350 protein-coding genes, 15 pseudogenes and 2 riboswitches (2 of these 367 cut by a window edge) are annotated in these 461,373 nt (G+C 72.6%); of the genes and pseudogenes, 173 read left to right on the forward strand and 192 right to left on the reverse strand.

Going from position 1 to position 461,373, the window contains the following annotated elements; all coding sequences use genetic code 11:
* Positions 1-855, forward strand: the 3' portion of a protein-coding gene (locus tag OG900_01220) for an ISAzo13 family transposase (GenBank protein WUH88882.1). 342 nt of this gene lie to the left of the window's left edge; the window shows 855 of its 1,197 coding nt (coding positions 343-1,197); its start codon lies off the left edge, out of view; the stop codon is at positions 853-855.
* 634 nt (positions 856-1,489) lie between these two features.
* Positions 1,490-2,596 carry a ParB/RepB/Spo0J family partition protein gene (locus tag OG900_01225; protein ID WUH88883.1) on the forward strand — a complete coding sequence of 369 codons (1,107 nt, stop codon included), beginning with the start codon at positions 1,490-1,492 and terminating at the stop codon, positions 2,594-2,596.
* A gap of 133 nt (positions 2,597-2,729) precedes the next feature.
* Here OG900_01225 and OG900_01230 read toward each other — a convergent pair whose 3' ends face one another.
* The 5 genes from OG900_01230 to OG900_01250 all read right to left on the reverse strand — a co-directional run bounded on the left by OG900_01230 (position 2,730) and on the right by OG900_01250 (position 13,952).
* A complete protein-coding gene (locus OG900_01230) occupies positions 2,730-3,845 on the reverse strand; it encodes a cytochrome P450 (protein WUH88884.1) in 1,116 nt (371 codons plus the stop codon).
* Positions 3,833-5,131 (reverse strand): ACP S-malonyltransferase, encoded by a 1,299-nt coding sequence (locus OG900_01235; GenBank protein ID WUH88885.1) that lies wholly within the window; start codon positions 5,129-5,131, stop codon positions 3,833-3,835. The genes OG900_01230 and OG900_01235 overlap by 13 nt, the downstream gene beginning before the upstream one ends.
* Complete coding sequence (locus tag OG900_01240) at positions 5,128-9,033, reverse strand: KR domain-containing protein (GenBank protein WUH88886.1); 3,906 nt, start codon at positions 9,031-9,033, stop codon at positions 5,128-5,130. Before OG900_01240 ends, OG900_01235 begins: the two co-directional genes overlap by 4 nt.
* Positions 9,030-10,292, reverse strand: coding sequence for an MFS transporter (locus OG900_01245; GenBank protein WUH88887.1), 1,263 nt, complete (start codon positions 10,290-10,292; stop codon positions 9,030-9,032). Before OG900_01245 ends, OG900_01240 begins: the two co-directional genes overlap by 4 nt.
* Positions 10,293-10,487: 195 nt before the next feature.
* Entirely contained in the window at positions 10,488-13,952 is a 3,465-nt protein-coding gene (locus OG900_01250) for an AMP-binding protein (GenBank protein ID WUH95577.1), read from the reverse strand.
* 382 nt (positions 13,953-14,334) lie between these two features.
* On the opposite strand from OG900_01250, the gene OG900_01255 reads away from it, so the two are divergent.
* From OG900_01255 to OG900_01275, 5 genes are read left to right on the forward strand one after another with little or no spacing between them, the layout of a single operon-like run.
* Entirely contained in the window at positions 14,335-15,108 is a 774-nt protein-coding gene (locus OG900_01255) for a thioesterase domain-containing protein (GenBank protein ID WUH88888.1), read from the forward strand.
* Between the two features lie 15 nt (positions 15,109-15,123).
* The gene (locus tag OG900_01260; GenBank protein WUH88889.1) at positions 15,124-18,237 is read left to right on the forward strand and encodes an amino acid adenylation domain-containing protein; all 3,114 of its coding nucleotides are present in this window, start codon (positions 15,124-15,126) and stop codon (positions 18,235-18,237) included.
* A 12-nt stretch (positions 18,238-18,249) separates the two neighbouring features.
* Positions 18,250-20,097 carry a non-ribosomal peptide synthetase gene (locus OG900_01265; protein WUH88890.1) on the forward strand — a complete coding sequence of 616 codons (1,848 nt, stop codon included), beginning with the start codon at positions 18,250-18,252 and terminating at the stop codon, positions 20,095-20,097.
* A gap of 6 nt (positions 20,098-20,103) precedes the next feature.
* Positions 20,104-21,516 (forward strand): lysine 2,3-aminomutase, encoded by a 1,413-nt coding sequence (locus OG900_01270; protein ID WUH88891.1) that lies wholly within the window; start codon positions 20,104-20,106, stop codon positions 21,514-21,516.
* 5 nt (positions 21,517-21,521) lie between these two features.
* Positions 21,522-22,721 carry an argininosuccinate synthase-related protein gene (locus OG900_01275; GenBank protein WUH88892.1) on the forward strand — a complete coding sequence of 400 codons (1,200 nt, stop codon included), beginning with the start codon at positions 21,522-21,524 and terminating at the stop codon, positions 22,719-22,721.
* A 138-nt stretch (positions 22,722-22,859) separates the two neighbouring features.
* On the opposite strand, the gene OG900_01280 is transcribed toward OG900_01275, so the two are convergent.
* The 7 genes from OG900_01280 to OG900_01310 form a co-directional block, all read right to left on the reverse strand.
* Positions 22,860-24,245: a phosphatase PAP2 family protein gene (locus OG900_01280; GenBank protein WUH88893.1), complete on the reverse strand. Its 1,386-nt coding sequence runs from the start codon at positions 24,243-24,245 to the stop codon at positions 22,860-22,862.
* A 377-nt stretch (positions 24,246-24,622) separates the two neighbouring features.
* On the reverse strand, positions 24,623-24,886 hold the full coding sequence (locus OG900_01285; GenBank protein WUH88894.1) for a GlsB/YeaQ/YmgE family stress response membrane protein: 264 nt from the start codon (positions 24,884-24,886) through the stop codon (positions 24,623-24,625).
* A 142-nt stretch (positions 24,887-25,028) separates the two neighbouring features.
* Positions 25,029-25,478: a PQQ-like beta-propeller repeat protein gene (locus OG900_01290; GenBank protein WUH95578.1), complete on the reverse strand. Its 450-nt coding sequence runs from the start codon at positions 25,476-25,478 to the stop codon at positions 25,029-25,031.
* Between the two features lie 3 nt (positions 25,479-25,481).
* A protein-coding gene (locus OG900_01295) for an IS3 family transposase (protein ID WUH88895.1) occupies positions 25,482-26,719 on the reverse strand; the annotation gives its coding sequence in 2 pieces (ribosomal slippage) (positions 25,482-26,393 and positions 26,396-26,719; 1,236 coding nt in all).
* A 25-nt stretch (positions 26,720-26,744) separates the two neighbouring features.
* Positions 26,745-28,268 (reverse strand): PQQ-binding-like beta-propeller repeat protein, encoded by a 1,524-nt coding sequence (locus OG900_01300; protein WUH88896.1) that lies wholly within the window; start codon positions 28,266-28,268, stop codon positions 26,745-26,747.
* 844 nt (positions 28,269-29,112) lie between these two features.
* The gene (locus tag OG900_01305; GenBank protein WUH88897.1) at positions 29,113-29,466 is read right to left on the reverse strand and encodes a hypothetical protein; all 354 of its coding nucleotides are present in this window, start codon (positions 29,464-29,466) and stop codon (positions 29,113-29,115) included.
* A gap of 687 nt (positions 29,467-30,153) precedes the next feature.
* Positions 30,154-30,465 carry a transposase family protein gene (locus OG900_01310; protein WUH88898.1) on the reverse strand — a complete coding sequence of 104 codons (312 nt, stop codon included), beginning with the start codon at positions 30,463-30,465 and terminating at the stop codon, positions 30,154-30,156.
* A 412-nt stretch (positions 30,466-30,877) separates the two neighbouring features.
* On the opposite strand from OG900_01310, the gene OG900_01315 reads away from it, so the two are divergent.
* The gene (locus tag OG900_01315; GenBank protein WUH88899.1) at positions 30,878-31,411 is read left to right on the forward strand and encodes a GNAT family N-acetyltransferase; all 534 of its coding nucleotides are present in this window, start codon (positions 30,878-30,880) and stop codon (positions 31,409-31,411) included.
* 711 nt (positions 31,412-32,122) lie between these two features.
* Here the strand turns inward: OG900_01315 and OG900_01320 are convergent.
* Positions 32,123-32,539 carry a nuclear transport factor 2 family protein gene (locus OG900_01320; protein ID WUH88900.1) on the reverse strand — a complete coding sequence of 139 codons (417 nt, stop codon included), beginning with the start codon at positions 32,537-32,539 and terminating at the stop codon, positions 32,123-32,125.
* A gap of 176 nt (positions 32,540-32,715) precedes the next feature.
* Here OG900_01320 and OG900_01325 point away from each other — a divergent pair, with 176 nt between their 5' ends.
* Positions 32,716-33,408: a helix-turn-helix transcriptional regulator gene (locus OG900_01325; protein ID WUH88901.1), complete on the forward strand. Its 693-nt coding sequence runs from the start codon at positions 32,716-32,718 to the stop codon at positions 33,406-33,408.
* 117 nt (positions 33,409-33,525) lie between these two features.
* Here OG900_01325 and OG900_01330 read toward each other — a convergent pair whose 3' ends face one another.
* Positions 33,526-34,341 carry a helix-turn-helix transcriptional regulator gene (locus OG900_01330; protein ID WUH88902.1) on the reverse strand — a complete coding sequence of 272 codons (816 nt, stop codon included), beginning with the start codon at positions 34,339-34,341 and terminating at the stop codon, positions 33,526-33,528.
* Positions 34,342-34,413: 72 nt separating this feature from the next.
* Between OG900_01330 and OG900_01335 the strand changes: the two genes are divergently transcribed.
* Complete coding sequence (locus OG900_01335; GenBank protein WUH88903.1) at positions 34,414-35,130, forward strand: SDR family oxidoreductase; 717 nt, start codon at positions 34,414-34,416, stop codon at positions 35,128-35,130.
* Positions 35,131-35,134: 4 nt separating this feature from the next.
* On the opposite strand, the pseudogene OG900_01340 reads toward OG900_01335, so the two are convergent.
* Positions 35,135-35,335: pseudogene (locus OG900_01340) on the reverse strand (IS5/IS1182 family transposase).
* A gap of 120 nt (positions 35,336-35,455) precedes the next feature.
* On the opposite strand from OG900_01340, the gene OG900_01345 reads away from it, so the two are divergent.
* A complete protein-coding gene (locus OG900_01345) occupies positions 35,456-36,907 on the forward strand; it encodes a transposase (protein ID WUH88904.1) in 1,452 nt (483 codons plus the stop codon).
* A gap of 1,131 nt (positions 36,908-38,038) precedes the next feature.
* Here OG900_01345 and OG900_01350 read toward each other — a convergent pair.
* From OG900_01350 to OG900_01360, 3 genes and pseudogenes are all read right to left on the reverse strand, one after another.
* Positions 38,039-39,490, reverse strand: coding sequence for a transposase (locus tag OG900_01350; GenBank protein ID WUH88905.1), 1,452 nt, complete (start codon positions 39,488-39,490; stop codon positions 38,039-38,041).
* Between the two features lie 124 nt (positions 39,491-39,614).
* Positions 39,615-39,728 (reverse strand): annotated as a pseudogene (locus OG900_01355) (IS5/IS1182 family transposase).
* 275 nt (positions 39,729-40,003) lie between these two features.
* A complete protein-coding gene (locus OG900_01360) occupies positions 40,004-40,615 on the reverse strand; it encodes a TetR/AcrR family transcriptional regulator (protein WUH88906.1) in 612 nt (203 codons plus the stop codon).
* A gap of 144 nt (positions 40,616-40,759) precedes the next feature.
* Between OG900_01360 and OG900_01365 the strand changes: the two genes are divergently transcribed.
* Together OG900_01365 and OG900_01370 are read left to right on the forward strand one after the other, a co-directional pair.
* Entirely contained in the window at positions 40,760-41,494 is a 735-nt protein-coding gene (locus OG900_01365; GenBank protein ID WUH88907.1) for an SDR family oxidoreductase, read from the forward strand.
* A 33-nt stretch (positions 41,495-41,527) separates the two neighbouring features.
* Positions 41,528-42,151 (forward strand): NAD(P)-binding domain-containing protein, encoded by a 624-nt coding sequence (locus OG900_01370; GenBank protein ID WUH88908.1) that lies wholly within the window; start codon positions 41,528-41,530, stop codon positions 42,149-42,151.
* Between the two features lie 274 nt (positions 42,152-42,425).
* On the opposite strand, the gene OG900_01375 is transcribed toward OG900_01370, so the two are convergent.
* Both OG900_01375 and OG900_01380 read right to left on the reverse strand, forming a co-directional pair.
* On the reverse strand, positions 42,426-42,806 hold the full coding sequence (locus OG900_01375) for a DUF2267 domain-containing protein (protein WUH95579.1): 381 nt from the start codon (positions 42,804-42,806) through the stop codon (positions 42,426-42,428).
* Between the two features lie 295 nt (positions 42,807-43,101).
* Positions 43,102-43,533, reverse strand: a complete 432-nt coding sequence (locus OG900_01380) for an Hsp20/alpha crystallin family protein (protein WUH88909.1) — start codon at positions 43,531-43,533, stop codon at positions 43,102-43,104.
* Between the two features lie 129 nt (positions 43,534-43,662).
* On the opposite strand from OG900_01380, the gene OG900_01385 reads away from it, so the two are divergent.
* The 4 genes from OG900_01385 (at position 43,663) to OG900_01400 (ending at position 47,726) form a co-directional block, all read left to right on the forward strand.
* Positions 43,663-44,295 (forward strand): type III effector protein, encoded by a 633-nt coding sequence (locus OG900_01385; protein ID WUH95580.1) that lies wholly within the window; start codon positions 43,663-43,665, stop codon positions 44,293-44,295.
* A 206-nt stretch (positions 44,296-44,501) separates the two neighbouring features.
* Entirely contained in the window at positions 44,502-44,936 is a 435-nt protein-coding gene (locus tag OG900_01390; protein WUH88910.1) for an ATP-binding protein, read from the forward strand.
* A 144-nt stretch (positions 44,937-45,080) separates the two neighbouring features.
* Entirely contained in the window at positions 45,081-45,422 is a 342-nt protein-coding gene (locus tag OG900_01395) for an STAS domain-containing protein (GenBank protein WUH88911.1), read from the forward strand.
* Between the two features lie 285 nt (positions 45,423-45,707).
* On the forward strand, positions 45,708-47,726 hold the full coding sequence (locus OG900_01400; protein ID WUH88912.1) for a family 43 glycosylhydrolase: 2,019 nt from the start codon (positions 45,708-45,710) through the stop codon (positions 47,724-47,726).
* Positions 47,727-48,187: 461 nt separating this feature from the next.
* On the opposite strand, the gene OG900_01405 is transcribed toward OG900_01400, so the two are convergent.
* Entirely contained in the window at positions 48,188-52,267 is a 4,080-nt protein-coding gene (locus tag OG900_01405; GenBank protein ID WUH88913.1) for a carboxypeptidase regulatory-like domain-containing protein, read from the reverse strand.
* Positions 52,268-52,790: 523 nt separating this feature from the next.
* Between OG900_01405 and OG900_01410 the strand changes: the two genes are divergently transcribed.
* On the forward strand, positions 52,791-57,047 hold the full coding sequence (locus tag OG900_01410; protein WUH88914.1) for a carboxypeptidase regulatory-like domain-containing protein: 4,257 nt from the start codon (positions 52,791-52,793) through the stop codon (positions 57,045-57,047).
* A 111-nt stretch (positions 57,048-57,158) separates the two neighbouring features.
* On the opposite strand, the gene OG900_01415 is transcribed toward OG900_01410, so the two are convergent.
* On the reverse strand, positions 57,159-58,187 hold the full coding sequence (locus tag OG900_01415; protein ID WUH88915.1) for a LuxR C-terminal-related transcriptional regulator: 1,029 nt from the start codon (positions 58,185-58,187) through the stop codon (positions 57,159-57,161).
* Positions 58,188-59,437: 1,250 nt separating this feature from the next.
* Between OG900_01415 and OG900_01420 the strand changes: the two genes are divergently transcribed.
* The 6 genes from OG900_01420 to OG900_01445 all read left to right on the forward strand — a co-directional run bounded on the left by OG900_01420 (position 59,438) and on the right by OG900_01445 (position 64,819).
* The gene (locus tag OG900_01420; protein WUH88916.1) at positions 59,438-60,460 is read left to right on the forward strand and encodes an LLM class flavin-dependent oxidoreductase; all 1,023 of its coding nucleotides are present in this window, start codon (positions 59,438-59,440) and stop codon (positions 60,458-60,460) included.
* 468 nt (positions 60,461-60,928) lie between these two features.
* Positions 60,929-61,057, forward strand: a complete 129-nt coding sequence (locus tag OG900_01425) for an LPFR motif small protein (protein WUH88917.1) — start codon at positions 60,929-60,931, stop codon at positions 61,055-61,057.
* 70 nt (positions 61,058-61,127) lie between these two features.
* Complete coding sequence (locus tag OG900_01430; GenBank protein ID WUH88918.1) at positions 61,128-61,694, forward strand: type 1 glutamine amidotransferase; 567 nt, start codon at positions 61,128-61,130, stop codon at positions 61,692-61,694.
* Between the two features lie 373 nt (positions 61,695-62,067).
* Positions 62,068-62,898 (forward strand): rRNA methyltransferase, encoded by an 831-nt coding sequence (locus tag OG900_01435; protein WUH88919.1) that lies wholly within the window; start codon positions 62,068-62,070, stop codon positions 62,896-62,898.
* Between the two features lie 104 nt (positions 62,899-63,002).
* The gene (locus OG900_01440; GenBank protein ID WUH88920.1) at positions 63,003-63,191 is read left to right on the forward strand and encodes a hypothetical protein; all 189 of its coding nucleotides are present in this window, start codon (positions 63,003-63,005) and stop codon (positions 63,189-63,191) included.
* An 83-nt stretch (positions 63,192-63,274) separates the two neighbouring features.
* Positions 63,275-64,819, forward strand: a complete 1,545-nt coding sequence (locus OG900_01445) for a Na+/H+ antiporter (protein WUH88921.1) — start codon at positions 63,275-63,277, stop codon at positions 64,817-64,819.
* A gap of 62 nt (positions 64,820-64,881) precedes the next feature.
* On the opposite strand, the gene OG900_01450 is transcribed toward OG900_01445, so the two are convergent.
* Complete coding sequence (locus tag OG900_01450) at positions 64,882-66,435, reverse strand: fatty acid--CoA ligase family protein (GenBank protein WUH88922.1); 1,554 nt, start codon at positions 66,433-66,435, stop codon at positions 64,882-64,884.
* A gap of 284 nt (positions 66,436-66,719) precedes the next feature.
* On the opposite strand from OG900_01450, the gene OG900_01455 reads away from it, so the two are divergent.
* The 5 genes from OG900_01455 (at position 66,720) to OG900_01475 (ending at position 73,881) form a co-directional block, all read left to right on the forward strand.
* Positions 66,720-68,369 (forward strand): NAD(P)-binding domain-containing protein, encoded by a 1,650-nt coding sequence (locus OG900_01455; GenBank protein WUH88923.1) that lies wholly within the window; start codon positions 66,720-66,722, stop codon positions 68,367-68,369.
* Positions 68,366-69,475 (forward strand): alpha-hydroxy-acid oxidizing protein, encoded by a 1,110-nt coding sequence (locus OG900_01460; GenBank protein WUH88924.1) that lies wholly within the window; start codon positions 68,366-68,368, stop codon positions 69,473-69,475. Before OG900_01455 ends, OG900_01460 begins: the two co-directional genes overlap by 4 nt.
* Positions 69,469-70,887, forward strand: coding sequence for a cytochrome P450 (locus tag OG900_01465; protein WUH88925.1), 1,419 nt, complete (start codon positions 69,469-69,471; stop codon positions 70,885-70,887). Before OG900_01460 ends, OG900_01465 begins: the two co-directional genes overlap by 7 nt.
* Positions 70,888-70,948: 61 nt before the next feature.
* Positions 70,949-72,265: a cation:proton antiporter gene (locus OG900_01470; protein ID WUH88926.1), complete on the forward strand. Its 1,317-nt coding sequence runs from the start codon at positions 70,949-70,951 to the stop codon at positions 72,263-72,265.
* Positions 72,266-72,480: 215 nt separating this feature from the next.
* On the forward strand, positions 72,481-73,881 hold the full coding sequence (locus OG900_01475) for a sulfatase (protein WUH88927.1): 1,401 nt from the start codon (positions 72,481-72,483) through the stop codon (positions 73,879-73,881).
* A gap of 53 nt (positions 73,882-73,934) precedes the next feature.
* Here OG900_01475 and OG900_01480 read toward each other — a convergent pair whose 3' ends face one another.
* The 3 genes from OG900_01480 to OG900_01490 form a co-directional block, all read right to left on the reverse strand.
* Positions 73,935-74,921: a transporter substrate-binding domain-containing protein gene (locus OG900_01480; GenBank protein WUH88928.1), complete on the reverse strand. Its 987-nt coding sequence runs from the start codon at positions 74,919-74,921 to the stop codon at positions 73,935-73,937.
* A gap of 94 nt (positions 74,922-75,015) precedes the next feature.
* Positions 75,016-75,768: an amino acid ABC transporter ATP-binding protein gene (locus OG900_01485; GenBank protein WUH95581.1), complete on the reverse strand. Its 753-nt coding sequence runs from the start codon at positions 75,766-75,768 to the stop codon at positions 75,016-75,018.
* A 20-nt stretch (positions 75,769-75,788) separates the two neighbouring features.
* Positions 75,789-76,853, reverse strand: coding sequence for an amino acid ABC transporter permease (locus OG900_01490; protein ID WUH88929.1), 1,065 nt, complete (start codon positions 76,851-76,853; stop codon positions 75,789-75,791).
* Between the two features lie 601 nt (positions 76,854-77,454).
* Positions 77,455-77,570: riboswitch (SAM riboswitch) on the forward strand.
* 39 nt (positions 77,571-77,609) lie between these two features.
* Between OG900_01490 and OG900_01495 the strand changes: the two genes are divergently transcribed.
* The 7 genes from OG900_01495 (at position 77,610) to OG900_01525 (ending at position 84,291) form a co-directional block, all read left to right on the forward strand.
* Positions 77,610-77,732, forward strand: a complete 123-nt coding sequence (locus tag OG900_01495) for a hypothetical protein (protein ID WUH88930.1) — start codon at positions 77,610-77,612, stop codon at positions 77,730-77,732.
* Between the two features lie 219 nt (positions 77,733-77,951).
* Positions 77,952-79,157: an LLM class flavin-dependent oxidoreductase gene (locus OG900_01500; protein WUH88931.1), complete on the forward strand. Its 1,206-nt coding sequence runs from the start codon at positions 77,952-77,954 to the stop codon at positions 79,155-79,157.
* Between the two features lie 32 nt (positions 79,158-79,189).
* Positions 79,190-80,569 carry an NtaA/DmoA family FMN-dependent monooxygenase gene (locus tag OG900_01505; protein ID WUH88932.1) on the forward strand — a complete coding sequence of 460 codons (1,380 nt, stop codon included), beginning with the start codon at positions 79,190-79,192 and terminating at the stop codon, positions 80,567-80,569.
* A complete protein-coding gene (locus tag OG900_01510; GenBank protein ID WUH88933.1) occupies positions 80,566-81,672 on the forward strand; it encodes an LLM class flavin-dependent oxidoreductase in 1,107 nt (368 codons plus the stop codon). The genes OG900_01505 and OG900_01510 overlap by 4 nt, the downstream gene beginning before the upstream one ends.
* 14 nt (positions 81,673-81,686) lie before the next feature.
* Positions 81,687-82,832: an LLM class flavin-dependent oxidoreductase gene (locus OG900_01515; GenBank protein ID WUH88934.1), complete on the forward strand. Its 1,146-nt coding sequence runs from the start codon at positions 81,687-81,689 to the stop codon at positions 82,830-82,832.
* Positions 82,829-83,446 (forward strand): flavin reductase family protein, encoded by a 618-nt coding sequence (locus OG900_01520; protein WUH88935.1) that lies wholly within the window; start codon positions 82,829-82,831, stop codon positions 83,444-83,446. Before OG900_01515 ends, OG900_01520 begins: the two co-directional genes overlap by 4 nt.
* Positions 83,443-84,291 carry a DUF1684 domain-containing protein gene (locus OG900_01525; GenBank protein WUH88936.1) on the forward strand — a complete coding sequence of 283 codons (849 nt, stop codon included), beginning with the start codon at positions 83,443-83,445 and terminating at the stop codon, positions 84,289-84,291. Before OG900_01520 ends, OG900_01525 begins: the two co-directional genes overlap by 4 nt.
* 16 nt (positions 84,292-84,307) lie before the next feature.
* On the opposite strand, the pseudogene OG900_01530 reads toward OG900_01525, so the two are convergent.
* From OG900_01530 to OG900_01540, 3 genes and pseudogenes are all read right to left on the reverse strand, one after another.
* A pseudogene (locus OG900_01530) lies at positions 84,308-84,466 on the reverse strand (aldo/keto reductase).
* Positions 84,467-84,560: 94 nt separating this feature from the next.
* On the reverse strand, positions 84,561-87,935 hold the full coding sequence (locus OG900_01535; protein ID WUH88937.1) for a pyruvate carboxylase: 3,375 nt from the start codon (positions 87,933-87,935) through the stop codon (positions 84,561-84,563).
* A 231-nt stretch (positions 87,936-88,166) separates the two neighbouring features.
* Positions 88,167-89,258, reverse strand: a complete 1,092-nt coding sequence (locus OG900_01540; protein WUH88938.1) for an acetylserotonin O-methyltransferase — start codon at positions 89,256-89,258, stop codon at positions 88,167-88,169.
* A 225-nt stretch (positions 89,259-89,483) separates the two neighbouring features.
* Between OG900_01540 and OG900_01545 the strand changes: the two genes are divergently transcribed.
* On the forward strand, positions 89,484-91,856 hold the full coding sequence (locus tag OG900_01545; protein ID WUH88939.1) for an NB-ARC domain-containing protein: 2,373 nt from the start codon (positions 89,484-89,486) through the stop codon (positions 91,854-91,856).
* Between the two features lie 489 nt (positions 91,857-92,345).
* On the opposite strand, the gene OG900_01550 is transcribed toward OG900_01545, so the two are convergent.
* On the reverse strand, positions 92,346-92,723 hold the full coding sequence (locus OG900_01550; protein WUH88940.1) for a transposase: 378 nt from the start codon (positions 92,721-92,723) through the stop codon (positions 92,346-92,348).
* Between the two features lie 619 nt (positions 92,724-93,342).
* Between OG900_01550 and OG900_01555 the strand changes: the two genes are divergently transcribed.
* From OG900_01555 to OG900_01565, 3 genes are all read left to right on the forward strand, one after another.
* Complete coding sequence (locus OG900_01555; protein ID WUH88941.1) at positions 93,343-94,575, forward strand: hypothetical protein; 1,233 nt, start codon at positions 93,343-93,345, stop codon at positions 94,573-94,575.
* A 107-nt stretch (positions 94,576-94,682) separates the two neighbouring features.
* Positions 94,683-96,776: a tetratricopeptide repeat protein gene (locus OG900_01560; protein ID WUH88942.1), complete on the forward strand. Its 2,094-nt coding sequence runs from the start codon at positions 94,683-94,685 to the stop codon at positions 96,774-96,776.
* Positions 96,773-97,315 carry a flavin reductase family protein gene (locus OG900_01565; GenBank protein WUH88943.1) on the forward strand — a complete coding sequence of 181 codons (543 nt, stop codon included), beginning with the start codon at positions 96,773-96,775 and terminating at the stop codon, positions 97,313-97,315. Before OG900_01560 ends, OG900_01565 begins: the two co-directional genes overlap by 4 nt.
* A 19-nt stretch (positions 97,316-97,334) precedes the next feature.
* Here OG900_01565 and OG900_01570 read toward each other — a convergent pair whose 3' ends face one another.
* From OG900_01570 to OG900_01580, 3 genes are all read right to left on the reverse strand, one after another.
* The gene (locus tag OG900_01570; GenBank protein WUH88944.1) at positions 97,335-97,811 is read right to left on the reverse strand and encodes a hypothetical protein; all 477 of its coding nucleotides are present in this window, start codon (positions 97,809-97,811) and stop codon (positions 97,335-97,337) included.
* Positions 97,812-98,051: 240 nt separating this feature from the next.
* The gene (locus OG900_01575) at positions 98,052-98,852 is read right to left on the reverse strand and encodes an aquaporin (protein ID WUH88945.1); all 801 of its coding nucleotides are present in this window, start codon (positions 98,850-98,852) and stop codon (positions 98,052-98,054) included.
* 134 nt (positions 98,853-98,986) lie between these two features.
* Entirely contained in the window at positions 98,987-99,934 is a 948-nt protein-coding gene (locus tag OG900_01580; protein WUH88946.1) for a pyridoxamine 5'-phosphate oxidase family protein, read from the reverse strand.
* A gap of 502 nt (positions 99,935-100,436) precedes the next feature.
* On the opposite strand from OG900_01580, the gene OG900_01585 reads away from it, so the two are divergent.
* Together OG900_01585 and OG900_01590 are read left to right on the forward strand one after the other, a co-directional pair.
* Positions 100,437-102,209, forward strand: a complete 1,773-nt coding sequence (locus OG900_01585; protein ID WUH88947.1) for an MOSC and FAD-binding oxidoreductase domain-containing protein — start codon at positions 100,437-100,439, stop codon at positions 102,207-102,209.
* 92 nt (positions 102,210-102,301) lie between these two features.
* Positions 102,302-103,708: an FAD-dependent oxidoreductase gene (locus OG900_01590; GenBank protein WUH88948.1), complete on the forward strand. Its 1,407-nt coding sequence runs from the start codon at positions 102,302-102,304 to the stop codon at positions 103,706-103,708.
* Between the two features lie 200 nt (positions 103,709-103,908).
* Here OG900_01590 and OG900_01595 read toward each other — a convergent pair whose 3' ends face one another.
* From OG900_01595 to OG900_01610, 4 genes are all read right to left on the reverse strand, one after another.
* Complete coding sequence (locus OG900_01595; protein WUH88949.1) at positions 103,909-105,276, reverse strand: ricin-type beta-trefoil lectin domain protein; 1,368 nt, start codon at positions 105,274-105,276, stop codon at positions 103,909-103,911.
* A 73-nt stretch (positions 105,277-105,349) separates the two neighbouring features.
* Entirely contained in the window at positions 105,350-106,810 is a 1,461-nt protein-coding gene (locus OG900_01600; protein ID WUH88950.1) for a ricin-type beta-trefoil lectin domain protein, read from the reverse strand.
* 256 nt (positions 106,811-107,066) lie between these two features.
* Positions 107,067-108,863: an RICIN domain-containing protein gene (locus OG900_01605; protein WUH88951.1), complete on the reverse strand. Its 1,797-nt coding sequence runs from the start codon at positions 108,861-108,863 to the stop codon at positions 107,067-107,069.
* Between the two features lie 480 nt (positions 108,864-109,343).
* Complete coding sequence (locus OG900_01610; protein ID WUH88952.1) at positions 109,344-110,411, reverse strand: LacI family transcriptional regulator; 1,068 nt, start codon at positions 110,409-110,411, stop codon at positions 109,344-109,346.
* Positions 110,412-110,693: 282 nt separating this feature from the next.
* Here OG900_01610 and OG900_01615 point away from each other — a divergent pair, with 282 nt between their 5' ends.
* From OG900_01615 to OG900_01655, 9 genes are all read left to right on the forward strand, one after another.
* Positions 110,694-111,944 carry an extracellular solute-binding protein gene (locus tag OG900_01615; protein ID WUH88953.1) on the forward strand — a complete coding sequence of 417 codons (1,251 nt, stop codon included), beginning with the start codon at positions 110,694-110,696 and terminating at the stop codon, positions 111,942-111,944.
* A 101-nt stretch (positions 111,945-112,045) separates the two neighbouring features.
* A complete protein-coding gene (locus OG900_01620) occupies positions 112,046-113,038 on the forward strand; it encodes a sugar ABC transporter permease (protein ID WUH88954.1) in 993 nt (330 codons plus the stop codon).
* Positions 113,039-113,163: 125 nt separating this feature from the next.
* Positions 113,164-113,925 (forward strand): carbohydrate ABC transporter permease, encoded by a 762-nt coding sequence (locus tag OG900_01625; GenBank protein WUH95582.1) that lies wholly within the window; start codon positions 113,164-113,166, stop codon positions 113,923-113,925.
* Positions 113,926-113,992: 67 nt separating this feature from the next.
* Entirely contained in the window at positions 113,993-115,735 is a 1,743-nt protein-coding gene (locus tag OG900_01630) for a trehalase family glycosidase (GenBank protein WUH88955.1), read from the forward strand.
* 1,163 nt (positions 115,736-116,898) lie between these two features.
* Positions 116,899-118,704 carry a cellulose binding domain-containing protein gene (locus tag OG900_01635; protein WUH88956.1) on the forward strand — a complete coding sequence of 602 codons (1,806 nt, stop codon included), beginning with the start codon at positions 116,899-116,901 and terminating at the stop codon, positions 118,702-118,704.
* A 145-nt stretch (positions 118,705-118,849) separates the two neighbouring features.
* Entirely contained in the window at positions 118,850-120,310 is a 1,461-nt protein-coding gene (locus tag OG900_01640) for a cellulose binding domain-containing protein (protein ID WUH88957.1), read from the forward strand.
* A 213-nt stretch (positions 120,311-120,523) separates the two neighbouring features.
* On the forward strand, positions 120,524-121,639 hold the full coding sequence (locus tag OG900_01645; GenBank protein ID WUH88958.1) for a GDSL-type esterase/lipase family protein: 1,116 nt from the start codon (positions 120,524-120,526) through the stop codon (positions 121,637-121,639).
* A 12-nt stretch (positions 121,640-121,651) separates the two neighbouring features.
* Positions 121,652-123,586, forward strand: a complete 1,935-nt coding sequence (locus OG900_01650) for a cellulose binding domain-containing protein (protein ID WUH88959.1) — start codon at positions 121,652-121,654, stop codon at positions 123,584-123,586.
* 248 nt (positions 123,587-123,834) lie between these two features.
* Positions 123,835-126,204 (forward strand): SpoIIE family protein phosphatase, encoded by a 2,370-nt coding sequence (locus OG900_01655; protein ID WUH88960.1) that lies wholly within the window; start codon positions 123,835-123,837, stop codon positions 126,202-126,204.
* A gap of 91 nt (positions 126,205-126,295) precedes the next feature.
* On the opposite strand, the gene OG900_01660 is transcribed toward OG900_01655, so the two are convergent.
* The 7 genes from OG900_01660 to OG900_01690 form a co-directional block, all read right to left on the reverse strand.
* Entirely contained in the window at positions 126,296-127,195 is a 900-nt protein-coding gene (locus OG900_01660; GenBank protein WUH88961.1) for an alpha/beta hydrolase, read from the reverse strand.
* Positions 127,196-127,285: 90 nt separating this feature from the next.
* Entirely contained in the window at positions 127,286-128,260 is a 975-nt protein-coding gene (locus tag OG900_01665) for a sigma-70 family RNA polymerase sigma factor (protein WUH88962.1), read from the reverse strand.
* A gap of 82 nt (positions 128,261-128,342) precedes the next feature.
* Entirely contained in the window at positions 128,343-128,948 is a 606-nt protein-coding gene (locus OG900_01670; protein WUH88963.1) for a TetR family transcriptional regulator, read from the reverse strand.
* Between the two features lie 99 nt (positions 128,949-129,047).
* Positions 129,048-129,413: a DUF1330 domain-containing protein gene (locus OG900_01675; GenBank protein WUH88964.1), complete on the reverse strand. Its 366-nt coding sequence runs from the start codon at positions 129,411-129,413 to the stop codon at positions 129,048-129,050.
* Between the two features lie 245 nt (positions 129,414-129,658).
* Positions 129,659-133,351, reverse strand: a complete 3,693-nt coding sequence (locus tag OG900_01680) for a S8 family serine peptidase (GenBank protein ID WUH88965.1) — start codon at positions 133,349-133,351, stop codon at positions 129,659-129,661.
* Between the two features lie 868 nt (positions 133,352-134,219).
* A complete protein-coding gene (locus tag OG900_01685) occupies positions 134,220-134,597 on the reverse strand; it encodes a hypothetical protein (protein ID WUH88966.1) in 378 nt (125 codons plus the stop codon).
* A 132-nt stretch (positions 134,598-134,729) separates the two neighbouring features.
* On the reverse strand, positions 134,730-136,214 hold the full coding sequence (locus OG900_01690; protein ID WUH88967.1) for a lanthionine synthetase: 1,485 nt from the start codon (positions 136,212-136,214) through the stop codon (positions 134,730-134,732).
* A gap of 163 nt (positions 136,215-136,377) precedes the next feature.
* Between OG900_01690 and ctaD the strand changes: the two genes are divergently transcribed.
* Together ctaD and OG900_01700 are read left to right on the forward strand one after the other, a co-directional pair.
* On the forward strand, positions 136,378-138,105 hold the full coding sequence (gene ctaD / locus OG900_01695; GenBank protein WUH88968.1) for a cytochrome c oxidase subunit I: 1,728 nt from the start codon (positions 136,378-136,380) through the stop codon (positions 138,103-138,105).
* Positions 138,106-138,131: 26 nt separating this feature from the next.
* A complete protein-coding gene (locus tag OG900_01700; protein ID WUH88969.1) occupies positions 138,132-138,473 on the forward strand; it encodes a hypothetical protein in 342 nt (113 codons plus the stop codon).
* Positions 138,474-138,551: 78 nt separating this feature from the next.
* Here the strand turns inward: OG900_01700 and OG900_01705 are convergent, their stop codons facing one another.
* On the reverse strand, positions 138,552-138,872 hold the full coding sequence (locus tag OG900_01705; protein ID WUH88970.1) for a hypothetical protein: 321 nt from the start codon (positions 138,870-138,872) through the stop codon (positions 138,552-138,554).
* Between the two features lie 446 nt (positions 138,873-139,318).
* Entirely contained in the window at positions 139,319-140,062 is a 744-nt protein-coding gene (locus OG900_01710) for a phosphotransferase (protein ID WUH88971.1), read from the reverse strand.
* A 312-nt stretch (positions 140,063-140,374) separates the two neighbouring features.
* Here OG900_01710 and OG900_01715 point away from each other — a divergent pair, with 312 nt between their 5' ends.
* Positions 140,375-140,896 (forward strand): DinB family protein, encoded by a 522-nt coding sequence (locus tag OG900_01715; protein ID WUH88972.1) that lies wholly within the window; start codon positions 140,375-140,377, stop codon positions 140,894-140,896.
* A gap of 27 nt (positions 140,897-140,923) precedes the next feature.
* On the opposite strand, the gene OG900_01720 is transcribed toward OG900_01715, so the two are convergent.
* Positions 140,924-142,204 carry an MFS transporter gene (locus OG900_01720; GenBank protein ID WUH88973.1) on the reverse strand — a complete coding sequence of 427 codons (1,281 nt, stop codon included), beginning with the start codon at positions 142,202-142,204 and terminating at the stop codon, positions 140,924-140,926.
* Here OG900_01720 and OG900_01725 point away from each other — a divergent pair.
* Positions 142,203-142,865 (forward strand): zinc-binding dehydrogenase, encoded by a 663-nt coding sequence (locus tag OG900_01725; GenBank protein ID WUH88974.1) that lies wholly within the window; start codon positions 142,203-142,205, stop codon positions 142,863-142,865. The genes OG900_01720 and OG900_01725 overlap by 2 nt on opposite strands.
* 21 nt (positions 142,866-142,886) lie before the next feature.
* On the opposite strand, the gene OG900_01730 is transcribed toward OG900_01725, so the two are convergent.
* Positions 142,887-143,417 carry a GNAT family N-acetyltransferase gene (locus OG900_01730; GenBank protein WUH88975.1) on the reverse strand — a complete coding sequence of 177 codons (531 nt, stop codon included), beginning with the start codon at positions 143,415-143,417 and terminating at the stop codon, positions 142,887-142,889.
* A 9-nt stretch (positions 143,418-143,426) separates the two neighbouring features.
* On the reverse strand, positions 143,427-144,179 hold the full coding sequence (locus OG900_01735; protein WUH88976.1) for a class I SAM-dependent methyltransferase: 753 nt from the start codon (positions 144,177-144,179) through the stop codon (positions 143,427-143,429).
* A gap of 121 nt (positions 144,180-144,300) precedes the next feature.
* On the opposite strand from OG900_01735, the gene OG900_01740 reads away from it, so the two are divergent.
* Positions 144,301-144,789, forward strand: coding sequence for a GNAT family N-acetyltransferase (locus OG900_01740; GenBank protein ID WUH88977.1), 489 nt, complete (start codon positions 144,301-144,303; stop codon positions 144,787-144,789).
* Between the two features lie 21 nt (positions 144,790-144,810).
* Here the strand turns inward: OG900_01740 and OG900_01745 are convergent, their stop codons facing one another.
* Positions 144,811-145,392: a TetR/AcrR family transcriptional regulator gene (locus OG900_01745; protein ID WUH88978.1), complete on the reverse strand. Its 582-nt coding sequence runs from the start codon at positions 145,390-145,392 to the stop codon at positions 144,811-144,813.
* A 95-nt stretch (positions 145,393-145,487) separates the two neighbouring features.
* Here OG900_01745 and OG900_01750 point away from each other — a divergent pair, with 95 nt between their 5' ends.
* Together OG900_01750 and OG900_01755 are read left to right on the forward strand one after the other, a co-directional pair.
* A complete protein-coding gene (locus tag OG900_01750; protein ID WUH88979.1) occupies positions 145,488-145,859 on the forward strand; it encodes a DUF4267 domain-containing protein in 372 nt (123 codons plus the stop codon).
* 106 nt (positions 145,860-145,965) lie between these two features.
* Entirely contained in the window at positions 145,966-146,457 is a 492-nt protein-coding gene (locus OG900_01755) for a cupin domain-containing protein (protein WUH88980.1), read from the forward strand.
* 47 nt (positions 146,458-146,504) lie between these two features.
* On the opposite strand, the gene OG900_01760 is transcribed toward OG900_01755, so the two are convergent.
* Positions 146,505-146,993: a hypothetical protein gene (locus OG900_01760; GenBank protein ID WUH88981.1), complete on the reverse strand. Its 489-nt coding sequence runs from the start codon at positions 146,991-146,993 to the stop codon at positions 146,505-146,507.
* Positions 146,994-147,090: 97 nt separating this feature from the next.
* On the opposite strand from OG900_01760, the gene OG900_01765 reads away from it, so the two are divergent.
* Both OG900_01765 and OG900_01770 read left to right on the forward strand, forming a co-directional pair.
* A complete protein-coding gene (locus OG900_01765; GenBank protein WUH88982.1) occupies positions 147,091-147,612 on the forward strand; it encodes a GNAT family N-acetyltransferase in 522 nt (173 codons plus the stop codon).
* A gap of 10 nt (positions 147,613-147,622) precedes the next feature.
* Entirely contained in the window at positions 147,623-148,255 is a 633-nt protein-coding gene (locus tag OG900_01770; GenBank protein ID WUH88983.1) for an ATP-binding protein, read from the forward strand.
* 321 nt (positions 148,256-148,576) lie between these two features.
* Here the strand turns inward: OG900_01770 and OG900_01775 are convergent, their stop codons facing one another.
* The 5 genes from OG900_01775 to OG900_01795 all read right to left on the reverse strand — a co-directional run bounded on the left by OG900_01775 (position 148,577) and on the right by OG900_01795 (position 152,083).
* Positions 148,577-148,828, reverse strand: coding sequence for a type B 50S ribosomal protein L31 (locus OG900_01775; GenBank protein ID WUH88984.1), 252 nt, complete (start codon positions 148,826-148,828; stop codon positions 148,577-148,579).
* A 69-nt stretch (positions 148,829-148,897) separates the two neighbouring features.
* Complete coding sequence (gene rpmG / locus OG900_01780) at positions 148,898-149,062, reverse strand: 50S ribosomal protein L33 (protein ID WUH88985.1); 165 nt, start codon at positions 149,060-149,062, stop codon at positions 148,898-148,900.
* A 113-nt stretch (positions 149,063-149,175) separates the two neighbouring features.
* Positions 149,176-150,036, reverse strand: a complete 861-nt coding sequence (locus tag OG900_01785) for a VOC family protein (GenBank protein WUH88986.1) — start codon at positions 150,034-150,036, stop codon at positions 149,176-149,178.
* Positions 150,037-150,154: 118 nt separating this feature from the next.
* On the reverse strand, positions 150,155-150,901 hold the full coding sequence (locus OG900_01790) for a beta-glucanase (protein ID WUH88987.1): 747 nt from the start codon (positions 150,899-150,901) through the stop codon (positions 150,155-150,157).
* A 147-nt stretch (positions 150,902-151,048) separates the two neighbouring features.
* Positions 151,049-152,083, reverse strand: a complete 1,035-nt coding sequence (locus OG900_01795) for an aldo/keto reductase (GenBank protein ID WUH88988.1) — start codon at positions 152,081-152,083, stop codon at positions 151,049-151,051.
* A 123-nt stretch (positions 152,084-152,206) separates the two neighbouring features.
* Between OG900_01795 and OG900_01800 the strand changes: the two genes are divergently transcribed.
* Entirely contained in the window at positions 152,207-153,082 is an 876-nt protein-coding gene (locus OG900_01800) for a LysR family transcriptional regulator (GenBank protein WUH88989.1), read from the forward strand.
* A gap of 34 nt (positions 153,083-153,116) precedes the next feature.
* Here OG900_01800 and OG900_01805 read toward each other — a convergent pair whose 3' ends face one another.
* The 3 genes from OG900_01805 to OG900_01815 form a co-directional block, all read right to left on the reverse strand.
* Positions 153,117-154,289 (reverse strand): hypothetical protein, encoded by a 1,173-nt coding sequence (locus tag OG900_01805; protein WUH88990.1) that lies wholly within the window; start codon positions 154,287-154,289, stop codon positions 153,117-153,119.
* Positions 154,290-154,503: 214 nt separating this feature from the next.
* Complete coding sequence (locus tag OG900_01810; GenBank protein WUH88991.1) at positions 154,504-156,585, reverse strand: SpoIIE family protein phosphatase; 2,082 nt, start codon at positions 156,583-156,585, stop codon at positions 154,504-154,506.
* A gap of 185 nt (positions 156,586-156,770) precedes the next feature.
* Positions 156,771-157,325, reverse strand: a complete 555-nt coding sequence (locus OG900_01815; protein WUH88992.1) for a GNAT family N-acetyltransferase — start codon at positions 157,323-157,325, stop codon at positions 156,771-156,773.
* A gap of 581 nt (positions 157,326-157,906) precedes the next feature.
* On the opposite strand from OG900_01815, the gene OG900_01820 reads away from it, so the two are divergent.
* The 4 genes and pseudogenes from OG900_01820 to OG900_01835 all read left to right on the forward strand — a co-directional run bounded on the left by OG900_01820 (position 157,907) and on the right by OG900_01835 (position 160,834).
* Positions 157,907-158,980: an NAD(+)/NADH kinase gene (locus tag OG900_01820; GenBank protein ID WUH88993.1), complete on the forward strand. Its 1,074-nt coding sequence runs from the start codon at positions 157,907-157,909 to the stop codon at positions 158,978-158,980.
* 71 nt (positions 158,981-159,051) lie between these two features.
* Complete coding sequence (locus OG900_01825) at positions 159,052-159,723, forward strand: XRE family transcriptional regulator (GenBank protein ID WUH88994.1); 672 nt, start codon at positions 159,052-159,054, stop codon at positions 159,721-159,723.
* Positions 159,720-159,905, forward strand: a complete 186-nt coding sequence (locus tag OG900_01830; GenBank protein ID WUH88995.1) for a DUF6126 family protein — start codon at positions 159,720-159,722, stop codon at positions 159,903-159,905. The genes OG900_01825 and OG900_01830 overlap by 4 nt, the downstream gene beginning before the upstream one ends.
* Before the next feature lie 147 nt (positions 159,906-160,052).
* Positions 160,053-160,834: pseudogene (locus tag OG900_01835) on the forward strand (M20/M25/M40 family metallo-hydrolase).
* 8 nt (positions 160,835-160,842) lie between these two features.
* Here the strand turns inward: OG900_01835 and OG900_01840 are convergent.
* Entirely contained in the window at positions 160,843-161,805 is a 963-nt protein-coding gene (locus OG900_01840; GenBank protein WUH88996.1) for an NAD(P)-dependent oxidoreductase, read from the reverse strand.
* Between the two features lie 129 nt (positions 161,806-161,934).
* Here OG900_01840 and OG900_01845 point away from each other — a divergent pair, with 129 nt between their 5' ends.
* A complete protein-coding gene (locus OG900_01845) occupies positions 161,935-162,378 on the forward strand; it encodes a MarR family transcriptional regulator (GenBank protein WUH88997.1) in 444 nt (147 codons plus the stop codon).
* 117 nt (positions 162,379-162,495) lie between these two features.
* On the opposite strand, the gene thrS is transcribed toward OG900_01845, so the two are convergent.
* The 3 genes from thrS to OG900_01860 form a co-directional block, all read right to left on the reverse strand.
* Complete coding sequence (gene thrS, locus OG900_01850; GenBank protein ID WUH88998.1) at positions 162,496-163,728, reverse strand: threonine--tRNA ligase; 1,233 nt, start codon at positions 163,726-163,728, stop codon at positions 162,496-162,498.
* A gap of 134 nt (positions 163,729-163,862) precedes the next feature.
* The gene (locus OG900_01855) at positions 163,863-164,093 is read right to left on the reverse strand and encodes a hypothetical protein (GenBank protein WUH88999.1); all 231 of its coding nucleotides are present in this window, start codon (positions 164,091-164,093) and stop codon (positions 163,863-163,865) included.
* Positions 164,094-164,682: 589 nt separating this feature from the next.
* On the reverse strand, positions 164,683-166,068 hold the full coding sequence (locus OG900_01860; protein WUH89000.1) for a protein kinase: 1,386 nt from the start codon (positions 166,066-166,068) through the stop codon (positions 164,683-164,685).
* 239 nt (positions 166,069-166,307) lie between these two features.
* On the opposite strand from OG900_01860, the gene OG900_01865 reads away from it, so the two are divergent.
* Together OG900_01865 and pntB are read left to right on the forward strand one after the other, a co-directional pair.
* Positions 166,308-167,858, forward strand: coding sequence for a Re/Si-specific NAD(P)(+) transhydrogenase subunit alpha (locus OG900_01865; protein ID WUH89001.1), 1,551 nt, complete (start codon positions 166,308-166,310; stop codon positions 167,856-167,858).
* Between the two features lie 5 nt (positions 167,859-167,863).
* Complete coding sequence (gene pntB, locus OG900_01870; GenBank protein ID WUH89002.1) at positions 167,864-169,270, forward strand: Re/Si-specific NAD(P)(+) transhydrogenase subunit beta; 1,407 nt, start codon at positions 167,864-167,866, stop codon at positions 169,268-169,270.
* Positions 169,271-169,312: 42 nt separating this feature from the next.
* Here pntB and OG900_01875 read toward each other — a convergent pair whose 3' ends face one another.
* The 4 genes from OG900_01875 to OG900_01890 form a co-directional block, all read right to left on the reverse strand.
* The gene (locus tag OG900_01875) at positions 169,313-170,689 is read right to left on the reverse strand and encodes an SMI1/KNR4 family protein (GenBank protein ID WUH89003.1); all 1,377 of its coding nucleotides are present in this window, start codon (positions 170,687-170,689) and stop codon (positions 169,313-169,315) included.
* Positions 170,690-170,846: 157 nt separating this feature from the next.
* Positions 170,847-171,572 (reverse strand): class I SAM-dependent methyltransferase, encoded by a 726-nt coding sequence (locus tag OG900_01880; protein ID WUH89004.1) that lies wholly within the window; start codon positions 171,570-171,572, stop codon positions 170,847-170,849.
* A 24-nt stretch (positions 171,573-171,596) separates the two neighbouring features.
* A complete protein-coding gene (locus OG900_01885; GenBank protein WUH89005.1) occupies positions 171,597-172,430 on the reverse strand; it encodes a slipin family protein in 834 nt (277 codons plus the stop codon).
* 166 nt (positions 172,431-172,596) lie between these two features.
* A complete protein-coding gene (locus tag OG900_01890) occupies positions 172,597-173,739 on the reverse strand; it encodes a serine/threonine-protein phosphatase (protein WUH89006.1) in 1,143 nt (380 codons plus the stop codon).
* Positions 173,740-173,947: 208 nt separating this feature from the next.
* Between OG900_01890 and OG900_01895 the strand changes: the two genes are divergently transcribed.
* From OG900_01895 to OG900_01925, 7 genes and pseudogenes are all read left to right on the forward strand, one after another.
* Positions 173,948-174,835, forward strand: a complete 888-nt coding sequence (locus tag OG900_01895; protein ID WUH89007.1) for an aldo/keto reductase — start codon at positions 173,948-173,950, stop codon at positions 174,833-174,835.
* 463 nt (positions 174,836-175,298) lie between these two features.
* A pseudogene (locus OG900_01900) lies at positions 175,299-176,472 on the forward strand (glycoside hydrolase family 71/99-like protein).
* A gap of 381 nt (positions 176,473-176,853) precedes the next feature.
* A complete protein-coding gene (locus tag OG900_01905) occupies positions 176,854-178,392 on the forward strand; it encodes an MFS transporter (protein WUH95583.1) in 1,539 nt (512 codons plus the stop codon).
* Positions 178,393-178,500: 108 nt separating this feature from the next.
* Complete coding sequence (locus OG900_01910) at positions 178,501-179,664, forward strand: ABC transporter ATP-binding protein (protein WUH89008.1); 1,164 nt, start codon at positions 178,501-178,503, stop codon at positions 179,662-179,664.
* On the forward strand, positions 179,661-180,386 hold the full coding sequence (locus OG900_01915; GenBank protein ID WUH89009.1) for an ABC transporter permease: 726 nt from the start codon (positions 179,661-179,663) through the stop codon (positions 180,384-180,386). Before OG900_01910 ends, OG900_01915 begins: the two co-directional genes overlap by 4 nt.
* Entirely contained in the window at positions 180,383-181,051 is a 669-nt protein-coding gene (locus OG900_01920; protein ID WUH89010.1) for an ABC transporter permease, read from the forward strand. The genes OG900_01915 and OG900_01920 overlap by 4 nt, the downstream gene beginning before the upstream one ends.
* A 221-nt stretch (positions 181,052-181,272) precedes the next feature.
* Positions 181,273-182,211, forward strand: a complete 939-nt coding sequence (locus tag OG900_01925) for an ABC transporter substrate-binding protein (GenBank protein WUH95584.1) — start codon at positions 181,273-181,275, stop codon at positions 182,209-182,211.
* Positions 182,212-182,287: 76 nt separating this feature from the next.
* On the opposite strand, the gene OG900_01930 is transcribed toward OG900_01925, so the two are convergent.
* On the reverse strand, positions 182,288-183,178 hold the full coding sequence (locus OG900_01930; protein WUH89011.1) for a helix-turn-helix transcriptional regulator: 891 nt from the start codon (positions 183,176-183,178) through the stop codon (positions 182,288-182,290).
* Positions 183,179-183,340: 162 nt separating this feature from the next.
* On the opposite strand from OG900_01930, the gene OG900_01935 reads away from it, so the two are divergent.
* Entirely contained in the window at positions 183,341-183,883 is a 543-nt protein-coding gene (locus tag OG900_01935; GenBank protein ID WUH89012.1) for a DUF1707 domain-containing protein, read from the forward strand.
* A gap of 76 nt (positions 183,884-183,959) precedes the next feature.
* Here the strand turns inward: OG900_01935 and OG900_01940 are convergent.
* From OG900_01940 to OG900_01975, 8 genes and pseudogenes are all read right to left on the reverse strand, one after another.
* Positions 183,960-185,090: pseudogene (locus OG900_01940) on the reverse strand (universal stress protein).
* Positions 185,091-185,120: 30 nt separating this feature from the next.
* Positions 185,121-187,673: a DUF4118 domain-containing protein gene (locus tag OG900_01945; GenBank protein WUH89013.1), complete on the reverse strand. Its 2,553-nt coding sequence runs from the start codon at positions 187,671-187,673 to the stop codon at positions 185,121-185,123.
* Positions 187,674-187,710: 37 nt separating this feature from the next.
* Positions 187,711-188,340 carry a potassium-transporting ATPase subunit KdpC gene (gene kdpC, locus OG900_01950; protein WUH89014.1) on the reverse strand — a complete coding sequence of 210 codons (630 nt, stop codon included), beginning with the start codon at positions 188,338-188,340 and terminating at the stop codon, positions 187,711-187,713.
* Between the two features lie 22 nt (positions 188,341-188,362).
* On the reverse strand, positions 188,363-190,498 hold the full coding sequence (gene kdpB, locus OG900_01955) for a potassium-transporting ATPase subunit KdpB (protein WUH89015.1): 2,136 nt from the start codon (positions 190,496-190,498) through the stop codon (positions 188,363-188,365).
* Positions 190,498-192,162, reverse strand: coding sequence for a potassium-transporting ATPase subunit KdpA (kdpA, locus tag OG900_01960; protein WUH89016.1), 1,665 nt, complete (start codon positions 192,160-192,162; stop codon positions 190,498-190,500). Before kdpA ends, kdpB begins: the two co-directional genes overlap by 1 nt.
* Positions 192,163-192,252 (reverse strand): K(+)-transporting ATPase subunit F, encoded by a 90-nt coding sequence (kdpF, locus tag OG900_01965; protein WUH89017.1) that lies wholly within the window; start codon positions 192,250-192,252, stop codon positions 192,163-192,165.
* Complete coding sequence (locus OG900_01970) at positions 192,249-192,380, reverse strand: hypothetical protein (protein ID WUH89018.1); 132 nt, start codon at positions 192,378-192,380, stop codon at positions 192,249-192,251. The genes kdpF and OG900_01970 overlap by 4 nt, the downstream gene beginning before the upstream one ends.
* Positions 192,381-192,644: 264 nt before the next feature.
* The gene (locus OG900_01975) at positions 192,645-193,664 is read right to left on the reverse strand and encodes an aldo/keto reductase (GenBank protein ID WUH89019.1); all 1,020 of its coding nucleotides are present in this window, start codon (positions 193,662-193,664) and stop codon (positions 192,645-192,647) included.
* Between the two features lie 128 nt (positions 193,665-193,792).
* Between OG900_01975 and OG900_01980 the strand changes: the two genes are divergently transcribed.
* Positions 193,793-194,395 (forward strand): TetR/AcrR family transcriptional regulator, encoded by a 603-nt coding sequence (locus OG900_01980; GenBank protein WUH89020.1) that lies wholly within the window; start codon positions 193,793-193,795, stop codon positions 194,393-194,395.
* A gap of 78 nt (positions 194,396-194,473) precedes the next feature.
* Here the strand turns inward: OG900_01980 and OG900_01985 are convergent.
* Positions 194,474-194,731, reverse strand: a pseudogene (locus OG900_01985) (L-lysine 6-monooxygenase).
* A 16-nt stretch (positions 194,732-194,747) separates the two neighbouring features.
* Positions 194,748-195,020: pseudogene (locus tag OG900_01990) on the reverse strand (ABC transporter ATP-binding protein).
* Between the two features lie 253 nt (positions 195,021-195,273).
* On the opposite strand from OG900_01990, the gene OG900_01995 reads away from it, so the two are divergent.
* Positions 195,274-196,869 (forward strand): metallophosphoesterase family protein, encoded by a 1,596-nt coding sequence (locus OG900_01995; GenBank protein ID WUH89021.1) that lies wholly within the window; start codon positions 195,274-195,276, stop codon positions 196,867-196,869.
* Between the two features lie 62 nt (positions 196,870-196,931).
* Here the strand turns inward: OG900_01995 and OG900_02000 are convergent, their stop codons facing one another.
* Positions 196,932-198,986 carry an alpha-L-fucosidase gene (locus OG900_02000; GenBank protein ID WUH89022.1) on the reverse strand — a complete coding sequence of 685 codons (2,055 nt, stop codon included), beginning with the start codon at positions 198,984-198,986 and terminating at the stop codon, positions 196,932-196,934.
* A gap of 427 nt (positions 198,987-199,413) precedes the next feature.
* Between OG900_02000 and OG900_02005 the strand changes: the two genes are divergently transcribed.
* Positions 199,414-199,785, forward strand: a complete 372-nt coding sequence (locus OG900_02005) for a DUF2255 family protein (protein ID WUH89023.1) — start codon at positions 199,414-199,416, stop codon at positions 199,783-199,785.
* 121 nt (positions 199,786-199,906) lie between these two features.
* Here the strand turns inward: OG900_02005 and OG900_02010 are convergent, their stop codons facing one another.
* Positions 199,907-200,836: a hypothetical protein gene (locus tag OG900_02010; GenBank protein WUH89024.1), complete on the reverse strand. Its 930-nt coding sequence runs from the start codon at positions 200,834-200,836 to the stop codon at positions 199,907-199,909.
* Positions 200,837-201,064: 228 nt separating this feature from the next.
* Positions 201,065-201,505 (reverse strand): annotated as a pseudogene (locus OG900_02015) (VOC family protein).
* 200 nt (positions 201,506-201,705) lie between these two features.
* On the opposite strand from OG900_02015, the gene OG900_02020 reads away from it, so the two are divergent.
* A complete protein-coding gene (locus OG900_02020; GenBank protein WUH89025.1) occupies positions 201,706-202,188 on the forward strand; it encodes a hypothetical protein in 483 nt (160 codons plus the stop codon).
* 97 nt (positions 202,189-202,285) lie between these two features.
* Positions 202,286-202,582, forward strand: coding sequence for a hypothetical protein (locus tag OG900_02025; protein ID WUH89026.1), 297 nt, complete (start codon positions 202,286-202,288; stop codon positions 202,580-202,582).
* A 58-nt stretch (positions 202,583-202,640) separates the two neighbouring features.
* On the opposite strand, the gene OG900_02030 is transcribed toward OG900_02025, so the two are convergent.
* Together OG900_02030 and OG900_02035 are read right to left on the reverse strand one after the other, a co-directional pair.
* On the reverse strand, positions 202,641-202,961 hold the full coding sequence (locus OG900_02030; GenBank protein ID WUH89027.1) for a hypothetical protein: 321 nt from the start codon (positions 202,959-202,961) through the stop codon (positions 202,641-202,643).
* A 92-nt stretch (positions 202,962-203,053) separates the two neighbouring features.
* Positions 203,054-204,013 (reverse strand): ATP-dependent DNA ligase, encoded by a 960-nt coding sequence (locus OG900_02035; protein ID WUH89028.1) that lies wholly within the window; start codon positions 204,011-204,013, stop codon positions 203,054-203,056.
* A 132-nt stretch (positions 204,014-204,145) separates the two neighbouring features.
* Here OG900_02035 and OG900_02040 point away from each other — a divergent pair, with 132 nt between their 5' ends.
* Entirely contained in the window at positions 204,146-204,586 is a 441-nt protein-coding gene (locus OG900_02040) for a MarR family winged helix-turn-helix transcriptional regulator (protein ID WUH89029.1), read from the forward strand.
* A gap of 306 nt (positions 204,587-204,892) precedes the next feature.
* Positions 204,893-205,465 (forward strand): YbhB/YbcL family Raf kinase inhibitor-like protein, encoded by a 573-nt coding sequence (locus tag OG900_02045; GenBank protein ID WUH89030.1) that lies wholly within the window; start codon positions 204,893-204,895, stop codon positions 205,463-205,465.
* 31 nt (positions 205,466-205,496) lie between these two features.
* Here the strand turns inward: OG900_02045 and OG900_02050 are convergent, their stop codons facing one another.
* The gene (locus tag OG900_02050) at positions 205,497-206,111 is read right to left on the reverse strand and encodes a dihydrofolate reductase family protein (protein ID WUH89031.1); all 615 of its coding nucleotides are present in this window, start codon (positions 206,109-206,111) and stop codon (positions 205,497-205,499) included.
* A gap of 165 nt (positions 206,112-206,276) precedes the next feature.
* On the opposite strand from OG900_02050, the gene OG900_02055 reads away from it, so the two are divergent.
* The gene (locus OG900_02055; GenBank protein ID WUH89032.1) at positions 206,277-207,455 is read left to right on the forward strand and encodes a damage-control phosphatase ARMT1 family protein; all 1,179 of its coding nucleotides are present in this window, start codon (positions 206,277-206,279) and stop codon (positions 207,453-207,455) included.
* Between the two features lie 182 nt (positions 207,456-207,637).
* On the forward strand, positions 207,638-207,901 hold the full coding sequence (locus tag OG900_02060; protein WUH89033.1) for a hypothetical protein: 264 nt from the start codon (positions 207,638-207,640) through the stop codon (positions 207,899-207,901).
* A gap of 7 nt (positions 207,902-207,908) precedes the next feature.
* Here the strand turns inward: OG900_02060 and OG900_02065 are convergent, their stop codons facing one another.
* The gene (locus tag OG900_02065) at positions 207,909-209,135 is read right to left on the reverse strand and encodes an MFS transporter (GenBank protein ID WUH89034.1); all 1,227 of its coding nucleotides are present in this window, start codon (positions 209,133-209,135) and stop codon (positions 207,909-207,911) included.
* 111 nt (positions 209,136-209,246) lie between these two features.
* Between OG900_02065 and OG900_02070 the strand changes: the two genes are divergently transcribed.
* Both OG900_02070 and OG900_02075 read left to right on the forward strand, forming a co-directional pair.
* A complete protein-coding gene (locus tag OG900_02070; protein WUH89035.1) occupies positions 209,247-209,813 on the forward strand; it encodes a TetR/AcrR family transcriptional regulator C-terminal ligand-binding domain-containing protein in 567 nt (188 codons plus the stop codon).
* Between the two features lie 123 nt (positions 209,814-209,936).
* Positions 209,937-211,484, forward strand: coding sequence for a caspase family protein (locus OG900_02075; protein ID WUH89036.1), 1,548 nt, complete (start codon positions 209,937-209,939; stop codon positions 211,482-211,484).
* A 31-nt stretch (positions 211,485-211,515) separates the two neighbouring features.
* On the opposite strand, the gene OG900_02080 is transcribed toward OG900_02075, so the two are convergent.
* A complete protein-coding gene (locus OG900_02080) occupies positions 211,516-212,157 on the reverse strand; it encodes a TetR/AcrR family transcriptional regulator (protein ID WUH89037.1) in 642 nt (213 codons plus the stop codon).
* A gap of 181 nt (positions 212,158-212,338) precedes the next feature.
* Between OG900_02080 and OG900_02085 the strand changes: the two genes are divergently transcribed.
* Both OG900_02085 and OG900_02090 read left to right on the forward strand, forming a co-directional pair.
* Positions 212,339-213,268 carry an A-factor biosynthesis protein gene (locus OG900_02085; GenBank protein ID WUH89038.1) on the forward strand — a complete coding sequence of 310 codons (930 nt, stop codon included), beginning with the start codon at positions 212,339-212,341 and terminating at the stop codon, positions 213,266-213,268.
* Positions 213,269-213,579: 311 nt separating this feature from the next.
* Positions 213,580-214,254, forward strand: coding sequence for an HAD family phosphatase (locus tag OG900_02090; protein WUH95585.1), 675 nt, complete (start codon positions 213,580-213,582; stop codon positions 214,252-214,254).
* Between the two features lie 77 nt (positions 214,255-214,331).
* On the opposite strand, the gene OG900_02095 is transcribed toward OG900_02090, so the two are convergent.
* The 7 genes and pseudogenes from OG900_02095 to OG900_02125 all read right to left on the reverse strand — a co-directional run bounded on the left by OG900_02095 (position 214,332) and on the right by OG900_02125 (position 219,378).
* Complete coding sequence (locus OG900_02095) at positions 214,332-214,724, reverse strand: MerR family transcriptional regulator (protein WUH89039.1); 393 nt, start codon at positions 214,722-214,724, stop codon at positions 214,332-214,334.
* Between the two features lie 260 nt (positions 214,725-214,984).
* On the reverse strand, positions 214,985-215,827 hold the full coding sequence (locus OG900_02100) for a ribonuclease BN (GenBank protein ID WUH89040.1): 843 nt from the start codon (positions 215,825-215,827) through the stop codon (positions 214,985-214,987).
* 654 nt (positions 215,828-216,481) lie between these two features.
* The gene (locus OG900_02105; GenBank protein WUH89041.1) at positions 216,482-216,970 is read right to left on the reverse strand and encodes a hypothetical protein; all 489 of its coding nucleotides are present in this window, start codon (positions 216,968-216,970) and stop codon (positions 216,482-216,484) included.
* A complete protein-coding gene (locus OG900_02110; protein WUH89042.1) occupies positions 216,960-217,649 on the reverse strand; it encodes a hypothetical protein in 690 nt (229 codons plus the stop codon). Before OG900_02110 ends, OG900_02105 begins: the two co-directional genes overlap by 11 nt.
* Before the next feature lie 234 nt (positions 217,650-217,883).
* On the reverse strand, positions 217,884-218,312 hold the full coding sequence (locus OG900_02115) for a VOC family protein (GenBank protein WUH89043.1): 429 nt from the start codon (positions 218,310-218,312) through the stop codon (positions 217,884-217,886).
* Between the two features lie 184 nt (positions 218,313-218,496).
* On the reverse strand, positions 218,497-218,874 hold the full coding sequence (locus OG900_02120) for a hypothetical protein (GenBank protein ID WUH89044.1): 378 nt from the start codon (positions 218,872-218,874) through the stop codon (positions 218,497-218,499).
* Positions 218,875-219,229: 355 nt separating this feature from the next.
* Positions 219,230-219,378: pseudogene (locus OG900_02125) on the reverse strand (GntR family transcriptional regulator).
* A 79-nt stretch (positions 219,379-219,457) separates the two neighbouring features.
* On the opposite strand from OG900_02125, the gene OG900_02130 reads away from it, so the two are divergent.
* Positions 219,458-220,114 (forward strand): PhzF family phenazine biosynthesis protein, encoded by a 657-nt coding sequence (locus OG900_02130; protein WUH89045.1) that lies wholly within the window; start codon positions 219,458-219,460, stop codon positions 220,112-220,114.
* Positions 220,115-220,158: 44 nt separating this feature from the next.
* Here OG900_02130 and OG900_02135 read toward each other — a convergent pair whose 3' ends face one another.
* Both OG900_02135 and OG900_02140 read right to left on the reverse strand, forming a co-directional pair.
* Entirely contained in the window at positions 220,159-220,443 is a 285-nt protein-coding gene (locus OG900_02135; protein WUH89046.1) for a DUF1876 domain-containing protein, read from the reverse strand.
* Positions 220,444-220,666: 223 nt separating this feature from the next.
* Positions 220,667-221,158, reverse strand: coding sequence for a peptidylprolyl isomerase (locus OG900_02140; protein ID WUH89047.1), 492 nt, complete (start codon positions 221,156-221,158; stop codon positions 220,667-220,669).
* Positions 221,159-221,788: 630 nt separating this feature from the next.
* Between OG900_02140 and OG900_02145 the strand changes: the two genes are divergently transcribed.
* The 5 genes from OG900_02145 to OG900_02165 all read left to right on the forward strand — a co-directional run bounded on the left by OG900_02145 (position 221,789) and on the right by OG900_02165 (position 229,583).
* Positions 221,789-221,995 (forward strand): type A2 lantipeptide, encoded by a 207-nt coding sequence (locus OG900_02145; protein WUH89048.1) that lies wholly within the window; start codon positions 221,789-221,791, stop codon positions 221,993-221,995.
* Positions 221,996-222,068: 73 nt separating this feature from the next.
* Positions 222,069-222,866 (forward strand): hypothetical protein, encoded by a 798-nt coding sequence (locus OG900_02150; protein WUH89049.1) that lies wholly within the window; start codon positions 222,069-222,071, stop codon positions 222,864-222,866.
* An 89-nt stretch (positions 222,867-222,955) separates the two neighbouring features.
* On the forward strand, positions 222,956-225,106 hold the full coding sequence (locus OG900_02155; GenBank protein WUH95586.1) for an NHLP family bacteriocin export ABC transporter peptidase/permease/ATPase subunit: 2,151 nt from the start codon (positions 222,956-222,958) through the stop codon (positions 225,104-225,106).
* Positions 225,106-228,522 carry an NHLP bacteriocin export ABC transporter permease/ATPase subunit gene (locus OG900_02160; GenBank protein ID WUH89050.1) on the forward strand — a complete coding sequence of 1,139 codons (3,417 nt, stop codon included), beginning with the start codon at positions 225,106-225,108 and terminating at the stop codon, positions 228,520-228,522. Before OG900_02155 ends, OG900_02160 begins: the two co-directional genes overlap by 1 nt.
* Before the next feature lie 119 nt (positions 228,523-228,641).
* On the forward strand, positions 228,642-229,583 hold the full coding sequence (locus tag OG900_02165) for a carbohydrate kinase (protein ID WUH89051.1): 942 nt from the start codon (positions 228,642-228,644) through the stop codon (positions 229,581-229,583).
* A 7-nt stretch (positions 229,584-229,590) separates the two neighbouring features.
* On the opposite strand, the gene OG900_02170 is transcribed toward OG900_02165, so the two are convergent.
* From OG900_02170 to OG900_02180, 3 genes are all read right to left on the reverse strand, one after another.
* Complete coding sequence (locus OG900_02170; protein WUH89052.1) at positions 229,591-230,502, reverse strand: Dyp-type peroxidase; 912 nt, start codon at positions 230,500-230,502, stop codon at positions 229,591-229,593.
* 92 nt (positions 230,503-230,594) lie between these two features.
* Positions 230,595-231,776, reverse strand: coding sequence for a hypothetical protein (locus tag OG900_02175; protein WUH89053.1), 1,182 nt, complete (start codon positions 231,774-231,776; stop codon positions 230,595-230,597).
* A 128-nt stretch (positions 231,777-231,904) separates the two neighbouring features.
* Complete coding sequence (locus tag OG900_02180; GenBank protein ID WUH89054.1) at positions 231,905-232,084, reverse strand: hypothetical protein; 180 nt, start codon at positions 232,082-232,084, stop codon at positions 231,905-231,907.
* 231 nt (positions 232,085-232,315) lie between these two features.
* Here OG900_02180 and OG900_02185 point away from each other — a divergent pair, with 231 nt between their 5' ends.
* The 4 genes from OG900_02185 to OG900_02200 all read left to right on the forward strand — a co-directional run bounded on the left by OG900_02185 (position 232,316) and on the right by OG900_02200 (position 233,579).
* Positions 232,316-232,789 carry a GreA/GreB family elongation factor gene (locus OG900_02185; GenBank protein WUH89055.1) on the forward strand — a complete coding sequence of 158 codons (474 nt, stop codon included), beginning with the start codon at positions 232,316-232,318 and terminating at the stop codon, positions 232,787-232,789.
* 217 nt (positions 232,790-233,006) lie between these two features.
* The gene (locus OG900_02190; GenBank protein ID WUH96079.1) at positions 233,007-233,189 is read left to right on the forward strand and encodes a hypothetical protein; all 183 of its coding nucleotides are present in this window, start codon (positions 233,007-233,009) and stop codon (positions 233,187-233,189) included.
* 2 nt (positions 233,190-233,191) lie between these two features.
* Positions 233,192-233,380 (forward strand): hypothetical protein, encoded by a 189-nt coding sequence (locus OG900_02195; GenBank protein ID WUH89056.1) that lies wholly within the window; start codon positions 233,192-233,194, stop codon positions 233,378-233,380.
* Positions 233,381-233,408: 28 nt separating this feature from the next.
* Complete coding sequence (locus OG900_02200; protein ID WUH89057.1) at positions 233,409-233,579, forward strand: hypothetical protein; 171 nt, start codon at positions 233,409-233,411, stop codon at positions 233,577-233,579.
* A gap of 51 nt (positions 233,580-233,630) precedes the next feature.
* On the opposite strand, the gene OG900_02205 is transcribed toward OG900_02200, so the two are convergent.
* Positions 233,631-234,476: a hypothetical protein gene (locus OG900_02205; GenBank protein ID WUH89058.1), complete on the reverse strand. Its 846-nt coding sequence runs from the start codon at positions 234,474-234,476 to the stop codon at positions 233,631-233,633.
* Positions 234,476-235,738, reverse strand: coding sequence for a VWA domain-containing protein (locus OG900_02210; protein ID WUH89059.1), 1,263 nt, complete (start codon positions 235,736-235,738; stop codon positions 234,476-234,478). Before OG900_02210 ends, OG900_02205 begins: the two co-directional genes overlap by 1 nt.
* A gap of 219 nt (positions 235,739-235,957) precedes the next feature.
* Here OG900_02210 and OG900_02215 point away from each other — a divergent pair, with 219 nt between their 5' ends.
* From OG900_02215 to OG900_02230, 4 genes are all read left to right on the forward strand, one after another.
* Positions 235,958-236,677, forward strand: a complete 720-nt coding sequence (locus OG900_02215) for a DUF4232 domain-containing protein (GenBank protein ID WUH89060.1) — start codon at positions 235,958-235,960, stop codon at positions 236,675-236,677.
* 174 nt (positions 236,678-236,851) lie between these two features.
* Entirely contained in the window at positions 236,852-237,460 is a 609-nt protein-coding gene (locus tag OG900_02220) for a class F sortase (protein WUH95587.1), read from the forward strand.
* The gene (locus OG900_02225) at positions 237,457-238,002 is read left to right on the forward strand and encodes an RNA polymerase sigma factor (protein WUH89061.1); all 546 of its coding nucleotides are present in this window, start codon (positions 237,457-237,459) and stop codon (positions 238,000-238,002) included. The genes OG900_02220 and OG900_02225 overlap by 4 nt, the downstream gene beginning before the upstream one ends.
* Positions 237,986-238,846 carry a DUF4232 domain-containing protein gene (locus tag OG900_02230; GenBank protein ID WUH89062.1) on the forward strand — a complete coding sequence of 287 codons (861 nt, stop codon included), beginning with the start codon at positions 237,986-237,988 and terminating at the stop codon, positions 238,844-238,846. The genes OG900_02225 and OG900_02230 overlap by 17 nt, the downstream gene beginning before the upstream one ends.
* Here the strand turns inward: OG900_02230 and OG900_02235 are convergent.
* Entirely contained in the window at positions 238,841-239,434 is a 594-nt protein-coding gene (locus OG900_02235) for a hypothetical protein (GenBank protein WUH89063.1), read from the reverse strand. The two genes, OG900_02230 and OG900_02235, sit on opposite strands and share 6 nt — an antisense overlap.
* A gap of 98 nt (positions 239,435-239,532) precedes the next feature.
* Here OG900_02235 and OG900_02240 point away from each other — a divergent pair, with 98 nt between their 5' ends.
* A complete protein-coding gene (locus tag OG900_02240; protein WUH89064.1) occupies positions 239,533-239,955 on the forward strand; it encodes an RICIN domain-containing protein in 423 nt (140 codons plus the stop codon).
* Between the two features lie 56 nt (positions 239,956-240,011).
* On the opposite strand, the gene OG900_02245 is transcribed toward OG900_02240, so the two are convergent.
* Complete coding sequence (locus tag OG900_02245; GenBank protein WUH89065.1) at positions 240,012-240,704, reverse strand: ribonuclease HI; 693 nt, start codon at positions 240,702-240,704, stop codon at positions 240,012-240,014.
* A gap of 127 nt (positions 240,705-240,831) precedes the next feature.
* Between OG900_02245 and OG900_02250 the strand changes: the two genes are divergently transcribed.
* Positions 240,832-242,763 carry a SpoIIE family protein phosphatase gene (locus tag OG900_02250; GenBank protein WUH89066.1) on the forward strand — a complete coding sequence of 644 codons (1,932 nt, stop codon included), beginning with the start codon at positions 240,832-240,834 and terminating at the stop codon, positions 242,761-242,763.
* A gap of 56 nt (positions 242,764-242,819) precedes the next feature.
* Here the strand turns inward: OG900_02250 and OG900_02255 are convergent, their stop codons facing one another.
* Positions 242,820-244,184 (reverse strand): NAD(P)/FAD-dependent oxidoreductase, encoded by a 1,365-nt coding sequence (locus OG900_02255; GenBank protein WUH89067.1) that lies wholly within the window; start codon positions 244,182-244,184, stop codon positions 242,820-242,822.
* Between the two features lie 226 nt (positions 244,185-244,410).
* Here OG900_02255 and OG900_02260 point away from each other — a divergent pair, with 226 nt between their 5' ends.
* On the forward strand, positions 244,411-244,932 hold the full coding sequence (locus OG900_02260) for a hypothetical protein (protein ID WUH89068.1): 522 nt from the start codon (positions 244,411-244,413) through the stop codon (positions 244,930-244,932).
* Here the strand turns inward: OG900_02260 and OG900_02265 are convergent.
* Positions 244,916-246,172, reverse strand: a complete 1,257-nt coding sequence (locus tag OG900_02265; GenBank protein WUH89069.1) for an MFS transporter — start codon at positions 246,170-246,172, stop codon at positions 244,916-244,918. The genes OG900_02260 and OG900_02265 overlap by 17 nt on opposite strands.
* 153 nt (positions 246,173-246,325) lie before the next feature.
* On the opposite strand from OG900_02265, the gene OG900_02270 reads away from it, so the two are divergent.
* Positions 246,326-246,790, forward strand: a complete 465-nt coding sequence (locus OG900_02270) for a MarR family transcriptional regulator (GenBank protein WUH89070.1) — start codon at positions 246,326-246,328, stop codon at positions 246,788-246,790.
* Positions 246,791-246,865: 75 nt separating this feature from the next.
* Here OG900_02270 and OG900_02275 read toward each other — a convergent pair whose 3' ends face one another.
* Positions 246,866-247,744 (reverse strand): NAD-dependent epimerase/dehydratase family protein, encoded by an 879-nt coding sequence (locus OG900_02275; GenBank protein WUH89071.1) that lies wholly within the window; start codon positions 247,742-247,744, stop codon positions 246,866-246,868.
* A 292-nt stretch (positions 247,745-248,036) separates the two neighbouring features.
* Between OG900_02275 and OG900_02280 the strand changes: the two genes are divergently transcribed.
* From OG900_02280 to OG900_02305, 6 genes are all read left to right on the forward strand, one after another.
* Complete coding sequence (locus tag OG900_02280; protein WUH89072.1) at positions 248,037-248,672, forward strand: NAD(P)H-binding protein; 636 nt, start codon at positions 248,037-248,039, stop codon at positions 248,670-248,672.
* An 86-nt stretch (positions 248,673-248,758) separates the two neighbouring features.
* Positions 248,759-249,436: an epimerase gene (locus tag OG900_02285; GenBank protein ID WUH89073.1), complete on the forward strand. Its 678-nt coding sequence runs from the start codon at positions 248,759-248,761 to the stop codon at positions 249,434-249,436.
* A 73-nt stretch (positions 249,437-249,509) separates the two neighbouring features.
* A complete protein-coding gene (locus tag OG900_02290; protein WUH89074.1) occupies positions 249,510-250,253 on the forward strand; it encodes a beta-phosphoglucomutase family hydrolase in 744 nt (247 codons plus the stop codon).
* Entirely contained in the window at positions 250,250-252,610 is a 2,361-nt protein-coding gene (locus tag OG900_02295; protein WUH89075.1) for a family 65 glycosyl hydrolase, read from the forward strand. The genes OG900_02290 and OG900_02295 overlap by 4 nt, the downstream gene beginning before the upstream one ends.
* 62 nt (positions 252,611-252,672) lie before the next feature.
* Entirely contained in the window at positions 252,673-254,076 is a 1,404-nt protein-coding gene (gene sthA, locus OG900_02300; protein WUH89076.1) for a Si-specific NAD(P)(+) transhydrogenase, read from the forward strand.
* A 137-nt stretch (positions 254,077-254,213) separates the two neighbouring features.
* A complete protein-coding gene (locus OG900_02305) occupies positions 254,214-256,304 on the forward strand; it encodes a cellulose binding domain-containing protein (protein WUH89077.1) in 2,091 nt (696 codons plus the stop codon).
* 66 nt (positions 256,305-256,370) lie between these two features.
* Here the strand turns inward: OG900_02305 and OG900_02310 are convergent, their stop codons facing one another.
* The 9 genes from OG900_02310 to OG900_02350 form a co-directional block, all read right to left on the reverse strand.
* A complete protein-coding gene (locus OG900_02310; GenBank protein WUH89078.1) occupies positions 256,371-257,408 on the reverse strand; it encodes a PHP domain-containing protein in 1,038 nt (345 codons plus the stop codon).
* Positions 257,409-257,476: 68 nt separating this feature from the next.
* Positions 257,477-258,307, reverse strand: a complete 831-nt coding sequence (locus tag OG900_02315; GenBank protein WUH89079.1) for a GH25 family lysozyme — start codon at positions 258,305-258,307, stop codon at positions 257,477-257,479.
* A 10-nt stretch (positions 258,308-258,317) separates the two neighbouring features.
* Positions 258,318-259,034, reverse strand: coding sequence for a DUF4232 domain-containing protein (locus OG900_02320; protein ID WUH89080.1), 717 nt, complete (start codon positions 259,032-259,034; stop codon positions 258,318-258,320).
* Positions 259,035-259,168: 134 nt separating this feature from the next.
* On the reverse strand, positions 259,169-259,876 hold the full coding sequence (locus tag OG900_02325; protein ID WUH89081.1) for a DedA family protein: 708 nt from the start codon (positions 259,874-259,876) through the stop codon (positions 259,169-259,171).
* A gap of 75 nt (positions 259,877-259,951) precedes the next feature.
* Positions 259,952-261,055, reverse strand: a complete 1,104-nt coding sequence (locus tag OG900_02330) for a P1 family peptidase (GenBank protein WUH89082.1) — start codon at positions 261,053-261,055, stop codon at positions 259,952-259,954.
* Positions 261,048-261,950 (reverse strand): polyphosphate kinase 2, encoded by a 903-nt coding sequence (gene ppk2 / locus OG900_02335; GenBank protein WUH95588.1) that lies wholly within the window; start codon positions 261,948-261,950, stop codon positions 261,048-261,050. Before ppk2 ends, OG900_02330 begins: the two co-directional genes overlap by 8 nt.
* Positions 261,951-262,013: 63 nt before the next feature.
* Complete coding sequence (locus tag OG900_02340; GenBank protein WUH89083.1) at positions 262,014-262,244, reverse strand: hypothetical protein; 231 nt, start codon at positions 262,242-262,244, stop codon at positions 262,014-262,016.
* A 56-nt stretch (positions 262,245-262,300) separates the two neighbouring features.
* Complete coding sequence (locus OG900_02345; protein WUH89084.1) at positions 262,301-263,449, reverse strand: inorganic phosphate transporter; 1,149 nt, start codon at positions 263,447-263,449, stop codon at positions 262,301-262,303.
* A 130-nt stretch (positions 263,450-263,579) separates the two neighbouring features.
* Positions 263,580-263,900 carry a multidrug efflux SMR transporter gene (locus OG900_02350; GenBank protein ID WUH89085.1) on the reverse strand — a complete coding sequence of 107 codons (321 nt, stop codon included), beginning with the start codon at positions 263,898-263,900 and terminating at the stop codon, positions 263,580-263,582.
* 33 nt (positions 263,901-263,933) lie between these two features.
* Positions 263,934-263,994, reverse strand: a riboswitch (guanidine-III (ykkC-III) riboswitch).
* 476 nt (positions 263,995-264,470) lie between these two features.
* Here OG900_02350 and OG900_02355 point away from each other — a divergent pair.
* From OG900_02355 to OG900_02375, 5 genes are all read left to right on the forward strand, one after another.
* Positions 264,471-265,904 (forward strand): MFS transporter, encoded by a 1,434-nt coding sequence (locus OG900_02355; GenBank protein ID WUH89086.1) that lies wholly within the window; start codon positions 264,471-264,473, stop codon positions 265,902-265,904.
* 140 nt (positions 265,905-266,044) lie between these two features.
* Positions 266,045-268,096, forward strand: coding sequence for a DNRLRE domain-containing protein (locus OG900_02360; protein ID WUH89087.1), 2,052 nt, complete (start codon positions 266,045-266,047; stop codon positions 268,094-268,096).
* 125 nt (positions 268,097-268,221) lie between these two features.
* On the forward strand, positions 268,222-269,541 hold the full coding sequence (locus OG900_02365) for a benzoate/H(+) symporter BenE family transporter (GenBank protein WUH89088.1): 1,320 nt from the start codon (positions 268,222-268,224) through the stop codon (positions 269,539-269,541).
* Between the two features lie 190 nt (positions 269,542-269,731).
* Positions 269,732-270,760, forward strand: a complete 1,029-nt coding sequence (locus OG900_02370; GenBank protein ID WUH89089.1) for a LacI family transcriptional regulator — start codon at positions 269,732-269,734, stop codon at positions 270,758-270,760.
* Positions 270,761-270,954: 194 nt separating this feature from the next.
* Positions 270,955-272,403 (forward strand): MFS transporter, encoded by a 1,449-nt coding sequence (locus OG900_02375; GenBank protein WUH89090.1) that lies wholly within the window; start codon positions 270,955-270,957, stop codon positions 272,401-272,403.
* A 99-nt stretch (positions 272,404-272,502) separates the two neighbouring features.
* Here OG900_02375 and OG900_02380 read toward each other — a convergent pair whose 3' ends face one another.
* The 8 genes from OG900_02380 to OG900_02415 all read right to left on the reverse strand — a co-directional run bounded on the left by OG900_02380 (position 272,503) and on the right by OG900_02415 (position 281,067).
* Positions 272,503-273,075, reverse strand: coding sequence for a TIGR03086 family metal-binding protein (locus OG900_02380; GenBank protein ID WUH89091.1), 573 nt, complete (start codon positions 273,073-273,075; stop codon positions 272,503-272,505).
* Positions 273,063-274,088, reverse strand: a complete 1,026-nt coding sequence (locus OG900_02385) for an RNA polymerase subunit sigma-70 (protein WUH89092.1) — start codon at positions 274,086-274,088, stop codon at positions 273,063-273,065. The genes OG900_02380 and OG900_02385 overlap by 13 nt, the downstream gene beginning before the upstream one ends.
* 88 nt (positions 274,089-274,176) lie before the next feature.
* Complete coding sequence (locus tag OG900_02390; protein ID WUH89093.1) at positions 274,177-274,926, reverse strand: SDR family oxidoreductase; 750 nt, start codon at positions 274,924-274,926, stop codon at positions 274,177-274,179.
* Positions 274,927-275,011: 85 nt separating this feature from the next.
* Complete coding sequence (locus OG900_02395; protein ID WUH89094.1) at positions 275,012-275,380, reverse strand: DUF427 domain-containing protein; 369 nt, start codon at positions 275,378-275,380, stop codon at positions 275,012-275,014.
* A gap of 77 nt (positions 275,381-275,457) precedes the next feature.
* Positions 275,458-277,500 carry a TetM/TetW/TetO/TetS family tetracycline resistance ribosomal protection protein gene (locus OG900_02400; protein WUH89095.1) on the reverse strand — a complete coding sequence of 681 codons (2,043 nt, stop codon included), beginning with the start codon at positions 277,498-277,500 and terminating at the stop codon, positions 275,458-275,460.
* 154 nt (positions 277,501-277,654) lie between these two features.
* A complete protein-coding gene (locus tag OG900_02405; GenBank protein WUH89096.1) occupies positions 277,655-278,404 on the reverse strand; it encodes a succinate dehydrogenase/fumarate reductase iron-sulfur subunit in 750 nt (249 codons plus the stop codon).
* Positions 278,401-280,350 (reverse strand): fumarate reductase/succinate dehydrogenase flavoprotein subunit, encoded by a 1,950-nt coding sequence (locus OG900_02410; GenBank protein WUH89097.1) that lies wholly within the window; start codon positions 280,348-280,350, stop codon positions 278,401-278,403. The genes OG900_02405 and OG900_02410 overlap by 4 nt, the downstream gene beginning before the upstream one ends.
* Before the next feature lie 12 nt (positions 280,351-280,362).
* On the reverse strand, positions 280,363-281,067 hold the full coding sequence (locus OG900_02415) for a succinate dehydrogenase cytochrome b subunit (GenBank protein WUH89098.1): 705 nt from the start codon (positions 281,065-281,067) through the stop codon (positions 280,363-280,365).
* A 94-nt stretch (positions 281,068-281,161) separates the two neighbouring features.
* Here OG900_02415 and OG900_02420 point away from each other — a divergent pair, with 94 nt between their 5' ends.
* Positions 281,162-282,055, forward strand: coding sequence for a LysR substrate-binding domain-containing protein (locus OG900_02420; GenBank protein WUH89099.1), 894 nt, complete (start codon positions 281,162-281,164; stop codon positions 282,053-282,055).
* Positions 282,056-282,100: 45 nt separating this feature from the next.
* Here the strand turns inward: OG900_02420 and OG900_02425 are convergent, their stop codons facing one another.
* Entirely contained in the window at positions 282,101-283,552 is a 1,452-nt protein-coding gene (locus tag OG900_02425) for an MFS transporter (protein ID WUH89100.1), read from the reverse strand.
* 73 nt (positions 283,553-283,625) lie between these two features.
* Here OG900_02425 and OG900_02430 point away from each other — a divergent pair, with 73 nt between their 5' ends.
* A complete protein-coding gene (locus OG900_02430; protein ID WUH89101.1) occupies positions 283,626-284,039 on the forward strand; it encodes a helix-turn-helix transcriptional regulator in 414 nt (137 codons plus the stop codon).
* A gap of 14 nt (positions 284,040-284,053) precedes the next feature.
* On the opposite strand, the gene paaK is transcribed toward OG900_02430, so the two are convergent.
* From paaK to OG900_02460, 6 genes are all read right to left on the reverse strand, one after another.
* Entirely contained in the window at positions 284,054-285,160 is a 1,107-nt protein-coding gene (paaK, locus tag OG900_02435) for a phenylacetate-CoA oxygenase/reductase subunit PaaK (GenBank protein ID WUH89102.1), read from the reverse strand.
* Positions 285,160-285,672 (reverse strand): phenylacetate-CoA oxygenase subunit PaaJ, encoded by a 513-nt coding sequence (gene paaJ, locus OG900_02440; protein ID WUH89103.1) that lies wholly within the window; start codon positions 285,670-285,672, stop codon positions 285,160-285,162. Before paaJ ends, paaK begins: the two co-directional genes overlap by 1 nt.
* Positions 285,666-286,532, reverse strand: a complete 867-nt coding sequence (gene paaC / locus OG900_02445; protein ID WUH89104.1) for a phenylacetate-CoA oxygenase subunit PaaC — start codon at positions 286,530-286,532, stop codon at positions 285,666-285,668. Before paaC ends, paaJ begins: the two co-directional genes overlap by 7 nt.
* A gap of 42 nt (positions 286,533-286,574) precedes the next feature.
* A complete protein-coding gene (gene paaB / locus OG900_02450) occupies positions 286,575-286,883 on the reverse strand; it encodes a 1,2-phenylacetyl-CoA epoxidase subunit B (protein WUH89105.1) in 309 nt (102 codons plus the stop codon).
* Positions 286,880-287,875, reverse strand: a complete 996-nt coding sequence (paaA, locus tag OG900_02455; protein ID WUH89106.1) for a 1,2-phenylacetyl-CoA epoxidase subunit A — start codon at positions 287,873-287,875, stop codon at positions 286,880-286,882. Before paaA ends, paaB begins: the two co-directional genes overlap by 4 nt.
* 130 nt (positions 287,876-288,005) lie before the next feature.
* Positions 288,006-288,629 carry an RraA family protein gene (locus tag OG900_02460; protein WUH95589.1) on the reverse strand — a complete coding sequence of 208 codons (624 nt, stop codon included), beginning with the start codon at positions 288,627-288,629 and terminating at the stop codon, positions 288,006-288,008.
* 281 nt (positions 288,630-288,910) lie between these two features.
* Here OG900_02460 and OG900_02465 point away from each other — a divergent pair, with 281 nt between their 5' ends.
* Positions 288,911-289,720, forward strand: coding sequence for an AraC family transcriptional regulator (locus OG900_02465; protein ID WUH89107.1), 810 nt, complete (start codon positions 288,911-288,913; stop codon positions 289,718-289,720).
* Positions 289,721-289,799: 79 nt separating this feature from the next.
* Here OG900_02465 and OG900_02470 read toward each other — a convergent pair whose 3' ends face one another.
* Complete coding sequence (locus OG900_02470) at positions 289,800-291,860, reverse strand: phospholipase C, phosphocholine-specific (protein WUH89108.1); 2,061 nt, start codon at positions 291,858-291,860, stop codon at positions 289,800-289,802.
* A gap of 575 nt (positions 291,861-292,435) precedes the next feature.
* Between OG900_02470 and OG900_02475 the strand changes: the two genes are divergently transcribed.
* The 3 genes and pseudogenes from OG900_02475 to OG900_02485 all read left to right on the forward strand — a co-directional run bounded on the left by OG900_02475 (position 292,436) and on the right by OG900_02485 (position 294,024).
* Positions 292,436-293,305 (forward strand): alpha/beta hydrolase, encoded by an 870-nt coding sequence (locus OG900_02475; GenBank protein WUH89109.1) that lies wholly within the window; start codon positions 292,436-292,438, stop codon positions 293,303-293,305.
* Between the two features lie 282 nt (positions 293,306-293,587).
* A pseudogene (locus OG900_02480) lies at positions 293,588-293,838 on the forward strand (ABC transporter substrate-binding protein).
* A pseudogene (locus OG900_02485) lies at positions 293,833-294,024 on the forward strand (branched-chain amino acid ABC transporter permease). The pseudogenes OG900_02480 and OG900_02485 overlap by 6 nt, the downstream one beginning before the upstream one ends.
* A 7-nt stretch (positions 294,025-294,031) precedes the next feature.
* Here the strand turns inward: OG900_02485 and OG900_02490 are convergent.
* The 3 genes from OG900_02490 to OG900_02500 all read right to left on the reverse strand — a co-directional run bounded on the left by OG900_02490 (position 294,032) and on the right by OG900_02500 (position 298,917).
* On the reverse strand, positions 294,032-296,575 hold the full coding sequence (locus OG900_02490) for a polysaccharide lyase beta-sandwich domain-containing protein (GenBank protein ID WUH89110.1): 2,544 nt from the start codon (positions 296,573-296,575) through the stop codon (positions 294,032-294,034).
* 173 nt (positions 296,576-296,748) lie between these two features.
* A complete protein-coding gene (locus tag OG900_02495; GenBank protein ID WUH89111.1) occupies positions 296,749-297,210 on the reverse strand; it encodes a universal stress protein in 462 nt (153 codons plus the stop codon).
* A gap of 21 nt (positions 297,211-297,231) precedes the next feature.
* Positions 297,232-298,917, reverse strand: coding sequence for an MFS transporter (locus tag OG900_02500; protein ID WUH89112.1), 1,686 nt, complete (start codon positions 298,915-298,917; stop codon positions 297,232-297,234).
* A 133-nt stretch (positions 298,918-299,050) separates the two neighbouring features.
* Between OG900_02500 and OG900_02505 the strand changes: the two genes are divergently transcribed.
* From OG900_02505 to OG900_02545, 9 genes are all read left to right on the forward strand, one after another.
* A complete protein-coding gene (locus OG900_02505) occupies positions 299,051-299,680 on the forward strand; it encodes a MarC family protein (GenBank protein ID WUH89113.1) in 630 nt (209 codons plus the stop codon).
* 209 nt (positions 299,681-299,889) lie between these two features.
* The gene (locus OG900_02510; GenBank protein ID WUH89114.1) at positions 299,890-300,276 is read left to right on the forward strand and encodes a hypothetical protein; all 387 of its coding nucleotides are present in this window, start codon (positions 299,890-299,892) and stop codon (positions 300,274-300,276) included.
* A gap of 26 nt (positions 300,277-300,302) precedes the next feature.
* On the forward strand, positions 300,303-301,055 hold the full coding sequence (locus tag OG900_02515; protein ID WUH95590.1) for a transcriptional regulator: 753 nt from the start codon (positions 300,303-300,305) through the stop codon (positions 301,053-301,055).
* 47 nt (positions 301,056-301,102) lie between these two features.
* A complete protein-coding gene (locus OG900_02520; GenBank protein WUH89115.1) occupies positions 301,103-301,504 on the forward strand; it encodes a roadblock/LC7 domain-containing protein in 402 nt (133 codons plus the stop codon).
* A gap of 110 nt (positions 301,505-301,614) precedes the next feature.
* Complete coding sequence (locus tag OG900_02525; GenBank protein ID WUH89116.1) at positions 301,615-301,989, forward strand: hypothetical protein; 375 nt, start codon at positions 301,615-301,617, stop codon at positions 301,987-301,989.
* 179 nt (positions 301,990-302,168) lie between these two features.
* Complete coding sequence (locus OG900_02530) at positions 302,169-303,692, forward strand: SDR family oxidoreductase (protein WUH89117.1); 1,524 nt, start codon at positions 302,169-302,171, stop codon at positions 303,690-303,692.
* 136 nt (positions 303,693-303,828) lie between these two features.
* Positions 303,829-305,172, forward strand: coding sequence for a DNA photolyase family protein (locus OG900_02535; protein WUH89118.1), 1,344 nt, complete (start codon positions 303,829-303,831; stop codon positions 305,170-305,172).
* Between the two features lie 161 nt (positions 305,173-305,333).
* Positions 305,334-306,449, forward strand: a complete 1,116-nt coding sequence (locus OG900_02540) for an endo-1,4-beta-xylanase (GenBank protein WUH89119.1) — start codon at positions 305,334-305,336, stop codon at positions 306,447-306,449.
* A gap of 145 nt (positions 306,450-306,594) precedes the next feature.
* A complete protein-coding gene (locus OG900_02545) occupies positions 306,595-307,383 on the forward strand; it encodes a ferritin-like domain-containing protein (protein WUH95591.1) in 789 nt (262 codons plus the stop codon).
* 3 nt (positions 307,384-307,386) lie between these two features.
* Here the strand turns inward: OG900_02545 and OG900_02550 are convergent, their stop codons facing one another.
* Complete coding sequence (locus OG900_02550) at positions 307,387-307,755, reverse strand: hypothetical protein (GenBank protein WUH89120.1); 369 nt, start codon at positions 307,753-307,755, stop codon at positions 307,387-307,389.
* 416 nt (positions 307,756-308,171) lie between these two features.
* Here OG900_02550 and OG900_02555 point away from each other — a divergent pair, with 416 nt between their 5' ends.
* From OG900_02555 to OG900_02565, 3 genes are read left to right on the forward strand one after another with little or no spacing between them, the layout of a single operon-like run.
* On the forward strand, positions 308,172-309,659 hold the full coding sequence (locus OG900_02555) for a sugar ABC transporter ATP-binding protein (protein ID WUH89121.1): 1,488 nt from the start codon (positions 308,172-308,174) through the stop codon (positions 309,657-309,659).
* Positions 309,656-310,756, forward strand: coding sequence for an ABC transporter permease (locus OG900_02560; protein ID WUH89122.1), 1,101 nt, complete (start codon positions 309,656-309,658; stop codon positions 310,754-310,756). Before OG900_02555 ends, OG900_02560 begins: the two co-directional genes overlap by 4 nt.
* 58 nt (positions 310,757-310,814) lie before the next feature.
* Positions 310,815-311,876 carry a substrate-binding domain-containing protein gene (locus OG900_02565; GenBank protein ID WUH89123.1) on the forward strand — a complete coding sequence of 354 codons (1,062 nt, stop codon included), beginning with the start codon at positions 310,815-310,817 and terminating at the stop codon, positions 311,874-311,876.
* A 76-nt stretch (positions 311,877-311,952) separates the two neighbouring features.
* Here OG900_02565 and OG900_02570 read toward each other — a convergent pair whose 3' ends face one another.
* The 3 genes from OG900_02570 to OG900_02580 form a co-directional block, all read right to left on the reverse strand.
* On the reverse strand, positions 311,953-314,808 hold the full coding sequence (locus OG900_02570; protein ID WUH89124.1) for a PQQ-dependent sugar dehydrogenase: 2,856 nt from the start codon (positions 314,806-314,808) through the stop codon (positions 311,953-311,955).
* Positions 314,809-314,985: 177 nt separating this feature from the next.
* A complete protein-coding gene (locus tag OG900_02575) occupies positions 314,986-316,209 on the reverse strand; it encodes a ThuA domain-containing protein (protein WUH89125.1) in 1,224 nt (407 codons plus the stop codon).
* Between the two features lie 358 nt (positions 316,210-316,567).
* Positions 316,568-317,875, reverse strand: a complete 1,308-nt coding sequence (locus tag OG900_02580; protein ID WUH89126.1) for an ROK family protein — start codon at positions 317,873-317,875, stop codon at positions 316,568-316,570.
* Positions 317,876-318,404: 529 nt separating this feature from the next.
* Here OG900_02580 and OG900_02585 point away from each other — a divergent pair.
* The 7 genes and pseudogenes from OG900_02585 (at position 318,405) to OG900_02615 (ending at position 326,050) form a co-directional block, all read left to right on the forward strand.
* On the forward strand, positions 318,405-319,568 hold the full coding sequence (locus OG900_02585) for an inositol-3-phosphate synthase (GenBank protein WUH89127.1): 1,164 nt from the start codon (positions 318,405-318,407) through the stop codon (positions 319,566-319,568).
* Between the two features lie 605 nt (positions 319,569-320,173).
* Entirely contained in the window at positions 320,174-321,046 is an 873-nt protein-coding gene (locus OG900_02590) for a UbiA family prenyltransferase (GenBank protein WUH89128.1), read from the forward strand.
* Positions 321,043-321,888, forward strand: a pseudogene (locus OG900_02595) (sugar phosphate isomerase/epimerase). Before OG900_02590 ends, OG900_02595 begins: the two are co-directional and overlap by 4 nt.
* 186 nt (positions 321,889-322,074) lie before the next feature.
* Positions 322,075-322,578 carry an EboA domain-containing protein gene (locus OG900_02600; protein WUH95592.1) on the forward strand — a complete coding sequence of 168 codons (504 nt, stop codon included), beginning with the start codon at positions 322,075-322,077 and terminating at the stop codon, positions 322,576-322,578.
* Between the two features lie 29 nt (positions 322,579-322,607).
* Complete coding sequence (locus tag OG900_02605) at positions 322,608-323,462, forward strand: TatD family hydrolase (GenBank protein ID WUH89129.1); 855 nt, start codon at positions 322,608-322,610, stop codon at positions 323,460-323,462.
* A gap of 15 nt (positions 323,463-323,477) precedes the next feature.
* Positions 323,478-324,656: a metabolite traffic protein EboE gene (eboE, locus tag OG900_02610; GenBank protein WUH89130.1), complete on the forward strand. Its 1,179-nt coding sequence runs from the start codon at positions 323,478-323,480 to the stop codon at positions 324,654-324,656.
* Positions 324,653-326,050 (forward strand): alkaline phosphatase family protein, encoded by a 1,398-nt coding sequence (locus OG900_02615; protein WUH89131.1) that lies wholly within the window; start codon positions 324,653-324,655, stop codon positions 326,048-326,050. The genes eboE and OG900_02615 overlap by 4 nt, the downstream gene beginning before the upstream one ends.
* A gap of 33 nt (positions 326,051-326,083) precedes the next feature.
* Here the strand turns inward: OG900_02615 and OG900_02620 are convergent, their stop codons facing one another.
* Entirely contained in the window at positions 326,084-326,515 is a 432-nt protein-coding gene (locus tag OG900_02620) for a MarR family winged helix-turn-helix transcriptional regulator (GenBank protein ID WUH89132.1), read from the reverse strand.
* 123 nt (positions 326,516-326,638) lie between these two features.
* Here OG900_02620 and OG900_02625 point away from each other — a divergent pair, with 123 nt between their 5' ends.
* The gene (locus tag OG900_02625) at positions 326,639-327,505 is read left to right on the forward strand and encodes an NAD(P)H-binding protein (protein WUH89133.1); all 867 of its coding nucleotides are present in this window, start codon (positions 326,639-326,641) and stop codon (positions 327,503-327,505) included.
* Here the strand turns inward: OG900_02625 and OG900_02630 are convergent.
* From OG900_02630 to OG900_02650, 5 genes and pseudogenes are all read right to left on the reverse strand, one after another.
* The gene (locus OG900_02630; GenBank protein ID WUH89134.1) at positions 327,491-328,267 is read right to left on the reverse strand and encodes a L,D-transpeptidase family protein; all 777 of its coding nucleotides are present in this window, start codon (positions 328,265-328,267) and stop codon (positions 327,491-327,493) included. The genes OG900_02625 and OG900_02630 overlap by 15 nt on opposite strands.
* A gap of 598 nt (positions 328,268-328,865) precedes the next feature.
* On the reverse strand, positions 328,866-329,201 hold the full coding sequence (locus OG900_02635) for a hypothetical protein (GenBank protein ID WUH89135.1): 336 nt from the start codon (positions 329,199-329,201) through the stop codon (positions 328,866-328,868).
* 408 nt (positions 329,202-329,609) lie between these two features.
* Positions 329,610-330,419: a DUF4184 family protein gene (locus tag OG900_02640; protein ID WUH89136.1), complete on the reverse strand. Its 810-nt coding sequence runs from the start codon at positions 330,417-330,419 to the stop codon at positions 329,610-329,612.
* 115 nt (positions 330,420-330,534) lie between these two features.
* Entirely contained in the window at positions 330,535-332,793 is a 2,259-nt protein-coding gene (locus tag OG900_02645) for a cellulose binding domain-containing protein (GenBank protein ID WUH89137.1), read from the reverse strand.
* 309 nt (positions 332,794-333,102) lie between these two features.
* A pseudogene (locus tag OG900_02650) lies at positions 333,103-333,221 on the reverse strand (transcriptional regulator).
* Here OG900_02650 and OG900_02655 point away from each other — a divergent pair.
* Together OG900_02655 and OG900_02660 are read left to right on the forward strand one after the other, a co-directional pair.
* A pseudogene (locus tag OG900_02655) lies at positions 333,211-333,363 on the forward strand (SAM-dependent methyltransferase). The pseudogenes OG900_02650 and OG900_02655 sit on opposite strands and share 11 nt — an antisense overlap.
* 122 nt (positions 333,364-333,485) lie before the next feature.
* Positions 333,486-334,580, forward strand: a complete 1,095-nt coding sequence (locus OG900_02660; GenBank protein WUH89138.1) for an esterase-like activity of phytase family protein — start codon at positions 333,486-333,488, stop codon at positions 334,578-334,580.
* Positions 334,581-334,644: 64 nt separating this feature from the next.
* Here OG900_02660 and OG900_02665 read toward each other — a convergent pair whose 3' ends face one another.
* Entirely contained in the window at positions 334,645-335,409 is a 765-nt protein-coding gene (locus tag OG900_02665; GenBank protein ID WUH89139.1) for a G1 family endopeptidase, read from the reverse strand.
* A 202-nt stretch (positions 335,410-335,611) separates the two neighbouring features.
* Positions 335,612-336,427: a LuxR C-terminal-related transcriptional regulator gene (locus OG900_02670; protein WUH89140.1), complete on the reverse strand. Its 816-nt coding sequence runs from the start codon at positions 336,425-336,427 to the stop codon at positions 335,612-335,614.
* A gap of 203 nt (positions 336,428-336,630) precedes the next feature.
* On the opposite strand from OG900_02670, the gene OG900_02675 reads away from it, so the two are divergent.
* Entirely contained in the window at positions 336,631-337,422 is a 792-nt protein-coding gene (locus OG900_02675; protein ID WUH89141.1) for a hypothetical protein, read from the forward strand.
* A gap of 140 nt (positions 337,423-337,562) precedes the next feature.
* Here the strand turns inward: OG900_02675 and OG900_02680 are convergent, their stop codons facing one another.
* Entirely contained in the window at positions 337,563-338,249 is a 687-nt protein-coding gene (locus tag OG900_02680; GenBank protein WUH89142.1) for an alpha/beta hydrolase, read from the reverse strand.
* Positions 338,250-338,461: 212 nt separating this feature from the next.
* Here OG900_02680 and OG900_02685 point away from each other — a divergent pair, with 212 nt between their 5' ends.
* Both OG900_02685 and OG900_02690 read left to right on the forward strand, forming a co-directional pair.
* Complete coding sequence (locus OG900_02685) at positions 338,462-338,980, forward strand: hypothetical protein (GenBank protein ID WUH89143.1); 519 nt, start codon at positions 338,462-338,464, stop codon at positions 338,978-338,980.
* A 384-nt stretch (positions 338,981-339,364) separates the two neighbouring features.
* A complete protein-coding gene (locus tag OG900_02690) occupies positions 339,365-340,165 on the forward strand; it encodes an AfsR/SARP family transcriptional regulator (protein ID WUH89144.1) in 801 nt (266 codons plus the stop codon).
* Positions 340,166-340,177: 12 nt separating this feature from the next.
* Here the strand turns inward: OG900_02690 and OG900_02695 are convergent, their stop codons facing one another.
* Positions 340,178-340,414, reverse strand: coding sequence for a hypothetical protein (locus OG900_02695; GenBank protein ID WUH89145.1), 237 nt, complete (start codon positions 340,412-340,414; stop codon positions 340,178-340,180).
* Positions 340,415-340,802: 388 nt separating this feature from the next.
* On the opposite strand from OG900_02695, the gene OG900_02700 reads away from it, so the two are divergent.
* Entirely contained in the window at positions 340,803-341,675 is an 873-nt protein-coding gene (locus OG900_02700) for an AfsR/SARP family transcriptional regulator (protein ID WUH89146.1), read from the forward strand.
* 19 nt (positions 341,676-341,694) lie between these two features.
* On the opposite strand, the gene OG900_02705 is transcribed toward OG900_02700, so the two are convergent.
* From OG900_02705 to OG900_02730, 6 genes are all read right to left on the reverse strand, one after another.
* Positions 341,695-342,477, reverse strand: coding sequence for an alpha/beta fold hydrolase (locus OG900_02705; GenBank protein WUH89147.1), 783 nt, complete (start codon positions 342,475-342,477; stop codon positions 341,695-341,697).
* A gap of 233 nt (positions 342,478-342,710) precedes the next feature.
* On the reverse strand, positions 342,711-343,700 hold the full coding sequence (locus OG900_02710; GenBank protein WUH95593.1) for a 2-oxoacid:ferredoxin oxidoreductase subunit beta: 990 nt from the start codon (positions 343,698-343,700) through the stop codon (positions 342,711-342,713).
* Between the two features lie 40 nt (positions 343,701-343,740).
* Entirely contained in the window at positions 343,741-345,657 is a 1,917-nt protein-coding gene (locus OG900_02715; protein ID WUH95594.1) for a 2-oxoacid:acceptor oxidoreductase subunit alpha, read from the reverse strand.
* A 180-nt stretch (positions 345,658-345,837) separates the two neighbouring features.
* Positions 345,838-347,511, reverse strand: a complete 1,674-nt coding sequence (locus tag OG900_02720) for a tryptophan 7-halogenase (protein ID WUH89148.1) — start codon at positions 347,509-347,511, stop codon at positions 345,838-345,840.
* Positions 347,512-347,524: 13 nt separating this feature from the next.
* Entirely contained in the window at positions 347,525-350,371 is a 2,847-nt protein-coding gene (locus OG900_02725; protein WUH89149.1) for a DUF2791 family P-loop domain-containing protein, read from the reverse strand.
* Between the two features lie 26 nt (positions 350,372-350,397).
* Positions 350,398-351,609 carry a cation:proton antiporter gene (locus OG900_02730; protein ID WUH89150.1) on the reverse strand — a complete coding sequence of 404 codons (1,212 nt, stop codon included), beginning with the start codon at positions 351,607-351,609 and terminating at the stop codon, positions 350,398-350,400.
* A 483-nt stretch (positions 351,610-352,092) separates the two neighbouring features.
* On the opposite strand from OG900_02730, the gene OG900_02735 reads away from it, so the two are divergent.
* On the forward strand, positions 352,093-352,890 hold the full coding sequence (locus OG900_02735) for an AraC family transcriptional regulator (GenBank protein WUH89151.1): 798 nt from the start codon (positions 352,093-352,095) through the stop codon (positions 352,888-352,890).
* On the opposite strand, the gene OG900_02740 is transcribed toward OG900_02735, so the two are convergent.
* A complete protein-coding gene (locus tag OG900_02740; GenBank protein ID WUH89152.1) occupies positions 352,860-353,822 on the reverse strand; it encodes a winged helix-turn-helix domain-containing protein in 963 nt (320 codons plus the stop codon). The two genes, OG900_02735 and OG900_02740, sit on opposite strands and share 31 nt — an antisense overlap.
* 195 nt (positions 353,823-354,017) lie before the next feature.
* Between OG900_02740 and OG900_02745 the strand changes: the two genes are divergently transcribed.
* Together OG900_02745 and OG900_02750 are read left to right on the forward strand one after the other, a co-directional pair.
* The gene (locus tag OG900_02745; protein WUH89153.1) at positions 354,018-354,752 is read left to right on the forward strand and encodes an AraC family transcriptional regulator; all 735 of its coding nucleotides are present in this window, start codon (positions 354,018-354,020) and stop codon (positions 354,750-354,752) included.
* A gap of 205 nt (positions 354,753-354,957) precedes the next feature.
* The gene (locus OG900_02750) at positions 354,958-356,271 is read left to right on the forward strand and encodes a monooxygenase (protein ID WUH89154.1); all 1,314 of its coding nucleotides are present in this window, start codon (positions 354,958-354,960) and stop codon (positions 356,269-356,271) included.
* A 550-nt stretch (positions 356,272-356,821) separates the two neighbouring features.
* On the opposite strand, the gene OG900_02755 is transcribed toward OG900_02750, so the two are convergent.
* The 9 genes from OG900_02755 to OG900_02795 form a co-directional block, all read right to left on the reverse strand.
* Positions 356,822-358,090 carry a long-chain fatty acid--CoA ligase gene (locus OG900_02755; GenBank protein WUH89155.1) on the reverse strand — a complete coding sequence of 423 codons (1,269 nt, stop codon included), beginning with the start codon at positions 358,088-358,090 and terminating at the stop codon, positions 356,822-356,824.
* On the reverse strand, positions 358,074-358,601 hold the full coding sequence (locus tag OG900_02760) for a flavin reductase family protein (GenBank protein WUH89156.1): 528 nt from the start codon (positions 358,599-358,601) through the stop codon (positions 358,074-358,076). The genes OG900_02755 and OG900_02760 overlap by 17 nt, the downstream gene beginning before the upstream one ends.
* 23 nt (positions 358,602-358,624) lie before the next feature.
* The gene (locus OG900_02765; protein WUH89157.1) at positions 358,625-359,458 is read right to left on the reverse strand and encodes an alpha/beta fold hydrolase; all 834 of its coding nucleotides are present in this window, start codon (positions 359,456-359,458) and stop codon (positions 358,625-358,627) included.
* Positions 359,455-361,905, reverse strand: coding sequence for a polyketide synthase (locus OG900_02770; GenBank protein WUH89158.1), 2,451 nt, complete (start codon positions 361,903-361,905; stop codon positions 359,455-359,457). Before OG900_02770 ends, OG900_02765 begins: the two co-directional genes overlap by 4 nt.
* An 11-nt stretch (positions 361,906-361,916) precedes the next feature.
* Positions 361,917-371,075, reverse strand: coding sequence for an SDR family NAD(P)-dependent oxidoreductase (locus OG900_02775; protein WUH89159.1), 9,159 nt, complete (start codon positions 371,073-371,075; stop codon positions 361,917-361,919).
* 21 nt (positions 371,076-371,096) lie between these two features.
* A complete protein-coding gene (locus OG900_02780; protein ID WUH89160.1) occupies positions 371,097-377,609 on the reverse strand; it encodes an SDR family NAD(P)-dependent oxidoreductase in 6,513 nt (2,170 codons plus the stop codon).
* Positions 377,610-377,928: 319 nt separating this feature from the next.
* On the reverse strand, positions 377,929-379,212 hold the full coding sequence (locus tag OG900_02785; GenBank protein WUH89161.1) for a tryptophan 7-halogenase: 1,284 nt from the start codon (positions 379,210-379,212) through the stop codon (positions 377,929-377,931).
* 246 nt (positions 379,213-379,458) lie between these two features.
* On the reverse strand, positions 379,459-381,252 hold the full coding sequence (locus OG900_02790) for an FAD-dependent monooxygenase (protein WUH89162.1): 1,794 nt from the start codon (positions 381,250-381,252) through the stop codon (positions 379,459-379,461).
* Between the two features lie 133 nt (positions 381,253-381,385).
* The gene (locus OG900_02795; GenBank protein WUH89163.1) at positions 381,386-381,802 is read right to left on the reverse strand and encodes a nuclear transport factor 2 family protein; all 417 of its coding nucleotides are present in this window, start codon (positions 381,800-381,802) and stop codon (positions 381,386-381,388) included.
* A gap of 229 nt (positions 381,803-382,031) precedes the next feature.
* Here OG900_02795 and OG900_02800 point away from each other — a divergent pair, with 229 nt between their 5' ends.
* Positions 382,032-383,558, forward strand: a complete 1,527-nt coding sequence (locus tag OG900_02800) for an MFS transporter (GenBank protein WUH89164.1) — start codon at positions 382,032-382,034, stop codon at positions 383,556-383,558.
* A 70-nt stretch (positions 383,559-383,628) separates the two neighbouring features.
* Entirely contained in the window at positions 383,629-384,828 is a 1,200-nt protein-coding gene (locus OG900_02805) for an MFS transporter (GenBank protein WUH89165.1), read from the forward strand.
* Positions 384,829-384,915: 87 nt separating this feature from the next.
* Here the strand turns inward: OG900_02805 and OG900_02810 are convergent, their stop codons facing one another.
* From OG900_02810 to OG900_02820, 3 genes are all read right to left on the reverse strand, one after another.
* Complete coding sequence (locus OG900_02810; protein ID WUH89166.1) at positions 384,916-386,826, reverse strand: multicopper oxidase family protein; 1,911 nt, start codon at positions 386,824-386,826, stop codon at positions 384,916-384,918.
* Between the two features lie 188 nt (positions 386,827-387,014).
* Complete coding sequence (locus OG900_02815; GenBank protein WUH89167.1) at positions 387,015-387,626, reverse strand: hypothetical protein; 612 nt, start codon at positions 387,624-387,626, stop codon at positions 387,015-387,017.
* A gap of 56 nt (positions 387,627-387,682) precedes the next feature.
* Positions 387,683-389,203, reverse strand: coding sequence for a hypothetical protein (locus tag OG900_02820; protein ID WUH89168.1), 1,521 nt, complete (start codon positions 389,201-389,203; stop codon positions 387,683-387,685).
* A 251-nt stretch (positions 389,204-389,454) separates the two neighbouring features.
* On the opposite strand from OG900_02820, the gene OG900_02825 reads away from it, so the two are divergent.
* The 5 genes from OG900_02825 to OG900_02845 all read left to right on the forward strand — a co-directional run bounded on the left by OG900_02825 (position 389,455) and on the right by OG900_02845 (position 395,002).
* The gene (locus OG900_02825) at positions 389,455-390,897 is read left to right on the forward strand and encodes an MFS transporter (protein WUH89169.1); all 1,443 of its coding nucleotides are present in this window, start codon (positions 389,455-389,457) and stop codon (positions 390,895-390,897) included.
* Between the two features lie 31 nt (positions 390,898-390,928).
* The gene (locus OG900_02830; protein ID WUH89170.1) at positions 390,929-391,579 is read left to right on the forward strand and encodes a TetR/AcrR family transcriptional regulator; all 651 of its coding nucleotides are present in this window, start codon (positions 390,929-390,931) and stop codon (positions 391,577-391,579) included.
* 128 nt (positions 391,580-391,707) lie between these two features.
* Positions 391,708-392,169, forward strand: a complete 462-nt coding sequence (locus OG900_02835; protein ID WUH89171.1) for a DUF6220 domain-containing protein — start codon at positions 391,708-391,710, stop codon at positions 392,167-392,169.
* Between the two features lie 278 nt (positions 392,170-392,447).
* The gene (locus OG900_02840; GenBank protein ID WUH89172.1) at positions 392,448-394,169 is read left to right on the forward strand and encodes a SagB family peptide dehydrogenase; all 1,722 of its coding nucleotides are present in this window, start codon (positions 392,448-392,450) and stop codon (positions 394,167-394,169) included.
* 389 nt (positions 394,170-394,558) lie between these two features.
* A complete protein-coding gene (locus OG900_02845) occupies positions 394,559-395,002 on the forward strand; it encodes a MarR family transcriptional regulator (protein WUH89173.1) in 444 nt (147 codons plus the stop codon).
* Positions 395,003-395,137: 135 nt separating this feature from the next.
* Here the strand turns inward: OG900_02845 and OG900_02850 are convergent, their stop codons facing one another.
* Genes OG900_02850 through OG900_02875 form a run of 6 tightly spaced genes read right to left on the reverse strand, consistent with a single transcriptional unit; the run spans position 395,138 to position 423,482 of the window.
* Positions 395,138-399,157, reverse strand: a complete 4,020-nt coding sequence (locus OG900_02850; protein ID WUH89174.1) for an amino acid adenylation domain-containing protein — start codon at positions 399,155-399,157, stop codon at positions 395,138-395,140.
* Between the two features lie 30 nt (positions 399,158-399,187).
* Positions 399,188-400,723 carry a GMC family oxidoreductase N-terminal domain-containing protein gene (locus OG900_02855; protein ID WUH89175.1) on the reverse strand — a complete coding sequence of 512 codons (1,536 nt, stop codon included), beginning with the start codon at positions 400,721-400,723 and terminating at the stop codon, positions 399,188-399,190.
* Complete coding sequence (locus OG900_02860; GenBank protein ID WUH89176.1) at positions 400,723-404,094, reverse strand: amino acid adenylation domain-containing protein; 3,372 nt, start codon at positions 404,092-404,094, stop codon at positions 400,723-400,725. Before OG900_02860 ends, OG900_02855 begins: the two co-directional genes overlap by 1 nt.
* Positions 404,095-404,099: 5 nt before the next feature.
* Positions 404,100-408,266 carry an amino acid adenylation domain-containing protein gene (locus OG900_02865; protein ID WUH89177.1) on the reverse strand — a complete coding sequence of 1,389 codons (4,167 nt, stop codon included), beginning with the start codon at positions 408,264-408,266 and terminating at the stop codon, positions 404,100-404,102.
* Positions 408,263-413,947: a type I polyketide synthase gene (locus OG900_02870; protein WUH89178.1), complete on the reverse strand. Its 5,685-nt coding sequence runs from the start codon at positions 413,945-413,947 to the stop codon at positions 408,263-408,265. Before OG900_02870 ends, OG900_02865 begins: the two co-directional genes overlap by 4 nt.
* Positions 413,937-423,482: an SDR family NAD(P)-dependent oxidoreductase gene (locus tag OG900_02875; GenBank protein WUH89179.1), complete on the reverse strand. Its 9,546-nt coding sequence runs from the start codon at positions 423,480-423,482 to the stop codon at positions 413,937-413,939. The genes OG900_02870 and OG900_02875 overlap by 11 nt, the downstream gene beginning before the upstream one ends.
* A 278-nt stretch (positions 423,483-423,760) precedes the next feature.
* On the opposite strand from OG900_02875, the gene OG900_02880 reads away from it, so the two are divergent.
* Complete coding sequence (locus OG900_02880) at positions 423,761-424,603, forward strand: methyltransferase domain-containing protein (protein ID WUH89180.1); 843 nt, start codon at positions 423,761-423,763, stop codon at positions 424,601-424,603.
* Positions 424,604-424,712: 109 nt separating this feature from the next.
* A complete protein-coding gene (locus tag OG900_02885; protein WUH89181.1) occupies positions 424,713-426,515 on the forward strand; it encodes a VCBS repeat-containing protein in 1,803 nt (600 codons plus the stop codon).
* Between the two features lie 14 nt (positions 426,516-426,529).
* Here the strand turns inward: OG900_02885 and OG900_02890 are convergent, their stop codons facing one another.
* On the reverse strand, positions 426,530-427,060 hold the full coding sequence (locus OG900_02890; protein WUH89182.1) for a signal peptidase II: 531 nt from the start codon (positions 427,058-427,060) through the stop codon (positions 426,530-426,532).
* A 170-nt stretch (positions 427,061-427,230) separates the two neighbouring features.
* On the opposite strand from OG900_02890, the gene OG900_02895 reads away from it, so the two are divergent.
* A complete protein-coding gene (locus OG900_02895; GenBank protein ID WUH89183.1) occupies positions 427,231-429,618 on the forward strand; it encodes a phosphoketolase family protein in 2,388 nt (795 codons plus the stop codon).
* A gap of 159 nt (positions 429,619-429,777) precedes the next feature.
* On the opposite strand, the gene OG900_02900 is transcribed toward OG900_02895, so the two are convergent.
* From OG900_02900 to OG900_02935, 8 genes are all read right to left on the reverse strand, one after another.
* Entirely contained in the window at positions 429,778-430,812 is a 1,035-nt protein-coding gene (locus OG900_02900) for an LLM class flavin-dependent oxidoreductase (protein ID WUH89184.1), read from the reverse strand.
* On the reverse strand, positions 430,809-431,600 hold the full coding sequence (locus tag OG900_02905; GenBank protein ID WUH89185.1) for an alpha/beta fold hydrolase: 792 nt from the start codon (positions 431,598-431,600) through the stop codon (positions 430,809-430,811). Before OG900_02905 ends, OG900_02900 begins: the two co-directional genes overlap by 4 nt.
* A gap of 140 nt (positions 431,601-431,740) precedes the next feature.
* A complete protein-coding gene (locus tag OG900_02910; protein ID WUH89186.1) occupies positions 431,741-433,531 on the reverse strand; it encodes a hydantoinase B/oxoprolinase family protein in 1,791 nt (596 codons plus the stop codon).
* On the reverse strand, positions 433,528-435,591 hold the full coding sequence (locus tag OG900_02915) for a hydantoinase/oxoprolinase family protein (GenBank protein WUH89187.1): 2,064 nt from the start codon (positions 435,589-435,591) through the stop codon (positions 433,528-433,530). The genes OG900_02910 and OG900_02915 overlap by 4 nt, the downstream gene beginning before the upstream one ends.
* 60 nt (positions 435,592-435,651) lie before the next feature.
* Complete coding sequence (locus OG900_02920) at positions 435,652-435,978, reverse strand: hypothetical protein (GenBank protein WUH89188.1); 327 nt, start codon at positions 435,976-435,978, stop codon at positions 435,652-435,654.
* Positions 435,975-436,865: an ABC transporter permease gene (locus tag OG900_02925; protein ID WUH89189.1), complete on the reverse strand. Its 891-nt coding sequence runs from the start codon at positions 436,863-436,865 to the stop codon at positions 435,975-435,977. The genes OG900_02920 and OG900_02925 overlap by 4 nt, the downstream gene beginning before the upstream one ends.
* Positions 436,862-437,692: an ABC transporter ATP-binding protein gene (locus OG900_02930; protein ID WUH89190.1), complete on the reverse strand. Its 831-nt coding sequence runs from the start codon at positions 437,690-437,692 to the stop codon at positions 436,862-436,864. Before OG900_02930 ends, OG900_02925 begins: the two co-directional genes overlap by 4 nt.
* Before the next feature lie 50 nt (positions 437,693-437,742).
* The gene (locus tag OG900_02935) at positions 437,743-438,774 is read right to left on the reverse strand and encodes an ABC transporter substrate-binding protein (protein WUH89191.1); all 1,032 of its coding nucleotides are present in this window, start codon (positions 438,772-438,774) and stop codon (positions 437,743-437,745) included.
* Between the two features lie 271 nt (positions 438,775-439,045).
* Here OG900_02935 and OG900_02940 point away from each other — a divergent pair, with 271 nt between their 5' ends.
* Together OG900_02940 and OG900_02945 are read left to right on the forward strand one after the other, a co-directional pair.
* Positions 439,046-439,918: a fumarylacetoacetate hydrolase family protein gene (locus OG900_02940; GenBank protein WUH89192.1), complete on the forward strand. Its 873-nt coding sequence runs from the start codon at positions 439,046-439,048 to the stop codon at positions 439,916-439,918.
* A gap of 31 nt (positions 439,919-439,949) precedes the next feature.
* Entirely contained in the window at positions 439,950-441,503 is a 1,554-nt protein-coding gene (locus OG900_02945; protein ID WUH89193.1) for an AMP-binding protein, read from the forward strand.
* Positions 441,504-441,572: 69 nt separating this feature from the next.
* Here the strand turns inward: OG900_02945 and OG900_02950 are convergent, their stop codons facing one another.
* Both OG900_02950 and OG900_02955 read right to left on the reverse strand, forming a co-directional pair.
* Positions 441,573-442,322: a GntR family transcriptional regulator gene (locus OG900_02950; protein ID WUH89194.1), complete on the reverse strand. Its 750-nt coding sequence runs from the start codon at positions 442,320-442,322 to the stop codon at positions 441,573-441,575.
* Positions 442,323-442,597: 275 nt separating this feature from the next.
* Positions 442,598-443,056, reverse strand: a complete 459-nt coding sequence (locus OG900_02955) for a MarR family transcriptional regulator (protein WUH89195.1) — start codon at positions 443,054-443,056, stop codon at positions 442,598-442,600.
* 115 nt (positions 443,057-443,171) lie between these two features.
* Between OG900_02955 and OG900_02960 the strand changes: the two genes are divergently transcribed.
* Both OG900_02960 and OG900_02965 read left to right on the forward strand, forming a co-directional pair.
* Complete coding sequence (locus tag OG900_02960) at positions 443,172-444,281, forward strand: substrate-binding domain-containing protein (protein ID WUH89196.1); 1,110 nt, start codon at positions 443,172-443,174, stop codon at positions 444,279-444,281.
* A 342-nt stretch (positions 444,282-444,623) separates the two neighbouring features.
* Entirely contained in the window at positions 444,624-446,333 is a 1,710-nt protein-coding gene (locus OG900_02965) for a hypothetical protein (protein ID WUH89197.1), read from the forward strand.
* 182 nt (positions 446,334-446,515) lie between these two features.
* On the opposite strand, the gene OG900_02970 is transcribed toward OG900_02965, so the two are convergent.
* The 5 genes from OG900_02970 to OG900_02990 all read right to left on the reverse strand — a co-directional run bounded on the left by OG900_02970 (position 446,516) and on the right by OG900_02990 (position 450,034).
* Complete coding sequence (locus tag OG900_02970; GenBank protein WUH89198.1) at positions 446,516-446,875, reverse strand: hypothetical protein; 360 nt, start codon at positions 446,873-446,875, stop codon at positions 446,516-446,518.
* A gap of 91 nt (positions 446,876-446,966) precedes the next feature.
* Positions 446,967-447,938: an aldo/keto reductase gene (locus OG900_02975; protein WUH89199.1), complete on the reverse strand. Its 972-nt coding sequence runs from the start codon at positions 447,936-447,938 to the stop codon at positions 446,967-446,969.
* A gap of 11 nt (positions 447,939-447,949) precedes the next feature.
* Entirely contained in the window at positions 447,950-448,588 is a 639-nt protein-coding gene (locus OG900_02980; GenBank protein ID WUH89200.1) for an alpha/beta hydrolase, read from the reverse strand.
* A 121-nt stretch (positions 448,589-448,709) separates the two neighbouring features.
* Positions 448,710-449,573 (reverse strand): fructosamine kinase family protein, encoded by an 864-nt coding sequence (locus tag OG900_02985; GenBank protein WUH89201.1) that lies wholly within the window; start codon positions 449,571-449,573, stop codon positions 448,710-448,712.
* Positions 449,570-450,034 (reverse strand): low molecular weight phosphotyrosine protein phosphatase, encoded by a 465-nt coding sequence (locus OG900_02990; GenBank protein WUH89202.1) that lies wholly within the window; start codon positions 450,032-450,034, stop codon positions 449,570-449,572. Before OG900_02990 ends, OG900_02985 begins: the two co-directional genes overlap by 4 nt.
* Before the next feature lie 91 nt (positions 450,035-450,125).
* Between OG900_02990 and OG900_02995 the strand changes: the two genes are divergently transcribed.
* Complete coding sequence (locus OG900_02995; protein ID WUH89203.1) at positions 450,126-451,112, forward strand: aldo/keto reductase; 987 nt, start codon at positions 450,126-450,128, stop codon at positions 451,110-451,112.
* 212 nt (positions 451,113-451,324) lie between these two features.
* Positions 451,325-452,170 (forward strand): PhzF family phenazine biosynthesis protein, encoded by an 846-nt coding sequence (locus OG900_03000; protein ID WUH95595.1) that lies wholly within the window; start codon positions 451,325-451,327, stop codon positions 452,168-452,170.
* Positions 452,171-452,247: 77 nt separating this feature from the next.
* Here OG900_03000 and OG900_03005 read toward each other — a convergent pair whose 3' ends face one another.
* The 4 genes from OG900_03005 to OG900_03020 all read right to left on the reverse strand — a co-directional run bounded on the left by OG900_03005 (position 452,248) and on the right by OG900_03020 (position 458,877).
* Positions 452,248-453,063, reverse strand: coding sequence for a class I SAM-dependent methyltransferase (locus tag OG900_03005; GenBank protein WUH89204.1), 816 nt, complete (start codon positions 453,061-453,063; stop codon positions 452,248-452,250).
* Positions 453,064-453,103: 40 nt separating this feature from the next.
* On the reverse strand, positions 453,104-454,114 hold the full coding sequence (locus tag OG900_03010; GenBank protein ID WUH89205.1) for a thaumatin family protein: 1,011 nt from the start codon (positions 454,112-454,114) through the stop codon (positions 453,104-453,106).
* Between the two features lie 58 nt (positions 454,115-454,172).
* Positions 454,173-458,270, reverse strand: coding sequence for a discoidin domain-containing protein (locus OG900_03015; GenBank protein WUH89206.1), 4,098 nt, complete (start codon positions 458,268-458,270; stop codon positions 454,173-454,175).
* 214 nt (positions 458,271-458,484) lie between these two features.
* Positions 458,485-458,877, reverse strand: a complete 393-nt coding sequence (locus OG900_03020) for a hypothetical protein (protein ID WUH89207.1) — start codon at positions 458,875-458,877, stop codon at positions 458,485-458,487.
* 88 nt (positions 458,878-458,965) lie between these two features.
* Here OG900_03020 and OG900_03025 point away from each other — a divergent pair, with 88 nt between their 5' ends.
* The 4 genes from OG900_03025 to OG900_03040 form a co-directional block, all read left to right on the forward strand.
* Entirely contained in the window at positions 458,966-459,292 is a 327-nt protein-coding gene (locus tag OG900_03025; protein WUH89208.1) for a ferredoxin family protein, read from the forward strand.
* A 1-nt stretch (position 459,293) separates the two neighbouring features.
* Positions 459,294-459,974 carry a helix-turn-helix domain-containing protein gene (locus OG900_03030; GenBank protein ID WUH89209.1) on the forward strand — a complete coding sequence of 227 codons (681 nt, stop codon included), beginning with the start codon at positions 459,294-459,296 and terminating at the stop codon, positions 459,972-459,974.
* A 105-nt stretch (positions 459,975-460,079) separates the two neighbouring features.
* Entirely contained in the window at positions 460,080-460,961 is an 882-nt protein-coding gene (locus tag OG900_03035; GenBank protein WUH89210.1) for a sigma-70 family RNA polymerase sigma factor, read from the forward strand.
* Positions 460,962-461,034: 73 nt separating this feature from the next.
* Positions 461,035-461,373 carry the 5' portion of a carboxymuconolactone decarboxylase family protein gene (locus OG900_03040; GenBank protein WUH89211.1) on the forward strand. Its footprint extends 132 nt past the window's final position, so the window shows 339 of its 471 coding nt (coding positions 1-339); it begins with the start codon at positions 461,035-461,037; the stop codon falls past the right edge of the window.

Raw genomic sequence — 461,373 nt, forward strand, 5'->3', positions numbered from 1 at the left:
GAACTCACCGGCCAGGGGCACCGGGTGGGAGCCGACACGGTGGCCGCGCTGCTGAAGGCGGAGGGCTTCTCCCTGCGGGCGGCATCACGAACCGCGGAGGGCGCCGGCCACTCCGACAGGGAAGCGCAGTTCCGCCACATCAACACGTACGTCTCCCGCTATCTGGACGCCGGGGACCCGGTGATCAGCGTGGAGGCAGGCAAGAGGGAAGTATCCGGCGACAGGTTCGCCGAGCCCGTCCCCGCCGCCCGCGGGTGCCCTGGCCGGCAGCAGTGGGACGAGGGCCGTCCTCATCCCGGCCTCCCCCCGGGCGCGGCCGGGGGGAGCAGGCCGGCAGCCGCCTCCGGCGGACCGCACGGCATCGGCGCGGACCCCCGCCGGGTGGCGGTCGCCTGCGACCCGGACACCGCCGCCTTCGCGGTGTCCGCCCTGCACCGCTGGTGGGCGGTCGAGGGACGGCCGCACTACCCGGACGCCCGGCGCCTGCTGATCGCCACCGACGCCGGCGGCTCCTCGAACCCGTGGGCGGCGCCCTGGAAAGAGGGTCTCGCCGAGTTCTCCCGCAGCTCCGGCCTGGAGGTCACGGTCTGCCAGCTGCCCCCCGGCACCTTCAAGTGGGACTCGATCGACCACCGGTTCCGCTCCCGGACCGACGTCACGTGGCGCGGACACCCCCCGGCCTGCCATGAGGTCGTGATCGGCCGCGTCGGCGTGACCGGCACCGCGGACGCGGACCCCGCCCCTCCCTCCGCCGCCACCGCCTCCGGCCACCTCGCCGCGGGCCCCCCGTCGGCCCCGCCCGACTGGCACGGCGTCTGGAACTACACCCTCACCCCCGAACACCCCGGGCCCTGAGCCGGGTTCGGGCCGCACGTCCCCACCCCGGATGCTCCGCGAAAGCGGAATCCCGCTGCCACCGCCGGACCGCTCGGCGGCCGCGCCGGCGCCCGGGGCCGCCGCCCTTCGGCGGCGCGGGGCAGCGGCGTCGGACCACCCCCTGTGATCTGCGGGTCGACTTATTTATCGGCAACTTCCTCGATCGTTTTTCACTCCTACCTGAGCGGGGTCCGATGGTGCTAGCGTCCCGGCGCAGGCATTCCTGTCTGACCTTGGCGACCGCGCGAGAAGTCGGATTCATCGCACGGTCGCAACCCGGTCGACGCTGTTCGGGCGAAAGGGAGGGGCGGCTGATTGTGGGGGGCGTTGGAACAGTTGCCGCAAGGCTTCACCGATGTCGTCGGAATTCTGATTGCACGAAGCATCTATTTCGTCATAGCGCGGGGCGGTTCCGCTCGGCGCGAGATGGGCGTCCGGCGTGTGGCCGGTTTCCGCCCCGCGGGCCGGACGCCCCGAAGGGCGGCCGAACGGCACCCGGGCCGCACCGGCCACGGGGACGGCGCCCCGCGGCTGACGCCGCCGGCCCTCCCCCTCTCCTTCCCGCCCGAATCGACGCACCCGTCCGCAGCGAGGCTTTGGGGTTGAAGACACGGTGAGCCAGCACGAGGACTCCGCTGTGGGCGGGGACCAGAGTTCGGACTACCTGTTGCGGATCCGCGACCGGGGATTCCAGGAGCAGCCCGTGGAGCAGGTCGCCGTCGACCTGTTGACGGTGCCTCACACGCCGCGCCTGGCCGGCGAGGATCCGGAGTACGTACAGCAGCTCGCCGATTGCGCGGCGCAGTTGCCGCCGATCATCGTGCACCGGGCGACCATGGCGGTGGTCGACGGCGCCCACCGGCTGCGCGCCGCCAGGATCAGGGACCGCCGGCACATCGCGGTCCGGTTCTTCGACGGGGACGAGCAGGACGCCGCGCTGCTCTCGGTGGCGATCAACGTGGCCCAGGGGCGGCCGTTATCCCCCGCGGACCGGGTCGCCGCCGCCGAGCGGGTCTTCCGGTCGCGCCCGCAGTGGTCGGACCGCGCGGTCGCCGCTGTGGTGGGGCTGTCGGCGACGAAGGTGGCGCAGATCCGGGGCGAAGTGGTGGAGGGCGACGACGAGGCCCGCTTCCGCGTCGGCCGCGACGGACGCGCCCGCCCGATGAACGCGGCCCAGGGCCGGGAGCTGGCCAGCCGGCTGATCAGGACGAACCCGCACGCGTCGCTGCGGCAGATCGCCAGGAAGGCCGGAATCGCCCCGGCCACCGTCGCCGACGTGCGCAACCGGATGAGGCGCGGGGAGGATCCGCTTCCGCCCCGGCAGCGTGTCCTGGTCGCGGAGAAGGAGCCGGCGCCCGTGGCGCGGCAGCCCGACGAGCCGGCGCACGAGCGACCGGTGGCCGCCCCGGTGCCGGGGAGCCGTACGGCGGAGCACCCTGTCCTCCTGGACGAGCCGCCGGTCGACGCGTCCTCCGCCGCGCTGAAGAAGATCGTCAACACGTTGTGCCGCGATCCTTCGCTGCGGCTCAGCAAGTCGGGCCGCAGGTTACTGCGGCTGTTCGAAGTGGGCGGTCTCGTCGCGGACAACCGCGGTTGGCTCATCGCCCACGCGCCTTCGCACTGCATGGAGATGATCGCGCTCCTCGCGGACGGGTATGCCGAGTCGTGGCGGCTGCTGGCCGAAGACCTGCGCCGGGAGAAGACCACGCTCGGGCTGTGAGGGGGCACCTCGGCCGCGGTGCCTCCCGCCGGCGGCCCTCCCGGGTGCCGCACCACCCGGCACCGGGCCGCCGGTACGCCGCCGGCGGGCGCTCACGTCCGCCGGCGGCGCGCGCGTTCGGGGACGGGGCCTCTCAGCCCACCGCGGGTGCGCCGAGGTCGAGGCGGAGTTCCTCAAAGCGCAGATACGTCGAGTTGCCGCCCCAGGCAGGTTCGGGCCCGACCGCCCTGGCGTGCGGGTATCGCGTGCAGAACCGGGTCAGCAGCACCGTGGCCTCGGCGCGGGCCAGCGCGGCCCCCAGGCAGTAGTGGATCCCGTAGCCGAAAGCGTGCGCCTGCTGGTCGGCGGCCGCCGACGCGTGGGGCGCGCCGATGACGTCGTGCCCGTTGAGGGACAGCAGCACGAGGTCGCCGGCCGCTATGCGCCTCCCGCCGATGTCGAGATCCGAGCGGGCCACGCGGGCGACGTGGCTGAGCGGGGGCCGGGTCCTGAGCACCTCCTCGGTGACCGCCTGCGCCGCCGGGGCGCCCTCCGCGCGGATCCGGGCCGCCGTCGCGGGCTCGGCGAGCACATGGTGCAGCACGCTGCCGAGCAGCGAGGCGGTCGTCTCCAGGCCGCCGAAGAGCATCATCGACGCGGTCGCCAGCCGGTGGGTCCCCTCCGCCAGGTGGTCCCAGATGCCGCCCGCCTGACCTCCTTCCGCGCTGACCGCGGCGAGTTGCTCGAACATCTCGCCGAGGGCCCGCTGCGCCCGGTCGGCGGCACCCTCGCGGTACACGCCGTCGAGGAAGGTGGAGACGGCCCGCGTCCACTGGTAGAGCAGTGCCACGTCGACGTCCGGGAGCGTCAGCAGCCGCCCCATCACCTTGGCCGGGATGACGTCGGAGACCGCGGCCACGGCGTCGGGGTGCGCGGCCGCGGCCAGCCGGTCCAGCGCCTCGTCGACGATCCGCTCGATCTCCGGCTCGAAGGCCCGGACCCGGGCCGGGGAGAGCGCCGGGCTGAGCCTCTTGCGCAGCTCGGCGTGGTCGGGGCCGTCGATCTGGACGAGCCACTGCGTCAGGATCTCCTCGAGCCTGCCGTACCTGTCCCTCGCCGGGCCGCTCATGTAGAGGTCCAGGCAGCGGGCGAGGCTGGCCGAGGACAGCCGCCGCTCGCCGAGAGCCGCGCGCGTCGTCGCCGGGTCGGTCACCACCCAGCAGCCGAGCTCCCGGTATTCGACGACGCCGCCCTCCGCTAGACCAGGCATGCCACGACCTCCTCCTTGACGCCGGCGGCGACGGCGAGGCCGTCCACCAGTTCGCGGCACCGCTCGCCGCCGATGCCTTTGGCGTCCAGCAGCGCCATGACGCGCCGTGTCCCCTCCACCAGGACGTCGGCCCGCACGTGCGCCCCGTCGCTCTGCGACCGGGACCTGATCGCGTCGAGCATGCCTGTCAGCTCCTGGTAGGGGCGGCGGACCGTACTGTCGAACTCCGCCGGCGAGGACGTGCGCGGGGACGGGGTCCCCACGGCCAGCCGCAGGCACCCGGTGAGGAAGTCGTCGGCGGCCCGCCGGTCCACCCGGCCGCCCGGCTGCCGCCTGGCGGCGGAGGCCAGGACGAGGCGCGCGGTGGCCACCGAGTCCGGGTCGCCGCAGGACAGCACGGTGAGCCCGGGATGCGCCGACCTGATCAGGTCGCGCAGGACCGTCTTCGGCCCGAGTTCGACGATCGTCCGCACACCCAGGCCGAGCAGTCCCTCGACGGCGCTCGGCCAGGACACGCACCGGGTCAGCTGCTGGACCAGCCGCTCGGCGGCCTCCGCGCCCGTGCGGTAGGCGATCCCGTCGGTCGAGGAGACCACCGGGAGGGCGCACCCGCCGGGTTCCGCCGCTTCGACGGCCCGCGCGTACGGGGCCGCGGCGGCTTCCATGAGCGGGCTGTGCGGCGCGACGCCGACCCGCAGCGGGCGCACCACGCCGCCCTGGGCGGCCAGCGACTCCGAGGCGGCGGCCACGGCGGCCCGGTGGCCGCTGATGACGGTCTGCTCGGCCGAGTTGACGTTCGCCAGGACGACGACCCGCCCCGGGCGGGAGACCTGCCCGCAGACGCGCTCGACTTCCCGCGGCCGCAGGCCGATGACCACACTCATGCCGCCGCCGGGCGTGGCGGCCATCAGGCCGGCCCGGCGCTGCACGAGGGTGACCGCCCGCCCGAGGTCCAGCGACCCGGCGCACACCAGGGCGGAGATCTCGCCGAGGCTGTGCCCCGCCAGCGCGACGATGTCGCCGGGGCCGTCCCGTCCGTCCGCGAGCGCGCGCCAGGTGGCGACGCTGTGCACGAGGACGGCGGGCTGGGCGACCGTGGTGTCGGCGAGTTCGCCGTGCTCGTCCCGGCAGGCGGCGAGCAGGTCGTAGCCGAGGATGCCGGATGCCAGCTCGTACGCCTCCCGCGCCGCCGGGCAGGAGGCGGCGAGGGCTTGGCCCATGCCGGGGGTCTGCGAGCCCTGGCCGGGGAAGACCAGGGCGCTCCCCGGGGTGCGGTCCGTGCTCACGGTCGGTCCGTCCTTCCGGCCAGTATCCGGGCGGCCGCGTCCGGGGCGAGGGTGCCGTCCTCGACCGCGGCCAGGATCGCGTCCATCGAGTCGGGCTCGGCCGCGCCGCTGCCGGCAGGGCCGTCGGCGGGCCCGCCCGACTTCCCGGCCAGGAAGGCGGCCTGTGCCCGCACGGTGGGGTGCGCGTAGAGGTCCGCGACGTCGAAGCCGAGGCCGGGGAGCTCTTTGCCGATCAGGTTGACGAACCGCAGGGCGCTCAACGAGGTGCCGCCCTGCGCGAAGAAGCCGGCCGACTCGTGCGGAGCGGCCGCGCCGAGGGTCTTGCGCCATACGGTGTCGAGCGCCTGGCGGATCCGCGCGGCGTCCGCTTCCACGGGCCGGTCCGGGTCCGAGCCGTCCGCCGGGGACCGGAGCCGCTCCCGCCGGCTGCGGCGCAGTGCCTCCCGCGCCTCGCCGCGGACAGCCGGGCTGAACGGGATGCGCAGGACCGGCTGGAGGTAACCGACCTCGGCCAGGTCGAGGCGGGCGACCATGTCGAGTGCGTGGCCGTTCCGGAAGAAGCGGCGCAGCGTCGCCCGGAATTCGGCGAAGTCGATGGGAGGAATGGGGCTCCGGCTGTCGAACGACCCCTTCTCGTCCAGCACGAGCGCGAGGTTGAGCGTGTGGGTGGGCACGCCGTCGGCGGTGAACAGCGGCCCGACGGCGTCCAGGTACTGGTTGACCGCGCAGCATTCGCTGGCGCCCTTCGTCCCGGACAGGGACGAGATGGAGGACAGCAGGACGAGGAAGTCCGGCCTGTCGGCGCGCAGTTCCCGCTGCAGCAGCCACGCGCCCCGGACCCGGTTGTTGATCCCGGCCTGGAAGCTGTCGAGGTCCAGTTCCTCGATCCAGAGGTGGAAGAGCTGCTTGGTGAGCATGAACGCCCCGTGTGTCGGGCCGTGTTCCCGGCGGATCTCGGCGAAGGCCGCCCGCACCGACTCGGGTTCGGTGAGGTCGCAGCGCAGCGATACGACGCGGGCGCCGTTCTTCTCCATCCGCCGGACCCCCTCCCGCTGGTAGGCGTGCAACTCGGCGTGCTCGCCCCCGGGTTCCTCGGGGCCGTCCGGGGGCAGGCCGTTCCTGGAGAGCAGCACGACGGTGCCGGCGCCGCGTTCGCTGAGCTCGTGGCCGATCTGCATGCCCAGGTAGCCGGTACCTCCGGCCAGCACGTAGGTGCCGCCCGCCCGGATCGGGATCTCCTGACCCCGCTCGGTGTGCTGGCGGTCCACCACCTTGGTGTAGCGGCGGCCGGCCCGGTAGGCGACCAGCGGCAGCCTGCTCCCGGTGGTGGCGGTCAGCTCGGCGACGAGGTCCTGGGCGATGTCGTCCGGCGTGCCCGCCAGGTCGTGGTCGATCGCCAGGTCGCTCACGGCGGGGAATTCCTGCGAGAAGACCCGGCTGAAGCCGAAGGCGGTCACCCGGGCGGGCACCGCCTGCTCCCCCGGTACGACGCACTCGGTGCGGCTGCTGACGACGGCGAGCCTGAGCGGTCCTTGTGCCTGCCGGCCGATGAGGCTGCGCGCGAGGTGGAAGAGCGAGTAGACGCCCTCGCGCTGGGCGGATTCGAGGCCGTCCAGGCTCTTCATCGAGTCGTCGGCCGGCACGCAGGTCACGGCGTGCACGATTCCGCCGAGCCGCTCGAAGCGCTCGGGGCCGAGCCGGTCCCACAGCTGCCGCAGCGTCCCGGGGGTGATCTCCGGCAGGACGTGGTCGGCCGGAGTGCCGGCGTCCGGGTCGCCGACGCACACCAGTTCGGCGCGGATTCCCAGGGCCCGCAGCTTCCGTGCCAGCACGGTGACGGCCGGCTGTCCGGGGCGGGTGAACAGCACCCACGTCGAACCGGCGTCGAGCGCCTGCTCGTCGGCCACAGCCCGCGGCTGCTCGACCCACTCGACGTCGAAGAAGAGATCGCTGACGTCCCGCTGCGTGCTCACCGCGTCGCCCGGCCAGACGCGCTGGTAGGTGTACGGGGCCGGCGGCATGGTCAGCGTCCGCGCCCCGGGCGCCCGCCAGGCCGCGTCCCCCGCGTCCTGCCCGGCGATGAAGTCGCCGAGCACGTCGCGGACTTCGTCGCCTGCCGCGGGCGCCCACCGACGGACGGCGGCGATGCCGGACGCCCGGGTCTCGTCGCCGTCCGCGATGAAGACGCACTGCTCGGCGAGGCTGTCGGGGACCTTCTCGAAGGCGCGTACCTGGAGCAGCAGGCCGAGCTTGTCGGCGAGTTCCCGGGTCGAGGCGGCGGCGACGCCGATCCGCGCCGGGCCCCGGGTGCGGCGCGCGCCGAGGGTGTGGGCGATGTCGGCGATCTCCGCGTCCGGGTGGGCGTCGATCCAGCCTGCGACGGCGGCCGCGAACTCCCACAGGGCCCGCCGGGAGCCCGCCGACAGCAGCACGGGCAGCGCGCTCCCGCCGTCCTGCCGTGGGCCGGAAGGTGCGGGGGCGGGTGCCTGTTCGAGGACCAGGTGCACATTGGTGCCGCTGATGCCGAAGGAGCTGACCCCGGCCCTGCGGGGCGCACCGCCGGCGGGCGGCGGCCAGGGGGCGCCCCGCGGGCTCACCACGAACGGCGTCCGGTCGAATCCGATCACGGGGTTGGGCTCCTTGAGCCAGCCGAGCCCGGGGAATTCGGCGTGCTCCAGGCACAGGACGGCCTGCATCAGTCCCGCGACGCCGGCGGCGTCGCCGAGGTGGCCCAGGTTGGTCTTGATCGAGCCGAGGCGGCAGAAGGCCGTCTCCGGGGTGTCCTCCCGGAAGGCGCGGGTCAGGGCGTCGACCTCGACCATGTCGCCCAGCCTGGTCCCGGTGCCGTGCGCTTCGACGTAGCCGATCTGGTCGGCCGTCGCGCCGGCTTCGCGCAGCGCGTCGCGGATGACGCCGGCCTGGGCCACCGGGTTGGGGGCCTGCATGCCGTTGGAGGCACCGTCGCTGCTCATCGCCGCACCGGCGATGACCGCGCGAACGGGATCGCGGTCGGCCACCGCGTCGTCGAGCCGCTTCAGCACCACCGCGACGACCCCCTCGCCGTAGACGATTCCGTCGGCGGCGGCATCGAAGGCGGCACAGCGGTTGTGCGGGCTCTGGACGACGTAGTCGGGCGCGCTGGTCCAGTAGGGGAAGAGCTTCAGGCTCACGCCGGCGACCACGGCGAGGTCGCACTCGCCGCGCTCCAGTGCCCGCTTGGCCAGGTGGACGGCGGTCAACGAGGACGAGCAGGTGGTGTTGACGGTCAGTACCGGCCCGCGCAGGTCGTCCAGGTAGGCGAGCTGGTAGGCGAGGTTGGCGGGGATGTTGTTGATGAAGCAGCGTTCGTCGGGCTCCTCGTACAGGCGGAGGTACTCCATCGGCGGCTCGGGCGTGTAGCCGACGAACACGCCGGTCCGCGAGCCGCGCAGGGTGCGGGGGGGCAGTCCGGCCTCCTCCAGGGCCTCGTGCGCCGTCTGCAGGAACAGCCGCTCGGCGGGTCCGAGCATCTCGGCCTCGAAGGCGCCGAGTCCGAAGGCGGCCGGGTCGAAGCGGTCGATGTCCTCCAGCCATGAGCCCCAGGAGCGGGGGTCGTTGCCAGGGTCGGCGCGCAGTGCCGCGTACTCGGGGGCGAGTCGCGCGCCGGCGCCCGCCACCAGGTCGAAGCGCTCGGCGGGGAAGGGGCGCACCGCGTCGTAGCGCGCCAGCAGCCGCTGCCAGAGCTCGTCGGGGGTCCGGGCGCCCGGCAGGCGGCAGGCCATCGCGGTGATCGCCACCGGAGCGGACGAGGAGCTCTCGGTGACCGCCTGGAGCAGCGGGGCCGCCTCGTCGGCGGCCAGCCGGCCCGCTGCCACGAGGGACATGATCTTCTCTGCGACGTGCTGGTTGTGGCGAACGGTCACTGGTCCACCTCCGAGAGCGGTTTGTCGTCGTGCGGGAACGGGTCCGGCCGGACGGCGTGCGCCACGCCGAAGCGGGACAGGGCGTACCGCAGCAGGACGAGGGCGGGGGCGAGGACCCCCGCGGCTGTGGCCAGCGACGCGCGCAGCGACACGGCGGAGCCGACCCAGCCGATGGCGGGGCCGCCGGCGAACTGGCCCACGGAGTCGAACATGTCCTTGGCGGACAGCATCGTCGCCCGCCCCTGTTCGCTGGTCCGCTCGACCAGCCACGCCGTCAGCAGCGGCGCGTAGGCGGGCCGTAGCGCGCCGGCCGCCCAGTAGGCGGCCAGCGCCAGGTAGAACTCGCCGGCGAAGGCGAAGGCCAGGGTCGTGGCCATGAGCAGCAGGACGAGGAAGCCGAGCATGCGCAGGGTGCCGTGCGACGACGTGGTGTCGATGCGCCTGCTCACCAACTGGGTGGCGCCCAGGCCGAGGAGGGTCGCGCCGAAGGCCATGACGCTGAACCACGCGACGGAGTCGAGGCCGAAGAGGCCGGGGAAGGAGAAGTCCTCCAGGAAGTGCGCGCCCGACAGCCGGTCCAGGCTCTCGCTCCACGCCCCGATCAGCAGCACCACCGTCAGGACCAGCAGCACGCCGGGCCCGGTGCGGATGAGGGTACGCGTCGCGCCCACGCTCGCCGCGGCGTTCCGCAGCAGCCTGCGCGGCGTGGGCAGGGGGGCTTCCGTGACGGCGGCCAGGGGCCGGGGCTTCTCCGGCATCGTCAGGTAGAGCAGCACCGCGGTGGCCACCAGCGCCGACCCGGCGTAGATCAGCGGCAGGTTGTGGGCGACGGCGGCCACCGCGGCGCTCAGCACGGTGCCCAGCAGTGTGCCGGCCAGCCCCGCCTGCGACCCGCGCAGGTAGACGCGCGTCAGCCCGTCCTCGCCCACCTGGTCGGCGACCCACGCCTCCTGGGCGCCGGTGACGAACGCGAAGCCGAGCGCGCTCACCACCTGGGCCGCGGCGATCCCCGCGAAGAACGGCAGCGAGCCCTCCATGACGAACGCGCCGCCCAGCACCGCGACGCCGACGACGACGCTGGCCCGGCGGCTCACCGCGTCCGCGAGAATGCCCGTGGGCAGTTGGAAGACGAAGTACGCGGTCTCCATCACGGTGCCGACGAGCACCAGTTCGAGCGGAGTGAGATGGGCGTCCTCGACCCGGTAGACGACGACGGTCGTGGTGGCCAGGCCCAGGCAGACGCCTATCGCGAATTCCATGCAGAGATAGAGGCGGTAAGCGCCGAACCGTGAGCGAAGCTGGGCAAGCAACAAGCCCTCCCCTGCGGACACCGCGGCGGTGTCCTGTGTCGTGAGCGGTCGGTCAACGGGATGCAGATCCTAGTCACGGCGGTCGCGGGTCCTGCCTGGTCGGGCACCTCAACCGTTGTGCCCGCGCGGGCATTTGACGATTTGTCAATTCCGCTCGCCGTCCTCGTCGAGCAGCTTCCGCATCGCCCCCTCCACGTCCAGTTCGCCTCGCTCCAGGGCCTTCAGCAAGGCGAGTCCGTCGGGCCGGCCCTGGCCGCTTTCCGGCTGCCGCCGGGGCGGCCGCGGCTGTGGCGAAGCCCGCAACGCCCGGCAGAGGTCGGTGATCGTGGGGTGGGCGAAGAGATGGGCGATCGGGAAGGGGTACTCGGGCAGCGCCTCGCTCATACGGGCGTGCAGCGTCATGGCGCGGATCGAGTTGCCGCCCTGGTCGAAGAAACTGCGGTCGGGGCTGACCGGACGCTCCAGCACCTTGCTCCACAGCTCGACCATCCGGGCGGCCAGTTCGTCCTGATCCCCCGGAGCGGGCGCATCGGCCGAGGCCGATGAACCGGCCCGTACGGGTGCGCTTCTGATCTCGCCGGCCCGGCCGCGCATCCGCACCCGGTCCAGCTTCCCGCTGTCGCCGCGCGGCAACGACTCCTCGACGAGGATCCGGCCCGGCACGGCGTACTCGGGCAGCAGCCGCGCGAGCCCTTCCCGTACCGCTTCCTCGCTCGCGCCGGCGCCGCCCACGAACGCGACCAGTTCGGGGTGCAGCCCCTGGTCGTCCAGAAAGACGAAGGACTCCTCGACCCCGGGCAGCCGCAGCAGGCAGTCCTCGATCTCACCGAGTTCGACCCGGTGCCCGCGGACCTTCGTCCGGCCGTCGCGGCGGCCGTGGAATTCCAGCTCCCCCGTGGCCGCGTAGCGCACGAGGTCCCCGGTGCGCAGGGTCCGCACCCCCTTCGCCGCCGTGAACCGGTCGCCGACGCCGAGGCCGTCCTCGGTCAGGTAGCCGAGCCCGACCTGGGCCCCGCTGACGACCAGTTCGCCCACCGCCCCGTACGGCACCGGCCGTCCCGATCCGTCCACGACGGCGACCGCCGTGCCGGGCAGCGGCCTCCCGATCGGGCACAGGCCGGAACGGGACCCGAGACCGGGGCGGCACTCCTGGACGAGGGACTCGATGGTGGCCTCGGACAGCCCGTAGCCGTTGTACAGGGTGACGCCGTCCCAGAGCCGGGCGACGGTCTCCTCGGCCTCGCGCAGGCGGAAGGTGTCGGCGCCCACGATGAGAGTGACGAGGTCCGGGGGCGGACTCTGCGAGCGGGACAGCCGCGCCACCACGCCGGACACCACGACGGGGGTGGACTCCAGCAGGGTGATCCGCCACCGCCGGACCAGCCGCTCCACCTGGTCGAGGTCCACCCGCGCCCGGTCGGGGCAGATCACCAGCGTCCCGCCGGTGGCCATCGCCTTGAGCACGTCCCCGAGGAAGACGTCCGAGGTCCAGCTGCCGAACTGCAGGACGCGCTGCTCGGTGCCGGCCAATCCGTAGCGGGTCAGCCACGCGTCGACGACCGGACGCAGCCCTCCCGCGGCGGCCACCACGATCTTCGGCGCCCCGGTGCTGCCGGACGTGGCCACGAAGTAGGCGGCCGACTCCGGCGGCATGGTGCGCGCCACCGGGTCCGGCTCCGCTTCGGCCTCCGGGAGCGGCTGACCGGCGGTCAGCTCCCCCACCGCCGCGAGGGTCAGTTCGGCCTTGGGGCGCAGGCAGCCCAGCGCCCGCTCCCGCCGCTCGGCGGGCCAGGACGGGCTGACCGGGCACCAGGCGGCCCCCAGCAGCCAGACCGCGCACAGCGCGACGACCCCTTCCGGTCCGCGGTCCCCGACCAGGGCCACTCTGTCCCCCGGGCCCACGCCGTGCTCGGCGGACAGCCAGCGCGCCACGACCGCGGCGCGCCGGCGCAGCTCGCCCCAGCTGACGACGTCGGACCCGTGCACGACGGCCGGCCGGTCCGCCGCGCCTGCCGCCAGCAGGTCGGCCACCCGCCACGGCCGGGGCGCCGCCGGGGTGCCGGACAGCGCGTGCGAGGCGTCGAGCGGGGTGACCAGTCCGGCTGCCGGATCGACCTCTTCGAGGCGCGCCGACCAGTACGCGAGGTCGCGTACCAGCGCCTCGACCGCCTCCCGGTCGTAGACCTCCGCGTCCCAGGAGACGCAGACGGCGGGGCGCTCCCCTTCCAGGTCGACGGTGAGGCTCAGCTCGTCGGCGCTGGAGCCGAGGGCGAACAGCCGCCTGACCGGCACGCTTCCGGCGCCGGCCTGGCGGCGGTAGTTCTCGAAGACGAGCGTGGAGGTGAACAGCCGGGTCATGCCGGGAAGCCCGGCCGCCTCGACGACCTCGGAGTAGGGCACGTGGGCGTGCTCGGCCATTTCCACCGACTTCTCCAGCACCCGGCGGCAGTCGGCCGCGAAGTCGTCCGTGAGCGCCATGCGCAGCGGCAGGGTGTTGAGCAGGAAGCCGCTGGCCTCGCCGGCCCCGGGCAGCGCGGCCGGGCGGTTGTTGACGGTGAGCCCGACGCTGACGTCCGCGGAGTCCTGGTAGCCGCGCAGGATGTGCAGCCACAGCGCGGTGAGAACGCTGGCCCTGGTCAGCGCGTGCCGCCGGGCGAACCGCGACAGGCCCTGCGCCGCGTCGCCGGGGAGGCGGGTGTCCCACGTGCGGGGGTCCGGCCGGTCGTGGGAGCCGGACGCGTCCGGCCGGTGGGCGAAGGGCAGTTCGGGGGCCGGCTCGGCGCCGACCGCGTGCGCGTTCCAGTATTCCGCGGCGGCGGCCGCGGTGCCGGTCTCCTCCAGCCAGGACAGGTATTCCGCGCCCGAGGCGCGTTCGGCCAGCGGCTCGTCCGGCGCGGCCAACCGCCGGTGGAAGTCGCCGACGCAACTCTCCATCGACCAGCCGTCCATGAGGGCGTGGTGGCTGATCACCACCAGCGCGGGCGCGCACGGCTGCCCGGCCACCTCTCCCGGCAGGTAGTAGGCGCGCAGCGGCTCGGTCAGGAAGGCGCCGCGCAGCTCGGCCGAGCGGGCACGGCACCACGCGGCCAGCCCGGTTCCGCTCGTGGGCTCCTGCGGCGCCGCCGGCAGCAGGGGCGGCCCCTGCCTCCCGATCACCTGGAAGGGCCCGGAGGCGTCGACCGAGATGCGCGTGCGCAGCACCGGATTGGCCCGCACCGTCTCCTCCCAGGCGGCCGCAGCCTCGCGCGCTCCGACCCAGGCGGGCAGGGCGTAGGCGAGGACCAGCCAGTACGCCTCGCTGTCCGGCCGCCGGAGGGCTTCCACCGCCATGACGGACTGCAAGGGCGTCAGGGGCAGCCGCACCGGCCCCGCGTCCCGCTCCGGGACCCGCGGCGCGCCGGCCGCGGGGCGGTCCGCCGCCGTCTCCTCGGCGATCCGCCGCGCCTGGCCCTCGACGGTCGCCGCGAGGTAGAAGTCGCGCAGCGAGATGGTCAGGCCGTCGGCCGCGAGCCCGTGCACCACGCGCAACGCGGACACCGAGTCACCGCCCACCTCGAAGAAGTTGTCCGCAGGAGAAATGCTGTCGGATTCAAGCACTTGCCTCCACACGTGGAGTATTCGGTTCTCGGTAGTCACGGCAGCTTTCCCACCTTCGTGGCTCACTTCGGCTCGGCAACAGAGCTCACACGCACGCCGTCCATGATGCCAATGAATGCCCGTCGTGACTTGAACAGTGTTTGACAGGGCCGAATACCTCCTTGCGTCCGTTATTGCCCGGAAACCGTAGCCGTTCAGGGACTCGCACCGCAGGTACGGGCGGACGTCCACCTGCCAGGTCCCGCGTTCAACTGCTCGCCGCGGTCGGTTGAACACGCGTACTCAACTCCGCGGGACTGCTCGTAGTCTGGCCGAGCGGCGATGCCGAAAGGAACTCCCGCCGCGGTGGGCGGACCTGGCGACCGGAATTCCCGGGAAGGATTTCATGGCGGATATGAGTGTGCCCAGAAGTGCCTGGTTCACCAGTGGTAAACCGGCCGGTCCCCGGATTTACGTCATTCCCCAGGCCGGGGCCGGGGCCGCGTCGGTGACTCAGTTGCGACGTGTCCTCGACGGCCGCCTGCCGGTGGTGGCGGTGCGCCTTCCCTTCCGCGAATCCCGGCTGGCCGAGTCGCTGCCCGACTCGCTGCACCACCTGGCGGACGCACTGGCGGCCGAGATTTCCGACCACTCGGGCACCGACGATTTCCTGCTCCTGGGGCACTGCTCCGGAGCGCTGCTCGCGTACGAGACGGCGGTGCGGCTGGCCGGCCGCCAGGGGCTGGCCGGGCTCGTGGTCTCCGCCCAGGTCGCCCCCGAGCGCTTCCGTCCCACCCCCACCCGCGGCCTGTCCCCCGACGAATTCCGTGCCTACGTCACCGGCAACTCCCTGGTCCCGCCCGAAGTCCTGGCCGCCCCCGCGCTGTGGACGCTGGTGGAGCCCACCCTCCGGGCCGACCTGCGCCTCTGCGAGACCTACCGGCCCTCCGGCCACGTGCTCGGCACACCGATCCTCGCGGTGCACGGACGGCACGACACGCGGTTCCGCCCCTCGGACGCGGCGGCCTGGAAGTCCCGTACCCGGGGCGGCTTCCGCCGCGTCGTGCTGGACCGGGACCACGACTACCTCAGCGCGGACCCCGGGGAACTCGCCGACGCCCTGATCGACGCGACGCCGCACTTCGGGTCCTCCTTCTGTCCGGCTCCCGAACCGCAAAGCCGCCGCTGAACCGAGGAGTGCCCAGTGCCTTCACCGCCAACAGGCCCCGCCGCCACGGCCCGTGCACCGCATCGCACCCCCGGCACCGGCGACGGCTCCACCGTGCACGGGAGGATCAAGGACCAGGCCGCCCTGCGACCCGACGCCCCCGCCCTGCGCACCATGGCCGGCGAGCGGCTGAGCTATGCCGAGCTGTGCCGGCGGGCCGCGGAGCTGGCCGGGCTCCTGCGGGAGGACGGGGTCGGTCCGGGCCACTACGTCGTCGTCCGCATGCGGCGGACACCCGGCTTCGTGGTCGCCCTGCTCGGCATCCTGGAGACGGGAGCCGCGTACATCGCGGTGGACTGGAACTGGCCGGCCGCGCGGGTGCAGCAGATCATCGACACCTCGCGCGCCCACCTGCTGGCCGAGGACGGGGAGGGCCCCGGCTCTCCCCTGGTGCCCGCCACGGACCGCCGGCGCCTGTCACCCCACCGGCCGCCCCCCGCGGCACCGAAAGCGCCGCCGCCCGGCCGCGCCGCGGAAGCGACGCCCCAGGTCGACCGCGACGCGCCCTGCACCGTCTTCTTCACGTCGGGGAGCACCGGCGAGCCCAAGGGCTCGGTGACCGCGCACCGGGCGATCGTGCACCGCTTCGTGGACGTCTCCTACGCCGACTTCGGTCCCGGCCGGCTGGTCCTGCAGGCGGCCCCGGTGTGCTGGGACGCCATGACGATCGAGCTGTGGTCGGTGCTGATGAACGGCGGCACCTCGCTCCTCCTCGACCAGGAGCGCGTGGTGTCGCCCGACCTGCTGCGCGACCTCGTCCAGGGCGCGGGCCTGGACACCCTGTGGCTCACCGCCTCGCTGTTCAACGCGGTCGTCGACGACGACCCGCTGTGCCTCTCCGGCGTCCGCCAGGTCCTGACCGGCGGCGAGAAGCTGTCGCCCGAGCACATCGCCCGCTTCCGGGCGGCGCATCCCGCGGTCCGGCTGGTCAACGGCTACGGACCCGTCGAGACCGCGGTCTTCGCCACCACGTGGACCGTGGGCGACGACGACGCCGAGCGCTACGGCCAGATACCGCTCGGCACCCCGCTGCCCCACACCTCGGTCCACGTGCTGACCTCGCGGGGCACGCCCGCCGCACCGGGCGAGCGCGGCGAGATCTGCGTCGGGGGCCGCGGGCTCGCGCTCGGCTACCTGGCGCGTCCCGAGCTGACCGAGCAGTGCTTCGTCACCCTCGCCTCGGGCGAACGGGTCTACCGGACGGGCGACACGGGCTGGTGGCATCCGGACGGCGTCCTGCTGTACGGGGGCCGGCGGGACCGGCAGGTCAAGATCCGCGGGCAGCGGGTGGAGCCGGAGGAGGTGGAGCGCTACCTCGAAGGCCTGGCCCCGGTGCGCCGGGCCCGGGTCGGCGTCGTGCGGGCACCCGACGGAAGGGCGCGGGACCTCGTGGCCCACTGCGTCGCCCCGGACCTCCCGGACGCCGCGGAACTGATCGCGGCCTGCGCCCGCGACCTGCCGCCCTACCTGCGGCCCGGCCAGGTTCTGCTGCACGACGCCTTCCCGCTGACCGCCTCGGGGAAGGTCGACGCGCGGGCGCTGGAGCAGCTGGCCCTGGCCGCGCGTCCGCGGCCCGGGACCGCGGCGCGGCCCAGGCCGGTCCCGGTCGACGGCCCGCTGGCCGCCGCGCTGGCCGAGCTCAGGGAACTGCTGTCCGTCGAGGTCGGGCCGGACGACGACCTCGTCGCGCTCGGGATCGACTCCATCACCACGATGCGCCTGGTCAGCAGGCTGACGGTCAGGCACCTGGCCCGCGTCCCCTTCGGGGCCGTGCAGGAGCTGCGCACTCCTCGCGCGATCATCGCGCGGGCCGAGCCGGCCACCGCGCCCGGCGCCGGGCGGCCGCCCACCACCCAGGTCACCGACAGCCGTGTCGACCTGTGGCTGCGCGAGCAGTTCTCGCCCGGGGACCCGGCCCAGCTCATCGTCCGCTCCTTCGGCATCCGCCCCGCGGTGGACCGGCAGGCGCTCCGCACCGCACTCGACACGCTGACCGGCCGGCATCCCGCGCTGCGGACCGGCTACCGGATGCGCGGCGCCGCCGTCCACGCCGAGCCGCTGCCGGACCCGGCCGTCCCCGTCCGCGACGTCGCGTGCCCGCCACGAGGCGCGGACGTCCCCTGGGAAGCGCCGCGGGAGTGGCTGGCGCCGTTCGACCTGGCGCACGACGCTCCGGCGCGCTGTCTGGTGGCGCCGGTGCCCGGCGGCTCGCTGCTGACGCTCGTCATCCACCACATCGCCTACGACGGCTGGTCGGAACACGTCCTCCTCACCGAACTCGGCGCGGCGTACGACGCCGCCCGGACCGGCCGCGGCGGCTCGACCGGACCGCGCCCGGCGCGGGATCCGGTCCGCCCGGCTCCGCCCACCGCGCAGGAGAGGGAACGGTCACGGGCCCGGTGGCGCCGCTCGCTGGACGGGAGCCGGCCCCTGGACCTGCCCCCCGGCCGCGGCGACGCCGGCCGGCGGCTCGAGGAGATACGCCTGCCGGTGCCGGCCCCGGACGTGCGGCGGCTCCGCGAGAGCGCCGCCGCGGACCCGCACATCACCGCCCTCACCTGGTACGGCGTCGCCCTGCACCGGCTCACCGGCGAGGAGCGCTTCAGCGTGGGGTCGTACTTTGCCGGGCGGGACGGAGCCGACGAGAAGGCGATCGGCTACTTCGTCCGCCCGATGCCGGTGGCCCTCGACTTCCGGGGCGGCCCGCCGCGCGCCGCGGTGGCCGCCGCGGCCCGGCGCCGCTGGGCGGAGGCCGTCGCGGCACCGGTCCTGTCCCTGGACGACCTCGCGGACCTGGCCCCCCGCCCCTCCCGCTTCGGACTGCCGCCCGTCTTCCAGGCCGCGCTGGCCTTCCAGAACGCACCGGCCGGCGAACTCCGGCTGAGCGGGCACCGGGTGGAGCGGCTCGACGTCCCGCAGCCGGCGGCACCGCTGCCGCTGGCTCTGCAGATCTGGCCGCAACCGGACGGAGGCTGGGACGCCCGTGTGCAGGCGGATCCCACTCTGGTCGACCGCGCGATCCTGCCGCGGCTCGCGGCCCACCTCGTGGACGAACTCCACCAACCGCCCGCGCACGACGCTCCCCGTTAGGAAGGAAAACCCGTGGCCGGAAGTCCGTCTGACCCAACGCACCGCCTCGACCTCCTGCTGGCCGATCGGCTCCTGCGCGATCCTGGCCGCCCCGCCCTGGTGGAGGGCTCCCGCACCTGGACCGCGGGCGAGGTCCACCAGCGGGCCGGCAGCGTGGCCCGTGCGCTGCGGGCGCACGGAGTGCTGCCCGGCGACCGGGTGGCCGTCCGCATGGAGCGGTCGGCCGAATCCGTCATCGGCCTGCTGGCGGTGGTCCTGGCCGGAGCGGCCCACGTGGCCGTCGACGTCAACGACCCGGTGGAGCGGGTCGTCTTCATGCTGGAGGACTGCCGGCCCCGGGTCCTGCTGACGCGGGCCGACCAGCTCGGTCCGCTGGGCGGTGTGCCGGGCGTCGAGGCGCTCACCTTCGAGGAGGCGGAGCGGGAGGGCGCCTCCCTGCCGGACGCCCCGCGGCCGGCAGGCGCGGATGCGGCGGACGAGCCGGCGATCGCCATCTACACCTCGGGGTCCACCGGACGCCCGAAGGCCTCCCTGGTCAGCCATCGCGCCATCACCGCCCGCCTGGCCTCGCTGCAGGGCAGCCATCCCCTCGGCGAGGACGACCGGATGGTCCACCACACCGCGTACAGCTTCGACATGTTCCTCATCGAGGTGTACTGGCCGCTGCTGAACGGCTGCGCCGTGGTGATCGCCGAACCCGGCCGGCACCGCGACGGCGACTATCTGGGCGAGCTGATCCGGCACCACCGCGTCACCACCTTCTACTGCGTGGTCTCGCTCCTGGAGCTCTTCCTGCTGGCGCAGCCACCGGACCGGCTCTTCCCCGCCCTGCGCCAGGTGCTGACCGGCGGCGAGCCGCTGAGCCCCGCGCTGGTGCGCGCCTTCCACCGGCAGGTCACCGCGACGCTCACCAACCTCTACGGTCCGAGCGAGTGCACCGTCTACTGCACGGCTTGGCGCTGCCCGCCGGACCCCGGCCTGGAGACCGTGCTCATCGGTCGGGCGATCGAGGAGACGCCGCTGTGGATTCTCGACGAGGCCGGAGACCCGGTGCCCCAAGGCGAGCCCGGCGAGCTGTACATCGGCGGCGCCGGTGTGGCCCTCGGGTACCTGAACCGGCCCGAGCTGACACAGGAGCGCTTCCTTCCCGACCGCCTGGGCGGCTCCGGCGGCCGGCTCTACCGTTCGGGGGACCTGGTACGCGAACTCCCCGAGGGCGAACTGGAGTTCCTCGGCCGGCTGGACGACCAGGTGAAGGTCCGGGGGGTCCGGATAGAGCTCGGCGAGATCGAGGCCACCGCGCAGCGGTCCGCGGCGGTCCGGCAGGCCGCGGTGGTCGCCCAGGGGACGGGGAACGCGGCGCAGCTCGTCGCCTTCGTGGTCCCCGCCGACGGCGCCTCCGCGGACCCGGTGGAATTCGCCGCGCGGCTGCGCGCCGAGCTGGGCGCCACGCTGCCCGCGTCCATGGTCCCGGCGGTCTCGCTGGTCGGGGAGCTGCCGCTGACGAAGAACGGCAAGCTGGACCGCCGGGCGCTGTCCGAGCGGGCCGGGTCGGTGCTCCCGGCCACCAGCGCGGGCAGGGAACCGCCGGCCGGCGCACTGGAGACGACAGTCGCGGACATCTGGTCCCGCGTCCTGGAGGTGCCCGCGGTCGGGCGGCCCGACGACTTCTTCGACGTCGGCGGGACCTCGCTCAAGGTGATCCAGGTGGTACGCGGCCTCCAGGAGCGGCTGGGGATCGAGGTGCCCGTGCGGCTGCTCTTCCACCAGCCCACGCTTGCCGGGTTCTCCTCGCTGCTGCGGGAGCACATCCGTTCCGTCTCCGTCGGCCCCGCGGGCCCCGCACCCACCGAGGACTGACCATCCGTGACCGCATCAGCATCCGCATCCGCGTCCGTGGCCCAGCCGTACACGTATCGCAGCACCGCGCTCGAGGAGCCGGACTGGCGCCGCTTCCCCGGGTGGCGCAAGGTGACCGGGGCCGAGTGGGAATCGCCGGCCTGGCAGCGCAGGAACAGCGTCCGGAGCCTGCGGCAACTCCGCTCGGTGCTGGGTGACACGGTGGGGGACGCCTTCTTCACGGACCTGCGGCGCGACCAGTCAGAACGGGCCACGATGTCCCTGCTGGTCACGCCGCAGATGCTCAACACCATGGCCAGGCATGCGCCCGTCCGGGGCCCCGGCAGCCTCACCGAGGCCTTCTACGAGGACGCGGTCCGGCGCTACATGCTCCCCCTGTTCTCGGACCGCCGCGCGGACTGGCCGTCGCATCCGATGGCCCAGCGGGACTCGCTGCACGAGCAGGAGATGTGGGCCGTCGAGGGGCTGACGCACCGCTACCCGACCAAGGTGCTGGCCGAGCTCAACTCCACCTGCCCGCAGTACTGCGGGCACTGCACCCGGATGGACCTGGTGGGGGCATCCACCCGCCAGGTCGACAAGCGCAGGTTCGGGGAGAAGCCCCGCGACCGCATGGAAAGCATCTTCGGCTACCTCCGGCGGCACCCCGAGATCAGGGACGTCGTGGTGTCCGGCGGCGACGTGGCCAACCTGCCCTGGCCGCGGGTGGAGTGGTTCGTCGAGCACCTGCTGGGCATCCCCAGCATCCGCGACATCAGGCTCGCCTCCAAGTCCCTGGTCGGCCTGCCCCAGCACTGGCTCGACAGCGAGGTGCTGACCGGACTGGAGCGGATCGCGAAGATCGCGACCGACCGCGGTGTGCAGATCGCCCTGCACACGCACGCCAACACCGCGGCCTCGATCACCCCCCTGGTGGCCCGCGCCGCACGCGCGGTGCTGGCCACCGGACTCCGCGACGTACGCAACCAGGGCGTCCTGCTGCGCGGCGTCAACGGGACGATGGCGGAGATCCTGGACCTCTGCTTCGCGCTGCTCGACGGGGCCGGCGTCATGCCCTACTACTTCTACCAGTGCGACATGATCCCCTTCAGCGAGCACTGGCGGCTCGCCGTGTGGGAGGCCCAGGACCTGCAGGACCAGATCATGGGCTACCTGCCGGGATTCGCCACGCCGCGGATCGTGTGCGACGTGCCCTACGCCGGTAAGCGCTGGGTGCACCAGGCCGTCGGCTACGACCGCCGCACCGGGGTCTCCCGGTGGGCCAAGAACTACCGCACCCCCATCGAGGAGGCGGAGTCCCCGTCGCCGGAGCCGCACTACCCCTTCTACGACCCCATCCACACCCTGCCGCCGGAAGGGCAGCAGTGGTGGTGCAACCGATCCGCGACTCCCCCCGCATTCCCGAAAGGAGGCGAGTGACCCTCGTGCGAAAAGAACCCCGGATACGTTCCTTCCGTGATCTGAGCGAAGAACCGGAACACATCGGCCTTCCGGTGGTCACGCTCTTCAGCGGCGGGCTGGACAGCTCCTACCTGCTGTACCGCCTGCGCCAGATCGGCTTCTGCGACATCCACGCGGTCAGCGTGGACCTCGGGGACGAGGAGACCTCCGAGGAGAAGCAGCGGACAGCCGCCCACCTCGGGGTGCGGCTGCACATCCTGGACGGCAGGAAGCAGTTCGCGGAGGAGTACGTCAGACCGGCGATCGCCGCCCAGGCGATGTACATCAACACCCACCCGATCAGCTCCTCGCTCAGCAGGCCGCTGATAGCGAGCATGGCCATGGAGGTCGCCGCCGCCATCGGCGCCCGCACTCTCCTGCACACCGCCAACCGGTCGCAGAACACCCTGCGCAGGCTCAACGGGGCACTGCAACTCCTCGGTTTCCCGGGGAACTTCGGCAGCCCCTACGATCTCGAACCGGTGGACCGCGAGGTGAAGATCGAGGAGCTCAGAGCGATCGGCCTGCACCGCTTCTCGCAGCGGACCGTGAGCGTCGACTCCAACTTGTGGTGCCGGGAGTTCGAGTCCGGCGACCTGGACGATCCGGAGAACCACCCGGTCCCCGAGCACCTGTACCGCTGGACGTCGGTCGGCAGCGCCGCGCCGCCCGAGACCGTCCGCATCGCTTTCGAAGCCGGGGCTCCGACCGGTGTCAACGGACGCGACCTGCCGATCGCCGATCTGGTCACCGAACTCAATCTCCTCGCGGGAGCGCACGGCATCGGCCGCTTCAGCGGCCTCGAGCACCTCGCCCAGGGCGTGAAGGTGCTGGAGATACGCGAGATGCCGGCTGCCGCCCTGCTCCTGCGGACAGCGCGCCACCTGGAGACCGCCGTCCTGGAGGCCGAGACCATCCGCGAGAAGATCCACCTCGAACAGATCTGGACCCGCGAGGCGCTGGAGGGGCGGTGGTTCGGTGAACTGCGCCGGGCCAGCCAGAGCTTCGTCGAGAGCTGCACCGCTCGGGTGACCGGTTCGGTCACCTGGAAACTGGCCGCCGGTACGGCGGAGACCACCGCGATCCGCGCCGACGAGCCACGCTACATCAGGAGCCGGGAGGAGTGGGAGCGCCGCTCGATAGCGCAGGAGTCACCCGCTCCCCGGTCGTACATCGCCTACTGAACGGCCTCCAGCTCCGAGGTGGACGGCCACCTGCGTGGATGCCGCCGTCCGCACGGCCGCCACGGGCGCGAGGGTGGTCAGGGGGGCGGTAGTCGCGGGCTGCCCGGCGGAGGGCGGCGGCCGTGTACCGGGCCGTGGTCACGTTGACGACGGCGTCCTGGCAGTCGGTGAGGGCACGGGTGAGGGCGGCCTGTTCGGTGCTGTCGACGTCCAAGCGCCGGCGCCGAAGTCATCCGGCCGGGTGGTGTGCGACAGCTCCGCCACGGGCTCCAGGTCCCAGCGCCCTGTGGTCCGCACGTAGTGGAGGATCACCGAGGCCAGCGCCAGGACGAGAAGCGGTCCGAAAACCCACGGATGCCTGGCCATCTCCACCGGCAGGTAGCGGTAGGACACCAGCAGCGCGACGAAGACCGTCGCACCGCCGGCGATCAGCCGCGACGCCGACCAGTCCCAACCGCGGTCGAGCGCGCGCATCGCCGCCTCGACGGTGAGTGCGAACACCACGCCGGCGACGAGGTCCACGCCGTAGTGGTAACCGAATCCCAGCGTGGCCCCGAGCGTGGCAACCAGCCAGAACGCGCCGGCGGCCCGCAGGATCCGCGGACCCTTGCGCGAGTGGATGAAGATCGTGGTCGCCCATGCCGTGTGCAGGCTGGGCATGCAGTTGCGCGGGGTGATCCCGTCGAACGCTATCCGGTGCGGGGGCCTGATCGGTGTCGGCGTGTCCGGCCACAGGTTGGCCACCGCCCAGTGGCCGCCGTCGGCGCCGAAGGCGAAAACCGGGCCGACCACCGGGAAGATCATGTACACGGCTGGCCCGAGCAGGCCGATGACCAGGAACGTACGCACCAGATGGTGACCCGGGAAGCGGCGCTCCACCCCCACATTGCGCAACTGGTACAGCGCGACGATGGCCGCTGCCAGGGGGAGCTGGCCGTAGACGCCGTGCAGGAGGTGGGCACCCACCGGACCGGTGGCCTCGACGACCCGGCCCACCAGCCACGACGGATTGCCCAGCGCGTGATCGGCGGTCGCCACGTACTGGTCGAACACCATCGGACGGGTCTTCGACGTGATGAGCAGCCAGGTGTCGCCGGTCTTGTGGCCGGTCACCAGCAGCAGGCCGAGACCGACACCCTTCAGCAACAGGGCGCGTTCCTGGCCGGTGCGGCGTGTGACGGCGATGACCGCACAGCCCAGGATCACCCACAGGGCGCCGTTGCCGAAGTGCATCCCGCCGCCTAGCGCCCACCGCACCAGGCAGAAGACGATGTCGATGCCGATCGCCGCGCCAACCGCGATGAACCGCTGCGGCCAGGTGAGCACCACCGTCATCAGCGCCAGTCCGGCGTACAGCAGGGGCCCCGAGGTGGGGGCGAACACCACCTCGCGTGCCTGGTTGGTGACCGGTCCGGGCAGACCGTAGTGGCGCGCGGCGACCTCCAGCGAGACGAGGAATCCGAGGATCGCCACGCCTGCCGTGCCCCATAGCACCGCTCGTGGCCGGTGCCACGCGGTGGACATTGTTCTGCTGTCTGTTCGCGAAAACGCCCGCGATGTCTTAGGTATCAATTTTGGTTTATTTGTCGGATATCGGCCGCACGGAGCGCTCTTCGTGCCGGATGGCACACTTTCCCCGGCGAAGGCTGGCCGAAGAGGGCGATCCCCGTGAGTTCGAACATGTTACCGGGAGCCGAACGAGAGCCGAACAGGGGTCGGACACCCGGCCGGCGGGCGCCCTGGCGGGGCTCAAAAACAGGAAGTGCGCTACGAGCCAGCCGACTAGGCCGTGCGGATACCGGGCCGAGTCGACCCGGGACCGGCAGCGGCGCGCCCTCGCGGCGGGACAGCGGAAGGCCACCGCCCCGGAGGGGCGGTGGCCGTCAGCGTTGTGGTGGGGGTCAGGCGCGTCGGCCGGTGACGACGCGGTAGACCGCCAGCAGGATCATGGAGCCGACGATTGCGGCGATCCACGTCGACAGGTGGAAGAAGCCGTTGATCGAGTGCACGTGGAAGATGACCTTGCCGAGCCATCCGCCGAGCACGCCGCCAGCGATGCCGATCAGCATGGTGATGAAGATGCCGCCCGGGTCCCTGCCGGGCATGAGCGCCTTGGCGATGGCTCCGGCAAGCAGCCCGATGATGATCCAAGCGACGAAACCCATGGCTCGACTCCTCCTGTACCTGTCATTCCTAACGGTCACACAGCGTCTTGGCCGATTCGATTGGTTCAAACCTCCGCGGCGTTCGTGGCATCGCCTGCCGCGTGCCGGCGAGCGCTCCGCCCTGTGCCGAAGTCGTCCCCCGTCAACGCGCCGGACCGGCACCGGTGGTCGAGTCCACCGCGTAGAGGTTTCCATCCTGGCTGCCCACGATGACCAGGCCCGAGGTCACTACCGGAGACGAGGCGTAGATGTCTCCACCGGTTGTGAACGCCCACTTTCGGCGGCCAGTTGCCGAGTCCAGTGCGTAAAGGCGGTGATCATTGCTGCCGACATACACGACGCCGTTCACGACCACAGGCGAGGAGTAGACGCCGCCCTTGCCCGTCTGGAATGTCCATCTCGGTTTCCCGGTTGCCGCGTCCAGAGCGTACAGCTTGCTGTCGCCCGCGCCGATGTACAGGGTGCCGTCATATTCCGCCGCGTTGGCATCGATCGGCCCAGGCGTGTCGTATGACCACTTCAACCTGCCCGTAGCCAGGTCAAACGCGAAGACAGAACGGGCCTTCCCCCATGAAGGTGGGCACGCGGTTATTGATCACGCGGCGAGTGTGAGTTTAGCGGTGTGGTGTCGGTGTTCGTATTCGTTGGGGCTGAGGTAGCCGTTGGCGGAGTGCCGGCGGCGGGTGTTGTAGCGGGTCAGCCAGGCGAAGACAGTCCGACGGCAGGTGCCGGCGTCGCCGAAGTCGTGGGCGCCCTGGAGGGTCTCGCGTTTCAGAGAAGCGTGGAAACTTTCGCAGGCCGCGTTGTCGGCGCTGGTGCCGATCGCGCCCATCGACCGGGTGACCCCGAGCTGGTCGCAGAGGTCGGTGTAGGCCCGGGAGCCGTATTGGGCCCCGTGGTCGGAGTGGAACACCGCGCCGTCCAGACTCCCGCGAGTCGCGGCGGCCATCCGCAACGCGTCGGAGACCAGACTGGTGCGCATGTGGTCGGCGATGGACCAGCCCATGACCTTGCGGCTGAAGCAGTCCAGCACCGTCGCGAGATAGAGGAACTCCCCGCCCGCGAGCGGGAGATACGTGATGTCGCCCATGAGTTTGAGCCCCGGCTCGGTGGCGGTGAAGTCCCGCTGGAACAGGTCCGGGACCGGTGAGGCGGCCGGGTCCGGGACGGTGGTGCGCACGCGTCTGCGCAGGCGGATGCCGGTGATGGAGAACGTCCGCATGATCCGGGCGACCCGCTTCTCGTTGACCCGCTGCCCTTTCTCGCGGAGCTCGGCCGCCACTCGCGGGGAGCCGTAAGCGCCGCCGGACTCGCCGTGGATCTGACGGATCTCCTCGGCCAGGACCCGGTCCTGCCGCTGCCGGCCAGCCCGGACCTCGGCGCCGGCGAGCCACTTGTAGTAGCTGGACCGGTTCACGTCCAGGACCTGGCAGAGCCGCTTCACCTCGTAGGTGTCCCGGTGGTCGTCAACGAACTGGAAGCGGCTCCTCACCAGTTCGTCTCTCCGGCGAAATACTTGGCCGCCTTGCGGAGGATGTCCCGCTCGGTGGCGAGCTTGCGCTCACTTGCCTCGAGTTCGGCCACCCTCGCCTCCAGCTGCCGCACACGCTCGACCGGATCAGCGGACGCAACGGCCTCCCGAGGCCGGGCGCCCGGCGTCGCAGCCGCGGCTGTGACGCCACGGCGTTCGCGGTCCCGCAGCACCCACTCACGCAGGGTCGCCCGGTTGACGCCCAGGTCAGCAGCGATGCTCTTGTAGATCGCCCCGGGTGTGGACTCGTACAGGGCCACGGCATCGGCCTTGAACTCGTCCGAGTAGTCCTTCATCGCCATCGGCGGTCTTCTCGCTTCCTCCGGATCAAGCAGATCCAGTATCAGCGTGTCCACCACTCAGGGGGAGGCCCCAACCATGGTACGAAGCACAGTAGACCGCGCCCTTGGCCACGAGTGGCCGCGTGATGATCTGGTTTTCACTGCTGGGAGCGGCATCCCTTGCAGTGGCCAGCACCGATTGCTGCTTTCCCGTGGCAGCGGACACGATGTAGATCTTCCCCGCGCTGTCCGGAATATAGACTTCGCCGTCAGCCACCGTGACAGGAGCAGATACGTCGACGCCCGTGAAGGTCCATTTACTCCGACCCGTGGCCTCGTCGAAGGAGTAGAGCTGCCCTGCGCCGCTACCGACGTACACGGACCCCGCTGCCGCGACGGCTCCCGTCAGCGGGGTGAGACCCGTGGAGCCCACAGGCTTTGTCCAGCGCTGAGTACCGGTAGCCGCGTCGAGCGCGATCAGCTTGTCACGGCCCCGCAAATACAGCACCCCGTCGTCGAACGCCGGCGGCAAGGCAGAATAAGGGTCCAGGTCGGTGACATCCTTCATCCACTTCTCGGCGCCGCTATGAGCATCAAGCGCATACACGCGAGCGTCGACGTAGTCGGCCGCATAGATCATCGAACCTGAAAGCGTGGCATAGGCGATTGGCAGATCGACCAGATCCGAGGGAGTGGACGCGTTCAGTATCAACTTCCACGGCCTGCCCTGAGCGCTGTCCCCCGTAGCCGCCGTCTGAACGGCCTTGTTTCCCTGACGCGCGACTGTGGGCGCGTTCGCATCGGAGGTTCCGCCGCTGCTGCGGGTCGTGGTGGCGGCGATGGTGGTGGCGATCCCGATGGTGACGGCTGCGGCCGCGGCTATGCCGGCCTTACTGGTCAGGAACGCGGTGATCGTGGCGAGGATCCCGCCGGTGTGAATCTTCGTCTCGCGGATGTCGCGGCCGGCCACACGGGATCTCTCCATCCCGCCTTGAACGGACACGGCGTTGCCGCTGCCGGTGTGCTGGGTCACCGCGGGCACGGCCGGAGGTGGGACAGCCGCCGGGTCAGTCGGTTCCTCGCTCCGTGATCCCAGCGTGGGCAGATCTGGCAGTAGTCCCGATACCGCGGTGGCGAACCGCTGGAGGCCCTCCTCCAGGTGGGTCTCGGGAACACGGAGGAACTGCAGCTGTGCGAGTTCCGCGATGTCGTCCGGGAGCGCCACAGGCGCGGGCAGCATCGCGGCATCGCCCAGAAGGACCGGGATGACGCGGTTGCCCGCGGCGAGTGCGGTGGCGATCTCGACGCGCACCCAGTCGTCGTGGCGGTCCAGGAGCCGGCGGCCGCCGGCGTCGCGAGCGTCGGTCCAGGCCGTCCCGATAAGCACCAGCATGAGCTTGCACTCCGCAGCCTGCCGGCGCAGTATCGCGGCGAAGTCCCCGCCGGCTGGGATGGATTCGCCAGACTTGAATATCTCATTGGCGCCGAAGGCCTCCGCAAGCGCCTGATAGACGCGGTCGCGCATCCAGCGGTTGTCGATCTTGCGGAAGCTGACGAAAATGCTTGGCATGTGCCCCCCTGGCGCTTCGCCCCCGGGACCTTCCGATCCCGATCACACGGTAGTGGCGTGACGCCCACTCGGTGACAGATCCCCGCTATTCACTGCGCACTGAATAGCGGCCGAGTATCTCCGATCGCCACCTTGAGGTCCGCCCCGCTCCCTAGGCCGGCATGTATGGAACTCTCGTTCGCGTCAGCCCGGGAAACGACACAAACCCCTCTTCAGGCAGCGGAGTTCGGTGTCGAACTGGCCCGACTTCGTATGCGCGGGGTCTTGCCGGTGCGCGGACTCGCCGAGCGCACCGCCATCTCCGAGGGACACCTCCGCAATTGTGCAAAGCGGTCGGCGCAACCCCACCGCGGCAATGGCGGCGGCGTGCGACGCGGCGCTAGGCGTCAGCGGTGGGCGCGAATCCCTCGCCGACAAGGCCCGGGAGCACGCTGGTACCGACATCGACGCCGTCGCCCTGATCGCGGGCTGCACGCGGATCTTCGGCCAGTTCCGGGATCCCGGCCGGACCACGGGCCCGCGCACGGTCGTCGCGCCCTGTGTTCCATGGCCGGTGTATTGTCCGAAACGGCCCCGCGCGCCGATCACGGTCGGCGGCGGGAGGTATGGCTGCTCGCCGCAGGACACGCGGAACACCTGGGCTGGATGGCCGAGGAGATGGAAACGCCCGCCAGAGCACTGCGCTGGACCGACCTTGCCGTCCGCGGGCCGACCCTCGGCGGCGACGACACGATGGCTGCCTACGCACTGGTCCGCCGGGCCTCCATCGCCCAGCACCGCGGGGGCTGCTCGGCTGTCCTCGCCTACGGACCCGCCGCGGCGAACACGAGCGGCCCGGCGGGCGTCAGTTCTTCGCCAGGTGGCCGTGGGCGTCGAGGGTGTGGGACTGCCAGTAGGTGTCCCATTTGTCGTCGACGTGAGCCGGGACCTGGCCCTTGGGGTATCGGACGTAACCGGCCGGCGGCTGCTGGCCGCTGGTCACGCAGGAGCCACCGAGCGAGGAGCCGACGGCCGCGACCGGGTATTCGTTCGACATGCACATGTGGTCGCGGGTGTCGGTGCTGCACGCCGTGCTCAGCGCTATCAGGGAGGCGGCCGTCAGGGACAGGCCGACGAGGGACCACCGGCCGTCGCGGACTCCCCTTCCGGTCGCGGGGGGTGTGCCGGGGAGGGCCTGACGTCGACCGCTGATCTTCATGGCTGCTGCCTCTCTGTGTTGGTTCCTGCTGGTGAGATCAGTCTGGCCAGAAGCCGAACAGCCCTCATCGGGGCTTGTACTTATCCGGGCGTGAGTACCGGGGGCCTGCGGCTGGTCCCGCTGAGTACGAGCGGGCCCCGCCCGATCCCTGATGCGCTCGATGCGGCGCGCGGTGGCGGGTCTGGTGCAGGGCTGATTGATCACGGCTCGAATGCGCACCCTAGGACTCGCTCGCTCCCGAGCCGGACCAGACGGCGAGGCCGCCTCCAGGCAGTGATACGAAGCGCCCTCCTGCTGAACCCGTGACCTGCCGCGCTTCGAAGGACGGATCGGACGAGCAGGTCGGGTGGTGGCCGGTGTCGAAAACGAGACGCAGGGTGCCTGACTTGAACGCGACCGCCGACAGGACCTTCGCTCCTCACGGTGTAGTGCGCGATTGAGTTCGGGGCCTGGTGACCTGGGAGGTCGGCTGGTGGGTGATTACCGCAGGGCTGCGCGGTCGGAGACCAGTCCGGCGATCGCCTGGTGGGTCTCGTCGTAGTACTCGCGGCGCCCGATGTAGCGTTGGAGGGGTCGCCACTGCTTGTGCTCGGCGTTGGCGTGCTCGACACAGATTCGCTCGGATGACTGCTTCTTCCGCGCCTTCTCCCATGCGGCAACCTCTTCAGGCGGGGCGTCCTTCTTCGGCTAGAGCGGTGGGGCTTCGACTTGATCGGGGAACTGCTTGGCCAGTCCCCGGTAGCCCGCGTCGATCTCGGCCTTCACCTGCGGGTACTGCTCGAACAGGCTGCAGACACCCTCGGCCTTGAGCGCAGTTTGATCATGAATACGGCCAGGCCGGAAGGCGCCGGTCCACAGGGTGCAGCCCATGTCATCGCTGATCACGGTGGCCTTCTTGGTGTTCTGCTTCATCTTGCCGGAGACGAATGCTCGGCGGCCGGGCTTGTTCGCCGGGGGCCGACGCACCCTCACCTCGGTTCCGTCGATGCGCAGTTCCACGCCCTGGGAGGCTGCGTAGGCGAAGACATCGGACAGGGGGTGCGCAGGCGCAGGTCTGGCCGGCCAGGGACGGCGAAGCCGCGGGCGGCGAGCAGGGGGCGGACCTCGTGAACGGCGCGGGTGATCGTGGAGCTGTCCACGGCTCGGCCAGCTCGGCGATCAGCTTGCCCAGGCGGCTGCGCGGGATCCCGGTGCAGATACGATGGCTCAAGGCCGTACGGGTCCATCCTGACGTCACAATCATGATCGTCCCGCACGGCCGTTTGCATGTTCAGGCTGGGGTACCAGCGATCACGTATCACGTCGTGATCGCTCAGCCGGGTGACTGCGGCGGCGGCTGCGTGAGTGAGCGAGTGGGGAGAGCGTGCCTCAGTTCACAGACGTCAGGCGAGTTGGCCGCGAGAATGCGGGCATGGAGATCACAACCGCCGCGGCGACCGATGCTGATGCCGTCGCCGAGCTGCACACGGCCAGCTGGCGAGGGGCCTACGCGACCCTGTTCCCTGCGCAGTACCTGGACGGCCCGCTGCTCGCCGAACGCCAACAGGTGTGGCGGGCGCGGCTGGCCGATCCTGTCCCGGGCGCGGCGCTGTTCCTGGCCGTGGAAACCAGTGTGCTGCTCGGCTTCGTCTACCTCGAACCGCAGCCGGACGGCCGGATCCTGCTCGACAACCTGCATGCCCGTCCTGGCGACACCGGGCGCGGGCTGGGCAGTCGGCTTCTCGATCATGCCCTGGCCTGGTCCACCACCGCGCACCCCGGCCAAGACGTCTACCTGGAGGTCCTGCAGGGCAACACCCGCGCGGTCGCGTTCTACGAACGCCACGGAGGCCGCCGTACCGCGTCCCGCACCTGCCGCTTCGACCAGGGATTCGAGCTTCCCGAGTTCGAATACACCTGGCCCGCCACCGTCCCAGCGTCGGCGCGGTCGCCAGCACATCGCTGAGCGTGACCCCGCCGCACGCCGCCGCCGGTGAACCTCCCAAACCCACCGCCGGGGTACACGCTCTCTGGCGTCCGAGCTAAAAGTACTGGCCAGCGTCAATCGCGCACCACGTCGTAAGAGTGCGAGGGCTGCTGCGCCCTCCTGCGATTCCGGGTTCAGGAGCAGGGACGGGCTGTCGTCGGCTGCCCGGTGCGAGAGGTTGACGGGACTCGGTGTTCGCGCTGTGGGCCCCGCCGCGCGGGCGGCGTTCATCGACCGGGCGCTGTACGTCCCGCAGGTCTGGATCGACGATCCGGAACGGTGCGCCGCCGACGTCCTGGCAGGACCGCTCGGCCGGTGACGGCGAGAAGGGGCCCAGGACCTATCAGCCCAGGATCTGTCAGTGGGCGTATCTGCACTTGGACGAGCGGACGCCGCACGGCGGGGCGCGCTACCTGTTCGTCCGGCGCAACGCCGACACCGGCGAGCTGGCCTTCTACCGGTGCTGGGCTCGGGCCCCGACATCCCTCGCCGTACTGATCGAGGTCGCCGGGCAGGAGGTGGAGCATCGGGGACTCGTTCCATCGGGACAGGGTCCGACAGGGCTCGATGGACACCGGGTCCGCCGCTACCCGTCGTGGGCGCGGTGGACCGTGCTGGTCATGCGCGCCCACGCCGTGCACGCCATTACCGCGGTCGAGCAGACCGACCTGTCCGACGTAGGTCCGAGCGTTATCGCCCCACCACGAACACCGGCTCGACGTTCAGCTCGCTGATCCGCCAACCGTCGGGCGTCCGGACGGCCTTGTTGCGGGCCAGCCCGTAGCGCCGGGAGGCCGGCACGAGACTGCCGGCGTGGCCGGACAGGGCGGTGATGTACGCGCGGATCGTCGCGGTGTCGCCATCGACCTCGATCAGCACGCTGCTGAACCGGTGGAGCAGGCGGGCGTAGTCCTTGTTGCCGGCCTCGATCTGTGCGATCAGGACGTCGCGGCCGGACCCGGTGCCGTTGCGGGTCGTGCCAGTGGCGTCCTGCGCCAGAACGTTTTTCAGGTCGTCGAAGCGGTGCTCGTCCAAGGCCCGGCCCAAATGCAGCAGCAGGTCGTGCAGCTCGGCGCGGTCGGCCAGGGTGCGCAGGTCGTAGTTCATGCGGTGTCCTTTCGGGACCGGTGGATGAAAGGAACCATGCGGGCGCAGCGGGGGGCGCGCATCACTCCCGCCTCGTTCTTGCGCGAAGTCGCAACGGTGTCCGCCCCGCGTTGGCGGCGCTCGGTTTCTGGGGCAGGATGCGGATTCACGGGTGGGACGTCAGGGGGTGGCCGGCGGTGTCTGAGGTGGCGTGGCTGAAGTCGCTGCGGGCCGGGCGCGGTGTGTGCCCGCTGTTCGGGGCCGATGCCGTGGTGGCCCGGTTCGCCGAGATCGTCTCCGTCAAACGCAGCGAGCGGCTGGTCATGGTTCCCGAGTCGTCCCAGCGCCCGGTGCTGGGGACACTCCCGACGCCGCCGGATGTACGTACGCGCTGGCTGGGATCGACCCCGCCGGGCCATGACGTGCGCCTGATCGCTGCCGGCTCCGAGCATCGGATCCTGTCGGCCCTGCCGGCCAAGATGGTCATCATCGACCGGGCGATCGTCATGACGCCCATCGACCCGGAGGATCCGCTGAAGGGGGTCTGGCAGATCACCGCCAAGCCGCTGGTGCGCGCCCTGGTCGAGATGTACCAGCGACTGTGGGGGCGGGCGGCTGAGCCGGTGCGATGGCCGGCGGGGCTGTCGGCCAGGGAGCGCGCTGTGGTGACACTGCTCGCCGAGGGCTGCACCGACCAGACGGTGGCCGAGCGGCTGGGCCTGAGCCGGCGCACCATCACCTACACGGTCGCGGACCTGATGGAGAAGTACGGGGCGCGCAGCCGGTTTCATCTGGCGCTGCGGCTGGCCGGTGGCGACGCCTCCGACCCTCCGCGGATGAGGCCGGTGAGCGGGGCAACTCCGAGTGACCCTGTGGACGACTTCGGCTAAGAGCCCGCGCGGATAGGCGGCGTGGAAAGCCTCGGTATCAGGGTGGGCACAGGCCCGAGTGAATATTGAGTTGCGACGCTCTGTGACCGTGGGAGAGACCTGTGCGCATCCTTCGTTTCAGGTCGCCTGCGTGGCCAGCCTGCGCAGGGCCCGCACGGCAGGTGATCCGGGGTCGGCCGTCATCAGGACAACCTCCTGGTCATCCTCGGGCACGAGCAGGACGTCGCAGTTCAACCGCAGCGCACCGGCCTCCGGATGGTCCAGGGTCTTGGTGCGATGCCCGGGAGTGTGGACCGGACGCGCCTCCCATATCTGCCGGAACTCCTCACTGCCGGCGTGCAGTTCGGCCAGCAGCGCGGCCAGCCGCGGGTCATGCGGGTAGCGGTCCGCGGCCCGGCGCAGCCGCGCCACCACGATGTGCCCGGATTCCTCGGCGCTGGAGCTCTCGTACGTCCGCCCCTGGCCAAGGAAGCGGCGTCGGGCCAGGTTCGTCGTCCCGCCTCCGAGGTCGGCGCCGAGCAGTGCCCGGGCCAGGGGGTTCCAGGCGACAACGTCGTACGCCGCGTCAGTGACGATGGCACCGGTCTCCGGCAGCCGCTCCAGCATCCGGGCCACGTGCGGGCGCACCCGCCGCACGGCGCTGATGCCAGGCGGCGCGCTTGAACCCGCCAGGCGGAACAGATGGCTGCGCTCGGCCGGCGTGAGCCGCAGCGCGCGGGCCAGCGCGTCCAGGATCCGGGCCGATGGCCGCGGCCCCCGGGCCTGCTCCAGCCGCGTGTAGTAGTCGACCGACATGTGGGCGAGATCCGCCACCTCTTCGCGGCGCAGACCCGGTGTGCGGCGGTCGGTGCCCGTCGCCGCCAGGCCGATCTCGTGCGGATGCAGGGCCGCCCGGCGGTCCCGTAGGTAGTGGGCCAGCTCCTGCCGCGCCATGTCGCCTTCTCCTCACTGCCTGGTACAGGCTGTCCCTGGCAGGGCACCCACGACCATGGAAGTGTGGTTGCCATGGACGAACGCACAGCTCTGGTCACCGGTGCCAACAAGGGCATCGGCAAGCATATCGCCCGGCTGCTCGCCGCCGAGGGCCTCACCGTGTACGTGGGCTCCCGTGACCCCGGGCGCGGGCAGCGGGCCGTCGAGGAGATCGGAGCCGGGGCCCGTCTGCTGGTCCTCGACGTGACAGATCCCGACGGCATCGCACAGGCCGCGGTTCAGATGGACCGCTTGGACGTGCTGGTCAACAACGCCGGCATCTCGCCGTCACTCGCCCCGCCGACCGACACCGGCGTCGAGGAGTACCGGCGCACATACGAGACCAATGTGTTCGGGGTAGTGGCGGTGACCAACGCCTTCCTGCCCGCCCTGCGCCGGTCCCCGCGCCCGCGCATAGTCAACATTTCCAGTGGCACGGCGTCGCTGGCCTGGAGCACCACCCCCAACCCCCAGTTCACTCCGGGAAGCGGCGGCGGCGGCGCCTACCGGTCGTCCAAGGCCGCCCTCAATGCCCTCACCGTCCTCTACGCCCAGACGCTGGCCGAGGACGGCTTCAAGGTCAACGCGCTCGCCCCCGGCCTGCGGGCCACCGATCTCAACCCCCGGGCCGCCGCTGCCGGCGGCGACCCGGCCGAGGCCGCGCAGGGTGCCCTCCGCCTGGCCCTGCTGCCGGACGACGGCCCCACCGGTGGCTTCTTCTCCTGGGACGGAACGCCCGTGCCCTGGTGATCAGTCATGGGCGGCGTCGATCACGGGTGTCCCAGCGGTGTGTGGTCCATGCCTGCCGGATCAGACTGCGCACGGTGATGATCGTGTCGGCGAGGTCGAAGAAGGCGTCGATGACGGTGGTGCGCCGCTCGTAGCAGCAGGCGAGCCGGTAGAAGGCGTTCTGCCAGGCATGGGTGCGTTCGATATGCCAACGCTGACTGGCCCTTGGCGTTTAACCTCGCCGAGTCACCTGACCTGCTGATCTTGGTCTCTTCGTGAGACAGCGGGACGGCCGTTCTTCACGCTTCGAGGTGTCAAGCAACGTCGCGTGAAGGAACGGCCGCTGGTGAAGAGTCTGACCTCTGCAGGTCCCGCTGATGCTGCGCTGGACGTGCTGTCCCACTTTCGTGTCCAGTTCTACGACTGCCTCTACACCCGGGCGGATGCGCTATTCGAGCTCACCGACGCGGTCCTCTGCGCGGACGGCCCGGTGAAGTCCCTGGCCGAGTTGACCCTCACGGCCGAGCACCGGCGCGGGCACGGAGCGATGTACGACGCGGTCAACCACGGCTGGCTGGAACCACGTCGCCTGCGCAGACTGCTGGCATCCACGCCGCTGCCGCGTGCAGCCGACGGGCGGATCGTGCTGGCGGTCGACGTGAGCAACTGGCTGCGGCCCGACGCCCCGACCAGCTCGGACCTGCTCTTCTGCCATGTCTACGGGCGGGGCCGCAGTGCCGACCAGTTCATCCCCGGCTGGCCCTACTCCTTTGTCGCCGCCCTGGAAACCGGGCGCACATCGTGGACCGCCATGCTGGACGCGATCCGGCTGGGCCCGGCCGACGACGCCACCGCGGTGACCGCCGCCCAGCTCCGCGACGTCTTCACCCGCCTCCTGCGAGCCGGCCAGTGGAAGGTCGGTGACCCGGACATCCGGGTCGTCATGGACGCCGGCTACGACGTCACCCGCCTCGCCTACGTCCTGGCCGATCTGCCCGTCGAGCTGGTCGGACGCCTGCGCTCGGACCGGGTGATGCTCCGCGACGCCGGCCCCCGCCGCTCCACCCCGGGTGGCGGGCAGCCCCGCAAGCACGGCGGTGTCCTCACCTTCTCCAAGCCCGACTCCTGGCACACCCCCGACCAGACCACCGCCCGGGACACCACCCGCTACGGGACAGCCGAAGCCCTCGCCTGGGACCGGATGCACCCCCGCATTCAGGCACGCGGCCCCTGGCTCGACCACTGCGGCGAACTCCCACTGATCCACGGCACGTTGATCCGCCTGAAGGTCGAGCACCTGCCCGGCGACCGCGACCCGAAACCGGTCTGGTTGTGGTCCTCGCGCACCTCGATGACCGGCACGGACGTCGACCTGCGCCGGCAGGCATTCCTGCGGCGCTTCGACCTGGAGCACACCTTCCGGCTGTTCAAGCAGACCCTCGGCTGGACCGTCCCCAAGATCCGCGACCCGGCGACCGCGGACTTGTGGACCTGGCTGATCATTGCCGCCCACACCCAACTCCGCCTCGCCCGGCCCCTCGCCGAAGACCTCCGCCGCCCCTGGGAACGACCGGCCCAGCCCCGCCGACTCACCCCCGCACGCGTCCGCCGAGGGTTCCGCCACCTCCGCGCGAAGACCACCCGCCCCGCAGCCGTGCCCCAACCCACCCGACCAGGCCCCGGACGCCCACCCGGTTCACAAAACCGCAGGCCAGCACCACACTACGAGCCCGGGAAAACCATCAAACGCGTCGCAACCCTCACCGAACACGTCCGCCTGAAACAGCAACAGGGATAAACGCCAAGCTCAGACGACGCAAGTATGTTGTGATCAGCAGCGTTGCTCGACGTTCCGGCCTCGTGATCATCTCTCATGGTGTCTCACATGGCGATGCGTCCGCAGATCCGTGGTTACAACGAGATGCTGTCCCAGTCGCGGGGGGGACCCAGTTCCGCCGCGGGCGGCCTGAACAGAGAGTGGGTTCGTTTCCCGGAGGTAAGCCTGATGCCGTCTTCGCTCCACGCTCTGACGAACAGCAACCCGGCGCAATACGTGAGGCCAAACGCCACGAGCAAAGCGAGGACGCCGAAACCTTCCAGAAAAGACGACTCCTGGCCGGGTTCGGTGCGGTCCGAGAGCAGCACACACCCGAAGAAGACGCTCCCGGCACAGGCAAGGACGGCGACGGCGTACAAATATGACCAGGCACGCAGCTTACGCGCCTGCCTGACGCTGTATATGGTGCAGCCGACGAGTTCCTTGCACGAGTCGCACCGGACTGACGTACTGGAACGGCCCGTCATGGGGCGTGGGGCAGTGATGTGACAGGTCCCACGTTCCCGACGACACGACAGCTCGCGGCGCGGGGAGCGCAAGTCGTACGGGCCGGCTTCCGTTGCTGACACCGCATCGCCTCCGCGGACCGTAGCGGATAAGCATCCAATGTCCTGGAATGGTACCGCGCTCCCTGCGCGGGTACCAGCACGGCGCCTGCAGTCCGGCCACGATGTGCCCAGCACACGTGCGTCATTCACCAGCATGCGGGATGACCTCACACACGGGGGCCAACCGCGCAGTCCGGGAAAGCTTCCGTGGTCGTCACCGAGGTCCTGGCCGAGGGCGAATCGCCCACTCCCGACGAATGCCGTCCCCCGTGCGATCAGGTCACAGATCATCCCACGCGTCAGTCAACGTGAACGTGCTGGTCGCAGGCACCACACCGCCGGAGCCGAACGCAACGAAACGTCACCCAGCCAGGCGGCGCGGTCTCTGCTCGGACAAGTGAGCTGAGCCCTGGCTCAAAACTCTCTTCCGCTGCGACTCCCCATTGACCACCTTCGTATAAGGGCAGACGGGACAAAGGGGGTACGACATGGCGAACAGGCGCGAGCGCCCTTCGGCTGCACCAAGGTCGTCTGAGCTTGGCGTTTATCCCTGTTGCTGTTTCAGGCGGACGTGTTCGGTGAGGGTTGCGACGCGTTTGATGGTTTTCCCGGGCTCGTAGTGTGGTGCTGGCCTGCGGTTTTGTGAACCGGGTGGGCGTCCGGGGCCTGGTCGGGTGGGTTGGGGCACGGCTGCGGGGCGGGTGGTCTTCGCGCGGAGGTGGCGGAACCCTCGGCGGACGCGTGCGGGGGTGAGTCGGCGGGGCTGGGCCGGTCGTTCCCAGGGGCGGCGGAGGTCTTCGGCGAGGGGCCGGGCGAGGCGGAGTTGGGTGTGGGCGGCAATGATCAGCCAGGTCCACAAGTCCGCGGTCGCCGGGTCGCGGATCTTGGGGACGGTCCAGCCGAGGGTCTGCTTGAACAGCCGGAAGGTGTGCTCCAGGTCGAAGCGCCGCAGGAATGCCTGCCGGCGCAGGTCGACGTCCGTGCCGGTCATCGAGGTGCGCGAGGACCACAACCAGACCGGTTTCGGGTCGCGGTCGCCGGGCAGGTGCTCGACCTTCAGGCGGATCAACGTGCCGTGGATCAGTGGGAGTTCGCCGCAGTGGTCGAGCCAGGGGCCGCGTGCCTGAATGCGGGGGTGCATCCGGTCCCAGGCGAGGGCTTCGGCTGTCCCGTAGCGGGTGGTGTCCCGGGCGGTGGTCTGGTCGGGGGTGTGCCAGGAGTCGGGCTTGGAGAAGGTGAGGACACCGCCGTGCTTGCGGGGCTGCCCGCCACCCGGGGTGGAGCGGCGGGGGCCGGCGTCGCGGAGCATCACCCGGTCCGAGCGCAGGCGTCCGACCAGCTCGACGGGCAGATCGGCCAGGACGTAGGCGAGGCGGGTGACGTCGTAGCCGGCGTCCATGACGACCCGGATGTCCGGGTCACCGACCTTCCACTGGCCGGCTCGCAGGAGGCGGGTGAAGACGTCGCGGAGCTGGGCGGCGGTCACCGCGGTGGCGTCGTCGGCCGGGCCCAGCCGGATCGCGTCCAGCATGGCGGTCCACGATGTGCGCCCGGTTTCCAGGGCGGCGACAAAGGAGTAGGGCCAGCCGGGGATGAACTGGTCGGCACTGCGGCCCCGCCCGTAGACATGGCAGAAGAGCAGGTCCGAGCTGGTCGGGGCGTCGGGCCGCAGCCAGTTGCTCACGTCGACCGCCAGCACGATCCGCCCGTCGGCTGCACGCGGCAGCGGCGTGGATGCCAGCAGTCTGCGCAGGCGACGTGGTTCCAGCCAGCCGTGGTTGACCGCGTCGTACATCGCTCCGTGCCCGCGCCGGTGCTCGGCCGTGAGGGTCAACTCGGCCAGGGACTTCACCGGGCCGTCCGCGCAGAGGACCGCGTCGGTGAGCTCGAATAGCGCATCCGCCCGGGTGTAGAGGCAGTCGTAGAACTGGACACGAAAGTGGGACAGCACGTCCAGCGCAGCATCAGCGGGACCTGCAGAGGTCAGACTCTTCACCAGCGGCCGTTCCTTCACGCGACGTTGCTTGACACCTCGAAGCGTGAAGAACGGCCGTCCCGCTGTCTCACGAAGAGACCAAGATCAGCAGGTCAGGTGACTCGGCGAGGTTAAACGCCAAGCTGGCCTGGATGGGCGCCTTCTCCCCCTTGTGCGCGATGCGCCCGTGCGGGCCACGTTCGCTGAGCAGCGCGCGGGTCTTGTCCGAGTCGTAGCCGGCGTCCAGGTGCACGGTGATGTCGGCGGAATGTGCGGGGCAGCCCGACGGCGGACGATCCGATGCCTCCGGCGATTCCGCCCACGGCGGAGGCCGGCGCGGTGGAGCTGAGGAAGATCGCGGATGCGGTGGCGACGTGTGTGGGAACGCCTGGATGTGGGGTCACGTCCGGCGTCCGCTCCCGTCGCTGAGCCCCTGGTTCGCACCCCGCGGGGTCTGTTCCAGCGGGTGCGGGCGGTCGACCGCATGCATACGCCCGATCGGCGACGCGCCCAGCCCCGCCGCGGGGTGCCAAGTCAACTCGGCACTTCCTCCGGTCGCCGGTCGTCGTCGGCTGTGGCGGGGATGGCGCTGTCGATGAGGACGGCGGCGATGGCGGCGGCGGTGGGGAAGGCGTCGGCGTCGAGGACCCGGGTGCGTGCCGCGGCACCGTCGATGAGCAGCGCGAGCTGCTCGCCGAGCTGTTCAGGGTCGGCGGCGCCGGCTTCGCGGGCGGTGTCGGCGAGCCGCGCGGCGACGGCCTTCTTGTACTCGCGCGCGTACTGGGATGCGGGGTGCTGGGGGTCGTGGAGTTCGACGGCGGCGGCGATGTAGGGGCACAGGGGCGTGGTGGGGGGGATGTCGAAGGCGGCGAGGAGCCGTTCGCGGGGTGTGAGGTCGGTGCGGTCGAACACGCCGGACAGAACGGAGGGGTCGAACCGGCGCAGGTACTCGGCGACGAGTTCGTCCTTGCCGGTGAAGTGCTGGTAGGCCGTGCGCTTGGACACCTCGGCCGCCGCGCAAAGCTGGTCCATGCCGGTGCGGTTGATGCCCTGCTCTCGGAACAGCTGCTGGGACGCGCCCAGGATGCGCTCGCGGGCGCCCCGGCCGCGGCGGCGGCCCGTGGGGCCCTTCTCCAACTCCGTCATGGGCCCATGGTACCCCAGTCGGGTAACGACCGGTGTACATAGTTTGCGCCCCGGCCCGCCGCCCCGTACCGTAAGCACACAGGGCGGTGTACATAACCCCATCGTCCCAGCTACGCACGGCACCACCGACTCAAGGGAGCGATCATGGGGAAGCTTGACGGCAAGGTCGCGGTCATCACCGGCGGCAGCACCGGAATGGCGCTGGCCGGCGCGAAGCTCTTCGTCGACGAGGGAGCGCACGTCTTCATCACCGGCCGCCGCCAGGATGCCCTGGACGAGGCAGTGAAGCGGATCGGCCGCAATGTCACCGGCGTCCAGGGCGACGCCGCCGACCTGGACGACCTGGACCGCCTGTACGACACGGTCGAGCGGGAGAAGGGCAGCCTCGACGTGCTGTGGGCCAGCGCCGGCGGGGGCGAGCCCGCCCCGCTCGGCGAGATCACCGAGGCCCAGTTCGACACCTGGTTCGGGCTCAACGCCCGCGGCACCCTGTTCACCGTCCAGAAGGCCCTTCCGCTCCTCAACGACGGCGGCTCCATCCTCATGACCGGCTCCAACGCCTCCCTCGGCGCCTTCCCCGGCTGGAGCGTCTACGCCGGCAGCAAGGCCGTCCAGCAGGCATGGGCCCGCATCTGGCTCAACGAACTCAAGGACCGCCGCATCCGCGTCAACGTCCTGACCCCCGGCCAGGTCGCCACCGCCAAGCAGGAGGAACTCTTCGACGAGGCCACCAAGCGCCACTTCGAGTCCCTCATCCCCCGCGGCCAGATGGGCCGCCCCGACGAGATCGCCACCGCCGCCCTCTTCCTCGCCTCCGACGACTCCAGCTACGTCAACGGCATGGAACTCGTCGCCGACGGCGGCACCACCGCCATCTGAGCCGAACAACACACAACCAGGGCAGGACACCTCATGAGCACCATCAGCATCATCGGCACCGGGAACATGGCCCGCACCATCGGCGCGCGGGCGATAGCGGGCGGCAACACCGTCGAGGTCATGGGCCGCGATCAGTCCAAGGCCGCCGGCCTGGCCAAGGCTCTCGGCGGCGGCACCACGACAGGAGAATGGGGCGCCGCCCCGGCCGGGAACATCGTCATCATGGCCCTGCTGCACGACGGCGTCGTGCCGGCCGTCGCCCGGTACGGAGACGCTCTCGCGGGCAAAGTCATCGTCGACATCAGCAATCCCTTCAATCCCACGCTCGACGGGCTGGCCCATCGCGAGGAGACCTCGATCGCGCAGGAAGTCGCCAAGGCAGCCCCGGCCGGCGCCGGCGTGGTGAAGGCGTTCAACACCGTCTTCCGCCATGTCCTGGAGAAGGGCCGACCCGACGTCTTCATCGCCGGCGACAGCGCGCAGGCCAAGGCAAGCGTGGAGGCGTTCGTCGAGACCCTCGGACTGCGCCCGCTGGACGTCGGCAGCCTGAAAATGGCGCACTGGCTGGAAGGAGCGGGCGTGGTCACGGTAGGCCTCGCCAACCACGGGGTGGGGAACGCGGACTTCGCCCTCAGCATCACCGAACTTCCCGCCTGAGCACACGGTTGACGGATCACCGAAGGCGCTCGGCAAGGTCACCGGGATCGCGTGGCCGGCGTCCGGACGACGCCGGTGCGGTCGTCGAGCCGCCGGCGCAGCAGACGGTTCTCCGCGTCCGGGAGAGCGCGCCGAGGATTGCCTGCATGGCCGGGACGGTGACCGGCCAAGGGGGAAGTCCCCGATCGCGCGAATCGGGGACTTCGTCAAGCCCGGTCAGAAGGGATCCGGGCGGGATCCTCTTGCGTGCGGCCCCGGGCGCCGGGCGCCGCTTTTACGCGGCCGGGGTGAGTTCGGCGCGGCCGAACAGCAGCGCGTAGCCCGTGGGGAGCTGGTGGAGGATGCGGGTGACAAGGTCGGGGCCGGCGTGGGCGGCGACGGCCGCGAAGACGGAGCCGGTGTCCCAGCGGGTGGTGGCCAGGGAGGCGTCGGAGCGGGCGGCGAGGTCCTTGACGAAGGCCCATCCGGTCAGCGGCCTGGTGTCAGGGATCTGTGCGGTCAGGATACGTGCGGCCTCCCGGGGCAGACGGGCGGCCAGGTCGACGCGTTCGTTTCCGATCAGCTGGCGTCCCAGTCCCGCCAGGACCAGGCGGACGGCGTCGTCGGCTCGCTCGCGGGTGGGGTAGGCGCCTTCGTAGCGGACCTTCTCCAGCATCTGCTCGTACGCCGTTCCCGTACGGCTGCTGGTATTCAAGCGGTTCGCACACGTCGGTGATCACTGCGGTGGATGCCTTTCGTGGAGCCAGGGCGAAGTGGTGCCGGTGCGCGGCACCGATGGTCAAGTGGGCCGGGGGCGGCCGAAGAGGAGGTCGCAGCCGGCGGGAACCGGAGCAGGATCAGGGCGATGCCCTCCGGCAGGCGTGCCGCGAGCTGGGGACGGATTTCGGGGGTGCGGAGGGCGGGTCGGGGGAGGGATCAGTTGCCCGTCCTCCGCACCTGTCGGGCCCGTGTCAGCCGGAGATCTCCTTGTGGCCGGATCCGACGCCGATGGAGATCTTGCGGGGCTTGGCGCGCTCGGCAATCGGGATGCGCAGGGTGAGCACACCTGCGTCGTAGTCGGCCTTGATGTGTTCGGTGTCGAGGGTGTCGGCGAGCGCGATCTGGCGGGAGAAGGCGCCCAGCGGCCGCTCGGACAGTTCCATCTGCACGTCGTCGGCCTTCGCCACCGGCCGGCGCTCGGCCTTGACGGTGAGCATGTTCCGCTCGACGTCGATGTCGATTGCGTCGGCGGTGACGCCGGGGAGGTCGAAGGCCACCACATACTCGTCGCCCTCGCGGTAGGCGTCCATCGGCATCGCCGACGGCCTCGACCAGGTGCCCGGGCCCATCAGCTGTTGGGCCAGCCGGTCCAGCTCACGGAAGGGGTCAGTGCGCATCAACATCGTGAAAACACCTCCAGCAGGTTCAGGCAGTTGCTGCCGATACGCCTCACTGACACTGTTGTAACATGTCATCCAATGGATGACAAACATGATGTCGTCTCTCTGATGACACCCCCGAGGGAGCTGTCCGTGACCCCGGCCGACCAGCCGTCCTCGCCCGGCACCGACGCCGAGAGCCTCGCGTCGTTCCTTGCCGCGGCGGCGGCCCTCAACGCCATAGACGACGCCCTGCGCGCCGCCCGGAACAACCTCCCGAACGCCCCCGACGCTCCCGGTCCCGGCCCGGACGAGGCCCTGGCCTCCCTGATGCTTCTGCGGCAGGTCCGCGAGCAGCTGGCCGGATGGGAGACCGGCCTGATCGAAACAGCCCGCGCCGCCGGCGCCAGCTGGGCCGATCTCGCCCATCCGCTCGGAGTCGCCAGCCGCCAGGCCGCCGAGCGCCGCTACCTGCGCGGCCGCCCCGGCCCGGCCGGGACCACCGGCGAGCAGCGCGTCCAGGCCACCCGCCAGGCCCGCGCAGCCGACCGCACCACCGCGACCTGGGCCCGCCGTAACGCCGCGGACCTGCGCCGCCTCGCCGGCCAGATCACCGCACTCACCGGACTGCCGCCCGCTGCCCGCCGCCCCGTCAGCGACCTCCACGCGGCCCTCGCCCGCGACGACCCCGCGGAACTCATCGCCCCCTTGACCGCCGCCCGCCCCCACCTTGTCGCCGCCCACCCCGACCTCGCCGCCCGGCTCGACACCCTCACAACCCCGTAGTGCGAGTCAACAATCCAGCCGCCCGCCGGTGGTGCCGGGCCTGTGGGCAGTCGGACAGACAGGGGGGCGGAGGCGGCTGAGATCCCTCCCAGCGGGCAGACGCCTTGGACAACACGTCATGCCGACACGGCGATGGAGCACATGACGGGCAGCGCGTGGCGGTGGCTTCATGGTCGTCAGCCATTGCTCGAAGCGGAGGGGCTGCGATGCGGGAGAGTGAGCAGGCGGGGAGCACGATGTCCCGGCAGGCCCGGCTGCGGGCGGCGGTCTGGTACGGCGGCCGGTCGCCGGTGATCGGGGAGGCCCGTGATTTCACCGGGGCGTTTCTGGACCGTGCCGTGGTGCGGGGTGTCGCGGTGGCCGATGTGAAGCGGGGGGACGCGCTGCTGGTGGTGAGTGAACTGGTCACCAATGCCGTACGGCACGCGCCCGGCCCCTGCACCCTCGCCCTGGACATGCACGACGGCCTGCTGCAGATCGCCGTGTCCGACACCTCCGCACAGGCCCCGCAACCGCAGACCTTCGGGCCTCAGCGTCTGGGCCAGCACGGCCTGGAGATCGTGCTGGCCTTGTGTACCAGGGTCGACACCTCGACCACCGAGCGCGGCAAGACCGTCCGTGCGCACCTGTCGGTCCTCTGAATCCTCTCCCCCAAGTCCGATCCTGCGGGCCCGACCCATCCGGGGGAAGTCGACACCGGCCGGAGACCGGCACTGGGCTGATCCCGGGGCCGCACTCGTGGTCGGCGGCACCGCAACCGCCCGGAAAGCCGGAAAGGTGGCACATTGTTCAGCGAACGCCTGCGGATCAACACCGCTGTCACCCCCCGGGGCATCACGGTGGTCACTCCGGCCGGAGAGCTCGACTACAACAGCGCCCCCGCCCTTCAGGAGGTCCTGACCGCGACCGGCCGGCTGCCCTGCGCGGTCGTCGACTTCTCCTACATCTCGTTCATCGACTCCACCGGGATCGCCGCCCTGCTCCACGGCAACCGGACCCTGCACGCCGCGGGCGGCTGGCTACGCCTGAGCAGCATTCCCGGGGCGCCACTGCGCGCCATGGAGATCGTCGGCGTGGACCACGTCATCGACGTCTACCCGACACTTCACGCCGCCCTGCAGACATAACCCCCTCGGCAGTCCGCTCAAGCTTGGGACGAGTGCCCTGGGACAGCCCCGTGCCGATCGCGTTCACCTTCCGCACTACCGGGACCGTGCCACACGGTGCGCCACGTCACGGACCGGCGCCGCCGGTCGACCTCTTGCGGGGCTTCCGTGACGCGTGCCACGCTGAATCCCCTGTGCCGCACAGGAATGCCACCTGGGCGGCCCCGTAAATCCCTGCATCCCCCCATCTTCGTGTGTGAGCGCTAACAACAGCCCCTCACGATGAGTACTCTCAGGGAGAATCTCGTGGATCGCAAACGCAGAAGACTGCACTTCAGAACGTGGCTGATCGGCCTGGTCTCCACGGCGCTGGCCGCCGTGGGAGTCTCGTTCGTGGCGACGTCGGCACAGGCGGCGAGCGGCTGCCAGGTCGACTACAGCATCACGAATACGTGGCCAGGTGGCTTCGGCGCGAATGTGAGCGTTACCAACCTCGGTCAACCGATCACCAGCTGGCAGCTGACGTGGTCCTTCGCCACCGGGCAGAGCATCACCCAGCTGTGGAGCGGCTCCTACACTCAGAGCGGCACCCAGGTCACCGTGACCAACGCTTCCTACAACGGCAGCCTGGCCACCGGCGGATCCACCACCTTCGGCTTCAACGGCGCCTATACCGCCACCAACCCGGTCCCCACCGCGTTCACCCTCAACGGGACCACCTGCACCGGCGGCGTCACCACCACGCCGCCGACCACACCGCCCACCACACCGCCGACCACGCCCCCCACGACTCCCCCCACCACGCCGCCGACGAGTCCCCCGTCGACGTTCAGCAACCCCGTGCTCTGGGAGGACCTCGCCGATGCGGACGTCCTGCGGGTGGGTGACACCTACTACTACTCGGCCTCGACGATGCACTACTCGCCCGGGGCGCCGATCCTGCGCTCCTACGACCTGGTCCACTGGGAGTTCGCCGGCCACTCGGTGCCCTCGCTCGACTTCGGCGAGAAGTACAACCTGAACGGCAACGGGCGCGCCTACGTCGACGGCGTGTGGGCCTCGTTCCTGAACTACCGCAAGAGCAACGGGAAGTTCTACTGGGGAGGCTGCATCGACTTCAACAAGACGTACATGTACACCGCGTCCTCGGTCGAGGGCCCCTGGACACGGGGTTCGGTGATCAACAACTGCTACTACGACGCCGGGATGCTCGTCGACGACAACGACACCATGTACGTCGCCTACGGCAGCGGCACCCACTATGTCGCCCAGCTGTCGGCCGACGGGCTGAGCCAGGTCCGCAGCCAGGCGGTGTTCACCGATCCGTCCAGCACCGGAACGACCGAGGGCAACCGGATGTACAAGGTGGGCGGCGCCTACTACATCCTCGTCGACCACCCGGCCAACGCCGAATACGTCCTGAAGTCCACCAACGGCCCCTTCGGCCCCTACACCGAACAACCGCTGCTCAACAACGTCGGCACCCCCATCGTCGGCGGTGGCGTTCCGCACCAGGGCGGGATCGTGCAGACGCAGAACGGCGACTGGTACTACATGGCCTTCGTCGACTCCTACCCCGGCGGACGCGTCCCGGTGCTGGCCCCCATCAAGTGGAACTCCAGCGGATGGCCGGTGCTCCAGACCGTCAACGGCGGCTGGGGTACCACCTATCCGTACCCGAACGTGCCCGCCCCGCCGCGTGAGGTGAAATCCCCCACGGGCACCGACACCTTCACCGGGCCCGCTCTCGGACCCGAGTGGGAGTGGAACCACAACCCCGACAACACCAAGTGGTCCGCGAACAACGGCCTGACCCTGCAGACCGCTACGGTGACCAACGATCTGTACTCGGCACGCAACACCTTGACCCACCGGATCCTGGGACCCACGTCCACCGCGACGGTCCCACTGGACTACTCGGGCATGCACGACGGGGACCGGGCAGGACTCGCGCTGCTGCGCAACTCCTCGGCCTGGATCGGCGTCAAACGCGACAACGGCACCGCCCGTCTGGTGATGACCAACAACATCACCATGGACGGCAGTTGGAACACCACCAGCACCGGCACGGAGGTCGCGAGCACAGCACTGTCCGGAGGCAAGGTCTGGCTGCGCGTCAACGCCGACATCCATCCGGGCACCGGCAGGCAGGGGCACTTCTCCTACAGCACCGACGGCGTCAACTTCACCGCCTTCGGGCCGGGCTTCACGATGGACAACAGCTGGCAGTTCTTCATGGGGTACCGGTTCGCGCTCTTCAACTACGCGACGCAGGCGCTCGGAGGCTCCGTCAAGGTCGGCCAGTTCACCCTGTCCACGCCCTGACCCCCCCGGTGCGCCGTTGAACGAGCCGGCACCCGCGCGGAGGCGCGCGGGTGCCGGCTCCCGCGCCATGCCGCGCAGATGCCGCGCCGAACGGGCCTCCCCCGGCAGCCGGCGCGCTCCCTCCGCACTCAGCGTGAGGGCCGTGACCGTTAGCGCTCACATGCGAGAGGCAAGGCACCGGGTCGGACATCCGAGGGAATCCCGGCCGTTCCGCCGGGTTGCGCGCCGGGGTCTGTCCTGCTGATCTGCCGCGTCCTGGGCTACGACACCCTGAGAGGAGTACGCGTTCTGGGCCCCTCGGATCTGCTGCATGGCCTGCCTGCGCATGGCCTTGGACTGGCTGGGCCACGTCCCCGCCCCCGAACGGAAAGCCGTCCGAGATGCGGCGCGAACCGACTGCGCCAGTCGGGGGTGAGGACTGTGAGCGGTGGCGGGCACCGGTCGGTCACGACATGCCCGCGCTACTTCCTCTTGAGCGTGAAGTCCGTGATGACCGCGACTCCCTTCTTGATCTTCACCGTCGCCACGGTCGGCTGGTAGCCGTCCTTGGCGACGATGACCGTCAGCGGGTTGTTGCGGGTGTCCAGCCACAGGGCGTAGGTGCCGTCGGCCGCCGTCGTCAACGTGTACGTCGACGCCCAGCTGTCGACCTGGACGGTGGCTCCGGCCAGCGGGGCGGTGCCGCCGGTCGCGGTGACGCCGTAGACGGTGCCGTTCGTCTTGCCCCAGGTCTTGGGCGGGTCGACGTGCAGGCTGACCGGAATCGCGGCCACCGGGTACGGCGTGTCGCTGCCCGCGGTGACCTGGGCGGTGAAGTCACCGGGCTGGGTGATCTCGGAAACCGAGGCGTCCAGCGTGACGGTGACCGCCGAGCTCGCGCCGGGCTGCAGCGTGAGCTCCTGCGTGCCCTCGCTCAGCCAGCTGACGTCGGCGGAGCCTTCCTGTGCGTAGCCGGGGAGCAACTCCACCGCGGCGACCGGCGAGCCGGGTGCGTCGCCGCCGCCGACCTTGTAGAAGCCGGCCGCGCCGCCGCCCCTGTACGTCGGGACGTTGGCGTTCGGCAGGGCGCTCCACGTGCCGGAGGTCGGGTCGAAGGCGTAGCCGCGGTTGGTCAGGGCGTTCTGGCTGATGCCGCCGGAGAGCAGCAGCAGGCCGTTGGCGGAGGCGGAGGCGGAGGCCCACTGCGGAGCGGGCAGGTCTGCCACCGGCGACCAGCTGTCGCCCGCCGGGTCGTACACGTAGGCGTGCGCGACCTCGGAGTCGCCGGAGAAGCCGCCCGCACAGTACAGCCGGCCGTCGATGGCCGCGCAGGACTGCCAGGAGATCGGCTCCGGGTAGGGGGCGATGGCCGTCCAGCTGTCGGTGGCCGGGTCGTAGGCGGCGGCGTCGGTGGTGCCGCAGGCGCTCGCGCCGCAGCCGCCGATCATGTAGAGCTTGCCGTCGAGGACCGCGCTACCCGATCCGGCGTAGGGCTTGGGCGCCGGGGCGCCGATGGTCCAGCTGTCGCCGGCGGGGTCGTAGACCTCCAGTTTCGGGTCGGGACTGCCGGATGCGCCCCATCCGCCGACGGCGTAGAACTTGCCGTCGATGAAGCCGTGCGCCGCGGCCTCCCGGGTGTCGGCCGCCGGGGCCAGCTTCGTCCAGCCGCCGGCGGACGGGTCGAGGACGTAGATGTCCTTGCTGTCGGCGGAGCCGGTGTAGCCGAAGGCGGAGTAGACCTTGCCGTCATAGGTGCCGACGGCGTTGTCCATCACGGCTTCGGGGAAGTCCGGGGCGGTCTGCCAGGCGTCGTCCGACGGTCCCGCGGTCGACGGCGGGGTGCCGCCGGACGGGTGCGCCTTGCTGGACAGCGGGGAGAAGGTGCCCTTGACCGTCCTGAGCGGGGCGCCCTGCTCCTGGACCTGGAAGCCGCCGGAGCGCTCGCCGAACTTGATCGTGGCGGGAGCGCCGCCGGTGTTCTTCACCGTGAGCTGCCGGGTGGTCTTCGCGCCCCAGCCGACGGTGGCGTCGACCGTGCCCGGGGTGACCTTGAGCCGGCCGGCCTTGAGCGGGAAGTTCGCCTCGACGGCGCTGTCCGCGCTCACCTTCACCGTCTTGGCCTTGGTGGTGTAGTGGCTCTTGGCGGCGTTGAAGGCGTGGCTGCCGAAGGTGCTGGAGAACAGGGAGTAGAAGCCGTCGCCGAGGTCGGGGTCGTCGGGGGTGGCGACGGTGGTGGCGCTCTGGGCGGTGTCGTCCTGGCTGGTGACCGTTGCGCCGACCACGCCGTCGGAGGTGTTGGCGTCGGACACGGTGCCCACGACGAGGGCGCCGGGGACCGTGGTCAGTTCGCGGTTGCCGACGAAGACGTCGTCGACCGACCACCACCAGCCGAAGTGCGAGGTGAAGTGGAACCGCACCTGCACGGCGGCCTTGCCGGCGAAGTCGGTGAGCGGCACCTCGAACCTGGCCGGTCCGGTGATCCCCGAGGCGGTGGCCCAGACCTTGGTCCAGGTCGCGCCGCCGTCCGAGGTGGCGTCGACCTCGGCGGTCTGGCCGCCGATCGAGGTGTACTCGGTGTCGAAGGCGAGTTCGGGCGAGTTCTTGCCGGTGAAGTCGTAGACCGGGCTCACCAGTTGGGTGTCCTGGCTGGCGGACCCGCCGAAGTGGTCGCTGTCGGCCACCGCGAACGCGCCGTCGCCGCCCGTCTTGTTGCCGCGCGAACCCGGGTCGTCGAACTCCCAGCCGCCGGTGGTGCCTTCGGCGTTGACGACGCTCCAGCCCTGCGGGGCGGCGTCGGTGGAGTCGAACGTCTCGGTCGGGCCGGCCAGACGCTGGGTGTAGCCGCGGGCGGTGCCCGCCCAGGTGTCAACGGGCACGGAGAGGTTCAGGCTCGCCGCACTGTCACCGATCGTGACGGTCTTGGTGACGGTCTGGTAGCCGGGATCGTTCGCCGCCACGTGCAGCGTGTAGTCGTGCCCCTGGGGCAGCGACAGGGAGTACGAGCCCGTGGCGGGGTCGGTCCACACCGAGCCGGGGACACCGTCCGCGGTGATCTTGGCGTAGAGCGGCCAGCCGTGTCCTGAGCCGTCGGTGACCTTGCCGGACACGGTCCGGCTCTGCACCGAGGTCAGGGTGTAGTCCTTGGTGAGGGTGGAGCCGTCGGCGACCGCCACGGCCTTGTCGGTCGTGGTGGCGTAGCCGAAGGCGTCCACGGTCACGTCGTAGGTGCCGACGGGGACGGAGAGGTCGTAGGTCCCCGCCGCGTCGCTGTGCGCGACATTGGTGCCGGCGCTGATCGTGGCACCGGAGATCGGCTTGCCCGTGGCGGAATCCGCGACGGTGCCGGTCAGTTCACCGTGCGGACCGCTGCGGAAGGCGGCCAGGCCGCTGGGCGTGCCCAGGCCGGTCGGTCCGTCGTAGCCGGCGCCCCCGGTGCACAGATACGCCGGCGAGCACGAGCCGTTGGAGCCCGTGGTGATGTCGTTGACCCCTGAGGACGCCGCGTACGGGTACGAGTTGGGGTACGAGCCCGCCACGGGGGTTCCCGCGTCGGCGTAGACGCTCGCGATGATCGGCGACGAGACACTCGTGCCGCCGTAGACCGACCAGCCGCCGGCGCCGTAGGTCTGGTAGACCGCGACGCCCTCGGCCACCGCGGAGACGTCGGCGAGCGCGCGGTTGGCGCAGCCGGTGTCCTTCTGGAAGGCGGGCTTGGGTTCGTAGAGGGAGCAGCCGGAACCGGCGTCGCTCCAGGCCGACTCCGTCCAGCCGCGGGCGGTACCCGGGTCGCGGGTCAGCGTGGTGCCGCCGACGGCGGTGACGTACTGCGAGGCGGCGGGGTAGCCGACGCCGTACGCGTAGTCGCCGGTCGAGACGGTCACCGCGACGCCCGGGTGGTTGAAGTAGGCGTCGAAGGCGGTCGCCTCGGAGGGGTCCTCGCCGTTGCCGCCGCGGTAGTCGCTGCCATAGGAGTTGGAGACGAACTTCGCGCCGAGCGCGACGGCCTCGTCCACCGACGCGCCGAGGTTCTCGAAGCCGTTGTCGTCGGCCTCGACCAGCAGGATGTGCGCGTAGGGCGCGACCGCGGAGACCATGTCCAGGTCGAGCGAGATCTCACCGGCCCAGCCGGGGTCGGGGGACGGGTAGCTGCTCCCGCCTCGCTGGTCCACCTTGCTGAAGCAGCCGTTGGCTGTCGTACAGGCCGGCAGCCCGTACTGCTGGCGGTAGATCGCGAGGTCGGCCTCGGCGTTAGGGTCGTCGAAGGCGTCGACGATGGCGACGGTCTGACCTGCGCCGCCGTCCGTCGGGAGGCTGTAGGCGCTCTGCAGGTCGGGCGCCCCCCAGCCGCTGGGGGTGACGGCGGCCGGGGTGATGCCCTTGACCGGCTTGATGTCGGCGCGGCGCAGGGCGTAGCAGGTGAATTCGCCCTTGCCGGGAGTGGTGCAGGACGGCTCCAGGAGCGGGTGTCCGTCGGTGGCTGCGGCCGGGGACGCGGCGGCGGGCGCGGCGGCCCCGGCCGGAGCCTGGACTCCCAGGACGGCCAGTGCGGTGGCACTGGCCACAGCCAGGCCGGCGAAGATCGTCCGCCGGAGAGGTGGTCTGGTTCTCGTGGAAATGCGCAACGTGTGACTCCATGCGTTCTTGCAGGGGTCGACCCGTGTACGGGCTCTGGGACGACGGTGAATGCGCGTGCAATCACCGGGAGTTATTAGGCGAGTCATGTTCAAGCCATGTCAACAGCTACCAGGAGTGATGCTACGTGACCGAGCGTCAGGGGCGTGAGCCGAACCGCTCATGAACGGACCGAAGTTGATGGGGGTTTCTGTGGGAATACGGTGCGAACTCCGCGACGAAACGGACTCGTTGACGCGACAACGAGTCCCCTGATTCCCACCGGCCCCTCTCGGGGCGTGAACACGTCACGGCGGCAAGCCGCCAGGGGTCAGCATTGACCCGCGGATCACGCCGGTTGGAAGTTTGTGCTGGTCAGTCTGCTTCCGTGTGCCCCCCGCCGTTCTGCGTCCATCCCCCCAGGATCCACCGACCAGCCATGAGCCTCCGCTGTCGTCACTGTCTGGAGTCCCCTTGCCAGCCCCACGCTCTTCCGCGGGCCGAGCGCGTACGCTGCGGCGCATAGCAGCCGCTGCCGCCGCCGTCCTCGCCGTCCTGGCGGTCCTGCTGCCCCAGCAGGCACTCGCCGCACCGCCCCCGGCCACCGCCTCCACCGGGAAGGCGACCGCGGAACCGGCCTGCGGCACGCCCAAACCCGGACACTTCACCTGCTTCACGCTCCGCCGCACCGACCACACCGCCGCGCTCGGCGTGCGGCGCGACGCCACAGGGGCCGGCCTGGCACCGGACGGCTACGCGCCCGCCGACCTGCGGTCGGCCTACGACCTGCCGGCCGACGGCGGGGCCGGTGCGACCATCGCGATCGTCGACGCCTACGACAACCCGAACGCCGAGTCCGACCTCGCGGTCTACCGCGCGCAGTACGGCCTGCCCGCCTGCACCGGCGACAACGGCTGCTTCCGCAAGGTCGACGAGCACGGCGGCGCCGCCTACCCCGCGGCCGACGAGGGCTGGGCCTCTGAGATATCGCTGGACCTGGACATGGTCTCGGCCGTCGCGCCGCAGGCCCACATCCTGCTGGTCGAGGCCGACGCGACCACGTCCGACGACCTGGGCACCGCGGTGAACACGGCCGTGTCCCTGGGCGCGAAGTACGTCTCCAACTCCTGGGGCGCGTACGACGACAGCACGGACAACCTGGCCTACGACGAGGCGTACTTCAACCACCCGGGCGTCGCGGTGGTCTTCAGCTCCGGCGACGACGGCTACGGCGTCAGCTACCCGGCGTCGTCGCCCTACGTCACGTCGGTGGGCGGTACGTCGCTGGTCCGCGACGGCAGCGCCCGCGGCTGGGACGAGTCCGTCTGGAACCGCGTGTCCTACAACGCCGACGGACCGCACTGGGGCGCCACCGGCTCGGGCTGCTCGGACGTGGAACCCAAGCCGTCCTTCCAGTCCGGGGTCGACTGCGCCGGGCGCTCCGTCGCCGACGTCAGCGCGGTCGCCGACCCGGCCACCGGTGTGGCGGTCTACAACTCCTTCTCCGACAGCGGCTGGAACGTCTACGGCGGCACCTCCGCGTCGGCGCCGATCATCGCCGGCGTCTACGCGCTGGCCGGCACGCCGGTCGAGGGCACCTACCCCGCCGCGTACCCCTACCAGCAGCCGGGTGCCCTCAACGACGTGACGCGCGGCGACGACGCCAGCTGCCCCGACGGCTCGTGCGGCTACGGCCCGGTGCCGGACTGCACGCCCGCGTACACCTGCGCCGCGCAGCCCGGCTACGACGGCCCGACCGGCCTCGGCACGCCCATCGGCACGGCCGCCTTCAAGCCCGGCCCGCACGGCACCGTCAGCGGCGCCGTGACCGACGCCGGCACCGGGGCGGCGCTGTCCGGCGCGACGGTCAGCCTCGGCGACTACCGGGCGACCACCGACGCCCAGGGCCGCTACCGGCTCGACATCCCGGCGGGCTCCTACCCGTTGAGCGTCTCGGCGTTCGGGTACGCCGACAAGGACCTCGGCCAGGTGCGCGTCGACGACGGTGCGGCGCTCACCGAGAACGTCGGCCTGGCGGCCGTGCCCTCGCAGACGATCTCCGGCACGGTCAAGGACGGCGGACAGCACGGCTGGGGGCTGTACGCCGAGCTCACCGTGGACGGCGTGCCCGGGTCGGTGTTCACCGACCCGGCCACCGGCCGCTACTCGGTGCGGGTCCCGATGAACCGGACCTACACCCTGCACGCGACCTCGCTCTACCCCGGCTACCGGCCGGCCGACGCCACCGTCGCCGTGGGCACCGGCCCGGACACCGCCGACCTCGCCCTGCCGGTCAACACCACCGGCGCACTCCCGCCCGGCTACGAGATGGACTACCGCGGCGGCGGTCTGGAGCCCTTCGCCGCCTCCGCGGCGCCCGGCGGCTGGACGGTCAAGAACAACACCGCGGCCGGCGGCTGGCAGTTCGACGACCCGCTGAACCGGGGCAACCAGACCGGCGCGACCGGCCGCTTCGCCGAGGTCGACGACTACGCCCTCGGCTGGGCACCCGCCGACACCGAACTCATCAGTCCCGCCTACGACTTCAGCGACCAGACCAAGCCCGAGCTGCAGTTCGACACCGCCCTGCCCTCGCTCTACCGGCTGGACGCCCTGACCGCCGATGTCGACGCCAGCACCGACGGCGGTGCCACGTGGACCACGGTGTGGCACCACACCGACGTCATAGGCGGTCCCTCCCACCAGGATGTGCCCCTGGACGCCTACGCCGGGAAGTCCTCGGTGCGGTTGCGCTTCCACTTCACCGGCTCGCTCACCGGCATCTGGCAGATCGACGACGTCGCCGTGGGCACCCCGACCCTGGTCGCCCGGCCCGGCGGGCTGCTCGTGGGCCGGGTGACCGACGCCAACACCGGTGCCGGCGTGCTCGGCGCCACGGTGAGGGGTGTCGCCACCCCGTCCGACTCCGGCCGCAGCGTGGCCTCGCCGGGCGACCCGGCCGTGGCCGACGGCCTGTACTGGATGTTCTCCAGCCGGACCGGCAAGCAGCAGTTCACCGCCGGCCTGCCGGGCTTCGGCTATCCGGCGGTCACCGCCAAGGCGGACGTGCGACCCGGAGCGGTCACCTCGGCCGACTTCGCACTGCACCCCGCGCAACTGCAGTACAGCGTCTCCGCGGTGAGCGCGAACGTCGCCTGGGCGGACAGCAGGACCGTCGACGTCAAGGTGCGCAACACCGGCGGCTCGCCCGCCACCTTCTCGCTCGGCGAGCAGGGCCTGGGCGGGCCCAAGGCGGGCGTGTCCGGCCCCGCGGCGCGCAGGACACCCTCCGCGCTGACGCCCGACACCCTGTTCAAGGCCGCGCCGGCGGCTTCGTCGCCGCCCGCCGCGGCCGCGACGGCCGGCGACACGCCGGCCGACCAGGCGTGGCAGCCGCTCGCCGACCTGCCCGCAGCCTCCTTCGGCGGCGTCGCCGCCGTGGACCACGGCACGCTCTACGCCGGACTCGGCGAGTCGCCGGGCGGGGTGTGGAACGGCTCCTTCGGTTCCTACGACGCGGCGACGGGTGGGTGGAAGACGCTCGCCGCCCCCACGACCAAGCGCTTCGCCCCGGCTTACGGCTTCATCCGCGGCAAGCTGTACGTCACGAGCGGGCGCGACGCGGCGGGCAACCCGATCCCGGGCAGCGAGGTCTACGACCCGGCGACCGACGCCTGGTCCCAGACCGCCGACGTGCCGACCGCCTACGGCGCCTCGGGCTCGGCGGTGGCCGGCGACAAGCTGTATGTCATCGGCGGCTGCGTCCAGGCCAACTGCGGCTTCAACGACGTCCAGGTCTACGACCCCGCGACCGACACCTGGTCGGCCGGTGCGCCCTACCCCGAGCCGGTCTCCTTCCCGGCGTGCGGCACCGTCGACGGGGTCGTCTACTGCTCGGGAGGGGTCTACCAGCCCGACGGCCAGGCCCCGCAGGACACCGTCCACACCTACGCGCTCGACCCGGCCGGCACGTCCTGGCACCGGGTCGCCGACGCACCCACCGACCTGTGGGGTGCCACCGGCACCGCGGCCGACGGCAGGCTGCTGGTGGGCGGCGGCGCGCAGGTGAGCACCGGCGCGCTCACCAACGAGGCCCACGCCTACGATCCGGCCACGGACTCCTGGTCGGCGCTGCCGAACCTGGCCGAGCCGGTGCTCGACGCCCAGTCCGCGCCGGGCTGGTACGTGATCGGCGGGGCGAACGCCTACAGCGTCCCGCAGGCGTCGGTTCAGAAGCTGACCGGCTACGACCAGCCGCACGCCGACGTGCCGTGGCTCACCCCCTCGGCGCCGAAGCTGACGGTCAAGGGCGGCGGTTCGGTCACGGTGCGGCTGACCCTGGACGCCACGGCGATGACCTCGGCGGACGCGGGCACCCACCGGGCCGCGCTGATCGTCGACAGCGACACCCCGTACGGCTCGGTCTCCCTGCCGGTCGCCATGACGGTGGTCCCGCCCGCCGGATGGGGCCTGCTGACCGGCACGGTGACCGGCACGCTCAGCGACGGTACGCGCGCGCCGCTGGCGGGCGCGGTGGTCGAGGTCGACTCCAAGAACGGCGACCTCTCCCTCACCACCGGCCGCGACGGCAGCTACGCGCTGTGGCTGCCGGCCAGGAACAACCCGCTCACGGTCATCGTCGCGGCGACCGGCTACCGCCCGGCGACCCGCACCGTGCGCGTCGTCAAGGACGGCGCGGTGACAGCGGACTTCGCCCTGCTGCGTCAGTGACAGTGCCCGGCGGCCGCACCGCGGTGCGGCCGCCGGCGCACGTCCGCCGGACCGTCCGGCAGGTGGTCCGGCGTCCCCGCGAGCCACGGCTGGCGGGGTCCGGGGGCGGATTCAGCGGTCCGGTCCCCGCCCGTCAGCGGGTGGGGCGCCCCTCGGCGGTTCCGGAAGCCACCAGCCTCTACTGGCGGCGAGCACACCCGCCTGGAACCGGCTGGCGGCGCCGAGCCGGGTGAGCAGCGCCTGGACCCTGCGCTGCACCGTGCGGTGGCCGATGCCGAGTTGGCGTGCGATGGTCTCGTCCGGCATCCCCATCGCGAGCATCGAGATGATCCGCCGCTCCTCGTCGTTGACGAACTCGTCCTCGCCGACCGGCGCGATGCGCCCCGGCATGTACGGCTGCGCCTGTGCCCACAGCGACTCGAACAGCGAGGACAACGCGTCGAGCAGCGCCGAGGGGTGGACCAGGATGCACGCGTCGAGCACCTGCGGGGTGGCCATCAGCGGGATCAGCGCCGCCTGGTCGTCGGCGATGATCAGCTTCATCGGCGCCTCCGGCACGAAGCGCACCTCCTCGCCCGCCGCGATGTCCTCCTCCGCCCGCTCCATCGCACCGGGGGTGTTGAGGCTGTCGCGGGCGTGGATGAACCGGCTGCGCACACCCCGACTGGCGATCATGGCCGCGGAGTTGACCCGTCCGCCGTCGCGGGCCTCGGCGTAGGGCGGCGCGTCGATGCCGCGGATCTCCTTCTCCGCGCGGTTGAACAGCTGCTGCCCGCAACGGGCGACGCCGTCACGGCCGTTGATGACCTGGATCAGCGAGGCCGAGTCGCGGTCACGGCGCGCGTCGCGGTGCCGCTCGGTCAGGAGCTCGGTCAGGGCGCGCACCCGGTGGATGTCCCGCTCCCTGGCCAGCAGGAGCACCTCGACGGCGTGCCCGGGTGGCAGCGCCGTGTAGCAGGCCGGGCTGCCGGGCAGCCGGGAGACGAGCCCGCCGTCCTCCAGATGGACCATGGCAGCGGCCACCGCCTCGGGCTCGATGCCGGTGCGGCGGGCCAACTCCTCGATGGGCAGGGGCAGGTTGTCGACGAGGACGAAATACAGCGTTTCGGCTGGCTGATCCAGACCGAGAACTTCCAGCATGGCCACCTCCGACCAAACGGTAGCTCAAGCAGACCGTTTGGTTGAAGGTGAGACCTTTGGACATGGTGCCTGGTGGGCGGCGACGGACCGTCCCCGCGGCCGGGGTTCCGGCGTCCTGCGGGGCCGACGGAGGGACGTGGCGTCCGTGGACCCCTGAAGCCGCGGCGCGACAGGCTTCCGCGGTGACGGTGCGGTACCTGTACATCAGCGACGCCCAGGCCGACACGCTGCTCGCGCCGGTCGGCCCCCTCAAGACGATCCTCGGTCTCGGCGGAGCCGGCAGCCCACGTCCCCGGTTCGAGCGCGCCGCAGTCCCAGGAGTTCGCGCCGTCCGCGGTGCCGACGCTCCCGGCCCGTCCGGCCTCGGCCGCGTCGGCCGGGCACGGGGAACGGCGGTCCGCCCTCCCGCCGGCGCGGGCGGTCCGGCCGGTGCCGCCTGCGCCGGGCGGTGTTGTACGTCGATGTGCCGGAACTGGTAGACAGCCCCGACCTGCCTCAGCACGCCACGGAGTTCATGGGCGTCGGCCAGGAAGGCCGCGAGATCCGTCGGTACGCGCTTGCGCGAGGCCAGGTAGTGGCGGGAGAGGGTCTCGTACCACCAGGCTGTCAGGCCGACGGCGGCTCCCAGCCCCACCGTCACGCCGTAGGCCACGACCCGCATCTGGAGCTGGACCGATCCCAGCGTCAGCCCGTGCCCGTCGGACACGTCACGGCCGATGCCGTAGCGCATCCCGCCGCCCAGCGGGTACTGGGCTCCGTAGCAGAGCAGAAGCGCCATACCGACCGCGGTGCCGACCGCGGTGGAGGCGCAACGCGGCGAGGTGGGTGAGACCGATGGCCGACCCGCCCGCGAGGCCGATCGCGAACCCCCGCCGGTCCCAGACCCACCGCATCCGGATCGCCGGTACGGGCCCCGCGTGGTGCTCCGGTCCGTGCGCCGCCGACGGGGGCCCGCTGCCACCGGCCAGCGCACCGCCCACCGCGTAGGCCGCCGCGTTGACCAGCGCCCCGGCCGCCCCGCCGACCGCGAGTACCAGATAGACCAGACCGTCCCGCCGGGCCCGCGCGTTGATCCCCATGACCGAGAGTATTCAGCCCTTGCCGTCGGCCAGATCCGTAATAGCCCGTGGTGTCCCACTTCGGAGTGACATCGGGGCGGGCCGAGCCTCCTGCCCCGGGCGCCCGCCTGGTGTACTCGTCGTGATGCGTGGGGGGGAATCAACGAGGGCCTTCACACGCTATGACCTGGTGTGAAGAAGATCGGATTTCTCTCGTTCGGGCACTGGTCGCCCAGTGTGCACTCGCAGACGCGCTCCGCCGCCGACTTCCTGCACCAGTCGATCGACCTCGCGGTCGCGGCGGAGGAGCTGGGGGTGGACGGCGCGTACTTCCGGGTGCACCACTTCGCGGAGCAGGCGGGGAGCCCGTTCCCCTTGCTGTCGGCCATCGGCGCGCGCACGTCGAGGATCGAGATCGGTACCGGCGTGATCGACATGCGGTACGAGAACCCGCTGTACATGGCGGAGGACGCCGGCGCGGCCGACCTCATCTCGGGTGGCAGACTGCAGCTGGGCATCAGCCGTGGGTCACCGGAGCAGGTGATCGAGGGCTGGCGGTACTTCGGGTACGCGCCTGCCGAGGGGGAGACCGACGCGGACATGGCCCGGCGGCACGCGGAGGCGTTCCTCAAGGTGATCGAGGGCGAGGGCTTCGCCCGTCCGAACCCGCGGCCGATGTTCCCCAACCCGCCGGGGCTGCTGCGTGTCGAGCCGCACTCCGCCGGGCTGCGCGACCGGATCTGGTGGGGCTCCGGTTCGAACGCGACCTCGGTCTGGGCGGCGAAGCTGGGGATGAACCTGCAGAGCTCCACGCTGAAGGACGACGAGACGGGCGAGCCGTTGCACGTACAGCAGCGCAAGCAGATCGAGGCGTACCGCGCGGCGTACAAGGAGGCCGGCCATGAGCGCGAGCCGCGCGTCTCGGTCAGCCGCAGCATCTTCGCGCTGACCAGTGACACCGACCGCGCCTACTTCGGCCGCGACCGCAACTCGCAGGACCAGGTCGGGATGATCGACGAGAAGACCAGGGCGGTCTTCGGCCGCTCGTACGCCGGCGAGCCGGACGAACTGGTGAAGCTGCTCCAGGAGGACGAGGCGATCCAGGCCGCGGACACCGTGCTGCTGACCATTCCGAACCAGCTCGGGGTCGACTACAACGCCCACGTCCTGGAGAGCATCCTCACCCACGTCGCCCCCGACCTCGGCTGGCGGTAGTCGCGGGCCGCGGGGCTCGTGACCGCAAGCGGTCGGATGCCGGCGCGCCGATCAGCCAGAGGTTCCCACGCCATGTCAGCGGGGCCGCCGATCCCCCGCGGCGTGAAGTCCACCTTCCCAGCCTCGCCCTTCCTGGGAGCGGGGCGGACGCGAGGCCCCGGATGCCGAGGTGACGCGCCCGTTCTGCCCTCGGGCCGGGATGCGTGGACAGGTTGTCCGGGAAGGGCACGTACTCGTCGTGGTGGCCTGCCGCCTCCAAGCGAGCCAGGAGCTCACGCAGCCGCTTGTGCAGGCCGTTGTCGCGCTCCGCATCCGGCTCTGCGCTCCGCATCCGGCTGTGCGCACCGGTCACGCCAGTCCGGAATCGCGAGCGCGCCCCATGCGTGGCCGCTTTCTGGGTAGCCGAGTCGCGAAGGGCACGATAGGGGTGCCGGAGAAGCCCGGTCACGGGCGGAGGAAGGACAAGCCGTGCTCAAGGCCATCGCAGATGTACTCGGCAAGATCGGCAGTGCTGTCGCCACGGTGGTGACGCTGCCTTTCCGTGCTCTCGCCCGCCTCTTCGGCGGAGCGTCCGACACAGCGCACGGACACCACTGAGCTCCGACCGGCTGCGTATCCCCCCGCGGAGAGGGCGGCAGCAGCCACCAGGACAGGAGAGGAGCAGGTCATGGCCAAGGACGATCTTCAAGGACGCACCGTACTCGCGGTGGTGACGAACTACGGGGTCGAGCAGGACGAGCTGGTCGTCCCGGTCGACCACCTGCGCAAGAACGGGGCCGAGGTCGACGTGGCAGCGGTTTCCGACGAGCCGGTGCAGACGCTGGTGGGCGACAAGGAACCCGGCGCGGTGGTCACCCCCACACTCACCCTGGAGGCGGCCGACCCGGCCCGCTACGACCTGCTGCTGCTACCGGGCGGCGCCCTGAACGCCGACAGCCTCAGGACCGAGGACAAGGCCGTCGAGACGATCCGCGCCTTCGTCGCCTCGGGCCGCCCCGTAGCCGCGATCTGCCATGCCCCGTGGACGCTGATAGATGCCGACGTGGTCGGCGGCAAGACCCTGACGTCCTATCCCTCCCTGCGCACGGACATCCGCAACGCGGGCGGCGCCTGGGTCGACACTTCCGTGGTCAGCGACGACACCGACGGCTGGACACTGGTCACCTCCCGTACTCCCGATGACCTGGACGACTTCCTCCGCGAGCTCGAGAAGGCGCTCGTCACGTCTCCCTGACACGGCCCGCCTCCCGGTCGGAGGCTTCCGAGCGTCCAGGGTCTCCGTCGACACCGAGCGACATCCGGGCTGGGCCGGCGACCGTCCCATGGCTGGGCCGGGCCGAACCGAGTCGGAGGTCGTCCTCGCGGGGCTACGGGCCGTTCCGGCTGTACCGCCCACGAGAAGCCCTCCGACTCCGGGGGGAGACAGATGGGGTGGGCGAATCTCGTCCCTGACGGGCGTCTCGGGCGGACCGTGTTCCGGGCAAGTCGGCCTGCACCGGCGGGAGTCGGGGCCGCCGGGCTCATCGCCGTGTAGCGTGGTCGCGCGCCGGCGCGCTCTCGCGGGGCTCGGCGCTTCGCGCAGGAGTCGTCTGGGGGAGGGAGGACGGATGCCGGCCGCCCAGCGGGTCACGTCCCGCAATGCCCGGTTCCAACAGTGGGAGTCGCTGCTCACCAACCGCGGCAGGAGGCAGCGGGCACGGGAATTCCTCGTGCAGGGCGTACGACCGATCACGCTCGCGGTGGAACACGCCTGGCCCGTTCACACGCTCATTTTCGACGGCAGGCGGAAGCTCTCGCGCTGGGCCGAGGACCTGCTGCGCACGGTGCGGGCCGAGCGGGTCGCCATGGCCTCCGACATGCTGGCCGACCTCGGCGGGAAGAACGAGGACCCGCCCGAGATCGTCGCGGTGGTGGAGATGCCCGCCGACGACCTCGGACGGATAGCGGTCGGGGACGGCTTCCTCGGCGTGGTCTTCGACCGGCCCGCGGGGCCGGGGAACATAGGGAGCATCATCCGTTCCGCCGACGCCTTCGGCGCGGACGGCCTGATAGTGACCGGCCACGCCGCCGACGTCTACGACCCGAAGTCGGTCCGGGCCAGCACCGGTTCGGTCTTCGCCCTGCCCGCGGTCCGCGTGCCGTCCCCGCGGGAGGTGACGGACTGGCTGGACGTCCAGCGGGCCCGTGGCAGGAACGTCGTGCTGGTCGGCACCGACGAGCACGGTGACTGCGACGTCTTCGACTTCGACTTCACCCAGCCGGTCCTGCTGCTGATCGGCAACGAGACCAACGGGCTCAGCAGTACGTGGCGCGACCTGTGCGACCACATGGTCGGCATCCCGATGGCGGGGGCGGCGAGTTCGCTGAACGCCGCGAACGCCGCCACAGCGGTCCTCTACGAGGCCTCGCGGCAGCGGCTCGCCGCCGCGAAGCGCTGAGCTTCACCCCGCGGGCCGCGACGCCTCGGGGAAGGTCGCACGCCGAGCACCCCGACAACGCTGGTTCCGGTCTGCCCCTCCCGATCAGGGACAGCTTCGTGGGGGTGCTGGGCACCGTGGGGCGGCACGCCGAGGCGGAGGCCGAAGCCGTGTCGCTGGCCCGCCCCGTGCAGGTCGCCGCGCCCGGCCCCTTCCGCACTCCCGGACACCGTCGCCGACGGGCCGCGGTCGCCGGGCGGGCGGTCCTCGGCCCGTTCGTCCGCGTGGAATACCCGATAGGCTGCCCGTGGTGAGCCGGGAAGTCTGGTCGGCACAGGGAGTCAGCTGTCGCAAGAGGTGACAGCGGCCCCGCCTGTGGCGATCAGGAGAACGGTTCATGCGCGCGGTCGGGTCGGTCCTCTTTCTGGTCGTGCTGGCCACCGCCGTCGCCACCTTCGCCCGCCGCCGGCGGATCCCCGCGCCGCCGCTGCTGGTCATCGCGGGCCTGGCGGTGGCCCTGATACCGGGCACGCCCGCACTGCACGTCCCGCCGGACGTCATCGCCCTGGTCGTCCTGCCGCCCCTGCTCTACGCGTCGGCCGAGGAACTGTCCCTGCGGGACCTGCGGTTGGTGTGGCGGCCGGTGACCGTGCTGGCCTTCGGGCTGGTGCTGGCCTCTGCCGCCGCCGTCGGCGCCCTCGCGGTGGCCCTCACCCCGCTGTCGCCGTCCATGGCCTTCGTGCTCGGCGCGGTCCTGGCGAGCACGGACCCGGTGGCGGTCACCGCGCTGGGTCGGCGGCTGTCGCTGCCCGGCCGGGTCCAGGTGCTGGTGCAGGCCGAGAGTCTTTTCAACGACGCGACCTCGCTGGTGCTGTTCAAGGTGGCCGTCGGCGTCGCCGTCGCCTCCACGACGGTGCACTGGCCCATGGCCGCGGGCGAGTTCGGGCTGCTGGCCGGGGGCGGCACGGTGGCGGGCGCCCTCGTGGCCCGGCTGGTCGCCCTGATCAGGCGGCGGACCACCGACCCCGTACTCGACACCGTGATCGCCCTGGTCACGCCCTACGCCGCCTATGTGCTCGCCGAGTCGGCGCACACCTCGGGGGTGACCGCCGTGGTCGTCGCCGGTGTGCTGCTCGGCCGCTCCGGGCACCTCCTCAGCGACGCGCGCATCCGGCTCCAGGTGCAGGCGGTCTACGCCGTGGTGGTCTTCCTGCTGGAGAGCGTCGTCTTCAGCATCATCGGGCTGGAACTGCCGGCCCTCGTCGCCGACCTCCCCGACGGCTCCCGCTGGTGGCCCCTGCAGGCCCTCGCGATCGCGCTCGTCCTGATCGGCGTACGCGTCCTGTGGATGCTCCCGCTGTCCGCGGCGGTACGGCCCGCGAGCAGCCGGCCCTCCTGGCGGGTCGCGACGGTGGTGACCTGGGCGGGCACCCGCGGCGTGATGCCGCTGGCCGCCGCGCTGTCCATCCCGCTGACCGCCGCCGGCGACCGGTCGCTGCCGGGGCGGGAACTGGTCCTGGTCCTCACCACCGCCGTGGTGGTGCTCACCCTGGTGGTCCAGGGGCTGACGCTCGCCCCGCTGGTGAACCGCTCGGGGCTCGCGCTGGAGCCGGAACACACCTCCCAGGAGGAGACGACGGCACGCGACGCGCTCACCCGCGCCGCCCTGGCCCACCTCGACGGCCTCGCCGCCCTGGAGACCCTGCCGGAGACCGCACTCCACCGCATGCGCCACAACCTGGCCGCGCGTCTGGACCACGACACCGACGACCCGGACAACCCCTCGGCCGACGCCGCCTACCGCGACCTGCGCCGCGAGATCATCGCCCTGCAGAACACCGAGCTGCGCCGCCTCTACGACGAGCACCGCGTCAGCGACACCACCCGCCGCCGCCTGCAGACCGACCTCGACCGGGAGGAGTCCGGCCTGGGCGAAAGGTGACCGCCGGTACCGACCGTCCCTGTACCAGGGCCGTCCACCCCGCTCCGGCCGCCGGGCGCGCGCTATCCGCCGGCCGGGACCCGGGCCAGCAGCGCCTTCTTGTCCGGCTTGCCGCTGGGGGCGACCGGCACCGAGTCGAGCAGGGTGACCGTGGCGGGCTCGGCGCCTTCGCCCAGCATGGCGCGTACGGCTGCCCGCAGGTCGTCGGGCGCGGGCGTGCGGCCCGCCGTCGGGACGACGAAGGCGTGCGCGGCCTCGCCGGTGTGCTCGTCGGGCGCGCCCACCACGTAGGCCTGGTCGACGTCCGGGTGGGCCGCGAGCGCCGCCTCGATCGCGCCCGCGTAGTGCAGGATCGCGTTGACGAAGATCACGTCACGGGCGCGTCCGAGCAGCCGCAGGTAGCCGTCCGCGCCGAGGGTGCCGAGGTCCCGGGTCCTGATCCAGCCCTCCCTGACCACTTCGCGGGTCTCGTCCTCGTCGTGCCAGTAGCCGGACATCGCGCCGGCCGCGCGCACCCATATCTCGCCGGTCGTGCCGGCCGGGACGGGCTGCCCGTGCGGGTCGCGCACGCTGATCTCGACTTCGGGCATCGGACGTCCGACGGTGTCCAGCACCTTGTCGCCGTGTTCGGCGAGGTCCTCGGGGCCGAGCAGGGACAGCATGCCGGTCTCGGTCTGGCCGTAGCCCTGGTAGACCACCGGGCCGAGCCGCTCGACGGCCTCGGCCAGGCGGTGCGGCGGCAGCGGTGAGCCCGCGACGAGCAGCGCCCGCAGGCTGGAGGTGTCGGCCTGCTCGGTGCGCAGGGTGTCGAGCACCTGGTAGAGCCTCGCCACCGTGCACAGGCAGGCGGTGACGCGGTGGCGCTCCCAGGAGGAGGGGAAGGACACCGGCTCGCCGGGGATCACCGCGGTGCCGCCGCTGAGCAGGCACAGTGCGAGGTGCTCCAGCATCACCGCGCTGGTCAGCGTCCCGAAGACCAGGAACCGGCCGTAGCCCGCGGCGAGTCGGCGTGCCCGGTCGCTCCAGCCTGTGGGCTGCCAGGACCAGTGGCGGCTCAGGGCGCGGTAGGTCTGGGCGGAGCCCTTGGGATTGCCGGTGCTGCCGCTGGTCAGGCAGATCAGGCCGATGTCGTCGGGGCGGCCGTGTGCGACCAGGGCGTCGTCACCGTCGTGGCCGGCCTCGGGCGCCGCGTGCCCGCCGGCTGCCAGGAGGACGAGATCGAGGTCGACCACCGGTATCGAGGCCGCCTCGGCGGCCGCGGCGAGGTCCGCGGTCGCGGTCGTGCCGTCGGCGACCACCGCCTCGACGTCCTGCGCGAGCACGTGCCGCAGTTGGGGGGGCGTCAGGCCGGGGCGCAGGCCGGTGACGCGGCATCCGAGCAGGTGGGCGGCGATCTGCGCGGCGAAGCCCGCCGGGGTCACCGCCGTGGTGACGGCGACGCCGCGCCCCGCGCCGAGGCCCGCGGCCCGCAGGCCCGCGACGCAGCTCCGTATCAGGTCGAGCACCTCGGCACGGGTGACGGGTTGTGACCGGAATTCGAAGGCGGGGGTGTCGGGGTCCCGCAGGAAGGCCTCCACGAGGGGCCGCGGAAACACCGGGTCGGCAGGTCCGTCCATGTTTTCCTCCCGATCCGGACATACGGACACCAAGGTCGATTCCAGGCCATTGGCAAACCTGGGCGCCGCGTACGCACAGTATTTGCACAGCACGCGGCCGGCGCGCTCCCGCGTATTGCCGCGCCACTGCCCATGGGCCGCCCAGCCCGTTCCGGAAGTTATCCATCCACCCCGATACCCAACCTCGCAATGGCGTGTGACATGGATCACATTTTGACCCTCTGGATACCTTCTTTAACCCTCAACTAGGGTGACCGCATCCTCATCAGATCCCGGGAGGGCATGTGTCCGGAGAAGAGCGGGTCGACTACCTGGTAGTGGGCGGAGGGCCGGCCGGAATTCAGGCGGCATATTTCCTGGAACGGGCCGGCCGGGACTATCTGGTGTTAGAGGCGGGCGAGGTCGGCACCTTCTTCACCAGATTCCCCCGGCACCGGACGCTGATTTCCATCAACAAGGTGCACACCGGCTGGGACGACCCCGAGCTGAAGCTGCGTACGGACTGGAATTCGCTGCTGTCCGAGGAGAACCACCCCCTCTTCACCGCCGTCACACCCCGCTACTTCCCGTCGGCCGACGACATGGTCGGCTACCTCGGCGACTTCGCCAGGGTCCACGGACTGCGCATCCGCGGCAACACACGTGTCACCCGCATCTCCCGGCCCCCCGCGGCGGACGGTTCGGCCCGCGGCGACTTCGAGGTGACGACCGGGGACGGCACCGTGCTGCACGCCGGGCGGCTGATCGTGGCAACCGGTGTCTCCCGGCCCTACGTCCCGGCCATCGACGGCGCCGAGCTGGCCGAGCGGTACGACGAGGTGTCCGTCGACCCGGCCGACTTCACCGGGCAGCGGGTACTGATCGTCGGCCGGGGAAATTCCGCATTCGAAACCGCGGACAACCTCATCGAAACCGCCGCGGTGATCCATGTGGCCGGTCCCGGATCGCTGAAACTGGCCTGGCAGACCCACTTCGTGGGCCATCTCAGAGCGGTGAACAACAACTTCCTCGACACATACCAGCTCAAATCCCAGAACGCACTTCTCGACGGCGAGATCGTCCGTATCAGGAGGGACGGGGACGACGGCCGCTTCCATGTCGCCGTCAAGTTCTTGCGGGTGGACGAAGTGGTGAAGGAGATATCCTACGACCGGGTCATCCTTGCCACCGGATTCCGCTTCGACGCCTCGGTATTCGCGGAGGAGTGCCGTCCCGAGCTGACGATCAACGACCGCTTCCCCGCGCAGACCGACGCCTGGGAGTCCGTCAACGTCCCCGATCTGTACTTCGCCGGCACCATCACCCAGGTACGCGACTTCAAGAAGTCGACCAGCGGATTCATCCACGGCTTCCGCTACGGGGTACGCGCGCTGCACCACATCCTGGAGCAGCGCTACCACGACACGTCCTGGCCGCGGACCGAGCCGGCCGCCACCCCGCAGGCCGTCGCCGACGCCGTGCTGAAGCGGATCAACCGCACCTCCGCGCTGTGGCAGTTGTTCGGGTTCCTCTGCGACGCCGTGGTGGTGAGCGGCACCGGCGCGGTCGGCTACTACGAGGAGGTACCGGTCGACCACCTCCACCGGGTGGCCGCGGAGGGCGCGTTCGGCGCCGCCGACCGCTATCTCACGGTCACCCTCGAATACGGCGAGGACCACGACAAGGTCAATCCGTTCGACGTCTCGGTCAGCCGGCTCTCCCAGCAGACGGCCACCGGGCTCGACGGGCGCTACCTGCACCCGGTGGTCCGGCTCTTCCAGGACGGCAAGCCGGTCGCCGAGCACCACCTCACGGAGAACCTGGAGAACGAGTGGGACAGCGCGGAGGTCCACCGCGCCCCGCTGGTCCGCTTCCTGGCCGCACACCTCGCCCCCGGGCAACCCGCGCGGCCGCACCCGGACCTGCCGGAAGACGCAGCCGCGGACCCGTCGTGACCGGCGGCGGGCCCCCCGTACCCGGCGTGCTCGCGGAGCTGCGGGAGAAGGCCGCGGCCCGGCTCGACCCCGTGCACTGGGACTTCTACGAGGGCGGCGCCGGCGAGGAGATCGCGGCGGCCGAGAACGTCCGGGCCTTCCGGCGGCTGGCCCTGCTGCCGCGCGTGCTGCGCGGGGCGGGGCAGGCCGACACCTCCGTCAGCCTGCCCGGCGCCCGCGCGCGAACGCCCGTCGTGGTGGCCCCCACCGCCTTCCACGGCCTGGCCCACCCGGACGGCGAGCGCGCCACCGCCCGCGCGGCCGCCGCGGCGGGCGCGGTGCTGATCACCTCGATGGCCTCGACCACCGCGGTCGCCGAGGTGACGGCGTCGGCCCGGTCCGTACGCGAGGACGCCGCCGTGTGGTTCCAGCTCTACCTCCAGCCGGATGCCGACGTGACGGACGCCCTCGCCCGGCGGGCCGCACGGGCCGGCTGCACGGCCCTGGTGGTCACGGTCGACTCCCCCGTCTTCGGCCGCCGCAGGCGCGACGACCGCAACGGCTTCCACGACCTGCCGCCGGGCCACGCGCCGGAGAACATGCGCGGCCTGCCCGGGGCGCCTCCCGGCGGCACCCTGGACATCGCCATGTCGCCCGCGCTGTCCTGGGACGACCTGCGCCGGCTTCGCGACGGCCACGACCTGCCCATCCTGCTCAAGGGGGTCCTGCACCCGGACGACGCGCGGCTGGCTGTCGCGGAGGGGATGCGGGGCGTGATCGTGTCCAACCACGGGGGCCGGCAGCTCGATGCCGCGCCCGCCGCCGTGGAGGCGCTGCCGCGGGTGGCGGACGCGGTGGCGGGCCGGATCCCCGTACTGCTCGACGGCGGGGTGCGCACCGGCTCCGACGTGGTGACCGCGCTGGCGCTCGGTGCCACCGCGGTCGGGGTCGGCCGGCCCGTCCTGTGGGGGCTGGCCGCCGACGGGGAGGACGGCGTGGCGCGCGTGCTGGCGGAGCTGCGGGCCGACACCGCCCATGTGCTGACGCTGTGCGGTGCCCGGGACTGCTCGGGGCCGACCAGGGACCAGGTGGTGGCCCGCGGGCCGCGGGCGGTGGCCGGATGCTGAGGAAGGCCGCCGCCGCGGCACTCGTGCTGTCCACTCCCTACTGGCTGCCGAGGACCCTGATCTCGCTGCGCACACGGGTGTTCGCCCGGGTCAACGGCCCCGAAGGCGTCGTGGTGCCCAACGCCGAGGTCGGCCCCGAGCGCTTCGCCGAGCTGTACGCGCACCCCGCCGCGAACGGCCGCAGCAAGGGTGCGGGCCTGTCCGACCTGTTCTGGTACTGGCTCTCCCCCGGTCCCGAGGTCCACCAGGAGCACCTGGAGCCCGGTCCCCGCTACGACGCGGTCGCCCGCACCACCGCCGCGATCCTGGCGGGCACCAGCGCGGACCTGTCGGCCGCCGCAGCCCGGTGCGCGGCGGGCGTGCTCGACGAATCAGTATCCGGCGAGGTCTCGCTGGTCCGGCTGCGGGACCTGATGATGCCGGTGTGGGCGGAGTTCTTCTACGGCCTGGTCTTCCGCGAGCCCTGCCCACCGAGCGTCCGGCGGCTGATCGTCGACAATGCCGAGGACGTGGTCAACTCCCTGAAGAACACCCGGCTGCGGCACATGCGCCGCCGTGACCGCCTGACCCGCTACCTGCTGCGGCGCCTCGCCGCGGACGAGGTGCCGCACGCGCTGCCCGCCGAACTCGGGACGCCCTTGCAGCGCGCGCACTACCTGCAGGGCACCTTCTTCAACACCGCGGTCGTGCAGATGTCGGAGGCGATGGCGCACCTGCTGCTCGTGCTGGCCCAACACCAGGACGTCCAGCGGCGGCTGGCCGCGCACCCGGGCGACGACCACGACCTGGGCAACGTCATGAACGAGGCGCTGCGCCTGTTCCCGCTGTTCGGCATCGCGCACCGGATCACCAGCGCCGACATCGACCTCGGCGACGGGGTGGCCTACCCGGCGGGCACCGTGCTGTGCTTCGACTACCCCGCCTACCACGCCACCGGCCATATCCGTCCGGAGGTCTTCGACCCCGGCAGATGGGACCGGATCTCGCTCAAGGACGCCCACCACATCCCCTTCGGGGTGGCCGCGAACCGGCCCTGCCCGGCATGGCGGCTGTCCCCGCTGGTCATGAGGGCGGTGACCCGGGAGGTGCTGGCCCGCTTCACGCTGCACTCCTCCGTCTCCCACACCCGCTCCATTCCGCATCGGGCGCCGTGCCTGCTCGTGGTGAGCGGGCGCACGCTGCCGCGGCATCGGATGGCGGCCGCGCTGGCCTTCCTGCGGCTGCGGGACCGGTGGGAGGACGTGGGCCGCAGCCTGCTGCAACTCGCCCTCGGCAGCTGGATGGTGGCGGACGCGCGGCGCCTGCGGATGGCGGCGGCGTGGTTCGCAGGCCACGACGCGCAGGGCCTTCCCCTCGGGCCCGACGCGGCCGCGGCCGTACCGCCGCCGAGCTGTCCCCGCCACAGCGGCTGACCCGCCACCCCCCGGCACACGCCCGCTCCCCCCACCGCTTCATGCCGAAGGGCCTCCTCTCATGTCCGCGACCGAACTGGGCACCTCGTTCCTCCTCGCCGTCGTCGTCATCCTGGCCGTCTGCCGGGGCGCCACACTGCTGCTGCGCCCGGTCGGGCAACCGCCGGTGGTCGCCGAGATGATCGCGGGGGTGCTGCTCGGCCCCTCGGTGCTCGGCCTGCTGCTCCCCTCGGTCGAGCACCACCTCTTCCCCGACCAGCTGCGGCCGGTGCTCTACGTCGCCGGGCAGCTCGGGCTGGTGCTGTTCATGTTCCAGTCGGGGTACGAATTCCGGCTGGAACGGCTGAAGTCGGTGGCCGGCCCCGCGTCGATGATCTCCCTCGCGGGCATCATGGCGCCGCTGCTGTTCGGTGCCGCGCTCACCTGGGCCGTGCGGGACTCCGTGGACACCTCGCCGCCCGGCGTCCCGCTGCACGTGACGGTGCTGTTCGTCGGCGTCACGCTGGCGATCACCGCCTTCCCGATGCTGGCCAGGATCATCATCGAACGCCGGCTCGGCGGCACCGTCTTCGGCACCATCGCGCTGGCGGCCGGCGCGGTGGACGACGTGGCGGCGTGGATCCTGCTGGCCGGCGTGGTGAGCCTGGCGCGCGGGACCGCGGGGACGCTGGTGCTGGCCGCCTCGGGCGCCGCCGGCCTGGTGGTGGCGCTGTACTTCCTGGTCAGGTACCGCGGTCCGCTGCTGCGCGCGACCGAGCGGCTCACCGCGGAGCAACTGCTCCTGGTGACCCTGCTCGCCCTGTGCCTGGCCGCCTGGTACACCGACCGGATCGGCCTCTACGCGGTCTTCGGCGCCTTCAGCCTGGGCGCCGCCTATCCGCGCTCACCCCGTATCGACCGCACGATCGAGACCACGGCCCCGCTGAGCGGGATGCTGCTGCTGCCGCTGTTCTTCACCTACTCCGGGCTGAACACCGACACGGGGCTGCTGACCGATCCCTCGCTGCTGCTGTTCGCCGCGGGCTGCACGCTGGTGGCCGTCGCCGGCAAGCTCGGGGCGTGCTGGCTGGCCGCGCGGCTGGCCGGGCAGCCGCAAGGAGTGGCGCTGCGGATCGGCACCCTGATGAACGCCCGCGGGCTGATGCAGCTCATCGCCATCAACGTCGGCCTGGCCGACGGCATCGTGTCGCCCTCGATGTTCACGGTGCTGGTCGTGGTGGCGGTGGTCACCACGGTGATGGCGACCCCGCTGCTGGCCCTGTGGGACCGGTTGGACGGGGGCGTCCCCACCGCCGACGACGCTGCGGCCCGCGCCCGGGAGGAGGACCCGCCCGCGGTCGCGACCCCCGGCGGACCGCCGTCCGCCGCGGGCGCTTAGCCGGCGGTCCGGTGTCGGCGGGCCTTGTGTCAACGCGGTGTTGCGGAAATATGCCATCGCGGCGGTCGTATGAAATGAACGTGACAAGTACACCTCTGTCGTAGCCGCCTGCTCACGGCCGGTCGTAGCCTCACCGACGCACATGCGACTCCGCCGAGCGGGCGGGCCCCCGGCCCGCGCGCCCCCGCTCTCCCCTTGTCAGGAGGCGTACCACCGTGAGCCGTCAAGACCAGCAGGACCTCGGCCGGCGAGGCTTCATCGCCGGCGCAGCAGCCGTGGCCTCGGCCGCGATCGCCGGCACCGCCGCCGGGGCCGTCCCGGCGCAGGCCGCGGCCGCGAGCCGCCCCAACATCCTGGTCGTCCTCACCGACGACCAGCCCAACGCCACCGAGTGGGCCACCCCCAAGACGGTGGCCTGGCTGGTCGACAACGGGGTGAAGTTCAGCCGCGGCCATGTGAGCACCCCCCTGTGCGCGCCGTCCCGGTCGTCGATCTTCAGCGGGCGCTACGCGCACAACCACGGCGTGCGCGACAACAGCAGCCCCTACAACCTGGACCAGCACACGACCGTGCAGCGCTACCTGCACGACGGCGGCTACCGGACCGGGCTGTTCGGCAAGTACCTCAACGCCTGGCACAACACCGACAACCCGCCGCACTTCGACGAGTGGCTGCTGCTCGACCCGGTGGCCTACAACAACGCCACCTACAACGACAACGGCACCGTGCGGACCATCGCCGGCTACAGCACCACCGTCGTCAAGAACCGCGTCCTGGACTTCCTCGACGGGTCGAGGACCGACCAGCGCCCCTGGTTCGCCTTCGTCGCGCCCAAGGCGCCGCACGCGCCCAACACCCCCGAGTCCAAGTACGCCGACACCGCCGTACCCGAGTGGAACGGCCGCCCCTCGGTGCCGGAGGCCGACCGCAGCGACAAGCCCGACTACATCAAGAACGCCACCCACACCCTGGCCGACGGCCGCGACATCCGCCGCAACCAGCTGCGGACGCTGCTGTCCGTCGACGACGCGGTCCAGGAGATCCACGACAAGCTCGCGGCGCTCGGCCAGTTGCAGAACACCCTGGTCATCTACCTCGGCGACAACGGCTACTGCTGGGGCGACCACGGCTGGACCGCCAAGTCCGTGCCCTACCGGCCGTCCGTCGAGGTGCCTTTCTACGTGTCCTGGCCCGCGGCAGGCCTGTCCGGCGGCACCGTCGACGACCGGATCGCCGCCAACATCGACATCGCCCCCACCCTCCTCGACGCGGCGGGCATCACCCCGGACACCCCGCAGAACGGCCACTCGCTCCTCGGCTCCTACCGGCGCGACCACCTGCTGACCGAGTGGTGGCACCGCGGCCAGGGCGACGACCCGCACACCTGGGCCTCGACCGTCAGCGCGACCCGGCAGTACACGGAGTACTACAAGCTGCACACGGACACCGCCGGCCAGCAGGTCGGCACCGGCGAGCTGGTCCTCCGCGAGTACTACGACCTCGTCAACGACCCGTACCAGCTGACCAACCTGCTTTACCAGGCGACACCGGCGCAGGAGGCCGCCCTCGGCATCCCGGCGCTGGCCGCGCAACTGGCGGCCGACCGGGCGGCCTGACCAGCGCCGACGGGTGCCGGTGGCGCGGGGGTCCCGGCGCCACCGGCGCCCGGTCAGAAGGTGGCGGCGGGGTTGAGCTCCGAGTGGGTGATGCCGCTGCCGGGCAGGGACCACTTCGCGAAGATCCGCGCGTAGTCGCCGTCGGCGATGAGCTTGTTCACCGCGTCGCTCAGGGCCTTCGCCAGGGGTGAGTTCTTCGCGGTGACGAATCCGACCGGGGTGGTGCTGATCTCGCCGAGGAATCTGAGGTTCGGGATGTGGGCCGCCTCGTACTTCACGGAGAGCGTCGGGCCGAAGGAGACGTCGATCTTGCCGTTCTGGAGGCCGAGGAGGATCGGGCCGTTGTCGGAGAAGTACTGGACCTTGTAGGGCTTCTTCCCCGCGGTGGCGCATCCGCCGGCGCCGTCGGTGAGCAGCTGCTGGAAGGTCGAGCCCGGGGTGGTGGCGATCGTCAGGCCGCACAGGTCGGTGAGCTGCTTGGCGGTGTCGACGGGCGTGTCCTTCGCGCCGAGGAAGGCCTGGCCGTCGTTGAGGTAGGTCGCGAAGTCAACGACCTGCTCGCGGGCCTTGGTGACGCCGAAGTTGTCCTGGCCGACGTCGTAACGGCCGTTCTGCACGCCGGGGATCACGGTGGGGAAGGTGCCGTACTGCACGTCCCACTCGATGCCGAGGACCTTCGCGACCGCGTCGCGCAGGTCGACGTCGAGGCCGACGGGGGTGCCGTCCCGCTCACCGCCGTGCGGCAGGCTGGACGTACCGGGGGCGCGGGTGGTGCCCAGCGCCAGCTTGCCCGCCGCGCGCGCCCCGGCGGGAAGTTCGGCCGCGATCGCCGGGTCGGTGGCGATCGAGGAGACGACGTCCTGTGCCGGGATCGCGGTGGCGTCCGCCGGCTTGGCGCCGGTCGCGGCGGACCCGTTGCCGCCGCTCGCGCCGCCGGAGCCGGCGTCGTCGGAGGAGCTGCCGCAGGCCGCGAGCAGGAGCAGTGCCGCGGTCGCGGCGGAAAGGGCGTACGGGGTGAGGCGGCGTCTGGGGGTGCTCATGGGCGTGCCTTTCACGCGAGGGGGACCTGCGGGAGGGGTGCGGGCCGGCGACGGTGAGGGCTCCGCGGGGGAAGGGGGCGGGACGCGGCGGCCGTCAGAGCACGGCGGCGAGGAAGGAACGGGCTCGCTCGTGCCGGGGGTCGGTGAGGACCTCCGCGGGCGGGCCGGACTCGATGATCCGGCCGCCGTCGAGGAAGACGACGTTGTCGGCGACCTTCCGGGCGAAGCCGATCTCGTGCGTCACGACGATCATGGTCATGCCGCCGACTGCCAGGTCCTGGATCACGGCGAGGACCTCGCCGACCAGTTCCGGGTCCAGCGCGCTGGTCGGCTCGTCGAACAGCAGCAGCCGCGGGTCCATGGCCAGCGCGCGGGCGATGGCGACCCGCTGCTGCTGGCCGCCGGACAGCCGGCGGGGGTAGGAGCCCTCCCGGTCGCCGAGGCCCACCCGCTCCAGCAGTTCGCGGGCTCGGGCGGTGGCCTGCTTGCGCGGCAGGCGGCGTACCGCGACCGGTGCCTCGGTGATGTTCTCCAGCAGCGTCATGTGCGGGAAGAGGTTGAACTGCTGGAAGACCATGCCCACCTGGGCCCGCTGCTGGGTGACGGCGCGGGAGCGCAGTGCGTGCAGCCGGGCGCCGTCCTGGCGGTAGCCGACGATGTCGCCGCCGATCTCCACGAAGCCGGCGTCCGGCGTCTCCAGATGGTTCACGCAGCGCAGCAGCGTGGACTTGCCGGACCCGGACGGGCCGAGCAGCACGGTGACCTCGCCCTCGCGCACGTCCAGGTCGACTCCGTCCAGGACGACATTGGCACCGAAGCTCTTGCGCAGGCCGCGGACGCGGACCAGGGGGCGCTCGCCGCCGGTCGTCACAGGATCACCGGGCCGGTGCCCGCGGCGCGGCCGAACAGCGGGATGTTGGAGCGCGCCACCTGCCACAGCCCGCGGGCCGGCGGCCTGCCCTGCCGGTCCCTGCCGCGCGCGTAGTGGCGCTCGACGTAGAACTGCCCGATCGACAGCAGGGTGGTCAGCACGATGTACCAGAGGGTGGCGACCATCAGCAGCGGCATGATCAGGAAGTTCTGGTTGTAGATCAGCTGGGTGGAGTAGAGCAGGTCCTGCACGGCGATCACGCTCACGATCGAGGTGGCCTTGAGCATGCCGATCAGCAGGTTGCCCGAGGCGGGGACGATCGCCGGCATCGCCTGCGGCAGCACGATCCGGCGGAAGATCCGGCCCTCGCCGAGGCCGAGCGCCTTGGCGGCCTCGCGCTGGCCGGGGTCGACGGCGAGGATGCCGCCGCGCACGATCTCGCCGGCGAAGGCCGCGACGTCCAGGCTGAGTCCGACGTAGGCGGCGAGGATGCCGCTGAACAGATGGGCGGTCCTGAAGCCGGCGAATTCCGGCCCGAAGGGTATCCCCACCGACAACCGCGGGTAGAGCGAGGCGAGTTCGTACCAGAAGAGCAGCTGGACCAGGGGCGGCACCGAGCGGACCAGCCAGACGTAGCCGAAGCTCAGGGACCGCAGCACCGGGTTGCCGGACAGCCGCATCGCGGCGATCCCGATGCCCAGCAGGTAGCCGGTGGCCATCACGGCGGCGGTGAGCCACAAGGTGAGTTCCAGGCCGTGCATGATCGAGCCGCGCAGGAAGTAGTCGCCCACGACGGGCCACTGGAAGCGGTGGTTGGCCACCAGGGTGTGGACGAACATGGCCGCCAGCACGAGCACGACGGCCGCGGACAGCCATTGGCCGGGGTGGCGCTGGGGGACCAGCCGGGCGGCCAGCAGGTCCTTGTCGGAGGGTTCGGTGTGCAGGCGGTGCCGCGGTGCCGGGTCGGCGGCCGCCGGTTCGGGATCGGGGCCCGGGTCGGTGTCGGGGGGTGCGGCGCCGGGCGCGGCAACGGCGTGCCCGGACGTGTCGTAGTGGGTCATCGGGGTGTGTCCCGTCTTCGTCGGGATCGCGGCAGGGCGGCGCGGGACTGCGGGGCGCGACGACCAGGGGGCGGGGCGCGGCCCGGTCGCCCGGTCTGCCGGGAAGGGGATGGGGCAGAGCGGTGCCGCGTGCGGCCCGGCCGTGCGTGCCGGTTGCGGGCGCACGTCGGCGGCCGGAGCGGGGGCGGGACGGGTGGACCGGGCGGAGCCGCGGTCGGCGGACCTGGCTCGGCCAGGGGCAGGCGCCCGGCGCGAGAGCCGGGGCAGGTGCTTTCAGGGCGCGGTCAGCGGACCGCGGTCTCCCGCGGACACAGTGCGCTGCTGACCCGGAGGAGGTCGACGTGCCGCCGGGTCACCCGTGTCTGGAACGAGCCGCGGGGACACAGGTCCAGGTCGCGTCGTGTGGCGTCCATGTCCGTCCCTCGCTCTCTTCGCCTCGCACTCGGTCCTGCCCCTTGCCGGGGCCTATGCCTACAGCACGTTAACCGCAGGGCAGCGGTCAGGCAATCCCCCCGGGTCCGCGCGGCGTCGGGAGCGACGCGTGTCACTCCCGGCCGGAGGGGATTGTGTTGGGCGGCGCGGCGGAGTTACCGTTTGAGCAGGTCATGAGCGTCAGCCATCCAAGGCCCTGGCCGGCTGACCGGCAACCCTCCGTCGCGGCGGGGTGCTCCAGGTGACGACCCGGCCGGACCGATGACGGTCCGGCAAGTGCGAACTCGGCCAGGCGCAAGCCAGTGCGGGAACGGGAGGTGGCTCATGCGGCAGACCGTCAGGCGGCCGCTGCCCGTCCTCGCCAGCTTCTCCCGGCGGCACATCGACCTGCAGCGCGTCGCGGCCGCCCTGTGTCCGGGCACACCGACGGTCCCCTCCCGGGCCTGACCACCGGACCTTCGCGCTGACGCGCGCGGCCTGCCAGCGCCGCACAGGTCACCGGCTCCACCCCCGCCCAGGCTCCGAGGAGCCGGCTCCCCCGGCCAAGCCCGCAGGCTCCCCGCGCCGAACGCCCCGCGACCGCCTACACGGCGTGGACCCCCGTTCGGCCCGCCGCAGGCCACGGCTTTTCGCTTGTGACCCCTCCGAGCAGGAAGCGGTACGCCCATGTCCCGATCCGCCGCCCCCCTCCACCTCGCCGTCGCCCTGGACGGCGCCGGCTGGCATCCGGCCGCCTGGCGGGAACCCGGTGTCCGGCCCGCGGACCTCCTCGGCGCCCCCTACTGGGCCGCGCTGGCCGCGGAAGCCGAGCGCGGCCTGCTGGACCTCGCCACCATCGAGGACTCCCTGGGCCTGCAGTCCTCCCTCCACACCGGGCCCGACGGCCGCACCGACCAGGTGCGCGGGCGGCTCGACGCGGTGCTGACCGCGGCCCGGATCGCCCCGCTCACCAGGAATCTGGGCCTGATCCCCAGCGCCGTGGTCACCCACACCGAGCCCTTCCACCTCTCCAAGGCCATCGCCACCCTCGACCACGTCAGCGGCGGGAGGGCCGGCGTGCAGGTCAGGGTGTCGGGCCGGCAGGAGGAGGCCGCCCACTTCGGGCGCCGCCGGCTGCCGCCGGTGTCGCTCGCGGAGCTGGACTCGCCCGCCGGGCAGGAGCTGCTGCTCGAACTGTTCGGCGAGGCCGCGGACTACGTGGAGGTGATCCGGCGGCTCTGGGACAGCTGGGAGGACGACGCGGAGATCCGCGACGTGGCCACCGGCCGCTTCATCGACCGCGACAAGCTGCACTACATCGACTTCACCGGGCGGCACTTCAGCGTCAAGGGCCCCTCCATCACTCCCCGGCCGCCGCAGGGCCAGCCGGTCGTCGCCGCGCTCGCCCACGCCTCGGAGCCCTTCCGGCTGGTCGCCACGTCCGCCGACATCGGCTTCGTCACCCCGCACGACACCGCGCAGGCCGCCGGGATCGTCGCCGAGATCCGCGACCACCAGGAGCAGGCGGGCCGCGGCGGCGAGACCGTACACGTCTTCGCCGACCTGGTGGTCTTCCTCGACGGGGAAGCCGGCCGGGCCGCCGAGCGCAGGGCGCGGCTGGACGCGTCGCTCGACGCCCCGTACACCGGCGACGCCGCGGTCTTCGCCGGTACGCCCGCCGAACTCGCCGACGTCCTCGACGACTTCGCGCGGACGGGGCTGACCGGCTTCCGGCTGCGCCCCGCGACCCTCCCCCACGACCTGACGCAGATCACCGGCGGCCTGGTCCCCGAACTCCAGCGCCGCGCCGCCTTCAGGACCGCGTACGAGGCGGGCACCCTGCGCGGCCTGCTCGGACTGCCGCGCCCCGCCAACCGCTACGCCGCCGCCTGAGCGACCCGCGAATTCCCAGGAAGGCCACCCTGATGAGCAAGCCACTCAAGCAGATCCATCTCGCCGCGCACTTTCCCGGCGTCAACAACACCACCGTGTGGAGCGACCCGGCGGCCGGCAGCCAGATCGACTTCAGCTCCTTCGTCCACCTCGCGCGCACCGCCGAGCGCGCGAAGTTCGACTTCCTCTTCCTGGCCGAGGGCCTGCGGCTGCGCGAGCAGGGCGGCCGGATCCACGACCTGGACGTGGTGGGCCGCCCCGACACCTTCACGGTGCTCGCGGCGCTGGCCGCGGTCACCGACCGCCTCGGCCTGGCCGGCACCATCAACTCCACCTTCAACGAACCGTACGAGGTGGCGCGGCAGTTCGCCTCGCTCGACCACCTGTCGGCGGGCCGGGCCGCCTGGAACGTCGTGACCTCCTGGGACGAGTTCACCGGCGAGAACTTCCGCCGCGGCGGCTACCTGGCCCGCGAGGACCGCTACGAGCGGGCCTCGCAGTTCCTGACCGCGGTCAAGGTGCTGCTCGACTCGTGGCGCGGCGACGAGATCGTCGCGGACCAGGAGTCCGGCACCTTCCTGCGTGATCCCGACGCCGGGCGGTTCGCCCACCGCGTCGGCCAGTTCGACATCGGCGGCCACTTCAACGTGCCGCGCAGCCCGCAGGGCCGCCCGGTGATCTTCCAGGCGGGCGACTCCGAGCAGGGCAGGGAGTTCGCCGCCTCGGCCGCCGACGCGATCTTCACCCGGCACGGCACCCTGGACGCGGGCAAGGCCTTCTACGCCGACGTCAAGGGCCGGCTGGCACGTTACGGCAGGTCGCCCGAGGAGCTGCTGATCCTGCCCGGGGTCACCTTCGTCCTCGGCGACACCCCGGCCGACGCCGAGGAGAAGGCCCACCTGATACGGCGCCAGCAGGTCAGCGGGCCGACGGCGACCGCCTTCCTCGAGCGGGTGTGGAACCGCGACCTGAGCGCCTACGACCCCGAGGGGCCGCTGCCCGACGTGGAGCCGCTCCTCGACGCGGATCCGATCGTCCAGGGCCGGGCCGACTCCAGGGGGCAGGACCGGCTGGAGACCGTCGCGCGCTGGCGGGCGGTCGCCGAGCAGGACAAGCTCTCGATCCGCGAGCTGGTCATCGCCGAGACCGGGCGGCAGTCCTTCGTCGGCACACCGCAACAGGTCGCGCGGTCGCTGGACGAGTTCGTCCAGGCCGACGCGAGCGACGGCTTCATCCTCGCCCCGCACCTGACCCCGGGCGGGATCGACGAGTTCGCCGACACCGTCGTACCGCTGCTCCAGGAGCGCGGTGTCTTCCGCACCGAGTACGAGGGCACCACCCTGCGCGACCACCTCGGGCTGGCCCCGCTCCCCGTTCCCGACCGCGCCGGCCTGTCGGGGGCGGCGTCATGAGGTTCCTGGCCATCACCCTGATCACGCACACACCGCACCCGGTCACCGGAGTGCTCACGTCCACCCAGGACCGCTTCCGCGAGGTGATCGGCAATGCCGTGCTCGCCGAGGAGCTGGGCTTCGACGGCTTCGGCGTCGGGGAACGCCACGAGCGCCCCTTCATCTCCTCCGCTCCCCCGGTGGTGCTGAGCCATATCGCCGCCCTCACGTCCACCATCCGCCTCTTCACCGCGGTCACCACCCTCAGCCTGCTCGACCCGGTGCGTGCCTACGAGGACTACGCCACGCTCGACCACCTCTCGCGCGGCCGCCTCGAACTGATCGTCGGCAAGGGCAACGGCTCCGCCCAGCGCGAGCTGTTCGACGTGACCACCGACAACCAGTGGGACCGCAACGCGGAGAGCTACGAGCTCTTCCGGCGGATCTGGCGGCAGCAGAAGGTCACCGCCGAGCCCCGCTTCCGGCCCGCGCTGAAGGACGCCGAGGTCTGGCCGCGTCCTTTCCAGCAGCCGGTGCGGGTGTGGCACGGCAGCGCCACCAGCAGGGAGTCGGTCGACCTGGCGGCACGCTACGGCGACCCGCTGTTCTCCGCCAACGTCACCAACCCCATCGAGCCCTACGCCGAACTCATCCGCTACTACCGCGAGCGCTGGGCGCACTACGGCCACGACCCGGCACTCGCCACGGTCGGCGCGGGCACGGCCGGCTACTACGCGGCGCGCACCTCGCAGCAGGCCCTGGCCGACTACCGGCCGGTCTTCGAGGGAAGGCTGGCCTTCCAGAGGCGATTCGGCCTCGAACCGGTCTTCCCCACCCTGGAGGACTTCGCCGAGCGCAGCTCGGCGCTGATCGGCAGCCCGCAGCAGGTGATCGAGAAGGTGCACCGCTACCACGAGCAGTTCGGCCACAGCGTGCTCCATCTGCACGCCGACGCCGACGGCCTGACGCAGGCCCAGCACCGCGGCGCCCTCGAACTCTTCCAGTCCGACATCGCACCCGTGCTGCGCAAGGACATCCCCGACCCGCCCTGGGCCTGGGGCCCTGCGGGCGCCGCAGCCACCGCAACCGACGCGGGCGCCGCAGCCGCCGCAGTCACCGCCTGACAAGGAGCGCCGCCGTGCCACCCACCCCGCTCGCCGTTCTCGACCTCGTACCGGTCTCCTCCGGCTCCACCGCCACCCAGGCGCTGCTCGACAGCGTCGACCTCGCCCGGCACGCGGAACGGCTCGGCTACTCCCGCTACTGGTTCGCCGAGCACCACCTCAACCCCGGGGTGGCCGGCACCTCCCCCGCGGTCGTCCTCGCCCTGACCGCGGCCGCCACCAGCACGATCCGGCTCGGAGCCGGCGCCGTACAGCTCGGGCACCGCACCGCGCTGTCCACGGTCGAGGAGTTCGGGCTGCTCGACGCCCTGCACCCGGGCCGTTTCGACCTGGGCCTCGGGCGGTCGGGCAGGCCCGCGCCCGCGTCGTCGGTGCCCGTGCCGGTCGGGGCGGGGGCGCCGCAGGCGACCACACCGGTCGTGGACGGCCGCACCCCGAACGGCCTGCGGATCCCCGCCCGGTTCTCGTTCGAGAAGGTGCTCGCCTCGCCGCGCTTCGCGCTGCAGAAGAAACTGCTCACCCTGCCCGGCGCCGAGTCGCAGCCGTACGACGAGCAGGTCGACGACATCCTGGCGCTGCTCGCGGGCACCTACGCGACCGCGGACGGGGTCGAGGCGCACGTCATACCCGGCGAGGGCGCCGACCTCCAGGTGTGGATCCTGGGCAGCAGCGCGGGAGTCAGTGCCCAGACCGCGGGCCGGCGCGGCCTGCGGTTCGCGGCGAATTACCACGTCAGCCCGGCCACCGTCCTGGAGGCGGCCGAGGGCTACCGGGCCGCGTTCCGACCGTCGGCGGAACTGGAGCAGCCCTATGTCGGCGTCTCCGCGGACGTCGTCGTGGCCGAGGACGAGGCGACCGCACGGGAGCTGGCCACCGGCTACGGCCTGTGGGTGCACAGCATCCGCAGCGCGGCGGGCGCCATCCCCTTCCCCACGCCCGACGAGGCCCGCGCCCACCAGTGGAGCCGGGAGCAGCGCGAGCTGGTCGCCGACCGCGTCGAGACGCAGTTCGTGGGTTCACCGCGGCAGGTCGCCGACCAGCTGGAGACGCTGCGCGACGCCACCGGCGCCGACGAGCTGGTGGTCACCACCATCACCCACGACCACGCCGACCGGGTGCGCTCCTACGAGCTGCTGGCCGAGGAGTGGAAGCAGCGATGACGACGACCGTGCCGGCGAAGGATCCCGTGCAGGACGAGCGGTCCGCCGCGGGGGACGGCGGCGCCGGGCAGGCGCTGTCCCCGGACCGGCTGCGGCGGGTCTTCAGCGCCTTCCCCACCGGGGTGACCGCGATCGCCGCCCTGGTGGACGGTGTCCCGGTGGGCCTTGCCGCCAACTCCTTCACCGCGGTCTCGCTCGACCCGCCGCTGGTGACGGTCTGCGTGGCCCACACCTCGACGACCTGGCCGCTGCTCGCCGACCGTGGCAGGCTCGGTATCAGTGTGCTGGGCGCGGACCAGGAGGGCGCCTGCGCACAGCTCGCCTCTCGCGCCGCCGACCGGTTCGCCGGCCTCGGCTGGCACGCCACCGACGGCGGCGCGGTGCTGCTCGACGGTGCGGGGGCCTGGTTCGAGACCAGCATCGAGCAGCAGATCAGGGCCGGCGACCACGACATCGTCCTGCTGCGCATCCGCGCCATGGACGCCGACCACGACATCGCCCCGCTGGTCTTCCACGGCAGCCGCTTCCGGCGGCTGGCCGCACACCGCCCCGACACCGCGGAGCGCCCCGTACCGGCCGCCCCGCGCACCACAGGAACCGAGGAGTCCTCATGACCGTCGAGACCGACCGCACCGACCGCGTCGCCTTCGCCGCGGAATGGGAGGAGTGGCACGCCCGGAAGGACGAGGCGCTGGCAGGGCCGCACGGCTTCCTCGCCATCACCAGCCTGAACTGGCTGGACGCCACCCCCACCCGCTTCGCCGACGCGCCCGGCGCCTGGTCGAGCACCGCCGAAGGCGTGGTCGTCGAGCTGTCCGACGGCGAGGAGCTGGCGTATGAGGGCCGTGTGCTGCGCGGGCGGCACGACTTCGGGGTGATCGAGGAGCGCGCGAGCCTGCTGCCGGTCGCGGGCGACGCGGTGATCGAGGTCGGCAAGCGCGGCGGACACGACATCGTGCGCCCCCGGCACCCGGAGAACGCGCTGCGGCTGGCCTTCCCCGGCACGCCCGCCTACGCGCCCGATCCGGACTGGGCGCTCACCGGCCGCTACGTGCCCTTCGACACGCCCCGGCCGACGACGGTGGGCGCGGTCGTCGAGGGGCTGGAGCACGTCTACGACGCCATCGGGACGGTCGAGTTCGAGGCCGGCGGCGCCCCTTACCGGCTGACCGCCTTCGACGGCTACACCCCGGGCGGCCTGATGGTGCTGTTCACCGACGCCACCTCCGGGGTGACCACCTACGCCGCCAACCGCTCGCTGTCCATCGCCCCGCCGGAGGCCGACGGCACCGTCCTCATCGACTTCAACCGGGCCACGAACCTGCCCTGCGCGTACACCGACCTGGCGACCTGCCCGCTGCCGCCGGCCGAGAACCGGCTGCCGCTGGCGGTCGAGGCGGGCGAGCGGACGCCGACGACCCCCGCGGGCACGACACCCCGGTCGGTGCCCGCCGCGTAGCCCTGTCCGTGCCGGTCTGCATGGTGGCGAACCGGGTCCAGCCGTCGCGCTCCTGGAGGTGGAGGGCCTTGGCGAACTGCCAGGCGGGCATCGAGGGGGCGCCGAGGTAGCGGGCCTTGCCGGACGTCACGACGTCGTGCAGGGCCCGGAGGGCCTCCTCCAGCGGAGTGTCGTTGCCGCCCGCGACCACGAGGCGGCGGCAGCCGCGCTGACCGGGGACGTGTGGAGCGTCGTCCCAAGGCCCCGGTACACCGGGCGGACCACGCGCCCTACGTCAGCTCGACGAGCAGGTCGCCGCCTTCGACCTGCTGGATCCGGCCGATGGCGAGGCGGGAGACCGTGCCCGCCCTCGGGGAGGTGATGGTCGCCTCCATCTTCATCGCCTCGATGGTGGCGACGGTGGCGCCGGCCGCGACCGCGTCCCCCTCCTGGACGGCCAGCGTGACGACGCCCGCGAAAGGCGCTGCCACATGGCCCGGGTTGGCCTTCTCGGCCTTCTCGGTCGCGGGGATGTCGGAGGCGACCGTGGTGTCGCGCACCTGGATCGGGCGCAGCTGGCCGTTCAGGGTGGACATGACCATCCGCATGCCGCGTTCGTCGGCCTCGCCGATGGCTTCGAGCTCGATGAGGAGCCGGACACCGGGTTCGAGGTCGACGGCGTATTCCACGCCGGGACGCAGCCCGTAGAAGAAGTCCCTGCTGTCCAGCACGCTGGTGTCGCCGAAGGTGTGGCGGTGGGTGGCGAAGTCCTTTGCCGGCCCGGGGAAGAGCAGCCGGTTCAGCGTCGCCCTGCGGTCCTTGTCCAGGTCTTCGCGATCCTGCTCGGACAGTCCGGCGGGCGGCTCGGCGGCGGGGCGGCCCTGGAGGGCCCTGCTGCGGAAGGGCTCGGGCCAGCCGCCGGGCGGGGTGCCCAACTCGCCGCGCAGGAAGCCGATGACCGAGTCCGGGATGTCGAACCGCTGCGGCTCGGCCTCGAAGTCGGCCGGTGAGACGCCGGCGCCGACCAGGTGGAGTGCGAGGTCGCCGACCACCTTCGAGGAAGGGGTGACCTTCACCAGGTGGCCGAGGATGCGGTCGGCGGCGGCGTACATCGCCTCGATCTCCTCGAAGCGGTCGCCGAGGCCGAGGGCGACGGCCTGGGTGCGGAGGTTGGACAGCTGCCCGCCGGGGATCTCGTGGTGGTAGACGCGCCCGGTGGGCGAGGCCAGCCCCGCCTCGAAGGGTGCGTAGACCTTGCGCACCAGCTCCCAGTAGGGCTCCAGGTCGCCGACGGCCTTCAGGTCGAGGCCGGTGGGCCGGTCGGAGTGGTCGGTGGCGGCCACGATCGCCGACAGCGACGGCTGGCTGGTGGTGCCCGCCATGGAGGCCACGGCCCCGTCCACCGCGTCGGCGCCCGCGCCGACCGCCGCCAGGTAGGTGGCGAGCTGGCCGCCGGCGGTGTCGTGGGTGTGGATGTGCACGGGAAGGTCGAACTCCCGGCGCAGCGCCGTCACGAGCTTCGCCGCCGCCGGGGCGCGCAGCAGTCCCGCCATGTCCTTGACCGCCAGGACGTGGGCCCCCGCGGCCACGATCTTCTCGGCGAGCTTCAGGTAGTAGTCGAGGGTGTACAGCTTCTCCGACGGGTCGGACAGGTCGGAGGTGTAGCACAGCGCGACCTCGGCGATCGCGGTGCCGGTGCGGCGTACGGCGTCGATGGCGGGCCGCATCTGGTCGACGTCGTTGAGGGCGTCGAAGATCCGGAAGACGTCGATACCGGTGTCCGTGGCCTCCTGGACGAAGGCGTCGGTCACCTCGGTCGGATACGGCGTGTAGCCCACGGTGTTGCGGCCGCGCAGCAGCATCTGCAGGCAGATGTTCGGTACGGCCTCCCGCAGCCGGGCCAGCCGCTCCCAGGGGTCCTCGGCCAGGAACCGCAGCGCGACGTCGTAGGTGGCACCGCCCCAGCACTCCAGGGACAGCAGTTGCGGCAGCGTCCGCGCCACCGCAGGGGCCACCGCGAGCAGGTCCTTGGTCCGTACGCGGGTGGCCAGCAGCGACTGGTGCGCGTCGCGGAAGGTGGTGTCGGTCACCCCGATCGTCGGCGAGTCGCGCAGCCACCGCGCGAAGCCCTCCGGGCCGAGGTCGGCGAGCCGCTGCCGGGAGCCGGCGGGCGGCTCGGCGGAGGGGAGCGCCGGAAGCTTCGTCATGGGCTCGATCAGCGGGGGGCGTTCGCCGTGCGGCTTGTTCACCGTGACGTCGGCGAGGTAGGTGAGCAGTTTCGTGCCGCGGTCGGCGGAGTGCCGTGCGGTCAGCAGGTGCGGCCGCTGCTCGATGAACGCGGTGGTGACCCGGCCGTCGCGGAAGTCCGGATCGTCGAGCACGGCCTGCAGGAACGGGATGTTCGTGGCCACGCCGCGAATGCGGAACTCCGCCACCGCGCGCCGGGCGCGGCCGATCGCCGTGGTGAAGTCGCGCCCCCGGCAGGTCAGCTTGACCAGCATGGAGTCGAAGTGCGCGCTGATCTCCGTGCCCGCGTGGGTCGTACCGCCGTCGAGGCGGATGCCCGAGCCCCCCGGCGAGCGGTAGGCGCTGATGCGGCCGGTGTCGGGGCGGAAGCCGTTGGCCGGGTCCTCGGTGGTGATCCGGCACTGCAGTGCGGCGCCGCGCAGATACACGGTCTCCTGTGACAGGCCGAGATCGGCCAGCGTCTGTCCGGCGGCGATCCTCAACTGTGCCTGGACGAGGTCGACGTCGGTGACCTCCTCGGTCACCGTGTGCTCGACCTGGATACGCGGGTTCATCTCGATGAACACGTGCTTCCCTGCCGGGTCGAGCAGGAATTCCACCGTGCCCGCGTTGCGGTATCCGATCTCCCGGGCGAATTTCACCGCGTCGCGGCAGATCCGCTCGCGCAGCTCCGGGTCCAGGTTGGGCGCGGGCGCCATCTCGATGACCTTCTGGTGCCTGCGCTGCACCGAGCAGTCGCGCTCGAACAGATGGATGACGTTGCCCTCGCCGTCCGCGAGGATCTGCACCTCGATGTGCCGCGGGTCGACCACGGCCTTCTCCAGGAAGACGGTCGGGTCGCCGAAGGCGGAGGCGGCCTCGCGGGATGCCGCCTCGATGGACTCGCGCAGCGCCGCGGCCTCCTCGACCCGCCGCATGCCGCGCCCTCCACCGCCGGCCACGGCCTTGACGAACACCGGGAAGCCGAGCTCCGCCGCCGCGCTGACCAGCTCGTCCACGTCGGTCGAGGGCTGCGAGGAGGCGAGCGCGGGGACCCCGGCCGCCCGGGCCGCGGCCACCGCGCGCGCCTTGTTCCCCGTCAGTTCCAGGATCTCGGCGCTCGGGCCGACGAAGGTGATGCCCGCCTCCTCGCACGCACGGGCCAGTTCGGGATTCTCGGACAGGAAGCCGTACCCGGGGTAGACCGCGTCCGCGCCCGCCTTCCGCGCCGCGCGGACGATCTCCTCGACGGAGAGGTAGGCCCGCACCGGATGACCGGGTTCGCCGATCTCGTACGCCTCGTCGGCCTTCAGCCGGTGGAGCGAATTGCGGTCCTCGTGCGGGAAGACCGCGACGGTCTTCGCACCCAGCTCGTAGCCGGCGCGGAAGGCCCGAATCGCGATCTCACCGCGGTTGGCAACGAGGATCTTCCGGAGCATCACTGTCCCCCGCTTCTTCGGTCGGGCCGTCGGCGGGCGCTCAGCGGCACCTGGCGGCCACCCGAAACACTAGTGGCACCGCGTGCCAAGCGAAAGGGCACGGCGTGCCCCCATACGGGTGACAGGACCGTTGGGGAGCGCCACGGCGCAGGCCCCCGATGTGATTCGACCGACGCCGTGGCACGTTGTTGGGGCCCTGACGGGCCTGCAGGCCGCTGCCTGCCGGCGGCACTAGACCGGCGTCGCCTCCAGGATGGACAGCGGTGACGCGGTCTGGATCACGCGGTCCAGGTGGAAGCCGGCCTTGTCGAGGAGGGTTCTGGTGTCCGCCTCGGTGCGCTCCCGCCCGCCGACGAGCAGCATCATGTCGAGGTCCGCGAGCTTGCCGGGGTGGGAGCCGTTGCCCTCCGGGATGATCAGCTCGATGACCAGCACGCGCCCTCCGGGGCCGATCGCCTCGCGCACGTTGCGCAGGATCACGACCACTTCCTCGTCGGGCCAGTTGTGGATGACGTTCTTCAGCAGATAGCAGTCCCCGCCCCCGGGCACCGTCTCCAGGAACGACCCGGATCTGACCGTGCAGCGGCCTGCGATCCCGGTCGCCCGCAGCATGTCCTCGGCGCCCGACACCGCCGTCGACAGGTCGAACACGACGCCCGAGGCGTGCGGCGTCCTGGCCAGGATCGCGGCGAGCATGGCGCCCCGGCCGCCGCCGACGTCGACGATGTTGGCGAACCGGTTGAAGTCGTAGGCGGCCGTGATCGGCGCCAGGGTGAAGTTCGAGAAGTCGGTCATCGCGTCGTTGAAGACCTCCGCCAGGTCCTCGTTGTTCTCGAAGAACGTCCATACGTCGACGCCCCGGACCTTCTCCATGATCGGCTCGCCGGTGCGCACGGATTCGAGCAGATAGGACCAGTGCTCGCGCTGCTCCGGCGCGTTGGTGAACATCGCGATGGAGCGCATCGGCATCTCGGCGTCCGAGCGCAGCGTGCCGGCGAGCGGGGTCAGCGCGTAGCGTCCGGACCGGTCGGCGCGGAAGACGCCGTAGCCGGCCAGGGCCCGCAGCAGCCTGTTGACCCCGTCCGGGTCCGCGCCGACCTGCTGGGCGATCTCCTCCGCGGTGCGGGGGCCCCCGGCCAGCACGTCGGCGATGCCCAGGCTGGCGGCGGCCTGGATCGCCTGGCTGACCATCCCGGCCGTGATCATCTCCAGCATGGTCACCGAGGCGGGCATCATCCGCTGGTGCAGACGGTAGACGCGCTCCCGCAGTCTTTCGACGGTCCGCACCAGCCGGGGCGGCGGCATTTTCTGGCTCTTCGACATCACAACCCCCTACGGTAAGTAGCCCCACCGCGACTCTGCGGCGCCACGCGCCGACGCGGGCCGACGGTGTCCGTGACACCTCATGTGGCGGGATCCCGTCCCAGCATGTCCGCGCGCCGATTTGTCAGGCAGAATTGTCGCGGGAGACGAGACAAAGCCGGACTAGTGGTCTGGGGGAGGCCAGTGGGACGCCCGGAGAGATCTGTTGACCCCGCCGCAGGGCCGGTGGCCGAATTCGCGGCGCAGTTACGTGACCTGCGGCAGTCGGCCGGCGGGCCGTCGTACCGGACGATGGCGCGTGCGGCACACTACTCCGCCGCCACCCTGGCCCGCGCCGCCGGCGGCAGCGCCCTGCCGACCCTGGATGTCGCCCTGGCCTACGTGGAGGCCTGCGGCGGGGACTCCGCGGCATGGCGCGACCAGTGGCGCAAGGTGTCCACTACACGACACGGGGCCGCCAGGCGGACGCCGGCTCCGTTCCTGACACCGAGGCCGAGGGGTCCGCTCGGCCTTCCCACGCCACGTCAGCTTCCCGCCGGCACGCGGCACTTCACCGGCCGCGAGGAGGAGCTGGAGCGGATCTCCTCGCAGCTGTCGACGAATCGCGACGAGGACTCAGCCGTGATCACCACCGTGTGCGGCGGCGGCGGGATGGGCAAGACGAGCCTGGTCCTTGAGTGGGCGCGGCGCCACGCCGCCTCCTTCCCCGACGGCCAGCTCTACGTCAACCTCCGGGGGTTCGATCCCGGCGGACCTCCCGTGGGCCCGGCCACCGCGCTGCAGGGGTTCTTGCAGGCCCTGGGGATGTCGCAGGAGACGATCCCGCCCGATCCCGACGCCCAGGCGGCCCTCTACCGCAGCCTGGTGGCCGGCCGCCGGATGCTGGTGGTGCTCGACGACGCGGCCGACACCCGGCAGGTCGCTCCGCTGCTCCCCGGCAGCGGCCTGATCCCCGTCCTCGTCACGAGCAGGCGGCGGCTCGACGGACTGGCCACGACGCACGGCGCGCGCCGCATCCGGCTCGACGCGCTGCCCTCCGCGGATGCGAGGAAGCTGCTCAGCCATCGCCTCGGATCCCAGCGGGTGGCCGCGGAGCCCGAGGCCGCCGAGGAGATCCTCGACCGCTGCGGAGGGCTGCCGCTGGCGCTGACGATAGCGGCGGCGCGGTGGGGCGCCCGTGACGGTTTCCCGTTGGCGGACCTGGCAGCCGAGCTGCGGGACGAGAGTGCGCGGCTGGACGCGCTGGAGGTCGAGGGGTCACTGGTGGGCCTGCGGGCGGCGCTGGAGTGCTCCTACCGGGCACTCTCCGGGCCGACCGCGACGCTGTTCGCGCTGCTGGGGTCGGTGCCGTATCCGGAGGTCAGCGCGGAGGCGGCCGCCGCCCTGGCCGGGCAGCCGCTCCAGACGGCCGGCGCTCTGCTCCGGGAGCTCGACGACGCGCATCTGGTGACCCAGCCGGCTCCCGGGCGCTATCGCATGCACGACCTGGTGCGCCTGTACGCCGCCGAGCAGGGCCGGGTGTCCCAGGGTCCGTACGTGGTGGCCGCTCGCACCCGCCTGGCCGAGTTCTACCTGCACTCCCTCTTTCGTGCCGAGCGGCAGCTGTACCCGCAGCGTGCCGCGATCGCGCTGCCCGACCCCGTCGCCGAGGTCGACCCGCTCCTCTTCGCGGGCATCGCGCAGGCGCTTGCCTGGCTCGACACCGAGTACGCGAACCTCATGACGGTACGCCAGGAAGCCGTCGCGCGAGGCTGCCACGAGGTGGTCTGGAAGATGGCGTGGGCGCTGATGACGTACCGCATACGCCGCGGCCGGATGCGGGACGACCTGGCCTCCTGGCGCGACGCGCTGGCCGCCCTGCCCCACCTGACCGGCCGGCCCGAGGCCGAGTACATGGTGCACTGCGGTTTCGGCGGCGCCTGCGTCCGCGTCGGCCGCCACGCCGAGGGGCTTCCACACCTCCTGCGCGCCAAGATGCTGGCCGAGGCGGCCGGCGACGTCTTCGGCCGGGCCGAAGCGCACTTCCACCTCGCCGTCGCCTGGCACTACGCCGACGACGGCCACCAGTCCCTGGCCCACGCCCTCCAGGCGCTGGCCCTCTTCAGAACGATGGGCGACCCGGTCTGGATCGCCCTGTCACTCAACGCCGCGGCCCGCTCCGCCACCGGAGTGGGCGCCCACGGGGAAGCCCGTGCCCACGCGGAGGCCGCCTTCGCCCTGGCGCGCGCCCACGACCAGACCGACGCCGAGGCGGAGGCCTCGGTCAACCTCGGCTACATCGCCCAGCGGACCGGGGACCCGGCATCCGCCCTGGAGCACTTCGAGCACGCGGTGCGGATCCACCGCAAGCGCCGCAACGTCTACTTCGAAGCCGACGTCCTCGAACAACTGGGTTACGCACACGCCCACCTCGGCCGGGCGACCGCGGCCCGCGACGCCTGGCGCCTGGCGGCCGAATCCTACCGGGCCCAGTGGCGCCTGCCCGAGGCCGAGCGGCTGGACGACCTGCTGTCCGACGAAGGGCGCCTGCAGTCGGGCGCCGTGCCCGCGAGCCCGACACTGTCGGGGATACTGTGCTTCTCGGTCGTGAGGACGTGAGGAACGCGGCTGTACGCCGGGGACAGTAGCCCGGCCGGGCGGCAGGCTGTCCGACCTGGGATGCCGGCGTGTGCGACCCGGTCCGCTTCCCTGACCAGGTAGGGATCGCGCAGGCAACGAGCACCTCCCTCGCACGAGCGCACCGCGCATTCGGGATGAACGCCCAGGGCGGGTGAGCAGGAGCCGGGCGAGGTGGCGGGCGCGGTCGGCGTCTCGCGGACGATCGTCGCGGGGATCCCACCCGCGGCGATCTTGGAGAACAGGCGGTCCGGCCCGGGGATCTCCCGCCGTCGCGGGACCCCCTTATCGGGACTTACGGGCTTCGGGGCTCCGCGTGCTACCGGCCCGCGGCCCGTACAAGATCCGCCGTTCCACGCGGTCATCCGGTCACTGTCGGTGATCGGCGGCTGCGGTGCGGGCGGCCGCCACGGGCACGCGCGAGGGCCGGCGCGACACGGAGGCGGCCTTGCCCCAATCCGGGTATTCGGCTTATACCGGTGCGTCTCGCGTGGTGACTCCCGACACGGCCCGCGCGCGTGCCGCGACCACTATCGCGGCGACCCAGCGCTGCTCGCGGAAGGACGACGGCTGGTCCTCGGCGCGATCCTGCATCGACCGCCACAGATCCGCCCTGGTCCAGGCGATGAAGCGGCGGTGTGCGGTGGCGGGCGAGACATCGAAGCGTGGCGGCAGCTGCCGCCACGGACACTCCGACATCAGAACGTAGACGACGGCGGTGAACACCTTGCGCCCGTCCACCGGGGCGGTACCTCCGCCCTGGCGGCGGAACCCGAAAGCCGGGAGGAGCGGCTCGACCAGTTGCCATAAGTCGTCCGTCACCAATCTCTGAGCCAGATCAAATCCCATGCGACACCGTTAAAACATTGTTCCCATTGAACACAGCCACGTGAGACACCTTCCCCGTCGAAGACTCCCGTCCATTCCGGGACCCAACGCCGACTATGGCACCGGGATCGCGCCGCCGTCCATCGGTCCTCCCTCATCACGGAACGCACAATGCGGCTTTCCCCAATGTTTTTTGATCATGAGGGGATGTGCTCCGACGCCTCCCCTGGGACCCGTTGACACGCTTCTGTGTTCTATGCAAATCTGACGGAGCCGGGGACAGGTTCAAGACACTGTTTCCGGATAGGACGGGTGAGCGAACCACCGAGTGGCCGATGCATTCCCTTTTCTTTCCGAGTCACCCGAGAAATCGGGGCGCCTCCGAATTATCGGACGGCGAAGTTGCACCGCCATGAGAGAAGGAGTCCGCCATGAAGAAGATCACCGTCCGCAAGGCCGGCACGGTTCGTCTGACCTCGGCTGCCGCCTCGGCCTACTGCTGCGGCGCCAGCTGAGCCGCCGGCCCGGGCCGCCCGCCTCACGGCCGGCGGCCCGGGCCGTCAACCGTCCGACCCGTCCCGATCCGCACAGCGCGACCGCAGACCCATAGCAGCCCGCGACCCGTAGCAGTGAGGCAGACATGGCAACGGTTTCCCCGGACCTCGACCAGCCGGTGCGACTGCACCCTCTGACCTATCTGGAGGAGGGGGACGAGGTCACCGTCGGGCGCGCGGACATCGACTCCTACGGGCTCTTCCCGGTCGACGGCGCCGCGCTGCTGCGCCGCCTGGAGGCCGGCGACTCGCCGAACGCCGCCGCCCGCTGGTACACCAGGCAATACGGCGAGCAGGTCGATGTCGCCGAATTCCTCGAAGTCCTCGAAGAACTGGAATTACTCGTCAAGGACGGCGAGCAGACGGCGCAGGCGGCAGGACCGGTGCGCTGGCAGCGCCTGGGACGCGCGCTGTTCTCCCCCGCGGCCTGGGTCGTCTACGGCCTGCTGGTCGCGGCGACCGCGGCCGCCGTGATCCGCACCCCCGAGCTGCTGCCGCGCTACCACCACCTGTTCTTCACCCATACCTCGCTGGTGGTGCTCACCTTGGGCATCGTGCTCGGCCAGGTGCCCTGGATCCTCGCGCACGAGGCCTTCCACGCCCTCGCGGGCCGCCGGCTCGGTCTGCGCTCGACCCTGTCGATCGGCCGGCGCTTCTACTACATCGTCTTCGTGACCGCGCTGGACGGCCTGGTGGCCGTGCCCCGCCGCAAGCGCTACCTGCCGATGCTGGCCGGCATGCTGCTGGACGTCCTGGTCATCTGCGGCCTGACCCTCGGCGCGGCCGCACTGCACGGCGGCACGGGCGCCACCGGGGTCGTCTACCGCCTGCTGCTGTCGATGGCGTTCGCCGTCGTCCTGCGGCTGGCCTGGCAGTTCTACTTCTTCTTGCGCACCGACCTGTACTACCTGGCCATCACCGTGCTGGGCTGCAACGACCTGCAGACGGTGGCCCGCCAGCAGTTGCGCAACCGCGTCGTGCGGCTGCTGCGCATGCCCGAGCGGGCGGTCGACGAGTCCGGCTGGACCGACCGCGACCGCGACGTCGCCCGCTGGTACTCCTGGCTACTGGTCGCCGGCTACGTCTTCCTGACCACGACGCTGCTGACCGCCGTCATCCCGACCGGCGTCAAGGTGACCCGGATGGCCGTGCACAAGCTCGACTCGAACCTGTCCCTGGCGAATGTCGCCGATGTGATCGTCTTCCTGATCCTCAACTTCGGCGAGCTGTTCCTCGCCGGCTACCTGGCCGCCCGCAGCTGGCGGCGCAGGACCAGGACGGCGGCCCCCGCCTCGCCGCCGGCGCAGACCGCGGCCTGACCGGCCCGGTCCGCGGGGGCGCCGCGCGCGCTCCGGCACCACGCAACCCACGACCGACGGCACCGGCCCGCTCGCACGCGCGCCGGCCCGTGGAAGGAGACCGCCGTATGGACCAGGCAGAGTTCCGCCACCACTGGGTGCACGGAGGCTCACGACGGGGCCGGGCCGACGCCGTACGCTCGCTCGCCGCTCCGCCCGCGCTGCTGCCGTCCGGCCTGCCCGTCGACGCGCACCGCCGGCTGCGCGGCCCGTACACCGCGGCCAACACGGTGGCGCGGGCGCTGGTGCCTGAGGTGCTGCGGCGCGACGCGGCCCCGGTACGCCGCTACGACATCGAAGTGCTGTCCGTGGCGCCGGAGCTGAGCGATCAGGTGCCCAACTCGCGCGAGACGCTGACGTCGATGGCGCTGCCCGCCGAGCGCACCCGCTACTACGCGCGGCTGCGGACCAAGCGGATCGCCAACGGGCTCGCCGAGTTCGTCCGTGACGCGCTGCCCTCCGGTGGCCCGCGCACCTTGGTGGTGGAGAACGCCGAGCACGCCGAGGCCACGGACGTCGAGTTCATCGCCGCCCTGGTGCGGCGGGTGGACCCGGCCCGCCTCACCGTCGTGGTCTGCTCCGGCGGCGACGCGGGGGCGCTGGACGAGCGGCTGCGGTCGGTGCTCGACGCCCGCGCTCTGGAAACCACCGTGACGGCCGGGCCGCCCGCGCAACCGGGCGGGGACGCCTGGTCCTATGTGAGCGGCGAGTGCCTGGCCGAGGAGCCCGCCACGCATGCCGCTTACGAGGCACTGGACGCCGCGGAAAGGGCCGCGCTGCACGACCGCAGGGCCGCGGAGATCCTGGCGGTGGGCGACTTCTCCCACGGCCTCGGCGCCGTCCCCTACCACCTGGAGCGCGGCACCGATCCGGTCGGCGCCGCCCTGCCTGTGCTTCTCGCCGCCGCCGACCATTGCCTGGTGAACGGCTTCTACGACGCGGTCGTCGACTACGGCACCCGGGCTTTCGCACTGCTCGACGGCACCGGGAACGACACCCTGTGGTGGAAGTTCGCCGTCAAACAGGGTCTGGCCCTCTCGATATTGTCCAGGACCCGCGAAGCCGAGGAAATCTACGACCGCGCAAGACTTCTGTCCACAGACCCCGCCGTGCATATGGCGTGCTCTTATTCCACGGCAATGCTCTACACCCGGCATAATGACCCCGCCGACCGTGACGAGAAGAAGGCGAAAGCCCTGCTGAACGGCGCGGTCGCCACCGCCTCGCTGCTGCCCGACAGGGTCGAACGCGCCTTCCAGAGCGCGTTTTACAAAAACGGCCGCGCGCTGGTCGAGGTCAATCTCGGCGACCCTGCGGAAGCGCTCAGGCTCGTCACCGAGTGCATCGACGACCTCGACAGGCAACTGGCACCCGACGAGCACCGCCTGCACCGCTCTGTGCTCAAGAACAACCGCGCCCGCGTCTATGTCGGCCTCGGCCGTCTGAACGAGGCGTTGGACGACTACGCCGTCGTCATCGAGCAGGACCCCAACCACGCCGAGCACTACCTCGAACGCGGCAACATCCTGCGGCGGCTGGGCCGCACCGAGGAGGCCCTCGCCGACTACGCGCGCGCGATGCGGCTCTCCCCGCCCTTCCCCGAGATCTGCTACAACCGCGGCGACCTGCGGCTGTCGGAGGGCGACACCGCCGGCGCGCTCGCCGACTTCGACTACGTCATCGACCTGGAGCCGGACTTCGTCGACGCCTACGTCAACCGTGCCGGGCTCTACCTGGACGAGGAGCGGCTCGACGCCGCCCGGCAGGACGCCGAGACCGGGCTCCTGCTCGACGCCGACAACGCCTACCTACACGTGGTGGTGGGCCAGGTGCACGCGGAGAACGAGGACTTCGCCGCCGCCGAGGAGGCGTACGACCGGGCCGTCGCGGCCGACCCGACCCTGGTCACCGCGCTGTCCGGGCGGGCCGCGGTCCGCTTCGAGAACGGCAGGGCCGACGCCGCCGTCGAGGACATGGACCGCGCGGTGGACCTGGCCCCCCAGGACCCGGCGCTGCGCTACAACCGGGCCTTCCTCCACCAGGCCCGCGAGGATTGGCACAGCGCACTGGCCGACCTCGTCGTCGCGGACGCCCTGGCCCCCGACGACGAGGACATCGCCGCCGCCCTCAAGACCTGTCGCGTGAAGACGGGCCAGGCGTGACCACCGCCGAGCCGGCCGTGCACGGGGCGGCCGGCCCGGCTGGACGGCCGCTGCACGCGCCGGCCGGGCAGCGGGCGCTGCGCGACGTACTGGGCCGCTACGCCACCGGTGTCGCGGTGGTCACCACCCGGCACCACGGGCGGCCCGCCGGCGTCACCGTCAACTCCTTCACCTCGGTGTCCCTCGACCCGCCGCTCGTCCTGTGGTGCCTGAGTTCCTCCTCCGGCAGCCGGTCCGCCTTCACCCGCACCGAGCACTTCGCGGTGAACGTGCTCGGCGCGGACCAGCGCGACCTGTGCACCCGTTTCAGCCGCCCCGGCGACCGCTTCGCCGGGCTGCCGGTGCACACCGGACCGCACGGCCTGCCGCTGCTGCCCGGCGCGATCGCCGTCCTGCTGTGCCGCCGCGTCGATCTGCTGCGGGCCGGCGACCACCTGCTGCTGCTCGGCACCGTGACGGACCACAGCATGTCCCCCGGTCCTGCGCTGCTGTTCGCCGACGGCGGCTACCACGCCGGACCGGGCCGCACCGGACCCTAGGGATCGGGCGCAAGACGGGCTACCGGTGGCGGCTGAGCGCGACTTTGACCAGGAAGCTCCGCACCGGCCGGCCACCGGGGAAGAAGCGCCGTCGCCCTGACCGCGCAGGCCGAGATGCGTAGCGCCCGCCGCGCCCATCGACGGCAGACCGTCTGTCATCGAGCTGCGCCAGCGACGCGGCGACCGGGAGGGCGACCTCGTCATGGGCGTCCGCGGCCAGTCCGGCCGCCCGATCAGGCGGGGCGCCGGGCCATGCCGGTACGCCCTGCGCGAGGCGGGCGACGTGGTCCCGTGCCCGGAACTCCGTGATCCTGCGGTCGTACTCCTCCCGCAGAGGGTCGATGCCGCCCGTGCCGAAGGGCACGCGCAGTGGCGGGTTGGGGGCGTCGGCGATCGCGAGCAGCGCGTCCGCCGTCGTTGCTGCGTCGCCGGTGACGAACGGCGCGTCCTTCATCCCGGCCATGAGCGCTTCGCGGACGGGCTCGTACTCCGGCATCGGGTCGACTGCCGGAGCGGCGGCGCCGAGGCCGGTCGCGAAGGTGAGAGGTTCGATGAGGGTGACCAGGATTCCCTGGTGGGCGACCTCGGCGGCCAGGGAGAGTCGTCGGCGCAGAGCTGAGTTCCCCCGGCCCGGTCGCCGGGCCGTAGGTTCCGCACACCCGAGGCGGCCCCCTCCCCCACGCCCACGGCCTCGTGGCCGAGCACCCGTCGACCGGACGCGACCGCGAGGACGATCTCACGGCCGGCGAGTGCCGCGGACGTCATCCGAGCTGGATTCTGGTTGATAGTTCTGGCTGTACAGGCAATTCTTGAAATGGCACACGTAGGCGGGGTCGTGGATAAGTTTTCCGCACGGGATGACGTGGTGGCGAAACAGGGTCGCAGCAGCCAATGCGCCCACTGACGGTGCGAGCAGATAAATCCAGAAATCCGCCCACGTGTCCCCCACGAGAGCCGGACCGATGCTGCGCGCAGGGTTGGAGCTGCCTCCCGAGATGGGGACTGTGAGGTAAGTGAGAGCGACACCCAGCACGCCCGCGGCAGCGGCGGTGAAAGGCAGCAGGCGGGGCCGTCGAACGAAGGTCAGGATCAAGGCGACCACCAGGAAAGTGGCACAGAATTCCACTGCGAGTGCGGGCCAGACGCCTCCGCGGCCCGGCATCGTGGCCCCCACTCGCGCCCTGGAAGCCCTGTGACCCCAAATGGCCGCCACGGCCGCCGTGCCGAATGCGGCGCCCCCGAACTGGGCGAGCATGTAGGAGGCGGCGCCCTTGGGGGTGATCTTCCCCAGCCGCAGGAACGCGAGGGTGACGACAGGGTTGATATGACCGCCGCTCGTGCGACCGATCGGAGAGTAGATGATCAGAGTCGCCGAAGCCGAAAAGAGCAGCGCCGTCATGAACCTGCGCAGGTCCGCGCTGGGCACCATGGAGATCACGGGCGAACCGTGGGAGAAATTGAACACGATGACGCTCAGGCCGACAAGGAGCAGGAGAGCCGTGCCCAGAAACTCCGCAACGAACTCGCGCCAATACATCCGGTACTGATCTCCTCGTCGGGACTGAGGTCGTCGTGAGGCGCAGGCTCCTGTTCACGCGGGCTGCGAGACGGGGCGCACGGTACGCGATGCGCCGAGACGCCCGCCGCGCGGAACAGTGGAGCAGATTTCCTTCAGGGGGAGGCCGGTCCTGTCGGTGCCACCGGCGGATTGAAGCGTGAATATTGCGGGTCCGACCCGATGAGAGCACCTTGCGGATAATTGATCTGCACGACCTCGGACACCTCGAATTCAATTGTTCGTTCTGCCCCGGGAATCCCGGCCGCGCCCTCCGCGCTCCAGTCGATGACCGCTGTGCCTGTCACCTGCAGCGTCGTGCCGGCCTGCCAGTCGATGAACAGCAGACCCGCGTGCGGGTTGACTGTCAGATTTCCCAGGGTCATCAGCATCGTGTTGCCCTGGTAGTCGGGCCACCGGATCCGTCGGGGGGAAAGGGTCCGAACGAATCCGGGATTGCCACCGCGGTGGGAGGCGTCGGCGTCACCCGTCGCGGATGAGGTGGCGACGAAGAACGTGTCTGCGGCGTCGATCAGCCGGCGCTGGTCCGGGAGCAGCTCGCTGCTCGCTTCCGCCTGGGATTGCGGAGCGGAGGACGGCCCCTTCCTGACGTGCCTGCTCTGGATGTACTTGGGGCAGTTTCCGTACGCCTGGTCGACAGCGAGTGTGAGCCCGTCCGGTCCGGCAACGGTTCGACCGTTGATCCTCAGGCGGCGGCGGTTGAGGAGGTCGACAGCGACGGTCCCCACATGCGCGGGGGCGGCCAGGACCGCCGCCAGCGGGTCCGTGTCCGGAAGGCGCGCTCCGACGGACAGCTTCCGGGGGCCGAGCACCTGCAGGAATCCGGGGTCTCCGAAGATCATGGACGCCCACATCCGGCCGTCCGACGCGGCGGCGCCTACGATGAGGAATCGGAGTTCCGCAAGGAAACCATCCGCCCCCCGGGGAAGGGTGCCGCTGATGATCGGACGCAGGCGTTCGGCCTCCTCACTCAGTCCCGCACGCTCCTGAGCCGCCAGCTCGCCTTCGTGGTACGAGGTCTGGGGCGATGAACTGCTCGGCATTGTCGATCCTGACTTTCGTCGGCACCTCGCGCGGGGAAGCCGAGAATGGGATGAAACAGCCCGGATGGAATTCAGCCTAGACCCGAGGGACCAGCGGTGCGGCTGCCAGGCCGAGTGTCCTGCCAAGCCTCCGGTGAAGTTGCCGGAGCCGATCCTCAGGTCTAGCGTAGCCAGGGTATGGGGTGGTCTCCGCAGCGCGAGGTTAGACACACGAAGCGGGTTGCGAGCCTCCGTCGGCGGCCCCCCGGCAGGGCTCTCAAAAGGGAACCCGTCAGCGGCTGCATTCACGGATTCATGGGCCGCCTTCTTCAAGTTGCTCGGTAAAGGCGACGTCGATGTCGTGGCGAATCTCTTCAGCGAAGAGATCGACTGGTTCGCGCCGGGGAACGGGAAGTCGATTCCCCGGGCCGGCCGGCGGACACGACGTGAGCAAGCCGATGACCCACGCGAGGCTCCCCCGGGACCGGATCCGCAGCGGAGTCGCCGCAAGAAAGGTGGCGGGATGACCACATTGACAGCGGTGAACGTGGGGATGCCGAAAGACACGCCGTGGCATGGCAAGACCGTGTACACCGGCGTGTACAAGGAGACCGTGTCCGGGCCGCGGATGGTGCGCCGGCTGAACATCGACGGCGACGGCCAGGGCGACCTGGGCGGACACGGTGGTGAGCAGCGGGCGGTACTTGTCTACCAGCTGGACTCCTACCGCCACTGGGCCAAGGAACTGGGCCGCGACGATCTCACACCGGGCAATTTCGGGGAGAACTTCACCGTTGAGGGACTGCCGGACGACGAGGTCTGCATCGGCGACCGCTACCGCATCGGCGGCGCGCTCTTCGAGGTCACGCAGCCGCGGGTCACCTGCTACCGGGTGGGCCTGCGGATGGGAGAGCCGCAGATGGCGGCGCTGCTGGTGGCGCACCACCGCCCCGGCTTCTACCTGCGGGTGATCGAGGAGGGCGAGGTCGAGGCCGGGCAGGAGATCGTCAAGGTGTCCACCGGCCCCGAGGCGATGACCGTCGAGGAGATCGACCGCGTGCTCTACCTGCCCGGACACACCCGCGAGCAGATCGAGCGCGCCCTGCGGATCCCCGCGCTCAGCCCCGGCTGGCAGACCTCCATGCGGACCCTGCACGACCAGGCCGACAAGGCGCCGGCCGGCGCCTCCGGCAGCGCCGGGCTGAACACCGCGGCGACCGCCCCGCCGCCCGCCTGGCCGGGCTTCCGCCCGCTGACGGTCACCCGCGTCGAGACCGAGAGCCGCACCGTGTTCTCCCTCTACCTGGCGGCCGCCGACGGCGCTGAACTGCCGGAAGCGCTCCCGGGGCAGTTCCTCACCGTCAAGGTCCAACCCGAAGGGGACGCGCCGCCGCTGATCCGCAGCTACTCGCTGTCCGGCGAACCGGGCACCGGCACGTACCGCATCAGCGTGAAGGTAGAGCCCCACGGCGCCGCCAGCAACGAACTGCGCGACCACATCCGGGTCGGCGACCACCTGGAGGCCGCGGCACCCCGCGGCACCTTCTGCCTGGCAGACGGCGACAACCCGGTGGTCCTCCTGTCGGCCGGAGTCGGGGTCACCCCCGTCCTGGCCATGCTGCACGCCCTCGCCCGCGACCGGTCCGCCCGCCAGGTGTGGTGGCTGCACGGCGCCCACGACAGCACCGAGCACCCCTTCGCCCAGGAGAGCCTGGACCTTGTCGGCGCGCTCCCCGACGCCCGGTCGACCGTCTACTACAGCAAACCTGCCGCGGGGGACCGTCTGGGCGTCAACTACGCGGACACCGGCCGCATCTCGGCCGACCACATCTCGGGCCTGGGCCTGCCGACCGACGCCGACGCCTACCTGTGCGGACCTGACGCCTTCATGACCAGCGTCACCAACGCTCTCGTCGACGCGGGGCTGGACGCCTCCCGCGTCCACAGCGAGAACTTCGGGGCGGGTCCCTCCCTCACCCCCGGCGTCAAAGGCTCCGCGGCCGCGACCGCCCCGCACCAGCCCGCAGGTACGCCCGGCACCGGCCCCGAGGTCTCCTTCGCCCGCAGCGGCCTCAACGTCCCGTGGAACGACGCGCAGGAATCGCTGCTCGAACTCGCCGAAGCCTGCGACGTCCCCGTCCAGTGGTCGTGCCGTACCGGCGTTTGCCACACCTGTGAGCTCGCGCTGATGTCCGGATCGGTGGCCTACTCCCCCGACCCGGTCGAACCCCCGGCCGACGGCAACATCCTCATCTGCTGTTCCATGCCCGCCGAGGATGTCGTCCTGGATCTGTAGAACGGCCAGGCCGTGAGCCCGGGGGCTGTGTGTCCCCGGTTCGGGGACTTGCGGACAGGGGCTCGTCCCGGTGGACAGGAAGGCGTGACGTGATGGACGGATTCGACGAGGTGACGGGGACGGACGCGGCAGTCGAGGACGTCGACCTTCTCGTCTTCGGCGGAGGCAAGGGCGGCAAGACGCTGGCGATGGACACCGCCCGCGCGGGCCGCAACGTCGCCATGGTGGAGCGCGGCATGATCGGAGGCAGCTGCATCAACGTCGCATGCATCCCGACGAAGGCCCTGGTCAGCAGCGCCCGCCTGCTGGGCCGGCTGGCCGACGCCGGCGCCTTGGGCATCCGCGGGACTGATGCCGATGTCGATCTGTCCCTGCTCCGTGCCCACAAGGAGGGCGTCGTCGACGGCATGGTCGAGCTCAACCACCGCCAGTTCCTGGACAGCGGCATGGACCTGGTGCTGGGGACCGCGCACTTCGTCGCCGAGCGGACGGTCGAGGTCGCGCTCAACAGCGGCGGCCAACGGCTCCTGCGCGGCGCCGACGTCGTGATCAACACCGGCACGGTCCCCCGGATCCCCGACATCCCCGGACTGGCGGAAGCCGGCCCGCTCACCAGCGAGAGCCTGCTGCGGCTCGAACGCCTCCCGGACCGTCTGGTGGTGCTCGGCGCCGGGCACGTCGGCCTGGAGTTCGCCCACATGTTCGCCGTTTTCGGCAGCCGTGTGACCGTCCTGCAGCACGGCCCGCGCCTGCTGCCCCGGGAGGACCAGGAAATCGTCGACCTCCTCGCCGGGTATCTGCGCGAAGACGGCGTCGAGATCCTCACGGAGGCGGCAGTCGCACGGGTGGAGGCCGGGGAAGGATCGGTGACCGTCCATCTTGGGGACGGCCGGCAGGTGCCCGGTTCCGACATCCTCGTAGCCGTCGGCCGGGACCCGGTCACCCGGGAACTGGACCTGGAGGCCGCAGGCGTGCGGACCGACGCCCGCGGCTTCGTCCGGGTGGACGATCGCCTCGCGACCGACGCGCCGCACACCTGGGCTGTCGGCGACGTGGCCGGCAGCCCGCAGTTCACCCACGTCTCACTCGACGACTACCGCATCGTCAAGGCGAACATAGCCGGGGGCGACCGTCGCACCACAGGGCGTCTCGTCCCGTCCAACCTCTTCACCACGCCGGAATTCGCCCGAGTCGGCCTCACCGAGGCGGAAGCCCGTGCGTCCGGGCACCGGGTCAGGGTGGCCAGACTGCCGGTTGCGGCCATTCCCCGCGCTCGTACGATGCGCGAGACCCGCGGGCTGTGGAAGGCCGTGGTGGACCAGGACAGCGAGCAGATCCTGGGAGCGTCGCTGCTCGGCGCCGAGTCCTCCGAAGTCCTCGCCGTGCTCCACACCGCCATGCAGGCAGGCCTGCCCTACCCGGCACTTCGCGACTCGATCATCACCCACCCGACAATGGCAGAAGGCCTGAACCTGTTGTTCGCCTCCTGGGCCGACTGAGCACTCGACCTGGAAGAAGCGCCGCGCGGAGGAGCACGGTCCGGCCGGCGCACCGGCTGTCAGAAGGGCACGCCCGCCGGAGCCGTTTCATCGGGGTCCAGGATCCGCTCCGCCCAGGTAACGGCCCGAATCCCCGGCAGCCTCCAGGGACACGGCCTTCGGGGCCGGGCCGGGATTCCGGCCCAGCCCCTCGGACGCGGTCAGCTGCGCAGACTCCACAGCTGGTTCGTACCTCCGGTGCAGCTCCAGAGTTGGACCTTCGTGCCGTTCGCCGTGCCCGCCCCGCTTGCGTCGAGGCAGAGACCGGACTGCACGCCTGTGATCGTGCCGTTCGAATTCACGTTCCACTGCTGGTTCGCCTGGCCGTTGCAGTCCCAGATCACGGCCGCGGTGCCGTTACCGGTTCCCTGGCCTGAGGCGTCCAGGCATTTGTTGCCGTAGACCATGAGTTGCTTGTTCGAGGTGTAGGTCCACTTCTGGTTCGCGCCGCCGTTGCAGTCCCACAGCTGAGCCTGCGTACCGTTCGTCGTCGACGAGCTGTTGACGTCGACGCAGCGGCCGGACTGCTGGCCCACGATCCCCTGGCTGCCGGACGTCGGCGGCGTGGTGGGCGGGGTGGTGGGAGGGGTGGTGGGGGGGTTCGAGGAGCCGAACTGGGTGAAGAAGTTCCACACCACTCCCGAGGTCCAGGTGTGCCAGCCGTCCCCGGTCGACCCGTCGATGGGACCCGGGTCGTGGCCGGCTCCGTCGAAGGCCGCCCATACCACCGGGTATCCGGACTTGCAGCCGGAGTAGGCGGTGATGATGTGGGTCAGGCTGCCGTACGCCGGCTCGGGCGGGTTCTGTGAGGTGCAGCCGTTGTTCCTGACGAACGTGTCGCGCAACGCCCGGCCTGACGCGATCGGCAGGACGTTGTCCCGGATGCCGTGGAGCCCGATGTAGGCGACGGGCTGGGTGCCGCCGCTGCATCCGCTCAGGTTGGCGCCGGAGTAGACCGCGACCGCGCGGAAGACCGTCGGGCGGGCACAGGCCAGCGCGTACGTCATCGAGGCGCCGTAGCTGAAGCCTGAGGAGAAGACCTGTCCCGTGTCGACGCACAGGCCGCCCTCCAGCTGGCTGAGCATGTTGTCGACGAACGTGACGTCCTGCCCGTTGGAGTTGGCCCAGCCGTTGCTGATGCCCTGGGGCGCGACGAAGATGGTCCCGTTGCCGGCGCTGTCCGCCAGTCGCCTCAGGCCGTAGTAGGACCAGTTGTATCCGTCGGTGCCGCCGGAGTCGACGTCGTTGGCGGTGCCGCCGACCCAGTGGAAGCCGAAGACCAGCCGGTAGGGGTGGTTCTGGTCGTAGTTGGCGGGGACCCGGAGGATGTAGCTGCGGTTCTGGCCGCTGCTCGTGATCGTGTGCGTGCCGCTCGTCAGCGTCGGCGCCTTGCCGCAACCGCCGGTAGCCGCTGCGGGGGTCGGGGCGGACCAGGCGGTCGCGCTGAATCCGCTGACGGACATGCCGACAGCAGCCAGAACGATGGCCAACGCGGCGAGAAGCGGCGCGAACAGGGATCGGCGTCTCATGGCGTGCCTTTCTGTGTGGGGGGACAGGAGGGTGTGTCCGGCGGGATCCCGCCGGACACACCCCGGTGGCCTGCTACTGCCGGTTCCACTTCTGGTTGCCGGCGCCGGTGCAGGTCCACAGCTCGATCAGGGCGCCGTTGGCGGTGGAGGCGCCGGTGACGTCCAGGCAGAGACCGGACTGGACGTTGGTGACTGTGCCGTCACTGTTGACGTTCCACTTCTGGTTGGCGCCGCCGGTGCAGTCCCAGATGTCGACCTTGGTACCCGCGGTGGTTCCCGCGCCGTAGGCGTCCAGGCACTTGCTGCCGTAGACGCGCAGCTCCTTGGCGGAGGTGAGGTTCCACTGCTGGTTGCCACCGCCGTTGCAGTCCCAGATCGCGGTCTGGACGCCGTTGGCGGAGGACGCGTTGGGCACGTCCAGGCAGCGGTTGGAGGCGACGCCGCGCAGGGGGCGGGTGTTGCCGGGGTCGCTGCCGCCACCGGGGTTGGTGCCGGTGCCCCAGCCCCACTGGAGACGGTCCAGGCCGGACTGGTTGGTGACGCTGACCGAGAGGTTGGTGCCGGTGCCGTTCAGGGAGGTGATGGCACAGGAGGCGTTCTCGCAGGGGCCGGGGCCCTGCGTCTGGTTCGTCTGCTTGACCCCGGTCCACAGGACGGAGCCCATGCCCAGGCTGCGTACGGTGTCGGTGATGGCGTACAGGTAGGACAGGTCGTTGACGCCGTCCTTGGGGCCGTTGTAGTTGACGCCGGTGTTCATGGGGACGCCGAACTCGGTGAGCACGGCGCGGCCGGCGTAACCGCAGATATTGCCGGTGAAGTCGTTGACCCAGGCGGCCTCGGTGGTGTGGGAGTCGCCGAACATGCCGTAGATGTGGATCGACAGCAGGGTGCCGGACAGCCGGGAGTCGGCGCCGACGGCGCACAGGTTGCCGTCCGACCACAGGCCGGGCACGATCACGTGGCCGCGGGACAGGCTGGGGTAGCGTGCCAGCCAGTTCGCCTCGAAGTTGGTCAGGTCGGTGGCGTTGTAGCCGTACGGCTCGTTCATGATGTCGAAGTAGAAGTTGCTCTTCGCGCCGTACTTGTTGATCATCGTGTCCCACATCTGGTTGAAGGACGCGGTGTCACTGACCTTCCCGCCCTGCAGCCAGGGGGCGACGATGACGTTCATGCCCAGCGCGGTCGCGGCGTCCAGGGCCCCGGTGTAGCTGTTCCACCATGACCCCGAGGTGGTCGCCGCGTTGAACCCCAGCCTGACGGTGTTGGCCCCGAGGTTCTGGAAGCCCTTGAGGATGGCGGTGGACTTCGTGTACACGGTCGCGTAACTGTCCGACGTCGAGAGGCCTACGGGGACGTTCGGGCCGGTGATGAAGTTGTCGTTGGGGTCCGCCCAGTTCACGCCGTGGAACTGGGCGGTGGACGCGGCGGTCGCCGCCGGCGCGGCATGCGCTGTGACGCTCCCGGCCTGCAGTCCGAGCAGTATCAGGGCTGTGGTGGCGATTCCGGCGACCAGACGCGGAACTCTGGTGTTCACTACGATCTCCTGGCGGTGGGGGGATGACCGAAGGTGTTGCTGTACCGAAAAGGTGGAATTGTGAGCGTTAACATCTCCGCCGACATCTGCAGTGCTTCGGAGAGATGGGATGTCTCGTAGGCAACGGCGGCAGCGTGCACCAGCCACACACACCCTGTCAACCCTTGTCACAGGAAGCGCACCGGTCACGGTCGTGCCGCTGCCGCTTGCGCGGGTAGCCGGGATCCGTCCCGGCCACCCGCGCACCCGTTCGCACCTATCCGAGGCTCCACTGCTGGTTGCTGCCGCCGTTGCAGGTCCACAGCTCGACCGGCGTGCCGTTGGCGGTACCTGCCCCGGTCACGTCCAGGCACAGTCCCGACTGAGCACTGGTGACAGTGCCGTTGGAATTGACGTTCCACTGCTGGTTCGCCTGGCCGTTGCAGGACCAGATGATGACCTTGGTGCCGTTGCTGGCGCCCTGGCCGTTCGCGTCGAGGCACATCTGGCTGCTGCCGGAGTAGACGCTCAGCTGGTTGCCGGACGTGCGGGTGAAGACCTGGTTGGACCCACCGGAGCAGTCCCGTATCTGCGTCTGGGTGCCCGCCGTGGTGGACGAGTTGGGCACCTCCAGGCACTTGCCCGCGCCGACGGCGTGCAGTTCGCCGCTGGTGCCTCCGCTCGACGATCCGGCCGGCGTGACGTAGACGGCGAAGGCGTCGTGCGTGGCCTGGAACGTGACGGGCACGGTGATCGAGCCGGTCGATGTGCTCACGTTCTGGTTGTAGACGACCTGCGGCGCGCTGAGCGGGTACTGGTCGGGGATCCGCTCGACGGTCACGTTGACGTTGCCGTTGTTCGCCAACCAGGGAACGGACGCCAGCCCGTTGAAGGTCAGCGAGGCGGCGCCGGTGTAGCCGTTGCTGTCACCGATCACCGCCACGGCCCGCTTGGCGGTGCTGTCCTCCGACGCGGAGATCGCTGTCGAACCGACCATCCCTGACGTGTTGACCAGGGTCCCGGTCATGTCGGCGTAGGTGCGCATGGCCCACCAGTTGCCGTTGGGCTGCCAGGTCCCGCTGCTCTGGGTGAGGACTCCGGTCAGATTGGGGGTCATGCAGCAGGCCCAGTTGCCGCGCATCGCGTTGGTGTACCCGGACTGCGCGAACCGCGCCAGATACCACGCGGTCACCCCGGCGGTCTGCCGGTCCGCGGGCTGGTACTCGTTCGCCGACAGCGGCCGGGCCGAGACGCCGTTGGCCGACAGCGCGTTGTTGAGGGACTGGGACACCGTGACCGGGTCGTCGACGTCGCCCTCGTCATGGTTGGTGATCATGTCGGGTACCGTCCCGGCGGCCTTGACGTGGGCCAGCCAGGTGTTCCACTCACCCGGGTTGCTCTGCGGCGTGAACGCCAGCGACGGACCCACGATCTTCGCGTTCGGCGCGACGCGGCGGATCTCCTTGTAGGCGCTGTCCCACATCTGGAAGTACTGGGTGCTGTTCATGCCCCGGGTCCAGAACACCGAGATGTCCGGCTCGTTGTAGATGTCGTAGGCGAACGGCAGACCCGTCGCCTGCAGGGCGGCCACGGTGGTGTCGATGAAGCTGATCCAGTTCGAGCAGTTGCCGTTGTCGCAGGGGTACACCTCGTTCGAGGGCTGGCCGCCGTTGTTGCCCCACAGGTCGCTCATGAGCACCTGGTACTGGGCATGGTACGGAGCCTGGGTCAGCCGCTTGGCCTGCGCGGTGATCGAGGCGATGTCCGCCTTCGTGGCCGCCCCGTAGGAGTAGTTGTCCTTGATCCAGCCGCCGGAGAACCAGCCGCCGCCGCGGAAGGCGTTGATGCCCAGCGGCTGCAGGTACTGGTCCACCGGTTGCGTGCCGTCCTGGGTGATCCCGTAGAGGAAGCCCTCCCCTACGCCGGTCGACGGCCCGCGCGTGGAGCTGAGATCCACGCTCAGCGACTTTGCAGCGGCGGCATGACCGGCTGTCGGCATCACCAGCAGGGCGGCGAGCCCCAACACGGCGGCTGCGGCCACGGCCAGACGGCCCGGTTTTGCTCTCGTCCTCATCGACTTCCTCCTATGGATGGCCGTCACTGCACTGTGACGGGACGTACGGGACGGTGAGATCCGGGGCTGTGCACCCCACGCGGTACCCGTGGTCCGCTGCGGACCGGCCGGACCGAGGTACGCCGGCGAACGGCTCGGTCGGCGGACAACCGTTGGTGCCGGATGGCTGTGGAGTACGTGACAGCGCGTGCCCGGTCTCCAGAAGCCGTCCACGAATACCGAGCACGGTCGGTGCCCAGGCTCTCGCATCATGCGACTGTGAAGTGGACCTGTCGAACCGATTGGCGGGAATCGGTTCGACGGATATTACGACTGGAGGTCGTCACGGTCAATGAGGTGTTGCGTGCCAACAGCCCATACCTGTGGGGGCCTTCGGCTCCTGGGGAGTGACCCGCCGGCGAATCGATTGCCGACCACCGGCAGTTGGGCCACCGGGACCGGTCGCGGTGCGGACACCGCTCCGCGTGGGGACGCGGGCGGTCAGGCGCGGGCGGCGGCGCCGAGGCCGCCCGGGGAGGGAACAGCGGCACCGGTGCGGTGAGCGGGGGCAGCGCCGGTGCTGGAGCGGAGGGAGATGGGTGGGGCGAGCAGGATGTGGTGGGGCGGCGTCTGCGGGGCTGCGATGCGCTCGATGAGCAGGGAGACGGCTTTCTCGCCCATGTCGAGGGCCGGCACATCGGCCGCGGTGAGGGGCGGCCGGAAGTCGTCGGACCACAGCTTGCCCGCGACGCCGGTGACCGAGAAGTCGTGCGGCACGCTCAAACCCGCGTCGGCCAGCGCCCGCTGGATACCGGGCAGGGCCGCCTCGTTGACGGTGGTGACGGCGGTGAGGTCCGGGTGCTCCCGCAGCAGGCCCTCGATACTCTCCTGGCCGGAGCGGGCGTCGTCCCCGCACGCGACTTCGACCCCCTCCATGCCTCGCTCGCCGACCGCCGCGGTGAACCCCTCCCGGGCCCTGATCGCGGGGCCGTAGCCCGCGGCGACGAGTTCGGGCGAGCGGCTGATCAGTGCCACCTTCCGGTGGCCGAGGTCGGCCAGGTGGCGGACGGTATGGCGGATCAGGCCGGCGTAATCGATGTCGATCCAGCACATCGCCTGGTCGTCCACCGTGTGCCCGATCCCGACGAAGGGCAGTCCTGCTTTCAACAGCCGGCTCACCCGGGCGTCCTCCAGGCGGATTTCCATGAGGATGACACCGTCGACGCGGCTTTCCGAGATGAGCCGTTCGAAGGACCGGTCGTGGTCGCCGCCGGACGGGGAGAGCAGCACGTCCAGGTCGGCACCGGCTGCGGAGTCGACGACACTGGCGACGAAGTCCAGTTGCATGTGGGTGAGCCGGTTGCCGGCCGGCGGGATCACCAGCCCGATCGTGCGGGTCCTGCCCTCTTTCAGCGCCCGCGCCGTCGCGTTGGGCCGGTAGCCCAGCTCGTCGATGACGTGCTGGATACGTTTACGGGTGCCGGCGGCGACGGGGCGTTTGCCGCTGAGCGCGTACGAGACCGTGCTGCGCGACACGCCCGCTCGCTGCGCGATCTCGCCGATGTTCATGCCGCTCCTCACACCCATACGCCATAAGGGATCATACTAGCCACGAATCGATTCGGGACACAGGGGCCACTGTCGTCCTCCACGGTCGGGGCCGCAGTAACGGTGAAATGTCCTCGTGTAGCGGGAAGGTTGCCGCAGCAGTCTTGACGGCCATGCGCGGGGGTTCTACGTTCGCGGTCGAACCGATTCGCTGAATCGGCGATATATCCCGTCCCGCAGCCGCCAGCGGCACCGCCGTTCCAACGGTGGGGGGCGGGCAACCAAGCGAAAGGGAAGAGCGCCATGAACACTTCCGCCCGGCGGCGGTTTGCTGTCGCGTCGCTGGCCGCCGTGGTGGCGGCGTCCACGGCCACCGCGTGCGGGTCGTCGTCCTCGGACGGGTCGTCCGGCTCGACCGCGGCAGGCGGCACTTACACCGTCTGGGACCCCTACCCGCAGTTCGACGGCACCTCCGACTGGGTGAAGCTGTTGGAGAGCTGCGGCAGCCAGGCCGGGGTGAAGGTGAAGCGGACGAGCTTCGACACCACGGATCTGACCAACAAGACGCTGCTCGCGGCGCAGCAGGGCGACTCTCCCGACGTCCTGATCGTCGACAATCCCGTCGTCTCCACGCTCGCCGACGCGGGTGTCCTGACGACCGCGGACGAGAACAAGATCGACACCTCCCAGGCGGAGCCGAACCTGCTGGCCGCGGGCCAGAGCGGCGGCAAGACCTACGGCACGCCCATCGGGGCGAACACCCTGGCGCTCTACTACAACAAGGACGTCCTGAAGGCCGCGGGCGTGGATCCGGCCTCGGTCAAGGACTGGACAACACTCAACGCGGCGCTGGCCAAGGTGAAGGCCGCGGGCAAGAAGGGCATCACCTTCTCCGCGATCGGCACCGAGGAAGGCAGTTTCCAGTTCCTGCCCTGGTTCTGGGGGGCGGGCGCGAAGCTGACGGACCTCGCCTCGGACCAGGCCGTCTCCGCCGTCACGCTGTGGAAGGACTGGCTGAAGGAGGGCTACGCGCCCAACTCGGTCATCAACAACACCCAGACCACCAGTTGGCAGGAGTTCGCCTCCGGTCAGTACGCCTTCGCCGAGAACGGCACCTGGCAGATGGCGAACGCCAAGAAGGCGGGCTTCGGCTACGGAACGATCGCCATCCCCGCGGCTGACGGCAGCAACGCGCCCGCACCGACCGGCGGTGAGTTCGTCACCGTGCCCGTGCAGAAGGACACCGGGCGCTACGCCGCCTCGGACAAGATCGTGACCTGCCTGACCGACGCGAAGAACCTGCTGGCCACCGACACGACGCTGTCCTACGTCGGGCCGACGAAGCAGGTCCAGGACCAGCAGGCCGCCGCCACACCCGAGCTGAAGATATGGGTGCAGGCGGTGCAGTCGGCCAAGGGGCGTACGAGCGACGACCTCGGCACGAAGTACCCCAAGATATCGGAACAGCTGTGGGGTGCCGTGCAGGCGGCACTGACCGGGAGCAAGTCGCCGAAGGACGCCCTTTCCGCCGCGCAGTCCTCCGCCTCCAAGTAGTACCCGACCCAGCGCGTCGGACCGCGGCGCGGGCGGGGGCGTGGACGAACGGCCCCGCCCGCGCCGCCGACCGGCCTGCCCACAGAAGGACCGCGCCATCGATGAACAGCACCGCACCGATACCGGACGCCCCCGCGGGGTCCGGCGGAACGGGACCCGGCACCGTGCCGTCGCCCCCGCCCGGAGCGACGGGCCCACGCGGGCACGGCCCGCGCTCGCAGCAGTGGGCCGCCTGGGGCTTTCTGACTCCCGTCGTGATCTACCTCGGGGCCTTCTACGCCTACCCGCTCTACCGGAACCTCGACCTGTCGCTGCGCGACTACACGGTCCGCTCCTTCGTGCAGGGCGACGCACCCTTCACCGGCCTGGCGAACTACCGCAAGGTCCTCGACGACCCGACCTTCCTGCCGGCCCTGGAGCACACCGTCTTCTTCACCGGCGTCTCCCTCCTCTTCCAGTACGCGCTCGGGCTGGCCCTGGCGGTCTTCTTCGCACAGCACTTCCGGCTGTCGGCCACGCTGCGCGCGCTGTTCCTGGTGCCCTGGCTGCTGCCGCTGATCGTGTCGGCGTCCACCTGGTCGTGGATGCTCAACAGCGAGTCCGGGATCGCCAACACCGCGCTGGGATGGCTGGGGATCGGGCCGGTGAACTGGCTGACCTCGCCCTCGTGGTCCCTCGCGTCGGTGACCATCGCCAACATCTGGATCGGGATCCCGTTCAACCTCGTCGTCCTCTACAGCGGCCTCCAGGCGATTCCCGCGTCGCTGAACGAGGCTGCGGCCATTGACGGGGCGAACGCCTGGCAGCGCTTCTGGCGGGTGACCTTCCCGCTGCTGCGACCGGTCTCCGCGATCACCCTCCTGCTGGGCCTGGTCTACACGCTCAAGGTCTTCGACATCATCTGGATCATGACCAAGGGAGGTCCCAGCGACTCCTCGACCACCTTCGCCACCTGGTCCTACCGGCTCGGCTTCGGCAATCTGCTGCCGGAGTTCGGCCCCGGGGCCGCGGTGGGCAACCTTCTCGTCGTGATCGCCCTCGTCTTCGGCCTGGTGTACATCCGCGCCCAGCGAAAGCAGGAGGTCAGCGCATGAGCGCCCACGCCGACACGGCCGCACGTCCCGAGCGTCCCGTCCGTCCCGGACGTGAGCCACGCCGCCGGCGCGTCACGGCAGGAGGCGGATGGAGGACGGCGCTGGGCCTGCTGTTCACCGGCGTGATGCTCTTCCCCGTGTACTGGATGGTCAACGTTTCCCTGACCCGCGACCAGGACATGCGCAAGACCCCGCCGGACCTCTTCCCCCGGCACATCACGCTCAAGGGCTACCGCGAGGTGCTCGACCAGCAACTGCCTTACCTCGGCACCAGTCTGGCCATCGGACTGGGCACCATCGCGGTCACCGTCCTCCTCGCCGCACCGGCCGGTTTCGCGCTGGCCAAACTGCGGCCGCGCGGCGGAGGGCTCGTCAGCTTCCTGATGCTCGTGGCCCAGATGATCCCCGGGATCATCATGGCGATGGGCTTCTACGCCATCTACCTCAGCCTGGGGTTCCTGCACTCGGTTCCCGGCCTGATCGTCGCCGATTCCACCCTGGCCGTGCCGTTCGCCGTGCTCATCTTCACGGCCTTCATGTCCGGCATCCCCGCCGAACTGCTGCAGGCCGCGAGGGTGGACGGCGCCGGATCGCTGCGCGTCTTCTGGTCCATCGTGCTTCCGATGAGCCGCAACGCGATCATCACCGTGTCGCTGTTCGCCTTCCTGTGGTCCTGGTCGGACTTCGTCTTCGCCAGCACCCTGGACAGCGGCGGCGCCCACCAGCCCATCACCCTGGGCATCTACCACTACATCGGCAACAACAACCAGGAGTGGAACGCCATCATGGCCACCGCGGTCGTGGCGTCACTGCCGGCCGCCGTGATCCTGGTCCTCGCCCAGCGGTACGTCGCCGCCGGCGTCACGGCCGGAGCCGTCAAAGACTGACGGCAGGCTTCTCCACGCCGTGTCTTGGCTGAAACGCCCACATCCGAGAAGGATCGAGTTCACACCGATGACCCTCACCCCGGACCGCAACGCCTTCGCGATTCAGGAGATACCTTTCAGCCGCCAGGGATCATGGTTCAACATCTCGCCGGTCCTCTCCCAGCACACCCGGGCCGAGGACCTGCATCTGGTCTCCCACCAGAACGGCATGCACGCGGTCCTGCGCTTCCTACCGCTCCATCCGGACACCGGTGAGCGCGCGGAGACCGTCTGGAAGGCGACTCCCACCACACTGGACTGGGAGTCCGACGGCGGCCGGATCTCGCTCGTCTACGAGAGCCCCGACACGGTCCGGTTGCGCGGTGAACACCTGGGCCTCGCGATCACGCCCGCGGACCGGGAGCTGACGCCCTTCACCGGCACCTACCTCTACCGCGACCCCGTCGACGGTTCCCACCAGTTCACCTCCTACGAGACGGGCCGCCGCTACCGCATCACCCTCCTGACGGGCGTGATCGCCGCCGCGGAAGGACTGGAGGGGCTTGCCGGCGTCGAACGCCGACTGGTCCTGTCCGGCCTGGCGGGCTGGGAAGCCGTCATCGAGGAGATCGACAGTGCACGGCAGCCCTACACCGCCCCGGCGGACTTCGACGCCGCGGCGGTCTCACACGCCGGGTCCTTCCGCGAGTTCGCCGACGCGGTGGCTCCGCTGCCTGCCGCCACGGCACCGGCTGCCGAACTGGCGGCCTACGTCCTGTGGTCGGCGACCGTGCGTCCCGCCGGATTCCTGCGGCGCCCTGCCGTCCTGATGTCCAAGCACTGGATGGACAAGGTGTGGAGCTGGGACCACTGCTTCAACGCCCTCGCGCTGGCCCCGGGCCTGCCGGATCTCGCGTGGGACCAGTTCCAGATCCCGTTCGACCACCAGGACGAGACCGGAGCCCTGCCGGACTCCATCACGCACTCCGAGGTGCTGTACAACTTCGTCAAGCCGCCCATCCACGGCTGGGCACTGCGACGGCTGCGCGAACGCCTCCCCCGCCCGCTGGGGCCCGGCGAGCTGGGCGAGACCTACCGGCGCCTCGGGCGGTGGACCGACTTCTGGCTCCAGGCCCGCACCGCACCCGGGGAAAGCCTGCCGCACTACCAGCACGGCAACGACAGCGGCTGGGACAATGCCACCGCCTTCGACGACCGGCGGGTGCTGATCACCGCAGACCTGGCGGCCTTCCTCGTCCTCCAGCTGGCCGAACTGGCCGTGCTGGCCGACGACCTCGGGGACACCGAGGCCGCCGCCCGGCACCGGGGCAGGGCGGACGGCCTCCAGGACGCGCTGCTCGCGGACCTGTGGTCGGGCGACCGGTTCCACAGCCGCTCTCCCCTCTCCCCTGACCCGTCCACCAGCCGCAGCCTGCTGGACCTCATGCCGATCGTGCTCGGCGAGCGGCTCCCGCGCGACATCGGCGACCGCCTCGCCGAGCGAATCGCCTCGCACCTGACGCCGCACGGCCTGGCCACCGAGCACATCGACTCGCCGCACTACGAATCGAACGGCTACTGGCGCGGCCCCATCTGGGCGCCGGCCACCGTCCTCATCGAGGACGGCCTGCGCAGGAGCGGCCACACCGACCTCGCCGACGACATCAGCCGACGATTCCGTGCCCTGTGCGAGAAATCCGGCTTCGCCGAGAACTTCGACGCCCTCACCGGCGAAGGGCTGCGCGACCGCGCCTACACCTGGACCGCCGGCAGCTACCTGCTCCTTGCCGACGACCACCACCGGCGTACGCGGGCAACGCCGCCGCTTTAGCACACCAGGGCCGACATCGCGGGAGCGTTCAGCAGCGCCGCTATCGGACGCCTACGGCTGACACCCGCACCTGCCGCGGGATCCTCCTCCGGATTCGGGCCACAGGTAAGACCTGCGGCAGATACGTGCCAACCCGTCTCCGGCGAGGATCGCCTGCGACGGCGGACTATGGGAGCGCTCCCATAGACGGTAGTGAGTTGGAGGCGATTCGACAAGACTCCTGCCACCGGCGGCCTCCTGCGGTGCGCCTGACCAGGGCCGCACCGCAGGAGGCCGCCGCGTCCCGAACCGCTCGGGAGCGGACCCGTGGGGGCCCTGCGACCTGAGGGGCCTGTCGCGGCAAGGGTTGACACCGCACACCCCGGGGTGCAAAGTGCCGTCGTCGGAGCTGACCCGTTTACCGCAGACAGGCATGTGCGGCATCGTGTTAGCGCTAACACCCGCCCTCGCGCCGCCCTTGCCCACCCCCCACTGCAAGGAGAACCCCGCGTGAACACCCGAGATCCGCGACCGCCCAGAGATCGCACCGCGCGATATCGAGTCGGCCCGTGTCCGCCGGTGGAACCCTCGCCGACGGTGTCACCGTGCGAGCCGGCCTCGCACGTCCCCGGCTGAGAGCACACACGCACGGAAGCCACCCTCCTTCCATGCGTCACCGGTGACTGCGGTGTCCGGCAGAACGGCCGCTGTGTCGACCGACACGGCTCGCCGTGACCGCCTCTCGCCGTCACTGCTTCTTGCCGTCACCGTGTCCGGGCTCTACCGGGCCGATCACCGGCACGGCATGTGCAGGACCTCGACCGCCGCCACGTCGCCGCGGAGCCGGACCATGCGCACGGCTCCGGCTGCGGCTGCGGCTGCGACGTCGCGGCCGACGGCAGCTGCGCCACCGCGTCTGCCGCTCCGCGCTGCGCAGAGGTCGGCCTGCCCTGACGAGCGAACGCCTGCGAAGCGCCAGTGATCCGACATCGCCTTTCCTCCGAAGGCACCCGATGCGGGCTCTCGGAACCGGACACAGCAGTCCGAGCCCGACCGACCGTCTTTCGAAGCTCCACCGACTCGACATTCCGGAGGGACCCGTGCGCAGATCCGCGCGTATTTTCCGTCACCCCGTCCTGCTGGCCGCTGCCGGGACCTTCGCACTCCTGGGGACAAGCGTGGGGATGATCCCCAGCGCCTCGGCCGCCGTCACCGCGTCGGTCTCGGTCAACGCCGGAACGAAGCTCGCGACGATCCCGACCACCGGCGTCGGGACGAACGTCGCGGTCTACGACGGGAACATGAACGGCTCCGCCATCCCCGGACTGCTCAGCGCCGCAGGCATCAAGACCGTGCGCTACCCGGGTGGCTCCTACGCCGACATCTACCACTGGCAGACCAACACCACCGAGGGCGGCTACGTCGCCCCCAACACCGACTTCGACACCTACATGGGCACGGTGAAGGCCGCCGGCGCCCAGCCCATCATCATCGCCGACTACGGGTCGGGCACCCCCCAGGAAGCCGCGGACTGGGTGCGGTACGCCAACGTCACCAAGGGCTACGGGGCGAAGTACTGGGAGATCGGGAACGAGGTCTACGGCAACGGCGAATACGGCTCCAACTGGGAGACCGACAAACACTCCAGCCACAGTGCCACGACCTACGCGACCAACCTGCTGCAATACGCCTCCGCCATGAAAGCCGTGGACCCGACCGTCAAGATCGGTGCGGTACTGACCACACCGGGGAGCTGGCCGGACGGCATCACCGGCCCCGGTGACACCCAGGACTGGAACCACACCGTGCTGTCCATCGCCGGCTCGAAGATCGACTTCGTCATCGTGCACCACTATCCGACCGCGACCAGCCAGGCAGACCTGCTGGGCAGGCCGAAGGCCGAGATCCCGGGCATGGCGAGCACACTGCACTCGCTGATCAATCAGTACGCGGGCGCCAACGCGGCCAACGTGGGCATCGCGGTGACCGAGGCCAACGCCACCTCCTACAAGGACACCGCGCCGAACGGCCTGTTCGCCCCGGACGAATACCTCACCTGGATGGAGAACGGCGCCTTCACCCTCGACTGGTGGGACATGCACAACGGCACCGACTGCAGCAAGGTGACCACCGTCGAGGGCGCCACGGACTACGACGACTACGGGATGCTCTCCAGCGGGGCGTCCTGCGAACCGCCGCTCAACACCCCGTTCGCGCCCTACTACGGCACCCAGATGATCACCAAGCTGGGGGCTCCCGGTGACACGCTGGTCCAGACGGGCAGTTCGGCTTCGCTGCTGACGGCGCACGCGGTGAAGCGGTCGAACGGCGACGTCGACGTCATGCTCATCAACAAGGACCCCAACAACGCCGCCACCGTGTCCCTGTCCTTCAGCGGCTTCGCCCCGTCCTCGTCCACGCCCACGGTGTACACCTACGCCAAGAACGCCGCCTCGATCACCTCCGCGGCCACGGGAACCGCCGCATCCCAGACCGTACCGGCCTACTCGATCGTCGTCGTGCAGCTGCACCCCGCCACCGGGACGACCACCGGCGGCACCACCACCGGGACGACGACCGGGGGCACCACCACCGGGTCCACCACCGGCGGCACCACGACCGGGACGACCACCGGCACCACCACGGGTACGACGACCGGCGGCACCACCACCGGGACGACGACCGGGGGCACCACGTCCGGGTGCACGGCCACCTACACCACCACGAACTCCTGGTCCGGCGGCTTCCAGGGCGAAGTCAAGGTCACCGCCGGCAGCACCGCCGTCAACGGCTGGACCGTGCGTTGGACCCTCGGCAGCGGACAGACCATCACCCAGGTCTGGAACGGCACCCTGACCACCAGCGGATCAACCGCAACCGTCAAGAACGCCACCTACAACGGCTCGCTCGCACCCGCCGCCTCCACCACCTTCGGCTTCCTCGCCAACGGCACACCGAACACCCCCACCCCCACCTGCACCAGCCCCTGAGGTGTACCGATATGTGAGCGCTCACAGCATGTCCCGGCGGCTCTCGGCGCCTGTCGCGGAGCCACCTGTCACCTCGACCGGCCATGTCCGGCAAGCGCCGCTCCGTGCGGCAACTCCCCCACACGACCCTCCAAGGAGGACGCTGATGTCGTCATCAGCAACTGCCTGGCTCTCACACCACGCCAGACGATGGGCACTCGCCGCTTGCGCGGCCGTGGCTCTCGTGGCCGGACTGCTCGTCGGTGGCACGACCACTTCGCAGGCGGCCGATACCCAGCCCTGCGACATCTACGCGTCAGGTGGCACGCCCTGCGTGGCGGCGCACAGCACGACGCGGGCGTTGTACTCGTCGTACAACGGGCCTCTGTACCAGGTCAGGCGTTCCTCGGACAACAGCACCCGCGACATCGGGGTGCTGAGTGCCGGTGGTTACGCCGACGCGGCCTCGCAGGACTCCTTCTGCTCCGGGACCTCGTGCGTGATCACCGTGATCTACGACCAGTCCGGGCGGAGCAACAACCTGACCCAGGCGCCCGCCGGCAGTGCCGCCGGCGGCCCGGACAACCTCGCGAACGCGACCGCGGCGCCGACGATGCTGGGCGGGCACAAGGCGTACGGCGTGTTCGTCGCCCCCGGCACCGGCTACCGCAACAACCACACCAACGGCATCGCCACGGGTGACAACCCCGAGGGCATGTACGCGATCTTCGACGGCACCCACTACAACGGCGGCTGCTGCTTCGACTACGGCAACGCCGAGACCGACAGCCGCGACGACGGCAACGGCACGATGGAAGCCATCTACTTCGGCAACATCAAGGTCTGGGGCTACGGTTCCGGGAACGGCCCGTGGATCATGGCCGACCTGGAGAACGGCCTGTTCTCCGGCGTCAACCAGCACCTCAACTCCAACGACCCGACCATCAACTACCGCTACACCACCGCCATCATCAAGGGCAAGCAGAACCACTGGGCCATCCGCGGCGGCAACGCGCAGTCGGGGAACCTGTCGACCTTCTACGACGGGGTACGCCCCAACGTCTCGGGCTACAACCCGATGAGGAAGCAGGGCGCCATCATCCTCGGCACCGGCGGCGACAACAGCAAGGGCGCCCAGGGCACCTTCTACGAAGGCGTCATGACCTCCGGCTACCCGACGGACGCCACCGAGAACGCCGTCCAGGCCAACATCACCGCGGCCGGATACGGGTCGAACACCGGGGGCACCACCACCGGCGGGACGACCACCGGCACCACGACGGGCGGGACGACCACGGGCGGGTCCACCCAGGGCAGCACCGGCGGCACCTCAAGCGGGTGCACGGCCACCTACAGCACCACCAACTCCTGGTCCGGCGGCTTCCAGGGCGAAGTCAAGGTCACCGCCGGCAGCACCGCCGTCAACAGCTGGACGGTCACCTGGACCCTCGGCAGCGGACAGACCATCACCCAGGTCTGGAACGGCACCCTGACCACCAGCGGATCGACCGCGACCGTCAAGAACGCCTCCTACAACGGCTCGGTCCCACCCTCTACCTCAACCACCTTCGGCTTCCTCGCCAACGGCACACCGAACACCCCCACCCTCACCTGCACCAGCGCCTGACACGGAAGCGCGGGTGAGTGCTCCGGCACTCACACACGGCCTGGAGCCGAAGCAGCAAAGGCCCAGCTCCGGGAGCAGTCCGTCGAGATCCGGCCGGCAACGGCCGACCCGTTCAAGCGATGAAGCGCGATCCGCATCACCCGATGGCCGGGCGGTCCCGCCCCGCACAACAGGCAGGACCGCCCGGCCCTCTCCAGCAGACGAGGAAGCCCTATGAAAAGAACTCTGACCGCTCTCCTGCTCGGCGTGACGGCAGCGTTGTGCGTCCCCGCCATCGTGTCGACGCCGGTCTCGGCGGCGCCCGCGGCGTCCACGACCCCTCTGAAACTGATGCCCCTCGGCGATTCGATCACCTGGGGAGTCGGAAGCAGCACGGGCAACGGATACCGTGCCGCGCTGCACGACGAACTCACAGCCGACGGCCACCCTCTCGACTTCGTCGGTTCGCTGCGCGGTGGCAGCATGTCCGATCCCGACAACGAAGGGCACTCCGGCTACCGCATCGACCAGATCGCCGCCCTGGCCGACGCAGCCCTGGCCCGCTACCAGCCCGACGTGGTGACCCTGGAGATCGGGACCAACGACCTGAACGGCAACTACCAGGTCTCCACCGCCACCACACGGCTCCGATCGCTGGTCGACCAGATCACCCACGACGTCCCGAACGCCACCGTACTGGTCGCCTCGCTCGTCGTCTCCACAAGCGGAACGGAGGAGCGGTACCGCACCGCCTACAACCAGGCCATCCCCGGCCTCGTGCAAAGCGAACAAGCCGCAGGCAAGCATGTCGGCTACGTGGACATGGGCGCGGTGACCACCTCGGACCTCTACGACACCCTGCACCCGAACGACACCGGCTATCGGAAGATGGCCGACGCCTTCCACAAGGGCGTCCAGACCGCGGACAGTGCCGGATGGCTCGGCGGCGGGACCACCGGCGGCACCACGACCGGGGGCACCACCACCGGCGGGACGACCACCGGCGGGACGACGACCGGGGGCACCACGTCCGGGACGACGACCGGGGGCACCACGTCCGGGTGCACGGCCACCTACACCACCACGAACTCCTGGTCCGGCGGCTTCCAGGGCGAAGTCAAGGTCACCGCCGGCAGCACCGCCGTCAACGGCTGGACCGTGCGTTGGACCCTCGGCAGCGGACAGACCATCACCCAGGTCTGGAACGGCACCCTGACCACCAGCGGATCAACCGCAACCGTCAAGAACGCCACCTACAACGGCTCGCTCGCACCCGCCGCCTCCACCACCTTCGGCTTCCTCGCCAACGGCACACCGAACACCCCCACCCCCACCTGCACCAACGCCTGAGAAGAGAGAGCCATGACATCACTGCAGGACGCATCGAAGAGCGCAGGACCGAAGTCCCCGAGCCGGAGGTCTGTGCTGGTGGCGTTGGGGGTGCTGCCGGTCCTTTCCGTCGCGTTGCCGCATTCCAGTGCGGCAGCCGCGGCGGCGGCCGTGGTCGTCGACCCGTCCGCGCGGCGGCAGACGATCCGGGGCTTCGGCGGTATGAACCACCCGGCCTGGGCGGGTGACCTGACAGCTGCCCAGCGGGACACCGCCTTCGGGAACGGCACCGGCCAGCTGGGATTCTCGATCCTGCGCATCCACGTCGACGAGAACAAGGCGAACTGGGGTGCGGAGGTGGCGACCGCGCAGCGGGCGGTGGCCGACGGGGCGATCGTCTTCGCATCGCCGTGGAATCCCCCTGCCAGCATGGTCGAGACGTTCACCCACGGGAGCCAGACCGACGCCAAGCGCCTGCGGCACGACATGTACGCCGCCTACGCGCAGCATCTGAACGACTTCACCGCGTTCATGAAGAGCAACGGGGTGGATCTGTACGCCATCTCGATCCAGAACGAGCCCGACTACGCCTCGACGTGGACATGGTGGACCGCGAGCGAGATCGTCACCTTCCTGCGCAACAACGCCGGCTCGATCAGCACCAGGGTCATCGCCCCGGAGTCCTTCCAGTACATCAAGAGCATGTCGGATCCGATCCTCAACGACTCCACAGCCCTCGCCAACATGGACATCCTCGGCGCCCACCTCTACGGCACGGCGTTCTCGAACTTCCCCTACCCCCTGTTCCAGCAGAAGGGGCAGGGCAAGGAACTGTGGATGACCGAGGTCTACTACCCCAACAGCACCGACTCCGCCGACTTGTGGCCCGCGGCACTCGGCGTCGGGGAACACATGCACCACGCGATGGTGGACGCCGAATTCCAGGCGTACGTGTGGTGGTACATCCGGCGCAGCTACGGCCCGATGCGCGAGGACGGGCAGATCAGCAAGCGGGGCGCCATGATGGCGCACTTCTCGAAGTACATCCGCCCCGGATACGTGCGCATCAACGCGACCTCCAACCCCCAGACCAACGTGTACACCTCGGCCTACACCGGTGGCTCCAAGGTGGTCATCGTGGCCGTGAACAAGGCGACCGGCGCGGTCAGCCAGCAGTTCACCCTGGCGAACACCACGGCGACCGGCCTGGCCTCCTACGTCACGGACTCCAGCAGGACCCTCGCGACCCTGAGCGGGCCCAGCCTGTCGGGCGGCACCCTGTCCGCGACGCTCCCCGCGCAGAGCATCACCACCTTCGTCGTCACCGTAGGCACCTCCGGGGGAACGGACACCACCGCGCCCACCGCACCCGGCACCCCCACCGCCGGCGCGGTCACGTCCACCTCGGTCGCTCTGAGCTGGGGAGCCTCCACCGACAACACGGGTGTGACCGGCTACGACGTGGTGCAGGTCAGCGGCAGCACCGAGACCACCGCCGCGACCTCCACCACCACCGGAGCCACCGTCACCGGTCTGAGCGCCGGCACCGCCTATACCTTCGCCGTCTACGCACGCGACGCGGCCGGCAACCGCTCCACCCGCAGCGGCACCGTCACCGCCACCACCAGCAGCACCGGCGGCTCGACAGGCACCTGCGGGATCGGCTACCAGGTCACGGGAAGCTGGAGCGGCGGCTTCCAGGGCGAGATCGTCATCAACAACACCGGCAGCGCCGCACTCACCGGCTGGACCCTGGCCTTCACCTTCACCGCCGGCCAGACCATCACCCAGATGTGGGGCGGCACCCCCGCACAGAGCGGCAGCAGCGTGACCGTGACGCCGGTGGACTACACCCGCACCATCCCCGCCGGCGGCTCCGTCAGCGTGGGCTTCCTCGCCAACCAGGGCAGCACCAACCCCGCCCCGACCACCTTCACACTCAACGGCGGCACCTGCACCACCACCTGACCACCAGCGGTGCTGTACAGAGCGCCGGCCCGGCACCCTGTACAGCACCGCAGCCGTGTGCGCGGGTCCGAAGCCTGCCGGGGCACCCGTATAAGGCTCTGACCAGTAGGAATGCCGGACACATGCCGGCCTTGGGACGGCCTGGCCAGCGACCCGGTGGGGTGAGACAGCTCTTGCGTCACGTCGATTTGCTGACAAACTGGAAACGGAGCCAGAAAATCCCCCACTTGCCGGAGGGAGTCGATGGCATGGGCGGCCCCGAGGAGGACGGCCGGGGAAGCTCCGCAACTGGACCGGTCGCAGGGGCGGAGATCGTGGTAGACGCGCGCGGTCGGATCGTTCACTGGAGCGAGCAGGCCGAAAAGCTCCTCGGCTACCGGTCTTCGGCGGTTTCGGGGCGACCTGCCGCCGAGTTCTTCGTGGCGCGGGACCGGGGGGACGGTGGAGTGGCCGGACTCCCGCAGTCGGGCACGGAGGCCGTCCTCCGTTCCAGCGGCGGCGCCGGTATTCGCTGCGCGGTGCGGATCCGGCCGACTCCCGCGGGAGAGCGTGGTGCCTGGTCGGTGGACCTCACCCCGGTGGCTTCGGACGCGCACGAAGTGGACGACGCCACTCTCGAAGCTCTGTTCCAGGAATCCCCCATCGGGCTCGCGGTCTTCGGTCCCGATCTCCGGCTGCGGCGTTACAACCCCTCGGCGGAGAACCTGAAGGGGATATTCACGCCTCAGTCCCTCGGTCTCCGCCCTTCGGAGATATGGCCTCGGTCCAACGCCGCTTCGCAGGAGCCTCTGCTGTCCGACCTGCTGGCGACCGGAAAGCCCATGATCGGCTTCGAGAAGCGCGGCTACCCGCCCGACGACCCCGACCACGAGTACGTCTTCTCGGCGTCAGCCTTCCGTCTCCACGATCGCGAGGGCCACGTGATCGGGTTCGCCAGCACAGCGTTCGACATCACCGCACGACGGCTGGCCGAGGAGCGGCTCGCGCTGCTGGCACGGGCGAGCGGCACGGTGGGCTCCACACTCGACGTCATGCGCACCGGCCAGGAGTTGGCCGACATCGTGGTGCCTGACTTCGCGGACGCGGCAGCGGTGGATGTGGTCGACTCGGTGCTGCACGGCAGGGAGCCGGATCCGGGCGGGAACGTCGAATCCGACTTCCGGAGAATCGGCCTGCGGTATTCGCCCGGCGTCCCGGCAGCCGCCGACGACCGTCCACTCGGAGCCGCGGTCTTCCCTTTCCCGTCGTCAGCCGTCGACTGCCTGACCGAACTGGCGCCATCACTCGGCTCGGACGAAGGGCCTCCGCAAGGGGATCCTGTCGGCGGGACGATACGAAGGAACCTCGTCGTGCCCCTGTGCGCCCGCGGGGTCAAGCTCGGTGTGTTGGCCTTCTACCGGTACGGCCGCGCATTCGACGAAGGCGACATCCTCACCGCGAACGAACTCGCGACGCGTGCGGCCCTCGCGATCGACAACGCCCGTCGGTACACCCAGGAGCACACCATCGCTCGGGCCCTGCAACTCGACCTGCTCCCGAGTCGGTTGCCTCGTCAAAGCGCGGTGGAGACCGCCCACCGGGTGGTCGCCGCCGGGGCCGGCACGGACTGGATGGATGTCATCCCCGTCTCGGGTGCCCGTGTCGCGCTGGTTGTCGGTTCCCTGAAAGGCGCGGGTCTGTACGCGGCTGCCGCCATGGGGCGACTGCGCACTGTCGTGCACGCGTTGGCCGCGCTCGACCTCAGCCCCGACGAAGTGCTCGCCAGACTCGACGCGCTCGTGAGCCGCATCACGCTGGAGCGCGGCTCAGGACCGCACGGCGAGACCGATCAGCTCGACGGAGCCTTGGCAGGGGCCACTTGCCTGTACGCGATCTACGATCCGACGTCGGGTCAGTTGACGCTGTCCAGCGCGGGGCATCCGGTCCCCGCCGTGGCACCGCCCGACGGGGAGCCGTGGACGACCGAAGTCCCGGTGGGTGGCCGGCTGGGGAGTGGGCACACCGAGTTCGGCACTGTCACGGTGGACGTCTCACGCGGCAGCACGCTGGGTCTCTATACGCCCGGCCTACTGGCATCGTCCGGCGTCGACGAGTTCCTGGGCCTGATGGCCGCGCTCGTTTCGTCCCCGGGCACACGGACCCTGCAGATTCTCGGCGACAAGGCCATCGGCGCACTGCTGCCCGAGCACCCGGACCGCGATGCGACCCTCCTGCTGGCCCGGACCCATATCCTCGGCGAGGACCAGGTCGCCACATGGGACCTGCCGAGCGATCCCGCCGTCGTCGCGACGGCGCGCACCCTCGTGGACCGGCAGCTCACCGCCTGGCATATCGACGAGCTCAATTTCCCGTCCCAATTGATCACGAGTGAACTCGTCACCAATGCGATCCGGCACGGGAAGGACCCCATCACGTTGCGTCTCCTCCGCGACGAAGCCCTGATCTGCGAAGTATCCGACGGAAGCACGATCGCCCCGCACCTTCGTCACGCAGCGATCAGCGATGAGGGCGGGCGTGGCCTGTTCATGACGGCAGAGCTGACGCAACGCTGGGGCACGCGGTACACAGAGCGCGGAAAGACGATATGGACCGAACAGGACCTGCCCGTTCAGGGGTGAGCGAGAGAGGCGGCCCGGACCGGATGGGGACCGTCCGGCACCGCACAGCGGTGCCGGACGCCACCCTGCGCCCGGCCGCCTCACCCTCGGCTCAGGCGGGGGTGGTGTGGACGAAGGCGCTCACTGCGGCTGCGAACTCCTCCGGCTCTTCCAGATGGCCGAGGTGCCCGCTGTCCTCGAGCAGGACCATCCGGGATCCGGGGATGAGCGCGTGGAGTTCCTCCGCCCATCGCGGCCCGCAGATCACGTCGTACCGTCCGGCGACGACCAGAGTCGGCACCGCGAGCGCCGGGAGGGCGGCCCGGTCGTCGATGAGGTCGGGCTCCCCGTCCTCGCCGAGGGAGGAAATGTACGTGCAGGTGATCGTCTCGCGCAGCTCGCGGAACGTCTCCTCGCGGTCCCAGTAGTGCGCGAGGTAGACCGGCAGGAGGGCGCGCAGCGCCGCTGTGATCCGCTCGTCGTCGGTGGCGCTCCCAGCCGCCTGCAGCCCGGCGAGGGCCTCGGGCAGGCCGGGCCGGTCCTGGTTGCGGTCGACGAACTCCGCGACCTTGGCGGCGGCCTCCGCCATGTGCTCGGGGCCCGTCACCGGGGCGCTCTCGTACAGCACCAGGCCCCGCACGCGGTCCGGGTGGTGCAGCGCCGTGTGCTGGGCTACGAAACCGCCGTGCGAGTGGCCGAGGAGAAAGACGCGGCGCAGCGAGAGCCGGTCGAGCAGGCCCACCAGGCTGCGGGTGTAACGGGCTCGGGTGTAACCGTGGGGGTGCGTCGGAAGGCGCTGCGAACCGCCGGAGCCCAGCGGCTCGACGTACACCATGGTCAGGAACGTCTCGAGCGCCGGCGCGCGCAAGGACTCCCAGCTCACGCCCGGCCCGCCGGGCACGGCAAGGCAGACCGGACCGGAGCCGTACACGTGGTAGCGCTGGCCCAGGTCATCCACCTCGACCTCGTGGGCACCCGGCGACAGCAGGTTTTCGCGCCGATCGCTCTTCATCGGTTCTCCCTTGTGGGTAGTGCTGTTCACACCCACAAGACGAAGCGGATCCGGGGAAGTTCGATCACCGGGAGGTGACGCGCGCCACAGTCACGCGGCCGGTGTCCCGGCGTCCGGACTTCCGCCGCCGGGGGCGTGGAAGAGCCGCAGCTGGTGCATCCGCCCGTCCTTCATGGACATGAGCCACGCGACGGCCGGCGGGCAGTGCCCCGGCCTGTCCGGCGGATTCACCAGCTCCATCTCCCAGATCGTCGTGTCCCGGCTGGTGACGGCACCGACGAAGCGCTGGCGCACCCCCGCTTCGAGGTCGCCGGCCATGCCGCGGACGAGGAAGCCCCGGTCGCCCACCCGCTGCCGCCCCACGTAGTAGCCGGCGTCCGGCGTCCACCGCTCGGCCACCAGTTCCGCGAAACGTCCCTCCTCGGCCGCGGCCAGCGTCGCTGCCGCGTCCCGGGCGGTCGCCCTGGCCAGCGCGCGGGCGTCGGCATGCGCCGAGTCCGCGGTCGCCGCCATCGACTGGGCCAGCTTCCGCCGGGCCTCTGCGAGCCTGCTGCGCACCGTCCCGACCGGTATTCCGCACAAGGCGGCGATCTGCTCGTAGGAGGGGGTCCGGGGACTGAAATGCCTGAGCATCACGGTCATGCGCAGAGCAGGGGACAGTTCGTCGATCGCCTGCCATATCCAGTCGCGTGTCCAGTGCCGGTCGACGACCTTCTCGGGATCCGTCTCGGCCACGGCCACGGCCAGGTCCGGGAGCGGTGTCGTCGGTGGAGCCGAGCGCAGCCGGGAGCGGCAGACGTTGCGCACGACCATGCGCAGCCACGCACCCACGGATTCCGGCTGCCGCACGTCGGCGACGTGCCGCAGGGCGATGAGCGACGCCTCCTGGACCGCGTCCTCCGTGTCGGGCCGGTTGCCCAGCAGGCTCAGCGCCACGGCGTGCATACCGGCCCGGTGGCGCTCGATCAGCGCGCCGACCGCGGCGACCTCGCCGTCACGCGCGATGCTCAGGAGCTGCGCGTCGGTCGGGTCGCCGGCCTGGGCGGTTGCGTAAGGCGGGAACATCAGGGCGGATCACCTCGTTCGGTCGTGCCGCGGGCGGAGCCGCTCGGCCGCGGCGTGTGCGAGCGCGGTTCCGGCCGCGCTCTCATACGGCGCCGGGCGGGCTCGCGGCGGCCGCGTGCGCGTCGTCGGCGGATGGTCCTCCGGCGGGCTTCGTCGCGGCTTCTCCCACCGCGGTGAGGATCCGGGTCGACAGCCCCGTCCCCGACGTGGCTCGGGCAAGCAGTATGCCGCCCACGAGGGTGGCCAGGGCCGCCAGCCCCGCGTTCCCGGGCGCTATCCACGCCGCCATCTCCTCGACGCCCGCGGCGTAGGTCCCCCTGTGCTCGGGGTGGCGCGCGGTGTCGCCGGCGAAGCCGGCGGTGGGGCAGCCGCCGCCGGGGTCGTCACGGTGCTCGACGGAGAGGTAGGACTCGACCAGCGACCTCCATGCCGCTCCGTGGTCGCCGGCGACCTCGTCCAAGGACACCAGATCCCGGATGTTGTCGGCAAGGCCCTTGGCGATCGCCTCGTCGACGAGCGCGGACTTCGAGGCGAACTGCTTGTAGAAGCCGCCCTGGGTGAGGCCGATCGACTGCATCACATCGACGATGCCGACCTCGGCGACGCCCCTCTCCCGTATCAGGCGGGAGGCGGCCTCCACCACCCGCTCCCGGTTGGCCTTCGCTTCCGCTTGTGAGACGCGGCCCATCACTCACCCTTCGTAGCCCCGACGGTCACCTGGCATACGGGTACCGCCGCGAGGCTGGTGGCCGGTGTCCGCGATGGTAAGGCCTGCTCTTCCCGTTGCTCAGTCCCGGGACCCGGATGCCGCCTGGACGGCAGCCCTGACCTGCTGGGCGAATCCCCGCACCGTATAGCCCTCGGGGAGGCTGTCGATCAGCACGAGGTCGGCGATCGAACTGTTGACGCGCAGGGGCCGGATCGCCTGGTATTCCGGCGAGTTGTACCAGGCGTCGGCGGCGGCACGGTCGGGGAACTCCATGAGGACGACCAGGCCCGGCCACGCCCCTTCCACGACATCGGCCTCGCCGTTGGCAAGCCACCTGCCGCCGTAGGGCTGCACCGTGGCCTCGACCTGTTCGAGGTAGGACAGCCCCGCCTCGTTCGGGACGCCGCCGGGGATGCGGAGGTGGTTGATCAGGTATGTGCTCATGTCGGTCCCTTCACGGAGCTGCTCGGTCGGGGGTCCCTCCACGCTCTTTAAGATTATACGTGTCATCCATTTTCCGCCAGCTGCCCCCTCGTCCGCTGCTCCGCTGCCACGCCACCGTCGCGTTTGAGTGGCGGCCGGCCGACTCTGCCGGCCTCCTGGCGTCGGGGAGGAAGGGGGAGGGGCGTGCAGCCCCTCCCCCGGGGTCCAGCCGACGGGCCCCTCAGTTCGGTCTCACCTCGGCTTGCTCACGGTGTGAGACCGAAGGCCCGGGTGATGGTCTGAGTGACGCCGCCGCCACTCCGCTGCCCGGCGGTGACCCGGAGCGAGACGTACTGCGCTGCGGACGGCGCGGTCAGCGACGCCTGCCAGGTTCCCTTCTTCTCCTTCAGTTTCTGCGGGTGCCAGGTCTTCCCGTCGTCGTAGGAGACGTCGAGCAGGACCGAGGAGACCGTGTCCTTCGCGGAGGATTCGCCGACCACCGTGGGCCTGATGGCGATGTCCGTCCTGTGCTTCGCCCGGCCCTGAAGGTCGAGGTCCGTCTCGTAGTCCAGCTGGGCCAGGGGGATCGGCTGCGGTTCGGTGACCGCGCCGGAGGTGAACCGCCACTCGGTGTGGGTGGTGGAGGAGTAGGGGCCGCCTCCCAGGTCGCCGGTGGTGTCGACGACCAGCCGGTACGGAAGCCTCTCCGGTGCCAGGTCGCTGGCGCCGACGCTGGGGAAGGGGGTCTCGGTCAGCTCCCGGTCGCCCTGGTACAACGAGGTCATCTGCCTGGCCGTGCCGTTGTGCGCGGATCCCGCGTCACCGCCCCCGTCGATGTCGGCGAAGAGCGTCCCTTCCGGGAAGCGGTGCAGAAGGTCGTCGCTGAGCAGGCGCGGCCGGGTGACGGGACCGAACCAACGGTCCTCCTGCTCGCTGCCCGGCTTGTAGGTCACCGTGTCGGTGTGCGTCGTGTACGAGTCCACCGCGCCGAACTCCTGCCACCGGACACCGTTGGTGGAGACCCAGTCGGTGCGCGTCCCCGGGGCGACAGGCAACGCCGGGAACGGAAGGTTCACGGCGCCCGCCCACTGAAGCCCGGACTCGCCCGGCCACCGGTAGGGGGGATAGTCGTTCCGCTTCTCGACGCCGGCCTGGCCGGGGGCCGCCCTGAAGTCGAGACCGATCCGGGCGAGGTCGCGGGAATCGGTGTCGGCGGAGGGATCCTCGGGCACCGCGCCGATGTGGTAATCGGCCAGGTCGTACAGGTAAGCGGGCGTGGCATGAACCTCCACCGCCAGTTTCACCTGCTTCTTGCCGACCTTGGAAAGCTCCTTGATCAGCTCCTCGCCCTCGTCCAGGGTCACCGACGCGACCGGGACCGGCCCGGTCGTCCTGAAGTCCGGCTTGCCGTACCACATGTCGCCCAGGCGGCCGGATTCCTTGTTGACGACCACGAGCATCGCGGCGCCGGCCTCCGCGGCCGCCGCTTCCTGGTCCGTGGAGACCACGTCGCCGAGGCGCACGACCACGGCCTTGCCGCGTGCGGACAGACCGGCGTAGGCGGCCCGCGAACCGTCTCCGGCGAAGACGGCGTCCAGGTGGGAGGTGCCGTCAGGCAGCGCCTCGGTGCCGGGTTGCAGCACCGCGTCATCGAGGTGTTGTCCGCCGTACGACACCGCCAGTGGCGCCTGAACCGCGCGGAGCCTGGTGCCGAAGGCGAAACTGCCCTTCTTCACCTTGCCCTTGGTCGGCAGAGCCCACAGGCTGTCGTAGGCGACAGGGGGGAACACCGCGTCGAACATGTCCTCGGCGGCCGGGTCGGGCTCGGTCGAGGTGAAGGAGCGCCAGACGTCGACCCTGCTCTGGACGACGGCGGTCGGCTCGGGTGTCGCCACCTTCACCTGGCGGGCCTGCGAGGCGTCGAGCACCACCGTCCGGTCGGACGTCAGATCGACCTCCGGATCGATGAGCACGGCCTCCCCCAGCGAGTGCGGCCCGTGCAGGCCCCGCACGTCCGCATAGCTGCGGAGGGTGTACGTGCCGGGGATCCAGCGGCTGGTGAGCGTCCCGTCCTCGGGTACATACACACTGGAGTCGACACCGTTGTCACCCGTGATCAGAACCCCACCGCTCATCGGCCGGCCCGAACGGTCCTTCAGTTTGATGGTGAGGTTGCGCTTCTGGGGCTCGACGGAGACGCCCGCGACCGTGTGCAGGGTGACGCGGCCGGCCAGACCGCGGCCGCTCGCCACGACCTGTGCGGAGTACTGACCCGGGGCGAGCCCCTCCGGGTCCACCACCAGCTCGGTCCGCGCGGTCCCGTGCGCCGGCACGGTGACGTGGCCGGCGCCCAGCGCGAAGGCCGTCGCGGGAGAGCTGCCCGCGTCGACGGAGAGATCCAGCCCGAGAGGGCTGCCCGTGACGTTGGTGTAGGTGATCTCGCGCGAGATCGGCCGGCGGTCAGCCTTCGGCGACCAGGAGACGAGCCCCGCGTCCACCGCACCGGTGGCGAAGGCCTCGGCGTCGTAGGCGGCGGGCAGCTGCACCCGGCCGCTGCCGGCCTGGTAGGGGGTGTAGTCGGGGGTCCGCGTGCTGGTGCTCATCAAGGTGTTCTTGATGTCCTGCGCGGTCCACTCGGGATGCTTCTGCGCCAGCAGAGCAGCGGCCCCGGCGACGTGCGGCGTCGCCATGGAGGTGCCGTCGAGGGACCTGTAGTAGTCCTCGCTCCCGTCGTTGAGGTAGTGCGAACGCGCCGCCAGCACACCCACACCGGGCGCGGTGATGTCGGGCTTGAGGGCGTCGTCGAGCAGACGCGGCCCGGCGCTGGAGAACGCGGCGAGCTTGTCGGACTGGTCCACCGCACCGACGGTGAGCGCGGCGTCCGCGGTCCCCGGCGCGCCCAGGGTGTAGGCGTCGGGGCCTCCGTTGCCCGCGGCGACGACGAAGAGCGCTCCGGTCTCGGCGCTCAGCTTGTTCAGTGCCTGGCTGACCGGATCGTTCTGGCCGTGCCGGGTCGAGTCGCCGAGACTCATGCTGATCACCTTGGCGTGCTCGGTCCGTGCCGCCCACTCCATGCCTGCGATGATCCAGGAGTCCTGCCCGTACCCCTGGTTGTTGAGGACCTTGCCCACCAGCAGATCGGCCTCGGGGGCGACGCCCCGTTCCGTGCCGCCGGACGCGGCGCCGGTCCCCGCGACGGTGGAAGCGGTGTGGGTGCCGTGCCCTTCCACGTCAGCGGTGCTCTCGCCCGGGATGAAACTCCGGGACGCCACGATGCGCTTCGCGAAGTCGGGATGCTCGGCGTCGATGCCCGTGTCCAGGACGGCGACGCGGACCCCGGCGCCGGTGCCTCCGGCAGCCCAGACAGCGGGGGCACCGATCTGCGCCGTGGAGTCGGCGAGGGTGGCCTTCGCCTTGCCGTCGAGCCAGACCTGGTCGACGCCTGCGGCGAAGGGGGGCGCCACCGCGGTGTCCGGTGTGCCGCTGTCCCGGTCCGTCGACGGCTTGACCTGGTGCCGGGCCGGACCGGTGAGCGCCGACCAGAAGGCGGCAGCCTTCGACCGGTGGGTACGGACCGCTTCGCCGTGGACGGCGGGAAGGCTCAGCGTGGTCTCGGTGCCCGGAAGCGCCGCGTCGGGCTCCTGGGTGGTCCTGCTCTTCGCGGCACCGTCCGCGAGGGTGGCTGAATCCTTCGTGTGGGTGAGGATCAGCGGGAGTTCACCGGTGTGCTTGTCGTCATAGCCCAGGGATATGAGCTGGGTGACGTTGAAGAGCTCCTTGTCGAGCCGGCCGGCCGCGACGTAGGCCGTGGCCTCGTCCGGGTACACATAGGTGCTCGCGCCCTCGGTGGAGACGCGAACCGAGCCCGTCGCACCCGGTGCGCGCTTGACGCTCACCTCGGGAGCCGTCCCGGCGGCTCCCGGAGTCACCGTCACCGTGTCGCCGGTGATCAGTGTCACCGTGGCCGGTGCGTGGGGCGTGCTGTCGCTCGCGGCCGTCGGCGCTGTGGGCGATTGCGTAAGTGCAGCAGCACTGTGGGCCGTGAGAGGTGGCGCTAGAGCGACGAGAAGGACGACGCCCGCACACATCGCGTGTCTTCGGGCATGGGAAAGCCTCACAGTGACTCCGGAGTTGATGAACGCTGAACGATCAGCCCTGCGCGGAGTAATGTACTGGCCTTGAGTTGGCTAAATTCACACCAAGTTGACACGTAGTCGACGTTGTTTCCGGAAGATGGCCCAGCCGGAGACGCCACGCCCCGACCACTGGCCCACCTGGGCAGGTCACCCCCGATGTCCGATTGTTCCGGAAGTAGCGTCAGGGACACCGTCCCTTTTCGTCACGGCTGTGCAGGTTGTGATCACCTCGCACACAAGCCGCAGCCCTCCCGCACATCCTCAGGGGAGCCTCGACGGCTGAGGGTTCGGCTGTCTCACTTGCTGTCAGCGGGAACCGGCATGCAACCGAACGGACTTGAGAAATTTACCTGCCGAGACCACGACGAGCCCATGGCTCGCGGGTCGTGAGCAGGGCTTTGTCGTTCTCGCGATCGACCGGGACGATGCTGTCGCCCCACAGCGCGATCAGCAGGTGGACACGGCGGCCGGCGGCGCGGGAGGCGTCCGCGCGTCGCCCGGCAAGGCCGATCCGGCTCCTGCGGCGCGGCCCCGCAGGGGAGGGGGAAGCCGATGGTCCGAGGCCGGAGCCAGGACCGAGCAGGCGGCCGAGAAAGCCGCAGAACCTTCATCTCCCGCACAGCGCCGCATCATGCGGCGCTGCACCTCCATCAACCTCGCCCCCACGCCCGTGGCGCACTTGAACGGCAGACTAAGGCTGATTCAATTCCACGAAGTTGATCAAATCCAGGGGGTAATAAGCGGATTGTCCCGAGTTGAGCGTGAGGACGCAGTTCGCGTTGTAGTCCCTGCATATCACGGCCGTGGCGCCGCTGACCTGGTTGTTGATGAGCCAGTGGTACCCGGTCTGGTTGGTCAGGTAATGGGTGCCGTAGCCCGAGTAGAATCCGCCCAGCACCGGGCTGACCGGGGGGTTCTGGCCTTGTGCGTAGACGCAGAAGTCTCCGTACGGGCAGTTGTGCAGTGAACCGCCACGGGTCGCGGCTTCGGTCGGGGTGAGCGCTGCCAGGCTCGATGCCGCCAACAGCACCGCGGTCATGGCGATGCGTCGTAACGTGTGGTTGCGCATGGGTCGCCTTCCAGTCAGATATCACGTCGCAGTGTCCGTACAGACATCAAGTTGACATCGCCCTGTTGTCCCGTCAAGAAAAGCTTTCTCGACAACGGCACCGCAGTCGGCAGCCTGTCCGAAACGGATGTGTCAGAACAACGGCTGATCTTGGTTATCGGTTTCAGCTGCCGGCCGGAATGCGTCGGAATTCGAAGGCGAACTGGAACGCGTCGAGGGGCGCCTGCCGGCGCGTGATCCACCGCTTGCGAGCCCCGGCGAGATCAACGGTGAGGACGTACCGCCCAGGGGCCCGGCGGGCCAGGTGCGCAGGTGCGCGGGCAGCGCCCACCACTGGTCCGGGCGGTCGACGACGGGGGCGTCGGGGCCGGTCTCGTCGAACCGGGCGAGGCGCAGGAGGTAGGCCGCGATGCCTGACGCACCCTGCATCCATGCGGTGCCCGGGGGCAGCAGGGGCGGGTCCTTGCGGTGTTCCAGGAAGCGCCAGTAGACGCCTGAGGTGTCGGTGATCGCCCGCTCCACCAGGGCGTCGCCCATGGTGCGCGCCCCTTGTTCCAGGATCTGCCTGGGCTCCGGGTCAAGGCAGTCCTGAGCCGCGTCCAGGAGGACGTCCCCGACGCCCGCTGTTCCGCAGCAGCGGCCGTCGTTGTCCCAGAAACCCGGACGCAGGCGCTCCGGCAGCCCGGAGGTGAGAATCGACGTCAGGCAGCGCTGCCGCAACTCCCCCACGTCGAGACCCGCCACCTCGGTCACCCCCGCGTGGGCGAGTGCCGTGAACAAGTGCGAGGTGCCCGCCGGACCGTGGCACCAGGTGTACGTCACCGGCTCCACCTCCCGGCTCGACGGTGGCAGGGTGTGCGGGACGACGAATCCGCCGTCCGCCGACGAACCGAGCGACAGCAGGTGCCGGGCTCCCCGCGCCGCGGCTTCGACGAAGTCCTCCCGGTCCAGGGCGGCACCCGCGATGGCCAGCGCGGTCGCCGTCCCGGCGGTCCCATGGGAGTAGTTCGGCATCCGCGACTGTGACCGCGGCGCCATCCCCCAGTCCAGGCCCGCCGGGGTACGGTCCGCGGCCCGCAGCAGCGCCTCGCCGCCGACCGCGGCGATCACCTCGCTGAACTCGCTCTTCGCCCAGACCGCGGTCAGGACGACGCCTGCGGTCCCCCCGATGATGTCGTTCAGCGGCGCGTCGGAATCCTTCTCGAACCCGAGCGTGCTCTTCCAGCCGTCGGCGGTCGCCAGTTCGGCCAGCCGCCGCAGCGGCACCGCTTCCTCCCCCGACGCGAGCAGCCTCAAAGCCGTCGCGTAACCCGCGAGGCCGTCGTACAACGACGGCTCCGTCGTGCTCCCGGACGCCATGGCCAGCCTGCTCACGATCCCCGCGGCCAGAGCCCGTTCTCTCCCGTTCAGCTCCCGGTACTGTGCGATCTCGGCCAGCACGGGGGCCAGGCCGGCGATCCCCGCGTACAGCGAGTCGCGGTCCGCGGCCGGTGCCGGGGCACCGTCCTCGTCCGGCACCGTCCCCGGCAGCCACGGACCTTCGTCCTCGCGCACCTGGTCAAGCACCCACGACCACGCGGCCTCGGCCGTTTCCCGGTACACCTCACCGCTCGCCATCCGACCACGCTACAAGCCGCCGGCAGGTATCGACCACGGGGTCAAGCCGCTTCCGGCAGTCCCCCCATCGGCTGACGTCCCGGCGTGGCTGGCGGGTAGCGACGGGCGGATGTCGAGAGTCTGCTCCCATGCTGAAATTCCTTGCGAGCGGGCGGAGCGGATCGTGACGACGAGTAACACCGCGGGGCCGGACCTCGATGAGCCGTACCAGGACGAAGTACCGGCCAAGCGCAAGCGCCCCGGCAGCCTGATCGTGAACTGGGCGGTCAGCACCGACCACAAGACGATCGGCACGCTGTACCTGACCACGTCGTTCGGCTTCTTCCTCGTAGCCGGGGTCATGGCGCTGCTGATGCGGGCCGAGCTGGCACGGCCCGGGACCCAGTTCCTGTCGAACGAGCAGTACAACCAGGCGTTCACGATGCACGGCACCGCCATGCTGCTGATGTTCGCGACACCGCTGTTCGCCGGGTTCACCAACTGGATCATGCCGCTGCAGATCGGCGCGCCCGACGTGGCCTTCCCGCGGCTGAACATGCTCGCCTACTGGTTCTACCTGTTCGGCTCGCTCATCGCGGTCGGCGGCTTCGTCACCCCGCAGGGTGCGGCCGACTTCGGCTGGTTCGCGTACTCGCCGCTGTCCAGTGCGGTCAACTCGCCCGGCGTCGGCGGCGACATGTGGGTCATGGGTCTGGCGCTCTCCGGCTTCGGCACCATCCTCGGCGCGGTCAACTTCACCACGACGATCATCTGCATGCGGGCGCCGGGCATGACGATGTTCCGCATGCCGATCTTCGTGTGGAACGTGCTGCTGACGTCCGTGCTGGTCCTTCTCGCGTTTCCCGTACTGGCCGGCGCTCTGCTGGCGCTGGAGGCCGACCGAAAATTCGGCGCGCACATCTTCGACTCCGCCAACGGCGGGGCGCTGCTGTGGCAGCACCTCTTCTGGTTCTTCGGCCACCCGGAGGTGTACATCATCGCGCTGCCGTTCTTCGGCATCGTCACGGAGATCCTCCCGGTCTTCAGCCGGAAGCCGGTGTTCGGCTACATCGGCCTGGTCGCGGCGACCATCTCCATCGCGGGCCTGTCCATGACGGTGTGGGCGCACCACATGTACGTCACCGGCGGTGTGCTGCTGCCGTTCTTCTCGTTCATGACCTTCCTGATCGCGGTGCCGACAGGTGTGAAGTTCTTCAACTGGATCGGCACCATGTGGACGGGATCGCTGAGTTTCGAAACGCCCATGCTCTGGTCGGTCGGCTTCCTCGTGACGTTCCTTTTCGGAGGTCTGACCGGTGTCATCCTGGCTGCGCCGCCGCTGGACTTCCATGTGTCAGACTCCTACTTCGTGGTGGCGCACTTCCACTACGTGGTCTTCGGCACGGTCGTCTTCGCGATGTTCGCCGGCTTCCACTTCTGGTGGCCGAAGATGACCGGCAAGATGCTCGACGAACGGCTCGGGAAGATCACCTTCTGGACGCTCTTCTTCGGCTTCCACGGCACCTTCCTCGTCCAGCACTGGCTGGGTGTCGAGGGCATGCCGCGCCGGTACGCCGACTACCTGGCCGCCGACGGCTTCACCACGCTGAACACGGTCTCCACGATCAGCTCGTTCCTGCTCGGCCTGTCGGTCCTTCCGTTCTTCTACAACGTGTGGAGGACCGCGAAGTACGGCAAGAAGGTCGAGGTCGACGACCCGTGGGGCTACGGCCGCTCGCTGGAGTGGGCGACCTCCTGCCCGCCGCCGCGGCACAACTTCACCTCGCTGCCGCGCATCCGTTCCGAATCCCCGGCGTTCGACCTGCACCACCCCGAGATCTCGGCCATCGACTTCACCACGAACCGCCCCGACAAGTCGATCACCATCGCACCGGGCGACAAGCAGAAATGAGCGGCCGGCCGGACCGAGGACCTTTGATGGACGCCGATAGCAACAGCAAGCGCGGACTGGAACAGCTGACCGACTTCCTGCTCTGGAACGCCGAGATCGAACAGGCACGCCGGCAGGCAGCCGCCTTCGCCTCCCACCTGACATGGCTGACAACCCCGCAGCGCGAGGACGTCGAACGCGTCTACGTGGCAGACCGGATCGAGTCCTCACGCGCCATACTCCGACGAAACCAGGACCGGGCCGCCGAACTGCGCAGCGAATACAGCGCGCGCTACCAGGCGCTGAAAATGCGTTGCGTGGCAGCGGCCCTCGGAGCCGTCGCCGTCGCCACCGGCCTGGCGGCGGCCATCGTCCTCGTCCTCACCTGACGCCGCGGAAAGCCGCTCTGCCAGGTGCGTGTCTTCGACGGGGGGAAGACCGGCATATCTGCGGGCAGCCGCGCGGGATCAGGGAGTCTGCGTCGGCGGCGGGGCGTGCTCGTCGGCTACCGGCTGTCCGGCTCGGAGCGCTGCTGTGATCTCGTCGACCATCTCCTCGGTGAGCGCGCCCGACGGCGCCGACCAGGTGCGCCGCCGGCCGTTCACCAGCACGGCCACGTCGACGTTCTGCCCGGCCTCCCGGCGGCGCAGGTGATCGAGGATGCTCCGTACGCCCTTCACGCCCGACGCCACGGCGACCACTGCCGAAGCGACGTCCTTGATGACGATCGCCACCTGCACCATCTCGTGCGGGTCCAGCGACCTGGAGTCGCTCTCCGGCGTGCCCATTCGCTGTCAGGGAGTCCCGGCACGCACTCACCTACAATCTGCGATCACGGAGGTGGCGTCGGCCGCACCGCGTTCCCGGACAATTCTGCCGTTGCGCGGACACCGACGTGCGGGAAACGGGTGCGGTGGGTTCGCGCAGGAAAAGGCGCGCGACCTGCCACGAGGGCCGCAACGCCGTCCCCACGTCCGTCCGCCCCCAGCGCATCGCCGTGCCCTGGTTCGTTACGGAGTCTCGGGCGCTCGCGGTGGCCTGCGGCCGGCCGCGCGGCATCTCGACCACTTGTCCCGCTCGACCCGACTCGAGAAGAGTGCAGACCGTGGCTGCGACGTCCTCGGGCAGGACAAGCGGACCGGCTTCGTCGCGCTCGGGTTCGGACAGCGCAGGGCGCCCGTCGAGCCGCTGCTGCCGGTCGTCCCGCCCAATCCGCAGCGGGCCTGTCGCAGCGTCACATCCGGGATCGCGGCACGTCGACCTCGCAGCCCGGTGTGAACGGGTCGAAGCCGTAGTCGGCCAGCCGGCGAACGTTCAGCAGGCTTCGTAGCGACCACCACGCGCGGACCACGTCGAGGTCGACGCCGGTGCCGTAGCCGATGACGACGTCACCGAGGTGCTCCTCGTGTCCGAGGGTCAGGGTGGCGAGGTCTGACAGGGCGTCACCCGGGCCCGCTTCGGACCAGTCGATGATGCCGGTGACCTCGTCATCATCGACGAACACGTGCGTGATCTGCAGGTCGCCGTGCGTGAACAACGGGGTCCACGGGCGGAGCGCGGCCTCGGCGACCTGGCGGTTGCGGGTGACCAGGTCGGCGGGCAGGACGCCGTTCGCCACGAGCTGCCCGCACTCGACGTCGAGGTCCGCCGCCAACGCCTCGGGGCCCTTTCCCCGGGCGGGCCAGGGCGGCAAGGGTACGTCGTGCAACCTCCGGACGGCGGCACCCGCCGCGGCCCACGCCGCCGGGGACGCGGTCGACGGCTCGCCGAGGCGGCCGAGCGCCGTCCCCGGGACCGCGGCGATCGCGAGCGCGGGCGGCTTGCGCCACAGGACCTCCGGCGTCGGGACCGGCGCCAGGGCCATCGCCGCGACCTCGACGTCGAGCCGCGCCTGATCGGCGTCCACCTTCAGGAACACATCGCCGACGCGCAGAGTCGCACGCTCGGAATGCGCGACGACAACTCCCACCTCGTCCATGGGCGACCACTGTCCCGGGCACAACCGTCCGCGTCGCCGGGTTCGTCGACCGCCCCGGACGGGCGAGCGGTCGGATCGACCACCGACCGCGGTGGCAGGCCAGGTGTATTCGAACTCGGGACGCCCGAATCCCCGTTGGCGTTCGGCGAGCAGGGGACCATCCAGGTACTGCGCGGGGAACAGCGCCGCGCAGGCCCTTCGCCGGCTGGCCGTGTGCGGCTCGGCGACGGCGTGCGGTGATCACCCACCAGCCAACCTCCCAGGTCACCGAGCCCCGACCTCGATCGCGCACGACGCCACTAGTCTCGCGACATGACGTCATGCCAGGAATGCGGGTTCGGCTACGTGCTCGAAACCCCGGAAGTCTTCGCCGGGCAGGTCCGGGCGGCCGCCGACACGTATGCGGAGATCCTGCTCACCGCGCCGGAGGAGGCGCTGCGGCGGCGGCCCGAACCGGGCACGTGGTCGCCGCTGGAGTACGCCTGCCACGTACGCGACGTGCTGCTCGTCCAGCGCGAGCGCGTCCTGGCCGCGCGGCGGACCGTGACGCCGGTGGCCGAGCCGATGGGACGCGACGAGCGGGTGGAGCACGACGGGTACGCAGGCCAGCGCCCCGCCGATGTGGCGCGGCAGCTCCGGGACGCGGCCCTGCTCTTCGGACACGCTCTCGACCGCCTGGCCCCCGGCGACTGGGACCGCACCCTCGTTTACACCTACCCCGAGCGGGCGGAGCGCCCGCTGCGCTGGCTCGCCGCCCACACCTTCCACGAACTGTCCCACCACCTGCGGGACATCGAGCGCCAGCTCCCTGCCGGCGAGCCCGCGGTGTCCTGATACGGGCGGCGGGCCGTCAGCTTCCGTTCACGCCGCGGCGGCCGTGTCCTTCGCGGCGGGCGTCCGGAGGAGGGCTGCGGCGGGGAGGCCGCGGCTCATGCCGAGGACGGCGGCGCAGGCGAGGACGAGGACGGTGGCCAGCACGGCCCACAGCAGCCAGCCCGCGGTGTCGATCAGCACGGAGAACCCGGCGGGCGCGGCGACGGCGGCTACCGCCCAGGTCATCTGGTGGACGGCGAGGTAGCGGCCGCGGACCGCGGGCGGTGCGAGGGCGGCGGCGAGCGCGGACGACGGGGCGGTGTGCAGGAGCTCGCCCGCCGTGTAGACGAGGGTGGCCACCACGAGTCCGGTGATCTGCCAGGCCCCGCGCGGCAGATGGCCCGCGGCGGCGTAGGCGGCCATGGACACGGCGAAGACCAGGCCGCCCAGGGCGAGGGCGTGGGTGCGGCGGGCGCGGCTCTGGAGGCGCCGGACGGGCAGCTGGCCCACCACGAGCAGGGCTGTGTTGAGGGTGAAGAGCACTCCGAGGAGGGCCGGAGGCGTGTGCAGCACGGTCACCGCGTAGAGGGGCAGCGCGACGGGCAGAGCGGAGTGGGCCAGGGTGAACGCCTGCTCCGCGGCGACCAGGCGCAGGAAGGGGCGGTCGGCGAACACGGCACGGTAGCCGCCGCGCCGTGGTGTGGCCGCGTCCTCGGGCGTGCCGGGCCCGGTGGTGGCGTGGCCTGCCGGGCGGGGGCCGGCCAGGGCCAGGGTGGTGGCGGCCGCGAGGAAGCTGGCGGCGTTGACCAGGGCGAGCATGCCGAAGCCGTGGGTCCCTGCCACTGCCAGGGCCGCAGCGGACAGCAGCCCGCCCAGCCCGAAGCCGACATTGCGGGCCATGGCGACCCAGGCGTACAGGCGGTCGCGGTCGGCCCCGTGCGCGACGGCCGCGGTGTAGCTGGAGGTGGCCGGGTAGTAGGCACGGTCGCCGAGCGCCACCAGGGCGGCGACGGCGAGCAGTGCGGGGAAGGTCCCGACCAGCGGGTAGAGGGCGAAGCCGAGCGCGCGTACGAGGTAGGTGCCGATCAGGACCGGGCGGGGCCCGAACCGGTCGACGAGGATTCCGGCCAGCGGGTTGGCGGCCGTGCCGACCGCGGCCGCCACCGTGACCCCCAGACCCACGGTGGCCGTGGACAGCCCGGTGACGTCGCGGATGAAGATCAGGGTCAGCGGGAGGTAGAGCCCGGACCCCAGGGCGTCGACGAACAGGGCGGCCGGATAGGCCGGCCCGCCGGGAAGGCGGCGTCGTGGAGCGGCTGGTATGTGCATGCCCCGACTATCGGCAAGCCGCAGGCCCGGAGGCCACGGCCTCCGGTCGGAGAAGCGCCGGGTTTCCGGTAGGTCGCTGGCCCTAGTCCTCCCTCACGCCGCCGGCAAGCTGCCGGCCGTCGGGCAGACCGCGTACACCGCGCTGGAGCAGATCGGCGGCGTCGGAGAAGGCGAGACCCTGCTCGTACTCGCCGCCGCGGGCGGGGTCGGTACGGTCGCGGTGCAGATCGCCCGGCTGCGGGGCGCGACGGTCATCGGCACGGCGAGCGAGGGCAACCACGACTACCTGCGCTCCCTGGGCGCCGTCCCGGTGGCCTACGACGGTCCCGGCCCGGTCGACCGGGTGCGCGCGCTGGCACCCGGCGGCGTCGACGCGGCCCTCGACGCGGTGGGCGGCGACGCCACGGCGGTGTCGCCGGCGCTGGTCGCCGACCGGCAGCGGATCGGCACGACCGTCGACGCCGCGGCCGCCGAGGCGCACGGATTCCTGCGGGCGGGAGGGCGTACGACGCCGGGCCTGCGGCAGCTGGCCCAGTGGTGCGGCACCGGCGCCGTCGTCCTGCCCAGCGTCACCGGCTACCCGCTCGACCAGGTGGCCGCCGCCCACCGCCATGTCGGGACGGGCCACACCCGCGGCGAGGTCGTGCTGCGGGTCGGATGAGCGGCGGGCCGCACGGGCCGGTCAGCCGACCCGCTGGGCCAGCACCTGTCCCGGCCAAGTGCCGGCCGTGAAGCGGTCGGTGGGGGTGAAGCCGTTGCGCTCGTAGAAGGCGACGAGCTCTCCCCCGCCGCCCGCCCAGCAGTCCACCCGCAGCAGCTCCACGCCCGCCCGCCGGGTCTGCTCGACGGCGTGCGCGAGCAGCGCGGCCCCGACGCCCTGCCCCGCATACCGCCGGTCGGAGACCAGCAGCCTTACGTACAGCTCCGGTTCGTCGGCGGGTGCGACGGCCACCTGCGGGCTGGGCCCCGAGTCGAGCACCAGGGTTCCGACGGGGGCGCCGTCCAGCTCGGCGACGAAGGGGGTGTTCTCGGTCAGGTACCGCTCGACCCGCTCCACCCCGCCGGGCTTGCGCGAATAGGGGGTCGTGCCCCACTGCTCGGTATTGCCGCGGGCGTTCATCCAGACGATCGCGCCGTCGAGCATGTCGAGCGTGGCCGTGATGTCGGCGGGGCCACCGGGCCTGATCCGTATGTCGTGTGTCGTGTCGTTCACGGCGAAAGCCTAGGCCTGGCCACCGGCGTCCCGCGTCCGGCGCAGCACGAGGGTGACGAAGCCGAAGGTGTCGCGGTAGCCGCGCAGCCACTCGGTGCGGCGGGTGCCGGCTGTGGCCAGTACCCCGGCCGCGTCCGGGTCGCCGGGGTGGTCGAGCGCCCAGCCGGCCAGGGTGCCCCAGCAGGCCCATTCGTAGTCGTCCAGCTCCTGGCGGGTGCTGACGTGCCCGTGGACCGGCGTCCATCCCTCGGCGACGACGCGGTCCACGGTGGTGGCCAGGTCGCCGAAGTCGCCGAGCATCTCGATCGACTCGGGCGTCGGCGTGCTCTCCCAGAAGCCGTCGCCGACCAGGACCCGGCCGCCGGGGGCGAGATGCCTGCGGGCCGCCGCGAGGGTGGGCAGCAGGCCGCCGAAGGCGTGCGCGGCACCGACGCTGAGCACCAGGTCGAAGGGCTCGGGTGAGGCGAATTCGGCGGCGTCCCGGTCGTGCAGCACCAGCCGCTCCCGGAGTCCGCGGCTGCTCGCCGCCTCGGCGGCCTGGGCCAGCGCCTCGGCGGAGACGTCCACTCCCTCGGCGTGCGCCCGGGGCCTCATGGCCAGTGCGCGCAGCAGCCATTCGGCCGTCCCGCAGCCGAGGTCGAGCACTCGCTCGTCACCGCGCGGGAGGGCCTTCTCCAGCAAGTGGCGCACCGAACCGTCATCGAGCGGCGCTTTGATCGGGTGGTCGGCGTGGGCGATCCTGGAAAGCTCTTCACGGTTCACCGGCGCAGCCTGCCAAGGAAGCCCCCTGCCGCGCATCCGGTTTTCACCGGGGCCGCGCGACCCCTCCCACCTGCCGGGAAACCGGTGGACCCCCGGACGGGGGTCCGGGCATGCTGGGCGGATGTTGATCAGGGAAGCCACCGCGGAGGACTGGCCCGCCATCTGGCCGTTCTTCCACCGCATCGTCGCCGAGGGCGAGACCTTCACCTATCCCCTGGACCTCACCGAGGACCAGGCCGCCCAGTGGTGGCTGCTGCCGGCGCCCTTCCGCACGGTCGTCGCCGTCGACGAGGCGGGGGCGGTCCTGGGGACGGCGAAGATGAACCGCAACCACATGGGCAACGGCTCGCACATCGCGAGCGCCAGCTACATGGTCGACCCGGCGCACTCCCGGCAGGGCGTGGGGCGCGCGCTGTGCGCCCACTCGGTCGCCTGGGCGCGGGAAGCGGGTTACCGGGCGATGCAGTTCAACGCGGTGGTGGAGTCCAACGCGCACGCCGTGAAGCTCTACCGCTCGCTCGGCTTCGAGGTGATCGGCACCCTGCCGGAGGGCTTCCTGCACCCCCGGCTGGGCTACGTCGGGCTGCACATCATGCACCTCGCGCTCTGAAGCACTGACGCGGGCGGGGCGTCACGCGGGTGGTGAGAAGCGGTCGATCAGCATGGCCAGGCGCAGGTCGTGGCTCTCGCGGCGGAGGCGGCCGCTGCGCATCAGGGTGAGCAGGCCGTGCAGGCCGCTCCATACGGTCTCGGTGAGCACGCCGGGGTCGTCGCCGGGCGCGGCCAGCGGCACGGCGGCCGCGCGCAGTTCGCCGAAGGCGTCGCGCAGGGCGGCGGGGGCCTGCGGGGTCGCGAACGGCAGGTCGACGGCGTGGGTGAACATCGCGTCGTAGGTGGCGGGGCACCGCTCGGCAAAGGCGGCGTAGGCGCCGGCGACGGCGGTGAGGGCCGCGCGCGGGTCCTGCGCCGCGATACGGGCCGCCCGCAGCTCGTCGGCCAGTTCGGCGAAGCCCTGGACCGCGACGGCGGCCATGATGGCGTCCTTGCCCTTGAAGTGGCTGTAGAGCACCGGCTGGCTGTACTCGATCCCGGCGGCGAGGCGGCGGGTGGTGACCGACTCCCAGCCGTCGGCCTCGGCCATCTCCCGGGCGGCCGTGATGATCAGGAGTTCACGTTCGGCTCGTTCGCGCTCCCGGCGCGTCTGGATCGACATGCTTGGGATTCTAGCACTGCTAGCGCTCGTGTCGACGCTATGCTAGCGTTGCTTTCGTTCCTAGCACTGACAGAAAACATCGCGAGGAGACCGTCGTGCTCACGCCCACCGCCTACAGCCTGGCCATCGTGCTCGACCTGTTCGTCCTGCTGATCGGCGCCCGCTTCCTGCTCGCACCGCAGCCCGCCGCCGCCGGCTACGGGGTGCCGGCGCAGGGCGACGGCGACCCCGCGTACCTGACCGTCAAGGGCCTCAGGGACGCCACCTTCGGCGTCATGGGCCTGGCACTGCTCGCCTTCTCCGGCGCCCACGCCGAGGCCTGGTTCATGCTGGTCGTCGCCCTCGTGCCGCTCGGCGACACGCTGATCGTGCTGCGGCACGGCGGCACCAGGGCCGCCGCCTTCGGCATCCACTTCGCGACCGCCGTCATAGTCCTGGTCAGCGCGGGCCTGCTGTTCGCCGTCTGACCACCGCCGCAAAAGCCCTCTCCATCGCCGGTCAGCACGCCCGGCGACCTTCGCCCGCCTCCGCAGCACCGACCTGCCGACCGCACCACCACCGAGGAGCCCCGCAATGTCGCTGATCGTGCCGAAGTTCGACGAATCCGTGGTCGTCCGCTCCGCGGAGGCCGAGGTGATCGGCAGAGCGCCGACCACCGTCAGGCTGCTGGCCGACAGCAGCGCGACCGGCGGCGCCCTGTCGACGCAGCGGGTCACCCTCGCCGACGGCGCCGCCGGTGCCACCCCGCACCGCCACGACGGCTCCGCCGAGCTGTTCTACCTGCTCGACGGCACCGCCCAGCTCCTGTCGGGCGAGCAGGTCGTCACCGCCGAGCGCGGCGACCTGGTCGTCGTCCCGCCCGGCCTCCCGCACGCCTTCGCGGCCGCCCCCGGGCACGACGCCGACATCCTCATCGTCATCACCCCGGGCGTCGAGCGCTTCGAATACTTCCGCCACCTGGAGCGCATCGCCTACGGCAAGGTCCCGCCGGAGAGCCTGCTCGATGTGCAGGAGCTGTACGACACGTACTTCCTGCAGAGCAAGGCGTGGGAGGAACGGCACTGACGCAGGCCGTGGTGGGGCCGTGGGCGGAGACGGCTGCAGGCCGCCGGTCAGGGCGCGCCGGCGCCGCTCCGGGGCGGAAGGTCCCGGCCGGCCGGGCGCCACAGCATGAGGTAGTTCGTCCGCTCCGCCTGGAAGGACTGCTCCTGGACGGACCGCATCCGCGCGGCCGGCCGTCGCGCGCCTTCGGGCACCTCGCGGTGCGGTGCGAGCAGCTCGGTCAGCTCGTCGTGGCGTGCGTCGACCCCGCCGTTGCGGGGGTTGCTGTCGCGGTCGGCCTCGCCGGCCTGCAGGCGCCGCTCCCACGCGGTGGTGATCGCGTACAGCTCGCGCTCCAGGGCGAACACCGCGGCGGTCACGGGCCGTACCAGGAAGTCGCCGGCCTCGCCGGCCTCGCCGAAGGTCGAGCTGAAGTAGTGCGGCACCCCGCCGATGTCGCCGATCCCCTCGCGGGGACCGTCCCAGCGGGCCAGCTCGACGTGGACCTGCTCGTAGCCCGCGGCCTCCAACTCCCGTCTGTCCGGGCGTGTCGCGCTCACGGCCGGATGCTATCCGTGCCGCCGGCTGCGCCGGTTCTCGGCCCCGCGCGGGAAATCCCGGTGCGGGGCCGGTCGCGGGCGTGATAGGCCGGACGGCATGGACGATCTTGTGACGGCCCGTCTGGTGCTGCACCCGCTGAGCGTCGCCGAGGCCGAGCGGGTGCGGGACGGCACGCGGGGCGAAGGGGCGCGCTGGGCGGACGGCTATCCTTCGGAAGGCGACGTGTCGGCGATGACGCGGTTCCTGCGGAACCGCGCGCACGACGGTGGTCCGCGGCCGTTCGGCACGTACGAGATACGGCTGCGCGCGGACGGGACCACCATCGGCGGGGCGGACTTCCACGGACCGCCCGACGAGGACGGCGGGGTCACCGTCGGCTACGGCCTCGTGCCGTCGGCGCGGGGCAAGGGCTACGCCTCCGAGGCGCTGCGCGCCCTGTTGGACTTCGCCCGCGCGCAGGGCGCCGGCAGCGTCGCGGGCGACACCGACGTCGGCAACACCGCCTCGCAGCGGGTGATGGCGGCCGCCGGGATGCGGCTGGTGGCGACGACCGAGCAGCTGAAGTTCTACCTGATCGCCTGGGACGGCGCTGTGGGGAGAAGACCTGCGGGCGCGTAGGGTCGGCCGCATGCTGGTGTGGATCAACGGGCCGTTCGGGGGCGGCAAGACGGCGACCGCCTACGAGATGTCCCGGCGGCTGGCGGGCAGCGTGGTGTGCGACCCGGAGCATGTCGGCTTCGGCCTGAGCCGGATGCTGCCACCGGTCCTGCGCAGCGACTTCCAGGACCTCCGGTCCTGGCGGGAGGGCGTCTACGAGGTGCTCGACCTCGCCGCGTGCACCTACGCGGGCACGGTGATCGTGCCGATGACCGTGGTCGAGCCGGTCTACTTCCGCGAGACGGTCGGGCGGCTGCGCGACCGCGGGCACGACGTGCGGCACTTCGCGCTGCTCGCCGAGCGGCAGACCGTCGTCAAGCGGCTGCGCGAGCGCGGCCTCGGCCACCTGGTGCAGGCCGTCGCGGGGAAGGACGCGCCGCTGCGGCGGGAGAGCTTCGCGATGCGCAAGCTCGACCTGTGCCTGGAGCGGCTGGCCGGGCCGGAATTCGCCGAGCACGTGTGGACCGACCGGCTCGGGGTCCCGGCAGTCGCCGATCACATCGCGGCCGCGACCGGCCTGCGCCTCGCGCCGAACACCGACGGCGCCCTGCGGGGCCGGCTGCGCCGGGCGTGGACGAGCGCGCAGCACATCCGGCTGCGCTGAGGGGAGCCCCTTCCCGGGGAAGCGGCAGGAGAGTGCCCCTGGCGTGGGTGGATGGGGCTTGTCGAAGGCACTGTCCACCGCAGCTGCAGGAAACACTCTCCAGGCCGCCGACCTTACCCGCGCCCGCCGGCGCGGCAGCGCGGAAAGCGCCGCCGCACGCCGCTGACCACCCGATCAGGCGACAGCGGGGGCCGCGCCGGGGCCGGGGCCTGACGTCGGGCGGGAAAACGCCGCGGGCCGCGCCCCGTGATGCGGAGGGCGCGGCCCGCAGGACGCGAGACGTGTCTTTCGGCCGGCGCTGCCGGCCGTGACGGGTCCGGGTCAGCCGGCGCTGCGGCCGTAACGGCGGCGGAAGCGCTCGACGCGGCCGGCGGTGTCCAGCTCACGGGCCCTGCCCGTGTAGAAGGGGTGGCTGGCCGAGGAGATTTCCACGTCGACGACAGGGTAGGTGTCGCCGTCCGTCCATTCGACGCTGCGGTCGCTCGTGGCGGTGGAGCGGGTCAGGAAGGCGAGGTCGCCGGCCTTGTCGCGGAAGACCACCGGGCGGGACGTGGGGTGGATGCCGTGCTTCATGGAGGTCCTTTCGTGGTGGCGGGGGCGGGGTCGGCCGGGCTCAGGCAGCCGTACCGTACGTCTCGCGGGTCAGCGCTCTTCGCGGAAGAGCACGTGCCTGCGGGCGACGGGGTCGTACTTGAGCAGCGTCAGCCGGTCCGGGTCGTTGCGCCGGTTCTTGCGGGTCACATACGTGTGACCGGTGCCGGCGGTGGAGCGGAGCTTCACGACGGGGCGCAGTTCACTGCGGGCCATGGGGCCACCTCTTTCCGTCATCGTTTTCGTTTTCATCTCGCTGTCGGAAACGTCAACGCCACGAGGCCGGTCCGCATTCCTCACCCCGGTCCGGATGCCGCGCCGGCGCGCGGCTACCGGGAGATCAGGGTGAAAAGGCCGCCGTCGGGGTCCCGCAGGTCGGCCCACGGGCCGGCCGGGGCCGTGCCCGTGGCGATCACCGTGCCGCCCAGCTCGCGGGCGGCGTCGACCCGCGCCGTGACGTCGTCGACCGCGAAGTGGACGGCCCAGTGCGGGCGGATCGCCGGGTCGGGTGCGGCCTCGACCGCGCCCGAGGAGATCCTGGCCACCACTTCGCCGCGGTTGCGGACGACGACCTCGGCCCGCTCGTACTCGTAGGACACGCTGCAGCAGCCGTCGCCCTCGTCGCCCCACTCCAGGACGCCGCCGTAGAAGATCGCCGCCTCGAAGGCATCCCTGGTGCGCAGGCGGACGACGACCGGGCCGCGGTCGTGCCAGGACTGCCAGCCGCCGGGCAGCCTGCCGTCCCACACGCCGAAGACCGCGCCGTCGCGGTCGGCGGCCAGCACCGCGCGGCCCGACGCGAAGGACACCGGGCCGAGCGCCACGGTGGCGCTGCGCTCGCGGATCCTGGCGGTCGCCTCGTCGGCCTGGGTGACCGCGAAGAAGGGTGTCCAGTTGACCGCGACCTGCATGTCGGCGGCGACCGCGCCGATCGTGGCGAGCGGGCGGCCGTCGGTCACCGCGACGGCGAAGCGCTCGCCGAGGGTCGTGGAGCGGAATTCCCAGCCCAGAACGGTGCCGTAGAACTTCTCCGAGGCCGCCAGGTCCCGTGTCGTCAGGCTCACCCAGCAGGGGGCGCCGCGCGCCACGTCCTCCGTGCCGCTCGCGCCCTGGCCGCCGGCGGACGGGGTCGTCCCGCCGGCCGCGTGTGCCGCGCGCTGGTCGTCATGGGCCGGCTGCCGCCCGGTCATCGCACCGACTCCGATTCGTCTGGTTCATGCTCGTGGGAGAGCTCACGGGGAAGCCCGTAGGGACGGGACCCCTGGCGCACAGGGGTGCCGTCGCTGCACCTGCCCGGTCCGCGCGTGATCATGCCGGGTGATCCTGATCTCTTACGCCGCTCGTGTCCCCTGCGCGGCCGCTCGCGGCGGGGGCTCGGCGCACGGTCAGCGCCGTGCACTGCCAGTGCAGCTCGGCGGTGCCGGGGCGGGGCGGCAGGTGCCCGTAGCGGCCGGCGGCGACGCTGACGCAGACGATGGGCCAGGCACGCCAGTGCGGGCCGACGCCCCGGTGGTCGGCGTAGAGCAGCCGGCCGTCGGCGTACCACTCGACGCTGGCGGTGCCGAAGACCACGCGCAGCGCGAACGGGCGGCCCGCGGTGACGGCGCCCTCGGCATAGTGGGCGGCCGGGCGGACATGGTTGGTCAGTTCGAGCAGGCCGGGGTGGGTCGGGTGGTATTCGAAGGCGTCGACCTCGCCGTGGCCGGGCTGCGGGCGCCCGCCCTTGTCGCGGCCCCACGTCCACAGCGCGGGCCAGGCGCCCTGGACGTCGTGGACGACGCAGGTCGCGGTCAGCTCGTCGTCCGGCAGCAGCTCGAAGCCGCCGGGGGCGTATTCGGTGGAGACCAGTGCGGTGTGCCAGTCACCGCCGCGGGCGCGGCGGGCGGTGAAGACACCGTCGGCGGTGGGGCCGTAGCCCGGACCGATCACGTCCAGCTTGTTGTCGTCCGGATTCCGCCCGTCCTCGGGATAGGCGGAGGTCCGGCCGACCGCCCAGGCGGTGCGGTCGGTGAAGGGCGCGTCGAAGACCACAGCGGCGGTGGGGCGGTCAAGCATAAGGGCTCCCTGCTGACGGCCGGAATGACCCCATTCAATCCGGTTCGACCGCCCCGCGGTAAGCGGCGTGCGGAAGCGCGGTGCCGGCGCGCACGGCCCGGCGCACGCCCCCTGGAGGGGCGCCGCCGGGCCGGCCGGGGGTGAGCGTCAGCGGCCGCCCTCGATGCGCCGGGAGCGCTGGTCGACCCCGGGGACCCCGTACGGGTAGTCCGCGGCGCCCGGGTCGCTGGCGCGGTCCAGCCTGGCCGTCTGCTCGGCGGTCAGCCGCAGGCCGGCCGAGCCGAGGTTGTCGTCGAGCTGCTCGACGGTGCGGGCGCCGAGGATGACGGAGGTGACCGCCGGGCGGTCGAGCAGCCAGGCCAGCGCGACCTGCGCCATCGTGGCGCCGGACTCCTCCGCGACCGCCTGGACCTCGTCCACCACGGCCCAGGTGCGTGCCATGGCGGCCCGCCGGTCGTAGGCCTCCACACCGCGGTCGGGGTTCTCGCCGAGGCGGGTGGCACCGGTGGGCCGCGTGTCGCGGCGGTATTTGCCGGTGAGCCAGCCGCCGCCGAGCGGGCTCCAGGGCAGCAGGCCCAGGCCCTCGGACTCGCACGCCGGGGTGATCTCCCACTCGATCTCCCGGCTGAGCAGGCTGTACTGCGGCTGGAGGGTGACCGGGCGGGCCAGGCCGCGGAAGTCGGCGGTGTCGACGGCCTTCTGGAGCTGCCAACCGGTGTAGTTCGACAGGCCCACGTAGTGGATACGGCCCTGCCGGACCGCGTCGTCCAGGAAGCGCAGCGTCTCCTCGACCGGGGTCAGCGGGTCCCAGGAGTGCACCTGGTAGAGGTCGATCGAGTCGACGCCGAGGCGTCGCAGCGAGGCGGTCAGGGCGCGGTCGAGGTGCCGCCGGGACAGGCCGGCGTCGTTGGGGCCCGAGCCCATCGGGAAGCGGCCCTTGGTGGCGATGACCACCTGGTCGGTGATGTCGGCCGGGCGGTCGGCGAGCCAGCGGCCGACGATCTCCTCGGAGCGGCCCGCGCTGTAGACGTCGGCGGTGTCGATGAAGGTGCCGCCGGCCTCCACGAAGCGGTCGAGCTGGGCGAAGGCGGTCTTCTCGTCGGACTCGGCACCGAAGGTCATGGTGCCGAGGCACAGGGCGGAGACAGCGCATCCGCTGCGGCCGAGGTTGCGGTACTCCACGGTAATGCTCCTTCTGAGGCGGCCCATCGGTGGCCGTACGGCCACCGGACCATGCTGGCCCGCGCCGCGGTGAACCGTCCAATAGAAGAAAGCGGATGGATTCATCGACTAGGTTTCTCAATCATGGAACTGCGGCAACTCGAATACTTCGTCGCCGTCGCCGAGGAGCGGCACTTCACGCGGGCGGCGCAGCGGATGGTGGTGTCCCAGTCGGGGCTGTCGGCGTCGGTACGCGCACTGGAGCGCGAGCTGGGCGCCGCGCTGTTCACCCGGACCACCCGCAGCGTCGAACTGACCGGCGCGGGGCGGGCGCTGCTGGCCGAGGCGACCCGCACGCTGGCCGCGGCCAGGGCGGCGGGCGACGCGGTCGCCGCGGTGCAGGGGCTGCTGCGCGGCAGCCTCGCGGTGGGCACCGAGCAGTGCGTCAACGTCGACGTGGGCGCGCTGCTCGCCCGCTTCCGCGCCGAGCACGGCGATGTGGAGATCAGGCTGCGGCAGGCCGGGTCCGCGGTGATGGCGCAGGACGTCGCCGACGGGCGGCTCGACCTCGCCTTCATCACGCTGCCGGGGCCGCCGCCGGACGGTGTGCGGCTGCTGCCGCTGACCAGCGAGCCGATGGTGCTGCTGTGCGACCCCGGGCACCGGCTGGCGGGCGCCCCCTATGCGGAGTGGGGGCAGCTGGCGGACGAGACGTTCGTGGACTGGCACCAGGACTGGGGTGCCAGGCGGCTGACCGACCGCGCCTTCGCGGCGAGCGGCACGCCCCGCCGGGTCGGCGTCGAGGTCTACGACGTGCACACGCTGATCGACATGGTGCGGCACGGGCTCGGCGTCGCGGTGGTGCCGCAGCCGATCTCCCGCAAGGAGCAGGCGGCACAGCTCGCGGTGGTCCCGCTGAAGGGCCAGGAGGACCAGGCCTGGGAGGTCTCCGTCGCCCTCCCCTCCGACGGCCGCCACAGCCCGGCCGCCCGCGAGCTGCTGTCCTACCTGGGGCTCTGAGCCGGGTCCGCCGCGCGTTTACGTGCCGGCCGGCTCAGGCCATGCCGAGTTCGTACGAGCTCTGCACCCATGCGCAGAGGTCCTTGAGGTCGTCCTCCACCTCGGTCCAGGACTTCATCGGCTTGCCGAAGGTGCGGATCTCGAAGGGCACCATCACCGCCTCCTCCTCGGTGTGGGAGGATATCTGGCGCATGCCGCCGAAGACGCTCTGCTGCCGGATGGCCGCCTCGCCGGTGAACGCCGCCCTGGTGTAGTCGAGCAGGACGACGGGGTCGTCCTCCTCGATCCCGCGGATGGCCGTCTCGTAGAACTCCCTCTTCGCCGCCAGGCCCTGCTCGTGGTAGCCGTCGGCGAGCAGCGTGGTGAGTTCGTCGTGGTTGTTGCGCAGGGCGGTCCGCACCACGGGGTCGAGGCGGGCGTGGACCTCGGCGAGCGGCGCACGGCTCAGCACCACGGTCCGGTTCTTGATGCCCATGGAACGGTCGTTCTCGACATCGTCGGCATGGTCGGCGAACGCGGTGACCTGCATGAACAGCAACTGGAGATAGCCCAGCACCTCCCGGCGGCGCCTCGCCTGCCCGCTGAGGAGCGCGTCCGCCTGGGTCGCGGGGCCCCGGGGCACGAACTTGTCGGCGGCGGTCTCGGCGAAGCGGTGCGCCTGGTGCAGCCGGTGCCGGGCGTCGGGCAGGTAGACGCCCTCGCGCAGCGGGGCGGCCGGTCGCAGCCGGTCGAAGAAGGTCGCCATGCCGGCGAGCGGCACGCCCACCGAGTAGTGGACGAAGAGGCCGTCGCCTTCACCGGGCTGCCCCGCGTGCTCGTGGTAGCCGTTCCTCGGCGCGAACCGGGCGCCGTTGCCCGCGGGCAGCGTCTGCAGGAGGCCGCCGGTCGAGCCGCTCAGCGTGCCCGCGCCGGCGCCGTAGAAGGCGTCACGGACTACCCGGATCCGCTGGAGGGTGTCCAGCAGCGCCACGGGACCGCTCGTGAAGCCGTCGCCGACGACGGACCAGGGCTTGGTGACGAACTCCAGGTTGGAGTATGTCGTGCCGCCCGGCAGGGACCGGGAGTCCGAGACCACCCGGAAGAGGGGCTTCCCCGTGGGCCCCGCCGGGTGCCGGGCGGTGCTCTCCGCCAGTTTGGTGTCCCCGTCGATCTTCTTCCCCGCCGCGTCGGTGACGGGAAGGCTGATCTCGATCTCGTACCCGATCATGCATGGCTCCTTCGCCTGTGCCGTTCAGGCCCGCCGAGCCGCCGCGAGGCATCGGACATCGCCGCCTGCCCCCGCCCCCGCGGTCCCGCGGCGTCTGCTTCGATCGCCATCCTGATACGTCCGGATATACATCGGATAAGCGGACCGGCACTCTCCGCGACAGCGCGTGACCTGGTGACGGCGGCGGCGGAGACCAGGCCGTCCGGCCGCCCGATCAGGCTTCGGTCAGTTCGGCCCAGATGGTCTTGCCCCGGCCGGCCCGCCGGACCCCCCAGCGCTGGGTGAGCTGCGCGGTGATGAACAGGCCGCGGCCGTTCTCGTCGGTGTCCACCGCGCGGCGCAGCTGCGGCGCGGTACTGCTGTTGTCGGTCACCTCGCAGGTGAGCACGGCGGCGCGGAGGAGCCTGAGGTCGATCGGACCGGTGGCATAGCGCACGGCGTTGGTCACCAGCTCGCTGACGACGAGAACGGTGCTGTCGGCCAGCTCCTCGATGCCCCACTCGGCGAGTTGCCGGGAGACCAGCCCGCGGGCCCGGGAGACCGCCTCGGGGGTGTTGGGAAGGGTCCACGCGTGCGTCTGCCCGGCGCCGAGCGTGCGCGTGCGGGCGGCCAGCAGGTAGACGTCGCGGTCCGGCTGCTCGGGGGCCAGCGCCTCGACGGCGGCGTCGCAGGCGCTCTGGAGGGTCGAGTGCGGGTTCGCCAGCGCCCGGTGCAGGCGTGCGGTGCTGTCCTGGTCCAGCGGGAGTGCCGCGTTGTGGAGCAGCAGGATGCTGCCCTCGGGCAGTTCCCGCTCGGTGACCTCGTAGCGCGCGATGTCGTGTCCCAGGGGCGGCCCCATGGGGACGTCGAGCGTCTCCTGCCCGCCGTCGGCGCGCAGCAGGACAGGAGCCGGATGCCCCGCACTGGCCGCCGTGCAGACGCGGGTCACCGGGTCGTAGACGACGTACAGGCAGGTTGCCGCCGCCCAGGCTTGCGGGGCGCCGGCGAGCGCCTGCGCCATGGCGGGGCGCGGGCGGCTGGACAGGTCGTGCAGGCGTTCCAGGATCTCGTCGGGCGTCAGGTCGAGGCCGGAAAGTGCCTCGCTGGCGGCACGCAGCTCGCTGGTGAAGGCCAGGGCGTCGCCGGTACGCAGGACGGCGTTCCCTCCGACGAGTGCGACGCGGGCGCCTGCCAGCGGGATGACGTCGAACCAGCCGCCGCCGGCGCCGGCGGGCAGATAGCTGTGGGCCAGGTCCAGCGCGGGCACCTCGGCCGTCTTCGGCTCGCGCAGATCACGTTGCACGATCCTCGCGACCGAGCGCTCACGCCCGTAGAGGCGGGCATTGTCCAGGCACAGGGCGGCGCACCCGGTCAGCTGCTCGACGAGCGCCAGATCCTCGTCGTCGAAGGCCCTCGGATTGCGCGACCGGTAGAACGACGCGAGTCCGAGGACGACGCCGCGCGCCCGGACCGGGGTGATGATCATGGAATGGACGCCCGAGTCGCGGAGGCGGGCGTATCTGCGGTCGCTGGGCGCCGCGAACCACGACTCGTCCGTCCCCACCTCGCGGAAGAGGACCGGGGCGAGGGTGGCGAGCACCTCGCGGTGGGGCGTGCCCGAGCGGTAGAGGGCGATCTCGCCGACCTCCGGCACACCTTGCCCGCGGTCTTCGACGGCGGACCGGAAACCTGCCCTGCGCAGCTCGGCGACCTCGTCGATCGACGCCGGCGTGGGGGCCTGCCCGCGGAAGACGGAGTCGAAGACGTCGACGGCCACGGTGTCGGCGAGCCCCTCCGCCACCAGGTCGCAGAATTCCGCCGCGGTGCGGAAGGTGTCGAGGGTCGTCCCCACCCGCGCGGCCGCCTCGTTCAGCAGCCGCAGCCCGGTTTCGGCGCGGACCCGCCGGGTGATGTCCGTGAGCGCGAGCGCGACTCCGAGCACCGCGCCGGAAGCGTCGTCCTGGAGGCGGAAGGCGGCGAGCGACCCGATCGCCTCGACCGGGGGATCCGACCGGGTCCGCGCCCGGATCCACAGGTCCAGGACCGGCCGCCCGCTCTCCAGCACGCCTGTGACGGCCCGCTCCATCTCCCCCGGCTCGCTGATGTCGAACGCCCGGATCATCTGGCCGAGGGTGCAGCCGACGTACTGGTCCACGGGGAAGTCACGGATCCGCCGTGCCGCGGTGTTGACCCGCACCAGCCGGAGATCGGCGTCGAAGAGGTGGAGCCCCACGGGCGACTGGGAGAAGACGGCGTCGGTGACCGCGTCGTTCAGCTCCCCCCGGTCTGACGCCGGCTTTGAAGGCCTGTCGGGCACGGCAGCGGGCCTCTCGCCAGAAGGACACTGCGACGGACACCCCCATCCGAGCCCGGTCCCCGGCCCGCGGCCACCGGGGCGGTGCGACCGGGTGAACCTGGCGCCGCCGGGTCGCCGTGCTCGGCGGCGCCACAGGCGCCAGGTGCAGGCCCACCGTGAGCGGCTCGCCGCACGGATCGCCGTCCTCAGCGGCCGGCGGGCGGCACTTGACGCCTGCCTACGCGGGGCCCGCCGCCGCGGGCCCCGGCTCGGACGGTGAACGAGATCCAGCTGTCGGGCGGCAGATCCGGGCGATCGGGTACGGGCCTGCGCTCCTCGGTCCACGCGTCGCCCGCGACCTCGGCGGCGACCCGGCGCCAGAAGCCGACCGCGGCGGCGTTGTCCTCCTGGAAGGCGACTTCCCACGGCCCCGGGTGCTTGATCAGTACCTCCTGAACGGCACGCAGCCCGATCCCCGTCCTGCGTATGCCACGCACCACGAAGAAGCTGTTCAGCACGCGCGTCGGGCCGGCCAGGGCGCGGACGAAGGCCAGGCCGACAGGGGAATCGCCGCTGGTCAGCAGATAGGGCGCCCAGTCGGCCTGCGTGAAGGCGGCGTCGAGCCGGTCGCTCCGGAAGGTCCCGTCGGGATCGGGCACCGCTTCGGTGAATTCCGACATGTCATGTCGGAACAGCAGCCAGAGGCGCTCCATCGCCGGCCGGTCGGCCGGATCGGCGAGGCGCACGGATATGTCGGTCACGCGTCTTCTCCAGGGTCGGCGGGTCGGTGGCGCGTCGGAGTCGCTGAGGAGTGCCCCTCGTTGCGGACCTCGTCGCGGAGGGGATTCGCCCGGTCCTTGACCTCGACGCAAGTGTGAGACTCCTACGTTCCGTGCATGGAGATCGACGAGCGGCACACAGCCGAGCAGACGCGGACGATACGGGCCCTGGTCCAGCGGTCGCACCGCGGGCCGGAGGACGTTGTCCTGACGACCGACCGGCGCCGCCCCGCCGCCGGGCCGGGTGACGACCTGATCCGGGTGGGCGCCGCCGGGGTCGACTTCGCGGACGTCATGCAGGCGCGGGGAACGTACGGAGGCGGACCGCAGACACCTTACGCGGCGGGCTTCGAGGCGGCCGGACCCGAGGCAGGCACGCCCTCGGCCCCTGGCGGTAGCGGCGGGCCGGCCGTACTCGGGCTCGCGCCGCTTCCGGGTCGCGTGCGGAGAATGCGGAGCCGGGCCGATGAGGCCATCCTGGGACGACGGGGACGACGGTACCGCCGGGGCACCCGGCGGCTCGCCCGGTGTGATCTGGTGACCGAGCTGTCCTGGAGGCGGCGATGGAGATGAGCCGACTCGGCATGGTCGTGCACGGCGGGCGCCCGGAGGCCGGGGAAGCGGCGCGCGTGGTGCGGGCCTGGTGCGCGGAGCACGGGGTTCACTGCGCCGACATCGACATGTGGCGGGAAGGCGACCGCCGCAGCCCTGGCGAGGAGGTGGCGGCGGCGGGGAGTCCCGACCTCATCGTCACCCTGGGCGGCGACGGGACCTTCCTGCGGGGCGCGCGGCTGGCCGTCGACGCCGACGTCCCGGTCCTGGGGGTCGATCTGGGGCGGGTGGGGTTCCTGACCGAGGTGTCGGTCTGCGACGTCCGCGCCGCGCTGGACTCGGTGCGCGAGGACCGGGTCAGGCTCGACACCCGCATGCTGCTCGCCCTGCGCGCCTCCCGCCGTCTCGAAGTGCCGGCGGAGATGGAGGAATGGGTGGGACGCGGCCGGGGGCCGCTGCCACCGCCGCCGCAGGTGCGCCCGGACTGCCTGGTCGACAAGGAGTGGGGCATCCCGCTGGACGTCACCGCGCTCAACGACGTCGTCCTGGAGAAGCTCTCCCGGGACCGCCAGGTGTCCGTCGGGGTCTACGTCAGCGGCAGGCTCCTGGCGTCCTACTCGGCCGACGCGCTGCTGGTGGCCACGCCGACCGGTTCGACCGCCTACAGCTTCGCCGCGGGCGGCCCGGTGGTCTCGCCGCGCGCCGAGGCCCTCGTCTTCACGCCGGTCGCCCCGCACATGGCCTTCGACCGGTCGGTGGTCGCGGCTCCTGACGAGCCGGTCGGCATGCGCATCCTGGAGCGTTCCGGCCCGGCCGCGGTCAGCATCGACGGCCAGGTCAGGGGCGTGCTCGACCCGGGGGACTGGATCGGCGTCTACCGGTCGCCGCGCCGGCTGCGGGCCGTACGGCTGGAGCCGATGGACTTCTACGGGCGGCTGCGGGAGCGGATGAACCTGACCGACGCGCCGGCCGCGGTCGCCGACGGGACCCCGGCACCCCTGTGGTCGCTGACCACGCCCGCGCCCGACGACCTCGCCCACCTGGCGCTGCTGACGGCGCCGGGCGGCCCCTCCCCCCTCATGTAGCCGCACAGGGGGCATTTGCCTGTGAGGCAAAACTTTTGCCTCACAGGCATGTCCTGCTGTTCCATGGAGTCATGGCAGCCACCGATCACCAGCCCCCCGCGGCCCACGACGACGACCTCGTCCTCGCCCCGCGGCTCCGGGACCTGCGGCAGGCGGCCGGGCTGACGCTGGAGAGCGCGGCGAGCCGGGCCGGACTGTCCGCGGCGCATCTGTCGCGGCTGGAGTCCGGGCTGCGCCAGCCCTCGCTCCCGGTGCTGCTCGGGCTCGCCCGGATGTACGGGACCACGGTCTCGGACCTGCTGGGTGAGACCGCGGGCGAGCCCGATCCCATCGTACGCGGGGCCGACGCGGCCGCGGTGCCTGCCGGCGGCTGGACGTACTGGCGGGCCGGCGGCAACGGGCGGGCCATGCAGGCGCTCCGGCTGCACATCCCGGCCGGGGCGCAGCGCGCGCTGGTGCGGGTGCACCCGGGCGAGGAGTGGCTGTACGTCACCGGCGGCACGCTCGACCTGACGCTCGGCGAGCGCACCCACACGCTCGCCCCCGGCGACTCCGCGCACTTCGACTCGCTGGTGCCGCACCAGCTGGCCGCCGCCGGCGGCTCGGGGGCCGACGTGCTGTTCATGCACACGCTCATGCAGAGCGAGACGTCCGCGCTGTGTGTCGGCGCCCCGTCCGCCCGCACCACCGCCGCGCTCCCCGCGGCGCACCGCACCGCCACCCCACGAGGAGACCGGTCATGACCACAGAAGCCACCCCGCGCGAGGCCGCCCCGAAGCCCGTCCCCGTCGTCGTCCCCACCACCAACGGCAGCGAGAAGCGCAAGCAGCGCGGGGTCATCACCCGGGTGCTGGTCTACGTGGTGGTCGCGCACCTGCTCGCCGCCTACCTCTACTTCCTCTTCGAGATCGCCGGCAAGCACTGACCGTCGCACCGGGTGGCCCCGCGGCGCCGGCGTGATCGAATGGCCGCATCGCGCGGCCCTCGCCGGTCCGCGGCCCACACCGCACCGCACGGCCAGTGGAAGGCGACCCGATGGCGCCTCCCGACGACGCGTGGCAGGCCGAGCTCCTTGCCGGGGCTCGAATCGCTCTACGAGGACCTGCACCGGCATCCCGAGCTGTCGGGCCACGAGCACCGTACCGCCCGCGAAGGCCGCGCAGGCGCCGGCCGACGCCGGGTACGAGGTGGCCGAGGGCGTCGGCGGCACCGGCATGGTCGGGGTGCTGCGCAACGGCGGGGGTCCTGTGGTGATGCTGCGGGCCGGCATGGACGCGCTGCCGGTCCGGTCCGGTCCGCGAGGCGACCGGGCCGCCGTACGCGTCCGAGGTCTACGCGCCAGGTCCCGACGGGGACAGCGTGCCGGTCGCCCACGCCTGCGGGCACGACATGCACGTGGCGGCCCTGGCCGGGGCGGCGGCGCTGCTCCCGCGGCTGCGAACCCACTGGTCGGGCACCGTGCTCGCGGTCTTCCAGCCGGCCGAGGAGCTGGTCGCCGGTGCGCGCGGGATGGTCGAGGACGGGCTCTTCGGGCGCGGCGGCCACGGTTCGCGGCCCGAGGCGACCGTCGACCCGGTGCTGCTCGCCGCGTCGGTCGTGGCGCGCCCGCGGGGCGTCGTGGCGCGCGAGGTGCCGGCGACGGAGACCGCGGTGGTGACGGTGGGCCGGCTGCAGGCCGGGACGAAGGAGAACACCGTCCCGGACACCGCGACGGTGATCGCCGCCTTCCAGGAGAGTGGCCACGACCAGCTGCCGAGCAGCCACTCCCCCGAGTTCGCACCCGTCGTCCAGCCCACCCTGACCACCGGGGTGGAGGCCCTCACCGTCGCGGCCCTGGGCAGGCTCGGCGGCTGAGGCCCGCCTCAGCGGGCGTTGCCCGCGCCGAGCCAGGCGAGGTAGTCGGCGACGGCGCGGGCGGTGTCGTACGCGGGGGTGTAACCGGTGTCCTGGTGCAGGCGGGTGATGTCCAGGCAGATGTCGGCGGGGGCCTGCGGGGCACGGCCCGCGGGGAGGTCGATCCGCATCGCGGGGGCGAGGGCGGCGGTGATGTCGGCGTTGGTGGTGATCCGGCCGGAGGCGACGTTGTAGGTGCGGTGGTTCAGCCGCGGTGCCTGCTGGAGCAGGGCCAGGGCCCGGCCGCAGTCCTTGGCGTAGATCAGGTCGGTGCCGTGGTCGGCGTGCGCGGGGACATACAGCGCGGACAGGTCGGGAACGGTGCCTCGGGCGGCGGCGTGGACGAGCTGGGGGGCGGCGAAGAAGACCGACGCCGGGCGGCCGAGCGGGCCCCAGGCGGCGGATATGCGGGCGTTGACCAGGTCGACGCCGGTGGCGGCGGTGAGGTGGTCGGTGAGCAGCTCGCCGATCTTCTTGAAGGCCGGGATGACGTGACCGGTCGTCATCGGCAGCGGCAGGTCCTCCTCCAGCGGGCCCGCGCCTGTCTCCGCCCCCGAGTAGACGCCGATGGTGCTGGCGGTGACGACCCGTGCGACCTTCCGTTCCGCCGCCGCCCGCACCACGTTCAGCAGGCTGTCGAGCGCCGCGCGGGCGGCCTCGACCGGGTCGCCGGGGCCGGGCGGCCAGGGCACGGACCCGGCGAGGTGGACGATGCCGGTCACCTGGTGCCGGTCGCCGATCTCGCGGAGCCGGTCGCGGTCGGCGAGGTCGGCCTGCTCGACGAAGAGCCGCGTGCCGTGCTCGGCGGCGAGGGCGGCGGGCAGGGCGGTGACACTGCGCCGCTGGACCAGCACGCAGGACTCGCCGAGGTCGAGCAGCGCGCGGGCGGTGTGCGTACCGATGAAGCCCAGGCCGCCGGTGATGAGGATCATCCGAAGTGCTCCGTTGCGGGGTCGGTTGTGCCAGGTCGAACGGCATGCGTCATCGCGTCGATCGACCTGATCGTCAGATGTAAGGAACGTCAGCTCCACTGACGTTCACGCTAGCGGTAGAATTTCCCGATGTCCAACACAGCACCCGAGCTGAACGGCCGGCTCGGCCATCTCATGAAGCACGCGCAGCTGCGGCTCACCGAGCTGAGCGCCGAAGCGCTCGCGCCGTTCGGCGTCACCGGGCGCGAACTGGCGGTGCTGCTCGTGCTCGCCGGGCAGGAGGCGGCCTCCCAGCAGCAGGCCGCGGGCCGGCTCGGCGTGGACAGGACGACGATGGTCGCCTTCCTCGACGCCCTGGAGGGCCGGGGCCTGGTGGCCCGCCGTCCCGACCCGGACGACCGCCGCCGCAATGTCGTGGTGCTGACGGTGAAGGGCGCGGACACGCTGCGGCAGGCGACCGAGGCGAGCGACGCGGCGGAGCGGCGCTTCCTGGCCCCGCTCAGCGCTCCCGACGCGGCCCGATTCCGCGCCGCCCTCCAGGCCGTGGCCCTGCACGAGGACGCCTCCGGCTGACGGGCGCGGCGCGTCAGGCCGCCGGGACGCGGCGCCCGGCCCAGGCGCGCACGCCCGGCCCCCCGGCCTTCCGCGTACGGCAGCGGGCGGTGATCTGGACCCGCTGGTCCGCGTCCCCTAGTTCTCGCGGCCCTGGTCGTCCCACAGGTCGGCACTGCGGGCACGGACCAGGGCCGCGATGCGCCGCACGGCCTCGGCGGCCGGCAGCGGTGCCGGCCTGCGGCCGTCGCGCAGCCGCAGCGCCATACCGTCCGCGGCGGCCTCGCGGGGACCGAGCACCGCCTGGTAGGGCGCGAGGCGGCCGGCCCTGACCCTGGCGCCCAGGGTGCCGTCCGCCGGGTGGGCGATCTCGGCCCGCAGGCCCTCGTCGAGGCACTTCTCCAGCAGCTCGGCGGCGTAGGGCACCTCGGCGTCGGTGAGCGGCAGCAGCACCAGCTGGACCGGGGCGAGCCAGCCGGGGAAGGCGCCGCCGTGCTGCTCGATGAGGTGGGCGACGGCCCGCTCGACGCTGCCGACGATGCTGCGGTGCACCATCACCGGGCGGTGCTTGGCGCCGTCGGCGCCGATGTACTCCAGGCCGAACTGCTCGGGCTGGTGGAAGTCGACCTGCACGGTGGACAGAGTGCTCTCCCGCCCGGCGGCGTCGGCGACCTGGATGTCGATCTTGGGGCCGTAGAAGGCGGCCTCGCCCTCCACCGCCTCGTAGTCCAGCCCCGCCGCTTCGAGTGCTTCGGTCAGCAGCGCGGCGGCCCGCCGCCACACGTCCTCGCCGCCGACGTACTTCCCGCCCGGTCCCGCCAGCGACAGGCGGTGGCGGACCGGCTCGATGCCGAGCGCCGCGTACGCCCGCCCGATCATGGCCAGCGCCGAACGCGCCTCGTCGGCGACCTGGTCGAGGGTGCAGAAGATGTGCGCGTCGTTCAGCTGGATCGCCCGCACCCGGGTCAGGCCGCCGAGCACCCCCGACAGCTCGGAGCGGTGCATCCCGCCGAGTTCGGCGATCCGCAGCGGCAGCTCGCGGTAGCTGTGGGCGCGGCGGCGGTAGATCAGGGCGTGGTGCGGGCACAGGCTGGGCCGCAGCACGAGCTGCTCGCCGCCGACGTCCATCGGCGGGAACATGTCGTCGCTGTAGTGCGACCAGTGCCCCGACACCTCGTACAGCTCCCGCTTGCCCAGCACGGGTGAGTAGACGTGCCGGTAGCCGGCTCTGCGCTCCTCCTCCCGGATGTACTCCTCCAGGGTGTGCCGCACGGCCGCGCCGTCGGGGAGCCAGTAGGGCAGCCCGGCGCCGATCAGCGGGTCGGTGTCGAACAGCGACAGTTCGCGGCCGAGCTTGCGGTGGTCGTTCACGGTGGTCTCCTCGCGGACAGGCAGGGCGGGTGACCACACGGCGAAGCCCCGGGGCACTCGCCCCGGGGCTTCGCTCACGGACATCGATCAGCGCGCCGGGACGTACTCCGGCGTCGTCGTCTGTCCGTAGCGCTTCATGCCGCGAAGGGTAGCAGGGTCGCGCGGCAGGTGCAGCCGTACGGCGGCGCGGCCCCCGGGCGCCCCGTCACCCGGCGGCACGCGCCGCCCGGACGAGCCCCGCCCGCCTCGCGCCCGAAGGCCTTCGCCGCGCCGTTGCGCCAGCCCTCCGCCATGGCCGCCGACATCGGGTCGGGGAAGATGTCCTCCTGGTCCTTCTCCACCCCGTCGTAGACGGCCGCCGCCACGGCCTCGGGGGACGCCTTCGGTATGTCCGAGTCCGCGCGACACGTCGGTGTCGACCGGGCCGGTCAGCACGGCGTGGACGCGCGCCCCCGATCGCCCAGGATGCCGCGCAGCGCCTGGTGCTCTTCGAGCGCCTCGCGGTCGCCGAGGTCGTCGTAGCGGGCGATCCGGCGTTGTCGACCTGCACGTCGAGCGGCTCGACCTTTCCGACGGCCGCACGGATCTGCTCCGCGCTGGTGACGTCCGTGGTCAGCGGGGTGACGCGGTCGTCGGCAGCGTCCAGCGGCTCCCGCGCGGCGGCGTACACCCGCTTCGCGCCGCGCCTGAGCGCCTCGTCGACCAGCGCCCGGCCGATGCCGGGCGGCGGCGGACCACCTCCCGCGCCGGCCCGGCGATCTCCGGACGGTCGCGATGTCCGCCAACGGCCGGCCGGCGCTCGCGGCGTATCGGCGCGGCCACGACGGCCGCCACCGCGCCTACGTGATCCAGGTGCTCAGCTGCACCCCGGTGGGCGTGGCCCGGATCAGCGCCTTCAGGGACCTGCGGCTGTTCACAACCCTTCGGCCGGGCGGCGGGACTGCCCGCTACGGCTCACACCTCGGGGCTGTAATACGCCAGGGTCGCGTCGAAGGCGGCGATCCAGGCGTCGAGTTCGGCCGGTCTGCGGGTGGTGACCTCGCAGGAGTGCAGGGTGCCGTCGTGGAGGGCGAGGGCGACGACCAGGACGTGCCCGCGGCGCTGCCCCCGCTCGCACCAGGCGACGTCGACGGCGGGCCAGGGGAAGGCCAGGACGCGGCCGTCGGTGCCGAGCAGCATGCCGGCCGCGTCGAGGACGACGGCGTTCTTGCGGTCCATCGCGAGGAATTCGGGCGCGGCGCCCTGCCCTGCGCCTGCCGCGCCCATGGGCGGGATGGGGGCGCCGGGCCCGTACGGTGACGGCGGCAGCGCCGGCGCCGGCGCCGCGCCGGCGGCCGCCGGCGGGTAGGCGGGCATCGCCGGCACGGCAGGGGCCGGCGGCGTGTCGTACGGCACGGGGGCGGGCGGCCGTGCACCAGGGGCGTACGGCTCCGGGCCCGGCGACGGCGTACCGGGCGGGTAGGAGACGGGCGCGGACGGCTCGTGGGTGTCGGGTGCGGCTCGCGGGTCGTTCGGCGGTGCGAGGTCGTAGGACGTGCGGCCCGGTTCGGCCCGCGGCGGGCCGTACGCCAACGGGCTGAGCCGGTCGAGGAGTTGCTCGGCGCTGGGCCGGTGCGCGGGTGACTTCTCCAGGCAGGCGGCGGCCAGCGGGCGCATCCGCTCGGGCACGGCCGACACGTCGGCCTCGTGGTGGACGGAGCGGTAGACCAGTGCCACCGGAGTGCCGCCGCCGAAGGCGCGGCCGCCCGCCGCCGCGACCAGCACCGCGCCGAGCGCGAAGACGTCGGCGGCGGGACCGACGTCCAGCCCCTCGGCCTGCTCGGGCGCCAGGAAGCCCGGTGTGCCGAAGGCCGTACCGGTGACGGTGAGCCTGGCGTCCTCCATGGCCCGAGCGATGCCGAAGTCCAGCACCCGGGGGCCGTCAGCGGCCATCACGATGTTGCCCGGCTTGAGGTCCCTGTGCACCAGGCCGCAGCCGTGGATCGCCTGCAGGGCCTCGGCGAGCGCCGCCCCCAGGGCGCTCAGCCGCGGCTCGTCCATCGGCCCTTCGGCGGCCAGCAGTTGGGCCAGCGTCGGGCCCGGTACGTAGGCGGTCGCGAGCCAGGGCGCCGCGGCCTCGGGGTCGGCGTCGACCACCTGCGCGGTGTGGAAGCCGCCGACGCTGCGGGCCGCCGCGACCTCGCCCCTGAAGCGGGCCCGGAATCCCGGGTCCGCGGCCAGTTCGGGCCTGACGACCTTCACCGCGACGAGCCGCCCGCCCCGCGAACGGGCCAGCCACACCGTGCCCATGCCGCCCTCGCCGAGCTTGCGCTCGACTCCGTAGCCGCCGATCCGCTCCATCCGGGCCCCTCCCCCATGTCCGACCCCGCGATTATGACGAAGCCCACGTCCCCGCTCCGCACCGCCTCACGCCCTCGTCAGCGGCGTGCAGCGGGACGCGCGGGTGGTTTTCGGACGGCAGGCCCGGGGCGGCGCACGCACTGGGCCGCTTTGGGAGGCGCACGCCTGGACGAACTGCGGCTACCTTCCCGGTAGTCATCGCCTCATCCGAGGTGGTTCGCCGACCAGAGAGGACCCATATGAGTCAGCCAGGGCAACGAGTGGGCGTCGTGGCCGAGTCACGGGCCGGTGAGACGCGGGTGGCGGCCACCGCGGTCACGGTGGCCCAACTGCGCGACCTGGGCTACCAGGTGGTGGTCGAGTCCGGTGCGGGGCTCGGGGCGAGCCTGGACGACGAGGCCTACCGGGCAGCTGGTGCGGACATCGGGAGCCGTACGGAAGCGTGGGGCGCCGACGTCGTCCTCGCGGTCGACGCGCCTTCCGCGGAGGAGATCGCGCTGCTGGCGGACGGCTCGACGCTGATCTCCCTGCTCGGCCCCGCGCAGAATCCCGACCTGCTCGACGCGCTCGCGCGGCGGCCGGTCACCGCGCTCGCGATGGACGCGGTGCCGCGGATCTCCCGCGCCCAGTCGCTCGACGTGCTCAGCTCGATGGCCAACATCGCCGGCTACCGGGCGGTGGTGGAGGCCGCGCACGCCTTCGGGCGGTTCTTCACCGGCCAGGTCACCGCGGCGGGCAAGGTGCCGCCGGCGAAGGTGCTGGTCGCGGGCGCCGGGGTGGCCGGCCTCGCGGCGATCGGCGCGGCAGGCAGCCTCGGGGCGATCGTACGGGCGACCGACCCGCGCCCCGAGGTCGCCGACCAGGTCCGGTCGCTCGGCGGGGAGTTCCTGTCGGTGGAGTCGGCCGAGGCGGAGGTGAGCGCGACCGGCTATGCCAAGGAGATGTCGGACGACTACAACACCCTCGCGGCCGCGCTGTACGCGCGCCAGGCCCCCGAGGTGGACATCGTCATCACCACCGCCCTGATCCCCGGCAGGCCCGCCCCGCTGCTGATCACCGAGGAGATGGTGGCGAGCATGCGGCCGGGCAGCGTGATCGTGGACATGGCCGCGGCGCAGGGCGGCAACGTGGCGGGCACGGTCGCCGGCGAGGTCGTGGTCACCGCCAACCAGGTGACGATCATCGGCTACACCGACCTGGCGTCCCGGCTGCCCGCGCAGGCCTCCCAGCTGTACGGCACCAACCTGGTGAATCTGCTGAAGCTGCTGACCCCGGGCAAGGACGGGCAGTTGGTGCTGGACTTCGACGACGTGGTGCAGCGCTCGGTGACGGTGGTGCGGGACGGTGCGAAGACCTGGCCGCCGCCCCAGGTCCAGGTGTCCGCGGCGCCGGCCGTCGCCGCTGCCGCCCCGGCCGCGGCCGCGGTGGCGCCCCGCAAGGCGGCGTCGCCGGGCCGTACGTACGCGCTGGTGGGGCTGGGCGCGGCGGTGCTGTTCCTGGTGACGGCCTTCGCGCCCGAGCAGTTGATCGGCAACCTGACGGTCTTCGTGCTGGCGATCGTCATCGGCTACTACGTGATCGGCCACGTGCACCACGCCCTGCACACCCCGCTGATGTCGGTGACCAACGCGATCTCCGGCATCATCGTGGTCGGCGCGCTGCTGCAGATCGGGCACGCGCACACCGCGGTGACGGTGCTGTCCTTCGTGGCGGTGCTGCTGGCGTCCATCAACATCTTCGGCGGCTTCGCCGTGACCCGGCGCATGCTCAGCATGTTCGCGAAGGACTGACGGCCATGACTGCATCGACTGCCGCACAGGCGGCCTACGTTGTCGCCGCCCTGCTGTTCATCCTCAGCCTCGCCGGGCTGTCCCGGCACGAGACGTCGCGCTCCGGGGTGGCGTACGGCATCGGCGGTATGGCCATCGCGCTGGTGGCCACCATCGGCCTGGCGTCCCGCAGCATCGCGGCGACCGGGATCGGGCTGCTGGCGCTGGCCATGGTCCTCGGCGCCGGCATCGGCCTGTGGCGGGCCCGCCGGGTCGAGATGACCGGCATGCCGGAACTCATCGCGATACTCCACAGCTTCGTCGGCCTGGCCGCGGTGCTCGTCGGCTGGGACGGCTACCTCGACGTCGAGGCCAAGGGCGCCGCGCAGCACGAGATCGCCGCCGACCTGCTGCGCATCCACCACGCCGAGGTCTTCATCGGCGTCTTCATCGGGGCGGTGACCTTCACCGGTTCGATCATCGCCTTCCTCAAGTTGTCGGCGCGGATCAAGTCGAGCCCGCTGATGCTGCCGGGCCGCAACGCGATCAACCTGGGCGGCCTGGCCGCCTTCGTGGGGCTGACCGTGGCCTTCGTCGTGTCGCCGCACCTGTGGCTGCTGATCGCGGTGACCGCGGTGGCGCTCGCGCTCGGCCTGCATCTGGTGGCGTCCATCGGCGGTGGCGACATGCCGGTGGTCGTCTCGATGCTGAACAGCTACTCGGGGTGGGCGGCGGCCGCGTCGGGCTTCCTGCTCGACAACAACCTGCTGATCGTGACCGGCGCGCTGGTCGGCTCCTCGGGTGCCTATCTGTCGTACATCATGTGCACCGCGATGAACCGGTCGTTCCTCTCGGTGATCGCCGGCGGCTTCGGCGTGGAGACCGGCCCGGCCGACACCACGGAATACGGCGACCACCGGGAGATCAACGCCGAGGACACCGCGAAGCTGCTGCGGGACGCCACCTCGGTGGTCATCACCCCCGGCTACGGCATGGCGGTGGCGCAGGCGCAGTATCCGGTGGCCGACCTGACCCGCAAGCTGCGCGAGCGCGGGGTGGACGTGCGGTTCGGCATCCACCCGGTGGCGGGGCGGCTGCCCGGCCACATGAACGTGCTGCTGGCCGAGGCGAAGGTGCCGTACGACATCGTCCTGGAGATGGATGAGATCAACGACGACCTCGCCGCGACCACGGTGGTGCTGGTCATCGGGGCCAACGACACGGTCAACCCGGCCGCGATCGACGACCCGGGCAGCCCGATCGCGGGCATGCCGGTGCTGCGGGTGTGGGAGGCGGAGAGCGTCATCGTCTTCAAGCGGTCGATGAACCCCGGTTACGCCGGGGTGCAGAACCCGCTGTTCTTCCGGGAGAACAGCCAGATGCTGTTCGGTGACGCCAAGGACCGGGTGGAGGACATCCTGCGGGCGCTGTGAGCCGGGACCCGGCGGGCGGCGGGCGCTGCCGCCGCCCGCCGGCTACGCGAGCGGGCCGAGGCCGCCGGTGAGGGTGGTGCGGGGGATCGGCGGGCGGTCCCACAGGGCGAGGATCTCGTTGACGAGGTCCACGACGGGCAGGAGCGGCCGCCCGCCGTGGACCTCGACGGACGCGGCGGACAGGGAGCGCGGGACCGCCCCGGCGTCGAGCAGCACGCGCCAGTCCTCCGGGCCGAGTTCCAGGAACTCCAGGCCGGTCAGCGCGGCGATCTCCAGCGGGTCGGCGAGCGTGCCGGGGTAGGCGGCCAGCGTCCTGAGCCGGGGCAGTCCGACGACGGGGGCGAGGCTGACCGGAGCGTCGTCCCACACGCCGACGCTCAGCACCTCCAGGTCCGGGTGGACGGCCGCCTCGACGCTGCGCAGCGAACCGGCATTGACCCGGGCGACGGCGGGGGCGCCGTGCGCGTCGGTGCCGGACCCCCATGCGGTGGGCAGGTTCACGACCAGGTCGGTGAGCGAGTCGGCCAGCAGGCAGGCGCCGAGGTTGTCCTCGTGCGGGATGACGACGACCTGCCCGATGTGGCCACCCGGACCGGGTGTCAGGTCGACCGCGAGCCGGTCGCCGCCGCCGTTGTCGCCGAAGGCGATCCAGCCGGGTGAGCCGGCCAGTGCCTGCACCGCGGCGTCGGGCGCGGTGACCGCGGCCTCCATCGCCGCGAACTCCCACCGGGACGGGCGGGACGACGCGTCGGCGACGTACAGCCCGTCCAGCGGGAACAGCTCGCAGCCGACCGCGTCGGCGAAGGCTTCCGCCGCCTCGTGGCCGGCCCGGTCCTGCCACCGCGCCCGGGTCACCCGGTAGAGCGCCGCCAGTTCGGCCGGCAGTGCGACGCCGAGGCGTTTCTCCGCGTCGGCCATCTCCGCGTCGGTGGCGCCGACCGCTTCGGGGATACGTGCGCGCAGCGTCCGCTCCAGCAGCGCGGGATCGGCCGAGGCGGCGGGCGTCGCGCCGGGCACCGGCACGGGCAGGCGGCGCCAGGGCTCGGGGAGCGCGCCCTCGACCAGGGTCATCGACCCCGGATACGCGTTGCCGATGCCGGGCTCCACGGCGGGGCTGGGCCAGAACACGTCGAGCACGGCCGACCCGTCCGGGGAGATGCCGACGGTGAAGGAGACGTGGTCGGTGCCGTCCTCCGCGAGGGCGGCGCGGATCGGCTCCACCGCGTCGAACTCGGGCATGTCGCCGACCTGGAGCGCCTGCCCGGGGCGCGGCCGCCGCGGCCGGGTCGGCAGGCTCCAGCCGCCCCGCCCGATCTGCCCCGCCACCTGGCCGCCGGGCGCGGCGAGCGCGTCCGCGTTGTCCGCCCGCAGCACCCGCAGCAGCGGCTCCCAGGTGGTGAAGTCGTGGAGCGAGGACACGGACGGCCTCCAGCGGGTGGGCGTACACAGCGGGCACGGCGGGCTCGATTATCACCGAGCCGCCGGCGGACCGGCACCGCTCCGCCGAACACCCGGCGCCGGCCACCGGCCGCCCGGCACCGCCCCGCCGCCGCTATCCCGCCGTCACCGCCGGGGGCTACGGCCGCTGCGCCACGAAGACGAATTCCTTGCCCGGCCGGTCCGGCGCGTCGCGCACCTCCCGTACGGCGAAACCCTGCGCGGCGAGGTCCGCCTCGATCTCCGCGCGCTCGCGGAAGCGCAGGGTCGACTCGGAGGTCAGCGTCTGCCCGTCGGCGCCGAAGACGTACGTCCCGCGGAAGGTCACCAGCGGCAGGTCGACCTCGATCAGGTCGTGCCAGGTGCGCACCTCGCCGACGCCGGGGATGTGCGTGACGCGGTAGGAGGCGGCGCGATTCCAGGTCTCCCACGCGCGCCGGGCCGGATCGCGGGATTCGAGGACCAGGTGCCCGCCGGGGCGCAGCGCCCGGTGGGCGCCGGCGAGGGTCCGCTGCCAGGTGCCGGGGGCGGCGACGGCCTGGGCGACATTGCCGGTCATGGTGGCGAGGTCGGCCCGGACCGGCGGCAGCGCGGCGGCGTCGCCGTGGATCCAGCGCACGCGGTCGGCGCCCGGTTTGGCCCGTGCCACCTCGATCGAGGCGCGGGCGGGGTCGACGCCGACGACGCCGATCCCGCGGTCGGCGAGCAGCAGCGCGAGGACACCGGTGCCGCAGCCGATGTCCAGTACCTGCTCGGCGCCGACCTCCGCGGCCAGCGCCAGGTAGGGGTCCAGGTCGCCGCGGTCGGGGTCGAGCGCGTCGTAGATCGCGGCCAGTCGCGGGTGGCCGTACAGCTCCTCGGTCATGGCGGCGAAGATACCGCCGGAGCGTCACTCCCCCGCGTCGATCTCCGGTGGGGAGTCCGGGTCGGGGGCGCTGTCGACCGCGTGCGGGCCGGTGGGCGGTTCGAGGGGCGGCAGGGGGTTGCCGCGGTCGGCGGGGCCGGGGTGGTGCTGGTCTTCGACGAACTGGGTGACGGCTTTCGCGCTGTCGAGCAGCTGGGCCGGGAAGACGATGGTGCTGTTCTTCTCGGCGGCGATCTCGGCCAGGATCTGCAGATTGCGCAGCTGGAGGGCGATCGGGTGGTCGGCGATGACGTCGGCGGCCTCCGCGAGGCGCCCGGCGCTCAGGGCCTCGCCCTCCGCCGCGATGATCTTGGCGCGCTTCTCCCGCTCGGCTTCCGCCTGGCGGGCCATCGCCCGCTGCATGCTGGTGGGCAGCTGGATGTCCTTCAGCTCGACCAGGAAGACCTGCACGCCCCACTGCTCGGTGATGTTGTCCAGGATCTCGCGGATCGCCAGGTTGAGCGTCTGGGTGTCGGTGAGCACCTGGTCGAGCATCGAGCGGCCGACGATGTTGCGGACCGTGGTCTGGGCGATCTGGCCGACCGCCTGGTCGACGTTCTCGATCTCCACGATGGCCTTCACCGAGTCCACCCGGCGGAAGTACGCCACCGCGGCCACGCCGATCGACACGTTGTCCTGGGTGATCACCTGCTGTGACGGGACGGGCATGGTGACCGTGCGCAGGCTCACCTTCCACATCCGGTCGGAGAACGGGATCATGAAGTGGATGCCCGGCTTTCGTACCCCGCGCAGCCGCCCGAGACGGAACACGACCCCGCGCTCGTACTGCCGGACGACGGCGACTCCCAGATTCGGCATGGCCTGCGCCTCCCGATGTCGGCTCCCCTCCAGCATCCCTCGCGATCGCCCGGACCGCGCGCACGGCGGTCCGCGCTGCCGGCCGGGGGGCCGCGGCGCTGGTCGCAGCCGCGGCGCGGTGTCGCCGACCCTCACGCTGCGCAACCGGGACGGGCCGGCCGTACGGTCACGCCGGCGACGCGGAGCAGCCGTAGGGCCCGGCCTCGTCCTGGTCGCCGCCTGCGGCCTCCACCCGGACGACCAGTGCCGCGATGTCGTCGTCGAGTCCGCCGCCGCTGTAACGCAGCAGCTGGTCGTGCAGCAGGTCGAGCAGGCGGCGCGGTGTGACCGCTTCCTGCCCGCGCAGCCAGGTCTGCAGCGGGAAGAAGACGCCGGCGCGGTCGCGGGTCTCGGTGACGCCGTCGGTGTAGAGCAGCAGTTGGTCGCCGGGGACCAGCGGCACCGTGTCGACGGTGTAGCCGCCGCCGAGCAGTCCCGCCATGTTCAGCGGCGGCGAGGCGGCGGTCGGCTCCAGCGCGCTGACGTCCGCGCCGCGCATCAGCAGCGGCGCGGGGTGGCCGCAGTTGACCAGGCCCGCCTCGCCGCCGCCGTGCGGGATCTGGGCGAGCAGCGCGGTGGCGAACCGCTCGGCGGACTCGTCGGTCGGGAAGGAGGCGCTGTAGCGGACCATGCTGGTGTCCAGCCGGCAGGCGAGCGCGGCGAGGTCGGGCTCGTCGTAGGCGGCCTCGCGGAAGGAGTTGACGACCGCGCCGGCCACCCCGACCGCGGACAGGCCCTTGCCGCGGACGTCGCCGATCAGCAGCCGGACGCCGTACGGGGTGTCGACCGCCTCGTAGAGGTCGCCGCCGATCCTGGCCTGCGCGGCGGCGGCCACGTAGAGCGTCTCGATGGACATCCCGCCGATCCGCCGCGGGATCGGCCGCAGGACCACCGACTGGGCGGCGTCGGCGACCGAGCGGACCTGGAGCAGCGCGCGTTCGCGCTGCAGCCTGATGTGGCTGGCGTAGCCGGCCGCCGCGGTGACGGCGGCGATGGCGGCGCCGGTGAAGTAGCCGGCCGACCCGTGGTAGACGAGTTCGAGGGCGACGACCGCGACGAGGGTCAGTGTCCCGAGGCCCACGGTCGCGCCGACCGACCACATCGAGGCGGCGAGCGCGGGTGCGGCGGGCAGCAGCCGGCTGACGGCGACGTCCCTGGGCGTGGCCATGGACGCCACGCCGATCACCACCGTCAGCAGGATCGGCGCCGCACTGGCCCGGCCCGTCCGGCCGGGGGCCGGGCGGCGGCGCCTGCGCTGCTCGATCGTCATCACATCGCCGAGCGTATCGGGGCGAACCGGAAATTCGGCGCTGCCGCCGACGCGGGGCCCCGCCGCGCTGTCCGGTGATGATCCAACTCCCGGCGGCGCCGCATCGTTCCCGTTTCCGCTGTGACAATTGCCCGTCCAGCAGGGCATTCCCGGCGTGGCGGCCGGCGGGTGATACTCCGGTCTCCGCAACGAGAGGAATCGATCATCCATGGCCTCACGGACCATCACCGCCGCGGCTGCCGGCACCCGGCAGCTCGGCGATCTGACGGTGCACCGTATCGGCTTCGGCGCCATGCGCCTGACAGGAAGTGCCGCCTTCGACCTCGGCGTGCCCAGTGACCGCGAGCAGGCGCTCGGGGTGCTGCGGCGGGCGGTCGAGCTGGGCGTCAACCACATCGACACCGCCGCCTTCTACTTCTCCTCGCTCCGCTCGGCGAACGAGCTGATCGGCCGGGCGCTGGCGCCCTATCCCGACGACCTGGTGATCGCCACCAAGGTCGGCCCCGGCCGCGACCCGTCGGGCCAGTGGCTGCCGCTGGCCAGGCCCGACCAGCTGCGCGGCCAGGTCGAGGAGAATCTGCGGCAGCTCGGCCGCGACCATCTGGACCTGGTCAACCTGCGGGTCCTGCCCTCGGTGGCGCTCGCCGAGCACTTCGGCGCACTGGCGGAGCTGCAGGCGGCGGGGCTGATACGCCATCTGGGCGTCTCGAACGTCACCAGCGAGCAGCTCGCCGACGCGCGGGCGGTGGCGCCGGTGGTGTGCGTGCAGAACCTGTTCGGCCTCGACGACCGGCAGCGCAGCGCGGACCTGCTGCGGGAGTGCGGCGAACTGGGCATCGCCTTCGTGCCGTTCTACTCCATCGCGGGCAAGGGCCGGGAGGTCGGCGCGACCGGCGACAGCAGCGAGCAGCTCACGGCGGTCGCCCGCGCGCACGGGGTGTCGCAGGCGCAGGTGAGGCTGGCCTGGACGCTCGGGCAGGGCCCGCACGTGCTGGCCATTCCGGGCACCGGCGACCCCGGCCACCTCGCCGAGAACGTGGCTGCGGGCGCGCTGCGGCTCACCGAGGAGGAGATGGCGCTCCTGAACGCTGCTTGACCCGCCCGGTCCGACAAGTCGTGAATGGACTCATCCGATCTCTCGCCGTTGTTGCGCCCGGTGCAATGACCTCGGACGTCCCGTGAATGCTGCGCTTTGCGGACAATTCGCCGATCTGGTCTGGACTCTTGACGGGATGTTTGTTTCAGCAGTTGAATCCCTGCGTACCTGAAACCGCGCTTTCGGAAGTGCTCAGCGTGGTGCGTGTCATGGGACTGCGCGCACCTTCCCCCACCGCAAGTCAGCCCGAAACAAGCGGATTCCACCGCGGCCGTGGCCATACCCCGCCACGGCCGCGCGCGGGGCACTGGGTTCACCTGTTGAAGTTGAAGCTTGAAGCAGCAGGTCTCCGTGCGCTCAGTCCACCGGCGCGCCCGGCCGACCGCGCCGTGCGCCGCCGTGCGGAGACAGCCATGCCAGTTTCGCGTCGTACGTTCCAGCAGGCGGGGCCGCCGCCGCGGCCCTGGGCACGCTGGGCGCCGCGCATTCCGCGTCGCCGGCCAGCGGACCGGGAGACGTGGTCGACAAGGTCACCGTCGGGTATCAGGGGTGGGTTTGCGTGTATTGGTGATGGTGCGCCCATTGACGCGTGGTGGCACTGGAGTGCCAACGCCGGGCAGGCGCCGTCGCCGTCGAACACCACGATCGTGGCGTGGCCGGATGTGCGGGATTACGCGAAGACGTATCGGACGGGGTATGCGGCGCTGGGGAACGGGCAGCCGGCGAAGCTGTTCTCGTCGTACGACCAGCAGACGGTCGACACGCACTTCCTGTGGCTGCAGCAGAACAACATCGACACCGCGGCGCTCCAGCGCTTCAACCCCACCGGCGGGGAGGGTCCGACCCGGGACGCGATGGCGGTGAAGGTGCGCAGTGCCGCGGAGTCGCACGGGCGGAAGTTCTACATCATGTACGACGTGTCGGACTGGACGACCATGCAGTCGGACATCAAGGCCGACTGGACGAACAAGATGAAGGCGTACACCGCGTCGTCGGCGTACGCGGTGCAGAACGGCAGGCCGGTCGTGTGCATCTGGGGCTTCGGCTTCGCCGACAACCAGCGGCCCTTCAGCGCCGCCGCGTGCCTGGACGTCGTCAACTGGTTCAAGGACCAGGGGTGTTACGTGATCGGCGGGGTGCCGACCTGGTGGCGTACCGGCGACCGGGACTCGCGCGCCGGGTTCTCCGACGTCTACCACGCCTTCCACATGATCAGCCCGTGGATGGTCGGCCGGATCGGCAGCGCCGCCGACGCCGACAACTTCCACAACGTGGCCACCGTGCCCGACATGGCCGAGTGCGCCGCCCACGGCATCGACTACCAGCCCTGCGTCCTGCCCGGCACCCTCAACCTGCGCCAGCGCTCCCACGGCGACTTCATGTGGCGGCAGTTCTACAACATGGCCAGGGCCGGCGTGCAGGGCATCTACATCTCCATGTTCGACGAGTACAACGAGGGCAACCAGATCGCCAAGACCGCCGAGACCCAGGCCTGGACGCCCACCGACTCCGGCCTCCTCGCCCTCGACGAGGACGGCACCGCCTGCTCCGCCGACTACTACCTCCGCCTCACCGGCGACGGCGGCCGCCTGCTCAAAGGCCAGATCGCCCTCACCGCCACCCGCCCCACCAAACCCACCACCGGATCACCCGGCGGGACCCACCACCAGCGTGGTGAGCCTGCGCGCCCGCGCCAACAACCGGTACGTCACCGCAGAAAACGCCGGAGCAGCCGCACTCATCGCCAACCGCCCCACCATCGGCGGCTGGGAACACTTCGACCTCATCACCGGCTGACAAACCCCCCACGGGTGGCAAGGCAGGCGGGCGGGACACCTGGACGCGCCATCCGGGTGACCCGCCCGCACGTCGTGTGGCGCAGGGCCCGCCGCTGGCCGAACGTGGTGGCAATCATGCCCGCGCGCCCGGTGGCGGGAGCATGCCGCCGCCGGCCGAGGAGAGCCATGACCGCCACTGCGAAGCCGGCTGCGGGGTCGCGGAATCTCGTACTCGCGGCAATGATCTTCGCGGTCGCGATGACCTTCATCGACCAGACCATCGTGTCGATCGCGGTGCCAGACATCCAGAGCGAGCTGGGGCTGTCCAACACCGGTGTGCAGTGGGCGGTCAACGCCTATCTGCTGACGCTGGCCGCGCTGTTCGCCTACGGCGGGCGGCTGGCCGACACCGTGGGGCACCGCAAGGTGGTGGTGCTCGGGGTGCTGATCTTCGCGGGCTCCTCGCTGCTGTGCGGGCTGACCCCGAAGGGCGGTGCGGCGCAGGCCTGGATCGTGGTCTTCCGGGCGGTGCAGGGCGCGGGCGGCGCCATCATGTTCCCCGCCGCGCTCGGCATCGTCGTGCAGACCTTCGCGCTGCGGGAGCGCGGCAGGGCGCTGGCCCTCTTCTTCGGCATCGCGGGCGGGCTCACCGCGATCGGGCCGATCCTGGGCGGCTATCTCACCGAGTGGACCTGGCGGGCGATCTTCTGGGTGAACCTCCCCGTCGCCGCGATCGCCCTGGTGCTGATCGCGAAGTCCGAGCCGGTCACCGAGCACCGTCCGGCGCCGATGGACTACCGCGGCCTGGCGCTGATCGCGGCCGGTGTGACGCTCAGCGTGTTCGGCTTCCAGCAGGCCGAGCTGTGGGGCTGGGGCAACCCGGTCATCGGCCTGACGATCGGCGCCGGTGTGCTGCTGCTCGTCGCCTTCGTGCTGGTCGAACTGCGCACACCGGATCCGCTGATGCAGGTGCGGATCTTCCGCGTCAGGGCCTTCCGCTTCGAGAACGCCGTGCTCGGCATCGCCATGCTGACCTTCATCCCGGTCTTCTTCTTCGTCAGCGAATACGCGCAGATCGCGCTCGGCAAGTCCGCTTCGCAGGCGGGCCAGTACCTGCTCTACTTCTTCCTCGGCTTCATCATCGCCTCGCAGCTCGGCGGCCGGATGCTGGACAGGGGCGGCGCCAAGCGCCCGGTGGTGCTCGGCTGCGCGGCCTCCGCGGTGGGCTTCTACCTGTGGGCGGGCAAGGTGACCGGCCTGGACTTCTCCGACCAGACCTGGGCGGTGGTCCTGGCCGGCGCCGGGATGGGCATGATGCTCAGCCCGGCCAGCACCGACGCGGTCAACCGCGCCTCCCGGCTGTCGTACGGCGAGGCCACCGGCATCACGCAGACCGTACGCAACTACGCGGCCTCGCTGGGGCTCGCGGTGCTCGGCACCGTCTCGGTCACCGAATTCCGCAACCACCTGCGGCAGTCGCTGACCGCCCGCGGCGTGCCCGCCTCCCAGGCCGCCGACCAGGCCAGGTCGATCTCGCAGGCGCACTCCACCGCGCAGGGCGGCGGCGGTTCGGTCCCGTCCTTCGTCCGGACGGACTTCGCCGAGTCCACCCGGACGGTGCTCTACTGCATGGCCGGGATCATGGCGGCCGCCGCGGTGGTGGCCTTCCTGGGCCTTCAGGCAGGGCTGCAGCCCGAGCTGTCCGAGGCCGCGGACGGGGGCGACGGCGCCGCCGCGAAGGGCGCCGCCGGCGGGCGGTCGGAGCCGCCGCCGAGGTGACGCGCCGACCGCGCGCCGAGCCCGCGGTCTAAACTCTCCTGGCACCGGCCTGTTCGAGGTGACCGGAGACAGGCCGTCCATGCCCGATCCCGAGGGGTATTCGGCACTTTGATACAGATAGAGTCAGTTACGAAGCGATACCCGGACGGCACGACAGCGGTCGACGACCTGTCGCTGGAGATACCGGACGGCTCGATCACCGTGCTGGTAGGACCGTCGGGATGCGGGAAGACCACCACTTTGCGCATGGTCAACCGGATGGTCGAGCCGACGTCGGGCCGCATCCTGCTGGACGGCTCCGACATCACCGGGCAGCCGGTCAACGCGCTGCGCCGGTCGATGGGCTACGTCATCCAGAACGCCGGCCTCTTCCAGCACCGCACCATCGTGGACAACATCGCGACGGTGCCGCGGATGCTCGGCTGGGACCGCCGCAAGGCCCGCGAGCGCGCCAGGGAGCTGATGGCGCGCGTCGGCCTGGACGAGACACTGGCCAGGCGCTACCCCTACCAGCTCTCCGGCGGGCAGCAACAGCGCGTCGGGGTGGCCAGGGCGCTGGCGGCCGACCCGCCGGTGCTGCTGATGGACGAGCCCTTCTCGGCGGTCGACCCCATCGTCCGCAAGAGCCTGCAGGCCGAGCTCCTGCGTATCCAGCAGGAACTGGGCAAGACGATCGTCTTCGTCACGCATGACATCGACGAGGCCATCAGGATCGGCGACATGATCGCGGTGATGCGGACCGGCGGCCGGCTGGCCCAGTTCGCACCGCCCGCCGAGCTGCTCAGCTCCCCCGCCGACGCCTTCGTCGAGGACTTCCTCGGCACGGACCGCGGCATCAGGCGGCTGTCGTTCTTCTCCTCCGACGGCCTGGAACTGGACAAGGGCCCCATCGTCGCGGTGGACGCCGACGCCGAGCAGGTGGCGCGCGGCGCCGCGGCCGGGGCGCCGTATCTGCTGCTCACCGACGCCGAGGGCAAGCCGCTCGGCTGGGTGGCGCCGCAGGACGCGGCGGGCGGCGCCGACAAGGTCGCGGTGGGCCGGCTGCTGCCCTTCGGGCGGCCGTTCGCGGCCGGGCGCGAGTCGCTGCGGGACGCGCTGGACTGCGCGGTGCTCTCCCCCACCGGGTGGGCCGTCGCGGTGGACGGCGAGGGGAAGGCGGTCGGGGTGGTCTCCCAGGAGACGATCGGCGCCGCCATCCGCAGCGCACACGCGGGGCACCAGGGCGGCGACACCGACCGGGACGCCTTCACCAAGGCCGGGGCGGCCACATGAGCGGCGCCGGCTTCTTCGACATACCCAGCGACCTGCAGAGCTCCTACCTCGGCCTGATCGGCGTGCACATCGAGGAGGCGCTGATCCCGGTCGCGATCGGGCTGGCGATCGCGCTGCCGCTCGGCCAGTTGTGCGTGCGCTTCTCCTGGCTGTACGCACCGGTGCTGTGGGTCACCACCGTGCTGTACGCGATCCCGTCGCTGGCCTTCTTCATCTTCCTCATCGACTACACCGGGGCGACCCGCACCACGGTGATGATCCCGCTGACCGTCTACAGCCTGGTGCTGCTGGTCCCGGCCATCGTCGACGGCGTCAGATCGGTGCCGCAGGAGACCCTGTCGGCGGCCACCGCCATGGGCTTCGGACCCGTACAGCGCTATCTGAAGATCCAGCTGCCCATCGCGGTCCCGGCGATCATCGCCGGGCTGCGGGTCGCCGTGGCGTCCAGCATCTCGCTGGTCAGCATCGGGGCGCTGATCGGCAACCAGGGGGCGCTGGGCAACCTGCTCCAGGACGCCATCCTCTACCACCGCTCCAACCTCGCGGTGAACTCGGTGGTCACCACCGCCGCGCTCGCGATCCTGCTGGACATCGCGCTGGTGCTGCTGCGGATGGCGCTGACCCCGTGGATGCCGCGCAGCGACCGGGCGGCCCGCCGCGCGGCACGCACCGCGGCGGTCGAGCCCACGGCCCGGCCCGCCCTGGAGGACACCACCGTATGAGCATCTTGCAGTTCATCAGCGACTTCTTCCGGGACAGCGCGCACTGGCACGGCCAGACCGGCATCCCGCACCGGCTGCTGGAACACCTGCAGTATTCCTTCATGGCGCTGGGCATCGCGGCGGGCATCGCCCTGCCGGTGGGCCTGATCACCGGCCACACCGGCCGCGGCGGCAACGCGCTGGCGCTGATCGCCACCGCGGCCCGCGCACTGCCGAGTTACGGGCTGCTGGTGCTGATGTTCTTCTGGCTGGGCATCGGGCTCACGCCGGTGATGATCCCGCTGGTCGCCCTGGCCGTACCGCCGATCCTGGTGAATTCCTACGAGGCGATGCGCACCGTCGAGCCCTCGCCGGTCGACGCGGCCCGCGGGATGGGCATGGGGCCGGTCGCGGTGCTCTTCCAGGTCGAACTGCCGGTCGCGCTGCCGCTGATCCTCAGCGGGCTGCGGTCCGCGGCGATCCAGGTCGTCTCCACCACCGCCATCGCCGCGACCGTCTCGCTCGGCGGTCTCGGACGGTTCGTCGTCGACGGGCTCTACCAGCGCAACTACGAGATCGTGGTGGGCGGCGCGACGCTGATCGCGGGTCTGGCGCTCGCCATGATCGCACTCTTCTGGCTGGTCGGGCGGCTGGCCGTCTCCCCCGGGGTGCGGGGCGGCCGTTGATCGGCGAACCCCTGGTTTGTGAACACCGTGTATCGATACCTATCAGTGACCATGCTGGCCTTGACTCGGTTTGAGCCCGCTGGCTTGGATCAGTTGAAGTACGGAACCGACGTTTCGATGTCAACTGAACGCCATCCGAACCCTCAGCCCCGGAAGCGGGAATCGTGATTTCACACACGAAGAGCACCACCGGCCCTCGACACCTCAGCGTGACGGCGATAATGATCGCCGCCGCCACGGCCGCGGCGCTGCTCGCGGGCTGTTCGTCATCCTCCGACTCCTCGTCGGACTCGTCCTCGGACGGCGGCGGCAAACCCAAGGACCCACTGGCGGCACCGCCGGCAGCAGGCGACACCGTCGTCGTCGGCTCCAACAACTTCGCCGAGAGCGTCCTGCTCATGGACGTCTACGGCGAGGCGCTCAAGGCCAAGGGCGTCAAGGTCGACTACAAGCCGAACATCGGCACCCGGGAGGTCACCTACGGACTGGTCAAGAACGGCTCGGTGACGGTGCTGCCGGAGTACAACGGCTCGCTCCTGGCCTACCTCGACAAGTCCGCGGCGCCGACCACGGTGGAGGCCGCCACGGCGGCGATCGAGGCGAAGCTGGACCCGAAGCTGACGATGCTCGACCCCGCGGCGGCCGAGGACAAGGACTCCGTGACGGTCAACGCGGCGACCGCCGCGAAATACCACCTGACGGCCGAGTCCACCATCGCCGACCTGGCGAAGGTCGGTTCCCAGATCACCGTCGGCGGCTCCCCGGAGTTCCAGACCCGGCAGCAGGGCCTGCTCGGCCTGAAGTCCCAGTACGGCCTGGTCCCCAAGTCGTTCAAGCCGCTCGACGCGGGCGGCCCGCTGACGGTCGCGGCGCTGAAGAACAACGACGTCCAGGCCGCTGACGTCTTCAGCACCGACGCGTCGGTGGCGCGGGAGAAGTTCGTGGTCCTGCTGGACCCGAAGAAGCTGTTCGGCTTCGCGAACGTCCAGCCCATGGTCTCCAAGACCGGCCTGTCGCCCGCGGGCGTGGCCGCGCTGAACGCGGTGTCGGCGAAGCTCGACACCAAGGCACTGCTCGACCTGGACGACCAGGTGCAGAACCAGAAGAAGGACCCGCTGGACGTCGCCCAGGCCTGGCTGAAGTCGGTCGGCCTGAGCTGATTCCCGCCCCCTTCGCGCCGGGCCGGTCCGCGAGGACCGGCCCGGCGCGGTGCTGAGCGGGCCGCGTCGCGGGCGGTCAGCGGGCCGTCGCTCGGGGCGGCGGGGCGGGCGTGGTGACGGTGCCGAGCGTATGGGTGAGCAGCGCCAGCGCGGCCTCGGCGGCGCTGCCCGCCTCCGCCGTCGCGACGACCAGTCGCGGCCCCTGGCCCGCCGGGCTCTGCAAGGTCTGCTGGGTCAGCGTCAGCGGGCCCACCAGAGGGTGGCGCAGCTCGTAGTCGGCCGTGTCGCACGGTACGACGCGGTGGTCGGCCCACCAGCGGGCGAAGTCGGGGCTGCGCATGGCCAGCTCGCCGATCAGCGCGGCCGTCTCCGGGTCGTCCGGGTATCCGGCCGCGGTCTGCCGGAGCCCGCCGACCACGGCCTTCGCCTTGTCCTCCCAGCGGGTGTAGAGGTCCCGGGTGTGCGCGTCGAGGAAGACCAGCCGTGCCATGTTCGGGCGCGTCGCGGGCGTCTCGGGGGCGGCGGAGTCGAGGTGGCCGGCGAGGAGGGCGTGCCCGGTGCGGTTCCAGGCGAGCACATCGGTGCGGCGGCCCAGCACCAGGGCCGGGGTGTCGCCGAGCGCGGTGAGCAGTGCCCGGGTCGCGGCGGACATCCGCTCGGGCCTGGGCCGCGGCGTCCGGCGCCTGCGGGGAAGCTCGGCCAGCAGGTGCAGATGGGCCCGCTCCGAGTCGTCGAGCCGCAGCGCGGTCGCGAGGGCGTCCAGGATCTCGGGCGAGGCATTGTGCGACTGGCCCTGTTCGAGACGCGCGTAGTAGGGCGCGCTGACGCCGGCGAGCAGGGCCAGTTCCTCCCTGCGCAGGCCGGGCACGCGCCGCCGGTCGCCGTAGGTCGGCAGGCCGACGTCGGCGGGACTCAGCCGGCCCCTGCGGGCCTGGAGGAAGTCGGCGAGCTGCCCGTGTGCGTTCATACCGTCCAGTGTCGCCGGGGCCGGCCCGCTCTGCCGCACCCTGCCGGGGTGCGGCAGGTCCGTCCGGCCGTTGCCGCGACTGCCGCGACGCCCCGCGACGCGGAGGGGCTGCGGTGGGCGACCGGCCGGCCGATTCCCGCTGCCCGGCGGTACATTGACCTGGTGACGTCGACACCGAGGGAACTTCCGCCGCAGCTGACCCAGGAGGAGCGGGACACCGCGGTACGGCGGCTCCAGGACGCCTTCGCCGAGGGGCATCTCACGCACGAGGAGATGGACCAGGGGCTGACGACCGCCCTGGCGGCGCGGACCCGGGGCGAGTTGGCGCCGGTGCTTGAGCGGCTGCCCGCCGGGCCCGCCGACACGAGCCTGGAGATCACGGCCAGGAACGGCCGTATCAGCCGGGGTGCCGGGTGGCGGGCGCCGCGCACGCTGCGGATCACCAGCGAATACGGCAGCGTCGAGCTCGACCTTGCTCGGGCCGCCGTCGGGCACCCGGTGATCGACATCGAACTGCAGCTGGACTACGGCTCGGCCAAGCTCCTGCTGCCGCGTGACGCCACGGTCGACATCGACGGCCTGGCCTGCGAGTGGAAGCAGCCGGTGCACAAGGTTCCCCGCCGCGGCGGCTCCGCGGGCGGGCTCCAGGTCCGCCTCACCGGCCGCATGGGCTTCGGCCGGCTGAAGATCCGCCACCAGCGCTGACGGGGGCCGGGCCGGTCCGGCACAGCCGTCAGCAGGGGCTGGGCGGCTCCTCCTCGGCCGGCTCCTTGCGGCGGTGCAGCAGGCGGCCGTGGGCGGCCTCCGCGTGGGTGACGACGTAGACGTCGATGTCCTCGCCGGAGCCCTCGATGAGGGTCTCGCCGAAGCCGCGGGAGAACAGCCTCTTGAGCCGGCCGCGCCGGGTGGCGCCGATCAGGATGTGGCTGGCGTTGGCGTCGCGGGCGAAGTCGAGGACGGTGCGGGCGGGGTCGTCGCCGGTGACGATGTGGTAGACGCCGCCCAGCTCCTCGACCAGCTCGCGCTGGCGGGCCAGGAAGGGCGACGTGGCCGGTCCAGACCCGTCGTCGCGTTCGGCGTGCACGGCGAGCAGCTCGCCGCCCGCGCCGCGTGACGCGGCGCGTTTGCCGCGCCGGATGAGCGTGTCGCCCTCGGGGCCGCCGGACAGCGCGACCAGGACGCGCTCACGGGTCGACCAGGTCTGCCGGATGCCGTGGTCGCCGCGGTAGCGCAGCACCGCCTCCTCGACGCGGTCGGCCGCCCACAGCAGGGCGATCTCGCGCAGGGCGCTGAGGTTTCCGGCCCGGAAGTAGTTCGACAGGGCGGCCTGGACCTTGTCGGGCGCGTAGATGTTGCCGTGGGACATCCGGCGGCGCAGCGCCTCCGCGGACATGTCGACCAGCTCGATCTGGTCGGCGCCGCGGACCACGTCGTCGGGGACGGTCTCGTGCTGGGTGACGCCGGTGATGTTGCGTACGACGTCGTTGAGCGACTCCAGGTGCTGGATGTTGACGGTGGAGATCACGTCGATCCCGGCGGCCAGCAGCTCCGCCACGTCCTGCCAGCGCTTGGCGTGGCGGCTGCCGGGGATGTTGGTGTGGGCCAGCTCGTCGACCAGGGCCACCTGCGGGTGGCGGGCGAGGACGGCGTCGAGGTCCATCTCGGTGAAGGTGCAGTCGCGGTAGGTCATCGTCCGGCGCGGCACCGCCTCCAGGCCCTCGGCCATGGCGCGGGTCAGGGCCCTTCCGTAGTCCTCGACGAAGGCGATGACCACGTCGGTGTCGCGGTCGGCGCGGCGGTGGCCCTCGCAGAGCATGTCGTATGTCTTGCCCACGCCGGGTGCCGCCCCGAGGTAGACCCGCAGCATGCCGCGCACGGCCACTCCTTCCCGGCGAGCCGGCCCCCCTTCCATCATCGTCCACACCCGGCGCTCGCGGCGCCCTCAGACCAGGGCGCCCTCGAAGGCGGCGGGTGCGGCCGCCGGCAGCGACACCACCATCGTCAGGCCGCCGCCCGGGGTGTCCTCGGGGGTGAGCGTGCCGCCCATGGCCTCGGTCAGGCCCCGGGACAGGGCGAGGCCGAGGCCCAGGCCGGTGGAGTTGTCGGTGTCGCCCATCCGCTGGAAGGCCTCGAAGACCCGGTCGCGGTCCTCGGCCCGCAGCCCGGGGCCCTGGTCGATGACCCGCAGCTCCACCCTGTCGTCCAGCGCACTGGCGCTGACCAGCACTTTCCTGCCGGACGGAGTGTGCCGTACGGCGTTGGTCACCAGGTTGGCGACGACCCGCTCCAGCAGCGGCGGGTCCGCGAGGATGTCGGCGGCGCCGGTGACGCCCTGGGTGACGACGGGGACGGCGCTCTCGGGGAGGCTGTCCAGGGCCAGCGGGAGGACTTCGGCGAGCGCGGTCGGCTGGAGGTTCAAGGTGAGGGCGCCGGCCTGGAGGCGGCTCATGTCGAGCAGGTTGTCGACCAGGCGGTTGAGCCGGGCGAGCGACTCCTCTGCGGTGGCGAGCAGCTCGTCGCGGTCCTCGTCGCTGAAGGCGACGTCCCGGCTGCGCAGGCTGCTGACGGCCGCCCAGCCGCTCGCGATGGGGGTGCGCAGGTCGTGGCTGACGGCGGCGAGCAGCGCGGTACGCATCCGGTCGGCGGCCTTGACCGGCTCGACCTCGGCGGCGGCCTCGGCCAGCCGGGCGCGTTCCAGGGCGGCGGCGACATGGCCGGCGAAGGCGACGAGGACCCGGCGCTCGGAGGCGGCGAGGCGGCGGCCGCGCAGCACGAGGACGTCGTCGGGGCCGACCGGCGCCACCACCGCGTCCGCGTCGGCGTCCGCCGCGCCGTGGTCGTGGTCGGCGCGGCGGGCCAGCTCGGCCGAGTCCATGCCGAACGCCTCCCGCGTACGGTGCAGCAGCACCTCGACCGTCTGGTCGCCGCGCAGGATGCTGCCCGCGACGGAGGACAGCGTCTCGGCCTCCGCGGTGGCGTTCGCCGCCCGCCGGGACAGCCGCAGCGACTGGTCCACGACGGTGGCGACGGTGACGGCCACGACGGCGAAGACGGCGAGCGCGAGGACGTTGTTGGTCTCGCCGATGGTGAAGCGGTGGATCGGCGGGATGAAGAACCAGTTGAGCAGCAGCGAGGCGGTGATCGAGGCGAGCAGGGCGGAGACGACGCCTCCTATGCAGGCCACGCCGACCACCGCGAGCAGGAACAGCAGGGCGTCGGTGGTGAGGTTGAGGCTGCCGCGGGTGTGGCTGAGCAGGACGGTGAGCAGGACCGGGAGGACCAGGCCGGCCGGCGGGCCCGCGACCTTCCGCACCCTCGGCAGGCCGCTGCTGGGGGTGGGCAGCAGCCGGCCGCGGCGGGCCCGCTCGTGGGTGACCATGTGGACGTCGATGTCACCCGACAGCTCCACGGTGGTCTCGCCGACGCCCCGGCCGGTCAGGAAGTGCGCGAGCCTGCCGCGGCGGCTGGTGCCCATGACCAGCTGGGTGGCGCTCTCGGCGCGGGCGAAGTCCAGCAGCGCGGTGGGGATGTGGTCGCCGACGACCGAGTGGAAGGTGCCGCCGAGCGACTCGACCAGCGCCCGCTGCCTGGCCAGCGCCGCCGGTGAGGCGTCCGCCAGCCCGTCGCTGCGGGCGATGTGCACCGCGAGGACGTCCCCGCCCGCGGATCGGTCGGCGATACGGGCGGCCCTGCGGATCAGCGTCTCGCCCTCGGGCCCGCCGGTCAGGGCCACCACGACCCGCTCGCGGGTCTCCCACACTCCCCCTATGCCGTGCTCAGAGCGGTATTTCTGCAGGGCCTCGTCCACCCGCCCGGCCACCCACAGCAGCGCCAGCTCGCGCAGCGCGGTGAGATTGCCGACCCGGAAGTAGTTCGAGAGCGCGGCGTCGACCTTCTCCGCGGCGTAGACGTTGCCGTGGGCCATCCGGCGGCGCAGCGCCTCGGCGGGCATGTCGACCAGCTCGATCTGGTGGGCGCGGCGGACGACCTCGTCGGGCACGGTCTCGCGCTGCGGCACGCCGGTGATCTTCTGGACGACGTCGTTGAGCGATTCCAGGTGCTGGATGTTGACGGTGGTGATGACGTCGATGCCCGCCGCGAGCAGCTCGTCGATGTCCTCCCAGCGCTTGGCGTGCCGGCCGCCGGGCACGTTGCTGTGCGGCAGTTCGTCGACGAGGGCGAGTTGCGGGGCGCGTTCCAGGACCGCGTCGGTGTCCATCTCGGTGAAGGACGTGCCGCGGTAGTCGCGTACGGCTCGGGGCAGGACCTCCAGGCCGGACAGCATGTCCTCGGTGTGCGGGCGCTTGTGGCACTCCACGAAGGCGACGACGACGTCGGTGCCGCGCTCCGCCCTGCGCCGCCCCTCGTCGAGCATGCGGTAGGTCTTGCCCACGCCGGGGGCGGCGCCGAGGAAGACCTTCAGCCGGCCGGGCCTGCCGTCGCGCGGCGGGCCGTCGGAGCGGCGGGGGGCGGGGGGAAGTGCGTCAGGCGTCATACGGCGCCCTCCTTGCCGGCGTTCGGGTTTCCGGTGGTCATGCGGTCCTGTCGAGGGCCACGTTGAGGTCGAGCACGTTGACGTACTTCTGGCCGAGGAAGCCCAGCACCCGGCCGTGCGTATTGCCGGCGACCAGCTTGCGTACGGCGTCGGCCGGCAGGCCGCGGGCCTTGGCGACCCGGTTGACCTGCTCGTAGGCGTAAGCGGTGGAGATGTCGGGGTCGAGGCCGGAGCCGGAGGCCGTCAGGGCGTCCGGGGGTACGTCCTCGGGGCTGACGCCGTCGAAGGCGGCGACGTCGTGGCGGCGCTGCGCGATCGCCTTGATCAGGTCGGGGTTGTTCGGCCCGAGGTTGGACGCGCCCGAGGCCAGCGGGTCGTAGGAGCCCGCCGAGGGGCGCGGCTGGAAATACCTCGGGTCGGGCCTGGCGGCTTCGTCCGGGTCGTCGGGGTCCTTCTTCGGCAGGTCGAAGTTCTGGCCGAGCAGGCTGGAGCCGACGACCCTTCCGTCGTGGTGGACGAGGGAGCCGTTGGCCTGGTGGCCGAACGCGGCCTGCGCGATGCCGGTGACGGCCAGCGGGTAGAGCACGCCGGTGATCACACTGAGCACCAGCAGCATCCGCAGCGCCGACAGGTGGCGGCGGACCACGGCGGGAAGGGAACGGGACATGGAGGTCGCCTTCTGTCGTCGGTCAGCGCAGGCCGGGGATGAACTGGATGACCAGGTCGATGACTTTGATGCCGGCGAAGGGCAGCACCAGTCCCCCGAGGCCGTACACCCAGATGTTGCGGTTCAGCAGTGCGGCCGCCGACGAGGGCCGGTAGCGCACCCCGCGCAGCGCCAGCGGGATCAGCGCGATGATGATCAGCGCGTTGAAGATGATCGCGGAGGAGATCGCCGACGTCGGGCTGTGCAGCTTCATGATGTTGAGCTTGTCCAGGCCCGGATGGACGACGGCGAACATGGCGGGGATGATCGCGAAGTATTTCGCGACGTCGTTGGCGATCGAGAAGGTCGTCAGCGCGCCCCGGGTGATGAGCAGCTGCTTGCCGATCTCGACGATCTCGATCAGCTTGGTGGGGTTGGAGTCCAGGTCCACCATGTTCCCGGCCTCTTTCGCGGCCGAGGTGCCGGTGTTCATGGCCACGCCGACGTCCGCCTGGGCCAGCGCGGGCGCGTCGTTCGTACCGTCGCCGGTCATCGCGACCAGCTTGCCGCCGGCCTGCTCCCGCTTGATCAGCGCCATCTTGTCCTCGGGGGTGGCCTCGGCGAGGAAGTCGTCCACGCCCGCCTCCTCCGCGATGGCCCTGGCGGTCATGGGGTTGTCGCCGGTGATCATCACCGTGCGGATGCCCATCCGGCGCAGCTCGTCGAAGCGCTCGCGCATCCCGGCCTTGACGACGTCCTTCAGATTGATCACGCCGAGGACGGTGGCCGTCACCTCGCCGTCGCGCCGGACGACCTCGCCCACCACCAGCGGGGTGCCGCCGCTGGCCGCGATGGAGTCGACCATGGGGCCGGCGTCCAGGGTGGGGTGGCCGCCGTTGTCGCGGATCCACTGCATGACGGCGGTCGCGGCGCCCTTGCGGAGGCTGCGGTGGTCGCCGTCCTCGACCAGGTCGACACCGCTCATCCGGGTCTGCGCGGTGAAGGGCACGAATTCGGCGTGCCCGCCCAGCTCCCGACCCCGCAGGCCGTGTTTCTCCTTGGCCAGCACCACGATGGAGCGGCCCTCGGGGGTCTCGTCGGACAGCGACGAGAGCTGTGCGGCGTCGGCGAGCTCCTCGATCCTGATCCCGCTCACCGGCAGGAATTCCGCCGCCTGGCGGTTGCCCAGGGTGATGGTGCCGGTCTTGTCCAGCAGCAATGTGTTGACGTCGCCCGCGGCCTCGACCGCGCGCCCGCTCATCGCCAGGACGTTGCGCTGCACCAGCCGGTCCATGCCCGCGATGCCGATGGCGGACAGCAGCGCGCCGATCGTGGTGGGGATCAGCGCGACCACCAGGGCGACCAGGACGACGAGCGACTGCTCGGCCCCGGCGAAGATCGCGAACGGCTGGAGGGTGACCACCGCGAGCAGGAAGACCACGGTCAGCGAGGCGAGCAGGATGTTCAGCGCGATCTCGTTGGGCGTCTTCTGCCGGGCCGCCCCTTCGACCAGGGCGATCATGCGGTCGATGAAGGTTTCGCCCGGCTTGGACGTGATCTTGACGACGATCCGGTCCGAGAGGACCTTCGTGCCGCCGGTGACCGCGGAGCGGTCGCCGCCGGACTCGCGGATGACGGGCGCGGACTCGCCGGTGATCGCCGACTCGTCCACCGACGCCACACCTTCGACCACGTCACCGTCGCCGGGGATGGTCTGGCCGGCCTCGACCACCACGTGGTCGCCCAGTTTCAGGGTGGCGGCGGCTGCTTCCTCCTCCTGCACGTCCTCGGCGCCCGGCCGCCATCCGGTCAGGCGGCGCGCGGACGTCTCCGTCTTCGTCTTGCGCAGCGTCTCGGCCTGCGCCTTGCCACGCCCCTCGGCGACGGCCTCGGCCAAGTTGGCGAAGACCACCGTCAGCCACAGCCACACCGTGATCACCCAGGAGAAGACGCTGGGGTCCTTGATGGCCGAGGCCGTGGTCAGCGCGGCGCCGACCTCGACCACGAACATCACCGGGTTCTTGACCATGACCCGCGGGTCGATCTTCCGGACGGCGTCCGGCAGGGAGGTGAGCAGCTGCTTCGGGTCCAGCAGCCCGCCCGACACCCGGTGCGCCTGCGGTTGCGCGGTCGGCCCGCCCCCGGGGGACGACGGGGACGGCTCGGTGGGGAGGGACATCAGTGCAGGCCTTCCGCGAGCGGACCCAGCGCGAGCGCGGGGAAATAGGTGAGGCCGACGACGATCACGACCACGCCGGCCAACAGGCCGACGAACTGCGGCCGGTGGGTGGGCAGCGTCCCCGCGGTGACCGGGACCGGCTGCTGTCCGGCCAGCGAACCCGCCAGTGCCAGCACGAAGATCATCGGCAGGAAGCGGCCGAAGAGCATCGCCAGGCCGAGGGCCGTGTTCCACCAGTCCGAGGTCACTGTCAGACCGGCGAAGGCGGAGCCGTTGTTGTTGGCCGCGGAGGTGAAGGCGTAGAGGACCTCGGAGAAGCCGTGCGGCCCGGAGTTGAGCATCGAGGCCCGCTCGCCTTTGAACGACATCGCGGTGCCCGTGCCGATGAGGACGACCGCGGGGGTGGCCAGGATGTAGAGGGAGGCGAACTTCATCTCCCGCGCGCCCAGCTTCTTGCCCAGGTATTCCGGGGTGCGGCCGACCATCAGACCGGCCACGAAGACCGCGATGATCGCCAGGATCAAGATGCCGTAGAGACCCGAGCCCGTACCACCGGGGGCGATCTCGCCGAGCATCATGTTGAAGATCGTCATCCCGCCGCCGCCGGGCGAGAACGAGTCGTGGAAGGAGTTCACCGCACCGGTGGAGGTCAGTGTCGTGGAGGCGGCGAAGAGGGCCGAGGCCCAGATGCCGAACCGCTGCTCCTTGCCCTCCAGCATCCCGCCCGCCGCGTGGCCCGCGGTGCTGCTCACGCTGTGCAGCTCGTTGACGGTGATCAGCGTGACCGAGGCCGCCCAGATCAGGCCCATCACGGCCAGGATCGCGTAGCCCTGCCGGTGGTCGCCGACCATCTTGCCGAAGGTCCGCGGCAGGGAGAACGAGATCGCCAGCAGGAGGTAGATCTCCAGGATGCTGGTGAAGCCGTTGGGGTTCTCGAAGGGGTGGGCGGAGTTGGCGTTGTAGAAGCCGCCGCCGTTGGTGCCCAGCTCCTTGATGGCCTCCTGCGAGGCCACCGGGCCGCCGGTCAGCGACTGCTTGTCGCCGATCAGGGTGCCGATCTCGTGGATGCCGTGGAAGTTCTGGATCGCACCGGCCGCGACGAGCACGATCGCGAAGACGAAAGCCACCGGCAGCAGCAGCCGCACCACGATCCGGGTCAGGTCGACCCAGAAGTTGCCCACCCGGTCGGTGCGCTTGCGCGTGAACCCGCGGATCAGCGCGGCGACCACCGCGATACCCACCGCGGCCGACACGAAGTTCTGCACCGCGAGCCCGGCCATCTGGACCAGATGGCCCATCGTGACCTCACCGCTGTACGACTGCCAGTTGGTGTTCGTCACGAACGAAGCGGCGGTGTTGAAGGCCGTGCCCGGCGGCACCGCCTTCATCCCGATGGCGAGCAGGAAGTGGTTCTGCAACCGCTGGAAGCCGTAGAGGAAGAGGACGGAGACGGCCGAGAAGGCCAGCACGCTGCGCAGGTAGACGGGCCAGCGCTGGTCGGCGTTCGCGTCCACCCCGCCGAGCCGGTAGAGGACCTTCTCCACCGCCAGGTGCCTGCCGGTGGTGAGGATACGGGCGATGTAGTCGCCCAGCGGACGGTAGGTCAGCGCCAGCGCCGCGACCAGGACGAGGATCTGGAGCCAGCCCGCGAGAGTGTCGTCCATCTAGAACTTCTCCGGGAAGATCAGGGCCAGCACGAGGTAGACGAGCAGCAGGCAGGCCACCACGAGGCCCGCGATGTTCTCCCCGGTCACAGCCGCTCCACCCCCTTGACGACCAGGGTGATGACGGCGAAGACGGCGACGATGATCGCGAGGAATGCGATATCTGGCATGCGCGGGTCACCCCGGAGGTCGTGGGGAAGGAAGCGGCGAGGCGGCACCGGCACTTCCCGGCACGCGCCGTCATCCAACCTGCCGCATCGACCCCGCTCAGCCGCGTTAGCGCACCCCTGACGCCGCCGAACGGCCTATTGACGTCATCTTGACGCCGATCGCTTCCCCGACCCGCGCCGCGCACCCGGCGGGGCCGCTTCCCGGTGATCCCGTGCGCGGTGTCGACGGGGCGTCAACAGGCCGTCGAGCCATGCCAGTAGGCGGCCCCCACGCCGTCGGCCTCGTCGCCCGCACCGTCTGAGCCCCGGCCGTCAGGCGGCGCGTTCGCGGAGGGGGCGGCGGCGCAGGGCCGCGTCGAGCAGGGCAGGGGGCGCGTAGTCCTGGTCGAGGGAGCCGACCTCGGTGCCGGGCGGGACGATCTCGTCGATCCGGTCGAGGACGTCGTCGCCGAGGACGACGTCGAGGCCGTCGAGGAGGTCGTCGAGGTGGCTCATCGTGCGGGGTCCGATGAGCGCGCTGGTCACGCCGGGGTGCGCGATGGTGAACGCCATGGCGAGGTGGGTCATCGGCATGCCCGCCTCGGCGGCGACGGGGATGAGCTGTTCGACGGCGTCGATGCGGCGCTCGTCGCTGACGTGCGTCAGGAAGCGGGCCCGGCGCAGGTCGTTCTGCTGGTTCCTGCGGACCCGGCCGGTCAGGAGTCCCTGGGCGAACGGGCCCCAGACGAGGGTGCCCATGCCGTAGCGCTGCGTGACGGGCAGGACTTCGCGCTCGATGCGGCGGTTGAGGAGGGAGTAGGGCGGCTGCTCGGTGCGGAAGCGCTCCAGGCCGCGCCGCTCGGCCGCCCACTGCGCTTCGACGATGTCGGACGCCGGGGCCGTCGAGGTACCGATGGCGCGGACCTTCCCGCTGCGGACCAGGTCCGTCAGGGCGGAGAGGGTCTCCTCGACGTCGGTGGTCGGGTCGGGCCGGTGGATCTGGTAAAGGTCGATGTGGTCGGTCCGCAGGCGGCGCAGGGAGTCCTCGACGGCCCTGGTGATCCAGCGGCGGGAGGCGCCCTGCCGGTTGGGGTCGTCGCCCGTCGGGCGGCCCACCTTGGTGGCCAGCACGACATTGTCGCGGCGCCCCTGGAGCGCCTTGCCGACGATCTCCTCGGAGTCGCCGTAGGCGTCGGCGGTGTCGACGAGGTTGATGCCCGCGTCGAGCGCCTTGTGGATGATGCGGATCGAGTCCTCCTGGCGGGGATTGCCGATGGACGTGGCGAACATCAGCGTGCCCAGCGCATAAGGACTGACCTTGATGCCGGTGCGGCCGAGCGTGCGGTACTGCATGTCTGCCTCCTGCGGAGTGGGCCGCACCCCGGCGGATGCCCTACGCTCGGGAGCGAAACGGAAAAGCTTTCCGCTTGATTCGACTATACGGAAAGCCTTTCCGGTTATGCAACCGGAGGAGGGGACCCGTGTCCGAGAAGGCGGCACCACCCGCGGGCGGCGCGCCGCGCCCGCTGCGCGCCGACGCCCGGCGCAATATCACGGCGCTGCTCGACGCCGCGAAGCAGGTCTTCGACACCTCGGGGGTAGACGCGCCCGCCAAGGAGATCACCGACCTGGCCGGCGTGGGGGTGGGGACGCTCTACCGCCACTTCCCCCAGCGCTCCGACCTCGTCAAGGCCGTGGTGCAGAGCAACATCGACGCCTGCGCCGCCGCCGGACCCCGGCTCGGCGCCGCGCACGAGCCTGCCGAGGCGCTGGCGGCTTGGCTCCGGCAGTACACCGAACTCCTGGGCACCAAGCGCGGACTCGCCTCGGCGCTGCACTCGGGCGATCCGGCCTACGAGGCCCTGCCCGGCTACTTCCTGGACAGGCTCACCCCCGCCCTCACCGCGCTGCTCGACGCCGCGGCGGCGAGCGGCGCGGTCCGCGACGACGTCGGCGCCCGCGACCTGCTCTTCGCCATCGCCCATCTGTGCCTGCCCGTCCCCGGCGAGGACGCCGGCCACAGCCGGCGCATGGTGGGCGTCCTGATCGACGGCCTGCGCAGGAGCCCCCGGCAGCAGTCCTGACCGCGGCGCCCGCGGGCGGCCGGGAACGCCGTGAGGGCACCGCCGGTGTCCCGGCGGTGCCCTCACGGCGGACGGCGGTCAGTGCCTGGCGCGGGAGGTGAGCAGGGAGTCGCGGATCTCGCCGGCGCGGATGGCGGTGGTGGACAGCAGCGTCGAGGTCAGCCCATGGGTGTGCTCGGTGCCGCCCTGGAGGTAGATGCCGGCGCTCACGTCGGGGGTGAGCGCCACGCGGTGGTCGCGGCCGACCCGCAGGGCGTCGCCGTCGTCGCGCAGGCAGAGCTTGTCCGACTCGCCGAGCAGCTTCCCGATGTCGCGCGGGCGGTAGCCGGTGGCGTAACGGTGGCAGTCGTGGAGCGAGCAGGTGCCCCGCGTACAGCAGGACCGGTGTGCCGAGCAGCACCGTCAGGCCGAGGGGCACGGAGACCGCCAGCAGGACCACCGCGCTCACCGCGATGCCGGCGCAGGAGGCGATCCCGATGGTCAGGGCCAGATTGACGGCGCCGACCCGCTTGGCGTCCTCGGTGGCGATGTTCGCCAGTTCACCGGGCAGCCGGCCGGCCTCCGCCCCGCCCCGGGGGTCGAGCACGCGCCAGACGACGTCCATCCGCAGCCGGTGCGCCGCCTGTGCCAGCACGCCGCGTGCCCCGCTGCTCCCCACCCGGCGGCCCCTTCCCGAACCAGTCTCTCCAACTTAGGTAAGGCTAGCCTAAGTAAGGGTTACCTGGTCAAGCGGGCCGCGCTCCCCACCCGCCCCGCGACTCCCCCGCGTCCCACCGCGGGGCGTCAGGACGGGGCCTTCACACGTACCGCACAAGCCACCTTCGAGATTTCATCCGGCGATCGCGCCGCAGTTGCCGGGCGCTGCGAGATTTCACCCCATGGACACACCTCACATGGGTATAGACGCCAAGCTCGCGGCGGGGATGAGCATGGCGGAGCAGCACGAGTACCTGCGCTCCAAGGTGACCCGCCGACGGGTGGTGCTCGGCGGGATGGCCACCGCGGGCACGGTCGCCGCCTCCGGGCTGCTGGGCGGGGTCGCGCAGGCGCAGAGCCCCTCGCCTGCGCTGCTCACCCGGCCGGCCACCGGCCACCACGTGGACGGCGCGCTGGTCGCGCCGTTCGGGCGGCACCTCCAGTTCGGAGCCGACCCGAAGTCGCAGTTCACCGTCTCCTGGCAGGTGCCGCTCGCGGTCCGCCGGCCCTTCGTGCGGATCGGCCTGGCGCCCTGGTCGCTCAGCCACAAGATCGACGCCGAGGTCCGGGACCTGCACACCCCGCAGCTGCTGAACAGCAAGCTGCCCGCGGTCGACCAGTATTACCTGCACGTGCGCCTCGACGGCCTGCGCGCGGGCACCACTTACTACTACGGCGTCGGCCACGAGGGCTTCGACCCGGCGACCACCGCGGCCTTCGGGACGATCGGCTCCTTCACCACCGCGCCGGCGCACAGCGAGCCCTTCACCTTCACCGCTTTCGGCGACCAGGGCGTCAGCTACCACGCCCTGGCCAACGACTCCCTGATCCTGGCCCGGAACCCGGCCTTCCACCTGCACGCGGGCGACATCTGCTACGCCGACCCCGACGGGTCCGGCGGGCAGAGCGACGCGGCGGACTACGACGCGCGCACCTGGGACTCCTTCCTGGCGCAGACCGAGTCGGTCTCCGCCCGCGTGCCGTGGATGGTCACCACCGGCAACCACGACATGGAGGCCTGGTACTCGCCCAACGGCTACGGCGGCCAGGAGGCCCGCTGGACGCTGCCGGGCAACGGCCACGACCCGAAGAACCAGCCGGGCGCGTACTCCTTCGTCTACGGCAACACCGCGGTGGTCGCGCTCGACGCGAACGACGTCTCGTACGAGATCCCCGCCAACTACGGGATCACCGGCGGCAAGCAGACCGCGTGGCTGGACCGCACCCTGGCCGGCTACCGCGGCCGCCACGACATCGACTTCCTGGTGGTCTTCTTCCACCACTGCGCCTACTCCACCACCAACTCGCACGCCTCCGACGGCGGTGTGCAGGCGGAGTGGGTGCCGATCTTCGACAAGCACCAGGTCGACCTGGTGATCAACGGCCACAACCACGTCTACGAGCGGACCGACGCGATCCGCAAGGGCGCGGTGTCGCACGCGGTGCCGATCGGGGAGACCACCCGTCCGGCCACCGACGGCACGGTCTACATCACCGCGGGCGGCGCCGGGCGCAGCCTGTACGACTTCCCGGCCCCCGACACGTTCGAGGGCAGCGAGCACCCGGTGGACGCGGTGACGACCTGGCACTCCGCCAAGGGCGGCGCCCACGTGGTGGACACGGTCCACTGGTCGCGGGTCCGCTACACCGGCTACTCGTTCGTCTCCGTCGACGTCCAGCCCGGCCGCCCGGGACGCGAGTCGACCCTGACGGTCTCCGCGATCGCCGAGACCGGCAAGCGCATCGACCACTTCACGGTCGCGCGCCGCGCCAGGTGAGTCCCGGGTCGGCGGCCGCGGTTGCGCCGTGGCCGCCGACCCGGACCGCTGCGGGCGCGCGGTCAGCCGGCCGGCTGGAAGGTCCAGAGCAGGTTGGGGCTGTCCTGCCACGCCCACTGCTTGCACACCGAACCGGAGGGGACCGATCCGCCGCCGTCGAGTACGAGGCCGGTGGCGCGGTTGGCGATCGAGTAGCGGCCCGTGCCCCGGTCGGTGATCTGCCACTGCTGGTTGGGGCCGCCGGTCCAGGCGGACTGGCGGGCCGGGTCGCCGGGGGTGGTGGTGCCGCCGCCGTCCGCCGCCATCCCGTTGGCGCGGTTGACCAGCCGGTGGTAGCCGGTGCCCAGGTCGATCACCTGCCACTGGAGGTTGGGGCTGTCGACGGGCGTCCACTGCTTGATGTTCGCGCCGGCGGCGACATTGCCGCCGCTGTCCAGGGCCAGCCCGTCCGTGACGTTGACCAGCCGGAAGTACGCGGCCGGGTTGAAGGCCACCTTCAGCGAGACGATCGCGTCGTTGTTGCCGGTCTGCCGCAGGTCGGGGGCGTCCGCGGTGAAAGTCCACGCCGTGCCGGTGAAGTTGTCGCCGGAATAGCCCGTGACCTGGTAACCGCTGGGCACCCGTAGCGAGGAGATGAGGGCCGGCCCGGTGCCCGCGGCGGTCAGCTGGGCGGCGGTGTAGCCGCCCAGCGCAAGGACGGCGTGGCCGCCCGCGTAACCGGTGTCCTGGAAGACCGTCGTGCTCGATGTGGTGGCGGGCACTCCGGTGACCGCGACGCACACCACGGAGTCACCGGCGTTGGGCGCCGTCGTCGGCACGGTGACGGTGATCTGCCCGCCGCTGACCGTGTACGGCAGCGACGCCGACGGGTTGTTCATCAGGTAGACGCGGCTGACGGTGTTGGTGAGCGCCGGGATCTGCAGCCTGCCGTCGGCCGGCCAGCTGAAGACGTGCGCGAAGAGCGTGCCGTCCTTCTTCGTGACCCTGCCCCAGGAGGGATCGGTGGCGTAGGGGCTGGCGGTGGTCCCGTGGACGCTGTCCCCGTACGTCGCCATCCAGGAGGCGAGTCCCTGGAGGATGGTCACCGAGCCGGGGGTGACGCTGCCGTCGCCCTTGGGGCCGATGTTGAGCAGGTAGTTGCCGTCCCGCGAGACGACGGTGACCAGTTCGCGGACGATGTCCGTGACGGACCGGTAGGAGTTCTCCGACCCCGAGTTGTAGCCCCAGGCGCCGTTCATGGTGGCGCAGGTCTCCCAGGGCCTGGACAGCGGCGCCGAGGGCACGGTCTGCTCCGGGCACATGAAGTCGCCCAGGCCGAGGTTGCGCTTGACCCGCTCGTTGACGACGAGGCCGGGCTTGCGGGCGATCAGCCAGTTGTAGAGGTCGAGGCCGTCGGCGCGCAGCCACCAGTCGTTCAGGGTGGGGCCGGCGGGTTCGCCGAACCAGTCGCCGTCGAACCACAGGACCGCCGGGTCGTAGCGGTCGAGCAATTCCTGGAGTTGGGCCTTCATGTCGGCGATGTAGCTGCTGCGGGCGCTCAGCGAGGACATGGCGGTGAGCCCGCCTCGGTCGGTCTGCGAGGGGTGGTTCCAGTCCAGGATCGAGTAGTAGAGCCCGAACTTGACGCCCCGCGCCTCGCATTCGGTCTTGAGCGAGGCCAGCAGGTCGCCCTGGTAGGCGGTGTAGTCGTGCAGGTTGTACGACTTGGCGCCGGTGGTGTCGGTGAAGCCGGAGACGTTGGAGTCCCACATGGCGAAGCCCTCGTGGTGCTTGGCGGTGATCACGAGGTATTTCATGCCGGCGTTCGCGGCCAGTGAGGCGATGGTGGCGGCGTTGAAGGACGTCGGGTTGAAGTCCGCGGACACCTGGCTCTGGTAGTTCGCCTTGGTCCAGTTCTCGTTGGTGAAGGCCCACTCGCCGTGGCCGAGGTAGGAGTAGGACCCGAAGTGGATGAACATGCCGAACCGGGCCTGGTACCACCAGTCCATCTTCGCGGGGACGGTGTAGGCCTCGGCGGGGGCGGCCCCCAGGAACTGCGGCAGCCCGAAGGCCACGGTGCCGCCGGCCAGTGCGGCGGCTTTGATGAGGGACCGTCGGCTCAAGGGGGCAGCGGACACGGGGCGACTCCTGCGGTGTGGGGGGTGGGCGGGACGGTGGGGGGCCCGGCCCGTGAGCGCCGTGGACGCGCTGGGGCCCGGACTCGACAGTCAAGCGCGTACATCGGATGAATTTATAGAGGAGGGCGCGAACGGTGTCCATAGCCGCGGCAAGGATGCGAGGTATTCCGGGTGCCCGCGGGGCGTGCTCCGATCTTTGCTCGACTTAGAGATCGGGTCTCTCGTGGGGTTTCGACGGGCGGACCGCTCCTGCGGGGCGCGCGTGGCGCCAGGTCGCGGGCGGGTCGGGGTCGCGGCGCGGTGAGCTCCCGGCTGGCAGAGCCCGCCCTCTCGGGTGACGGTGGGCAGGGGGACTGATTCGCGGCCGGCGTGCCGCCCAGGGCGGCACGCGCTCATCGGCCGCACCGGCTTCCTGGAAGGAACGGTCATGGCGAACTGGCACGGCGGGGATCTGGAGAAGATCGGCACGGCGCAGGAGCTGACCCTGCGGTCGGAACGGACGGACGGCACCCTGCGCGATCCGGTGACGATGTGGGTGGTCCGCACCGGCGACGACCTCTACGTCCGCTCGGTCAAAGGGACCGAAGGCCCGTGGTACCGCGGCACGCAGTCGCACCACCAGGGCCGCGTCGAAGCGGGCGGCGTACGCCAGGACGTCGCCTTCCGCGAGGCCGAGCCCGGCGAGTACGCCGACGTCGACGCCGCCTACCGCGAGAAGTACGGGCGCTTCACCGACATCGTCGAGAACGTCCTGACCGGCCCCGCCCGTACGTCCACGCTCCGGCTGGAACCGCGCTGAACGGCCCCCGGGCACGCGCGCGTCGCGAGCCCTGGCCGGTGTCCCGGCTTCGGGTCCGCGCCCAGGACGGCGCCGCCCGGCTTGGGGCCGGCCGCCGCCGGGCGTTACGCCGCCGCTGCCGTCAGCGGCTGAGGCGCTCGACGGCAGCGGCGGCGGCGCTTCGCGCCTGCTCGGCCCGGTCCACCGCGCCCTCGGCCGTCCGCCGGGCGGCCTCGGCGTCCTGAGTACGCGTCTCGGCCTCGGCGTGGGCCTCGCGGGCCTGCCGCAACCGGTCCTCGGCTTCGGCGACGGCCTGGCGCGCCTGCTGCCCGCGTTCTTTCGCCTCGGCCGATGCCGCGTCGGCGGAAGCGGCGTCCCTGCGGGCCTCCCGCAGGGCGGTTTCGGCGGCCTCCGCCGCTTTGCGGGCCTCGGCAAGCCGGCGCTGCCGTTCGCGGCGCCGCTCGGCGAGTTCGTCGCGGCGGTCCGCGCGGGGCCGCTCCCGCTCGGGTGGCGCGGCCCCAGGGGGCGCGCTCGGCGCGGTGGCAGGAGTCAGGCCGGTGGGCGGGGTGAGGGCGCCGCTCAGGCGGCCGCGCGCCCACTGCCGGGCCGATTCGGGGTCGGCGGTGGCGGCACGCAGCGTGGCCTCGACCTCCCGCTGGACGGCGTCGCTCAGCCGGTGGCCGGCCTCCTGGGCCAGTCCTGCCGCCTGCCCGGCCAGCTCGGAGATGATCCGCCACTGCCGGGCGTTGAGCTCGCGCATCTGCGAGCTGTCCATCTCGTGGTGGGCGCGGCGCAGCGCCTCACCCAGCTGGAGGAACTGCCGTGCTTCCTCGGGCCGCCGGCGGACCAGCAGATTGCAGGCCCAGGCCGACAGGCTCGGTTTGCGCAGGCCGCGGATCGCGCGGGCGGTGTCCCGGTCCCCGGCGGCCTTCGCGGCGGCGGCCCGCTCGTCACGGCGTGCGGTGAATTCGCCGGGGGCGCCGGTGTAGAGGTCCTCGCAGACCGCTTCCAGGTCCGGACCCGCACCGGACCGGCCCGCGCCCCGCCCCGCGGACTTGCTACGTGCGGGCATGTCCGCCTCCGGCGGCTCGGCGTCCGTTCGGGCAGCCGCTCAGGCGTCCCGTCAGGTGGGCAGTTCCGTGCCGGCCTGCTCGCTCGCCATGTAGCGCGCGTACCAGTCCGGCCAGTCCGGGTCCTCCGCGCCGGTGCGGGCCTCGTGCTCGCCGTGCGCCGCCGCGGCCCGGCGCATCGCGCTCGCCAGGTCGTCGGCCGAGGCGAACTCGGTGGTGGTGGCGTCCAACCGGCCGGGGAGCCGGGTGGTGATCTCCTGCAGGATCCAGCCGTTGCCGTCGGGGTCGCTGAACGAAAGGAACGAGCCGTAGCTGTTCCGCCCCGGGTCAGCCCCGGGCACTCGGGCGTCCGTCCCACCGTGGTGGAAGACGCCGGTGGCGTCGTGGAAGACGTCGCTCGGGTCGGCGCCCAGCCGCTTCAGCTCGCCGTGGGCGGCTTCGATGTCGTCCACGACGAGTTGCAGGCCCTCCGCCGAGCCCGGCTCCTGGGTCGTGACCGACGTGCCGAAGATGACCGACGCCGGTGAGCCCGGCGGGGTCAGCTGCACGACCCGGAAGTTCTCGTCCGGGGCGATGTCGGCGTCGAGGCGCCAGCCCAGGGCTGTGTAGAAGTTCTTGGCGCGGTCCACGTCGGACACCGGCACCACGACGACTTCGAGTTTCATGTCCATGGTTCACACCTCCCGCGGTCCTTTCCCACCCTAGGCAGGCCCCGGGCAGGGCGCATGCGGGGCGGCCGCCCGCCCCGCCGCCACCGGGACCGCCTGTCGTGCGAAGTGCCCGCCCCGGTGGGACGCTTGCGGTGTACCCGGGCCGGCCCAGCACGCCGCCCGGCTCGGCAGGATCCGCGCTTACGGCAGCCGGGAGGGCCATGAGCTACGTGACACACCCGCTCCTTTGCGGAGCCGCGGCCGGAGCCGCAGGGACGACCGCGCTGAACATCGTCAGCTACGCCGACATAGCGCTGCGGGGCAGGCCCGCGAGCAGCACGCCCGAGGTGACCCTGCGCAAACTCGCGGCGAAACTGCACGTGAGGATCCCCGGCGAGGGCCAGACCCTGGAGAACCGGGTCGCGGGCCTCGCCCCGTTGACCGGCTTCGCGTCGGGCCTCGCGATGGGAGCGGTGCTTGGCCTGGCAAGGAGCGCCGGCTGGCGCCCGTCCAAGGCCCCCGAATACGCCGTGGCGGCGATCGGGGCGCTGATCGGCACGAACGGGCCGATGACCGTCCTGGGCGTGACCGACCCGCGCACCTGGTCGGCGTCCGACTGGGTCTCCGACATCATCCCCCACCTGGCCTATGCGCTGGTCACGACCGCGGTGCTCGACCGGATGTACGCGGCGGCCTCCGGCTGACAGGTGGCCGACGATGCCGCCTGAGCAGGCGGTGCCGAAACAACGTGGCCGATGCACCCGCCCGTCCGGCGGCGACCCGGGTCACTATGATGAACGCATGTTCGATTCCTTTCCTCCTCCCGCCCGCTCGCGCCACGAGGAGGTCCCCACCGACTGGCCCTTCCTCCTGGCGCGGGCCGACCCGCCGGTGGACGGCGACCTGTGTTCGACCAGAAGGCGCGACGTGGTCGTGGCCACCCGCGACGGCGGCTGGGAGGAGGCCGTGGTGTGGGCCTGGACATGGAATGACAACGGCCGCCCCGTGCGGTGGCGCTGCCAGGTCGAACTCGGCGGCCACATCAGCTGGTACGCCCACGACAGCCGCCTGATCCGTCCGCAGGACGCGGGCCGCTGAGGGCCGGGCTTCGCGCCGTGGCGACGCGTCCCGTCGACCGGCTGCCGCCGGGGCCTGCTCAGCCGTGCTCCCTGCCCGGCAGGGGCGCGCCGTCCAGGAAGGCGCGATAGGCGCGGGCGGCGTCCGGCTCGACCTCGGGCGGGCAGGGGCCGTAGCGGGTGTCGGTCCGGTCCCGCTTCGGGCCGGAGACCCAGAATTCCTCCCGGGTCCCGACGTCGTGGAAGTTCGCGTCGGAGAGCCCCGCGGCCCGGCGCAGGGTCCGGCCGTGGAAGTAGGCGGTGCTCCAGGTCTTCGAGAAGTCCACCCACCCGATCCAGGACGGCCCGCGGTCGGTGTCGTAACCCGTCTTCAGCTGCACGAACATGATCCGTCGAGGCATGCGGCCCACAGTCCCAGGGACTCGCACGGACCGCATCCGCTTTCCCGACAGGCCCTGCCGCTCGGGCGCTTGCGGCCGCCGCGGGCGCGCCGTCACGCGATGTCGTCGGGCGCGAGGTCCGGGCGGAGGCGGTGCCAGGACGGGTGGCGGAGGAGGCCTGCGCGGGTCCAGGTCGTATAGCTGACCTCGCCGACGAGGCGCGGCAGCGCCCACCTGGCGTGCGCGACCCGGGGTGCCGGACGGAACGGGCTGCGGCTGACCTCCGCGACGGCCAGGAGGGCGGCGAGGTCGGTTCTCTCCCGGTCGCTCCACCCTGTGCCGACGTTGCCGATGTACCGCAGGTCCCCGTCCTCGTACCGGCCGAGCAGGAGGGCCCCGGGCAGCCCGGCGAGCCGGCCCTGGCCCGGGAGCCAGCCGCCGACGATCGCGTCCAACGTCCGCACGTTGCGGATCTTGATCCAGGACCGGGACCGCACTCCGGCCTCGTACCGGGATCCGGTCAGCTTGCACACGATGCCCTCCAGACCGGCGGCGCGGGTGCGTTCGAGCGCCTGCGCGCCGTGCCCGACCAGGGCGCCGGGCACCGACCAGGCGGGTCCGTCCAGCCCGAGCGAGACGAGTGCCTCGCGCCGCTCGGTCCACGGGCGCCCGGTCAGGTCCTCGGCGGCCAGGAAGGTGGCGTCGAAGAGCACGAGGTGGGCCGGCACGGCCGGTGCGAGCTGGGCCGCTCTGGCCGGTGATCCTGCGAGCCCCATGCGGGACTGCAGGCGTTCGAAGTCCGGGCGCCCGTTCTCGTCGTACGCGACGATCTCGCCGTCCAGTACGGCAGGGACGCCGCCGAGCGCCTCTCCCAGGCCGCGCAGGTCCGGGTAGGCCGCGGTGATGTCCAGGCCGGCGCGGGACCGCAGCAGGACCGAGCCGTCACCGGGCAGGTAGACGGTGGCGCGCTGGCCGTCGTGCTTGGCCTCCACCGCCCAGCGGTCCTCGACTCCGGGAGCGGGCAGGGACCCGGCGGTGGCGAGCATGGGAGGGATCTCGGGAAGCGCGGCCATGGGCGGACCGTCGCCGCTCCGGCGGGTGGCCACACCTGGCCGACGGGTACTTCCCCCGTTCGGAGCAGGAAGCGGCCGGGACCGGCCGGACCCCGGATTCACTAAGGCAGGTTGATAAAGTAGCCTTAGTATATGAACGGTGACCCGAGCCCCGACGCCGTCGCCGCGGCCCTGCTGACAGGCATCAGCGTGCTGGTGCGGCGGGTGCGCCAAGTGCCCCCCGGCGGCGGTCTGACGATGCCCGAGCGGGCCGCGCTGTCCCTCCTTGACCGCTCGGGACCCACCACCTCCTCCGCTCTGGCCCGCCAGGCGCAGATCACCGCGCAGGCCATGGGGGCGACGCTCGGCACCCTGCGGGACAGCGGCCTGGTCGAGCGCCGCAGGGACCCGGACGACGGCAGGCGCGTGGTCCTGACCGTGACCGACGCAGGGCGGCAGGCGCTGAGGGACAAGCGCAACGCGCGGGCCGAACTCGTCGCACGCGCCCTGACCGGCGGCGCCTTCACCCCGGCCGAGCTGGAGCAGCTCGCGGCGGCCGCACCGCTGCTTGAGCGCCTGGCACAGAGCATCTGACGCCGACGGGCTGCCGATTCCGCCTGCGGGCCTTCACCTTCGCCAACCTGGCGGGCCTGGCCATCTCGATCGGCCGCGGCGGGACGCAGTTCGTGCTGATCATCTGGCTGCCGCTGCACGGCTACGCCTACGGCGACACACCGCTGGGGGCCGGCCAAGGCCCCGGCACCGCGGGAGGCCGCCACCGGTGCCTCCCTCGTACGGCCGGACACGCCGACCGGCGGCTGAGGCCGCCGCACCGCCCGGCCCGGCGGTGCGGCGTACATCCGCAGACATCCGCAGAGACCCACCGGAGGAACACCCGCCATGACACTGCTCGGCCGACTCCTGAACAACCGCAGGGCAGGCGAGACCCACACCGCGTGGCGGCTGCCCAACCTCCAGGGCCCCGAGATGCTGGCCCTGACCAGCCGCAGCTTCGGCGACGGCGGTGCCATACCGCGCGAGCACTGCGCGAGGGCCGTCGGCGGCGCCGACCTTTCACCCCACCTGGCCTGGACGGCGCCGCCGCCCGGCACCGCGCAACTCCTCCTGGTCGTCGAGGACATCGATGTCCCCATGGCCAGGCCCGCCGTGCACTGCCTCGCCCTGGTCGACCCGGCGTCCGGCCACCTCGACCCCGGCGCGCTGAACGCGCGGCAGCCCGCCGCAGGTGTACGCGTGCTCCGTTCCACGATCGGACGCGGCTACCACGGTCCCGCGCCCATCAAGGGCCACGGGCCGCACCGCTACGCCTTCCAGCTCTTCGCCCTCTCGGCCCCCGTCGACAGCTCCCCCGCCGCGCCGGCGGCGGACCGGGCACGGCCGCGCGCCCTGCTGCCCGCCGTCACCGCCGCCGTCCTCGACCGCGGGCGGCTGACCGGCGTCTTCGAACGCTGACGCCGGTCAGGGGTCAGGGCGGCGGGCGGCGTCAGAGGACGTCGTAGGTCAGATGGGTCGCGGTCGACGTCGGGACCACGCGTCGCCGCACCAGCGTGCGCGGGCTCCCGCCGGTGAAGAGCGGTGTCCCCGCGCCCAGCACGACGGGCGCGAGGTGCAGTGTCAGTACGTCGACCAGCCCGGCGTGGAGCGCCGAGCCGACCGTGGCGCCGCCGCCCATGAGGACGACGTCGAGGTCCTTGCCACTGCTGGACGAGGCCGCTTCCGCGCGTTCGCGGGCGGCGGCGACGGCGTCGGGCAGACCGGTGGTGACGAAGGCCCAGTCGAGGTCGGTGAGCCGCACCGACTCCGGCCGATCGCTCGTCACGACGACGAAGGCGGGCTTGCCGACCTCGCGGGCGCCGTAACCGGTCTCGTCGTCCCAGCCGTTCGGCCCGTCGACCACGTCGAAGAGCCGGCGGCCGAGGACGACGGCGCCCGAGCGGGCGGTCGCCTCGCGCAGCACCCGGCGGTCGTCGGGGTCCTCGGAGAAGGCCCAGGTGTGCAGGGCCCCGCCGCCGGTGCCCAGCCCGCTGTCCGGGCCGGCCCCGGGACCGGTGACGAAGCCGTCGAGGGAGACCGAGATGTCAGCGATGATGCGAGTCATGAAGGGCAGACCCGATTCCCGCCCGAAACTCATCGCTCGCCCGGGAGGCGTGCGCGCTCCGGCGCTGTGACCGCATAGGTTCTTCGTGAAGCAGGCCGCGCCTGACGGGCCCTCGGCCCCATCGGCCACCGGCCAGGTGCGGCAGGACGGAGGAATCCGGTGGAGATGCCGGAAGCGGCAAGCGCGCGGGTGGTCACGGGCGAGGAGCCCGGTTCCTTCGCCCGGACTGTCCTCGCGGAGCGGCACCCCGCCCTCATCCGGAAGGTCCGGGACGCCTTCCCCTACCCGCCGGAGCAGCGGCGGGCCCTGGAGGCGCTGCTGGAGGAGACGCAGCACGGGGTGGTCGAAGCGCTGCCGGCCGGCGCCCAGGACGGCGGGCGGTGGGCCGCGTGGGGTGCGCACCACTTCGGCCGGTCGTGGTTCGACGTGCCCTTCCTGTGGGCGGAGAGCTACTTCTACCGCAGGCTCCTGGAAGCCGTCGGCTACTTCGGGCCGGGTCCGTGGCAGGGCGTCGACCCCTTCGCGCCCTTCAAGCGCGCCGAGCTGGACGGCGCGGCCGTGGCGGAGGAGCTGGCGGCGCTCGACGATGTGGCGGCGCTGCCGCCGGAGGCGCGGGACGAGGCGGTGCTCGGCGGCGCGCTGTCGGGCAACCGGGCCGACCTCGGCTTCCGCATCTCCGCCAGTGAGCGGGGTGAGCGGGGCGCACCGGGCGGCCTCCGCGTCGTCGCGGACGACAGCGCCCCCTTCTGGCGGCACCTGGCGCGGTCCGCCGCCGGCACCGCGTACCTGCTCGCCGACAACGCGGGCCGCGAGCTCATCCCCGACCTGATCCTCCTCGACCACCTCCTCCGCACCGGTCGCGCGGAGAGCGCCGTCCTGCACGTCAAGCCGTATCCCTCCTTCGTGTCCGACGCCACGACGTCCGACGTCGTGGACTGCCTGCGCCGCGTCACCGACGCCCCGGGCCGGGCCGGCCGGATCGGCGCCAGGCTGTGGGAGGCCCTCACCGGCGGCCGGTTGAGCGTGCGCGCCCACCCCTTCTCCTGCGCGCCGCTCCCTTACGCCGACATGCCCGCGGATCTGCGCGCCGACCTCTCCCGAGCCGCCGTCACCATCTCCAAGGGCGACCTGAACTACCGGCGCCTGGTGGGCGACAGGCTGTGGCCGGGCACGACCGGCTTCGCGGAGCGCACCGCCCGCTTCCCCGGCCCGCTGCTGGCGCTGCGCACCCTGAAGTCCGACGTCGCCGTCGGGCTCGAAGCGTCGGCGCTCGCCGCCCTGGAGGACAGCGGCGAGGCGTGGCGTACGAGCGGCGCATACGCGGTGGTCCACTTCCGCCCCTGACCGGTTCCGGCGGCCGGGTCGTGGTGGACGCCGGAGGGACAGGGCGGTGACGTGCAAGGTTCACGCGTACGCCATCCAGTGGCGGCAAGGTGGCGCCGCTTGCGCCCCGTACCGGTCGACTCCCGCGCTGCACGGGCCTCCTGGCTCCGGCACGCGGCCACTGTCGAAAGGCAGCCCGCCCTATGACTGGCAGAGTCCCCGCGCCCGAGCACCGCACCCCTGACCGCGCCGGCCGCAGGACCGTGCTCGGCGCTGCCATCGCCGGCGCCGTGGTGCTCGGCGCCGGCGTCATCCCGGTGGTCGCGAGCGCGTCCACGAACACCGCCTTCGCCGCGGGCGACGTCGTGGTCCACCGGGTCGGCGACGGCAGCACGTCCCTGGCTGAGCGACAAGGCCGCACCGGTCCCGGTTGGCCCACCCCTCGTCCGGGGCGGCACCGCCGCTGACGCGGTCCTAGTTCGCGGGCCGGAGCCGGGACGTACGGACGCGTTGCGCGACCAGGGCCAGGGCGCCGAAGGCGATGACGGCGGCGCTGTAGACGACCGCGGTCTTGTGCAGGCCCACGTTCGTGGTGGCGAAGCCGGCGACGACGGCCGGGATGCTGAAGGCGACGTAGGAGATCACGAAGGCGACCGCGAACAGCTCGCCCCGCTCGGCGGGTTCGGCGATACGGGCCAGGGTGCCGAAGCTGGCCAGGCCCGCCGCGCCGAAGCCGACGCCCGCGAGTGCCGTGCCCAGGGCGGCGGCGGTGACCGAGTTCTGCTCGACGCCGGTCAGGCCCACGGCCGTGCCGACCACCAGCAGGGCCGCGCCGAGGGCCAGGGTGCGCTCCGTCGGCCAGCCGCGCAGCGCGAAGGCCGTGATCGAGGCGGGCAGGCAGAGCAGGGTGACGACCAGGCCGCCGATGACGTGGCTGGACAGGCCGAACAGGCCGGCGGCCACCGACGGGCCGAGCGCGAGGTAGAGCCCGCCCAGAGCCCAGCTCGCCACGAGGATCGGCACCAGCGCGATCAGGTCGCCGCGCAGCCGGGGGGCGACGCCGAGGCGGGGCTGCAGCGAGCGCGCGGCGCCCGGCCGCAGCGCGGAGGTCTCAGGCAGCGCGGTGATGGCCAGGCCGGCCAGCACCAGGCCGGCGAGCAGCAGCACGTACACCAGCCGGGTCGGGTGCGGCCCGTACTGCACCAGGAATCCGCAGCCGAGCGCGCCGAGGCCCAGGCCGAAGGTGGGCGCCGCGCCGGTGATGACGCCCGCGCGGTGCGGTGCGTGCGGGGGGTTGAGGTCGACCAGGGTGGCGCCGAGCGTCGTCATGGCCGCGCCCGTGGCGATGCCCTGCACGAAACGGGCCACCAGCAGCAGCGAGACGTCGCCGGCGAGGATGAACAGCAGCATCGCCACCGCTTCGAGGGCGATCGCCGAGACCAGGACGGGACGGCGGCCTATGTGGTCGGACAGCGCCCCGACCACCAGGAGCGAACCGATCATGCCGACGACGTAGACCGCGAAGACGGTCGTCAGCATGGACGCGGAGAAGCTCCATTGGTGCTGGTAGACGACGTAGAGCGGGGACGGCGCGCTGGAGGCGGCCATGAAGAGGACGAAGATCGCCGCGATGGCGGCGAAGGCGGCCCCGCGGCTCAGCCCGCGCCGTCCGGACGCCTTCTCCGCTGCGGCCGGGGACACGGGACTCTTGTCGTGGCGCGTCGGCGCGACAGTCATAAGGATCTCCGAATGCAGTGATCGTTGCGTTAGTGGTGCCTAGGCTAACGCAATGATCAGTGCGATAATTTCCCCATGGCTGAAGACATCCAGGTACGCCCCGGTGGCCGCTCCGCGCGGGTGCGCGCGTCGGTGCACCGCGCCGTCGAGGAACTGGTGAGCGCGGAGTCCGCCGAGACCCTCACGATTCCCGCCGTCGCCGCCCGCGCCGGTGTGCACCCGACCACGGTCTACCGGCGCTGGGGATCGGTTCCGCAACTGCTGGCCGACGTCGCCACCAGCCGATTCAGCGGCGACGTCGTGGTGCCCGACACCGGCTCCCTGGCCGGCGACCTGGAGCGCTGGATGGCCGACGTCGCCACCGACCTCGCGGACCCCGACGTCCTGGCGCTGATGCGCGCGACCATCGGCTCGGGCCCGGAAGGCGGCTGCGCCTGCACGGTCGACCGCCACGAGCAGCTCGGCGCGATCATCGAGCGGGAGCGGGCGCGCGGCGGCACGGCGCCCGAGGTGGAGCGGGCCGTCGACCTGCTGCTCGGACCGCTGTACTACCGGGCGATCTTCAGCAGCCGGCCGGCGTCGAGCCAGTGGGCGCGCGGCCTGGTGGCCGCACTCCTGGCGGACTGCGCGCCGTCCCTCTGAGCCACCCGGCGGCGCCGCTCCGATATCCGCCGTGGCGCCGCTCCAGTCCGCCGATTCCGCCGCGAACAAGCCCTCCGGCTACGTACAGTTGATCTACTGTCACCGACCGAGGGGCCCTGTGTGATGGCACGCCACAGAGCCCTGCTCATCGGGGCGAGCGACTACGACATGCGCGGTGTCCCGCCGCTTCCCTTCATACCCGGTGACCTCGCCCGCCTCGGTTCCGTACTCGAGGACCGCGGTTTCGACGTCGCGGTCGTGGCCGCGCGCGAAGGCGGCAGGCAGGTCTCGCGGAATTTCGTGGACGGCCAGGTGGCCGGCTTCCTCCGGCGGGCCGGACGGGACGACACGCTGCTCGTTCTGCTGAGCGGGCACGGCGTGCACGCCGCGGGGCGGGACTTCCTCGTCCCCGAGGACATCCACGAGGACACGCGCCCCTTCGAGTCCGGCTGCGTGCCGATCGACTGGCGCGCGCACCTCGACGAGTCCCCCGCGGGCCGCGTCGTCTTCCTGATCGACGCCTGCCGCGAGGGCATCGAGCAGGAGACGATGGGCGGCGTCGCGAGCGCCCGGCTGTGGAGCCGGCAGAAGGTCAGCGCCGCGCTGCGCCGCAAGGTGGCTTACGTCTACGCGTGCTCCGCGGGGCAGTTCGCGCTGTTCGTCCGTTCGCGGGACACCCCCGTGGACCCGGTGGAGGGTGTGCGCCCCGGCGAGTCGTTCAGCATCTTCTCGCGCTCGGTGGCGGACGTCATCACCGGCCATCCGGGTGCGACGGCACTCGGCCTCCAGGACTTCCAGGACCGCGTCCAGGAACGGATCAGGGAGCTGCACCGGGCGTACCGCAAGGCCGGGCAGCCGCAGACGCTGCGGATCCTCACCGACATCCCGGCCGAGGACTTCTCCTTGCTGCCGCCGGCGAGGATGCCGGGTGCGCGGGCGGGCAGAGCCCCACGGCCACCCGCCGCGCCTCTGCCCGCGGACACCCCTGCGCCGCCGTCTCCGGACGCCGCCGCGCCTCTGCCCCCGGAGGCCGCGGAGACGGCACGCGCCGACCCCGCGACGGACATCGCGACCCGTGCGCGCAGGCCCGCGCGCACGGCGCTCGCCGCGCTGGCCACCGTCTGCGTGATCGGCGGCGCGGCCTGGGCGATCGCCACCTACGGCGGCGGCACCGACGACCCGGGCAAGGCGTCGGGCACGTCGGAGCCGAGCACCTCGGCCACGTCAGGACCGAGCGCGTCGGCCACCACGTCCGGCGCCGGCGCCCTGTCCGCCTGCACCCCGGATGCCGTGGAGTTGACCATAAACAGCCTCAGTAGCAGCTACTCACCCGGCGAACCTCCCACCCTCCTGGTGGCGGCGAACAACTCCTCGGACAGTGACTGCACCATCGATCTCGGGCCGCTGACAGCGGTGCTGACCGTCACGAAGGCCAGCACCGCCGCCCGCTACTGGTCCTCGGCCGACTGTCCCACGACCTCGGGAAGCCGGTTCTTCCGCGTGCCTTCCCACAGCACCGTGACGAACACCGTGCGGTGGGACCGCAAACCGAGCGCTCCCCAGTGCGCGGTGCCTCCGGCGGGTTCCGCGGAGCCGGGGACGTATCTGGCGGTGGTGACGGCACCGAGATTCGAGGAGGCGGAAGCGTCCTTCGTGCTGAGCGCGGGCTGAAGGCGGCGGGACGTCCGCAGGCGGGGTCGGCTCACGCCGGCATCGGTGCGGAGGCGGGGCCGTGGGTGCGGGCGAGCAGTGCGGCGGGGTCGGGTTCGGCCTGGAGGGCGAGCAGCAGCACCTCCCACAGCTCCCGCAGCCGATCCTCGATGGCGGCCCGGCCGTCCATCGCGTCGGACACCGTGTGCAGGCCGAAGAATGCGTAGACCACCGCGAGTCCGGCGGTCTCCGGCGCCACCGAGGCGGCCAGCGCGCCCTCGGCCCGCGCCTCGCGCAGCAGTTCGGTCACCGTCGCGATCCACCCGGCGAAGGGTCCTGGCACGGTCGCGTCGATGGCCTTGCGCTCCGTCCACAGCCGCGACCCGGCGCGCACCACCACGTCGTCGCGGAAGGCCCGCGCCACGGTGAAGCTCAGCGACACAAGTTTGTCCAACGCCGGCGCGGACGACGCCCGTACCTGCGCGATCACCGCGGGCCAGGTGGCGAGGGTCGCCTCGATCACCGCGAGCGCGAGCTTCTCCTTGCTGGTGAAATGGAAGTAGATCGCCCCGCTGGTCCGGCCGGACCGCGCGCTGATGTCGCTGATACTGGTCCCGGCATATCCCCGTTCCTCGAAAAGCTGCGCCGCGGCCTCCACCAGATACCCGCGCGTCGCCTCGGCACGTTCCTGCACATCCACTCCACAATTCCGCTCGCCGTCGAGCCGCCCGGCCGCGGATCCCGCCCGTGGAGCAGCGAAACGCGGCCAAGGCCTGCCATCAATGGGCAGCAATGTAGTGCCTGCGCGACTTCTCTCCGTTACATTCCGGAAGCAAGCGGGTGCGAATTCACCGAACGCGCGTTTCTCTTGTCATATGAGGAATTTGCTCGGCCTGCCCCTCGCCTCGGACCGGACCCAGGATCTGAGCTGGTCCTGTACGGTTCCGCGCGAGCTGGTGCACCGCACGTCGGTGGCCGAGGTCCTGCTGACGGACGTGCGGGCCGACCGGGCCGGGGGCTTTCGTGCCGCGGCCTGCTGGCCCCGTTCGCACATCACTTTCCCGGGTGACGGCGGCGACCGGCACAGCCCGCTGCTCGTCGTGGAGACGCTGCGCCAGCTCGGCATCTACCTGCCCCTGCGGTGGTTCGGCGTGCCGCCGAGCGCCCGGATGCTCATCGACGACCTGCGCTTCGCGCTGCACCCCGGCCGCGAGCCGCGGGTGGGCCTCGGCTGCACCGAGGTCACCTGCGACGTCGAGGTGACGGATCCGCGGCGGCGTTCGGACGGCCGCCTCGCCTCGCTGCGGCTGGCCGTCGCCTACCGGGCCGGCGGCCGGCTCTTCGCCCGCGCGGGGGGCGGCGCGCGCTTCCTGTCCGAGGCGCGTTACGCGGCGGTGCGCGCCGGCCGGCTCGGCTCCCTCCAGCCGCCGCCCATGCCCGGCGGCCGGCCGGACCCGGCGCTGCTCGGTGTCGCACGCGCCGCCGACGTGGTCGTCGCGCGCCGCGCCGCGGGGCTGGCCGTCGAACCCGCCGACCCCGGACACCCGTTCTACTTCGACCACGCCAGCGACCATGTGCCGGGCATGGTGCTGCTCGAAGCGGCACGCCAGGCGGCCGCGGAGGTCTCCGCCGGTTCCCTGCTGCGGCCGGTCAGCGGCCGCATGGCCGCGGTCTCCTTCACCGAGTACGACCCGCCGGCCGTGGTGGACACCGTCACGCACGACCGTACGTGCGTCTTCCGCATACGGCAGGGCGGCCGCGCGACCAGCTACGGCGTCCTCGGCTTCGGGCGACACGGAACATGACACGGCGCAGTTGCTTGACTACTTAACGTCGTCGTCCATAGCGTAATGAACGTTATGTTCTCGGCGGTGCCGGTGGCCGCGGAGAAACATCCGCCACGCCCTTTGCCGGCCTCTCACGGCATCGCGACAGTGCGCGGGCCCCTCGTCGCCGTAGCCGACGGAACGGTTCAGCTCCGTGTGCTCCGGCACTCCCGAACGGAATCCCGCCAGTGACCCAATCCGTGACCCCGTCCAAACCTTCCCTCTCCTCGCCGTCCGCGGACGCGCCGCCCTCCGCTCGGCCCGCGCCGTCGCGTGAGTCGGCGCCCCCGCTGTCCTGGACGCCGGCCGCGGTCGTCTTCGACTGCGACGGCACGCTCATGGACACCGAGCGGCACTGGCAGGACGCGCGCGACATGACCCTGCGCGCTTTCGGCCTGCACGCGGCGCCGGGCTTCGCCGAGCGCGCGAAAGGCCTGCACTACACCGAGTGCGGGCAGCTCATGGCCGACGAGGCCGGCCGGCCGGAACTGGGCGGCGAGCTGACGGACGAACTGCTCGCCGGCTTCCGCACGCTGGTCGCCGCCCGGCCCACCACCATGCCGGGGGCGCCGGAACTGGTCGCCCACGCCGCGAAGTTCGCGCCGCTCGCGGTCGCCAGCAACTGCCCGGCCGACGTGGTCGAGACGTGCCTGTCCACCGCCGGGCTGCTGCCCTACTTCGACCACATCGTGGTCCCGGACGACGCGGTGCGTCCCAAGCCCGCACCCGACGTCTACCTCACCGCGGTCCGGCTGTGCGGCGCGGACCCGGCGCAGAGCCTCGCCGTGGAGGACTCGGCGTGCGGGGTGGAGGCCGCGCTGCGCGCCGGGCTGCGGGTCCTGGGCGTCGGCCCCTGGCCGGGCGAGGAGGCCGCGGCCCGCGTCGACCTGTGGGTCAAGCGGCTCGACGACCCGGACGTCTTCGCGTGGGCAGGACGCCGCGCGGCCCGAGCGCTGGCCCGCTGACCCGAGGCGCCGCACCTGGAGGCCGACCGCGGCCCGGCCGCTCGCGCAGCCCGGCAGGTCGCAGACCGGGGCTCACCTCACGGGGTGGCCGCCGAGTCCGGGTCGGGCCGCGGACCGCCCGCGGCAGCCGCGAGGCTCCGGCGCAGGCGGGTGAGGCGGGCGATCTCCGCGTCCAAGGTCGCCAGGCGGCCGGCCACGACGTCGCTGACCTCACCGGGCCGGCTGTTGCAGGTTGCCGGCGCGGCCTGGACGAGGAGGTCCAGGCGGTCAGCGCGGCGGCGGACGTCCTCCAGGGTGAGGCCGAGCGCCAGCAGGTCGCGGATGACGCGGACCCGGGCCACCTCGGCGGGGCCGTACTCCCGTTGGCCGGAGGAGGTGCGCGGCGGGGGGCTGAGCAGGCCGCGGGCCTCGTACAGGCGCAGGGCGCGCGGTGTGGTCCCGGCCGCCGCTGCCGCCTCGCCGATCCGCATGCGCGCCCCACCCCGTCCGCAGCTCCACGATGGCCGCCCCGAAGGAGCGGCCCGCGATCAGCTGGGGCAACACGTCAGGGGCGCGCTCCATTCCACGAAAAGGGGGGTGGGAAGCCGGCGTGAAGTCGTCAGGGGTCGGCAGTCCGGCGGGGCGGCGGGCCAGGCGTACGAGACGGTGTGTCGCGTTCACGGCCGGGACGCTAAGCCCTGCCCCGCGGGTCAGGGTCAAGGACCGGCTTCGGGGAAGGGGCGCCGGGAGGTCAGGCGGCTCTGCCCATTCCCCCGGCGGGCTCGGCCGGCTCGGCTTCCGCCTCCACCGGCGCCTCGCCGTGCAGTTGGCGGCCGACGAGGGCGCCGCCGAAGATGACGAAGCCCACTCCGATCAGCCAGCTCTGCACGGTCAGCACGGTGCCGACCGGGCCGTAGGTCACCGCGCTGGTCAAGGTCAGCGGCGAGAGGACCATGATCGAGAAGACCCGCAGGCCCACCAGTCCGGCCATGGTGCACACCGCGCCGGTGAGGGCCGGCAGGCCCGGGACGCGGTTGCCGAGCAGGAAGCGCTGGCCCCACCAGAAGAAGAGCACCCCGCAGGCGAGGGTGAAGGCGATGCGCAGCGCGGTCGCCGGCGCCCCGCCGTCCAGCAGCGTGCCGCTCTGCGCCTCCACGAACAGATACGCCGTCAGCACCGCCAGCCACACCACCCGCCGCCACACGGCGTGCCAGGGGACCGCAGGGAGCTGCCAGATCCGCTCGTAGCCGGTCGCGACGCTGGCCGCGAACGACAGCCCGAAGACCGCGAGCGCCGCCAGGCTGAGCGCGCTGGTGGTGCTCAGCACCGCGCCGGGCGTGGAGAACAGCCGCCGTACGGTCGCCGCCGGTCCGGCCGACAGCCCCATGCCGTCCACGATCCACTGCGCGAAGCCCGCCGGCTGGTAGGGGACGGCCGCGGCCACCACGATCAGCAGCGGCATCAGCGTCACCAGTCCGAGCGCCGCGAACCCCATCGACCGGTGCATCAGCTCCACTTCGGCGCCCTGCCGCCAGATCCGCCCCACGACCGAGCCCCGCCACGCCTTGCCCACCCGGGCCGCCGTCCTGCCCATGCCCGCCTCCTCCGCCGCACCCCCGAGGCCCCGCGCGAACTACCGCCCTGCGGTTACCCCCGAAGCCGCCCCCTACGCTGACGGCGGGCACGCGGCCTTCCCCGTGCCCGCCGTCAGCGGACGAACTGGTGGCCGATCCAGACCTGGATCTCGGTCAGCCCGCTCAGGTCGAGGCCCGAGTCGAACTGGTCCTGCGGGATCGTCACCTGCCAGTCGCCGCCCCCACCGAGGCCCCGGCAGGCCGGCGGCCGCGGGGCCGTCAGCGGCGGGTCGCCGCCGAGGCCCTCGCCGGCCGCGAGCCGGGTCGTCCTGGCGGACCGGGCGCTGACCTGCGGCTGCGGCAGCTGGACCGCGACGCTGCCGTCGCGCCGCCGTCGCTGCCGGCTCCGCCCCAGCCGCCGCAGCCGCCGGAGGTCCCGGCAATGGTCTGGCCGGGCACCAGTTCCTCGTGCCCGACGGGCGGTTCGGCTCCCGGCTGGGCCTTCGGTCCGCCGCCCTGCCCGCTGCCGCCGGGACCGACCCGGTGGTCCTCGCCCGAGCCGTCGGGGACGGAGTCGGGCCACGGATGGACGCCGTTCGCCCCGGCGGCGCCGCCCCGCGACGCGCGTCGGCGCCCGCCGGTCCGGACGGGGCCCGGCGGGCGCGGAACCGCTCTCAGCGCGGGGTCAGCCTGAGCACCCGAGCGCCGCTCATCCAGACCGACCGGATGTCGTCCCGGTCCGGCACCCCGTCGTCGCCGACGCGGATGCCGTTGAACTTGGCGAAGGTCGGGTTGACCTGTGCCATGTGGGCGTAGGCCGAGACGACTTCGGATTCCCTGGTGTAGATCTGCACATCGGCCCAGCGGCGCTTGCCCGCGAGCCGGATCTCCACCGGCTCGCCGGTGCGCAGGTTGCGTCCCCACCCGAAGGAGGTGCCGATCAGCAGGTCGTCGCCCTCGGCCAGGTAGGCGACCGGGACCGAATAGCGGCGTTGCGACTTGCGGCCCACCACGTAGAGGGTCACCAGCCGGGTGCCGACGACCCGGGACAGGCCCGGTGCCCGCAGCAGACCCCGGACCAGCACGTTCACCAGGCGCTGGCCCGGAAGCGTCCGCGCCCGGGGCTCGGGGCGGGAGCCGGCTGCGCCCGTGTCAGTGGTCATCGCTGCGCGTCGTGACCGGGTCGGCGTCGGTGATCAGCTTGTCGCTGGTCGAGGTCGGGGCCGACCGCTTGACCGCCTTGGGCATCTCACCGACGGTGAAGACGCGGACCTGGTCGCCGGCGGCGACGGAGAGGAAGGAGGCCTCCGACGGCACCTCGTCGGGCAGCTCGATCGCGTGGGACCCGGCGCCGAGGCTGTCGTCGAGGACCCGCTTCGAGGTGCTCTTGGGCTCGGGCGGCGTGAAGGAGGTGTGCCAGAAGGCCTCGGCGGTCACATGCGCGGGTTCCTTGAGCGTCACCTGCACGCGCCTGCGGTCGGCGTCGTAGTCGATGCGGGTGCCGTCCTGGCCGCCGCGTCCCTCGGAGGCGTCGGCCTCGACCTGGGCGGCGATCACGCCGGGGATGCCGGCCAGGCCCTGGATGAAGCCCACCTGCGGGTTGCGCTTGCCGACCTCCTCGCGCAGGTGCTGCTTGGTGTCGGCGGGGACCATGCCGCCGAAGACCACGACGTCGATGTCGGTGACGTCGTAGTCGTCGAGGACCTGGTCGAACTGGTTGGTCGCGTTCGCCTTGAAGCCCTTGGCGCGCAGGATGTCGACTGCGGCGACCAGGACGCCGGGGCTGCGGCCGACCACGAGAATGCGGCCTGGTCCGTCGGCGGCTGCGGGCGTGGTGCTCATCGTCAGGTCTCCTCGGTGATGGATTCGAACCGGCCCCGCCCGTGCGAGGTGTGCCGCCCCGCCCGGCCGCCCGCCGGGGTCTGTCCCACGCTGACGGAGCGTAGCCGCACCCCGGGGACGGGCTGATCCGCCGCACCGCAGGTCACTCGATCCGGTGAGTGCTTCCACTCCTCCGGGGGGTGACCGGGTCGAGCGGGCCGGCTCGAAGCCGTCACGCCCCGCGGTCGTCGTCCGTCACGGGGTGGGGGAGGTGGCCTCGTCGGGTGAGGAGCTGTCAGCCGGTTCGCTCCGCCGGCTCCTGACCACGCAGAAGGGGTGGCCGGCCGGGTCGGTGAGGACCCGCCACCTGCCGCCGCCCGGCTGCTCGGGCGGCTTGGCCGCGCCCAGCGCCAGCAGGCGGGCCTCGGCCTCGTCCAGGTCCCCCTCGACCGTGAAGTCGAAGTGGAACTGCTGGGGCACCTCCTGCTCCGGCCAGCGCGGTGCGCGGTAGCCGTCGACGCGCTGGAAGCCGATGAAGAGGCCGTCCTCGCAGGTGAGCCCAGCGAAGTCCGCGTCGGACGCCGGGTGCGGTACGAGGCCGGTGGCCTGCTGGTAGAAGGCCGCCAGGGCCGGTGGGTCGGGGCAGTCGAGCGTGATCGCGGTCAGTCTCATCCGCACGGGCACGGCACCTCCGGGCCGGTCGGCGGGCGCCGGCGAAGTCTGCGGTCTGCTTGCGCCCGGGATCGTAGCCCGTGGTGCCGACCGTGATCCACGGCGTTTCCGCGCCGCAGGTCCCGGGGGTGCGGACGGTGGACCGGCGTCCGTACCGCGGGGCACGCCGCCCGGGTGGCGCGGGCGGTCGCGGTGGTCAGCCCGCGCTGAGGCTGGTGCGGCGGACGATCAGCCAGACGGCCGCCAGCGCGGCGACGCCGATGCCGCCGTAGCAGGCGGCGAGGACGAGGTGGAAGTGCCCGATCCGGTCGGCGGGCTGGAAGGTGTCCGACGTCCGCGGGTGGCTGCGTCCCATGCGGGACGGCAGCTTGCCCGGGTCGATCCGCGCCGGGTCGGGGATCGCGCAGAGCTTCCGCAGGCCGGTGCAGTCGAGGTGGCGCCCGGCGGAGTCGTAGAGGTCGGTCTCGTACGCGGTTGGTGGCGCGGCCGAGGCGCGGCATGTCGGCGACGCTGAAGTCGCGCCAGAGCCGGCTTGTCCTGGGCCAGGATCGCGACCCGGTGCGGCGGGGTCCACGGGGGGCCGCCGCCCCTGGTCACGCCGCCCCACCCCCTTCCCCTGTCCCGGCTCCCGGCGCCGGCCCGCTCCCGCGGCGCGGATTCGCCGGCCTGCGTCAGGCGCACGGTGTCCCCGGCGATGACCGAGGCGATGAGGGCCTCTACGTCCTCGTCCTCGATCCCGCCTCGCGGGCCGGCCCGCCGCGCAGCGGGGCCATGACGTGCGGGTCGGCCTCGCCCAGCGACCCGCTGACGAAGGTGCCCGCCCTTGCCGCGCCTCCACCAGTCCGGACAGGTCCAGCTCGCGGGAGGCCTTCAGCTGCCTCGCGGGCCGGCCCGCCGCGCAGCCGGGCCATGACGTGCGGGTCGGCCTCGCCCAGCGACCCGCTGACGAAGGTGCCCGCCCTTGCCGCGCCTCCACCAGTCCGGACAGGTCCAGCTCGCGGGAGGCCTTCAGCACCGTGCTCGGGTTGACCGTGCAGGAGGTCACGACGCCGCGCACGGTGGGGAGTCGGTCCCCCGGGCGGCAAGGGGAGGCCCGGCTCCGCACGCCGGCGGCAGGAGTCGTCCGCCGGTGCCTGCGGGCGTGGTTGACTGCCCCGGTGACCGACTACGACGTACTGCGTGTCTTCTGCGGAGCCGACGGCCGTCACGGCAACGAACTGGCCGTCGTGCGGGAGGGATCGGCCGTCGCCGACCCCGGCGAGCGGCAGGTGCTGGCCGGGAAACTGGGGTTCAGCGAGACCGTCTTCGTCGACGACCCCGAGCGGGGCGTCATCGACATCTACACGCCCACCCTGCGGCTGCCCTTCGCCGGGCACCCTTGCGTGGGCACGGGTTGGCTGCTCGACCTGCCGGAGCTGGTCACGCCCGCCGGGGTGGTGGGCGTGCGGCTCGACGGCGAATTCACCTGGATCGAGGCGATGGCGGCCTGGGCGCCGCCGCGCACGCTGCGCGAATACGCCTCTGCCGAGGAGGTCGAGGCGTTGGAGGTGCCGCCGCCGGGTGAGTGGGTCTACGCCTGGGCCTGGCAGGACAAGGCGGCGGGGCGGATCAGGGCCAGGGCCTTCCCCGGCCGCGGTGACGGGATCGACGAGGACGAGGCCACGGGGGCGGCCGCGCTGCTGCTCACCGACCGGCTCGGCCGGGCGCTCAACATCGCCCAGGGCGTCGGCTCACAGATCATGACGGCGCCCCGCCCCGACGGTCTGATCGAGGTGGGCGGCCGGGTGCGGCTGGACGGCCAGGAGTCGGCGTAGCGCCGGCGGCCTCGGCCGTCCTGCCGGTCGGCGAGGCGGAGCCGTCAGCCCGGGTGGGCCGACTTGGCGTTGTCCGCCGCGTCCGTCGTGGCCTCCTGGAGGAGCTGCCTGCCCAGGTCCAGCAGAGCGCGCCCCGCGGCGTACTCGTCGCCGATGGCGGGTACTGGCGGGTCCTCCGGGTTGCGCACCGCGGTGGTGCGGGTGCGCAGGGTGTGGTCGCCGGTGTCGAGGGCCGCCTTCACCGTGGTGGCGTCCTGGCTCTCCTCGGCGATCTCCAGATTCAGCGTCCAGGTCTTGGTGCGCGACTGCGCCGCTGTGTCCTGCTGCATCACGAGCCGTCCGTTCCCGTACGCGCGTCGGTGCCGACCGGACCACGGCGTACGCTGCCGCACCCGGCCCCTTCGTGTCAACACTCCTGCCCGATACCGAACGCCACAAACCGAACATAACGGTCGCGGGCACACGTGAAGGGTCCCCGCGGGCGGGCAGCCCGCAGGGACCCTTCCCTGCTCGGGACCGCCGGGCGGGAACCCGGCGGCAGGACCGTGAAGGTCAGTCGACGGTGCCGGAGGCGGTGATGACGACCTTGGAGGACGGCTTGCCGCTGCGCGAGCCCTTGCCCTCGATCAGCTTGACCAGCTCCTCGCCCTCGACGACCTCGCCGAAGACGACGTGCTTGCCGTCCAGCCAGCCGGTGACGACGGTGGTGATGAAGAACTGCGAACCGTTGGAGTTCGGCCCGGCGTTCGCCATCGACAGCAGGAACGGGCGGTCGTGCTTGAGCTGGAAGTTCTCGTCCTTGAACTTCTCCCCGAAGATGCTCTTGCCGCCGCGCCCGTCACCGGAGGTGAAGTCGCCGCCCTGGAGCATGAATTCCGGGATGATCCGGTGGAAGGCGGAGCCCGCGTAGCCGAAGCCGTGCTCGCCGGTGGCCAGCTCGCGGAAGTTCCTGGCGGTCTCGGGCACCACGTCGTCGAACAGCCGGAAGACGATGCGTCCGGCCGGGGCGTCGTCGACGGAGATGTCGAAGTACACATTGTTCATGGGCCCCATCCTTGCATCCCCGGGGTCGCGGACCGCGCGTCGGGGCCGCTTCCCGGCCGCGTCACCCCGGCGGACCGCCGGTCACCGCTCCCCCGAGGCGACCGCCACACCCGTGCGGCACCCGCGGCGGACGGGACGCGGCCCTTCGTCGGCGGATGTCGGACATCGCGGGGGATGAGCCGATGTCCCACCCGTCGGCCGACGTGGGCGCAGGAATGGGGTTTTCTGCGGGACCGCACAGCACGGGCGCAGACTCTGCACACATGTCCGCCGCATCTCCGTGTGATCCGCGTTCCGTCCGGTTCGAACGCAGAGGTGTTCGAACCGGAGGGCGGGCGGCGGGGTGTTTTCCGCGGTGTGCGAATTCACGGGGGCAAGAAGTGTGAAGAATTCGTCGCCGTCCCGTGCCGAGGGCCGCCGCAGCCCGCCGACCTGCGCGGACCCGCCGGTCCACCGGGTGGCCTGACACGGTGTGACGTGCTTACATCGACCGCCAGGCGGGAGTTGGGCAAAAGCCCGATGGAATTCACGGTGCCGGGCGGGCGGTTGATTCGACCTGCTTCGACACCTCCTCCTGCCTGGTCGACAGAATTTTCGAAATATTCCGCACGACGAAGGGATTACGCAGTCATGCGCAAGGACTCCACCCCCCGGATCGAGACCCGCGAGATTTCCGACAGCGACCTCGACGGCATCTCGGGCGGCATTCTCGGCCCGGTGCTCGACACCGTCTTCACGGTCGACTCCATGCTGCCGGAGGTCTCCGACGTGGCGGGTCTGGCCACCTCGGCGACCGGCCTGAACGTGGCGCCGCTGACCGGTCTCGCCGGTCTCTGAGCGCATTTCGCCACCGACCGTGGACCCCGGGGCCTGACAGCCCGGGGTCCACGGGTCTGTCCGGGAGGACTCCGTGGAATTCCGCCACAAGGCGCTGTCCAGGCTCCGATCGCCCGAGGAGCTCGATCTGCCGGTGCGCTTCGCCCGGCCGCAGGGGCTGCTGGCGCTGACCGTCGCGGTGGTCGTCCTGGCCGGAGCGGGGGTGTGGGCGGTGGGCGGTTCCGTGGCGTGGCGGGCGACCGTGCCCGGGGTGTTGACGCACGGGCACGGCGGCTACGTGCTGGAGAGCCCGCTGGCCGGCCAGGTGGTCGGCGTCAGGGCCCGGGTCGGCGACCTGCTGGCGGCCGGGGCGCCGCTGCTGGACGTACGGACCGCGAGCGGGGTGCGGCAGGTGCGCCTGGTCGCGCCCGGCCGGGTGACCGCCTTGCCGGCCCGGATCGGCTCGGTCGTCGCCGCGGGCAGCGAGGTGGCGGGCCTGGAGCGGGTCACGACGGCGTCGGAGCCGCTGGAGGCGGTGCTCTACCCGGCGGACGGCACGGCGCCGCCGGTCGGCGCGGCGGTCGAGCTGACCGTGCGGTCGGTGCCGGCCGCGCGCTACGGAGTGCTGCGCGGCACGGTCACCGCGGTGGGCCGCGAGCCGCAGAGCGCGCAGCAGATCGCCGACTTCCTCGGCGACGCCCGCCTGGGCGCGGCCTTCGCCGCGCACGGGGCGCCGCTGGCGGTCACCGTCCGGCTGCGGCGCGACCCCGCCACGGCCACCGGCTACGGCTGGTCGTGGCGCGGCGGGCCGCCCCATCCCCCGGCCGCGACTCCGGTCAGCGGCTCGGTGCTGATGCCCGCGCAGCGCCCGATCGACTGGCTGCTGCCGTGACCGCCCGCCACACCGGCCGCCCGCCCGCGGCCGCCGCGGGCCGGCACCGCCCCGGACGGGCCGCGCGGACCGGCCGCAGGCCGCGCCGGGTGCGTACGCCGAGCGTCCTCCAGATGGAGGCGGTCGAATGCGGCGCGGCGGCGCTCGCGATGGTGCTTGGCCACCACGGGCGGCATGTGCCGCTGGAGGAACTGCGGGTGGCCTGCGGGGTGTCGCGCGACGGCTCGCGGGCCGGCAATCTCCTCAAGGCCGCCCGCACCTACGGGCTGCGCGCCAAGGGCATGCAGATGGAACCGGCCGCCCTGGCCGAACTGCGGCCGCCGGCGGTGCTGTTCTGGGAGTTCAACCACTACGTCGTCTACGAGGGCGCCGGCCGGCACCTCGGGCGGCGCGGCGTGCACCTCAACGACCCGGCGCGCGGCCGCCGTTTCGTGTCGCCCGCCGAGTTCGACACCGGCTTCACCGGTGTGGTCCTCACCTTCGAACCGGGTGACGGCTTCGTACGCGCGGGCCGCAGGCCGGGCATCGTACGGGGGCTGCCGGCCCGGCTGCGCGGCACCTCGGCCACCATGGCGGTCGCGGTGCTCGCCAGCCTGCTGCTGGTCGCGGTGGGCGCGGCCGGGCCCGCGCTGAGCCGTACGTACATCGACAGCTTCCTGATCGGCGGCCGGTCCGCGCTGCTGGGCACCCTCTTCACGGCGATGGCGGTCGTGCTGGGGCTCACCGCGGCGCTGACCTGGGTGCAGCAGTCCAACCTCCTGCACGGGCGGGTGGTGACCGCGACGCTGGGCAGCGCGCGCTTCATACGGCACCTGCTGCGGCTGCCCGTGCGCTTCTTCGCGCAGCGCAGCCCCGCCGACCTGGTGCAGCGCCTGCAGTCCCACGACTCGGTCGCCGAGACGCTGGCCAGGGACCTGTCGTCGGCCGGCGTGGACGCGGTGGTGGTGCTGCTCTACGCGGCGCTGCTGTGGACCTACGACCGGCAACTGACCGTGCTGGGCGTGCTGATCGCGCTGCTCAATGTGGCCGCGATGCGGATCGTGGTCCGCCTGCGCGCCACCGGCACCCGCAAACTGCGGGCCGACACCGCGAGGTTGACCAACACCGCCTACAACGGGCTGCAGTTGATCGAGACGATGAAGGCCACCGGCGGCGAGGACGGCTACTTCCGCCGCTGGGCGGGGCAGCACGCGGCGACTCTCGACGGCAGGCAGCGGCTCGGCGTGCCCGGCGCCGCGCTCGCCGTCGTCGCCCCGACGCTCGCCGCGCTCAACAGCGCGCTGATCCTGCTGATCGGCGGCAGGCGGGCGGTCGCGGGCGGGATCTCGGTGGGCCTGCTGGTCGCCTTCCAGGCACTGGTGACCGGCTTCACCGCACCGGTCACCCGGCTCAGCGCGGTCGCCGGGCGGGCGCAGGACTTCGCGGCGGACGTCGCCCGGCTCAGGGACGTCGAGAACTTCCCGGTCGACCCGGTCCACTCCCCCGGCCGCGCCGCCTCCCATCCCCCGGGAGCCCGCCGGCCGGCCGGCCAGGTGACCCTGGACGACGTCGACTTCGGCTACAGCCCGCTCGACCCGCCGCTGCTCACCGGCTTCTCGCTCTCGGTCGGCCCCGGCCGCCAGGTGGCGCTGGTCGGCGGCTCGGGCAGCGGCAAGTCGACGGTGGCCCGGCTGGTGTCGGGCCTCTACGAACCGTCGCGGGGCACCGTACGCATCGACGGCCGGCGGCTCGCCGACCTGCCGCGCAGCGTGCTGTCCGCGTCGGTGGCCTTCGTGGACCAGGATGTCTTCCTCTTCGAGGGCACCGTCCGCGACAACGTGGCGCTGTGGGACCCCTCGATCCCCGACACCGCGGTCACCGCGGCGCTCGCCGACGCGGCGGTCCTCGACGTGGTCACCCGGCGCCCCGGCGGCATCCACTGCCGGGTGGAGCAGGACGGCCGGAACTTCTCCGGCGGCCAGCGCCAGCGCCTCGAAATCGCCCGCGCCCTGGTCCGCGATCCGGTCGTCCTGGTCCTCGACGAGGTCACCAGCGCACTCGACGCCGAGACGGAGCGGCTGATCATCGACAATCTGCGCCGGCGCGGCTGCGCCCGCGTGGTCGTCGCCCACCGCCTGAGCACGGTGCGCGACAGCGACGAGATCGTGGTCCTCGACCGCGGCACGATCGTCGAACGCGGCCGCCACGAGGCCCTGGTGGCGGCCGGCGGGGCTTACGCCGACCTGGTACGGGACCACTGATGGCGTATCCGCTGGAACCCCTCCCCCCACCGGCCGGCGCTCCCCGCCCGGACCCGGCGGCGTATCCACCCTTCCCGCCCTCGGCCGACGGCACCGATTCCCCGCCGGGCGACCTCGGCCAGGACCCGCGGCCGGACGGCTGGTCGCCACAGCCCGGACCCGGCCCTGACCCGTACGCGCCAGGCGGCGCCTCGGGGGTGCCGACGGCTTACGGGGGCGGGCAGGCCTCCGTTGAGCAGGGTCCGGATGTGCACGCGTCCGGCGGTGGCGGTCCGGCCGTCGAGGAACACCCGAGCCCGCCGCCGGACGGCATGCCCGCGTACGGTCCCGGCGATCCGTCCCCCCACGTTCAGCCGGGCCCGCCGCCGGGCGGCGGCGCGCCCTCGTACGGCACCCTCGATCCGGTGGCCGAGGTGCTGGGGCGGTTCGGGGTGGAGGTCGACTGCCGCGGGGTGCGCAGCCTGGCGTTGGGCGGGCCGGAAGGGCTGTGGCTCGTGACGGCGGGGGCCGTGGATCTCTTCGCGGTCGCCGGGGACGGGCAGGGGCGATGGCACTTCCTGGGGCGGCTGGAGGCGGGGACCGCCCTGCTCGGGCCGCCGCAGGGGCCGCATCACACGCTGGTCGGGCGGCCGTTGCCGGGGTGCGGTCTGCGCCGGATCGGACTGCGCGAGCTGTTCGCCGACCCGTACGCAGGCCCCCACGCCTACGGCGGGCCGCAACTGGGCCCGCTGGAGCAGGCCTTCGCGCTCGGCGTAGGGCGCGGGCTGCGGCTGATGTTCGAAGCCCGGGTCGACGGGCGGCCCGCGATCGGCGCTGCGTCGGCGCAGGACGACATCGAGTGGGTGCCGGTCGAGCCGGGCGATGTGCGGGACGGCGCCGACTTCGACTGGGAGTCGGCCGGTCAGCTGCTGGTCGACGGGGGGATGTGGCAGCGCATGGTCAGGCAGCAGTCGCGGCTGCTGCTGGCCCTCGGTCGCTGGATCGAGCAGGTGGAGCGCGCCCACGAGCAGCGGGCGGTCGCCGGAACGCGGGCGGGCGAGGCCGCCGGCGCCCACGCCGACCGGCTGCTGCTTGCCGCGCTGGACCGGCCGGGTCGCACTCCGCGGGGCGCTCGGTCGCGGCCCGGCCGCGATGCGGCGGGGTTGAAGGGGACCCCCGGCGGCGAAGGCGCGGCAGCGGCGCGGGACGCGAGCGGCGCGGTGACCGCCCCCGGCAGCACAAGGTTCCCGGGCGATACGAGCGGCGCCCGCACCGCGGGCCGAGCGGGCGCGGCCCGCGGTGGGGCCGGAGCCGCCGCGGCCGCCGGCGTCGGGGCGGACGGGAAGGCGAGCGGGACGCGGACCGCGGCCGGCAGGGCAGGCGCGGAGGACGCCACCCTCGCCGTGTGCCGGCTGGTGGCGGCGGCCGGCGGGATCGAGGTCAGTGAACCGATCGGTGCCGCGGGCCGGTTGGGGGCGGTGGAGCGCGTCGCGGTCGCGTCCGGCTTTCGGACCAGGGAGGTGGCGCTCGGCGAGCGCTGGTGGCGTACGGACGTGGGGCCGCTGGTCGGGCGCAGGGCGGCCTCCGGAGCTCCGGTCGCCCTGCTGTGGCATCGCGGCGGGTACCAGGCGGTGGATCCGGCGAGTGGGCGGACGATGCGGGTCGGGGCGGCGAACGCGACCGGTCTCGACTCGCAGGCGGTGATGTTCTACCGGCCGCTGCCGGCGCGGGCGGTGTCCACCCGGGCGCTGCTGCGTTTCGGGGTGCGCGGCACCCGCGCGGATCTGGGGCGGCTGCTGGCGGGCAGCCTGGTCGCGGTCGGCCTCGGCGCGCTCGTGCCGGTCGCCACCGGGCGCGTCCTGGGCGGCTACGTGCCGCGCGGCGAGAACGCGCTGATCGTGCAGGCGGCCCTCGCGGTGGTGGCGACCACGATCGTGTCCGCGGCCTTCATGCTGGTGCAGAACATCGCGGTGCTGCGCCTTGAGGGCCGGATCGAGGCGACGCTGCAACCGGCCGTGTGGGACCGGCTGTTGCGGCTGCCCACCGGCTTCTTCGCGCAGCGCTCCACCGGTGAGCTGGCGAGTGCCGCGATGGGGGTCAGCGCGATCCGGCGGGTGCTGTCGGGGACCACGTCGGTGGCCGTCCAGTCGGGCACGGTCGCCGCGGTCAACCTGGTGCTGCTGCTCTGCTACAGCGTGCCGCTCACGCTGGCCGCGCTCGGCATGCTGGCGGTCGTCGCAGCGGTGCTGCTGGCCTCGGGGCTGGCCCAACTGCGGTGGCAGCGGCAGCTGGTGGAGCTGGGCAACCGGCTCAACAACCAGGCCTTCCAGAGCCTCAGGGGCCTGCCGAAGCTGCGGGTCGCCGCGGCGGAGAGCTTCGCCTACGCCGCCTGGGCCGCGGATTTCGCCCGCAGCCGCGAACTGCAGCGCAGGGCGGGCCGGGTGGGGAATGTGGCGACCGTCGTCAACGCGGTCTATCTGCCGCTGTGCACCCTCGCGGTCTTCGCGCTGCTCGCGGGACCGGCCCGCGGCAGCCTGTCGGCGGCGGCCTTCCTGACCTTCAACTCGGCGGCCACGATGATGCTTTCCTCGGCGGGGCAGCTCACCGGGGCGCTGCTGTCCGCTGTTTCCGTGCTGCCGATGGTGGAGCAGCTGCGGCCGGTGCTCGACGCGGCGCCCGAGGTGCCGGCGGGCAGCGCCCAGCCCGGTGAGCTGTCGGGGGCGGTGGAGGCCGTCTCGGTGTCCTACCGCTATCCGGGCGAGGGGCCGTTGGTCCTCGACGAGGTGTCGCTGCGGGTGGCGCCCGGCGAATTCGTGGCCGTCGTCGGGCCGAGCGGCTGCGGCAAGTCGACCCTGCTGCGGCTGCTGATCGGCTTCGACTCCCCCGTGTCGGGCACGGTCCGCTACGACGGCCAGGACCTGGCGGCGCTCGACCTGGCGGCGGTGCGCCGGCAGTGCGGGGTGGTCCTCCAGCACGCGCAGCCCTTCAGCGGCTCGATCCTGGACTGCATCCGCGGCGCGGGCACATACACGCCGGAGGAGGCGTGGCAGGCCGCGGCGATGGCGGGGCTCGCCGAGGACATCAAGGCGATGCCGATGGGCATGCACACCGTGCTGCCGGACGGCGGCGCGGCGATATCCGGCGGGCAGCGGCAGCGGCTGATGATCGCCCAGGCGTTGATCCGCCGCCCCCGGATCGTCTTCCTCGACGAGGCCACCAGCGCACTGGACAACGCCACCCAGCGCACCGTGATCGACAGCACCCGCGCCCTGCGGGCCACCAGGATCGTGGTCGCGCACCGGCTGTCGACGGTGCTGGACGCCGACCGGGTGGTGGTGATGGAGGCGGGCCGCATCGTCCAGCAGGGCAGGCCCGCGGACCTGCTCGCCGACACCGCGGGCCCCTTCCACGGGCTCGTCCGCCGCCAGACGCTCTGAGCGCCCGGTCGGCGCCTCGCAGGCGTACGGCGGCGGCACCGCGGCACCGGCCCGGACGACCGCGCTGCCGGTGCGGCCCCGTAGCGGACCCGCGCGGCCGGGCGCGGGAGGATGAGTGGATGACCGACTTCCTCACGATCGGCGAATCCGTCGCCGACATCGTCCGCACCCCCGGCAGGCCCGACGTCACGCACCCCGGGGGCAGTTCCGCGAACGTCGCCTACGGGCTGGCCAGGCTGGGGCGCCGGGTCACGCTGCTCACCCAGCTCGGGCAGGACGACGCGGGGCGGTTGATCGGCGGGCATCTGGCGTCCGCCGGGGTGGAGTTGCTGACCGACGGGCAGCCGGGCGTGGCCACCCCGACCGCGGTGGTGACGCTGGACGGGCGTGGCGCGGCCTCGTACGACTTCGAGATCGGCTGGACGCTGCGGCCGGTGGAGCCGCCGGCGGGCGTACGGCATGTGCACCTCGGGTCGATCGGTGCGGTGCAGCCGCCGGGCGCCGCCGCCGCGCTGGAGGTGGTGGCGCGGCTGCGGGGGTCGGCGACGGTCAGCTACGACCCGAACGTGCGCCCGGCGCTGCTGGGCGCACAGGAGGAGGCGGCGGGCCGGGTGGAGCGGTGCGTGGCGCTGAGCGACGTGGTCAAGGCCAGTGACGAGGACCTGGCGTGGCTCTATCCGGGCGAGCAGCCGGGCGCGGTGGCGCTGCGCTGGCTCGGGCTCGGCCCGGCCGCCGTCTTCGTGACGCTGGGTGCGGAGGGCGCGCTGGCCTTCACCCGGGCCGGGCGGGTGACGGCGGCGCCGGTGCGGGTCGAGGTCGCCGACACGGTGGGGGCGGGCGACGCCTTCATGGCCGCCGCACTGGACACGCTGGCCGCCCTCGGCCTGGTCGGCGCCGCGGCCCGGCGCGGCATGGCGGCCGGGCTCGACGGTCCCGCGCTCGACCGGATGCTGCGCCGGGCGGGTACGGCCGCGGCGCTGACGGTGTCCAGGGCGGGGGCGAACCCGCCCGACGCGGCGGAGCTGGCGTCGGCGCTCACGCGGGCCGGATCGATCGGCTAGCGCCGCATCAGTCGCCCAGGGCGTCGAGGAAGTCGGCGGCGGGTGTGAAGAAGAGCGTCCCGGTGACGGCGGTGGAGAAGTCGAGGATGCGGTCGTGGGTGGTCGGCCCGTCACCGAGGAACATGTGCCGCAGCATCTCCTCGGTCACCGCGGGGGTGCGCGCGTAGCCGATGAAGTAGGTGCCGAACTCGCCGCTGCCGGGGCTGCCGAAGGGCATGTTGTCGCGCAGGATCTTCCGCTCGGTGCCGTCCGGGTCGGTGATGGTGTTCAGCACGACGTGGGAGCCGGGCGCGTCCGTCTCGATGTTGGTGAGCTTGCGGCGGCCGATGATCTGCTCCTGCTGCTCGGTGGAGAGCCGGTTCCACGCTTCGAGGTCGTGCAGGTACTTCTGCACGACCACGTAGGAGCCGCCGGCGAAGGACGCGTCCTCGGTGCCGGTCAGGACGGCGTCGGCGGCCTGCTGCCCGACCGGGTTCTCGGTTCCGTCGACGAAGCCGAGCAGGTCGCGCTGGTCGAGGTAGGAGAAGCCCTGCACCTCGTCGGCGACGCCGACCGAGCCGCGCAGCCGGGCCATGATCTCGGTGGCGAGCGAGAAGCACAGGTCCTGCCGGGTGGCGCGGATGTGGAAGAGCAGGTCGCCGGGGGTGGCGGGGGCGGTGTGCCGCTTTCCCCGCAGTTCGCGGAAGGGGTGCAGGTCCGCGGGGCGCGGTCCGCCCAGCAGCCGGTCCCAGGCGTCGGACCCGATGCCGGCGACGACGCTCAGCTCCGCGGCGGGATGCCCGAAGCCGACCGCCCGTTGCATGCCCGAGAGGTCCCCGAGCAGCCCGCGGACGACGGACTCGCCGCCCTGATCGACGGTGAGGACCAGGAAGAAGGAAGCGGTGGTCAGCGGGCTGAGCACAGGCTGCGGCGGGGGCATGCGCACCATCGTGGCACGGGGTGCGCCGGGCGACGCGGTGGGACGCGCCCGGCCCTGCGTGCAGGGCCGGGCGCGTCCCGCGGGTGCCGCGGTCAGTACCGCAGTACGGCTGCCACGCCGCCGGCGGCGTCAAGCGTGCCGTCGGGCACGAACAGCACCCGGGAGTCGGCCTGCACGGCCTTCTCCACCAGTTGCTCGACGACGTCGGTGGCCACACCGGCGTCGTGGGCGGGCGCTTCGACGTCCGGCCGCGGGTCGGGCAGCGTCACCAACTCAGGGTAGGGGACCACGTCCAGGGTCCGTGCGTCCCCGGTGATCCGGCCCGCCACCATCAGGCTCTCCTCCACCAGCAGCCGGTGCACCCGCTTGTCGGCGACCGCCGTCCACACCTCGGGTGCGCCGCCGGCGTACTTCTGCTGCGCACGTGCCGCGTCCAGCTCCTCGACGGCCTCGGCGACCTGCCGGGCGCGGAAGTCGGCCAGCAGGGGTGCGAGCCGATTCGCCAGGTCGGGCTTCGGGTCCTTGTCCATACCGGTCAGCGGCAGTGTGCCGGCGACGCGGTCCCCGTGGAGGGTGAGGCCGTTGAAGATCGAGAGCGTCTTCTCGCTGCCGATGACGAACAGCGGTTCCCCGTTGTGCTCCTTCAGCGCCCTGCCCAGGTGGGTGTCGACGGTCCGCAGGTACTGCCTGACCCGCTCGTCGTGCGACTCGTAGGGCGCCGAGTGCGGTATCGGCCCGGGAATCGAGTCCTCGGGCGAGGGAATCCGCGGCGCGTCGGGGAATCCGTACCGTGTCACCTCGACCAGTTCACTCACGGAACCGTTGTAGAGGCGGCACATCTCCTGGTCGAGCACGAGGACCAGATACGGGTGCGAGCGCTGCTCGGCGGCCACCGCGTAGCGGGTCAGGAGAACCGTGGAGAATTCCACTCGCGGCTCGACGGCCGGCGACGTCAACTGCCAGACCTGGATGGGCTCGCCGGCGGCGATATGGACCACCAGCGCGCCGGCGGGGTGGAAGGGGAAGCCCGCGTCCTCGATGGCCTCGGGATCCAGCAGGCGGTCCCGCAGTTCCAGCTTCGCGTCCCGGGGGACTTCGGTGTCTTCGGCCAGTTGGCGTTTGGCCTGGGTCACGAGGTCGCGCAGCAGGATGCGGTCCTTGTCGCCGAACGGCAGGTCGGGATCGGTCGGCATGGCGAGTGTGATCGCGGGATAGGGCCGCGGTGCGCGCAGGTCGGCCAGGACTTCGGGCGTCAGATCGTACGTGTCGGCCATGCCACCCTCACTGTGGTTGCGGCGACGGGCAGGTCAAAGACGTGCGGGTCACAACGGAAGACGTTCACACGGAAGACGGTCACCGGACGCGGTGGTCGCGGGACCCCGGCAATCACGGAATCCCCTGCTCAGGGAACCCAGTGGCCGTTCTGCCTGCGGTGGTCGTGCGGCTGGTGCCGCTTGGCGAGCACCGGGTCGCTCGGCTGCCGCTCCGCGTGGGGAATCTGCGTGTGGAAATACAGCAGCTTTCCCTGTCCCCGCGCGCCCAGACCGTGGTGGCCCTTGGCCGGGGAGTTCTTGTTGCTCATGCCTTTCAGCTCCCCTCGTCAGCTTCCCCCGCGTACGGAAAGCCCTTTTCGCGGCTGCCCGTTCGTAGGATTCACGCTACGCCGTACGAGCGACGGCTGCGACCGCGCCGCGAGAGGGCCGGTCGACTAGAATTGCTGGCGAGTCTCCGCGAATTACGGCGGTGTCCGGCTTTCCAAGACGGCCGGTCGGCCGCTTATTCGGTTCGTCCCTCCACCACCACGGGAGCAGGAATGACCGGTGATCCCGAGCCCCTCAGCCCCGCCGCGCGCAAGGCGCTGGAAAAGGAGCTGTCCGATCTGCGCGAGGAGCGCCGGGCGGTCGCCGTCACCTTGCGGGGCGGTGACTCCGACGCGGCGGGCGACAGTGCCGACCAGGCCGACGAGCTGCAGCGCGCCTCGGACGTCACGCGCCTGGACAACCGGATCGAGGAGGTGGCCGAGCGGCTGCACGACGCCGTCGTGAGCGGCCCGCCCAGCACCGACGTGGTGGGCGTCGGCAGCACTGTCACCCTCCGGTTCGCGGACGGCACCACGGACACGATGCACATCGGCGAGATCGCCGACGACCAGGACCAGGCCCTGGTGACGGCCGACAGCCCGCTCGGCCAGGGGCTGCTCGGCCACCGCGCGGGCGACGCCGTGGACTACGAGACGCCGCAGGGGCCGGCGTCCGCGCAGGTGGTCTCCATCGGCGACGCTGCCTGAGCCGGCGGGGCGGCGCCCGCGGTGTGCGGCGTGGGCGGCGCCCCGCTTGCGGGCCGGGAGCTGAGGCGTTTGAGTGAGGAGTGTCCCTCCTTCCCCAGGAGTCACCCGCATCATGCGGCGGGTCGGCGGCCCTGGCCGTTCGCGGCCCCCGGGGGTGCTCGTGCCCCTCATCCGCGCACCGGACGTGAGCACTCGTCTCACAACGTACGGAGCTGCCATGTCGATGTCCTTCGGACCCCGTCCGCTGCGCCGCACGATCCAGGCGGAACCGGACTACCGGATCGCGTCCCTGCTGCTCGGCCGCGGCGCGGAGCCCGGGGACACCATCGTCGCCGATGTGCAGGACGACTCGCTGCACTGCACGGTTCACGGCGCCGACTCCCACGACGAGGAGAAGTAGCCATGGCACACCACCACCACAAGTCCAACAAGGCCGTCGAGGGCGATCCCGACTCCGGGCACAGCCGCGGCATGCCGGGGCGCCCGGACGACGAGGAGCTGCGGGAGCGCACGGAGGAGGACCGCGAGGAGGTGGGCCTGCCCCCGGACCCGGCGGACCCGCGCGACGGCACGGACCCGGAATCCCCGTAGGCGACCGCCCGGCTGGAGGTGCACGACGGTGACGACCACCAACGACGACAACATCACCACCTGGACCGAGCGGCTGCTGCGCGAGGCACCGGGTATGGCGCCCGAGCAGGCCCGGGTCTTCGTCTACGAGCTCTACTTCGCCGCGCAGCGCGCGGTGGACAAGGAGCTGTGGGAGGCGAACTTCATCCGTGACGAGTAGGCGCGGACGTAGGGCCGGGCGCGGCAGGCTGCCGCGCCCGGCCCTACGGCGTCAGCCGGAGTAGCCCGCGCCTTCGCGCGGGTAGGGGGGCCGGTCGTGGTCGTGCGGACGCGGGCGGCTCTGCGGCCGCAGCGGGCCGCGGGCCAGCCGGTGGGCGCCGAGCGCGACGAAGACGGCCAGCAGGCCGCCGCCACCGGTCCACAGCCAGCGCGGCGACCACCAGGTGCCGGCCCAGCCGTCGGCGGGTGCGACGTCGGGCGCGTTGGCGGAGACCAGCGGGACCACCGAGCCGTCGACCGCGTCGCGGCCGGCGGTGCCGTGCGAGGTGGCCGTGATCGCCGCGCGCACCGGCTGGCCGAGGTCGGCCTCCGGCACGTCCAGCGCGGTCAGCCGCAGGTAGTAGGCGCCGCGCAGCGGGTCGTTGGACCAGGTGTCGGCGTAGGCGCGCACCGGCCGCAGGGTGCAGGCCAGCTCCACGGTCGCCGCGCCGGCGGCGGCCGTACGGGTCTGGGCGCCGTAGCGGCAGGGCTGGCGGCGGCGCAGCCCGTCGTAGACGTCGAGCTGCCAGGTCGAGGCGCCGTGCGTGGCGGCGGCCCCCGAGCCCGAGCCGAAGGTCACGGTCGCCTTGACCGTGACGTTCTGCCCGGTGTCCGCGGCCACCACCCAGTAGAGGTAGTCGCCCGCCGACGCGCCGGCGGTGGCCTGCTCGCCCTGCTTGATCACCGTGGCGGTACGGAAGTTGGTGCCCGCCTCGGTGGGCGGCCCCTCGTCGCCCGCGGTCGCGCTCGCGCTGGGCGTGGCGCTCGGGGTGTCGTCGGCCGCGGCCCGGCCGGTGAGTGCGGTCAGCGCGGTCGCGGCGAGCAGTCCCACCGCGGCCAGTCGTCGTGCGGTGCGCATCAGGAGGCCCTCCCCGAGTTCATCTGCCAGCGGGCGGCCCAGCCGGTCAGCAGACCGGCCACCGCGCCGGTGACAGCCAGCAGTCCCAGCAGCCACCAGCCGCGCCCGAGGCCGTAGAAGGCCACGTCGGACGGCTGGTCGGGGCTGTCCACCAGGTCGATGGACAGCTCGACGGGCAGGCCGGGGGTGGTCTTGACAGAGGCCGGCGCGGAGAAGGAGTTGCCGACCTGGAGGCATACGGTCTCGGCGGGCGTGTCGGAGTCGGCTTTCGGCTTGGGATAGCGGATGCCGGCCGAGACGGCGTCGGTACGGCCGGTGCCGCCCTCGTCGTCGCGGACGATCTCCCGGCCGTGCAGGGTGACACCGCGCAGCAGGACGCCGTAGCCGGCGTTGACGGCCCGGTCGTCGCTGATGCTCACCGAGGCGCGCAGCTCCTGGCCGGGGCGTACGTCGATGCGATACCAGCGGTTCTCGGAGAAGGTCTCACGGTCGGAGTACAGCCCCGCCTTGAGCACGGGCGCGTCCGCGCAGTTCGCGGCGCCGTTGGTGGCCACGGGGGTGACCACCGGGTCGGTGCTGCGGTTGACCAGCTGCTTCACCTTGGTGGTGAGCTGCGCGCGGTGCTGCACGGTGGTGTAGGTGCCGCCGGTGGCCTCGGCGATGCAGCTGAGCTGGTTGCGGGTCTTGGAGTCGGGGCTCAGGCCGAGCGTGTCGATGACCAGGTGGATGCCCTGGGCGGCGAGGTCGCGGGCGACGTCGCAGGGGTTGGCATTGCAGGTGTCCTCGCCGTCGGTGATCAGCACCATCCTGGCGGTGCCCTCACCGCCCGCCTTGAGGTCGGCGGCCGCCGCGAGCAGGGCGGGGCCGATCGGGGTCCACCCGGTGGGGGCGAGGGTGGCCACCGCGGCCTTGGCCTCGGTGCGGTTCAGCGGGCCGACCGGGTAGAGCTGCTTGGTGTCCTTGCAGCCGGTCTTGCGGTCGTTGCCCGGGTAGTCCGCGCCGAGGGTGCGTATGCCGAGGTTGACCTCTTGCGGCGTCGAGTCGAGGACGTCGTCGAAGGCCTGCTTGGCGGCGGACATCCGGCTCTGCCCGTCGATGTCCTTGGCCCGCATGGAGCCGCTGACGTCGAGGACGAGTTCGACTTTCGGTGGGGGTTGCGCCGCGGGTTCGTCCGCGGCGGCGCTCGCGGGCAGCAGCCCGCAGGCGAGGGTGGCCAGCAGGCCACCGGCCATTCCCGTGGCCACGAGTCTTCTCATGATCATCGGAGGATCGTAGTGAAGGTCCGGCCCATTCATGAAGTCGGCAGGTCAGCGTCGCGACCCGACGCACGGAATGTCGGATTCCGCTTCACTCGGGCGGACTTGACGAAGTCTTTACAACCCGGGCGGGCGCCGTGTCGTCTCTGCTCGCGATCCCGGTACGGCCGGGGCCCGCGCCCGCTCCCGGGCGCGGCGGGCCGCGGGAGAAACGAGGAACGGGACATGCGCAGCACCTCACTCGCCGCCGGTGCGGCGGTGGTCCTGGCGGTCGCGGTCGCGGGAGCCGTCCCCGCCGCCGCCTCGGCCCCCGTCGGCCAGGCCCCCATGACCCCGATGTGCACGACCTCGCAGCTGACCGGCGCGCTGGGCGGCGGGGACGCGGGCGCGGGCAACCTCTACCGCTATCTGGTCCTCACCAACCACAGCTCCACGACCTGCCACCTCACCGGCTACCCCGGGGTCTCGCTGCTCGACTCGGCCGGCAGGCAGATCGGGGCGCCGGCCGACCGGCAGCGCAGCAGCTACACGGCGGTGGAGCTGAGGCCCGGCGGGTCGGCGAGCGACACGATCCACACGATCAACCACCAGGGGACGTGTCTGCCGGCCTCGGCGAAGGTGCGGATATACCCGCCGGGGAACACGGCGGCGATGGTCATCGCCGGGACCGTGACGAACTGCGACCACACCTTCACGGTGACGCCGCTGGCCGCGGGGCGTAGCGGCAGTGACCCGGTGACGGCACCGGCCCCGACGCCGACGTCCACATCCGTCCCGGGGCGCCAGGTGCCCCGGGTCCCCTCGGGCGCGCCCGACACCGGCCTCGCCGCGGCCTCCGGCGGCCACTCCCACGCCCTGGCCGCCGGCGCGGCCGGGGGTGCCGCCCTGCTGGGCGGCCTGGCCGTCGCGGCTGCCGCGCGTCGCCGGCGCGGGGCCAGGGACTGAGCCTTGGCCTCCGCTTCCCGACCCTCGGCCACTCCCTGCGGGGCGCTGTCGCGGACTCCGCGGTCGCGCTGTGCGGGTGGCTTGTCGCGCAGTTCCCGCGGGGAGCTGCGCGACAAGCCGCAGCGGGCCGCAGCTGTGAACGCGACACGGTGGGTGGTGGTGGCCGCGGCCGCGGTGGCGCTGCTCGCCGGGTGCGATGGCGCGACCGGCGGCGGGGACGCGGGGCCGCCACCGGCCCCGCCGCGCACGAGCGCCGCGCCGTCGGCACCGGTGGCGCCGGCCACGACCGCCGCCACACCGTCCGCGACGGTAAAAGCAATGCCGAGGTCGGAACCGGAACGGCTGCGCATCCCCGGCATCGGCGTGGACACCCCCGTCATGGCCCTCGGCCTGGCGGCCGACGGCACGGTGAGGGTACCGCCGATCGCGGCGCACGCGCCGGCCGGCTGGTACGACGGGTCGCCGGCGCCCGGCCAGGTCGGGCCCTCCGTGCTGCTGGGGCATGTGACGGTCGGGGCGTACGGCGACGGCGTCTTCCGGCACCTGGACCGGATGCGGCCGGGCGACAGGGTGACGGTCACCCGGGCGGACGGCACCGACGCGGTCTTCGCCGTCGACAAGGTGCAGACCGTCGCGAAGTCGCGCTTCCCGACGGACGCGGTGTACGGGAACGTCGACCACCCCGCGCTGCGTCTCATCACCTGCGGCGGCACGAGGATCTCGGACGGCGGCGGCTATCCGGACAACGTGATCGTCTACGCCTCGCTGGTCGGCGGCTCGTGAACAACTGGCCTGCGGCGGCCGGCACTTCGGCGACAGGAGCGAGGGGAGCGGTCATCCGGCGAGAAGAGCGCGCTGCCTCCGAGCTGTTCGAGGCCGTCTACCCGCGGCTCGCGGGCTGGTGCCGCCGGCTGGTCGACGACGACGGCACGGCGCACGAGATCGCCGCGGAGGCCTTCACCCGGCTGTGGGCCCGCTGGACCGGGGTCGAGGAGCCCAACGGCTTCCTCTATGTGACCGCCGCCAACCTGGTCCGCGACCACTGGCGCAAGATGGAGCGCGAGCGCCGCGCGCTGCGCCGGGTGAAGACCGAGCAGTCCGTACGCCCGCAGGCGGAGGCGGCCGACCCGTCCGTACGCCTGCTGGTGCAGTCGCTGCCCGAGCGGCTGCGCAATCCCGTCCTGCTGTATTACTACGCCGACTTGCCGGTCCGTGAGGTGGCCGCGCTGCTTGGCCGGAACGAGGGAACCGTGAAGGCCGACCTGCACGCGGCACGCGAACTGCTCCGCGCACGACTTGAGGGGCACCATGACCGGATTTCCTGACCGCCCGGAGGGCGGCCCGGACGGCGAGGGCACCGGGGCCGACCCGGTGGAGCCGCTGCTGCGGCAGCCGCCCGGGTATCTGGACGCGCCGCCCGGCTCCTTCGGGCGGATCCGGCGGCGTGCGGCGCGCCGCCGCCGGCTGCGGGCGGCCGGCGGCGGTCTCGCGGCGGCCGTGGTGCTGTCCGGTTCCGTCTACCTGGTGGGCGCGCTGACCTCGCACGGCTCGGACGAGGTGGTGAGCCCGCCGGCCAGCAACTCGCTGACCAGCGCCGCCCCTTCGACCCCGGGGCCCAGCCCGGACATGGCGCCGGCGCCGACCCCGACCACGACGGCGGCTGCCCGCAGCACCGGTACGCGGGGTGCCACGGGCACCGCCACCAGGCCCCCGAGTGCCACACCGACCAGGGACGCCCCCCCGCAGACGGCGGGGGCGACCCCGATGTGCGCGACCTCGCAGCTGTCCGCGGCGCTGGGCGGCGGCGACGCGGGCGCGGGCAGCCTCTTCCGCTACCTGGTGCTCACCAACCGCAGCTCCACGGCCTGCCATCTCACCGGTTACCCGGGCCTGTCGATGCTGGACGCGAAGGGCGCGCAGATCGGTGCGCCGGCCGACCGGCAGCCGATGGACTACCGCCCTGTGGTGCTGCGGCCGGGCGGGTCGGTGAGCGACACCATCCACACCGTCAACCAGCAGGGCACCTGCCTGCCCGCGTCGGTGAAGCTGCGGATCTACCCGCCGGGCAACACCGCGTGGCTGGACTTCGCGGGCAGCGTGACCAACTGCGACGACCTCTTCACCGTCACCCCGTTCACCGCGGGCAGCACCGGCAATCCCCCGTCATGAGGAGCCGTCCGGGGCGCCCGGCAGGTCGAGCAGTGCCAGGTCGGGCGGTACGAGGGTGGGAGACAGCAGGAGTTCGCCGAGGGTGCTGCCGACGGGTTCGCCGATCTGCTCGCGGGTCAGGAAGGGGACGCCGTCCCGGGACAGCCGGGTCCTCACCGCACTGACCCCGTGCTCGGCCTTCTTGGGGCCCCAGTTCGCGGCGGGTTGCAGCCGGGCCGGGTGGGCGGCGGGCCGAGGGGCGGCGCGGGACGGTGCCCACCCGCACGACGGCCACGCGTGGTCGGTCGCCGCGTCGGCCATCGCGCACAGGTCGGGCCCGCCGGCGCCGGTCAACCGGGCCATGATCTGGATGTGGTTGCCGTCGTCGAGCTGCGAGGTGCGGTCGCACTCGTCGCCGTCGAGCACTTCGGCGGCGACGGTGACATTGCCGGTCCTGCGGGTGGGGATGTGCGAGCCGCCTCGATGTCGCGGCCGAGCAGGGTGGCTGCGACGTCGACGGCCGGGGCCCGGTGCGGCGGACCGTACGGGAGCGGTCCCGGCGGCCTCCCGCGGCTCGGCCCTGCCGAAAGAGCCACTACGGAATGTCACTAGGGATCGACACTTCGCAGTGGCTACGCTGCGTGGCGCTGGTCGCGCGCGGTGACGCCCGTCCCCCCGTGCGGCAGCCGGATTCGGAGGCAGGAAGCATGAAGACGCACAAGCGCTGGGCCGCGGTCCTCGGCGCGCTCGCGGTCGGCGCCGGGCTGATGTCGGGCTCGTCCACCCCGGCGGTGGCCCACGACGCCTCGGGCCCGAGCCCGCCGGCGGTCGTCGCCCAGCAGTTCTCACTGCGGCTGGCCGGCCATCCCGGCCAGGTCGCGAACGTGCGGGGAGCGTCCACCGAGAACGACGCCCCGGTCATCCAGTACGACTGCGGCACCGCCGACAACGAGCTGTGGAGGTTCGTACCCAAGGGCATCGGCTACCAGATCGTGGCGAAGTCCAGCGGAAAGTGCCTCAACGTCCGGGGCGGCGTCGGGGTGGGCAACCCGCTGATCCAGTACACCTGCACCGCCGCGGGCGTCGACAACGACGTCTGGCTGCCGGTCTGGGAGCCCGACCGCCCCTGACCCGCCCGTGCGCGGGTGACGGGGGCGGCGGTCGGGTGCCGGGGTGGCGCGGCAGGTCAGCGGCAGTCGGGGTGGCCCCAGCCGTCGGCGTTCTTGGTGATCGGCTCGCCCGCGGCGTAGGAGCGTCCGCAGCGGCAGCGGCCGGGGTATTTGGCCTTGAGCGTGCGCGCGGCGCCCCCGCCCCCGGTGGCGGGTCCCCCGGCGGGCGCGGAGCCCCCCGCGCGGGGCGCTTTGCGTACGGTGTCGGGCGTCCTCGGCGGCTGCGGCGAGCCGAGGTCGCTGCCCGCGGGCTCCTGGACGATGGCGGCGTGGCTGGCGGCGCGGTCCGCGAAGTCGTTGAGCCGGTCGCCGTCCACCTGGTGGGCGGGCACGTAGCGGAAGTCCACCGAGCGGCCGGTCAGCAGCGTGTCGATGCGTACGACCAGCTCCTGGTTGGCGACCGGCTTGCCCGCCGAGGTCTTCCAGCCCTTGCGCTTCCAGCCCGGCAGCCAGGTCGTGACGGCCTTCATCGCGTACTGCGAGTCCATCCGGACCTCCAGCGCGACGTCCGGGTCCACGGCGGCCAGCAGCCGCTCCAGCGCGGTCAGCTCCGCGACGTTGTTGGTCGCGGTGCCCAGCGGCCCCGCCTCCCAGCGGACCGGTTCTCCCCGGTCGTCGGCGATGACCCAGGCCCATGCCGCAGGCCCCGGATTGCCCTTCGATGCCCCGTCACACGCGGCGATGATGCGTTCACCCACGACCCCGAGCATGCCAGGCGACCACCGGTGAAAGCACATCGCCCCCCGCCGCCGCGCCCGGTCGCTCCGCATGCGGAGAGCGCGGACGTCGCCGAGCATGGTTACCGACAGGACCACCCCTGTGGCGAGAGGGCGCCGGATGGGCAAGGGAGCCGACGGTCCGGCGCGACGTGAGCAGTCGGAGGCCGAAGAAGCGGAACAGCGGCAGATCGACGCCATGAACCGGTTCACGTCGCGGCCCGGCGGAGACGGCGCCGAGGCCGGGACGGTCCCCGCGGCGGATTCCGCGGCCGGCACCGGCGCCGCGAAGCCGCGGCTGCGCGACGCGCTGCTGCTCGAAACCGGCCACGACCTGGCGGAGGCCGAGACGCTGTCCGCCGCCCTCAGGACGGTGACCAGGCTCTCCGCCCCGGATTTCGCCCTCGACGGCGTGGTGGTCTTCGGTGTCACCGACAAGTTCATCAAGGTGCTCGGCCAGACCGGATACCGCGGCAGCGACGCCCAGCGGGTCTTCCGGATGCCGGTGACGACCGACTTCCCGGCCACCGAGGTGGTCAACTCGGGACGGCCGGTCTACCTGTCCTCCCCCGAGGAGTACAGCGCGCGCTTCCCCGCCACCTGGCCGGTGGCCGCCGAGTTCGGCCGGCAGTCGTGGGCCTTCCTGCCGATGGTGACCTCCGGGCGGATCACCGCGGTGTGCCTGCTGGCCTTCGACCGGCCGATGGCCTTCGGCGCCGACGAGCGGGCCCTGCTGGTGCTGACCGCCCGGCTGGTCGCCCAGGCGCTGGAGCGGACCAGGACCAGCAGCGCGGAGCTGGCGCTGTCCCGCGGACTGCGGCGCAGCATGGGCGCGACGGCTCCCGCGGTGCCCGGACTGACGGTGGCCACCCGCTACGTGCCGACCGGCGGCGGCCTGGTGGTCGGCGGCGACTGGTACGACGTGATCAACCTGCCGGAGGGCCGACTGGCCGTGGTGATCGGCGACGTGCAGGGCCACGACGTGCACGCGGCCGGGCTGATGGCCCAGCTGCGGACCGCCGTGCACGCCTACGCGGCCGAGGGCCACGGCCCGGACGCGGTGCTCGCCAGGTCGTCCCGCTTCCTGGCCGCGGTCGACGAGGACCGCTTCGCCACCTGCATCTACATCGAGGCGGAGCCCTCCACCGGGATGCTGCACATCGCCAGGGCCGGCCATCCGCACCCGGTGCTGCGGCTGCCGGACGGCACCTGCATGCTCAAGCACGTCGGGGGCGGTCTGCCGCTCGGCCTGATGCCGGGCACCGAGGACTACCCGGTCACCGATCTGGAGCTGCGGCCCGACGAGATCCTGATGCTGTGCACGGACGGGCTGATCGAGACCGGCGGGCACGACATGTACAGCGGCTGGATCCGGGTCAGGGACGCGATGTCCCCCGGCCCGACCGAGGACCTGGAAGGCATCGCCGACAGCCTGATCCGCGCGGTCCACAACCCGTTGCAGCAGGCCGGCCAGGCGGCGGACGAGGAGGTCGGGCGGCGCGAGGTGGACGCGGCGGGCGTACGCGCGGATCTGGCGCCGCGCAACGAGGACGACATCGCGCTGCTGCTGCTGCGCCGCGACGCCGGGGTGCACCAGCGGGCGGTGCCCGAGCGCAGGCTGGTACTGACCATCGACCAGGACCAGGCCCAGGGACTGGCCGAGGCGCGGGCCGAGCTGCAGGCGCTGCTGCACGACTGGGCACAGCCCGACCAGGTGGACACCGCGGTGCTGCTGACCTCGGAGCTGGTCGGCAACGTCCTGGTGCACACCGACCAGTCGGCGGCGCTCAACGCCTCGCTGACCGGCGAGCCGGGTCGGCGCGTACTGCGGGTGGAGGTCTCCGACAGCGGCGACGAGCTGCCGCACCAGCGGACACCGGGCGAGATGGCGTCCTCGGGGCGCGGTCTGATGCTGCTCGACATCCTGTCGGGCCAGTGGAGCGTGCGGCCGGAGTCGGAGGGCAAGACGGTGTGGTTCTCGCTGTGGGAGGACGAGGAGCCGGCCGACGACGAGCCGGCCGGCTCCGACCCGCTGTCCGACTTCCCGGAGTGAGGGCGCCCCGCCGGGGGCGCCCTCGGACTCCGCGGCCGTAGGCCGCCCGCACGCCGTCAGGCGCGCGGCATCGCGTCGGCGACCTGCTCGCGCAGCTCCTCGGGCGACAGGTACGAGTCGGTGTACTCGAAGTCCCGCAGAGTGGCGGGCAGGCGGGACTGGAAGCCGGTACGGACGTAGTCGCTGCCGGCCACCGCGTTGAGCAGCCAGTTGGTCATCACCCGGGTCTTGGCGACGTTGGTGCGCAGTGCCGACCAGTGGTAGCCGCGGGCGACGGCCTGCGCGGGCAGGCCGCGCAGCTCGATGCCGAGCGGCTTGGAGACCGCGTCCCGGCCGCCGAGGTCGACCACCAGGCCGAGGTCCTTGTGCCGGTAGGGCCGCAGCGGCTGGTTCCTGATCGCGGCGATGACATTGTGGGCGGCCGCGACGCCCTGCCGCATCGCGTGCTGCGCGGTGGGCGGGCAGATCGCGCCCTCCTCGCCCTTGGCCAGGTCCGGTACGGCCGCGGCGTCGCCGAGCGCGTAGACCCCGTCGGCGCCGGGCAGCGTCATGTCCGCGGCGACGGCGAGCCGGCCGCGTACGGTCTCGGCGCCGAGGGTCGCGATCAGCGGGCTCGCGGCGACGCCCGCGGTCCAGATCAGGGTGCGGCAGGGCACCACCCGGCCGTCGGTGAAGGTGACCTCCTCGGGGCCGGCCTTGGCGATCGAGACACCGAGCGAGATTTCGAGACCGCGGTCGCGGAGGATCTTCTGCGCGCTCAGCCCGAGCTTCTCGCCCAGTTCCGGCATCAGCTTGGGCGCGATGTCGATGAGGTGCCACCTGATGAGCTTCGGGTCGAGCCGCGGGTAGCGGTGCAGCGCCTGGGCGGTCAGCCGTTGCAGGCAGGCCGCGGTCTCGGTGCCCGCGTAGCCGCCGCCGACGACCACGAACTGCAGCCGGGAGGTCCGCTCGGCCTCGTCGTGCGAGGCGTCGGCGAGGTCGAGCTGGGCGATCACGTGGTCGCGGACGTAGGCGGCCTCGGCGAGGGTCTTCATCCCGCGCGCGTTGTCGACCAGGCCGGGGATGTCGAAGGTCCGGGTGATGCTGCCGGGGGCGAGCACGATGTAGTCGTAGGACTCGTTGACGATCTCGCCCGTTATCGTCCGCACCACGCAGACCTTCGCCTTGGTGTCCACGCCGATCGCGCCGCCGGGGACGATCCGGGTGCGGTATTTCCTGCTGCGGCGCAGCGACACCGCGATCGACTGCGGGGTCAGGATGCCGGAGGCGACCTGCGGCAGCAGCGGCAGGTAGAGCTGGTAGGAGAACGGGGTCACCAGGCAGATGTCCGCCTCGTCGCGGGCGAGGCTGCGCTCGAGTCGGCGCACGCACCCCACCCCGGCGAATCCCGCGCCCACCACGAGGATCTTCGGTCGTCCCACGATGTCTGTCCCTTCTGGGGGCTGCCGTCGGCCGGGGTGGCGTCTGCCCGCCGGCCACGGCTTCGCACCTCCTGTCCTACCGTGCCCTCACGGGCCCCGCCAGCGGGGTGGTACGGCCGGGGTCGGTTTGCCCGGCGGCTCGCTAACATGCTGGTGCTCCCGCACAGTTCGCCCTCGCTTCCCCGGGGCCGCGAACGGCCCCGGTCCCCCCCATCCGGAGGTAGACATGAGCAAGCGGCACTCTCGGTTACGTTCCCTGGGCACCGTCGCGGCCCTGGCCCTGCTGGGCGGTACGGCCGGTATGACGTCGGCCGGCGCCGCCACGGCTTCGCCGCTGCCGATCGGCCCCGGCCAGACATTCGTCGGCCAGGTCAACGGTGTGACGATCGGCGCGGTCATCAAGGTCGGCTGCTTCGGCCCGGTCACCCCCTCCTCGACCGGACACCCGCTCTCCGGCCAGACCGTGTCCGTGCAACTGATCGCGGGCAATGCGCCGGACCAGGCCACCGTCGGCTACACCGGCACCTCCGCCACGCACGACCTGGCCGGCTTCGGCCCCGCGTCCTCGGTCACGGCCGCCACCGACATCAAGGCGTACGGGCTCGGCGTGCCGATCCCGACGTCGCTGAACCTGCCCTGCTACGGCACCGGCACCGTCGGCTTCGTCCCCGCGCCGACCAGCCCCACCGCGCAGACCGCGACCGTCGCCGTCACCTACGTCAGCATCGGCGTCAACCCCGCGAGCTGAGCCCGGCGCCGGCGGCGCCGGCCGTGCTGCAACCGTCCTCCTCGTCGCCGGGTCCGCCGTCGGCGGAGCGGGCGACGAGGCGGCCGGGGCGGCGGGCGCCGCCGCGCTCCAGCGACATCGACAGCACGGCGAGCAGCAGTGCCCCGCCGGCCAGGGCCACGCCGACCCAGTTCGCCGCGGTGTAGGAGTGGCCTGCCGAGATGACCAGGCCGCCGATCCAGGCCGCGAGCGCGTTGCCGAGGTTGAAGGCGCCGATGTTGACGGCCGAGGCGAGGGTCGGGGCGCCCGCGGCCTGGTCGAGCACCCGCTTCTGCAGCGGCGGTGTGGTGGCGAAGCCGAGGGCGCCGATCGCGAAGACGGTGGCCGCGGCAGCGGCCTTGTCGTGCGCGGTCACCGTGAAGAGCGCGAGCACCACGGCGAGCCCGCCGAGCGCGGTCATCAGCATCGGCATCAGCCTGCGGTCGGCGAGCCGGCCGCCGACCAGGTTGCCCACCACCATGCCCAGCCCCAGCAGCACCAGCAGCCAGGTCACCGAGCCGTCGGCGTATCCGGTGACGTCGGTCATCATCGGCACCAGGTAGGTGACGGCCGCGAAGACCCCGCCGAAGCCGAGCACGGTCATGCCCATCGCGAGCAGCACCTGGACATTGCGGAGGACCGCGACCTCGTGGCGCAGGCTGACGCCCGCGGGCCGGGGCAGGTCGGGCACCAGGCGGGCGACGCCGAGCAGCCCGAGCACGCCGAGGGCGGCGACGATGACGAAGGTGATCCGCCAGCCGGCGCTCTGCCCGACGAAGGTGCCCAGCGGCACACCGACGACGTTGGCGACGGTCAGTCCGGTGAACATCGTCGCGATGGCGCCGGCCCGCTTGGCCGGCGGCACCACCTCGGCGGCCACGACCGAGCCGATACCGAAGAAGGCGCCGTGCGCGAGCGAGGTGACCACCCGGCCGATGAGCATGACGGCGAAGACCGGGGCGGCCGCCGAGATCAGGTTGCCGACCACGAACAGGCCCATCAGCAGCATCAGCATCCGCTTGCGGGTCACCTTGGTGCCCAGCGCGGTCATCAGCGGGGCGCCGGCCACCACGCCGAGCGCGTAGCCGGTGACCAGCAGGCCCGCGGTCGGCACGGACACGCCGAAGTCGCCGGCGACCTGGGGCAGCAGCCCGATGATGACGAACTCCGTGGTGCCGATCCCGAAGGCCCCGATGGCCAGGGCCAGCAGCGCGAGAGGCATGAGGGACACCTTCCGAGGTGAGTGCAGGAGCGTCTAACAAGCGTGGACAATAATTGCACACGCGGGTTATTTGCAAGCGCGTTAGAGTGGTGCATGCGCCCAACACGGCACCGGGGCCGGGCGCGGACCGCCCGTCGAGGGCCTGGAGGACCGATGACCGCCACCGATCCGGCACTGACCGCACTCGCCGACGGCTGGTGCGCGCTGTCCCTGCTGCACGGCCGGATCGAGGCGCACACCGAGCGGGCGCTGCAGGCCGGGCACGGGCTGAGCGTCCGCGAGTTCTCGCTGCTCGACGTGCTCAGCAGGCAGCACGACGGCCCCGGCGGGCGCCTGCAGATGAAGCAGGTCGCCGACGCGGTGGTGCTCAGCCAGTCCGCGACCACCCGCCTGGTCACCCGCCTGGAGGAGCGCGGCCTGCTGGCCCGCTATCTCTGCCCGACCGACCGCCGCGGCATCTACACCGACGTCACCGCCGCGGGCGCCGACCTGCTCGCCGCGGCCCGCCCGACCAACAACTCCGCCCTGCGCGAGGCCCTCGACCAGGCCGCCGGCGACCCGCACCTGGCGCCGCTGGTCACCGCCGTCGAGCAGATCCGCGGCCCGGTCCCGGCCTGAGCCGCGCAGGCTGAGGTACCGCCCGCGGATCCCTGAGGGGCGCGGGCGGTAGCGGAGGCGAAGGCGTACGTCCGGTCAGTCCTCGGCGGGCTCGGCCAGTTCCGCCAGCGGGTCGCCGGCGGTCGGGGTCCAGCCCAGTTCCCTGCGGGCGCGGGCACCCGTGAGCTGCTGGTCGAGTGCGAAGGCCTCGGCGATCGGGCCCATCCGCCGCTCGGCCTGCCGGAGCGTCAGCGACTCGATGCTGCCGGGGCAGCCGGCCGCCTGCGACAGCGCCTCGGCGATCCTCGCGAAGGGCGGGTTCTGGTCGGCGACACCGAAGTAGACCGAGCCGGGTGCGGCGCCGAGCGCGAGGACGTACAGCCTGGCGAGGTCGTCCACCTGGACCAGCGACCAGTGGTTGGAGCCGTCGCCGATCTGCGGGACCGCGCCGGTCTCCCGCCCGGGGTCGACGAAGAAGGCCCGGGTCAGCCCCTTGCCGTGGCCGTAGACCAGCCCCGGCATCACCAGCACGGGGCGCCCGCCGCGGTCGGCTGCGGCCAGCACCTGCCGCTCGTTGTCCGCGCGCCACGCGGTGATCGCCGGCGGGCGCTGCGGCGCGTCCTCGTCGACCACGCCGTCGGTGTCGCCGTAGACCCAGCAGCCGCCGGTGTGGACGTACGTGCCCCGGCCGCCGAGGCCTTCCTGCATCGCCCGCGCCGCGGCCAGGTCGACCTCGGCGGCGTCGGGGCCGACGACCGCGCCGAGGTGGATCGCCGCGTCGGCGCCGGCGGCCGCGTCGCGCAGCACACCGGTGTCGGCCAGCTCGCCGCGCACAGGGGTGGCGCCGAGATCGCGCAGCCGCGCGGCGGACCGGTCGCTGCGGGCCAGCCCCGACACCTCGTGGCCGTGCTCGGCCAGTGCCTTGACGGTCGCCGAGCCCACATAGCCGGAGGCGCCGGTGAGGAATACGTGCATGGAATGTCCTGTCCTGTCGTGCGGGTGTGGTGGTCGACCGGCCCGAACCCGGGTGCCGGTGCGCGGGCCGCAAGCGTCCGGGGCCCGCGACGCCCGCTGGGTGTCGGCCGCCGCGGCGTGTCTGCGAGGCGGCTCCCGCGGTCCGTGCGATGGTGACGACCGCTTCATCCTCGCCGCCGGGCGCCGCCTTCCCCATCCGGCTGGCCGGTCGGTCGCCCGGGGGTGGACCCGACTGCCGTACTGCGCGGCGGCCACCGCGCCGCGGCGACCGGCAGGCACCAGGAGGGACACCATGCGGATCGCGGTCTTCGGCAGCACCGGCGCCACCGGGCGCCAGGTCGTCGCGCAGGCACTGGCCGCGGGCCACGAGGTGACGGCCTTTCTGCGCGACCCGGCCAAGGCGCCGCCCGCCAGGGAGGGATTGCGGATCGAGGTCGGGCAGGTGACGTCGGACCAGGCCGCGGTGACCGCGGCGGTGGCCGGCGCCGACGCCGTGGTCAGCGCGCTGGGCACCGAGCGCAGCGGACGGGGCCTGCGCTCGCCCACCCTGATGGCCGAGGCGACCCCGCGGATCGTCCGCGCCATGGAGGAGGCGGAGGTCGGCAGGCTGGTGTGGCTGTCGGCCCTCGGCGTCGGCGACACCATGGAGCAGGTGCCCGCGCTGCCGCGGCTGACCTACCGCGCGCTGCGCCGCGTCTACGCCGACAAGGCGGCCGGTGAGCAGGTGCTGCGCCGCAGCCCGCTGGACTGGACGCTGGTCTACCCGGTGCTGCTCACCAACCGCGCCCGGACCGGCCGCTACCGGCACGGCGAGCGCCTGGAGCTGCGCGGTATGCCGACGGTCTCCCGGGCCGACGTCGCCGAGTTCATCCTCGGCCGGGTCACCTCTGGCGACTACCTGCGCAAGATCGCGGTGATCGCCGACTGAGCCGCCCGCGGCGGGCGTTACTATCGTCCCCGCCCGTGGGTGCGGTCCGCGCCCGCAGAACAGCAGGAAGGCGGCGGCGACCCGCGATGAAGGTGGTGGTCTTCGGTGCCTCGGGCATGGTCGGGCACGGTGTGCTGCGCGCGTGCCTGCTGGACGACGAGGTGGCCGAGGTGGTCACGGTCGGGCGCGGCCCGCTGGGCATCGCGCACCCCAAGCTGCGCGAGGTCGCCCACGCGGACTTCACCGACCTGTCCGCGATCGCCGGCGAGCTGACCGGCGCCGACGCCTGCTTCTACTGCCTGGGGGTCTCCACCGCCGGGCACACCGCCGAGGTCTACCAGCGGGTCAGTCACGACTTCCCACTGGCCGCCGCCCGCCTGATGGCGGCCGGCAATCCCGAGCTGACCTTCACCTACGTCTCGGGCGCCGGCACCGACAGCACCGAGCAGGGCCGGGTGGCCTGGGCCAGGGTCAAGGGCGGCACCGAGAACGCGCTGCTGGCGATGGACATGCGGGCGTACATGTTCCGCCCGGGCTGGATCCGGCCGATGCACGGCGCGGTCTCCCGCACCCGGACCTACCGGGTCATCTACCGGCTGACGTCCTGGCTCTACCCGCTGGCGCACCGGGTCGCGCCGGACCAGGTCACCACCACCGAGGTGCTCGGCCGCTCCATGCTCGGCGTCGTACGCCTGGAGGGCGGCGGGCCGCACATCCTGTCGACGGCGGACATCAACCGGCTCGGCGCCCCCGGCGCGGCCTGACCCGTTCGGCGAGTCGGGCGGACTTCCGGGCGGGCGGACATACCCGGGGGGTGATGGGGGCACAAGCAGCGTCATGAGTGAGATCGGCCTGCCCAGCGGTATCCGCGCCTGCCTCTTCGACCTCGACGGGGTCCTGACTCCGACAGCGCTGGTGCACGCCGCCGCGTGGAAGCAGACCTTCGACGACTTCCTGCGCCACCTCGAAGGCCCGGAATTCCAGCCCTTCGACGCGACCGCCGACTACGACGAGTACGTGGACGGCCGGCCGCGCGCCGACGGGGTGCGCACCTTCCTGGCCTCGCGCGGCATCGAGCTGCCCGAGGGCGACGAGGACGACCCGCCCGACCACGACACGGTGCACGGCCTGGGCAACCGCAAGAACGTCGTCGTGCTGGAGAAGATCCACCAGGACGGGGTCAAGCCCTACCCCGGCTCGGTGCGCTTCGTGGAGGCGGTGCGGGCCGCGGGGCTGCGCACCGCCGTGGTGTCCTCCAGCGCCAACTGCCGCGACGTGCTGGTGGCCGCGGGGATCGAGCAGCTGATCGACGTGCGGATCGACGGGCTGGTCGCGCGGGAGCGGGGCCTGCGCGGCAAACCGAAGCCCGACACGTATCTGGAGGCGGCGAGCGACCTGGGCTTCGGCCCCGGTGAGGCCGCGGTCTTCGAGGACGCGCTGGTCGGCATGGACGCCGGGCGGGCCGGGCGGTTCGGCTACGTGGTGGGCGTGGACCGCACCGGGCAGGCCGACGAACTGCGGCGGCACGGCGCCGACACGGTGGTGTCCGACCTGGCCGACCTGCTGGGGGCCACCGCGTGATCACCGACCCGGCCTTCGAGGTCTCGCCCTGGTCGCTGCGCGAGTCGGTGCTGAACCTGGACCTGCTGCCGCAGAGCGAGTCGGTCTTCGCGCTGTCCAACGGTCACATCGGCTGGCGCGGCAACCTCGACGAGGGCGAGCCCAACGGCCTGCCGGGCACCTACCTCAACGGGCTGTACGAGCTGCACCCGCTGCCGTACGCGGAGGCCGGCTTCGGCTACCCGGAGTCCGGTCAGACCGTCATCAACGTCACCAACGGCAAGCTCATCAGGCTGCTGGTGGACGACGAGCCGTTCGACCTGCGCTACGGCACGGTCCGCCGCCACGAGCGGGAGCTGGACCTGCGGGCCGGGGTGCTGCGCCGGGTCTGCGAGTGGGTGTCGCCGGCCGGGCGGGCGGTACGGGTGACCTCCACCCGGATGGTGTCCTTCCAGCAGCGGGCGGTCGCCGCCATCGCCTACGAGGTCGAGCCACTGGACGGCGAGGTGCGGGTGGTGGTGCAGTCGGAGCTGGCCGCCAACGAGGACGTGCCGCACTCCGCGGGCGACCCGCGGGTGTCGGCCGCGCTGGACTCGCCGCTGCGGGCCGAGGAGCACTACGCGGCGGGCACCAGGCTGCGACTAGTGCACTCCACCACCCGCAGCCGGCTGCGGGTGGCGGTGGCCGCCGACCACCGGATCGACGGTCCGGACAGCACCCAGGTATCGGCGGAGTCCGACGACGACGTGAGCCGGCTGACCGTGACGTCGGTGGTCAAGGCGGGCCAGCGGTTGCGGCTGGAGAAGTTCGTCGCCTACGGCTGGTCGGCCACCCGCTCGCTGCCCGCGCTGCGCGACCAGGCGGACGCGGCGCTGGTGGGCGCCAGGGACACCGGCTGGCAGGGCCTGCTCGACCAGCAGCAGGCGTATCTGGACGACTTCTGGGAGCGGGCCGACGTCGAGGTCGACGGCGACACCGAGATCCAGCAGGCGGTGCGCTTCGCGCTCTTCCACGTCCTCCAGGTCGGCGCCAGGGCCGAGGAGCGGGCCATCCCCGCCAAGGGCCTGACAGGGTCCGGCTACGACGGCCACTCCTTCTGGGACGCCGAGACCTTCGTGCTGCCGCTGCTGAGCTTCACCTCGCCGCGGGCCGCCGCCGAGGTGCTGCGCTGGCGGTACAACATGCTGCCGGTCGCGCAGGAGCGGGCCCGCCAGCTGGGCCTGGCCGGCGCCACCTTCCCGTGGCGGACCATCAACGGCGACGAGGCGTCGAGCTACTGGCCGGCCGGCACCGCCGCCTTCCACATCAACGCCGACATCGCCGACGCCGCGGTCCGCTACGTCGCCATCACCGGCGACCAGGCCTTCGAGCGCGACACCGGTCTTGAACTGCTGGTGGAGACCGCCAGGTTGTGGCGCTCGCTGGGACACCACGACCACGCGGGCACCTTCCACATCGACGGCGTCACCGGTCCCGACGAATACAGTGCGATCGGCGACGACAACGCCTTCACCAACCTGATGGCGCAGGCGAACCTGACCTCGGCGGCGGACGCGGCGGAAAGGCACCCGCGGCACGCGGCGACGCTCGGCGTCACCGACGAGGAGACGGCCGCGTGGCGGGACGCGGCGGCCGCGATGGCGCTGCCCTTCGACGAGGACCTCGGGGTGCACGAGCAGTCCAAGGGCTACTGCCGGCGCCAGACCTGGGACTTCGAGAACACCGACGCCGACCACTACCCGCTGATGCTGCATTACCCCTACTTCGACCTCTACCGCAAGCAGGTGGTCAAGCAGGCCGACCTGGTGCTGGCGATGTATCTGCGCGGCGACGCCTTCACAGCCGAGCAGAAGGCCCGCAACTTCGCCTACTACGAGCCGCTGACGGTGCGCGACTCGTCGCTCTCCGCCTACTGCCAGTCGGTGATCGCCGCCGAGGTCGGGCATCTTCAACTGGCCTACGACTACCTCGGCGAGACCGCGATGATCGACCTGGAGGACCTGGAGAACAACGCCCGCGACGGGCTGCACATCGCCGCGCTGGCCGGCACCTGGACCGCGCTGGTGGCCGGGTTCGGCGGGATGCGGCTCTTCGACGGCGACGCGATCCGCTTCGCGCCCCGGCTGCCCGACGCGCTCAGCCGGATCGCCTTCCGGCTGCTCTTCCGCGGCCGGCGGCTGCGGGTGGAGGTCCGCAGGAAGACCGCGACCTACACCCTGGCCGACGGTGAGCCGCTCGAAGTCCTGCACTACGAGGAGCCGTTCACCCTGACCACCGAGCGGCCCGTGGAACGCGAACTGCCCTGCGTCACGCACCGGCCCTCGCCGGACCAGCCGCCGAGCCGGTCCCCGCTGCGCCGCTCGCAGCACCTGAAGTAGCCGGGCACCTCCGGCCCGGCGAAGCAGTGACGCGGGACGGGCCGGGCTGACAGACTGATGTGGTGCGCGACTTCGACATTCTGGTGATCGGTTCCGGCCCCGGCGGGCAGAAGGCCGCCATCGCCGCGGCCAAACTCGGACGGCGCGCGGCCCTGGTGGACCGCGGCGACCGGCTCGGCGGGGTGTCGCTGCACACCGGCACCATCCCGTCCAAGACGCTGCGTGAGGCGGTGCTCTACCTCACCGGGCTCAACCAGCGCGATCTGTACGGGCAGAGCTACCGGTTGAAGGAGGACATCACCGTCGCCGACCTGACGGCCAGGACCCAGCACGTGGTCGGCCGCGAGGTGGACGTGGTCCGCAACCAGCTGTCCCGCAACCGGATCACGGTGCTCGACGGCACCGGGCGCTTCCTCGACGAGCACACCGTGGCCGTCACCGGCCCCGGCGGCCAGGAGCGGGTGCTGACCGCCGACCACATCGTGATAGCCACCGGCACCAGGCCGGCCCGCCCGGCGACCGTCGAGTTCGACGACCGTACGGTGATGGACTCCGACAGCGTGCTCAACATGGAGCGGGTGCCGCGCTCGATGGTGATCGTCGGGGCCGGGGTGATCGGCATGGAGTACGCCTCGATGTTCGCCGCCCTGGGCAGCAGGATCACGGTGGTCGAACAGCGCGACGCGATGCTGGACTTCTGCGACGCGGAGATCGTCGAGGCGCTGAAATACCACCTGCGGGACCTGGCGGTGACCTTCCGCTTCGGTGAGACGGTGGCGGCCGTCGAGCGGCACGAGCGCGGCACCCTCACCGTGCTGGCCAGCGGCAAGAAGATCGCGGCCGACGCGGTGATGTACTCGGCGGGCCGGCAGGGCCTCACCGACGGGCTCGGCCTGGACAAGGCGGGTCTGAGCGCGGACAAGCGCGGCCGCATCACGGTGGACGGCAACTACCGCACGGCCGTACCGCACATCTACGCGGTCGGCGACGTCATAGGCTTCCCGGCGCTGGCGGCGACCTCGATGGAGCAGGGCCGGTGTGCGGCCTACCACGCCTTCGGCGAGCCGGCGCGCGGCTTGCAGGACCTGCAGCCGATCGGCATCTACACCATTCCGGAGATCAGCTTCATCGGGCGCACCGAGGACCAGCTCACCGAGGCCTCCGTGCCCTTCGAGGTGGGCGTCTCCCGCTACCGGGAGCTGGCCCGCGGCCAGATCATCGGCGACGCGCACGGCATGCTCAAGCTGCTGGTCTCGCCCGAGGACCGCAAGCTGCTCGGCGTGCACTGCTTCGGCACCGGGGCGACCGAGCTGATCCACATCGGGCACGCGGTGATGGGGTGCGGCGGCACCGTGGACTACCTGGTGGACGCGGTCTTCAACTACCCGACGCTGGCCGAGTCGTACAAGATCGCGGCGCTGGACGTCACGAACCGGATCCGGCAGATCGACCGGCTCGGCGACTGACCCGCGGCGCCGCGGGGGCGACCGAACTCCCGTTCCTGACCGGGGCATTGACAAGCGGCATCGCCGTGCCAAATATGGGAGCGCTCCCACGCACTCGCACACCCCCCACGTCCCGCCTCGCGAAGGTGAGAACTCCCGTGCGCCCAGGCACTTCGATCAGCTCGGCCCCTCTGCGCAGACGGCTCGCCGCCTGCGCCTCCGTCGTGGCACTCGGCGCCGCGCTGCTGGCCGGCGGCGGGACCGCCCTGGCCGACGACCCGGGCGCGCCGGCGCCCTCCGCGGTGGACGTCACGGTGAACGCCAACGAGGGGCAGGGCACCATCCCCGGCACCGCCTACGGCCTCAACAGCGCGGTGTGGGATGCGCAGATGAACGTGCCGGAGGTGCAGAACCTGCTCTCGGCGGCGAACATCGGCATGTTGCGCTATCCCGGCGGCTCCTACGGCGACATCTACCACTGGCAGGACAACACCGCGCCGGGCGGCTACGTGGCGCCCGGCACCGACTTCGACGCCTTCATGGGCACCGTCAAGAAGATCGGCGCCCAGCCGATCCTGATCGCCAACTACGGCTCGGGCACTCCGCAGGAGGCCGCCGACTGGGTGCGCTACTCCAACGTCACCAAGCACTACGGCGCCCGATACTGGGAGGTCGGCAACGAGCTGTACGGCAACGGCCATTACGGCAGCGGCTGGGAGACCGACAACCACGCCGACACCTCCCCCACCGCCTACGCGCACAACGTCGCCGACTACGCCGCCGCGATGAAGGCGGTCGACCCCTCGGTGAAGGTCGGCGCGGTCCTGACGCTGCCCGGCAACTGGCCTGACGGGGTGATGGGCGCCGGGGAGACCGCCGACTGGAACCACACGGTCATCCCGCTGATCGCCGGCAAGGCCGACTTCGTCATCGTGCACTGGTACCCGGGCGGCTCCGACGCGGCGGGCATGCTGGGCACCCCCGACCAGCTGGCGGGTGAACTCGCGCAGCTGCACGACCAGTTGGACGCGGCCGGGGTGGGCGCCATGCCGATCGCGCTGACCGAGCTGAATTCCAACGTCTTCGAGGACACCCAGCCCAACGCGCTCTTCGGCGCCGACGCGTATCTCACCGCGCTGCAGAACGGCGTCTTCACCGTCGACTGGTGGGACACCCACAACGGCCCCACCAGCATCAGCACCGCCCCGGACGGCGCCACCGACTACAACGACTACGGCATCCTGTCCAGCGGCACCTGCGTCGGCACGGTGTGCGAGCCGCCGATGAACACCCCCTTCGCGCCCTACCACGCGATCTCGATGCTCAGCCATCTCGGCACACCCGGCGACCAGTTGATCGCGGCGGCCAGCGGCAGCCGGCTGGTGGCCGCGCACGCGGTGCACCGGGCGAACGGCGACCTGAGCGTGATGCTGATCAACAAGGACCCGGCCGCCGCCCAGACCGTCGCGCTGCACTACGCCGGCTTCACCCCGGACGGCTCGGCCGCGACCGTGGACACCTTCCGCGACCAGGCCGCCTCGATCGACAGCACGACCGCGGCCAACACCGGGACCTGGACCCTGCCGCCGTACTCGATCACCACCGTGACCGTGCACCCGAGGACCGGCACGGCCTCCGCGCTGACCGCGCCCGGCGCCCCCAAGGTCACCGCCGCGGGCGCCACCAGCGCCACCGTCAGCTGGACGCCGTCGAGCGGCGGCAAGGTCGACCGCTACGAGGTCTACCGGCAGCTCGGCGGCGTCAGCGAGCTGCTGGCCAGCAGCACCGGCACCTCGGCGACCGTCCCCAACCTCACCCCGGGCAGCACCTTCACCTGGAACATCCTGGCCAGGGACTCCGCCGGCAGGCTCTCCCGCCCCTCGGACCCGGTCACCGTACGCACCGGGACCCCGCAGAACGCGCCCTGCAAGGTCTCCTACGACCTGACCGCCGGCTGGGGCAACGGTTTCAACGCCAATGTGACGGTCACCAACACCAGCCCCAACCCGATCACCGGCTGGACGCTGGCCTTCTCCTTCCCCAGCAGCGGCGAGTCGGTCAGCGGTTTCTGGAACGCCAACCTGCACCTCGATGGCACCCACGTGGTGGCGACCCCGGTGGACTGGAACGGCACGCTGGCCGCGAACGGCGGGAACTCGGCGACCTTCGGCTTCACCGGCGCCAACAACGGCGCCTACCAGGACCCGACGGTCTTCACCCTCAACGGGGCGGTCTGCACCACCGTGTGACCGCGCCCCCTCGAACCGCCTGCCGCACCCGGTGCCTGTCAGGGGCACCGGGCGCGGCAGGCCCGCTCAGCCCTCCGCGGCGCCGGGCGGGACCTGCCGGGTCGCGGTCCAGCCCAGCAGGTCCTCCGCGCTCCAGGTGTTGACGATCCGCCCGGCCGGGATGCCGGCCTCCTCGGCGCGGGCGCAGCCGTAGACCTGCCAGTCCAGCTGGCCTGGCGCGTGGGCGTCGCTGTCGATCGCGAAGAGGGTGCCTGCGTCCCTGGCCATGGCCAGCAGGCGGCGCGGCGGGTCGAGGCGCTTGGGACTGCTGTTGATCTCCACGGCGGTGCCCGCCGCGGCGCACGCGGCGAAGACGGCCCCGGCGTCGTAGGTCGACTCGGGCCGCTCGCGGTCGCCGATGAGCCGCCCGGTGCAGTGGCCGAGCACGTCGACCAGCGGGTTGCCGACCGCGGCGAGCAGCCGCCGGGTGAAGGCGGGGGCGGGCATCCGCAGTTCGGAGTGGGCCGAGGCGACGACGAGATCCAGCCGGTCGAGCAGCTCGTCCTCCTGGTCGAGCGACCCGTCCGAGAGGATGTCGCACTCGATGCCGGTGAGCAGCCGGAAGGGCGCGAGGCGGGTGTTCAGCTCCGCGACCGCGTCCAGTTGGCGGCGCAGCCGCTCGGCCGTCAGGCCGTGGGCGATCCGCAGCCGCGGCGAGTGGTCGGTGAGCACCGCCCACCGGTGTCCCGCGTCCCGGGCGGCGAGCGCCATCGCCTCGATCGGGCTGCCGCCGTCGGACCAGTCGGAGTGCAGGTGGCAGTCGCCGCGCAGGGCCGCGCGCAGGGTGGCGCCACCCTCGGTGAGCGGGCCGCCGCTGTCCCTCTCCAGGTCCGCCAGATAGCCGGGGGTGCGGCCGGCGGCGACCTCGGTGAGGACCTTGCCCGTGGTGGATCCGATGCCCTTGAGGTCGCTGAAGCGGCCGCTCGCCGCCCGCCTTTCGAGGTCGGCGGGCGGCAGCGCGGACAGCGCCGCGGCGGCGTTGCGGAAGGCCCGGACACGGTAGACGGGCGCGTCGGCGCGTTCCAGCAGGAAGGCGATCCGCTCCAGTGCCTCGATCGGCTCCATGCAGACCCGTTTCCCGCTCGGGGATGCCGCGTAACGCCGGCGCCGCCCGGGTCACACGTTCGCGGCGGTCACACGTTCGGGACGTGCAGAGCGTCCCAGGTCTCCGCACCGGGCGGCCACTTCAGGGCGGAGCCGGTCCAGCCTTTGTGGTGCGCGGTGTTGTACTTGCGCTGCCAGGCCTCGTAGGAGGCCACGTCGCCGGAGCCGATGACGTCCTTGTTCGCGGTGCTGGTGTAGTGGTTGCAGCTGGCGGCGACCAGCCGGTCGTGCATGGCGGCCACGATCGGCGAGCGGCGCCCGGCGGTGAACCAGCCGGCGCCCGGGAAGGGCTCGTAGCGCGGTGCGGGGCCCTTGCCCGCCCAGCTGCGCAGGGCGCCCGGGCTGGCGAAATTCCCGACGTTGCGGTCCAGGCCGCCGGCCGAGCTGTACTGGTGGAAGAGCCACGGGTGCTCGACCCTCGGATGGCCCTCGGGCGCCGAGGGGTCGGCGATCCACAGTCCGTCGGCGCAGAACGACGTGCTGTCGCGGTGCAGCCAGAAGTCCCGGTTGCAGTAGAGGACGACCCGGTGCTCGGGCGCCTTGGCCTGCACGTGCCGCAGCCAGGCGTCCTTGTCGGCGCCCGGCACCCCGGTGTCCTCCCAGTCGAAGGCCAGCACGTCGCCGGCCCTGGCACCGCAGTGCGCGAGGAAGTAGTCGGCCTGCGCGGTCATCGAGCCGGACCGGGCGAAGTGGTAGTGGCCGACGACCAGGCCGTGCGCGCGCCCCGTGGCGATCTGGGCGGGGTGCTTGGGGTTGACGTAGGAGGTGCCCTCGGTGGCCTTGACCATCACGAAGTCCAGGCCGGTGGTGCTGTAGTCGCTGCTCTGGTAGGAGGCGATATCGATTCCGTCGACCGTCACGGCGGTCCTCTCAGTGCACGGGGCCGACGTCGAAGGTGTCGCCGCAGACGACCGGGTTCGACGTGGCGAGGGTCATGGAGTCGGTCGATCCCGGCGGGTAGACCATGATCAGGGTCGGCTTGCGCCAGCAGCTGTCGCCCTTCACACCCTGGTTGAGCGTGTGCAGATCGGCCTCGACGGTCTGTCCCGGCGCGATGCGCACGGCGGCGGGCCTGACGCCTCGGCGGGCCGCCGGCCTGCCGATGACGCTGCCGTCGCCGCGCAGCAGCGACACGCCGGGGAAGCCGTCGAGGGTGCAGGTGTGCGAGGTGGTGTTGGTGAAGTCCAGCGGGAAGTAGATGTTGCCCGCGCCCGGGTCGCCGCGGCCCAGGGTCATCTTCAGCCCGGTGACGGTGCAGCGGGCGGTGGCGGCCTGCGGTTTGGCGTCCTTGGACGTGTCGGCGGGAGGTGCGGCGGCGGTGGGCCGCGCGGGCGGCTGCGTGCCGGCCGGCGCGGTGGCCGTCGCGGTGTCGCCGGCCGTGTCGCCCGGTGTGCCGGGCGCCGCCGCGGAGGAGGACGGGGACGAGGGTGCGCCGGTGGCGGGCGCGGACGAGCCGGACGCGTTCTCGTCGCCGCAGCCCGCGGCGGCCGCGGCCAGCAGGGTCACGGTCGCCGCGACGAGGAGGGTGCCGCGGCGGCGCGACCGCTTCGGGTCGGCGGCCGCGGGACGGGGTGACGAAGTAGGCATACTGCTCGATTTACTCTCCGCGGGCCCGTTTTGAACCTGTGGAGCCCGGATTGTTGCTGTCTCGGCACATTGTCACCACAGGGAAACAACAGAAACAGCACACACCTCCGTCGCACGAACATCAGTACGCCCCGTCAGTCGCGGTCCGTGTCCCTGCCGCCGGTGTTGTCGCTGTCGTCGGCGCTGTCGCTGCCGTCGTCCTTGCCCCCGTCATCGCCGTCATCACCGCTGCCGCCGCCCCGCCCCGCCCGGTGGCGGCGGACCTCCCAGACCACCGCGGCGGACACCACGATCACCGCCACCACGATGGCCACCGCCGTGCCCGCCGTCTTCTCGACCCGCTTGTACGCCGTACCCGCGAAGTAGCCCACCAGCGTGAAGCCGACGCCCCAGACCAGCCCGCCGAGCGCGTTGAAGAGCAGGAACGTCCGGTACGGCATCCGCGACATGCCGGCGAGCGCCGGCATCAGGGCGCGGAAGAAGGCGATGAAGCGGCCGAGGAAGACCGCGACGGGCCCGCGGCGGCGGATGAAGTTCCTGGCCTGGTCGATCCGCGCCTCGTGCCCGCGCAGCGCCTTGGTCTCCAGGATGCGCGGGCCGAAGCGCCGGCCGACCTCGTAACCGACCGAGTCCCCGGCGATCGCGGCCAGCACGACCACGGCGCTCAGCCAGTAGACCGACACCCGCCCCTGCCCCGCGACCACCCCGCCGAGCACCACCGCGGTCTCCCCCGGCAGCACGAAGCCGAAGAAGAGCGCGTCCTCGCAGAAGACCAGGGCGCCCACGACCGCGTAGACCGCGATGCCGGAGGAGTTCGCGAGCCAGTCGGTGATGGATTTCATGAACCGAGCCTTCCCGCTCGGCCGCGTCCCGCACGGCAACCCCCGCATGACGCGCCGGGAAATGCGGGACAGCCCTCAGGCGGCCCGGTAGAGGTCCCGGTAGCCGGGGAAGACCCCGCCTGGGCCTTCGACGGTCTCGGCGGCGAGGACGGCGTGCCGCACCGCGCGGGTGAGCGCGTCGGCGCCCGCGGCCAGCACCGAATTCAGCGCGCCCGCCTCGACGTGCACCCCGAAGGCCGGGTCGGCGGCGGCACTCTCGTCCGGTGGTACGAGCGGGCGGCGGCCGGTGGCCATGGCGAAGACGGTGTCGCCGTCGGACAGCAGATGCACCGGGCGGACCGCGCGCGCCAGCCCGTCGTGCGCGCTGCCCGCGAGCTTGTGCGCCTGGGCGCGGGTCAGTGCGGCGTCGGTGGCGACCACGGCCAGCGTGGTGTTGAGCGGACGCGCCTGCCGGTCCCCGGTCGCCGCGGCGGCCTCGGCGAGCCGCTGCCGCGCCCTTTCCCTGACCTCGGGCGGCACGGGGCCGCCGGCCGCGTCCGGTACGGTTCCCGGCCCCGCCCACAGCGCGCCGGTGTCCGGGTCCACGACCGAACCCGCCGCGTTGACCACCGCGAGCGCGGCCACCGTCGTGCCCGAGGGCAGCACGAGGCTGGCGGTGCCGACGCCGCCCTTGAGGCCGCCGGCGACCGCGCCCGTACCGGCCCCGACATTGCCCTGCGGGACCGGTGCGCCCTCCGCCGTCGCCGCCGCTGCCTCGGCCGCCGCGCGGCCGAGCGCCGGTCCGGGGCGGGCGCCCCAGTCGCCGCCGCGGCCGAGGTCGAACAGCGCGGCGGCCGGCACCACCGGCACCACCTGCCCGGGACCGCCGACCCGGAAGCCGCGGCCCCGCTCCTCCAGCCAGGCCATCACGCCGGAGGCCGCGTCCAGGCCGAAGGCGCTGCCGCCGGCCAGCACCACCGCTTCCACGGCGGGAACGAGATTACGCGGGTCGAGCGCGTCGGTCTCCCGGGTGCCGGGGCCGCCGCCGCGCACGTCGACCGCGGTCACCACGCCGCCCGCGGGGGCCAGCACCACGGTCACCCCGGTGAGCCAGCCGCCGCCGGCCCGCCCGGCGTGGCCGACGCGCAGCCCGGCCACGTCGGTCAGCGCGTCGGCCGCGCCGGGCACCTCGTCACCCATCCGCCGCTTCCCCGTCGGTGCCCGGCAGCCGGGAGTGCGCCGCCGCGTCCTCACCGGCCTCCAGCAGGTTGGCGGCCGCTCCGATGATCAGCGGGTCGGGGGTGCCGACCACCTCGTCGTCGCGGTCGGTGTAGTCGAAGCGGGCCAGGACGCTGCGCATCGCCTCGACCCTGGCGCGCTTCTTGTCGTTGCTCTTGACCACCGTCCAGGGCGCGTATTCGGTGTCGGTGTCCTGGAACATCGCGACCTTCGCCTTGGTGTAGTCCTCCCACCGGTCGAGCGAGGCGAGGTCCATCGGGCTGAGCTTCCACTGCCGCACCGGGTCGACCTGCCGGATGGTGAAGCGGGTGCGCTGCTCGTCGCGCGAGACGGAGAACCAGAACTTGACCAGGGCGATGCCGTCGTCGACGAGCATCCGCTCGAAGCCGGGCGCCTGCCGCATGAAGCGGTGGTATTCGTCGTCGCTGCAGAAGCCCATGACCCGCTCGACGCCCGCCCGGTTGTACCAGGACCGGTCGAAGAGCACGATCTCACCGGCGGTCGGCAGATGGGCGACGTAGCGCTGGAAATACCACTGCCCGCTCTCCCGCTCGGTGGGCTTCTCCAGCGCGACCACCCGGGCGCCGCGCGGGTTGAGGTGCTCGATGAAGCGCTTGATGGTGCCGCCCTTGCCCGCGGCGTCCCGGCCCTCGAAGAGTATGACGATGCGCTGCCCGGTCTCCTTGACCCAGCTCTGCAGCTTGAGCAGCTCGATCTGCTGCAGCCGCTTGTGCACCTCGTATTCGGGGCGCTCCATCCTGGCGTCGTACGGGTAGTTCTCCCGCCAGGTGTCCACGACGCTGCCGTCGGGGCGCACCAGGACCGGGTCGTCCTGGTCGGTGTAGTCGACACGCATCCCCGCGAGGAGCGCCGCTCCGGTGTCCGTAGCCACTATGTCCCGCCTTTCGCCGCCGGTCCGTCAGTGGAACTGCGGAATGATCAGATACAGCCCGTACAGCACGGCGGCCGCGCACACCGCGAAGCACGCGCCCGCGGCGGTCGCCTCGGCCGTACCGTCCCGGCCCGCGGTGCGGGCGGTGTCGCGGCCGGCCAGCGCCCGTACGCCCAGCGCGAAGATCAGCACCACGCCCACGGTGGCGCCGAAGCCCACCACCGCGACCTGGCCCAGGGATCCCCATTTCACGTCCATACGCCGCTCCCGGTCCGTTGCTTCCCGTTGTGCCCGCTGCAGGTCATGTCATGTGCTCACGCGCCGGCGCCGGCGGGTTCACCGGGGCGGACGGACGCGGTCGTGGCGTTGTTCACATTGTCCGCGTGGACCGGGTTGCGGCGCGACAGCACCACGATGACCCCGGAGACGGCCACCGCCGCCAGGGCGATCAGCACGATGCCGAGGGTGCCGCCGTGCACGACGGCACCGGCGGCCAGCGCCCCGACCCCCGCGGCGGCCGGCAGCGTCACCAGCCAGGCCAGTGCCATCCGCCCGGCGGTGCTCCACCGGACCTCGGCGAGGCGGCGGCCGACGCCGGCGCCCAGGATGCCGCCCGAGCAGACCTGGGTGGTGGACAGGGCGAAGCCGAGGTTGGCCGAGCTGAGGATGACGGCGGTCGCCGCCGACTCGGCGGCGAAGCCCTGCGGGGACTGGATGTCCACGAGGCCCTTGCCCATGGTGCGGATGATCCGCCAGCCGCCGATGTACGTGCCGAGCGCGATGGCCAGCCCCGAGGTGAGGATCACCCACACCGGCGGCCCCGCGTCGTGGCCGAGCGCGCCGCAGGAGATCAGCGCGAGGGTGATCACGCCCATGGTCTTCTGGGCGTCGTTGGTGCCGTGCGCGAGCGAGACCAGCGAGGCGGACGCGACCTGCCCGGCCCTGAAGCCCTTGGAGACCCGGTCCCGCGAGGCGCGGGCGGTGATCCGGTACGCCAGGTAGGTGGCCGCCAGCGCGGCCAGGCCCGCCACGACCGGCGAGGCGACCGCGGGGATGAGGATCTTCTCCACGACCTTGGTGAAATCGACCCCGTCGCGCCCCGCGCCGACCCACACCGCGCCGATCAGGCCGCCGAAGAGCGCGTGCGAGGAGCTGGACGGCAGGCCGAGCAGCCAGGTCATGAGATTCCACAGGATGGCGCCGATCAGGCCGGCGAAGATCATGCCGGGGGTGACGAGGGCGTCGTCCACGATGCCGCCGGAGATCGTCTTGGCCACCTCGGTGGACAGGAAGGCGCCCACCAGGTTGAGGACACCGCTGATCGCGACGGCGACCTTGGGGCGCAGGGCGCCGGTCGCGATGGAGGTCGCCATCGCGTTGGCGGTGTCATGGAAACCGTTCGTGAAGTCGAAGGCCAGGGCCGTGACGATGACCATTGCCACAAGGAAAGTGATGTGGTCCATCACCCCAGGTAACCAGCGGTAGGCGTACAACCGGGGAAGGACACGTTAAGCCGGGTGGGCGAGGTGAAGGAGACGCCCCGCCCGGCAGCCCGGGGCGGCCCGGCAGGTCCCGGGCCGCCCCGGGGCCGTCTCAGTGGCCCGAGGTCGCCTTGAGGCCGACCACCGCGACGAGCAGCAGCGCGACGAAGAGGATCCGGGCGGCGGTGGCGGGCTCACCGAGGGCCAGCATGCCGACGACGGCGGCACCTGCCGCGCCGATTCCGACCCACACTCCGTAGGCCGTACCGATCGGGAGCGACTTGGCGCCCCGCGAGAGCAGCAGCATGCTGGCGACGATGCCGGCGCCGGTGAAGACGCTCGGCCACAGGCGGGTGAAGCCGTCGGTGTACTTCATGCCGATCGACCAGGCCACTTCGAGCAGGCCGGCGGCGATGATCAGGACCCATGCCATGGGAGGCACCTCCGTGGGATGTGGACTTACGGGGGTGCGTCGTCTTTGCAGGGTCCCGGTACGACGCTCTCGTCGGGTTCCCGCAAGGGTAGCAAGTTCCGGCATTACGACAGCGGTGCGGTTGACCACCGCGGGCCGCCGGTGACCTCCCGGCGCGGGTGGCTGCTCGCCGCGACGTGCAGCCGCAGCCGGTGGCCCCTGCCGAAGACGTGTGCCTCGACCAGAGGCCCACCCGCACCTCGCGCTCGCCGGCGGCGGGCGTGCGCAGCAGCGCGCCGCCGACGGTGGGCACCGGGTCGGCGAGCGGAGGCGGAGCTGTCGGTGGACGGCGCGGTCGTCGCCCGCACCGAGCCCTGGTGGGGCGGCGGGAGGTGGACGGCGCCGGGACACAGGACCCGGGAGGGCTGCCGCGGGCGCAGCCCTCCCGGCTCCGCTCTGCCCGCTCCCCTTCCTGACCAGTTTTCCGCGGCACCGGTGTCTACCCGGAAGAGCAGCCCAGGACCGGGGCGCGGACCGCGCGCCCCGGGCGACGGGAGCAGAGGGAGAACGGTGGCCGGCGACAAGGGACGGATGACGTCCGAACAGGCATGGGTGCTGGGACTCGCGTCACTGGCGTCCTTCATGATGGCAATGGACAGCGTCGTCGTCTCGACGGCGCTGACGACGATCCGGCAGGACCTGACGGCCTCGACCGAGTCACTCGAGTGGGTCGTCAACGCGTACAACCTGGCGTTCGCGGTGCTGCTGCTGACCGGAGCGGCGCTGGGCGACCGTTTCGGCCGCCGGCGGATGTTCACCGGCGGGCTCGCGACCTTCACCGCCGCGTCGGCGGCGTGCGCGCTGTCGCCGAACATCGGTGCGCTGATCGCCTTCCGCGCCGTGCAGGGCGCGGGCGCCGCGATGGTGCTGCCGCTGTCGCTCACCATGATCGGCGCGATCTTCCCGCCGCAGCAGCGGGGCAGGGCTATGGGGCTCTACCTGGGCTTCACCGGGCTCGCGACCTTCAGCGGCCCCTTCATCGGCGGCGTGGTCGCCGAGGGCCTGGCCTGGCAGTGGATCTTCTGGCTGAACCTGCCGGTCGGGCTGGTCACGATCGCGTTCACCACCCGGCGCGTCGTCGAGAGCTTCGGCCAGAACAGCCGGTTCGACCTGGTCGGGGTGGTGCTGGTGACGCTGTCCGCCTTCGGCCTGGTGTGGGGCCTGGTCCGCGGCAACACCGCGGGCTGGAGCAGCGCGGAGGTGCTGGGGTCGTGGGTGCTCGGCGCCGCGCTGCTGACCGCCTTCGTGCGCTGGGAGCAGCGGACGGAGGCGCCGATGCTGCCGATGCGCTTCTTCCGCGCGCGGGCCTTCGCCACGGCCAACCCGGCGAATTTCATGCTCTTCGCGTCGCTGTACGGCACGCTGTTCTTCCTGGCGCAGTATTTCCAGACGGTGCTGGGCACCGGTCCGCTGGGCGCGGGGCTGCGGCTGATGCCGTGGTCGGCGACGCTGATGGTGTGCGCGCCGCTCGTGGGACGGCTCGCCGACACCCTCGGCGAGCGGGCCTTCGTCATCGGCGGCCTGCTGCTGCAGGCCGCGAGCATGGGGTGGATCGCGCTGGTCGCCGGCACCGGTACGGACTACCTGACGCTGCTGCCCGCGCTGGTCACCAGCGGCATCGGCCTGACCATGGTGATGCCGGCGGCGCAGCGCGCGGTCGTCGGCGCGGTGCGGCCGCAGGAGATCGGCCAGGCCTCCGGGGTGTTCATGATGCTGCGGATCTTCGGCGGCGTCCTCGGGGTCGCGGTCACGGTCGCGGTCTTCTCCGCCCGCGGCGGCTACGGGTCCCCGGAGCAGTTCACCCGGGGCTTCACGGCGGCGATGACCGCGGTGACCGGTTACGCCGTCCTCGGGGCGCTCATCGCCCTCGGCATCCCGGGCCGCCGCCCCGCCCCGGCGGACGCACCGGCCGTCCAGGGCGCGCAGGACGCGCCGGTGGCCGCCGGACACGGCGGCAAGGGCTGACCGCCGCTTCCGGCCCGCAGTCGTCCGACTGCGGGCCGGAAGCGGCGAGTTCACCACCCGATAGTGGTGCAAACGCTAGCCTTGCCACGTGTTGCACGCGTTGGACCGGCGCGTGCCTGGTGGGGGGAGCAGGGGGGCGTATGAGAAGAAGCAGTGCGGGAGTCGTCGCGGCGGGCATGGCGGCGGCCTCGATGGTCGGGTTCTCGTCGGCGGAGCCGGCCGGGGCGCTGACGGCTCCGTTGGGGATGACCGCGGACGACCTGTCGACCTGGCAGACCAACGGCGTCGTGTGGGCACTGGCGCAGGCGAACGGCGTGGTCTTCGCCGGGGGCACCTTCTCCTCGGTCAGGCCGCCGGGTGCCGCCGCGGGGACCGGCGAGCAGCAGGCGCTCAACTTCCAGGCCTTCGACGCCGCTTCCGGCGCCCCGACCTCCTGCCGGCTGTCGTTCACCGTCGGCAGCGGCATCGCGACCGTACGGGCGCTGGCGGTGTCGCCCGACAAGTCGACGCTCTACGCGGGCGGCACGTTCGGGTCGGTCAACGGCACCGCGGCCAGCAACCTGGCGGCCGTCGACATCGCCACCTGCACGGTCAAGAGCGACTTCAAGGTGTCGGTGTCCGCCCAGGTGCGCGGCATCACGGCGACCGCCGACACCGTCTACTTCGGGGGGAATTTCACCTCCGTGGGCGGCCAGACCCGGCAGCACTTCGCCGCGGTCGGCACCACCGGCGCGCTCAAGCCCTTCGCACCCGAGGCCGACGACAACGGCAAGGCGCTGCTGGTCACCCCGGACGGTTCCAAGGTGGTGATCGGCGGCGACTTCAACACCGTCAACGGCGCCGACTCGCACGCGCTGGCCGTGGTGAATGCCACGACCGGCGCGAACGTGCGGACCTATCCGGGATTCATCCCGCCGACCTCGACCGTGCAGACCCTGTCCTCCGACGCCACCGGCTTCTACACCGGCAACGAGGGCACCGGCGGCGGGGTCTTCGACGGCCGGATCGCCGTCGACTACAGCACGCTCGACCAGCGCTGGCGCGACACCTGCCTGGGCGCCACGCAGGCCGTGCAGGTCTACAAGGGCGTGCTCTACAGCGCCTCGCACGCCCACAACTGCTCCACCATGGGGCAGTTCCCGCAGATGGACGACCGGCAGCACCTGCTCGCCGAGTCGGTCAACAACCCGCGCCCGCTGCTCGGCTGGTTCCCCGACACCGACGACGGCCCGGCCGGCACCGAGCAGATCGGCCCGCGCGCGCTGACCACCGCCTCCAAGGGCGGCACCGACTACCTGTGGGTGGGCGGCGAATTCACCCGGATCGCCAGCAACGGCAACCGGCCGCAGCAGGGCCTGACCAGGTTCGCGAACACCCCGGACACCCGCACCCCGTCCGTGCCGGAGGCGGTGACCGCACGGCTGGCCCTGGGCAGCGTACGGCTCAACTGGCAGGCCTCGCTCGACCTCGACGACTCCGCGCTGACGTACACGATCTACCGCAACGGCGCCAAGATCGCCACCGTCAGCGGCAGTTCCACCTTCTGGATCCGCCCGACGCTCGGCCTGGCCGACAACAAGACCGATGAGGGCACGACCTACGCCTACCAGGTCGCGGCGAGCGACGCGGCCGGCAACACCAGTGCCCGATCGGCCGCGGCGACCGTCACGACCTACGGCACCGCGACGTCGACCACCCTCACCGTCGATGACAGCGCCGACACCTACGCCAACGCCGGTGCTCCCAGCACCGCTTACGGCTCCGACCAGCAGTTCGCGGTCCGGGGCAGCTCCCCCTACACCGCGTATCTGCGCTTCGACCTGCCCGCCGCACCCGCGGGGATGGTCCTCAAGAGCGCCCAACTGACCCTGCGCACCAGCGCGGACGACGCCGCGAACTCCGTCGACCCGGTCAGCGTGCAGCACGTCACGGGCAGTTGGACCGAGGGCGACGTGACCTGGTCGACCCAGCCCGAGCTGGACCCGGCCGTCATCGGCACCCTGCCGGCGCCCGCCGCCCTGCAGGGCGACTATTCCGCGTCGCTGTCCGTGCCCGCGCTCACCTCGGCGCTCGGCGGCCCGTTCGACCTCGCGCTGACCGCGGCGGGCACCGACTCCGCCTGGTTCTTGTCCCGGGAGGCGCCGGGCACCTCGGGCCACCCGCAACTGGCCCTGACCTTCGGCCGGCCGTGACCCGCCGGGTGCCGGGCCCTCGCGCCCGGCGCCCGGTAATCCGCGCGCCCCGGGGAGCGACCGCCCACTAGGATGCGGCGGTTGCCCCGGGGAACGTCGCCCGGGGGCGGATCGGAGGGATTCCGGTGGCAACTGCCGCACCGGGGAAGACGGCCGAGAGCGCGGACGAGGGCCAGGGCGGGGACCCGGGGCCGGGCGGGATATGGCGGCCGGCGACGGCCGGCGTCATCGCCGCCTTCGTCGGCTTCGCCAGTTCCTTCGCCGTCGTCCTCGAAGGCCTGACCGAGGTCGGCGCCTCCCACGCCCAGGCGGCGTCCGCGCTGCTGGCACTGTCGGTCGCGATGGGCGTCTGCGCGATCTTCCTGAGCCTGCGCTCGCGGCTGCCGATCAGCATCGCCTGGTCGACGCCCGGCGCCGCGCTGCTCGCGGGCTCGACGGTGCCGCACGGCGGATTCCCGGTCGCGGTGGGGGCGTTCCTGATCACCGGCGCGCTGATCGTGGTCTCCGGGCTGTGGCGGCCGCTGGGCCGCTGGGTGTCGGCGATCCCGGCGCCGCTGGCCAACGCCATGCTGGCCGGCATCCTGCTGCCGCTGTGCCTGGCACCGGCCGAGGCCGTGCACTCCGACCCGGCCATCGGTCTCGCCGTGGTGCTGACCTGGGCGGTCGTCGGCAGCGTGCGCAAGCTCTACGCGGTGCCCGCCGCCGTCGTGGTGGCCGTGGTGCTGATCGCCACGACCACCCACATCAGGACCGACACGCTCGGCCCGATGTGGCCGCACCCGGTGCTGGTCGCACCGCACTTCACCTTCGCCGCCGCGATCGGCATCGCGCTGCCGCTGTACGTGGTGACCATGGCCTCGCAGAACATCCCGGGCATCGCGGTGCTCGGCGCCAACGGCTACCACCCGCAGCCCGGCCCGCTGTTCGGCTGGACCGGGGTCTTCTCGCTGCTCTCCGCGCCCTTCGGCGGGCACGCGGTCAACCTGGCGGCGATCACCGCGGCCCTGTGCGCGGGCGACGAGGCGGGCCCCGACCGGGCCAGGCGCTATCGCGCCGCGGCCACGGCGGGCGGCGTCTACATCCTGCTCGGGCTGGTCGCGAGCGCGGCCGTCGCGCTGGTCAACGCGGCGCCGCCGCACATCATCGAGGCGGTCGCGGGCCTGGCGCTGCTCGGCGCCCTCGCGAACTCCCTCACCGCGGCGATGGCCGACCCCGGGCAGCGCGAGGCCGCGGTGGTCACCGTGGTGGTGACGGTCTCCGGCGTGACCTTCTTCGGCGTCAGCGGCGCCTTCTGGGGCCTGCTGGCCGGCGGCGCCCTCTACGGGGTGCGCCACTGGCAGTCGCGGCGGGCCGCGGGCGACGGAAGCGGCGGCGGCGCGGGACCGGGAGCTGCGGCACCGGGACCCGTGGCGGATCCGTCGCTTCCGGAGCCGGACCGCAGCTGATCCCTCGGCAGCTGCGGTCCGCCCGGTCCGGGACGCGGGGCGTCCGGCCACCGAACTGCACACCTGAAACACGATGTAACGTTTTTCGGCGGCATGCGGCGGATATCCAGCACACCGCTTACGACCCGATCATGTCAACACCCGCATGCGCGGCGCTAGGCTATGCGCATGAAACAGTGCGGTGTAACGCATGGCTAGGCAGCCGGGTTCCAGGGCCACGGTCCGGGCCATCGCGGCGGAGGCGGGCGTGTCGATCGCGACCGTCTCGCGGGTGATGAACGGCCAGGCGAACGTCGCCCCCGACACCCGCGAGCTGGTGCGCCGCGCGGTGGCCAGGCTCGGCGCGCCGGCCCCGGCCAGGCGCGGCACGGCGAGCGGCGCGATCTACGTACGCTGCCCGTACGTCCTCACCGACTACTTCGGGGTGATCGTCTCCTCGATCGCCGAGACCCTCGACCTGTACGGCAGGCGGCTGGTGCTGAGCGCCGGCGACGCGGCCCGGGAGTTGCAGGTGCTCGCCGACCTGCCGGACGACCCGGCGATCGCCGGCGCGATCCTGGTGGTGCCGCCCGAGCCGGAGCGGGATCTGGAGGCGCTGCGCGCCGCCGACTTCCCTTTCGTGGTGGTCGACCCGCGCACCCCGCTGCCGCAGGACATCGCGTCGGTCTCGGCCGCCAACCTCACCGCCGCGCGGACCGTCAGCGCCCACCTGGTGGACCTCGGCCACCGGCGGATCGGCGTGATCGGCGGGCCCGGCGACTGGCTCGCCAGCCAGTCCCGGCTGGCCGGCCACACCTCCGCGCTGGCCGACGCCGGTGTGCTGCCCTCCCCCGAACTGCTGCGCAGCATCGAGCCCACCGCCGACTGGGGCTACGACGCCGCCTGCGAGCTCCTCGACCTGCCGGACCGGCCCACCGCGCTGGTGGCCTTCAACGACAAGGCCGCGGTCGGCGCGCTGCGGGCCGCGTACGAGCGGGGCCTGCGGGTGCCCGAGGACCTGTCGATCACCGGCTTCGACGACATCGACCTGAGCCGCAGCACCGTGCCCCGGCTGACGACGGTCCGGCAACCCCTCGAAGAGATGGGGCGGATGGCGGTGTCGCTGCTGATGCGGCTGCTCGACCGGCACACGGTGGACGCGCTGCACGTCGAGCTGGCCACCCAGCTGGTGCTGCGCGGCTCCACCGGCCCCGTCCCCGCACGCGAACCCGCCTCCTGACCGGCCCTGGCCGAGCCCCGGCCGGCTCCCCGCCGCGATGACTTTCCACGAACGCCCTGGTCTTTATTCCTGAGGGCCGCGCCCGCCCCCGTCCCCGCGAAACCGGCTCGACAGCGCACGGTGGGGACGGCGGAGAAGGGCCGCCCCACGGGTGCCGCCGGCTGTCGGCCGGGGCCGGACTGGAGGTTTTTCAGGTGACAACACGCACGGAACCGCCCGGGTCGCCGCGGACGGTGTGGACGCTGGTCCTGGCATCGCTCGGGGCCTTCCTCACCTCGCTCGACGTGGTGGTCGTCTCGACCGCGCTGCCGACGCTGCGCAGCCATCTGCACGCGAGCCTGGCCGACCTGGAATGGACGATCAACGGCTACAACCTGGCCTTCGCGTGCCTGATGCTGACCGGCGCGGCGCTCGGCGACCGCTTCGGGCGGCGCAACATGTACGTCCTCGGGGTGGGAGTCTTCACCCTGTCGTCCATCGCCTGCGCGACCGCGGGCTCGTCGTCCGCGCTGATCACCGCCCGCGTCGTCCAGGGCGCGGGCGCGGCGGTGGTGCTGCCGCTGACGCTCACCCTGATCAGCAACGCCTTCCCGCTGGAGAAGCGGGGCGCGGCGATCGGCATCTGGGGGGCCATCACGGGCCTCGGGGTGGCGGCGGGACCGGTGCTCGGCGGGCTGATCATCCAGGACATCGCCTGGCAGTGGATCTTCTGGATCAATGTGCCGGTCGGCGCCGCCGTCATGGTGCTGAGCATGCTGAAGCTGAAGGACAGCCGCGGCACGCGCCCGCAACTCGACCTGGTCGGTGTGGCGTTGGTGAGCGCCGCGCTCTTCGCCCTGGTGTGGGCGCCGGTGCGGGCGCCGTCCGTCGGCTGGGGCGACCCGCAGGTGGCCGGCGCGCTGATCGCGGGGGCGGCCCTGATGGCGGCCTTCCTCGCGTGGCAGCGCAGGGCGCCCTATCCGATGCTGCCGCTGCGCTACTTCCGCGACCGCGGCTTCTCCACCGCCAACGCGGTCGTCTTCTTCATGACGTTCTCGCTGATCGGCTCGCTCTTCATGGTCGCCCAGATGTTCCAACTGGGCCTCGGCTACGACCCGTTGCAGACGGGCCTGCGGCTGCTGGCGTGGACGGCGATGCCGATGGCGGTGGCGCCGCTCGCGGGCGTGCTGTCCGACCGGTTCGGCAACCGGCCCTTCATGGTGCTCGGCCTGCTGCTCCAGGGCGCGGGGCTGCTGTGGCTCGCCCTGGTCGCGTCGCCCCACGCCGGTTACGGCACGCTGGTGCTGCCGCTCGTCGTGGCCGGTATCGGCATCTCGATGACCTTCCCGACGGTCGCGAACGCGGTCGTCGGCGCGGTGCCCGTCGAGGACTCCGGTGTGGCGGCGGGCACGAACAACACCGTGCGCGAGGCGGGCGGTGTCTTCGGCGTCGCGGTGCTGGTGGCGGTCTTCGCCGCGCACGGCGGCTACGGGTCGCAGGCGTCCTTCATGGACGGCTTCAAGGCCGCCGAGATCGTCGCGGCGGTGGCCTCGGCCATCGGCGGTCTGGTCGCGGTGCTGGCGCCGGGCAGGCGGCAGGCGGGCGCCGCGAACCCGAACGCCGCACCGGTGGCCGGTGCGCTCCCGCAGGCCGAGAAGGTCTGACGGCACCGCGGGAGAGGGCCGCGGCACCCCGAAAGGGTGCCGCGGCCCTCTGCTTCCCGTGCCCTGGCCGTCCTGGACGCCCGCGGCCCCGGGCCGGCCCTACCCGCCGGGCGCGCGGCCGAGCAGGGCGACCAGCCGGTCGCCGGGGCAGGCCCGCGGCGACACGGCGACGGGAGCCGCGAAGAGGGCCGGGCCGCCGGTGAGCAGCGGGGACCTGCGCAGGATCGCCAGCGCCAGGGGCACCGGTATGGGCCGCGGGGTGCCGCAGGCCTGGGCGATGTCCCAGCCGTGCACGGCGAGTTCGACCGCGCCGATGAAGGCCACCGTCCCGCTCGGCAAGGGCATGCCGCCGACGCGCACCTGCGCGCATTCCCCGGGGGGCCGCTCGCGCCAGCCGTCCAGCAGCACCCGCGCGCCGCGGCGCACCGCGGCGACCGGGTCGGCGGGCGGCGGCGCGGCGGGCAGCAGGGCCACCTCGCCGTCCTGCGCCGCCTCCCGCAGCGCGCACACCGATTCGTACAGGTGGCACAGCAGCGCGTCCAGGTCCCAGGCCCGGCAGGGCGTCGGCCGCCGCAGCCCGTCGGGCGGCACCTGGTCGACGCAGCCCAGCGCGTAGCCGACGGCCTGCCGCAGCAGCGGCAGCGCGGTGTCCGGCCCGGTCACCTCAGCCATGACGGGGCCGGGGGCGTGTCGGGTCCCAGCGTCGCGGGCAGCCCGTACGCGGGGAAGTGCGCTTCGCGGAAGGCGAGGACGCCTGCCACCCGGTGCCCGCGCAAGGTCAGGACCTGGAGCGCGTGCGGGTGGAAGCGGCCGTCGGCCGCGCGCCAGTAAGTCGCCAGGGTCGGCTGGCCGTCGTTGACGGTGAGCCCCAGCAGCCGCTGGTCGCCGGCGATCGGGAAGACCCGCTCCGCCAGGAAGCGCAGCACCACCGCGCGGCCGGCGAACCACTGCGGGTCGGGCGGCATCTCCAGCCGTACGTCGTCGCTCAGCAGCCGGGCGAGGGCGTCGACGTCGGCGTCCTCGAAGGCTTTCGCGAAGCGGTCGACCAGTGCCCGGCCGCGCTCGTCCAGGGAGTCGGTGACGTCGTCCTCGGTGGCGGCGGCCTGCCGCAGCTGGGCGCGGGCGCGTTGCAGCGCGCTGTTGACGGCGGCGGGGCTGGTGTCGAGCAGCTCGGCCACCTCGGCGGCGTGCCAGGCCAGGACGTCGCGCAGGATCAGCACCGCCCGCTGCTTGGGCGGCAGCTGCTGGAGCGCGACGACCAGCGCGAGCCGTACGCTGCCGCGCTCGGCGACCACCGCGGCGGGGTCGGGCGCCGGGTCGGGCATCGGCTGGACCCAGGGGACCTCGGCGCCCGTCGGGTTCAGCGGCGCGGTGGCGTCGTCGCTCGCGGTCCCGAGCCCCGCGGGCACGAAGCGGCGGCTGCTGTGCCGCAGCGCGGTCAGGCAGGCGCTGGTGGCGATCCGGTAGAGCCAGAAGCGCAGCGACGACCGGCCCTCGAAGCCGCCGTGGCCGCGCCAGGCCCGCAGATAGGTCTCCTGGACCAGGTCCTCGGCGTCCTGCACGGAGCCGAGCATCCGGTAGCAGTGGGCCAGCAGCTCAGGACGGTATTCGGCTGCCTGCCGGAGGAAGGCGTCGCCGTCGCGCGACGCCTCCTCGGCGGCGGCCTGGCCGCTCAGCGTGTTCACGTGGTGTCTCCGGGTCGTTGGGGAAGCCCTCCGTGAATAGAGACACGCCCCGGGCCCGAAAGTCATCGCACCTGACGGCGCCGACCGCTCACACCGGCTTCAACCCCTCGGCGGACAGCGCGTACGACAGGGTGTCCCCGTCGTCCCCGGCGGCCAGCGACACGATGTCCGCGCCGGCCTTCTCCGGGGTGAGCAGCGGGCCCATCGCCCGCACGAAGGCGTCCGCGTCGACCCCCTGGAGGGCGGCGTAGGCCGCCGCCGCCTCGCTGCCGAGGTCGGTGGTCGGGGACAGGCCGGGCAGGACCGCGCGGAAGCGGATGCCCAGCGCCTGCCGCCGCGACTCGGCGGCGGCGTATTCGGACACGAAGCGGACGGTGGCCTTGGCGCCTGCATAGCCGCCGCTGAGCGGGGACCCGCGCAGGGCGGCCCCGCTGGAGAGTGACACCACCGTGCTGCCGGGCGGCAGCGGCAGCCGCAGGGCGGCCCGCACCCAGTGGAAGGCCTGCTGGACGTCGACGTCCCAGTTGGTGCGGAAGGTGTCCCAGGTGTGGTCCTGGAGCGGTCGCAGGACCGGCGCCGCCCCGGCGTTGAGCACCACGGTCCCCGGGGTGTGGGCGGCCAGCAGCTCCTCGGCGAGGGCCGGGTCGGTGGCGTCGCCCCGCACGGGGACGAAGGCGTCGCCCAGCTCGGCCCGCAGCTTCTCCAGGGCGTCCCCGTCCCGGCCGAGGCCGACGACCCGGGCCCCCGCCTGGACGAACGCGGTCGCGATGCCCCGGCCGAAGCCGCGCCCCGCTCCGGTGACGACGACGGTGGTTCCCGCCGGCTCGTTGACGGACATGGTCTCTCCTCGGTTGCCGAAAATGCCTCGTCAATAGAGACAACGGCTCCCGGGGGAATTCATCGCGGGCCGGCGGGCCCGGCCGTCACGACTCGGCCACCTCCACATGCTGCGGGTAGAAGGCGACGTGCCCGGCGATGGCGGCTACGGCGTCGTAGGGCTTGTCATAGGTCCACACGGCGTCGGCGACCGTGCCGTCCGCGGTGACCAGCGAGAAATACGACGCGTCGCCCTTGTATGAGCAGTACGTGACGGTGTCGCTGGGCTCCAGGGCGGTGGGCTGCACGTCGGCCAGCGGGATGTAGTGCACCGGCGGGTAGGAGCTCTCGCGCAGGGTCAGCGCCCGCGTCGTGTCGGCGACGACCTGCCCGCCGGCCCGGACGACGACCCGCGACGGGTGGGGGTCGACGCTGATGGGGTGGTCGGGGCCCGGGATCTTGACGGTGCGTTCCATGACATCTCCGTATGTGGGTGGGCGGTTCCGTCCATGGTGGCGACGTTCTCGACGGTAGGCAGATCGTTCGGGCAGCGTCAAGCACGGCCCGCCGTGGGACGGGTCGGTGCGATTCCCAACCGGCGTTGCACCTGGAGCAGATACTCCTTGCGGTCGCGCGGGTCGGGGCCGCTGCGGGGGCGTACCGGAATCTCGCCGTGGACGGGCGCCCAGCGGTCGAAAACGGTCTCCAGTGCGCCCTCGCCGCTGGTCAGGGTGGGCAGCTGCTGCTCCAGGCCGTGCACCCGGGCGGCCGGGATGTCGCCCTCGATCACGCAGCCGCCCGGTCCGGTGGCGGCGGGGGCGCGCGGCACCGCCCGCAGCCGGGACAGGGCGGGCAGCACCGCGCCGAGCGATTCGGCGGGCAGCTCGGCGGTGAAGCGGTGCATCGGCTCGTGCACCCGGGTGCCGGCCTGCCGCAGCGCGTCCATCAGCACCAGAGGGGTGACGTTGCGGAAGTCGCCCGAGGTGCTCGACATGCTCTTGTCGAAGACGGCGTGCGCGTGGCTCTGCCGGGCCCAGTAGCCCGAGTGCGTCATGGTGACCGTGCAGTCGGTGACCTGCCACCCGTACAGGCCCTGGGTCAGGGTGGACATCACCGTCTCCTCGACGGCGACGAAGAAGGCGTAGGGCAGGGCGCCCAGTTCGACCTCGCGGCGGAAGGCGATGCCGCTGCCGGGCGGCGCCGGGTCGATCCGCAGGCCGACGGTCGCCAGGAAGGGATTGGGGTCCTTCTTGATGTACTCGACGGCGGAGCCGCTGCCGGTGACCCGCTCGATGTGGATCGTGGTCGTCTCCCGGAAGTCGACGTCCACTCCGTAGTCGTCGGCCAGCGTCGCCTGGATGACCTCCTTCTGCACCTCGCCGTAGAGGGATACGGCGATCTCCCCGCGGTCCTCGTCCCGCCGCAGGTTGATCAGCGGGTCCTGCTCGGCGAGCTGGCCGAGCGCGGTGTGCAGGGCTGTGCGGTCGGCGGGCCTGCGGGCGGCGACCACGGTCTCCAGGCTGGGCGGTGCGAAGTGCCTTACCGCCCCGGGCGGGCCGGCCGCTTCGCCGACGGTGTCGCCGATCCGCACCTCGCCCAGGCCCCACACCCGGGCGATCCGGCCGGCCGCGGCCGACGGGGCGGGCACATCGCTGCCCCGGTCGAAGACGCTGAGCGCGGTGACCCGGCCCTCCCCCACGCCCGCGCCGTCCCTGCGCACCGGCGGGCGGTCCCTGACACGCAGGGTGCCCGAGGTCAGCCGGACGTACGCGATCCGCTCGCCGGCGGGGCCGCGCTCCATCTTGAACACGCTGCCGGACAGCGGCCCGCCGGGGTCGCCGCCGGAGGACGGCAGCAGTTCCGCGATGCCGCCGGTCAGCGCGTCGACACCGGCGCCGGTGACGGCGGAGCCGGCGTAGACCGGGTGCGCCAGCGCCCTGCCGGTCTGTGCGGCGAGCGCTCTGCGCAACCGGGGGTAGGGCAGGGCGGCGGCGCCGTCGTGCACCCAGGCGGCGAGCAGGTCGTCGTCGTGGCCGGCCAGCAGCTCGGTGAGGCGGGCGGTGAAGCCGGGGTCGGCGCCGTCGAGGGGCACCGCGGCCGCGTCCTTGGTGCCCTGCGCCACGGCGGTGGCCATCGGGACGCTGTCGGGGGTCAGCCGGGCGGCGACGCCGGCCAGCGTACGGTCCAGGTCGGCGCCGCGGCGGTCCAGCTTGTTGACGAAGACGAGCGTCGGGATACGCAGCCGGCGCAGCGTCCGCATCAGGACCGCGGTCTGCGGCTGGACGCCCTCCACCGCTGAGACCACGAGCACCGCCCCGTCGAGCACGCCGAGCACCCGCTCGACCTCGGCGATGAAGTCGGGGTGGCCGGGGGTGTCGATGAGGTTGACGGTGGTGCCGCCGAGCGTGAAGGAGACGACGGCGGACTTGATGGTGATGCCGCGCTGCTTCTCCAGCGCGAGGGAGTCGGTCAGCGTGCTGCCCCGGTCGACGCTGCCGATCGTGTCGATCACTCCGGCGGAGTACAGCAGCCGTTCGGTGAGGCTGGTCTTACCCGCGTCGATGTGCGCGAGAATGCCGAGGTTGAGCGAAGGCACAGCCGGTCATGTCCTCAAGATAGGGAGTCATTCCTGTCTGGGCGGGCATGACGGAACCGCGCATGATCATTGCTCCTCGGTCGACTGCGACTGGCCTTGCGACTACAGCAGAGCGCCCCCGCGGGCGGCAACCGCATTTTCACGGAACGGCACTTCAGCCCCTGGGCACCTTGCGCGACGCGCGCAGCCATTCCCTGTTCATGGCGGTGATCGAGGTGAGCGGAATGCCCTTGGGGCAGGCGGTGGCGCACTCGCCGGCCAGGGTGCAGCCGCCGAAGCCCTCGGCGTCCATCTGCGCGACCATGTCGAGCACCCGGGTCTCGCGTTCCGGCGCCCCCTGGGGCAGGGCGCCCAGGTGGTTGACCTTCGCCGAGGTGAAGAGCATCGCGGAGCCGTTGGGGCAGGCGGCCACGCAGGCGCCGCAGCCGATGCACTCGGCGTGCTCGAAGGCGCTGTCCGCGGCGGCCTTGGGCACCGGGGTGGCGTGCGCCTCGGGCGCGGAGCCGGTGGGGACGCTGACGTAGCCGCCGGACTGGATGATCCGGTCGAAGGCGGCCCGGTCCACGACCAGGTCGCGCACCACCGGGAAGGCGGCGGCCCGCCAGGGCTCCACGTCGATGGTGTCGCCGTCGCGGAAGGACCGCATGTGCAGCTGGCAGCTGGTGGTGCGCTCCGGGCCGTGCGCCTCGCCGTTGATGACCAGGCTGCACGCCCCGCAGATGCCTTCGCGGCAGTCGTGGTCGAAGGCGACCGGGTCCTCGCCCTCGACGGTGAGGCGCTCGTTGAGGGTGTCGAGCATCTCCAGGAAGGACATGTCGGGCGAGATGCCGTCGACGTCGTAGGTGGCCATGCCGCCGGGCGCCTCGGGGTCGTGCTGGCGCCAGATGCGCAGGGTGAGCCTCATGCGTAGCTCCGCTGGGTGGGGTGGACGTACTCGAAGGCGAGGTCTTCGCGGTGCAGGACGGGGGCGCTGCCGGTGCCGGTGAATTCCCAGGCGGCGGCGTAGCTGAAGTCCTCGTCCCTGCGGGCGGCCTCGCCGTCCGGGGTCTGCGACTCCTCGCGGAAGTGGCCGCCGCAGGACTCGGTCCGGTGCAGGGCGTCCAGGCACATCAGCTCGGCGAGTTCGAGGTAGTCCACGATGCGGTTGGCGCGCTCCAGGGACTGGTTGAACTCGGCCTCGGTGCCGGGGACTTTGATGCGGCGCCAGAATTCCTCGCGGATCTGCGGGATGCGGTCGAGTGCCTTGCGCAGGCCTTCCTCGTTGCGGGCCATGCCGCAGAACTCCCACATCAGCTCGCCGATCTCGCGGTGGAAGGAGTCGGCACTGCGGTCGCCGTCGACTCCGACCAGCCGGTGCAGCCGCTCCTCAGTCTCGGCCAGCACCGCGGCCACGGCGGGGTGTTCGGGCCCCGGGGTGTCGTTGCCGGGGTGCCTGGCCAGGTAGTCGTTGACAGTGGCGGGCAGCACGAAGTAGCCGTCGGCCAGGCCCTGCATGAGGGCGGACGCGCCGAGCCGGTTGGCGCCGTGGTCGGAGAAGTTGGCCTCGCCGATCGCGAACAGGCCCGGGATCGTGGTCTGCAGGTCGTAGTCCACCCACAGGCCGCCCATCGTGTAGTGCACGGCCGGGTAGATCCGCATCGGGACCTCGTACGGGTTCTCCGCGGTGATGCGCTCGTACATCTCGAAGAGGTTGCCGTACCTGGCCTCGACGGCCTTGCGGCCGAGGCGGGCGATGGCGTCGGCGAAGTCGAGGTAGACGCCCTGGCCGCCGGGTCCGACGCCGCGGCCCTCGTCGCAGACGTTCTTCGCGGCGCGGGAGGCGATGTCGCGGGGCACGAGGTTGCCGAAGGCCGGGTAGACGCGCTCCAGGTAGTAGTCGCGCTCGTCCTCGGGGATCTCGGCGGCGGGGCGGGTGTCGCCCTGGGCCTTGGGGACCCAGATCCGGCCGTCGTTGCGCAGCGACTCGCTCATCAGGGTCAGCTTGGACTGGTGCTCGCCGGTGCGCGGGATGCAGGTGGGGTGGATCTGGGTGAAGCAGGGGTTGGCGAAGTGCGCGCCGCGGCGGTGGGCACGCCAGATCGCGGTCGCGTTGGAATTCATCGCGTTGGTCGACAGGTGGAAGACGTTGCCGTAGCCGCCGGAGGCGAGCACGACGGCGTCCGCGACGTACGTCGAAATCTCGCCGCTGACCAGGTCGCGGGCGACGATGCCGCGGGCGCGGCCGTCGATGACGAGCAGGTCGAGCATCTCGGTGCGGGCGTGCAGTTCGACATTGCCTGCCGCGATCTGCCGGGACAGCGCCTGGTAGGCGCCGAGCAGCAGCTGCTGGCCGGTCTGGCCGCGGGCGTAGAAGGTGCGGGAGACCTGGACGCCGCCGAAGGAGCGGGTGTCGAGCAGGCCGCCGTACTCCCGGGCGAAGGGCACGCCCTGCGCGACGCACTGGTCGATGATCTCCACCGAGATCTGTGCGAGGCGGTGGACGTTGGACTCGCGGGAGCGGAAGTCGCCCCCCTTGACGGTGTCGTAGAAGAGCCGGTGGATCGAGTCGCCGTCGTTGCGGTAGTTCTTGGCGGCGTTGATGCCGCCCTGGGCGGCGATGGAGTGGGCCCGGCGCGGGGAGTCCTGGTAGCAGAACTGCACGACGTGGTAGCCCTGTTCGGCGAGGGTGGCGCCGGCGGAGCCGCCGGCCAGGCCGGTGCCGACGACGATCACGGTGTGCTTGCGGCGGTTGGCGGGGTTGACGAGCTTCGCGGTGAAGCGGCGGGTGTCCCAGCGCTGTTCGATCGGGCCGTCGGGGGCCTTGGTGTCGGCGAGCGGTTCGCCGGTGGTGTAGCGGGCGTAGTCGGTCATGTCGTCATCACTTCAGCTCACGAGTCCGGTCATGACGCCGACGGGGACGGCGACGAAGCCGGCCGTCAGCACCAGGGCGAGGGCGTTGGCGGTGCCTTTCAGCACCCGGTCGCGGGTGGCGCTGCCGGCGCCGAGGGTCTGGGCGGCGGACCAGAAGCCGTGCCTGATGTGCAGGCCGAGGGCGAGCATCGCCACGATGTAGATGACGTTGTTCCACCAGTCGTGGAAGGCGGCGACGACGTTGTGGTAAGGGTGGCCGGGCACGAAACCGCGCTGGACGGTGCCGGTGGTCAGGTCGAGCAGGTGCCAGACGATGAAGAGGGCGAGGATCACCCCGCCCCAGCGCATGGTGCGGGTCGCGTAGCTGCTGCGCGCCTTGGTGTGGACGTAGCCGACCGGCCGGGAGCGCAGGTCGCGCCGGCTGAGCTGGTAGGCGCACACGCCGTGCGCCACCACCGCGACGACCAGGGCGACCCGGATGATCCACAGCGCCCACTCGTAGTGCAGGAACGGCTCGCCGAGGGTGCGCAGCCAGTGGGCGTAGCCGTCGAAGGTGCCGGGGCCGAAGAAGATCTTCAGGTTGCCGAACATGTGGACGACCAGGTAGAGCAGCATCACCAGGCCGCTCACCGCCATGACCGCCTTCTTGCCGACGGTCGATCCCCAGACCGTACGGGCCATCGACGGCCGCCGGTCCGTCCGTGTTGCCAATGCCATGGACACGACGCTACGGCCGGGGGTGACCAGTGGTCCAAGACATGATCGGGCTGGACTCGATAGGTGATGTCTATCGACGGGTTATCGTGGTGACATGCAGTTGCAGCAGCTGGCCTACTTCGTGGCCGTCGCCGACGCCCGGCACTTCACCCGGGCCGCCGAGGCGGTGCACGTCTCACAGCCCTCGCTGTCCCAGCAGATCAGGGCACTGGAGAAGGAGCTGGGCGCCGCGCTGTTCAGCCGGGCGCGCGGCAACATCGCGCTCACCGACGCCGGTGAGGCGCTGCTGCCGCTGGCCCGCCGGATCCTCGCCGACGCGGACACCGCCAGGCACGAGGTGCTCGAACTGGCGCAGCTGCGCCGCGGCCGGGTCAGGCTCGGCGCCACCCCGAGCCTGGCCACCGGCCTGCTGCCCGACGTGCTGCGCGCCTTCCACGACCGGCACCCGGGCATCCGGCTGATCATCGAGGAGGGCGGCTCCCACGACCTCGTCCGCCACCTGGCCCGCGGGGCGCTCGACCTCGCGCTCGTGGTGCTGCCGCTGCCGAGCCCGTCGCCGGCCCTGACCACGGTGGAGCTCTTCCAGGAGGACCTGGTGGTCGTCTCGTCCGCCGACGACGAGGCGCCGGCCTCGCCGCTGCGGATCGCCGACCTCGAAGGGCGGCCGATGGTGATGTTCCGCCACGGCTACGACCTGCGCGACCTGACGCTCTCGGCCTGCCGGGCGGCCGGCTTCGAGCCGTACTTCACCGTCGAGGGCGGCGAGATGGACGCGGTGCTCGGATTCGTCCGGGCAGGGCTGGGGATCGGGGTGGTCCCGCGGATGGTCGCCGCCCGCGCGGGCCACGACCTGCGCGTGACGCCGCTGGCGCGCCCCGGGCTGCGGCGGACGGTGGCGCTGGCGCACCGCAGCGACGTGGCGCCGCCGCGGGCGGCCCGCGTCCTGCAGGACGTGCTGCTCACCGCTGCCACCGGCCTGCGGTCCTGACCCTGCCGCCGGGCGGGTGGCAGGGTCGGAGCCGCAGCAGGGAGGTCACGCGGGCGGTCGCATGCGCGGCAGCAGGAGCGCCGCCACCACGAGCGCGGCCAGCGCGAAGCAGGACCCGATGAAGAAGGCCTCGTGGAAGCCGCTCGCCCGCGCGGCCCGCAGCGCGGGGTGGCCGGGGCCGGACATCAGGTGGCCGATGTGGGTGAAGGCCACGGTCGAGGCGATCGCCACCCCCACCGCGCCCCCCGCTTCCTGGCTGGTGTTGATCAGGCCCGCGGCCGTGCCGGCCTCCTGCCCGGACACCCCGGTGGCGGCGGATATCTGCACCGGGACGAGGGACATGCCGAGGCCGACGCCGACCAGCAGGAAGGGCGGCAGGACGTCCGGCGCGTAGGCCGCCGAGACCGGCAGCCGGGCGAGGAGCAGCAGGCCCGCCGTGCTGAGGGCGAGGCCGGTCATCAGGACCGGCTTGGCCGGGAGTTTGGTGACCAGGCCGGACGCGAGGCCGGCGCCGACGACCACCGCGGCGGCCAGCGGGACGTAGGCGAGCCCGGTCCGCAGCGCGTCGTAGTCGAGCACCTGCTGCATGAAGAGGCTGGCGAAGAAGAAGAGCGTCACCATCGCGCCGAGCATCAGCGTCATGGCGATGTTCGCGGCGCGCAGCGTCGGCAGCCGGAAGATCCGCAGCGGCAGCAGCGGCGCCTCGGCGCGCAGTTCGACGGTCACGAAGGCCGCGAGCAGCACCGCGGCTCCGGTGAGCCCGGAGATGGTCCTGGGCGCGGACCACCCGACGTTGACGGCCTGGTCGAAGGTGTAGATGAGCAGCAGCAGCCCGGCCGTGAGGCTCACCGCGCCCGCCGTGTCGAAGCGCCGCTTCGTCTCCGGCAGCCGGCTCTCGGGCACCACGTAGGGCGCGGCGACGACCGCGAGCAGCGCGATGGGCACGTTGATGAAGAACACCCAGCGCCAGCCGGGCCCTTGGGTGAGCAGCCCGCCGAAGAGCACGCCGAGGACGGAGGCGACCCCGGCCAGGGCGCCCCAGATGCCGAGTGCCTTGTTGCGGGCGGCGCCCTCGCTGAAGACGGTGGTCACGGTGGACAGCGCGGCGGGCGCGGTCAGCGCGGCGCCGAGTCCCTGCACGGCCCGTGCGGTGACCAGGACGCCGGGGTCGTGGGCGATGCCGGCGACCAGGGAGCCCACCCCGAAGAGCGCCATGCCGACACGCAGCAGCCGTCGCCGCCCGAGGATGTCGGCGAGCCGGCCGCCGAGCAGCAGGAAGCCGCCGAGGACCGTGCCGTACGCGGTGACGACGTACTGCAGGTCGCCGTCGGCCATGTCGAGGCTGCCCTGGATCGAGGGCAGCGCCACGTTGACGATCGTGACGTCGAGGTAGACCATCGACTGCACCACGCAGAGGAAGGCCAGGATCAGGCCCGGCCGTGTGGTGACCGGGGCGCGAGGGGAACGGCGGCGCTGGGAAGCGGCGGCGAGTGTCATGCTAAGAAGTTAGCAACGCAGATATAGTAGGTACCCAGAGGAAAGTGACTATCCGCCTCCGGAGGCGCCCTTCATGGCCGAAACCGCTCCCCTTCCCGCACGCCCCGGCGGTCGGCCCGCCGTGAAGGCCCATGCCGACCCGTGCCCGATCGCCCCCGTGGTGGACCTGGTGTTCAGCCGGTGGACGACGCCGATCCTGTGGGTGCTCAACGAGTTCGGCCGGCAGCGCTTCGTGGAGCTGGAGCGGCGGATCGGGACCATCACACCGAAGGTGCTGACGCAGCGGCTGCGGCAGATGGAGCGGGACGGCCTGGTCATCAGGACGTATCACCCCGAGGTGCCGCCGCGGGTGGAGTACGAGATCAGCGAGCTGGGTCTGAGCCTGGCGCCCCTCTTCCACACCCTCGCCGAGTGGTCGCAGGCGCACCTGGGCCAGGTGGCCGCGGCCCGGGTCGACTACGACGACCGCGGCCAGCCGATGCCGTGACCTAAGGGCTGTCCCTAGGCGTCGTAATCGACCGTCAGTTTCTCGGAGGCCGGGAAGGACTGGCAGGTCAGCACGTAGCCGGCGTCGACCTCGGCCGCTTCCAGGGCGAAGTTGCGGCGCATGTCGGCGCGGCCGTCGGTGATCCTGGCGCGGCAGGTGCCGCAGACTCCGCCCTTGCAGGCGAAGGGCAGGTCGGGGCGGACGCGTTGGGCGCCGTCCAGGATCGTCGCGTCGGCCGGCAGCGCGGCGGTGGAGCTGCGGCCGTCGAGGGTGAGGGTGACCTCGCTGACCGGGCCGCGGGCGACGTCGTCGGGGTGCCGCAGCGGGGTGATCGGCTCGTCGTCGGCGAAGAACAGCTCCTGGTGGACGCGGTCGCCGGGCACCCCGAGGCCGGCGAGGACCTGCTGGGCGTCGGTGACCATGCCGTGCGGCCCGCACAGCCACCAGTGGTCGGCGCCCGGGACGTGCACCAGGCCGGCGATCAGCGCGGCGAGCCGGTCCGCGTCGAGCCGGCCGGACAGCAGCTCGGCCTCGCGCGGCTCGCGGGAGAGCACGTGGCCGATCTGGAAGCGGGCAGGAAAGGCGTCCTTGAGGTCGGCCAGCTCGTCGGCGAACATCACCGTGCCGGTGCGCCGGTTGCCGTAGAAGAGCGTGACCCGGGAGCGCGCGTCGGCGGCCAGCACGGATTCCGCGATGGACATCATCGGGGTGATCCCTGACCCGGCGGCGATCAGCACATGGTGGCCGGGCGTGGCCGGGTCGGGCGTGAAGGCCCCGGTCGGCGGCAGCACCTCGACGGTGTCGCCGCGGCGCACCTGGTGCACCAGCCAGTCGGAGAACAGCCCGCCGGGCACCACGCGCACGCCGATCCGCGGCGGCTCGCCGGCCGGTGAGCAGATGGAGTACGAGCGCCGCTCGTCGCGTCCGTCGACGGTGCGCCGCAGGGTGAGGGACTGCCCGGGGCGGTGGGCGAAGTCGGCGGCCAGCTCGTCGGGGATCTCGAAGCCGACCGTGACGGCGTCCTCGCACAGCGGCCGGACGTCGGCCACCCGCAACGGGTGGAAGGCCGGGCGGCGGCGCGGCCGTACGGTTCCCGCGGCGGCGGTGGCGGCCGGTGTCATCACAGCTCCTTGAGGTGCTCGAAGGGTTCCCGGCAGGTGCGGCAGCGCCACAGGGACTTGCAGGCGGTGGCCGAGAAGCGGGAGGTCTCCTCGGTGTCGGCCGAGCCGCAGCGCGGGCAGCCGACCGCGAGCCGGGGCGCGCCGAGCACCAGCGGCACGGGCCCCGCCGTGCGGCGGGGTGCGGGTCCGGGGGGCGAGATGCCGTACGCGCGGAGCGTGCGGCGGCCGTGCGGGGTGATCAGGTCGGTGGACCAGGGCGGGTCGAGCACCGTGCGGATCTCCACCTTGTCGAAGCCGGCGCCGCGCAGCCGGGCGGCCACGTCGGCCCGCATCTCGGCCATCGCCGGGCACCCGGAGTAGGTGGGCGTGAGGCTGGCGACCACGGTGCCGTCGTCGGTCACCCGGACGTCCCTGAGGACGCCGAGGTCGGCGAGGGTGAGCATGGGCAGCTCGGGGTCGGGCACCTGTGCGGCGACCTCCCGGGCCCGCAGGGCGGACTGCCGCGTCACCATGTCGCCTCCGGGTGGGCGCGGGCCACGCTCTGCAGTTCGGCCAGCAGCGGGGCCAGATGGGCGGTGTGGTCGCCCTGCCGCCCGGAGCCCGGCACGGCGGGCGCGGCGGGCAGGGACAGTCCGGCGGCGAGCAGCACCTGGTCGAGCACGGCGAGCGTCTCCTGCCGTACGGCGTCGGCGTGGGCGGCGAACTGCGGCCGGGCGTCGAGCACTTCGTCCAGATACGGCGCGACGCCGGTCAGCGCTGCGCGCATCCGGCGGTGCGACTCCTCGGTCCCGTCGCCGAGCCGCACCGCCCAGTCGGCGGCATATTGCCGGTGGTAGGCCAATTCCGGCACGCCCTTGGCCGCCACCGCGGCGAGCACCGGGTCGGCGGTCGTGGCGAGCCGGCCGAAGAGGGCCAGCCGCCAGGCGGACAGCACCAGCAGCCGCACGACGCAGAAGGCGAAGTCGCCGTCGGGCAGTTCGGCCAGCCGCACGTTGCGGAAGTCGGCCGGGTCGCGGGTGTAGGCGTAGGCGTCCTCGCCGCGGCCGGTGCCGTCGACCTGGCCGCAGCGCGCGTACAGCAGCCGTGCCTGGCCGAGCAGGTCGAGGCCGATGTTGGCGAGCGCGACCTCCTCCTCCAGCTCGGGGGCGCGGGTGCACCACTGCGCCAGGCGCTGCGCGCCGACCAGGGCGTCGTCGCCGAGCGCCAGGCAGACGGCGGCCAGTTCCGCGGCGTCCACGCCGTCGGGCACGGCGGTGTCGACGCCGTGCAGCGGGTCCTCGAAGCCGGTGCCGAAGGCCCAGCGGGCGTCGCCCTCCTCGCCGTGCTGCTCGGCCAGGGAGAGGTAGACGTGGTCGTCGGTGTCGTCGCTCATTCCGAGTTCCTCCTTCCTCCGCGGAGACCGGAACGACAGGCCCTAGATGTGCGGGACATCGTCGGGGATGTCGTAGAAGGTCGGGTGGCGGTAGACCTTGTCGGCGCTGGGCTTGAAGAAGGGGTCCTTCTCGTCGCGGGTCGAGGCGGCGATGTGGGTGGAGCGCACCACCCAGATGGACACGCCCTCGTTCCGCCGGGTGTAGAGGTCACGGGCGTGGGTGAGCGCCATGGTGTCGTCGGCGGCGTGGAGCGAGCCGACGTGCACATGGTTCAGCCCGCGCTTGCCGCGGACGAACACCTCGTAGAGCGGCCAGTCCTGCCGGCCGCTGCCGGTCCCGTCGCCGCTCATGCCGCCGCTCCTTCGCTGCGCCGTGCCCTGGCCGACTGCTTGGCGGCGTGGGCGGTGGCCGCCTCGCGGACCCAGGCGCCGTCCTCGTGGGCGGCCTGCCGCCGCGCGACCCGCTCGGTATTGCACGGTCCTTCGCCGCTGATGACCCGCTGCAGCTCGGACCAGTCGGGCGTGCCGAAGTCGTTGCGGCCGCGCTCCTCGTTCCACCGCAGGTCAGGGTCGGGGAGGGTGACGCCGAGCCGCTCCGCCTGCGGCACGGTCATGTCGACGAACCGCTGCCGCAGCTCGTCGTTGCTGTGCCGCTTGATCTTCCACGCCATGGAGCGCGCCGAATTCGGCGAGTCGCCGTCCGGCGGGCCGAACATCATCAGCGACGGCCACCACCAGCGGTCCACCGCGTCCTGCACCATGGCCCGCTGGGCGTCCGTGCCGCGCATCATCGTCATCAGCAGCTCGTAGCCCTGCCGCTGGTGGAAGGACTCCTCCTTGCACACCCGCACCATCGCCCGCGCGTAGGGTCCGTACGAGCTGCGGCACAGCGGCACCTGGTTGCAGATCGCCGCGCCGTCCACGAACCAGCCGATCACGCCGACGTCGGCGAAGCTCCCGGTCGGGTAGTTGAAGATCGATGAATACTTCTGCCGGCCCTCGATCAGCCGCTCGGTCAGGTCGGCGCGGTCGGCGCCCAGGGTCTCCGCGGCCGAGTACAGATACAGGCCGTGGCCGGCCTCGTCCTGCACCTTGGCGAAGAGGATCGCCTTGCGGCGCAGCGAAGGGGCCCGGGTGATCCACTCCCCCTCCGGCTGCATGCCGATGATCTCCGAGTGCGCGTGCTGCGCGATCTGCCGGATCAGCGTCCTGCGGTAGCCGTCGGGCATCCAGTCCCGCGGCTCGATCCGCTGGTCCCTGCCGATGGTCGCGTCGAAGCGCTCCTGGAACGCGGACTCGCCCCGGTCGTCACCGCTGTCGCCCGGCGGGCCTTCGAGTGGCATGGCCGCTTCTCCTCACTACCCCAACCGACCGTTCGTTCGGTATCAAGTGTGCGGATCTTACGGCGCCGGGGCAACCCCCGGCGCGGCCTGGTCGCGAAAGCGCCCGGCCGGCGGCGCGGGTGCGGGCGGATCAGCCCTGGTAGCCGCTGTCGGCCAGGATCCGGTCGATCCGGGCGCGGTGCGCGGCCTCCCACGCGTCGAGGCTCTCGCCGGCCTCCTTCGCCAGCTTCTTCTGCGCGTCGGCCAGCACCTGGTCCGCCCGGCCGGCCGGGACGACGGCGACACCCTCCTCGTCGGCGACCACGATGTCGCCCGCGTGCACCTCGACGCCGCCGCAGCGCACCGGCTCGCCGAGCGGCACGACCGCCGACTTCCCGCCGGGGCAGGGGACGACGCCCCGGGCGAAGACCGGGAAGCCCATCGCGCGGATCTCGCCGAGGTCGCGGATCACCCCGTCGATGACGAAGCCGGCGATCCCCCGGCGCCGGGCGACGGCGCAGACGTTGCCGCCGGCCACCGCGTAGTCCGTGTCGCCGGCCGCCATGACGATCACCGAGCCGGGCGGCGCCCGGTGGATCGCCGCGTGCAGCATCAGGTTGTCGCCGGGCGGGCAGCGTACGGTGAAGGCCGCTCCGGCGATCCGCGGCCCGGGACCCCACAGCGGCCGCAGCCCGGCGTCCATGACCTGGCCGCGCCCCAGGAGGTCGGCGAGGGTCGTCGGGGGGATGTCCTGGAATGCGCTCACGTCGTCCACGCTCACCCTTCGTCCGTGCGCCCCGACCTGGGCGGCTTCGGGAACGCTACCCGAAGGAGCCCAGGCCGGGGCGCGGCGGGCGGGCGCTACGACCGGCGCTGGTTCGTACCGCCGTGGCAGGTCCACAGCTCGGCCAGGGCGCCGTCGGCGGTGGATTTTGTTCGTGCGCGAAGATCCCGCCCAGACCACTGTCGAGTCAGCATTTCCGGACAGACCCTGACGCCGCAGGGGCCGCTGACCTGCCAGGGCCGCCCGCCCGGCCGCTTGTTACCTTCTCCGGTATGACCCGATCGCGTCCCGATGCCGAGGTGCGCGCCTGGCGGCCCGCGGTGGCGGGGATCAGCGAGGTCCTGCACGCGCGCTTCCACGAGCACGCGTATCCGGTGCACACCCATGACACCTGGGACCTGATGCTGCTGGACGACGGCGCCGTCGACTTCGCGCTGGACCGCAGGCGGCACGACGCGACGGACGCCGGGCGGGTGGTGCTGCTGCCGCCCGGAGTGCCGCACGACGGGCGGTCGGTCGGCGGGCTCGGCTTCCGCAAGCGGGTGCTGTACCTGTCGACCGCGGTACTGCCGGAGCGGCTGGCGGGGCCGGCGGTGGACGGGCCGATCCTGCTCGACCCGGCGCTGCACGCCCGGGTGCACCTGCTGCACCAGGCACTGCGGCACGAAGGGGACGCGCTGGAGGCCGAGTCGCGGCTGGCCTTCGTCCGCGAGCGGCTGCTGACGCACCTGGACGCCCGCAGGCCGCCCCGGCAGGACCGGGCGGACCACGGGCTGGCGGTGCGGCTGCGCGAACTCCTGGACTCCCGGGTGCTGACCGGCCTGTCGCTGGACGAGGCGACCGAGGTGCTGCACGCCCACCCGACACACCTGATCCGCTGCTTCACCCGCGCCTACGGGCTGCCGCCGCACACGTATCTGACGGGGCGCCGGATCGACCGGGCCAGGGCGCTGCTGCTGGCCGGCGAGCGGCCGGTCGACGTGGCGGGCGCCGTCGGCTTCTACGACCAGGCGCACCTGAGCCGGCACTTCACCCGGCACCTGGGGGTGCCGCCGGCCCGCTTCGGGCGGCGCGGCGCGTAGCTCTCACGCGCACGCACCGCCGGAAGCGGGCGCGGGGCCGGGGGTTGCGGGATACGGGGTGTCGGATACGGGCTGCGGGTCAGCGGGTGGCGATGGCCGGGTCGCTCACCCCGGGCCTGCCGTTCTCCACGTGCCCGGCGAAGCGGCGCAGGTAGCCCGGGTCGTGGTCGGCGGTCACGGTGAGGTCGTACCAGCGCTTGCCGCGGTCGAGGTCGACGGTGTGGGTCTCGCGGCGGCCGGCGCGGACGGTGCAGGTCGCGTGGTGGCCGTCGTAGGAATTGCGGACGGTGAGGCGGACGTCGTCGCGGCCGGCGTTGGTGAAGGTCAGCTCGATCCGGCCGGCGGCGGCCTCGTGGCGGGCGGTCACCTCGGGGCCCGCGTGGGCCGCCGAGCCCTTGAAGGCGCGCAGGAAGCCGGCCGGGCCGTACGCCGTCAGGTCGTAGCCGCCGCCCTGGGCGGTGGTGTCCCAGGTGCCGGAGAGCTTCTTGCCGGCCTCCGCGGTGTAGGTCCACGGGCCGTCGGTGCGGCCGGCGGCGGTGACGTGGAAGCACACGCCGGCGGCGACTCCGCCGCCGAAGGTGAGGGTGACGCTCCTGTCGGAGGGCGTCACGGCCGCGTCGACCTGCGGGACGTAAGGCAGCGGGCGGGTGGGGCGGCTGCCCCGCTCCTGCACCGGCGGCGTCTGGTGCGCGGGCGGCACCGGGACGTAGCTGTCGTGCCGGTCGCGGTCCGGCGGCCGGTAGGCGTCGGTGTCGGGCAGCGGCGCGGGCCTGCCGTGCGTGAGGCCGAAGTCGAAGGCCGAGGTGAGGTCGCCGCACACGGCCCGCCGCCACGGCGATATCTGCGGCTCGTGCACCCCGAAGCGGCGCTCCATGAAGCGCACGATCGAGGTGTGGTCGAAGACCTCGGAGCAGACGTAGCCACCGGTGCTCCACGGTGAGACCACCGTCATCGGCACCCGCTGGCCCAGCCCGTAGGGACCGGCCGCATAGGTGCTGTTGCCCGGGAAGATCTCCAGGCCGGTGCTGACGGTGGAGCCGCCGCGGCCTTCGGCGGGCGGGGGGAACGGCGGCACGACGTGGTCGAAGTAGCCGTCGTTCTCGTCGTAGGTGACGAACAGCGCGGTCCTGCTCCACACCTCGGGGTCGGAGGTGAGCGCGTCGAGGACCTGCGAGATGTACCAGGCGCCGTAGTTGGCGGGCCAGTTGGGGTGCTCGGAGAAGGCCTCGGGGGCGGCGATCCAGGAGACCTGCGGCAGCCGGCCGGCCTTGACGTCCGCGCGCAGAATGTCGAAGAAGCCGTCGCCGGCCTTGGCGTCTGTGCCGGTGCGGGCCTTGTCGTAGAGCGGGTCGCCGGGCTGCGCGTTGCGGTAGTTGTCGAAGTACAGCAGCGAGTTGTCGCCGTAGTTGCCGCGGTAGGCGTCCGGGATCCAGCCCCAGGAGTTGGCGGCGTCCAGGCCGTCGCCGACGTCCTGGTAGATCTTCCACGAGACCCCGGCCTCCTCCAGGCGCTCGGGGTAGGTGGTCCAGTCGTAGCCCAGCTCCGCATTGTCGAGCACCGGGCCCGCGCCCTTGCCGTCGTTGCCGGTCCAACCCGACCACATGTAGTAGCGGTTGGGGTCGGTGCCGCCGATGAAGGAGCAGTGGTAGGCGTCGCAGACGGTGAAGGCGTCGGCCAGCGCGTAGTGGAAGGGGATGTCGTCGCGGGTCAGATACGCCATCGTGCCCGCGGACTTGGCGGGGATCCAGCGGTCGTAGCGGCCGTCGTTGAAAGCCGCGTGGCTGCCGGTCCACTCGTGGTTGAGGCCCTCGATGAACTGCAGGCCCAGGTCCTCGGCGTCCGGGCGGTAGGGCAGTACGTCCCTGCCGCTGCCGTCGGGCTGGTACCAGACCGGCTTGCCGTTCGCGAGCCGCACGGGGCGGGGGTCGCCGAAGCCGCGCACTCCGCGCATGGAGCCAAAGTAGTGGTCGAAGGACCGGTTCTCCTGCATCAGCACGACGATGTGGTCGACGTCCTTGATGGTGCCGGTGCGGCGTCCCGCGGGGATGGCCGCGGCGCGGTTGATGCTGCTGGACAGGGCGCTGAAGCCCGCGGTGGCGCCGGCGATCTGCAGGAAGCGCCGCCGGGTGGGTTCTGCCATGGCTCGGACTACCTCTTCGCATGGGGTGGGTGCGGGGCGTGAAGGGTGGTCCCCACAGCAGCGACCCCGGGCGACCTGCCCGTGTCGCCCGGGTGACCGCCCGCGGTACGGGTCGCGAACAGCCGACTCCCGTCCGCGGAAGGCGGAATCGGCTGTCCGGGGGGCGTGCGGTGCCGCCGGCCGAGCCGGCTTCCGACGCGGTAGGTCAAGACGGCGTTCAACCCCCCGTCGCCGTGGGGCGCGAGTCTTCACACGTCCACAGCCCATGCGCCAAGGAGCAACGATGGTCGCACACTTGGACACACCGGAGCCGTCGGGGCGAGCTGTCGGTCTTCGAAAGGTTCACGCCGCACCGCAAGCGGTCGGACGGGCACCGCCGCTGACCCGCCGGCGGACCGTGAGCCGCCGGGTCCCGCGCGACGGCCGCCGGAGTGGGGCGGCCGTGGTCCCGGCCGACACAGCGGCACCACCCGCTGTGTCGGCCACCGACATGCGACACGCGCCCCGGTGACATCTAGTCTGCTGGAGCCGCACGGACGGCGTGCGGGCGGACGGGTGCGGATGCGGGGCAGGACATGAGGGAATACCGGGACACCGGCGTTCAGGTGCAGGGCGGCACGCTCGCGGTACGCCGCTGGCCCGGGGCGCCGGGCGGCGGCACGGTGCTGGCGGTGCACGGCATCACGGGCAACGGCCTGTCGTGGGCCACCGTCGCCGAGGCCCTCGACGGCGTCGAGGTGATCGCCCCGGATCTGCGCGGGCGAGGGCACAGCGGCGACGTCAAGGGGCGCAGCAGCATGGCGGTGCACGCCGACGACCTGCTCGCGGTGCTCGACCACTTCGGGGCGGACCGCGCGGTCCTCGCCGGCCACTCGATGGGCGGCTTCGTCGGCTGCGTCGCCGCCCACCGCGACCCGCACCGCTACCGGCACCTGGTGCTGGTCGACGGCGGCCTGGGCTTCCCCGTCCCGCCCGACATGGGCATCGACCAGCTGCTGCACGCGGTGATCGGCCCCGCGATGGCCAAGCTCGACATGGAATTCGCCGACCGCGCCGCCTACCACGCCTTCTGGGCCGCGCACCCGGCCTTCGGCGAGCTGACCGGCGAGGCGGTGCGGGCCTACCTCGACCGCGACCTCGCCGGCGAGGAGCCCCACCTGCGGTCCGCGTGCCGCGCGGCGGCGATCCGCGAGGACGCCGAGGACGAGCTGCGCAATCCCGCGGTCTTCGCGGCGATCCACGAACTGCGGGTCCCCGCCCGGCTCCTGTGGGCCGAACGCGGCCTGCGCGACGAGCCCACCGGCCTCTACCCGCCGGCTGTCATCGAGTCGGCCGCCCTCACCACGGCGGCCCTCCACTTCGTCCCCGAGGTGAACCACTACTCGATCCTGCTCGGCGAACGGGGGGCGTCCGTGGTCGCCGACCACATCCGCGCCGCCCTCTAGCGCCCGCGGGAGCACCACGGTGCCCGCCGGCATGCCGCCCCCGCGAGGTACATGCTTCGGCCACATGTCCGCCCGGACCCAGCACTCCTACGGTGTGCGCAACAATCCACCTTTCCGGGAGCCGGTCATCATGCGTCGCAGCAGTACATCGAGCGCGAACCGAAGCAGATCCGTCCCCGCGCCTGCGCTGCTGGCCGCCGCCGTCCTGCCGGCGGGGCCGACCGGGTGCAGCAGGGCGGGGACCGCCGGAGCTCCCCGGACGGCGGCGGCAAGGGCGGCAGCGCCGCCGTCGACGTCGGCCCGGTCTCCTCGCGCACCGGGCCGCTCGCCGCGTACGGCAAGGCAAGCAGTACCTCGAAGGCTTCGACGCCGGTCTCGACTTCGCCACCCACGGCACCGGCAAGGCGGCCGGGCACGAGATCCACGTCACCGAGCACGACGACGCGGGCGACCCGGCCAAGGCGGTGGCCGCGGCCAAGACGCCGACCGGCAAGGGCACGAAGATCATCGCGGGCACCACGGACTCCGGTGTCCTCTACACCTGGGCCGACCACCGCCTTGGCGACCTGGCCGGCTCCGAGACAGTGTCGGGCCTGCCGTCCTTCCTGCGGGTGCCGCTGTCGCAGCCGCTGTTCCTGCTCGGCGCCCTCTTCGTCGCCACGGTCGTCGCCCCGCCGGGCGGGCTCACCCGCCTGCCCGCCCGGCTGCGGCGGCGCTGACCCGGGGTCAGCGCAGGGTGGCGACCAGGCTGCGGCCGTACAGCCCGCCGGTTTCCGCCTCGACGGTCGTGCCGCCGGCGGTCGTGCGGAAGCGCAGCCCCGGGTCCGAGGCCAACGGGCGCAGGCGCCGCCCGCGCAGCCGGAGCGTCACGGTGGCTCGGCCGGTGGTCGGGTCGGCCACCGCGAGCGACACCGTGCCGTCGCGGGCCTCGCGCAGCAGGACGGAAGCGGGTCCTTCGACGGTGAGGCGGCCGGCCCGGTGGGAGCCGGCGGTGAAGGTGTTGACGGCCAGCAGGCCGAGCCCGCGGTGGCCGACCGCCTGGACGGCGGTGGTGTTGGCGAGCACGGTGAGCGGGCCGCGGGCGTAAGACCGCAGGGCCCGCTCGGTGGCGCCGGGGACGATGGCGTAGGCCAGCGCGGTGTGCCGGGCGCCCGGCTCCTGGTGGAAGGCCAGGGTGAAGACCTGCTTGGTGACGGACGTGTCGGGGTTGGTGAGCCGGACCGCGCGGCGGCTGCGGGTGACGGTGTCGAGGGCCACGGTGGGCTGCGGCTGGTGCGGGTCGAGCAGGACGTAGCCGACGGCGGCGCCCTGGGCGGGGTCGGCATAGCGCAGCCAGGCCAGCGGCGCGGTGCCGGTGCCCGACCAGGGGGCGCCGCCGCGGACTTCGCCGGTGAGGGCGACCGGGTCGGCGGCGCCGGCGATCCTGGCGTCGGCGGTGGTGGTGACCGCGCGCCCGGCGCTGTCGCCGACACCGGCGGCGAGCACCACGATCTCGTCGTCCAGCATGAACCACGACCGGGTGGCGTCGGCGCCGCGGTAGGCGACGAAGTCGGCGGGGAGCCGCCCAGCCTGCTTCGCGGCCCAGGCCGCGTCGGGTGCCAGCACCATCGCGGCGGCGCCGTAGGTGCCCAGGACGGCCCCGCCCGACAGGGGGTTGGTGCCGCGCGGCAAGTAGACGTAGGTGTTCTGCGACTCCGACGAGGAGGTGAAGCCGGCGGCGGGGTTGTCGTACCACTGGGTGCCGTACAGCTCGGGGACGGTCAGCCGGGTCTCGACGGGGGCGGTGACGCCGGCCAGCCGGTCGGGGGGCACGGCGGTGAAGTAGTCGACGCCGAAGGCCTGCGTCTGGTCCTGCCCCGACAGGTACAGGTAGTGGGCGCCCGCGCCCTGGAACCACGGCGCCAGGTTCTCGCCGCTCATGTACTCGTAGCCGCTGATCCGGGTGGAGCTGCGGGCCAGAGCGAAGGTCCACCCGGGGCGGCGGTGGACGCTGCGGTCCATGGCGGGGTAGGCGCTGTGCAGGGCTGCGGGGTTGATGTCGCGGGCCGGGATCGCGGGGTCGGCGAGCAGGTCGGCGTAGCGGGCGACGCTGACCGGGGAGACGAAGCCGGCCGGGTCGGGCGCGGCCTTCGTGACCTCGCGCAGGTGCTTGGCATAGCCGGCCAGCGCGGTGGCGGCGTCGCCGGCCGCGTAGCCGGACAGGTCCACGACGGCCTCGACCACGGCGGCGGCGTCGGCGTATCCGGTACCGGTCCTGGAGACCGCCCGGCCCTTGACGATCTCGGCCATCCAGCCCTCGACGATCAGCGGCGCGAAGCTGTCGGCGACCCAGCCGGTGACGACGCCGACCAGGCCGCCGTCACCGCGCGCGTAGCCGGTGCCGTCGAGGATCTTGACGGTCTGCACCACCCGGGTGAGCAGCCCGGTGCCGTACGAGCCGGTGTAGGCCACCGACGTGTGCTGGAGGAAGGACCCGTCGGCGTAGAAGCCGTCGGTGACGCCGTGCTGCGGGGCGTACGGGTCGACGGTCGCGTAGACGGTCAGCTGGTCGGCGACGGCCTTGGTGACACGGGCGGCGTCGCCGAGCGCGGCGCCCTGCAGGACGCGGTTGGTGGTGATGTCGGCGAGGTTGGCGCCGGTGTGGAAGCGCGAGTCGAGGTCGACGTCGCCGTCCTCGCCGTTGCGCAGGTAGGCGTCCATCGCGGCGGTGTAGGTGGCGGTGAGGCCGGATGCGGCCTGGGCGAGGACCTCGGCGAGCAGGACCAGGGTGCGGCTGGCGTAGGTGGAGATGCCGATCTCCCAGTTGAACCAGTTGCCGTAGTAGCCGGCGGCCTGGTCGCCGTAGTAGCCGTCATAGAGCCAGGCCAGGCCGTCGATGACGCGCTGCTGCACGGCGGTGTCGCCGAGCAGGGCGGAGCCGGGGGCGCGGGTGGCGAGCGCGATCTCGTACAGGTACTGGAAGGAGCTGGTCAGGTGCGGGTCGCTGGTGCCCAGACCGAGCCCGTGGAAGAGCTCGCCGGTGCCGGCCGCGTCCATCGCGCCGAGCCTGGCGGTGGCGGTGGACTGGAGGGCGGCGAGCTTGCCCGCGACCTCGGGGCGGGCGTTGGACTCCGGGGTGCCGCAGAATATCGCGGTGACATTGCCGAGCAGCGTGTCCCGGTCGGTGCCGGCCGACGGCCCGTCCGCGGCGCCGGCGCGTATCTGCCCGGCCAGCGCCAGCAGGGTCCCGGCCGGGGCGATCGACAGCAGGGCACGGCGGGATATCTGCACGGCGGGCGCTCCAAGCGGTCGGCGGGCGGCGCCACCTGACGGCGCCACCCGCATTGAAGCAACCCTGGCCCCACCTGTCACCGGGAGCGACAGGAGTCACCCCCGCACGGGGCACGGGCGCTGACCCCAGGTCACCCGAGCCCGCTGACCGCCGCCGACCGCCCGCCCCGGGCTCACGGCACCACGATCACCGGCCAGCGCCCGGTCTTGACCAGCCGCACCCCGGGCGAGCCGAACAGCCGGTGGCGCAGGCCCCTGGACGCGCCGATGACCACGGTGTCGGCACGCAGCTCGTCGGCGGTCTCGGCCAGCCCGGTCACCACGTCGGCGGCGCGCAGGATCTGGAATTCCCAGCACAGGGCCGGCAGGCCGACCGTGCCGGACAGCCCGGCCGCCAAGCGGTGCCGCAGCCGCTCGGCGGCCGCCAGGTCGTCCGCGGCGAGCATCCAGGACAGGCCGGCCAGCATCGCGGTGCTGTGCACCGGCAGCACGTGGACCACCACCAGCAGCGCGTCCTGCCGGCGGGCGAGCCCGACGGCGTAGGCGGCGGCCCGCCACGAGGAGTCGGAGTCGTCAAGCCCGACCACGACGACACGGCCGCCGCCCCGCGGGGCGGCGGCCCGATCGAAACCCACGGCCTTGCCGTGCCGGTGGTGCTACGCCACCTGGCCGTCGGCCGGCCCGCCGCCCGCGGCCTTCCCCACTGCAGGCTGCTCGTCCTGGTCGGCGAAGGCGGCCGCCGTCGTACGCAGCGGCACCTCCTTGAGCAGCGAGGACAGCAGCAGCGCGACCACCAGGACACCCGCGCCGACCAGGAAGGCCACATTGATGGCCCCGGTGAAGCCGACCTTGAAGGGGTGGCCGAGCACCGGGTCGATGCGGTTGAGGAACGACGTGTCGTTGAGGCTGCCCGAGCCGCCCGAGGTGAGCAGCTTGAGCTGGTCGGGGTGCGCGGCCGCGGCCTTGTCGAAGGCGGCGCCGCCGCGCGCGTCGGCGTAGGCCGAGCTGATCCGGCCGCCGACCACCGAGTAGACGATGGACAGGAAGACGGCGACGCCGAGCGTGCCGCCCATCTGCCGGAAGAAGGTGGTCGAGGAGGTGGCCACGCCGATGTCCCGCGGCGGTACGGCGTTCTGCATGGCCAGCACGATGGTCTGGAAGTTCAGACCGAGTCCGGCGCCGACCACGAACATGGCGGCGTCGACGTACGGCAGGCTGCTGTCGGCGTCCATCTGCCAGAACATCAGCATGCCGGCGACCAGCAGCGCGCAGCCGATGATCGGGAAGATCTTGTAGCGGCCGGTGCGCGAGGTGATCAGGCCGGAGACCATCGACAGCACCATGATGCCGAGCACCAGGGGCAGCGTCAGCAGGCCCGCCTTGGTGGGCGAGTTGCCCTTGACCAGCTGGAGGTAGAGCGGGATGAGGGTGATGCCGCCGAACATCCCGATGCCGATGATCGCGGACTGGGCGGAACCCAGTGCGAAGACCCCGTTGCGGAACAGCCGCAGCGGCAGCAGCGCCTCGTCGCCGGCCCTGCGCTCGGCGAGCAGGAAGCAGACGATGCCGACCGCGCCGACGACGTAGCACAGCAGCGCGGTGCCGCTGCCCCAGCCCCACTCGCGGCCCTGCTCGGCGACGATCAGCAGCGGCACGAGGGCGATGATCAGCGCGACGGCGCCCAGCGAGTCCACCTTGTGCGGGCGGCGGTCCTGCTTGACGTGCAGCACCTTGGCCACCACGATCAGCGCCAAGACGCCGATCGGCACGTTGACCAGGAAGATCCAGCGCCAGCCGTCGATGCCGAGCAGCGAGTCCTGGCCGGCGAGCGCGCCGCCGATGACCGGGCCGAGCACGCTGGAGGTGCCGAAGACGGCCATGAAGTAGCCCTGGTACTTGGCGCGTTCACGGGGCGGGATGATGTCGCCGATGATCGCGAAGGCCAGCGAGAACAGGCCGCCGGCGCCTATGCCCTGGAAGGCGCGGAAGCCGGCCAGCATGTACATCGAGGTGGAGAGCATGCACAGCGCGGACCCGACGACGAAGACCGAGATCGCGAAGAGGAAGAACGGCTTGCGGCCGTACTGGTCGGACAGCTTGCCGTAGAGCGGCGTGGCGATGGTCGAGGTGATCAGGAAGGACGTGGTCACCCAGGCCTGCGCCGTCAGGCCGTTGAGGCTCTCGCCGATCTTGTAGATGGCGGTGGAGACCACCGTCTGGTCCAGTGCGGCGAGGAACATCCCCAGCAGCAGTCCGGACAGGATGATCATGATCTGCCGGTGCGTGTACCCCGTCGGGGGTGCGGCGGTGCCGGTCTGCGCGGCGTCTGCTTGGGCGCTCATGGGGACTCTTTCTCCGGATCCTTGCTTGCCCTGGGCAACGATACTGCCGGACGCCGGAAAGCACAGACCTGATCACCGAGCTGATCGGCGTCAATACCCGCCCCGCGGCCCGGAACTGCGCATCATGCCCGTTATGATCACCCTGACGTACTCCGCCGCATTCATCACGTTCTTCTCCGTGATCGGCCCGCCCAAAGTGCTGCTGGCCTTCGCCGGGCTCGCACAGCACCACCCGAGCAAGGACCTGCGCACCATCGCGCTGATCTCGTCGGCCGGCGCGGTGGCCATCGGGGTGGCCGCCGGCTTCTTCTCGCCGTGGCTGCTCGAACTGTTCCACATCTCGACCCCGGCACTGGCGCTGGCCGGCGGCATCATCTTCTTCCTCTACGCGGTCGGCCTGGTGCTCGGCCTGCACATCGGGACCGAGGCACCGGGCGAGGACGGGCCCGATGTCACCAGCGGGCTGCGGGAGTTGCTGATGCCGTACGTGGTCAGCCCGCTGGCCCTGACGGCGGTGCTGATCGAGGCGGCGGAACGCGACGACTGGGGCTGGCGCGGCACCGTCGTCGCGGCCTTCATCTCGGTCATCGCGGTGGACCTGGTCTGCGTCCTGCTGCTCGGCCGGCTGCTGCAGAAGACCCACACCGCCGTCGTGGAGCTGACCGCCCGGCTGATCGGGCTGCTGCTCGCGGCGGTCGGCGTCGACCTCGTGCTCGACGGCCTGTTCGACCTCGGCGTCAGCACGCTGTCGACCCGCAACTAAGTCACGTCTGACAAATACCGTCTGGCAGGCGGCGCCTGGCACGCACGCTCGCCGCCACCGAGGGCGGCGCGGCGGGCATTTTATGCCAACTGCCCGCATGTACCGCAGGTAAATGTCAGAAGTCCCCGAAAGGGATTGCACGGAGCGTAACTTGCTCGTCACCGCCCGAGTGGGGGCGGCCGCGCGGCGCGCGGACCGAGGGGAGCGGTGTGTCCGGGATCGACGAGTGCCTGCTGCGGGCGATGGCGCTGCCCGGGGCGCGCGGTGCCGCCCTGGTCGAGTGGGTCAGCGGGCTGGCGCTCGGCGTCATCGGCGAGGCGGCGGGCGGCGACCACGAGGTGGTCGCGGCCGAGACCGCCGCCTATGCCAGGGCCACCGCCGAGCACCCGGTCTTCACCGCCGACCACCGGGGCGCGGGAATCGCGGCCGAGGAGGCGGTGGTGGTCACCGGCACCGGTTACCACCTGCTGCGCTTCCTCGAAGCACCCTACGAGGGAGGGGTGTTCCTCTACCTGTGGCTCGACCGGGACCAGGGCAACCTCGCACTGGCGCTGCGGGGCCTGCGCGAACTCGCCGAAGGGCTGGTGCTGGTGTGAGCGCGGCGGCGGACGGCCATTCCCCCATGCTCTCCCGGCTCGCCGAACAGCGCGCCACCGGTGTGCTGTTACGGGACACCGGCGCGCTCTACCTGGCCGACGGCGAGGTGGTGCTCGCCGAGAGCCCGGCCGCGCCGGGGATCGAGGTGCTGCTGACCGCGGGCGGGCGGCTGTCGCCGGAGACCTGGCAGGAGGCGGTGGCCGCGGCGGGCGCCGACTGCGCGACCGGCCGCTGGCTGATCGAGCACCGCAGGCTGGCGGCGGGAGAGTTGGAGATCAGTCGGCTCGGCACGCTGTACGACGCGGCCTTCTTCGTCCTGTCGGCCGCCGCGGGCCCGACGCGTTTCCGGCACGGGGTGCGGCACTGGTTCGGCTCGCTGGGCGGCGTCCCGGTGGCCAGGGTGGAACACGAGGTCCGGCGGCGCCGGCTGCTGCTCGAATCGCTGTGGCCGCACCCGCGGCTGGACACCGCGCCGGTGACGGCGGCGGGGGCGGCGCTGCGGCCCACCGCGCACCCGCCGTTCGTGCCGCGCCGGCAGGCCGCCTTACTGGACCTCGCGGACGGCGTGCGGACCCCGTCGGCGATCGCGGCGCTGCTGGGCCGCCCGGCCTTCCACGCGCTGCTCGACGTACGCCGGCTGGCGGCGCTCGGGCTCGTCGAGACCCCGCGCGGCGGCACGCGGGCGCCGGTCCGGGCCCCTGCCTGGTTCCAGAACATCGGCGACGACCCGGACGCGGCGCTGCTGCGCAGGCTGCGGGTCGCGCTGGAGCGGTTGTGAAGCGGGCGTTGCAGCGGCACGCCCTGCGTGCCGAGCGGAGGAGGTCGATGGTGCACGAAGCCGCTATACGTACCGAGTTGGAAGGGCTGCGGGCGCGCTTGCCGGAGGCGACAGGCGCGCTCGCGGCGACCGCCGACGGCCTGCTGCTGGCCGCCGACGCGCCCGGAGTGCAGGCCGAGGGCTTCGCGGCGCTGACCGCCGCCGCCCTGGGTGTGAGCCTGCGGCTCACCGACAGCGCGGGGCAGCGCTCGCTGCGCGAGCTGCTGGTCCGCAGCGAGACCGGCTTCGTCGCGCTGCACGCGGCCGGCCGCGACGCGGTGATCGCGGTCATCGCCGGGCCGACCGCCAACGTCGGCCGGCTGCACCTGGAGGCCCGCCGCAGCAGCGCCCGGCTGGCGGACCTGCTCGACGGCCTCCCGGCGGCGCCGGAAGGCGGCGGTGCGCCATGACCGACCAGCCGCCGCCCAGGCCCCGCGGCACCCGGGGCAGGACCCGTGCCCAGGACCCCACGAAGAACCCGACCACACAGCACACACCGTCGAAGGGAAGCACGAAGATCATGGCCAACTCCGAAACCGCGCTCAAGGACGCGATGACCTCCATCGAGGGCGTCATCGGCGTCGCGCTCGTCGACTACACCAGCGGCATGGCGCTGGGCACACTCGGCGGCGGCAAGGACCTCGACCTGTCGGTGGCCGCCGCCGGCAACACCGACGTCGTCCGGGCCAAGGCCCGAACGATGGAGATGCTGGGCCTCAAGGACGAGATCGAGGACATCCTGATCACCCTCAACGGGCAGTACCACCTGATCCGGCTGCTCCGCGGCCGCGGCAAGTCCGGACTCTTCCTCTACCTGGCACTCGACCGCGGCCGGGCGAACCTGGCGATGGCCAGACACCAGCTCAAGTCCATAGAGGCCGATCTGGAGGTGTGACCTGCCCGGGGCGGGCCGGCCGGACCGGCCCGCCCCCGCGTACGGCGGCCTTCGTCGCGGACCTGCCGGACCACCGCGGATTGCGCACTTCGGGTGACTGTGCGCCGGGGCTGACGCCGGGCGGGCCGGGCCCGTGGTCTGCTGGGCGGTGACAGACCGGGTCGAGCAGAGGTGCCGATGTGAACAGCCGCGCGGCGGAGGCGCAGACGCGGCCGGGGCTGCGCTGCCTGGTCACCGGGGCGACCGGCTACATCGGCGGGCGCCTGGTCCCCGAACTGCTGGACGCCGGCCACGAGGTGCGCTGCCTGGCCCGCACCCCGGTCAAGCTGCGCGACCACCCCTGGGTGGGCAGGACCGAGGTGGTCGCGGGCGACGTGACGGACGAGGCGTCGGTCGGGGACGCGCTGCGCGGCATCGACGTCGCCTACTACCTGGTGCACGCGCTCGGTACCGGCGCCGACTTCGAGCGCACCGACCGGACGGCGGCCCGGGTCTTCGGCGAGCAGGCGCGGGCGGCCGGTGTGCGGCGGATCGTCTACCTCGGCGGCCTCACCCCGCGCGGGGTCCCCGCGAGCGACCTGTCGCCGCATCTGCGCTCCCGCGCCGAGGTGGGGCGGATCCTGCTGGAGTCGGGGGTGCCCGCGACCGTGCTGCGGGCCGCGGTCATCATCGGTTCCGGCTCCGCGTCCTTCGAGATGCTGCGGTATCTCACCGAGCGGCTGCCGGTGATGGTCACCCCGAGCTGGGTCCGTACGAGGATGCAGCCGATCGCGGTGAGGGACGTGCTGCGCTACCTCGTCGGCAGCGCCACCATGCCGTCGGACGTCAGCCGGGCCTTCGACATCGGCGGACCCGACGTGGTCACCTACCGGGAGCTGATGCGGCGTTACGCGGAGGTGGCCGGGCTGCCGCGGCGGGTCATCGTGTCCGTGCCGGTGCTGACCCCGCGGCTGTCCAGCCACTGGATCGGGCTGGTCACCCCGGTGCCCGCCTCCGTCGCCAAGCCGCTGGCCGAGTCGCTGCGGCACGAGGTCGTCTGCGACGAGCACGACATCGCCGGTTTCGTGCCCGACCCGCCGGGCGCGCCCATCGGGGTGGACGCGGCGCTCACGCTGGCGCTGCGCCGGGTGCGGGACGCCCAGGTCAGCACCCGCTGGTCGTCGGCCGCGGTGCCCGGCGCCCCCAGCGACCCGCTGCCCACCGACCCCGACTGGTCGGGCGGCAGCCTCTACACCGACCGGCGGCAGACCGTGGTCGACGCCAGCCCCGCCGACCTGTGGCGGGTGATCGAGGGCATCGGCGGCGAGCACGGCTGGTATTCCTTCCCGCTCGCCTGGGCGGTGCGCGGCCTGCTCGACCGGATGGTCGGCGGGGTGGGCCTGCGCAGGGGCCGCCGCGACGCGGCCCGGCTGCGGGTCGGCGACTCGCTCGACTTCTGGCGGGTCGAGGAGATCGACCGCGGCCGCCTGCTGCGCCTGCGCGCCGAGATGCGCCTGCCGGGCCTGGCCTGGCTGGAGATGTCCGCCGACCGCGACCCCGCAGGCCGCACCCGCTACCGCCAGCGCGCCCTCTTCCACCCGCGCGGCCTGCTGGGCCACGCCTACTGGTGGGCGATCTCCCCCTTCCACGCCTCCGTCTTCGGCGGCATGGCCCGCAACATCGCCCAGGCGGCTGCCCGTACGGGGACGGAGGACACCACGTGAGCCGCCCGGCACGCGACTCGGCACACACGGCACGAGCACACGCCGGAGGACACCGCGTGAGCCGCCCGGCGAGCGCACCGAACCGGGCCGCACGCGGCCCGGCGCACGCGGCGGGAGCACACCCCCGAGGTCCCGCGTGAGGCGGGCGGTCGTCCTCTTCACCGGGGATCTGCGGCTGCACGACCATCCGCCGCTGCGGGCGGCGCTCGCCGCTGCGGACGAGGTGGTGCCGCTGTTCGTGCTGGATCCGGCCGTGGCGCGGGCCGGCTTCGACGCGCCGGGACGGCGGGACTTCCTCGCCGGGTGCCTGGCCGATCTCGACGCCGGGCTGCGGGCGCGGGGCGGGCGGCTGGTGGCGCGGCGCGGCGAGCCGGCCGCGGAGGTGTGCGCGGTGGCCGCCGAGTGCGACGCGGCCGAGGTGCATGTGGCGGCCGCCGACAGCGGTTTCGGGCAGCGCCGCGAGGACCGGCTGCGGGCGGCGCTCGCCGCTTCCGGGCGGCGGCTGCACGTCCACGACGCGGTGGTGACGGCGGTGCCGCCGGGTGCGCTGACCCCCCAGGGCTCGGACCACTTCGCGGTCTTCACCCCTTATTTCCGGCACTGGTCGGCGCACCGGCTGCGCGACGTGCTGCCCGCGCCGCGGACCGTACGGGTGCCGGAGCCGGTACGGTCGGCCGACCTGCCGAGGGGCGGGCCCGCCGAGGGTGGTGAAGCCGAGGCGCGGCGCCGGCTGTCGCGCTGGCTGCGCGGCGGGCTGGGGACGTACGACACGGGCCAGGACGACCTGACCGCCGACGCGACCTCCCGGCTGTCGGCGCATCTGCACTTCGGGACGCTGTCCCCCGTCGAGACGGTGCACCGTGCGCGGGCCGCCGGCGGCCCCGGCGCGGACGCCTTCGTACGGCAGTTGTGCTGGCGGGACTTCAACCGCCAGCTCCTGGCGGCCAGGACGGGCGTCTCGGCGGCGGACTACCGCACCAGGCAGGACCGTTGGAGGACCGGCAGGGCAGCCGACGCGGACGCCGAGGCGTGGCGGGAGGGGCGCACCGGCTACCCGCTGGTCGACGCGGCGATGCGCCAGCTGCGCGCGGAGGGCTGGATGCACAACCGCGGCCGGCTGGTCACCGCGAGCTTCCTGACCAAGACGCTGTACGTGGACTGGCGGGTGGGCGCCCGGCACTTCCTGGACCTGCTGGTGGACGGCGACATCGCGAACAACCAGCTGAACTGGCAGTGGGTGGCGGGCACCGGCACCGACACCCGCCCCAACCGGGTGCTCAACCCGGTGCTCCAGGGCCGCCGCAACGACCCGGACGGCGGCTATGTGCGGCGCTGGGTCCCGGAGTTGGCCGCGGTGGAGGGTCCCGCCGTGCACGAGCCGTGGAAGATTCCGGAAAACGATCGCAAGGGTTACCCGGCGCCTCTCGTCGCGCTGCCCGACGGCCTGGCCCGCTTCCGCCAGGCCCGCGGCCTGCACTGACCCAGGTCCCGGACAAACCGCCAGCATCGGATCCGTCCGAGGTGTTGACCGCCCGGAATGCAGGCCTTAGGTTGCGACCGCAAGTTGCGTAATCGAGCCCGAAACATTCGGAAGCTCGCTCTGCCGGAACGCTGTCGTTCCGCCTGCTCGAAGGACCCTGCATGATCAAAATGACCCGCGTCGCCACCGTGGGCGCCGCTGCCGCCGGGCTGATGGCCGTCCTGGTGCCGAACGTGATGGCCAGCTCCCCCGGCCACCAGCCCCCCGCCCCGCCGGCCCCCGCCGGCGGCTCGCACGCCAAGCCGGCACCGCCCGCCCAGACCCTCCGGGCGCTGGCCGACCGGGCCGGTATACACATCGGCACCGCCGTGAACGCCGACGCGCTGGCGAGCGAGGCCCAGTACGCCGACATCGTCGGGGCCCAGTTCAACGCGGTCACACCCGAGAACGCCATGAAGTGGGACGCGATCGAGCCCACCCGCGGCACGTACGACTACACCCAGGCCGACCAGCTGGTGGCCTTCGCCCGCGCACACGGCCAGCTCGTCCGCGGCCACACCCTGGTCTGGCACAATCAGCTGCCGTCCTGGGTGACCTCCGGCGACTTCACCGCCGCCCAGCTGCGCGACATCCTGCACCAGCACATCACCGCCGAGGTCTCGCACTTCAAGGGCAAGATCTGGCAGTGGGACGTCGTCAACGAGGCCTTCAACGAGGACGGCACCCTGCGCGACTCCCTCTGGCTGCAGAAGCTCGGCCCCGGCTACATCGCCGACGCCTTCCGCTGGGCCCACCAGGCCGACCCCAAGGCCGTGCTCTTCTACAACGACTACAACATCGACGGCATCAACCCGAAGAGCACCGCCGTCTACAACCTGGTCTCCTCGCTGCGCAAGCAGGGTGTGCCGATCCAGGGCGTCGGCGACCAGGGCCACCTGGACGTGCAGTACCCGGCGCCGCACGACATCGCCGACAACCTGGGCCGCTTCGACAGGCTCGGCGTGCAGACCGCCATCACCGAGGCCGACGTCCGCATCCCGCTGCCCGCGGACAACACCGAGGTCGAGGCGCAGAACGAGGCCTACCAGACACTGCTCGAAGGCTGCCTGCTGACCAAGCACTGCACCGACTTCACGGTGTGGGGCTTCACCGACAAGTACTCGTGGGTCCCCGGCACCTTCACCGGTGAGGGACAGGCCAACATCTACGACGAGAACTACCAGCCGAAGACCGCCTACACCGCGATCAGCCAGGACCTCCGCCTGGCCGGACGCTGACCGACTCCCCCGCCAGGACCGAACACCCGGTCCTGGCGGGGGGCTACTCCGTACGGCCCAGCCGCGGTGCCCTCCCGGTTGCGGGCACCGCGGCACCGACCTTGACTCGTCGTGACATCCGTTGGGCGGCGAGAGGAGAGGCGTGGTGCTGTCGGCGCGCGGACTGTTCACCGAGATCCTCGACAACGACGAGTCCTTCCGGCTCTTCTGCTCCATCGCCGCGAGCGGTGAGACGCAAGGCGGCTGGGAGAACGGCAGAATCGCGGCACTGGTGCCGCAGGGCCTGGCGGAGCTGGCCCCCAAGATCGCCCGGCACGGCGCGGACGAGGACAAGCACGGGCGGATCTTCAACGGCCTCCTGCACGGCCGCGACCTCGAGCCGGCGCCGGTCCCCGCGGACACCGACTACACGATGCTGCTGGAGCGCGCCGGAATCGGGCTCGCCCACTCCCGGCTGCGGGCGGACCAGCCGCTCAGCGAGCAGGACATCGTCACCTACCTCGCCCACAGCCGGGTCACCGAGCAGCGGGCCTCCGAGCAGATGGCACTGCTGCTCAAGCACTTCGGCGACCACCCGGAGATCGGCCGGGCGGTCCGCCAGATCGCCCGCGACGAGGACAACCACCTGGCCTACTGCCACGAGGAGCTGCTGCGGCTCGCCGCGGCCGGCCACGGGCGGCTGATCCACCGCACGCTGCGCGAGTGCGCGATGGCCGAGATCCGGGTCTACCGCGGGGTCAGCCTCGCGGTGATGGCCCACATGGGCCGGCTGCTGCACTGGTCCGCGCCGAAGGCCGCGGTCCTCCGCGCGGGGATCCATGCGGTCTACGCCTACGAGCGCGCCGCCGGCTGGCGGCGGATGACGTCGCTGCGGATGCCGACCCGCCGCGACGCGCTGGGCGGCGGCCCGGTCGCGGCCGAGGCCGCGACCTGACGGTCAGGAAGGGGACGCCGTCCCGCGGATCGCCTCGGCAAGTGCGCCGGGCCTGTCCAGGGCGATCAGCGCGCAGCTGTCGGCCACGACGGCCAGGATCGGCCGCATCCAGCGCGCGGTGACCGCGTCACCGCGCTTGGTCAGCCGGCCGAAGGCGATCGGCAGCCGGCGCAGGGCATGACCCGCATCTGCCGCATGAACAGGCCGGACAGCGCGGGTCGGCAGCCCGCCGGCCAGGACGACGGCCCTGCCCGTCAGCGCGGGCGGGAAGTCGTCGTAGGCGTCACAGGACGCCGGCACGACCGCGCCCACCCGTTCGGCGCCCTGAGCGATGAGCAGCTGCACGAGGACGCCACCGGTGTCGTTGCCCACCAGCGTGACGTCCCGCAGGTCGAGGCGCTCCAGGAACTCGCCGGCGAGCCGGGCGAGCCCCTTGGACGCCAGGCCGCGTCCTCGCGCATCGGGCGGGAGTGCGCCCCCATCGTCACCGACCCGTCTGTCGGCTCCAGCGTCGGTATACAGCGTAAACTATACGCCGTAGACCCTGCCTGTACGCGGATCAGCCGCGAGCCGGCCGCGGATCGGCACCGGGGTACGCGGTTCACCGCGCACCTGCGGGGCCGATGAAGTGCCGTCAGGTTTCCAAACTGAGTCCGTCCCCGCTCTTGCCCTCCTTCTCGGTCCTTATTAGTTTGTTCGCTGAACTGACGAACGAACGCTTTGTGTCTCTATCGGCACCCACAGTTCCCCCCTCCCTAGGCGGCAATGTGAGTTCTCCTCTGCTTCGAATGCGGGGAATTACCAAGGAATTTCCCGGTGCCAAGGCACTGGACGGCGTTGATCTGGAGGTCGAGGCAGGAGAGGTGCACTGCCTCCTCGGCCAGAACGGCGCCGGCAAGTCGACCCTGATCAAGGTCCTTGCCGGTGCCCACCAGCCGGACAGCGGCGATCTGACCTGGGACGGCGAACCGGTGGTGCTGCCCAGCCCCACGGCGGCGATGCGGCACGGGATCTCCACCATCTACCAGGAACTCGACCTGGTGGACGGGCTGTCGGTGGCGGACAACATCTTCCTCGGCCACGAGCGCGCCCGCTACGGTCTGACCCGGCGCGGTGAGACGGCCGCGGCAGCCCGCGAGCTGCTGCGCTCGCTGGGCCACCCGGAGATCGCGCCGGGCACCGAGGTCGGCAGCCTGTCCCCCGCCCAGCAGCAGATCGTCAGCATGGCCAGGGCGCTGTCGCACGACACCCGGCTGATCGTGATGGACGAGCCGTCCGCGGTCCTCACCCAGGACGAGGTCGGCAACCTCTTCCGGGTCATCGGCGAGCTGACCGCGACCGGCGTGGCCGTCCTCTACATCTCCCACCGCATGGGCGAGATTCGGGCCATCGGCACCCGGGTCACCGTGCTCAAGGACGGCCGCACGGTCGCCGGCGGACTGCCAGCCAGTACCCCGACCGCCCAGCTCGTGGCGCTGATGACCGGTCGGGAGAGCGCGTACGACTTCCCGCAGCGCGGCGGGCAGCAGGCCGCGGCAGCCCGCGACGAGGTGCTGCGGGTGGAGCACCTGACGCAGCCCGGCAGCTTCGAGGACGTCAGCTTCACCGTCAGGGCCGGGGAGATCGTGGGCCTGGTGGGCCTGGTCGGGTCCGGCCGGTCGGAGATCCTGCACGCCGTCTACGGTGCGACGCGCCCGGCGTCCGGAGCTGTCCTGGTCGACGGCAGGCCGCTGCCGCCGGGGCGGGTGACCGCCGCGGTGAAGGCCGGCGTCGGCCTGGCGCCCGAGGAGCGCAAGAGCCAGGCGCTCTTCCTCCAGGACAGCGTCGTACGCAACGTCAGCATCTCCTCGCTGGGCCGCTTCGCACGCTTCGGCTGGCTGGACCGCCGCCGGGAGGCGGCCGCCGCGACCGAGCGGGTCGCCGCCCTCGACCTGCGCCCGGCCGACCCGCAGCGCCCGGTCCGCACGCTGTCCGGCGGCAACCAGCAGAAGGCGGTGCTGGCCCGCTGGCTGCTGCGCGGCTGCCGGGTGCTGCTGCTCGACGAGCCCACCCGCGGGGTGGACGTCGGTGCGCGCTCCGAGCTGTACGCGCTGGTGCGGGAGTTGGCGGACTCCGGGGTCGCGGTGCTGTTCGTGTCCAGCGAGGTCCCCGAAGTCCTCGGCCTCGCCGACCGCGCCCTGGTGCTGCGCGAGGGCCGCATCGTCCACGAGGCCGAAGCCGCCTCGCTGAAGGAATCCCACGTACTCGACCTCGTGATGGAAGAGAGCCGTTCATGAGTGACCAGACCACGCCGAGACCCGCGGAGGACGCCTCCGTGCTGCCTGCGCAGGGCCGGTCCGGCGCAGACGTCACCGCCAAGCCGTCGCTGGTGAAGGAGGGCCCCGACCCCGGGGCGACCCGGCCGGGGGCCGGGCGGCGGCAGCAGCTGCCGCGGTTCTTCCCGCTGCACCAGGTGCACAGCCTCGGACTGCTCGTGGTGCTCGTGCTGCTGGGCGTGGTGGGCACCGCGACCTCCGGCAACTTCCTGACGACCGACAACATCGTCAACATCCTGACCAGCGCGGCGGTCATCGGCGTCATCACGGTGGGCCAGACCTTCGTCATCATCGGCGGCGGCATCGACCTGTCGGTCGGCGCGATCGTCGCGGTCGCCTCGGTGTGGTGCACCACGGTCGCCACCCAGTCGTACGGGCTCGGCGGGATGATCTTCACCGCGGTCGTGGTCGGCTCGGTCGTCGGACTGCTCAACGGTGTGCTGATCGCCTACGGCAAGATCGTCGCCTTCATCACCACGCTGGCCATGATGGCGTCGGCCCGCGGTGTCGCCGAGCGGCTGTCGGACCGGCAGTCGCAGGTGGTGACGGTGGATTCCTTCAACCGGATCGCGACCGACAAATTCCTCGGCATCCCGCTGCTGGTCTACCTGATGGCCGGGATCGTGGTGATCGGCTGGCTGCTGCTGAACCGTACGACCTTCGGCCGGCACACCTTCGCGGTCGGCGGCAATCCGGAGGCGGCCCGGCTGGCGGGTATCGCGGTACGGCGGCACACCATGCTGCTGTACGTGCTGTCCGGGGTGTGCTGCGGCATCGCCGCGGTCATGCTCACCGCCCGCACCACCAGCGGTGCCAGCAACCTCGGCAACCTCTACGAGCTGGACTCGATCGCCGCGGTGATCATCGGGGGGACCCTGCTGGCCGGCGGCCGCGGGTCGCTGTTCGGCTCGATCCTCGGCGTCCTGGTCTTCACCACGATCACCAACATCTTCGTGCTCAACAACCTGACCACGGACATCCAGGAGATCGCCAAGGGGCTGATCATCCTGGTCGCCGTCCTGCTGCAGCGCACCCGAGGTGCGCGCTCCCCGGCCTGACCGGCGGCTCCACCCCGCACCACCCTCCCGCCTCCACCGCCCTCTGAAGGGAACACGTATGAAAGAGACCGGACCCACGGCCATGGGGCGCAGAAACATGCTGCTCGGCGCAGGCGCCCTGGGCAGCGGTCTGCTGCTGACGGCGTGCACCAGCAACTCCAACGGCGACGCGGACAAGGCCAATGTGAAGGCCGCGTCCAGCGCGTCGGGCAGCACCCCCGGCAAGCACGTCACCGTCGGCTTCTCCGCGCCGGCCGCCGACCACGGCTGGATAGCGGCGATCACCAAGAACGCCAAGGCGCAGGCGGGGCAGTACACCGACGTCAGCTTCCAGGCCGCCGAGGGCACCAACGACGTCAACGCGCAGATCAGCGCGGTCCAGACGCTGATCGACAAGAAGGTCGACGTCCTGGTGATCCTGCCCTTCGACGGCAAGGCGCTGACCTCGATCGGCGCCCAGGCGATGGACGCCGGCATCCCGGTGGTCAACCTGGACCGGGTCTTCGACAACTCGCTGGCCTACCGCACCTGGATCGGCGGCGACAACTACGGCATGGGCGTCAACGCCGGGCAGTACATCGTCAAGACGCTCAAGGCCAAGGGGGTCAGCAAGCCGGTGATCGCCGAGATCGCCGGTATCGACAACCTCGACCTGACCAAGCAGCGCAGCCAGGGCTTCAAGGACGCGCTGGCCAAGGCCGGCTTCTCGGTGAGCATCCGGCAGGCCGCGCAGTTCACCGCGGACAGCGGCCAGCAGGTGATGAGCAACGTGCTCCAGGCCCGCTCCAAGCTGGACGCGGTCTGGAACCACGACGACGACCAGGGTATCGGCGTGGAGGCCGCCATCAAGCAGGCCGGCCGCAGCGAGTTCTTCATGGTCGGCGGCGCCGGCTCCCGGCACGCGATGCAGGAGATCAAGGCGGACAGCGGGGTGCTCAAGGCCACCGTGGTCTACCCGTCGAGCATGTCGGCTTCCGCCATCACCCTGGCCCGGCTGATCGGCCAGAACAAGGGCATGGGCGACCTGGTCGAGCAGGAGGTGCCCAGCTCCATCACGCTGTTCTCCGCGACGGTCACCAAGGAGAACGTCGACCTGTACCTGCCGACGTCCTTCACCTGATCCGCCGCCCCCGAACCCCCGCACGGGACTGCCCCGGGCCGTCGGCCCGGGGCAGTCCCGTGTCAGCGCCGCGTGCTCACACGGTGCCCAGGTCGAACTCCTCCCAGGGGCCGATGGCGTCCCGGTTCGCGATCAGGGCACCCGCGCCGGCGTTCTCCGCCGTCACGTACTTGCCGTTGACCGTGGCCTTCAGGCTGATGCTGCCGTCGGAGTTGTGGATCAGCTGGAAGGTCTCCCAGGATCCCTGCGTCGCCCGGTTGGCGATCAGCGAGGCCGCTCCGGCGTTCTCCGCCGCCACGAACTGGCTGTTGACGTGGGCGCGCAGCGCGATATTGCCGTTGCCCAGGTCGACCTCGTCGAAGGTCTGGGCGGTGCCGACCGTGGTGCTGCCGGCGATCAGCGGATCCGTCGTGCTCGGCGCGGTCACGTACTTGCCGTTGGCGTGCGCCTTCAGGCTGATGCCGGTACCGCCGCCGGGGGTGCCCGGGGTGCCGACCCCGGCGCCGGCGAACAGCATCCAGTTGACGTTCATCAGCGCACCCGGCCCGGTGTGGCCCGAGCCGTTGCGGGCGACGAAGTAGACCTTGCCGCTGCCGCTCGGCACATTGCTCAGGGTGGCGGTGACGTCGGTGTACGTCTGCCAGGCACCGGTGGTCGGTACGGTGGCGGTGCCGAGCAGGGTGCCGGTCGGGGAGTTCCAGCGGACCTCGATGCGGCCGCCGGCGTTCGCCGAGGCCGTACGGAAGCCCACCGAGGTGATGTTGTTCAGGGCGATCGGCGACACGCTCCAGTAGTCGCCGTCCTCGATGAAGCCGATGTCCTGGCCGCCGCCGGCGCTGTCGGCGCCGTTCTCGACGGTGACACCCGGGGTGTCGGTGCCCTGCCCGTCGCCGGCGCGGCCGGTGTCGGTGAAGAACTCAGCCTGCTTGTGCTTGGATTGCAGGGTGATCTGGGCCCGGCCGGTGAGCGGTGCGGCCCCGCCGCTGCCGCCCTTGTCGGTGTAGCTGGCCTCGATCACGTAGAAGACGTTGTCCCCGTCGCTGTGGCCGTTGGACAGCGTCGTGGAGACGGTGGCGGAGCACCCGCTGTACTGGTCGAGCGGGTGGCCGTGGGTGTCGTGGCCCAGGATGGCCTGGATCTTGACCTGGGCGCAGTTGACCGTGCCGTCCTCGGGGTCGGTGGCGGTGACCGCGAAGTTGACCTTGTCACCCCAGTCGAACATCCCGCCGTTGGGCGGCGCGGTGATGGTGAGCGTCGGCATGGTGTTGCCCGCGGTGATGTCGATGCTCGCGGTCGAGCTCTTGCCCGCGCTGTTGGTGACGGTCAGCACGGCGGTGTAGTTGCCGACCGCGCTGTAGGTGTGGCTGGGGTTGGCGGTGGTCGAGGTGGACCCGTCACCGAAAGCCCACTTGTAGGTGAGGCTGCCGCCCGCCGGGTCGTTGGAGCCGCTGCTGGAGAAGGTCACCGCCAGTGGCGCGGGGCCGCTGGTGCGGTTGGCGCTCGCCTTGGCGACCGGCAGCGCACTGCTGTTGAGGTAGTCGATGCGGTAGATGCCGGCATCGGCGTTGTTGCCGCCGTAGCCGGTGCCCCACTCGACCATGTAAAGGGCGCCGTCAGGACCGAACTTCATGTCCATCGGCTTCTTGAACGACACCGACGGCAGGAAGGACTGGATGTCGTCGGTACCGGTGTTGTCCGACTTGATGTGGAAGGTGAAGACCTTGCTGGTGTTCCATTCGGAGAAGATCGCCTGGCCGTCCATCGCGGCCGGCCACTTGCGGTCCGAGACCAGGTTGGCGTCGTAGCGGTAGACCGGGCCCGCCATCGGGGCGCCGCCGCTGAGCAGCGGGAAGTTGTTCGGGTCCGCGCCGTAGTGGTACCAGACGTTGGCCGGGGTGGCCGGCGGCAGCTTGGTCAGGCCGGTGTTGTTCGGGGAGTTGTTCGTCGGGCCGCCCGCGCAGTCGAAGGCGGAGCCGGAGGTCTTGGTGGCGAAGTTGTAGTCGATGTAGGGGGTGTTGTTGCCGACGCAGTACGGCCAGCCGGCGTTGACCGGCTTGCTCAGCAGGTCCCACTCGACGGTGTTCTGCGGGCCGCGGCCGGAGTTGGCGGCGCCGGCGTCCGGGCCGTAGTTGCCGACCACCGCGAAGCCGGTCTTCGGGTCGAGGGCCAGCCGGAAGGGGTTGCGGTAGCCCATCGCATAGATTTCCGGCCTGGTCTTGGCCGTGCCGGGCGCGAAGAGGTTGCCGGACGGGATGGTGTACGTGCCGTTGGTCTCCGGGTGGATGCGCAGCACCTTGCCCGACAGGCTGTTGGTGTTGCCCGCGGTGCGCTGGGCGTCCCACGTGGCGCGGCCGGACTGCTCGTCGATCGGCGCGTAGCCGTCGGAGGCGAACGGGTTGGTGTTGTCACCGGTGGAGAGCCACAGGTTGCCGTTCTTGTGGTCCATGGCCATGCCGGCGCCGTGGTGGCAGCACTCGGCGCGCTGGACCGGGACCTCCATGACGACCTTCTCGCTCGTCATGTCCAACGTGGAGCCGTTGACGGTGAAGCGGCTGAGCCGGTCGACGCTCGCCGACGAGGGCGAGTAGTAGACGTAGATCCAGTGGTTGGTGGCGAAGGCCGGGTCGAGCGCCATCGCCAGCAGACCGCTCTCGTTCGCCGTGAAGACGCCGAGGTGCCCGGCGGTCACGGTGGTGCCGCCGGTGTTGACGATCCGCACGTCGCCGAGCATGTCGATGAAGAAGACCCGCCCGTCACTGGCGATGTCCAACTGCAGTGGGTTTCCGCCCGAGTTGTTGAGCAGCACCTTCTGGAAGCTGCTGTCGGGGACGCCGGCGACGGCCGGCTTCGCGGCAGCGGTGCTCTGCCGCGGTGAGGCGTCCGCGGGCACGGTGGCGAGCACCGCGAGTACGGGCAGGGTGAGCACTGCCACCAGCAGTGTCAGCCAGCTGAGCAGCCGGGCGCGCGCTCGGGGGCGCAGGCGCGGCCGTGGCCGTGGTCGTGGTCGTACGGGCAACACGTGGGTCTCCTCGATAGCGGTAATCATGGGCATGACAGGTCACCACGGCCGCGGATGGCGGGTGCGGCCGTGCTGCCGGGCGGTGCGGGCTCAGAAGGTGGAGAGGTCGAACTCCTCCCACGGGCCGATGGCCGTGCGGTTGGCGATCAGCGCGGCCGCGCCCGCGTTGTCGGCGGTCACGTACCTGCTGTTGACCGTGGCCTTCAGGCTGATGCTGCCGTCGGAGTTGTGGATCAGCTGGAAGGTCTCCCAGGATCCCTGCGCCGCCCGGTTGGCGATCAGCGAGGCCGCTCCGGCGTTCTCCGCCGCCACGAACTGGTTGTTGGTGTGGGCCCGCAGCGCGATGTTGCCGCCGCCGAGGTCGACCTCGTCGAAGGTCTGGTTGGTGCCGACCGTGGTGCTGCTGGCGATCAGCGGCTGCGTCGTGCTCGGCGCGGTCACGTACTTGCCGTTGGCGTGCGCCTTCAGGCTGATGCCGTGCACCACGGGCGGGGTGGAGCTGATCGAGCAGTCGGCGGGCACGACGCCGGCCGCGGTCTGGATGCCGCCGAGCAGCAGGTGCAGGAAGTTCGCCTCGGTGTAGCTCTCGTTGGTGTGGCCCATGCCGGTGTACCAGGCGCGGCCGCCGTCGAAGTTGTGGCACCAGGTGGTGGGGTGGTCGGCGCCCATGGTGGAGCCGGAGTACGAGTTGTCGTCCACCGACGCCAGGACGTGCACCTTCGAACGCGGGTTGGTCTGGAAGTCGTACCACTCGTCGGTGTGGGTGTACGAGTTGGGCAGGCCCTGGGTCGAAGGGTGGGTGTGCTCCTCGATGTTCACGGTGGCCGGCTGGATGGCCGGGTGCTGCTTGAAGTACGCGCCGACCAGGTTGCCGTACCAGGCCCAGTTGTAGCCGCTGTCGGAGGCGGCGTGGACGCCGACGTAGCCGCCGCCGTGCTCGATGTAGCGCTGGAAGGCGTCCTTCCCGGCCTGGGTGGTCACCGGGTCGCCGGTCGCGGACAGGAAGACCACGGCCGCGTACTGCGCCAGGTTGGCGTCGGTGAACTGGGTGTCGTCCTCGGTGGCGACGACGGTGAAGTTGTTCTGCTGGCCCAGGCGCTGGATGGCGGCGATGCCGGCCGGGATGGAGTCGTGCCGGTAGCCGGTGGTCTTGGAGAAGACCAGGATCTTGAAGGACGCCGCCGCGGCCCGGTCGGCGGACGACGGGGCGGGGGCGGCGCTCACCGCGGGGGCGGCGGCGGTCAGGACGGCTGCCGCGGACAGGCTCAAGGCCGCGAGCAGGGCAAGACGGGTGCGTGGGCGGGGCGTGCGCATGGCGGCTCCTCGTGTGACGCACTGCGGGGGGATGTTGCCGCAGGGTGGAGCGGACGGACCGCTTCGGGGCGCGGCGAGGCATGTCTGCTCGCGCCGGGCGGCGACGGGCCCGTCCTGCGGCATTGCGGCATCGCCTTGGGACTTGGTGGTGGCAAGGGATGCCTCAGCTCCGACGTGGCGCGCTGATCAGCGCAAACCGCGAGCGGAGTGATGAATTGGTTCGTTGGTTCAAAAAACTAATTGGCAGGGCGCAGAGCGTCAAGGGTTGTCACAGACAAGCCAAGAAGCGCTTTCGCCCCGGCCTTCACGACTGGGCCAGGGCGCAACGAAGCTGATTCCGGCAGGAGTTGAAGATCTTTCAGAGCACCGGGCTGGTCAGGTCGATGTAGGCCGACGGGTCGCGCAGGATCGCCTGCACCCCGGCGCCCGCGGCGCCCCTGACGGCCGCCTCGGTGCCGAGCCCGGAGACCTGGAGCCGGTCGGACCGCCAGCGGCCCGAGGTGACCCGCTCGTGCAGCTGCACCTGGAGGCTGGGGATCAGCCAGGGCGCCAGCGTGGCGTATATCCCGCCGATCACCACCTCGGGCGGGTCGAGCAGGTTCACCGCCCCGGACAGCGCGACGCCCAGCGCCCGGCCGGCCACCGCGAGCGCCCTGACCGCGGCGTCGTCGCCCTCGGCGGCCAGCGCCGCGAGCTGCTCCACCGGGGCGTTGCCCTCGGCCGGCGCCTCTTGCAGGGCGTGCCGCCCCGGTCCGCCGCCGGTACGGGTCGCGGTGGCGGTCGCCGCGGTCGCCGAGCCCAGCCGGGTCGCGCTCACCGAGTCGAGCGCGGCGGCCTGCAGCAGCGCGTCCTGCCCCGCGTAGCGCTCCAGGCAGCCCCGCGCGCCGCAGCCGCACTCGGGTCCGTCGGGGATCACCGTGACATGGCCGATCTCGCCGGCGAAACCGCCGCCGCGGAAGAGCTCGCCGTCGACCATCAGCCCGGCGCCGATGCCGATCTCCCCCGACACGTACAGGAAGCTCGCCCCCGCGCCGGCCGGCCTGGCCTGGAATTCGCCGATCGCCGCGAGGTTGGCCTCGTTGTCGACCGACACCGCGAGCCGCTGCCGGCCCAGGCCGCGTACCAGCAGGTCGGCGGCGGGGATGTGGCGCCAGTCGAGGTTGGGCGCGTGCAGCACCCTGTCGTCGTGGACCAGGCCGGGGACGCCCAGGGTGACCTGGACCGGGGTGAGTCCGGCGCGGCGGGCGGCGGCGCAGGCCCTGGCCGCGAGCCGGCCGGCCGAGTGCAGCGTCTCCTCGACGTCCCGGCCGCGGTTGTCGGCGCGCTCGGTGAGGCGGACCCGGGGGGCGCCGGTCAGGTCGGCGACGCAGACCGCGGTGTAGTCGACGTTGACCTCGACGCCCACGCCGGCCGCGCCCTGCGGGTTGAGCGCGAGCGCGCCGCCCGGACGGCCGACCCTGCCCTGGTTCTCCGGCACGTGCTCGACGACCAGCCCGGCCAGCCGCAACTCCTCGACCAGCGAGGAGACGGTGGCCTTGGTCAGGCCCACCCGGGCGGCGACGGTGGCCCGCGAGGCGCTTTCACTGGCCGCGACCTGACGGAGCACCAGCGCCAGGTTGTGCCGGCGCATGCTCTGCTTGCTCGCCGGCTGACCGCCGCCGTTCATCACGCTGCGACCTTTCTCCGCCGGGCGCGGACCTCGACGGGTCCCGCCCGGCAAACCTCTCTGACCCATTTATTCGTTCACAAAACTAAGAGACGCTCCGCCGCAGTTCAACGGGCTTCAGGCACAGTCTCGGGAAAGCCGGAGTAAAGAATGAACCGGGTGACGGCAGCCGCGGCCGGCTGCCGTCGAGCATCGGCGGTGGTCGCTCACGGATGCCGGGGATGCACCTTACGCGCCGACTTCCACGGACTCGGCCCCGGTCCCCGGCGGCGCCGGGGACACCGCATCAGGGTTGCTCAAGTCACCGCCGGACGTCGTGCGTTCAACGGATTCTTGACTGCCTCTTGCCGCACGGGGAAGGGGTGATTAGTTTATTTGCTGAACTGACGAACAGCTACGTCGGCGCCGTGGCCGCGGGCTCACCGCCAGACCCCAGGGGTCCCGGCGGACGTGCGTCCCGCGCTCCTTCCCGGCCTCAGGGCACGCTTCTCCGAACGCTCCGCAGCAGGTGACACACGGAGGTGAAGGCATGGGTTCGGCCACCGCACACGGTCCCCGTCTCGGGGTGTGGATCATCGGCGCACGCGGCTCGGTCGCCACGACGGTCGTCGTCGGCGCCGCGGCCGTGGCGGCGGGCCTCGCCCCGCCCGTCGGCTGCGTCACCGAACTGCCCGACTTCCGCGAGACAGGGCTCACCCCGGTCGGCGACCTGGTCTTCGGCGGCTGCGACATCACCGGCATCCCGCTGGCCAAACGCGCAGAACAGCTGGTCGCGGCCGGTGTCGTACCCGCCGACCTGCCCGCCTCCCTCCAACAGGCGCTGACCGCCGCCGACCGGGAGATCCGCCCCGGCGTCGGCGCCGCGGCCGGCTCCCAGGCACCCCAGGCCGCCGCGATCGCCGGGCAGCTCGCGGACTTCCGCGAACGCCACGGGCTGGACCGGGTCGTGGTGGTCAACCTGTCCTCCACCGCCCCGCAGGCCGCCCCGCACCCCGCCTTCGCCGACCTGGCCGCGCTGCGCGCCGCGCTGGCGGGCCCCGACCCCGTCCTGCCGCCGCACGCGCTCTACGCCTACGCTGCGCTCGGCGCCGGGTGCGGCTACATCGACTTCACCCCGTCCGGCGCGATGCGGCTGCCCGCACTCGACGAACTCGCCCGCACTATCGGTGTCCCTTACACGGGCAACGACGGAAAGACCGGCGAGACCCTGGTCAGGAGCGCGCTCGCCCCGATGTTCGCGCACCGGGCGCTCCGCGTACGGGCCTGGTCCGGTACGAACCTGCTCGGCGGCGGGGACGGGGCGACGCTCGCGGACCCGTCCGCCGCGGCGAGCAAGAACGCGTCCAAGGCCCGCAGCCTCACCGAGCTCCTCCCCGACCCGGTCGAGGGCGAGGTCCACATCGACGAGGTGCCCGCGCTGGGCGACTGGAAGACGGCGTGGGACCACATCGCCTTCGACGGCTTCCTCGGCGTGCGGATGACGATGCAATTCACCTGGCAGGGGTGCGATTCGGCTCTCGCCGCGCCGTTGGTGCTGGACCTGGTGCGGCTCCTGGACCGCGCCATGGACCGCGGGGCGGTGGGGGTGCAGCCGCAGTTCGCCTTCTTCTTCAAGGACCCGATGGGGGCGACGGAGCATCGGCTTGTGCCCCAGTACGAACGCCTCCTGGCTTGGGCCAGGACCCCGTTGTGACCCCGCGATTGCCCTTGCGGGCGGCTGCGATCGCCCCCACGGTGCCGCCGTGCGGGGGCCGGCCTCGCGGTTCCCCGGGCCCCCGGGTGGGTGCCCCTTGCGGTGCGTCCTTGCCTGCGCGTGCGTTGTGGCGGGGCGCGCAGTTCCCTGCGGGGTGTTGTTACGGACACCACGGTTGCCCTGTGTGGGTGGCTTGTCGCGCAGTTCCCCGAGCCCCTGGGGGGTTGCCCCTTGCGGTGGTGTTGCTTTCTCTCCCGCCTCGCCGGCGGGGCGCGCAGTTCCCCGCGCCCCTTTTGGCCTGCGTCCTCCTACGCCCGGGCGTTCGCCCCTGGCAGGGGCTCGCCTCGCCTCCGCCGCAGAGGGCACGCGTTTTTCAGGGGCGCGGGGAACTGCACGGCCAACCACAGCGGACCGCAACTTTGAACGCAACAGAACGAGGCACCCGCCTCAGGGGCGCGGGGAACTGCGCGACAAGCCACGACGGACCGCAACCGTGAACGCGACAGGACGGGGCTGCCGCCCAGGGGCGCGGGGAAGTGCGCGACCAGCCGCGCGATGCGGCCGCGGGCAGGCGCGGGGGGACGGGCCCGGGAGGGGCGAGGCTAATGGCCACAGTTGAGGTATTCGCCGAGTTGGTGCGGGCGCCCGCCGCCCTCACCGTGCCGGGCGACGTACTCGTCGGAGGGAGCGCGGCCGGGTGGCCGCACGGCCGCCCGGCCACCGCGGGGCTCGCCACCGCCTCCGTGCTGCTCTACTGGGGCGGCATGGCGCTCAACGACTACGCCGACCGCGAGGTCGACGCCGTCGAGCGGCCGGGGCGGCCGATCCCGTCGGGCCGGATGGGCGCCGGGACGGCGCTGGCGACCGCGGTCGCGCTGACCGGCGCCGGCCTGGGCGTCGCGGCCGCGGCGGGCGGGCGAGCGGCGCTGGCGACCGCGCTGCCGCTGGCCGCCACGGTGTGGGCGTACGACCTGGCACTGAAGGACACCGCGCTCGGCGCGCCGGCGATGGCCGCGGCCCGCGGCCTGGACGTGCTGCTCGGAGCGGGGCAGGACGCCCGGGGCCGGCGGGCGGCGGCGCCCGCCGCCGCGGTGGTCGCGGCGCACACCGGGATCGTGATGGCGCTGAGCCGCCGCGAGGCGCAGGGCTCGTCGCACGCGCTGCCCGAGGCGACCCTGGCCGCGACGGCGGCCCTCGCGGCGGGCGTCGCGGCGGCCCCGGGCGCGAGCGCCCGGCAGCGGGGCGCGGCGGCCGCGCTGCTGTCCGTGTACGGAAGCACCTTCGGCGCCGCCCAGTTCGCGGCGATACGCAAGCCCGACCCGCGCCGCCTGCAACGGGCGGTCGGCGCCGGGATCCTCGGCCTGATCCCGTTGCAGGCGGCGCTGGCGGCCAGGTCCGGAGCGGTCGGGGCCGCGCTCCCCCTGCTGGCAGCGCTGCCGCTGGCCCGCCGGCTCTCACGGAAGGTCTCACCGACGTGACGTCCCGCTCCCCGCTGCGCTTCGGCTACGGCACCAACGGCTTCGCCAACCACCGCCTGGACGACGCCCTCGACGTGATCGCCGGGCTCGGCTACGAGGGCGTCGCGCTGACCCTGGACCACGCCCATCTGGACCCGTTCTCCCCGGACCTGGACGTGCGGCTGCGCGAGACCCGCCGGCGGCTCGACGCGCTGGGCCTGGCCGTGGTCGTGGAGACCGGCGCGCGCTATCTGCTCGACCCGTGGCGCAAGCACTCCCCCACCCTGCTGCACGAGGACGCCGAAGGGCGGGCGGCCAGGATCGACTTCCTGGAGCGGGCGATACGGGTCGGCGCGGGTCTCGGCGCGGAGGCGGTGTCCTTCTGGAGCGGCGTGCTGCCCGCGGGCAGTACCCCGGAGCGGGGCTGGGAGCTGCTGGCCGAGGGCTGCGGGCGGCTCGCGGAGACCGCCGCCCGCGAGGGCGTGGTGCTGGGCTTCGAGCCCGAACCCGGCATGCTGGTCGAGGACTTGGCCGGCTACCGGCGGCTGCGCGACGCGCTGGGCGCCCCCGCGTCCTTCCGGCTCACCCTGGACATCGGGCACTGCCGCTGCCTGGAGGACGAACCGGTGGCGGACTGCGTGCGGTCCGCCGGACCCGACCTGGTGAACGTGCAGATCGACGACATGCGGCGGGGCGTGCACGAGCACCTCGAATTCGGCGAGGGCGAGATCGACTTCGCGCCGGTGCTCGCGGCGCTGGCCGAGGTGGGCTACGGCGGCCTGGTCGCGGTGGAATTGCCCCGGCACAGCCACAGCGCGCCGGACACCGCCTGCCGTTCGCTGGACTTCCTGCGCGCGCACGCCCGCCCGCTCCAGGTCTCGCCCGCTGAAGCGGTCGACGCCGCCGTGACGCCGGAGGGCCGGGACTGGCTGGCGGCGGCGGTGGCCAGGACCGCGAAGGACCCGGTGGCGCTGCTCACCGACTTCCCGGCCGTGGGCCGCGCCTGCGGGCGGGGCCCGCTGAGCGCGCCGGGCTGGGCCGGGTGGACGGTGGACGAGGCGGCCCGCACGGTCCTGCTGGCCGGTGCCGCGGCCGACGCGGTCGCCGAGGTCTACGCCCACGGCGACCGGGCGGAACGGCGCGCCGTGCTGCGGGCGTTGCCGCATCTGGGCCTCGGCCCGGCGGCGCTGCCGCTGATCGAGGACGCGCTGCGTACGAACGACGTCGCGCTGGTCGGGGCGGCACTCGGCCCCGCCGCTGCGGGCCTGGACGCGGCGGCCTGGCGGCAGGGAGTGCTCAAATGCGTCTTCCTGGGCGTCCCGTTGGACGCGGTGGCCGGGCTCGGTGAGCGTACGGACGCCGAACTCGCCCGGATGCTGCTGGACTTCGCCCACGAGCGGGTCGCGGCCGGCCGCGACGTGCCGGCCGATGTCCTCCCGCTGGTGCGGCGCTTCCCCGCGCTGCTCGACGCCTCGCCGATCCACGCGGAGGCGGCCTCACCGGAGCCGCGCAGGGCCGAGGCGGCCCGCCGGGTGCTCGCCGCTCTGCGCTGACCACCGCAACCCCCACCCAGGAGCAGCCGATGCGCATCTTCGACCCGCACATCCACATGACCTCGCGCACCACGGACGACTACCGGGCGATGCACGCGGCGGGCGTACGCGCACTGGTGGAGCCCGCTTTCTGGCTGGGCCAGCCGCGCACGTCCGCGGCCAGCTTCGTGGACTACTTCGACGGGCTGCTCGGCTGGGAGCCCTACCGGGCGGCGCAGTTCGGCATCAGGCACCACTGCGCTGTCGCGCTCAACCCGAAGGAGGCCAACGACCCGCGGTGCGCCGAGGTGCTGGAGCTGCTGCCCCGCTATCTGGCCAAGGACGGCGTGGTCGCGGTCGGCGAGACCGGCTTCGACTCGATGACCGCGGCCGAGGAGAAGGCCTTCACCGCGCAGCTCGCGCTGGCCGTCGAGCACGGGCTGCCCGCCCTGGTGCACACCCCGCACCGCGACAAGGCCGCGGGCACCGCGAGGTCGCTCGACGTGATCAGGGAGTCGGGCATCCCCGTCGGCCATGTCGTGGTGGACCACCTCAACGAACTGACGGTCCGCCAGGTGCTGGACTCCGGCTGCTGGGCGGGCTTCTCCATCTATCCCGACACCAAGATGGAGCCCGACCGGATGGTCGCGATCCTGCGGGAATACGGCACCGAGCGCATCCTGGTCAACTCGGCCGCCGACTGGGGGCACAGCGACCCGCTGCGGACCCGTGCGACCGGCGAGGCGATGCTCGCCGCGGGCTTTACCGCCGATGACGTCGACACCGTGCTGTGGCGGAACCCGGTGGCCTTCTACGGCGCCGGCGGACGGCTTGAGGTGGACGGTCCCGCCGTCGACCCGGCGGCCGTCTTCGAGGGCAATTCCGTTCAGCGCGGTTCCCGTTGACCCCAGGAGGACTTCATGCGGCTGCGGCACCCGGACGGCACCACCGTCCATCTCGGCTACTGCACCAACGTCCACCCGGCTGAGGACGTGGCCGGGATCGTCGGCCAACTCGACCGCTACGCCCTGCCCGTCCGGGAGCGGCTCGGCACCGGCCGGCTCGGGCTCGGCCTGTGGCTCGCCCACGACGCCGCCCGCGAACTGGCCGCCGACCGCGCTGCGCCGGCCCGCCTGCGGGCCGAACTCGACGCGCGCGGCCTGGAGGTGGTCACCCTCAACGGCTTCCCCTACCGCGGCTTCCACGCACCGGTGGTCAAGCACTCGGTCTACCGCCCGGACTGGACGTCGCGGGAGCGGATCGACTACACCCTCGACCTGGCGGACGTGCTGGCCGGACTGCTGCCCGACGATGTGCCGCACGGCAGTATCTCGACGCTGCCGCTGGCCTGGCGCGATCCCTGGGACGCCGGCCGCAGGGCGGCGGCGGGCCGGTCGGTGCGGGCGCTGGAGGCGGGCCTCGCCGAGCGGGCGGACCGCGACGGGCGCCCTGTCCGGGTCGGCTTCGAGCCGGAGCCGGGCTGCGCGGTCGAGACGGTGGACCAGATCGCGCGGGAACTGGGCGGGCTGGGCGGCGGCTTGCTGGGTGTGTGCCTCGATGTGTGCCATCTGGCGGTGTCGTTCGAGGATCCCGCGCGGGTGCTCGCCGGGATCGCGGCGGCCGGGCTCGCGGTGGTCAAGGTGCAGGCGTCCTGCGCGCTGCAGGCCGACGACCCGGGCGACCCCGCCGTACGCGAGGCGCTGGCCGCCTTCGTGGAGCCGCGTTTCCTGCACCAGACCCGCGAGGCGGGAGCGTCCGGCGCCGCCCATGGCGCCGACGACCTCGGCGAGGCCCTGTCGGGTCCCGGCGCGCTGCCCGCCGCCGCGCCCTGGCGGGTGCACTTCCATGTCCCGCTGCACGCACCGCCGCGGGCGCCGCTGGCCAGCACCTCGGCCGTGCTGGAGGAGACCCTCGCACTGCTCCTCGGCGGTCCCGCGGCGCTGGCCGACCACGTCGAGGTGGAGACGTACACCTGGTCGGTGCTGCCCGCGGACCGGCGGCCCGCCGGGGCGGACGCGCTGGTGGCCGGGATCGCCGCGGAAGTGGCCTGGGCCGCGGGCGCGTTGACCGGTCTGGGTCTGAAAGAGGTGGCGGTATGACGCCGCCGGCACAGCGCACCAGGACCGTCGTCCTCGACGTGGTCGGCCTCACCCCGCGGCTGCTGGCGCACATGCCGGCGCTGCTGAAGGTCGCCGCCGAGGGCTTCACGGCCGAGATGGGCACCGTCTTCCCCGCGTTGACCTGCCCGGTGCAGTCCAGCATCCTGACCGGCTCGATGCCCGACGAGCACGGCGTCGTCGCCAACGGCTGGTTCTTCCGCGACGCGGGCGAGATATTCCACTGGCGGCAGTCGAACAGCCTGGTGCGCGGCGACAAGCTGTGGGCCGCGGGCCGCCGCAGCGACCCCGGCTACCGGGTGGGCAACATCTGCTGGTGGTACGCGATGGGCATGGACGTCGACGTGACGGTCACCCCGCGCCCGGTCTACCACTACGACGGCCGCAAGTCGCAGGACTGCTACGCCCATCCGCAGTCCGTCCACGACGAACTCACCGCGGCGCTCGGCCCGTTCCCGCTGTTCAGCTACTGGGGTCCGGGCGCGGGCATCGCCTCCACCCGGTGGATCGTCGCCGCCGCCGGGCACGTCCTCGACACCCGCGCCCCCGACACCCTGCTGGTCTACATCCCGCACCTGGACTACGAGGTGCAGCGGCACGGACCCGACGGCCCGCGGGCGGCGGCCGCGGCCCGCGCGGTGGACGACGAACTGGGCCCGCTGCTGCGCAGGTTGCGCGCCGAGGGCACGACGGTGGTGGCGCTCAGCGAGTACGGCATCACCGCGGCCCGCCGCCCGGTCGACATCAACCGGGCGCTGCGCCGCGAGGGGCTGCTGAACGTCTACGTCCAGCAGGACATGGAGAACCTGGACCCGTGGACCTCGCCGGCCTTCGCGGTCGCCGACCACCAGGTCGCGCACGTCTACGTCCGCGACCCGGCCGACGTCCCCCGGGTGCGGGACGTGCTCAAGGCGCTGCCCGGGGTGGACCGGGTGCTGGACCGGGGCGAGCAGGCGCGGTTGCGGATCGGCCACGACCGCTCGGGCGAGCTGATCGCGGTCGCCGAGCCCGACGCGTGGTTCACGTACTACTACTGGCTCGACGACGACCTCGCGCCGGACTTCGCGACCGGCGTGGAGATCTTCCGCAAGTCCGGTTACGACCCGGCCGAGCTCTTCCTCGACCCGACCGATCCGACGGTCAAGGTGCGGGCGGCGCTGTCGGTGGCCAAGCTCAAGCTGGGCATCCGCACCTCGCTCCAGGTGGTGGGACTCGACCCGTCGTGCGTGGGCGGCAGCCACGGGCGGCTGCCGGACGACCCGAAGGACGGGCCGTTGCTGATCTGCTCCGACCCGGACCACGGCAGGGACCGCTACCACGCCACGGAGGTCAGGGACCTGCTGCTGCGGCTCGCGGGCCTTGAGCCTCCCGGCTGACACGCCCGGCTGGGCCAGGCGCGGCGACCCCGGTCAGGAGTCCGGGCCGAGCAGGCCTTCCGCCGTGCGGGCGACCTTCGCCAGCGCGTCCATCAGGCATGCCAGTTCGGCCCCGGTCAGGCCCGCGGTGACCTGCTCCTCCAGATCGCGGCGCGCGGTCTCCACCGGTTCCCGCAGCGCGCGCCCCGCGTCGGTGAGCCAGAGCCGGACCAGCCGGTTGTCGCGGTCGTCGCGGCGGCGTACGAGCAGTCCTGAGGCGGTCATCCGATCGGCCATCTTGACCACGGTCGGGGTGGTGACGTGCAGCTTCGCGGCGACCTCGCCCGGTGTCCTGCCGTCCTGCCGCCACAGTGCTGCGAGCAGGTGGTGCTGGCCGTAGTGCAGGCCGTTCGCGCGCATCGTCTCGTCGGCGAGCGCGCGCAGCACTTTGGTGGTCCTGCTGTGCAGGTCGAGGAATTCGGGCATCGCGGCCTTCCGGCGGCGGGCGCGGCACGGGCCGCCCCCGGAATCGATTGACGGCTAATGATTAGCCGACTAGCGTCCTCTCCCGTCAGGTCATTAGACGGCAAACGACCTCAGGAGATCCCGATGATACTCGTCACCGGCGGCACCGGAAACATCGGCCGCGAGCTGGTCAGACAGCTCGACGCGGCGGGCGCGGCGCTCCGCGTCCTGGTGCGCGACCCGGCCCGCGCCGCCGCACTGCCCGCCGCCGCCGAGCGCGTCACCGGCGACCTCACCGCTCCGGCGACGCTGACGGCCGCCTTCGCCGGCGCCGACCGGCTGTTCCTCCTCACCCCGGGCATCGCCACCGACACCGCGGCCCACGCGGTCGCCGCCGCGCAGGCCGCGGGCGTACGGCACATCGTGCTCCTGTCCTCCACCAACGTGCTGGGCGACCCGATGCCCGCGATGGGCCGCTGGCACCACACCCGCGAGCAGATCGTCCGCGACTCCGGCATCCCGGCCACCGTGCTGCGGCCCGGCGGCTTCATGACCAACGCGCTGGACTGGCTCCCCACCATCCGCGAGGGCGGCTACGTCCTCGACCCGGTCGGCCCCGGCCGCATGGCCCCGATCGACCCCGCGGACATCGCCGCGGTCGCCGCGCACGTGCTGACCGGCGACGGGCACGAGGGCCGCGACTACGCCCTCACCGGCGCCGAGTCCTTCACGGTGGCCGAGCAGGTGGCGGTCATCGCGGCCGCCGCCGGCCGGCCGATCGCGGTGCGCCCCGCGGGGACCGCGCGGGAGGTGGTGGCTGCCCGCTTCCCGAACGGCGCTCCGCCCGCCCTCGCCGACGCCGTCGTCGAGGGCTTCGCGCTGATGCGGGCCGACACCACGGGATTCCGCACCGACACCGTCGAGCGGCTGCTCGGGCGCGAGCCGGCCACCTTCGCCGGCTGGTGCGCCCGGCACGCCGACGTCTTCAGGACCGCCTCAGCGGGCCAGTGAGGCCGCGTCACCCATGACGACCACCGGGTGCAGCGCCGGGTCGAGCGCGGCGAGCAACTCCTTCATATGCGCCTCCGAGACGCTGACGCAGCCGTGGGTGGGGCCGCCGTGGTCGACGTGCAGCCAGATCCCGCCGCCCCGCGAGGCACCCATCGGGCGGGTCCAGTCCAGCGGGGTCACCCCGGTCCTGCGGTTGTAGTCGATCGCGACGACGTAGTCGAAGGACCCGGCGAGCGGCTCGCCGCGGAAGCCGCGCCCGCCGATGTCGAAGCCCCCGGAGTGGTGGTAGGGGAGTTTCGTGCCCGGGTCGGACAGCAGCCCGCCGGCGTCGGAGAGCGTGAACACCCCGATCGGGGAACGCAGGTCGTCCGCATGGTGGTCGGTGGTCCAGCCGTCCTTGGCATTGTGCGCGGGCCAGGCGGTGCCCGGCAGCCAACTGCCGTCCGCCGCCCGCCGATAGAGGACGACGGTGGCGTCGGAGGAGTTGCGCGAGCGCCCGGTCACCACGACGGCCTGCCGGGTCTGCGCGGGTATTCGCGCCAGCGTCTGCGCCCCGAGCCCCGGCAGCTGCCGGGGTGCGGCGGGCGTACGGCTCGGCGCCGGCGCGGTCGTGGCGGCCGGGCCGGCCGGCCGTCCGTCCGTGACGACCGGCGCGGCCCGGTCCTGCGCGGCCGTGCCGATCGGGGTGCCGCAGCCGGCGAGCACGGCGATCGCCGCGGCGCCGAGGCCGGACAGCAGGACGCGGGGGGAAGGGGAAGGCATGGGGTGGAGCCCTTCGGTGCAAGAGGGTGCGGAAAAAGGCGTGTTACGCCCGCGGGGGCGGCCCGCGCCCGCTCGGAGATCGCTCTCCCGGGCCGCGGCGGCCCGGTCGTACGTCAGTACCCATACCCCTGCAACCACCTGGCATGACCGGAAGGTTGCCCCAGGTCCCGCCACGGATGCGCCCGCGCCACCGGATACGGATACTCCCGCTGGGAATTCCAGGTCCACACCGGCGGCAGCGGCACCACCGGCGGCGACACCACCGGCGGCACCGGCACCGGCGACTGCGGCACCGAGAACGCCGCCCTCGGCCACCCGGCCACCCTCCTCCCCCCAGGACGACGACCCCGGCTACTCCGCCGCCTACGGCGTCGACGGCAGCACCATCAGCCGCTGGTCGAGCGCCTCGACCCGCAGTGGTTCCAGGTCGACCCCGGCGCGAGCCTGCCCGTCTGCCGGGTCGTGATCACCTGGGAGAACGCGTATGCGAGCCTTCCAGCTCCACCACCGGCGGCACCGGCGGCAAGCAGAGCATCGACGTCACCGGCAGCGGCCGCTACGTCCGGATGTACGGCACCGCCCGCGCCACCACGTACGGCTACGCGATGTGGGAGTTCGCGGTCCACACGGTCGGCGGGGTGACCGCGACCATCCCACCGCCGCCGTCGCGGCCCGCGCCCGGCGACTGCCCGTGGCTCAACTCCACGACGGCCACCTCCACCACGGCCGCCCAGCTGATGGGACAGATGTCGCTCCGGAGGACGGCCCCGCCGGTGTCGGCGACGGGCTCGGCGGGGTGACCCGGATGCCGTCCGGCATGGTGTCCGCCGCGACCTTCGACCCGCGGTGGCAGCAGAGCTACGGCGACGCGGTCGGCCAGGAATTCGCCGCCAAGGGTGTGCACGTCGCCCTCGGCGGCGACGGTGAACATCATCCGCGACCCGCGCTGGGGCCGGTCGTACGAGACCTTCGGCGAGGACCCGTACCTGCCTCAAGGTCGGCTACCTGTGGTATGACACGAACAACCTGACCCCGCTGTTCCCGTTCGGCTTCGGGCTGTCCTACACCAGCTTCTCGTTCGGCGACCTCCAGGTCGGCGCGGTCTCCGGCGGGCAGGCCACGGTGAAGGCGACGGTCACCGACACCGGCAGCCGGGCGGGCACCGAGGCTGCCCAGCTCTACGTGGCCGATCCGTCCGCCGCGGGCGAGCCGCCGCACCAGCTGAAGGGATTCCGGCGGATCAGCCCGGCCGCGGGCGCGTCGGGCACGGTGACCTTCACCGTCCCCGAACGCCCTTCCCGAGCCTGGTCGCGCCGCCTGCCACGGCGAACAGCCCGACCGTTCACACCGCTCCCCTGCGGCGGCCCAGCGCGGTACGTGCCACCGCCGCATAGCAGGCCAGGCCCACCGCGGCGCCGGCGCCGCCGCCGAAAGCGACGGTCGGCACCAGGTCGAGGACGCCGGCGCTGCGCAGCGGGCCGTGGTCCCAGCGGGCGAGGCGCGCCGCCGCCCCGGCCGCCGCGGCCGCGCCCACCAGGACGGTCGCGGCGACCCTGGTGCGGGAGGACAGCCGGGGCCGGGGGCGCGGCGGTACGTCCGCGGGCGCCGCGCGCAGGGTGCGCGCCACGTACCAGCCGACGATGCCCAGCCCCAGGACGGACGACCCGAACTGCAGGTCGTAATACAGCGGGCGGCCCAGCACCGTACGGTCGAGCACCGGCAGCAGCCGGACGCCGGCCCGGCCGCCGTGGGTGAAGGCGTCCCAGGCCACATGCGTCGCGGCGCCGACGGCCGCGGACAGCGCGAAGCGGCCGGCGCCGGCAAGGCCCCGGGTCCGCCCGGTCGGCGCGGTCATGGCGTCCGCGGCGTCCGCCCACCGGCCGGGCAGCAGCGCGACCAGCGGCTCGCGCAGCAGCCAGTGCCAGCCGGCGGCGAGCACCGCGGCGATCGCCACATCGGCGGTGGGCACACCGAGCGGACTGTGCGTGAAGACCCCGAAGCCGAAGGTGCCGTGCACCAGCGAGTCGGTGAAGTAGGGGACGTCGGGTGCCAGCGAACCGGCGACCAGCGCCGAGGCCACCAGTGGTCCGCGCGGCCGCCCCTCGCGCAGCATCGGCAGCACAGCGGCGGGATGACTGAGTGTGAACGGCATCCCGCCATCTTCCCCGGGAAGGTGCGCGGCGGGCGGACGGGGGGGCGTCGTGTCCCCCGTCCGCGCCGGCCGGCGGCCCGGGTCGGGCGGTGGTCAGGATGCCGTCAGGGCGTGGTCAGGGCGTGTAGACCTGCGGGCGGGGCGGGGTCGACATGCCGTTGCCGAGGAAGAAGCTCGGGTGCGGCGGCTGGTTGTACGCCGTGTTCTGCCACGCGATCGCGGTGCGGTACTGGGTGTCGTGCAGCAGGGTGGTGATGCGGAGGTCGGTGGGGGTGGGGGTGGCGTAGATCCGCAGCGCCCGGTTGTCGGTGGTGGGCCAGACGACCTCCTCGCGCCAGTCCCCGAAGAGGTCGCCGGACAGGGTGGGCGTCGCCTTGGTGCCGTTGTTGGAATGCACCCCTGAGGCGGTCAGCAGCCGGGTGTCGGAGCTGGTGCCGTACTTGTCGATGTGCGTGCCGTCGAGCAGTTCGCGCACCGGGTCGCCGTCCCACCAGGCCAGGAAGTTCGCCGAGCCGGGCTTGCGGCCGATGTTCTGGCCGGTGGTGCTGTAGAGCCCGCTGACGCTCGCGGACCACGACTCGGCACCCGGGCTGCCCGCGTAGACGTCGTCCGAGACTCCGCGGCCGTTGTCGCAGCCGCAACTGGCGTTGGACCAGAGGATCTTGCCGGTCTTGGCGTCGGCGAACCAGGCGGCGAGCTTGGAGGTGTCCTCGTCGACCTTGAAGACCTCCAGGCCGGGGTGGGAGGGGTCGAGGTCGCCGACGTGCAGGGCGTCGCCGTGGCCCTGCCCGGTATTCCACAGCCCGTGGCCGTTGTCGTCCACGGCCATGGCGCCGTATTCGATCTCGTCCTTGCCGTCGCCGTCGAGGTCGGCGGTGACGAGCTGGTGGTCGCCCTGCCCGGCGTAGGCGCTGTTGCCCGAGTCGTTGCTGTCGAAGCGCCAGCGCTCGGTGAGCTTGCCGTCCCGCCAGTCCCAGGCGGCGATCACGGTGCGGGTGTAGTAGCCGCGGGCCATGACGATCGAGGGGCGCTTGCCGTCGAGGTAGGCGGTGCCCGCCAGGAAGCGGTCCACCCGGTTGCCGTAGCTGTCGCCCCAGGAGGAGACGGTGCCGCGCGGCGGGTCGTAGTTCACCGTCTGCATCGCGGCGCCGGTCTGCCCGTTGAAGACGCTCAGGTATTCCGGTCCCGACAGGACGTAGCCGGCGGAGTTGCGGTAGTCGGCGCCGGAGTTGCCGATCACCTTGCCGGCGCCGTCCGTCGTGCCGTCGGCGGTCTTCATGACGACCTCGGCCTTGCCGTCGCCGTCGTAGTCGTACACCTGGAACTGCGTGTAGTGCGCGCCCGAGCGGATGTTGCGGCCCAGGTCGATCCGCCACAGCCGGGTGCCGTCGAGGGTGATGCCGTCCAGGACGGTGTCACCGGTGTAGCCGGACTGGGAGTTGTCCTTGGAGTTGGTGGGATACCACTTCAGTACGAGGTCGAGCCGGCCGTCGCCGTCGAGGTCGCCGACCGACGCGTCGTTGGCCTCGTAGGTGTAGGCGACGCCGTCGGGGGTGGTGCCGCCGGCCGGCGGCGAGATCGGCACATCGTGGTAGCCGCTCGCGAACGACAGCGACGCGGGGGACGCGGCCTGCTCGGCGCCGTTCACCACCGCCCGCACGGTGTAGGACGCGTCGGCCGCGGCGCCGGAGTCCAGGTAGTCCGTCGCGCCCGTCAACGGGGCCGAGTTGACCTTGGTGGCGCCGCGGTAGACGTTGAAGGCGACGTTGTCCGGGTCGGTGCCGAGCCAGCGCCACGAGACGAGGTTGCCGGAGCCGCTGCGGACCGAGATGACCCCGCGGTCGAGCTTCTCGACCTGGCGGCCCTGGCCGGACTGGGGCGGGGTGGTGGGCGTCGTCGTCGTGGGGGTCGCCGTGGGCGTCGTGGTGGTCGTACCGCCGGTGCAGGCGGTGCCGTTGAGGGTGAAGGCGGTCGGGGCGGTGGGCGTGCCGGAGCCGGTGACAGCCCCGTTGAACCCGAAGGAGGCCGAACCCCCGGTCGGTATCGCGCCGTTGTAGCTGACGTTGGTCGCCGTGACCTGGCTGCTGTTGAGCGTGACGTCCGCGTTCCACGCCTGCGTCACCGTCTGCCCCGACCCGAAGGTCCACTTCAGGCTCCACGACGACACCGCGTCACCGAGGTTGGTGATCGTGACGGCGGCGCCGAAGCCGCCCTGCCAGGTGCTGGTGATCGAGTAGCCGACGCTGCAGCCGGCAGCGGCGGCCGCGTACGACGGGGCCGCCTGGACGGCCCAGGTGGTGCCGGCCGCGATGAGCGCGCCGACCGCCGACGCCGCCCAGGCGCGGCGGCGCGCGCGTTTCCGACGGGTGGTCATGGATCCTCCAGGGGTGGGGGGAAGGAAGCCGTGGGTTGGAACGTTTTAAACATTCCGACCCAGTGTGGGAGCGCTCCCACGACCTCGTCAACGGTTCCCCCGAAATTTTCGCGCCCGCTGGCCGCCCCGCGGCGGACGGGCGGCGCACCCGCCGGGTGACCGCCCCTCGCGGTGCGCCGCGGGTGGGGCGCGCGGGCTTCCCGAACCGCCCGTGGGGCACGAGGCCGACCGCACAGGAGCACAACACCGGCGCCGCGCCGGAGGCGCTGACCCGCGGGGTGGCGACACCCGAGCCTGGGAGGTGGCACTTCACCGTAGTGCGTCGATTGCGCGGACGATCAGAGCAGCGCCTCCGACCCGTACACGGCCATGCCGCGCAGCTGCTCGAACGCCCGCAGGTAGAGGGCGATCTCGCTTGGCCGTGTGATGTTCGCCTACCGCTACAGCTACCGCCCGGCCGTCTGGGAGCGCCCGCTGACCCGCGCCGGATTCGCCTCGGCCGAGGCCCGCGTCCTGGACGCCCCCGAGCCCGGCCACATCGGCACCCTGCTGGTGCGCGCCCAGGCCTGACGCCGAGCCCCCGGCGCTCGGGGTTCAGCCGGGCGTCGGCCGGTGTACGCCCGCTGCTTCGTCGGAGGGTCGACAATCGGGCTGGTACGTACGCCAGTTGTCGGTCGATGTGGAGTGTCACTGTGCGCGTGAAAGCCCTTCTCGCAGGTTCGTCCGTCGTCCTCACCATGGCCGCGTGCCTGGCCGCGGCCGGACCCGCCCAGGCCCACGGCAGTCGGACGGGCCACCGTCCCGCACCGCCTGCCGCCGCCGGTTGGTGCTCCGCGTCCGTGGCCGTCGACGGCTTCTCCGACGCGCTCGACAAGACGACCTTCGACGGCACCTTCGTCGGCAACCTCTCCGCGCTGGCTCCCGACGCGCACGGCACTCTCGACGCGCTCTCCGACCGGTCCTCGCTGTTCACCCTGAGCGGCCGCACCCTGGGCGACCTGGCGCCGCGCAAGGTGGTGCCGCTCGCCGACGAGCAGGGCCAGCCGCTGGACTCCGAGGCCATCGCCGTCGACCGGGACGGTACGCGGCTGATCACCTCCGAGGTGGAGCCGACGATCCGCCGCTACAGCCGTGACGGCGGCACCGTCCTCGGCAGCCTGCCGGTGCCGCAGGAGCTGAAGGTCGCCCCCGCGGGCCGCGCCACCGGCAACCTCACCTTCGAGGGCCTCGCCTTCCAGCCGGGCGGGCGGACCCTCGTCGCGTCCATGGAGGGCGCGCTGTCCGGCGACGACCGCACCACCGTGCGCTTCCAGACCTGGCAGCGCGCCGGCTCGACGGGCTTCCGGCTCGGCCGCCAGTACGCCTACCCCGTCGACACCGACGCCCACGGCGCCCTCCTCGGCGTCTCCGACATCGCGGCCACCGGCGACGGCCGGCTGCTCGTCCTGGAACGCGGCTTCACCGCCGGGGTGGGCAACACCGTGCGGCTGTACGCGGCCGACCTCTCCCGCGCCACCGACGTCAGCGGCGTCACCGACCTGACCGGGCAGAAGAACGTACGGCTCGTGCGCAAGACGCTGCTCGCCGACCTCGGCGCCTGCCCGTCCCTCGGCGCCACCGCCAAGCAGCCCCAGACCAACCCCCTGCTCGACAACATCGAGGGCATGGCCGTCACCGGCCACGACCTCGGCGGCCGGCTGCGACTCCTGCTGGTCAGCGACGACAACCAGAACCCGGCGCAGATCACCCGGTTCTACGAGCTGAGCGTGCGGCTTCCGAGGGGCTGACGCACGGCGGCACCGACGGCGGGGGCAGACGCTCGGTACGTGCCCCGCCATCGGTGGTCGTACGTCAGTGGTCCGTGGCCGAGTAGATCGGGAACGAGTTCCCGGCGGCGTTGAACGGGCCGGGGCTGGCCACCGTGAAGAAGCCGGAGGACGGCAGGGACAGCGCGGTCCAGTTCAGCGTGCCCATCGGGATGCCGTTGACCGTGGTGTTGGCGAAGGTGACCTGGTTGAACGGCGCCATGTAGGTGGTGTTGGCCTCGGCGATGACCTCGGCCTCCTCGTCCGCCCCGCCGCTTTTCACCGTGGTGTGCGACCAGCCGCGGGTGGCGTCGCTCAGGATCAGCGTGTAGCCGCCCCCGTTGTCGTGGTTGACGGTCGCGGTCAGCGTGTCGCCGGGGGCCACCGGGTCGCCGTAGTAGACCGGCGGAGCCGGCACCATCTCGTACCAGGCACGGTAGACGGGCCTGCCCGAACTGCAGATGGCGGCGACCCCGGTCTGCTCGACCTGGCTCTTGTCGTTGTAGCCGTTGAACCCGACCCAGAAGGCGGCCGAGTCGATGGTCCGCAGGCACGAGACGCTCGGCAGCACCCACGAGGCGTTGACCTGGTGCAGCGACTGCGGGGCCGCGGTGACCACATAACCGGACCAGTTGGAGCTGGTGGCCGATCCGCCGAAGGGGACGGCATCCCCCGGAGCGCCGTGCAGCGCGGCCCGGAAACCGGGATCGAGGGTGCCCCTCGCGCCGGCGCCGGGGGTAGCGGCGACGAACAGGGCGAGCAGGCCGAACAGTGCGAGGGCAGGGGTGGGGCGGCTGGCGCGTCGGCGCATGGACGGTCTCCTGGGCGGGCGTCGGTGGCGCGGGGCTGTGGAGGTCTTCCGCCAGCGCGACAGCCTGCCCGGGGCGTACGGGCGGTGCCACGCGTACGCCGACGGTCGCAGATATCCGATCGACGCGATATCGCGAAACCAGACAATCGGCTGGGCCCCGCACGCGAAGGCAGTGTCGGAGCGCGTGCTCGGCTGCCCTTGGTCAGCGGGTCCGACGCTGATCGGGCGCTCCCGCCGGAAACGCGCGGGCGACCGCGGCCATGCGGTGGGAAACGTGCAGCCGGCGGTAGGCGTTCTCCAGGTGCTTGCGCACTGTTCCCTCGGACAAGCCCAGCCTGCGGGCGATCTGGACGTTGGTGTGTCCTGCGGCGAGCAGGTGCATCAGTTGCCACTGCCGGGGGGTGAGTTGGGGTGTGGGGTGGCGGCGCCGTTCGGCGTCCAGGTAGGCCTCGTGCAGGTGCGGCCGCAGCAGCGTGAAAAGCGCGCGGTCGCGCTCGGAGAAGTCCGGACCCGGCCCGCGGAAGAGGAAGATCCGCAGGGTCCGGCCGGGGCCGCTGGTTCCCGGAGTTCCGGCGGGCATGCAGAGCATGAGCTCGTGCTCGATCCCCAGCGGCCGGTAGTAGTCGGTGTACATTCCGGTGCTGTGCCACTGCCTGGCCGAGTAGAAGTCCGGGATCGTCACGACACTGCGCAGGTCGGCGCTACGGTCGGGGTAACTGCACGGCTGGCAGTCCCAGTAGTGGTGCCAGTGCGTCAAGTCGGCGTCGTCATCAGCCTCGTCGGCTTGATCGGCCTCATCGGGCGTCTCGCCACCACCAGGTCCTGTCTGCGCCAGCCACCACTCCTGCCGGTGACTGTCGAAACCTGCGACGGTCAGTGCGTCACAGCGGATCTGGCCCATCAAGTCTGCGAGCAGGGACGGTGGCAGCCCCTGTTCCGGCACATCGGCGCGTACCTCTTGGACCATCCCCGCCAAGGCGCGCAGATCCAGATCGCTGACCGATAACAAGCTCGGCATCGGGCCCCCCATCACCTCTGGCAGCGTATTCGGCTGCCGGGGTCCCGGGCATACGCAAACCCTCGTATGGTGGCCCGCCTTCGGGCCCGCCCAAGATGCACGTGACCGACTGTGACGCGGCGTACGAGGACCTCTACCCGCTCACAACTGGGCCGGAGCCCAAGGGCGACGGCCGCACGTTCTCATGGAGGGGAGTTCGTAGGATGTCAGGAACCTTGACCGCCCGGCTGTCAGGCACGGTGACCGCGCTGGCCACCGCTGTCGTCATGGTGGCCGTGACCGGGTCGACACCCGCCCAGGCTGTCTCGATCGGGGATTTCACCGGCTACGTGGGCTATGTGAAGCAGGCATACGACGCGTATCAGAAGTTCTTCGGAGGGGCGCTCACCCTGGACCAGGCGACGACGCAGATCGAGAATGCGATCACCGTCGCCAAGACCGAGATCCTCGACGAGATCGACGCGGTCCAGGCGGCCGACGTGCAGGCGTGCGCCCGCAGTGCGGTGATCGAGGTCGCCGACATCCGAGTGCTGTCGCCGGACAACGCACAGGCGTTCGCCGCCGCCACAACGAGTTGCGTCACGCTCGCCCAGGCGGACGTCAACGCGTTCTCCGACCCGCACGCGGTGGACAGCGTCGGTTTCGCGCTCAACACCGTCGGCCCTATCGCCCTGTTCGCCCGCACCTATGCCGGCGAGAGCACCGTGCTGCTCAAGTCCACCCTGGCCTCGGCCGAACAGTCCACGATCACCCGGCTGACACCGCACTGCTTCGGCACTCCGCTGTGGGGCGACACCGAGCCGGGCGCCACGTCCGTCGAAGTCCAGCTGCAATGCACGGCGTTCAACGGCACGTCCGGCTTCGACTCGGTCTTCATCAAGCTCAAGCGCGGGCAGCCGCTGCCGCGACTGAACTACTCGTACGCCATCGAGCAGGCGATGACGGCGACGAGCTATCCGGTGGCCGAAGCGGCACTCCCCCTCCTGGCGGGCTGACCGCCCGGCCTTTCCGGGGCCGGCGGCCAGGGCGCCGCGCCCACCTCACGAGGGTCTTCCGTACACGATGCCGCAAGCATTCAGGTGGGCGCCGGTCAGCGGATCGACGTATCAAGGGACAGGCTCCCCGGTCAGTACATCTATGCCTCAAGGGACTTCGCGGCCTCACGGATCACATCGAGGACGAAGTCAGGATGCGAGAGCATGGGAACGTGGCTGCTGTCCACGGGACGAAGATTGGCGCCCATGCGCTCGGCGGCGGACCGCTCCAGGTCGGGGTGCACGGTGCGGTCGTTGTTGGCGACGATGAACCAGCTGGGCTTCGTCCGCCAGGCGGTGCCGGGAACCTGCTGATCGAACAGGTCCGCCACCGGCACGGCGCCCGTCGCCAGAACGAGCTTCTGCTCCGCTTCCGGGAGGTCGCCGCAGAAGTCCTGGATGCCCGAGGGCTTGAGCCACACGCGGCCGTCAGCGACTTCCACCTGATCGAAGACGGGCGTGCGTGGGAATTTGTCCTGCTGCTCCTGCGACGTCTCGTCCTCGTCCGGGGCGAGCGCGGCGATGTACACGAGCGCGCCGACGCGCTCATGGGTGCCCGCTTTGGTGATCAGGGTCCCACCGTAGGAGTGACCGACCAGCACGATCGGGCCGGGAACGTGGTTGAGCGTGAAGTTGACGCACGCCACGTCGCTTTCGAGCGAGTCGAGGCCGTGCTGCGAGGCGAACACCTCGTGCCCCTCGGCCTGGAGCGTGGGGATGAGCTTGTTGAAGCACGACCCATCCGCCCAGAGTCCGTGGGCGAAGACAATGCTGGGCTTGCCCGTCATGACGTTTCCTCCTACGGAGAGATCAAATATGCAACATTGCACCATATTGCACGTTAAGTGCCTTACTTTTGCGTGATGGCCAGGCGTGTCGCCCGATCCCCATGAGTGGGCGCTCGACCGTCTACCGACGAGATCGGGTCGCGCCCATGTCCGTTCCACGGACTTCGCGTGGGATGCGGCCGAGGGCGCGTCCACCTCCTTATGGTGGGCTGGTGAACCGCCTCCTGCCCTGGCCGCGAAGAGACCAGACCGGTCGGCCACTGGCCAGGACGGACTACGCGGGAGCCCTTTACGGGTCCCTGCTCGCTGCCTCCGTCATCGCAGCGGCCAGCGCGGTCGGTGACTCTCCCCGGCTCCAACTGGTGGTGCTGCTCCTCGTGACCGGCCTGGTCTTCTGGGCCGCGCACGTCTACGCCCACCTCGCCGGCGAACGGCTCGCCGGCCGCCGCCTCGGGTGGGCGGAGGCGCGACGGGTCGGGCGGCGCGAGTGGCCGATCGTCGAGGCGGCGGTACTGCCTGCCGCAGCGGTGGCGCTGAGCCCGCTCCTGGGGCTGGGCCTGAGCGGTACGGCGTGGCTCGCGCTGGCGATCGCCGTGGCGCAGCAGGTCGCCTGGGCCTGCATCGGCGCTCTCCATGCCGGCGCCTCCCGCGCAATGGCGAGCGTCGAGGGCATGGTCAACCTCGTCCTGGGTTTGGCCATCGTGCTGGCGAAGGCGTCCTTGGGACACTGAACATTCCCCACCCCCGGATCCCGAGCAGCATGCCATCGTGCCGCGCCTCGTACGGCAAAGCCGGAGCGGGTCTGTCAAATGAACGGTCTGTTCCGTAGGCGGTGGTGACGTTGCTCCTCCGCCACCACCTTGCTCAGCACATGGGCACGCGTCGGCGCCGCACGGCACGGGCGGGGCGCGCCAGACGGGCGATGGGGCCGGGCGCGCGGGGTCAACCGCGGGGAGAACCAGGCGGGAAAGGGCGCTCTCGGGGGACGAGGGATGCTCCTGGGGGTGGGGTGGTGACGGCCCGTCGGACGGGGGTGGCGCCGGTAGAGTGAGGGACTGGCAGCCGGACCTGGGGTCCGCCGCAGCCATACCCGACGCTGCGGAGGAGTGACCGGTTTGGAGTTCGGTGTACTCGGGCCGTTACGGGTCCGTGACGCGGACCGTGACCACACGCCCACCGCGCCCAAGCAGCGCCAGCTGCTGTCGCTGCTGCTGCTCGACGCGGGCAAGGTCGTCCCGGCCGGCACCTGCGTGACCGAGCTGTGGGGCAGCGCCCCGCCGAGCAGTGCCGCCGCGACCCTGCAGTCGTACGTGCTGTCGCTGCGCCGGATGCTCACCGCGATGCCGAGCGTCGGCAGTGCTCCCGCGGCCCGGCGGCTGCTGGAGACCCGGGAGAACGGCTACTCGCTCGTGGTCCCGGTCGACGCGCTCGACCTGGAGCAGTTCAGGGCGCTGGCACGCCGCGGCACCGCGCTGATGCACCGGGACGACCGCGGCGCCTCCCGGCTGCTGGCACTGGCGCTGGCCCTGTGGCAGGGTCCGGCGCTCGCCGGGGTGCCGGCCGGCCCGGTGCTCGCCGGGCGGCTGCGGGTGCTGCACGAGGAGCTGCTCAGCGTACGGACGCAGCGCATCGACGCGGACCTGAGCCTGGGGCGGCACCGCGAACTGCTCGACGAGCTGGACGGGTTGGCCGCGGGGCAGCCCGCGGAGGAGTACGTCCAGGCGCAGTACATGCTGGCGCTGTACCGCTCGGGCCACCGCGACCGGGCACTGGTGGTGATGGGGCGGCTGCGCCAGGTGCTGCGTGACGAGCTGGGGCTCGAACCGTCCTCGTGGGTGGAGAACCTGCACCTCTCGATGCTGGACGGCGGCCCGTCCGACCGGTTCGGCCCCGGGGAGGCCGGCCCGAGGCGATGACGCCCGAGCGCGTCACTTCGCGCTGTCGCCGATCGCGTCGATCTCGGCCATCAGCATGAGCTCCACCCTGGTCAGCGGAATTCCCCGGCACATCCGCTCCGGGTGCCCGGCAGGCGGGCCGACCACATCCGGCGGCGGCGCCGATTCGGGATATGCCGTGTCCGGATCGGGCATATGGAACCAGAACATGGCGAGGCTCCCGAGCCCCGTGGTTAATTGCTTGAGCAGCCACCGGGAGATGCGTCTCATCCGGTGACAGTAGAGCGCGGCTGCAAAGCCCACATAAAGCGGAACCGGCGCCGCCCGGCCCCGGGCGCTTCGGCCCGTCGGGCCCTGATACCCGGATCCGGACGCTCTGACGTCTTCTGCGGCCTCTGCTCGGGCTTGCGCGCGGACGCTCGCAGCGGCGGTCGCCGGCGGAAAAGAATGCGCCCCTTCGCCTCGGGAACCGTAGGCAGCACGACGGCCGCTCGGTAAGCTCGTCGCATCAGTCATTACCACGGTGACCAGTTCGTTTGGTACGTCACACCCTGTCCGTACGCGCAACAGCACTGCCCGGTGGATCAGTTCGCCGCACCGGGCGACAGGCCACTCCGTCACGGGGACGGGGTGCACGCGATCGTTCAGAGGGGACCACGTGGACAGCCCGAAGGTCTTCGAACCGGCGGCGGGGCACGAGCGGTTGGCGCCCACGGCGGCGCCCTCGGTGTCGCTACGGCTGCTGGGGCCGCTCGAAGTGGTCGCCGGCGCGACGGAAGTGCCGCTCCCCCAGCGCAAACTGCGGCAGCTGCTGGCCACTTTGCTGATCCGGCCGAACGCCACCGTCTCCAGCGACTCGCTGATCCGTGACCTGTGGGGCGACCAGCCGCCGGCCACCGCGGTGTCGGCACTGCGGGTGTACGTCTCGCAGTTGCGCAAGTTCCTCGCACGGCACGGGCTCGACAACTGGTGCATGCTGCGGACCAGGACACCCGGCTACCAACTCGCGCTCGACGACGGCGTCCTGGACACCGTCAGGTTCGAACGGCTGTGCCTGCAAGGCCGCGAGCGCGCCGGCGCCGGCGACCTGGAGGCCGCCTCCCGCCTCTACCGCGAAGCGCTGGCGCTGCGCCGCGGACCCACGCTTGAGGACCTGCGGGACGGTCCCGCGCGGGCGGGTGCCGCCCTGCAGTACGACGAGGCGTGGATAACCGCGCTGCGCCGCCGTATCGACGTCGACCTGACGCTGGGGAGCCACCACGAACTGGTCGGCGAGCTGCGCCGGTTGACGGCCGAGGACCAGCTCGACGAGGGCTTCTGCGCCCGCCTGATGCTCGCGCTGCACCGAAGCGGCCGCAGCGGCGAGGCGCTCGACGTCTACCGGCGCACCCGGGCCCGGCTCATCGAGGAGCTGGGCATCGAGCCCGGTGTGGAGCTGCGCACGGCCCACCGGACCGTACTGTCCGACAACACCCTCGTCCCGGCGGCGGCCGCGACGGTCGGAGACGCGGAGGCGGCCGCGACGGCCTGAGGCCCGTGCCCGGCCCGGCTCAGCGGCCGGGCGCCGTCGGCCGCCGGGCGGTCGCGAGCCGGTCGAGGACCAGGCTGCCGATCTCGGGCCAGCGGTCGGACAGGAAGAAGTGGCCGCCGGTGTAGGTGCGCACCTCGCAGCTCGCCGCGGTGTGCCGCGTCCAGGCCCGCGCCTCCTCGTCGGTCACCCGCGGGTCGCTGTCCCCGGTCAGCACGGTGACCGGGCACCCCAGCGGCGGCCCCTGCGGGTGCCGGTAGGTCTCCACCGCCCGGTAGTCGCTGCGCAGCACCGGCAGCGACATCCGCAGCACCTCCTCGTCCGCGAGCACCTCGGGCGGTGTGCCGTCCAGCGCGCGGATGTCGGCGAGCAGCGCGTCGTCGCTCGCGAGGTGCAGCTTCTCGTCGCGGTACGCCGAGGGCGCCCGCCGCCCGGACGCGAACAGCCGTACGGGCCCGGCGCCGTCGGCCTCCATGCGCCGCGCGACCTCGTAGGCCACGACCGCGCCCATGCTGTGCCCGAATAGCGCGAGGCGCTCCCCGCGCCAGGGGGCCAGGGCCGCTGCGGCACCGTCGGCGAGCTGGGCTATGTCGTCGAGCAGCGGCTCCCGACATCGGTCCTGGCGGCCTGGGTACTGCACACAGAGCACATCGGTCCGCTCCCGCAGTTCCGCGGAGAACGGGTGGAAGAAGCCGGCGGCGCCGCCGGCGTGCGGGAAGCAGACGAGTCGCGCGGGCGAGGCCGTGTACGGGTGGAAGCGGCGCACCCACGTCCGGGTGGTTGCGCCGGTGAGTGTATGCGACACGATTTTCCTCACGTCGTGGTCGTTGACGCCCCGAGCGGGGCGCCGGCTTCTACGGTCCCCCTTCGGCAGGGGGTCCCGACAGGGGCGCGGGGAACTGCGCGACCGGCCGTCGACGGGCTGCACGTCGTCACCGGCCCGAAGGGGCAGTTCGGTCCGTGCCGGACCACCGGCCGATGGTGGGTTGGTCGCGCCGTTCCCCGCGCCCTAGGCCTGCTTCTTCCCTGCCGGGAAGGCTAGGGGACGGTCCAGGTGTCGGTGCCGGCGAGCAGGCCGGCCAGGTCGCCTTCGCCCTGGCGGGTGACGGCGAGGTCGAGTTGCTCGGCCATGTCGGTGTCGTAGACGGGGCGGGTGGTGTCGCGCAGGACACCGATGGGGGTGTGGTGCAGGGTGTCGGGGTCGGCCAGCCGGGACAGGGCGAACGCCGTCGTGGGGCTGGCGGCGTGCGCGTCATGGACGAGGACCTGGTCCGCCGTGGCGTCGGTGACCTCGATCACCGCCAGGTCACCGGTCACAGGGTCGCGCACGACACCTTTGGATCCGAAGCGGATGGGTCGGCCGTGTTCGAGGCGGATGACGGCTTCTTGCGCGGTCGCACTGTCTTTGAGGGCGTCGAAGGCGCCGTCGTTGAAGATGTTGCAGTTCTGGTAGATCTCCACCAGCGCTGTCCCGGGGTGGTCGGCGGCCGCCCGCAGCACCGACTGCAGATGCTTGCGGTCCGAGTCGATGGTGCGGGCCACGAAGCTCGCCTCCGCGCCGATCGCCAGCGACAGCGGGTTGAACGGCGCGTCCAGCGATCCCATCGGTGTGGACTTGGTGATCTTCCCGGTCTCCGACGTCGGGGAGTACTGCCCCTTCGTCAGCCCGTAGATCCGGTTGTTGAACAGCAGGATCTTCAGGTTCACATTCCGCCGCAACGCGTGGATCAGATGGTTCCCGCCGATCGACAGCGCGTCCCCGTCGCCCGTCACCACCCATACCGACAGGTCACGGCGGGACGTGGCAAGCCCCGTCGCGATCGCGGGGGCCCGGCCGTGGATGGAGTGCATACCGTAGGTGTTCATGTAATACGGGAAGCGGGAGGAGCAGCCGATCCCGGAGATGAAGACGATGTTCTCGCGGGCCAGGCCCAGCTCGGGCATGAACGACTGGACGGCGGCCAGGACCGCGTAGTCGCCGCAGCCGGGGCACCAGCGGACTTCCTGGTCGGATTTGAAGTCCTTCATCGACTGCTTGCCGGTCGCTTTGGGGACCAGCGTGAGCGCCTCAGACACTGCCACCCACCTCCTCCTGCTGCTGCTGCTGCGGGTTCATGATCGCGGTGATGGCCTGGGCAAGCTGCTCGGCCTTGAAGGGCAGGCCGGTGACCTGGGTCAGCGAGGAGGTGTCGACCAGGTAGCGGGCCCGCAGCAGATGCGCGAGCTGCCCCAGGTTCATCTCCGGGACCACCACCCGCTCATAGGCGCCCAGCACCTCCCCCAGATTCGCCGGGAACGGGTTCAGGTGCCGCAGGTGGGCCTGGGCGATGTGCTCGCCGCCGCGGCGGATCCGCCGCACCGCCGCCGTGATCGGCCCGTACGTCGACCCCCACCCCACCACCAGCGTCCGCGCACCCCCCGTGGGGTCGTCGACCTGAACGTCGGGCACGGTGATCCCGTCGATCTTCGCCTGCCGGGTACGGACCATCAGATCGTGGTTGGCCGGGTCGTAGGAGATGTTGCCCGTGCCGTCCTGCTTCTCGATCCCCCCGATCCGGTGCTCCAGCCCCGCCGTGCCCGGCACCGCCCACGGCCGCGCCAACGTCTCCGGATCCCGCAGATAGGGCCAGAACGCCTCCGTCCCGTCGGCGTCCACATGATTCGGGCCCTCAGCGAAATCGACCCGCAGATCGGGCAGCTCACCGACCGCCGGGATCCGCCACGGCTCCGAGCCGTTCGCCAGATACCCGTCCGAGAGCAGGAAGACCGGGGTGCGGTAGGCCACCGCGATCCGCACGGCCTCCAAAGCGGCCGTGAAACAGTCCGCCGCCGTGGCCGGCGCGACCACCGGCACCGGCGCCTCACCGTTGCGGCCGAACATCGCCTGCAACAGATCGGCCTGCTCGGTCTTGGTCGGCATACCCGTCGACGGCCCGCCGCGCTGGATGTCCACCACCAGCAGCGGCAACTCCAACGACACCGCCAACCCGATCGTCTCCGACTTCAGCGCCACCCCCGGCCCCGACGTCGTCGTCACCGCCAACGCCCCACCGAACGCCGCACCCAAAGCCGCGCCGATCGCCGCGATCTCGTCCTCGGCCTGGAAGGTCCGCACCCCGAAGTTCTTGTGCCGCGACAGCTCATGGAGGATGTCGGAGGCCGGGGTGATCGGATACGACCCCAGGAACAGCGGCAGCCCCGACTGCCGCGACGCCGCGACCAACCCGTACGACAGCGCCAGATTCCCCGAGATGTTCCGGTACGTCCCCGCGGGGAACGCCGCCGACGCCGGCGCGACCTCGTAGGAGACCGCGAAGTCCTCGGTGGTCTCCCCGAAATTGAAGCCCGCACGGAACGCCGCGACGTTCGCCGCCGCGATATCCGGCTTCTTCGCGAACTTCCGCAGCAAGAACGCCTCGGTACCCTCCGTCGGCCGGTGGTACATCCACGACAGCAACCCCAGAGCGAACATGTTCTTCGCCCGCTCCGCGTCCTTCCGCGCCAGCCCCGAGTCCTTCAACGCCTCCACCGTCAGCGTCGTCAACGGCACCCGGTGCACCGCGAACCCCGCCAGCGAATCGTCATCCAGCGGACTCGACGGCCACCCGACCTTCGCCATCGCCCGCTTCGTGAACTCATCGGTGTTCACGATGACCTCCGCACCCCGCGGCAGATCACCCAGATTCGCCTTCAACGCCGCCGGATTCATCGCCACCAGCACATCCGGCGCGTCACCCGGCGTCAGAATGTCATGATCCGCGAAATGCAACTGGAACGACGACACCCCCGGCAACGTCCCCGCAGGCGCCCGGATCTCCGCCGGGAAATTCGGCAGCGTCGACAGATCATTACCGAACGACGCCGTCTCCGACGTGAAACGATCACCCGTAAGCTGCATACCATCACCGGAATCACCCGCAAACCGGATAATCACCCGGTCCATGCTCTGGACCTTCTTGGCGGTCCTGAACGATTCGTCGGGCACGGTGGCGGCCGGTGTCTGCTCCGCCTCTTCGACCTGGCTGGTCACGTTACTGGGCCTCCTGAAGCAGCGGCTGCCCCCGCTGGGCAGCACTGGCCGGACCGGCCGGCCCCGATTGGGGTCTCGGGGCGAGCCGGTCCGGATCGACGCGCCGGGCCGCGGTCCTTACCGCGGCCGGCTTGTTCACTCACCGCCTTTGAGTCGCATCCTGACCAGGCCCTTGCTGGCGTTGATCATGCGCGGGCCGATCTCCGGCGGGGCCTCGCGGCGGCACCAGACGGCATTGCGCGCCATCTTGCCGGGGGACATGTTGAAGCAGCGGGTGTCGCGCTCGCCGAGCCGGAAGGAGGGTGCGATGAAGTCGGCGTTCTTGATGTGCTCCAGGATCCGGTGGGCCGCGGCGGTCGCCTCGGTCTTGCCCTCCTCGACGAGCTGGCACTGCTCGCGTACCAGCCGCCCCATGTCGTTGAAGCCGGGGCTGACCGGCAGCGGCGATCCGGGGTATTTGGTCTGCTCCAGCTCCAGGAAGACCTCGTCCTTGCCGGTCTTCATGAACCGGTAGTAGGCGTCCTCCAGCATGACGTTGCCGAGCATGGTGCCGAGCATCCAGGTGCGGTTGACGGCGTTCCACAGCTCGTAGTTGCGGAAGCCGACGAAGGAGCTGTAGACGATGTCGTCGTGGAAGTCGAACAGCCCCTGCTGGAGGGCGTCGACGTAGCCGAACCGCTCCTGCGACCAGTCGCCGTCGCGGGACGCGGCGATCAGCCGCCAGCCCAGCGCGTTGACCACTTCGAGGGTGTTGGTCAGGCCGCGTGAGTAGAGCGCGTCGATGAAGCCGGCCGCGTGGGAGGTGAGGCAGTAGCGCTCGCCGACCACCTGGTTCGCCGAATACTGCAGACGGCCGGTGGACACCCAGGGGCGTACGGCCTTGGCACCCTCGAACTGCCAGGCGATCTCCGGGAAGCGCTTGAGGAAGTCGGCGAACTCCTGCTCGGCGCTCAGCTCGCCCTTGGGGTATTTGCGCGGGTCGAGGGTCAGGCCGACGCTGCACAGCGGGTTCTGCGCGTTCTCGTGGTTGTCGAACGGGATGACCCACAGCCAGCCGCCGTCGAAGACGTGGTGCAGGGTGCCGTTGTGCCACGGGTTGGGCTGGTCGTGCAGCTTCGCGGAGGGCGCGTCGTCGAACCGCTTGACGCCGATCATGTGGGTGAACATCGCCCGGGTGTGGGTCTTGGCGCGGGTGGGCGTCTCGCGCAGGCCGAAGCGCTCGGCGAGCGGCGAGCGGAAGCCGCTGCCGTCCACGACGTATTTGGCGCGGAATTCCTCGCCGCTGTCGGCGCGCAGCACCGCACCCGTCGCCGGGTCGATGTCGACGTCGGAGATCCGGGTGGCGAGCCGGGCGTGGGCGCCGTATTTCACCGCGACGTTGAAGAGGTACGCGTCGATGTCCTGGCGGAACAGGTGGGTCTCGGTCCTGATCGCCGCGGGCACCACGAGCTGGTTGATCTCGTGCGGGTTCTGCTGCTCGCCCTCGCGGTGGTAGACGAAGCCGAAGTTCTGCTTCTGGCCGCAGCTGCGGGTGACGTGCTTCTGGATGCCCTTGAAGCTGGACAGCGGCATCAGCTCGGGCACCTGGTAGCGGTCGGCGAGCAGCCGGGTCATGCCGGAGGTGTACGGGATGGTCGACTCGCCGACGGCGAACCTGGGGTGGGTGCCCGCGTCGAGCAGGAGCACCCGCACGCCGTTGCGGGCGAGTACCGCCCCGAGGAGGCCGCCTGCCATGCCGCTGCCGAGGATGGCCACGTCGAATTCGTTGCTGCGCGGGTGGGCGGAACTGGAGTGCTGCACGTCCCTCACCTAGCCTTCCTTGTCAACAGGTCTGCCGGTCGGTTACGGCCGCCAGCGTGCTTTCCGCCGGCAGTTGGGTTCGGGTGGTGACGCCGAGCTTGCGGAAGATCCTGGTGAGGTGCTGCTCGACCGTGCTGACGGTGACGACCAGCTTCTGCGAGATCTCCTTGTTGGTGTGGCCCCGTGCTGCGAGCACGGCGACCCTGCGCTCGGCGCCGCTGAGCTGGGCGATCGCGGCGATCCTGCTGTCGCGCTCCCCCGCTGGTGAGTCGCTGCCGGCGAGTTCCGCCACCAGTTCGCGCTCCAGCGGTACGGCACCGGCCTCGCGGGCCAGCCGGAGGGCGGACTCGCGCGGGGCGCGGGCCCGTCCTGGACGGCCGGACTCGGTGTGGGCGCGGCCGAGGTCGGACAGGGCGCCGGCCAGCTGCAGCCGGTCGCCGCAGATCTGCAGCACCTCGACGGCCTCGCTGAGCAGCGGCACTCGGGCGGCCGGCGGGCCGGCCGCGGCGAGCACCCGCAGCGACATGCCGCGGGCGCGGCTGGGCCGCAGGTCGACCATGTCCATCTGCTCGCGGGCCAGGGTGTAGGCGCGGTTCTGGTCGCCGAGCATCACATGGGCGCGGGCGGCCTCGCTGCGCCAGGGCACCAGCGTGGGCTGGTCGAAGCCCCAGCGGGCCATCAGGTCGCCGCAGGCCATGAAGTCGTCGAGGGCGGCGTAGGGGCGCCCGGTGGCGAGGTGGTAGTAGCCGCGGGCCTGCAGGAAGTAGAGCCCGAAGCGGCTGGAGAACATCCCCTCGGGGAAGGAGAACTGGAGGTACGCCGCTGCCGCCTCGAAGTCGCCGGTGTCGGTGGCGGCCTGTACGAGGTTGGCCAGCGGGCCGCCGATGCAGACGCCCCAGCTGTCGGCGGGCACCTGGGCGAGCGCGGCCTCGGCGAGCAGCCGGGCGCGGGCCGGGCGGCCCTCGCGCAGCGCGATGCCGGCCCGCAGCGAGGAGAATTCCGCGACCCACAGCGGGACGTGGCGGGCGCGTGACTCCTCCAGCCAGTGGTCGCACCAGCTGCCCGCGGCGTCGAGCCGGTCGGAGAAGCCGAGTGCGGCGACCGCGCACATCAGCCACTCCTGGGTGTTCTTGCCGAGCCGCATGGCCCGCATGGCCTCTTCGGCGACCGAGGCGACGGCGTCGTCGGGGCCGTGGGCCAGGACGTGCGACAGGGCGGCGGCGCCGCGTACGCGCGGGTCCTCGTCGGAGCGTGAGCGGTGGCCGGCGTCCAGGACGGGCCGGCGGGCGCCGCGGCCCTGCTGGGTGACCAGCACCGGATACGACGCGGACAGCAGCTCGCGGGTGGCGCGTACCTCGACCGCCCAGCCGGGGTCGGACAGCTCCTCGCGTTCGACCATCCGCTGGACGGCGTCGACGGCCTCGTCGAAACGGCCGTGCCACAGCAGGTACTTGGCGAGCATCAGGGCGTGCCGGTCGGGCAGCCGGCCGTCGCGCAGGGCGACGGCGAGTTCGCCGAGGTGCGGGGCGCTGATGGACGGGTTGAGCGCCCAGGCGGTGGAGGCGAGCAGCGCCTTGAGGCAGACCTGTTCGCCCTCGTCCACGCAGATCCGCAGGGCCGCGTCGAGGCAGGCGTGCGCCTCGGAGGTGCGATTGCCCGCCAGGTGCCTTTCCGCCGCCTCGCGCAGCAACGTCCCGGCCCAGGGCTGGGCGATCTCGTCGCAGGCCAGCAGGTGGCTGGCGACGCGGGTGACGGCGGCGCCCTCGCGGTAGAGCAACTGGGCGGCGCGCTGGTGCAGTTCGCAGCGTTCGGCGGCGCTGAGGCTGTCCAGGACCGCCTGCCGGGCGGCGGGGCCGCGCAGCCGGCGGCCGGTGAGCAGGCCCGCGGAGTGCAGTGCCTGCTCGGCCCTGGCGATCTCGGCGGGCTCGCCGTCGAGGAGGGCGCCGGGCAGCAGCAGGCCGTCGCTGAGGTCGCCGTCGAGGATGCCGAGCACCTGGGCGAGCCGCAGCAGCGGGGTGCGGCCGCGGTGCAGCAGGCTCAGGTACATGTCGCGGTAGGCCTCGCCGCAGGACAGCCGTACGTCGGCGGCGTGCCGGTGGCCGGGGGCCGCGCCGAGGTTGTCCTCGGCCAGTGCCCGTACCAGCAGCGGGTTGCCGCCGCTGGCCGCGTGGCAGGCGGCGCCCAGCTCGGCTGCGGCCAGGGCCCCGAGGTGGTCGGCGATCAGCTCGCTGACCCCCGCGGGGGTCAGCGGACCCAGGGTGATGCGGCGGTAGTTGGGCTGCCGCATCAGTTCGGCGCGCAGCCGGGGGTAGACCGGCCGGGACAGCGGGCATTCGGTGAGGGCCAGTGCGATCCTGGACGACCGCAGCTGGCGTACGAGTTGGAGCAGCCAGTAGAGGGATATGTCGTCGGCGAGCTGGATGTCGTCCACGCAGAGCAGCACCGGGGTGTGCTCCGCGGTGTCGAGCACCCACAGGACCAGGCGGCGCAGTGCCTCGGTGACGGCGGGGTGCAGGGCCGCCTCGTCGGCGCCGCTGTCCTGGTCGGCGAAGGGCGGGAAGGCGCCGACCCGCTCCAGCAGCGGCGAGACGCCGGCGGTGTCGCCGTCGGGGCCGCCGGCCAGCGGGGCGGTACAGCGCAGCAGTTGGTTGAGCACCCCGCCCGGCGAGCGCTGCTCGGCCGCCGAGCACACCGCGTCCAGCACGACGTAGCCCTGCTCCGAGGCGCGCTTGAGCAGTGCGGTCAGCAGCTCGGACTTGCCGCATCCCATGGCGCCGCTGATCAGGACGGCGCCGCCGGTGCCGGCCGCGCATTCGGTGAGCAGGTCGTCGATCTCCGCGATCTCCGCGGTGCGTTCGATGAGCCGCATCGGTGCTCCTCCCCGTACTCCAGCCGTTAGGCCGACGGCACTTCCTGGGCCTCCGGCAGGTGGACACTGGGTGTTTCCGGCACCACGACGGGACGGTGGTAGATCCGGTTCAGCAGCGGTCCCGTCATCATCGTGGTGACGACTGCCATCACGACCATCAGCGAATACAGCGGGCCGTCCAGCAGGCCCAGTTGCTTGCCCACGCCGAGGATCACCAGCTCCGTCAGGCCGCGGGTGTTCATCAGCGCGGCCAGTGCGCAGGCCGGTCTCGGCGGCAGTTTCAGCAGCCGGGCGGCGACGTAGGTGCCGCCGAACTTGCCGACCATCGCGACCAGCAGGATGACGCCGAGTTCGCCGGCCTGGGTGGCGCCGAAGTGCCGCAGGTTCACGCCGAGGCCGGCCACCATGAAGTAGACCGGCAGCAGCAGTCCCGAGATCCGCCCGATGTGGTCGGTGATCTCGGTGTGGAAGGCGTGCACCGCCGTCCCCTTGGGGGTGACCAGGCCGAAGATGAAGGCGCCGAAGATGAAGTGCAGGCCCATCGCCTCCGTCGCCGCGGCCGACAGCAGGATGCCGACCAGGACCACGAGGACCGCGTTGGGGTTCTGCGGCCGCAGGGTGGTGCCGTTGCCGACCAGCCAGCTCAGCACCGGGCGTACGACCAGGATGACGACCAGCAGGTAGGGGATGGCCAGGATCAGCCGCCAGTGGTGGCCGCCCTCGCTGGCGACGGCCTGGACCCCGGCGAGTCCGGTCCAGGCCAGCACGTCGACCATGGCGGCGGTGGCCAGCGCGATACCGCCCAGCGTGGTGCGGGACAGTCCGCGGTCGGTGAGGATCCGGGCCAGCACCGGGAAGGCGGTCACCGACACCGACAGGCCGATGAAGACGATGAAGGTGCCGTGCCGGTCGGTCGGGTGGTTGTGCAGCAGGTAGAACGCCATGCCGATGCCCAGCGAGAACGGCACGAGCATCGAGCCGAGCGCGGTGCCCGCGGTCAGCCAGCCGCGGCCGCGCAGATGCCGGCCCTCGATCTCCAGGCCGACGGTGAACATGAAAAGTGCGACGCCGACGTCGGCCATTCCTGACAGCAGCGGGCGCACGCCCACCGGGAACAGCGTGTCGACCGCCCCGCCCAGAAGCGTAGGACCGAGCAGAATCCCGCCGAGGATCTCACCGATCACCGCAGGCTGCCCAAAACGGGCGACAACTCTGCCGACCAGGCGGGCGACGATCACGATTAACGCGAGGTCAACGAATAGAAGCTGCACTTGATGGCTCGACATAGTGTGGCCCTCTCAGTTGCCGTAGAGCATCTGACTTCACCGCACGCTGCCGGCCGCGGAACAACCTTGTCAGGCATTCGACTCGGCGCCCGTCGATTCTTCACCGGTCGCCTAAAGAGCGTCTATATGCCCACTGGAAGCCGCTGACCTGCGAATACGTGCCGGATCCGCTCGATTCGCAAGGATGAAGAAGACACCGGGGCCGCAGAGATGCAAGGATCAACTCCGCCACACCGGTTCATCACCGCCTCTATAGCACAGAGCGTGACGGGAACTCACGGGGGACTCTGGGATGCAACATGTTATTTGCGTGCCGATAATCGGCGCGAAATAAGTGATTTACCCGAGTACTTCCTTATGCGGTCGTGCGCCACTCTGGCTGCCCCGTCGGTTTGTGAGTATTTCGAATGAACCCTCACGACCTGGGAGTGTTTCATGGAGTACATAGTTCAGCGCGCAGTGGCGGTCATCCGGGACAAGTACGGAGAGCCGCTCACCCTCGACGAACTGGCGCGAATGGTACTGGTCAGCAAGTTCCACTTCCTGCGCTCCTTCCGGCGGACCACCGGGGTCACCCCGGGGCGCTTTCTGAGCGCCGTCCGGCTGGCCGAGGCGAAACGCCTGCTGCTCGACACCTCGCTGAAGGTGTCGGACATCTCGGCGCAGGTCGGCTACAGCAGCATCGGCAGTTTCACCCGCAGGTTCACCGAATCCGTGGGCCTGCCGCCGACGCAGTACCGGCAGACGGCGACCGCGGTTCCGCTGCCCCATCCGCAGCGGCCGGCGAGCACCAGCAGAAACAGCGTCTCGGGTTATGTACGGCCCTGGCGCACCGGCCGTACCGAGGTCTTCGTCGGGCTGTTCGACAGCCCGATCATGCAGGGCAGACCAGCGGTCTGCGCGGTGCTGGAGGCGCCGGGCCCTTTCCGGCTCACCGGGATTCCGGCGGGTACGTGGTTCCTGCACGCAGCCACCCTGCCGGAACCAGGTGCCGCCGGCTGTCGTACCAGACAGTGGCGGCAACCCGTCCAACTGGTGGACTGTACGGGCCCGCTGACGATGCGGGACCAGGACGCGGCGGCGGCCGAGCGGCACGAGCGGGTCATCCTGACCCCGCGACCCGCGGAGTGGTTCAGGCCGCCGGTGCTGCTCGCCCTGCCGCACCAGATGCCCGGCGTGACCCCCCGGAAGCTGCACACCGGCTACCGGGAGCCTTCCGCGGCCGCGGTGTAGTCCGCGGCCTGCCGAGCGTACGGGACCCTGCGGGCGGCCGCACCGGCCGCAGGGGACTGCCTGACCTGCGGCCGCAGCTCCGGCCGCGGCTCGGCCGTCTGCCAGCGTTCAACACCCGCAGGAGCGGCCGTCATCGAGCGCAGCAGTTGCACACTCCCCGGCACCGTACGGGGCATCAGCGCGGGGTGGCCGTTGAGTATCTGCTCGTGCAGCGCGCTCAGTTCGGGCCCCGGCTCGACCCCCAGCTCGGCCATCAGCAGCTCCCTGGTCTCCCGGTAGACGCCCAGCGCGTGGGCCCGCCGGCCGCACCGGTAGAGCGCCAGCATCAGCAGCGAGCGCAGCCGCTCGCGCAGCGGCTCCCGGCCGACATGGCCGACCAGCGCCGGGATCACCTGGTTGTGCCAGCCGGCGGTGAGCAGCAGATCCGCCCACTCCTCCACGGCCATCAGCCGGGACTCGGTCAGCCGCACCCGCTCGATCTCGGCGAAGGGGCCGGGCACATTGGCGTACGCGTCGCCGTGCCACAGCGCGAGCGCGCGCTCCAACTGGCCGATGGCCGCCTCCGCCTGGCCGTTGGCCAGCAGGCTGCGGGCCGCGGTGTGGTGCCGGGTGAACAGCTGGACGTCGACCGCCTCGGCCGGCAGCCGCAGGCAGTAGCCGCCGCTCGCCGAGACCAGGACGCCGCCGGACTTGCGGCGGCCGCGGGCCGGATCGAGCACCCGTCGCAGACCGGCCACGTAAGTGTGCACGCCGCTGGCCGCGGACTGCGGCAGCTCACGGCCCCACACCCCGTCGACGATCTGCTCCACGCTGACGATCTCGCCGAGCCGGCCGGCCAGCAGGCCGAGGACGGCACGCTGCTTGGGAGGGCCGAGCGACACCTCCTCACCGTGCCGCCAGAAGCGAATGGGCCCCAATAATTCCAGCTGCATGATCCCCCGTCCAGATCCAGTCGCTCATTCAAGTAGACACCACAAGGGTGCGTGCGGGACACCCCGTACGCATCGCCCGGATTGCTCAGTTCCGCTCGACAACTGTGCGCCTGGGACTCCTTGACCTCACACATAGCACGTGGTTATCGTGACCGAGTTGTCACGTGCGGCCCAATACGGGGAGGCTGAGCACGGGTGCGGACCGAGATCGAATGGGTGGTTCAAGGCATTCATGAGGGCTTTGAGGGCAACCTGTCCATCGCCGACTTCGGGCGTATGGCCAGGCTGAGCCCCTGCCACATGGCCAGGCTGTTCCACCAGGAGACCGGACTGACTCCATCCGGTTTCCTGCTCGCAGTACGGATGGAGCAGGCGCGCCGCAGGCTGCTCCGCTCCGAGCGGAGCATCGTGGACATCGCCGACGAGGTCGGCTACGCGAGCCTCGGGGCGTTCACCTCGCGGTTCACCAAGGTTGTGGGTGTTTCGCCGGGTAAGTACCGACGGCTCAGCTCCCTCGGCAGTTCGATTGTCGACATGGTGGCGGGCGCCGAGGCGACGCACTTCACGTACGGCTCGGTCACCGGGCGTACCAAGCGGAGCGACGGTCTGCTGCGCGAGCCCGTCTACCTGGCCGCGTTCCCGATGACGCTCAACGGGCAGAAGGCCACCAGGTGCTGCCGCAGCGGCAACTCCACGGACCTGTGGAACATCGCGCACATCCCGTCGGGAATGTGGATGATCGAAGCGGTTTCCCGGACGGTGGGCGGCGGCAAGTACGATGTCGTCGTCGGCCAGGCGGGGCCCTTTCAGATTGACCCGGGCAGCGTTGTGAACGTTGACGTGATATTAACCGCGCCGACGAAATTCCGGGCGGTAGAAGCCGACCGGGCGCAACTCGGACTCGCCGTTCCCGATCTCTTCGGGTGCTAGCCTCCGGTGCGCGGCCCGCATAGGCCGCGCACCGGTATACAAGCGCCGCACAAGGCCAAGCAATCAGGGAGATGCCTCTTCCGTTCCTCCGGCCAAGAATCGACTCGGACTCCTATGTCCAGTCGACTCCTTTGTCCAGTCGGTCGCGAGGCCTGGAGGATCTGTGGGCACAATCGGAGGACATGCGGTCGTTGTCGGCGGCTCGATGAGCGGACTTGTCTCCGCCGCCGTGCTGTCGACCCGATTCGACCGTGTCACGGTCATCGACCGCGACACCCTGCCCGACGACGCGAGCGACCGCCGCGGGGTTCCGCAGAGCGGCCACGCGCACGCGCTGCTGATCAGCGGCCGGCAGGTGCTCGACCGGGTCTTCCCCGGGCTGACCGACGAGCTGGTCCAGGGCGGCGCCGTCCCCTACGACGCCGGATCGGACCTGCTCTTCCACCAGATGGGCGCGCTGCGGGCCAGGTTCAGCAGCGGCAAGCTCGGCATCAGCCTGACCCGGGCCTACCTGGAGCACACCGTACGGCAACGGGTCAGGGCCCTGCCCAACGTGACGGTACGCCACCAGGTCTCGGTCATCGACCTGCACGGCTCCCCCGGGCGGGTCTGCGGCGTCGTCCTCGACGGCGGCGAGATCCTGCGCTCCGACCTTGTCGTCGACGCCACCGGGCGCAGCGGCGACCGCACCGACACCTGGCTCAGGCGGCTCGAATGCCCCGCGCCCGAAGTCACCAAGCTCAAGGTCGACGTCGGCTACACCACCAGGGTGCTGCGCCGCGCGCCCGGCGACCGGATCGGCGGGGACGGCGGCGGACTGCTCTACCTGATGTCCGCTGTGCCGCCGCACGACAAGCGCGCGGCGGCCGTCTTCGCCGTCGAGGGCGACCGCTGGATGGTGACCCTCGGCGGCTGGCACCGCTCGCACGCCCCGACCGACCCCGAGGGCTTCGCCGAATTCGCCGAGAACCTGCCCGACCCGCACGTCGCGAAGCTGCTCGCCTCGTCCGAGCCGCTGGACGGGATGCGCGCCCACAAGTTCACCTACCCGCAGGCGAGGCGGCGCCACTTCGAGCGGCTCCGCGTCCTGCCCACCGGCTACGTCGCCCTCGGCGACGCCATCTGCAGCTTCAACCCGCTCTACGGGCAGGGCATGACCGTCGGGGCGATGGAGGCGGTGGCCCTCGGCGAGACCCTCGACCAGGAGGGCCGCGCGTCCGCGCGGATGGCGCGGTCCTATTACCGCAAGGCAGCGGCGGCCATCGCCACCCCGTGGCAGATGTCCACGGGCAGTGACTTCATGTACCCCGAGACGGTGGGGCCGCGGCCGCCCGGCACCGGGCTGGTGAACCGGTACGTACGCCGGCTCATGCTCGCCACGCATGTCTCCCAGGAGTCGCACCTCGTCCTCCTGGACATGCAGCACCTGCTGGCCCGGCCGTCGTCCATCTTCCGCCCCGGACCGGCGATACGGTCCCTGCTCGCGGCTCGCCACTCCCCGGCCAACCCGGCGGACTAGCGCCCGCACCGGGCCACCGGCCCCGCCCCCCACCGGCCAGGTGGGGCCGGCCCCACGACCCCGACCCCGACTCCGCCTCTGCGCCGGCGCTCGCCTCGTCCGGTGCGCCGCTTGCCCGCGCCCGTTGGGGGCTTGTCGCTCCGTTCTCCCCCAGCACTTCGCCTGGGGGTACCCCCAGGCGCCCCCAGGTGATTGCCACTTGCGGTGGCGTTGCTTGCTTCCGGCCCGGTGGGGGCTTGTGGCGCAGTTCTCCCCCAGCGCTCCGCGTGGGGGTACCCCCAGGCGCCCCCAGGTGATTGCCACTTGCGGTGGCGTTGCCTTCTTTCCCGCCTGTCCGGCGGGGCGCGCAGTTCCCCGCGCCCCTGAAAAACGCGTGCCCTCCTGCGCAGAGGGCCCCTGGCATGGGCCAACGCCTGGGCGCAGGAGGACGCGAGCCCGAAGGGGCGCGGGGAACTGCGCGCCCCATCACGACGCACGCGCAAGCAAGCAACGCACCGCAAGGGGCAATCACCCAGGGCCGCAGGTGAGGGGATCGCCGCCCTCCGGCGGGCTAAGGCTGGGGGAAGACGGTGAGGTGGTCGGTTGGGGTGTGGCGCCCCCGGAGGGAAGCGTGGAGGACCGGGCCCGGGTCCGGGTTGAAGGCGCGGCCCGGGGCGTGGTGGAAGACGCGGTCGAAGGCGAGGGCGGGGCCTACCGCGCAGACCTCGCCGATGCCGCCCGGTAGCGCAGCGCCACCGTGCTCGTCCAGGATCTGGATGCGCACGCCGGCGACGGCGCCGCCGACGTTCAGACCGCGGCGGCGGCCGGCGGCCGCGGACGCCGGCTCCCCCGGGTGGGACAGGTCGATGGCGGTCCACGGCAGGGCCCCGCCGGCCGGGGCGAATTCCGCCCAGAGCCGGGATGTGGGGAGCAGCGCCCGGTGCCGCGCGGCGAGTTCCGCGGGGCAGGGGTCGCCGACGAGGACGACGGTGCGCGGTCCCGGGGCGCCGGGGACCAGCAGGCGGTCGTACTGCTGCGGGGTGAGCATGGCGACAGGTGAGCGGGTCAGCGTCCCCTCGGGCGACCCGCAGTAGAGCGTGCCGGCCGATGCGACGGCCCACCACATCGCGGCGAGGGTCACCGGGCCGCCGGGGGCGGGCTGGCGGATCTCGACGCCGTGTTCGACGGCGCCGACCCGCTGGATGCGAGCGGCGGCGGCCAGTTGCCAGGCCCGGTGGTCGATGAGCTCGCCGGTCGGCCCCGGCACGGTGTCCGTACCGGGGGCGAGCAGGAGATACGCCGGGTCGATCGGGCTCGACCTGGGCAGCGAGTCGTCGGGGCGTACGGCCTCGGCCCGCTGCCAGGTGGCGGGGTCGTCCATCGGGACGACCAGCTGGACGCCGTCCCAGGCGGCCCGGTGGGCGCGGCCGCACAGGACGGTCTGCGCCCCGCTGAGCGCGGCGATCTCCGGGAGCGCCGCGTCCGGTGTGCCCGCGGGCACGGGTACGACCACCCCGCCGGCCTTGAGCACCGCCAGCTGGGCCACCAGCGACCTGCGGTGGTCGACGCAGTTGACGATGACGGGGTCGCCGAGTTGGACGCCGCCGAGCACCAGCAGCGACGCGAGCTGCCGGGCACGGTGCTCCGCGCCCCGGTAGGTGAGCCGGCCCGAGCCGACCCGGACGGCGGTGTGGTCGGGCTTGCGGGCGGCGACCCTGGCGAACATCGCGTCGAGGGTCAGCTGCCCGGCCGTGGCGGGGGTCAGCTGGAGCGGGCGTTCCGCGGGGCGGGGAGCCGGTGGTGCGACCGTGGCGGTCGCCCGGTCAGGAGATGAAGTCATAGGAGAGGTGGACGTCCTGCCCGGACTCGGCCCATGCCCCGTAGCGGCGCATGCCGTACAGCAGCGGCCACTGCGAGGTCAGCTGGGTGACGGCGACGGCCGCGCCCATGACCACCGAGTGGTCGCCGATGTCGTGCACGTCGGCGACGCGGCAGTCGGCGATGGTGTGCGCGGCCTCGACCAGGTGCGGTCCGCAGGCGGGCTCCTGCATCGCCCAGGGGGTCCGCTCGAAGCGGTCGGGGGCGCCGGAGGCGAAGAGTTCCGCGGTGCTCCGGGCGGCCTGGTGCAGCAGGTTGATCGTGTAGGCGCCGCTGTCCAGGATGGCCGCCAGGGTGGGGCTGCCGCGCCGCAGGCAGACCAGCAGGGTCGGCGGGTCGAGGGCGACGCTGCACAGCGAGGTGCAGGTCATGCCCCACGGCACCCCGTCTGGTGCCAGCGTGGTGATGACCGACACGCCGGTCGGAAACGCGCTCATCAGCGGACGTATGTCCGGTATCGGTTGCTGCGTCATGAGCCGGAGCCTTCCTGACGGGTTCACACGGTGCTGGGGTGGAACGCCTGGCGGCCGGCCTGGGCCGGTTGCAGCGCCTGGTGGATCTCCTGGACCAGCCGGACCGCGAAGTCGGGGAAGGCCGGACCCAGGAAGTGGAAGTGCCCGCCGTCGAAGAGCAGCCGCGCGAAGCGCGCCCGGGTCTGCGCGACCCAGCCGGGCAGGGTGCCCGGCGGCGCGACGTGGTCGTCGGTCGCGCCGAAGGCGGAGAGCGGTATGCCGAGCGGCGGCCGTGCGGGGTCGGGCCGGTAACCGGCCACCGCTCGCAGGTCGTTGCGTACGAGGTGCAGGAAGCGCTCCCGGAAGTCGGGGAGTTCGTCGATCCGCGGGTGCATGCCGCCCATCAGGGTGAGCCGGCGCATCAGTTCGTCGTCGGGCAGGTCGGTGTCGGGCAGGCCGTCGGGCACCCGGTGGCCGGGGGCGGACCTGCCGGACACGCCGAGCCAGGCGGGCGCGACGCCGTCCGCCTCCAGCAGGCGGGCCGTCTCGTGGGCGACGACCGCGCCGAGGCTGTGGCCGAACAGGGCCAGCGGTGTGCCGTCGGCCCAGGGGCGTATCCGGTCCGCGGTCCAGGCCGCGAGGTGGGCCATGTCGGCGAGCGGCGGCTGCGTGTGGCTCTTGCCGCGCCCGGGAAGGTCGAGCAGCAGCAGGTCCCAGTCGCGCGGCAGCAGCCGGCTCAGCGGGAAGTAGGCGGCCGCGGAGCCGCCGGCGTGGTGGATCACCACCAGGCGCAGCCGCGGCTGCGCGACGGGCCTGGGCCGTACGAAGGCGGCGGCGGCGTCCTCGGTGCGGGACGCCACCGCCTGGCGGGCGGTCATCGGGCGGCCCCCGCCGGGTCGGCCAGGGCGGTGTCGGTGATGTCCCTGGCGAGCGAGCCGAGCAGTTCGGTCAGCGGCAGGTCGAGCGGCAGCTCCTCGGCCGTGAGCCCGAAGGTGTAGTGCTCCTCGACGCGGGTGATGAAGAGCGTCGAGATGAAGGAGTCGCCGCCGCCGTCCAGGAAGGACAGCGCCGGGTCGAGCGGCTCGTCGGAGTGCAGGACCTCCTGCAACTGGCCGAGCAGGAAGGCCTCGACGGCCGCGGTGTCCACCGGGTCGGGCGCGTCCGTGCCGCGGGCGGCGGGACCGGTGCCGCCGTCGCGGGCGGCGCCGCCCATCGCGGGCTCGTCGATCCAGAAGCGGCGCCGCTGGAAGGGGTAGGTGGGCAGGTCGCCGAGCAGCCGCGCGCCGGGGGCCCGCAGCGCGTCGAACCGCAGGTCGGCGCCTGCCGCGTACAGTTCGCCGAGCGCGGCGAGCAGCAGCCGGTGCGCGTCCTGCGGCCGGGCGCCGGTCAGCGGCGCCTCGTGCGGTGCGCCGCCGGACTGCCAGCGCAGCCGGGCCGGGCCGCCGCTTTCCTCGCCGAGGGCGACCCGCAGCCCGAACCGCCCTAGCAGCGCGGCCAGTTGCCCGGCCGGGGACTCGCCGTCCGCAGGGCCGGGGATGGCCCGGACGAGCACGTCCACCGCCGCGGTCAGCGCGTCGGCGTCGGCGCCCGGGAGCAGGGTCAGCTCGCGCGGGGCCAGGGCGCGGTCGGCGCGTGGCGCCGGGGCCGCGTCCGACAGGCCCTCGACGGCCGCGTCCAGCTCGTCGGCCATTTCCGCGGCGCTGCTGCCGGTGACGGCGAGCCGGACCGGGTGGGCGGCCCGGCCGCAGCGCAGGGTGTGGCACAGCGACGCGGTCTGCCCGGGGTCGCCCTTGCGGAGGCGGTCGGCGAGCCGCCCGGCGAGTATCGCGAGCGCCGCCGGGTCCTTCGCGGAGACGGTGAGCAGGTCGGGCCCGCCGTCCTCGATGTCCGCGCCGTCCTGGCCGGACGCCGACGGTCCGTGGCCGACGGCGGGTTCGTACGCTTCGAGGAGGGCGTGCGCGTTGGTGCCGCTCATGCCGAAGGAGTTGACGCCGGCGATCCGCCGCGGCAGCTGCTCGGGCCAGGGCTGGTTGGTCCGCGGCACGGTGAAGCCCGTGGCCTCCCAGGGGATGTGCGGGTTGAGCGGGCCGTCGTCCTCCCCCGCGGCCGCCGGGATCTCGCCGTGCCGCAGCATCAGCACGGTCTTGATGAGCGCGGCGATGCCGGAGGCGGCCTCCAGGTGGCCGAGCCGGGACTTGACGCTGCCGATCGGCAGCGGGAAGCCGCGCTGCCGCACCGCGCCGCCGATCACCCCGTCGAGCGCACCGACCTCGATGGGGTCGCCGAGCGCCGTGCCGGTGCCGTGCGCCTCGATCCAGCCGATGTCGGCCGGGTCGACGCGGGCGTCGGCGAGCGCGGCGCGGATCACCTCCTGCTGGGCTGGGCCGTTGGGGGCGGTGAGCCCGGAGGCGGCCCCGTCGTGGTTGACGGCGGTGCCGCGCAGCACGGCGAGCACGGGGCGGCCCTCGCGCTCGGCGTCGGCCAGCCGCATCAGGACCAGCACCCCGACGCCCTCGCCGCGGCCGTAGCCGTCGGCGGAGGCCAGGAAGGACTTCGACCTGCCGGTCGGGGACAGCGCCCTGGTCTGGCTGAGCGAGACCATCAGGTTCGCGGACAGCAGCAGGTTGGAGCCGCACAGCAGCGCGTAGCGGCACTCGTCGTTGCGCAGGCCGCGGGCGGCCAGGTGCAGTGCGGTCAGCGACGACGAGCAGGCGGTGTCGACGCTGAGGACGGGGCCGCTGAAGCCCATCACGTGGCTGATCCGTCCGGCGCCGAAGCACAGCCCGCCGCCGGTGGTGTAGTACGGGTCGATGCCGGTGGTGTCCTCGCGGTCCTCCAGGCGCTCCAGGTACTCGGAGGCCATCATGCCGAGGTAGACGCCCACATTGAGCCGGTCGGCGCGGCGTACCGGCACTCCGGCGCGCTCCAGGGCCTCCCACGCGGTCTCCAGCAGCATCCGCTGCTGGGGGTCGAGGAGTTTCGCCTCGCGCTGGGAGATGCCGAAGAAGTCGGCGTCGAAGTGGGCGATGTCGTCGAGGAAGCCGGCCTGGTCGACGTACGAGCGGCCGGGCTTGCCCGGCACCGGGTCGTAGACGGCCCGCAGGCCGGGGCGGTCCTCGGGGATCGGCCGGTAGGCGGTGCCGTCGCCGCGCAGGAAGTCCCAGTAGGCGTCGGGTGAGTCGAGCCCGCCGGGCAGCCGCAGGGCCATGCCGACCACGGCCAGCGGGGCGTGCCGCTCGTCCTCCAGTTCGCGGATTCTGGCCTGGAGGCGGCGGGAGTGCTTCAGCTGGTCCTCCATCAGCCGGCGGATCTGATCGGCGTCCATGCTGTCCCGCCTCATTTCTCTGTGGTCACATCTGCTTGCACGGCCCGCAGCAGCTCGTCGAAGGACAGTCCGGCGAGCTCCCCGTCCTCCTCGGCGGGGCTGTCGGGTGTGCCGGGGGCGTTCGTGTCCGCCGGTTCGGGGGTGGACGGCGGCGGACCGTACGGGGTCCTGGTACGGTCCGCCGCCAGGCTGCCGGCAAGGGCCCGGGGGGCGGGGGCGTCTGCCGGTGCCGGTTCTGGCGCCGCGGGGGCGGCGGGGGTGGATACGGCCTCCGTCGAGGGCTCCGTCGAGGGCTCCGGCGGGGGTGCCGTCGTCGGGGTCGGCGCGGGGGTCGGGAAGAGCAGGCCGAGGGTGTGGGCGGCGAGCCGCGCGACGGTCGGGTGGTCGAGCGCCACGGTGGCCGGCAGGTCGTGGCCGACGGCCTCGGACAGCCGGGTGCGCAGGTCGATGATCATGATCGAGTCGAGCCCGGCCTCGGCGAAGCCGAGGTCGTCGTCCGCGCCTGTGTCGGCGCCGACGGTCGTGTCGACCATGTCGCGCAGCTCCTTGCGCAGCCGCTCGTCCCTGGACTCGGCCGGCCGGCCGGCCAGGTCGGCGCGCAGCCAGCCGCGGTCGGGAGTGGCGGCCGCGGCCGCCCGGCGGGGGGTGGGCGCGGGGCGGCGCAGCAGGGTGCCGTCCAGCAGGGCGGCCCTCGATCCGCCGCCACGCTGCGCGTAGGCCGCCGCATAGGCCTCGGTGTCGAGGGCGACCGCGACCAGTCGCCGCGGGTCGCCGCCGAGCGCGGCCTTGAGCAGGTCCTCGGCCTCGGGGTCGGTGAGCGGGCGCAGGCCCTGCCGGGCCAGCGCGGCGCGTACGGCGGCGGAGTCGGCGAGTCCGCCGCCGCCCTCCGGGATCCACGGGCCCCAGTCGACGGTGGTCGCGGGGATGCCGTCGGCCCGCAGGCGGCGGGCGAGGCCGGCCAGGAAGCCGTTGGCGGCGGCGTAGTTGGCCTGGCCCGCGGAGCCGAGGACGGCGGAGGCCGACGAGAAGAGGACCAGGGCGTCGATGTCGTGCCCGGCCAGTGCCGCCGCCAGGTGCTCGGCGCCGGCGGCCTTGGCGGCGAAGACGGCGTCGAAGTCGTCGTCGGTGAGCTGGTCGAAGGCCCGGTCGGCGGTGGCGCCCGCCAGGTGCAGCACCGCGCGCAGCGGCGCGGCGGCGCTCGCGGCGGCGACCGCGGCGCGGCAGTCCGCCGGGTCGGTGACGTCACCGCGCACGACGTCGACCTGGACGCCGCGGGCGGTCAGTTCGGCGATGGCGGCCTGTGCCGCGGGGCCCGGCTCCGAGCGGCCCATCAGGGTGATCGCGGAGAAGCCGGCCCGCCCGAGCGCGGCGGCGGCGCTCAGCCCGAGCGCCCCGAGCCCCCCGGTGACCAGCGCGGCGCCACCGGTCGGCGGCGCCTCGCCGCCTTCGGCCGGTTCCGCGGCCAGCCGCGCCGCCCGTACGCCCTCGGCGCCGACGAGCAGCCGGGGCTCCGCGACGGCGGCGTCCAGCTCCCGGTCGAGCGCCCTGACCACCGCGCCCGGCTGCCAGTCGGGCCCGAGGCCGACGCGGAGCAGCATCCGTGCGGGCTGCTCGGCCTCGACGGACGCGAGCATCCCCCACAACGTCTCGGTGACCGGGGCCGGTTCGTCCCCGTCGGGGGCCAGCACGGCGTAGGGCAGGTCCCGCCCGGCGGCCCGGAGGCCCCGCGCGAGCGCACCGGCGGCTTCCAGGGCCGATCCGGCGAGCGGCGCGGACGCGTCGCGCCCGGTCCCCGCGGCGTCGTCGTAGGGCTCCTCCGCGAAGCGGGCGTCGACCAGCAGGTCGGTGCCCGCGGGCGGCGGGGAGTCGGGGTCGTGGGTGGTGACGTGGTGGCCGTAGGACTCCAGGGTGTCGCGCAGCGCACGGCCGGGCTTGGACTCGGCGCCGAGCAGGGCGATGCGGCGGGGGTGGGCGGTGGCGTCGCGGGCGGGGAGTGCGGGGGTCTCGTGCCACACGAGCCGGTAGGCGTGCGGGGTGCCGCCGCGCAGGGAGCGTTCGAGGACCGTGCGGGGGGCGCGGCGGAAGCGGAAGTCGTCGGCGGCGAGCACCGTGCGGCCCGTGTCGTCGAAGAGGTGCAGGTCGGCGGATTCGACCTGCATCAGGCCGTCGCCGTCGCGGGCGTGCCGGGTCGCGGTGATGTGGCCCCACAGGGTGCCGCCGGGGGTCGGGCGGCCGGGGAAGGAGACCCGGGCCAGGGCGAAGGGGATGGCCAGCGCGGCCTCCTCGGCGGGCTCGCCCTCCTCCGCGGTGCGGACCGCGAAGACCACGGCGCTCTGCAGCAGCGAGTCGAGCAGCCCGGGGTGGATCTCGTACGAGGCGGGGTCCTCGCGCGGGTCGGCCGGCTCGGCGTAGCGGATCAGGGCCTCGTCGCCGCGGATCCACACCTCGTCGATCCAGCGGAAGGACGGGCCGAGGTGGTAGCCGAGCGCCCGCAGGTGGCGGTAGAAGTCCGCGCCGGTGAGGCGGCGTTCGGCCGCGGCGGCGAAGGCCCGCGGCTCGGGGGCTTCCGCGCCCGCGGGGTCGGCCTGCGGGACGATCCTGGCGGACAGGTGCTGCTGCCATTCGTCGCGGTCGGCGTCGACGAGGCTGTGGACGCTGACCTGCCCGTTGCCCAACTCCTCGACGATCTGCAGCTCGTAGCGCTCGCCGTCGTGCAGGACCAGGGCCCGCGGGAAGTACAGGTCCGCCAACTCGACGGGGGCGCCGCCCTGTCCGAGTGCGGACAGCACGGTCGCGGTCTGCGAGGCGCCCGGCACCGACACGGTGCCGAACAGCCGGTGGTCGGTGAGGTGCGCCGGGTAGGCGGTGGTGCGCTCGGTGCGCCACACGCGGCCGCGCAGGCCGGGCGAGCGCAGTTCCGTGCCCCACGCGGGTCCGGCCGCGGCCGGCTCGGCGCCGGTGGCGGGGCCGGGCTCGGCGGAGGTCCAGTGCCGGGTGCGGGCGAAGGGGTAGCGCGGCGCGCTGTCGTCGTGTCCCGCGGCGGCGTGGATGTGCCGCCAGTCGAGGTCCTGCCCTGCCTCGTAGAGCACCTTGGCGGCGGCCAGCAGTCCGGCACGGTCGGCGGAACCGCGGCGCAGCGAGGGCGCGGCACCGCCGGGCGGGGCGAGGCCGGCGCCCTTGAGCATGTTGACCAGGGTCCGGTCGGGGCCGATCTCCAGGCAGACGTCGATGTCGAGTTCGCCGAGCTGCCGCAGCCCGTCGAGGAAGCGGACCGGGTTGCGGGCGTGCCGCCGCCAGTAGGCGGCGTCGTATTCGCCGGGCCGGGCAAGTCGCCCTGTGACGTTGGTGATCAGCGGGGTGTGCGGGTCGGCGAAGTCGAACGTGCCGAGCAGCGCGGAGAATTCGTCCATCGCGGGTTCGAGCAGCCGGGAGTGGAAGGCGTGCGAGACGGCGAGCCTGCGCGCCTTGACGCCGTCGGACTTGAGCCGGGCGGCGAGCGCGTCGACCGCTTCGGGGTCGCCGGAGACGACGGTGGCCTGCGGGCCGTTGAGCACGGCCACGTCGACTTCCAGGCCCTCGGTCCAGCCGCGGACGGCGTCCTCGGGTGCGGCGATCGCGAGCATCGCGCCGCGCCGGGTGCCCTGCATCAGCCGGGCCCGCTCGGTGATCAGCGCGAGCCCGGTGGCGCGGTCCATCACCCCGGCGTGCACGGCGGCGGATATCTCGCCGACGCTGTGGCCGAGCAGGACCGCGGGGCGCACGCCCCAGGACTCCCACAGCGCGGCGAGCGCGGTCTGCAGGGCGACCAGGGCGGGCTGGGTGACCCGGGTCTCGTTGATCGCGGTGCGATCGCCGCCGTAGAGGACCAGGTCGGTCAGCGAGGCGCCGAGGCCGGGCGCGACGGCCTGGTCACAGGCGTCGAAGACCTCGCGGAAGACCGGCTCGGTCTCGTACAGCTCCCGCCCCATGCCGAAGAACTGGCTGCCCTGCCCGGTGAAGAGGAAGGCGATCCGCGGGCCGCCGGCGCGGGTGTGCCCGACGGGCGCCCGCTCCTCCAGTGCCGCGAGCAGCTGCTCGCGGTCGCGGCCCGTGACGGCCCGCCGGTGGGGGAAGTGGCTGCGGCCCGCGGCCGCGGCGGCGACCAGGGCCGGCAGGTCCTCGTCGCGGCAGCCGGCCAGCCGGTCACGCCAGGCGTCGGTGAGCCGCTCGACGCCGTCGGCGTCGGGGGCGGACAGCGGCAGCAGGTGGTGCCGCGGGGGCTCGGGGCTGTTCTCGGACGCGCCGCCGGGGAGGGGGGGCGGCGGCGCGTCCGAGACGATGAGGTGGGCGTTGGTCCCGGTGAAGCCGAAACCGGAGACGCCCGCGACCCGCGGCCGGGAGCCGCGCGGCCAGGGGCGGGCGGTGTCGACCACCCGGACGTTCATGTCGGACCAGGGCACGTGCGGGTTGGGCCGGTCGAAGTGCAGGTCCGCGGGGATGGTGTCGTGCCGCAGCGCCAGCACGGTCTTGAAGACGGCGGCCATGCCGGCCGCGGTCTCGCAGTGGCCGATGTTGCTCTTGACCGAGCCGACGAGCAGCGGCTCGTCCGCCGCCCGCCCGGGGCCCAGCACCCGCCAGGCGGCGCCGACCTCGATGGGGTCGCCGATCGAGGTGCCGGTGCCGTGCGCCTCCAGGTACGACACCTCGGCGGGCGCGGTGTGCGCGTCGGCGAGGGCGGCGGTGATCATCGCCTCCTGGGCGACGCCGTTGGGGACGGTCAGCCCGGAGGAGGCGCCGTCCTGGTTGACGGCGCTGCCGCGGACCACCGCGAGCACCCGGTCGCCGTCGCGGCGGGCGTCGGAGAGCCGCTTGAGCACCAGCACACCGCAGCCCTCGGACCTGGCGAAGCCGTCCGCGTCGGCGGCGAAGGTGCGGCAGCGGCCGGTCGGCGACAGCATGTGCGCCTGGCTGACGGCGGTCCAGGACACCGGGTCGAGCAGGATGTTGACGCCGCCGGCCAGCGCGGTGTCGCTCTCGCCGGAGCGCAGCGACCGCACCGCGAGGTGCAGCGCCACCAGCGACGAGGAGCACGCGGTGTCGACGGCCATCGCGGGCCCGTTGAGGCCGAGGGTGTACGCGATCCGGCCGGCCGCGGCGTTCAGCGCGGTGCCGGTGCTGTAGTAGGCGTCGATGTGCGGGGTGCCACCGCGGGCCAGCAGCCGGGCGTAGTCGGCGTAGCCGATCGCGACGAAGACGCCGGTGCGGGTGCCGCGGAGCCGTCCCGGTGCGATGCCGCCGTCCTCCAGGGCGTGCCAGGCCGACTCCAGCAGCAGCCGCTGCTGCGGGTCGAGGTTGTCGGCCTCGCGGGCGGGGACGGAGAAGAAGGCCGAGTCGAAGCGGTCGACGTCGGTGAGGTAGCCGCCCTCCAGGGTGGTGATGCGGTCGGAGCCGAGTGTCGCCGCGTCCCAGCGGCCGTCCGGCGGGGCGGTGACGCCGTCGCGGCCCTCGCTGAGCAGCGTCCAGAAGTCCTCGACGCTCGGCGCCTGCGGGAAGCGGCCCGCCATGCCGACGATGGCGATCGGCTCATCGGCGTCCGCCGCCGCGGCGGGCCGCGGTTCCGCGGACACGGGTGCGGGTGCGGCCTGCGGGGCCGCGGCCGGGCGGCGTGCCGGGGCCGGCGCGGGGCCGCCCGCCAGCAGGTGTGCGGCCAGCGCGGCGACGGTGGGGTGGTCGAAGACGTCGGTGACCTGGACGGTCGTGCCGAAGGCGGCGCCGATCCTGACCGCGAGGTCCACGGCGGTGATCGAGTCCAGGCCCTGGTCGTAGAAGCCGACGTCGGGGCGCAGGTCCGCGGCGTCGGTGTGGCCGAGCTGCTCGGCGACCAGCCGGGCGACGTGGGCCTGGGCGGCGGCGGCGCGCTCGCGCTCGGGCAGCGCGGCCAACTCGGCGGCGACCGACGGCACATCGGGCTGTGCGGAGGCCGGCTCCGCGCCCGTGGCGAACAGTCCCCGGGGCCGCAGCACCGCCATGGTCGAGCGCAGCCGGTCGACGTCCAGCGGGCAGGCGATCAGCAGGCCGTCGGCGCCGGGCGCCGTACCGGTCAGCGCGGCGCGGCCCGCGGCCGCGTCGAGCGCTCCGATGCCCAACCGGGCTGAGCGCTCGCGCAGTTCGGCGTCGGCCATGCCCTGTCCTGCGAGGTCCCACGGCCCGAAGGCGATGCTCACCGCGGGCAGTCCGAGCGAGCGCCGGTGCGCGGCGACCGTGTCGAGCGCGCCGTTGGCGGCCGAGTAGGCGCCGTGGCCCTCGGTGCCCCACACCGCGGAGACCGAGGAGACCAGGACGAAGAAGTCCAGCGGCCAGGTACGCGAGGCCAGGTGCAGCCACCAGGCGCCCGACGCCTTCGCGGCGATCTCGGCGCGCATGCCGGCCGCGGTCAACTCGGCGGCGGGCGTGTGCCGTACGACGCCGGCCGCGTGCACCACACCCCTGACGGCGGGCATCCGGCTGAGCGCGGACAGCGCCGCGTCCAGGGCCTGCGGGGTGTCGCTGCCGCCACCGCGGTAGACCGCGTTGACGCCGGCCTGCTCCAGGCGGTCGAGGAAGCCGGCTGCCTCCGGGGCGAGTTCGGCCCGGTCCTTGCGGCCGATCAGCAGCAGGTGGCGGGCGCCGCGGCGGACGAGGGCGTCCACCAGTTCGCGGCCGACGGCGCCGAGCGCGCCGGTCACCACGTAGGTGGCGTCGGCGGCGACCTGCGGCGGCGCGGGCTGCTCGGCGGCGACGAGTCGCGCCGCGTGCACGACCCCGTCGCGTACGGCGGCCAGGTCCTCGGGCGGGCCCTGTGCGGTGCCCTGGTGGGCCAGGTGCCCGACCAGGGCGGCCAGGTCCGCGGCGGCGGCGGCGCCCGGCAGGTCGGCCACGCCCGCCCAGGCGTCGGGGAATTCCAGCCCGAGCACCGGCGCGAGGCCCTGCAACAGCCCGCCGGTGCCCGCCTGTACGGTCTCGCCCTCGGCGAGCCGGCGGGCGGCCGACGTCACCGCGGTCACCCTGCCCTGCCCCGTACGGGCGAGCGCGGCGACGGCCGCTGCGACCTCCGCGCACAGCCCGGCCCCGTCCTCGGCCGGATCGCACTGCCCGTCCTCGGGGAAGTCCACGGCACGCGGCACGAGCACCAACGCGGTGCCCGCGGCGGGCAGTCGCGCACCCCAGTAGGCGTCCCAGCCCTCGGCCCCGGCGGGCAGCGCACCGTACGCCCACCCGTCGGGCACCTCCACCGGCTCGGGCGCGAGCAGCGTCCCCCGCGCACCCGCATCGGCGGCGGCTCGGGCGAGCCGCCCGAGCAGCGCGGTGTCGTCCCCGGCGAGCACGAGCGCCCCGCCGGCCTCCGCGCCGCCCCAGCGCTCGGCCGCGAGGCCCGCGGCACGGGCCGGGAGCGGGGACCACTCCAGGCGGTGGGTGGCGGGGAGCGCGGGCGCGGCGGGGGCCGGCGCGGGGGCGGCGTAGTCGGGTGCGAAGCGGCGGCGCTGCCAGGTGTAGGTGGGCAGCGTGGCGACCGCGCGGGGCGGGTCGGGGAGGTCCGGGACGGCCGCGACCGGCTGCTCGCCGGCGGCGAGTCTCCGCAGCTGGGCGGCCGCGCTACGCGCGTCAGGCGCGGCGATCCAGCCGGTGGTCTCCATGCGCGTACGGCCCGTCGCGGCGGTGGCGGCGAAGGCCGGGTAGTCGGCGGCGGGCAGCGCGTCCAGGTGGTCGGCATAGCGGGCGGCCAGCGCCCGCAGGGCCTCGGGGGTGCGGGCGGAGACCGGGAAGCCGTCCGGGGCGGGCAGCGCCTGCGCCGACGGCCGGTCGGGGGCCGCACCGAGGACGACGTGCGCGTTGGTGCCGCTCATGCCGAAGGAGCTGATGCCCGCGTAGCGGCCGCCCTGCACGGGCCATTCCTGGAGCGCGGTCGGCACGGTGATGCCGGTCCCTGACAGGTCGATGCGCGGGTTGAGGTCGCGGAAGTGGACCGTCGGCGGGATCTTGCGCTCGCGCAGGCACAGCACGGCCTTCACCAGGCCCGCGACGCCCGCCGCCGACTCCAGGTGGCCCAGGTTGGTCTTGACCGCGCCGACCGGCAGCGGCGCCCCGCCGTTGCGGCGGCCCAGCGTCATCGCCAGGGCCTCCATCTCGATGGGGTCGCCCAGCGCGGTGCCGGTGCCGTGCGCCTCCACGAAGCCGATGTCGGCCGGCTCAAGCCCCGCCTCGGCGAGCGCCTGCTCGATGACCGCGGCCTGCGAGAGCACGTTGGGCGCGGTGAAGCCGCCGGAGCGGCCGTCCTGGTTGACGGCGGTGCCGCGGATCACCGCGTGCACCCGGTCGCCGTCCCGCTCTGCGTGGTCGAGCCGCTTGAGCACCAGGACGCCGCAGCCCTCGCCGCGGGTGAAGCCGCCGGCCCGCGCGTCGAAGGTGCGGCACAGCCCGTCGGGCGACATCGACCGCGTCTCCTGCACCAGCCGCATCGAGCGCGGCGACATCATCAGGTTGGCGCCCGCCGCGAAGGCGGTCTCGCACTCGCCGCGGCGCAGCGCCTGCACGGCCAGGTGCACAGAGACCAGCGAGGACGAGCACGCGGTGTCGACGGACAGCGCGGGCCCTGTCAGGCCGAGCGCGTACGCGATGCGCCCGGCGGCGAAGTTGTGGCCGTTGCCCGTGGTCCAGTACGCGTCGGGGTCGCCGGCCAGCCACTCGCGGTAGTCCTGCCACATGATGCCCAGGTAGAAGCCGCTGCGGCTGCCCTGCAGGCGGTCCGCGGGCAGCGCGGAGTCCTCCAGCGCCTCCCAGGCGACTTCGAGGAGCATGCGGTGCTGCGGGTCGAGGTGCCTGGCCTCACGCGGGCTGATGCCGAAGAAGGCCGCGTCGAAGTCCAGCACCTCGTCCAGGTAGCCGCCGCGCTGCGGCAGCCCGTCCCACTCGGCGCCGAAGGGGCCCTTGCGGTGCGCGGGCATCGGCCGTACGAGGTCGCGGCCCTCGGCGAGCGCCGCCCAGTAGCCGTCCAGGTCCTGGATGCCGCCGGGCAGCCGCAGGCCGATCCCGACGACGGCGACGGGCACGTTGCCCTCCTGCTCGTCGAGGCGCTGCCGGAGTGTGCGGATGGTGTCGAGCGCGCGGGTGAGCGGGGTCTGTTTGGCCGGCCCGCCGGTGCGGTTCTCTTCCATGTGTCCGTTCCTCGCTGTCGGTTACGACGTCGCGTCCGGTCGGGTGCCGTCCGTCGCGGGCAGTTGCCCGCACAGCGCGCCCGCCAGGGCGCGGGGAGTGCCGTAGGCCCACAGCAGTGTGGGAGAGAGCTTGAGGCCGAAGGCGGCCTCAAGCCGGTTGCGCAGTTCCAGGCTCATCAGCGAGTCCAGGCCCAGCGCCTTGAAGGGGGTGTCGGACTCGACCCTCGCCGGGTCCATCCGCATGATCCGGCCGGCCAGCTCCCTGACCTTGTCCTCGGCCGGTGCGAGCCGCGCCTCGGGAGCGTTGCGCAGCAGCCCTGCCAGGAACTCCCCGCCGGAGGAGGCGGAGTTGTCGCGGGACGCCGCGTACAGCTGCCGCCAGCTGCCGAGGGCGGCGGTGTCGGGATAGGCGTCGAACCACTGGCGCAGCTGGATCGGTACGTATCCGGTGACGGCGTCGCCGCGCTCCAGCATCCGCACGAGCGCGGGCCAGGCCTCGTCGGCCGGGAAGCCGCCCATGCCGCGCTCGGCCAGCCGGTCGCCGCGCTGCTCGTCCCTGGCTGCCAGGCCGATACCGGTGAACGGCCCCCACTGGACGCTGAGTCCGGGCCGCCCGCGGCGGCGCCTCGCCTGGGCGAGCGCGTCCATGAAGGCGTTGCCCGCGGCGTACGCGGCCTGGCCGGCATTGCCGACGAGGGCGGCGGCGGAGGAGAACAGCACGAACAGGTCCAGCGGGTCGCCCGCGGTCGCCGCGTCCAGGTTGGCCGCGCCCGCGACCTTCGGCGCCAGCACCTCGTCGAGCTGGGCGGACGTCAGATTGCGGATGGTGGAGTCGGCCAGCAGCCCCGCCGCGTGCACGACCCCGCGCAGCGGGAACGCCTCCTCGCGCAGCCCGCCCAACGCGGCCTCCAGCGCGGCGGCGTCGGCGACATCGCACGCGACGGTCTCCACCACGGCCCCGCCCGCCCGCATCTCCCCCACCTGCCCGACGGCCTCGGCCCTGGGCGCCGACCGCCCCATCAACACCAGCCGCCCGGCGCCCCGGTCGACCATGAAGCGGGCCAGCGACAACCCCAGCTCACCGAGGCCGCCGGTGATCAGATACGTCCCGTCGCCCCGGAACCGCCCCCCGGGCAGCGCGACCGCACTGACCGCGTCCACGGTGGAGGGACCGACGAGCACGGTGATGGCGGCTTCCTGCTCGCGCCGGGCGGTACTGACACCGACCGCGTCGCCGCGCGCGCCGACCGCCGTACCGGCGGATCCGTCCGCAGCGGCGTCCGCGCGGGAGGCGGCGGCCGCCGCGTCGACAACGGGCCCGCCTGCGGCGTCCGCAGGTCCCGCGCCGGCCGCGCCGACTGCCGTACCGGCACCGGATCCGGCCGCGACGGCGTCCACGCCGGACGCTTCGGCCGCCTCGCCGGTGGGCAAGGCGCTCGCGGACTCCGCGAAGGTGAGGGGCCTCACCGGCAGGGGCGGGAACTTGCCCGCCGCCACGAGCTTCCAGCCGGAGTCCAGTGCGCGGACGAAGCGGGACGGGGTGCGGGTCAGGAGGCCCGGGATGTCGACGGAGGCCAGGGTCAGGCTGCTGGGCAGCGGGGTCCTGGTCGGGGTGACCGGGCCGAGGACGACCAGCCGGCCGTCGGGGGCCAGGGCGGTGGCGCCGATGTCCGGGGCGGTGCCCGCGGGCAGGCCGATCATCAGGTCGACCCCGCGGCCCGCGGTCGCCGTGGCGACCTGGTCGGTCCAGGCCGGGTCCGTGGAGTCGAAGACGTCGGCGACACCCTGCTCGCGCAGCCGGCCGCGGATGTCCTCGGACGCGGCGGTGGCGAGGACGCGGGCCCCGAGCATGGTGGCGATACGGAGCGCCGCCTGCGCGGCCGCGTCGTCGGCGGTCACATGGATGAGTACGGACTCGCCCGTGTCCAGCCGCCCGAGGTGCGCGAGCGCGTAACCGGCGGTGGCCAGGGCGAGCGGGAGCGGCGCGGCGGCCACGTCGTCCAGCCCGGCCGCGAGCGGCCTGGCCAGCGCGGCGGGTACGGTCACGTGGCTCGCCGGGGTTCCGGTGCCGCAGGCGGCGACCCGATCGCCGACCGCGAAGCCGTCGGCTCCGGGCCCGGTGGCGGTCACCCGGCCGGCGCACGAGCCGGACAGCGCGGACGCCGTGACCTCGATCTCGATCTCGCCCTCCGCCGGGGCACGCCGGGTCAGCGGCAGCACCGGGGCGGCCGCGCCGGGGCTGAAGCGGAAGGGCTGGGGCGCGGTGTGCGCGGGCGGCAGCGTGTCGCCGCCCTCGCCGCGGCTGAGCCTGGCGGCGAACCGCCGCCCGCCGCGCAGGGCCGTCTGGTCCTCGCCGTCCTCCGCGGTGAGCAACGCGACGCATCCGGCTGCCTGTTCCTCGCCCGTGCCGTCGATGTCGACCAGCCGGGGCGTCAGTTCGGGGTGCTCGCGCCGCAGGACGCGCCCGAAGCCCCAGAAGAGCGCACCACCCGGGTCGGACAGGTCGCTGTCGACGGCGGGCTGGGCGCCCACGGTGACGATGGTCAGCGACGGCGGCGCGGCGCGGTCGGCGAGGGCGGGCACGAGCGCGACGAGTTCGTCCAACGCCGCGCGCTGCGCGCCCCGCCCCGCTTCTGCGGCGGGCACGGCGAAGACCACGGCGTCGGCGTCGCCCTCCTCGGCGATCCGCCCGCCGGCGGCAGCCAGCGCACCGGCGAGCGTACGGGCAAGCCCGGCGTCGCCGCGTACGGCCCAACTCCCGTCGGCGGCAGGGGCCGAGCCGCTACCGCCAGGTGCCGGACTCCCGGCAGCGACCGAGGCCGCGGCGTCAACCTGGCCCATTGCCGCGGCCGAACCGCCACCGCCAGCCGCCGGGCTCGCGCCCGCAGCCGTGCTGGCGGCGGCGTCCGTCGGTGAAGTCCCCACGCCGGCCGGTGCATCGGCGCCCCCGGCGACCTCCGTCCACTCCAGCCGGTGGAGGCGTTCCGCCTCCGCAGAGCCGGCGGTGTCGCCGACGTCCAGGGGGCGCAGTTCGACGCCCTCCATGGTCAGCAGCGGGGTGTGGTCGGGGGTGAAGAGGGTGACGTCGGCGAGGGTGTCGGGGCGGCGGACGGCGTGGGACCACACGGCGGTCACCGGGGTGGTGAGCGGGGCGTGGGTGAGGACGCGGTGGACCGCGGTGGGGACCAGGGCGGTGGCCGCGGGGGTGTCGTCGTAGAGGGCGAGGGCGACCTGGAGGGCGCTGTCCCACAGTGCGGGGTGCAGTGTGCCGGGGCGTACGCCGGACAGGAGCCGGTCGGCGAGGCGCACTTCGCCCAGCGCCTCGCGGCCGGGGGCGACGCGCAGGGACGTGATGCCCTGGAAGGCGGCGCCGTATTCGAGGCCGCGGGCGGCCCACGCCCGGTAGAAGTCGGCGGTGTCGACGTCGGCTGCGGCGTCCGGCGCCCACGCGGGGAAGGCCGGGGCCGGGGCGTCCGGCGCGGTCCCGAGCGCGCCGCGGGCCGTCGCGTTGGGCTGCCAGGTGGCGTCCTGGGCGAGGGACAGCAGGCGGAAGGTGCCGCCCGAGGTGATGTCCTCGCGCCAGCGGGCGGTGAGGCGGGTGAGGTCGTCGTCGGCGAGGGTGATGCCGCGGTCGAAGGTGATCTTCTCCAGCCGGGCCGGCAAGGCCCCCGTGCGGGTGCGGATCACGTCGAGGGCGATCGACAGCGTGGCGGCGGCGGGCAGCACTGCGGTGCCGTAGACGCGGTGGTCGCCGAGCCAGGGCTGGTCGGCCAGGGACAGTTCGAGCGCGGCCTGCCAGGTGTCGTCCTCGCCGGGGACGGCGGTGACGGGGACGTCGAAGCCGCGGGCGGCGCCCGCGCCGCCGCGCCGCTCCTGCGGCCAGTAGGGATCGGCCCGCAGCGGGTAGCCGGGCAGCGGCACCGCGGGGTCGGAGGGCAGCGTCGCGAAGGGTTCGAGGCCGCGGGTGTAGCCGCGGGCCAGGGCGAGGGCGAAGTGGCCGGTCGTGCCCTGGTCGCGCCGCAGGGTGGTCAGTACGGCCAGCGCCTCGGGCATCTCCGCGGCGATCTGCTCGACCGCGGGGGCCAGCACCGGGTGCGGGCTGATCTCGACGACGTGGGTGACGCCGTCGGCGAGCAGCGCGCCCATCGCGTCGGCGAAGAGCACCGGGCTGCGCAGGTTCTCCACCCAGTAGGCGGCGTCCATCTCGGGGCCGTCGAGGCCGGCCACCCGGACGGTGGACATCAGCTCGGTGGCGCCGGCCCGCGGCCTGACCGGTTCGAGCGCCGCGAGCAGGTCCTCGCGCAGCGGGTCCATCTGCGGGCTGTGCGAGGCGTAGTCGACGTTGACGAGCCTGCAGTAGGTGCCGTCGGCCTCCAGCAGCTCCTTGAGCACCAGGACCGAGTCCTCCTCGCCGGACAGCACGCAGGAGGTGGGGCCGTTGTGCACCGCCAGCGAGACGCTGTCCTCGAAGCCTTCGAGCGCGGCGAGGGCGCCCTCGCGGTCCAGGTCGACGGCGAGCATCCTGCCCTGTCCCGAGGTGCGCCGGGCGATGGCGCTGCGCCGGGCCATGACCAGGGCGGCGTCCTCGTAGGAGAGGATGCCGGCGACGGTGGCCGCGGTGATCTCGCCCTGGCTGTGGCCCAGGACGACGTCGGGTTCGACGCCGGCCGCGCGCCACAGTTCCGCCAGGCCCAGCGACATCGCCCACAAGGTGGGCTGCAGCATGTCGATGCGGGTGGTCCACTCGTCGCCGGCCCGGCCGGCGAAGATGTCCAGCAGGTCCCAGTCGCAGTGCGGGCGCAGCGCCTCGGCGCAGCGGGCGACGACGTCGGCGAACAGCGGGCTGTCGCGGTGCAGGGCCAGGCCCATGTCGCGCCACTGGGAGCCCTGTCCGGGGAAGACGAAGGCGACCCGCCGCCTGGGCACGGCCCGGCCGAGGACGACGCCCGGCACGTCGGGGTCGGTGTCGGTGTCGGTGAGCCCGGCGACGGCCCGCAGGCCGGCGGCCAGTTCCTCGCGGCCGGCGGCCACGACCGCGGCCCTGACCGGGAAGTGGTCGCGCCGCCTGCCCAGGGCGCCCGCGGTGGCGGCGAGGCCGGCGGCGTCCTGCGGCAGGACGCCGAGGAGGTCGCGGGCGCGCAGCGCGAGCACCGGGCGCTCCTTGGCCGACAGCGGCAGGACGACGGGCAGCCCCGTGCCGGGCGCGGCGGGACTGCGTACCGGCAGGGCGGGCGCGAAGGTCTGCGGCGGCGAGGTGAGCACGACGTGCGCGTTGGTGCCGCCCCAGCCGAAGGAGTTGACGCCGACGGTGACCGGGCCGTCCGCGGGCAGTGCGACGGCCTCGCGGGCCACCCGCAGGCCCAGCTCGTCGAAGGGGATCGCCGGGTTCAGCTCCTCGGCGTGCAGGCTCGGCGGCACGGTGCGGTGCCGCAGCGACAGCAGCAGCTTGAAAAGGCCCGCCATGCCGGCGCAGGCCTCCAGGTGGCCGATGTTGGTCTTGATCGAGCCGATGTGCAGCGGGTCGTCGCCGTCGCGCTTGCCGCCGAGGATCTCGCCGATGGCGGTGGCCTCGATCGGGTCGCCGCGGCCGGTGCCGGTGCCGTGCGCCTCGATGTACGAGGGGACGCCTACCGGGTGGTCGGCGGCCAGGTAGGCGCGGGTGAGCAGGTCGCGCTGGCCGGCCGGGCTGGGGGTGACCAGGCTGTCGCCGCCGCCGTCGTTGTTGACGACGGTCCTGGCGACGACGGCGTGAACGCGGTCGCCGTCGGCGAGGGCGCGGGCGAGTGTCTTGACGTAGAGCGCGGCGATGCCTTCGCCGCGGACGAAGCCGTTGGCGTGCTTCGAGAACGCCTTGGAGCGTCCGTCGGGCGACAGCCCGCCGAAGTGGGTGAGGCCCACGGTGACGTGGGGGTCCATCATGAGGTTGACGCCGCCGACGATCGCCGCGTCGACGTCGCCCTGCCGCAGTGCCTGGGCGGCCAGGTGCAGGGCGACCAGGGAGGACGAGCAGCCGGTCTCGACCGTGAGGCTGGGGCCGCGCAGTTGCAGGAAGTACGACAGGCGGGCGGCGATCACGTCGAGGGCGTTGCCGACCAGGCTGTGCGGGGTGGGGCGGGCGCCGCGGTTGATGCGCAGCAGCTCGTAGTCGTGCCAGGAGGCGCCGACGTAGACGCCGGTGCGGGTGCCGGCCAGGTCGCTCGCGCGCTGCCCGGCGTCCTCCATGGCCCGCCAGCCGACCTCCAGCATGAGCCGCTGCTGCGGGTCGATGGCCGCCGCTTCGCGGGGCGAGACGCCGAAGAAGGCCGCGTCGAAGTTCTCGACGCCGTCGACGAAGCCGCCGACCGCCTGGATGTCCTTGTCCGGGTCGAGCGGGCGGCCGGTGTCCCAGCGCTGCGCGGGGACCGGGACGATCGCCTCGCGGGACTCCATGAGCAGGGTCCACAGGCTCTCGGTGTCGGGGGCGCCGGGGAATCGTCCGGCCATGCCGACGATGGCGATCAGGTCTTCCGGATCGTACGCAGTATCCGCGTGCATGGGCAGCCTTTTCGTCGTGCCCGGAAATGACCGGGCGGTCGTCAACAGCCACGTGGAATTCAAGCGCGCCCGGAGAAACGGCGCCCGCCACTACCCTACGGAGAACACTTCCGTCCCTAAAACCCCTGAATCCGATACAGCAATTTCCCGGGGACAACCCCTACGATGCGCTAGGGGTGAATCGCGGACAGATCCGCCTTGTTTCCCACTGATTGCATTTCGGGTGCACCGGCGAACAGCCGTAATTCCACAGCCCGTCCGCACGGGCATGGATGCGGACGCGCTGTGGAAGTCGGCGTGCTCGCGCCGCCGGGCCGGGTCAGGCCGAGGCCGCGGTCTCCTTGTCGGCTTCCGCACCCGCGATCAGGTCGTCCATGCGGAGGTTGAGCATCGGGTGCTTGCCGCTGAGCCCGGAGATGAGCTGCACGAAGTTGGCGTTCGGGGTCCGCTCGTGGTCGGGGTCGACCATCTCGGAGGCCAGGCTGTAGTAGAACTCCTTGTACCTGGTGCGGTCGTAGAACCGCTCCACGAACGTCCTGATCTCATCGAAGAAGCCCCGGTAGGACGTGGCGTAGCGCTCCAGCGCCGCGGCCTCGATCTGCGGGTGCTTGATGATCTCGTCGACGATCTTCGCCAGCGTGCTGCCCGCCAGGGTGGCCAGCGCCACGCCGGTGGAGAACAGCGGGTCGACGAAGGCCGCGGAGTCGCCCACGCACACCCAGCCGTTGCCGTGGAACTGGGTGCTGGTGTACGACCAGTCCCGGGCCGAGCGCCAGCCGGCCGCCTGGTTGGCGGGTGCCAGCATCTTCTTGAGCTTGGTGGACTTCTCCATCTCGGTCATGAAGAGGTCGGGCAGCTTCTCGTCGGACTGGCCGGCCAGCGAGGACCGGGTCACGTAGCCGACGCTGATGGTGCCCTTGTCCAGCGGGATCGCCCAGAACCAGCCGTCGTCCAGGCCCTCGATGAGGATGTTGGTGTACTCGTCGCCCGCCAGCCGCTCGCAGTTGTCGAAGTACGTCCACACCGCGACGTTCCGCAGCTCCTCGTGCCAGGTGACGTCGGCGTAGCGGCGGCTGAGCAGCCGCGACTGGCCGGAGGCGTCGACCACCAGCTTGGCCTTGGCCTCGTAGGGGCGGTCGGCGCCGCGCAGGGTGTAGCGCACCCCGGTGACCCGGCCGTCCTCCTCGATGGGCTCCTTGACCGTGGCGTCCTCGATGATGAAGACACCCAGCTCACGGGCCCGGTCCAGGATCAGCGAGTCCATGTCGGCACGCCGGGTGTGGAAGGCGTGGGTGTAGGCGGTGCCCTCCACGAAGGAGAAGTTCCACGGCACCTGCGCGTTGCCCCAGACCAGGGTGCCGCCGTTCTTGCGCTCGAAGCCGCGCTCGTCCATGCGCTGGGTGATTCCCATTTCCTCCATGGGACGCATGAACGCGGGGATGAGCGATTCCCCGACGTGATACCTGGGGAAACGCTCGCGGTCGAGCACGAGCACCCGGTGGCCGCGCTTTGCGAGCAGCCCACCCGTCGTCGCTCCCGCCGGCCCGCCGCCGATCACGATGACATCGTATTCTTCCGGTACCCCGTAGGGATTGGGTCGCATGCGAAGACCTTCCGCTAGTCCGATCCGGTCGCGGTCCTTCTGCCGCGGTGCGGCATATCGACATGTGGTCGGTTGCACTCATCAACCGCGCTTGCCGCCATTATTCTCGGCGCGGTCTGAGGGATTTCTATATACATTCTGGAACCGCCTGGGACGCGGCGGACCCGCGTCGGCGGAGGCCTCGGGGCGCCAGGGGCCGGGGGTCCGGGCAGGGCCGGCCGCGGACCGGGCTGCCCGGTGGGCAGGTCAGCGCCGGCCCCTGAGCCCCCGCCATGTCCTGCGCATCTTGCGCACGCGGGTGTCGGCGATGTCGTACGCGGTGCCCGCGCCGACCAGGGCGAGCAGCAGGGTGCCGGACACGGCCATCAGCGGCGGCCGGTATTCGTTGCCCTTGACATAGGTGAACTCCGGCTCGTCCTTGGGCCGCAGCGTCAGGTCGGCCTTGGGCAGCCGGTTGAGGTAGGGCAGCCGCCACAGGCCGGGCAGGGCCGCGTAGGCGCGCATCGCGGCCTTGGTGGCGGGCAGTTCCTCGCCGTTCTCCAGCCGCCAGACGGCCCGCTCCTCAAGGCCGCGGTGCCAGTTCTCCACGATGGTCGCCACCCGCTGCGGGTCGATCCTGTGCCAGGGGGCGGACTGCGACAGGTACAGCCGCCGTCCGAGGCCCTGCCGCAGGTGCCGCTGCTCGTCCTGCTCGGCGCTGGTGCGCCCCTCGGTCTCGATCAGCCAGCGGGTGGCCCGGAAGCGGCCCAGCATCGCGGCGCCGAAGATCGTCAGGTCCAGCAGGTGGTCGAGGATGAAGAAGCGGCTGTCGGCGATGGCCGGGCTGTACTTGGAGTGGACCATCGAGCGCATGATCCGCCAGTCGGCGGTCAGCGAGTTGTTGACGTGGTCGATGTAGCCGGTGTCGAGCCGGCTGTCCTGCACGTCGCTCTGGGCGATGTTGGCGATGTGCCAGGAGCCGACCATCGACAGGGAGATGCCCTGGCTGTAGTAGGCGTCGATGATCGAGGAGGCGTCGCCGACCATGGCGTAGCGGCGGTCGGACACGAAGGTGTCGGTGATGTGCTGGACGTCCTTGTACGCGCTGAACTCCAGCACGTCGTCCTCGTTCAGCCAGTCGAGCACCGGGTAGCGCCGCAGGATCTTCCAGAACACGTCCCGGGCGTTGCCGTCCTCCGGGGGCCGGCCGCGGTGGTAGGTGACGCCCACGCTGACCCGGTCGCCGGCCAGCCGGATGATCCAGATCCAGTAATTGTCGCCCCACAGGTGCAGGGTGTTGCGCTCGCGGCGGGCCACGACGCCGTCGGGGAAGTGGTATTCCCAGCGGTCGTCGAACAGGTCGTCGGTGCAGTTGGCGAACTGCGCCCAGGCGGCGGTGGTGCTGAACTCGTCGCGCAGCGGCTTGTCGTGGCCGAACTTCTTGGCCAGGAAGCGGGCGCGCCCCGAGCAGTCGACCATCCAGCGGGCGGCGATCTCGCCGCTCTCGCCGCGGTCCCGCGACGACCAGGTGAGCAGGTGGTCGCCGTCGCCCGCGCCGAGTTCGACGTCGCGCACCAGGCCGCGGTCGAGGAAGGTGACGCCCTCGGTGTTACGGGCCCGCTCGCGCAGTACGGCCTCGATCTCCGGCCGGACGATCTGCGAGTCCTGGAACATCACCCGGGCGAACTTCGGGTCGTAGTAGTTGTCGAGCCAGCGCTGCGGGAGTTCGCTCTCGAAACCCCATTCGGAGACGCTGTCGTCGAAACTCGTACGGCCTTCCATGCCGTACGCCATCCAGAAGCCGTCCTTCTGGAAGGAGTTGTTCAGTTCTTCGTCGATCTCGCCGAGAACCCGCAGAAACGCATTGGAGTAGATGAGCAGCGACTCGCCGACCTTGTAGCTCGCGAGCTGCTTCTCGGAGGGCTGGTCGACGCAGACGACGGACAGTCCGCGTTTCGCCATCGCGATGGTGTTGATCAGCCCGACTACCCCGGAACCGATCACGCACACATCGGCGCGGATGCGTTCCTGCGGCTCGGTCGCCTTTCGTTGTGCAGCCAACAGGCCCTCCTCAGATAGGTCCGTGTGCCGATGCTAGGCACCCGGTCACCGGGCTGCGACTTCCGCATTGCTCTGGTTTTCTCCGCGCGCTTCCGCGGAGAAAACCAGAAGCCTTCGAACAAGGGGAAAAGGGTCAGCCGGCGGCCGGCACCGAGTCCGGTGCGTAGGCCCTGACGATTCCGACGGTGTCGGAGATTCCGGAGCCCTTCACGACCTTTCCGTCGCGGAACAGCCAGAAGTGCACGAAGCGCACATTGAACTCGCCGCCGGAGGCGCGGAAGCGGCCGGTCCAGTCGCCGATCGCGGCGGCCCACTCGCCGTCCACGCGGACCTCGTCGACCGTGAAGCCGGTGTCCTCCAGGTATTCCAGCGCGCTGGTGAAGTAGGCCACAGCGCCCTCGATGCCGCTGTAGCTGCCCTTGGACCAGGGCAGCGAGGGCGGGGTCTCGATCTCCACCGAGGGGTCGAACAGCGCCACGATCGCCTCGACGTCGGCCTTGGCGAGCCCGTCGTAGAGCTTGCCGACCAGCTCCTTGATCTGCTCCGACATGGTGATCCTTCCGGCGGGTGCTGCCGTGCCGGGGTGGTCCGGGGCACGGGACTTCGAGTCTCGCCCGGTGCGGTGGCGCGATCATCGCCACGATTGCTCAATTTTTGACGGGAGTTGGCCGACACAACTGGCGCCCGGTACGGGGCGGGTGTCAGGCTGGCAGTGATCTGTTCCGTCCGGAATCGCCGGACCACATCTGGGAGCTGTCTTGACTACGGATCAGTTATCCGTGCCTTCGACCAGGGGCGCCGCCCGCCGGGCCGGGCGCCCCGGTATCGCGCTCGCGGTGATCGTGACCTGCCAGCTGATGGTGGTTCTCGATTCAACGATTGTGAACATCGCCAACCCGCACATCAAGGACGCGCTGAACTTCTCCACCTCGGGCCTTTCGTGGGTGATCAACGCCTACACCCTGACCTTCGGCGGACTGCTGCTGCTCGGCGGCAGGGCGGGTGACATCCTCGGCCGGCGGCAGGTCTTCGTCGCCGGAATCTCGCTGTTCACCGTCGCCTCGCTGGCGGCCGGACTCGCCCAGGAGCCCTGGCAGCTGCTCGCCGCCCGGGCCGTCCAGGGCATCGGCGGCGCCGTCGCCTCGACCACCTCGCTGGCGCTGATCACCACCACCTTCCCCGAAGGCCCGGCGCGCACCAAGGCCTTCGGCGTCTACGCGGCGGTGTCCGGCGGCGGCGGCGCGATCGGCCTGCTGGCCGGCGGTGTGCTGGTGCAGTGGCTGAACTGGCGCTGGATCTTCTTCGTCAACCTGCCGATCGGCCTGGCGGTGGCGCTGCTCGCCCCGCTCTACATCGACGAGTCGCCCCGCCGTCCCAGCAGATTCGACCTGGTCGGCGCGCTCACCTCGACCCTGGGCATGTCCTCGCTGGTCTACGGCTTCATCCGGGCCTCCGACGACGGCTGGCGGGACGGCTGGACGATCGGCGCCTTCGTCGCCGCCGTCGTCCTGCTCGCGCTGTTCGTGGTGCAGGAGCGCAGGACCAGCGACCCCATCACCCCGCTGATGCTCTTCGCCGACCGCAACAGGGCCGGCAGTTACGCGATCATGCTGGCGCTCGGCGGCTGCCTGCTCGGCCTGATCTTCTTCCTGGTGATCTACGTGCAGAACGTGCTGGGCTACAGCGCGATCAAGACCGGTATCGGCTTCCTGCCGGTGACCGGCGCGATCGGGGTGGCGGCGACGCTGGCCCAGAAGCTGCTCCCCCGGTTCGGCCCGAAGCCCTTCCTCATCGTGGGCACCGCCGTCACCACCGTGTCGATGGTGTGGTTCACCCAGATCGCGCCGGACAGCAGCTACGTCACCGGCGTGATGGGGCCGATGATCGTCTTCGGCCTCGGCCTCGGCCTGACCTTCGTCACCCTCACCCTGACCGCGGTCTCCGGTATCGCACAGCAGCAGGCCGGCGCAGCCTCCGGGCTGCTCAACGCGATGCAGGGGGTGGGCGGCGCGCTCGGCCTGTCCATCCTGGTCACCGTCTTCGGCTCGGCCAGCCGCAGCGAGGGCAAGAAGCAGGTGGCCGACTTCATGGCCAACGGCACGCCGCAGCAGAAGGCCGACTTCGCCAAGTCCGGGAATCTGCCGGCGAAATGGGCGGACGCGGTGCTCACCCACGGCGTCACCACCGCCTATCTGGCGGGCGTGGTGGTCATCGGTGTCGCCTTCCTGATCTCGCTGTTCGTGATCAAGATGCGCAAGAGCGACCTGGCCGCGCTGAGCGGCGACGGCATGCCCGCGGGGCTCTGACCCCCGGGAATCGGGCGGGCGAGCAATTCAGGAGTGGAGGACAGGGCGCCGCGAGGCCAGCCTGACACTCATGACCACCGACTCGGTAGAGAAAGCAGCAGCACCGGCCAAGGCGACGCCGCGGGTTCTGGTGCCGCTGCTCGCCGGGGGCATGGGTCTTTCGATGTTCATCCTCTACACCATCGGCTCGCTCGCCCCGTTCGTCATCGCCGACCTGCACATCACCAAGTCCCAACTGGGCTACCTGACGTCCGCGGCCTTCGGCACCGCGACCGTGCTGTCGCTCTTCGCCGGGCACTTCACCGACACCGTCGGCGCCCGCCGGGCCTTCATCCTGCTCTCCGGGCTGATAGCGGCGGACTTCGCGCTGGTCGCGGCCGGGCACACCTACTGGCTGCTGCTGGTCGCGGTGCTGATCGCCGGGATACCGCAGTCGCTGTCCAACCCCTCGACCAACAAGCTGATCGCCGCCCATGTGCCGCCCGACAAGCGGGCGTTCGCGATCGGCGTCAAGCAGTCCGGGGTTCCGCTCGCGGCGCTCATCGCGGGCCTGGTGCTGCCGAGCCTGGCCCGCGCGACCTCCTGGCGCACCGCGGTGCTGCTGGTGGTGCCCATCGCCGCGGCCGCCTCGATCGCGGCCGTCGCGCTGCCCCACGACCGCTCGGGCCCGCCCGCGAAGGCGTTCGCGCTGCCGGCCCCGCCCAACCGCGCCACGCAGTGGCTGATGGGCTACTCGCTCTTCATCGGCGCCGGACTCGCCTCGCTCAACACCTATCTCGCGCTCTACGCGCATCAGCGGCTGGGCCTGGGCAGCACCGAGGCCGGCGCGCTGATCTCGGCCATCGGCGTCTCCGGGGTCGCCTCCCGGCTGCTGTGGTCGCGCTACGCGAACCGGATGACCGACATCCCCAAGTCGCTGCTGGTGCTCGCGGTGGCCGCGATCGCCTTCGCCGCGCTGATCCCGGCGTCCACCAGCGGCCACTGGCTGATCTGGCTGGGCGCGGTGGGCCTCGGCGGCTCGGCGGCGGCCGCCAACGCGGTGACCATGGTGGCGGTGACCCAGGGCAGCGGCTTCGGGCGCACCGGGCACGCCTCGGGCCTGGTGTCGATGGGCTTCTTCGCCGGCTACGTCGTCGGCCCGACCACCTTCGGGCTGCTGTCGGACGGCCGGGGCGGCTACCAGGCCGGCTGGTGGCTGGTGGCCGCCGAATTCGCCGTCGCGGTGGTCGCGGTGTGGATCGGCCGGCGGTCCATCAGGTCCTGCGCCTGATACGCGGCTCCCCGCCGCGGATACGTCTCCGCCCGCCGGTTGCGACTGATACGCGCCGGCGGGCGGAGTCACGAGGGGTGCGGGCGGTCAGTCGCCGTGCATGCCCGCCATGTCGAAGGGCTCGGTTATCCCCTCGTAGGCCAGGTTCAGCGACATGCCCTTCGAGGCGTGCACCAGGTTGTGGCAGTGCACCATCCACAGCCCGGGGTTGTCGGCGGTGAAGGCCACCTTCCACACCTCGCCGGGCTTGACGTCGAAGGTGTCGAGCTTGAGGGGGCTGCCGGTCACCGGGTCGCCGTTCCTGGACAGCACGTAGACCGAGTGGCCGTGCAGATGCCACGGGTGGGTGGCCAGGCTGCGGTTGACCACCGTCATCTCGACCAGGTCGCCCTTGCGCACCACCAGGGTCGGCACGTCGGGGAAGGCGTGGCCGTTGACCGTCCAGTCGCGGCCCTTGGTCCGGCCGGACAGCGACAGGCCCTGGTCCAGGACCAGGGTGAAGCGCCGGTCGAAGTCGCTTTTGGCGGTGACCGGTTGGGCGGCGGGCCTGCCGTACGCGGTCAGGTCCAGGTCCGGCCAGGTGGTGGTGTCGGGCGGCGCCGCCGCCTTGCCGCCGCCGGGCACGAGCCGCAGGCCGCCGGTCTTGTCGTCGTCGGCGAGCAGTGCCACCGAACCCTTGGGCATGGTCAGTTGGAGGTCGTAGCGGCCCCCTGCGGCCAGGCTCAGCGCGGTCCTGGTCAGTGTGCCCGGCGTGTTGAGGTCGTTGCCGTCCGCCGCGACGAGCTTGTAGGGGGCGCCGGCGAGGGTGAAGCGGTGCGTGACGTTGTCGGTGTTGATCACCCGCAGCCGCACCGGGCTGCCGGGCGCGGCCGACCGCGTGTCGACGCCGTCGCGGTCGCCGATCACGGCGGTGCCGTCGAAGGTGTGGAAGGGCAGCGTGAGGTCGGTCGGCGCGGCCTTCGCCTGCCGCGGGGCGACCACCAGCGAGCCGTAAAGGCCCTTCTGCACACCCTGGTTGGAGTCCTGGTGGGTGTGGTACCAGTACGTGCCGACCTGGTCGGCGAGGAAGCGGTAGACGAAGGAGTGCCCGGGGGTGACGGCTTCCTGCGTCAGGCCGGCGGCGCCGTCCTCGGCGGCCGGGACGTCGTAGCCGTGCCAGTGGATGGAGACTCCCGTCGCGATGTCGACATTGTGCAGCGTGACCTCGACCAGGTCGCCCTGCACCGCCGTGACCGGCGGCCCCGGCACCTTGCCGTCGAAGGTCCAGGCGGCGACCCGCTTGCCCGAGGCGAGGGTGACGGTCGCGGTGCGCGCGTCCAGGGTGTAGCGCCGGACGGTGCCGCCGGGCCGGGGGGAGGCCGGCCCGGTGAGGGACGCCACCGACACGCCCTTGGCGGCCGGGTAGGCGACCGCGGGCCCGCCGCCCGCGTCGGTCTTCGGGGTGCCCGCGAAGGTGGTCAGCACTCCGACCAGGCCGACCACGACGGCTGTCCCCCCGGCGCTGAGCATGACGCCGCGCGGTCTGCTGTCCAGCAGCCGCCAGGTCACCACCACCGCCAGTGCGACGACCGCGACCGTGACCAGGGCGACCGCCGTCGTGGTGGGGTAGCCGAGGAGCAGGGTGACGACCAGGCTCGCGGCGGCCGCGTATCCGGCGGCGAACAGCGGTACGGAGACCGCCGTGGTGTCGCCGTCGAGTGCGGTGCGCGCCCTGGCGGCCCGGGTCAGCCGGGGTGCGCTCAGCACGGCGGCGGCCACGGCGGTCACGCACTGGAGCGGCAGTTCCAGTACGGCCTTCTCCTGCACGAACCACCAGCCGCCGCTGGCGCCGAGCACCACGGTCAGGCCGACGCGTGCGACGGTCAGCAGCAGGCCGAGCGCGGTGAGCGCGGCAGCCGGCAGGGAGAGGCGGGAGGCCGCGGTGGTCCCGGCCGCCAGCCAGGCCGCCGCGGTGAGCACGACGGCGACGAGGTCGAAGGTGATCAGGTTAGCGGTCACTGAGAGTGTCCCGTTCCTGTCTCGCGGTGCGGGTGGATGGGTCGGAGTACGGGTGGACGGGGTCGGAGTGCGGGAAAAGCGGCAGGGCCCGAACATGCCGCAGTCCGCAACCCGCCTGCAGGCGGGTTGCGGACGGAGTGCGACCGACGAGTCAGGGGGTCGTCGGCCGCAGGCCGGGACCCGCCGGACTAGCCGTGGTGGTGGTTCCTGATGGCGGGCGGGGTGGTGTACCAGTCCTCCACAGCATCCTCGGTGGCCACCGTCGCGCGCAGGACGCCGTGGAATTCCTCGCTCTCGATGCCCGTGGACAGCGCGAAACGCTCTGCCGCGTGGCTGGATACGATCACCGAGTAGGTGCCGGAGACCGCGGTGGCGTCGTAGCTCAGCAGCAGCAGGAAGTTGTTGCCGCTGTCCTCGTCGGTGATCGGCACGCGCAGCGCCGGGGTGAGCTGGGTGACGTGCAGCTGCGGGTCGATCAGCGTGACCGTGGGCAGCTGGGCCGTGGTCAGGGTGTTCTCGGGCGCCTCGTCCGGGATCACCAGGGCGATGCTGACCTCCTGGCCTGCGGTGAAGTGCAGCTGGGCGGACCGCACTTCGCCCGCCTTGCTCACCGATCCGTACAGACCCATCGGGTCGGTGCCGTCGACCACCAGGGGCGCCACCCACGGCAGCTGGTCCTGGGCGGTGAGGATGACCGGGGTGTGGGCCGCGGCCGGCAGGGCCATGGCGACGACGGACGCCATGGCGGTCGCGGCGACGACGGCGGCGCTGCGGGCGGACACGAACTTGGGCGTGTTCATCGGACCTCGAATCTCGCGAGTGGGACGGGGAAGGGTGTTCGCGCTGCGGGGGCCGGTCAGGCCTGGCCCTTGACGTACTTCATGACGAACTCGTAGGCGAGGTCGCCGAACTGCGGGCCGAGCTGCTCGCCCGCCCTTATGGCGCCGAGGAAGTGCACGCCGCCGTAGACGCGGCTCATGCCGCCGACGTCCGCGAAGTCCTTCCACGAGGTGAAGTGCAGCTCGATGTCCTGCGCCGGGGTGACGCCGGGCTCGATGATCGAGGAGCCCTTGGCGAAGGGGAAGTGCAGGTCGATGGCGTCGCTGCCGAGGAAGCGGGCCGCCGACTGGGAGTGGGCGTGGTAAAGCGTGGTGGAGCCGGAGGGGAATTCGGTGTGGTCCGGGATGGTCAGGTAGCTGGACCACTCGGTGGCCTTCATCTCGACCGTGCCGAGACCGGGGCCGCCCCAGCCCTTCACCTTGCCGTCGCCGTAGATGTGCCGGATCGCGTTGATCGGGCGGATGCCGTCCCAGACGTTCTTGTTGTACCAGGCGGCGATCAGTGCGTCGAAGACGGCGACCGCGGTGATCATGTGGAAGTGGAACCAGTCGTCGAACGGCAGGTTCCTCTCCGCGCCGGCCATGCCGACCGAGATGCCGAGCGCCATGAACTTGTCGTCGAAGGTCTCGGCGATCATCTTCTGCTCGTCGGTCAGACCGGCCGAGTAGGCGAGGATCTCGTCGGCCTGCGCCTTGTACTGCCGCCAGTTGTGCACGTCGCTCGCGGCGGGCTTGGGCAGCCGGAACTTGGTGACGTCCTTGTAGGTGTACGGGCGCACGTGCTGGAGCTGCGGGGTGATGAACTCCTGCACCCGCCACTGGCCCTGCTTGTCGGTGGGCACGACGTTGGGCTGCCAGTGCGACGGGTTCTTCAGCTCGTACGCCGTGTTCACCGGCTCGTAGCCGGTGTAGTCGTGGTAGGGCATGGGGTGGTACTTGCGGCCGACGTCGCCCGTCTGGTTCATGCCGTCGCGCAGCCGGTTGTCCAGGACCGCCTGGCCCGCGACGTTGCCGATGCCGGCCGGGGTGCTGAGGTCCTTGGTGGTGTTGTCGGGGTCCAGGCCGTACTTGGTCAGCAGCGCGCGCCACTGCGGGACGGCGGCCGGGATCATGCCGCTGAGCAGCCGCAGCGACGCGTACATGATGGCGATGTTCTTGTTGCGGTTGGTCGCGCCCTCGCTCGCCGGGCGGCGGCCCAGCTTGGAGGTGACGCCCACCGCGGTCGCGTGGTAGGGCGCGATGGCGTCGAACCAGGCGTGCTGCAGCAGGGTGGTGACGCGGACGATGATCGTCGCGTCGTTGCCGGCGACGTGGGTCAGGATGACGGGCTCGGCCTCGGGCACGATGACCATCTCGACGATGTTGCCGTGGTCCCAGTCGACGTCGGCGGCCGCGGCGGAACCGGCCGACGAGCCGCTGGGCGCCGCGGCGGCGGTGCCCGCGCCGGCCAGCGCCAGGGCGGCGCCGCTTGCCGTGCCGATCAGCATGGACCGCCGCCGCACACCCTCGGCCGACTGGGAATCGGAGGGAGAATTCATATCCTGTACCCCTTTTGTCGCCCCTGACCGCGGCCTCCCGGCATGGCACAGCCCCGCCATGTCGGCGGTAATCCGCATAAGGGGTTTGAAGTCGTGTTCGAGCCATGCTCGTGTCGGCTCAGATGCTGGCACGCCCCGCAGCCCCCACGGCTCTCCCAGATTGCTCAGACCACTGGCCGAAAACATCCGCGTTGCATACCTGGCGGCGCTGCGGTAAACCTAACATATGTGTAAGGTTAAGGGGGTCAGTGATGAGTAGGACCGCAGCCGACCAGCGCACCACGCACGAGGAGCCCGCGGAACCGTCCGCCGGCTGGCCCGTGCTGCTGGTGCTCAGCCTCGCCCAGTTCATGGCCGTTCTCGACGTGTCGGTGGTGAATGTGGCGCTGCCGTCGATCGGCAGCTCGCTCGGACTCAGCGGCGACTCGCTGCCATGGGTCATCACCGCCTACACCGTGGCCTTCGGCGGGCTGCTGATCCTCGGCGGCCAGGTCGCCGACGGCATCGGCCGCCGCAACTCCTTCCAGGTCGGACTCGCCGTCTTCACCCTCGCCTCGCTCGGCGCCGGCATGTCCACCCACGGCCCCGAGCTGCTCACCGCCAGGGTCGCCCAGGGCGTCGGCGCCGCGCTGCTGTCGCCCGCCGCACTGTCCATCCTGACCACCGAGTTCACCGGCAAGGCCCGCAACCGCGCGCTCGGCGTGTGGGCCGCGATCGGTGCCGCGGGAGCCGCCGTCGGCGTCGTCGTGGGGGGCGCGCTGACCTCCGGACCCGGCTGGAAGTGGGCCTTCTTCATCAATGTGCCGGTCGGCGTGCTGGTCTTCGTCTCCGTGCTTGCGGTCGTTCCCAGCCGGCCGCGCACCCCCGGCACCCGCCTCGACCTGCCCGGCGCGCTCACCGGCACCGGCACGGTCGCCTTCCTGATCTTCGGGCTGGTGCGGGCCGGCGACAAGGGCTGGGGCTCGGCGCAGGCGCTGCTGCCGATCGGCGCCGCCGTGCTGCTCGCGGTCGGCTTCGTGCTGATCGAGCGGAGCGTGCGCAGCCCGCTGGTGCCGCTCGGCCTGGTGCGCCGCCCGCCGCTGCCCGGCGCGGTCGGCACCATGGTCTTCGCGACGGCCGCCCTGCTGGGCACGTACTACCTCACCTCCATCTACCTCCAGCGCGCCGAGCACTACAGCCCACTGCACGCGGGCCTGGTCTTCCTGCCGGTCGCCTTCGCCACCGCGGTGGGCGCGCACCTGGCGTCCGAGCAGGTGACCAGGATCGGCCCCCGGCCGACCGCCTGCGCGGCCCTGCTGCTGGCCGCCGCGGGGATGGCGCTGATGTCCTGGAAGGGGATCGGCGGCGGGGTGTGGTCCACCCTGATGCCGGGCTTCCTGCTCGCCGCCGTCGGCATCGGCGCGACCTTCGTCACCGCGACCACCAGCGGCCTGTCCTCGGTCGACCCCGAGCGCGCCGGTGTGGCCTCCGGGGTCTTCAACACCGGCCACGAGGTGGGCGCCTCGCTCGGCATCGCGGTGGTCTCCGCGGTCGCCGCCACCAGCGTCGCCGCCGCCACCGCACCCTCCCTGACCGGCTACCGGCACGCCTTCCTGGTGCTGGCGATCGGGGCCGCGGCGCTGGCCGTCGCGGTGACCGCACTGCTCCCCAAGGGCCCGCTCGAACTGGGCGACAGCCCGATGCCGATGCACTGACCTCACCTTCTGCGCGGATATCCTCATGACCATGGACGATCAATCGCCGGCCCGGCGCGGCGACGCCGGCAGGCGCCGCCGCTCCGACGCCGAGCGGAGCATCGCCGCGATCCTGGACGCCGCCCTCAACTGCGTGCCGTCCGAGGGCGAGTTCAACATGTCGGCCATCGCGCGTGCCGCGGGGGTCAGCAGGGTGACGCTCTACTCGCACTTCCCGACCCGCGAGGCCCTGGTGGACGCGGCCCTGCAACGCGCCTTCGCGCAGACCCACCGGGCGCTGACCGAGCTGCCGCTCGACGAGGGGCCGCCGCAGGAGGTGCTCGCGCAGCTGCTCAGCTCGTCGTGGCAGGTGCTGGAGCGGCACCGGAACCTCTACCTGGTGGCGTCGGCGAACCTGCCGCCGGACCGGCTGCGCGCGTACGCCGAGCTGGTGCTCGACCGGATCGAGCGGCTGCTGGCCCGCGGCCGGTCCGAGGGCGTCTTCCGCGACGACCTGCCGCTGGACTGGCTGGTGGCCACCGTCTACACGCTGATGCACCTGGCCGCGGAGCAGGTCGGCTCGGGGCGGACGAAGGCCGACGTGGCCGGCGAGCTGGTGAGCACCACGATCCTCTCGCTGCTGACCGCGGGGCCGGCCGCCACCGCAGCCGATTCGAACGGCGGTACGGGGCAGGGCGCCTGACATCCTGTCCGCTCCGGTATTGCGGGGCTGATCCAACTATCCTTGACACTGCCGTTAAGGATAACTAGCGTGAATCGCGCCGCAGCCGGGCTCCGCCATGCCCAGCACTCCGAAAGGTTGCTTCCGCCATGCGAAAGCTGTACTTCGTCCTGTGCGTCCTGCTGTTCGCCGCGATCGGCGTGCAGTTCTATCTGGCGGGTATTGCCGCGTTCACCAAGCCGCAGACCGACAGCACCTTCGACGCCCACAAGATGAACGGAATGGTCATCATTCCGGCGCTGTCCGTGCTCGCCACGATCGCGGCCATCATCTCCAAGGTCCCGCGCAAGCTGATCGGCATGACCATTCTGGTCGCCGCGCTGATCCCGGTCCAGATCCTCATCAACACGATCGGCGGCCGCGACGACGCGCACAGCTCCACCGGCGGTGTCGCCGTCATGGGCTTCCACGTCATCAACGGCCTGATCATCATGCTGGTCGCCAGGGCCGCGCTGCAGGGCGCCCGGAAGATGATGAAGGCCCGCGCCGACGAGCCCGCGGGAACGGCCGCCGGCGAGCCGGCGGCGTCCCCCACCGGCACGGCCGGCTGACCCGGCACCACCGCCCAATCGCTTCCCCACCGCCCGGACCGCCGGGTCCTGGCCCGCACGACCGGGCCAGGGCCTGGCGGTTCGGGCGTCCCGCGTCCGGCACCGGGCTTTCCGTGGTCGCGGCCGGATCGCGGCCGGATCGCCGCCGGTTCGAGCAATCTCAACGGTGACGACCGCCCGCCCATGGCGGAAGCTCGCCCCGTGGGGTCCGCCCCGGCCGCGGGCGGGGTCGGGCTCCCACGACATCTCCATCGGGGTCCGGCAGCGAGGAGCTGAAGTTGAGCGCGCAGACGATTCAGGGGACTTCCACAGCGGCCGGCCCCGGCTGGCGGACGCTGTCCGTAGCGGTGGCCGGCGGCGCCGACCCGGCCGCGCGGGCACGGCTGCTCGACGACGTACTGATCGGCACCGTCCGGCCGTGGGCCGCGGGCGCGCCGGGCGGCGACGCCCCCGCCGACTGGTACGCGACCCGCACGGCGGGCGGCGAACCGCGGCTGCTGGTGCATCTGCGGTCCACCGAGGACAAGCAACTCGCCCGGCTGGCCGAGCGGTTGGAGAGCACCATCGAGGGGTGCGGCACCCAGGAGGTGCCCTACGAGCTGGACGCGGCCGGCTTCGGCGGCCCCGGCGGCACGGCGGTCGGCGAGCGGCTGTGGGTGTCGGCCAACGCCGACGTGATCGCCACCATCCGCGACCACCGCTCGCGGGCCCGCCGGCTGCGGCCCGCCGCCGACCTGCTGACCGCCAGCGCGCTGGCGGCCGGCGGCACCTGGCGCGACGCCGTGCAGTGGCTGCGCGGCCACACCCGCTCCTGGGCGCGCGCTGAGGGCCTGACCCTCGCCGACGAGACGCAGGCGCGCTTCGCCGCCGAGGCCGGCTTCATCCGCAACCAGACGGACTGGCTGGCGCAGGCGGACCGGGTGCGTACCGCCGCCGGCGCCCCCAACGCCATCGCGGACGGCGCACCCAACGGCGCCGTCGCCCGCTGGTTCGCCTGGCAGTCCGCCGCCTGGGGGCGGCTGGCCGGCATGGAGGAGGCCGGGCTGCTGCAACGGCCCGCCCACGAGGTCTACTCGGCCCTGGTGCACGCCACCTTGCACCGGCAGCTCGGCATCACCGCGGCCGACGAGGCGTATCTGGCCTGGCTGCTGTCGATCGCGCTGCTGGACGACGAGCCGCGCGAGCCCTTCTTCGCCGACAATGCGAAGTCCTCCGACCGGCGTTACCACGAGCAGAGCAAATACTTCGTCTTCCGCGGCGAGGACCAGCTGGCCGACGAGAGCGTCGGCCCGGTGCTGGGCCGCCAGGACCTGCGCTCGACGGGCCGTACGGTCGCGCTGCCCGCGCCCGCCGCTCCCGCCGACGGCCCGGGACTGGACGAGGTGCTGCTCGCCCGGCGCAGCACGCACGGCCGCTACCAGGGCAGCTTCTCGCTGGACGAGCTGAGCACCCTGCTGCACTACTCGGCGGGCACGGCGTCCGACAAGCGGCTGCCGGGCACCTCGACCACCTACCGGGTGCGCACCTACCCCAGCGGTGGCGCCAACTACCCGATACGGCTGGTGATGTACTGCCACGAGGTGGAGGGCGTCGAGCGCGGCACCTACCTCTACGACCCGGAGGCGCACGCGCTGGAGCTGCTGTCCGCGGGCGACATCAGCCCGCAGCTGCTGCAGACCTCGCCGTGGCTGGACCCGCGGGTGCCGGCGCCCAAGGCCACCGGCAAGCTGGAGGCGGCCGACTGCCCGCTGTGGGTCTTCCCGGTCGCCGACCTCACCCACCAGCGGCTCGCGTACGGCCTGCGCGCCTACCGCCTGGTGCTGGTGGAGTGCGGGCACCTGGCGCAGAACCTGTCGCTGGTGGCCACCTGGATGGGACGGTCCTGCATCGGGATCAGCGGCTACATGGACGACGCCGTCAACCAGCTGCTCGACGTGGACGGGGTCAACAGCAGTGTGATGTACCTGTATCTGATCGGGGACGTGCCGGCCGAGGCCTGACCGCTCCCCGCCCGTCCGGACGGCGGCCGGCCCCCGCACCGGGGGCCGGCCGCCGTCGTCAGCGGAACGCGCCGGATCAATCGCGAAGTTGGCGGAATTCACCGGGCTTCGGTCACTTGCGGTCACAGAAGTGCTTGAGTAGACAACGACAGTACCGGCGTCGCGTACACCGAGGTCGGCGGCGCTCCAACCGGCGGTCTCGGTGGCCCATCAGGTCGTCGCGACCGCCGGATGTCAATTACCGTGAAGTCGCCTCCACCCCCCAGCGCAGTCCGACGAGGAGGCGGCCCCGGTCGGATAGCATGAGTATCACTCTATAGTTGTACATCACAACTGCCGAACGGCAGCGTAGCAATCAGGGTCGCCGAACGCGACCCACGGAGGTGGTAATGCCCGCCGGACCGCACGACGTGCTGGAATTGGCGATGGACGGCTTGTTCAGACGGCGTGGTGTGCTCGATCCGTCCCGGGTCGTACCGGGACTCGGCGCTTCGCTCTCGGAGTCGCTGGCACTGGGCTATCTGGCCACCGGCGCCTGCGTGCAGCACGAACTCGGCTCGTACCTGGGCCTGGAGAAGAGCACCGTCAGCCGGCTGGTGGCAGGCATGACCGAGAAGGGCTGGGTCGAGCGCGGCCGCGACCCGGACAACCGCCGTTTCCAGAAGGTGGTGCTGACCGGTCCCGGGCGGCGGGCGGCCGCGCAGATCGCCGAGGCGATGAAGCAGCGGCACGAGCGGTGGCTCGCCGCGCTGACCCCTGAGGAGCAGCAGGCGCTGGCGATCGGGCTGCCCGCGCTGGTGCGCGCGATGACCGCGGAGCTGGGCTCGGACTAGCCCCTGGTGTGCCTGCCGGGCAGCCACGCGCCCGGCAGGCACACCACGGGCCGCCCGCCGCACCTCCGAGGCGCCGGCTACGGAACGCCCGCCGCCCGTCTCGGCGGCCGACTCCGGCCCGGTGCGCGCTTTTTGCTAGCCGGCCGTGCCCGACCACTCGGCGACGCGGTCCGCCACCGCACGCTGGCACGGGGGTGCCATGATCGAGTAGTGGTCGGCGGGCCACACCTCGGTCTCCAGGTCCCGGCAGACGGCACGCCACGCCGGCACCGGGTCGGGCCGGTCCACCCCGCCGGCCACGAAGAGCAGCGCGGGCACCGCGGAGGCGGCCGGGCGGTAGCGGGCGAGCGCGCCGAGGTTGGCCGCGTGCACCCGCATCAGCCGCTCGTAGCCCGCCGGGTCCACCTCCGCGGGCAGCAGCCCGTGCGCGACGGCCGCGTCCCGCGCGGCCGCTGAACGGCCCTCGCCGTCAGAACCGTCGACCGCGGCGGCGACGTCGGCGGGCAGCACGCCGCCCGCGAGGTCGGCGAGGAATTCCCGGTGGCGGTCCGTGTCGGTGTCGGGCTGCCGCAGGTTGGCCAGATCGCTGTCGATCATGAAGACCCGCACCTGGTGCCCCTCGGTGGCCAGTTGGCCGGCCACCTCGTAGGCGAGCACCCCACCCATCGACCAACCGCCCAGCAGGTAGGGGCCCTTCGGGGTGAGCCGCAGCAGCTCCGCCCGGTAGGCGGCGGCCATCGCGACCAGTTCGGCCCGCGTGTCCGCCGGCCCGCCCCTGGCCAGTGCCGGGTGCTGGAAGGCGCGTACGGGCCCGGCCCACAGCCGGGCGAAGTCGGTGTAGCAGCTCACCGAGCCACCGACCGGGTGGAAGAGGTGCACTTCGGCTCCCGGTCCCGCCGACAGGGCGACCGAGCAGCCGTGCGGACCGTCCTCCTCCGGCGCCGCGCCCTGCCCGACCCGCTCGGCCAGTGCCCGCAGCGTCGGCGTCTCGAAGATCTCGCCGAAGCGCAGCGCCACCCCGAATTCCGCGTCCACCCGGTTGACCAGCCGCAGCGCGAGCAGCGAGTTGCCGCCCAGCGCGAAGAAGTCGGACTCGGGTCCCACGGCGTCCGCCTCCAGCAGCTCGCGCCACAGCTCCGCCAGCCGTACCGCGGTGCTGCCGCCCGGCTCGCCGTCCGCCGCGGCGGCGCCGTCCTGCCGGTCGGCGGCCCTGGCCGCGGCCAGCGAGCGCGCGACGTCGACCTTGCCGTTCGCGGACAGCGCGGGGCGGTCCACCACGTGGATCGACCCGGGCACCATGTAGTGCGGCAGCCGGCCGCGCAGCCGGGCCGCGAGCTCCGCGGCCTGCGGCTTCTCGCCGGGTTCGGCCACCACCAGGGCGACCAGCCGCTTCTGCCCGGCCGGGCCGTCCTCGACGGCGACAGCGCAGTCGCGTACTCCGTCGCAGGCCCTCACCGCCGCCTCGACCTCGCCCGGTTCGACCCGGAAGCCCTGGATCTTGGCCTGGCGGTCCTCGCGGCCGAGGAATTCGATGACGCCGTCCGGCCGGTAGCGGCCCAGATCGCCGGTCCAGTAGAGGCGTTCACCGGTCGCGGGGTGGGTGACGAAGCGCTCCGCGGTGCGCTCCGGGTCCCGCCAGTAGCCGCGGGCCAGGCCCGCCCCGCCGATGTGGATGCGGCCGACCGCGCCGGGCGGCCGGACGTCCAGCCGGTGGTCGAGGACCCGCATCGTCTGGCCGGGCAGCGGGCGGCCGTAGGGGATGCTGCGCCAGGCGGGGTCGACCCGGCCGACGAGGTAGGAGTTGGACCAGATCGCGGCCTCGGTGGCGCCGCCGAGCGCGGTGACCTCGACGTCGGGCCACAGCGCGCGCATCCGGTCGGGCAGCGCGGTGGGCACCCAGTCACCGCTGAGCAGGAAGGACCGGATCGGCGGGCGGGCAGCCCCGGCCTCCGGCCCGGCGCCCTGGCCCTGCTCGGCGACCTCGGTGAGCATCTCGGCGAGCGCGGGCACCGAATTCCACACGGTCACCCCGTGCTCGGCCGCGGCCTCGGCCCAGCCGACCGGGTCGGGCCGGCTCGACGCGGCGGGCAGCACCAGGGCCGCGCCGGCCGCCAGGGTGCCGAAGACGTCCCAGACCGACAGGTCGAAGCTGAGCGAGGAGATGCCGAACACCCGGTCCTCAGGGGCCAGCCTGATGCGCTCGTTGATGTCCAGCACGGTGTTGAGCGCGGCGGCGTGCTCGATCATCACGCCCTTGGGGCGGCCGGTGGAGCCCGAGGTGTAGATGACGTACGCGAGGTCGCCGGGCTTCCCGCCGTGCGCGGGCGCCGGCGGGTAGGCGCCCGGTGCGATGCTGTCCACCAGGAGGACCGGGCGGGCGTCGGCGGCGTCCCGCGGCCCGTGGGACTGGCCGAGGACCACCCGGGCGGCGCAGTCCTCCAGCAGTTCGCGGACACGGGCCTGCGGCAGGCCGGCGTCGACCGGGCAGTAGGCGGCGCCCGAGCGGACCACGCCGAGGGCCGCGGCGACCTGCTCCCAGCCCTTGGACATGACCACGGGGACGATGTCGCCGGCGCCGATCCGCTGCTGGTGCAGCCAGCGGGCGACGGCCCGCGAGACCGACTCCAACTCGCCGTACGCCAGGGTCCTGTCCGCCGTCACCACCGCGGGGTCGGCGGGCCGCAGGGCAGCCTGCCGCAGGAAGCCGTCCTCGAGCCGGCCGCGCGGCGGCTCGCCCGAGGGCGCGTTGTCCGCGGCGACCACCGCCCGGTGCGCGGACGCCACGGGGTCGGGGGCGCTCCGCGCTCCGTCGGGCCCCGCGAGGGTGTCGAGCAGCTGCCCGTAGGCCTGGAACATCGCGTCGGGCAGGCCCGGCGGGAAGGCCTCGTCGACCACGTCCCACACGCAGTCCACTCCCCCGTGCGCGCCGTCGACCAACTGGTTGTCGATCAGCACCTGCGGGGTGCGCAGGTTGTTGTGCACCACCCGGCAGGCCGGTCCCGGCTCTTCGGTGTCGCGGCGGGCCGGGCCGAGCATGCTGTTGAAGACGTACGGCAGCGCGGCGCGGCCGGTCCACCCGCGGCGGGCGGCCAGTTCGCGGGTCACCTGGACGGCGGTGACCTCGCTGTGCGCCATGTCCTGCCAGAGCCGGCGCTGCAGCCGCCCGGCGCGGCCGAAGAAGTCGTCCTCGCCGCGCAGGTCCACCTCCAGCGGCAGGGTGGAGCTGAACTGGCCGACCACACCGGCGGTCTCGGGGTGCGCGGTGGCCCAGTTCTGGTGCAGCACGTTGAGGCAGAAGTGCGGCGCCGCGGCCCAGGTGCCCAGCGTCTCGGCGAAGACGTGCATCATCGCGGCGGCGGGCAGCACCTTGTGGGTGCGGAAGGCGGCCGACAGGCGCTGCCACTGGCCGCGGTCGAGGCGGTGGACGCGGCGGACCAGGCGGCCGGGTTCGAGGGTGGCGACCTTGCCGGACGAGGGCAGCACCGGAGCCTCGGGCAGCGAGTCGAGCCGGTCCTCCCAGTAGGACCAGTGCTTGGCGAAGTCCTCGGTGCGCTCGTAGGCGACCCGGGCGAGCACGCAGTCGCGGAAGGTCCGCCCGGCCGGCGGGAGTTCGGCGCCGGGGTCGGTGTAGAGCCGCCACCACTCCTGCTGGAGCTGCCGGGTGCTGCCGGAGTCCAGCAGCAGCAGGCTCATCGCGAAGTGGACGCGGTAGCGGTGCGGGCGCACCCGGTGCGCGCTGACCTCGAAGAGCGGCCGGCCGGTCGGGTCGACCCCGCGCTCGCACAGCGCCCGCCGGGTCGCCAGCAGCGCCTCCTCCCGCTGCGCGGGCGGCAGCCCGGTCAGGTCGGTGACGGGCAGCGCGAAAGGCTCGACCTCGGCGGGGTCGAGCACCCGCTGGGCGCCCTCGGGCAGTACGGCGGTGCGCAGGTGCTCGTGCCGGGCGATCAGCAGGTCGACCGCCCGGCGGGCCCGGTCGGCGTCGAAGTCGACCATGTCGATCTCGACGTACATCGTGGGGCGGAAGCCGCCCAGTTCGATGAGGCTGCTGCTGCCGACGAGGTAGCCGGCCTGCAGGTCGGTGAGCGGGAAGACGGCGGGTGCCGGCGCCGGCGCCTGCGGCGCCGGCTGGTTCTCGGTGAGCTGCTGCACTGTCATCGCTGTCTCCCGGTCATCGCTGTCTGAGCGTCATCGCATCCACTCGGCGGCCCGCTCGGCGAGCATGATGCAGGTGAGGTTGGTGGGGGCGCGGACGATCGTGGGCATCACGGAGGCGTCGGCGACCCGCAGGCCCGCCACTCCGTGGACGTTCAGCCGCTCGTCCACGACCGCGCCCGGGTCGTCCGCGGTGCCCATCCGGGCGGTGCCCGCCGCGTGCCAGGTGGGCGACACGAAGTTGGCGACCGCGCGGCGCAGCAGGGCGTCGTCGTCCACCATCCGGTCGGTCCACAGGAAGGTCCGCGACACCACGGGGGCGAACGGCGCCGACCGGACGACCGACCAGGCCAGGCGTACGCCGTTCATCAGCCGCGCCAGGTCGTCGGGGTCGGTGCCCAGCGCCAGCCGGATCGCCGGGGCGGCCTTGGGGTCGGCGTCGGTCAGCTCGACGGTGCCGCGCGAGCGGGGGGCGAGCAGCAGCGCGCCGACCGAGATGCCCGCGTCGCCGCCGAGGACGGCGCCGATGCCGGGGATGGCGGCGCCGCGTACGTTGGCGACCAGCAGCAGGTTGACGTCCGCCTCCCCGCCGGTGGTGGCGACCCTGGCCATCGCCTCGTGCCAGGGGTCGTCGTCCCCGCACACCCCGGGGGCCGCCGCCGACCACACCGGCACCAGCGGATGGTCGATCAGGTTGCCGCCGACCCCCGGCAGGTCGGCGGCCACCGGCAGCCCGAGCGCGACGGACCGGTCGGCGGCGCCGATGCCGGAGCGCTGGAGCAGCAGCGGGGTGCCGATGGCGCCGGCGCACAGGGTGACCCGGTCGGCGGCGACCTGGTGGAGGCGGCCGTCGAGGACCAGCTCCACGCCGGTGGCCCGGCCGCCCGCGACCAGGACCCGGGTGGCCTCGCAGCGGTCCAGGACGGTGAGCCCGTCCCTGCCGCGGGCCGGCTCCAGGTAGGCGTCGGCGGCCGAGACCCGGTAGGGCCCCGCCAGGTTGGCGGGGATGGGGCCGGCGCCGGTGCCGCCGTCGTTGAGGTCGGGCCGTACGGGCAGGCCCACTTCGCGGCAGCCGGCCAGGAAGGCGGCCGCGGTGGCGGACAGCCGGTCGGGCGCGGCCCTGCGGATCGGCAGCGGCCCGTCCGTGCCGTGCAGGTCGCCGCCGTCCGGGTGGTCGGCGTCGGACTCCAGGCGGCGGAAGTACGGCAGCACCTGCTGCCAGGACCAGCCGGGACTGCCGGCGGCCGCCCAGCCGTCGAAGTCGGCGGGCAGGCCGCGCAGCGCGATGGCGCCGTTGACCGCGGAGGACCCGCCGAGCACCTTGCCGACCAGGTAGGGGTACTGGCGCCCGGTGCCGGGCGGGGTGTCGCCGACGGAGGCGGTGTGGTCCCAGTTCGCGCCGGTCAGCACCGGGCTGCCGGGCGGGCCGGACTGCGGTGCGGGTTCGGTGCCCGCCTCGATCAGCAGCACCCGCCGCCCGGCCTGCTCGGTCAGCCGGGCGGCCAGCACCGAGCCGGCCGAGCCCGCGCCGACGACGATGTCGTCCCAGCCGCCCGCCGTCCGCGCCATCAGGCCGACTCCCCCGCCCGCTTGCGCAGTTCCGCGGTCAGCTCGGTGACCGTGGGGCTCTCGAACAGCAGCCGCAGGCCCTCGTCGCCCTCGGTGTCGATGCCGAGGTCGTCGCGCAGCCGGGTGAGGATGCGCACCGCGTGCAGCGAGTCGGCGCCCATCTCGAAGAGGTTGTCGAGCACCCCGAAGTCGTCGCGCTGGAGCACCTCGCGCCAGATGCCGAGCATCTGCTCCTCCAGGTCGTCGTGCGGCCCGACGTAGGCCTCCTGGTCCGGCTCGGTCCAGGCGGTGGGCAGCGCGGAGACGTCGACCTTGCCGTTGGCGCTGAGCGGGACGGCGTCGATGAGCAGGTAGTGCTGCGGCACCATGTAGTCGGGCAGGACGTCGGCGAGCGCGGCCCGTACGGCTTCGGTGTCGGGCTCGGAGCCGGGCCCGGCCACGACGTAGGCGACCAGCTGGCGGGAGCCGGTGACGGGGTTGGCGTCGACCCGGACCAGGCCCTCGGCCACACCGGGCAGCCGGCGCAGGGCCGCGGTGATCTCGCCCAGCTCGATGCGGTAGCCGTTCAGCTTGACCTGGGAGTCCAGGCGGCCGAGGAATTCGATGTCGCCGCCGGGCAGATAGCGCCCGAGGTCGCCGGTGCGGTAAAGGCGCTCGCCGGTGACCGGGTGGGTGACGAAGCCGGCGGCGGTGCGCTGCGGGTCGGCCCAGTAGCCCTTGGCCACTCCGGTGCCGCCGATGTAGAGGTCCCCCGGGGTCCAGACCGGACAGGGCTCGAAGGCCGCGTTGTAGATGTGCAGGGTCTGGTTCGCCAGCGGTTTGCCGTAGGGGACGCGGACCCATTCCCGCGGGACCTCGCCGACCGGGTAGCAGACCGACCAGATCGACGCCTCGGTCGCGCCGCCCAGGCTGACCACCTGCGCGGCGGGCTCGGCGGCCCTGATCGCGTCGGGCAGGGTGACCGGGATCCAGTCGCCGCTGAGCAGTACCGTACGCAGGCTGCCCGCCGCGGTGCGGCCGCCGGCGTCCACCCAGGCCTGCATGAGCGCGGGCACCGAATTCCACACGGTGACGCGGTGCTCGTCCATCAGCTCGGTCCAGTGCTGCGGGTCGCGGGCGCCGGCCGTGGACGGGATCACCACGGCGGCGCCGGCCGCGAGGGTGCCGAAGACGTCGTAGACCGACAGGTCGAAGCTCAGCGAGGACAGCGCGAGGACCCGGTCGTCCGGGCCGACGCCGAAGCGCTCGTTGATGTCGAGGACGGTGTTGACGGCGCCGCGGTGGTCGATCATGACGCCCTTGGGCGTGCCGGTCGAGCCGGAGGTGAAGATGACGTAGGCCAGGTCGGTGGGCGCGGGCCCGCTGTCCAGCGGGCCGTCGTCGGCGGCGACCACCTCGGCGTCCTCCAGGGTCAGCACCTGGACGCCGGCCGGCCACTGCGCGCTGTCGCGCAGCGCGGCGGAGGTCACCACCAGCTGCACCCCGCCCAGTTCGAGCACCTGGGACCTGCGGGCCTGCGGCCACGACGGGTCGACGGGCAGGTAGGCGGCGCCGGAGGCGGTCACCCCGAGGGTCGCGGCGACCTGCTCCCAGCCGCGCTCCAGGACGACGCCGACCAGGTTGTCGCGCCGGGCGCCGCATTCCAGCAGCCGCCGGGCCAGCCGGTTGGCGTGCCCGGTGAGCGCGCGGTAGGTCAGCCGGCTGTCGCCGTCGATCACCGCGACCGCGTCGGGCGCGGTCCGTGCCCGCTCCTCGGCGAGCCCGCACAGGGTGCCGCCGGGCAGTTCGCGGCCGGTGGCGTTGGCCGCGTCGCGCTCGGCCTGCTGCCAGGCGGGCAGTTGCGGGCGCAGGGAAGGGTCGTCCCAGGCGCTGTCGCCGGTGGCGAGCTGTTCGAGCAGGCCGTGGTAGGCGGCGAACATGTCGTCGAGCAGCCGGTCGGGGAAGAGCGCGTCGACGCAGTCCCAGTTGTAGAGGAGGTCGCCGAACTCCTCCATGATCTGGTGGTCCACCCACACCTGCGGGGTCTGGCTGATGCCGTAGCCGAGCCGGCCGAAGAAGCCGCGGTCCGCGGCCTGGTCCTGCTCGGGGGCCGAGCCGATGGCACTGGTGACCACGATCGGCATGGCGGCGCCCAGTCCCGAGGACAGGCTGCGGGCCCGCTCGCGCAGCACCCGCAGGCCGCTGTAGGCGGTGTGCCCGAGGTCGCGCAGCAGCTGCCCGCCGAGCCGCAGCGCCCGCTCGGCGAACGGCTCGTCGCCCGGCTCCTGGACCGCGAGCATGGTCAGCGAGGTGAAGTCGCCGATGATCTCGCCGATGTCGGGGTGCAGCGGCGGCCGGTCGAAGAGGGTCAGGTTGAGGGTGAAGCCGTCTCGTCCGGCGGACCACAGGCGCAGCACGTCGGAGAAGGCCGCCATCAGCGCGACCGAAGGGGTCAGCCCGCGCTTCCTGGCCGCTGCTTTGACCGCGTCCCACTGCTCGCGCGGCAACCGGCCCTGGCGGCGGACGAATTCCACCGCGGGCAGCTGCGACGGCTGCATGGCCAGCGGCAGTTCGGGCGCGGGCGGCAGGTCGGCCAGCCGGCCCAGCCAGTAGGCCTCTGCCTGCTGGTAGCCGGGGCCTTCGCGCAACTCCTGCTGTGCGGTGATGTAGTCGCGGTAGAAGACGCCGGGCGGCTCGGGCAGCCGGTCGGGCTGCTGGTAGCAGACCCGCCAGTCGTGGAAGAGCAGCGCGAGGCTGAAGAAGTCGATGATGAGGATGTTGAAGCTCAGGTGCAGCCGGTGCCGCCCGCCGCCGAGCAGGCTGGCGCGGATCTCGAACAGCGGCCAGGCGTCGGGCTCCGGGGTGTGCGCGCCCATCTCGCCCCGGGTGCGCAGCAGTTCGTCCTCGCGCCGCTGCTCGGGCAGGCCGCTGAGGTCCTGGACCGCGATCTCGTACGCCGGCACGTCCGGCAGCACGCGCTGCAGCCCGTCGGGCTGGACGACGGCCCGCAGCATGTCGTGCCGGGTGATGACGGCGTTCAGCGCGCGGGTGAGCCGGTCGGGGTCGAGGCCCTCGCCGTCGAGTTCGAAGTAGTAGTGGGTGGAGACGCCGCCCAGCTCGATCGCGGAGCTGCGGCCGATCCAGTACGCCTGCTGGATGTCGGTCAGCGGGAAGGGCTCGTGGCGCAGGTCGGGGCGCGGCACCACGCCGACGCGCTCGCCGCCGGCCTCGCTGCGGCGCAGCAGCGCGATCAACTGGTCGCGGCCCGCCTTGAGTTGTTCCCGCAGTTCCGGGGTGAGCGAGCCGGCCGGAGCCACCACGTCGAGACGGTCGTCGACCAGGCGCAGCCTGATGCCGCGCCGGTGCAGTTCGGAGAGCAGTGCCTGGGCCATGATGTCTACGCACCTTGTCTTGGTCGGCTGATCGCTTCGGCCACCGCGGCGGCATGTCGGGGAGTCAGCAAGGTGTAATGCGTGGCCGGCACGGTGGCGCCGGTCACGGACCCCGAGGTCACTGCCGCCCAGCCCCAGTCGGGCACGGCGGCGGCCGGGTGGCCGGCGAATTCGCCGACCTCGCCCTCGCCGGCGCGTACGACCACGAGGTCGGCGGCGATGGTCGGCGCCGCGTAGCTGTTGCAGGCGCGGACCACACCGCGGAAGACGGCCAGCGGGTCGGCGAGCGAGGCCGGGTCGATCCCCGCGGCCCCGGCGCCCGCCAGCGCGAGCACCTCGGCGAGCGCGAGCGGATCGGGCAGCGCGGCCAGCCTGGACACCTCGTCGTCGGCGACGGCGTCGGCGCGGAAGCCGATGCCGAGGTCCTCGACGAACCACAGCAGCAGCCGGGTGTCGTCCAGCAGGCGGGGCACGGTCGGGCTCGGCGAGTCCAGGACGGCCAGCCGCTCGACGGTCTCGCCGCGCGCCTCCAGCAGATGCGCCAGCTCGAAGGCGATGACGCCGCCCGACGACCAGCCGCCGAGGCGGTAGGGGCCGTGCGGCTGGACCGCGAGCAGCGCTTCGAGGTAGTGGCCGGCGAAGTCCTCGACCTTGTCCAGCGGCCCGCCGCCGCTGCTCGGGGTGGGCGCCTGGAAGGCGTGCACGGGCGAGTCGAGGAGTTCGGCGAGCTTCTCGTAGCAGAGCACGTTGCCGCCCGCCGGGTGCACGAGGAACCACGGGGTGCCGCTGGGGCGGTGGGTGAGCCGGACCAGCGGGGACCACTGGGGTTGCGCGGTCTCCAGCCACCGGGCGAGCCCGGCGACGGTGCGCTGCTCCAGCAGGACGCCGAGCGGGATGCGGCGGCCGGTGGTCGCCGCGAGGCGCTCGATGACGCGCAGCGCGGCGAAGGACTGGCCGCCGAGGTCGAAGAAGTCGTCGTGCACGCCGACCTTTTCGGCCTCCAGGGTCTCCGCCCACACCTCGGCGATGGCCGCCTCGGCCGGTGTGCGCGGCGCCACGTGCTCGCCCCTGCCGCCCTCGTCGGCCGGGCCCAGCGCTTCGAGCGCGCGCCGGTCGAGCTTGCCGTTGGCGGTGAGCGGCAGCGCGGGCAGCACGGTGATGTGCGCGGGCACCAGGTAGGAGGGCAGGCGCTGCGCCGCGAAGTCTCGCAGCGCGGCGGCCGTGGGGCCGCCGCCCGGTGCGGCGTCCGGGTGGCCGACGACGAAGGCGGCGAGCTGCTTGCCCGAGCCCGTGCTGCGGGCCACCACGGCGGCCTGGGCGACGTCCTGGTGTTCGAGCAGCGTCTGCTCGACCTCGCCGGGCTCGACGCGGAAGCCCTGGATCTTGACCTGGAAGTCGGCCCGGCCGAGGAATTCGATGGTGCCGTCGGGCAGGTAGCGGCCCAGGTCGCCGGTGCGGTAGATCCGTTCGCCGGTGCGGGGGTGGGTGACGAAGGCCGCGTCGGTCTTGGCCTGGTCGCCGAGGTAGCCGAGCGCGAGTCCGGCGCCGCCGATGTGCAGGTGGCCGGGGACCCAGGTGGGCGCGTCCCGCCCGAGGTCGTCCAGGATGTGCCAGCTCTGCCCGGCGAGCGGGCGGCCGTAGGGGATGCTGGTCCACTCGGGGTCGACGTGGTCGACCGGGTGGCAGATCGACCAGATCGACGCCTCCGTCGCGCCGCCCAGGCTGACCACCCGGGCGTTCGGCGCGACGCGCCGGATGCGGTCGGGCAGCTGCACCGGGATCCAGTCGCCGCTGAGCAGCACGGTCCGCAGGTGCGGGAAGGTCGCGCCGGCGGCTTCCGCGGCCTCGGTGAACAGCTGCATGATCGCCGGCACCGAATTCCACACGGTCACGCCGTGCCGCCCGACCAGGTCCAGCCAGGCCCCCGGGTCGGCGGCCGCCGCGGTCGGCAGCACCAGCGCGGCGCCGGCGGCGGCCGTACCGAACACGTCGTAGACGGACAGGTCGAAGCAGAGCGAGGAGATGCCGAAGACGACGTCGTCCGGGCCGATCCCGAAGCGGCTGTTGATGTCCTCGACGGTGTTCAGCGGCCCGCGGTGGTCGAGCATCACGCCCTTGGGGCGGCCGGTGGAGCCCGAGGTGTAGATGACGTACGCGAGGTCGGCGGGCGTCCGCGTGCCGCCGGCTGCGCCGCCGGCGGGCGCCACGGCGCCGGCGGGCGGAGTGACCGGGAGCACCGGGGCCTTGGTCAGCGGCGCCACGTCGGCGAGACGGTCCTCGTCGGTGAGGACCGCGGCGGCCTCGATGTCACCCAGCAGGTAGCCGATGCGGTCCTCGGGCCAGCCCGGGTCCATCGGGACGTACGCGGCGCCGGCCGCGAGCGCCGCGAAGACCGCGACGATCTGGTCGGGGCCCTTGGGCAGCACCACCGCGACCCGGGCGCCGTCCGTGACGCCGCTCGCGCGCAGCCTGGCGGCCAGTTCCGCGCTGCGGGCCCGCAGTTCGGCGTAGGTGAGGGTGGCGCCGTCGGCGATGACCGCCGGCGCGTCGGGAGCGGCCGCGGCGCGCGCGGGCAGCGCGTCGTGCAGGAAGCCGGGCGCGGGGGCCGCCACCGGGGGCGCGGGCAGCGCCCGCTGGACGCGCTGGGCGGCGGGCAGCAGGTCGAGTCCTGGCGCCTCCCAGGCCGCGTCGTCGTAGGCGAGCGCGGTGAGGGCCGTACGGTAGCCGTCCTCCATGGCGTCGATCAGGCCTTCGGGGAACATCTCCTCGATGACGTCCCACACCACCCACAGGCTGCCGTCCGGCAGTTCCCAGAATTCGCAGTCGAACCGCACCTGCGGGGTCTCCAGGGTGCTGTAGTCGGGCCTTTCTGTGGCGCCGACGAAGAGCGCGCTGCCGACGGCGAAGGGGCAGACCGCCCGGCCGGGGGTGCGGCGGGCCGAGTTGAGCGCCTGGAGCACCTTCACCCCGCTCCACTGCGAGTGCTCGACGTCCGCGATGACCTGCGACTGGAGCCGCCGGGCGCGGGCGATGAAGGGCTCGTCGTGCCGCCAGTCGGCCTCCAGCGGATAGAGCGACGCGAAATTGCCCAGCACCTGGCCGATCTGCGGGTGCAGCGGCACCCGGTGGGTGATCATGTTGTTGATCAGGAAGTGCCGTGACCCGCTCCAGTACGACAGCAGCTCCGCGTGCGCGGCCAGCACCACGTTGGTCTTGGTCAGTCCCCTGGCCTCGGCCTTGCCGCGCAGCCGCGTCCACAGGTCGGCGGGGAAGAGCAGCTCCCTGCGGACGAGCAGCGAGCGGCGCCGCAGGTCCGCGCCGGCGGCCAGCGGCACGGCGGGCGCCTCGGGCCAGCCGGGTATGCGCTCGCGCCAGTAGCGCTCCGCGGCCCTGCCCTGCGGCGACTCCTCCAGCTCGGCGAGGGCCAGCACGCAGTCGCGGTAGCCGATCTCCAGGTCGTCGGGGACCGACGCCGGGTCGTCGTAGGCGCGCATCACGTTGGCCAGGAAGCCCATGGTGCCGGGGGCGTCGCTGAAGAGGTTGTTGTTGTTCCAGTGCAGCCGGGCGCGGCCGTCGCCGTAGCGGCTGATGTGCGCCTCGACCCACGGCCAGCGGGAGATGTCCGGCTCGTGCCGCTCCATCGCCGCGCGGACCCGGGCGATCTCGGCCTCGGCCGCCGCCTCCGTCATGCCGGCCAGGTCGGACACCGTGACCTTGACAGGGGCGGGGTCCTCGCCGACGGCCTGCATGCGCAGGTCGTCGCGGACCACGACGAGGTCCTTGCGCTGCCTGCGCAGCACCTGGTTCAGCGCGGCCTGGTAGCGGGCCGGGTCCAGCTCGGCGAATTCCCACTCCATGTACTGGTGGGGCCGCACATGGTGCTCGAAGCCCTCGCGGCTGCCGATGATGAAGGACGTCTGCAGGTCGGACGGCGCGAAGGGCTCGCGCAGCGCCGCCGCGTCGTGGGTGATGGCCGGCAGGTCGCCGGCGCCGGTGTCGGCGAGGCCGGCGAGCCACTCGATCAGCTCGGGCTTGTGCCGCACGATACGGTCGCGCAGGTCGGCGCGCAGGCTGCCCTTGGGCGCGGACACCTCGAGACGCGCGTCGTCGACGAGCCGCAGTCTCACCCCGGCCCCGGCGAGTTCGGCCAGCAGATTCGGGACGGTGGTCACAGTGTCAGCACCTCGGTCTCCTGGTCTCCGTCAAAGTCGTCGCCGGGCGCTGCGGACACGCTTCTGATCGTCAGCTGCTGGCAGATCAGCTCGGCCACCTCCGCCGCGGTGCCGCCGCTGAAGAGCAGGTCGGGCGGCACGTCGGCGCGGAAGTCGGCGAGCAGCCTGCTGCGCAGCTGCACGGTGGTCAGCGAGTCGAGGCCGAGCGTGTTGAGCCGGACGGCGCCGAAGCGCTGCCGCAGGTCGTCCCGGTCGGCGCCCGGGATGCGCAGCAGCAGCCCGACCCGGTCGAGCAGCCCTTCGAGCACCGCCTGCCTGGCGGCCTCCGGCTCCCGCAGCACCAGCGAGGTCAGCTCGTCCAGCGATACGGCGGCGGCCTGCGCCGGCTCTTCGGACGCCGCGCCGACCAGGTCGCCGAGCAGGGTGTAGGGCTGGCGGCGGGAGAAGGCGGCGCCGTAGCGGTCCCAGTCCACCCGGGCCAGGCCGACATGCGGCTGCGAGCCGCCGCCCGCCATCAGGCCGCCCAGCGCGGCCAGCGCCCTGCCGGTGGGGATCGCGTCCATGCCCTGCGAGGTGAAGCGGTCGAGCAGGCCGCGCTCGTGGGCCATGCCGGTCTCGGCCCACGGCCCCCACCCGGTGCTCAGGGTGCGGCGGCCCTGGCTGCTGCGGTGGACCGCGAGGGCGTCGAGGAAGCTGTTGGCGACGACGTAGGCCGCCTGGCCGGGCGAGCCGGTCAGCGACAGCATCGACGAGTACAGGACGCAGAAGTCCAGGTCCAGGAAGGCGGTGTGCTGGTGCAGCAGCCAGGCGCCGCGCACCTTCGGGTCGAGCACCCGGCTGAAGCGCGGCCAGTCCAGGTCGACCAGCGCCGCGTCGTCGGTGACGCCCGCGGCGTGCACGACACCGCGCAGCGGCGGCATCTCCTTCGCGATACGCGCGAAGAGGTCGGCGACCTCCGCCGGTTCCGCGATGTCGACGGCGCGGGTCTCGACCCGGGTGCCGCGGTCCCGCAGGTCGGCGATCCAGCCCGCGTCGGCCGGCACGTGGCGGCCGACCAGCACCAGGGTGCGGGCGCCGTGCTCGGCCAGCCAGCTCGCGGTGACCCGCCCGAGGCCGCCGAAGGCCCCGGTGACCAGGTAGGAGCCGTCGGCCCGCACCGGCGGCGGCTGGCTCGCGCCCAACTCGGCCTCGCGCAGCCGCGCTTCGTACCACTGCCGGTCCCGCACCCGGTAGTGCCCGGACCCGGGGCGGCTCGCGACGGCGCCGAGCAGGACGGGGAGGGGCGGGGCCTCGGCTGCCGGGTCGAGGTCGACCTGTGCGACCCGCAGGTCGGGGTAGTCGGCGATGACCGCCTTGGCGGCGCCGGTGAGCACCGCCTGCGCCGGGTCGGGGGCGTCGTCGGTGGCGCCGGTGGAGCAGACCAGGACCTGCGCCCCTTCGGTGCCGGGCGAGCGGACGAATTCCTGGAGCAGGAGGAAGCTGTCGCGGGCGAGCCGGAGGGCGGTCCGCACGGTGTCCTCGGCGGGGGCGGCCGACGGCGCCGCGTGCAGGATCAGGCCGGCGAGGGTGCGGCCCGAGGCGCGCAGGCGGGCCAGTTCGTCGCGGAGGGCTTGCGCGGTGGGCGCGGCGAGCGGGACGACCGGGCCCGCGGGGGCGGCCGGTCGGGCCGACCAGCGGGCGGCGAGGGCCGCGTCGTCGCTGAAGAGCAGCCAGGTCGCGTCGGCGGGGGCGGCGGTGCCGGACGCCTCGGGGAGCGGCACCCAGGCGGTCTCGTAGCGGCGCAGGCCGGGCCCGGCGAGGGCGGCCAGCGCGCCCGCGGGGACGGCGCGGAATCGCAGGGCCTCGAATGCGGCCAGACATCGGCCGTCCTCGGCGTGCAGCGCGAGGTCGAGCACCCGCTCCCCCGCCGTCCCGTCGTCGGTGCGCCGCACCCTGCACCACACCCGGGACGGCAGCGGCTCGAAGACGGTGCAGCGGCCGAGCGAGGTGGGCAGCGGCACCCCCTCGCCGTCGCCGAGGAAGGCGCCGACGGTCTGGAAGCAGGCGTCGAGCAGCGGCGGGTCCAGGACGTAGCCGTCGCGGCCGGACCCGGCGGCGGTGCCCGGCGCCGGGGTGGTCTCGACCAGGGCCGTCGCCTCGTCGCCCGCGCGCCACAGGCGGCGCAGGGCGCGGAAGGCGGGACCGTGGTCGACGGAGCCCGCGCGCAGGCGGGCGTAGAGCGCGTCGACCGGCACCTCGGTCATCCCGACGGTCAGCCCGGCGGGCGCGGCGTCGGCGGGGCGCTCCCGGGTGGGCCGCGTGGCCGTCGCGGTGGCGTGCTCGGCCCACTCGGCGGCGGCGTCCTCGCGGCTGAAGCAGCGGATCAGGGCGGCGCCCGCCTCGCGCGGCTCGACCACGGCCTGGACGGGGCGGGGGTGCTCCTGCGCGAAGGGCAGGAACTCGTTGAAGGTGACGCCTTCGAGGGTGAAGGGCGCGTCCTGTCCGCCCGGCGCCGACCGGGCCGCGGCGAGCGCCCATTCGAGCATCGCCGCCGCGGGCAGCACCGGCACACCGGCGACCCGGTGCTGGTCGAGATACCACGGCCGGTCGGGCGCGAGGCTCTGCGCGAACCAGCGGCCCGCCGCCCCGGCCAGCTCGACGGCGGCGCCCAGCAGCGGGTGCCCCGGTTGCGCGGGGACTTGCGCGGGTGCGGTGCGCGGCCCGGCGAAGTGCCAGTAGCGCCGGTGCTGGAAGGGATACGCCGGCAGCCGTACCGTCCGCGCCCCGGCGCCGAAGACGGCGGCCGGCCAGGTCACCGTGACGCCCGCGGTGTGCAGTTCGGCGAGCGCGGTCAGCAGGGAGCGGGTCTCTGCGCTGCCGGTGCGCAGCGCGCTGGCCAGGACGCTGCCGGTGCCGTCGGCGCCCAGGCAGCGGTGGACGAGTGCGGTGAGCACCCGGTCGGGGCCGAGTTCGAGGAAGGCGGTGACCTTGGCGTCCCGCAGGGTGCGGACGCCGTCGAGGAAGCGGACCGCCTCGCGGGCCTGGGCGACCCAGTAGTCCGCGGTCAGCAGCTCCTCGCCCGCGACCGCGCCGGTGACGTTGGAGACGACCGGGATGCGCGGCGGGTGGAAGTCCACCGTGCCCGCCACGGCCCGCAGTTCGTCCAGCGCGCCGTCCATGTGCGGGGAGTGGAAGGCGTGGCTGACCCGCAGCCGGGTGGCCTTGCCGCCCTGCGAGCGCCACTGCTCGGCCAGTTCGGTCGCGGCGTCCAGGTCGCCGGAGATCACCGTCGCGCCGGGAGCGTTGACCGCGCCGACCGTGACGCGGTCGGTGCGGCCGGCGAGCAGCGCGCGTACTTCCGCCTCGTCGGCGTCGAGGGAGAACATCGCACCGCCCGCGGGCATGGCGCCCATCAGCCGGCCGCGCGCGGCGACCAGGGCGGCGGCGTCGGCCAGCGAGAAGACGCCGGCGACGTGGGCGGCGGCCAGTTCGCCGATCGAGTGCCCGAGCACGTAGTCGGGGACCAGTCCGAAGGACTCCGCCAGCCGGTAGAGGGCGACTTCGAGCGCGAAGAGCGCGGGCTGCGTGTAGGCGGTGCGGTCGAGCAGCGCCGCCTCGTCGCTGCCGGGTACGGCGAACATCACCTCGCGCAGGGGCCGTTCGAGATGCGCGTCGAGTGCCGTGCACACCTCGTCGAGAGCGGCGGCGAAGGCGGGCTGCTCGCGGCGGAGCTCCGCGCCCCTGCCGGGGCGCTGGGCGCCCTGCCCGGTGAAGAGGAAGGCGGTCAGCGGCCGTTCAGCGGCCTCGCCGCGGACGAGCTGCGCGGCGTCGCTCCCCGCGGCGAGCGCGTCGAGGCCGCCGAGCAGCTCGGCGCGGCTCTCCCCGACGACCACGGCCCGGTGCTCGAAAACCGACCGCGTCGTGGCCAGCGCCAGCCCGATGTCCCCGGGCCTGGCGCCCTCGGCACGCGCCCGCAGCCGCCCGGCCATCTCCCGCAGGGCCGCGCCGGACCGCGCGGACAGCACCCACGGCACACCGCAGGCGGGAAGTCCGGTGCCTGCCGGGCCCGCGTCATCGGCCGGGCCGGGCGCGGCGCCCTGTCCCTCGGACGCGCCGGCGACACGCTCGGCATCCGACGGACTCGCGGTGCCGGGCGCCACCGGAGCCGCCGCGGTCGCGGCGGCCGCCCGGTCGGCCGGGGCAGGCCCTTCACCACCGGGCGCTGCGCCCCCGGCGTCCTGCGGCGTCCCGGCCGCCGGATTCCCGTCCGGGCCGGGCGTGTCCTGCGTGCCGGAGAGCGCGGGCGACACGCCCGGGTACGCCGGGGCGTCGGCGGGGGGCTCCTCCAGGATCACGTGGGCGTTGGTGCCGCTGATCCCGAAGGCCGAGACGCCGGCGCGGCGGGGGGTGGGGCCGGCGGGCCAGGGGGTGGGGGCGGTCAGCAGGGTGATCGCGCCGGACGACCAGTCGACGTGGTCGGAGGGGCGGTCGGTGTGGAGGGTGCGCGGGAGGACGCCGTGGTGCATGGCCATGACCATCTTGATGACGCCCGCGACGCCCGACGCGGCCTGCGAGTGGCCGAGGTTGGACTTGAGTGCGCCGAGCAGCAGCGGGCGGTCGGCCGGGCGGTCGGGGCCGAAGACCGACAGCAGGGCCTGCGCCTCGATCGGGTCGCCGAGCGTCGTACCGGTGCCGTGCGCCTCGACCGCGTCGATGTCGGCGGGCGCGAGCCGGGCCGCGGCGAGCGCCTGCCGGATGACGCGCTGCTGCGCGGGACCGCTCGGCGCGGTGAGACCGTTGCTGGCGCCGTCCTGGTTGACGGCGCTGCCGCGGATGACGGCGAGCACCCGGTGGCCCTTGCGCCGGGCGTCGGAGAGGCGTTCGAGGACGACGAGTCCCGCGCCCTCGCTCCACGCCGTGCCGTCCGCCGCGTCGGCGAACGGTTTGCACCGCCCGTCGGGCGCGAGCCCGCCCTGCGCGCCGAATTCCACGAACATCCCCGGCGTCGGCATCACCGCGGCCCCGCCCGCCAGGGCGACCCCGCACTCGCCGCGGCGCAGCGCCGCGCACGCGAGGTGCATCGCGACCAGCGACGAGGAGCACGCCGTGTCGATGCTGACGGCCGGGCCGCCCAGGCCCAGGCTGTAGGCGATCCGGCCGGACGCCACGCTGGTCGACCTGCCGGTGAGCAGGTGCCCTTCGAACCCGGCGGGCGGTTCGTGCATCGGCGCGCAGTAGTCGTTGTGCACCAGGCCGGTGAAGACGCCGGCGTCGCCGCCGCGCAGGGTGCCGGGGTCGATGCCGGCGTGTTCGAAGGCCTCCCAGGCCAGTTCGAGCAGCAGCCGCTGCTGCGGGTCGACGGCGACGGCCTCGCGGGGCGAGATCCCGAAGAAGGCGGCGTCGAACCCGGCGACGTCGGCGAGGAAGCCGCCGCCCGCGGCGGGCGCGTCGCCGGCCCGGCGCAGCGCGTCGAGGTCCCACCCGCGGTCCTCGGGGAAGCCGCCGATCGCGTCGGTCCCGTCGGCGGCCACCCGCCACAGGTCGTCGGGGTCGGCCACGTCGCCGGGATAGCGGCAGGCCATGCCGACGATCGCCACCGGCTCGGTGTCGCGGGCCTCCTGGTCGCGTAACCGCTGGTGTGCCTCGGCCAGGCGTGACGTGGCGGTCTTGAGGTAGCTGCGGAGCTTGGCTTCAGTAGTCATTTCCCACCTGGCGCATCAAGGGGTCGCTGTCGAGCGCGTTGAAGAGGTCTTCGTCGGAGGCGGATGCGTAGTCGTGCGCGGCGCCGGCCGCGGTCCACGGCAGGTCGCCGGCGAAGCGGCCCACCAGCTCGCGGAGCCGGTCGGCGGCGGCCGCCCGCTCGGGTTCGTCCGCGCCGAGGGAGCCCAGCGCGGCTTCGATACGGTCCAGGTCGGCGGTGAGGGTGGCCCGCGGCGGGGCGGCGGCAGGGGCGAGGCGGTCAAGGAGGAAGTCAGCGACCGCCGTTGGCGTGGGGTGGTCGAAGACGAGCGTCGCGGGCAGCCGCAGCTCGGTCGCGGCGGTGATGCGGTTGCGGAATTCCACCGCGGTCAGCGAGTCGAAGCCGGCCTCCTTGAACGACCGCCCCACGGCGATGTGTTCGGGGTCGCCGTGGCCGAGGACCGCCGCCGCGTGGGCGCGTACGAGGTCCAGCAGCACCCGCTGCGGGTCGGTGCCTCCGGCGGCGAGCCGCTGGGCCAGGGACAGCGGCGTCTCGCGCGGCGCGGCGGCGGCCCGCCGGACGGGGGCGCGTACGAGGCCGCGGAGCAGCGCGGGGATGCCGGAGTCCTGCACGCCGAGAGCCGCGTGGTCGAAGCGGGCGGCCACGGTGGCGGCGGACCGGTGGGCGACGGCCTCGTCGAAGAGCAGGAAGGCCTGGCCGGTGGCGAGCGGCAGTTGTCCGCCGCGGGCCATGCGGGCGCTGTCCTGGCCGGTGAGGTGCGCGGTCATGCCGCTGGCCTCGGCCCAGTAGCCCCAGGCGATGCTGGTCGCGGGCAGGCCGTTGGCGTGCCGGTGGTGGGCGAGGGCGTCGAGGAAGGCGTTGGCGGCGGCGTAGTTGGCCTGGCCGGGGCTGCCGAGGACGCCCGCGATCGAGGAGAAGAGGACGAAGGCGGCGAGGTCGCGGCCTTCGGTGAGGCGGTGCAGATTCCAGGCGGCGTCGACCTTCGGGCGCAGCACGGACTCCAACTGCCCCGGGGTGAGCGAGGCGATGGTCGTGTCGTCGAGCACTCCGGCGGCGTGCACCACCGCGGTGAGCGGGTGCTCGGCCGGTATCGCGTCGAGGACGGCGGTCAACTCCCCCCGGTCTGCCGCGTCGCAGGCCGCCACGGACACCTCGGCGCCGAGCGCGGCCAGCTCCTCGGTGATCCCGGCCGCCCCTTCCGCGGCGGCCCCGCGGCGGCTGACCAGCAGCAGCCGGCGTACGCCGTGGTCGGTCGCGAGGTGCCGGGCCAGCAGCAGGCCCAGGGTGCCGGTGCCGCCGGTGATCAGCACGGTGCCGTCCGGGTCGAGTTCGCGGGGCAGGCTGAGTACGACCTTGCCGGTGTGCCGGGCAGCGCCGAGATACCGCAGCGCGCGGCCGGTCCTGCGTACGTCCCAGGAGCGCAGCGGCAGCGGGCGCAGCACACCGCTGTCGAACAGCGCCCCGAGGTCGGCCAGGATCTGCTGGATGCGGTCGGGGCCGGCGTCCAGGATGTCGAACGCCCGGTAGGCGACGCCCGGATGGGCCGCGGCGACATCGTCAGCGTCCCTGATGTCGGTCTTGCCGATCTCGATGAACCGGCCGCCGTGTGCGGTCAGTCGCAGCGAGGCGTCGGTGAAGTCCCCGGCCAGGGAGTTCAGTACGACGTCCATGCCGCCCGGGGCGGCGGCGCGGAAGGCGTCCTCGAAGGCGAGGGTGCGGGAGTCGGCGATCCGGTCGGCGGAGATGCCGAGCGCGCGCAGGGTGGCGTGCTTGGGGCGGCCGGCGGTCGCGTAGACCTCGGCGCCCCAGTGCTCGGCCAGTTGCAGCGCCGCCATGCCGACACCGCCGGTCGCCGCGTGCAGCAGCAGCGAGTCACCCGGCTTGAGACCGGCGAGGTCGGCCAGGCCGTGGTAGGCGGTGATGAAGACGATCGGCACGGTGGCGGCCTGGGCGAAGCTCCAGCCGGCCGGGACCGGCGCGAGGTGGCGGCGGTCGGTGACGGTGACCGGGCCGACACCGGCGAAGAACAGGCCCATCACCCGGTCGCCGGGCGCCAGGTCGGTGACACCGGGACCGGTCTCCAGCACCACGCCCGCGCCTTCGCCGCACATCGCCCGGCCGTCGTCGACCATGCCGAGGGTGACGACGACGTCGCGGAAGTTCAGCCCGGCCGCACGCAGCGAGACCCGCACCTCCCCCGGCTCCAACGGCCGCCCCAGCTCGGGGCGCCGGGCCAGCGCGACCGCGTCCAGGTCGCCCCGCGCGCCGGGGGCCGGCTCCAGCCGCCAGGGGGCGCCGTCCTGCGGCGCGGCCGGCAGGTCCGCCGCCACCCGGGCCAGCCGGGGCGCGAGCAGCAGCCCGTCCCGCTCGGCCAGTTGCGGCTCGCCGGCGGCGAGGGCGGCGGCGTAACGCTCCCACCAGCGGTCGCCGCCGGGGTCCGCGGGCGCGGCGGCGCGCGCGGCGGCCGGGGCGGGGACGGGCCCCGCGCCCGCCGGCTGCGGATCGGCGGCCGGCGCCGGCAGGCGCGGGTCGGTGTCCAGCAGGACGATGCGGCCCGGGTGTTCGGTCTGGGCGACCCGCAGCAGGCCCCACAGGGCGGAGGCGGCCAGGTCGCGGAGGTCCTCGCCGTCGCGGGCGGCCACCGCGCCGCGGGTGGCGACGACCAGGCGGCTCTCAGCGAGCCGGTCGTCGGCCAACCAGGCCTGGACCAGGGCCAGTACGGAGGCGGTCGCCCGATGCGTGGCGGCCGGCTGGTCGGGTTCGCTCTGCGGCGTCGCGTCGCGCAGCACGTAGACGTCGGCGGCCGGCGCCGCGGTCCGGGAGCCGTCGAGGAGCGACCAGCGCAGTGCCGGCTCCTCCCGCCGGTCGGGGGCGGCCGGTGCCTCGGACCACTCGACGTGGAAGAGCGGGGTGCCCGACGGGCGGCGGGCGGCGCCGAACTGCTCGCCGTCCGCGATCCGGGTGGCCAGCGCGGCGACGCTCACCACGGGGGCGCCGTCCGGGTCCGCGGCGTCCAGGACGAAGGTGTCGCCGCCGCCCGTCCCCGCGGGGGCGATACGCACCCGCAGCGCGCTCGCCCCGGTGGCGTGCAGCGTCAGGCCGCCCCAGCTGTAGGGCAGGACGATGCCGGGCTCGTCGTGCCCGACGGCGAAGAGCACCAGCGGGTGCAGCGCGGCGTCCAGCAGCGCGGGGTGCACCTCGAAGCCGCCGGCCGCGTCCTGCGGGTCGTCCGGGCCGGCGGGCAGCGCGATGTCCGCGTAGACCTCGTCGCCCTTGCGCCAGGCGGCCCGCAGCCCCTGGAAGCCGGGGCCGTACTCGTAGCCGAGTGCGGCGAGCCGGTCGTAGGCGTCGGTCACATCGAGGGCCTGCGCGCCGGGCGGCGGCCAGCTGCCGTCGAGGACGCGGCCGGTGCCCGCTTCCGGGGCGAGGGTGCCGTCCGCGTGGCAGGTCCAGCCCGCGGGGTCCGCGGCCTGGCCCGCGGGTGCCTGCGGCCTGGCGTGGACGCCGACCGGGCGGCGGCCGTCGGCGTCCGGGGCGCCGACCGTGACCTGGATCTGCACCGCGTCCTGCGGGCCCAGCGCGAGGGGCGCGTGCAGCGTCAGCTCCTCCACCTGGCCGCATCCGGCCCGCCGGGCCGCGTGCAGGGCGAGGTCGGCGAAGGCGGTGGCCGCGAGCAGCACCGTGCCCCGCACGGCGTGGTCGGCCAGCCACTCGTGGGTCGGCAGCGACAGCCGGCCGGTCAGGACCAGGCCGCCGCCGTCGGCCAGGTCCAGGGCCGCGGCGAGCAGCGGGTGCCCGGCCGGCTCCAGGCCGGGCGCGTCACCGGCAGGGGCGGGGGCGTCGAGCCAGTAGCGCTGCCGCTGGAAGGGGTAGGTCGGCAGGTCGACGGGACCGGTGGAGTGCCCGGCGAAGACGGCGTCCCAGTCCACGGCGAGGCCGCGGACGTGGGCCTGGCCGAGCGAGGCGAGGAAGCGCCTGCGGCCGCCGTCGTTCCGCCGCAGCGTCCCCCAGGCGTCGGCGCCGACGCCGTCGTCGGGCGCGGTCTCCCGCAGGGTGTCCTGGATCGCGGTCACCAGCACCGGGTGCGGGCTGATCTCCACGAAGGAGCGGTGCCCGTCGGCGTAGAGCCGCCGGATCGTCTCGTCGAAGCGGACGGTGTGGCGCAGGTTGCGGAACCAGTAGTCCGTGTCGAGGCCCGCGGTGTCGAAGAGGTCCGCGGAGACGGTGGAGTAGAAGGGCGTCGCGGACGCGGACCCGGTGATGCCGGCCAACTCCGCCGCGAGCCGGTCGCGCAGGGCCTCCACGTGGCCGGAGTGCGAGGCGTAGTCGACGTCGATGCGGCGGGCGTCGACCTCCTCCGCCTTGAGGGCGTCGAGCAGTTCGTCCAGCGCGGCCGCGTCGCCGGAAACCACCGTGGAGGCGGGGCCGTTGGTCACCGCGATGCCCAATTCCCCGCCGTGGTGGGCGAGCCGCCGTTCGACCTCGCCCGCGGGCAGCGGCACGGAGGCCATGCCGCCGAGCCCGGACAGCGCGGCCACGGCCTGGCTGCGCAGGGCGCTGATCCTGGCCGCCGTGTCGAGGTCGAGTGCGCCGGCCACGCAGGCGGCGGCGATCTCGCCCTGCGAGTGCCCGACGACCGCGTCGGGTTCGACGCCGTGCGCGCGCCACACCTCGGCGAGCGAGACCATCACGGCGAAGAGCAGCGGCTGGACCACGTCGACGCGCTCCACCGGCGGCGCGTCCGGCTCGCCGCGCAGCACCTCGAGCACCGACCACCCGGTGTACGGCGCGAGCGCGGCGTCGCACTCGTGCATCCTGCGGGCGAAGTCCGCGCTGGAGTCGAGCAGTTCGAGTCCCATGCCGCGCCACTGCGAGCCCTGTCCGGGGAAGACGAAGACGGTGCGGCCCGGCGCCTCGGCCCGTCCGGTGACCACCCCGGCCGGGGTCTCGCCGTCCCGCAGCCCGCCGAGCGCGCCCGCCAGTTCCGCCGCGGACCCGCCGACCACGACGGCCCGGTGCTCGAAGTGGCTGCGGGCGGTGGCCAGCGCGTGCCCGACGTCGGCGGCGCCCGCGGTGCCGCTCTCCAGCAGCGCGCGGACCCGGGCGGCCTGCTCGCGCAGCGCCCCGGGGTCCTTGGCGGACAGCGGCAGGGCCACGGCGCCGGGCGCGCCGTCCGGGTCGCTGTCGGCGGCGGGCCCGGCGGGGGCGTCGCCCAGCGGTCCGAAAGCCGGGTCGTCCAGCGGCAGTTCGAGGATGACGTGGGCGTTCGTGCCGCTGATGCCGAAGGAGGAGACCGCCGCCCGGCGCGGGCGGTCGGCGGCGCCGCCGGGCCAGGGGGCGGCCTCGGTCAGCAGGGACACCCCGCCCGCGGACCAGTCGACCCGGGGGGTCGGGGTGCCGGCGTGCAGGGTCCTGGGGAGCAGTCCGTGGCGCAGGGCCATCACCGTCTTGATCACTCCGCCGACTCCGGCGGCGGCCTGCGCATGGCCGAGGTTGGACTTGAGGGAGCCGAGGCGCAGCGGGCGGCCGGCCGGGCGGCCGGCGCCGTAGACGGCCATCAGGGCACGGGCCTCGATGGGGTCGCCGAGCGTCGTGCCGGTCCCGTGGGCCTCGACGGCGTCCACGTCGGCGGGGGCGAGGCGGGCGTCGGCGAGCGCCTGGCGGATGACGCGTTCCTGGGCGAGGCCGTTGGGCGCGGTGAGGCCGTTGCTGGCGCCGTCCTGGTTGACCGCGGAGCCGCGCAGCACGGCGAGCACCGTACGGCCGTTGCGGCGCGCGTCGGAGAGCCGCTCAAGGACGAGCAGGCCGACGCCCTCGGACCATCCTGTGCCGTCGGCGTCGGCGGAGAAGGCCTTGCAGCGGCCGTCGGGCGACAGCCCGTGCTGGCGGCTGAACTCCACGAACATCCCGGGCGTGGCCATCACGGTGGCGCCGCCCGCGAGCGCGAGCGAGCACTCGCCCTGGCGCAGTGCCCGCGCCGCGAGGTGGGTGGCCACCAGCGAGGACGAGCAGGCGGTGTCCACGGTGAGCGCGGGCCCGTGCAGGCCGAGGGTGTAGGCGATGCGGCCCGAGGCGACGCTCGCGGTGCTGCCGGTGAGCAGGTAGCCGTCGTAGCCGAGCGCGGGTTCGTGCAGCCGCGGGCCGTACTCCTGCGACATCGCGCCGACGAAGACCGCGGTGCTGCTGCCGCGCAGTGACTGCGGTACGACACCGGCCCGCTCCAGCGCCTCCCAGGACGTCTCAAGGAGCAGCCGCTGCTGCGGGTCCATCGCGGCGGCCTCGCGCGGGCTGATGCCGAAGAAGGCGGGGTCGAACCGGTCGGCGTCGTGCAGGAAGCCGCCGGCCCGCGCGGAGGACGTACCGGGCTTGTCGGGGTCGGCGTCGAAGAGCGAACCGAGGTCCCAGCCGCGGCCCTTGGGGAAGTCCGTGATGGCGTCGCCGCCGGTGCGCACCAGCTCCCACAGGTCCTCGGGGCCCTCGACGCCGCCGGGGTAGCGGCAGGCCATCCCGACGATGGCGATCGGCTCGGCGGGGTCCGCGGCCCACGCGGGGGCTTCGCCGTCCTGGACGGCGGCCGGCCCGCCGCGCAGCCCGCCGAGGTGCCGGGCGAGCAGGGCGGCGGTGGGGTGGTTGAAGATCTCCTCGGGCGGCAGGTCGACGCCGGTCAGGAGGCCGATCCTGTCGGCGAGTTCGACGGCGCCGAGCGAGTCGAGGCCGAGTTCGCTGAAGGCGCGGTCCACGTCGACCACGTCGGTGGTGACATGGCCGAGGACGAGCGCCAGGTTGGTGCGTACCAGCTCCAGCGGGTCGGCGGCGGCGTCCGGCGCGGCCGCCGGCTCGGAAGGCTCGGCCGGCTCGGCGGCGGGCACGGGGGCAGGTGCGGGGGCGGGGGCGGCCGCGGTCCCGAGCCAGTACCGCGCGCGCTGGAAGGCGTACGTCGGCAGCGCCACCCGGCGCGTGCCTGCGCCGTAGAGCGCGCCGAAGTCCACCGGCAGGCCCCGCACATGGGCGTGCGCCAGGGCGGTGGCCAGGACGGCCGTCTCCGGCCGGTCGCCCCGCAGCGTGGGCAGCGCGGCCGTGGCCGGGTCGTCGAGGCAGCCGCGGACCATGCCCGACAGGGCGCCGTCCGGCCCGAGTTCGAGGAAGGTCGTCGCGCCGAGCGCGCGCAGCGAGCCGACCGCGTCGGCGAACCGCACGGTGCCGCGGGCGTGTTCGACCCAGTAGCCGGGGGTGGCGAAGCGCTCGGGGTCGGCCGGGGCGCCGGTCAGCGTGGAGACCACGGGCAGCGTCGGCGGGCGCAGGTCGAGGCCCGCCACCACCTCGCCGAAGGCCTCCAGCATCGGGTCCATGAGCGGGGAGTGGAAGGCGTGGCTGACCCGCAGCCGCCTGGTCTTCCGCCCGCGGGCGGCCAGTTCGCCGGTGACGGCGAGCACGGCGGCCTCCTCGCCTGCGACGACCACCGACGCGGGCCCGTTGAGCGCCGCGACGGCGGCCCGTCCCGCGTAGGCGGCGAGCAGGGCCGCGACCTCGTCGGGCGCCGCCTGTACTGCCACCATGGCGCCGCCTGCGGGCAGTTCCTGCATCAGCCGCCCGCGCGCGGCCACCAGCGTGACGGCGTCCGGCAGCGACAGCGTGCCCGCGGCGTGGGCGGCGGCCACTTCGCCGACGGAGTGCCCGGCGAGCAGGTCCGGCACCAGGCCGAGGTGCTCGAGCAGCCGGTGCAGCGCCACTTCGAGTGCGAAAAGGGCGGGTTGGGTGTACGCGGTCCGGTCGATCAGCCCCGACGGGTCGGATCCGGGCTCCGCGAGGACGAGTTCGCGCAGGTCCAGGTCGAGGTGCCGGTCGAACTGCGCGCAGACGGCGTCGAATGCGCGCGCGTAGACCGGGAAGGCGGCGTGCAGGCCGCGGCCCATGCCGACCCGCTGCCCGCCCTGCCCGCCGAAGAGGAAGGCCGTCCGGTGCGGCCCGTCGGTCGCGGTGCCCCGGACGACGGCGGGGTCGTCGCCGCCGTGCGCGAGGGCGTCGAGCGCGCGGACGTAGCCGTCCCGGCCGTCGGCGACGACGACCGCCCGCTCGGCGAACGCGGTCCTGCCCTCGGCGAGCGACCTGCCGAGGGCGGCGACGGAGTGCTCGGGGTGCGCGACGACGTGCTCGCCCAAGCGCGCCGCCTGCCCGCGCAGCGCGGCGGCGTCGCGTCCCGACACCGGCCAGGGCAGCACGGCGGGGGCGGGCGGTTCCGCTTCCGCGGCGGCGGCCGGCAGGCGGGGGGCGTCGGTCAGGACGAGGTGGCAGTTCGTGCCGCCCATGCCGAAGGAGCTGACCCCGGCGATCAGCGGCCGGTCGGGGTGCGGCCAGGGTGCGGTGGCGGTCGCGACCCGCACGGTGGGCGGGACCGCGGGGTTCGGGGTGGCCAGGTTGAGGCTGGCCGGGATGCGCCGGTGCTTGATGCTCAGCGCCGCCTTGAGCAGGCCGACGACTCCGGCCGCGCCTTCCAGGTGGCCGACGTTGGTCTTGGCCGAGCCGACCAGCAGCGGCCCGGCCCCGGCGGTGCGGCCCTCGCCGAAGACCGCGCCGAGCGCGGCCGCCTCGACCGGGTCGCCCACCCTGGTCCCGGTGCCGTGCAGTTCGACGTACTGCGTGGCCGCCGGGTCGGTGCCCGCCGCGGCGTGGGCGCCGCGCAGCACCTCCTCCTGGGCGGGGGCGCTCGGCACGGTCAGGCCGGCGGCGGCTCCTGCGTTGTTGACGGCGCTGCCGCGTATCACGCAGTAGACGTCGTCGCCGTCCTCCAGCGCCCTGCGCAGCGGCTTGAGGACGACCACGCCGCCGCCCTCGCCCCGCACGTAGCCGTTGGCGTCCGCGTCGAAGACCCGACATCGGCCGTCGGGCGACAGTGCGCCGAAGCGGTGGGCGCTGACCGCGCTGTCGGGTACGAGGTTGAGGTGCACGCCGCCGGCCAGGGCGAGTTCGCTGCGGCCCGAGCGCAGGCTCTCCACCGCCAGGTGGACGGCGACCAGCGACGAGGACTGCCCGGTGTCGACGGTCAGGCTCGGGCCGCGCAGTCCGAGGACGTACGAGAGCCGGTTCGCCATCAGCCCGCGCTCCAGGCCGGCGAGGGTGTGCCGGGTGATCGCCCGGTGCCCGCCGCGCCGCGCGATGGTGGCGTAGTCGTCGGCCATCGCGCCGAAGAAGACGCCGGTGGTGCTGCCGCGCAGGTCGGCGGGGCGGATGCCGGCGTCCTCCAGCGACTCCCAGCCCAGCTCCAGCATCAGCCGCTGCTGCGGGTCCATCGCGGTGGCTTCCCTGGGCGAGAGCCGGAAGAAGGCCGGGTCGAAGAGGTCGACCCCGTCGATGAAGCCGCCGGTGCGTACGGCGGCCGGCAGGTCGCCGTCGTCGCCGCCGTCCCAGCGCCCCGCCGGGACCTCGCCGATCGCGCTGCGGTCCTCCGTCAGCAGGCGCCAGAACGCCGCGGGGTCCGGGGCCTGCGGCAGCCTGCACCCCAGCCCGATGACCGCGACCGCGTCGTCCTGCTCCTGCATCCGGATGCCCTCCCAGACGGTCGCGGTCGGGCACGGCAACGGCAGGCGGCAGCGACCACCCCCGTACCTGCACCTCGAACCTCGATGTTCCGAACTCCCGGCTCAGACGCTACGGCTGGGCCGATGCGGGGGCATCGCGCAGATTGCTGGCTTGGGCGGCGCCGTCCGGCTGCCGCCGCGCACCCGCTTTGCGCCCGCTGCCTGGCGGAACTCCGCCACACCGTGACGGGCGGCGGCGCGGATCGTTGAGGTGTCGACACCAGGCAACGAGGAGATGTGTGCACAGCATCGTCAACATCGAGCAGGCGGCAGCCTGGAACGGTGACGAAGGCGTCCACTGGGCGGATCACCAGGCGGACTACGACGCCGTCAACAGCGGCTTCAACGAGGCGCTGTTCGCGGCCGCCCTGGTCGGCGACCGGGACCGGGTGCTCGATGTCGGGTGCGGCAACGGGCAGGTCACCCGGCTCGCCGCCCGCCGCGCCGAGTGGGGCCACGCGGTCGGCGTCGACCTGTCGGCGCCGATACTGCGCCGCGCGCGGGCCATGGCGGTCGTCGAGGACGTCACCAACGTCGAGTTCGTGCAGGGCGACGCCCAGGTCCATGCCTTTCCCGACGGCCGCTTCGACGTCGCCGTCAGCCGCTTCGGCGTGATGTTCTTCGCCGACCCGGTCGCCGCCTTCCGCAACGTGCGCCGCGCGCTGCGGCCCGGCGGGCGGCTGGCCTTCCTGTGCCTGCAGCCCATGGAGCGCAACGAGATCGGCTCGGTCCTCAGCTCCTTCACCCGCCGCCACACGCCCGCCGGGTCCCCCGTCAGGCCCGCCGACCTGGCCGGCGCCTTCTCCCTCGCCGACCCGTCGGCGGCCACGGCGCTGCTCGAACGCGCCGGCTTCCACGACGTCGCCGCCACCGGCGTCGAGGCACCCCAGACCTGGGGCAGGGACGCGGTCTCGGCCGCCCGCTTCCTCGCCGGCTGGGGCCCGGTCCGCGCCATCTTCCCGGCCGAGCCGCACTCCTGCGACGGGGCCCATGCGGACCTCTACGAGGCCCTGACGGCGTACGAGACCCCCGCGGGTGTCCGGCTCACCGGCGCGGCCTGGCTCGTGACGGCCACCGCCTGAGGCCTGCCACGGCCGGCGGCCGCGTACAACCAATCGACCTGACGGGTGGTCGGACGGGGTGGGGGCGCAAGGACGGCGTCCCGCGCTGTCCGACCGGGAGGAACCCTTCTTGCTTTCCCACCGCACCCGTCGCCGCCGTCTGGGCACGGCCGTCGCCACCGTTCTCGCCGCCACCCTCGGCGCCGCCTCGCTGACCGCCGCCCCCGCGGGCGCGGCGGAGGGGTCGGGCGCCCCGCTCCCGATGGTGCCCGGCGCCACCCTGGCGTCCGCGGGCTCCCTGGGCTTCCTGACCCGGGTCCCGCACAGCTACCAGGGCGGCGAGGACGGCAAGCTCCGCTGGACCCCCTACGCGGGCGGGGCGACCCGCGACACGCTCTACGACGAGGTCGAGGGGATCGCGGAGCCGGCGGGGGACACGGTCGTCACGGCGAGCGAGATCTTCGGGACCAAGGCGCTGGACATGGCCACCGGCGTGTCGTTCGGCATGCGGCCGGTCGACGACGGCATGGACAGCCTCTTCGCCGGCGCCGCGAGCTCGGCCCTCTTCGTCCGCGGGGCCTCGCACCTGTGGCTGGAGACCGCGGACGCCGAACCGCGTGCCGTGCGGGGCCTGCCGGAGAAGACCGGCTACGACCGGGTGCAGCCGGGCGACGCCACGCACGCGCTGCTCGGCACCCGGACCGCGGACGGCGGCAGGCGCATCGCCCTCATCGACCTGGCCGACGCCACCCTCGGCTTCCCCTTCCCGCCGCAGGCACGCGACGCCGTGGTCTCCGGCAACCGCCTGGCCTGGGTCGAGGACGACACCGCCGCGAACACCCTCCGAGTGGTCGTCAGGGACCGGGCCACCGGCGCCGACACCGTCGTGCCCGTGCCGGGGAGCACGGCGGGAGCGGACCCGGCGATCGGCCTGCTGGGCGACTGGGTGATCTGCGGGGCGGTCGCCCTGCACATCGGGACCGGCGAGAAGGTCGCGCTCCTCGACCGCGCCGACGCCTCGTTCGGCATCCCCGACGGCAGCGGGCAGATCGTCCAGGGCAGCAGCGCCACCGAGGGCGCGGGCGTCTTCCGCGTCTCGACCGGCGCGGACGGCCGCCCGGTGGTGCGGCTCCTGGCGCACGCGGGCACCGCCACCTCCGCCCTGCACGACTTCGACGACGACGGCCTCGCCGACGTGCTGGGCCGGGACTCCGCGGGCGTGCTGTGGCGGGACAGCGCCGGGGACGGGCTCCCGCGGACGCGGATCGGCGGCGGCTGGCAGATCTACGACAAGATCGAGTCCGTCGGCGCCGTCGCGGGGGTCGACAGCCCCGACTTCCTCCCCAAGCTGGTCGCCCGGGACAAGGACGGGGTCCTCTGGCTGTACACGGGCCGGGAGGACGGCGGCTTCGCCCCTCGGGTGCGGATCGGCGGCGGCTGGCAGGCGTACACCCACATCGCCGGCGGCAGCGACCTCACCGGCGACGGCCTCCCCGACCTCGTGGCCGTCGACCCGGCCGGGGTGCTCTGGCTCTACCGCAGCACCGGCGACGCCGCCCGCCCCTTCGGGACCCGCAAGAACATCGGGACCGGCTGGAACATCTACAACGAGCTGACCGCCGTCGGGAACTTCGCCGGGGCGCCCGCGGGCGACCTCGTCGCCCGGGACAATGACGGCGTCCTGTGGCTCTACCTCAGCAAGGGCGACGGGACCTTCACGCAGCGCACGAAGATCGGCGGCGGCTGGCAGGGCTACTCGCACCTCATCGGCGCCGGCGACGTCGACCACGACGGCAAGGCCGACCTCCTCGCCTCCTATCCCGGTACGAACACCGTCTACCTCTACACCGGGACCGGCGACCGCAACCGCCCGGTCGAGAACCGGGTGGTCTCCGACGCCCAGACGGGCTACGCCTACGACCACCTGGCCTGAACCGGGGGGAAGCGTCAGCCGGCCTCGCCGGCCGCCGCCGGGTCGGCCGGCTTGGCGGCCGGCGGTGTGAGCGGCACGCCCCGCAGGAGCTGGACCATCACGGTCAGCACGCCGGCCATGACGCACTGGTCGCTGAGGTTGAAGATGCCTCCGTGCCCGACCTGGATGAAGTCAAGCACCGCTCCCCGTCCGAAACCGGGGGTGCGGAAGATGCGGTCCGCGAGGTTGCCGCCGGCCCCGGCGAAGATCAGGCCGAGGCCGGCGGCCCAGCCGGGGGTCCGCACCTGGGGGGCCGTGCGGGCGATGAAGGCGAGGACGCCGATCGCCAGCACCGTGAAGACCAGGGTGGCGCGCGGCGCGAAGGATCCGGCGGCACCGGAATTGCGGTAGGCGGTGAAGGTGAGGTGGCCGCCGAGCAGGTGGCTCGGCGGGTGGCCCTCGACGGCCACGGCCGCGATGGCCTTGGTGACCTGGTCGAGCGCGAGCCCCGCCGCCGCCGTGATCCACAGCACCCGCTGTGCCACTCGCCCGCCAGAAGTCGGCATGGGCAGCCTCCCGCGTGTCCGTCACCGTACCGTCCCGTCGAGCGTACGCCCGACCCCTGGCAGCCCCCTATCGTGGCAAAATCTTCCATATCCCCCCGAACGGCCCTACTGCGGCGGGCGGCGGGCGGGAAGGCTGGTGCGGACGACACCGTCCCCGCCTGGAGGTCCCGATGCCCGACGCGTCCACCACCCGCCCGCCCGCGGCCCTGCCCGAGGACGAGCTGCGGGCGCTCGACGCCCACTGGCGGGCGTCGAACTACCTCGCGGTCGGCCAGATCTACCTGATGGGCAACGCGCTGCTGACCGAGCCGCTGCGGCCCGAGCACATCAAGCCGCGCCTGCTGGGGCACTGGGGCACCTCGCCGGGGCTGAACCTGGTCCACACCCACCTCAACCGGGTGGTCCGGGCCCGCGACCTGGACGCGATCTGCGTGTGGGGGCCCGGCCACGGCGGCCCCGCCGTGCTGGCCAACTCCTGGATCGAGGGCAGCTACACCGAGGCCTACCCCGAGATCACCAGGGACGCCGTCGGGATGGCGCGGCTCTTCCGGCAGTTCTCCTTCCCCGGCGGCGTCCCCTCGCATGTCGCCCCGGAGACGCCCGGCTCCATCCACGAGGGCGGCGAGCTGGGGTATTCCCTCTCGCACGCCTACGGCGCCGCGTTCGACAACCCCGGCCTCGTGGTCGCCTGCGTCATCGGCGACGGCGAGGCGGAGACCGGGCCCCTGGCCGCCTCCTGGCACTCCGACAAATTCCTCGACCCCGTCCACGACGGCGCCGTACTGCCGATCCTGCACCTGAACGGCTACAAGATCGCCAACCCCGCCGTACTGGCCCGCCTCCCCCGGCAGGAGCTGGACGACCTGCTGCGCGGCTACGGCCACGACCCGATCCACGTCACCGGCGACGACCCCATGGCCGTCCACCAGCTGATGGCCGCCGCGATGGACACCGCCCTGGACCGTATCGCCGCCTTCCAGCGCGCCGCCCGCGAGCAGGGCGCGACCGAGCGGCCGCGCTGGCCAATGATCGTGCTGCGCACCCCGAAGGGCTGGACAGGACCCGCCGAGGTCGACGGCCTGCCCGTCGAGGGCACCTGGCGGGCCCACCAGGTGCCGCTCCCCGCGGTGCGGGACAACCCGGACCACCTGCGGCAGCTGGAGGAGTGGCTGCGCTCCTACCGCCCCGACGAACTCTTCGACGCCGACGGCCTCCCCAGCCCGCAGGTGCTCGCGTGCGTCCCCGAGGGCGCCCGCAGGCTGGGCGCGAACCCGCACGCCAACGGCGGGGCGCTGCTGCGGGACCTGCCGCTGCCGCCGCTGAACGACTTCGCCGTGCCCGTCGACACCCCGGGCGCCACCCTGCACGAGGCGACCCGCGTGCTGGGCGCGATGCTGGAGCGGGTCATGGCCGACACGGCGGAGCGCCGCAACTTCCGGCTGGTCGGCCCGGACGAGACGGCGTCCAACCGGCTGCAGGACGTCTACGGGGCGACGGGCAAGGCCTGGCAGGCCGAGGTCCTGGACGTGGACGAGGACCTGGACCGGCACGGGCGGGTGATGGAGATCCTGTCCGAGCACACCTGCCAGGGCTGGCTGGAGGGCTACCTGCTGACCGGCAGGCACGGCCTCTTCTCCTGCTACGAGGCCTTCGTGCACATCGTCGACTCGATGGTCAACCAGCACATCAAGTGGCTGCGCACCACCCGCGACCTGCCCTGGCGCCGCCCGATCGCCTCGCTCAACTACCTGCTCACCTCGCACGTCTGGCGGCAGGACCACAACGGCTTCTCCCACCAGGACCCGGGCTTCATCGACCATGTGCTCAACAAGGCGCCCGAGGTCGTCCGCGTCTACCTCCCGCCGGACACCAACACCCTGCTCTCGGTGGCCGACCACGTCCTGGCCTCCCGGGACTACGTCAACGTCGTCGTGGCCGGCAAGCAGCCCGGCTTCGACTGGCTGTCGATGGACGCCGCCCGCGCCCACTGCGCCCGCGGCGCGGGGCTGTGGGAGTGGGCCGGCACCGAGGACGTCCGCCGAGGACCCGACGTCGTCCTGGCCTGCGCCGGCGACGTACCGACCCTGGAAGTGCTGGCGGCGGCCCAGCTGTTGCGCCACCACCTGCCCCAACTCGGCGTCCGGGTCGTCAACATCGTCGACCTCGCCCGCCTGATGCCGCACGACGAGCACCCGCACGGCATGACGGACGCCGAATACGACGCCCTCTTCACCCCTGACAAGCCGGTCATCCTCGCCTACCACGGCTACCCCTGGCTCATCCACCGCCTGGCCTACCGCCGCACCGGCCACGCCAACCTCCATGTGCGCGGCTACAAGGAGATCGGCACGACGACCACGCCCTTCGACATGGTCCTGCGCAACGACCTCGACCGCTACCGCCTGGTCATGGACGTCATCGACCGCGTCCCCGGCCTGCCGGTGACCGCTGCCGCCGTACGCCAGCGGATGGAGGAGGTGCGCCTGCGGCACCACGGCTGGGTCCGCGAGTACGGCACCGACCTGCCCGAGGTCGCCGACTGGGCCTGGCAGGACTGACCGGGCGGGAAAAGGGACCGGCAAACGGGGGACCGGGCGGAAAAGGGACCGGGCGGGACTCACCGGTCGGGGAGAAGACCGGTCCGCCGTCGCACCCCCCGTGGTGTGCGACGGCGGACCGGTACGGCCGGGCGGCGGGAGGACCGACCGTCCGGCCAGCTATCGGTCGTGCCGGGCGAAGGTCGACGCGAAGGCGTCGAGCTGGTTGTGCGGCAACTGGTAGGAGGACGGGCCGAGCAGGTAGAAGGACTCGATGCCGACACCCATGGCGGCGTCCACGCGCTTGCCGAGCTGGCCGGGGGTGCCGGCCAGCGTCAGGTGGGACGCGAAGCGCTCGGCGTCGTCGTCGCCGATGTAGCGGTCGGCGATCGCGACGGCGAGGTCCCAGCTCTCCGCGTGGGTGATGTCGGGGTAGACGCCCTCGACCACGTCGGGCACCTCGATGTCGATGCCGACCGCGCGCAGCGCGGCCCCGGCGCCGAGCTGGGCCATGGCCAGGCACAGCGGCTTGACCTGGCGGACGGCGTCGGCCTCGTCCTGGGTGACCAGGGTGTGCGCGGCCAGCACGACGTCGAGGTCGGCCAGGGTGCGGCCGGCGCGCTCGGCCCCGGCGCGGATGAAGCCGGTGCCGCGTTCGACCAGCGGCGGTGCGGTGCCCGCGGCGAGGATCACGCCGTCGGCGACCTCGCCGGCGAGCGCGAGCGCCTTGGGGCCGCTGGCCGCCATGTAGACCGGCACCTCGCGGGCCGCGTGCCGGCGCAGCCGCATCGGCCGCTCGCCGTACGGGCCCGGCCAGCTGGCCTCCTCGCCGCGCAGCAGGCCGCGCAGCAGCGCGATGTTCTCGCGCATCCGGTGCAGCGGGGTGGGCCGCTTCCCGATGGTCTTCACCGAGCTGTCGCCGGTGCCGAAGGCGACCTTGACCCGGCCGCCGGAGATGTCGTCGACGGACGCGACGGCATTGGCGGTGACCGCGATGTGGCGGGTCTCGAAGTTGGTGACCGCGACGCCGATGCCGATGTGCTCGGTGCGGTCGGCGACCAGGGCCGCGGTGGTCCACACGTCGTGCCACAGGAACTGCGAGTCGGGGATCCACACCGTGTCGAGGCCCTCGGCCTCGGCCCGCCGGGCGAAGTCGGCGACCTCACGGGCGGGCGCGCAGGGCGGCAGGCGCAGGCCGAACCGGGGGGCGCTCATGCCGCGTCCAGGAAGTCGCGGACCACGTCGGTGAATTCCTCGGGGAGGTGGTCGGGCAGCGGCACCATGCCGCCCTTGATCTCCTCTATGCGGATGCCGGGCACCGCGGCGGCCCAGCGGGGCAGGTCGCCGTAGGCGACGTCGCCGGGGGCGCCGACCGCCATGACGGGGCAGCGCAGCCGCGGCAGCCTGGTCTCCATCTCGTAGCGCGCGACGGCCGCGTGTCCCTCGTGCCGGCGCGTACCGGCCGTCAGCGCGTCCACGATGAAGGCTTCGAGCAGGTCGGGGCGGCCCGGCGGGTAGTACGGCTGGCGCGCGCGCCACAGTTCGAGCAGGTGGTCGCCGTCCTCGTGGACCTCGGCGTGGTCGACCCGGGGGCGCTGGGTGCGGCCCTCGGCGTCGACCAGCGGGGTGCAGGACAGCACGATCTTCTCCACCCGGTCGGGGTGGACGGCGGCGACCTCGACCGCGATGACCCCGCCGGTGTGGTGGCCGACCAGGCTGGCCCTCTCGATGCCGAGGGCGTCGAGCAGTTGGACGACGCCGTCGGCGTAGGCCTCGACGGACTCCACCAGGGGGCCGTCGGCGGGGGGCAGGGGGGCGGAGGAGGCGCCGTAGCCGAGGGTGTCCATGGCTATCGCGCGGTGGGTGCGCCCGAGCAGCGGCACCACATCGCGGAATTCCGTCCAGGAGCGGGGCGACTGGTGCAGCATCAGCACCGGCTTGCCTTCGCCCTCCTCGACATAATGGATCTGGCCTGCCGGAACATCGGCATACGCGCGGCGCATCTGCGGCCTCCCTGCCAGCGAACTGCCGGAGCCGTGGCGGCTACCGGCGTGAACTGTATTCACTTCCGAGATTCTAACGTACATCTTCTCGATAATTGTGCACACATTCGGCGGTCAACGGCCCCCGGGTGCGCGCCCGTTCAGCCTTCCCGCAGCCGGGCGGTGGCCGCCTCGTCCAGCCGGAAGTCCTCGCCGTCGGCGACCACGGCCACACCGTAGGAGTCCCTGGCCGCCGCGGGCGAGACATAGCCGGCCCGCACATCGGCCAGCACGCGGGAGGCCGGGCGCTCGTACGGGTCCCCGTAGCCGCCGCCCCCGCCCAGCTCCACGACATGGCAGTCGCCGGCGGACAGCCGGGTGCCGACCTTGCCGTTGGGGAAGTCGACGCGCTCGCCGTCGGCCTGCTCGACGGAGATCCGGTTCGCGAGCGCGTCCCGGCCGCCGGCCAGGCCCCAGGGGGCGCAGGAGGTCCGCTCGATCCAGGAGTCCAGCCGGGCGGAGGTGTTCATCCGCACCCGTATCCGGGTGCCGAGGCCGCCGCGGTTGCGTCCCGCGCCGCCGGAGTCCTCGCGCAGCGCGTACTCCTCGACGGTCACCATCGGGTATTTGGCCTCGATGACCTCGGCGGGGGCGTTGTGCGTGTCGCCGTCGTTGATGCAGATGGTGGCGCTCTGCCCGTCGGCGCGCGAGGTGGCGCCCCAGCCGCCGCCCTGCGGGCCGCCGAAGAACTGGAAGAACTGCCCGGTGCTGTCGTCGACACCGTAGCTGTGCGTCATGCCGAGGTCCGCGTAGTGCCCGGCGATGACGCCGTCGGGCAGCACATCGGCCAGCGCGCGGAAGACGCAGTCCACCACCGTCATCGGATAGGTCATCCACCAGCGCATCGCGGCAGGCTTGGTGGCGCTGACCACCGTGCCGGGCGGCAGGGTCACGTCCAGGGGGCGCACCGAGCCGGAGTTGATCGGCCGCCGGCCGGGCGAGGTCAGACAGGTGAAGGCCACCTGCGCGGCCGAACGCCCGGCAGTCGCGCCCGAGTTGAAGTAGCCGGCGACCTGCGGGCTCATCTCGCTCAGGTCGATGGTCATGGTGTCGCCCTCGACCACCACCCGGACCCTGATCGGCACCGGTGTGCCGGTGTGCACACCGTCGTCGTCCATGTACGCCTCGGCCCGGTAGTCGCCGTCCGGGATCTCGCGGACGGCCTGCCGCGCCAACTCCTCGCTGTGGTCGAACAGTCCGGTGATGCCGGCCTGCACGGTGCCCGCGCCGTAGCGCTCCAGCAGGGTGCGCATCCGGGTCTCGCCGGTGCGGATGGCCGCGACCTGGGCGCGCAGGTCGCCCATCGCCAGGTCGGGGAAGCGGACGTTGGTGGCGATCAGCCGGGTCAGCTCGTCGTCCTGGACGCCCTCCTTGAACAGCTTCACGATCGGGATCTGCAGTCCCTCGGCGAAGATGTCCGTGGTGGTGCCGCCGAGCAGGCCGCCCACGTCGAGCCAGTGCGCCATCGACGCCGCGAAGGCGACGAGCCTGCCCTCGTGGAAGACCGGCAGGGTGAAGATCATGTGGTTGAGGTGACTGCCCATGATGTAGGCGTCGTTGGTCAGCAGGATGTCGCCGGGCTTGATGCCGCCGGGTCCGTAGAAGGCGATCTTGGCCTTGATCGCGTCGGACAGGCCGCCGACGAACATCGGCAGGCCGAGGCCGACCGAGATGGTGTCGCCGTTGGCGTCGAAGAGGCCGACCGTGAAGTCCTGGGCCTCGTAGATGATGAGGTTGTAGGCGGTCCTCATCAGGTTGGTCTTCATCTCGTCGGTGATCGAGACCAGCGAGGCGCGGATGATCTCCGTGGTGATCGGGTCGGTCGCGGCGGGTACGGCGTCCCGCGCCGCGTCGGCGGCGGGCACGGTGGCGTTGTCCATGGCGGTGCTCACTGTCCGATCGTCAGGAGGAGGTTGCCGAACGCGTCGACCTCAAGGGTGTCGCCGGGCCGCAGCAGCGTCGTGGCGGTGGGCTCCTCCACCACGGCGGGACCGGCGATCCTGTTGCCCGCGAGCAGTGCCTCGCGGGCGTAGACCGCGGACGGGACGGGCCCCTGCGCGGGGGTGAAGACGATGTCGCGGGCGCCGGTCCTGGCGCCGGCCGGGGGCTCGTCCCGCCCGCGGGCGATCTTGGGCAGGTCGGGCTTGCCGAGGGTGCCGACCGCGGACACCCGCAGGCTGACGATCTGCGCGCGCTCCTCGGGCGCGCTGTGGCCGTAGCGCTCCCCGTGGGTGACGTCGAAGGCCCGCTTCAGCGCCGCGGCGCCCGGCTCGTCGGGGACCTGGACGGTCACGGTGTGCTCCTGGCCGACGTAGCGCATGTCGGCGGCACGCTGGAACTCCAGGCCCTCGAAGCGGACCGCGCCGTCCCGCAGCGCCTGCGCGCACTCGTGCTCCAGCTCCTGGAAGGACGCTTCGAGCGAGCCCGCGGTGTCGGCGTCGATGTGCTCCTCGGTGCCCAGGGTGCGGACCCCGGTCTGCACGATGTCCCTGCGGACGTCGGCCATCAGCATGCCGAGCGCGGCGAAGACGGCGGGGAAGGGCGGCACGACGACCTTGCGTATCGCCAGCTCGCGGGCCACCAGCGAGATGTGCAGCGGCCCGTTGCCGCCGTAGGCGAACAGCGCGAAGTCCCGCGGGTCCAGGCCTCTTTCCGTGGTGACCGCGCGCACCGAGTTGGCCATGGCGGCGGCGCCGATCGCGATGACGCCGGCCGCGGTGGCGGTGGGGTCGAGGGACAGCTCCGCCGCGAGGGCGCCGACCGCCCGGTGGGCGGCGTCGCCGTCGAGTTCCAGGCCGCCGGCCAGCAGGCCGCCGGCCGGCAGGTGGCCGAGGACGACCGCCGCGTCGGTGATGGTGGCCTGGGTGCCGCCGCGGCCGTAGCAGGCCGGGCCCGGGTCGGCGCCCGCGCTGCGCGGGCCGACGTGGATGCCGCGGGCGTCGTCCAGCCAGGCGATGCTGCCGCCGCCGGTGCCGACCTCGACGATGTCCAGGCACGGGATGCGGATCGGCAGCCCGGTGCGGTATCCGCCGAGGAAGTAGTCGCTGGCGAGCGGGAAGGTCAGGTCGCGGATGACGGCCGTCTTGGCGGTGGTGCCGCCCATGTCGAAGGCGATGGCCTCGCGGTAGCCGAGCGCCTCGCACAGCGCGATGGTGCCGACCACCCCGCCGGCCGGTCCCGACTCCAGCATCTGCACGCACTGCGACGAGGCGGTGGCCACGTCGCACACCCCGCCGTTGGACTGCATGATGGCCAGCGGCGCCGCGGAACCGCCCTCGGTGAGGCGCTGGTCGAGCCGCCGCAGGTAGTCGCTGACCAGCGGGCCGACGAAGGCGTTCGCCGCGGCCGTCGAGGTCCGCTCGAACTCCCGGTATTCGCGGCTGATCTCGTGCGACAGGCAGACATAGGCCCCGGGCAGCTCCTCGCGGAGGATCTCACCCATCCTGATCTCGTGCGCGGGGTCGCGGTAGGCGTGCAGGAAGGTCACGGCGACCGCCTCGACGCCCTGGGCGGCGAGCCGGCGGGCGACCTTCCTGGCCTGATCCTCGTCCAGCGGGGTCGTCACCCGGCCTTCCGCGCCGAGCCGTTCGGCCACCTCGTGAATCAACTCGCGCGGTATCAGCGGCTCGTGCCGGGTGAAGGCGAGGTTGAACGCGTCCGGCCGGTTGATCCGGCCGATCTCGTAGACGTCCCGGAAGCCGGCCGTGGTGACCAGGGCGGTGCGGGCGCCCTTGCGCTCGATGAGCGAGTTGACCACGACGGTGCTGCCGTGGATGACGAACGCCAGCTCGTCCAGCGCCGTCCCGGCCGCGGCCAGCCCGTCGAAGACGCCCTGGATCATGTCCTGCGGTGTGCTGAGCGACTTGCCCAGCAGCAGCTGACCGGTGAGGTCGTCGTACGTGACGACGTCGGTGAAGGTGCCTCCGATGTCGACGGCTGCACGCAGTGCCATGGTGTCTCGCTCCTCGTCGGTACGGGGTGGTGCGCGGTGGTGCGGCGGGACCGGCGCGGCCTACTGGCAGCGGTGGGCGGCCAGGAAGCCGCGCAGGATCTCGTCCCAGGTCTGCCGGGCCCGCAGGTGGGCGCCCGCCGGGTCGTCACCGGCGGGGCCGCCGACCGCGGCGACCACCCGCAGGTCGGTGTCGGCCAGGTGCCGGTCGGGCGGCGGCGGGTCGAGCAGGGCGACCCGCCCGCCGTCCGCCAGCGCGGCCAGCGCACCGGCGAAGCGGCCGGCGTCGACGCCGGCCGCCCGCACCAGTGCCGCCAGCCGCGTGGCGGGCAGCGCCTGCCGGGGTGCCGCGGCGAGCGCGGCCAGCAGGGCCTCTGTGTCGGTGGTCATCCACGGTTCCCGGACTGCGGGTGGTGCCGCAGCACGACCCGTTCCGCGATGTCGATGGCCGCGTAGAACAGCACGCCGATGAGGGCGAGCGCGATGACGGAGGCGAACAGCAGCGGCACGTTCTGGTTGCCGCTGGCCGACAGCGTCAGGTAGCCGAGGCCCGAGCCGCCGACGATGAATTCGCCGACGACCGCGCCGATCACCGCGAAGGTGACCGCGACCTTCAGTCCCGCGAAGATGCTCGGCAGCGCGGTCGGCAGCCGCACCAGCCAGAACAGCCGCATCCTGGAGCCGCCCATGGAGCGGCCGAGCCGCACCAGGTCGGGGTCGATGGACGTCAGGCCCAGCGCGGTGTTGACGATGACCGGGAAGATCGCCACCGACACCGCGATGATGACGTCGGTCTCCAGGCCGAAGCCGAACCACACGATGAACAGCGGCCCGAGCGCCACCTTCGGCACCGCCTGGGTCATCACGATCAGCGGGTACGCGACCCGCTCGACCGTCTTGGAGAAGGCGATCGGCACCGCGAGCAGGACGCCCGCGGCCACCGCGACGAAGAAGCCGAGCAGGATCTCCTTCAGCGTGAACCAGCTGTGGTGCAGCAGTGGTTGGTGGTAGGTGTTGAAGGCCTTCGCCACCTGCACGGGAGTCGGCAGCAGGTAGTCGGGAGTGCCGCCGACCACGATCGCGATCTCCCAGGCGAGCAGCACCAGCAGCACCGCGAAGAGATACCACACCGCGGTCCACTGCCCCACCCGCCCGGCCAGCGCCACGGCGGCGCCGCGCGCCCCGGGGTCGCCGGCCGGCCGGTCCGCTCCGACCGCCTCCGCCCCGGCCGTCCCGAACTTGTGCCGGGTGGGAACACGCTGACCGGTCCCCGTCATGATCGGGCTCCTTCCACTGCTGCCGGCTGCACCTCGTGGGCCAGCAACTTGCGCAGCCGCGCGGTGTAGGCGGTGAACTGCGGCAGTTCGCGCACCTGCGGGCCGCGCGGGACGGGCAGGTCGATCGCCACGTCGGCGATGATGCGGCCCGGCCGGGCGGACATCACCACCGCGCGGTCGCCCAGGAAGACCGCCTCGTCGATGCCGTGCGTGACGAAGACGACGGTCGCCCCGGAGTGGGCGGTGAGCGCGGCCAGTTCGGTGTTCAGGTTCTCCCGCGTCAGCGCGTCGAGCGCGCCGAACGGCTCGTCGAGGAAGAGCAGCGGCGGTTCGTGCACCAGCGCTCGGCAGATGGCGACCCGCTGGCGCATGCCGCCGGACAGCTCCCGCGGATAGCGCTGCGCCGCGTGCTCCATGCCGACCAGCGCGAGCAGTTCGCGGGCGCGGTCGCGGTAGGGGGCGGTGGCCAGGCCGCGCATCCTGAACTGCATCAGGATGTTGTCCTCGCAGGTGTGCCAGTCCAGCAGCAGGTCCCGCTGGAACATCACCCCCGCGTCGACCAGCGGTGCGGTCACCGGCCGGCCGCCGACGGACGCGGTGCCGTCGGTGGCGCTGTCGAGGCCAGCCAGGATCGCCAGCAGGGTGCTCTTGCCGCATCCGCTGGGCCCGAGGATGCTGACGAACTCGCCGGCGCCGATGGCCAGGTCGATGCCGTCCAGTGCGCGTACCGCCGCGCCGCGGGCGGAGCGAAAGGTCTTGCCGAGACCTTCCACCCGCAGCGGCAGGCCGGCGGACGCCGTGGGCGGGCGCTTAGCGGTGCCGGTCATGATCGTCTCCCCTTCCCGTTCCGCACCGTGGCCGGGTCTGCGGTGCGCAGCTAGCACGTTGCCACACTCAGCGGGTCCTTCCCGGAGAACAGGTCATTCGCGTAGAAGCGGCTGCCGTTGGTGGCGCCCGGCAGTCCCGCGTAGGTCTTCATCGCGTTGGCGGTGATCACCCAGTCGCGGTTGGCGTTCATGCCGAAGGGCTGGTCGAGCTGTCCAGGCGAGCAGTAGAAGGGCAGTGTCGCCTTCAAAGTGCCCATCGCCTGGGCCGGGTTCAGCTCCGGGTGCTTGGCGAGCAGCGCGTCGATGGCGGCCTGCGGGTTCTTGGCGGCGGCCTGGTAGCCGCGCAGCACCGCGCGGACGAAGCCGTGCACCTGGTCGGGGTCCGAGCTGAGCAGGCTCTTCTTGACCAGCACGGCGTAGTCCGGCGGGTTGTAGCCGGCCTGGGACTGCGGCAGGAAGGTCGACGGCCGCTTGGTCAGGGTGGCCGCGAGGAACTGCGTGGTGTAGACGGCGTCGACGTCCTTGGAGCCGGCGTAGGCGGCGCCGAGCGTCGTCGGGTCGGAGACCACCAGGTGCACCGCCGACTTGTCCAGGCCCTCGGCGGCGATCGCGGCGAAGACGTTGGGCTGCGCGGAGGCGGTGACCAGGATCTTCTTGCCGGCCAGCTGCTTGATCGAGGTGATGCCCGAGTCCTTGGGCACGAAGAAGCCGAAGCTGCTCAGGCCGAGCGGGGTGGCGACGCTGGTGATCGGCTGGCCCTGGCCGACGGCCAGCACCAGGTTGACCGCGGCGGCCATGCCGTAGTCGGAACCGCCGCTGTTCACGTCGGTGATGGTCTGTCCCGAGCCCTTGCTGTCGCGGATCGTGACCTTGAGGCCCTCGTCCGCGAAGTAGCCCAGCTTCTCTGCGTAGTAGATCGGTGCGTCACCACCCGAGGTGACGAACGGGCCGCGGTAGCTGACCGAGGTCAGCTTGCCCCCTTTGCCCGACCCCGAGTCGCTGCCGCAGGCACTGGCACCGACGAGCAGGAGAGTGCCGACCGTCAGTGCTACGGCGCTGCGCAGGGTGCGTCGTGGGATCACGGCGTCCATCCTTCCTCGATTGCTTCAAGCGGTCGCTTCAAGCCGAATGATTCAGGTGATTCAGGTGTTTTGGGATGCTTCATGTGCTCAAGTGGCGTCACTGGCAACGCACTTCAAGGCGGGTTGCCCGACCGGCCGTGGATCCCATGGGATAACGGCAGCCCAGTCTTTGTATCCAAGATAATACGATTAGTATACACTCGGAGGGGAAGAGCGTACAGGAGACCGGTGTTTCGCGCATTCTTGGCTCATCAACGGGAGGACGGGACCGATGCGACTGACGACGATCCGATGGGAAGGCGGCACCAGGGCGGGCCGGGTGGACGGGGACGACATCCGGCTGCTCCCCTACTCCGACGTCGGTGCACTGCTCGCCTCGGGTCCCGACTGGCGGGCCAGCGCGCTGATGCAGTCGGACGGCGGCCGGGTGTCGTGCGCCGACGCCGACTACGCGCCACTGGTGCCGCATCCGGAGAAGGTCGTCTGCGTCGGCGTCAACTACCGTGACCACGTCGCCGAGGTGGGCCTGGCGCTGCCCGACCACCCCACGCTGTTCGCGAAGTACAGCCGCAGCCTGATCGGCCCCTACGACGACCTAGTGCTGCCGGCCAACTCCGACGCGGTCGACTGGGAGGTCGAACTCGGCGTCGTCATCGGCCAGACGGTCAGGGACGCCGACGAGGAGCAGGCCTGGCAGTCGGTGGCCGGCTACACCATCGTCAACGACGTCTCCATGCGCGACTGGCAGCTGCGCACCTCGCAGTTCCTGCAGGGCAAGACCTTCGAGGCCTCCACCCCGGTCGGCCCCTTCCTGGTCACCCCCGACGAGGTCGGGCACGCCAGGGCACTCGCGGTGAGCTGCGCCGTGGACTCCACGGTGATGCAGCAGTCCGACACCAGCCAGCTCATCCACTCGGTCGGCAGCCTCATCTCCTACATCAGCTCCTTCATCACCCTGGTCCCCGGCGACCTGATCGCCACCGGCACCCCGGCCGGCATCGGCGGCGCCCGCCGCCCGCCGCTGTACCTGGCGGCCGGCCAGACCCTGCGCACGGCCATCGCCGGCCTCGGCGAGCAGGCCAACCGCTGCGTGGCGCCCGCCCGTAAGCCCGGCCCCGTGCACAGCGCGCAGGGGGTCAGGTGACCGGGCAGGACCGGCCGGCGGGCGGTGCGCGATGCGCGTGATCGAGTTCTTCGACCGCGGGGTGTCCCTCGACCCCGGGGCCGTCGCCTTCATGCGGCAGGACGGCACCGACGCGATGACCTACGCGCAGGCGCGGGAGATCACCCACCGGGTGGCCGCCGCCCTGCACCGCGACCTGGGCGGCGAGGCCCAGGTCGCGGTGCTCAGCCCGAACGACCCGCTGGTGATGCCGTGCGTGCTGGGCATCATGCGGGCCGGCTGCCGCTGGGTCGCGCTCAACGCGACCTCCAGCACCGAGGAGTTGGCGGCGATGCTCGCCCTCGTCGGCGCCCGCATGCTGGTCTACGCACCCCAGTCGGCCGACACCGCGTGGCAGTTGAGCGAACTCGTGCCGCAGCTCGACCACCTGGTGGCGCTGCGGCCGACGCCGGGCGGCGAGCTGTGCCTGGAGGACTGGATGGCGCCCGAGGGCACCCGGGTCGAGCTGCCGCCGCTGGAACCCGAGGGCGTCGCCGCCTACTTCGGCACCGGCGGCACCACCGGGCGCCCCAAGGCGGTCGGGCTGCCGCACCGCTCGCTTGAGGCGATGATCCACGCCTTCAACGCGCACCTGCCCGAGCGGCGGCCGGTCAACCTGGTCGCCGCCCCCCTCACCCACGCGGCGGGCGCGGCCGCCTTCCCGGTGCTCAGCCTCGGCGGCACCACGATCATCCACGACGGGGTCTCGCCCGCGGACATCCTGCGCTCCATCGAGGAGCACCGGGTCACCCGCCTGCTGCTGCCGCCCACCGCGATCTACGCGCTGCTCGACCACCCGGACGCGGGCAAGCGCGACACCTCGAGTCTGCGCTACTTCCTCTACGGTGCCGCGCCGATGTCGGTGGCCAGGCTGGAGCAGGCGATCAGCGTCTTCGGCCCGGTGATGGCGCAGTTCTACGGCCAGGTGGAGGTGCCGATGATGTGCGCCTTCTTCTCGCCCGAGGAGCACAGCGAGGCGCTGGCCGACCCGGCGCTGCGGCGGCGCCTGGCCAGTTGCGGGCGGCCGTCGCTGGTGGCCAACGTCGCGATCATGGACGACGAGGGGCAGCTGTGCGGCAGCGGCGAGCACGGCGAGATCGTGGTGCGCAGCTCGCTGCGGATGACGGGCTACCACGACGACCCGGACCAGACCGCCGCGGTGCGCCGCCCCGGCGACTGGCACGCCACCGGCGACATCGGCTACGTCGACGAGGACGGCTTCGTCTACCTGGTCGACCGGAAGCGCGATGTCATCATCTCCGGCGGATTCAACGTCTTCCCCAGCGAGGTCGAGCAGGTGCTCTGGTCGCATCCCGCGGTCGGCGACTGCGCCGTCATCGGGCTGCCCGACGACAAGTGGGGCGAGCGGGTGACCGCGGTGGTGGAGCTGAAGGCCGGAGCGCGGGCCGGCGCCGAGGAGGTCATCGCGCTGTGCCGGGAGCGGCTCGGCAGCGTCAAGGCGCCCAAGCAGGTCATCTTCCGGCAGTTGCCGCGCTCGGAGGCGGGCAAGGTGCTCAAGAAGACGCTGCGCGACGAATACTGGGCCGGGCACGACCGGCGCATCTGACCCCGGGGAGCAAAAAAAAGGGGTGCCGCCGGACCCTGGGGTCCGGCGGCACCCTCTCGTGTCACCGGGCTACGGTGCCATCCCCCGGCCGGGTGTGCGCCCGGCCTTGGCCATGACCACCGCGGCAGGCAGCGCGAAGGGCGCGTGCCGCTGCGAGGTCATCAGGTGCATCGCGGTGCCCGCCAGGTGGTCGACCATCAGGTCCCTGGCCCGCTCGGCGTCCCGGGCGGCGCAGGCGTCGAGGATCGCGCGGTGCTCGGCGACCTTCACCGCGAAGACCTCCGGGTCGAGCAGCCGCAGGAAGGCCCGCTGGTAGCGCTCGGCGTGGTCGAACTGCCGGCTCAGCTCGTCGTTGAGCCGGGCGCCCGCGCCGATCCGCAGGCCCGCGTGGAAGCGGCCGTGGGCGTCCGCGTCGGCCCGCGAGGTGGTCAGCTCCAGGTCCCGCTCAAGCCGTTCGAAGTCCTCACCGCGCAGTATCGGCACGGTCAGCCATATGGCCAGGCCCTCGCCGAGCACCCGCATCGAGTAGAGGTCGTCGAGGTCGCTCATGCTCAGGGTGCTGATGTGGACCGAGCGGTGCGGCCCGCCGCTGACCACCAGCCCCTCGCTGACCAGCTGCCGCAGCGCCTCGCGCAGCGGGGTGCGGGAGACCTTGAGCCGGTCGGCCAGCTCCAACTGGCTGATCTCGGCTCCGGGTTCCAGCTCTCCCAGCAGGATCAGGCGGCGCAGCTCGTTGTAGACGCTCTGCTCTCCGCCGTCCGACCGGACGGTCGTCTTCGCGGGTCCCGCCACTGACGCCACCGCCTCTCTCTTTGTCATGGGGTCGCACTCGCCGTAAACGCCATCGAAACGGACGGTCTGACCCTGTTATTGTGCACAATTTTCTTTGAATTGGCCACAACACCCCTCGTCAGGCGCGCTGTGACAAACGTCAACCACGCGAGTGGTGTATGGGGTCACCGGTGCGGCCGGCCTGCGCCGCGGCAGGGGCACCCGCCGCCGAGGCGGGGCCCGAGCGCGTACGCCGGAACCCACCGGAAAAGGGGCACCTCACCCCGGAAGGGGCGGGCCGCCCTCGAAAGCACCCTGGGCGGTCAGCCGGGTAAGTGGGCGCGCGAGGTGTCGCCCGCGACGTCCGCCAGCCGCGCCAGAGCCGCTGCCAGGTCGCCGCGGTCGCCGAGCGCCGCGAGCACCCGGGCGTGGTCCTCGGCCACCCGGTGGGCGGCGCGCTGGTGCAGGATGCGGCCGCGGGCGGCCAGGTGCAGCAGCACCCGGCGCCGGTCGCCGGGATCGGCCCTGCGGTAGACGAGGTTATCGGCGACCATCCGGTCCACCAGCTTGGTCAGGCTCGGCGCGGGCATCAGCGCGTAGTCGGCGATCTCCGTCATGGGGTGCCCGCCGCCGTCCGCCACCGCGCTCAGCACACGCCACTGCTCGACCGAGCAGTCCTCGGCCGCGAGCAGCTCCGACAGCCGCGCCACCATGAGGCGTTCGGCGCGGCTCAGGACGAGCGCGAGGTCCCGCCCAGGCTGCTGTGCCGGATCCGATGGCATGTTTGCCGGTGTCCTTTCCCAGGTCTACTGTTCGGCCACATTAGGAGGTCTCTGCGAGGGCGCCGGGACCGGGTCGGTCTTCCTCGTACCCGTACGCCCCTCCGGAGGTGGCCGCATGCTCCCGGAACCGCCGGACATCTCCCCGCGGCGGCCCCGCGGCAGGCCCGCCGCGGGCACCGATCTGCCGCTCACGGTGGCGCTCGTGGTCCCGCTGCACGGTCCCGGCGGCATCCTCGGCCCCTCCTGCGAACTGGCCGCGCAACTCGCCGCGGAGGAGCTGAACGACGCGGCCGGCGTGGCGGGGCGGCCGGTCCGGCTGGTCCCGGTGGACGGCGCGGGGCCGCCGGAGCAGGTGGCCGCGCGGGTCGAGGCGCTGGTGCGGCTCGGTGCGGTGGACGCGGTGGTCGGCTGGCACATCTCGGCGGTGCGCCGGGCGCTCGCGCCGCGGATCGCGCACCTGGTGCCGTACGTCTACACCGCGCAGTACGAGGGCGGCGAACGCACTCCGGGGGTCTTCCTCACCGGGGAGACCGACCGGCGCCATCTGCTGCCCGCGATGCGGATGCTGGCCGAGGCGACCGGTGTACGCCGCTGGTTCACGGTCGGCAACGACTACGTGTGGCCGCGGGTCACCGCGGCCGCCGCCCGCCGGCACGCGCGGGACTGCGGCGGGCGGACGGTCGGCGAGGCGCTGCTGCCGCTGGGCAGCACCGACTTCGGCCAGGTCCTGCGGCGGATCGAGAGGAGCGAGGCGGACGCGGTGCTGATGCTGCTGGTCGGCGCGGACGCGGTGCGCTTCAACCGGGCCTTCGCCGCCCACGGGCTGCAGGACCGCTGCCAGCGGCTGAGCACCCACATGGACGAGAACATGCTGCTGGCCAGCGGCGCCGACGGCACCGCGGGACTGTGGGCGGCGGCGGGCTACTTCGAGACGCTGGCCACCGCGGAGAGCCTGGACTTCAACCGGCGCTTCGCCCGCCGCTTCGGGGTGGACGCGCCCGTGGTGGGCAGCCTCGGCGAGTCCTGCTTCGAAGGGCTGCGGCTGCTCGGCGCGCTGGCCGAGCGGGCGGGCTCGGCGGACGTGCGCGCGATGCACGCGGTCCGCGACTCGGTCGGCTACGAGGGCCCGCGCGGCGCCCTGCGGCTGCGCGGCAGCCACCTCGACCAGCGGGTCTACCTGGCCAGGGCGGACACCTTCGACTTCGCGGTCGTCGCCCAACTGTGAGCCCCCCTCCGGGCATTGACAGTACCTTCCCCAGGAAATACTTTCTAGGGGAAGCATCTGGCGCCGGGCGGCGCCGGCCCGCACCCCGCGCCCCGGCCGCCCGCCGGCCGCGATCCCGGATTCGCCGCGGAATTCCGCCGACCGGGCAGCGGAAGCGGATCACCGCTTTCCCTGGAATACGCTCTCCCGTCAATCTACGCGCGTCGCCCAATTCCTGGCGACGCGTCACGTATTTAAAGGCCCCGACATCACCGAGAAACAAACCGGCGGGACTCTTCGAACGCCGCCGGGGACGTATCCCCGGCGGCGGATCGCACACCGCGGACGGAAAAGGGAGTTCTCGTGACGGACACGGTCGACACACCCGCGCCTCCCGACGGCGCCACCGGTACGACGACCCGCCGCTACAACGGCTGGACGAAGAACACCACGCTGGAGGACTACTCGCTGCGCTACGCGCCCAAGTCCTTCCGCCGCTGGACCCCCTATGTGGTGGCCACCACCGCACTCGGCGGCATCGCCTATCTCGCCGACTTCGCGATCGGCGGCTCCATCGCGATCTCCCACGGATTCAGCAGCGCGCTGATCGCGATCCTGGCCGCCGCGGTCACCATCTTCCTGACCGGAATTCCGATCTCGTACTACTCCGCGAAATACTCCATCGACATGGACCTGTTGACCAGGGGCGCCGGATTCGGTTATCTCGGCTCCACCCTCACGTCCATCATCTATGCGAGCTTCACCTTCATCTTCTTCGCCCTCGAAGGCTCGATCATGGCCCAGGCGCTCGACCTCGGGCTGCACATCCCGCTCGCGGTGGGCTATCTGATCTGCGCGCTGATCATCCTGCCGCTGGTCTTCTACGGGATGACCGCGCTGTCGACCATGCAGGTGTGGACGCAGCCGGTGTGGCTGGTGCTGATGGTGGCGCCCTTCGTGTCCATCGCCATCCAGGACCCGCACGCCTTCTCGCGGTTCACGCACTTCGCGGGCAACTCGCCCACCGGTTCCTCGGTCAGCCTGATCGGGGTGGGGGCGGGCGCCGGTGTGGCGCTGTCGCTGATCGCCCAGATCGGCGAGCAGGTCGACTACCTGCGCTTCATGCCGGACAAGACGCCGGCCAACGCCCGCCGCTGGTGGTCCGCGGTGCTCGCGGCCGGTCCCGGCTGGGTGGTGCTGGGCGCGGCCAAGCAGATCGGCGGCGCCTTCCTGGCCTTCTACATCGCCGGCCACATCGGCCTGGCCAAGGCCAACGAGCCGATCCAGCAGTACGTCTCGGGTATCCACACCTTCGCGGCGCCGGTGGCACTGGGCCTTGCGACCTTCTTCGTGATCCTCTCGCAGATCAAGATCAACACGACGAACGCCTACTCGGGCTCGCTGTCCTGGTCGAACTTCTTCTCCCGGCTGACCCACCGCCACCCCGGCCGGGTCGTCTACATCTTCCTCAACGTCGGCATCGCCCTGGCCCTGATGGAGGGCGGCGTCTTCGGCTTCCTCAACACGGTGCTCGGCTTCTACTCCAACGTGGCCATCGCCTGGATCGGCGCGGTCGTCGCCGACCTGGTGATCAACAAGCCGCTGAAGCTCAGCCCGTCCTTCATCGAGTTCAAGCGGGCGCACCTGTACAACTTCAACCCGGTGGGCTTCGGTTCGATGCTGGTGGCGTCCGCGGTGTCCATCGCCGCCTACTTCCACGCCTTCGGCGCGTACGGCAAGGCCTTCTCGCCCTTCATCGCGCTGTTCGTGGCGATGGTGCTCTCACCGCTGCTCGCGGTGGCCACCAAGGGCCGCTACTACATCGCGCGGACCGACGACCAGGCGGAGCCGCTGTTCGGCGAGGACGGCCTGCTGTCGGCGGCGACCATGACCTGCACGGTCTGCGCCGAGGACTTCGAGCGCCCCGACATCGCCGGCTGCCCCTTCCACAGCGGTGCGATCTGCTCGCTGTGCTGCAGCCTGGACAAGGACTGCCACGACGCCTGCAAGCCCGCCGCCCGCGGGGCCGGCGGCCCGGTCGACCTCGGGATGCCGACGACCGCCGCCGGGTGACACGCGCGACGGTAAGGGCCAGGTGCCGGTCCGCGGGCTTTCCGCGGACCGGCACTTTGCTGCGTCCCGGGTCTTTACGCCGTCTCCCTGGATGGTCTAGAACGACAGTCATCCGATGTTACGTGAGCCCGGTGTCCCGTTTCCGCACGCGGCAGAGGAGTCATACGCGGGAGCAGGCGCATTCATCGGACTACTACGTCAACGCCGTTGACTGAAAGCCGTATCGCCCTGGAGGGCATCGTGCAGAACTTCCCCCGCCGTCGCCGGCGGGTTCCGTACAGACGGGTCGTCGCGCTCTGCTCGGCGGCGCTCACCGTGCTCGCGGGCGCCGCCGCCGGCTTCGCGCCGCCGGTGGCGATCACCTCGCCCGCGGCGGGCGACACCGTCGGTGCCGCGCCCGTCGTGGCGGGCTCGGCCGAGCCCGGCGCGAGGGTCACGGTGACGTCCGACGGGGCGCCGCTGTGCACGGCCGCCGTCTCCGGCAGCTGGACCTGCACGGGCGCCGGCGGGCTCGCCGCCGGGCCGCACACCTTCGAGGCCACCGCCGAGGACCCGACAGCACCCCGGCGCAGGGCGCCACCGTGGCGGTGGCCACGGCCTGACAGTGAGCGCGCGGGGGAGCGGCCCGGCGGCTTACGCGAAGCCGGCGATGCCGCGCGGGGTGTAGTGCTCTTCGAGCCGCTTGCACTCGTCGTCGCTCAGCCGCAGGTCGACCGCGGCGATCGCGTCGTCCAGGTGCTGCGCCTTGGTCGCGCCGACGATCGGCGCGGTCACCGCGGGCTGCCGAAGCAGCCAGGCCAGCGCGACCTGGGCGCGGGTGACACCGCGCTCGTCCGCGATGCCCGCGACGGCGTCCACGATGTGCCGGTCGCTGTCCTGGTAGAGGGTCTTGCCGAACTCGTCGGTCTCGCTGCGCGCGCTGGTGGTGTCCCAGGCCCGGGTCAGCCGGCCCCTGGCCAGCGGGCTCCACGGGATGACCCCGACGCCCTGGTCGGCGCACAGCGGCAGCATCTCCCGCTCCTCCTCGCGGTAGAGCAGGTTGTAGTGGTCCTGCATGCTGACGAAGCGGGTCCAGCCGTGCCGCTCGGCCACGTACTGCGCCTTGGAGAACTGCCAGGCGTACATCGAACTCGCCCCGATGTAGCGGGCCTTGCCGGCCTTCACCACGTCGTGCAGGGCCTCCATCGTCTCCTCGATCGGAGTCGTACGGTCCCAGCGGTGGATCTGGTAGAGGTCGACGTAGTCGGTGCCGAGCCGGCGCAGGCTGTGGTCGATCTCGGTCATGATCGCCTTGCGGGACAGGCCGCCGCCGTTGGGCCCCGGCCGCATCCGGCCGTGCACCTTGGTGGCCAGCACGATCTCGTCGCGGCGGGCGAAGTCGGCCAGCGCCCGGCCGACGATCGCCTCGCTGGTGCCGTCGGAGTAGACGTTCGCGGTGTCGAAGAAGTTGATCCCGGCCTCGACGGCCTGCCGTACGAAGGGCCGGCTCGCCTCCTCGTCCAGCGTCCAGCTGTGGGTGCCGCGGTCGGCGACGCCGTAGCTCATGCAGCCCAGGCAGATCCGGGAGACGTCGAGACCGGTCGTGCCCAGTTTCAGATAGTCCATGGTCAACCAGCCTACGTCCGCGCCCCGCCGCCCTCAGCCTGATCGAGGCCCCGCAGCGGGTCGTCGCCCGCCGCGGCCAGGCACCAGTCGAGCACGCCGGGCCAGGGGCCGTACCCCGAGGCCGTGTTGAGGTGCCCGCCGCCGGCGACGACGTCGGCGGGCAGGCCCAGGGGCGCGGCGAACTCGGCGGGCGCGCCTTCCGGGCAGCACGGGTCGTCGTCACCGCAGACGATGCGCGTACGCCCGGCGGCGCCGGCGAGCTGCCCGGCGGTCAGCGGCGGCGGCGCGAAGGCCGCGACCTGCGGGTGCTGCCGCAGGAAGCCCGCCGACGGCGGGGCGACCAGCAGCACCCGCGAGACGGGCGCCGCCACCTGCCCGCGGGCGACCGCGTGCAGCCACAGCGCGCAGGCCAGGCTGTGGCACACGACGGTGACCTGCCGCGCCCCGGACGGCTTGGCGAGCAGCGCGCGCAACCGCTCCAGCCACACCGCGAGTTCGGGGTCGTCGGGGTCCGGCAGCTGCGGGTAGGCCACCTCGTGGCCCAGCTCCGCCAGCCGCCCGGCCAGCCAGTGCTGCCAGTGGCCGGCGGGCCGGCGGTTCTCCCAGCCGTGCAGGATCACGAAGCGGTGCCCGCCGGGGACGTCGGTCATGGTCGCTCGCCATCTCGTCGTTTCGAGGGAGGGGCTCGCGGTGCCCCCGCCGCCGAGGCCGACGTCCTTGTCCCCGCCTCCGCGTACGCCCCGCAGACTAACCGACGCCCCTGCCCCGCTATCAGGCCGCCAGCGCGGCGCGGGCCGCCGCGACCGCCCGGTCCGCGTAGCCGCCACCGAAGAGCACGGTGTGCACCAGCAGCGGGAAGAGCTGGTGCAGCGGGACGCGGGCGGCGAAGCCGTCGGCCGGCGGTGCCGCCTCGCGGTAGGCGCCGAGGATCCGGTCCAGTTGCGGACAGCCGAAGAGCCGGAGCATGGCCAGGTCGGTCTCCCGGTGCCCGCCGTGCGCGGCCGGGTCGATCACCCGGACGCGCCCGTCGGCGCCCCACAGCACATTGCCGTTCCACAGGTCCCCGTGCAGCCGCGCCGGCGGCTCCGCGGGGCCCGCCAGCTCGGGGAGCCGGTCGCAGACCTCCGCCACGACCGCGGCCCCGGCGCTCGGCATGGAGCCGCCGTCCACGGCCTGCCGCAGATACGGCAGCACGCGGTGCTCGGCGTACCAGCGCGGCCAGTCGGCACCTCGCGCGTTGCGCATCGGCGCCGCCCCGATCCAGGCGTCCACCGGGCCGCCAGGCGGCGCGGCGCCGAAGGCCGGTGCGCCCGCGGCGTGCAGCCCGGCCAGCTCCCGGCCGAAGCGGGCCGCCGCCTCCGGGTCGGGACGCCCGGTCGCGACCAGGTCGGTCACCAGCCACCGGTCGTCGCCGCCGTGGACGGCGGGCACCGGGACCGTACCTGCGCCGGCCAGCCAGCGCAGGCCCGCCGCCTCGGCCCGCACCGCGCCCGGCGCGTCCGCGCGCTTGACCATCACCACCGGACCGCCCTCGTCCAGGACCACCTCGGTGAGCGCGCCGGACAGCCGGCGCTCCCCCGTCACCCGGCGCCCCGTCAGCCGGGCCGCCGCGGCGGCGGGCCCCTCGGCGCTCACAGGTCGAGGTGCTCGCGCACCCGGTCCAGGAGCCCCGGCATCGCGGCCTCGATCATCCCGAGCACCTCTTCGAAGCCCTCGGGGCCGCCGTAGTAGGGGTCGGGCACATCGGGGTCGCCCGTCGTGTCCGGGTCGAAGGAGCGCAGCAGCCGTACGCGTGACGGGTCGTCCGCGATCCGGCGCAGCGCCTTCTCGTGGCCCCGGTCCATCGCCACCAGCAGGTCGGCGTCCAGGTGCGCGGGGCCGAGCTGGGCCGCGGCGTGCCCCACCGGGTAGCCGTGCGCGGCCAGGACGCGGGCAGCCCGCGGGTCGACGCCGTCCCCCGCGTGCCAGCCGCCGAGCCCGGCGCTGCTGACCCGCACCCGGTCGTCGAGGCCCGCCGCGCGCAGCCGCTCGGCGAGGACGAGCGCGGCGGACGGCGACCGGCAGATGTTGCCCGTACAGACGAAGCAGATGTGCACGGCGCCAGGATATGGCCGCGCGCGGCGCCGCCGCGGTCCCGTACGGTGTGGCGCGGGGTCCGCCCCGGGCCCCCGTCGGCAGGAGGCGCGGATGGAATACGCACGGCTGGGGTCATCGGACCTGACGGTCTCGCGGATCTGCCTGGGCATGATGAGCTTCGGCGACACACCGGCGCGCGAGTGGCAGCTCACGGAGGACGCCGCCGAGCCGATCGTGCGCCGGGCCGTCGACGCCGGGGTCACCTTCTTCGACACCGCCGACAGCTACGCGGGCGGCACTGGCGAGGAGATCACCGGGCGGCTGCTGTCCCGGCTCTTCGCCCGCCGCGAGGACTACGTCCTGGCCACCAAGGTCTACTTCCCCACCGGCCCCGGCCCCGAGGACCGCGGCCTGTCCCGCCGGCACATCATGGCGGCGATCGACGCCTCGCTGACCCGGCTCGGCACCGACTACGTGGACCTCTACCAGATCCACCGCTACGACCCCGACGTCCCGGTCGAGGAGACGATGGCGGCGCTGGACGACGTCGTCGGCTCCGGCAAGGCGCGCTGCGTCGGGGCGTCCAGCATGTACGCCTGGCAGTTCGCGAAGGCGCAGTACGCCGCCCGGGCGGCGGGCGGGCCCTGCTTCGTCTCGATGCAGAGCCACTACAACCTCGTCTACCGCGAGGAGGAGCGCGAGATGCTCCCCCAGTGCCTCGACCAGAACGTCGGCCTCATCCCCTACAGCCCCCTGGCCCGCGGCCTCCTCGCCGGCAACCGCACCCGCGACGGCGCCCGCCGGACCCTCCGGGCGGCCTCCGACCCGCTGGCCGACGCCCGCTTCGACGCCCACGCCGAAGCCGACTTCGACGTCGTGGACGCCCTCGCCGCGGTCGCCGCCGCCCACGGCGTCCCCCCGGCCAGGATCGCCCTCGCCTGGCTCCTCGCCCAGCCGGGCGTGACGGCCCCGGTCGTCGGCGCGACCAAGCCCCACCATGTGGACGACGCGGTGGCCTCCGTGAGCGTGCGCCTGTCCCCCGAGGACGCGGCCCGCCTGACGGCGCCGTACCGGCCGCACCCGGTGATCGGCCACTGACCCGCGCTGCGCGCCGGGTACGCGGTTCGCCCGGCGCCGGCGGTGAGCGGGGGGCGCCCGGCTGCCCGTCGCGGGCACCTCGGCGGGGGTGCCCGATCCCTCGGTGACGCGCGCCGTGCCGGCTCGTCGAGCGCGGGGTGGCAGCCCGCGGGGGCCGAACCCCCGCTGGGCGGGCAGGTGGTGGGAATGCCTCGCCGAGTGGCGCGGTTGGGCTGGGCGTGAGCGAAATTCTGCACTACACCGCCTTTTCCGCCGACCCCGCGGGCGGCAACCCCGCCGGTGTCGTCCTCGACGCGTCCGGCTTCGACGAGGAGCGGATGCTCGCCGTCGCGGCCGGGCTGGGCTACAGCGAGTCGGCCTTCCTGACCGAGCGGACCGGCGAAGGGGCGTACACGATCCGCTACTTCAGCCCGAAGGCCGAGGTGCCCTTCTGCGGGCATGCCACCGTCGCCGCCGCGGTCGCGCTGGCCGAGCGGGGCGGTCCCGGCGAGCTGGTGTTCGCGACCGCCGCGGGGACCGTGCCGGTCAGCGTGGCCCGGGAGGGCGGCGAACTGCGCGCGACGCTGACGAGCGTCGAACCGCATGTCGAGGACGCGGACCCGGCCGACGTCGCGGAGGCGCTGGCCGCGCTCGGCTGGGCAGCCGCCGACCTGGACCCGGCCCTGCCGCCCAGGATCGCCTACGCGGGCGCCCGCCACCTGGTGCTCGCCGCCGCGACCCGCGCCAGGCTGGCCGACCTCGACTACGACTTCGCACGGCTCGAAGCGCTGATGCACGGGCTCGACCTGACGACCGTCCAGCTGGTGTGGCGCGAGTCCGACCGCACCTTCCACGTCCGCGACCCCTTCCCGGTCGGCGGCGTGGTCGAGGACCCGGCGACCGGCGCGGCCGCGGCGGCCTTCGGCGCGTACGCCCGCGACCTCGCGCTGGTCCCGTCGGACGCCGTGCTGACCCTCCACCAGGGCACCGACATGGGCCGCCCGGGGACCCTCACGGTCGAACTCCGCCCGGGAGACCCCCGCGTCCGGGTGAGCGGTACGGCCACCAGGCTCCCCTGAGCCCCACGGCGTTCGCAGCGGCGGGGAACCCCGCAGCTGCGGCGCGAGGCGCCGGCCCCCGGCCGGGGGGACCCGGCTCACCGCGTGTGCGACACCCGCAGTTGCGTGAGGTAGCGCTTCGTGACGTGTCCGCCGTAGTGGCCGTCGATGAGGCCGGCGATGCAGGCGAGCAGGGCCTCCCGGGATGGGGGTGGCAGGGCGCGGTGGCCGGAGTAGGTGCGCAGGACCTCCAGGTACTGCTCCGTGGTGTAGGTCAGGTCCCACTCGTGGTGCCGGACGGCGACCGGGCCGAAGCGGGCGGTGCGGGCGATCTCGGCCACGTGGGAGGAGATGTCGAGTTCCGCCGCGGCGGTCAGCCGCAGGCCCGGCGGGGTGGCCGGGTCGAAGCGCTCGTAGCAAGCCTGGGCCTCGGCGAAGAAGTCCTCGGTGCCGCCTGCCACATGGTGGGTGGCGATCACGGCGAGCGCGCCGCCCGGACGCAGCGCGTCGGCGGACTTGACCGCGCGGATCGCCGGGTCGATCCAGTGGAAGGCCGTCGCCGAGACGACCGCGTCGAACGGCTCCGCCGGGAGCGGCCAGGTCTCGAAGTCCGCCGTCACGACCTCGACCGCCTCGAAGGCGGCCAGGTGGCGCCGGGCGACGGCGGCCATGCCCGCGCCCAGCTCGACGGCGGTGATCCGGCAGCCGCGCTCGGCGAGCGGCACGGTGGCCTTGCCGGTGCCGGCGCCGACTTCCAGCACGCGGCACCCCGGCCCGGTGCCGGCCAGCGCGGCGAGGTCGTCGAAAAGCCCCGGCGGATAGCCGGGCCTGGCCCGGTCGTAGAGCTCCGCGTCCTCGTCGAAGATCCGGCTCAGGCCGGCCCGTCGGGCCTCGTCTGGCGTGTCGTCGCGCATCCGGCCCATGCTAGTGCGGCGGACCTGTGCGGTCACAGCACTAGCTCGTACCGAAGGTCACCCGGTAATAGCAGGCGCCCTTGCAGGCCATCGTGGCGCTGTCGTCGAAGGCGTAGGAGTACGCGTACGGCTCGGCCTTCTTGAAGACCTGGGTGTAGTCGACCGGCCACTTCGCCGGGAGGCAGTTCTCGCGTCCGGACCAGGCGCCGCGGCAGCAGTAGGTGTCGCCGCCGAAGGCCGCGCAGGGCGGCTTGCAGCCGATGACCTGGCCGCCGGAAGTGGCCTGCATGGCGGTGGGGCAGGCGACCGTGCGGGTGCAGGCGCCGTGGTAGCAGCCGCCGGAGGTGAGCGGGTCGGTGCTGGTGGTGTGGGAGATGTTGATGTACATCGGGAGGTTCGAGCCGTCGACCATGCTGACGTCGTAGAAGTCCATGCCGTCGAAGGCGTCGAAGGTGAATTCGCCAAGCGTGGTGGGGGTGACGGGGCCGCCGCAGGTGGTGGTGCAGTCGCCGGTCAGGCAGCGGCCCGAGGCGTCGCCGGTGCAGCCGGTGCGGCCCCATATGCGGCCGCCCCAGGAGTTGCCGACGAGCAGCGACGTGCTCGCGCCGGGGGCCAGTTCGCGGCCCTCGGGGTAGGCGGCGGTGCCGGTGGCCACGGCCCAGACCGTCTGCGGGGTGCGGTTGACGATGACGATGCTGCGCTGCCCGCCGGGTGCGGACAGCTTGGCCGGCGGCGCCGCCGTCTTCTTCGGTGTCGCCCGCCCGGTGGGGGTGGCCCGGCGGCTGGGCGTCGGCGTCCTCGTGGCCGTCGGCGGGGCCGTGGTCGGCGTGGCGGCCGGGGTCGGTGTCGTGGCGGGAGCCGCCGCCGTGGTGCTCGCGGCGGGCCGGGCGGCGGCGGGGGCGCCGCCGCCGGAGCCGGGGTCCTGCGATGACGCCAGCCAGGCGGCGATCGCGACGGCGGCGACCACCGCGAGCGCCGCCGCGGTCCGCGGCCAGCGGGGGCGGGCCCGGTGCCGTCGCTGGTGCCGGGTGCGTGTCGTTGCGTGCCTCATGCCCATGGAGACCGGACCGGCGTCCTGGCGATAACAAGAACGCCGGTCCGGCGCCGGCTCACCTCGCGGTGACCGCCGGGCTGTTGTAGCCCTCCACCCGCAGCTCGGGCCGGCCCGAGGGCAGCGCGTGCGCGGGCCAGGACAGCGTGACCGTACGGGACTCGCCGGGGAGCAGCCACAGGTAGTTGTCGCCGTAGAGCGTCGGCAGCACCCGCCCGCCGGTGTGCTGGTCGAGCAGCGACAGCCGTACCATCGCGGCGACGGCGGACCCCCGGTTGCGTACGGTCGCGGTCAGCTCGCGGCGCGAGCCGTCGGTGGTGACCCGGCCGATCGTGGCGGAGGTGCGGACCTGCCGGGCCGTGCTGAGCGCGGCCATGGCGGCGGGGGTGCGGTAGCGCCAGTAGGTGTTGCGGGACAGCTCGCGGCCCCGTCCGTCCGCCAGGACCAGCCGCAGCAGGTGCAGGTCGGGCAGGTCGTCGGTCCACCCGGCGGTGAAGGCCGCGGCTGTGGCGGCGGAGCCGACGTCCACCCGGGCGGTGCGGGTGGCGCCGAGCCTGCGGCCCGCCAGGTCGTACGCCTGGGCGGTGACCCGGGCGCCGCGCAGCTCGCCCGCGGTGTGGTTGACCGCGATGACCTGCCAGGTCACCGGGTCGGCCTGGACGTGCAGCGGCTCGCACCCCGACCTGGCCCCGTAGTAGGTGCCGTTGACGTCGAAGTCGTAGTCGTAGGTCTGCCACACGGTGCTGTGCCAGGCCGGGTGCGACATCCACAGCATCAACCCGCTGGCGTCGTCCCACAGATGGGCGTTCCACGCCTCGAACATGCTGCGCGTGTTCTCGTAGTTGACGAACTGCGCCTTGCGCGCGAAGTCGTCGAGGTCCCGTGCGGTGCCGAGCCTGGTCTCGATCGCGGCCTTGTAGTTCTGCGGGGCCTGATTCCCGCGCTCGCTCCAGTCGTGGTAGTACCAGGCGCCGCCGATCGGCCACTCGGGGCTGTCGCCCACGAGGTTGCGCATGCTCTCGGCGGTGGAGACCACCGGCATGCCGATCTCGGTGTGGAAGCCGAAGCTGCTGCTGCCGTAGGTCGCCGGGTCGTAGTAGCGCTCGGGCTCGACCCAGTTGTAGGGGCCGCCGCCGGTGATGATGCCGCCGGCCGAGTTGTTCTGGTAGAGGATGCCGGGGGCCTGCGACTGCACGGCGTCGCGCATGCCGTCGTCGATCGCCTTGGGCGGGTTGCCCTCGTTGGCGCCGCACCACACCACGACGCTGGGGTGGCTGCGGTAGCGCAGCACGGTGTCGCGGGCGAGGGCGTTGTAGGCGTCGTGGTCCGGCGGGTCCATGCCCCAGGCGTTCGGGAAGTCGTTCCACACCAGGATGCCGTGCTCGTCGCAGCTGGCGAAGAACTCCTCGCGGTCGCTGCTGCCGACCCAGTTGCGGATCATGGTGAAGTTCATGTCGCGGTGCATGCGCACCGCCGCGTCCATCCGCTCCGCGGGCATCCGGCGCAGCAGTTCGTCCCAGCCCCAGTTGCCGCCGCGGCACAGCACCCGCACCCCGTTGACGCTGATCCGCAGCGGGTCGGGGGAATTCTTCACGGACTTCACGTCCGTCCAGGTCTGCCCGTCGTCCGAGACCCGGATGACGTAGGTCTTGGGGTAGGCGGCCTCCCAGAGGATCGCCACCCGGTCGAAGGTCTGTGGTGAGCCGAGGTCGACCTGGATCCACTGGTGGTCGGCGTATTCGGAGGACCAGCGCGAGTTCGGGTTGCCGTCGGTGGCGTTGGCCGCCGGGTTGGACGGGTCCTCGGTGGAGGCGGTGACGTCGCGGCGCAGGGCCAGGTCGGTGTCGGGCCGGCTGCTGTCGACCACCGAGAGCGACCACAGCGAGTTGCCCCAGCTGGTCTGCCGTATTCCGCAGTCGATCCGCACGTAGCGGGCGGTCCGCGCCTCGAACTCCTCGGTCTGCAGGCTCGCGTCACCGCCGTTGAAGGGCAGCGGCACCGCGGAGTTGTCCACCGTCTTGGCGTCCGTCCAGGCCGAGCCGTCGGTGGAGACCTGCACCACGTAGGTCTTGGCGTAGGCCTGCTCCCAGGTCAGGTCGACCCGGTCGAAGGAGCGTACGGCCCCCAGGTCCAGCTGGAGCCACTGGTCGTCCTCGAAGGCGGAGGACCAGCGGGTGGCGGGGTCGCCGTCGGTGGCGTTGCCGGGTCCGTGGTCGTCCTCGTCCACGGTGGAGGAGGTCGCGGTCGCGTGCAGCGCGAGGTCCACGGAGGGCTGCGAGCTGTCCACGACGGCCGCCGTCCACAGCGAGGCGCCCCAGTCGGTCGCCCTGGTCAGGCAGTGGATCCGTACGTGGCGGGCGTTCTGCGCGCCGACGTCCACCGACTGGGTGTAGGCGTCGCCGCTGCCGTTGAAGGGCAGCGGCACCGCGTATTCGTAGCCGAACTGGCGGATGCCGAAGCGGGTGGTGCGCCGGTCGCTCTCGGTGCCGCCGACGGAGACCGTGGTGGCCAGGTCGTGCAGGGCCGCTTCGCCGAGGCCGTTGGGCCACCACACCTTCGGATCGCGCAGCCGCAGCCGGCTGAAGGCGTCGGGGGCGAAGGTGACGTCGAGGCTCTGCCCGGCGGGGACGGTGACCTTGCGGGAGACGTGGACGTCGCCGAAGGAGGCGGAGACCGTCGCGGTGCGGTCGGCGTCGGCGGCATTGCGCACCGGCACGGTGAGGGTCAGTTCGGCGACGGAGGTGTCGGGCAGCACGGGCAGCACGGTGTCCACCCGCGGGTCGCCGATCAGGACGTCGCCGGTGGAGCGGAGCCTGACGTGGTTCCAGATCCCGGACACCCGGTCCCGCACCGCGGGCATCCAGTCCCAGCCGGAGACGGCCAGGTAGGTGGGCGAGTTGAGGTTCATCTGCCCGGCGCCCGCGTCCACCCAGGACTCCCCCGCGGGCCCCTTGTCGCCGGGGCTGCCGGGGATCGGCATCGGCGTGATCTTCACCGCGAGCGCGTTGCCGCCGTGCGCCGCCAGCAGGGCGGTGACATCGTGGGCCGAGCGGGCGAAGGGGTAGAGCAGCCCGCCGACCTGCCGGCCGTTGAGCCAGATGTCGGCCTGGTGGTTGACCCCGTCGAATTCCAGCCAGACCCGGCGGCCGGCGCCGGTGCGCAAGTCCCGCGGCAGCTCGAAGTCCCGCTTGTACCACCAGGAGTGGCGCGACAGGGCCTCGGGGATGTGCAGGTTGTTCAGGCCCTCGACCGGGTCGGGGAGCTTGCCCTGGTCGACCAGTGAGGCCAGCACGGTGCCGGGGACGGTCGCGGGCAGCCAGCCGCTGGTGTCGACGGTGGTACGGGACAGGTCCGCTCCCTCGCCGCCGGCCCAGTCGTCCATGGTCAGCGTCCAGCCGGACTCCAGCGGCACGGTCCCGTCCGCGGCGACGGCCAGCGCGGGCGCCCGGTGGTCGTGCCGGCCCCAGTCGGTCCAGCCGGTGGCGCCGGCCCGGTGGGCGGGCGGGGTGCCGTAGACCTCGAAGCCGTTGAGGCCCAGCGGGTTGGGGCTCGACCGCTTGCGGGAGGTCATCCGCACCCAGCGGGCGACGACCGGCTTGTCGAGCGCGATGTCCACGACGCCGCCGGTGCCGGTGGTGGTGCGGTGGACGCTGGTCCACGAGCGCCGGTCGCGGGAGGTCTCGACGACGAAGTCGACGGCGTAGCTGGACAGGATCTCCTGCCCTGTCGTGCCGTCGGACCAGTTCCCCGAGGAGGGCTTGGTGAAGACCGGGTCGTGCTCGGCGCCTTCGAAGGTGAGCCGGATCGCGGTGACCGGGCAGTCGGCCTGCAGGTCGACGGAGATCCACTGCGGATCGCCGTCCGCGGCCCGCCACCCGGTGCCGCGCACGCCGGGCGAGTTGACCGTGTCGACGGCGAACTCGGCCGGTGTGGGCGCGTAGTCGGTCGAGGAGACCTCGACCGGGCGGTAGGCGGCCAGTTCGCCGGGCGCGGCCGGTCCGCCCGGCGCCCCGGGCTTGCCCGGCCGGTCGCCGGGCGCCGCCGCGGCGCTCACCCCCGGCACGCAGGCCAGTCCGAATCCGGCCAGCAGGGTCGAGCCGGTGGCGACGACGGACCGCCGGGAGGGGCGGGCCGACGGTTGCGACTGATGCGCCATGCGCGAGGTCCAATCACGAGTACGAGTCCTGCTGACCGGCAATCAGGAGCGGTGCGGCCGCCCCGGATGACAACGTTGCCGTAACGCGGTGGAACCACGCCCGTATCGCGACTGACAACGTTGCCACAGAGTGGAACCCCCGTCGCCGCTTGTCAATCCCCATGCCTTGTTCCGTACAGGCGGGCCGCCGGCCGACCCGCGCCACCCGCACGGGTCACGGCCTCGGGCGGATGCCCATGCCGGGGCGGCGGCGGTGGACCGTCACGTAGGCGAGGCCGTCGTCGCCCGCCGTGATGGCGCGGGTCGAGCCGTGCGGGAGCCAGACGAGGGCGCCGTCGGCGAGCGGCAGGGCCTCCGCCGTGCCGCCGGCGCCGAGCAGGCCGCCGCCCGCGACCACCAGGACCAGGACGTCGAGGTCGGGCTCCGCGTGCGGGGCGATGTGCTCGCCGGGTGCCAGGTGGACGAGGTTGGCGTCGAGTTGGCGGCCGCCCTCGGCCAGCTTCCACGGGACTCCGGTCGCCGCGGGCGGTACGGCGGTCAGCGCCCGCGTGTCGCACAGCACCTGGGGCAGTGCTGCGGGTTCGCCCGGCTCGGAAGGTGGCGTCATCACGTGTTCCTCGACTGGTGGACTCCTGGGCGACAATTATTATATGTACGATTCATAAAAATGATCGGCCGACTCCGGGGAGGCCCACATGACGTATGTGATCGCACAGCCGTGCGTGGACGTGAAGGACAAGGCGTGCATCGACGAATGCCCCGTCGACTGCATCTACGAGGGGCAGCGCTCGCTGTACATCCACCCCGACGAGTGCGTCGACTGCGGGGCGTGCGAGCCGGTCTGCCCGGTCGAGGCGATCTTCTACGAGGACGACGTCCCGGCCGAGTGGCAGGGTTATTACAACGCGAACGTGGAATTCTTCAACGAGCTCGGCTCCCCCGGCGGCGCCGCGAAGCTGGGCCTGATCGAGCGCGACCACCCGCTGATCGCGGCGCTGCCGCCGCAGGGCGGAGAGGGCTGACGTGTCCGGTGCGCGGCACAGTCCGCGCCGCCGGGAGGTGCTCGGCATGCTGCGTGCCGCCGACGGGCCGCTGGGCGTCGCGGACCTCGCCGAGCGGATCGGCGTGCACCCCAACACCGTGCGCTTCCACCTGGACGCGCTGGTCGCCGAAGGCGCGGTCCACCGGCGGGTGGAGGAGCCGGCGGGGCCGGGACGGCCGCGTACGGTCTACGCGCCACGCCCCGGCATGGACCGCGGCGGCATGCGGGCCTACCGCCTGCTGGCGCAGGTGCTGGTCAGCCGGCTCGCGTCCACCGGGCCCGCCGCGGCCGGGGCCGCCGCCGAGGCCGGCCGCGAGTGGGGCCGCTTCCTGATCGACCCGATGCCGCCCTTCCGGCGGCCCACCGCCCTGGAGTCCGCCGACCGGCTCACCGCGCTGCTGGCCGACCTCGGCTTCGAACCCGTCGCGGAGCCGGCCGGCGACGGGACCGGGCCGGGCCGGATCCGGCTGCGGCACTGCCCCTTCCTCGAACTGGCCGAGGAATACGGCCAGGTGGTGTGCTCGGTGCACCTGGGCCTGATGCAGGGCGCGCTGGCCGAGCTGCGCGCCCCGCTGGCCGCGACGGACTTGCGGCCCTTCGCCGAGCCCGACTCCTGCCTCGCCCTGCTGGCCCCCGCCGCACCGGGAGCGGCGCAGCGCTGAGGTCGGCGGCACCGGCGGGCGGCGCGGGGTGTGTTCGCTTCGGTTACCTCGGACCCGGCGGGACCGTCAGACCGGTGACGGGATACGCGCGAGGAAGGTGACACCATGACCGGACCAGGTCCTGACGACGCGCTGGCGGCGGCCTTCGAGGAGCAGCGCGGGCGGCTCGTGGCGGTCGCCTGCCGGATGCTGGGGTCGAGGGCGGACGCCGAGGACGCGGTGCAGGAGGCGTGGCTGCGGCTGGCGCGGCAGGACCCGGACGCGATCGGCAACCTGGGCGGGTGGCTGACGACCGTCGTCGGCCGGGTCTGCATCGACGTGCTGCGCGCGCGCAAGGCCCGCCCCGAGGCGCCGTACGACGACCGGCTGCCCGAGTTCACGGTGGCCGAGGACGACGGCGCGGCGCCCGAGCAGGACGCGCTGCTCGCCGAGTCGGTCGGCCTCGCGCTGCTGGTGGTGCTCGACACGCTGCGGCCCGCCGAGCGGCTGGCCTTCGTGCTGCACGACATGTTCGCGGTGCCCTTCGACGAGATCGGGGTGATCCTCGACAGGACCGCGGACGCCGCCAAGATGCTCGCGAGCCGGGCCCGCAGGAAGGTGCAGGACGCCCACCGTCCCCCCGACGAGCTGACGCGGCAGCGCGCGGTGGTCGACGCCTTTCTCGCGGCGGCGCGGGGCGGGGACTTCGAGGGGCTGCTGCGGGTGCTCGACCCGGACGTGACCTGGCGCTCCTACACCGCGCGCGGCGTGGTCGTCAGGCTGGGCGCCGCCGAGGTGGCCGTCCGGGCCCAGCGCGGGGTCCGTGCCGCGGTGACCGCGCGGCCCGTGCTGGTCAACGGTGACTCCGGGGTCGTGGTGTGGGACGCGCACGGCAGGCTGCTGGGCGTGATGGCCTGCACGGTGGTCGGCGGCCGGATCGTCGGGATGCTGTCGGTGAGCGCCCCGGAGCGCCTGGCGTCCATGGGCGTCCCGGACCGGCCCGAATAGGCCGGGTGTTACGTCCGGCCGGGCCCGCTCGTCCAAGGAGGTGAGAGCACACCGGACGACGAAGGAGACCGCCATGGAGACTCGACTCGACCCCCGCGCCACGCAGACCGGGCCGAGGTTCGGGAAGCACCTCGTCGCGGCGCACGGGGTAGTAGCCGCCTCGTCGCTGCCGATGTCGGTCGTGGAGCTGGTGAACATCCGCGCCAGCCAGATCAACGGCTGCGGCGGCTGCCTCGACATGCACGTCAAGGAGGCGGCGAACGCGGGCGAGACCCCGCTGCGGCTGAGCCTGGTCGCGGCCTGGCGGCACACGACGGTCTTCACCGAGGCGGAGCGGGCCGCGCTGGAGCTGACCGAGCAGGGCACCCGCCTCGCCGACGCCGGCCGGGTCACCGACGAGGCGTGGGCGGAC

Origin of the sequence: Streptomyces sp. NBC_00433 (genome assembly GCA_036015235.1) — a bacterium.
Classification (GTDB): Bacteria; Actinomycetota; Actinomycetes; order Streptomycetales; family Streptomycetaceae; genus Actinacidiphila.

Bases quoted from the DNA above. Each gene is read 5' to 3' on its own strand.
- OG900_02665 (WUH89139.1), bottom strand. From the start codon at position 335,409: ATGCGCCGACGCGCCAGCCGCCCCACCCCTGCCCTCGCACTGTTCGGC.
- OG900_02825 (WUH89169.1), top strand. From the start codon at position 389,455: ATGAGTAGGACCGCAGCCGACCAGCGCACCACGCACGAGGAGCCCGCG.
- OG900_02975 (WUH89199.1), bottom strand. From the start codon at position 447,938: ATGGACTATCTGAAACTGGGCACGACCGGTCTCGACGTCTCCCGGATC.
- OG900_01625 (WUH95582.1), top strand. From the start codon at position 113,164: ATGCTCTTCCCCGTGTACTGGATGGTCAACGTTTCCCTGACCCGCGAC.
- OG900_01365 (WUH88907.1), top strand. From the start codon at position 40,760: ATGGGGAAGCTTGACGGCAAGGTCGCGGTCATCACCGGCGGCAGCACC.
- OG900_02695 (WUH89145.1), bottom strand. From the start codon at position 340,414: ATGAGACGCATCTCCCGGTGGCTGCTCAAGCAATTAACCACGGGGCTC.
- OG900_01245 (WUH88887.1), bottom strand. From the start codon at position 10,292: ATGGAATTCGCGATAGGCGTCTGCCTGGGCCTGGCCACCACGACCGTC.
- OG900_01895 (WUH89007.1), top strand. From the start codon at position 173,948: ATGGCCTCACGGACCATCACCGCCGCGGCTGCCGGCACCCGGCAGCTC.
- OG900_02945 (WUH89193.1), top strand. From the start codon at position 439,950: ATGCGCGTGATCGAGTTCTTCGACCGCGGGGTGTCCCTCGACCCCGGG.
- OG900_01660 (WUH88961.1), bottom strand. From the start codon at position 127,195: ATGAAGAGCGATCGGCGCGAAAACCTGCTGTCGCCGGGTGCCCACGAG.
- OG900_01670 (WUH88963.1), bottom strand. From the start codon at position 128,948: ATGGGCCGCGTCTCACAAGCGGAAGCGAAGGCCAACCGGGAGCGGGTG.
- OG900_01635 (WUH88956.1), top strand. From the start codon at position 116,899: ATGATCCCCAGCGCCTCGGCCGCCGTCACCGCGTCGGTCTCGGTCAAC.
- OG900_02855 (WUH89175.1), bottom strand. From the start codon at position 400,723: ATGGCGCGGACGGCGGGCGGCTGGGACGACATCGTCGTCGGCGCGGGC.
- OG900_02135 (WUH89046.1), bottom strand. From the start codon at position 220,443: ATGCAGCAGGACACAGCGGCGCAGTCGCGCACCAAGACCTGGACGCTG.
- OG900_02430 (WUH89101.1), top strand. From the start codon at position 283,626: ATGGCCGAAACCGCTCCCCTTCCCGCACGCCCCGGCGGTCGGCCCGCC.
- OG900_02640 (WUH89136.1), bottom strand. From the start codon at position 330,419: ATGCCGTTCACACTCAGTCATCCCGCCGCTGTGCTGCCGATGCTGCGC.
- OG900_01595 (WUH88949.1), bottom strand. From the start codon at position 105,276: ATGAGACGCCGATCCCTGTTCGCGCCGCTTCTCGCCGCGTTGGCCATC.
- kdpA (WUH89016.1), bottom strand. From the start codon at position 192,162: ATGGACGACACTCTCGCGGGCTGGCTCCAGATCCTCGTCCTGGTCGCG.
- eboE (WUH89130.1), top strand. From the start codon at position 323,478: ATGCGGCTGCGGCACCCGGACGGCACCACCGTCCATCTCGGCTACTGC.
- OG900_02870 (WUH89178.1), bottom strand. From the start codon at position 413,947: ATGACTACTGAAGCCAAGCTCCGCAGCTACCTCAAGACCGCCACGTCA.
- OG900_01650 (WUH88959.1), top strand. From the start codon at position 121,652: ATGACATCACTGCAGGACGCATCGAAGAGCGCAGGACCGAAGTCCCCG.
- OG900_02360 (WUH89087.1), top strand. From the start codon at position 266,045: ATGAGAAGAAGCAGTGCGGGAGTCGTCGCGGCGGGCATGGCGGCGGCC.
- OG900_01370 (WUH88908.1), top strand. From the start codon at position 41,528: ATGAGCACCATCAGCATCATCGGCACCGGGAACATGGCCCGCACCATC.
- OG900_02635 (WUH89135.1), bottom strand. From the start codon at position 329,201: ATGATGTTCACCGTCGCCGCCGAGGGCGACGTGCACACCCTTGGCGGC.
- OG900_02795 (WUH89163.1), bottom strand. From the start codon at position 381,802: ATGTCGGAGCAGATCAAGGAGCTGGTCGGCAAGCTCTACGACGGGCTC.
- OG900_02980 (WUH89200.1), bottom strand. From the start codon at position 448,588: ATGACCGACGTCCCCGGCGGGCACCGCTTCGTGATCCTGCACGGCTGG.
- OG900_01285 (WUH88894.1), bottom strand. From the start codon at position 24,886: ATGGGTTTCGTCGCTTGGATCATCATCGGGCTGCTTGCCGGAGCCATC.
- OG900_01710 (WUH88971.1), bottom strand. From the start codon at position 140,062: ATGGACGAGGTGGGAGTTGTCGTCGCGCATTCCGAGCGTGCGACTCTG.
- OG900_02195 (WUH89056.1), top strand. From the start codon at position 233,192: ATGGCACACCACCACCACAAGTCCAACAAGGCCGTCGAGGGCGATCCC.
- OG900_01540 (WUH88938.1), bottom strand. From the start codon at position 89,258: ATGTCGAAGAGCCAGAAAATGCCGCCGCCCCGGCTGGTGCGGACCGTC.
- OG900_01765 (WUH88982.1), top strand. From the start codon at position 147,091: ATGGACGATCTTGTGACGGCCCGTCTGGTGCTGCACCCGCTGAGCGTC.
- OG900_02060 (WUH89033.1), top strand. From the start codon at position 207,638: ATGACTGGCAGAGTCCCCGCGCCCGAGCACCGCACCCCTGACCGCGCC.
- OG900_01610 (WUH88952.1), bottom strand. From the start codon at position 110,411: ATGAACATCGGCGAGATCGCGCAGCGAGCGGGCGTGTCGCGCAGCACG.
- OG900_02170 (WUH89052.1), bottom strand. From the start codon at position 230,502: ATGCCCCCGCCGCAGCCTGTGCTCAGCCCGCTGACCACCGCTTCCTTC.
- OG900_02950 (WUH89194.1), bottom strand. From the start codon at position 442,322: ATGACAAAGAGAGAGGCGGTGGCGTCAGTGGCGGGACCCGCGAAGACG.
- OG900_01700 (WUH88969.1), top strand. From the start codon at position 138,132: ATGGACGCCGATAGCAACAGCAAGCGCGGACTGGAACAGCTGACCGAC.
- OG900_02500 (WUH89112.1), bottom strand. From the start codon at position 298,917: ATGAGCGCCCAAGCAGACGCCGCGCAGACCGGCACCGCCGCACCCCCG.
- OG900_02915 (WUH89187.1), bottom strand. From the start codon at position 435,591: ATGGCACTGCGTGCAGCCGTCGACATCGGAGGCACCTTCACCGACGTC.
- OG900_02615 (WUH89131.1), top strand. From the start codon at position 324,653: ATGACGCCGCCGGCACAGCGCACCAGGACCGTCGTCCTCGACGTGGTC.
- OG900_02470 (WUH89108.1), bottom strand. From the start codon at position 291,860: ATGGCAGAACCCACCCGGCGGCGCTTCCTGCAGATCGCCGGCGCCACC.
- rpmG (WUH88985.1), bottom strand. From the start codon at position 149,062: ATGGCCCGCAGTGAACTGCGCCCCGTCGTGAAGCTCCGCTCCACCGCC.
- OG900_01860 (WUH89000.1), bottom strand. From the start codon at position 166,068: ATGGAGCGGATCGGCGGCTACGGAGTCGAGCGCAAGCTCGGCGAGGGC.
- OG900_01675 (WUH88964.1), bottom strand. From the start codon at position 129,413: ATGAGCACATACCTGATCAACCACCTCCGCATCCCCGGCGGCGTCCCG.
- OG900_02750 (WUH89154.1), top strand. From the start codon at position 354,958: ATGAGCGGACTTGTCTCCGCCGCCGTGCTGTCGACCCGATTCGACCGT.
- OG900_02020 (WUH89025.1), top strand. From the start codon at position 201,706: ATGAGCTACGTGACACACCCGCTCCTTTGCGGAGCCGCGGCCGGAGCC.
- OG900_02575 (WUH89125.1), bottom strand. From the start codon at position 316,209: ATGCGCACGCCCCGCCCACGCACCCGTCTTGCCCTGCTCGCGGCCTTG.
- OG900_02420 (WUH89099.1), top strand. From the start codon at position 281,162: ATGCAGTTGCAGCAGCTGGCCTACTTCGTGGCCGTCGCCGACGCCCGG.
- OG900_01560 (WUH88942.1), top strand. From the start codon at position 94,683: ATGGACCAGGCAGAGTTCCGCCACCACTGGGTGCACGGAGGCTCACGA.
- OG900_02380 (WUH89091.1), bottom strand. From the start codon at position 273,075: ATGGCTGAGGTGACCGGGCCGGACACCGCGCTGCCGCTGCTGCGGCAG.
- OG900_02760 (WUH89156.1), bottom strand. From the start codon at position 358,601: ATGACGCAGCAACCGATACCGGACATACGTCCGCTGATGAGCGCGTTT.
- OG900_02025 (WUH89026.1), top strand. From the start codon at position 202,286: ATGTTCGATTCCTTTCCTCCTCCCGCCCGCTCGCGCCACGAGGAGGTC.
- OG900_02010 (WUH89024.1), bottom strand. From the start codon at position 200,836: ATGCCCGCACGTAGCAAGTCCGCGGGGCGGGGCGCGGGCCGGTCCGGT.
- OG900_02605 (WUH89129.1), top strand. From the start codon at position 322,608: ATGCGCATCTTCGACCCGCACATCCACATGACCTCGCGCACCACGGAC.
- OG900_01320 (WUH88900.1), bottom strand. From the start codon at position 32,539: ATGAACTACGACCTGCGCACCCTGGCCGACCGCGCCGAGCTGCACGAC.
- OG900_02845 (WUH89173.1), top strand. From the start codon at position 394,559: ATGCCCGCCGGACCGCACGACGTGCTGGAATTGGCGATGGACGGCTTG.
- OG900_02145 (WUH89048.1), top strand. From the start codon at position 221,789: ATGCGCAAGGACTCCACCCCCCGGATCGAGACCCGCGAGATTTCCGAC.
- OG900_01885 (WUH89005.1), bottom strand. From the start codon at position 172,430: ATGCCGAATCTGGGAGTCGCCGTCGTCCGGCAGTACGAGCGCGGGGTC.
- OG900_01820 (WUH88993.1), top strand. From the start codon at position 157,907: ATGGAGATGAGCCGACTCGGCATGGTCGTGCACGGCGGGCGCCCGGAG.
- OG900_02805 (WUH89165.1), top strand. From the start codon at position 383,629: ATGACCACCGACTCGGTAGAGAAAGCAGCAGCACCGGCCAAGGCGACG.
- OG900_01845 (WUH88997.1), top strand. From the start codon at position 161,935: ATGTCCAACACAGCACCCGAGCTGAACGGCCGGCTCGGCCATCTCATG.
- OG900_02515 (WUH95590.1), top strand. From the start codon at position 300,303: ATGCTCTCCCGGCTCGCCGAACAGCGCGCCACCGGTGTGCTGTTACGG.
- OG900_02675 (WUH89141.1), top strand. From the start codon at position 336,631: ATGTCAGGAACCTTGACCGCCCGGCTGTCAGGCACGGTGACCGCGCTG.
- OG900_01865 (WUH89001.1), top strand. From the start codon at position 166,308: ATGAGTCAGCCAGGGCAACGAGTGGGCGTCGTGGCCGAGTCACGGGCC.
- OG900_01715 (WUH88972.1), top strand. From the start codon at position 140,375: ATGACGTCATGCCAGGAATGCGGGTTCGGCTACGTGCTCGAAACCCCG.
- OG900_02190 (WUH96079.1), top strand. From the start codon at position 233,007: ATGTCGATGTCCTTCGGACCCCGTCCGCTGCGCCGCACGATCCAGGCG.
- OG900_01585 (WUH88947.1), top strand. From the start codon at position 100,437: ATGACCACATTGACAGCGGTGAACGTGGGGATGCCGAAAGACACGCCG.
- OG900_02110 (WUH89042.1), bottom strand. From the start codon at position 217,649: ATGAGCACCACGCCCGCAGCCGCCGACGGACCAGGCCGCATTCTCGTG.
- OG900_01495 (WUH88930.1), top strand. From the start codon at position 77,610: ATGCGGCAGACCGTCAGGCGGCCGCTGCCCGTCCTCGCCAGCTTCTCC.
- OG900_02210 (WUH89059.1), bottom strand. From the start codon at position 235,738: ATGATCATGAGAAGACTCGTGGCCACGGGAATGGCCGGTGGCCTGCTG.
- OG900_01525 (WUH88936.1), top strand. From the start codon at position 83,443: ATGACCGTCGAGACCGACCGCACCGACCGCGTCGCCTTCGCCGCGGAA.
- OG900_01390 (WUH88910.1), top strand. From the start codon at position 44,502: ATGCGGGAGAGTGAGCAGGCGGGGAGCACGATGTCCCGGCAGGCCCGG.
- OG900_01480 (WUH88928.1), bottom strand. From the start codon at position 74,921: ATGAGCACCCCCAGACGCCGCCTCACCCCGTACGCCCTTTCCGCCGCG.
- OG900_02280 (WUH89072.1), top strand. From the start codon at position 248,037: ATGCGGATCGCGGTCTTCGGCAGCACCGGCGCCACCGGGCGCCAGGTC.
- OG900_02165 (WUH89051.1), top strand. From the start codon at position 228,642: ATGACCGACTTCCTCACGATCGGCGAATCCGTCGCCGACATCGTCCGC.
- OG900_02770 (WUH89158.1), bottom strand. From the start codon at position 361,905: ATGGACGCCGATCAGATCCGCCGGCTGATGGAGGACCAGCTGAAGCAC.
- paaC (WUH89104.1), bottom strand. From the start codon at position 286,532: ATGAGCGACGACACCGACGACCACGTCTACCTCTCCCTGGCCGAGCAG.
- OG900_02955 (WUH89195.1), bottom strand. From the start codon at position 443,056: ATGCCATCGGATCCGGCACAGCAGCCTGGGCGGGACCTCGCGCTCGTC.
- OG900_01975 (WUH89019.1), bottom strand. From the start codon at position 193,664: ATGCAGTACCGCACGCTCGGCCGCACCGGCATCAAGGTCAGTCCTTAT.
- OG900_01305 (WUH88897.1), bottom strand. From the start codon at position 29,466: ATGAAGATCAGCGGTCGACGTCAGGCCCTCCCCGGCACACCCCCCGCG.
- kdpC (WUH89014.1), bottom strand. From the start codon at position 188,340: ATGTCCCGTTCCCTTCCCGCCGTGGTCCGCCGCCACCTGTCGGCGCTG.
- OG900_01280 (WUH88893.1), bottom strand. From the start codon at position 24,245: ATGTCCACCGCGTGGCACCGGCCACGAGCGGTGCTATGGGGCACGGCA.
- OG900_02905 (WUH89185.1), bottom strand. From the start codon at position 431,600: ATGCGCCGCGCGTATGCCGATGTTCCGGCAGGCCAGATCCATTATGTC.
- OG900_01330 (WUH88902.1), bottom strand. From the start codon at position 34,341: ATGGCGCGGCAGGAGCTGGCCCACTACCTACGGGACCGCCGGGCGGCC.
- OG900_02590 (WUH89128.1), top strand. From the start codon at position 320,174: ATGGCCACAGTTGAGGTATTCGCCGAGTTGGTGCGGGCGCCCGCCGCC.
- OG900_02930 (WUH89190.1), bottom strand. From the start codon at position 437,692: ATGACCGGCACCGCTAAGCGCCCGCCCACGGCGTCCGCCGGCCTGCCG.
- OG900_02415 (WUH89098.1), bottom strand. From the start codon at position 281,067: ATGGCATTGGCAACACGGACGGACCGGCGGCCGTCGATGGCCCGTACG.
- paaA (WUH89106.1), bottom strand. From the start codon at position 287,875: ATGCCACTCGAAGGCCCGCCGGGCGACAGCGGTGACGACCGGGGCGAG.
- OG900_02175 (WUH89053.1), bottom strand. From the start codon at position 231,776: ATGGCCGACACGTACGATCTGACGCCCGAAGTCCTGGCCGACCTGCGC.
- OG900_01720 (WUH88973.1), bottom strand. From the start codon at position 142,204: ATGCACATACCAGCCGCTCCACGACGCCGCCTTCCCGGCGGGCCGGCC.
- OG900_02395 (WUH89094.1), bottom strand. From the start codon at position 275,380: ATGGAACGCACCGTCAAGATCCCGGGCCCCGACCACCCCATCAGCGTC.
- OG900_02030 (WUH89027.1), bottom strand. From the start codon at position 202,961: ATGCCTCGACGGATCATGTTCGTGCAGCTGAAGACGGGTTACGACACC.
- OG900_03035 (WUH89210.1), top strand. From the start codon at position 460,080: ATGACCGGACCAGGTCCTGACGACGCGCTGGCGGCGGCCTTCGAGGAG.
- pntB (WUH89002.1), top strand. From the start codon at position 167,864: ATGACTGCATCGACTGCCGCACAGGCGGCCTACGTTGTCGCCGCCCTG.
- OG900_02185 (WUH89055.1), top strand. From the start codon at position 232,316: ATGACCGGTGATCCCGAGCCCCTCAGCCCCGCCGCGCGCAAGGCGCTG.
- OG900_01705 (WUH88970.1), bottom strand. From the start codon at position 138,872: ATGGGCACGCCGGAGAGCGACTCCAGGTCGCTGGACCCGCACGAGATG.
- OG900_02230 (WUH89062.1), top strand. From the start codon at position 237,986: ATGACCGGATTTCCTGACCGCCCGGAGGGCGGCCCGGACGGCGAGGGC.
- OG900_02525 (WUH89116.1), top strand. From the start codon at position 301,615: ATGGCCAACTCCGAAACCGCGCTCAAGGACGCGATGACCTCCATCGAG.
- OG900_01745 (WUH88978.1), bottom strand. From the start codon at position 145,392: ATGTCGATCCAGACGCGCCGGGAGCGCGAACGAGCCGAACGTGAACTC.
- OG900_01415 (WUH88915.1), bottom strand. From the start codon at position 58,187: ATGCTGGAAGTTCTCGGTCTGGATCAGCCAGCCGAAACGCTGTATTTC.
- OG900_02355 (WUH89086.1), top strand. From the start codon at position 264,471: ATGACGTCCGAACAGGCATGGGTGCTGGGACTCGCGTCACTGGCGTCC.
- OG900_01360 (WUH88906.1), bottom strand. From the start codon at position 40,615: ATGACGGAGTTGGAGAAGGGCCCCACGGGCCGCCGCCGCGGCCGGGGC.
- OG900_02095 (WUH89039.1), bottom strand. From the start codon at position 214,724: ATGCGGATCGGCGAGGCGGCAGCGGCGGCCGGGACCACACCGCGCGCC.
- OG900_01825 (WUH88994.1), top strand. From the start codon at position 159,052: ATGGCAGCCACCGATCACCAGCCCCCCGCGGCCCACGACGACGACCTC.
- OG900_01300 (WUH88896.1), bottom strand. From the start codon at position 28,268: ATGCCAAGCATTTTCGTCAGCTTCCGCAAGATCGACAACCGCTGGATG.
- OG900_01800 (WUH88989.1), top strand. From the start codon at position 152,207: ATGGAACTGCGGCAACTCGAATACTTCGTCGCCGTCGCCGAGGAGCGG.
- OG900_01645 (WUH88958.1), top strand. From the start codon at position 120,524: ATGAAAAGAACTCTGACCGCTCTCCTGCTCGGCGTGACGGCAGCGTTG.
- OG900_01925 (WUH95584.1), top strand. From the start codon at position 181,273: ATGATCGCCGCCGCCACGGCCGCGGCGCTGCTCGCGGGCTGTTCGTCA.
- OG900_01880 (WUH89004.1), bottom strand. From the start codon at position 171,572: ATGACCGAGGAGCTGTACGGCCACCCGCGACTGGCCGCGATCTACGAC.
- OG900_01605 (WUH88951.1), bottom strand. From the start codon at position 108,863: ATGAGGACGAGAGCAAAACCGGGCCGTCTGGCCGTGGCCGCAGCCGCC.
- OG900_02625 (WUH89133.1), top strand. From the start codon at position 326,639: ATGATACTCGTCACCGGCGGCACCGGAAACATCGGCCGCGAGCTGGTC.
- OG900_02270 (WUH89070.1), top strand. From the start codon at position 246,326: ATGACCGCCACCGATCCGGCACTGACCGCACTCGCCGACGGCTGGTGC.
- OG900_02565 (WUH89123.1), top strand. From the start codon at position 310,815: ATGAAAGAGACCGGACCCACGGCCATGGGGCGCAGAAACATGCTGCTC.
- OG900_02005 (WUH89023.1), top strand. From the start codon at position 199,414: ATGGCGAACTGGCACGGCGGGGATCTGGAGAAGATCGGCACGGCGCAG.
- OG900_02075 (WUH89036.1), top strand. From the start codon at position 209,937: ATGGCACGCCACAGAGCCCTGCTCATCGGGGCGAGCGACTACGACATG.
- OG900_02320 (WUH89080.1), bottom strand. From the start codon at position 259,034: ATGCCTACTTCGTCACCCCGTCCCGCGGCCGCCGACCCGAAGCGGTCG.
- OG900_02310 (WUH89078.1), bottom strand. From the start codon at position 257,408: ATGGAGCCGATCGAGGCACTGGAGCGGATCGCCTTCCTGCTGGAACGC.
- OG900_02670 (WUH89140.1), bottom strand. From the start codon at position 336,427: ATGCCGAGCTTGTTATCGGTCAGCGATCTGGATCTGCGCGCCTTGGCG.
- OG900_03010 (WUH89205.1), bottom strand. From the start codon at position 454,114: ATGAGGCACGCAACGACACGCACCCGGCACCAGCGACGGCACCGGGCC.
- OG900_02890 (WUH89182.1), bottom strand. From the start codon at position 427,060: ATGCCGACTTCTGGCGGGCGAGTGGCACAGCGGGTGCTGTGGATCACG.
- OG900_01575 (WUH88945.1), bottom strand. From the start codon at position 98,852: ATGTATTGGCGCGAGTTCGTTGCGGAGTTTCTGGGCACGGCTCTCCTG.
- OG900_01520 (WUH88935.1), top strand. From the start codon at position 82,829: ATGACGACGACCGTGCCGGCGAAGGATCCCGTGCAGGACGAGCGGTCC.
- OG900_02920 (WUH89188.1), bottom strand. From the start codon at position 435,978: ATGACCACCGACACAGAGGCCCTGCTGGCCGCGCTCGCCGCGGCACCC.
- OG900_03015 (WUH89206.1), bottom strand. From the start codon at position 458,270: ATGGCGCATCAGTCGCAACCGTCGGCCCGCCCCTCCCGGCGGTCCGTC.
- OG900_01725 (WUH88974.1), top strand. From the start codon at position 142,203: ATGCCCCGACTATCGGCAAGCCGCAGGCCCGGAGGCCACGGCCTCCGG.
- OG900_02900 (WUH89184.1), bottom strand. From the start codon at position 430,812: ATGAGCGCCCCCCGGTTCGGCCTGCGCCTGCCGCCCTGCGCGCCCGCC.
- OG900_02345 (WUH89084.1), bottom strand. From the start codon at position 263,449: ATGGACCACATCACTTTCCTTGTGGCAATGGTCATCGTCACGGCCCTG.
- OG900_01840 (WUH88996.1), bottom strand. From the start codon at position 161,805: ATGATCCTCATCACCGGCGGCCTGGGCTTCATCGGTACGCACACCGCC.
- OG900_02105 (WUH89041.1), bottom strand. From the start codon at position 216,970: ATGACCACTGACACGGGCGCAGCCGGCTCCCGCCCCGAGCCCCGGGCG.
- OG900_02775 (WUH89159.1), bottom strand. From the start codon at position 371,075: ATGGAAGAGAACCGCACCGGCGGGCCGGCCAAACAGACCCCGCTCACC.
- OG900_01770 (WUH88983.1), top strand. From the start codon at position 147,623: ATGCTGGTGTGGATCAACGGGCCGTTCGGGGGCGGCAAGACGGCGACC.
- OG900_03025 (WUH89208.1), top strand. From the start codon at position 458,966: ATGACGTATGTGATCGCACAGCCGTGCGTGGACGTGAAGGACAAGGCG.
- OG900_01945 (WUH89013.1), bottom strand. From the start codon at position 187,673: ATGACGCCTGACGCACTTCCCCCCGCCCCCCGCCGCTCCGACGGCCCG.
- OG900_01920 (WUH89010.1), top strand. From the start codon at position 180,383: ATGAGCATCTTGCAGTTCATCAGCGACTTCTTCCGGGACAGCGCGCAC.
- OG900_02250 (WUH89066.1), top strand. From the start codon at position 240,832: ATGGGCAAGGGAGCCGACGGTCCGGCGCGACGTGAGCAGTCGGAGGCC.
- OG900_02580 (WUH89126.1), bottom strand. From the start codon at position 317,875: ATGAACGGCGGCGGTCAGCCGGCGAGCAAGCAGAGCATGCGCCGGCAC.
- OG900_01805 (WUH88990.1), bottom strand. From the start codon at position 154,289: ATGATCGGGTACGAGATCGAGATCAGCCTTCCCGTCACCGACGCGGCG.
- OG900_01905 (WUH95583.1), top strand. From the start codon at position 176,854: ATGATCTTCGCGGTCGCGATGACCTTCATCGACCAGACCATCGTGTCG.
- OG900_01375 (WUH95579.1), bottom strand. From the start codon at position 42,806: ATGCTGGAGAAGGTCCGCTACGAAGGCGCCTACCCCACCCGCGAGCGA.
- OG900_01230 (WUH88884.1), bottom strand. From the start codon at position 3,845: ATGCCTGGTCTAGCGGAGGGCGGCGTCGTCGAATACCGGGAGCTCGGC.
- OG900_02765 (WUH89157.1), bottom strand. From the start codon at position 359,458: ATGACCGCCCGCCAGGCGGTGGCGTCCCGCACCGAGGACGCCGCCGCC.
- OG900_01570 (WUH88944.1), bottom strand. From the start codon at position 97,811: ATGCCGGAGTACGAGCCCGTCCGCGAAGCGCTCATGGCCGGGATGAAG.
- OG900_02410 (WUH89097.1), bottom strand. From the start codon at position 280,350: ATGACCGACTACGCCCGCTACACCACCGGCGAACCGCTCGCCGACACC.
- OG900_02370 (WUH89089.1), top strand. From the start codon at position 269,732: ATGGCTAGGCAGCCGGGTTCCAGGGCCACGGTCCGGGCCATCGCGGCG.
- OG900_01685 (WUH88966.1), bottom strand. From the start codon at position 134,597: ATGCGCAACCACACGTTACGACGCATCGCCATGACCGCGGTGCTGTTG.
- OG900_02740 (WUH89152.1), bottom strand. From the start codon at position 353,822: ATGCAGCTGGAATTATTGGGGCCCATTCGCTTCTGGCGGCACGGTGAG.
- OG900_02260 (WUH89068.1), top strand. From the start codon at position 244,411: ATGAGCAAGCGGCACTCTCGGTTACGTTCCCTGGGCACCGTCGCGGCC.
- OG900_01690 (WUH88967.1), bottom strand. From the start codon at position 136,214: ATGGCGAGCGGTGAGGTGTACCGGGAAACGGCCGAGGCCGCGTGGTCG.
- OG900_02585 (WUH89127.1), top strand. From the start codon at position 318,405: ATGGGTTCGGCCACCGCACACGGTCCCCGTCTCGGGGTGTGGATCATC.
- OG900_02620 (WUH89132.1), bottom strand. From the start codon at position 326,515: ATGCCCGAATTCCTCGACCTGCACAGCAGGACCACCAAAGTGCTGCGC.
- OG900_01630 (WUH88955.1), top strand. From the start codon at position 113,993: ATGACCCTCACCCCGGACCGCAACGCCTTCGCGATTCAGGAGATACCT.
- OG900_02995 (WUH89203.1), top strand. From the start codon at position 450,126: ATGGAATACGCACGGCTGGGGTCATCGGACCTGACGGTCTCGCGGATC.
- OG900_01550 (WUH88940.1), bottom strand. From the start codon at position 92,723: ATGGGATTTGATCTGGCTCAGAGATTGGTGACGGACGACTTATGGCAA.
- OG900_02560 (WUH89122.1), top strand. From the start codon at position 309,656: ATGAGTGACCAGACCACGCCGAGACCCGCGGAGGACGCCTCCGTGCTG.
- OG900_02860 (WUH89176.1), bottom strand. From the start codon at position 404,094: ATGGCCCAGGCACTGCTCTCCGAACTGCACCGGCGCGGCATCAGGCTG.
- OG900_01655 (WUH88960.1), top strand. From the start codon at position 123,835: ATGGGCGGCCCCGAGGAGGACGGCCGGGGAAGCTCCGCAACTGGACCG.
- OG900_02330 (WUH89082.1), bottom strand. From the start codon at position 261,055: ATGGGTGACGAGGTGCCCGGCGCGGCCGACGCGCTGACCGACGTGGCC.
- OG900_02520 (WUH89115.1), top strand. From the start codon at position 301,103: ATGGTGCACGAAGCCGCTATACGTACCGAGTTGGAAGGGCTGCGGGCG.
- paaB (WUH89105.1), bottom strand. From the start codon at position 286,883: ATGAGCGGCGACGGGACCGGCAGCGGCCGGCAGGACTGGCCGCTCTAC.
- OG900_02830 (WUH89170.1), top strand. From the start codon at position 390,929: ATGGACGATCAATCGCCGGCCCGGCGCGGCGACGCCGGCAGGCGCCGC.
- OG900_02140 (WUH89047.1), bottom strand. From the start codon at position 221,158: ATGAACAATGTGTACTTCGACATCTCCGTCGACGACGCCCCGGCCGGA.
- OG900_01775 (WUH88984.1), bottom strand. From the start codon at position 148,828: ATGAAGCACGGCATCCACCCCACGTCCCGCCCGGTGGTCTTCCGCGAC.
- OG900_01915 (WUH89009.1), top strand. From the start codon at position 179,661: ATGAGCGGCGCCGGCTTCTTCGACATACCCAGCGACCTGCAGAGCTCC.
- OG900_02390 (WUH89093.1), bottom strand. From the start codon at position 274,926: ATGTCCGTCAACGAGCCGGCGGGAACCACCGTCGTCGTCACCGGAGCG.
- paaK (WUH89102.1), bottom strand. From the start codon at position 285,160: ATGACACCGGCCGCCACCGCCGCCGCGGGAACCGTACGGCCGCGCCGC.
- OG900_01995 (WUH89021.1), top strand. From the start codon at position 195,274: ATGGACACACCTCACATGGGTATAGACGCCAAGCTCGCGGCGGGGATG.
- OG900_02645 (WUH89137.1), bottom strand. From the start codon at position 332,793: ATGACCACCCGTCGGAAACGCGCGCGCCGCCGCGCCTGGGCGGCGTCG.
- OG900_01615 (WUH88953.1), top strand. From the start codon at position 110,694: ATGAACACTTCCGCCCGGCGGCGGTTTGCTGTCGCGTCGCTGGCCGCC.
- OG900_02180 (WUH89054.1), bottom strand. From the start codon at position 232,084: ATGAGCAACAAGAACTCCCCGGCCAAGGGCCACCACGGTCTGGGCGCG.
- ppk2 (WUH95588.1), bottom strand. From the start codon at position 261,950: ATGCGTGTCGACTACACCGACCAGGACGACCCGGTCCTGGTGCGCCCC.
- OG900_01790 (WUH88987.1), bottom strand. From the start codon at position 150,901: ATGCTTGACCGCCCCACCGCCGCTGTGGTCTTCGACGCGCCCTTCACC.
- OG900_02940 (WUH89192.1), top strand. From the start codon at position 439,046: ATGCGACTGACGACGATCCGATGGGAAGGCGGCACCAGGGCGGGCCGG.
- OG900_02925 (WUH89189.1), bottom strand. From the start codon at position 436,865: ATGACGGGGACCGGTCAGCGTGTTCCCACCCGGCACAAGTTCGGGACG.
- OG900_02425 (WUH89100.1), bottom strand. From the start codon at position 283,552: ATGACACTCGCCGCCGCTTCCCAGCGCCGCCGTTCCCCTCGCGCCCCG.
- OG900_02405 (WUH89096.1), bottom strand. From the start codon at position 278,404: ATGAGGCTCACCCTGCGCATCTGGCGCCAGCACGACCCCGAGGCGCCC.
- OG900_01435 (WUH88919.1), top strand. From the start codon at position 62,068: ATGCCGGCCGCCCAGCGGGTCACGTCCCGCAATGCCCGGTTCCAACAG.
- OG900_02265 (WUH89069.1), bottom strand. From the start codon at position 246,172: ATGCCTCTCGCGCTGCTGGCCCTGGCCATCGGGGCCTTCGGGATCGGC.
- OG900_01505 (WUH88932.1), top strand. From the start codon at position 79,190: ATGAGCAAGCCACTCAAGCAGATCCATCTCGCCGCGCACTTTCCCGGC.
- OG900_02755 (WUH89155.1), bottom strand. From the start codon at position 358,090: ATGACTTCATCTCCTGACCGGGCGACCGCCACGGTCGCACCACCGGCT.
- OG900_02540 (WUH89119.1), top strand. From the start codon at position 305,334: ATGATCAAAATGACCCGCGTCGCCACCGTGGGCGCCGCTGCCGCCGGG.
- OG900_02815 (WUH89167.1), bottom strand. From the start codon at position 387,626: ATGAACACGCCCAAGTTCGTGTCCGCCCGCAGCGCCGCCGTCGTCGCC.
- OG900_02055 (WUH89032.1), top strand. From the start codon at position 206,277: ATGCCGGAAGCGGCAAGCGCGCGGGTGGTCACGGGCGAGGAGCCCGGT.
- OG900_01580 (WUH88946.1), bottom strand. From the start codon at position 99,934: ATGCCGAGCAGTTCATCGCCCCAGACCTCGTACCACGAAGGCGAGCTG.
- OG900_01590 (WUH88948.1), top strand. From the start codon at position 102,302: ATGGACGGATTCGACGAGGTGACGGGGACGGACGCGGCAGTCGAGGAC.
- OG900_01445 (WUH88921.1), top strand. From the start codon at position 63,275: ATGCGCGCGGTCGGGTCGGTCCTCTTTCTGGTCGTGCTGGCCACCGCC.
- OG900_01620 (WUH88954.1), top strand. From the start codon at position 112,046: ATGAACAGCACCGCACCGATACCGGACGCCCCCGCGGGGTCCGGCGGA.
- OG900_01335 (WUH88903.1), top strand. From the start codon at position 34,414: ATGGACGAACGCACAGCTCTGGTCACCGGTGCCAACAAGGGCATCGGC.
- OG900_01470 (WUH88926.1), top strand. From the start codon at position 70,949: ATGTCCGCGACCGAACTGGGCACCTCGTTCCTCCTCGCCGTCGTCGTC.
- OG900_02290 (WUH89074.1), top strand. From the start codon at position 249,510: ATGAGTGAGATCGGCCTGCCCAGCGGTATCCGCGCCTGCCTCTTCGAC.
- OG900_01830 (WUH88995.1), top strand. From the start codon at position 159,720: ATGACCACAGAAGCCACCCCGCGCGAGGCCGCCCCGAAGCCCGTCCCC.
- OG900_02895 (WUH89183.1), top strand. From the start codon at position 427,231: ATGCCCGACGCGTCCACCACCCGCCCGCCCGCGGCCCTGCCCGAGGAC.
- OG900_02735 (WUH89151.1), top strand. From the start codon at position 352,093: ATGGAGTACATAGTTCAGCGCGCAGTGGCGGTCATCCGGGACAAGTAC.
- OG900_02240 (WUH89064.1), top strand. From the start codon at position 239,533: ATGAAGACGCACAAGCGCTGGGCCGCGGTCCTCGGCGCGCTCGCGGTC.
- OG900_02350 (WUH89085.1), bottom strand. From the start codon at position 263,900: ATGGCATGGGTCCTGATCATCGCCGCCGGCCTGCTCGAAGTGGCCTGG.
- OG900_02245 (WUH89065.1), bottom strand. From the start codon at position 240,704: ATGCTCGGGGTCGTGGGTGAACGCATCATCGCCGCGTGTGACGGGGCA.
- OG900_01535 (WUH88937.1), bottom strand. From the start codon at position 87,935: ATGCTCCGGAAGATCCTCGTTGCCAACCGCGGTGAGATCGCGATTCGG.
- OG900_01380 (WUH88909.1), bottom strand. From the start codon at position 43,533: ATGTTGATGCGCACTGACCCCTTCCGTGAGCTGGACCGGCTGGCCCAA.
- OG900_02050 (WUH89031.1), bottom strand. From the start codon at position 206,111: ATGACTCGCATCATCGCTGACATCTCGGTCTCCCTCGACGGCTTCGTC.
- OG900_01450 (WUH88922.1), bottom strand. From the start codon at position 66,435: ATGGACGGACCTGCCGACCCGGTGTTTCCGCGGCCCCTCGTGGAGGCC.
- OG900_01555 (WUH88941.1), top strand. From the start codon at position 93,343: ATGGCAACGGTTTCCCCGGACCTCGACCAGCCGGTGCGACTGCACCCT.
- OG900_02040 (WUH89029.1), top strand. From the start codon at position 204,146: ATGAACGGTGACCCGAGCCCCGACGCCGTCGCCGCGGCCCTGCTGACA.
- OG900_01640 (WUH88957.1), top strand. From the start codon at position 118,850: ATGTCGTCATCAGCAACTGCCTGGCTCTCACACCACGCCAGACGATGG.
- OG900_02325 (WUH89081.1), bottom strand. From the start codon at position 259,876: ATGAAATCCATCACCGACTGGCTCGCGAACTCCTCCGGCATCGCGGTC.
- OG900_02875 (WUH89179.1), bottom strand. From the start codon at position 423,482: ATGCAGGAGCAGGACGACGCGGTCGCGGTCATCGGGCTGGGGTGCAGG.
- OG900_01255 (WUH88888.1), top strand. From the start codon at position 14,335: ATGAGTGTGCCCAGAAGTGCCTGGTTCACCAGTGGTAAACCGGCCGGT.
- OG900_02785 (WUH89161.1), bottom strand. From the start codon at position 379,212: ATGCGACCCAATCCCTACGGGGTACCGGAAGAATACGATGTCATCGTG.
- OG900_02505 (WUH89113.1), top strand. From the start codon at position 299,051: ATGATCACCCTGACGTACTCCGCCGCATTCATCACGTTCTTCTCCGTG.
- OG900_02340 (WUH89083.1), bottom strand. From the start codon at position 262,244: ATGGACGTGAAATGGGGATCCCTGGGCCAGGTCGCGGTGGTGGGCTTC.
- OG900_03020 (WUH89207.1), bottom strand. From the start codon at position 458,877: ATGACGCCACCTTCCGAGCCGGGCGAACCCGCAGCACTGCCCCAGGTG.
- OG900_01930 (WUH89011.1), bottom strand. From the start codon at position 183,178: ATGAACGCACACGGGCAGCTCGCCGACTTCCTCCAGGCCCGCAGGGGC.
- OG900_01465 (WUH88925.1), top strand. From the start codon at position 69,469: ATGCTGAGGAAGGCCGCCGCCGCGGCACTCGTGCTGTCCACTCCCTAC.
- OG900_02835 (WUH89171.1), top strand. From the start codon at position 391,708: ATGCGAAAGCTGTACTTCGTCCTGTGCGTCCTGCTGTTCGCCGCGATC.
- OG900_02780 (WUH89160.1), bottom strand. From the start codon at position 377,609: ATGCACGCGGATACTGCGTACGATCCGGAAGACCTGATCGCCATCGTC.
- OG900_01500 (WUH88931.1), top strand. From the start codon at position 77,952: ATGTCCCGATCCGCCGCCCCCCTCCACCTCGCCGTCGCCCTGGACGGC.
- OG900_01315 (WUH88899.1), top strand. From the start codon at position 30,878: ATGGAGATCACAACCGCCGCGGCGACCGATGCTGATGCCGTCGCCGAG.
- OG900_02035 (WUH89028.1), bottom strand. From the start codon at position 204,013: ATGGCCGCGCTTCCCGAGATCCCTCCCATGCTCGCCACCGCCGGGTCC.
- OG900_02475 (WUH89109.1), top strand. From the start codon at position 292,436: ATGAGGGAATACCGGGACACCGGCGTTCAGGTGCAGGGCGGCACGCTC.
- OG900_02850 (WUH89174.1), bottom strand. From the start codon at position 399,157: ATGACAGTGCAGCAGCTCACCGAGAACCAGCCGGCGCCGCAGGCGCCG.
- OG900_02555 (WUH89121.1), top strand. From the start codon at position 308,172: ATGCGGGGAATTACCAAGGAATTTCCCGGTGCCAAGGCACTGGACGGC.
- OG900_01755 (WUH88980.1), top strand. From the start codon at position 145,966: ATGTCGCTGATCGTGCCGAAGTTCGACGAATCCGTGGTCGTCCGCTCC.
- OG900_02070 (WUH89035.1), top strand. From the start codon at position 209,247: ATGGCTGAAGACATCCAGGTACGCCCCGGTGGCCGCTCCGCGCGGGTG.
- OG900_02465 (WUH89107.1), top strand. From the start codon at position 288,911: ATGACCCGATCGCGTCCCGATGCCGAGGTGCGCGCCTGGCGGCCCGCG.
- OG900_02085 (WUH89038.1), top strand. From the start codon at position 212,339: ATGAGGAATTTGCTCGGCCTGCCCCTCGCCTCGGACCGGACCCAGGAT.
- OG900_02275 (WUH89071.1), bottom strand. From the start codon at position 247,744: ATGCACGTATTCCTCACCGGCGCCTCCGGCTATGTGGGCTCGGCGACC.
- OG900_02725 (WUH89149.1), bottom strand. From the start codon at position 350,371: ATGCGGCTCATCGAACGCACCGCGGAGATCGCGGAGATCGACGACCTG.
- OG900_02160 (WUH89050.1), top strand. From the start codon at position 225,106: ATGGCGTATCCGCTGGAACCCCTCCCCCCACCGGCCGGCGCTCCCCGC.
- OG900_02205 (WUH89058.1), bottom strand. From the start codon at position 234,476: ATGCGCACCGCACGACGACTGGCCGCGGTGGGACTGCTCGCCGCGACC.
- OG900_02100 (WUH89040.1), bottom strand. From the start codon at position 215,827: ATGGGCAGGACGGCGGCCCGGGTGGGCAAGGCGTGGCGGGGCTCGGTC.
- OG900_02680 (WUH89142.1), bottom strand. From the start codon at position 338,249: ATGACGGGCAAGCCCAGCATTGTCTTCGCCCACGGACTCTGGGCGGAT.
- paaJ (WUH89103.1), bottom strand. From the start codon at position 285,672: ATGGTGACGCGGCAGTCCGCCCTGCGGGCCCGGGAGGTCGCCGCACAG.
- kdpB (WUH89015.1), bottom strand. From the start codon at position 190,498: ATGTCCCTCCCCACCGAGCCGTCCCCGTCGTCCCCCGGGGGCGGGCCG.
- OG900_02215 (WUH89060.1), top strand. From the start codon at position 235,958: ATGCGCAGCACCTCACTCGCCGCCGGTGCGGCGGTGGTCCTGGCGGTC.
- OG900_02960 (WUH89196.1), top strand. From the start codon at position 443,172: ATGCTCCCGGAACCGCCGGACATCTCCCCGCGGCGGCCCCGCGGCAGG.
- OG900_02630 (WUH89134.1), bottom strand. From the start codon at position 328,267: ATGCCTTCCCCTTCCCCCCGCGTCCTGCTGTCCGGCCTCGGCGCCGCG.
- OG900_01665 (WUH88962.1), bottom strand. From the start codon at position 128,260: ATGTTCCCGCCTTACGCAACCGCCCAGGCCGGCGACCCGACCGACGCG.
- OG900_03005 (WUH89204.1), bottom strand. From the start codon at position 453,063: ATGCGCGACGACACGCCAGACGAGGCCCGACGGGCCGGCCTGAGCCGG.
- OG900_01740 (WUH88977.1), top strand. From the start codon at position 144,301: ATGTTGATCAGGGAAGCCACCGCGGAGGACTGGCCCGCCATCTGGCCG.
- OG900_02710 (WUH95593.1), bottom strand. From the start codon at position 343,700: ATGAAGGACTTCAAATCCGACCAGGAAGTCCGCTGGTGCCCCGGCTGC.
- OG900_02820 (WUH89168.1), bottom strand. From the start codon at position 389,203: ATGAATTCTCCCTCCGATTCCCAGTCGGCCGAGGGTGTGCGGCGGCGG.
- OG900_01490 (WUH88929.1), bottom strand. From the start codon at position 76,853: ATGACCCACTACGACACGTCCGGGCACGCCGTTGCCGCGCCCGGCGCC.
- OG900_01430 (WUH88918.1), top strand. From the start codon at position 61,128: ATGGCCAAGGACGATCTTCAAGGACGCACCGTACTCGCGGTGGTGACG.
- OG900_01785 (WUH88986.1), bottom strand. From the start codon at position 150,036: ATGACCGGGCGGCAGCCGGCCCATGACGACCAGCGCGCGGCACACGCG.
- OG900_02045 (WUH89030.1), top strand. From the start codon at position 204,893: ATGACACTGCTCGGCCGACTCCTGAACAACCGCAGGGCAGGCGAGACC.
- OG900_02285 (WUH89073.1), top strand. From the start codon at position 248,759: ATGAAGGTGGTGGTCTTCGGTGCCTCGGGCATGGTCGGGCACGGTGTG.
- OG900_01890 (WUH89006.1), bottom strand. From the start codon at position 173,739: ATGACGATCGAGCAGCGCAGGCGCCGCCGCCCGGCCCCCGGCCGGACG.
- OG900_01510 (WUH88933.1), top strand. From the start codon at position 80,566: ATGAGGTTCCTGGCCATCACCCTGATCACGCACACACCGCACCCGGTC.